Annotated in this window: 428 protein-coding genes, 1 tRNA gene and 3 pseudogenes (1 of these 432 running past the window's edge); 239 read left to right on the top strand and 193 right to left on the bottom strand. The window is 68.4% G+C overall.

Translation table 11 applies throughout. The annotated features are described in order from the left end of the window. The 7 genes in view from AACL56_RS02160 to AACL56_RS02130 are tightly spaced (at most 50 nt apart) and all read left to right on the top strand, a layout consistent with a single transcriptional unit that may run on beyond the window. A protein-coding gene (locus AACL56_RS02160) for a dihydrodipicolinate synthase family protein (RefSeq protein WP_339088190.1) crosses the window boundary here: on the top strand, positions 1-601 show its 3' portion. Its footprint begins 314 nt before the window's first position; only the last 601 of its 915 coding nucleotides appear in the window; its start codon lies off the left edge, out of view; it ends in the stop codon at positions 599-601. A 50-nt stretch (positions 602-651) separates the two neighbouring features. Beyond that, the gene (locus AACL56_RS02155) at positions 652-1794 is read left to right on the top strand and encodes a branched-chain amino acid ABC transporter substrate-binding protein (RefSeq protein ID WP_339088189.1); all 1143 of its coding nucleotides are present in this window, start codon (positions 652-654) and stop codon (positions 1792-1794) included. A 10-nt stretch (positions 1795-1804) separates the two neighbouring features. After that, a complete protein-coding gene (locus AACL56_RS02150; protein ID WP_339088188.1) occupies positions 1805-2740 on the top strand; it encodes a 4-hydroxyproline epimerase in 936 nt (311 codons plus the stop codon). A 17-nt stretch (positions 2741-2757) separates the two neighbouring features. After that, positions 2758-3864 carry an FAD-dependent oxidoreductase gene (locus AACL56_RS02145; RefSeq protein ID WP_339092787.1) on the top strand — a complete coding sequence of 369 codons (1107 nt, stop codon included), beginning with the start codon at positions 2758-2760 and terminating at the stop codon, positions 3862-3864. A 10-nt stretch (positions 3865-3874) separates the two neighbouring features. Beyond that, a complete protein-coding gene (locus AACL56_RS02140) occupies positions 3875-4123 on the top strand; it encodes a (2Fe-2S)-binding protein (RefSeq protein WP_339088187.1) in 249 nt (82 codons plus the stop codon). Then, complete coding sequence (locus AACL56_RS02135; protein WP_339088186.1) at positions 4120-5409, top strand: NAD(P)/FAD-dependent oxidoreductase; 1290 nt, start codon at positions 4120-4122, stop codon at positions 5407-5409. Before AACL56_RS02140 ends, AACL56_RS02135 begins: the two co-directional genes overlap by 4 nt. After that, on the top strand, positions 5406-6116 hold the full coding sequence (locus AACL56_RS02130) for a GntR family transcriptional regulator (RefSeq protein ID WP_425336974.1): 711 nt from the start codon (positions 5406-5408) through the stop codon (positions 6114-6116). The genes AACL56_RS02135 and AACL56_RS02130 overlap by 4 nt, the downstream gene beginning before the upstream one ends. Positions 6117-6122: 6 nt before the next feature. On the opposite strand, the gene AACL56_RS02125 is transcribed toward AACL56_RS02130, so the two are convergent. After that, positions 6123-6344, bottom strand: coding sequence for a tautomerase family protein (locus AACL56_RS02125; RefSeq protein WP_339088185.1), 222 nt, complete (start codon positions 6342-6344; stop codon positions 6123-6125). Positions 6345-6460: 116 nt separating this feature from the next. Between AACL56_RS02125 and AACL56_RS02120 the strand changes: the two genes are divergently transcribed. Then, positions 6461-7399: a fatty acid desaturase family protein gene (locus AACL56_RS02120; RefSeq protein ID WP_339088184.1), complete on the top strand. Its 939-nt coding sequence runs from the start codon at positions 6461-6463 to the stop codon at positions 7397-7399. Here AACL56_RS02120 and AACL56_RS02115 read toward each other — a convergent pair. After that, positions 7387-8283: an EamA family transporter gene (locus AACL56_RS02115; protein ID WP_339088183.1), complete on the bottom strand. Its 897-nt coding sequence runs from the start codon at positions 8281-8283 to the stop codon at positions 7387-7389. The genes AACL56_RS02120 and AACL56_RS02115 overlap by 13 nt on opposite strands. 95 nt (positions 8284-8378) lie before the next feature. Here AACL56_RS02115 and AACL56_RS02110 point away from each other — a divergent pair. Then, a pseudogene (locus AACL56_RS02110) lies at positions 8379-9259 on the top strand (LysR substrate-binding domain-containing protein). 40 nt (positions 9260-9299) lie between these two features. Here AACL56_RS02110 and AACL56_RS02105 read toward each other — a convergent pair. Both AACL56_RS02105 and AACL56_RS02100 read right to left on the bottom strand, forming a co-directional pair. Beyond that, complete coding sequence (locus AACL56_RS02105) at positions 9300-9623, bottom strand: hypothetical protein (RefSeq protein ID WP_339088182.1); 324 nt, start codon at positions 9621-9623, stop codon at positions 9300-9302. Between the two features lie 82 nt (positions 9624-9705). Next, entirely contained in the window at positions 9706-9876 is a 171-nt protein-coding gene (locus tag AACL56_RS02100; RefSeq protein WP_164546861.1) for a hypothetical protein, read from the bottom strand. Positions 9877-9936: 60 nt separating this feature from the next. Here AACL56_RS02100 and AACL56_RS02095 point away from each other — a divergent pair, with 60 nt between their 5' ends. Beyond that, entirely contained in the window at positions 9937-11403 is a 1467-nt protein-coding gene (locus tag AACL56_RS02095; protein ID WP_339088181.1) for an MATE family efflux transporter, read from the top strand. A gap of 92 nt (positions 11404-11495) precedes the next feature. Here AACL56_RS02095 and dbpA read toward each other — a convergent pair whose 3' ends face one another. The 3 genes from dbpA to AACL56_RS02080 form a co-directional block, all read right to left on the bottom strand. Continuing rightward, complete coding sequence (dbpA, locus tag AACL56_RS02090) at positions 11496-12920, bottom strand: ATP-dependent RNA helicase DbpA (protein WP_339088180.1); 1425 nt, start codon at positions 12918-12920, stop codon at positions 11496-11498. An 85-nt stretch (positions 12921-13005) separates the two neighbouring features. After that, on the bottom strand, positions 13006-13272 hold the full coding sequence (gene infA / locus AACL56_RS02085) for a translation initiation factor IF-1 (protein WP_339088179.1): 267 nt from the start codon (positions 13270-13272) through the stop codon (positions 13006-13008). Between the two features lie 58 nt (positions 13273-13330). Next, on the bottom strand, positions 13331-13600 hold the full coding sequence (locus tag AACL56_RS02080; RefSeq protein ID WP_339092785.1) for a hypothetical protein: 270 nt from the start codon (positions 13598-13600) through the stop codon (positions 13331-13333). A gap of 503 nt (positions 13601-14103) precedes the next feature. On the opposite strand from AACL56_RS02080, the gene AACL56_RS02075 reads away from it, so the two are divergent. Beyond that, on the top strand, positions 14104-15186 hold the full coding sequence (locus AACL56_RS02075) for a catalase family protein (protein WP_339088178.1): 1083 nt from the start codon (positions 14104-14106) through the stop codon (positions 15184-15186). A gap of 3 nt (positions 15187-15189) precedes the next feature. Here AACL56_RS02075 and AACL56_RS02070 read toward each other — a convergent pair whose 3' ends face one another. Then, complete coding sequence (locus tag AACL56_RS02070) at positions 15190-16245, bottom strand: sugar phosphate isomerase/epimerase family protein (RefSeq protein WP_339088177.1); 1056 nt, start codon at positions 16243-16245, stop codon at positions 15190-15192. A 161-nt stretch (positions 16246-16406) separates the two neighbouring features. Here AACL56_RS02070 and AACL56_RS02065 point away from each other — a divergent pair, with 161 nt between their 5' ends. After that, positions 16407-17300, top strand: a complete 894-nt coding sequence (locus AACL56_RS02065; protein WP_339088176.1) for a type 1 glutamine amidotransferase — start codon at positions 16407-16409, stop codon at positions 17298-17300. Between the two features lie 20 nt (positions 17301-17320). Here AACL56_RS02065 and AACL56_RS02060 read toward each other — a convergent pair whose 3' ends face one another. Continuing rightward, on the bottom strand, positions 17321-18964 hold the full coding sequence (locus AACL56_RS02060) for an acyl-CoA dehydrogenase family protein (protein WP_339088175.1): 1644 nt from the start codon (positions 18962-18964) through the stop codon (positions 17321-17323). A gap of 29 nt (positions 18965-18993) precedes the next feature. Then, on the bottom strand, positions 18994-19824 hold the full coding sequence (locus tag AACL56_RS02055; protein ID WP_339088174.1) for a thioesterase family protein: 831 nt from the start codon (positions 19822-19824) through the stop codon (positions 18994-18996). 71 nt (positions 19825-19895) lie between these two features. On the opposite strand from AACL56_RS02055, the gene AACL56_RS02050 reads away from it, so the two are divergent. Next, positions 19896-20525, top strand: coding sequence for a TetR/AcrR family transcriptional regulator (locus AACL56_RS02050; RefSeq protein WP_339088173.1), 630 nt, complete (start codon positions 19896-19898; stop codon positions 20523-20525). Between the two features lie 21 nt (positions 20526-20546). On the opposite strand, the gene AACL56_RS02045 is transcribed toward AACL56_RS02050, so the two are convergent. Both AACL56_RS02045 and AACL56_RS02040 read right to left on the bottom strand, forming a co-directional pair. Continuing rightward, the gene (locus tag AACL56_RS02045) at positions 20547-20729 is read right to left on the bottom strand and encodes a hypothetical protein (RefSeq protein ID WP_339088172.1); all 183 of its coding nucleotides are present in this window, start codon (positions 20727-20729) and stop codon (positions 20547-20549) included. 42 nt (positions 20730-20771) lie between these two features. Then, positions 20772-21713 carry a LysR family transcriptional regulator gene (locus AACL56_RS02040; protein WP_339088171.1) on the bottom strand — a complete coding sequence of 314 codons (942 nt, stop codon included), beginning with the start codon at positions 21711-21713 and terminating at the stop codon, positions 20772-20774. 125 nt (positions 21714-21838) lie between these two features. Here AACL56_RS02040 and AACL56_RS02035 point away from each other — a divergent pair, with 125 nt between their 5' ends. Further along, on the top strand, positions 21839-22717 hold the full coding sequence (locus AACL56_RS02035) for an oxidoreductase (RefSeq protein WP_339088170.1): 879 nt from the start codon (positions 21839-21841) through the stop codon (positions 22715-22717). Here the strand turns inward: AACL56_RS02035 and AACL56_RS02030 are convergent, their stop codons facing one another. Then, on the bottom strand, positions 22718-23590 hold the full coding sequence (locus tag AACL56_RS02030) for an N-formylglutamate amidohydrolase (RefSeq protein ID WP_339088169.1): 873 nt from the start codon (positions 23588-23590) through the stop codon (positions 22718-22720). It abuts the gene before it with no gap. 13 nt (positions 23591-23603) lie between these two features. After that, the gene (locus tag AACL56_RS02025; protein ID WP_339088168.1) at positions 23604-24566 is read right to left on the bottom strand and encodes a tripartite tricarboxylate transporter substrate binding protein BugE; all 963 of its coding nucleotides are present in this window, start codon (positions 24564-24566) and stop codon (positions 23604-23606) included. A gap of 112 nt (positions 24567-24678) precedes the next feature. Here AACL56_RS02025 and AACL56_RS02020 point away from each other — a divergent pair, with 112 nt between their 5' ends. Beyond that, positions 24679-25614: a LysR substrate-binding domain-containing protein gene (locus AACL56_RS02020; RefSeq protein WP_339088167.1), complete on the top strand. Its 936-nt coding sequence runs from the start codon at positions 24679-24681 to the stop codon at positions 25612-25614. Between the two features lie 7 nt (positions 25615-25621). Here the strand turns inward: AACL56_RS02020 and AACL56_RS02015 are convergent, their stop codons facing one another. Both AACL56_RS02015 and AACL56_RS02010 read right to left on the bottom strand, forming a co-directional pair. Continuing rightward, positions 25622-26599, bottom strand: coding sequence for a tripartite tricarboxylate transporter substrate binding protein (locus tag AACL56_RS02015; RefSeq protein WP_339088166.1), 978 nt, complete (start codon positions 26597-26599; stop codon positions 25622-25624). A 2-nt stretch (positions 26600-26601) separates the two neighbouring features. Then, entirely contained in the window at positions 26602-29565 is a 2964-nt protein-coding gene (locus tag AACL56_RS02010) for a DNA topoisomerase III (RefSeq protein ID WP_339088165.1), read from the bottom strand. Positions 29566-29652: 87 nt separating this feature from the next. Here AACL56_RS02010 and AACL56_RS02005 point away from each other — a divergent pair, with 87 nt between their 5' ends. Genes AACL56_RS02005 through AACL56_RS01995 form a run of 3 tightly spaced genes read left to right on the top strand, consistent with a single transcriptional unit; the run spans position 29653 to position 31438 of the window. Next, complete coding sequence (locus AACL56_RS02005) at positions 29653-30408, top strand: SET domain-containing protein (protein WP_425336973.1); 756 nt, start codon at positions 29653-29655, stop codon at positions 30406-30408. A gap of 2 nt (positions 30409-30410) precedes the next feature. Then, entirely contained in the window at positions 30411-31235 is an 825-nt protein-coding gene (locus AACL56_RS02000) for a biotin--[acetyl-CoA-carboxylase] ligase (RefSeq protein WP_339088164.1), read from the top strand. A 5-nt stretch (positions 31236-31240) separates the two neighbouring features. After that, entirely contained in the window at positions 31241-31438 is a 198-nt protein-coding gene (locus AACL56_RS01995) for a sporulation protein (protein ID WP_339088163.1), read from the top strand. Positions 31439-31472: 34 nt separating this feature from the next. On the opposite strand, the gene AACL56_RS01990 is transcribed toward AACL56_RS01995, so the two are convergent. Continuing rightward, positions 31473-32915 (bottom strand): sensor histidine kinase, encoded by a 1443-nt coding sequence (locus AACL56_RS01990; protein ID WP_339088162.1) that lies wholly within the window; start codon positions 32913-32915, stop codon positions 31473-31475. Between the two features lie 326 nt (positions 32916-33241). Between AACL56_RS01990 and AACL56_RS01985 the strand changes: the two genes are divergently transcribed. Beyond that, entirely contained in the window at positions 33242-34186 is a 945-nt protein-coding gene (locus AACL56_RS01985) for a hypothetical protein (protein WP_339088161.1), read from the top strand. A 22-nt stretch (positions 34187-34208) separates the two neighbouring features. On the opposite strand, the gene AACL56_RS01980 is transcribed toward AACL56_RS01985, so the two are convergent. Next, on the bottom strand, positions 34209-34883 hold the full coding sequence (locus AACL56_RS01980) for a response regulator transcription factor (protein ID WP_339088160.1): 675 nt from the start codon (positions 34881-34883) through the stop codon (positions 34209-34211). A gap of 73 nt (positions 34884-34956) precedes the next feature. Then, a complete protein-coding gene (locus tag AACL56_RS01975) occupies positions 34957-35442 on the bottom strand; it encodes a MarR family winged helix-turn-helix transcriptional regulator (RefSeq protein ID WP_339088159.1) in 486 nt (161 codons plus the stop codon). A 147-nt stretch (positions 35443-35589) separates the two neighbouring features. On the opposite strand from AACL56_RS01975, the gene recA reads away from it, so the two are divergent. The 3 genes from recA to AACL56_RS01960 are packed head-to-tail and all read left to right on the top strand — an operon-like array spanning position 35590 to position 37615. Beyond that, complete coding sequence (gene recA / locus AACL56_RS01970) at positions 35590-36705, top strand: recombinase RecA (protein ID WP_339088158.1); 1116 nt, start codon at positions 35590-35592, stop codon at positions 36703-36705. Between the two features lie 42 nt (positions 36706-36747). Then, positions 36748-37206, top strand: coding sequence for a recombination regulator RecX (recX, locus tag AACL56_RS01965; protein WP_339088157.1), 459 nt, complete (start codon positions 36748-36750; stop codon positions 37204-37206). Beyond that, positions 37190-37615, top strand: a complete 426-nt coding sequence (locus tag AACL56_RS01960; RefSeq protein WP_339088156.1) for an SRPBCC family protein — start codon at positions 37190-37192, stop codon at positions 37613-37615. Before recX ends, AACL56_RS01960 begins: the two co-directional genes overlap by 17 nt. 27 nt (positions 37616-37642) lie before the next feature. Here AACL56_RS01960 and AACL56_RS01955 read toward each other — a convergent pair whose 3' ends face one another. The 8 genes from AACL56_RS01955 to AACL56_RS01920 form a co-directional block, all read right to left on the bottom strand. After that, a complete protein-coding gene (locus AACL56_RS01955; protein ID WP_339088155.1) occupies positions 37643-38752 on the bottom strand; it encodes a mandelate racemase/muconate lactonizing enzyme family protein in 1110 nt (369 codons plus the stop codon). Between the two features lie 131 nt (positions 38753-38883). Beyond that, a complete protein-coding gene (locus AACL56_RS01950) occupies positions 38884-39702 on the bottom strand; it encodes a transporter substrate-binding domain-containing protein (protein WP_339088154.1) in 819 nt (272 codons plus the stop codon). A gap of 34 nt (positions 39703-39736) precedes the next feature. Next, entirely contained in the window at positions 39737-40465 is a 729-nt protein-coding gene (locus AACL56_RS01945; protein WP_339088153.1) for an amino acid ABC transporter ATP-binding protein, read from the bottom strand. Beyond that, on the bottom strand, positions 40449-41096 hold the full coding sequence (locus AACL56_RS01940; RefSeq protein WP_425337047.1) for an amino acid ABC transporter permease: 648 nt from the start codon (positions 41094-41096) through the stop codon (positions 40449-40451). Before AACL56_RS01940 ends, AACL56_RS01945 begins: the two co-directional genes overlap by 17 nt. 22 nt (positions 41097-41118) lie before the next feature. Further along, entirely contained in the window at positions 41119-41802 is a 684-nt protein-coding gene (locus AACL56_RS01935) for an amino acid ABC transporter permease (RefSeq protein WP_339088151.1), read from the bottom strand. A gap of 103 nt (positions 41803-41905) precedes the next feature. Continuing rightward, the gene (locus AACL56_RS01930; protein ID WP_339088150.1) at positions 41906-43138 is read right to left on the bottom strand and encodes a UxaA family hydrolase; all 1233 of its coding nucleotides are present in this window, start codon (positions 43136-43138) and stop codon (positions 41906-41908) included. Positions 43139-43152: 14 nt separating this feature from the next. Further along, complete coding sequence (locus AACL56_RS01925; protein WP_339088149.1) at positions 43153-43488, bottom strand: UxaA family hydrolase; 336 nt, start codon at positions 43486-43488, stop codon at positions 43153-43155. A gap of 7 nt (positions 43489-43495) precedes the next feature. After that, positions 43496-44152: an RraA family protein gene (locus tag AACL56_RS01920; RefSeq protein WP_339088148.1), complete on the bottom strand. Its 657-nt coding sequence runs from the start codon at positions 44150-44152 to the stop codon at positions 43496-43498. 242 nt (positions 44153-44394) lie between these two features. Between AACL56_RS01920 and AACL56_RS01915 the strand changes: the two genes are divergently transcribed. The 3 genes from AACL56_RS01915 to AACL56_RS01905 are packed head-to-tail and all read left to right on the top strand — an operon-like array spanning position 44395 to position 46833. Next, on the top strand, positions 44395-45165 hold the full coding sequence (locus AACL56_RS01915) for an SDR family oxidoreductase (protein ID WP_339088147.1): 771 nt from the start codon (positions 44395-44397) through the stop codon (positions 45163-45165). Positions 45166-45175: 10 nt separating this feature from the next. Further along, on the top strand, positions 45176-46030 hold the full coding sequence (locus AACL56_RS01910) for an IclR family transcriptional regulator (RefSeq protein WP_339088146.1): 855 nt from the start codon (positions 45176-45178) through the stop codon (positions 46028-46030). Positions 46031-46089: 59 nt separating this feature from the next. Beyond that, positions 46090-46833 (top strand): hypothetical protein, encoded by a 744-nt coding sequence (locus tag AACL56_RS01905; RefSeq protein ID WP_339088145.1) that lies wholly within the window; start codon positions 46090-46092, stop codon positions 46831-46833. Between the two features lie 32 nt (positions 46834-46865). Here the strand turns inward: AACL56_RS01905 and argC are convergent, their stop codons facing one another. Further along, entirely contained in the window at positions 46866-47789 is a 924-nt protein-coding gene (argC, locus tag AACL56_RS01900) for an N-acetyl-gamma-glutamyl-phosphate reductase (protein WP_339088144.1), read from the bottom strand. A 217-nt stretch (positions 47790-48006) separates the two neighbouring features. Between argC and sucC the strand changes: the two genes are divergently transcribed. The 8 genes from sucC (at position 48007) to AACL56_RS01860 (ending at position 56340) form a co-directional block, all read left to right on the top strand. Further along, a complete protein-coding gene (sucC, locus tag AACL56_RS01895; protein ID WP_042577345.1) occupies positions 48007-49173 on the top strand; it encodes an ADP-forming succinate--CoA ligase subunit beta in 1167 nt (388 codons plus the stop codon). Positions 49174-49183: 10 nt separating this feature from the next. Beyond that, positions 49184-50077 carry a succinate--CoA ligase subunit alpha gene (gene sucD / locus AACL56_RS01890; protein ID WP_339088143.1) on the top strand — a complete coding sequence of 298 codons (894 nt, stop codon included), beginning with the start codon at positions 49184-49186 and terminating at the stop codon, positions 50075-50077. A 119-nt stretch (positions 50078-50196) separates the two neighbouring features. After that, entirely contained in the window at positions 50197-50880 is a 684-nt protein-coding gene (locus tag AACL56_RS01885) for a TerC family protein (protein ID WP_339088142.1), read from the top strand. Positions 50881-50908: 28 nt separating this feature from the next. Continuing rightward, on the top strand, positions 50909-51718 hold the full coding sequence (locus AACL56_RS01880; RefSeq protein WP_339088141.1) for a Stp1/IreP family PP2C-type Ser/Thr phosphatase: 810 nt from the start codon (positions 50909-50911) through the stop codon (positions 51716-51718). A gap of 66 nt (positions 51719-51784) precedes the next feature. Continuing rightward, positions 51785-52453, top strand: coding sequence for an FHA domain-containing protein (locus tag AACL56_RS01875; protein WP_339088140.1), 669 nt, complete (start codon positions 51785-51787; stop codon positions 52451-52453). A gap of 48 nt (positions 52454-52501) precedes the next feature. Continuing rightward, positions 52502-54754, top strand: a complete 2253-nt coding sequence (locus AACL56_RS01870; RefSeq protein ID WP_339088139.1) for a CHASE2 domain-containing protein — start codon at positions 52502-52504, stop codon at positions 54752-54754. A gap of 29 nt (positions 54755-54783) precedes the next feature. Further along, positions 54784-55587: a 3',5'-cyclic-nucleotide phosphodiesterase gene (locus tag AACL56_RS01865; protein ID WP_339088138.1), complete on the top strand. Its 804-nt coding sequence runs from the start codon at positions 54784-54786 to the stop codon at positions 55585-55587. Positions 55588-55794: 207 nt separating this feature from the next. Beyond that, the gene (locus tag AACL56_RS01860; protein ID WP_339088137.1) at positions 55795-56340 is read left to right on the top strand and encodes a pilin; all 546 of its coding nucleotides are present in this window, start codon (positions 55795-55797) and stop codon (positions 56338-56340) included. A gap of 435 nt (positions 56341-56775) precedes the next feature. On the opposite strand, the pseudogene AACL56_RS01855 reads toward AACL56_RS01860, so the two are convergent. Further along, positions 56776-57667 (bottom strand): annotated as a pseudogene (locus AACL56_RS01855) (integrase core domain-containing protein). On the opposite strand from AACL56_RS01855, the gene AACL56_RS01850 reads away from it, so the two are divergent. Beyond that, on the top strand, positions 57653-57817 hold the full coding sequence (locus tag AACL56_RS01850; protein ID WP_339092954.1) for a hypothetical protein: 165 nt from the start codon (positions 57653-57655) through the stop codon (positions 57815-57817). The pseudogene AACL56_RS01855 and the gene AACL56_RS01850 sit on opposite strands and share 15 nt — an antisense overlap. Before the next feature lie 57 nt (positions 57818-57874). Here AACL56_RS01850 and AACL56_RS01845 read toward each other — a convergent pair whose 3' ends face one another. The 6 genes from AACL56_RS01845 to AACL56_RS01820 all read right to left on the bottom strand — a co-directional run bounded on the left by AACL56_RS01845 (position 57875) and on the right by AACL56_RS01820 (position 65229). Further along, positions 57875-61768 (bottom strand): pilus assembly protein, encoded by a 3894-nt coding sequence (locus tag AACL56_RS01845; RefSeq protein ID WP_339088136.1) that lies wholly within the window; start codon positions 61766-61768, stop codon positions 57875-57877. A gap of 72 nt (positions 61769-61840) precedes the next feature. Then, a complete protein-coding gene (locus AACL56_RS01840; protein ID WP_339088135.1) occupies positions 61841-62566 on the bottom strand; it encodes a pilus assembly protein PilX in 726 nt (241 codons plus the stop codon). Then, complete coding sequence (locus AACL56_RS01835) at positions 62563-63678, bottom strand: PilW family protein (protein WP_339088134.1); 1116 nt, start codon at positions 63676-63678, stop codon at positions 62563-62565. The genes AACL56_RS01840 and AACL56_RS01835 overlap by 4 nt, the downstream gene beginning before the upstream one ends. A 5-nt stretch (positions 63679-63683) precedes the next feature. Next, positions 63684-64148 (bottom strand): type IV pilus modification PilV family protein, encoded by a 465-nt coding sequence (locus tag AACL56_RS01830; protein WP_339088133.1) that lies wholly within the window; start codon positions 64146-64148, stop codon positions 63684-63686. Further along, positions 64142-64780: a GspH/FimT family pseudopilin gene (locus AACL56_RS01825; RefSeq protein ID WP_339088132.1), complete on the bottom strand. Its 639-nt coding sequence runs from the start codon at positions 64778-64780 to the stop codon at positions 64142-64144. The genes AACL56_RS01830 and AACL56_RS01825 overlap by 7 nt, the downstream gene beginning before the upstream one ends. Continuing rightward, positions 64750-65229 (bottom strand): type IV pilin protein, encoded by a 480-nt coding sequence (locus AACL56_RS01820; RefSeq protein WP_339088131.1) that lies wholly within the window; start codon positions 65227-65229, stop codon positions 64750-64752. Before AACL56_RS01820 ends, AACL56_RS01825 begins: the two co-directional genes overlap by 31 nt. A 158-nt stretch (positions 65230-65387) precedes the next feature. Between AACL56_RS01820 and AACL56_RS01815 the strand changes: the two genes are divergently transcribed. Continuing rightward, positions 65388-67076: a PglL family O-oligosaccharyltransferase gene (locus tag AACL56_RS01815; RefSeq protein WP_339088130.1), complete on the top strand. Its 1689-nt coding sequence runs from the start codon at positions 65388-65390 to the stop codon at positions 67074-67076. A 44-nt stretch (positions 67077-67120) separates the two neighbouring features. On the opposite strand, the gene moaC is transcribed toward AACL56_RS01815, so the two are convergent. Next, complete coding sequence (moaC, locus tag AACL56_RS01810; RefSeq protein ID WP_339088129.1) at positions 67121-67603, bottom strand: cyclic pyranopterin monophosphate synthase MoaC; 483 nt, start codon at positions 67601-67603, stop codon at positions 67121-67123. Positions 67604-67776: 173 nt separating this feature from the next. On the opposite strand from moaC, the gene AACL56_RS01805 reads away from it, so the two are divergent. Next, positions 67777-69219, top strand: a complete 1443-nt coding sequence (locus AACL56_RS01805) for a M48 family metalloprotease (RefSeq protein WP_339092783.1) — start codon at positions 67777-67779, stop codon at positions 69217-69219. Between the two features lie 18 nt (positions 69220-69237). On the opposite strand, the gene AACL56_RS01800 is transcribed toward AACL56_RS01805, so the two are convergent. The 3 genes from AACL56_RS01800 to AACL56_RS01790 all read right to left on the bottom strand — a co-directional run bounded on the left by AACL56_RS01800 (position 69238) and on the right by AACL56_RS01790 (position 70961). Then, a complete protein-coding gene (locus AACL56_RS01800) occupies positions 69238-69591 on the bottom strand; it encodes a phage holin family protein (protein WP_339088128.1) in 354 nt (117 codons plus the stop codon). 85 nt (positions 69592-69676) lie between these two features. Further along, positions 69677-70141: a hypothetical protein gene (locus AACL56_RS01795; protein WP_339088127.1), complete on the bottom strand. Its 465-nt coding sequence runs from the start codon at positions 70139-70141 to the stop codon at positions 69677-69679. A gap of 73 nt (positions 70142-70214) precedes the next feature. Then, positions 70215-70961, bottom strand: a complete 747-nt coding sequence (locus AACL56_RS01790) for a TerC family protein (protein ID WP_339088126.1) — start codon at positions 70959-70961, stop codon at positions 70215-70217. Between the two features lie 488 nt (positions 70962-71449). Between AACL56_RS01790 and AACL56_RS01785 the strand changes: the two genes are divergently transcribed. Next, positions 71450-71932: a DUF3717 domain-containing protein gene (locus tag AACL56_RS01785; RefSeq protein WP_339088125.1), complete on the top strand. Its 483-nt coding sequence runs from the start codon at positions 71450-71452 to the stop codon at positions 71930-71932. Between the two features lie 2 nt (positions 71933-71934). Next, positions 71935-72240 (top strand): putative signal transducing protein, encoded by a 306-nt coding sequence (locus AACL56_RS01780; protein WP_339088124.1) that lies wholly within the window; start codon positions 71935-71937, stop codon positions 72238-72240. A 232-nt stretch (positions 72241-72472) separates the two neighbouring features. Here the strand turns inward: AACL56_RS01780 and AACL56_RS01775 are convergent, their stop codons facing one another. The 4 genes from AACL56_RS01775 to purB all read right to left on the bottom strand — a co-directional run bounded on the left by AACL56_RS01775 (position 72473) and on the right by purB (position 77902). Then, a complete protein-coding gene (locus AACL56_RS01775) occupies positions 72473-73033 on the bottom strand; it encodes a YaeQ family protein (protein ID WP_339088123.1) in 561 nt (186 codons plus the stop codon). Between the two features lie 44 nt (positions 73034-73077). After that, positions 73078-75216, bottom strand: coding sequence for a TonB-dependent siderophore receptor (locus tag AACL56_RS01770; protein WP_339092782.1), 2139 nt, complete (start codon positions 75214-75216; stop codon positions 73078-73080). Between the two features lie 54 nt (positions 75217-75270). Next, complete coding sequence (locus tag AACL56_RS01765; protein WP_339088122.1) at positions 75271-76392, bottom strand: PepSY-associated TM helix domain-containing protein; 1122 nt, start codon at positions 76390-76392, stop codon at positions 75271-75273. 130 nt (positions 76393-76522) lie between these two features. Beyond that, positions 76523-77902, bottom strand: coding sequence for an adenylosuccinate lyase (gene purB / locus AACL56_RS01760; RefSeq protein ID WP_339088121.1), 1380 nt, complete (start codon positions 77900-77902; stop codon positions 76523-76525). 131 nt (positions 77903-78033) lie between these two features. Between purB and AACL56_RS01755 the strand changes: the two genes are divergently transcribed. Continuing rightward, positions 78034-78645: a glutathione S-transferase N-terminal domain-containing protein gene (locus AACL56_RS01755; RefSeq protein ID WP_339088120.1), complete on the top strand. Its 612-nt coding sequence runs from the start codon at positions 78034-78036 to the stop codon at positions 78643-78645. A gap of 121 nt (positions 78646-78766) precedes the next feature. Here the strand turns inward: AACL56_RS01755 and AACL56_RS01750 are convergent, their stop codons facing one another. The 6 genes from AACL56_RS01750 to AACL56_RS01725 all read right to left on the bottom strand — a co-directional run bounded on the left by AACL56_RS01750 (position 78767) and on the right by AACL56_RS01725 (position 85166). Next, positions 78767-79561, bottom strand: coding sequence for an SDR family NAD(P)-dependent oxidoreductase (locus tag AACL56_RS01750; RefSeq protein WP_339088118.1), 795 nt, complete (start codon positions 79559-79561; stop codon positions 78767-78769). Next, positions 79558-80880 (bottom strand): MFS transporter, encoded by a 1323-nt coding sequence (locus AACL56_RS01745; protein ID WP_339088117.1) that lies wholly within the window; start codon positions 80878-80880, stop codon positions 79558-79560. Before AACL56_RS01745 ends, AACL56_RS01750 begins: the two co-directional genes overlap by 4 nt. A gap of 26 nt (positions 80881-80906) precedes the next feature. Continuing rightward, positions 80907-82121, bottom strand: coding sequence for an SAM-dependent methyltransferase (locus AACL56_RS01740; RefSeq protein WP_339088116.1), 1215 nt, complete (start codon positions 82119-82121; stop codon positions 80907-80909). Further along, positions 82118-82921: a DUF1365 domain-containing protein gene (locus AACL56_RS01735; RefSeq protein ID WP_339088115.1), complete on the bottom strand. Its 804-nt coding sequence runs from the start codon at positions 82919-82921 to the stop codon at positions 82118-82120. The genes AACL56_RS01740 and AACL56_RS01735 overlap by 4 nt, the downstream gene beginning before the upstream one ends. Further along, the gene (locus AACL56_RS01730; protein ID WP_339088114.1) at positions 82918-84261 is read right to left on the bottom strand and encodes an NAD(P)/FAD-dependent oxidoreductase; all 1344 of its coding nucleotides are present in this window, start codon (positions 84259-84261) and stop codon (positions 82918-82920) included. Before AACL56_RS01730 ends, AACL56_RS01735 begins: the two co-directional genes overlap by 4 nt. A 290-nt stretch (positions 84262-84551) precedes the next feature. Beyond that, a complete protein-coding gene (locus tag AACL56_RS01725) occupies positions 84552-85166 on the bottom strand; it encodes a glutathione peroxidase (protein WP_339092781.1) in 615 nt (204 codons plus the stop codon). Positions 85167-85295: 129 nt separating this feature from the next. Here AACL56_RS01725 and AACL56_RS01720 point away from each other — a divergent pair, with 129 nt between their 5' ends. From AACL56_RS01720 to AACL56_RS01710, 3 genes are all read left to right on the top strand, one after another. Next, on the top strand, positions 85296-86153 hold the full coding sequence (locus AACL56_RS01720; RefSeq protein ID WP_339088113.1) for a ferritin-like domain-containing protein: 858 nt from the start codon (positions 85296-85298) through the stop codon (positions 86151-86153). A 103-nt stretch (positions 86154-86256) separates the two neighbouring features. Further along, on the top strand, positions 86257-87147 hold the full coding sequence (locus tag AACL56_RS01715; RefSeq protein ID WP_339088112.1) for an RNA polymerase sigma-70 factor: 891 nt from the start codon (positions 86257-86259) through the stop codon (positions 87145-87147). Between the two features lie 82 nt (positions 87148-87229). Further along, positions 87230-87691, top strand: coding sequence for a carboxymuconolactone decarboxylase family protein (locus AACL56_RS01710; protein ID WP_339088111.1), 462 nt, complete (start codon positions 87230-87232; stop codon positions 87689-87691). 68 nt (positions 87692-87759) lie between these two features. Here AACL56_RS01710 and AACL56_RS01705 read toward each other — a convergent pair whose 3' ends face one another. Both AACL56_RS01705 and glnE read right to left on the bottom strand, forming a co-directional pair. After that, the gene (locus tag AACL56_RS01705; RefSeq protein WP_339088110.1) at positions 87760-88887 is read right to left on the bottom strand and encodes a septal ring lytic transglycosylase RlpA family protein; all 1128 of its coding nucleotides are present in this window, start codon (positions 88885-88887) and stop codon (positions 87760-87762) included. A 161-nt stretch (positions 88888-89048) separates the two neighbouring features. Next, the gene (gene glnE / locus AACL56_RS01700; RefSeq protein WP_339088109.1) at positions 89049-91856 is read right to left on the bottom strand and encodes a bifunctional [glutamate--ammonia ligase]-adenylyl-L-tyrosine phosphorylase/[glutamate--ammonia-ligase] adenylyltransferase; all 2808 of its coding nucleotides are present in this window, start codon (positions 91854-91856) and stop codon (positions 89049-89051) included. A gap of 25 nt (positions 91857-91881) precedes the next feature. Here glnE and AACL56_RS01695 point away from each other — a divergent pair, with 25 nt between their 5' ends. From AACL56_RS01695 to AACL56_RS01680, 4 genes are all read left to right on the top strand, one after another. Further along, positions 91882-96108, top strand: coding sequence for a YhdP family protein (locus AACL56_RS01695; protein WP_339088108.1), 4227 nt, complete (start codon positions 91882-91884; stop codon positions 96106-96108). After that, positions 96105-96920: a carbon-nitrogen hydrolase family protein gene (locus tag AACL56_RS01690; protein WP_339088107.1), complete on the top strand. Its 816-nt coding sequence runs from the start codon at positions 96105-96107 to the stop codon at positions 96918-96920. Before AACL56_RS01695 ends, AACL56_RS01690 begins: the two co-directional genes overlap by 4 nt. 135 nt (positions 96921-97055) lie before the next feature. Continuing rightward, positions 97056-99107, top strand: a complete 2052-nt coding sequence (locus tag AACL56_RS01685; protein WP_339092780.1) for a two-component system sensor histidine kinase NtrB — start codon at positions 97056-97058, stop codon at positions 99105-99107. Positions 99108-99233: 126 nt separating this feature from the next. Then, a complete protein-coding gene (locus AACL56_RS01680; RefSeq protein WP_339088106.1) occupies positions 99234-99863 on the top strand; it encodes a response regulator transcription factor in 630 nt (209 codons plus the stop codon). Positions 99864-99966: 103 nt separating this feature from the next. Here AACL56_RS01680 and AACL56_RS01675 read toward each other — a convergent pair whose 3' ends face one another. From AACL56_RS01675 to AACL56_RS01665, 3 genes are all read right to left on the bottom strand, one after another. After that, positions 99967-100533, bottom strand: coding sequence for an OmpA family protein (locus AACL56_RS01675; RefSeq protein WP_339088105.1), 567 nt, complete (start codon positions 100531-100533; stop codon positions 99967-99969). Positions 100534-100614: 81 nt separating this feature from the next. After that, a complete protein-coding gene (locus AACL56_RS01670; RefSeq protein ID WP_339088104.1) occupies positions 100615-101274 on the bottom strand; it encodes an OmpA family protein in 660 nt (219 codons plus the stop codon). Positions 101275-101473: 199 nt separating this feature from the next. Beyond that, positions 101474-101635: a hypothetical protein gene (locus AACL56_RS01665; RefSeq protein ID WP_339088103.1), complete on the bottom strand. Its 162-nt coding sequence runs from the start codon at positions 101633-101635 to the stop codon at positions 101474-101476. Between AACL56_RS01665 and mltA the strand changes: the two genes are divergently transcribed. The 3 genes from mltA to AACL56_RS01650 all read left to right on the top strand — a co-directional run bounded on the left by mltA (position 101634) and on the right by AACL56_RS01650 (position 107596). Continuing rightward, positions 101634-102785, top strand: a complete 1152-nt coding sequence (mltA, locus tag AACL56_RS01660; protein WP_339088102.1) for a murein transglycosylase A — start codon at positions 101634-101636, stop codon at positions 102783-102785. The two genes, AACL56_RS01665 and mltA, sit on opposite strands and share 2 nt — an antisense overlap. Positions 102786-103213: 428 nt before the next feature. Continuing rightward, positions 103214-105043, top strand: coding sequence for a PhoX family protein (locus AACL56_RS01655; protein ID WP_425336972.1), 1830 nt, complete (start codon positions 103214-103216; stop codon positions 105041-105043). Positions 105044-105301: 258 nt separating this feature from the next. Further along, positions 105302-107596: a PhoX family protein gene (locus tag AACL56_RS01650; protein ID WP_339088101.1), complete on the top strand. Its 2295-nt coding sequence runs from the start codon at positions 105302-105304 to the stop codon at positions 107594-107596. A 36-nt stretch (positions 107597-107632) separates the two neighbouring features. Here AACL56_RS01650 and AACL56_RS01645 read toward each other — a convergent pair whose 3' ends face one another. Then, on the bottom strand, positions 107633-108103 hold the full coding sequence (locus tag AACL56_RS01645; RefSeq protein WP_339088100.1) for an Lrp/AsnC family transcriptional regulator: 471 nt from the start codon (positions 108101-108103) through the stop codon (positions 107633-107635). A 105-nt stretch (positions 108104-108208) separates the two neighbouring features. Between AACL56_RS01645 and mdeB the strand changes: the two genes are divergently transcribed. From mdeB to AACL56_RS01600, 9 genes are all read left to right on the top strand, one after another. Continuing rightward, positions 108209-110860, top strand: a complete 2652-nt coding sequence (gene mdeB, locus AACL56_RS01640; RefSeq protein WP_339088099.1) for an alpha-ketoglutarate dehydrogenase — start codon at positions 108209-108211, stop codon at positions 110858-110860. Between the two features lie 58 nt (positions 110861-110918). Next, complete coding sequence (locus tag AACL56_RS01635) at positions 110919-111695, top strand: FadR/GntR family transcriptional regulator (protein WP_339088098.1); 777 nt, start codon at positions 110919-110921, stop codon at positions 111693-111695. A gap of 131 nt (positions 111696-111826) precedes the next feature. Continuing rightward, on the top strand, positions 111827-112744 hold the full coding sequence (gene ltnD / locus AACL56_RS01630; protein WP_339088097.1) for an L-threonate dehydrogenase: 918 nt from the start codon (positions 111827-111829) through the stop codon (positions 112742-112744). A gap of 18 nt (positions 112745-112762) precedes the next feature. Then, positions 112763-113776, top strand: coding sequence for a D-erythronate dehydrogenase (denD, locus tag AACL56_RS01625; RefSeq protein ID WP_339088096.1), 1014 nt, complete (start codon positions 112763-112765; stop codon positions 113774-113776). 3 nt (positions 113777-113779) lie between these two features. Next, on the top strand, positions 113780-115060 hold the full coding sequence (gene otnK, locus AACL56_RS01620) for a 3-oxo-tetronate kinase (protein ID WP_339088095.1): 1281 nt from the start codon (positions 113780-113782) through the stop codon (positions 115058-115060). A gap of 182 nt (positions 115061-115242) precedes the next feature. After that, positions 115243-115905 (top strand): aldolase, encoded by a 663-nt coding sequence (locus AACL56_RS01615; protein ID WP_339088094.1) that lies wholly within the window; start codon positions 115243-115245, stop codon positions 115903-115905. Between the two features lie 12 nt (positions 115906-115917). Beyond that, the gene (gene otnI, locus AACL56_RS01610) at positions 115918-116736 is read left to right on the top strand and encodes a 2-oxo-tetronate isomerase (protein ID WP_339088093.1); all 819 of its coding nucleotides are present in this window, start codon (positions 115918-115920) and stop codon (positions 116734-116736) included. Beyond that, positions 116733-117941 carry an amidohydrolase family protein gene (locus AACL56_RS01605; protein WP_339088092.1) on the top strand — a complete coding sequence of 403 codons (1209 nt, stop codon included), beginning with the start codon at positions 116733-116735 and terminating at the stop codon, positions 117939-117941. Before otnI ends, AACL56_RS01605 begins: the two co-directional genes overlap by 4 nt. After that, on the top strand, positions 117938-118393 hold the full coding sequence (locus AACL56_RS01600; RefSeq protein WP_339088091.1) for a RidA family protein: 456 nt from the start codon (positions 117938-117940) through the stop codon (positions 118391-118393). The genes AACL56_RS01605 and AACL56_RS01600 overlap by 4 nt, the downstream gene beginning before the upstream one ends. A 109-nt stretch (positions 118394-118502) precedes the next feature. Here the strand turns inward: AACL56_RS01600 and AACL56_RS01595 are convergent, their stop codons facing one another. The 12 genes from AACL56_RS01595 to AACL56_RS01540 form a co-directional block, all read right to left on the bottom strand. Continuing rightward, complete coding sequence (locus AACL56_RS01595; RefSeq protein ID WP_339088090.1) at positions 118503-119168, bottom strand: TetR family transcriptional regulator C-terminal domain-containing protein; 666 nt, start codon at positions 119166-119168, stop codon at positions 118503-118505. Continuing rightward, on the bottom strand, positions 119165-120139 hold the full coding sequence (locus AACL56_RS01590) for a PDR/VanB family oxidoreductase (protein ID WP_339088089.1): 975 nt from the start codon (positions 120137-120139) through the stop codon (positions 119165-119167). Before AACL56_RS01590 ends, AACL56_RS01595 begins: the two co-directional genes overlap by 4 nt. 23 nt (positions 120140-120162) lie before the next feature. Next, a complete protein-coding gene (locus tag AACL56_RS01585; protein WP_339088088.1) occupies positions 120163-120753 on the bottom strand; it encodes an NAD(P)H-dependent oxidoreductase in 591 nt (196 codons plus the stop codon). A 141-nt stretch (positions 120754-120894) separates the two neighbouring features. Beyond that, positions 120895-121923: an ABC transporter substrate-binding protein gene (locus tag AACL56_RS01580; protein WP_339088087.1), complete on the bottom strand. Its 1029-nt coding sequence runs from the start codon at positions 121921-121923 to the stop codon at positions 120895-120897. 68 nt (positions 121924-121991) lie between these two features. Beyond that, positions 121992-123359 carry an FAD-binding oxidoreductase gene (locus AACL56_RS01575; protein WP_339088086.1) on the bottom strand — a complete coding sequence of 456 codons (1368 nt, stop codon included), beginning with the start codon at positions 123357-123359 and terminating at the stop codon, positions 121992-121994. A 1-nt stretch (position 123360) separates the two neighbouring features. Then, entirely contained in the window at positions 123361-124257 is an 897-nt protein-coding gene (locus AACL56_RS01570) for an ABC transporter permease (protein WP_425336971.1), read from the bottom strand. After that, the gene (locus AACL56_RS01565; RefSeq protein ID WP_339088084.1) at positions 124235-125044 is read right to left on the bottom strand and encodes an ABC transporter ATP-binding protein; all 810 of its coding nucleotides are present in this window, start codon (positions 125042-125044) and stop codon (positions 124235-124237) included. Before AACL56_RS01565 ends, AACL56_RS01570 begins: the two co-directional genes overlap by 23 nt. Before the next feature lie 22 nt (positions 125045-125066). After that, positions 125067-125888, bottom strand: coding sequence for a creatininase family protein (locus tag AACL56_RS01560; RefSeq protein ID WP_339088083.1), 822 nt, complete (start codon positions 125886-125888; stop codon positions 125067-125069). Positions 125889-126031: 143 nt separating this feature from the next. Further along, positions 126032-128638, bottom strand: coding sequence for an autotransporter outer membrane beta-barrel domain-containing protein (locus AACL56_RS01555; protein ID WP_339088082.1), 2607 nt, complete (start codon positions 128636-128638; stop codon positions 126032-126034). Positions 128639-128759: 121 nt separating this feature from the next. Next, positions 128760-130385, bottom strand: coding sequence for an MFS transporter (locus tag AACL56_RS01550; protein WP_339088081.1), 1626 nt, complete (start codon positions 130383-130385; stop codon positions 128760-128762). Positions 130386-130414: 29 nt separating this feature from the next. Further along, a complete protein-coding gene (locus AACL56_RS01545; RefSeq protein ID WP_339088080.1) occupies positions 130415-131185 on the bottom strand; it encodes an amino acid ABC transporter permease in 771 nt (256 codons plus the stop codon). Positions 131186-131266: 81 nt separating this feature from the next. Then, positions 131267-132034, bottom strand: coding sequence for a basic amino acid ABC transporter substrate-binding protein (locus tag AACL56_RS01540; protein WP_339088079.1), 768 nt, complete (start codon positions 132032-132034; stop codon positions 131267-131269). A 242-nt stretch (positions 132035-132276) separates the two neighbouring features. On the opposite strand from AACL56_RS01540, the gene AACL56_RS01535 reads away from it, so the two are divergent. From AACL56_RS01535 to AACL56_RS01520, 4 genes are all read left to right on the top strand, one after another. Further along, on the top strand, positions 132277-132945 hold the full coding sequence (locus tag AACL56_RS01535; protein WP_339088078.1) for a hypothetical protein: 669 nt from the start codon (positions 132277-132279) through the stop codon (positions 132943-132945). 44 nt (positions 132946-132989) lie between these two features. Continuing rightward, positions 132990-133532: a GTP-binding protein gene (locus AACL56_RS01530; RefSeq protein WP_339088077.1), complete on the top strand. Its 543-nt coding sequence runs from the start codon at positions 132990-132992 to the stop codon at positions 133530-133532. After that, a complete protein-coding gene (locus tag AACL56_RS01525) occupies positions 133529-133945 on the top strand; it encodes a roadblock/LC7 domain-containing protein (RefSeq protein WP_339088076.1) in 417 nt (138 codons plus the stop codon). The genes AACL56_RS01530 and AACL56_RS01525 overlap by 4 nt, the downstream gene beginning before the upstream one ends. Positions 133946-134034: 89 nt before the next feature. Further along, on the top strand, positions 134035-134394 hold the full coding sequence (locus tag AACL56_RS01520) for a hypothetical protein (protein WP_339088075.1): 360 nt from the start codon (positions 134035-134037) through the stop codon (positions 134392-134394). Positions 134395-134469: 75 nt separating this feature from the next. Here the strand turns inward: AACL56_RS01520 and AACL56_RS01515 are convergent, their stop codons facing one another. Beyond that, a complete protein-coding gene (locus AACL56_RS01515) occupies positions 134470-134946 on the bottom strand; it encodes an Lrp/AsnC family transcriptional regulator (protein ID WP_339088074.1) in 477 nt (158 codons plus the stop codon). 180 nt (positions 134947-135126) lie between these two features. Between AACL56_RS01515 and AACL56_RS01510 the strand changes: the two genes are divergently transcribed. The 5 genes from AACL56_RS01510 to AACL56_RS01490 all read left to right on the top strand — a co-directional run bounded on the left by AACL56_RS01510 (position 135127) and on the right by AACL56_RS01490 (position 144871). Then, the gene (locus AACL56_RS01510; protein ID WP_339088073.1) at positions 135127-138738 is read left to right on the top strand and encodes an indolepyruvate ferredoxin oxidoreductase family protein; all 3612 of its coding nucleotides are present in this window, start codon (positions 135127-135129) and stop codon (positions 138736-138738) included. A 285-nt stretch (positions 138739-139023) separates the two neighbouring features. After that, positions 139024-139356, top strand: coding sequence for a preprotein translocase subunit YajC (gene yajC / locus AACL56_RS01505; RefSeq protein ID WP_339088072.1), 333 nt, complete (start codon positions 139024-139026; stop codon positions 139354-139356). 90 nt (positions 139357-139446) lie between these two features. Then, the gene (secD, locus tag AACL56_RS01500) at positions 139447-141327 is read left to right on the top strand and encodes a protein translocase subunit SecD (RefSeq protein WP_339088071.1); all 1881 of its coding nucleotides are present in this window, start codon (positions 139447-139449) and stop codon (positions 141325-141327) included. Positions 141328-141345: 18 nt separating this feature from the next. Beyond that, positions 141346-142305 carry a protein translocase subunit SecF gene (gene secF / locus AACL56_RS01495; RefSeq protein ID WP_339088070.1) on the top strand — a complete coding sequence of 320 codons (960 nt, stop codon included), beginning with the start codon at positions 141346-141348 and terminating at the stop codon, positions 142303-142305. A 163-nt stretch (positions 142306-142468) separates the two neighbouring features. Continuing rightward, positions 142469-144871 carry a DUF1631 family protein gene (locus tag AACL56_RS01490; RefSeq protein WP_339088069.1) on the top strand — a complete coding sequence of 801 codons (2403 nt, stop codon included), beginning with the start codon at positions 142469-142471 and terminating at the stop codon, positions 144869-144871. 17 nt (positions 144872-144888) lie between these two features. Here the strand turns inward: AACL56_RS01490 and AACL56_RS01485 are convergent, their stop codons facing one another. The 3 genes from AACL56_RS01485 to AACL56_RS01475 are packed head-to-tail and all read right to left on the bottom strand — an operon-like array spanning position 144889 to position 147853. Then, a complete protein-coding gene (locus AACL56_RS01485) occupies positions 144889-145407 on the bottom strand; it encodes a DUF494 family protein (protein ID WP_339088068.1) in 519 nt (172 codons plus the stop codon). A 34-nt stretch (positions 145408-145441) separates the two neighbouring features. Continuing rightward, on the bottom strand, positions 145442-146599 hold the full coding sequence (gene dprA / locus AACL56_RS01480) for a DNA-processing protein DprA (RefSeq protein ID WP_339088067.1): 1158 nt from the start codon (positions 146597-146599) through the stop codon (positions 145442-145444). Positions 146600-146635: 36 nt separating this feature from the next. Next, a complete protein-coding gene (locus AACL56_RS01475) occupies positions 146636-147853 on the bottom strand; it encodes a LysM peptidoglycan-binding domain-containing protein (protein ID WP_339088066.1) in 1218 nt (405 codons plus the stop codon). A 159-nt stretch (positions 147854-148012) separates the two neighbouring features. Between AACL56_RS01475 and def the strand changes: the two genes are divergently transcribed. The 5 genes from def (at position 148013) to AACL56_RS01450 (ending at position 151270) form a co-directional block, all read left to right on the top strand. Continuing rightward, positions 148013-148531, top strand: a complete 519-nt coding sequence (def, locus tag AACL56_RS01470) for a peptide deformylase (RefSeq protein WP_339088065.1) — start codon at positions 148013-148015, stop codon at positions 148529-148531. 4 nt (positions 148532-148535) lie between these two features. Next, a complete protein-coding gene (locus AACL56_RS01465) occupies positions 148536-149039 on the top strand; it encodes a hypothetical protein (protein ID WP_339088064.1) in 504 nt (167 codons plus the stop codon). Beyond that, positions 149036-149989 (top strand): methionyl-tRNA formyltransferase, encoded by a 954-nt coding sequence (fmt, locus tag AACL56_RS01460; protein ID WP_339088063.1) that lies wholly within the window; start codon positions 149036-149038, stop codon positions 149987-149989. The genes AACL56_RS01465 and fmt overlap by 4 nt, the downstream gene beginning before the upstream one ends. After that, complete coding sequence (locus tag AACL56_RS01455; RefSeq protein ID WP_339088062.1) at positions 149989-150729, top strand: AzlC family ABC transporter permease; 741 nt, start codon at positions 149989-149991, stop codon at positions 150727-150729. The genes fmt and AACL56_RS01455 overlap by 1 nt, the downstream gene beginning before the upstream one ends. Positions 150730-150922: 193 nt before the next feature. Beyond that, positions 150923-151270, top strand: coding sequence for an AzlD domain-containing protein (locus tag AACL56_RS01450; protein ID WP_339088061.1), 348 nt, complete (start codon positions 150923-150925; stop codon positions 151268-151270). A 27-nt stretch (positions 151271-151297) separates the two neighbouring features. Here AACL56_RS01450 and AACL56_RS01445 read toward each other — a convergent pair whose 3' ends face one another. From AACL56_RS01445 to AACL56_RS01420, 6 genes are all read right to left on the bottom strand, one after another. Continuing rightward, on the bottom strand, positions 151298-152269 hold the full coding sequence (locus AACL56_RS01445; RefSeq protein ID WP_339088060.1) for a Bug family tripartite tricarboxylate transporter substrate binding protein: 972 nt from the start codon (positions 152267-152269) through the stop codon (positions 151298-151300). Between the two features lie 67 nt (positions 152270-152336). Next, entirely contained in the window at positions 152337-153314 is a 978-nt protein-coding gene (locus AACL56_RS01440) for an MBL fold metallo-hydrolase (protein ID WP_339088059.1), read from the bottom strand. After that, a complete protein-coding gene (locus tag AACL56_RS01435; RefSeq protein ID WP_339088058.1) occupies positions 153311-153517 on the bottom strand; it encodes a DUF2783 domain-containing protein in 207 nt (68 codons plus the stop codon). The genes AACL56_RS01440 and AACL56_RS01435 overlap by 4 nt, the downstream gene beginning before the upstream one ends. Next, entirely contained in the window at positions 153514-155163 is a 1650-nt protein-coding gene (locus AACL56_RS01430) for an FAD-dependent oxidoreductase (RefSeq protein WP_339088057.1), read from the bottom strand. Before AACL56_RS01430 ends, AACL56_RS01435 begins: the two co-directional genes overlap by 4 nt. A gap of 7 nt (positions 155164-155170) precedes the next feature. After that, positions 155171-156292 (bottom strand): alpha/beta hydrolase family protein, encoded by a 1122-nt coding sequence (locus AACL56_RS01425; RefSeq protein WP_339088056.1) that lies wholly within the window; start codon positions 156290-156292, stop codon positions 155171-155173. Further along, positions 156285-156857, bottom strand: a complete 573-nt coding sequence (locus tag AACL56_RS01420; RefSeq protein ID WP_339088055.1) for a VOC family protein — start codon at positions 156855-156857, stop codon at positions 156285-156287. The genes AACL56_RS01425 and AACL56_RS01420 overlap by 8 nt, the downstream gene beginning before the upstream one ends. 88 nt (positions 156858-156945) lie before the next feature. Here AACL56_RS01420 and AACL56_RS01415 point away from each other — a divergent pair, with 88 nt between their 5' ends. The 3 genes from AACL56_RS01415 (at position 156946) to pyk (ending at position 160710) form a co-directional block, all read left to right on the top strand. Next, entirely contained in the window at positions 156946-157851 is a 906-nt protein-coding gene (locus AACL56_RS01415) for a LysR family transcriptional regulator (RefSeq protein ID WP_339088054.1), read from the top strand. Between the two features lie 114 nt (positions 157852-157965). Then, the gene (locus AACL56_RS01410) at positions 157966-159159 is read left to right on the top strand and encodes a phosphoglycerate kinase (RefSeq protein WP_339088053.1); all 1194 of its coding nucleotides are present in this window, start codon (positions 157966-157968) and stop codon (positions 159157-159159) included. 102 nt (positions 159160-159261) lie between these two features. Further along, a complete protein-coding gene (gene pyk / locus AACL56_RS01405) occupies positions 159262-160710 on the top strand; it encodes a pyruvate kinase (protein WP_339088052.1) in 1449 nt (482 codons plus the stop codon). Positions 160711-160824: 114 nt separating this feature from the next. Here the strand turns inward: pyk and AACL56_RS01400 are convergent, their stop codons facing one another. Further along, positions 160825-161841 (bottom strand): 1-aminocyclopropane-1-carboxylate deaminase, encoded by a 1017-nt coding sequence (locus AACL56_RS01400; protein ID WP_339088051.1) that lies wholly within the window; start codon positions 161839-161841, stop codon positions 160825-160827. A 133-nt stretch (positions 161842-161974) separates the two neighbouring features. Here AACL56_RS01400 and AACL56_RS01395 point away from each other — a divergent pair, with 133 nt between their 5' ends. The 4 genes from AACL56_RS01395 to AACL56_RS01380 all read left to right on the top strand — a co-directional run bounded on the left by AACL56_RS01395 (position 161975) and on the right by AACL56_RS01380 (position 165568). Beyond that, positions 161975-162460, top strand: coding sequence for an Lrp/AsnC family transcriptional regulator (locus AACL56_RS01395; RefSeq protein WP_339088050.1), 486 nt, complete (start codon positions 161975-161977; stop codon positions 162458-162460). Between the two features lie 35 nt (positions 162461-162495). After that, on the top strand, positions 162496-163425 hold the full coding sequence (locus tag AACL56_RS01390; protein ID WP_339088049.1) for an alpha/beta hydrolase: 930 nt from the start codon (positions 162496-162498) through the stop codon (positions 163423-163425). A gap of 66 nt (positions 163426-163491) precedes the next feature. Next, entirely contained in the window at positions 163492-164556 is a 1065-nt protein-coding gene (gene fba / locus AACL56_RS01385; RefSeq protein WP_339088048.1) for a class II fructose-bisphosphate aldolase, read from the top strand. Positions 164557-164662: 106 nt separating this feature from the next. Further along, on the top strand, positions 164663-165568 hold the full coding sequence (locus AACL56_RS01380; protein WP_339088047.1) for a phosphoribosylaminoimidazolesuccinocarboxamide synthase: 906 nt from the start codon (positions 164663-164665) through the stop codon (positions 165566-165568). A gap of 62 nt (positions 165569-165630) precedes the next feature. Here the strand turns inward: AACL56_RS01380 and AACL56_RS01375 are convergent, their stop codons facing one another. Then, positions 165631-166089, bottom strand: a complete 459-nt coding sequence (locus AACL56_RS01375; RefSeq protein WP_339088046.1) for an META domain-containing protein — start codon at positions 166087-166089, stop codon at positions 165631-165633. A 153-nt stretch (positions 166090-166242) separates the two neighbouring features. After that, a complete protein-coding gene (locus tag AACL56_RS01370; protein WP_339088045.1) occupies positions 166243-167163 on the bottom strand; it encodes a tetratricopeptide repeat protein in 921 nt (306 codons plus the stop codon). Positions 167164-167199: 36 nt separating this feature from the next. Here AACL56_RS01370 and purE point away from each other — a divergent pair, with 36 nt between their 5' ends. Genes purE through AACL56_RS01355 form a run of 3 tightly spaced genes read left to right on the top strand, consistent with a single transcriptional unit; the run spans position 167200 to position 169942 of the window. Beyond that, entirely contained in the window at positions 167200-167751 is a 552-nt protein-coding gene (gene purE / locus AACL56_RS01365; protein ID WP_339088044.1) for a 5-(carboxyamino)imidazole ribonucleotide mutase, read from the top strand. Further along, positions 167748-168944 carry a 5-(carboxyamino)imidazole ribonucleotide synthase gene (locus AACL56_RS01360; protein WP_339088043.1) on the top strand — a complete coding sequence of 399 codons (1197 nt, stop codon included), beginning with the start codon at positions 167748-167750 and terminating at the stop codon, positions 168942-168944. Before purE ends, AACL56_RS01360 begins: the two co-directional genes overlap by 4 nt. Beyond that, a complete protein-coding gene (locus AACL56_RS01355; protein WP_339088042.1) occupies positions 168941-169942 on the top strand; it encodes an L-threonylcarbamoyladenylate synthase in 1002 nt (333 codons plus the stop codon). Before AACL56_RS01360 ends, AACL56_RS01355 begins: the two co-directional genes overlap by 4 nt. 130 nt (positions 169943-170072) lie before the next feature. Here the strand turns inward: AACL56_RS01355 and AACL56_RS01350 are convergent, their stop codons facing one another. From AACL56_RS01350 to AACL56_RS01340, 3 genes are all read right to left on the bottom strand, one after another. After that, positions 170073-171521: an alpha/beta hydrolase family protein gene (locus AACL56_RS01350; protein ID WP_339088041.1), complete on the bottom strand. Its 1449-nt coding sequence runs from the start codon at positions 171519-171521 to the stop codon at positions 170073-170075. A 307-nt stretch (positions 171522-171828) separates the two neighbouring features. After that, positions 171829-173259, bottom strand: a complete 1431-nt coding sequence (dacB, locus tag AACL56_RS01345) for a D-alanyl-D-alanine carboxypeptidase/D-alanyl-D-alanine endopeptidase (protein ID WP_339088040.1) — start codon at positions 173257-173259, stop codon at positions 171829-171831. A gap of 7 nt (positions 173260-173266) precedes the next feature. Further along, a complete protein-coding gene (locus AACL56_RS01340; protein ID WP_339088039.1) occupies positions 173267-173878 on the bottom strand; it encodes a GDP-mannose pyrophosphatase in 612 nt (203 codons plus the stop codon). An 80-nt stretch (positions 173879-173958) separates the two neighbouring features. Between AACL56_RS01340 and AACL56_RS01335 the strand changes: the two genes are divergently transcribed. The 6 genes from AACL56_RS01335 to pyrF are packed head-to-tail and all read left to right on the top strand — an operon-like array spanning position 173959 to position 178789. Next, a complete protein-coding gene (locus AACL56_RS01335) occupies positions 173959-174744 on the top strand; it encodes a DeoR/GlpR family DNA-binding transcription regulator (RefSeq protein ID WP_339088038.1) in 786 nt (261 codons plus the stop codon). A 47-nt stretch (positions 174745-174791) separates the two neighbouring features. Beyond that, a complete protein-coding gene (locus AACL56_RS01330) occupies positions 174792-175853 on the top strand; it encodes a DMT family transporter (protein WP_339088037.1) in 1062 nt (353 codons plus the stop codon). Beyond that, positions 175846-176547, top strand: a complete 702-nt coding sequence (tsaB, locus tag AACL56_RS01325) for a tRNA (adenosine(37)-N6)-threonylcarbamoyltransferase complex dimerization subunit type 1 TsaB (RefSeq protein WP_339088036.1) — start codon at positions 175846-175848, stop codon at positions 176545-176547. The genes AACL56_RS01330 and tsaB overlap by 8 nt, the downstream gene beginning before the upstream one ends. A 16-nt stretch (positions 176548-176563) precedes the next feature. Next, the gene (rimI, locus tag AACL56_RS01320) at positions 176564-177106 is read left to right on the top strand and encodes a ribosomal protein S18-alanine N-acetyltransferase (protein WP_339088035.1); all 543 of its coding nucleotides are present in this window, start codon (positions 176564-176566) and stop codon (positions 177104-177106) included. Beyond that, the gene (locus tag AACL56_RS01315) at positions 177103-177918 is read left to right on the top strand and encodes a uracil-DNA glycosylase (protein WP_339088034.1); all 816 of its coding nucleotides are present in this window, start codon (positions 177103-177105) and stop codon (positions 177916-177918) included. Before rimI ends, AACL56_RS01315 begins: the two co-directional genes overlap by 4 nt. Before the next feature lie 46 nt (positions 177919-177964). Continuing rightward, on the top strand, positions 177965-178789 hold the full coding sequence (gene pyrF / locus AACL56_RS01310) for an orotidine-5'-phosphate decarboxylase (protein ID WP_339088033.1): 825 nt from the start codon (positions 177965-177967) through the stop codon (positions 178787-178789). A 178-nt stretch (positions 178790-178967) separates the two neighbouring features. Here the strand turns inward: pyrF and AACL56_RS01305 are convergent, their stop codons facing one another. Beyond that, complete coding sequence (locus tag AACL56_RS01305) at positions 178968-179702, bottom strand: helix-turn-helix domain-containing protein (protein ID WP_130427153.1); 735 nt, start codon at positions 179700-179702, stop codon at positions 178968-178970. A 138-nt stretch (positions 179703-179840) separates the two neighbouring features. Between AACL56_RS01305 and AACL56_RS01300 the strand changes: the two genes are divergently transcribed. The 7 genes from AACL56_RS01300 (at position 179841) to AACL56_RS01270 (ending at position 186421) form a co-directional block, all read left to right on the top strand. Then, positions 179841-180704 (top strand): hypothetical protein, encoded by an 864-nt coding sequence (locus AACL56_RS01300; protein WP_339088032.1) that lies wholly within the window; start codon positions 179841-179843, stop codon positions 180702-180704. A 178-nt stretch (positions 180705-180882) separates the two neighbouring features. Continuing rightward, positions 180883-182835, top strand: coding sequence for an MFS transporter (locus tag AACL56_RS01295; RefSeq protein WP_339088031.1), 1953 nt, complete (start codon positions 180883-180885; stop codon positions 182833-182835). Between the two features lie 116 nt (positions 182836-182951). Beyond that, positions 182952-183455, top strand: a complete 504-nt coding sequence (locus AACL56_RS01290; protein WP_339088030.1) for a YiaA/YiaB family inner membrane protein — start codon at positions 182952-182954, stop codon at positions 183453-183455. A gap of 26 nt (positions 183456-183481) precedes the next feature. Further along, positions 183482-183940, top strand: coding sequence for a hypothetical protein (locus AACL56_RS01285; RefSeq protein ID WP_339088029.1), 459 nt, complete (start codon positions 183482-183484; stop codon positions 183938-183940). Next, positions 183937-184752, top strand: a complete 816-nt coding sequence (locus AACL56_RS01280; RefSeq protein ID WP_425336970.1) for a DUF2145 domain-containing protein — start codon at positions 183937-183939, stop codon at positions 184750-184752. Before AACL56_RS01285 ends, AACL56_RS01280 begins: the two co-directional genes overlap by 4 nt. Before the next feature lie 37 nt (positions 184753-184789). Beyond that, the gene (locus tag AACL56_RS01275; protein ID WP_339088028.1) at positions 184790-185854 is read left to right on the top strand and encodes a zinc ribbon domain-containing protein; all 1065 of its coding nucleotides are present in this window, start codon (positions 184790-184792) and stop codon (positions 185852-185854) included. Positions 185855-186043: 189 nt separating this feature from the next. Next, positions 186044-186421 (top strand): DUF3597 domain-containing protein, encoded by a 378-nt coding sequence (locus AACL56_RS01270; RefSeq protein ID WP_339088027.1) that lies wholly within the window; start codon positions 186044-186046, stop codon positions 186419-186421. Positions 186422-186644: 223 nt separating this feature from the next. Here the strand turns inward: AACL56_RS01270 and AACL56_RS01265 are convergent, their stop codons facing one another. Then, positions 186645-187427: an SDR family NAD(P)-dependent oxidoreductase gene (locus AACL56_RS01265; RefSeq protein WP_339088026.1), complete on the bottom strand. Its 783-nt coding sequence runs from the start codon at positions 187425-187427 to the stop codon at positions 186645-186647. Between the two features lie 149 nt (positions 187428-187576). On the opposite strand from AACL56_RS01265, the gene AACL56_RS01260 reads away from it, so the two are divergent. After that, positions 187577-187945: a hypothetical protein gene (locus AACL56_RS01260; RefSeq protein WP_339088025.1), complete on the top strand. Its 369-nt coding sequence runs from the start codon at positions 187577-187579 to the stop codon at positions 187943-187945. 7 nt (positions 187946-187952) lie between these two features. Here AACL56_RS01260 and tgt read toward each other — a convergent pair whose 3' ends face one another. Together tgt and queA are read right to left on the bottom strand one after the other, a co-directional pair. Further along, a complete protein-coding gene (gene tgt / locus AACL56_RS01255) occupies positions 187953-189125 on the bottom strand; it encodes a tRNA guanosine(34) transglycosylase Tgt (protein WP_339088024.1) in 1173 nt (390 codons plus the stop codon). Between the two features lie 7 nt (positions 189126-189132). Then, a complete protein-coding gene (gene queA / locus AACL56_RS01250) occupies positions 189133-190188 on the bottom strand; it encodes a tRNA preQ1(34) S-adenosylmethionine ribosyltransferase-isomerase QueA (protein ID WP_339088023.1) in 1056 nt (351 codons plus the stop codon). Between the two features lie 116 nt (positions 190189-190304). Between queA and AACL56_RS01245 the strand changes: the two genes are divergently transcribed. The 3 genes from AACL56_RS01245 to recG are packed head-to-tail and all read left to right on the top strand — an operon-like array spanning position 190305 to position 194703. Continuing rightward, positions 190305-191000 (top strand): DUF4166 domain-containing protein, encoded by a 696-nt coding sequence (locus tag AACL56_RS01245; RefSeq protein WP_339088022.1) that lies wholly within the window; start codon positions 190305-190307, stop codon positions 190998-191000. Continuing rightward, on the top strand, positions 190997-192493 hold the full coding sequence (locus AACL56_RS01240; protein ID WP_339088021.1) for a TIGR01777 family oxidoreductase: 1497 nt from the start codon (positions 190997-190999) through the stop codon (positions 192491-192493). The genes AACL56_RS01245 and AACL56_RS01240 overlap by 4 nt, the downstream gene beginning before the upstream one ends. Positions 192494-192504: 11 nt before the next feature. Continuing rightward, positions 192505-194703: an ATP-dependent DNA helicase RecG gene (gene recG, locus AACL56_RS01235; protein WP_339088020.1), complete on the top strand. Its 2199-nt coding sequence runs from the start codon at positions 192505-192507 to the stop codon at positions 194701-194703. Between the two features lie 207 nt (positions 194704-194910). On the opposite strand, the gene AACL56_RS01230 is transcribed toward recG, so the two are convergent. Then, positions 194911-195546 carry a LysE family translocator gene (locus tag AACL56_RS01230; protein ID WP_339088019.1) on the bottom strand — a complete coding sequence of 212 codons (636 nt, stop codon included), beginning with the start codon at positions 195544-195546 and terminating at the stop codon, positions 194911-194913. Between the two features lie 86 nt (positions 195547-195632). Between AACL56_RS01230 and AACL56_RS01225 the strand changes: the two genes are divergently transcribed. Continuing rightward, positions 195633-196100, top strand: a complete 468-nt coding sequence (locus AACL56_RS01225; protein ID WP_339088018.1) for a GNAT family N-acetyltransferase — start codon at positions 195633-195635, stop codon at positions 196098-196100. 60 nt (positions 196101-196160) lie between these two features. Here the strand turns inward: AACL56_RS01225 and AACL56_RS01220 are convergent, their stop codons facing one another. Continuing rightward, positions 196161-196865: a GntR family transcriptional regulator gene (locus AACL56_RS01220; RefSeq protein ID WP_339088017.1), complete on the bottom strand. Its 705-nt coding sequence runs from the start codon at positions 196863-196865 to the stop codon at positions 196161-196163. Positions 196866-197174: 309 nt separating this feature from the next. Here AACL56_RS01220 and AACL56_RS01215 point away from each other — a divergent pair, with 309 nt between their 5' ends. From AACL56_RS01215 to AACL56_RS01160, 12 genes are all read left to right on the top strand, one after another. Beyond that, positions 197175-197915, top strand: coding sequence for a DUF969 domain-containing protein (locus tag AACL56_RS01215; protein ID WP_339088016.1), 741 nt, complete (start codon positions 197175-197177; stop codon positions 197913-197915). A 2-nt stretch (positions 197916-197917) separates the two neighbouring features. Further along, positions 197918-198874 (top strand): DUF979 domain-containing protein, encoded by a 957-nt coding sequence (locus AACL56_RS01210; protein WP_339088015.1) that lies wholly within the window; start codon positions 197918-197920, stop codon positions 198872-198874. Between the two features lie 10 nt (positions 198875-198884). Further along, entirely contained in the window at positions 198885-199571 is a 687-nt protein-coding gene (gene pcp / locus AACL56_RS01205) for a pyroglutamyl-peptidase I (RefSeq protein ID WP_339088014.1), read from the top strand. A gap of 52 nt (positions 199572-199623) precedes the next feature. Beyond that, the gene (locus tag AACL56_RS01200) at positions 199624-200388 is read left to right on the top strand and encodes a LamB/YcsF family protein (RefSeq protein ID WP_339088013.1); all 765 of its coding nucleotides are present in this window, start codon (positions 199624-199626) and stop codon (positions 200386-200388) included. 14 nt (positions 200389-200402) lie between these two features. Continuing rightward, positions 200403-202028: a 5-oxoprolinase/urea amidolyase family protein gene (locus AACL56_RS01195; protein ID WP_339092778.1), complete on the top strand. Its 1626-nt coding sequence runs from the start codon at positions 200403-200405 to the stop codon at positions 202026-202028. Positions 202029-202038: 10 nt separating this feature from the next. Further along, entirely contained in the window at positions 202039-203766 is a 1728-nt protein-coding gene (locus tag AACL56_RS01190) for an acetyl/propionyl/methylcrotonyl-CoA carboxylase subunit alpha (RefSeq protein ID WP_339088012.1), read from the top strand. Positions 203767-203771: 5 nt separating this feature from the next. Continuing rightward, on the top strand, positions 203772-204818 hold the full coding sequence (locus AACL56_RS01185) for a TRAP transporter substrate-binding protein (RefSeq protein WP_339088011.1): 1047 nt from the start codon (positions 203772-203774) through the stop codon (positions 204816-204818). A gap of 223 nt (positions 204819-205041) precedes the next feature. Beyond that, on the top strand, positions 205042-207483 hold the full coding sequence (locus tag AACL56_RS01180) for a sensor domain-containing protein (protein WP_339088010.1): 2442 nt from the start codon (positions 205042-205044) through the stop codon (positions 207481-207483). Between the two features lie 106 nt (positions 207484-207589). Further along, positions 207590-208555, top strand: coding sequence for a LysR substrate-binding domain-containing protein (locus AACL56_RS01175; protein WP_339088009.1), 966 nt, complete (start codon positions 207590-207592; stop codon positions 208553-208555). A 137-nt stretch (positions 208556-208692) separates the two neighbouring features. Continuing rightward, complete coding sequence (locus AACL56_RS01170) at positions 208693-209268, top strand: Dps family protein (protein ID WP_339088008.1); 576 nt, start codon at positions 208693-208695, stop codon at positions 209266-209268. A gap of 64 nt (positions 209269-209332) precedes the next feature. Continuing rightward, the gene (gene ubiA, locus AACL56_RS01165; protein ID WP_339088007.1) at positions 209333-210193 is read left to right on the top strand and encodes a 4-hydroxybenzoate octaprenyltransferase; all 861 of its coding nucleotides are present in this window, start codon (positions 209333-209335) and stop codon (positions 210191-210193) included. Between the two features lie 14 nt (positions 210194-210207). After that, positions 210208-210678, top strand: a complete 471-nt coding sequence (locus AACL56_RS01160; protein WP_339088006.1) for a MaoC/PaaZ C-terminal domain-containing protein — start codon at positions 210208-210210, stop codon at positions 210676-210678. Positions 210679-210680: 2 nt separating this feature from the next. On the opposite strand, the gene proC is transcribed toward AACL56_RS01160, so the two are convergent. Beyond that, the gene (gene proC / locus AACL56_RS01155) at positions 210681-211538 is read right to left on the bottom strand and encodes a pyrroline-5-carboxylate reductase (protein ID WP_339088005.1); all 858 of its coding nucleotides are present in this window, start codon (positions 211536-211538) and stop codon (positions 210681-210683) included. Beyond that, complete coding sequence (locus AACL56_RS01150) at positions 211535-212659, bottom strand: esterase-like activity of phytase family protein (protein WP_339092777.1); 1125 nt, start codon at positions 212657-212659, stop codon at positions 211535-211537. Before AACL56_RS01150 ends, proC begins: the two co-directional genes overlap by 4 nt. 289 nt (positions 212660-212948) lie before the next feature. Between AACL56_RS01150 and rplN the strand changes: the two genes are divergently transcribed. From rplN to AACL56_RS01060, 18 genes are all read left to right on the top strand, one after another. Next, positions 212949-213317 carry a 50S ribosomal protein L14 gene (gene rplN, locus AACL56_RS01145; protein ID WP_009124801.1) on the top strand — a complete coding sequence of 123 codons (369 nt, stop codon included), beginning with the start codon at positions 212949-212951 and terminating at the stop codon, positions 213315-213317. A gap of 12 nt (positions 213318-213329) precedes the next feature. Continuing rightward, complete coding sequence (rplX, locus tag AACL56_RS01140; protein WP_339088004.1) at positions 213330-213662, top strand: 50S ribosomal protein L24; 333 nt, start codon at positions 213330-213332, stop codon at positions 213660-213662. Between the two features lie 11 nt (positions 213663-213673). Next, positions 213674-214213 carry a 50S ribosomal protein L5 gene (gene rplE, locus AACL56_RS01135; RefSeq protein ID WP_093196100.1) on the top strand — a complete coding sequence of 180 codons (540 nt, stop codon included), beginning with the start codon at positions 213674-213676 and terminating at the stop codon, positions 214211-214213. 8 nt (positions 214214-214221) lie between these two features. After that, positions 214222-214527: a 30S ribosomal protein S14 gene (gene rpsN / locus AACL56_RS01130; protein WP_339088003.1), complete on the top strand. Its 306-nt coding sequence runs from the start codon at positions 214222-214224 to the stop codon at positions 214525-214527. 20 nt (positions 214528-214547) lie between these two features. Beyond that, a complete protein-coding gene (gene rpsH / locus AACL56_RS01125) occupies positions 214548-214943 on the top strand; it encodes a 30S ribosomal protein S8 (RefSeq protein WP_081267428.1) in 396 nt (131 codons plus the stop codon). A gap of 24 nt (positions 214944-214967) precedes the next feature. Beyond that, positions 214968-215501, top strand: a complete 534-nt coding sequence (rplF, locus tag AACL56_RS01120) for a 50S ribosomal protein L6 (protein ID WP_339088002.1) — start codon at positions 214968-214970, stop codon at positions 215499-215501. Between the two features lie 14 nt (positions 215502-215515). Next, positions 215516-215881: a 50S ribosomal protein L18 gene (gene rplR, locus AACL56_RS01115; RefSeq protein ID WP_081267539.1), complete on the top strand. Its 366-nt coding sequence runs from the start codon at positions 215516-215518 to the stop codon at positions 215879-215881. 18 nt (positions 215882-215899) lie between these two features. Continuing rightward, on the top strand, positions 215900-216418 hold the full coding sequence (gene rpsE, locus AACL56_RS01110; RefSeq protein ID WP_339088001.1) for a 30S ribosomal protein S5: 519 nt from the start codon (positions 215900-215902) through the stop codon (positions 216416-216418). A 35-nt stretch (positions 216419-216453) separates the two neighbouring features. Next, positions 216454-216636, top strand: a complete 183-nt coding sequence (gene rpmD / locus AACL56_RS01105; protein ID WP_019653974.1) for a 50S ribosomal protein L30 — start codon at positions 216454-216456, stop codon at positions 216634-216636. Between the two features lie 11 nt (positions 216637-216647). Next, positions 216648-217079 carry a 50S ribosomal protein L15 gene (gene rplO, locus AACL56_RS01100; protein ID WP_019653975.1) on the top strand — a complete coding sequence of 144 codons (432 nt, stop codon included), beginning with the start codon at positions 216648-216650 and terminating at the stop codon, positions 217077-217079. 27 nt (positions 217080-217106) lie between these two features. Next, entirely contained in the window at positions 217107-218420 is a 1314-nt protein-coding gene (gene secY, locus AACL56_RS01095; protein ID WP_339088000.1) for a preprotein translocase subunit SecY, read from the top strand. 64 nt (positions 218421-218484) lie between these two features. Next, entirely contained in the window at positions 218485-218598 is a 114-nt protein-coding gene (rpmJ, locus tag AACL56_RS01090) for a 50S ribosomal protein L36 (protein ID WP_013544106.1), read from the top strand. Positions 218599-218621: 23 nt separating this feature from the next. Then, entirely contained in the window at positions 218622-218987 is a 366-nt protein-coding gene (gene rpsM / locus AACL56_RS01085; RefSeq protein ID WP_013544105.1) for a 30S ribosomal protein S13, read from the top strand. A gap of 12 nt (positions 218988-218999) precedes the next feature. Further along, the gene (gene rpsK / locus AACL56_RS01080) at positions 219000-219404 is read left to right on the top strand and encodes a 30S ribosomal protein S11 (protein WP_009124825.1); all 405 of its coding nucleotides are present in this window, start codon (positions 219000-219002) and stop codon (positions 219402-219404) included. Positions 219405-219534: 130 nt separating this feature from the next. Continuing rightward, the gene (gene rpsD / locus AACL56_RS01075; RefSeq protein WP_009124826.1) at positions 219535-220158 is read left to right on the top strand and encodes a 30S ribosomal protein S4; all 624 of its coding nucleotides are present in this window, start codon (positions 219535-219537) and stop codon (positions 220156-220158) included. Between the two features lie 142 nt (positions 220159-220300). Further along, positions 220301-221290: a DNA-directed RNA polymerase subunit alpha gene (locus tag AACL56_RS01070; protein ID WP_009124827.1), complete on the top strand. Its 990-nt coding sequence runs from the start codon at positions 220301-220303 to the stop codon at positions 221288-221290. Between the two features lie 82 nt (positions 221291-221372). Further along, positions 221373-221771, top strand: coding sequence for a 50S ribosomal protein L17 (gene rplQ / locus AACL56_RS01065; protein WP_176665146.1), 399 nt, complete (start codon positions 221373-221375; stop codon positions 221769-221771). An 18-nt stretch (positions 221772-221789) separates the two neighbouring features. Beyond that, positions 221790-221866, top strand: a tRNA-Met gene (locus AACL56_RS01060). A gap of 192 nt (positions 221867-222058) precedes the next feature. Here AACL56_RS01060 and AACL56_RS01055 read toward each other — a convergent pair. Then, the gene (locus AACL56_RS01055; protein ID WP_339087999.1) at positions 222059-222709 is read right to left on the bottom strand and encodes an HD domain-containing protein; all 651 of its coding nucleotides are present in this window, start codon (positions 222707-222709) and stop codon (positions 222059-222061) included. Between the two features lie 113 nt (positions 222710-222822). Between AACL56_RS01055 and AACL56_RS01050 the strand changes: the two genes are divergently transcribed. Then, entirely contained in the window at positions 222823-223797 is a 975-nt protein-coding gene (locus tag AACL56_RS01050; protein WP_339087998.1) for a GlxA family transcriptional regulator, read from the top strand. Positions 223798-223824: 27 nt separating this feature from the next. Here the strand turns inward: AACL56_RS01050 and AACL56_RS01045 are convergent, their stop codons facing one another. The 6 genes from AACL56_RS01045 to AACL56_RS01020 are packed head-to-tail and all read right to left on the bottom strand — an operon-like array spanning position 223825 to position 230762. Continuing rightward, positions 223825-224223, bottom strand: coding sequence for a RidA family protein (locus tag AACL56_RS01045; RefSeq protein ID WP_339087997.1), 399 nt, complete (start codon positions 224221-224223; stop codon positions 223825-223827). Further along, positions 224220-225842 carry an AMP-binding protein gene (locus tag AACL56_RS01040; RefSeq protein WP_339087996.1) on the bottom strand — a complete coding sequence of 541 codons (1623 nt, stop codon included), beginning with the start codon at positions 225840-225842 and terminating at the stop codon, positions 224220-224222. The genes AACL56_RS01045 and AACL56_RS01040 overlap by 4 nt, the downstream gene beginning before the upstream one ends. A 5-nt stretch (positions 225843-225847) precedes the next feature. Then, positions 225848-227041: an acyl-CoA dehydrogenase family protein gene (locus AACL56_RS01035; protein WP_339087995.1), complete on the bottom strand. Its 1194-nt coding sequence runs from the start codon at positions 227039-227041 to the stop codon at positions 225848-225850. Positions 227042-227045: 4 nt separating this feature from the next. After that, positions 227046-227900, bottom strand: a complete 855-nt coding sequence (locus AACL56_RS01030; protein ID WP_339087994.1) for an enoyl-CoA hydratase family protein — start codon at positions 227898-227900, stop codon at positions 227046-227048. Further along, the gene (locus tag AACL56_RS01025) at positions 227897-228376 is read right to left on the bottom strand and encodes a MarR family winged helix-turn-helix transcriptional regulator (protein WP_339087993.1); all 480 of its coding nucleotides are present in this window, start codon (positions 228374-228376) and stop codon (positions 227897-227899) included. The genes AACL56_RS01030 and AACL56_RS01025 overlap by 4 nt, the downstream gene beginning before the upstream one ends. Before the next feature lies 1 nt (position 228377). Then, the gene (locus AACL56_RS01020) at positions 228378-230762 is read right to left on the bottom strand and encodes a bifunctional salicylyl-CoA 5-hydroxylase/oxidoreductase (RefSeq protein ID WP_339087992.1); all 2385 of its coding nucleotides are present in this window, start codon (positions 230760-230762) and stop codon (positions 228378-228380) included. 132 nt (positions 230763-230894) lie between these two features. Here AACL56_RS01020 and AACL56_RS01015 point away from each other — a divergent pair, with 132 nt between their 5' ends. Then, positions 230895-232166 (top strand): SAM-dependent methyltransferase, encoded by a 1272-nt coding sequence (locus tag AACL56_RS01015; RefSeq protein ID WP_339087991.1) that lies wholly within the window; start codon positions 230895-230897, stop codon positions 232164-232166. Positions 232167-232177: 11 nt separating this feature from the next. Next, positions 232178-232501: a DUF1840 domain-containing protein gene (locus tag AACL56_RS01010; RefSeq protein WP_339087990.1), complete on the top strand. Its 324-nt coding sequence runs from the start codon at positions 232178-232180 to the stop codon at positions 232499-232501. 194 nt (positions 232502-232695) lie between these two features. Here the strand turns inward: AACL56_RS01010 and AACL56_RS01005 are convergent, their stop codons facing one another. Beyond that, positions 232696-233724 carry a tripartite tricarboxylate transporter substrate binding protein gene (locus tag AACL56_RS01005; protein WP_339087989.1) on the bottom strand — a complete coding sequence of 343 codons (1029 nt, stop codon included), beginning with the start codon at positions 233722-233724 and terminating at the stop codon, positions 232696-232698. Positions 233725-233790: 66 nt separating this feature from the next. Then, a complete protein-coding gene (locus tag AACL56_RS01000; protein WP_339087988.1) occupies positions 233791-234741 on the bottom strand; it encodes a LysR family transcriptional regulator in 951 nt (316 codons plus the stop codon). Between the two features lie 110 nt (positions 234742-234851). On the opposite strand from AACL56_RS01000, the gene AACL56_RS00995 reads away from it, so the two are divergent. Then, on the top strand, positions 234852-235628 hold the full coding sequence (locus AACL56_RS00995; RefSeq protein ID WP_339087987.1) for an SDR family oxidoreductase: 777 nt from the start codon (positions 234852-234854) through the stop codon (positions 235626-235628). Here the strand turns inward: AACL56_RS00995 and AACL56_RS00990 are convergent. Then, positions 235556-236503: a LysR family transcriptional regulator gene (locus AACL56_RS00990; RefSeq protein WP_339087986.1), complete on the bottom strand. Its 948-nt coding sequence runs from the start codon at positions 236501-236503 to the stop codon at positions 235556-235558. The two genes, AACL56_RS00995 and AACL56_RS00990, sit on opposite strands and share 73 nt — an antisense overlap. A gap of 124 nt (positions 236504-236627) precedes the next feature. Here AACL56_RS00990 and AACL56_RS00985 point away from each other — a divergent pair, with 124 nt between their 5' ends. Beyond that, entirely contained in the window at positions 236628-237311 is a 684-nt protein-coding gene (locus tag AACL56_RS00985; protein WP_339087985.1) for a peroxiredoxin-like family protein, read from the top strand. Between the two features lie 16 nt (positions 237312-237327). Here the strand turns inward: AACL56_RS00985 and AACL56_RS00980 are convergent, their stop codons facing one another. The 3 genes from AACL56_RS00980 to AACL56_RS00970 are packed head-to-tail and all read right to left on the bottom strand — an operon-like array spanning position 237328 to position 239759. Further along, positions 237328-237750 carry a MarR family winged helix-turn-helix transcriptional regulator gene (locus AACL56_RS00980; protein ID WP_339087984.1) on the bottom strand — a complete coding sequence of 141 codons (423 nt, stop codon included), beginning with the start codon at positions 237748-237750 and terminating at the stop codon, positions 237328-237330. 30 nt (positions 237751-237780) lie between these two features. Next, the gene (locus AACL56_RS00975) at positions 237781-238746 is read right to left on the bottom strand and encodes an alpha-ketoacid dehydrogenase subunit beta (protein WP_339087983.1); all 966 of its coding nucleotides are present in this window, start codon (positions 238744-238746) and stop codon (positions 237781-237783) included. Further along, positions 238737-239759 (bottom strand): thiamine pyrophosphate-dependent dehydrogenase E1 component subunit alpha, encoded by a 1023-nt coding sequence (locus tag AACL56_RS00970; protein ID WP_339087982.1) that lies wholly within the window; start codon positions 239757-239759, stop codon positions 238737-238739. Before AACL56_RS00970 ends, AACL56_RS00975 begins: the two co-directional genes overlap by 10 nt. Positions 239760-240210: 451 nt before the next feature. Between AACL56_RS00970 and AACL56_RS00965 the strand changes: the two genes are divergently transcribed. Together AACL56_RS00965 and map are read left to right on the top strand one after the other, a co-directional pair. After that, the gene (locus AACL56_RS00965) at positions 240211-240522 is read left to right on the top strand and encodes a ParD-like family protein (protein WP_339087981.1); all 312 of its coding nucleotides are present in this window, start codon (positions 240211-240213) and stop codon (positions 240520-240522) included. Beyond that, on the top strand, positions 240519-241313 hold the full coding sequence (map, locus tag AACL56_RS00960; protein WP_339087980.1) for a type I methionyl aminopeptidase: 795 nt from the start codon (positions 240519-240521) through the stop codon (positions 241311-241313). Before AACL56_RS00965 ends, map begins: the two co-directional genes overlap by 4 nt. A gap of 12 nt (positions 241314-241325) precedes the next feature. On the opposite strand, the gene AACL56_RS00955 is transcribed toward map, so the two are convergent. The 4 genes from AACL56_RS00955 to AACL56_RS00940 form a co-directional block, all read right to left on the bottom strand. Then, positions 241326-242258 carry a sensor histidine kinase gene (locus AACL56_RS00955; RefSeq protein ID WP_339087979.1) on the bottom strand — a complete coding sequence of 311 codons (933 nt, stop codon included), beginning with the start codon at positions 242256-242258 and terminating at the stop codon, positions 241326-241328. 158 nt (positions 242259-242416) lie between these two features. Then, positions 242417-242803 (bottom strand): response regulator transcription factor, encoded by a 387-nt coding sequence (locus AACL56_RS00950; protein ID WP_425337046.1) that lies wholly within the window; start codon positions 242801-242803, stop codon positions 242417-242419. Between the two features lie 130 nt (positions 242804-242933). Further along, complete coding sequence (locus tag AACL56_RS00945) at positions 242934-243590, bottom strand: response regulator transcription factor (RefSeq protein ID WP_339087977.1); 657 nt, start codon at positions 243588-243590, stop codon at positions 242934-242936. Between the two features lie 146 nt (positions 243591-243736). Continuing rightward, complete coding sequence (locus AACL56_RS00940) at positions 243737-248869, bottom strand: trifunctional serine/threonine-protein kinase/ATP-binding protein/sensor histidine kinase (RefSeq protein ID WP_339087976.1); 5133 nt, start codon at positions 248867-248869, stop codon at positions 243737-243739. Between the two features lie 176 nt (positions 248870-249045). On the opposite strand from AACL56_RS00940, the gene AACL56_RS00935 reads away from it, so the two are divergent. Then, positions 249046-249786 (top strand): response regulator, encoded by a 741-nt coding sequence (locus AACL56_RS00935; protein WP_339087975.1) that lies wholly within the window; start codon positions 249046-249048, stop codon positions 249784-249786. A gap of 223 nt (positions 249787-250009) precedes the next feature. Beyond that, a complete protein-coding gene (locus tag AACL56_RS00930; RefSeq protein ID WP_339087974.1) occupies positions 250010-250393 on the top strand; it encodes a helicase SNF2 in 384 nt (127 codons plus the stop codon). Here AACL56_RS00930 and AACL56_RS00925 read toward each other — a convergent pair. Continuing rightward, on the bottom strand, positions 250374-251879 hold the full coding sequence (locus tag AACL56_RS00925; RefSeq protein ID WP_339087973.1) for a M81 family metallopeptidase: 1506 nt from the start codon (positions 251877-251879) through the stop codon (positions 250374-250376). The two genes, AACL56_RS00930 and AACL56_RS00925, sit on opposite strands and share 20 nt — an antisense overlap. A 34-nt stretch (positions 251880-251913) precedes the next feature. After that, positions 251914-252936 carry a tripartite tricarboxylate transporter substrate binding protein gene (locus AACL56_RS00920; protein ID WP_339087972.1) on the bottom strand — a complete coding sequence of 341 codons (1023 nt, stop codon included), beginning with the start codon at positions 252934-252936 and terminating at the stop codon, positions 251914-251916. Between the two features lie 145 nt (positions 252937-253081). On the opposite strand from AACL56_RS00920, the gene AACL56_RS00915 reads away from it, so the two are divergent. From AACL56_RS00915 to AACL56_RS00905, 3 genes are all read left to right on the top strand, one after another. Then, positions 253082-253996 (top strand): LysR substrate-binding domain-containing protein, encoded by a 915-nt coding sequence (locus AACL56_RS00915; protein WP_339087971.1) that lies wholly within the window; start codon positions 253082-253084, stop codon positions 253994-253996. 188 nt (positions 253997-254184) lie between these two features. Next, on the top strand, positions 254185-254817 hold the full coding sequence (locus AACL56_RS00910; RefSeq protein ID WP_093135055.1) for a response regulator: 633 nt from the start codon (positions 254185-254187) through the stop codon (positions 254815-254817). 31 nt (positions 254818-254848) lie between these two features. After that, a complete protein-coding gene (locus AACL56_RS00905; RefSeq protein ID WP_339092775.1) occupies positions 254849-256129 on the top strand; it encodes a phospholipase D-like domain-containing protein in 1281 nt (426 codons plus the stop codon). Positions 256130-256139: 10 nt separating this feature from the next. Here AACL56_RS00905 and AACL56_RS00900 read toward each other — a convergent pair whose 3' ends face one another. Next, positions 256140-256553 carry a surface-adhesin E family protein gene (locus AACL56_RS00900; protein ID WP_339087970.1) on the bottom strand — a complete coding sequence of 138 codons (414 nt, stop codon included), beginning with the start codon at positions 256551-256553 and terminating at the stop codon, positions 256140-256142. Positions 256554-256796: 243 nt separating this feature from the next. Between AACL56_RS00900 and AACL56_RS00895 the strand changes: the two genes are divergently transcribed. Beyond that, on the top strand, positions 256797-257495 hold the full coding sequence (locus AACL56_RS00895; protein WP_339087969.1) for an alpha/beta family hydrolase: 699 nt from the start codon (positions 256797-256799) through the stop codon (positions 257493-257495). A 230-nt stretch (positions 257496-257725) separates the two neighbouring features. Next, positions 257726-258226, top strand: coding sequence for a ferritin-like domain-containing protein (locus AACL56_RS00890; RefSeq protein WP_339087968.1), 501 nt, complete (start codon positions 257726-257728; stop codon positions 258224-258226). A 74-nt stretch (positions 258227-258300) separates the two neighbouring features. On the opposite strand, the gene AACL56_RS00885 is transcribed toward AACL56_RS00890, so the two are convergent. Further along, a complete protein-coding gene (locus tag AACL56_RS00885; protein WP_339087967.1) occupies positions 258301-258579 on the bottom strand; it encodes a hypothetical protein in 279 nt (92 codons plus the stop codon). A 287-nt stretch (positions 258580-258866) separates the two neighbouring features. On the opposite strand from AACL56_RS00885, the gene xylF reads away from it, so the two are divergent. The 4 genes from xylF (at position 258867) to AACL56_RS00865 (ending at position 263604) form a co-directional block, all read left to right on the top strand. After that, positions 258867-259889 (top strand): D-xylose ABC transporter substrate-binding protein, encoded by a 1023-nt coding sequence (gene xylF / locus AACL56_RS00880; RefSeq protein ID WP_339087966.1) that lies wholly within the window; start codon positions 258867-258869, stop codon positions 259887-259889. Positions 259890-260010: 121 nt separating this feature from the next. After that, complete coding sequence (locus tag AACL56_RS00875) at positions 260011-261201, top strand: sugar ABC transporter permease (RefSeq protein WP_339087965.1); 1191 nt, start codon at positions 260011-260013, stop codon at positions 261199-261201. Between the two features lie 164 nt (positions 261202-261365). Then, positions 261366-262145 (top strand): ATP-binding cassette domain-containing protein, encoded by a 780-nt coding sequence (locus AACL56_RS00870; RefSeq protein WP_339087964.1) that lies wholly within the window; start codon positions 261366-261368, stop codon positions 262143-262145. Between the two features lie 301 nt (positions 262146-262446). Continuing rightward, a complete protein-coding gene (locus tag AACL56_RS00865) occupies positions 262447-263604 on the top strand; it encodes an ROK family transcriptional regulator (protein WP_339087963.1) in 1158 nt (385 codons plus the stop codon). A 10-nt stretch (positions 263605-263614) separates the two neighbouring features. Here AACL56_RS00865 and AACL56_RS00860 read toward each other — a convergent pair whose 3' ends face one another. After that, positions 263615-264904, bottom strand: a complete 1290-nt coding sequence (locus AACL56_RS00860) for a helix-turn-helix domain-containing protein (protein ID WP_339087962.1) — start codon at positions 264902-264904, stop codon at positions 263615-263617. A 144-nt stretch (positions 264905-265048) separates the two neighbouring features. On the opposite strand from AACL56_RS00860, the gene AACL56_RS00855 reads away from it, so the two are divergent. Next, a complete protein-coding gene (locus tag AACL56_RS00855; RefSeq protein ID WP_339087961.1) occupies positions 265049-267163 on the top strand; it encodes a PQQ-dependent dehydrogenase, methanol/ethanol family in 2115 nt (704 codons plus the stop codon). Between the two features lie 30 nt (positions 267164-267193). Here AACL56_RS00855 and AACL56_RS00850 read toward each other — a convergent pair whose 3' ends face one another. The 3 genes from AACL56_RS00850 to AACL56_RS00840 form a co-directional block, all read right to left on the bottom strand. Next, a complete protein-coding gene (locus AACL56_RS00850; protein WP_339087960.1) occupies positions 267194-269641 on the bottom strand; it encodes a hypothetical protein in 2448 nt (815 codons plus the stop codon). Beyond that, the gene (locus AACL56_RS00845; RefSeq protein ID WP_339087959.1) at positions 269638-270378 is read right to left on the bottom strand and encodes a hypothetical protein; all 741 of its coding nucleotides are present in this window, start codon (positions 270376-270378) and stop codon (positions 269638-269640) included. Before AACL56_RS00845 ends, AACL56_RS00850 begins: the two co-directional genes overlap by 4 nt. A gap of 127 nt (positions 270379-270505) precedes the next feature. Next, on the bottom strand, positions 270506-271480 hold the full coding sequence (locus tag AACL56_RS00840; RefSeq protein ID WP_339087958.1) for a tripartite tricarboxylate transporter substrate-binding protein: 975 nt from the start codon (positions 271478-271480) through the stop codon (positions 270506-270508). 196 nt (positions 271481-271676) lie between these two features. On the opposite strand from AACL56_RS00840, the gene AACL56_RS00835 reads away from it, so the two are divergent. Beyond that, the gene (locus AACL56_RS00835; protein WP_339087957.1) at positions 271677-272870 is read left to right on the top strand and encodes a M48 family metalloprotease; all 1194 of its coding nucleotides are present in this window, start codon (positions 271677-271679) and stop codon (positions 272868-272870) included. 195 nt (positions 272871-273065) lie between these two features. Continuing rightward, a complete protein-coding gene (locus AACL56_RS00830) occupies positions 273066-273635 on the top strand; it encodes a type 1 glutamine amidotransferase domain-containing protein (protein ID WP_339087956.1) in 570 nt (189 codons plus the stop codon). Between the two features lie 24 nt (positions 273636-273659). Here AACL56_RS00830 and AACL56_RS00825 read toward each other — a convergent pair whose 3' ends face one another. The 5 genes from AACL56_RS00825 to AACL56_RS00805 all read right to left on the bottom strand — a co-directional run bounded on the left by AACL56_RS00825 (position 273660) and on the right by AACL56_RS00805 (position 282437). Further along, positions 273660-274817: a DUF6708 domain-containing protein gene (locus tag AACL56_RS00825; RefSeq protein WP_339087955.1), complete on the bottom strand. Its 1158-nt coding sequence runs from the start codon at positions 274815-274817 to the stop codon at positions 273660-273662. Further along, positions 274795-277530, bottom strand: coding sequence for a T6SS effector BTH_I2691 family protein (locus tag AACL56_RS00820; protein WP_339087954.1), 2736 nt, complete (start codon positions 277528-277530; stop codon positions 274795-274797). The genes AACL56_RS00825 and AACL56_RS00820 overlap by 23 nt, the downstream gene beginning before the upstream one ends. A 21-nt stretch (positions 277531-277551) precedes the next feature. Further along, positions 277552-278577, bottom strand: coding sequence for a DUF4123 domain-containing protein (locus tag AACL56_RS00815; protein WP_339087953.1), 1026 nt, complete (start codon positions 278575-278577; stop codon positions 277552-277554). Between the two features lie 12 nt (positions 278578-278589). Continuing rightward, positions 278590-281094, bottom strand: a complete 2505-nt coding sequence (locus tag AACL56_RS00810; protein WP_339087952.1) for a type VI secretion system Vgr family protein — start codon at positions 281092-281094, stop codon at positions 278590-278592. 146 nt (positions 281095-281240) lie between these two features. Continuing rightward, positions 281241-282437, bottom strand: coding sequence for a citrate synthase (locus tag AACL56_RS00805; RefSeq protein ID WP_339087951.1), 1197 nt, complete (start codon positions 282435-282437; stop codon positions 281241-281243). Positions 282438-282519: 82 nt separating this feature from the next. On the opposite strand from AACL56_RS00805, the gene AACL56_RS00800 reads away from it, so the two are divergent. Both AACL56_RS00800 and AACL56_RS00795 read left to right on the top strand, forming a co-directional pair. Then, positions 282520-283689 carry a citrate synthase/methylcitrate synthase gene (locus AACL56_RS00800; RefSeq protein WP_339087950.1) on the top strand — a complete coding sequence of 390 codons (1170 nt, stop codon included), beginning with the start codon at positions 282520-282522 and terminating at the stop codon, positions 283687-283689. Between the two features lie 87 nt (positions 283690-283776). Continuing rightward, positions 283777-284811 (top strand): hypothetical protein, encoded by a 1035-nt coding sequence (locus AACL56_RS00795; RefSeq protein ID WP_339087949.1) that lies wholly within the window; start codon positions 283777-283779, stop codon positions 284809-284811. Here the strand turns inward: AACL56_RS00795 and AACL56_RS00790 are convergent. The 7 genes from AACL56_RS00790 to AACL56_RS00760 all read right to left on the bottom strand — a co-directional run bounded on the left by AACL56_RS00790 (position 284802) and on the right by AACL56_RS00760 (position 293617). Then, positions 284802-286049 (bottom strand): phenylacetate--CoA ligase family protein, encoded by a 1248-nt coding sequence (locus tag AACL56_RS00790; RefSeq protein WP_339087948.1) that lies wholly within the window; start codon positions 286047-286049, stop codon positions 284802-284804. The two genes, AACL56_RS00795 and AACL56_RS00790, sit on opposite strands and share 10 nt — an antisense overlap. 145 nt (positions 286050-286194) lie before the next feature. Then, entirely contained in the window at positions 286195-287007 is an 813-nt protein-coding gene (locus AACL56_RS00785; protein ID WP_339087947.1) for an ABC transporter ATP-binding protein, read from the bottom strand. A 172-nt stretch (positions 287008-287179) separates the two neighbouring features. After that, the gene (locus tag AACL56_RS00780; protein ID WP_339087946.1) at positions 287180-288511 is read right to left on the bottom strand and encodes an ABC transporter substrate-binding protein; all 1332 of its coding nucleotides are present in this window, start codon (positions 288509-288511) and stop codon (positions 287180-287182) included. A 72-nt stretch (positions 288512-288583) separates the two neighbouring features. Beyond that, the gene (locus tag AACL56_RS00775; RefSeq protein ID WP_339087945.1) at positions 288584-289648 is read right to left on the bottom strand and encodes a branched-chain amino acid ABC transporter permease; all 1065 of its coding nucleotides are present in this window, start codon (positions 289646-289648) and stop codon (positions 288584-288586) included. An 89-nt stretch (positions 289649-289737) separates the two neighbouring features. Continuing rightward, positions 289738-290667 (bottom strand): branched-chain amino acid ABC transporter permease, encoded by a 930-nt coding sequence (locus AACL56_RS00770; RefSeq protein ID WP_339087944.1) that lies wholly within the window; start codon positions 290665-290667, stop codon positions 289738-289740. A gap of 153 nt (positions 290668-290820) precedes the next feature. After that, complete coding sequence (locus AACL56_RS00765) at positions 290821-291606, bottom strand: ABC transporter ATP-binding protein (RefSeq protein ID WP_339087943.1); 786 nt, start codon at positions 291604-291606, stop codon at positions 290821-290823. Between the two features lie 55 nt (positions 291607-291661). Next, positions 291662-293617, bottom strand: a complete 1956-nt coding sequence (locus tag AACL56_RS00760; protein WP_339087942.1) for an AMP-dependent synthetase/ligase — start codon at positions 293615-293617, stop codon at positions 291662-291664. An 84-nt stretch (positions 293618-293701) separates the two neighbouring features. On the opposite strand from AACL56_RS00760, the gene AACL56_RS00755 reads away from it, so the two are divergent. The 4 genes from AACL56_RS00755 to AACL56_RS00740 all read left to right on the top strand — a co-directional run bounded on the left by AACL56_RS00755 (position 293702) and on the right by AACL56_RS00740 (position 296190). Then, positions 293702-294490 (top strand): Crp/Fnr family transcriptional regulator, encoded by a 789-nt coding sequence (locus AACL56_RS00755; protein WP_339087941.1) that lies wholly within the window; start codon positions 293702-293704, stop codon positions 294488-294490. Further along, complete coding sequence (locus tag AACL56_RS00750) at positions 294487-294954, top strand: hypothetical protein (RefSeq protein WP_339087940.1); 468 nt, start codon at positions 294487-294489, stop codon at positions 294952-294954. Before AACL56_RS00755 ends, AACL56_RS00750 begins: the two co-directional genes overlap by 4 nt. Before the next feature lie 184 nt (positions 294955-295138). Then, positions 295139-295903: an SDR family NAD(P)-dependent oxidoreductase gene (locus AACL56_RS00745; protein ID WP_339087939.1), complete on the top strand. Its 765-nt coding sequence runs from the start codon at positions 295139-295141 to the stop codon at positions 295901-295903. A gap of 29 nt (positions 295904-295932) precedes the next feature. Continuing rightward, positions 295933-296190 carry a hypothetical protein gene (locus tag AACL56_RS00740; protein ID WP_339087938.1) on the top strand — a complete coding sequence of 86 codons (258 nt, stop codon included), beginning with the start codon at positions 295933-295935 and terminating at the stop codon, positions 296188-296190. A 135-nt stretch (positions 296191-296325) separates the two neighbouring features. Here AACL56_RS00740 and AACL56_RS00735 read toward each other — a convergent pair whose 3' ends face one another. Both AACL56_RS00735 and AACL56_RS00730 read right to left on the bottom strand, forming a co-directional pair. Further along, entirely contained in the window at positions 296326-297354 is a 1029-nt protein-coding gene (locus AACL56_RS00735) for an MBL fold metallo-hydrolase (RefSeq protein ID WP_339087937.1), read from the bottom strand. Positions 297355-297414: 60 nt separating this feature from the next. Then, a complete protein-coding gene (locus tag AACL56_RS00730; protein WP_339087936.1) occupies positions 297415-298392 on the bottom strand; it encodes a Bug family tripartite tricarboxylate transporter substrate binding protein in 978 nt (325 codons plus the stop codon). Positions 298393-298615: 223 nt separating this feature from the next. Between AACL56_RS00730 and AACL56_RS00725 the strand changes: the two genes are divergently transcribed. Beyond that, positions 298616-298993, top strand: coding sequence for a VOC family protein (locus tag AACL56_RS00725; RefSeq protein ID WP_339087935.1), 378 nt, complete (start codon positions 298616-298618; stop codon positions 298991-298993). A 16-nt stretch (positions 298994-299009) separates the two neighbouring features. Here the strand turns inward: AACL56_RS00725 and AACL56_RS00720 are convergent, their stop codons facing one another. From AACL56_RS00720 to AACL56_RS00700, 5 genes are read right to left on the bottom strand one after another with little or no spacing between them, the layout of a single operon-like run. Next, positions 299010-299591 (bottom strand): superoxide dismutase, encoded by a 582-nt coding sequence (locus tag AACL56_RS00720; protein WP_339087934.1) that lies wholly within the window; start codon positions 299589-299591, stop codon positions 299010-299012. Positions 299592-299641: 50 nt separating this feature from the next. Next, entirely contained in the window at positions 299642-300334 is a 693-nt protein-coding gene (locus AACL56_RS00715; protein WP_339087932.1) for a helix-turn-helix transcriptional regulator, read from the bottom strand. A gap of 35 nt (positions 300335-300369) precedes the next feature. Next, positions 300370-301809, bottom strand: coding sequence for a TolC family protein (locus tag AACL56_RS00710; RefSeq protein WP_339087931.1), 1440 nt, complete (start codon positions 301807-301809; stop codon positions 300370-300372). Further along, positions 301806-304904 carry a MexW/MexI family multidrug efflux RND transporter permease subunit gene (locus tag AACL56_RS00705; protein ID WP_339087930.1) on the bottom strand — a complete coding sequence of 1033 codons (3099 nt, stop codon included), beginning with the start codon at positions 304902-304904 and terminating at the stop codon, positions 301806-301808. The genes AACL56_RS00710 and AACL56_RS00705 overlap by 4 nt, the downstream gene beginning before the upstream one ends. Further along, positions 304901-306007 carry an efflux RND transporter periplasmic adaptor subunit gene (locus AACL56_RS00700; RefSeq protein ID WP_339087929.1) on the bottom strand — a complete coding sequence of 369 codons (1107 nt, stop codon included), beginning with the start codon at positions 306005-306007 and terminating at the stop codon, positions 304901-304903. Before AACL56_RS00700 ends, AACL56_RS00705 begins: the two co-directional genes overlap by 4 nt. A 287-nt stretch (positions 306008-306294) precedes the next feature. Here AACL56_RS00700 and AACL56_RS00695 point away from each other — a divergent pair, with 287 nt between their 5' ends. The 9 genes from AACL56_RS00695 to kdpE all read left to right on the top strand — a co-directional run bounded on the left by AACL56_RS00695 (position 306295) and on the right by kdpE (position 315258). Further along, complete coding sequence (locus AACL56_RS00695; RefSeq protein WP_339087928.1) at positions 306295-306426, top strand: hypothetical protein; 132 nt, start codon at positions 306295-306297, stop codon at positions 306424-306426. After that, on the top strand, positions 306423-306521 hold the full coding sequence (gene kdpF / locus AACL56_RS00690) for a K(+)-transporting ATPase subunit F (RefSeq protein WP_339087927.1): 99 nt from the start codon (positions 306423-306425) through the stop codon (positions 306519-306521). Before AACL56_RS00695 ends, kdpF begins: the two co-directional genes overlap by 4 nt. Position 306522: 1 nt before the next feature. Beyond that, the gene (gene kdpA / locus AACL56_RS00685) at positions 306523-308340 is read left to right on the top strand and encodes a potassium-transporting ATPase subunit KdpA (RefSeq protein WP_339087926.1); all 1818 of its coding nucleotides are present in this window, start codon (positions 306523-306525) and stop codon (positions 308338-308340) included. 126 nt (positions 308341-308466) lie between these two features. Next, positions 308467-310560 carry a potassium-transporting ATPase subunit KdpB gene (gene kdpB, locus AACL56_RS00680; RefSeq protein ID WP_339087925.1) on the top strand — a complete coding sequence of 698 codons (2094 nt, stop codon included), beginning with the start codon at positions 308467-308469 and terminating at the stop codon, positions 310558-310560. 124 nt (positions 310561-310684) lie between these two features. Beyond that, on the top strand, positions 310685-311284 hold the full coding sequence (gene kdpC / locus AACL56_RS00675) for a potassium-transporting ATPase subunit KdpC (RefSeq protein WP_339087924.1): 600 nt from the start codon (positions 310685-310687) through the stop codon (positions 311282-311284). A gap of 12 nt (positions 311285-311296) precedes the next feature. After that, entirely contained in the window at positions 311297-311659 is a 363-nt protein-coding gene (locus AACL56_RS00670) for a hypothetical protein (protein WP_339087923.1), read from the top strand. Continuing rightward, on the top strand, positions 311649-311780 hold the full coding sequence (locus AACL56_RS00665) for a hypothetical protein (protein WP_339087922.1): 132 nt from the start codon (positions 311649-311651) through the stop codon (positions 311778-311780). Before AACL56_RS00670 ends, AACL56_RS00665 begins: the two co-directional genes overlap by 11 nt. A gap of 15 nt (positions 311781-311795) precedes the next feature. Then, positions 311796-314555 carry a DUF4118 domain-containing protein gene (locus tag AACL56_RS00660; protein WP_339087921.1) on the top strand — a complete coding sequence of 920 codons (2760 nt, stop codon included), beginning with the start codon at positions 311796-311798 and terminating at the stop codon, positions 314553-314555. A 4-nt stretch (positions 314556-314559) separates the two neighbouring features. Next, positions 314560-315258, top strand: a complete 699-nt coding sequence (gene kdpE, locus AACL56_RS00655) for a two-component system response regulator KdpE (RefSeq protein ID WP_339087920.1) — start codon at positions 314560-314562, stop codon at positions 315256-315258. Between the two features lie 2 nt (positions 315259-315260). Here the strand turns inward: kdpE and AACL56_RS00650 are convergent, their stop codons facing one another. Further along, positions 315261-315701 carry a hypothetical protein gene (locus AACL56_RS00650; RefSeq protein ID WP_339087919.1) on the bottom strand — a complete coding sequence of 147 codons (441 nt, stop codon included), beginning with the start codon at positions 315699-315701 and terminating at the stop codon, positions 315261-315263. A gap of 376 nt (positions 315702-316077) precedes the next feature. Here AACL56_RS00650 and AACL56_RS00645 point away from each other — a divergent pair. Further along, positions 316078-316272: pseudogene (locus AACL56_RS00645) on the top strand (hypothetical protein); the annotation flags it as partial. An 82-nt stretch (positions 316273-316354) separates the two neighbouring features. Here the strand turns inward: AACL56_RS00645 and AACL56_RS00640 are convergent. The 6 genes from AACL56_RS00640 to AACL56_RS00615 form a co-directional block, all read right to left on the bottom strand. Further along, positions 316355-317485 carry a zinc-binding dehydrogenase gene (locus tag AACL56_RS00640; protein ID WP_339087918.1) on the bottom strand — a complete coding sequence of 377 codons (1131 nt, stop codon included), beginning with the start codon at positions 317483-317485 and terminating at the stop codon, positions 316355-316357. An 84-nt stretch (positions 317486-317569) separates the two neighbouring features. Next, on the bottom strand, positions 317570-318136 hold the full coding sequence (locus AACL56_RS00635; protein WP_339087917.1) for a tyrosine-protein phosphatase: 567 nt from the start codon (positions 318134-318136) through the stop codon (positions 317570-317572). A 2-nt stretch (positions 318137-318138) separates the two neighbouring features. Beyond that, positions 318139-318630, bottom strand: a complete 492-nt coding sequence (locus tag AACL56_RS00630; protein WP_339087916.1) for a hypothetical protein — start codon at positions 318628-318630, stop codon at positions 318139-318141. Next, positions 318627-319793, bottom strand: coding sequence for an MGDG synthase family glycosyltransferase (locus AACL56_RS00625; protein WP_339087915.1), 1167 nt, complete (start codon positions 319791-319793; stop codon positions 318627-318629). Before AACL56_RS00625 ends, AACL56_RS00630 begins: the two co-directional genes overlap by 4 nt. A 230-nt stretch (positions 319794-320023) precedes the next feature. Further along, positions 320024-321469, bottom strand: coding sequence for a nicotinate phosphoribosyltransferase (locus tag AACL56_RS00620; RefSeq protein WP_339087914.1), 1446 nt, complete (start codon positions 321467-321469; stop codon positions 320024-320026). Positions 321470-321533: 64 nt separating this feature from the next. Next, a complete protein-coding gene (locus tag AACL56_RS00615) occupies positions 321534-322622 on the bottom strand; it encodes a bifunctional nicotinamide-nucleotide adenylyltransferase/Nudix hydroxylase (protein ID WP_339087913.1) in 1089 nt (362 codons plus the stop codon). 93 nt (positions 322623-322715) lie between these two features. On the opposite strand from AACL56_RS00615, the gene AACL56_RS00610 reads away from it, so the two are divergent. The 3 genes from AACL56_RS00610 to AACL56_RS00600 all read left to right on the top strand — a co-directional run bounded on the left by AACL56_RS00610 (position 322716) and on the right by AACL56_RS00600 (position 325809). Continuing rightward, the gene (locus AACL56_RS00610) at positions 322716-323549 is read left to right on the top strand and encodes a pseudouridine synthase (protein WP_339087912.1); all 834 of its coding nucleotides are present in this window, start codon (positions 322716-322718) and stop codon (positions 323547-323549) included. 105 nt (positions 323550-323654) lie between these two features. Then, a complete protein-coding gene (locus tag AACL56_RS00605; protein WP_339087911.1) occupies positions 323655-324311 on the top strand; it encodes a response regulator in 657 nt (218 codons plus the stop codon). Between the two features lie 115 nt (positions 324312-324426). Then, positions 324427-325809 carry a sensor histidine kinase gene (locus tag AACL56_RS00600; protein ID WP_339087910.1) on the top strand — a complete coding sequence of 461 codons (1383 nt, stop codon included), beginning with the start codon at positions 324427-324429 and terminating at the stop codon, positions 325807-325809. Between the two features lie 25 nt (positions 325810-325834). Here AACL56_RS00600 and AACL56_RS00595 read toward each other — a convergent pair whose 3' ends face one another. Beyond that, positions 325835-326515 carry a hypothetical protein gene (locus tag AACL56_RS00595; protein WP_339087909.1) on the bottom strand — a complete coding sequence of 227 codons (681 nt, stop codon included), beginning with the start codon at positions 326513-326515 and terminating at the stop codon, positions 325835-325837. 204 nt (positions 326516-326719) lie between these two features. Here AACL56_RS00595 and AACL56_RS00590 point away from each other — a divergent pair, with 204 nt between their 5' ends. Next, positions 326720-327058, top strand: coding sequence for a hypothetical protein (locus tag AACL56_RS00590; protein WP_339087908.1), 339 nt, complete (start codon positions 326720-326722; stop codon positions 327056-327058). A gap of 180 nt (positions 327059-327238) precedes the next feature. Further along, positions 327239-328279 carry an ABC transporter substrate-binding protein gene (locus AACL56_RS00585; RefSeq protein ID WP_339087907.1) on the top strand — a complete coding sequence of 347 codons (1041 nt, stop codon included), beginning with the start codon at positions 327239-327241 and terminating at the stop codon, positions 328277-328279. 231 nt (positions 328280-328510) lie between these two features. On the opposite strand, the gene AACL56_RS00580 is transcribed toward AACL56_RS00585, so the two are convergent. The 7 genes from AACL56_RS00580 to AACL56_RS00550 all read right to left on the bottom strand — a co-directional run bounded on the left by AACL56_RS00580 (position 328511) and on the right by AACL56_RS00550 (position 334627). Further along, positions 328511-328942, bottom strand: coding sequence for a DUF3761 domain-containing protein (locus AACL56_RS00580; RefSeq protein WP_339092774.1), 432 nt, complete (start codon positions 328940-328942; stop codon positions 328511-328513). 211 nt (positions 328943-329153) lie between these two features. Continuing rightward, positions 329154-329804, bottom strand: a complete 651-nt coding sequence (locus AACL56_RS00575) for a hypothetical protein (protein WP_339087906.1) — start codon at positions 329802-329804, stop codon at positions 329154-329156. Continuing rightward, positions 329804-330622: a hypothetical protein gene (locus AACL56_RS00570; RefSeq protein WP_339087905.1), complete on the bottom strand. Its 819-nt coding sequence runs from the start codon at positions 330620-330622 to the stop codon at positions 329804-329806. The genes AACL56_RS00575 and AACL56_RS00570 overlap by 1 nt, the downstream gene beginning before the upstream one ends. Next, a complete protein-coding gene (locus tag AACL56_RS00565) occupies positions 330619-331137 on the bottom strand; it encodes a hypothetical protein (RefSeq protein ID WP_339087904.1) in 519 nt (172 codons plus the stop codon). The genes AACL56_RS00570 and AACL56_RS00565 overlap by 4 nt, the downstream gene beginning before the upstream one ends. Next, the gene (locus tag AACL56_RS00560) at positions 331134-331730 is read right to left on the bottom strand and encodes a hypothetical protein (RefSeq protein WP_339087903.1); all 597 of its coding nucleotides are present in this window, start codon (positions 331728-331730) and stop codon (positions 331134-331136) included. Before AACL56_RS00560 ends, AACL56_RS00565 begins: the two co-directional genes overlap by 4 nt. Continuing rightward, positions 331723-332334, bottom strand: a complete 612-nt coding sequence (locus AACL56_RS00555) for a hypothetical protein (RefSeq protein ID WP_339087902.1) — start codon at positions 332332-332334, stop codon at positions 331723-331725. Before AACL56_RS00555 ends, AACL56_RS00560 begins: the two co-directional genes overlap by 8 nt. Before the next feature lie 91 nt (positions 332335-332425). Continuing rightward, a complete protein-coding gene (locus AACL56_RS00550; protein WP_339087901.1) occupies positions 332426-334627 on the bottom strand; it encodes a hypothetical protein in 2202 nt (733 codons plus the stop codon). A 385-nt stretch (positions 334628-335012) separates the two neighbouring features. Here AACL56_RS00550 and htpG point away from each other — a divergent pair, with 385 nt between their 5' ends. From htpG to AACL56_RS00500, 10 genes are all read left to right on the top strand, one after another. Then, positions 335013-337049, top strand: coding sequence for a molecular chaperone HtpG (gene htpG, locus AACL56_RS00545; protein WP_339087900.1), 2037 nt, complete (start codon positions 335013-335015; stop codon positions 337047-337049). Continuing rightward, a complete protein-coding gene (locus AACL56_RS00540) occupies positions 337046-337738 on the top strand; it encodes a hypothetical protein (protein ID WP_339087899.1) in 693 nt (230 codons plus the stop codon). The genes htpG and AACL56_RS00540 overlap by 4 nt, the downstream gene beginning before the upstream one ends. A gap of 52 nt (positions 337739-337790) precedes the next feature. Continuing rightward, a complete protein-coding gene (locus AACL56_RS00535) occupies positions 337791-339158 on the top strand; it encodes an SWIM zinc finger family protein (RefSeq protein ID WP_339087898.1) in 1368 nt (455 codons plus the stop codon). Continuing rightward, positions 339155-340690 carry a DUF5691 domain-containing protein gene (locus AACL56_RS00530; RefSeq protein WP_339087897.1) on the top strand — a complete coding sequence of 512 codons (1536 nt, stop codon included), beginning with the start codon at positions 339155-339157 and terminating at the stop codon, positions 340688-340690. The genes AACL56_RS00535 and AACL56_RS00530 overlap by 4 nt, the downstream gene beginning before the upstream one ends. Beyond that, positions 340687-341766: an ATP-binding protein gene (locus AACL56_RS00525; RefSeq protein WP_339087896.1), complete on the top strand. Its 1080-nt coding sequence runs from the start codon at positions 340687-340689 to the stop codon at positions 341764-341766. Before AACL56_RS00530 ends, AACL56_RS00525 begins: the two co-directional genes overlap by 4 nt. A 14-nt stretch (positions 341767-341780) precedes the next feature. Further along, positions 341781-343640 (top strand): ATP-binding protein, encoded by a 1860-nt coding sequence (locus AACL56_RS00520; RefSeq protein ID WP_339087895.1) that lies wholly within the window; start codon positions 341781-341783, stop codon positions 343638-343640. 37 nt (positions 343641-343677) lie between these two features. Further along, positions 343678-346020, top strand: coding sequence for a hypothetical protein (locus AACL56_RS00515; RefSeq protein ID WP_339087894.1), 2343 nt, complete (start codon positions 343678-343680; stop codon positions 346018-346020). 41 nt (positions 346021-346061) lie between these two features. Next, a complete protein-coding gene (locus AACL56_RS00510; RefSeq protein WP_339087893.1) occupies positions 346062-348434 on the top strand; it encodes a DUF5682 family protein in 2373 nt (790 codons plus the stop codon). 256 nt (positions 348435-348690) lie between these two features. Beyond that, the gene (locus AACL56_RS00505; RefSeq protein WP_339087892.1) at positions 348691-349902 is read left to right on the top strand and encodes a VWA domain-containing protein; all 1212 of its coding nucleotides are present in this window, start codon (positions 348691-348693) and stop codon (positions 349900-349902) included. Between the two features lie 70 nt (positions 349903-349972). Continuing rightward, a complete protein-coding gene (locus AACL56_RS00500) occupies positions 349973-350959 on the top strand; it encodes a Bug family tripartite tricarboxylate transporter substrate binding protein (RefSeq protein ID WP_339087891.1) in 987 nt (328 codons plus the stop codon). 22 nt (positions 350960-350981) lie between these two features. On the opposite strand, the gene AACL56_RS00495 is transcribed toward AACL56_RS00500, so the two are convergent. The 4 genes from AACL56_RS00495 to AACL56_RS00480 are packed head-to-tail and all read right to left on the bottom strand — an operon-like array spanning position 350982 to position 354949. Beyond that, positions 350982-352103, bottom strand: a complete 1122-nt coding sequence (locus AACL56_RS00495; RefSeq protein ID WP_339087890.1) for a hypothetical protein — start codon at positions 352101-352103, stop codon at positions 350982-350984. Between the two features lie 3 nt (positions 352104-352106). Continuing rightward, positions 352107-352877: a hypothetical protein gene (locus tag AACL56_RS00490; RefSeq protein ID WP_339087889.1), complete on the bottom strand. Its 771-nt coding sequence runs from the start codon at positions 352875-352877 to the stop codon at positions 352107-352109. Further along, positions 352867-353874, bottom strand: coding sequence for a hypothetical protein (locus AACL56_RS00485; protein ID WP_339087888.1), 1008 nt, complete (start codon positions 353872-353874; stop codon positions 352867-352869). Before AACL56_RS00485 ends, AACL56_RS00490 begins: the two co-directional genes overlap by 11 nt. Before the next feature lie 49 nt (positions 353875-353923). Beyond that, a complete protein-coding gene (locus AACL56_RS00480) occupies positions 353924-354949 on the bottom strand; it encodes a glycosyltransferase (RefSeq protein WP_339087887.1) in 1026 nt (341 codons plus the stop codon). Positions 354950-355045: 96 nt separating this feature from the next. On the opposite strand from AACL56_RS00480, the gene AACL56_RS00475 reads away from it, so the two are divergent. Continuing rightward, positions 355046-356383 (top strand): UDP-glucose dehydrogenase family protein, encoded by a 1338-nt coding sequence (locus AACL56_RS00475; protein ID WP_339087886.1) that lies wholly within the window; start codon positions 355046-355048, stop codon positions 356381-356383. Here AACL56_RS00475 and AACL56_RS00470 read toward each other — a convergent pair. From AACL56_RS00470 to AACL56_RS00460, 3 genes are all read right to left on the bottom strand, one after another. Continuing rightward, positions 356369-357508 (bottom strand): CaiB/BaiF CoA transferase family protein, encoded by a 1140-nt coding sequence (locus tag AACL56_RS00470; protein WP_339087885.1) that lies wholly within the window; start codon positions 357506-357508, stop codon positions 356369-356371. The two genes, AACL56_RS00475 and AACL56_RS00470, sit on opposite strands and share 15 nt — an antisense overlap. 101 nt (positions 357509-357609) lie before the next feature. Next, positions 357610-358590, bottom strand: a complete 981-nt coding sequence (locus AACL56_RS00465; protein WP_339087884.1) for a Bug family tripartite tricarboxylate transporter substrate binding protein — start codon at positions 358588-358590, stop codon at positions 357610-357612. Between the two features lie 40 nt (positions 358591-358630). Then, entirely contained in the window at positions 358631-360346 is a 1716-nt protein-coding gene (locus AACL56_RS00460) for an acyl-CoA dehydrogenase family protein (protein WP_339087883.1), read from the bottom strand. Between the two features lie 99 nt (positions 360347-360445). On the opposite strand from AACL56_RS00460, the gene AACL56_RS00455 reads away from it, so the two are divergent. Continuing rightward, the gene (locus tag AACL56_RS00455; RefSeq protein ID WP_339087882.1) at positions 360446-361426 is read left to right on the top strand and encodes a LysR family transcriptional regulator; all 981 of its coding nucleotides are present in this window, start codon (positions 360446-360448) and stop codon (positions 361424-361426) included. Here AACL56_RS00455 and AACL56_RS00450 read toward each other — a convergent pair. From AACL56_RS00450 to AACL56_RS00405, 10 genes are all read right to left on the bottom strand, one after another. Further along, positions 361423-362457 (bottom strand): serine/threonine protein kinase, encoded by a 1035-nt coding sequence (locus AACL56_RS00450; RefSeq protein WP_339087881.1) that lies wholly within the window; start codon positions 362455-362457, stop codon positions 361423-361425. The two genes, AACL56_RS00455 and AACL56_RS00450, sit on opposite strands and share 4 nt — an antisense overlap. A gap of 33 nt (positions 362458-362490) precedes the next feature. Then, on the bottom strand, positions 362491-363606 hold the full coding sequence (locus AACL56_RS00445; RefSeq protein ID WP_339087880.1) for a DUF2855 family protein: 1116 nt from the start codon (positions 363604-363606) through the stop codon (positions 362491-362493). A gap of 262 nt (positions 363607-363868) precedes the next feature. Further along, complete coding sequence (locus tag AACL56_RS00440) at positions 363869-364294, bottom strand: organic hydroperoxide resistance protein (protein WP_339087879.1); 426 nt, start codon at positions 364292-364294, stop codon at positions 363869-363871. Between the two features lie 63 nt (positions 364295-364357). Next, a complete protein-coding gene (locus AACL56_RS00435) occupies positions 364358-364813 on the bottom strand; it encodes a MarR family winged helix-turn-helix transcriptional regulator (RefSeq protein WP_339087878.1) in 456 nt (151 codons plus the stop codon). A 98-nt stretch (positions 364814-364911) separates the two neighbouring features. Then, positions 364912-365526: a DUF2894 domain-containing protein gene (locus AACL56_RS00430; protein WP_339087877.1), complete on the bottom strand. Its 615-nt coding sequence runs from the start codon at positions 365524-365526 to the stop codon at positions 364912-364914. Continuing rightward, positions 365519-366172 carry an OmpA family protein gene (locus AACL56_RS00425; RefSeq protein WP_339087876.1) on the bottom strand — a complete coding sequence of 218 codons (654 nt, stop codon included), beginning with the start codon at positions 366170-366172 and terminating at the stop codon, positions 365519-365521. The genes AACL56_RS00430 and AACL56_RS00425 overlap by 8 nt, the downstream gene beginning before the upstream one ends. A 4-nt stretch (positions 366173-366176) precedes the next feature. Next, entirely contained in the window at positions 366177-368879 is a 2703-nt protein-coding gene (locus AACL56_RS00420; protein ID WP_339087875.1) for a DUF802 domain-containing protein, read from the bottom strand. Further along, positions 368876-369568, bottom strand: coding sequence for a DUF3348 domain-containing protein (locus tag AACL56_RS00415; RefSeq protein WP_339087874.1), 693 nt, complete (start codon positions 369566-369568; stop codon positions 368876-368878). The genes AACL56_RS00420 and AACL56_RS00415 overlap by 4 nt, the downstream gene beginning before the upstream one ends. 115 nt (positions 369569-369683) lie before the next feature. After that, a complete protein-coding gene (locus AACL56_RS00410; protein WP_339087873.1) occupies positions 369684-370529 on the bottom strand; it encodes an ABC transporter permease in 846 nt (281 codons plus the stop codon). 3 nt (positions 370530-370532) lie between these two features. Further along, positions 370533-371456: an ATP-binding cassette domain-containing protein gene (locus AACL56_RS00405; protein ID WP_339087872.1), complete on the bottom strand. Its 924-nt coding sequence runs from the start codon at positions 371454-371456 to the stop codon at positions 370533-370535. 106 nt (positions 371457-371562) lie between these two features. Here AACL56_RS00405 and AACL56_RS00400 point away from each other — a divergent pair, with 106 nt between their 5' ends. The 4 genes from AACL56_RS00400 to AACL56_RS00385 all read left to right on the top strand — a co-directional run bounded on the left by AACL56_RS00400 (position 371563) and on the right by AACL56_RS00385 (position 374196). Further along, positions 371563-371955 (top strand): hypothetical protein, encoded by a 393-nt coding sequence (locus tag AACL56_RS00400; protein ID WP_339087871.1) that lies wholly within the window; start codon positions 371563-371565, stop codon positions 371953-371955. 71 nt (positions 371956-372026) lie between these two features. Continuing rightward, complete coding sequence (locus AACL56_RS00395) at positions 372027-372869, top strand: hypothetical protein (protein WP_339087870.1); 843 nt, start codon at positions 372027-372029, stop codon at positions 372867-372869. After that, complete coding sequence (locus AACL56_RS00390; protein WP_339087869.1) at positions 372866-373558, top strand: hypothetical protein; 693 nt, start codon at positions 372866-372868, stop codon at positions 373556-373558. Before AACL56_RS00395 ends, AACL56_RS00390 begins: the two co-directional genes overlap by 4 nt. Next, entirely contained in the window at positions 373555-374196 is a 642-nt protein-coding gene (locus tag AACL56_RS00385) for a hypothetical protein (RefSeq protein ID WP_339087868.1), read from the top strand. The genes AACL56_RS00390 and AACL56_RS00385 overlap by 4 nt, the downstream gene beginning before the upstream one ends. Here the strand turns inward: AACL56_RS00385 and AACL56_RS00380 are convergent. Further along, positions 374193-375083: a LysR family transcriptional regulator gene (locus tag AACL56_RS00380; RefSeq protein ID WP_339087867.1), complete on the bottom strand. Its 891-nt coding sequence runs from the start codon at positions 375081-375083 to the stop codon at positions 374193-374195. The genes AACL56_RS00385 and AACL56_RS00380 overlap by 4 nt on opposite strands. A gap of 116 nt (positions 375084-375199) precedes the next feature. Here AACL56_RS00380 and AACL56_RS00375 point away from each other — a divergent pair, with 116 nt between their 5' ends. Both AACL56_RS00375 and AACL56_RS00370 read left to right on the top strand, forming a co-directional pair. Beyond that, entirely contained in the window at positions 375200-375859 is a 660-nt protein-coding gene (locus tag AACL56_RS00375; protein WP_339087866.1) for a glutathione S-transferase family protein, read from the top strand. Next, the gene (locus tag AACL56_RS00370) at positions 375856-376857 is read left to right on the top strand and encodes a pyridoxamine 5'-phosphate oxidase family protein (RefSeq protein ID WP_339087865.1); all 1002 of its coding nucleotides are present in this window, start codon (positions 375856-375858) and stop codon (positions 376855-376857) included. The genes AACL56_RS00375 and AACL56_RS00370 overlap by 4 nt, the downstream gene beginning before the upstream one ends. On the opposite strand, the gene AACL56_RS00365 is transcribed toward AACL56_RS00370, so the two are convergent. Next, entirely contained in the window at positions 376815-377951 is a 1137-nt protein-coding gene (locus AACL56_RS00365; protein ID WP_425337045.1) for a cytochrome P450, read from the bottom strand. The genes AACL56_RS00370 and AACL56_RS00365 overlap by 43 nt on opposite strands. 106 nt (positions 377952-378057) lie before the next feature. Here AACL56_RS00365 and AACL56_RS00360 point away from each other — a divergent pair, with 106 nt between their 5' ends. Further along, complete coding sequence (locus tag AACL56_RS00360) at positions 378058-378759, top strand: helix-turn-helix transcriptional regulator (RefSeq protein ID WP_339087864.1); 702 nt, start codon at positions 378058-378060, stop codon at positions 378757-378759. 249 nt (positions 378760-379008) lie between these two features. On the opposite strand, the gene AACL56_RS00355 is transcribed toward AACL56_RS00360, so the two are convergent. From AACL56_RS00355 to AACL56_RS00320, 8 genes are all read right to left on the bottom strand, one after another. Further along, positions 379009-380013 carry a Bug family tripartite tricarboxylate transporter substrate binding protein gene (locus AACL56_RS00355; protein ID WP_339087863.1) on the bottom strand — a complete coding sequence of 335 codons (1005 nt, stop codon included), beginning with the start codon at positions 380011-380013 and terminating at the stop codon, positions 379009-379011. A 112-nt stretch (positions 380014-380125) separates the two neighbouring features. Continuing rightward, positions 380126-381136, bottom strand: coding sequence for a Bug family tripartite tricarboxylate transporter substrate binding protein (locus AACL56_RS00350; RefSeq protein WP_339087862.1), 1011 nt, complete (start codon positions 381134-381136; stop codon positions 380126-380128). Positions 381137-381284: 148 nt separating this feature from the next. Then, positions 381285-382802, bottom strand: coding sequence for an AMP nucleosidase (locus tag AACL56_RS00345; RefSeq protein WP_339087861.1), 1518 nt, complete (start codon positions 382800-382802; stop codon positions 381285-381287). A 196-nt stretch (positions 382803-382998) separates the two neighbouring features. After that, positions 382999-383547 carry a TIGR00725 family protein gene (locus AACL56_RS00340; RefSeq protein WP_339087860.1) on the bottom strand — a complete coding sequence of 183 codons (549 nt, stop codon included), beginning with the start codon at positions 383545-383547 and terminating at the stop codon, positions 382999-383001. Beyond that, positions 383498-384319 (bottom strand): ABC transporter permease, encoded by an 822-nt coding sequence (locus AACL56_RS00335; protein ID WP_339087859.1) that lies wholly within the window; start codon positions 384317-384319, stop codon positions 383498-383500. The genes AACL56_RS00340 and AACL56_RS00335 overlap by 50 nt, the downstream gene beginning before the upstream one ends. 6 nt (positions 384320-384325) lie before the next feature. Beyond that, positions 384326-385405, bottom strand: a complete 1080-nt coding sequence (locus AACL56_RS00330) for an extracellular solute-binding protein (protein ID WP_339087858.1) — start codon at positions 385403-385405, stop codon at positions 384326-384328. A 31-nt stretch (positions 385406-385436) separates the two neighbouring features. Next, positions 385437-386465 carry an ABC transporter ATP-binding protein gene (locus tag AACL56_RS00325; RefSeq protein WP_339087857.1) on the bottom strand — a complete coding sequence of 343 codons (1029 nt, stop codon included), beginning with the start codon at positions 386463-386465 and terminating at the stop codon, positions 385437-385439. A gap of 10 nt (positions 386466-386475) precedes the next feature. Next, complete coding sequence (locus tag AACL56_RS00320) at positions 386476-387261, bottom strand: ABC transporter permease (RefSeq protein ID WP_339087856.1); 786 nt, start codon at positions 387259-387261, stop codon at positions 386476-386478. Positions 387262-387430: 169 nt separating this feature from the next. On the opposite strand from AACL56_RS00320, the gene AACL56_RS00315 reads away from it, so the two are divergent. Both AACL56_RS00315 and AACL56_RS00310 read left to right on the top strand, forming a co-directional pair. Next, positions 387431-388345, top strand: a complete 915-nt coding sequence (locus tag AACL56_RS00315; RefSeq protein WP_339087855.1) for a LysR substrate-binding domain-containing protein — start codon at positions 387431-387433, stop codon at positions 388343-388345. 53 nt (positions 388346-388398) lie between these two features. Beyond that, the gene (locus AACL56_RS00310; protein WP_339087854.1) at positions 388399-389301 is read left to right on the top strand and encodes a ketopantoate reductase family protein; all 903 of its coding nucleotides are present in this window, start codon (positions 388399-388401) and stop codon (positions 389299-389301) included. A gap of 405 nt (positions 389302-389706) precedes the next feature. Here AACL56_RS00310 and gorA read toward each other — a convergent pair whose 3' ends face one another. After that, a complete protein-coding gene (gene gorA / locus AACL56_RS00305; RefSeq protein WP_339087853.1) occupies positions 389707-391071 on the bottom strand; it encodes a glutathione-disulfide reductase in 1365 nt (454 codons plus the stop codon). 89 nt (positions 391072-391160) lie between these two features. Then, positions 391161-392456 carry a hypothetical protein gene (locus AACL56_RS00300; RefSeq protein WP_339087852.1) on the bottom strand — a complete coding sequence of 432 codons (1296 nt, stop codon included), beginning with the start codon at positions 392454-392456 and terminating at the stop codon, positions 391161-391163. A 222-nt stretch (positions 392457-392678) separates the two neighbouring features. On the opposite strand from AACL56_RS00300, the gene AACL56_RS00295 reads away from it, so the two are divergent. From AACL56_RS00295 to AACL56_RS00275, 5 genes are all read left to right on the top strand, one after another. After that, positions 392679-394646 (top strand): PEP/pyruvate-binding domain-containing protein, encoded by a 1968-nt coding sequence (locus AACL56_RS00295; RefSeq protein WP_339087851.1) that lies wholly within the window; start codon positions 392679-392681, stop codon positions 394644-394646. Between the two features lie 41 nt (positions 394647-394687). Beyond that, on the top strand, positions 394688-395590 hold the full coding sequence (locus AACL56_RS00290; protein ID WP_339087850.1) for a LysR substrate-binding domain-containing protein: 903 nt from the start codon (positions 394688-394690) through the stop codon (positions 395588-395590). Positions 395591-395675: 85 nt separating this feature from the next. Further along, positions 395676-396908, top strand: coding sequence for a CaiB/BaiF CoA transferase family protein (locus AACL56_RS00285; RefSeq protein WP_339087849.1), 1233 nt, complete (start codon positions 395676-395678; stop codon positions 396906-396908). After that, positions 396905-397897, top strand: a complete 993-nt coding sequence (locus AACL56_RS00280; protein WP_339087848.1) for a hydroxymethylglutaryl-CoA lyase — start codon at positions 396905-396907, stop codon at positions 397895-397897. The genes AACL56_RS00285 and AACL56_RS00280 overlap by 4 nt, the downstream gene beginning before the upstream one ends. 54 nt (positions 397898-397951) lie before the next feature. Further along, on the top strand, positions 397952-398947 hold the full coding sequence (locus tag AACL56_RS00275; protein WP_339087847.1) for a Bug family tripartite tricarboxylate transporter substrate binding protein: 996 nt from the start codon (positions 397952-397954) through the stop codon (positions 398945-398947). A 62-nt stretch (positions 398948-399009) separates the two neighbouring features. Here AACL56_RS00275 and AACL56_RS00270 read toward each other — a convergent pair whose 3' ends face one another. From AACL56_RS00270 to AACL56_RS00260, 3 genes are all read right to left on the bottom strand, one after another. Continuing rightward, positions 399010-400962, bottom strand: coding sequence for a TRAP transporter large permease (locus tag AACL56_RS00270; RefSeq protein ID WP_339087846.1), 1953 nt, complete (start codon positions 400960-400962; stop codon positions 399010-399012). After that, complete coding sequence (locus tag AACL56_RS00265; protein ID WP_339087845.1) at positions 400959-401588, bottom strand: TRAP transporter small permease subunit; 630 nt, start codon at positions 401586-401588, stop codon at positions 400959-400961. The genes AACL56_RS00270 and AACL56_RS00265 overlap by 4 nt, the downstream gene beginning before the upstream one ends. A gap of 103 nt (positions 401589-401691) precedes the next feature. Next, entirely contained in the window at positions 401692-402807 is a 1116-nt protein-coding gene (locus AACL56_RS00260) for a TRAP transporter substrate-binding protein (RefSeq protein WP_339087844.1), read from the bottom strand. A 174-nt stretch (positions 402808-402981) separates the two neighbouring features. Between AACL56_RS00260 and AACL56_RS00255 the strand changes: the two genes are divergently transcribed. Then, a complete protein-coding gene (locus AACL56_RS00255; protein ID WP_339087843.1) occupies positions 402982-403386 on the top strand; it encodes a rhodanese-like domain-containing protein in 405 nt (134 codons plus the stop codon). A 134-nt stretch (positions 403387-403520) separates the two neighbouring features. Here the strand turns inward: AACL56_RS00255 and lysM are convergent, their stop codons facing one another. Continuing rightward, positions 403521-403994: a peptidoglycan-binding protein LysM gene (gene lysM / locus AACL56_RS00250; protein WP_339087842.1), complete on the bottom strand. Its 474-nt coding sequence runs from the start codon at positions 403992-403994 to the stop codon at positions 403521-403523. A 155-nt stretch (positions 403995-404149) separates the two neighbouring features. On the opposite strand from lysM, the gene AACL56_RS00245 reads away from it, so the two are divergent. After that, entirely contained in the window at positions 404150-404929 is a 780-nt protein-coding gene (locus AACL56_RS00245) for a type III pantothenate kinase (protein ID WP_339087841.1), read from the top strand. Between the two features lie 126 nt (positions 404930-405055). Here AACL56_RS00245 and AACL56_RS00240 read toward each other — a convergent pair whose 3' ends face one another. The 3 genes from AACL56_RS00240 to AACL56_RS00230 are packed head-to-tail and all read right to left on the bottom strand — an operon-like array spanning position 405056 to position 408097. Then, positions 405056-406378 carry a serine hydrolase domain-containing protein gene (locus AACL56_RS00240; RefSeq protein ID WP_339087840.1) on the bottom strand — a complete coding sequence of 441 codons (1323 nt, stop codon included), beginning with the start codon at positions 406376-406378 and terminating at the stop codon, positions 405056-405058. 22 nt (positions 406379-406400) lie between these two features. Next, entirely contained in the window at positions 406401-407216 is an 816-nt protein-coding gene (locus AACL56_RS00235) for a crotonase/enoyl-CoA hydratase family protein (protein WP_339087839.1), read from the bottom strand. 32 nt (positions 407217-407248) lie between these two features. Beyond that, the gene (locus AACL56_RS00230; protein WP_339087838.1) at positions 407249-408097 is read right to left on the bottom strand and encodes a 3-hydroxybutyryl-CoA dehydrogenase; all 849 of its coding nucleotides are present in this window, start codon (positions 408095-408097) and stop codon (positions 407249-407251) included. Between the two features lie 181 nt (positions 408098-408278). On the opposite strand from AACL56_RS00230, the gene purT reads away from it, so the two are divergent. From purT to AACL56_RS00180, 10 genes are all read left to right on the top strand, one after another. Then, positions 408279-409490 (top strand): formate-dependent phosphoribosylglycinamide formyltransferase, encoded by a 1212-nt coding sequence (gene purT, locus AACL56_RS00225; RefSeq protein ID WP_339087837.1) that lies wholly within the window; start codon positions 408279-408281, stop codon positions 409488-409490. Between the two features lie 563 nt (positions 409491-410053). Next, the gene (locus AACL56_RS00220) at positions 410054-410995 is read left to right on the top strand and encodes an alpha/beta hydrolase (protein WP_339087836.1); all 942 of its coding nucleotides are present in this window, start codon (positions 410054-410056) and stop codon (positions 410993-410995) included. A 113-nt stretch (positions 410996-411108) separates the two neighbouring features. Further along, on the top strand, positions 411109-411942 hold the full coding sequence (locus AACL56_RS00215) for a helix-turn-helix domain-containing protein (protein WP_339087835.1): 834 nt from the start codon (positions 411109-411111) through the stop codon (positions 411940-411942). A gap of 18 nt (positions 411943-411960) precedes the next feature. Further along, positions 411961-412836: a branched-chain amino acid ABC transporter permease gene (locus AACL56_RS00210; RefSeq protein WP_339087834.1), complete on the top strand. Its 876-nt coding sequence runs from the start codon at positions 411961-411963 to the stop codon at positions 412834-412836. A 7-nt stretch (positions 412837-412843) separates the two neighbouring features. Then, positions 412844-413920 carry a branched-chain amino acid ABC transporter permease gene (locus tag AACL56_RS00205; RefSeq protein WP_339087833.1) on the top strand — a complete coding sequence of 359 codons (1077 nt, stop codon included), beginning with the start codon at positions 412844-412846 and terminating at the stop codon, positions 413918-413920. A gap of 163 nt (positions 413921-414083) precedes the next feature. Then, complete coding sequence (locus tag AACL56_RS00200) at positions 414084-414905, top strand: ABC transporter ATP-binding protein (protein ID WP_339087832.1); 822 nt, start codon at positions 414084-414086, stop codon at positions 414903-414905. A gap of 265 nt (positions 414906-415170) precedes the next feature. Beyond that, positions 415171-415944, top strand: coding sequence for an ABC transporter ATP-binding protein (locus AACL56_RS00195; protein ID WP_339087831.1), 774 nt, complete (start codon positions 415171-415173; stop codon positions 415942-415944). A 5-nt stretch (positions 415945-415949) separates the two neighbouring features. Beyond that, the gene (locus tag AACL56_RS00190) at positions 415950-417806 is read left to right on the top strand and encodes an AMP-dependent synthetase/ligase (protein ID WP_339087830.1); all 1857 of its coding nucleotides are present in this window, start codon (positions 415950-415952) and stop codon (positions 417804-417806) included. A gap of 148 nt (positions 417807-417954) precedes the next feature. Further along, entirely contained in the window at positions 417955-419121 is a 1167-nt protein-coding gene (locus AACL56_RS00185) for an ABC transporter substrate-binding protein (RefSeq protein ID WP_339087829.1), read from the top strand. Positions 419122-419381: 260 nt separating this feature from the next. After that, positions 419382-419843 carry an EVE domain-containing protein gene (locus AACL56_RS00180; protein ID WP_339087828.1) on the top strand — a complete coding sequence of 154 codons (462 nt, stop codon included), beginning with the start codon at positions 419382-419384 and terminating at the stop codon, positions 419841-419843. 19 nt (positions 419844-419862) lie between these two features. Here AACL56_RS00180 and AACL56_RS00175 read toward each other — a convergent pair whose 3' ends face one another. Together AACL56_RS00175 and AACL56_RS00170 are read right to left on the bottom strand one after the other, a co-directional pair. Beyond that, complete coding sequence (locus AACL56_RS00175) at positions 419863-420516, bottom strand: MarC family protein (protein WP_339087827.1); 654 nt, start codon at positions 420514-420516, stop codon at positions 419863-419865. Positions 420517-420519: 3 nt separating this feature from the next. Next, a complete protein-coding gene (locus tag AACL56_RS00170) occupies positions 420520-421266 on the bottom strand; it encodes an SDR family oxidoreductase (RefSeq protein WP_339087826.1) in 747 nt (248 codons plus the stop codon). Positions 421267-421402: 136 nt separating this feature from the next. On the opposite strand from AACL56_RS00170, the gene AACL56_RS00165 reads away from it, so the two are divergent. Together AACL56_RS00165 and AACL56_RS00160 are read left to right on the top strand one after the other, a co-directional pair. After that, positions 421403-422008, top strand: coding sequence for a 2-hydroxychromene-2-carboxylate isomerase (locus tag AACL56_RS00165; RefSeq protein ID WP_339087825.1), 606 nt, complete (start codon positions 421403-421405; stop codon positions 422006-422008). A 69-nt stretch (positions 422009-422077) separates the two neighbouring features. Further along, on the top strand, positions 422078-422761 hold the full coding sequence (locus AACL56_RS00160; RefSeq protein WP_339087824.1) for a dienelactone hydrolase family protein: 684 nt from the start codon (positions 422078-422080) through the stop codon (positions 422759-422761). Between the two features lie 45 nt (positions 422762-422806). Here the strand turns inward: AACL56_RS00160 and AACL56_RS00155 are convergent, their stop codons facing one another. Next, complete coding sequence (locus AACL56_RS00155) at positions 422807-423721, bottom strand: LysR family transcriptional regulator (RefSeq protein WP_339087822.1); 915 nt, start codon at positions 423719-423721, stop codon at positions 422807-422809. Between the two features lie 133 nt (positions 423722-423854). Between AACL56_RS00155 and AACL56_RS00150 the strand changes: the two genes are divergently transcribed. Continuing rightward, complete coding sequence (locus tag AACL56_RS00150; protein ID WP_339087821.1) at positions 423855-424187, top strand: alpha/beta hydrolase; 333 nt, start codon at positions 423855-423857, stop codon at positions 424185-424187. 223 nt (positions 424188-424410) lie between these two features. Beyond that, positions 424411-424779, top strand: coding sequence for a DUF4148 domain-containing protein (locus AACL56_RS00145; RefSeq protein WP_339087820.1), 369 nt, complete (start codon positions 424411-424413; stop codon positions 424777-424779). A gap of 87 nt (positions 424780-424866) precedes the next feature. Here the strand turns inward: AACL56_RS00145 and AACL56_RS00140 are convergent, their stop codons facing one another. Both AACL56_RS00140 and hemB read right to left on the bottom strand, forming a co-directional pair. Further along, entirely contained in the window at positions 424867-426024 is a 1158-nt protein-coding gene (locus AACL56_RS00140; protein WP_339087819.1) for a magnesium transporter CorA family protein, read from the bottom strand. A 17-nt stretch (positions 426025-426041) separates the two neighbouring features. Further along, a complete protein-coding gene (gene hemB / locus AACL56_RS00135; RefSeq protein ID WP_339087818.1) occupies positions 426042-427055 on the bottom strand; it encodes a porphobilinogen synthase in 1014 nt (337 codons plus the stop codon). A gap of 340 nt (positions 427056-427395) precedes the next feature. Here hemB and AACL56_RS00130 point away from each other — a divergent pair, with 340 nt between their 5' ends. From AACL56_RS00130 to AACL56_RS00020, 23 genes are all read left to right on the top strand, one after another. After that, positions 427396-427824 (top strand): CopD family protein, encoded by a 429-nt coding sequence (locus AACL56_RS00130; RefSeq protein ID WP_339087817.1) that lies wholly within the window; start codon positions 427396-427398, stop codon positions 427822-427824. A 14-nt stretch (positions 427825-427838) separates the two neighbouring features. Continuing rightward, positions 427839-428975: a VanZ family protein gene (locus AACL56_RS00125; protein WP_339092772.1), complete on the top strand. Its 1137-nt coding sequence runs from the start codon at positions 427839-427841 to the stop codon at positions 428973-428975. Positions 428976-429024: 49 nt separating this feature from the next. Further along, complete coding sequence (locus tag AACL56_RS00120) at positions 429025-429378, top strand: (2Fe-2S) ferredoxin domain-containing protein (protein ID WP_339087816.1); 354 nt, start codon at positions 429025-429027, stop codon at positions 429376-429378. 45 nt (positions 429379-429423) lie between these two features. Further along, entirely contained in the window at positions 429424-430056 is a 633-nt protein-coding gene (locus AACL56_RS00115) for an alpha/beta hydrolase (protein ID WP_339087815.1), read from the top strand. 40 nt (positions 430057-430096) lie between these two features. After that, positions 430097-431266, top strand: a complete 1170-nt coding sequence (locus AACL56_RS00110; RefSeq protein WP_339087814.1) for a D-alanyl-D-alanine carboxypeptidase family protein — start codon at positions 430097-430099, stop codon at positions 431264-431266. A 204-nt stretch (positions 431267-431470) separates the two neighbouring features. Continuing rightward, a complete protein-coding gene (gene rpsL, locus AACL56_RS00105) occupies positions 431471-431848 on the top strand; it encodes a 30S ribosomal protein S12 (RefSeq protein ID WP_013543948.1) in 378 nt (125 codons plus the stop codon). 150 nt (positions 431849-431998) lie between these two features. After that, positions 431999-432472, top strand: coding sequence for a 30S ribosomal protein S7 (gene rpsG, locus AACL56_RS00100; protein ID WP_007829591.1), 474 nt, complete (start codon positions 431999-432001; stop codon positions 432470-432472). A 96-nt stretch (positions 432473-432568) separates the two neighbouring features. Beyond that, positions 432569-434668, top strand: coding sequence for an elongation factor G (gene fusA, locus AACL56_RS00095; RefSeq protein ID WP_339087813.1), 2100 nt, complete (start codon positions 432569-432571; stop codon positions 434666-434668). A gap of 196 nt (positions 434669-434864) precedes the next feature. Beyond that, entirely contained in the window at positions 434865-436058 is a 1194-nt protein-coding gene (tuf, locus tag AACL56_RS00090) for an elongation factor Tu (RefSeq protein WP_339087812.1), read from the top strand. A gap of 20 nt (positions 436059-436078) precedes the next feature. Then, positions 436079-436393: a 30S ribosomal protein S10 gene (gene rpsJ / locus AACL56_RS00085; protein WP_007838118.1), complete on the top strand. Its 315-nt coding sequence runs from the start codon at positions 436079-436081 to the stop codon at positions 436391-436393. A gap of 183 nt (positions 436394-436576) precedes the next feature. Continuing rightward, the gene (locus tag AACL56_RS00080) at positions 436577-438142 is read left to right on the top strand and encodes a hypothetical protein (RefSeq protein WP_339087811.1); all 1566 of its coding nucleotides are present in this window, start codon (positions 436577-436579) and stop codon (positions 438140-438142) included. Positions 438143-438152: 10 nt separating this feature from the next. Beyond that, a complete protein-coding gene (locus AACL56_RS00075) occupies positions 438153-438713 on the top strand; it encodes a hypothetical protein (protein ID WP_339087810.1) in 561 nt (186 codons plus the stop codon). A gap of 205 nt (positions 438714-438918) precedes the next feature. After that, positions 438919-439599, top strand: a complete 681-nt coding sequence (gene rplC / locus AACL56_RS00070; protein ID WP_339087809.1) for a 50S ribosomal protein L3 — start codon at positions 438919-438921, stop codon at positions 439597-439599. Continuing rightward, complete coding sequence (gene rplD / locus AACL56_RS00065) at positions 439600-440220, top strand: 50S ribosomal protein L4 (RefSeq protein ID WP_081266125.1); 621 nt, start codon at positions 439600-439602, stop codon at positions 440218-440220. Further along, positions 440217-440552, top strand: a complete 336-nt coding sequence (gene rplW, locus AACL56_RS00060; RefSeq protein WP_093057773.1) for a 50S ribosomal protein L23 — start codon at positions 440217-440219, stop codon at positions 440550-440552. Before rplD ends, rplW begins: the two co-directional genes overlap by 4 nt. 2 nt (positions 440553-440554) lie before the next feature. After that, the gene (gene rplB, locus AACL56_RS00055; RefSeq protein ID WP_339087808.1) at positions 440555-441379 is read left to right on the top strand and encodes a 50S ribosomal protein L2; all 825 of its coding nucleotides are present in this window, start codon (positions 440555-440557) and stop codon (positions 441377-441379) included. Positions 441380-441389: 10 nt separating this feature from the next. Then, positions 441390-441668, top strand: coding sequence for a 30S ribosomal protein S19 (gene rpsS, locus AACL56_RS00050; protein WP_007838132.1), 279 nt, complete (start codon positions 441390-441392; stop codon positions 441666-441668). Between the two features lie 9 nt (positions 441669-441677). Next, a complete protein-coding gene (gene rplV / locus AACL56_RS00045) occupies positions 441678-442010 on the top strand; it encodes a 50S ribosomal protein L22 (RefSeq protein WP_007838134.1) in 333 nt (110 codons plus the stop codon). 17 nt (positions 442011-442027) lie between these two features. After that, entirely contained in the window at positions 442028-442939 is a 912-nt protein-coding gene (gene rpsC / locus AACL56_RS00040) for a 30S ribosomal protein S3 (protein ID WP_339087807.1), read from the top strand. 52 nt (positions 442940-442991) lie between these two features. Then, a complete protein-coding gene (rplP, locus tag AACL56_RS00035) occupies positions 442992-443408 on the top strand; it encodes a 50S ribosomal protein L16 (RefSeq protein WP_007838137.1) in 417 nt (138 codons plus the stop codon). Positions 443409-443421: 13 nt separating this feature from the next. Next, positions 443422-443673, top strand: a complete 252-nt coding sequence (rpmC, locus tag AACL56_RS00030) for a 50S ribosomal protein L29 (protein WP_339087806.1) — start codon at positions 443422-443424, stop codon at positions 443671-443673. 9 nt (positions 443674-443682) lie between these two features. Next, on the top strand, positions 443683-443952 hold the full coding sequence (gene rpsQ, locus AACL56_RS00025) for a 30S ribosomal protein S17 (protein WP_015867662.1): 270 nt from the start codon (positions 443683-443685) through the stop codon (positions 443950-443952). A gap of 82 nt (positions 443953-444034) precedes the next feature. Then, on the top strand, positions 444035-444541 hold the full coding sequence (locus AACL56_RS00020) for a peroxiredoxin (RefSeq protein WP_339087805.1): 507 nt from the start codon (positions 444035-444037) through the stop codon (positions 444539-444541). Positions 444542-444646: 105 nt separating this feature from the next. On the opposite strand, the gene AACL56_RS00015 is transcribed toward AACL56_RS00020, so the two are convergent. Further along, on the bottom strand, positions 444647-445234 hold the full coding sequence (locus tag AACL56_RS00015; protein ID WP_339087804.1) for a GNAT family N-acetyltransferase: 588 nt from the start codon (positions 445232-445234) through the stop codon (positions 444647-444649). A 176-nt stretch (positions 445235-445410) separates the two neighbouring features. After that, positions 445411-445908: a TlpA disulfide reductase family protein gene (locus tag AACL56_RS00010; protein WP_339087803.1), complete on the bottom strand. Its 498-nt coding sequence runs from the start codon at positions 445906-445908 to the stop codon at positions 445411-445413. Positions 445909-446019: 111 nt separating this feature from the next. Between AACL56_RS00010 and AACL56_RS00005 the strand changes: the two genes are divergently transcribed. After that, positions 446020-446550 carry a hypothetical protein gene (locus AACL56_RS00005; RefSeq protein WP_339087802.1) on the top strand — a complete coding sequence of 177 codons (531 nt, stop codon included), beginning with the start codon at positions 446020-446022 and terminating at the stop codon, positions 446548-446550. Positions 446551-446576: the final 26 nt, after the last annotated feature.

The raw sequence follows: 446576 nt of genomic DNA, 5'->3' as shown, positions 1-446576 counted from the left end.
GGTGATGCCCTCGGTGATCTACGTGGCCGACGCGCGCGAGGCCATGCTCAACGTGCGCACCATCGCCAACGCGGCGCAGAAACCCATCATGGTCTACAACAACCCGGTGGCCTACCGCGTCGACCTGAAGCCGCAACACATGGTGGAGCTGGCCGATTGCGAGTGGATCGCCGCCATCAAGGAAAGCACCGACGACATCCGCCGCATCACCGACCTGCGCAACACCGTGGGCGACCGCTACCAGCTGTTCCTGGGCGTGGACGACCTGGCCTACGAAGGCCTCGCGCTGGGCTGCGACGGCCTTCTGGCCGGCGTGGGCTGCGCGTTCCCGCGCGAGACGGTGGCGCTGTACGACCTGATGAAGGCCGGCAGGTTCGCCGAGGCGCTCAAGCTCTACCAGTGGATGACGCCGATGCTGCACCTGGACGTGTCGACCAAGCTGGTGCAGAACCTCAAGCTCATCGACGTGCTGGTCGGCGTGGGCACGGAGCACATGCGCCGCCCGCGCCTGCCGCTCGTCGGCGCGGAGCGAGAGGCCATCGAAGCCATCGTGAAGAAGGCGCTGGCCACGCGGCCCGCGCAGTACCGGTCGGTCATGTAGCCGCCGCGCCCATCCGCGCACTTTTTCATTGTCCCAACCTAGGAAGAAGCATGAAGACAAGAGCAAGCATGGTTTCGTTTCTCGGCGCCACCGCCCTCGCCGCCCTCGCCGTCTCGGGCCAGGCACAGGCGCAGGAGCAGGTGGTGAAGATCGGTCACAGCGGTCCGCTGTCGGGACCCAATGCCTTCGCCGGCAAGGACAATGAAAACGGCGTGCGCCTCGCCATCGAGGAACTCAATGCGAAGAAGCTCAGCGTCGGCGGCAAGACGCTCAAGTTCGAGCTGGTGTCGGAAGACGACCAGTGCGACGCCAAGACCGGCGTGAGCGTGGCGCAGAAGTTCGTCGACGACGGCATCAAGTTCGTGATGGGCCCGTACTGCTCGGGCGTGGCCATTCCGGCCTCGCGCGTCTACAGCGACGGCGGCACCCTGGTCTCCACCGTCGGCACCAACCCGAAGGTGACGCAGGGCGGCTACAAGAACCTCTACCGCATCATCGCGAGCGACAACCAGATCGGCTCCAGCATGGCCGTGTACGCGGCCAAGGAACTGAAGGTGAAGAAGGTCGGCGTCATCGACGACCGCACCGCCTTCGGACAGGGCCTCGCCGAGGAGTTCACCAAGGAGGCCAAGAAGCAGGGCCTCACCGTGGTCGGCCAGGAGTTCACCACCGACAAGGCCGTGGACTTCACCGCCATCCTGACCAACATGAAGGCCAAGGCGCCCGACGCCATCTTCTTCGGCGGCTACGCGCCGCAGGCCGCGCCCATGGCGCGCCAGATGAAGCAGCTGGCCGTGTCCGGCAAGCTGCTGGGCGGCGACACCGTGTGCAGCCCGGCGACCGGCAAGATCGGCGGCGACGCAGTCAACGACCTGGTGTTCTGCGCGCAGGGCGGCTCCATGCTCGAGAAGGCGCAGACCGGCCCGGCCTTCAAGGAGAAGTTCAAGAAGCGCTTCAACGCCGACCCCGACGCCTATGCCGCCTCGTACTACGACCAGGTGATGTTCATCGGCGAGTCGATGAAGAAGGCCAATTCCATCGACCCCGACAAGGTGGGCGCGCAGCTCTACAAGGACACCTACAAGGGCGTGGCCGCCACCTATGCCTACGACGACAAGGGCAACATGAAGCAGGCGCCCATCACCGTGTTCACCTTCAAGAACGAAGCGCCCGTGCCCATCGCGAGCTACTGAGCCACACCCCATGCAACGCATCCAGGTCATCGACTCCCACACGGGCGGCGAGCCCACGCGCCTCGTGATCGGGGGCTTCCCCGACCTGGGCGGCGGCACCATGGCCGAGCGCCGCGCGCTGCTGGCCGACCGGCACGACAAGTGGCGCGCCGCCACGGTGCTCGAGCCGCGCGGCAGCGACGTGGTGGTGGGCGCGCTGCTGTGCGCGCCGGTATCGCCCGATGCGGCGGCGGGCGTGGTCTTCTTCAACAACACCGGCTACCTCGGCATGTGCGGGCACGGCACCATCGGGCTGGTCGCGAGCCTCGCACACATGGGGCGCATCGGCGTGGGCGAGCACCGCATCGAGACGCCCGTGGGCACCGTGACGACCACGCTGCATGAAGACGGCACGGTGAGCGTGCGCAACGTGCCGGCCTACCGGCACCTGCACCGGGTGGCGGTCGAGCTGCCCGGCCATGGCGTCGTGCGCGGCGACGTGGCCTGGGGCGGCAACTGGTTCTTCCTGGTGAGCGAACACGGCCAGCGCGTGGCCAGCGACAACCTCGCCGCGCTCACCGGCTACACCGCCGAGCTGCGAAAGGCGCTTGCGGCACAGGGCATCACGGGCGCCGACGGCGCGGAGATCGACCACGTCGAACTGTTCGCGGACGACGACGAGGGCGCCGACAGCCGCAACTTCGTGCTGTGCCCCGGCAACGCCTACGACCGCTCGCCCTGCGGTACCGGCACCAGCGCCAAGATCGCCTGCCTCGCGGCCGACGGCAAGCTCGCGCCCGGGGCCGTATGGACGCAGGCCAGCGTGATCGGCAGCCGCTTCGAGGCCCGCTACGAGATGGACGGCGGCCAGGTCGTTCCCACCTTGCGCGGCCGCGCGCACATCAGCGCGGAAGCAACGCTGCTCATCGACGACGACGACCCGTTCGGCTGGGGCATCCGCCTCTGACATCGCGCGACATGGACATGGACGCGGATGTGATCGTCATCGGCGCAGGCATCGTCGGCGCGGCCTGCGCACAGGCGCTCGCGCAGGCGGGCGCCCGCGTGCTGGTGCTCGACGCGCGCATCGGCGGCGCCACCGGCGCGGGCATGGGCCACCTCGTGGTGATGGACGACAACCCGGCAGAGCTCGAACTCAGCCGCCGTTCGGTCGCGCAATGGCGCGCGCTGGCGCCACGCATGAGCGACGACTGTGCGTACAGCCCATGCGGCACGCTGTGGATCGCGGCCAACGACGAAGAGATGGCCGAGGCCGAGCGCAAGCAGCAGCGGCTGCACGCGCACGGCATCGACAGCCGCCTGCTGGATGCCGGCGAGCTGGCGACCGCCGAACCCGCGCTGCGCAAGGGCCTCGCGGGCGCGCTCGAGGTGCCGGGCGACGGCATCCTCTATGCGCCGAACGCGGCGCGCTGGCTGCTGGCGCAGGGCGCCGCATCGGTCCGCGTCGAGCAGGCGACCGTCGCGGCCATCGAGGACGACGGCACGTTGCGCCTGTCGGACGGCGGCCGCCGCAGCGCGCCGCAGGTGCTGCTGGCCAACGGCATCCAGGCGACCACGCTGTGCCCCGAGCTGCCGATCCGCCCGAAGAAGGGACACCTGCTCATCACCGACCGCTATCCGGGCACGGTGCATCACCAGCTCGTCGAGCTCGGCTACGTCACCAGCGCGCACCACAGCGACGGCGACTCGGTCGCCTTCAACGTGCAGCCGCGTCCCACGGGGCAGCTGCTGGTGGGCTCGTCGCGCCAGTTCGACACGACCGATCCGGCGGTCGAGGCGCCGATGCTGGCGCGCATGCTGCGGCGCACGCTCGACTACCTGCCGGGGCTCGCCGGCCTCAACGCGGTGCGCGCGTGGACCGGCATGCGCGCGGCCTCGCCCGACGGGCTGCCGCTGCTCGGCAAGCACCCGTGGCGCGAACGGTTGTGGCTTGCCGTGGGCCACGAGGGCCTGGGCGTGACCACTGCGCCCGGCAGCGCGCACCTGCTGGCGGCGCTGATGACCGGCGGCGCGCCCGGTTTCGACGCGACGCCCTATGCGCCGCGCGGTTTCACGGCCTTGCGGCCTTGAAGGAGATGGCGTGAGCGGCCACACCCTGCTGCATGTCGACGGCCATCTCGTGCGCGTGAAAGCCGGCAGCTCGGTGGCGGCGGCGCTGCGCGTGGCCGGCGGCATGGGCGTGGCGCGCACGTCGGTCACCGGCCAGCCGCGCGCGCCGTTCTGCGGCATGGGCGTGTGCCAGGAATGCCGCGTGCTCGTCGACGGCCGGCGGCGCCTGGCGTGCCAGACCGCGTGCGCCGAAGGCATGCGCGTGGAGACGGCGGAATGAACCGCGCCGTGCAGGACGACCATTGCGACGTGCTGATCGTCGGCGCGGGCCCGGCCGGCATGGCCGCCGCGGTGGCGGCCGCGCCCAGCGGCGCGTCGGTCGTCGTCATCGATGACAACCCCGCGCCGGGCGGACAGATCTGGCGCGACGGCCCCGGTGCCGCGTTGCCGCCGGCGGCACGCCGATGGCGCGATGCGCTCGGGCGCCACGCCAACATCCGAATGCGCAGCGGCACGCGCGTGGTCGCCGCACCGGCATCCGGCGAACTGTTGCTCGAGGACGCCGGCGAGGCCACGCGCATGCGGTGGAACAGGCTCATTCCCTGCACCGGCGCGCGCGAGCTGCTGCTGCCCTTTCCCGGCTGGACGCTGCCCGGCGTGACGGGTGCGGGCGGGCTGCAGGCGCTGGTCAAGGCGGGCTTGCCGGTCGCTGGGGAGCGCGTCGTCATTGCCGGCAGCGGGCCGCTGCTGCTGGCCGCCGCGGCCACTGCGCGCGCCGCGGGCGCGAAGGTGCTGCGCATCGCGGAGCAGGCGTCCTTCGCGTCGGTCGCGGCCTTCGGCGCCAGCCTCGTGCGCTGGCCCGGCAAGGCGGCCCAGGCCCTTGCGCTGGCCGACGCGCAGTACCGCACCTCGGCGCGCGTCGTCTCGGCGCAGGGCACCACGCAGGTCGAATCGGTGCGGCTGCTGCAACGCGGTCGCGAGGTCGGGATCGCATGCGATCGCGTCGCCTGCGGCTTCGGCCTCACGCCCAACACGCAGCTCGGCCAGCTGCTCGGTTGCGCGCTCCGTCGTGCGCCCGGTGGGCAGGCCCTGTCGGTCGATGCCCTGCAGGCCACCAGCGTGCCCGGCATCTACGCCGCCGGCGAATGCACCGGCTTCGGCGGCAGCGAACGCGCGCTCGCACAAGGCACCATCGCCGGCCACGCGGCGGTCGGCAACGAGCGCGCAGCCAGGGCGCATGAAGGCGAGCGCGCCCGCTGGGACGCCTTTGCCGCGCAACTGCACCGCAGCTTCGCGCTGGCGCCCGATCTCCGGTCGATGGCGCGGCCCGACACGCTCGTGTGCCGCTGCGAGGACGTGCCGTTGTCCGCGCTGTCGGCCTGCAGCGGCTGGACCGACGCCAAGCTGCACCGCCGCTGCGGCATGGGCGCCTGCCAGGGCCGCGTGTGCGGCGATGCGGCGCAGTTCCTGTTCGGCTGGACGCCGCCCGTGCCGCGCCCGCCGCTGTCGCCGGTCCGCATCGCGACACTCGCGGGCCTTGCCGGCGACGGCGACGCCCGACAATGACGACGCCGAATCCGCATCCGTACCCGCAACCCGAGACCATGGCCGCCCCGAAGACCGACTCCCGCCCTCGCCCCAAGCGCCGCGCCGCCGACGTGGCCTACGACGCCATCGAGGCGCTGCTGTCGACCCTGCAGCTGCAGCCCGGCGGGCAGATCGTCGAGGCCGAGCTGGCCGACCGTACCGGGTTGGGCCGCACGCCGGTGCGCGAGGCGCTGATGCGCATGGTGTCCATCGGCCTCATCGTGCAGCAGCCGCGCCGCGGCCTGCTGGTGTCGGCGATCGACTTGGCCGACCACCTCGACGTGATCCAGACCCGGCGCGTGCTCGAGCGGCTCATTGCCGCCTGCTCGGCGCGCCGCGCCACGGTGCAGCAACGCACCGACATCGTCCGCTGCGCGCAGGCGATGGTCGAGGCGGCGGGCCGCGGCGATCTCACCGACTACATGCGCGCCGACCACGCGCTCGACCTCGTCAACCACCAGGCCAGCCATAACGACTCGGCGGTGCGCGCCGTGATCCCGCCGATCGTGCAGTGCCGGCGCTTCTGGTACGCGTATCAGCACGAGGGCGAGATCGTCGAGGGCGCCAACGCACACCTCGAGCTGGCGCAGGGCATCGCCACCGGCGACGAGGCCGCGGCCATCGCGGGCGCCGAGCGGCTGATGGACTACCTCGAAGTCTTCGCGCGCAAGATCATCGACAAGTAGTGCGCCCTAGCCGCCGGCCTCGCGCCGGCGCTGCCTCAGCACCGTCGCGCTTTCGCCGCCCTGGCCCCAGTTGTCGGGGTCGATCTCGTCGATCAGCACGGTCACGTCTTCCGGCCGCTTGCCCAGCACGTCCTGCATCAGCTTCGTGGCGCCGGCGATGAGCGCGGCCTTCTGTTCCTTCGAGGCAGGGGGATCGCGGCGCGCGAGGCGGATGGTCACGAGGGGCATGGCGAGGTCCTTCCCGGGCGAGGGGGCCGGGGCTGCGCGATTCTGCCCATGGCTGCACCCCGCACCCCGGGCAATTCCGCGTGTTCCGGCCGGTGCGCCGGCGCATACTGGACCGCATGGCCGTCGCACCCCGCGCCCAACCCCAGGACTTCTTCAGCACGCAAGAGTGGCAATCGCTCACCGCCCGCTCCTCGTGGAGGGGGCTCTGGCTGGTGGCGCACTGCTGGGGCACCATCGGCGCGGCGATGCTGGTGGGCATCGCGTGGCCGTGGACCGTGCCGCTGATGGTGCCGATCGTCGGCGCGCGGCAGCTGGGGTTGTTCATCCTCATGCACGACGCGGCGCATGCGGGCCTGCACCGCAACCGCAAGGTCAACGACTGGGTGGGCCACTGGCTGTGCTCGTCGACGCTGCGCGACTACCGGCCGTACCACCTGCAGCACCACCGCTTCGTGCAGCAGACCGAAGACCCCGACCTGGTGCTGTCGGCGCCCTTTCCCATCACGCGGGCGTCGATGTGGCGCAAGGTGGTGCGCGACCTGAGCGGACAGACCTTCTACAAGCAGCGCTTCGGTCACGTCGCCGAGGGCATCCGCAAGCGTGCGCCGGGTGAATCGGCGCTGAAAGTGTTCGGCCGCGAGCTGGCGAAGGACAGGCGCTTCCTCGTTGCCAACGGCCTCGGCTTCGCTGCCTTCGCCCTCGCGGGCCATGGGTGGGCGTGGCTCCTGATGTGGCTGCTGCCCATGGCCACCTGGCTGCCGCTGGTGAGCCGCGTGCGCAACATCGCCGAGCATGCGCTGGTGGCGCAGAACGAGGCCGATCCGATGCGACAGGCCCGCACCACGCACGCCGGCTGGCTCGAACGCCTGCTGGTGGCGCCCTACTGGGTCAACTACCACTGCGAGCACCACATGTTCACCGGCCTGCCCTGCTGGGCGCTGCCGAAGGCGCACCGGCTGCTGCAACGCCGGGGCGCGACGGCGCGGATGGAAGTGCAGCCCGGCTACCTGAGCCTGCTCCGGCGCGCCACCTCGCCTGCGGCTCAGCCGGCCTGACGCGCCACCGCTGCCGGCCGCGCCAAAGGGGCCGCGCCGCGCTGCGCAAGCTGGCTCAGCCAGATGCTGGCAAGGACGATGGCGATGCCCGTCACCTGCCATGCCGACAGCGCCTGCCCCAGCAGCGCCCAGCCCAGGATCACTGCCGTCACCGGGCTCAGGAAGGCCATCGGCGCGATCGCGGACGGCTCCAGCCGGCCCACGCCGCGGAACCACACGATGTAGGTCAGCGCGGCGCCGACCAGGCCGAGCCAGCCGAAGCCGATCCAGTTGTGTAGCGTGAGCGCGGGCAGCGGCGGTTCCAGCAGCAGCGCAAACGGCAGCAGCAGCAGGCCGCCCGCGGTGAGTTGCCAGGCGGTGAAGGCGAGTGCCGACACCGGCGGCTGCCAGCGGCGGCTCAGCACGGTGCCGAACGCCATCGACACGGCGGCGGCCACGGCCGCGGCAACGCCAGGGGCGTCGAGCGCCGCGTCCGGCGTGAGCACCAGCAGCGCCACGCCGCCGATGCCGATCGCCGCCGCCACCACGGACAGCGCGCGCACCCGCGCGCCGAGAAACGCGCCCGCCAGGAACACCACCAGCAGCGGCTGCACCGAGGTGATGGTGGCCGCCACGCCGCCCGGCAGGCGATAGGCCGCGAGGAAGAGCATGGCCCACAGCACCGAGAAGTTCAGCCCGCCCAGCAGGAAGATGCGCCCCCACCATGCGCGAGCGGGCAGCTGCCGCACGACCAGGAGCAGCAGCAGGCCCGCGGGCAGCGCGCGCAGCAGCGCCACCGTCAGCGGGTAGTTGGCGGGCAGCAGCTCGGTGGTGACGATGTAGGTGCTGCCCCAGACCGTGGGCGCGGTCGCGGTGAGCAGGACGTCGGTGGTTCGGCGGGTCATGGTCAGAATCTAGGCAATTGACCAGTGGTTGTGAATGTTCGAATAATGAATTGATCATTTACCAGCAGTCGCCAATGGCGGTGCGCCGCACGTCCATGGACCATTTCACCGCCCTCAGGGTCTTCCGCACCACCGCCGCCGTCGGCAGCTTCGCCGGCGCCGCGCGGCAGATGGGGCTCTCGGCCGCCGCCGTCAGCAAGAACATCGCGGAACTGGAGGCGCACCTGAAGGTGCGGCTCATCAACCGGACCACGCGGCAGATGAGCCTGACGGAAGCGGGCGCCGCCTACTTCGAGCGCCTGTCGCGCATCCTCGACGACCTGGGCGAGGCCGACGCCGCGCTCGCGCCCATGGGCAGCAGCCCCGGCGGCGTGCTGCGCGTGAGCGCGCCGCTGACCTTCGCGCTCACGCTCTTGTCGCCGGCCATTTCATGGCGCGCTATCCGAACCTGCGGCTCGAGCTGGACCTGCAGGACAGCCGCACCGACCTGATCGGCGAGGGCTACGACCTTGCCATCCGCGGCAGCGACCGGCTCGAGGACTCGAGCCTCGTCGCGCGCGAGCTCATGACCCTGACCCATGTGCTGTGCGGCGCGCCCGGCTATTTCGCCGCGGGCGGCCGGCCCGTGCAGCCGGAAGACCTGCGGACGCACGAATGCGTGCAGTTCACGCTCTCGGGCCATGCGAACAGGTGGACCTTCACGCGGGCCGGACGCAGCGTGGCGATACCGGTCGACGGGCGCTACAAGGTCAGCTCGAGCATCGCGGTGCGCGACGCGCTGCTCGCGGGCTTTGGGCTGAGCCTGATCCCGCGCATCTATGTCCAGGGCGAGCTGGCCGACGGCCGGCTGGAGGCGGTGCTGGAAGACTGGGAGGCGGACCGCACGCCGGTGTATGCGGTCTATCCGTCGCGCCACTTGGCGGCGAAGACGCGGGTCTTCGTCGACTTCCTGATGGAGCGCTTCGCGGGGCGTTGAGCGTTCGGTGCTGGGCGTTGGGCGCGCCCGGAATCGCGGCTCAGTCGCCGGCGTGTTCGTGCTGCTGCGGCCCGCCCCAGCCGAGCAGCTCGGCCAGCCGCTGCACGATCCACGTCGCCTCGCCCGCCGACACGCCCGATTCGGCCGCGCTCAGCCCGGCGTGGATGCGCCGCAGGATCTCTTCTTCGACCGGCACCTCGGTGTGGTGCTGGATCTGGGCATGGCCCACGAGGTGGTTCGCCAGGTCTTCGCAGATCTCGTAGCGCGCGCGCACCACGTCGATCGGTTCGCTCAGCCGCTGGCGCGCGTCGGTGTAGATGGCGAAGAACGAGGGCGGGATCAGGATCTGGTTGTCGTCGGACATCGCAGCACTTTCAGGGCAGTCTCCAATGACAAAACGCGCCCTGGGGCGCGTTCGTCGTGGCTCCGAAAAGCCGGGGGCCGGATCAGCCGCCCTTCTTGGCGCGCTTGCCGGGGTTCTTCTTGCTGCGCGTTGCGGTGCCGCGTTCGAGGCTGACCTTCTGGCCGCCACCGGAGCGAGGCACGGTGTAGCCGGGCAGGGGCGTCGGCTTCGGGGTGGCAACGCGTTCGGCTTCGGTACGGAATGTCTTGGGCATGAAAAGCTCGGGTAAAAGTAATGTTCGGACCCGCAATTAGGCCACATTCAAGGATTTCACATGCCAATAACCGAAACAGCGGGCGGTGTCGAGCGCCCGCGATTCGTTTCGGGCTCGCTGCTGCGTCATGTCTGCGTCATGGCGGGCACGGGCGCCGTCGGCCTGATCGCGGTGTTCGCGGTCGACCTGATCAACCTGTTCTACATCTCGCTGCTCGGTGAGAAGGAGACCGCCGCGGCGGTCGGGTTCGCGGGCGTGGTGGGCTTCTTCCATGCCTCGCTGTGCATCGGGCTGACCATCGGCATCGCTGCGGTGGTGTCGCGCACCGTGGGCGCGGGCCGCACGGCCGACGCGCGGCGCATCGGCACGTCGAGCCTCGTGCTGATGACGGTGCTGTCGGTGGTCGTGGGCACGGGCACGTTCTTCTTCCTGCACCCGGCGCTGCAGGCGCTCGGCGCGCACGGTGAGACCGCGCGGCTCGCGCAGCGCTATCTCTCGGTCACGGTGCACACGCTGCCGCTGCTGGGCATCGGCATGGCGACCTCGGCACTCCTGCGCTCGATCGGCGACGCGCGCCGCTCCATGACCGTGACCCTCGCCGCCGCCTTCGTGACGGCGGTGCTCGACCCGATCCTGATCTTCGGCTTCGGGCTGGGGCTCGACGGCGCGGCCATCAGCGCGGTGGTCTCGCGGCTGGTGCTCGCGGGCATCGGGCTGCACGGCGTGATGGTGAAGCACCGCATGCTCGGGCCGTTCGACGCGTCGCGACTGGCCGGCGATGCCCGCGCGCTCGGCACCGTCGCGGGCCCGGCGGTGCTGACCAACCTGGCCACGCCGGTGGGCGCGGCCTTCGTCACGCATTCGGTGGCGCAGTTCGGGCCCTCCGCGGTGGCGGGCGCGGCCACCATCGACCGTCTGACGCCGGTGGCCTTCGGCCTGGTCTACGCGCTCAGCGGTGCGGTCGGTCCGATCCTGGCGCAGAACCTGGGCGCAGGCCAGTACCGGCGCGTGCAGCAGGCGCTGCGCGACAGCCTGCTGTTCATGGTGGCGTCGGTCGCGGTGGCGTGGCTGGTGCTGGCGTTGAGCCAGGGGGTGCTGATCCGCGCATTCTCCGCGGACGGGCTGGCGGCCGAACTGATCTCGCTGTTCTGCAGCTGGCTGGCGCCGAGCTTCTTCTTCGCTGGCGGACTGTTCGTGGCGAACGCATCGTTCAACAACCTCGGGCATCCGCTGCTGTCGACCGGCTTCAACTGGGGGCGCGCCACGATGGGCACCATCCCGTTCGCATGGTGGGGCTCGCACCACGGCGCCAGCGGCGTGCTGATCGGCCAGGCCGTGGGCTCGTCGATCTTCGGCCTGCTGGCGGTGGTGGTGGCGTTCCGGCTGGCCGAGAAGCTGGCGCGGCAGGAGATCCCGGCAGCGACGGCCCCGGCGCTCGATGCGCCGGTGGCGCCGACGTCGGCGCATGCGGACGCCGCTGCCTTGACCACACCGCAACCGGTTCCCAAAGGTGCCGCATCTTCGTGAGGGCCGCCGCGCACGGCCGCCCGAAGCGGCCGGCCCGCCCCCGGTGAGGGGTTGGCGAAGCGACACGAAGTGCGCGAAGCCTGGGGGCGAGTCTAGATCAGCCGCACCTTGACCGACTTGCCCTTCACGCGCCCGCTCGACAGCTTGCGCGCGGCTTCGTCGGCAATGGCGCGGTCCACCGCCACGTATGTCGAGAACTCGTTGACGTTGATCTTGCCGACCTGCTCCTTGGCATAGCCGCAGTCGCCGGTGAGCGCGCCCAGCACGTCGCCGGCGCGGATCTTTTCCTTGCGGCCGCCCACGATCTGCAGCGTGGCCATCGGCGGCTGCAGCGGCGCGCCCTTGCCGGGCGTGAGCTCGGCCAGCGCGTGCCATTCCGACTCGCGGCCCTGCAGCTGCTCGATCTTCCCGACGAAGCCCATCTCGTTCATGCTGGCCAGGTTCAGCGCCAGGCCTTCCGAGCCGCCCTGCTGGCCCACGCGACCGGTGCGGCCCACGCGGTGGATGTGCACTTCTGCGTCGGGCGTCACGTCGACGTTGATCACGGCCTCGAGCTGCGCGATGTCCAGGCCGCGCGCGGCCACGTCGGTGGCCACCAGCACCGAGCAGCTGCGGTTGGCGAACTGCACCAGCACCTGGTCGCGCTCGCGCTGCTCCAGTTCGCCGAACAGCGCCAGCGCGCTGAAGCCCTGTGCCTGCAGCACCTCGACGAGGTCGCGGCACTGCTGCTTGGTGTTGCAGAAGGCCAGCGTGCTGACCGGGCGGAAATGGTCGAGCAGCAGGCTCACGGTGTGCAGCCGCTCGCTGTCCTTCACCTGGTACCAGCGCTGGCGGATCTTGCTGCCCTCGTGCTGCGCCTGCACCACGATCTGCTCGGGCGTCTTCATGAACTGCTGCGCGAGCTTCGCGATGCCTTCGGGATACGTGGCCGAGAACAGCAGCGTCTGGCGGGCCGAAGGGCACTGGCGCGCCACCTTCACGATGTCGTCGAAGAAGCCCATGTCCAGCATGCGGTCGGCTTCGTCGAGCACCAGCGTGTTGAGCGCCGCGAGGTCGAGGTTCTCGCGCTCGAGGTGGTCCATGATGCGGCCCGGCGTGCCCACCACGATGTGCGCGCCGTGCTCCAGGCTGGCCACCTGCCCGCGCAGCGCGACGCCGCCGCAGAGCGTGACCACCTTGATGTTTTCCTCGGCCCGCGCCAGGCGGCGGATTTCCGTGGTGACCTGGTCGGCCAGTTCGCGCGTGGGGCACAGCACCATCGCCTGCACGGCGAAGCGGCGCGGGTTCAGGTTGGCGAGCAGCGCCAGCGCGAAGGCGGCGGTCTTGCCGCTGCCGGTCTTGGCCTGGGCGATCAGGTCCTTGCCGAGCAGCGCCGGCGGCAGCGCTGCGGCCTGGATCGCCGTCATCTGCGTGTAGCCGAGCTGGGTGAGGTTGGCCAGCATCTGGGGCGAAAGCGCCAGCGTGGCAAAGCCGTTGCCGGCTGGGGCGCCGCCGGCTGTGGGAGTGGGTGTGGTCATTCGTTCAGCAGCCGTGGCCCATGAAAAACAAAAGCCTTGCCAGCGCCCTCTGCAGAGCGCCGCAAGGCCTTTCGTCAGTCGCGGATCAGCGGCGGGGGGTGTTGTTGCCGCCGGTCGGCGGCGGGCCGCGACGTTCCAGGTGACGGAAGGTGATACGGCCCTTGGTCAGGTCGTAGGGCGAGAGCTCGAGCGACACCTTGTCGCCGGCCAGGATGCGGATGTGGTGCTTGCGCATCTTGCCGCCGCTGTAGGCGATCAGCTGATGGCCGTTGTCGAGCGTGACGCGGTAGCGCGAGTCGGGCAGGACTTCGGTCACTGCGCCGTTCATTTCGATCAGTTCTTCCTTGGGCATGTGTGGTTACCTCTGAATCGTTCGATGTGTATTGGAGATGGATCTGGGCGTGATTGTTTCAGTCCGCGCACGCAAGCGCGAGAGGGGCCGGCCTCGAGACCTGCGGCGCGCGCTCGCGCACCCAGCCCAGGCCCTGGTCGACGGCGTAGCGCACGGCGGCGGCATGACTGGTGAAACGCGGTGTGAATCGCATCACGCGGTCGTGCATGCCGCTGCCGCGGCCTGAGCGGATCGAGACGGAAGCGGCGAAGTCGCCGTCTTCCTGGCGTCGAATGAGCGGGGAAACAAGGTACTTGCCCGCCGCGATACTGTGTTGAATGATGTCCATGAAGCCTTGGCACAGCGCGCAGATGCAAAGCGCGAAGTGCCTGAAAAATAATTGAAAACGGGCGTGGGCCGGCCGGAACGGCGCGACGGACGCGCGATTCGCTTCAACAGGAACGAAGGCAGTGGTGGCAATCATGGGCGCCCGGTCTGGCGCTCCAACACACTGTGAAAGCCGGCTTGGGAATGAGAGGCCTGAAGAATCCAAGGGACGGTGCAGGTCAGCCGGCGGTATTGACGAAATTCTTCGTCGTGGTATCGAAACGAACCCGACATTATAGCTTGCAGGGCATGACGGCTGCTTGTCTTAATTACAACGGTTTCGCGAAAAAGGCTTCGAACGGCCTGCGATCAGGCGTTATTTGCTACTAAAAAGATAGCGATAACGGGGCGCTGCCTGGCATGCGCAAGCGCCCGGACCGCCTCGAACTCGCTCAGGCGTTCGAGCGCAAGCTTTATCGCCGCGCTCCTACAGCCTCGGCCAACGCATCTGCGCTCAATCGCGGCATGAACACACTTGCACGCCAGGCCACGCCCGTACGTTACGACCCCGCGGTCGAGACCTTTCGCGACGACGAGGCGCAGACGCAGACCGAACTCGTCGCCGCGCTGATCGACATGGCGACCACCATGGCCGACCACACCGGCCATGCGATGCGCGCCGTGCACGCCAAGAGCCACGGCCTGCTGCGCGGCGAGCTGCGCGTGCTCGACGGCTTGCCCGAGCCGCTGGCGCAGGGGCTCTTCGCAGCGCCCCGCCGCTACCCGGTGGTGATGCGCCTGTCGACGCCGCCCGCCGAGGTGCTCGACGACCGCGTCTCGTTGCCGCGCGGCATGGCGCTGAAGGTACTCGGCGTCGAGGGTCCGCGGGTGGACGGTGCCGAGGGCGGCACCACGCAGGATTTTCTTTTCGTCGACGCCCCGGTGTTCTCCGCGCCCGACGCCAAGGGTTTCCTGCGCAGCCTGAAGCTGCTCGCCAGCACCACGGACAAGGCGCCCAACGCCAAGCGCGTGCTTTCCACCGTGCTGCAGGGGCTGGAGAAAACCGTCGAGACCTTCGGCACGCAAAGCAGCACGCTGATCGCGCTCGGCGGCCATGCGGAAACGCACCCGCTCGGCGCCACCTTCTTCACGCAGGTGCCGCTGAGGCACGGCGCCTACATTGCCAAGCTGCAACTTGCGCCGGTGTCGCCGGCGTTGCTGGTGCTAGAGCACATGCCGCTCGACCTCGCAGGCAAGCCCGACGGCACGCGCGAAGCGGTCGCCGCTTTCATGCGCGACCATCCGGCGGTGTGGGAGCTGCGCGCGCAACTGTGCGTCGACCTGGAGCGCATGCCGGTGGAAGACGCCTCGGTGGAGTGGCCGCAGGCGCTGAGCCCCTTCGTCGCGGTGGCACGCATCACCGCCGACGCGCAGGACGGCTGGAGCGACGACCTGGCGCGCGAGATCGACGACGGCATGGCTTTCAATCCGTGGCACGCGCTGGCTGCCCATCGCCCGCTGGGCAATGTGATGCGCGCGCGAAAGGTTGCCTACGCGGCCTCTTCGAACTTCCGCAGCGAGCGCAACGGCTGCCCGTTGCACCGCTGAGGTTCAGCCGATCCCGAGCATCCGCTTGTTCGCAGCCACGTCCACGCCACCTGCGGCGAAGTCGTCGAAGGCGCGGTCGGCCACGCGGATGATGTGGTCGGCGATGAACTTCGCGCCTTCGCGTGCGCCGTCTTCCGGATGCTTGATGCAGCACTCCCATTCGAGCACTGCCCAGCCCGGAAAGTCGTACTGCGCCATCTTCGAGAAGATGCCCTTGAAGTCGACCTGCCCGTCGCCCAGCGAACGGAAGCGCCCGGCACGGTTGATCCAGCTCTGGAAGCCGCCGTACACGCCTTGCTTGCCGGTCGGGTTGAACTCGGCATCCTTCACGTGAAAGATCTTGATGCGCTCGTGGTAGTGGTCGATGTACGCCAGGTAGTCGAGCTGCTGCAGCATGAAATGGCTCGGGTCGTACAGCAGGCAGGCGCGCGGATGGTTGCCGACGCGCTCGAGGAACATCTCGTAGCTCACGCCGTCGTGCAGGTCTTCGCCGGGGTGGATCTCGTAGCCCACGTCCACGCCCGCGGCATCGAAGGCGTCGAGGATCGGGCGCCAGCGGCGCGCCAGTTCGTCGAAGGCTTCCTCGATGAGGCCCGGCGGGCGCGGCGGCCACGAATACAGGTAGGGCCATGCCAGCGCGCCCGAGAAGGTCGCGTGCGCGGTGAGGCCGAGATTGGCCGAGGCCTTCGCCGCGAAGTGCAGCTGCTGCACCGCCCATTGCTGGCGCGTCGCCGGATTGCCGCGCACCTCGGGCGCCGCGAAGCCGTCGAAGCCCGCGTCATACGCCGGATGCACCGCCACCAGCTGTCCCTGCAGATGGGTCGACAGCTCGGTGATCTCCAGGCCGTGCCGCGCGAGCGTGCCCTTCACCTCTTCGCAGTAGGCCTTGCTCTCGGCCGCCTTCTTCAGGTCGAACAGGCGCGCGTCCCAGCTCGGTATCTGCACCCCCTTGTAGCCCAGCGCGGCGGCCCATCCGGCGATGCCGTCGAGCGTGTTGAAAGGGGCGGCGTCTCCGGCGAACTGGGCCAGAAAAATGGCCGGGCCCTTGATCGTTTTCATCGGCTTGTCTTCCTTCTCGGTTTTGGAGGCGTTGAAAGCATACTTGGCGTGTCGTCCGACCCCGTGCGAGAGGCCAACGAGCCACAATGGACTTTCATTTCCGCTCCTTCGGCACACCCTTCGGAACCTCCCGCCCGGTTCGCGCCGGCGAGGGTCCTGCGATGACACAACCTGTTTCCGCCCGGCTCAAGATCGGCCTCTCGGCCTGCTTCTCGCATGCCGACCCGGCACGCTCGCTCTTCTCCAACAAGACGCTGCAGTACGTCGAGCAGTCGATCGCGCACTGGCTCATGTCTGCCGGCGCCATGGTCGTGATGGTGCCCTGCCCCACCGGCGACACCGCGCGCGGCGACACCAAGCTGTCGCACTACGCCGAGTGGCTCGACGGCGTGGTGATGCACGGCGGCGCGGACGTCTGGCCCGGCAGCTACGGCGAGGTGCCCCTGAAGGACGCATGGATCGGCGACCGCATCCGCGACCTCTACGACCTCGCGCTGGTCGAAGCCTTCGAGCAGGCCGGCAAGCCCATCTTCGGTGTGTGCCGCGGGCTGCAGCTCATCAACGTGGCCTTCGGCGGCACGCTGTACCAGGACATCGAGGAGCAGCACGGACACCCCGAGACGCTGAAGCACCGCGACCCGGTCACCTACGACCAGAACTTCCACCAGATCGAGATCGTGCAGGGCACGCGCTTGTCGAAGCTCTATCCCGACCTGCAGAGCGCGCGCGTCAACAGCATTCACCACCAGGGCGTGAAGGACATCGCGCCCGGTTTCGACATCGAGGCGTGGAGCCTGCCCGACCGCGTTCCCGAGGCCATCCGCCGCCGGCCCGATCGTGGCCGCAGCTACATCGCCGCGACGCAGTGGCACCCCGAGTTCCACAAGTACGGCAGCACCGAGACGGTGGACGACACGCCCATCCTGCACGACTTCCTGTGGGCCTGCGCCACGGCCAAGGTGGCGCCGCGCACCAGCAACTCCATGCGCGGCATGCCGGGGCGCATCCGCAACCGCGCGGCGCGGCTGCTGCGCCAGGCGCTGCTGCGGCGCTGAGCGCCGGTCTTTCCCTTTCTTCAGTGCCAGGCCGCGCGCACCAGCGCGCCGGGGTCGTCGGTGCCCGCGCCGATGCCCGTCACCGCGCCCCAGTCGGGGTCGAAGCGGCTCGACACGAACGCGGCCGACGCTTCCGCGCTCGCGTGCTCGAGCATCAGGCACGCCTGCGCGGCCAGCACCAGCCGCTGCGTGAAGCGGCGCGCCTGGCGCTCCAGGTCCTGCGGCGGCAGTTGCACCATCCCGCGCACCGCCTGCAGTTCGGCCTGCAGGCGCGGCTCGCCGGCGGCAATGGCGCCCAACTGGTCGAGCACGAGGTGCACGTCGTCGGGGTTGCGCGCGACGGCGCGCAGCACGTCCAGGCACATCACGTTGCCCGAGCCCTCCCAGATCGAGTTGACCGGCGCCTCGCGGAACAGGCGGCCCATGGGCGCGTCCTCGACGTAGCCGTTGCCGCCGAACGCTTCCATCGCCTCGCCGGTGAGCGACACCGCGCGCTTGCAGTTCCAGAACTTGGCCGCGGGCGTGAGAAGGCGGCGCCAGGCCGTGTCGATCGGCGCGGCGGAGCCGAAGCGCGAGGCCAGCCCCATGGCCAGCAGCGTGGCACCCTGCGACTCGAGCGCCATGTCGGCCAGCAGTTCGGTCATCACCGGCTGGTCGACCAGCGCCTTGCCGAAGGCGTGGCGGTTGCGCGTGTAGTGCAGCGCTTGCGCGAACGCCTGGCGCATGAAGCCGGCGCTGGACAGCGCGCAATCGAGTCGGGTCACGGTCGCCATCTCGATGATGGTCGGGATGCCGCGTCCCTCGTCGCCCACCAGCACGCCCCAGGCTTCCTTGAACTCCACCTCGCTGCTGGCGTTGGAACGGTTGCCCACCTTGTCCTTCAGGCGCTGGATGTGGATCGGGTTCCTGCTGCCGTCGGGCCGCCAGCGCGGCACGAAGAAGCACGAGAGGCCGTGTTCGCCGGTCCTGGCCAGCACCAGGTGGCCGTCGCACATCGGCGCCGAGAAGAACCACTTGTGGCCGGTGATCAGGAACTCCTCGCCCCACGGCCCGCTGCCTGCGGGCACGGCGCGCGTGGTGTTGCTGCGCACGTCGCTGCCGCCCTGCTTCTCGGTCATGCCCATGCCGACGGCGATGGAGGTCTTGCGCTCCAGCGGGATGTCGCGCGCGTCATGTTCGTTCGAGGCGAGCTTGTCGCGCAGCACGGCGTACAGCGCGGCGTTGCGCCGCATCACCGGAATGCAGGCCTTGGTCATGGTGGTCGGGCAGGTCGAGCCCGACTCGATCTGGCTGTGCATGTACAGCGACGCACCGTAGCCCACCCAGGCCGACGGGCGTTCGTCGAAGAACGGCAGGTTGGCGATGCCGTTGCGCCGGGCGATGGCCATCATGGTGTGCCAGGCCGGGTGGAACTCGACCTGGTCGATGCGCTCGCCGGTGCGCGAATGCGTGTGCAGTTCGGGTTCGTGGCGGTTGGCGTTCTCCGCGGCGCGCAGCGTGGCCTCGGCGCCGTACTCGGCACCCTGGCGCACCAGCTCGTCGTCGCGCCATCCGGCACCGCCGCCGGCCACCGCGCCGCGCAGCACGGGGTCGCTGGTGTAGACGTTGTAGTCCTTCAGTTCGGGAACCTGGTTGTCGGGATGGATACCGGTGGTGGTGGTCATGGCGATGTCTCCTTGTCGGTGAAGGGCGTTCAGGCGCGTTCGCGCAGCACCAGCGTCTGGGTGGCGAGGCCGATGGGTCCGCGCTCGTCGTAGAGATGGGACGCCGCCAGGCCCGCGCCGTCGCTGTGCGCCTCGGTCGCCGAGCGCAGGCCGATCCACTCGCCCTCGGGCGCGCGGAACAGGTTGAGGCTCATGTCGGCGTTGGTGAACAGGAAGCGTTCGGCCGGCAGCACCCAGCTCAGGCCGTTGCCGAAGTCGGCCGCCGCCGCGGCGCGCATGGCGGGCGAGTTGGCGGTGCCGCGCACCAGCGGCACCGCGAGGCGGAACCATGCGCCGCACGGGCCGGGCTGCGTCGAGTCGCCTTCGGCCACGCGCGATTCCACGGCGCTGCCGTAGAACGACACGCCTTCGGGCAGCCCCGGAATCCGCACGCGCTCGCTGCAGTCCTGCGGCAGCGGCCGCAGCGGCGACTGCGGCCAGCCCGGCAGGCCGACCGGCAGCGCCAGCGCATTCTTCGCCAGCAGCAGCGCATGCGCGCGCGCCACCACCACCTCGCCCGCCAGCAGGTCGACGCCCACGCGCACCGTGGCGCGCGACGACTGCACCTGCGTGCGCGTGGTCAGCGATGCCACCGGCACCGGCTTCACCAGCTCGACCGTGAGCCGCGCCAGCTGCCAGCCCGGGCCCGGCGCCGCCTGTTCGGCGATGTGCGCGAGCAGCGCGCAGGGCGCGCCGCCGTGCTGGGCGCGCGGGTCCCAGGGGCCGCGCGACAGTTCGCTGGCCTGCCACGCATCGGTGCCCAGCCGGGTGAAGACGGCGGAGTCGCGCGGTTCGTCGGAGATCGCTTCGTCGGGTGCCATTGCAGAATCCGTTCGATGGGACTCGAAATTCTAGGAACAACCCTCCCGCCCGGTGTTCGGGTTCGGCGCGCATGACCGCCGCGCGCGCAGCGGCCGCCGCCCCGAGGAGAAAGCCGCGCCAGTCCCGTGCGCGCCACACCTCGCAGGCGCTGCAGGAGGCTTTTGTTCGGCTTCTGGTCGAGAAGGGCTTTGCCGCCATCACGATCCGCGAGATCGTGGCGGTCGCCGGCACGGGGCTCGGCAGCTTCTACGAGTACTTCGAGAACAAGGAAGACTTGGCGCGCGTCTGCCTGCACCTGCGCTCCAAGGCGCTGCTGATGGACGTGCGCGCGGCCGTCGAGGCGCATGCCGGCCGGCCGCTGCGCGAGATCGTCGATGCGGTGATCGACGCGCAGCTCGACGCCCACCGCGCGCAGCCGCTGGCCTGGGGCGCGCACTACCTGCTGGAGCGTCACCTCTCCAGCCCCGAGGCCTACCGCAAGATGTACGACCGGTTCGTGGGCGAGTGGGTGGGCGTGCTCGAGGCCGCGAACGACGTGGCGGCCGGTTGCCAGAAGAAGGAAGTGGCCCGCGTGTGCCAGACCATCATCTACGGCCTGGTGGCACACACGCACATCGGCACCGGCGGCCGGCCCGACCTGCAGGCGCTGTCGCGGCAGCTGCGCGGCGCGCTGCACGGCTACCTGGCCGGCTCGGCCTGACCGCGCAACGCCGGCGGGCGCTCAGCGCGACGACTTGTTCGTCGCGCCGCTGACGCTGGCGTCGATGGTGCCGAACACCGTGACGCCGCTGCCGCCGGTCGCGCCCGATGCATTGGCGCCGCTGCCGGCCGACCCCGTGCCCGCGCAGCCCGACACCAGCGCGCCCAGTGCAATGGCGAACACCGCGGCAATGATTGGCTTCACTTGAAACTCCATGGGTGGTTGATGACGATCGTTGACGGCCCACTATAGGCCGCTGCCGTGCCGGTCCTGTAACAACACGCCCGTCGTCGCCAGGGTTGTTGCGCGCAGGTGGCCGATGAGGGCGCGCAGCTTGGGCGGTACGCGGCGGCGGTCGGGGTAGTACAGCGTCAGGTCGGGCAGTGGCGTGGACCAGTCGGCCAGCAGCTGTACCAGCCGGCCGTCGGCGATGTGGCGCTCGGTGTAGCTGCTGATGAGGTTGGCGATGCCGATGCCGTCCACCGCCGCATCGAGCATCACCGCCACGTCGTTCATCACCAGGCGCCCGCTCACGGCCAGCGTGATGGCCTGGCCGTCCTTCTCGAACGCCCAGCGCTCCAGCTGGCCCGAGCTCTCGAAGCGGAAGCCGATGCAGTCGTGCGCCAGCAGTTCGCGCGGATGGACCGGCGTGCCGCGCGCGGCCAGGTAGCGCGGCGCGGCGACGATGCTGTTGGCCAGCGGCGCGCCCACCGTCACCGCCACCATGTCGCGCTCGACCATGCCGCCGAAGCGGATGCCGGCGTCGAAGCCCCGGCCCACGATGTCGACCAGCGCGCTGTCGATCGACACCTCCACGTCGATCTGCGGGTACGTGCGCAGGAAGTCCGCGAGCACCGGCTGCAGCACGAAGAGATAGGCCGCTCGCGGCACCGTGAGCCGCAGCAGGCCCGAGGGGCGTTCGGCGCTGTCGCTGAGCTCGTCGGAAGCCGAGGCCAGTTCCTGCACCGCTGGGCGGATGCGTTCGAGGAAGCGGGCGCCGGCTTCGGTGAGGTTCACGCTGCGTGTGGTGCGGTTGAACAGCGGCACGCCCACGCGCTTCTCGAGCAGCCGCACCGCCTGGCTCACGGCAGAGGGCGAGACGCCCAGGCGCACCGCGGCGGCCGAGAAGCCGCGGGTCTCGGCCACGGCCATGAAAGTGACGAGTCCGTCGAGCTGGTCCTGGCGCATGGCGGGTTCCGGTTGATCTTGAAGAAAAGCTTCAAGGTGCTTCGTCGATTGGGCGGATTATCAAAGCCATGCGGCGCGCGCACAGTCGGGTCATCGCTGCTTCCATCCCTTTCCAAGGACATCGCATGACCGCCTCCCCGACCTTTTCTTCTTCTTCTTCTTCGCCAAGGACCTGGTTCATCACCGGCGTCAGCAGCGGCTTCGGCCGCGCGCTCGCGCAGGAGGCGCTGGCCGCCGGCCATCGCGTGGTGGGCACGCTGCGCAGCGAGGCCGCGCGTGCGGAATTCGATGCGCTGCAGCCCGGCCGCTCCTTCGGCCGCCTGCTCGACGTGACGCACGACGCCGAGGTGCCGCGCGTGGTGGCCGAGGTCGAGGCATCGGTCGGCGCCATCGACGTGCTGGTCAACAACGCCGGCTACGGCCACGAAGGCACGGTCGAGGAATCGACGCTCGACCAGCTTCGCCGGCAGTTCGAGGTGAACGTGTTCGGCGCCGTGGCCGTGGGCAAGGCGGTGCTGCCGTTCATGCGCGCGCGCCGCCGCGGCCACATCCTCAACATCACCTCGATGGGCGGCATCGTGACCTTTCCGGGGCTGGGCTATTACCACGGCAGCAAGTTCGCGCTCGAGGGCATCAGCGAGACGCTGGGCAAGGAGGTGGCGAGCTTCGGCATTCACGTGACGGCGGTGGAGCCCGGCGGCTTCCGCACCGACTGGGCGGGCCGCTCGATGGTGCGTGCGCCGCAGGACATCGCCGACTACGCGCCGGTGATGGGCCCGGTGCGCGCGGCACGCCTGGCGCGCAGCGGCAAGCAGGCGGGCGACCCGGTGAAGGCCGCGCGCGCCATGATCCGCATCACCGAAACGGCCAACCCGCCCGCGCACCTGCTGCTCGGTCCCGACGCGATGAAAGTGGTGCGCGAGAAGCTCGGCGCGCTGCAGGAGGAGATCAAGGCGTGGGAGGCGCTGTCGGTGTCGACCGACTTCGCGCCCGCCACGGCCTGATCAGCGCGGATCGGTGGCCAGCAGCATCTCGACCATCGAGCGCAGGTGGCCCTGCAGCCGCGCCGCGCCGGCCTCGTCGAGCGCCAGCGTAGCCTCGTCCATGTAGAGCTTGCGGTTGATCTCCACCTGGATGCTGTGCCGGTTCACGGCCGGCTTGCCGTGGCGGCGCACCAGCTCCACGCCCTTGTACGGGTGGTTGTAGTCGACGCTGTAGCCGAAGGCGCGCAGGTGCGCGCAGATCTTCTGCGACAGCGCCGGGTCGGCGGTGCTGCCGTCGCGGTCGCCGATCACGAAGTCGGCATGCGCCAGGCCGGGAAAGTCGGTGGCGTGGCTGGCCGCGATGGCCGGCATCGAATGGCAGTTGATGTGGATGCTGTAGCCGTGGCGCGCGTGCGCCTCGTCCACCGCCTGCGCCACGGCGGCGTGGTACGGGCGCCAGCAGCTGTCGATGCGCTGGCGAACCTCTTCCACCGGCAACTGCCGGTCGTAGATCGGCAGGCCTTCGTCGGTGAGCTTCCAGATCAGGCCCTTGCCCAGGCGCACCTTCGACAGCACGCGCGGGTCGGTGGAGACGGGGTCGGTCCACTCGCCGTCGAGCATCGTGGTGTCGATCTCGGTGGTGTCGCGGTTGGCGTCGAGGTAGCTGCGCGGGAAATGCGCCTCGACCCAGGCCGCGCCCAGGTCGGGCGCGAAGGCGTAGAGCTTCTCGACGTGCGTGTCCTCGGCGCGGCGCAGCGTCGCGAGCTCGCGCACCGTGCCGAAGTCCTCCGGGTACACGGTGCCGCTGTGCGGGGAGTCGAGCACGAGCGGCGTCTGCCCGGCGACGCTTGTCACCTGGGCGCGGGTCTGGATCAGTTTCAGTACTGGATGCATAGGCAGGCCGGGCTCAGTCCAGTCGCACGCGTGCGAATTCGGCCACCTTCTTCATCTTCTCGATCTCGCTGGCGATCTGCTTGGTGAACTGCGCCGGCGTGGTGCCCGAGGCGTAGAGGCCCTGCAGCGACAGGCGCTCGCGCACCGAGGCGTCCTTCAGTGCCGTGGCCACCGCCTGCTGCATGCGCAGCACCAGTTCGGCCGGCGTGCCCGCGGGCGCCACCATGCCGAACCACGACGGGTCGTTGTTGGCCGGGTAGCCGAGCTCGGCGTAGGTCGGCACGTCGGGCAGCACGTCGAGGCGGCCGCCCCAAGACACCGCCAGCGCCTTCAGCTTGCCCGCCTTCACGTGCGGCAGCGACGAGGCCACCTGGTCGAAGTACACCGGCACTTCGCCCGCCAGCACGTCGTTGATGGCCGGGCCCGCACCGCGGTAGGGGATGTGCACCATCGAGGTTCCGGTGCTGCTCTTGAACAGCTCGCCCCACATGTGGCCGATGGTGCCGTTGCCCGGCGTCGCATACGACACCTTGCCGGGGTTGGCCTTGAGGTACTTCACCAGCTCGGCGAAATTGGCCACGGGCAGCTTCGACGGGTTGATGACGATCACGCCCGGCGCCTTGACGATCTCGGTGACCGGCGCGAAGCCCTTGATCGGGTCGTAGGGCAGCTTCTGGTACACGGCCGGGTTCACGCCGTGCGTGGACAGCGTGGCGATGCCGAAGGTCAGGCCGTCCGGCGTGGCGCGGGCCAGTTCGGCCATGCCGATGGAGCCGCCGGCGCCGGCGCGGTTGTCGATGACCACGGGCTGCTGCAGGATCTTGGCGACCGGCTCGCCGAGCACGCGCGCGGTGATGTCGGTGGCGCCGCCAGGCGGGAACGGGACGACCAGACGGATCGGCTTGCCCTGCGCGAAGGATATTCCAGGAAGGATAGAAGCAGCGGCCAGCGTGGAGATGAAGTGACGACGTTGCATGGGGTGTATTCCAGTGTGCATTGAGGGTGAAAAGGCGATTTGCTCCTTCACTGGAAGCAAAGGATAGACCAGCTAACATTCTGATCTGGAATGTTTTAATGGGCATCCCGCCATGTCGCTGCGCCGTCTCAACCCTCCCCTGAACCTGTTGCGTGCCTTTTCCACCGTGGTGCGCTTCGGCGGCGTCTCGCGTGCGGCCGAGGCGCTGCACCTCACGCAGGGCGCGGTCAGCAAGCAGGTGCAGGAGCTCGAGCGCTGGATCGGTGCGCCGCTGTTCGAGCGCAGCCGCAAGCGCCTGGCGCTCACGCCGGCCGGCGAGCGCTACGAGAAGGCGGTGCGCGCCCTGCTCGCGCAGCTGGAGGCCGCGACGCTGGAACTCATCACCAGCGGCGACGGCGGCGGCGCATTGCACCTGTCGACGCTGCCGACCTTCGGCGCCAAATGGCTGATTCCGCGGCTGCCCGACTTCCAGCGGCTGCACCCGCAGGTCACCCTGCATTTCGTGCCCTTCGTGCACGGCTACGACTTCGAGCGGCCCGAGCTCGACTGCGCCATCCTGTTCGGCGACGGCCACTGGCCCGGCGCCCGTTCGCACTACCTCGCGGGGCAGGACGTGGCGCTGATCGCGCCTCGCGCGGGCCAGGCCGAGGTGGCCATCCGCACGCCGCAGGACGTGGCCCGCTGCACGCTGCTGCGCCATGTGACGGTGCCGCAGTCATGGGTGCAGTGGCGCGAGGCGCACGGCGTGCGCGGGCTCGATCCGCTGGCGGGTCCGCAGTTCGACCAGTTCCAGACCATGATCCGCGCGGTGATGGTCGGCATGGGCGTGGCGCTGGTCCCGCGCTGCCTGGTGCAGGACGAGATCGCCTCGGGGCTGGTGGACGAGCCCCTGCCCGGCGGCGGCTACCGCGGCAACGAGGGCTACTGGTTCTGCTATCCCGAAGGGCGCGGCCAACTGGCCACGCTCGATCATTTCCGCAGCTGGCTGCTCGCGGAGGTCGACCGCGCGGCGGAAGCGCCGGCGGTGCCGGTGCAGGCCTCGGCCTGAGGCTTCGTTACTCGGGCTTGGCGCCCGATGCCTTCACCGCCGCACCCCACACCCCGATCTCGCTCGCCACGAAGCGGTCGAACTCGGCCGCCGTGGTCGGTGCGGGCTCGGAGCCGCGCTCGCGGATGAAGCGCGCCATCTGCTCGCTCTTCAGGATGTCGGTCACCTCGTGGTTCAGGCGCTCGACGATCTCGGGCGGCGTGCCGCGCGGCGCCATCAGGCCGAGCCAGCCCACGGCCTCGAAGTTCTTCGTGCCGGCCACGCCGCTCTCGCGCACCGTGGGCACGTCGGGCAGTTGCGACGAGCGCGTGGCCGAGGTCACGGCCAGCGGCACCGCCTTGCCCGACTTGATGTGCGGCAGCGCGGCCGTCACCGAGTCGATCATCAGCGGCACCTGGTTGCCCAGGAAATCCGACTGCGCCGGGCCGCTGCCGCGGTACGGAATGTGCGTGATGAACACATGCGCCGCCGCCTTGTACATCTCGCCCGACAGGTGCTGCGTGCCGCCGATGCCGGCACTCGCATAGCTCAGCCGGCCGGGCTCGGCCTTGGCGCGCGCGGTGAGGTCGGCCAGCGTGCGGATACCGCTCTCGGGCGTGGCCAGGAACACCAGCGGCACCTTGGCGATCAGCGAGATGCCCGCGAGGTCCTTGCGCGGGTCGAAGCCCGGCTTGGCATAGAGCGTCTGGTTCACCGCCATCGCGCTGCCGGCCACCACCAGCGTGTAGCCGTCGGGCTGCGCGCGCACTACGAACTCGGTGCCGATGTTGCTGCCGGCACCGGCCTTGTTGTCGATGATCACCGGCTGGCCCAGCCGCTTGCCGAGCTGCTCGGCCACGGCGCGGGCGAAGATGTCGGTGGCCTGCCCCGGCGGAAAGGGCACGACCAGCTTCACGGGCTTGTCGGGCCACGCCGCCGCCTGCGCCAGGCCGGCGGCGCCCAGCAGTGCGATCGCGACGCCCGCATGAAAGTGCCTGCGCTGCATGTTCAGGGCGCCGAGAGGTGCTTGCCCACGATGCCCGCCAGTTCGAACATCGTCACCTGGTCCTTGCCGAACACCGGCTTGAGCTTGGCGTCGGCATTGATCGCGCGCTTGTTGGTCGCGTCCTGCAGGCCGTTGGCCTTGATGTAGTCCCACAGCTTCTTGATGACCTCGGTGCGCGCCACCGGTTCGGCGCCGATCACCGCGGCCAGCGAGTCGCTGGGCTTCAGTCCGGCGCCCGGCTTGCGCGGCGCGGCGGCCTTCTTCGCAGCCGGTGCCTTCTTGGCGGCGGGCGTCTTCTTCGCAGCCACCTTCTTGGCCGCCGCGGTCTTGCCGGCCGGCGCGGCCTTGCCGAAGGTCTTGCGCGGGGGGAACTTGCTGCCGCCCTCGCGCGGCGCGAACTCGAAGGTCACCTTGCCTTCCTCGGCGTTCCATGTGAGGAAGGCCTTGAAGGCGCGGCGCGTGCGCATGCTCACGAACTTGTCGAGCAGGTCGGTCTTGCCGGTGGCGAGCAGCTTTTCCATCTGCGCGCGCTCCACCGGCTGCTGCAGGATGATCTTGCCGGTCTTGAATGTGCAGCTCGGCGTGGGCTGGGCGTTGGTCGGCACCGACTTCTCGCACACGTAGTTGCTGCCGTGCTCGAACACCGGCGCGCCGCAGATCGGGCATGGGCCCACGGTGTCCTGCTCGCTGAAGTCGACGATCTCGCCGGTGTCGGCGTTCTTGTCGTCGCCGAAGTCGAACTCCAGCTTCCAGTTCTTCGCCTCCTCGTCGAACTTGATGACGATCTCGGAAGTGAAGGGCCAGCCGGCCTTGGAGCGGAAGCCCTCCAGCGGGCCGATGTGCTTGTCGCGCAGCAGCGCCTCGGCCTCGGCCACCTCGAAGGTGCGCCCGGCCGGCGACTTGCCGAACGAGAAGCCGCAGGCGTCCTCACCCGTGCCGCTCTTGCCGGTGCAGGCGTAGCGGCGGTAGTTCTCGCGCACGATGCCGCCGCAATTGGGGCACGGCGTCTGCAGCGTCGAGTAGTCGCCCGGCACGGTGTCGCGGTCGTACTCCTTGGCCTTCTTGACGATGTGCTCCGTCATGGCCGCGATCTCGCGCATGAAGGCGTCGCGGCTGAGCGAGCCCTTTTCCATCTGCGCGAGCTTGTATTCCCACTCGCCGGTGAGCTCGGCCTTGGAGAGTTCCTCCACGCCCAGGCCACGCAGCAGCGTCATCAGCTGGAAGGCCTTGGCGGTGGGAATGAGCTCGCGGCCTTCGCGCAGCATGTACTTCTCGGCGATCAGCCCTTCGATGGTGGCCGCGCGCGTGGCTGGCGTGCCCAGGCCCTTTTCCTGCATGGCCTCGCGCAGCTCGTCGTCGTCGATGTTCTTGCCCGCGCCTTCCATGGCGCCGAGCAGCGTGGCTTCGGAGTAGCGTGCCGGCGGGCGCGTCTTCAGGCCCTTGATGTCGGCCGACTCGGTCTTCACGACCTCGCCCGGCTTCACCGGCACGAGGCGCTTGCCGTCCTTGTCGTCTTCCTTCTCGTCGTCCTGCGCTTCCTTGCCGTAGATGGCGAGCCAGCCCGGCTTGACCAGCACCTTGCCGTCGGTGCGGAACGGGTATTTCTTTCCGCCCTGCTCCACCGTGCTGATGCGCGTGGTCACCTGGTATTCGGCGCTCGGGAAGAACACCGACAGGAAGCGCCGCACCACGAAGTCGTAGAGCTTCTGCTCGGCCTCGCTCAGGCCGCTGGGCGCCTGCAGGGTCGGGATGATCGCAAAGTGATCCGACACCTTGGCGTTGTCGAAGATGCGCTTGTTGGGCTTCACGTAATTGCCGTCGACCGCCTGCTTGGCGAACGGGGCCAGGTGCTTCATGCCGCTGTGGGCCAGCATGTCCATGGTCTGCTTGACCACGGGCAGGTAGTCCTCCGGCAGCGCGCGCGAATCGGTACGCGGGTAGGTCAGCGCCTTGTGGCGTTCGTACAGGCTCTGCGCCAGCGCCAGCGTGGTCTTTGCGCTGAAGCCGAAGCGGCCGTTGGCCTCGCGCTGCAGCGAGGTCAGGTCGAACAGCGCGGGCGAGGCCTGCGTGGTGGGCTTGCTTTCTTCGGTGACGGTGGCGGGCTTGCCGCGCGAAGCATCGGCGATGGCGCGCGCTTCCTGCTCGTTCCATACGCGGTCGGCGCGCTGCTCCGGGTCGGGCTCGCCGTTGGCCAGTAGCGGCGCGTTCGCCTTTTTCCAGTCGGGGTTGAACCACTTGCCCGGGTAGTTGCCGGCCTCGGCCGCGAAGCTGCCGTGGATTTCCCAGTACTCGCGCGAGACGAACTTGCGAATCTGTTCCTCGCGCTCCACCACCACCGACAGCGTGGGCGTCTGCACGCGGCCCACGGTCGTCAGGAAGAAGCCGCCGTCGCGCGAATTGAACGCCGTCATGGCGCGCGTGCCGTTGATGCCCACCAGCCAGTCGGCCTCGGACCGCGAACGCGCGGCGTCGGCCAGGCCCTGCATCTGCTTCTCGGTGCGCAGCGCGTCGAAGCCGTCGCGGATGGCCTGCGGCGTCATCGACTGCAGCCACAGCCGCTTGACCGGCTTGTTCAGCCCCGACTTGCCGCCGGCGTACTGCTCGATCAGCCGGAAGATCAGCTCGCCCTCGCGGCCCGCGTCGCAGGCGTTGATGAGCTGCGTCACGTCCTTGCGCTTGGCCTGCTTGACCACCGCGTTCAGGCGGGTCTTGGTCTTGTCGACCGGCTTCAGGTCGAAGTGCGGCGGGATCACGGGCAGGTTGGCGAAGCTCCACTTGCCGCGCTTGACGTCGAACTCCTCGGGCGCCTGGATCTCGACCAGGTGACCGACGGCGCTGGTCACGACGTAGCTGTCGTTCTCGAAATGCTCGTCGTGCTTGTCGAATTTGCCGGCCACCGGCGTGAGGGCACGGACGATGTCCTGTGCCACCGACGGCTTTTCTGCGATTACCAACGTCTTTGTCATCTAAGGGCTCTCTATACTGTGCGGCTTCCCGCGTGTGCGCACGCGCACACGCGCATGTGTGCATATTCAACCTAACAGACTTCGGCGATGCCTTCCAAATCCCCACTTTCCGCGGGCCGCGATCCGGCCGCCACCCATCCCCCCGAGGGAGAGGCGCGGCTTGCCTCGGGGCGGCCCAGCAGCCGCCGCATCCAGATGCGGCGCTCCGATGTCCACGGCAACGGCGTGTTCGCCGTTCAGGACCTGGCCGAAGGCGAGACGCTGATCGAATACAAGGGCGAGGTCATCAGCTGGAAGGAGGCGCTGCGCCGCCATCCGCACGACCCGTCCCAGCCCAACCACACCTTCTACTTCCACATCGATGACGGCCGTGTGATCGACGGCAACGTCAAGGGCAACGATGCGCGCTGGATCAATCACTCGTGCGAGCCGAACTGCGAAGCCGACGAAGTCGATGGGCGCGTTTATATCAAGGCATTGCGCAACATCGCTGCAGGCGAAGAGCTCAACTACGACTACGGCCTGATCATCGACGAGCCGTACACGCCGAAGCTCCTCTCCGAATTTCCTTGCTGGTGCGGCTCGCAAGAGTGCCGCGGCACACTGCTGACGCCCAAGGACGAAGAGGACGAAAAGAAGAAAAAGAAGAAGGCCAGAAAGGCCGAGAAGAAGAAGGCTGAAAAGAAGGAAGCCGCCAAGGCCGAAAAGAAGGCCGAAAAGAAGGCCGAAAAGAAGGCCGAAAAGAAGGCCGAAAAGAAGGCTGGTAAGAAGGCGGAAAAGAAGTCTGAAAAGAAGAAGGCGGAGAAGAAATCCGCCGTGAAGGACAAGTCCGCCAGGGACTGAGCATGACGAGCACCACGGCCGCCTGGTTCGAAGACCGGATCGCCGCGTCGGTCGCCCCGCTGCTGCCCGGCTTCGCGGTCGAGGCGGTGGCGGAGATCGATTCCACCAACACCGAACTCATGCGCCGCGCGCGCGCCGGCCGCGCCGAGCCCGTGCTGCTGGTGGCCGAGCGCCAGACCGCCGGCCGCGGCCGACTCGGCCGGCCCTGGCAGAGCGCACCGCAGCAGGAGGCGTCGGCCTCGCTCGTGTTCTCGCTCGGCATGCCGCTGGCGCCCGCCGACTGGTCGGGCCTGTCGCTGGCCGTGGGCGTGGCCGTGGCGGAAAGCCTCGACCCGTCTGGCGCGCACAAGGTCGGACTCAAGTGGCCCAACGACGTGTGGGTGAACGATGCCAAGCTGGCCGGCATCCTGATCGAGACGGCGCTGCCCTCTTCCGCCGCAGCCACGGCCGGCGCCGCTGCGCCGCGCTACCTCGTGATCGGCATCGGCCTGAACATCGGTGCGCGCGAAGGCGACGGCATGCGCACGCCGCCGGCATGGATGCGGCAGTGGCGCCCCGATGCGCGCGCGCCAGAGGTGCTGGCCGAACTGGCCGCGCCGCTGGTGCGCACGGTGCTCGATTTCGAGGCCCGCGGTTTCGCGCCGTTCGCCGAACGCTTCGCGGCACGCGACGTGCTGCGCGGGCGCGAGGTGGCGCTCAGCGACGGCACCGCCGGCCTGTGCGAAGGCGTGGCCTGGGGCGGCGAGCTGCAGGTGCGCACCGACGCCGGGCTGCAGCTCATCTCGAGCGACGAAGTGAGCGTGCGCCCTCGCGGCATGGCGTTCTGAACCCGATGAAGCTGCGCCTGCTGCTCATCGTCCTCTTGCTGGCCAACGCAGGCTATTTCCTGTGGGCGCGCGGCGACCTGGTCGGCTTCGGGATGGCGCCCGCCGGCATCAACGAACGCGAGCCGCAGCGCCTGTCGCGGCAGATCCACCCCGAGTGGCTGCAGATCCGCAAGGAAGCGAAGGCCGGCGCGCCGGCGCCCTGACCTCCCTGCGCGGCCTCCTCTGGGGTCTGACGGATCAACCTGGCGTCTCGCCCTCGAAGCGCACCGTGAACAGCGCACCCGGCGGATGCCTGCCGGGGTGCGCGTCCTCCAGCTTCACCCGCGCGCGGTGCTGGTTGGCAATCTCCAGCACGATCGGCAGTCCCAGGCCCGAGCCGTCGGCCTCGTTGCCGAGCACGCGGTAGAACGGCTCGAACACCAGGTCGCGGTCGGCCTCGGCGATGCCGGGGCCGTTGTCCTCCACCTGCAGCAGCAGCACATGGCCGAACGGGTCGGCCAGCACCCGCACGGTGATCAGGCCGGGACGCTCCGGCGTCGAGGGCGTGTAGTTGATCGCGTTGTCGACCAGGTTGCGCACCAGCTCCTTCAGCAGCGTCGGGTTGCCGTCGAACACCACGCCGGGCGCGCCCGCCTCCGCGCCGTCGTAGCCCAGGTCGATGCGTTTCTCGATCGCGCGCGGCACGGCCTCGCGCACCACCTCGATGGTGAGCCGCGCCAGGTCGCAGGGCTGGTGGTGCGCGTTGGCGCTGTTGCCCTCGGCACGCGCCAGCGACAGCAGCTGGTTCACCGTGTGCGTGGCGCGCTTGCTGGCCCGGCCGATCTGCTTGAGCGACTGCTTCAGCTCGTCGGCGTTGGCGCCCTCGCGCTGCGCGAGGTCGGCCTGCATGCGCAGCCCCGCCAGCGGTGTCTTCAGCTGGTGCGCCGCGTCGGCCAGGAAGCGCTTCTGGGTACCGATGGAGTCGTTGAGCTTGTCGAGCAGCTCGTTCACCGACGACACCAGCGGCACCACCTCGAGCGGCACCAGCGATTCGTCGAGCGGGCTCAGGTCGCCCGGACGCCGTTCGCGGATGCGCGCCTCCACCACCGAGAGCGGCTTGATGCCGCGCACCAGCGCCAGCCAGATGAGCAGCACCGCCAGCGGCAGGATCGCGAACTGAGGCAGCAGCACGCCCTTGATGATCTCCCCGGCCAGCACCGTCTGCTTCTCGCGCGTCTCGGCCAGCTGCAGCAGCGTGGGCGGCACGTCTTCCGCGCCGCTGGGAATCCACAGCGAGGCCACGCGCACCTCCTGGTCGTGCAGCTCGCTGTTGTGCAGGAAGACCTGCGTCGGCGGCAGCGGTTCCTCGACGTTGGGATGCGGCAGCTCGCGCTCGCCGCTCAGCACCGTGCCGTGGCCGTCGACCACCTGGTAGTACACATGGCCGGCATCGTCGGCCCGAAGGATCTCGCGCGCGGGCTGCGACAGCACGAATTCGGTGCGCCCTTCCCTCACCGTCACCAGTTCGCCGAGCGCCTTCACGTTGTGCTCGAGCGCGCGGTCGAACGGCGCATTGGCGATGCCCTGCGCCACCAGCGACGTGACGCCGATGCTCACGGGCACCAGCAGCAGCAGCGGTATGAGCATCCAGTCGAGGATTTCGCCGAAGAGGGAACGCTGGGCGCGCTGAAAGAGCTTCAAGTGGGCTTCCTGCAGGGACGAAGGAACGCGGGTGCGCGTGAACGGTGGATGCCGGTCTTCCGGGGGCGGCGTGCCATCGGGAGTGCGATCGGTTGTAGCTTCGGTGCGAAGTTTCCGCAATGCAGAAGTACCAGGGCGGCCCGGCTCGACGAGGCATCGGACGCGCCGCGATCTTCTCCTCGGCTGTGCATCGTTCCTCCTCGCACGGGTAGCGAAAAAACTCCGCCGGCCGTGACTTACTGGTGCGGCGGCAGGCTGGCGGGCCGGCGCCCGCCCTTAGTCTTCGCGCGCAGTTTCTGCAATTCGAAAACCTCAGGGAGAGATTCATGAAGAACAAGTCGAACGGCCGCGTGCGGCCGTCGTGGATTGTCGCGTCCGCGTGCGCCGCAGGGCTCGCGGGCTGCGGGGGCGGAGGCGGTGGCAGCGATGCAGGCGGCTTGCCGATGCTGCCTGTGTTGCCCGCGGCCGCCCCGGCCTCTGCGCCGGCGCCAGCCCCCGCGCCGGCACCCGAGCCGAACCGCGATCCGATGCCGGGCAGCGAGCCGCTGCCGTCGCTGGACGCACCGCAGGCCGGCTCCACCGCCGCCGCAGGCAACGACAGCGAAGGCATCTACGCTTCGCTGCTCGACATCACGCTCATCGGCGCCGACGGTTCCATCGCCAGCAAGGATCACATCGGCACGATGTGGGGATCGCTCACCGTCACCGGGCTGGACTGGTCCTTCAATCCCGACACGGCCTACTACTTCATCGATGCCTCGCCGGTGACGGGCTCGGGCACTTTCACGCCGAAGAAAGTGATGAACGGAACCTACAGCTGGGACCAGCGCGCGCCCTCGGCATTCGGTCCCCAGAAGTACGCTGTCGAGAATGCACTGGCGGTGTCGCAGGACAGCGTGACGGGCAAGTGGGCCAACCCGGACAGCAACTACGGCGTCGGGCTCTCGATCGAGGTGGATGCCACGGGAGCGTTCACCGGCAAGACCGCGGGCGTGCAGGTGGGCGACTGCAGCATCTCGGGCGTCCTCGCGCAGGCGCAGCCGGGCACGTCCAAGAACATGTACGGCTTCGCACTGAATGCGGTCGACGCCGGCATCGATGGCAAGAATGCCTGCAAGCTCAGTACGAACCGCCCTTACCGGGGGCCGGCCGCCATCGTCCTGGTGCCCGCGGGTGCCTACGAAGGCAACGGCTATTTCCGGCGCGTCTTCTTCCTCGTGAAGACGGACAACGGCGCCACGTTGACGGCGAGTCTGCAGAAGCAGCCGTAAGCGAAAGCGGCGTTGCGCGGGCTCAGCCCTGGATCTTCTCCAGGCAGTAGCCCAGCCCGCGCACCGTCGCGATGCGCACCGGGCCTTTCTCGATCTTCTTGCGCAGTCGGTGGATGTACACCTCGATGGCATTGAGGCTCACCTCCTCGCCCCATTCGCAGAGCCGGTCGACGAGCTGGTCCTTGCTCACCAGCCGGCCGGCGCGCTGCAGCAGCACCTCGAGCAGGCCGAGTTCACGCGCCGACAGCTCGATCATCTTTCCGTCGATGGTGGCCACGCGGCCCGCCTGGTCGTAGACCAGGGGTCCGTGGCGGATGGCGTTGCTGGTGGTGCCCATGCCCCGCCGCGTGAGGGCACGCACGCGCGCCTCCAGCTCCTGCAGGCTGAACGGCTTGGCCATGTAGTCGTCGGCGCCGTGGTCCAGGCCCTTCACGCGTTCCTCCACGCTGTCGGCCGCGGTGAGCACCAGCACCGGCAGCTGCGAGCCGCGCGCACGCAGGCGCTTCAAGATCTCGATGCCGTGCAGGCTCGGCAGCCCGAGGTCGAGGATCAGCAGGTCGAACTCGTCGTGGGTCATGAGCGCGGTGTCGGCCTGCGAGCCGTTGGCCACATGGTCGACCGCCGCACCCGAGGTGCGCAGGCTGCGCAGCAGGGCATCGGCCAGCACCTGGTCGTCTTCGGCAATCAGAATCCGCATATGCGCCACCTCCGGCCTGTGTCGGGTATCGGGCGCCGCGCCGGCGCCGTTCACATTTGTCTCTGCGGCGAGTCTAGCCCGCCGTGTAGGCCTCGAGTCCGATGGTTACCACGGTGGCGATGTCGTTTCCGACGCTGCTCCTGAACTCGCTTTCGGCCTGCGTCACCGCGCCGCGGAAGGCATCGAGCCAGGCCAGCCCGTCGGCCGTGAAGAGCACGCGCCGCGCGCGCGCGTCGAGCGGATCGGGCCCGCGCGTGACCAGCCCCCAGGCCTCGCACTGGTCGACCAGCGCGCCCATGGCCTGCTTGGTCATGCCGGCGCGCTCGGCCATTTCGGTGAGACGCGATCCCTCGCGCGCGAGATGCCGGGTGATGTGGATGTGTGCTGCGCTCACCTGCGCACGCGCGGCGAGGTTCGACAGGGCCAGGGGCACATCGACGTCGTGTGCCATCAGCTCCAGCACGCGCTCGTCGAAACGGCGCATCGCATGGCCCAGCAGCCGGCCCAGGTGTGTCTGGCGCCAGGCGTCGGGATCGGTGGGGAAAGCGGCTTCGGCCATGGCGCCAGATGGTAAAGCAAACTGACCAAAAAATGGGTTTATGCCAACTCATCAGCCCCTACACTACTGTTCAAGCATCCAGCCTGTGGTTAAAAGCAGATGGATTGAAACCAGACACAAACCGTTGATTTTCAAGGAGATTTCCACATGGACGCAGTCGTCAAGGGCGCAAGCATCTCGGTCGCCAACAGTGAAAAGGCCAAGGCGCTCCAGGCCGCGCTGGCCCAGATCGAAAAGCAGTTCGGCAAGGGCACCATCATGCGGCTCGGCGAAGGCGAGGCGCTCGAGGACATCCAGGTGGTCTCCACCGGCTCGCTGGGCCTCGATATCGCCCTGGGCGTCGGCGGTCTGCCGCGCGGCCGCGTCATCGAGATCTACGGCCCCGAATCGTCGGGCAAGACCACGCTCACGCTGCAGGTGATCGCCGCCATGCAGAAACAGGCCGGCACCTGCGCCTTCGTCGACGCCGAACACGCACTCGACGTGCAGTACGCCCAGAAGCTCGGCGTGAACCTGTCGGACCTGCTGATCAGCCAGCCCGACACCGGCGAGCAGGCGCTCGAAATCGTCGACTCGCTGGTGCGCTCCGGTGCCGTCGACCTGATCGTGGTCGACTCGGTCGCCGCGCTCACGCCCAAGGCCGAAATCGAAGGCGAAATGGGCGACTCGCTGCCCGGCCTGCAGGCCCGCCTGATGAGCCAGGCGCTGCGCAAGCTCACCGCCACGATCAAGAAGACCAATTGCATGGTCATCTTCATCAACCAGATCCGCATGAAGATCGGCGTGATGTTCGGCTCGCCCGAAACCACCACCGGCGGCAATGCGCTGAAGTTCTACGCCTCGGTGCGCCTGGACATCCGACGCATCGGCACCATCAAGAAGGGCGACGAGGCCATCGGCAACGAGACCAAGGTGAAGGTGGTGAAGAACAAGGTCTCGCCTCCGTTCAAGACGGCCGAGTTCGACATCCTGTTCGGCGAAGGCATCAGCCGCGAGGGCGAGATCATCGACATGGGCGTGAACGCCAAGATCGTCGACAAGTCGGGCGCCTGGTACGCCTACAACGGCGAGAAGATCGGCCAGGGCCGCGACAACGCCCGCGAGTTCCTGCGCGAGAACCCCGAGCTGTCGCGCGAGATCGAGAACAAGGTGCGCGAGTCGCTGGGCATTCCGCTGCTGGCCGCCGATGCGGACAGCACGCCCGAGAAGCCGCAGAAGGCTGCCAAGGCGGACAAGGCCGAGAAGGCGGACAAGGGCGAGTAAGCCCCAGGCGCGGCGCTTCGGGGCCGCGCGAGCGTTTCCCGCATGGCATTCAACGCCCCGTCACTCAAAGGCCGCGCCCTGCGCCTGCTCAGCCAGCGCGAGCATTCGCGCGTGGAGCTGGAACGCAAGCTCGCGAAGCATGAAGAAGAGCCCGGCACGCTGGCGAAGGCGCTCGACGAACTGGCGGCGAAGGATTTCATCAGCGAGCCGCGCGTGGTGGCCTCGGTGCTCAACCAGCGCGCGGCGCGATCGGGCGCGTTGCGGGTGAAGCAGGAACTGCAGGCCAAGGGCATCGCGCCCGAGGCCATCGCCGAGGCGGTGGCCGGCCTGCAGGAGACCGAGGTCGAACGCGCCACGGCGCTGTGGCGCCGCCGCTTCGACGCCCCGCCCGCCGACGCGAAGGAGCGGGCGAAGCAGATGCGATTCCTGATGGCGCGCGGCTTCTCCGGCGCCGTCGTTTCCAAGGTGCTCAGGAGCGACTTCGATGAAACCGACGAATGACAACCCTTCCGCGCAGTCGCGCGTCGTCACGCAGCGCGTGGCTTGCGACTGGCGCCGCGCGTATGCACTGGCTGCCGATCCGGCGCGGCTGCCCGACTGGGCCAGCGGCCTCTCGAAGAGCGCGCTGGTGCAGCAGGGCGACCAGTGGATCGCGCGCACGCCCGAGAGCGGCGACGCCCGCATGCGCTTCGCGCCGCCCAACGAGTTCGGCGTGCTCGACCACTGGGTTGCGCCCGAAGGCGTTGCCGAGATCTACATGCCGTTCCGCGTGATCGGCGTGGCGCCGGACGCCTGCGAGCTGCAGTTCACGCTGCTGCGCCAGCCGCACATGGACGACGCGGCCTTCGCACGCGACGCCGAGTGGATCGCGCGCGACCTGAAGGCGTTGCGCGACCTGCTCGAGGCCTGAACGGCCGGTCGAGCCCGGCGCAGAGAATCAGCCGCGCACCGCGATCGGCGCGAACTTGCGCCGCGCCTTCAGCTGGTCGGCGTCCCATTCGATGCCCAACCCGGGCGTCTCGGGCGCCACCGCATGGCCGTCTTCGATGCGCAGCCTGCTGGTCGTGAGGTCGTCGAGCTGCGGGATGTATTCCACCCAGCGCGCATTCGGCACCGCCGCGCACAGGCTCACGTGCAGCTCCATCAGGAAGTGCGGGCACATCGCGATGTTGTGCGCCTCGGCCAGGTGCGCAATCTTGAGCCACGGCGTGATGCCGCCCACGCGCGCCACGTCGGCCTGCATGATCGAGCAGGCGCCCTGCTGGATGTATTCGGCGAACTGCGACGGGTGGTACATCGACTCGCCCACCGCGATCGGCACGCTGGTGCTCGCCAGCAGCTGCGCATGCCCGCGCACGTGCTCGGCCGGCATCGGCTCCTCGAACCAGGCGAGGTCGAGCGGCGCGTACTGGCGCGCGCGGCGGATGGCTTCGGCCACGGTGAAGCTCTGGTTGGCGTCCACCATCAACTCGAAGTCCGCGCCCACGGCTTCGCGCACGGCTGCGAGGCGCGCGATGTCCTGCGCCACATGCGGCTTGCCGACCTTGATCTTCGCGCCGAGGAAGCCTTCAGCCTTCGCGGCCAGCGTCTGCTCCACCAGCTGCGCGGGCTCGAGGTGCAGCCAGCCGCCTTCGGTCGTGTAGACGGGCACGCGCGCCTGCGCGCCGCCGGCCAGGCGCCACAGCGGCAGGCCCGCCGCGCGTGCGTTGCGGTCCCACAGCGCGGTGTCGATGGCCGCGAGCGCCAGGCTGGTGATGGCGCCCACCGCGGTCGCGTGCGTATGGAAGAACAGGTCGCGCCAGATGGCTTCGTACTGCTGCGGGTCGCGCCCGATCAGGCGCGGCGCCAGATGGTCGTGCAGCAGCGCCACGATGGACGAGCCGCCCGTGCCGATGGTGTACGTGTAGCCCGTGCCCGCCGAGCCGTCGTCGCAGCGCACGGTGACCATCACGGTCTCCTGCGTCACGAACGACTGGATGGCGTCGGTGCGCCTGACCTTGGGCGCGATGTCGATCTGCGCGATCTCGACCTGGTCGATCTTTGCCATGAAATACCTTATTGCTGGGAGAGCCGACGAGGCTGCCGCCGGGCCGCGCCGAGGCGGACCGTGCGGCCTCCCGGCGGGAGGTGGCGGATCATGCGGCGCGAAGCGCGGTGAAACGCCGGGAGGCCGGCACGTCAGGCGCCGTTGCGCGTCACGTCCGCGGGCAGGTCGGCGCCGTGGAACTTCTTGTAGATGGTGTTGAGCTCGCCGCTCTTGAGCTGCGCCTTCACGAACTCGTCGAGCCTGGCCTTCAGGCGCGGTTCGTTCTTGCGCAGGCCGATGGCCAGGAAGTTGACCTTCATGGTGAACTTCGGCTCCATCTGCTTGGCGGGGTTCTTCTCGTTGATGGTCTTCAGCAGCGGCGGCGCGGTCGCGAAGATGTCGGCCTGGCCGCTCACGATCGCGGTGATGGAAGTGGCGTCGTCGTCGAAGCGCACCACCTGCGCGCCGGCGGGCAGGATCTTGGTCAGCTCCTGGTCGTTGGTGGTGCCGCGCGTGGCGATCACCTTCTTGCCCGCGAGATCGGCGGGGCCCGCGATGGCCATGCCCTTGGGCGCGCCCACCACGGCCAGGATGGCGGCGTAGGGCACCGAGAAGTCGACGACCTTCTCGCGCTCCGGCGTGACCGACATGCTGGAGATGACGATGTCGGCCTTGTCGGTCTGCAGGAACGGGATGCGGTTGGCGCCGGTGGTCGGGACGATCTCCAGTTCGAGGCCCAGGCTTTTCGCCAGCAGGCGCGCAGTCTCCACGTCCGAGCCGGTGGCGTTGAGCTTCTCGTCCTTCAGGCCGTAGGGCGGCACGGCGAGATCGATGGCCACGCGAATCTTCTTGGCGGCGGTGATGGTGTCGAGCTGGTCGGCGTGCGCCGCGCCGGCGAATCCCAGCGGCAGTGCCAGTGCAAGGGCCGAGAGCAATGCGCCGCGGCGCTTGAGCGAAAAGAGGGAAGTCATCGAAAGTCTCCTGGAGTTGTCTGAGGAAGAAAAATCAAAGCCCGGTGCCGATGAACTGGCGCAGCTCGGGCGTCTGCGGATCGCTGAGGATGCTGGCGTCGCCCTCCTCCCACACCAGCCCCTGGTGCATGTAGATGACCTTGTCGGCCACGCCGCGCGCGAAGGCCATCTCGTGCGTCACGAGGATCATGGTCATCCCCTCGGCCGCGAGCTTCTCCATCACCTTGAGCACCTCGCCGGTGAGCTGCGGGTCGAGCGCGGAGGTCACTTCGTCGAACAGCATCAGCTGCGGCTTCATCGCGAGCGAGCGTGCGATGGCCACGCGCTGCTGCTGGCCGCCCGAGAGCTGTTCGGGATAGGCGCCCGCCTTCTCGGCCAGGCCCACGCGCTCGAGCACTTCCATGGCGATGGCGCCGGCCTCGGCCGCGCTCATCTTCTTCACCGACTGCGGCGCGAGCGTGATGTTCTGCTTCACCGTGAGGTGCGGGAACAGGTTGTAGCTCTGGAACACGATGCCCACGTCCTTGCGCAGGTCGCGCAGGTTCAGCGCGGCGTCGTGCACCGCGTGGCCGCAGCAGCTGATCGTGCCGCTGTCAATGGTCTCCAGCCGGTCGATGCAGCGCAGCGCCGTGCTCTTGCCCGATCCGCTCTGGCCGATGATGGCCACCACCTGCCCGCGCGTGACGGAGAACGACACGCCCTTGAGCACATGCAGCTTGCCGAAGTGCTTGTGGACGTCGTTGAGTTCAACCACGGGCTGCATTGAGCTTCCTTTCAAGGGCGCGACTCCATCGCGACAGCGGATAACAGAGAACGAAATACAGCACCACCGCGCACCCGAAATACAGGAAGGGCTGGAAGGTCGAGTTGTTCAGCACCTTGGCGTTGTAGGAAAGCTCCGCGTAGCCCACCACCAGCGAGGCGATCGACGTGTTCTTGATGATCTGCACCAGGAAGCCCACGGTGGGCGGCGTCGCGATGCGCAGCGCCTGCGGCAGCACCACGCGGCGCATGCGCTCCCAGCGCGTGAGCGCCAGGCATTCGGCCGCCTCCCACTGGCTGCGCGGCACGGCCTGGATGCAGCCACGCCAGATCTCGCCGAGGAAGGCGCTCGCATAGATGGTGATGGCCAGCGCCGCCGCCGCCAGCGCGGGCACCGAGCCGATGCCCACGATGTTCGGTCCGAAGAAGCACACGCCCATCAGCACCAACAGCGGCGTGCCCTGGATGACCTGGATGTAGCCCGCGGCCGCCATGCGCACAGCCTTCACCGGCGACACGCGCGCCAGCGCCACCGCCAGGCCGATGAGCCCGCCGCCCACGAACGCGAGCGCCGACAGCTGCACAGTGCCCCACGCGCCCATCAGGAGAAAGCCGAGGTGTTCGGCCGGCATGAAGCTCATGTCGACATCCTCGTCACAACGGCGTGCCCAGCTTGCGCCGGCGCGGGAAGATGAGCATGCCCAGCAGCCAGAAGCCCAGGCGCATGGCGTACGACAGCACCAGGTACACCACCCACAGCACGATGAAGATCTCGAAGTTGCGGAAGGTGTCCGACTGGATGCGGTTGGCCACGCCGAAGAGCTCTTCGGCACCGATCGACGACATGATGCTGGAGGCCAGCATCAGCAGCACGAACTGGCTGGCGAGCGCCGGGTACACGCGCTCCACTGCGGGCCGCAGGATCACGTGCCAGAACACCTGCACCTTGGACAGGCCCAGGCATTGCGCCGCCTCGAGCTGGCCCTTGTGGATCGACTCGATGCCCGCGCGGATGATCTCGCAGCTGTACGCGCCGATGTTCACCACCAGCGCGAGCACCGCGCCCACCATGATCGGCATGGTCACGCCCGCGCTCGACAGGCCGAAGATGAGAAAGTAGCTCTGGATCAGCAGCGGCGTGTTGCGGATCGCTTCCACATAGCCGCCCGTGAGGTTGCGCAGCCAGCCGTGGCGGCTGTTGCGGCCCAGCGCGCAGACCGTGCCGAGCGCGAAGCCCAGCACGGTCGCGATGAAGGAAAGCTGCACGGTGGTCCACGCGCCTTCGAGCAGCAGCGGCCACTGTTCGAGCACGGGCGCGAAATCGAACTGGTAGTTCAAGGAATGGGCTCCGGGAGTCCAGGAAAAGTCGGGACGAGAAAAAGCAGGACGGGAAGAGGCGGGACGGGAAGAGGCAGGACGGGAAAAGGCGGGGAGGGCGCCGCTATGCGGCGCGCGCGAGCGGCAGGCACGAAGGGCCGAGCGGTTCGAAGGCCTTGTAGGTCAGGATGAATTCGCGATGGCCCAGCGCCTCCGACTTGCTGGCCGTGCCGTTGGCCACCTCGCGCACCGCGTCGAAGATCTCCTGGCCCACCTCCTGCAGCGTGCCGCGCCCTTCGAGGATGCGGCCGGCATCGACGTCCATGTCTTCGCCGAGCTGGCGGTAGGTGTCGGGATTGGCGCAGACCTTGATGACCGGCGACACGGCCGAGCCCACCACCGAGCCGCGCCCCGTGGTGAACAGGATCACGTGCGCGCCGCAGGCGATGAGCTCCACGATCTCCGCGTTGTCGCTGATGTTCGGGAAGCCGAAGCGCGGCTCGCCGTCGGGCACCACGTCCAGCAGGTAGAGGCCGCCCTGCGGCGGCACGTCGCCGGGCTTCACGATGCCGTTGATGGGCGAGGCGCCGCTCTTGGCGTACGCGCCGAGCGACTTCTCCTCGATGGTGGAGAGCCCGCCGTCGGCATTGCCCGGCGCGAAGCTGCCGTGGCCCATGGTGCTGTAGTAGCGCGCGGCCTTGTTCACGCACTCGACGATGGCCTCGCCCAGTTCGGGCGTGGCGGCGCGCCGCTTCATGTGGAACTCGCAGCCGATGAGTTCGCCGGTTTCCTCGAAGATGCAGCGCGCGTCCTGCGCGATCAGCAGGTCGAAGGCGCGGCCCACGGCCGGGTTGGCGGTGATGCCGCTGGTGCCGTCGGAGCCGCCGCAGATGGTGCCGACCACGAGTTCGTTCAGCGCCATCGGCACGCGCTGCTGCTGCGCGAGTTCGGCCAGCGCCCACTGCACCCACTCCGTGCCTTCGCGGATGGTGCTGCGCGTGCCGCCCTTCTGCTGGATGGTGAGCGTGTGCACCGGCCGGCCCGAGGCGGCCACCGCCTCCTCGAGCTTGCGCTTGTTCATGCTTTCGCAGCCCAGCGAAATTAGCAGCGCCGCGCCCACGTTGGGGTGCGTGGCGATCGCTTCCATCATGCGTTCGGCGTACGCGTTGGGATAGCAGCCGGGGAAGCCGACGAGGTGCACCTCGCTCTCGCCGTCCTGCTGGCGGAAGTTCAGCGTGATCTCGCGCGCCACGTGGTGCGCGCACTCGACCAGGTAGGCCACGACCACGACGTTGCGGATGCCCTTGCGGCCATCGGCACGCGGGAAGCCCTGGATCTGGAGGTTGGGAGCGTTCATGCGGGGAGGGCGCCTCAGCCGTGGCCGACGAAGGTCCTGCCTTCGTCCAGCGTGTAGGTCGGCGTGTAGTCGCTGTCGAGGTTGTGCGTGTGGATGTGCGCGCCGGCCTCGACCGGCGTGCGCAGGCTGCCGATGACGGCGTCGTACTTCAGCACCTTGGTTCCGGCCGCGATGGCATGGCGCGCGATCTTGTGGCCCAGGCCGATGTCCTTTGCCAGTGCGACGGGGCCGCCCTCGAGCTGCACCGCGGTGCCGGCGGCGAGGTGGGTGCAGGCGATCAGGCAGTTGTCCGAGGGGGAGAGCAGCACCAGCCGGGCGTCGATGGCCGGTGCGGGAGAGGCGGTCGGCATCCGGCGCTCAGAACTTGCGGTATTTCAGATAAGCCTCCTGCGGGTCGGTGCCCGCGAGGATGGCGGTGCGCACGAGGTTCTCGCGGCCCATCATGTGCTCGGCTTCGGTGATGACGGCGTCGGCCTGCGCCAGCGGCAGGCAGATCACGCCGTCGGTGTCGGCCAGCAGCAGGTCGCCGGGGTTCACCGTGACCTCGCCGATGCGCACCGGCACGTCCATCGCCTCGGGCAGCCAGTAGCCCACGATATCGCGCGGCGTGAAGTAGCGGTGCCACACCTGGAAGCCCTGCTGCAGGATGAACTCGGCGTCGCGCACGCCGCCGTCGGCGATCACGCCCAGCACGCCTTTGCGGCCCAGCGTCTCGGCCGACAGCTCGCCCATGTGCGACACGGTGGAGTCGTTGGGCTGGATCACCGCGATGTGGCCCGGCTTGGCGCGCGACAGAAAGCCGGTCCACGCCATCAGCGTCTCGTGCGGATCGGCCGTGGGGTCGACGCGCCCGTTCACCGTGAAGGCCGGACCGCAGAGCTTCCGGCCGGCGATCAGCGGGCGCAGCGTGGGCGGCAGGGTGAAGTCGCGCATGCCTGCGGCGCGCATCACGTCGTGAAGGATGCCGGTGTAGCAGGCTTGCAGGCGGCCGATGAGCGCGGAGTCGTGTGGCATCGTGAACCTTGTTTTCTTAGATGAAACTAGTTTTCGCCGCAAAGGTTAGCTTTTGAGGTCGAAACGAAAGCTGGGGTTTGCGCGAATTCGAGGGTATTCACCAATCGAGAGAGGCGCGTGCACGGGTTTTTGAGGATCATTGCGCGATCGGCGGTCGCGTATATTTGTTTTCATCAGTGAAATTAATATTTCACTTGTGCGAATCAACATTCAGCCAACACCCCCAGAAGGACTCCGCTCAAATGACTTCCCGCGTTCAAGGAAAGAACATCCTCGTCACCGCTGCCGGCAAGGGCATCGGCCGGGCCAGCGCTCTGGCGCTGGAGCGCGAAGGCGCCACGGTGTGGGCGACCGACGTGGACGAGGCTGCGCTGGCCGAACTGGCGGCGCTGGCCCGCGAAGAAGGCCTTGCGGGGCTCAAGCCGGCCGCGCTCGACGTGCGCGACAGCGCAGCACTGAAGTCCTTTGCGCAGACCGCGGGCCGGCTCGACGTGCTCTTCAACTGCGCCGGCTTCGTCCACAGCGGCAACATCCTGGCGTGCGAAGAAGCCGACTGGGACTTCAGCATGGACCTCAACGTGAAGTCGATGTACCGCACCATCCGCGCCTTCCTGCCCGACATGCTGGAGCGCGGCGGCTCGATCATCAACATGGCCTCGGCCGCGTCGAGCGTGAAGGGCGTGCCCAACCGATTCGTCTACGGCGCGTCGAAGGCGGCCGTCATCGGGCTGACCAAGGCGGTGGCGGCAGACTTCATCCAGCAGGGCGTGCGCTGCAACGCCATCTGCCCCGGCACGGTCGAGTCGCCCTCGCTGCGCGACCGCATCGCGGCGCAGGCCGAGCAGGCCGGTGCCGACGAGGCCACCGTGCGCGCCGCCTTCGTGGCGCGCCAGCCGCTCGGCCGCGTCGGCAAGCCGGAGGAGATCGCGGCGCTGGTGGTGTACCTGGCGTCCGACGAGTCGGCCTTCACCACCGGCGCGATCCATATGATCGACGGTGGATGGTCGAACTGAGCAGCGAACAATGAAGCAAGCACCAGCGCCGGAAGAACAGCAGGACCGCAGCGAGGCCGGGGCCGACGCCGCGCCGGACGGCGAGGGCGCGCTGCGCTATGCCGCGCCGGCGCTCGAGAAGGGGCTGGACATCCTCGAGGCGCTGGCCGACAGCGCCAGCGGGTACACGCTCAACGAGCTGGCGCAGAAGGTCGGCCGCAAGGTCAGCGAGATCTTCCGCATGGCCGTGACCCTGCAGCGCCGCGGCTACGTGCAGGTCGACGAGAACGACCGCTACACGCTCACCTTGCGCATGTTCGAGCTGGCGCACCGCCAGCAGCCGCTGAAGAGCCTGGTGAGCGCCGCGCTGCCGCTGCTGCGCGAGCTGGCCAACCGGGCGCGCCAGTCGTGCCACCTGACCATGTACCAGGGCGGGCGCGTGGTGGTCATCGCGCAGGTCGAGAGCCCGGAGCGCTGGTCGTTCGGGCTCAAGGTGGGCGTGGTGATGGGGCTGACCGACACCTCGTCGGGCCATGTGCTGCTGGCGTTCCGCGACGAGATCGACCGCGCGCGCATGCTGCGTGCCCACAGCAACGTCGAAGGCGAGCTCGACATGGACCCGGGCGAGCTGTTCGCGCTGCTGCAGGAGGTGCGCGAGCGCGGCTACTCGGCCATGCCGAGCAAGCAGACGCGCGGCATCACCAACATCGCCTTTCCGGTGATGGGCGCGGCCGACCACGTGATCGCGTCGATCAACGTGCCGTACATCGAGCGCATCGACCAGAAGTCGGCGCCCGACGTGGTGCAGGTGCGCGGCATCGTCGGCAACATCGCCGCGCGACTGTCGGCGCTGATGGGCGCGAGCGGCTACAACGACAACGAGTAGGGCGCATCCGGTGGTGCGGATGGCATGATCCGCCGATCAAAAAACCGGAGGAGTTCTTCATGCCGTCTGATCCCGCCAACGCTGCAGGGCAGCCATCGCTCGTTCGTACCGGCGCCAAGGCCGGCCTGGCCTTCGCGGGCTCCGTCATCAAGGGCGGCCTGCTGGGCGTGATCCTCGGCGGCGGCGTTTTCTTCTTCTATCTGAGCCAGCTGAACGGTCCGGGCAATGTCGCGGCACGCGCCGGCGGGGCGGGCGCGATCATTGCGCTGATCACCACGCCGTCGGTGCTGGTGGCCTTGCTGCTGCTGATGTTCGTCGTGGTCTACGTGATGCTCGGCGTGGCGCAGGGGCGTGCCCGCGCCATGCAGCACCTGGTGGCGGCGCGCGGCGAGGCGGTCGCGCAGCGGCTGAGTGGCGCAATCGCCGGGCGCATCGAGGCGATGCCGCGTGCACATGGCACGCTGCACCGTGCGGCGGACTGGCTTTCGGTCGACGCGCTGACGAAGCAGCTGGCGCCGGTGCTGGGCGAGGGCAGGGCGGTGCGCGCGGTGGTGGCTTTCGTGCTCAACCGCCTGCCGCTGAGCGACATGATGGCCGAGTGGCAGGAAAGCCGCGCCGCGCACGGCGAACCGATGGTGGCGCCGGGCGAAGGTCCGGTGCAGGACCCGGCGCTGCGCGCGCTGCTCACGCGCCGCATCAACGAGACGATGCAGGAAATGGCCGAGCCCTCGCGCACGCCGCTGTACATCGCGCTGGGCGCGCATGCGGCGCTGCTGGGTGTCGGGCTCTGGCTGGTGAACTGAAGAAAAACCGAAGAAGCTGAATGCAGCGGCGCTCAGAGCGCCAGCATCAGCTTCAGGTTCTGCACCGCGGCGCCGCTGGCGCCCTTGCCGAGGTTGTCCAGGCGGGCGATGACCACGGCGTGGTGGTGGTCCTCGTTCGGGAACACGCGGATCTCGAGGTTGTTGGTGTCGTTGAGCGCCAGCGCCTCGAGCTTGCCGTCCTCGGTCGGCGGCAGCACCTTCACGAACTGCTCGGGCGTGTTGCTCTTCGCGTAGTGCGCGGCCAGGGCGTCCTGCAGGTCGCCGGCCTTCGGCTTGCCGGGCAGCAGGTCGAGATGCAGCGGCAGCTGCACCAGCATGCCCTGCTTGAAATTGCCCACCGACGGAATGAAGACCGGACGGCGGGTGAGGCCGGTGTACGTCATGATTTCGGGAATGTGCTTGTGCTTCAGGCCCAGCGCGTAGGTCTCGAACAGGGGCGCCTCGCCCTTTTCATAGGCCTCGATCATGGTCCGGCCGCCGCCCGAGTAGCCGCTTACGGAAGGCAGCGAGATCGGGAAGTCGGCGGGCAGGATGCCCGCGTCCACCAGCGGGCGCACCATGGCAATGGCGCCGCTGGCATAGCAGCCGGGATTGCCCACGCGGTCGGCCTTGGCCACCGCCTGCCAGTGGCCTTCCACCAGTTCGGGGAAGCCGAACACCCAGCCCGGGGCGATGCGGTGCGCCGTCGAGGCGTCGATGATCTTGGGCTTGGCGCCGGGCAGCTGGTCGATCAGCGCCACCGATTCGCGCGCCGCGTCGTCGTGCAGGCAGAGCACCACGAGGTCGACGCCGGCCATCAGGTCGCGCTTGGCGTTGACGTCCTTTCGCAGCTCGGGCGCGATGCTCACGAGTTCGATCTGCGGCATCGTCTGGAGCCGCTCGCGAATCTGCAGGCCGGTGGTACCGGCCTCGCCGTCGATGAAAACCTTGGCCATGGTGGTGGTGCTCGATGGAACCCCGGAGCGGGGTCTAGAAGAAAGTACGTATTGACCGCAACCCTACGTCCAGTATTGGTGCGGCGCACCATGATACAGTCCGCGGTTGTTCGCCGCCCCCAGCCGTCAGGCTGCCGTCGCCCGCGAGCAACAGAGCAGAAACACTCTCAGCCCAGATCTCCCGTTCTCAACCTCCTCCTTCCGAGAGACATCCCTCATGAAGATTCACGAGTACCAAGGCAAGGAAATCCTTGCCAAGTTCGGCGTGCCGGTGCCGCGCGGCATCCCGGCCTACACGGTCCAGGAGGCGGTGGAAGCCGCCCAGAAACTTGGAGGCCCGGTGTGGGTCGTCAAGGCCCAGATCCACGCGGGTGGCCGCGGCAAGGGCGGTGGCGTCAAGGTCGCCAAGTCCATCGAGGACGTCAAGAAGCTCGCCGGCGAGATCCTCGGCATGCAGCTCAAGACGCACCAGACCGGCCCGGAAGGCCAGAAGGTTCGCCGCCTCTACATCGAAGACGGCGCCGACATCAACAAGGAATACTACGTTTCGGCCGTGACCGACCGCGCCACCCAGAAGGTGGCCTTCATCGCCTCGAGCGAAGGCGGCATGGACATCGAGGAAGTGGCCCACTCCTCGCCCGAGAAGATCATCACGGTGTTCGCAGACCCCGAAAAGGGCCTGACCGACGAACAGGCCAAGCAGATCGCCGACGGCATCGGCATGCCGGCCGATTCGACCGCCCAGACCGTCGACATCCTGAAGAAGCTCTACACCTGCTACATGGAGACGGACGCCTCGCTGGTCGAGATCAACCCGCTCAACCGTGACAGCAAGGGCAACGTCATGGCGCTGGACGCCAAGTTCAACTTCGACAGCAACGCGCTGTTCCGCCACCCCGAGATCGTGGCCCTGCGCGACCTCGACGAAGAAGACGCGGCCGAAGTCGAAGCTTCCAAGTTCGACCTCGCCTACATCTCGCTGGACGGCAACATCGGCTGCCTGGTGAACGGTGCCGGCCTGGCCATGGCCACCATGGACACCATCAAGCTGTTCGGCGGCGAGCCGGCCAACTTCCTGGACGTGGGCGGCGGCGCCACCCCCGAGAAGGTCACCGAAGCCTTCAAGATCATGCTCAAGAACAAGAACGTGGAAGCCATCCTCGTGAACATCTTCGGCGGCATCATGAAGTGCGACACCATCGCCACCGGTGTGATCGCAGCCTGCAAGGCCGTGAACCTGCAAGTGCCGCTGGTGGTGCGCATGAAGGGCACCAACGAAGTCGAAGGCAAGAAGCTGCTGGCCGATTCGGGCCTGCCGATCATCAGCGCCGACACCATGGCGGAAGCGGCCCAGAAGGTCGTGGCAGCAGTCAAGAAGGCCTAAGGAACAAGTCATGTCGATCTACATCAACAAAGACACCAAAGTCATCACGCAAGGCATCACCGGCAAGACCGGCCAGTTCCACACGGAAAAGTGCCAGGAATACGCGAACGGCAAGAACGCCTTCGTGGCCGGCGTGAACCCGAAGAAGGCGGGCGAGTCGATCTTCAACATCCCGATCTTCGGTTCGGTCAAGGAAGCCGCCACGCAGACCGGCGCGACCGTGTCGGTGATCTACGTGCCGCCGGCAGGCGCCGCGGCCGCCATCTGGGAAGCCGTCGAAGCCGACCTGGACCTGGCGATCTGCATCACCGAAGGCATCCCGGTCCGCGACATGCTCGAAGTGCGCAACAAGATGAAGGCCAAGGAAGCGGCCGGCGGCAAGAAGACGCTGCTGCTGGGCCCGAACTGCCCCGGCCTGATCACGCCCGACGAAATCAAGATCGGCATCATGCCCGGCCACATCCACCGCAAGGGCCGCATCGGCGTGGTCTCGCGCTCGGGCACGCTGACGTACGAAGCCGTGGCTCAACTGACCGAAATCGGCCTGGGCCAATCGTCGGCAGTCGGCATTGGCGGCGACCCGATCAACGGCCTGAAGCACATCGACGTGATGAAGGCCTTCAACGACGATCCGGACACCGACGCGGTCATCATGATCGGCGAAATCGGCGGCCCGGACGAAGCTGACGCTGCCCGCTGGTGCAAGGAACACATGAAGAAGCCGGTCGTCGGCTTCATCGCCGGTGTCACCGCCCCTCCCGGCAAGCGCATGGGCCACGCCGGCGCGCTGATCTCGGGCGGCGCCGACACGGCCGATGCCAAGCTCGCCATCATGGAAGAGTGCGGCTTCACCGTGACGCGCAACTTCTCGGAACTGGCCAAGCTGCTCAAGGCACAGTTGTAAGAGGCGGCTCCGCGACACCGGCCACAGAGCCGGGTCATGAGAGGACCACGCAGAAATAAAAAAGCGCCCGCACTGGATTGCGGGCGCTTTTTTCAATAAAACACAGTGGGATCAGAGACATGGAACTTCTTCAAAGCACAGACTTCTGGATCGGTCTGATCAAGATCGTCTGGATCAACATCATCCTGTCGGGCGACAACGCCGTGGTGATCGCCATGGCGGCGCGGTCGCTGCCGCCTGCCCAGCAGAAAAAGGCCGTGCTGTTCGGCTCGGGCGCAGCCGTGGTGCTGCGCATCGTGCTCACGGTGGTGGCTGCCAAGCTGCTGGCGCTGCCGTACCTGCAGATCGTCGGCGGCCTGCTGCTGCTGTGGATCGGCACCCAGCTGCTGAGCGAAGACGACGACGGCGACGGCGAATCGAAGGAATACGGCAGCATGCTCGTCGCGGTGCGCACGATCCTGCTGGCCGACCTCGTGATGAGCCTGGACAACGTGATCGCTGTCGCGGCTGCCGCGCAAGGCAGCATGGTGTTGCTGATCCTGGGCCTCGCCATCAGTATTCCCTTGGTCATTTTCGGCAGCACCCTCATGATCAAGCTCATGGAACGCTTCCCGATCATCGTCATGCTGGGCGCCGCGCTGATCGGCTGGGTCGGCGGAGAAACGATCGTGAGCGACGTGGCGATGCGCGGCATCCTTGCGGCCAACCCCTGGTTGCATTACGCGGCTGCTGCCGCCGGTGCCTTGTTCGTCGTGGCCGTCGGCCGCTTGATGCAACGGCGCGCGCACGCCGCTGCACAGTAAACCGCAGAGAAGTCGGCGCAAGCAAACCATGGCGAGTGTCGGCGTCTCCCTGTTCTCAACCCGTCCCCCCCTGAGCTGGGAGTTCGCCGCCCTGACCGATGTCGGACGGTTGCGTTCTCACAACGAAGACGCCGTCCACGTCGACCCCTCGCTCGGCCTGGCCCTGCTGGCGGACGGCATGGGCGGCTACAAGGGTGGCGAGGTGGCGAGCGCCATGGCCGTGTCGCTGCTGCATGCCAGCTTCGGCCGGTGGTTCGCCCAGGCGGGCATGCAGGCGCCGTCCCGTGTGGTCCGGCGTGCCCTGCAGGCCGCCACCGACGAGGCCAACGGTTCCATCCTGCATGCCAGCACCACCAACCCGGAGCTGCAGGGGATGGGAACCACCCTGGTGCTGGCGGCATTCCGGCAGCAGCGCGTGGTGGTCGGCCACATCGGCGATTCACGCTGCTACCGGCTGCGCAACAACAAGCTGGAGCTGCTCACGCGCGACCACTCGTTGCGCCAGCAGCAGCTCGACGCGGGCGCCATCACGCCCGAGGAAGCTGCAAACTCGCCCACCCGCAACCTCGTGACCCGCGCCGTCGGCGTCGAGCCCCAGGTCATGCTGGAGATGCACGAGCACAGCGCGAGGGCCGGCGATCTCTATATGCTCTGCTCCGACGGTTTGAGCGAGATGATTTCCGACGAGCAGCTTTTCACGCTTCTAGAACACGATGCCGAGCTTCAGAAAAAAGCTTCACTTTTGGTTGCAATTGCAAACGACAATGGCGGCCGTGACAATATTTCGGTTGTTCTGGCTAGAGCCGGCGTCGAGGAGACATCCCGCGCGGCCAGATAGCACATCCGGGCGGCAAGGGGCCGCACCGTTCGCTTTCGTTCAAGCTTTGCACTCGGAGAGTCGGCAATGCCGAAGATGATCATTTCGGTCGATGGCGTGGTCATCGGGCAAGTGGCGCTCGCCAAGGAACGCACGACCCTCGGCCGGCGTGCCTACAACGACATCGTGATCGACAACCTGGCGGTCAGCGGCGAGCATGCCGTGCTGCACATGAGTGGCGGCGAAGTCGAAATTGAAGACCTCAACAGCACCAACGGCACCTACGTCAACGCGCTCGCCATCCAGAAGCAGGCGCTCAAGGACAACGATGTCATCGAGGTCGGCGGCTGCCGCATCCATTTCCGCGCGCGAAGCAACCTGGCGGTCGGCCCCGGCTCGGTGCGTTCGACGACGCCCGAATTCCCGAACGGCGACGGCGGTGGTCCCGGCATGCCGCTGTCTTCCGCGCCCACCGAGTCGGGCGCACTGGTCGAACTCGGCATTCCGGTGCTGCGCGTGCTCAGCGGCATCAACGAAGGCCAGGACGTCGCCCTGCAGAAGGTCGTCACCACCATCGGCAAGCCCGGCGTGGCGGTGGCCGTGGTCACGCGGCGGCGCCAGGGCTACGTGGCGGCAGGCGTCGAAGGCAACGTCCTGCTCAACGGCCTGCAGCTCGGCACCGAGGCGGTGGCGTTGCAGGAACGCGACGTTCTCGAACTCGGCGGCGACACCCGCATGCAGTTCGTCCGCATCTGAGTCTTTTCCCTTGGCTTGCCGCGGCCCAGCCCGCCTGGACGGGACGCCGTGAGCGGGCTCCGGCGCCACTGGCCGCGCATTGCCATCACATTTCTGCCGGTGCTGCTGGCGCTGGCGCACGCGACGGGGCTCTGGCCGCTGGGCGCGATCGAACGCCTTGACCGCCTGATCTACGATGTCCGGCTGCGTGCCACCATGCCGCGCACGCCCGATCCCCGCGTGGTGATCGTCGACGTCGACGACGCCAGCCTGGCGCGGCAGGGGCAATGGCCCTGGGCACGCGACAAGATCGCCGCCCTCACCACCGAACTGCTGACCCGCCAGCAGGCGGCCGTGGTCGGCTTCGACGTGATGTTCCTCGAGCCGGACCGGAGTTCGGGCCTCGAGCGGCTGCGCCAGATCGCCAAAGGGCCGCTGCAGGGCATGCCCGGCCTGGCTTCGGAAATCGAGCGCCTCGCGCCGGTGCTCGATCACGACGCCACCTTCGCCGACGCCTTGAAGGGCCGGCCGGTGGCGCTGGGCTACTACTTCACTCACTCGGATGCTTCGACCGCCAAGGGCCGGTTGCCGCCCGCGCCGCTGGTGCCGGAAGAAGCCTTCCCCATCCGAGGCGCCTACGCCACCACATGGAGCGGCTTCGGCGCCAGCCTGCCGTCGCTGGCCCAGGCTGCGCCGGTCGCCGGCTTCCTCAACACGCTGGTCAGCACCAACAGCGACGGCGTGATCCGCAGCGTGCCGCTGCTGGCGCGCTACGACGGCGACCAGGCGCAGCGCGGCTACTACGAGTCGCTGGGCCTCGCGGTCTATCGGCTGGCCAATGGCGGGCCTGCGGTGCACCCGGCATTCGCGCCGGGCAGCGAACCGCCGCTGCTGGAATCGCTGCGAATCGGGTCGCTGCGCATCCCGGTCGACCAGACCTCGAGCATGCCGGTGCCGTACCGCGGTCTCGGCGGCGCCAGCGGCGGATCGTTTCGCTACCTGCCTGCCGCCGATGTGCTCGAGGGACGGCTGGCTGCGGCCGAGCTCAAGGACAAGATCGTGTTCGTCGGCGCCACCGCGCCCGGACTGCAGGACCTGCGCGCCACGCCGGTCGAGGCGGCGTTCCCCGGCGTCGAAGTGCATGCCAACGTCGTGTCGGCACTGCTCGATCGCCGGCTGCTCAGCGCGCCGGACTACGCCCCCGGCTACGAAGTCGTCACCGTGCTGGCGAGCGGATTGCTGCTCGCATTCGGGCTGTCGCTGCTGCCGGCGCTGCGCGCCGTGCTCCTGACCGCGGCGACGATCGCCGCGCTGACCGGGCTCGATGTCTGGCTCTACGCGGCCCATGGACTCGTCCTGCCGCTGGCCTCGGCGCTGGCGATGGCCGCGGCCGCCTTCGCGCTCAACATGAGCTGGGGATATCTCGTCGAGTCCCGCGCCCGGCGGGGGCTGGTGCGGCTCTTCGGCACCTACGTGCCACCGCAGCTGGTCGACGAAATGCTGGTGCAGCCCGACCGCTACAGCATGCGCGCCGAGAGCAAGCCCATGACCGTGGTGTTCTGCGACATGCGCGACTTCACCCGCCTGTCGGAGCAGATGTCGCCAGCCGAGCTGCAGGCCTTTCTCAACACCGTGTTCAGCCGGCTCACCGACGTCATCAGCGCGCACCGCGGCACCGTCGACAAGTACATGGGCGATTGCGTGATGGCCTTCTGGGGCGCGCCCATCGACACGGCCGACCATGCGAGCCTGGCCGTTCGGGCGGCACTCGACATGGCCGATGCCGTGCACGACATCAACCGCGTCCATCGTGCCGCCGGCCAGCCCGAGATCAGCGTGGGCATCGGCATCAACAGCGGCGTGATGAGCGTGGGCGACATGGGTTCGACCGCGCGCCGCAGCTATACCGTGGTCGGCGACGCGGTCAACCTCGCTTCGCGCCTGGAGGGGTTGAGCGGACACTACGGGGTGGAAATCGTGGCCAGCGCCAGCACCCGCGAACTGGCGCCGGACCACATCTGGCAGGAGCTGGACAGCGTGCGCGTCAAGGGCAAGGCCCAGGCGGTGGCCGTGTTCACTCCGCTCGACGCCCGCACGCCCGAGGCAGCCGAGCAGGCCCGGCAACTGCTCGGGCAGTGGGCCGAAGTGCTGGCCGCCTACCGCCGCCAGGATTGGGCCGAGGGGCGCAGCCTGCTCGCTCCGCTGCTCGCCGCCGATGCCGAAAAAGTCCTTTACCAGCTCTACGCGCAGCGTTTAGCCTCGATGGCGTTGCGACCGCAAGACCCGAACTGGGACGGCGCGACCCGGTTCGAAACCAAATGACGACAGACACATTCAAGGGGTCTCTCACAATGCAGGTTCGTGTGCTGGGTTGCTCGGGCGCCATCGCCAAAGACTGCCGCACCACCTCCTTCCTGGTCGACACCGACCTTCTCGTCGACGCCGGCACCGGCGTCGGCGACCTCACACTCGACGAAATGGCCGGCATCGACGACGTCGTGCTCACGCACAGCCACCTCGACCACATCGCCGCGCTCCCTCTCATGCTCGACGCCGTCGGCAGCCGGCGCACGAGGCCGCTGCGCGTGCACGCGCTGCGCGCCACCATCGAGGCGCTGCGGGCGCACGTGTTCAACAACGTGATCTGGCCGGATTTCGAAAGCATCCCGAGCCTGGACGCGCCGTTCGTCAGCTTTCACGACATCGCCGTCGGGCAGGTGCTTGCATTGGGAACCCGCGAGCCCAAGCGCATCGAGGTGCTGCCCGCGGTCCACACCGTGCCCGCGTGCGGATTCGCCGTGCGCCGCGCCGAAGGGGGCGCTCACTGGGTGTTCAGCGGAGACACCGAACGCAACGCGCCGTTCTGGGAGCGAGTGAACTCGCTGGACGTTGCCATGCTCGTGATCGAGACCGCCTTCAGCAGCAGGGAACAGGCGCTGGCCGAACGCAGCCTGCATCTGTCGCCGGCAGCGCTGGCCGATGAGCTGGCGCATATCGATGTGGGGAAGCAGTTTCCGATCTACATCACGCACACGAAGCCGGCGGAGACCGAGGAGATCATGAGCCAGATCGAGGTGCTGGCTGCGCACCAGGTCGCCGGGCTGGCGCAGCGCGACATCCGCTGGCTGAAGGCTGATGGCGTACTGACGTTTTGAGCTGTCAGAAACGAAGGTACTGACAAACTTGTCACTGTTTGTCTCATCGAAGAGCGCAAAGTGTCACTTGCTGTAACCGGAGTGTGAACAAAATCACTAGTCTTGGGATGTAAGCGATTGAAAACAGGTTGGCACGGATGCTGCGGAAGGTAATCCGCTCCGGGCAGGTTCCCGGGCGTAACAACCAACCAACCTGGAGTTAGTTCAATGAACCGTCGTACTCTCGCCCGCCGCGCACAGGCCGGCTTTACCCTTATCGAACTGATGATCGTTGTGGCGATCATCGGTATCTTGGCTGCGGTGGCTCTGCCAGCGTATCAAGACTACACGGTCCGCGCAAAGGTCTCGGAAGCTGTGATCAATGCGACGTCCGCAAAGTCGCTCGTCAGCGAAGCTTTCCAAACGGACGGACTGGCAGGCGTGAAGGCTGCAGCGGATACGTTCAATGGTAAGGACGCTGGCGAAAAGTCGACCAAGTACATCGAGAGCATTGCCATCAGCAAGGATGACGGCTCCGAAGGCCAAATCACGGTCACGCTGAAGAACAACGACAGTGCTGGCTTCCCCGCCGAAGTGAAGAACACGACGCTCATTTTCTCGCCGAATGTGCAGAAGGCTGCTTTGGCTGACAAGGCTGGCGCTATCGACTGGGCTTGCGGCAGCATTACGGCAACGACCGCCGGCACCCGCGGCCTGGGTTCCGCCGCTACGGGCACGCTGCCCGCCAAGTACGCCCCTGCTGAATGCCGCTAATTAGCTCTCGCTAAGCAAGCCGCCTCCGGGCGGCTTTTTTGTCTTTCGACTTGTCAGTCCGCTCGCTTTGCCAAACGGTCAGGATCTTGTCGAACACGCCAAAATCCATTTGCTTGTAGCAGAGGCGGATCATCGAAACTCACCTGCGCTTTCATCGCCGGGTCGAGTTTCATGCGATGCAAAGGTTCCAAGTGCTTATGTGATGCTGCACAGGGATGCGGCCACTGAGATCGGCCTTCCAACAACTCTTGTTAATCTTGGCAGCTATCTCTGGAGCACGAGGCTGTCATGGCGCGACATGGCAATGAACAATACGAAGGTTTGTATCCGTATATCCCACATTCGGGTCAGCTGCAGAAATTACGACCGATGCGACCACAGGACTAAACGGCCACGTTTTGAGCGCTCTACGGTGTGAAGTGTCAAGAGGTTCTTTCAAGACATCGAGAGACACGAGACAGGCACTGCGAGGTTGATGCCGCGGTGCGGCCGATGCCAGTTGCAGAAGTGATTCCACACGAGCAAGGCCTCCCGACGCTGGTTTGAGTTCGCGTAGGCACGTCCGTAGGCGCACTCGCGTGGGCCGACTGGATGAAGCGCTCGGCCTTGCCGTTGGGCTGTAAGCGATATGCCCCCCGTGAACTTCTGGCCAATGCCCAGTTCAAGACACGCTTCGGCGAACAGCTCCGAATAGCTCCGAACGGAATGACATGCCGTTCTTGGTCTCGGTCGGTACCCTTTGGATTGGTCCACGCATGCTCGCGAAGTAGCCCACGACAGCCCGTAGGAACGCGTCGGCACTGAAAACTTGGTCTAGTCGGGATACCTGCGTGAAGGCCAGACGGCTGGTCGTCCACGGCCACGAAGACAACGTCCCGGCCGACGCTGCGCGCACGCGGGGCGCGGTCGCCGGTGAAGCGGTGGCCAACCTTGTCAAAGCGTCCAAGCTTCTTGAGGTCGACGTGCAGCAGCTTGCCGGGGCCCTCGCGCTCCTAGCGTTGCACGGGCTCGTCTGGGCGCAGGTCACTCAAACGCGACAGCCCGGCACGCCGCAGCTCGCGGCTGACAGTCGCCTTGAACACGCTCATGTAAGAGGCGGCGATTCGTGCCTGCAGGAACAGTCTGCGGCGCAACTCAACAATGGTCAGCGCTACATGAGGCGATAGCGTGAGGTGACTTCTCTGGGAGGATTTGTCCAGCAGGCCTGCCGCACCATCGACAAGTAGTAGGCCAGCCATTTCCGAGCGGTGACTGCGCTGACACCTTGCGAAGCCGCCGCATCTGATGCGCTGGCCCCACGTTCAATGATGTCATGAACCATCTCCATGCGGCGCAGGTACGCCAATTGGGCATTGAGACTTCCGAAACATTTGCTCGAACCATGTTGTCCTGGGACACCGGCAGAGGCCCGACAGCCGAAGCACTCGAACGTAGCGACAACGATCATTGGTTCGATCAAACTGAAGTCAGTTGGTGAGCGCATCAAAAGCTTGATCGAATTACTGTTTGGCCCGTCTCGCTCAGGGCTCAACACCTAATCCGTCAACTCCCGCCAAGACGTCCGACGAACACTCCCGGCTCCCGACGAGCTCGTCGTCGGCGGCGTATCCGGCGTCACCTTGCCCGTGCTGTCCTGAATCAGGACGCGCACATTGCCATTGCTGAGCTTCACCCAGCCTAGGCCGACCACCAGCGCATCGCTGCTCCACTGCGTACCAACCGCCGTCGTCGTTAGAACGCCTCCGTTGGTGACGTTGAGGTAGTAGCGCCAGGACGATCCGCCGGACGCGCATGCATCTCCACTCGGGATGGCACTCACGATTGCCAAAGTGCTGAACTGCAGGCCCATGTTGGTCGATACGCGCTCTCGCGAGTGCGGCAAGTCGACCCACCATCCGCCCTTGTTCGACCAATTGACCGGGTTGTTGGTGATCGTCGCCGTGGTTCCAGTGGCCGTCAGGGTCTGCCTGACCATGTTGGTCGTATCGGCCCGCACATCTCCCCAGCCCGCGTCGGTGAGGTTGTCCTTCACCGCGTAGATCGTCTGCTGCGTGGTGTCCTCGACGTCGGAGGCGCCCAGGTAGCGGCCTGTCGCTACCACGATGATTGGCTTTCCATCGACTTCGGCAGTTTCAGGCTTCGTCGTGATCGGCTGCAGCGTGCTGGCATCGACCTGGAACTTGGCCAGCAGCATTGCGCTTTGATGCGGGAGCACCAGGTTGTCGATGTCGAACCGCCAGAGGTTGCCTTGCAAGTCTCCGCCATAGAAGCGCTTGGTGGTGTTGTCGGAGGTCACGTCGATCCACGCGTTGATCTTCGACAAGCCGCTCGGCGAAGCCGCGCTGCCTGCCGTGGTCGGCAGGTCGTGGATCAGCGCGCCAGTGCTGGCATTCACCACATACAGGTGACCCAGGCCGTCGCCGCCGGTATTGTTGTAGCCGGACGTGAACGCCACGACCCATGTGCCATCCGCCTGCTTGGTAACGACCGGGTTGCCGTAGGTCAGGCCCATGTTGGCATTGGTGAACTCCCAGAGCGCGAGCGGATTCTCGGGATCGGTGATGTCGAGCGCGTAGTAGCCGTTGCCACCGGAGTTCAGGCCGCCCACGAGGATGGTCTTCCAGGTCGAGCCCACCTTGATGTCTGCCATGACCGGTGCGCCGTCGACGTAGTACTGGTGCTTGGACTCGTACGACGCATCGGCCAGCTTGTAGAGATTCGGAATGACATGGCTCGGCACGTAAGACCACAGCTCCGTTCCACCGTCCGAAGAGCCTGCCGAAAATGCGTGAAGCATGCCGTCGTTGGCTGCCACGTAAACCACCGGCTTGCGAGTTGCCTTCGAAGTCACGAACGCCGCATAACCTGCATCGGCATAACTGAACGGAGGCTTGCCAACATAGACCGGCGCGCCGTTGATGATGTCTCCCAGCACATGGGTCCGCTTGCGATACAGCGCAGCGGTGGTGCTGTTCGTCGTACTCGCCGCTTCGAATGTGCGGACGCCGCGAAGATAGTCGACAAGCTTCTCACCCGTATTGGCGGCGTTCTTGTCGGCGGTGGACAGTGACGCGCATTGCGAGGCCACCACGGCCTGCGTGCAGAGATTGCTGAATCTCGCGCCGTATCCGTCGGTGTTGAGGTTGGTCCAGTTGAACGCGCGCAACGTCGTGGTGGACGGCTGCTTGTAGTAGATCTTCCGGGATGTCGGTGCGGCTGCATCGAGCAAAGCCTGCGCCGACCAGAGCGGCGTTGTGCCGATGGTTGCATCCGTGCCGTTCAGGGTATAGGCCTCGAGGTCGCCGGTCCACGACTTGGTCGTGTAGCTGGCCTTGTAGACCTGGTTGTTGTCGCCGGCCACCAGTTCGAGCGCACTGGTCGATGCCGAAGACGCGGAGCCATGGACTTCCTGGATGGTATTCACCACGCCCGTGATGGCTTCAGCGAGCGCGGCGGCGTTGAGCGCGGAGTAGTACTGACCCCGGCCGTTGACGGCCGCGTGCCAGAGGTCATCGATGTTTCGCGCATCGCCGCCATTCGAGCTGACCTCCGGCGTTGGCCACGACACGATGCCCTTGACGAGATTGATGTAGTCCCCGGTCGCCTGCGCCAGGTAGTTGCGATCGTAGGCCAGCGTGCCGTTCACACCCAGGCCGATCGTGAAGGTCGTCATGTGTTGCCAGGTCGCAGAATCCCGTCCGGCACCCTTCAGATTGTTGGAACAGGTGTCCTCGCCGCTCGAACCGGATCTGCAGTTGCCCAGCGCGCTGGTTCGAAGGTCCGTGTTGTAGTAGTACTCGGCCACGTCGGCGAGCGTGTCGGCCACGCCTGTCGCGTTGACCACCGTCGTGGTCGTGTCGCCCGTGGTGACTGTCGTTCCCTGCGAAGTCGTCGTGGGTCCGACCACGGCCACTGTGCCTGCCCTGCCCGACGTACCTGCGTAGGTGTTGTCGGTCGTCTTCGTGGCGGAGGCGTTGACCGTGTTGCTGTTCGTGTAGTAAGTGCTGCCAGCGGTCAGCCCGAAGTTGTTGAGATTGGTTGCCGTCAAGCACGAATCGGCGCTCGTGGCGCTCGTGACCCAACCCGAATACGTGTCGCCTGTTTGTGCCGTGGTCGAGCTGACCTGCTGGGTGGTCGTATTGCCAGTGCTCGTGCTGTCACTGATCAGCACATCGTCGCGGGTGATCACCGTTCTCGTGGAAGTGGTCGTCAGCCTGTTCACGACTGTCTTGGTGCTTTCGACCGACTCCGTGCGGGTCTGCGTGATCCGTGAGACCGCGTAGCGGTTGGCGGTGCCGCTGCAAGTGCTCGTCGTCTTTGCGACGCCCCAGACGTAGCGCGTCCAAGGCGTGGGCGTCGTGCTGACCGTCACAACGTTCTGCAGTTCCACCGAGGTCGTCGGTGTCACGGCAGTTTTCTGCGTATAGGTGCCGTCGCGCATAGGACGGTCTTCCGCGCCGTCCTGTTGGCCGACAGCGGTCGATCCGTCGAGCTTGAACGCGCCGTAGGAACTGTTCTCGCTGCCTGTGTTCCAGTAACCGTCCGTCGACAGCAAGGCGTAGTTGCGTTGACATGAATACTGGACGGGATCGGTCGTCTGACCTGGGACCTGCTTGGCAAAGTAACGCCCGGCCTTCGACAGCGCACCGCGCAGCGGGGTCGTTCCGCTGCCCGAAGCTGCGTAGAGCTTGGTGTAAAACGTCGCCTTCTGCGTGGCATCGAAGTCGAGCACTTCCTGGAAGCCCCCGTTGTTCGTCACGCCCGTGTTGCTGATGGTGGTGAACCCGACCCGATAGCCCGAACCCAGCACCTGCAGCGCCTTGCCCGCTGCCGTGCGCATGAGGAGCCGACGGGTGCGGTAGTACGCGTACCAGTTGGCGTATTTCTGCTTGAGCGCGGCCGTGTCGCTCGTCGTGATCGTCTTCAGCGTGAAAACATTGCTGCCCGGCGTCTTCCCGAGGCCGCTCTGGCATTCCTTGTAGAAGGTCGTGCTGGAGTCGACGTTGCCGTCGCTCTTGGAGTAGGTCCAGCCCATCGCAGGCTGCGTCCCGCTGTAGACGTAGTAGGTGTTGTTGTTGAGATTGTCGGAACCCGACTGGGCATAGCCGTCCGACCAGGCACTCGTGAATGTTGCGTTGGGAAACGAGGTGCCGTCCGCATTCACCGGAGGGGCATAGCTGAGCGTCTCGTCGAATGCAACGCCGTTGCATTGAGAACTCCAATATCCATAACGCCCATTGCTGTTCATTTCATCGGGCATGTAGGCGTTGCCCATACTCCCGGAGTTGTCCAGGATGAACAGCAAGTTGGGCTTGGCCTGCACCGTGGGCAGCGTTGCCAAGGGCTGCGCGGCGATATCGGTCGTCGCGGCCATCGCGGCCGGCACGATGCCGGCGAGCAGAGTCGCGCCGATCAGGCGCAGCATCATGCCGCGGTCCTCGCAGGAATTCCGCCAGATTGAAAAGGTGTGCATGTTGTTCTCGTGCGAGCGTTGTCTCGCTCAGAAGTGAACGATGGTTTCGGTGAAGCTCGTCGTGTCTCTCGCGCCCTTTGCGCGAACGATGATCCGGTAATATGGGCCCGACGTTCCGCTGAAGCGAAGCGGGTCGGAGTAGTTCAGCTCGCCCTTCTTGGTCGCACTCGAACTGCTGTTGGCCACGGGCTTGGCGCAGTTGTTGGTGCTACTGGCGTAGTCCCCGGTCTGGGCGCACATCCGGAAGATGATGTAGCGGGTTGAGTTGCTGTTGCCGGAGACGGCGGTCCCGGTCGCGGGCTTCAGGCTGCAGGAGGCAAAACTGCCATCCGTCGCCGAGCTGCAATCCTTGAGACTGGCATCGTCCCAATCCCAGTTCACGAGGGCGCGTGTCGAATCATTCAACATCTGTCTGCCCGTCACGTCCACCAGATCGGTGGTGCTCGCGTAGTAGCCCTGCCCATCCGCGGCATCGGTGTTCAAACTGGCCGCGTTGGCGTTCAGCCACTCGATGGCCTGTCGCGTGCCCTGGTCGGCCGTCGCGGTGACATCCTGCTTGAACCCGATGTTGCCCATCAACATGGTGCCTGTATCGACCGATCGAACAAGCGCCAGGGTCGCCAGCGACAAAGCGACCAGCGCGAGGAGCGCAAACAGCAAAGAGATGCCATGTTGCCGATGGCAGCGATCGCCGTGGCCATTGGCCCTGCGGTGTGGAGTCAGGACGAGATTCATGCCTTTGACGTTTTTCATGAGTTCCAGAGCACGTTGCGCAGCGGAATGACGGTGTCGTAGACCTTGTAGCGGTAGTTCTTCCAGTCGCTCGCCTGATCGACCTTCAGCGGCACGCACTTGCTGTTGGTGTAGCAATTGGAAGGAGTGAGATCGCCGACGGTCACGTTGCCCAGATCCCATTGCGGCTGGGTCGTGGTGACTTCATCCCGCTCGGGTTGATTGCTCCGGGCCACTACGGCAATGCGAACCGCAAGCACCTGTCGCCAGCCGTCGTTGGTGGTTGGGGAGGTCTTGTCATATTTGTCGATCACGCCGTCGCCATCGGTGTCTTTTCCGTACAGGGCCTGGAGGTTGACGATCCCGGAATAGAGCTCCTGCTGCAGCGGCGTGCTGACGGCTGCCGACCGCTCGGCCATCTGTAGCGCATTCGAAGTGCTGACGGAGTACGTGCGCTGGGCAAGGCTTCCCATGTTCAACAGATAGCTGCCGTCGGGATAGCCATCGGTGGGAAAGACCGAGCTGCTGTTCCACTTGCCGTTGGTGCCCGAGGCATGCGGGATTTGCGTGGTCGTCAGCAAGGAAGACCCGCTCGGATTCACATTGAACACGGCGCAGCCGACATCGGCACTCTGGAGTTTCGGAACGGCAATCATCACGTCGCCTGCAACTGCACCGAAAGACGACTTCACCACGAAGTAGTCTGTAGATTGAGGGTGGTTCTCGCTGGTGATCATGGGCACCGAGAAGCCGGCCTTGGTGCTTAGCAGGACCGTCACTTGGTCAGGTGCACCGCTTGCACCAGCCGCGATGACGACAGGGGCGAGCGTGAAGCTGAACTCGGCATCCGAATCGCGCTTGCCCTTGGTTGCGCAACCCAGCGCGTCCGGGATGACCGACGCGCCGTAGCCGGCCATCTGGACATCGCGCTGTATGGTGAAGATGGAGAGGGCACCATTGACTTGCGCATCGCTGCCCATCGTCAAAGTTCTCTTCTTTCCCTCGGACACCACGATCACCTGCGTGATCACAAGCACAGTGAGCAGGCCAAGAGCAAGCCCGACCATCAACTCGACGAGAGTGAAGCCGTGCGATTTGCCGCGATGGCGGTGAAGAGGCGTTGGTTTTGTCATGGCGCTCAGGTCCCGGCCTTGATCACAGTGGTGTTGGCGACGTATTGGTGGGTTTCGCCGCTTGGCAGCGACCAGCTCACGGTCACGGCCACGTCGCCGGTGAGTGCGTCCACGGTGATTGCGCCCGTGCCTCCCGGCAATTCCCGGCTCACCTTGTCCTGCCATTCCTTGCAACGTGGAAGGCCGGCACAGGCGCTCCCGTTGTAGAGCGAGATGTTGTTCACATCGGACCAGAGGCGACCCAACACTTCCGTCGCCAGGAACGTTGCATCGGCTCGGATCTTTGCCTCGGTCTGTGCGCGTGTCATCGAACTCTGCAGGCCGACGAGCCCGACAACGCCGAGAATGAAAAGAAGGATCGCGACCATCACCTCGACGAGGACGACACCCCGTTGACGGGCCGATGGACCGTGAAACGCCTTCGACAGGCTGTGTTTGCCGCGCTGCGGCGGGCGATGACGGGTCAGCATTTGCGTGGGTCCTCTGCACTCGAGGGCAGCTGGGGGTCGCACATCCTTACGGCGCCGGACGAACTGATTTCGAGCCGCAGCTTGCGGTATTCGATGTTCGAGTTCGGCCCGCCGACGTCGATCTGGCGGATGGCGTCGCTGGAGTTCGTCACCCGGCCGAACCCGTTGAATGTGACGGTAGTGCCGGCGCTGCCGTCGGATTGAAGCGCGTTGATGCTCACAAGGCCGCCGCTGTCGCCGATGGGCCTGGCCGTCACGAGCCTCGGGGCGGTCGTGTTGGAAGGCGAGTTGGCGCAGCCGCCGGCTGGCGAAGTGACACTGACGACCCACGATCCGCTGGTGCCGGACAGTGCGCAGTCGTTGTCGAGAACGTTGGGCTTCTCGAGGGAAACGAGCCAGAAGGAAACGCTCTCGTTGCGACGGATGGCTTCGCTGCGAGCGGTCTGCAAGCCGGTTTGCAGCGAGTCCGCGGCGTTGCGGATGCGCGTGTTGTCCAGCCAGGTGCCTGCACTGGGAAGCACCACCGCGAGAATCAGCGCCAGCACCGTCATGGTGACGACTACCTCGATCAGCGTGAAGCCGGCTGGCTTCTTGCGACGCCTTAGCATGTGCTGTCTTTCGTCAGCCAGCATGTAGCCGTGACTGCAGCGCCCTTGAAGAAGGTCGTTCCACGATCGCCGTTCTGGTTGATCGTGAACGTATGTCCGGTGGCTTGACCGGCAATGCCGATGGCCTTGATCTCGTAATTCTGGTTGGAGTTGCTGGTCACGCACTCGTACCTGAAGTACTTGGCATTGCCGGGGGCAAAGCTTTTCCAGCTGCTTGCGCTGGCGTCATCAGCACAGGCGGTGCTCGAACCATAGTTGCGCGTGTCCTGGTAGTACTGCTCCATCTTCGTCCGGTAGTCGGACAGTTGTCCGAACGCTTCTGGCAACTGGCCGCGGCGGATGTAGTCGTTGTACGAAGGAATGGCGATGGCAGCCAGAATGCCGATGATCGCCACGGTGACCATCACTTCGATCAGCGTGAAGCCACGGGACAGCTTGCGATGGGCCCGGCTTCGGACGTTTTGTTGTTTCATCAAGGACACCTTTCAGCCCCGCCCGGCGAGACCGGAAACAGCTGGGCAACAATTACACAGAGTTGTTAAAGGATGTCTCTAAGTGTTTGCTTTTGCAAAACCTTCCATCTCCCGGTAATGACCATTCGTCGGCAGGCCGGCTCGGCACAATCGACCTGATGACGTCTTGTGCAGTGCCTTCTGGCTCCGTTTTTTCCGCTTTCAAGGCTCTTGACGTCCTGCGAACGGTGCTTGTCGCCGTTCCGTTTCTCTGCCCCCTGGTTGCCGGCCCCTCGGTCAATGTCTGGCAAATGCTCGTTTCCTGGGCATGTCTTGGCGCACTGCTCTTGCGCGGGCGCGTCGGCTCGCCCGCGCGTGGCGTGTGGGGCTGGCTGGGGGTTGGTGGCGTTCTTGTCGCGCTTTCCGGGTGGGATGCTTTCTCAGCATGGGGCCCAGCCTGTCTCGCAATTGCAGGCATTGCGGCAGCGGCAAGCCTGGGCACCGGCATGGCGTTCGATGGGCAGACTGCGTCTTCGTCCTTGGCCATGGGCGTGCTTGTCGCGGGCCTGGTCAGCGCACTCCTCGGCCTGCTGCAGTACTACGGCCTGGCCGAACCCCTGGTGCCGTGGACAACCTCGCCCGCACTTGGCCAGGCCTACGGCAACCTGCGCCAGCGCAACCAGTTCGCGACGCTGATCAGCCTGTCCTGGTGCGCGGTGCTGTGGCTTCACGCCACGAGCGATTCGACGCGCACGCGGCGGGGCCTGATGGCGGCGGGGTTGCTGTTGCTGATCGCGGCAGCGGCATCGACCTCGCGCACGGGCCTGCTGCAGTTGCTCTCGATCCTCGGCGTAGCGAGCTTCATCGCAAGAAGAGAGCGTCGGGGCGTGCCGCAGCAATCGGCGGTCCCGTTTCGCCTGCCGGCGCCTCGGTTGCTGCTCGCGGCGATACCGCTGTACTTCGCGATCGCCTGGGTGCTGCCGAGGCTGGCCGCTGGCGGCGGCCCAGGTGTGGAGACCATGATCGAGCGCCTGAAAAGCGGCGCACCCGACGATCACAGCCGCATCCTGCTCTGGCGCAACGTGCTGGCGCTGATTTCGGAGCATCCCTGGACGGGTTGGGGCTGGGGCGAGTTGTCATATGTGCACTACAGCGCTGCGTACAGCGGCGGGCGATTCGTCGAGATCCTGGACAACGCGCACAACCTGCCGCTGCATCTCGCGGTCGAGCTCGGGATTCCCGCCGCCGTGCTGATCTGCGGCGGCTTTCTCTGGCTGGTCCTTCGCGCCCGGCCGTGGCGCGAGCGCGATCCGGTCCGGCTCATGGCCTGGGGAATGCTCTGGGCCATCGTCCTGCACAGCCTGCTCGAGTACCCGCTCTGGTACGGGCCGTTCCAGCTGGTCTTCGGACTTTGCATCGGACTGCTGTGGCCGGGCCGGCACTCGCAACGCATTGAAAAAGCGGCGCCCTATGCCGCCGCGGCCTTGCTGGCCATCGTCGGCTATGCCGGCTGGGACTACCTTCGCATCAGCCAGATCTACCTGCCTCGCGAAGAGCGGCTGGCGCCCTATGAGGACGACACCTTGGCCAAGATTCGTGCGTCCCGGCTCTTCGCCAACCAGGTGCAGTTCGCGGAACTCACGCTGACGACCGTCACGCGCGAAAACGCCGGCGCGGTGCATGAACTGGCGAAGCGCGTCATGCATTTCTCGCCGGAGCCGCGCGTCATCGTGAAGCTCATCGAGAGTGCCGAGCTGCTGGGGCACGAAGCAGAAGCGCGGGAAGAGGCGGAGCGTTTCAGCAACGCGTTTCCCGCGGACTTCGCCCGATGGATGAAAGCAGACGCGGATGACGGCGCGGCGCCGTAGCCGCTGTGGACAGCGGGGCACGGCGGCGTGCCGTGTGCCGGCGGCTATTCGGCCACCCAGCTCCCCGACTTCCCCCCGTGCTTCTCCAGCACATGCACATCGGTGATCCGCATGCCGCGGTCCACCGCCTTGCACATGTCGTAGACGGTGAGCAGCGCCACCTGCACCGCGGTCAGCGCCTCCATCTCGACGCCCGTTGGCCCGACGGTCTCGACGGTTGCCGTGCACGCCACCTGCGGCGTGCTCCCTGCGTCCGCCAGCGCGAAGGCTACCGCCACCCGCGTCAGCGCCAGCGGGTGGCACAGCGGAATCAGGTCGCTCGTCTTCTTCGCGGCCTGGATCCCCGCGATGCGCGCGATGCCGAGCACGTCGCCCTTCTTCGCGGAGCCCGACTCGATCAGCGCCAGCGTGGCCGCCTGCATCTCGATGCGGCCGGTGGCGACGGCCACGCGGTGGGTGGCGGGCTTGGCGGCGACGTCGACCATGTGGGCCTGGCCCTGGGCGTCAAAATGGGTGAGAGAACTCATGCGTGAACGATCGGGTTGAAGTTGCATCATACGAGCCCGAGCCACAGACGAGGAATGCCCGCTTGACTCCCCACACCCCCCGAAAAAGCCAGCTGGCGCCCGCGCTCCGGTCGCTCTGCGCTACGTTCCTGATAGCGTCCCAGGTGCTGCTTCCGGCGCCCGCGCTGGCGCAGATGCAGGTGTTGCCCGGCCTGGGCGACGGCGGCGAGATGACGGCCAGTGCGGAGCGTCATCTCGGCGACCAGATCGCCCGCGAGCTTTACCGCGACACCGACTACATCGACGACCCGGTGATCGCCGCCTATGTGCAGGACATCTGGCAACGCCTGCTGGCCGCCGCGCGCACCCGCGGCGAGCTCACACCCGAGCTCGACGAGCGCTTTGCCTGGACGATCCTGCTGGGCCGCGACCGCAACATCAACGCCTTCGCGCTGCCCGGCGGCTACTTGGGCCTGAACCTCGGGCTGGTGGCCGCGGTGGGCAGCCGCGACGAACTTGCGACGGTGCTCGGGCATGAGCTCTCGCACGTCACCCAACGCCACATCGCGCGCATCATGGACAAGCAGGGCAAACAGATGCCGCTCATGATCGCGGGCCTGATCCTCGGGATGATCGCCGCCGGCAAGAGCCGCAGCAGCGACGCCGGCCAGGCGGTGATCATGGGCAGCCAGGCGCTCTTTGCACAGAACCAGCTGAACTTCTCGCGGGACATGGAACGCGAGGCTGACCGGATCGGGTTCGGCGTGATGACGCAGGCCGGCTTCGCGCCGCAGGGCGCAGCGGCCATGTTTGAGAAGCTGCAGTACGCCTCGCGCCTGAACGACAACGGCTCGTTCCCGTACCTGCGCAGCCATCCGTTGACCACCGAGCGCATCTCGGACATGCAGGGCCGGTTCCAGTTCCGCATGGACACCGCGCCGCCGGTGCCGCTGGCAATGGACCACGCGATGGTCGCCTCGCGCGCCCGTGTGCTGACACGGCCGGGCGGGGATGTGCTGCGGCAGTGGATCGCCGAGGCTTCCAGTGGCGAGTTCGCGAAGAGCTCGCCCGCGCAACAGGCCGGCACGCTCTATGCGGCCGCGCTGTCAGCCAAGGAGATCCGCGATTACAGGACGGCGCGCACGATGGTCGAGCGGCTGGTCGCGCGCACGGCCGAGGACCCGGCCGCGGCCAGGCAGGCACGCTGGCTCGGCGCCGAGATCGAGCTGGCGGCGGGCGCTGCGCCCAAGGCCGCCGCGCTGCTCGATGCGAAGTCGAAGGAGCGCCCCGAGATGCTGCTGTCCGCGGAGGCGGCCACCGCCATGCGCCAGCCCGCGCCGATGATTCCCGTGCTGCGCGACTGGGTGGCCTCGAACCCGCGCGACGCCACGGCCTGGCGCGCGCTCGGCAACCTGTATGGCGCCGAGAACGACACGCTGCGCGCGGTGCGTGCCGATGCCGAAGCCAACGTGGCGATCCTCGACTACCCGGCGGCGCGCGACCGCTTCAAGGCTGCGCAGGAAATCATCCGGCAGTCCAAGGTGGTCGATCACTACGAGGCATCGATCGTCGACACCCGCGCTCGGGCGGTGGAAGTGCTGGTGAAGGAGCAGGCGGCCGAGCCGCCGCTGAAGTAGGGAAGCCTCGGCGGTAGCTCAGCGTTTGGACAGCAGTCCGCCCAGCGCGGACTCGATCACCAGGCCCAGCAGCGAGTACATCAGCGAGCCGAGCAGCGCGGCCAGGAAGCCGTTGACGTGGAAGCCACCGAGCAAACCCGATGCGGCCCAGAACAGCAGGGCATTGATCACGAACAGGAACAGGCCGAGCGTGACGATGGTGACGGGCAGGGTCAGCACCACGAGCACCGGCCGCACGATCATGTTGAGCAGGCCGATGACTGCGGCCGCGATGAGCGCAGAGCCGAAGCTCGCCACCTGGACGCCGTTGTAGAGGTAGGCCACCGCCAGCAGCGCGACGGCGCTGAGCAGCCATTTGATGATGATGCGCATGCGGCTCAGGATACCCCACGGCCTCCAAAACGACGAGCCCCGGCGTGTTGCCACGCCGGGGCTCGTCGGGACCGGAGTTCTTGTCTTACTCGGCCAGTTCGTTCGCCATGACCAGCAGCGCGCCCATCCCCATCACTGCGCCGGGGAATGCCCAACCCGACTGATGCGAGGGCACCTGCTCGGGCGTGACGGGCTCGAGGTCGACGCCGATCTTCGGACGCCGCGCATCGACCACGTGCACCGCTGCATGCTCGCGCTTGAGCTGGGCCGTGAGTTCGGTGAGCGGGCCCTTGGCCAGCACCGGGGTGACCTGGCCGCCGTTGCGCTCCAGCAGCGGCAGCATCTGCGCCTGCACCTTGCTGAACCACTTGGCGCGCCAGTTCTCGCGTGCGCTGTGGCTGACCCACTTGCTGATGCGATGCGTCATGCGCGGCGCACAGGCCACGAGCACCCAATGGCGCGCCACCACGTTGTTCGCGTCGGGCGCAAGTTCGGCGAACTGCTCGCTGGCGTACACGGCGTCGTCAACGTAAAGAATGATCTTTTCCATGGTGTGCTCCTTCGGGTAGTTAGAGTGTGAGACGAAGTGGGGACAGGAAGTTTCTTGTCGGTACAGGACCGGCTCAGCCGGGCGTCACCGCCGTCTCGGGCTTGTGGCGAGCGTTGCGGGCGGCCACCCATTTGCCGATGACGAGCACCAGGAGTGCACCGGCAATGCCGGCGGCGTACTTGATCACGTCGGTCTGCGGCACCTTCGGCACCCAAGTCCAGGCGGCGGCGTTGGCCAGCGCGGGGTCGGACACGGCCATCGTGCCGGCGATCCAGCCGAGCAGCATGCCACCCAGCGTGATGATCATCGGGAAGCGGTCCATCAGCTTGATGACCAGCTGGCTGCCCCAGACGATGATCGGGATGCTCACGAGCAGGCCGAAGATCACGAGCGGCATCTGGTGGCCTTCGCCGGCGCCTTGCGCAGCACCGGCAATGGCGATGACGTTGTCCACGCTCATCACGAGGTCGGCCACGATCACGGTCTTGACGGCGCCCCAGAGCTTGTCGCTGCCGGTGATGTTGCCGTGTGCGTCGTCATGCTCGGGCGCCAGCAGCTTCACGCCGATCCACACCAGCAGGATGGCGCCGACCAGCTTGAGGAACGGGATGGCCAGCAGCGTGAGCGCAAAGAAGATCAGGATGACGCGCAGGATGATGGCGCCGGCGGTGCCCCAGAGAATGCCCTTGGTGCGCTGTGCGGGGGGGAGCTTGCGGCAGGCCAGTGCGATCACGACGGCGTTGTCGCCACCGAGCAGGATGTCGATCATGATGATCTGACCGACAGCGACCCAGAATTCCGGGGCCATGAACAGTTCCATAGATTCCTCTTTTGTCTTCGCGCCCCTGCCTGTCCCGATTCAAGGGGCGACGACGGAAGGCGCATACCGATGCGTTTCGATTCATCCCGGGCGGGAGGTCGAAAGCGAGGAATGAAGCCGGGTGACACCGGGGACTTGCGAACGCTTCGACCAAACCTGCACAGGTTCAAATCGAAGGTCTTGCTCGACAGCGTCCGCGCGAATGCGCGTGCGTTGTCCGGCAGGCCGGAAGTGTTTTGCTTCGTATTGACGACCTGACGATTCGCGCTGTCGTGGACAGCGGTCGGGAGCTACTCCCCTTCGTGGGCGCGATTAGAGCATCGAAGATTGCGCAGGCGCAATCGAAAGTTTTCACGGGCTTAAAAGGAACCCCTTGGAAACGTTCGTCGTTATTGAAGATATCGCTATATTTTTGGTAGCAATCTTGTCCCTTCGGCGCCTCGGGACATTGCCGGACTATGATCGCCGTCCGCTGTTTTTTCACTTCCATGGCCGCCATACACATCACCGACATCGAGGCCGCCATCAACCACTGGCGCGAGAAGACGCCATCGCCCGACGGCGTGACGCTCGGCCCCGAATTGCGTGCGCTGGCCGAGGTCTACGCGCTCATGGTGTTCCACCACGAGGACGAGGTCGACGAGGTCGGCTTTCCGCCCAAGGCCTGGGCCGCCTGGCTGGCCTGGTACGAGAGCACGCCCGACACGCCGTGCATCGCGATCTGCTCCACCAGCCAGGGCGACGACGAGTGCAAGGGATGCGGCCGCACCTTCGACGAAGTGCAGCTCTGGCCTGCCATGACCCCGGTCGAGAAGCGCGCGACCTGGCGCCGAATCACCATGGAAGACTCGGCGTGGCGCTTCAATCGGTACGCCGAACGGGCACGCGAGACGCGCGAGGAGAACGCTCCGTCTGCCGCAGAAACCGAGCCCGAATTCGACCCCGACGACGAAAAGAACTGGGCGCCCTGACCATGCGCCGTCTCGCGCAGGCTCCGAACCTCGCCATCGCGACAGTGTGGGCGCACGCGTTGCGTGAGGAGGGCGTCGCCGCCACCGTGCAGCGCGAGTTCCTCGGAGCGGTCATGGGCCAGTTGCCGCCCGACCAGTGCCTGCCCGAGATCTGGATCGACGACGAGGCCCAGTACGAACTGGCCAAGCGTTTGCTCCACGAGCTGCAGCACCGTCCGCAACGCAGCTGGCGCTGCGTATGCGGGGAGCAGGTCGAGGGCGGCTTCGAGCAATGCTGGCAATGCGGCGAGATGATGCCCGCCGCCTGAAGCAAAAAGAGAACACAGAACGCGCCGGTTTCGCGGAACACCGCGGAACCGGCTTTGCCGGGCCGCAGGTGTTGCCCCCGGTAGGGGGAAGGCGAAGCGGACACGAAGTGCCGCGCAGCCTGGGGGTGAGCCCAGGACCACCGCGGAACCGGCTCTGCCGGGCCGCAGGTGTTGCCTCCGGTTGGGTGGTAGGCGACGCGACATGAAGTGCCGCGCAGCCTGGGGGCGAGCGCTATCTCCAGCGCAGCAGTTCGACGTCGATCGAATTCGTGCCGTCGCCCAGCGTCAGCGTGTTTTCCTGGATCGTCGCCTGCAACTGCATGCTGCGCTGCGCGAGCGCGGCCAGCGCCTGCGAGGCGTTTGTCGGAACGCGATAGACCTTCAGGTTCTGCGGCCGCGTGAGCTTGTTCTCGATGCCGCGCCACCAGATCTCGGCGGCATGGTTGAAGCAATACACGATCACCTCGTCCGCCTTGCCGCAGGCCTTGATGATGGGCTTGTCTTCCGGCTGTCCGACCTCGATCCAGATCTTCACTTCGCCCGTGAAGTCGCGCAGCCAGACGTCGGGCTCGTCGACGTTCGACAGGCCCGCGCCGAAGGCCAGCGTGCCGTCGCCCTGGCAGATGTCCTGCAACTGGTGCGCATTGAGCGCGAGTGCGACGAGACGGATCATCATCCGCTCGTCGGTCTCGCTGGGGTGTCGCGCCAGGGTCAGCGCATGGTCGGCGTAGTAGCCGTGGTCGATGTCGGCCACCGCGAGGGTGGCCTTGAAGATGGTGGATTTGAGGGCCATGGGTGCGCGAGTTTAGGCCGAAGCCCGCCGGCGCACCCCGGGGGTCAGAACGCCACCGACGCCTGCAGGTAGACCGTGCGCGGCTGGCCCACGTACTTGCCGCCGTTGTTGTCCACCGAGCGGTTGAAGTAGCGGCGGTCGAACAGGTTCTTGATGCCCACGGCCACCTTCAGGTTGCTCATGTTCTTGCCGAAGTCGTACGCCGCGCGCAGGTTCATCGTCGCGTAGCCAGGGATGTTGCCGAGGCGGCCCGTCGAGTCCTCGATCGTCACGTAGCGTGCGCCGTCGTCGGGCGAGCCCGGCGACCGCTGCTTCGACTGCGCGTACACATCGGCGTTGAAGGTCCACGGGCCGCGCTCGTAGCGCGCGCCCAGGCTCGCCACCTGGCGCGAGTAGAACGGCAGGTCGCGTCCGGCGAAGGCGCCGGCCTTCGAGGTGGCCTGGGTGTACGTGTAGGTGCCCGACACCGAGAAGCCCTTGAGCGAGTCGCTCAGCGTGCCGAGGTCGTAGCGCAGCGCCGACTCCAGCCCGCGGTGGCGCGTGGCGCCCAGGTCGGTCCACTGGCCGACGTCGCCGGTGATGGAGCGCGCCAGCTGCAGCTCCTTGTCGAAGTTGATGTTGAACAGCGTCAGCTCGCCGCTCCAGGCCTCGCCCTTGTAGTGCGTGCCGAACTCGTAGGTCTTGGCTTTCTCGGGGTGCAGGTTGGTGGTCGACTGCGCGAGCTGCGCGTACTGCTGAGGGCCGAACGACACGCCCGCGTTGGCGAACACCGACCAGCGTTCGTTCACGCGGTAGAGCACCGACAGCGTGGGCAGCCACTCGTCGGAGTCGATCGCCGGGAAGATCGCGTTCGTGATGCGGTTGTTCGCCACCGTGTACACGTTGTTGAACGAGCTGATCCGTTCATGGCGCACGCCCGGAGTGATCGTCCAGTTGCCGAAGTCGATGCGGTCGTCGATGTAGAACGCGTGCGCGGTGGTGCCGCCGTTGCTCTTCTGGTAGGCCGGGTTGGCCAGCGTGTAGGCGTCGAAGCCCGGGCGCGGCCGGTAGTAGGCGCTGCGCGTGGCGGTTTCGGAGGCCTCTTCCTTCAGGTAGCGGTAGCCCACGCTCACTTCCTGCACCACGCTGCCCGAGTCGATCAGGCGTGAGTAGCGTGGCTCGACCGCGAAGGTGTTGTAGTCGCGCGGCGCCGAGGTCAGGCGGCGCTGGCCGGCGGCGGTGCCGGTGCCTTCCTGCTCGAGGTGGCTGCCACGGAACGAGTCGGTGTAGTAGGTCAGCAACTCGAACTTGTTGACGCCGTCGTTGTGGGTGTACTTGATCGAGCCGTCGGTGCGGCGGCCCGTGAACTCGTCGAACGGGCGGTCCGACTGGAAGGGGTTGGCCGCGAACTGTGCCGTCGTCAGGCCGCCCGGCATGCGTCCGCTGCCTTCGAAGTGATGCAGCGACACGGCGATGTCGTCGGTCTTGGAGATGCGGTAGGCGCCCTTGAGCATCAGGTCGTCGATGCTCACGTGGTCGTTGCTCTGGCGCCAGCCGTCGCCGTGCGTGCCGGAGTACAGCAGCGCCAGGCCCAGGCCGTTCTCGTTGGTGCCGCCGATGAACACGCTCGGCGTGGTCTTGGTGCCGCCACCATGGCTGGCGCTTTCCACGCCCACGCTGGCCTCGGCGGTGAACTGCTTGGGGATCGCACGCGACACGAAGTTGATGATGCCGCCCACGTTCTGCGGTCCGAAGCGCACCGAGCCCGCGCCGCGCACCACGTCCACCGCCTCGAGGTTGCCCAGCGACAGCGGTGCCAGCGACAGCTGCGGCTGCCCGTACGGCGCGTAGGCCATCGGCACGCCGTCCAGCAGGATGGTCGAGCGCGGCGACAGGCGCGAGGTCAGGCCGCGCACGCCCACGTTCAGCGAGATGTCGCTGCCGCCGGTGCCGTTGCTCTCCTGCACCTGCACGCCGGGCACTTGGCGCAGCACGTCGCGCACGCTGGCCGAGCCGCTTTCCTGGATCTGCTTGCGCTCGATGATGGTCCGCGCACCGGCGTGCTCGAGCACCTTGGTCTCGCTGGGGCTGCCGAGCCAGTCGCCGGTGACGGTGATGACCTCGAGCGACTTGGATGGATCGGCCGCGGGCTCCGTCTCGGCGGCATAGCCCTGCAGGCCCAGGGAAAGCAGCGCCAGCGCCATGGCCGTGCGCTTGTACCGGTGTTTGTGCGTGTGCGAGATCAAGTTAACCCTCTTTCATGTCGTCGAATGAATTGTTTTTTGCGCCTGAAGCCGCCGCTCGGCGCGGCGGCGCCACCAGAGCCAGACGCCGCTGAGCCCCAGCCCGCCGAGCGAAAGGCCCAGCACCACGGTCAGCGTCTCGTGCAGCAGGCCCCCCAGTACGCCGGTGTGCAGTGGATAGATCACCGCCACCGCGCCGTTGCCGGTATCGAGGTCCTGCCACTTGCGCACGGCCAGCACGTCGCCGGTCGTCGGGTTCAGCCACACCGAGCCGATGCCGTTGGGATGGGGATCGTCCGGTAGCCGGAAGCGCACGCGCATCGGCCGGCCGGCCTTTCCGGGGACCTGGATGTAGCCGATCGGCTGGCCGGGGAAGGCCTGCTGCGCGCGGGCCACGAGATCGTCGAGCGGCAGGCGCGGGCCGCTGGCCGCGCCCTTTGGGATGGCCGGCGCCTTGATCGGCTGCTGGCCCATCGCGCTGGAGATGAAGCCCCCCAGCGGCCGCCATGCCATGTACGCGCCCGTGGCGACCGACACCGCGATCAGCAGCCCGAACACCGCGCCGCCCGTGCGGTGCAGGTCGAACAGGCCGCGCAGCAGGCCGCGGTCGAGCACGATGCGCAGCGACGGCGGCCAGCGTGCCGGCCACCATAGCACCAGGCCCGTGACCAGCAGGAACAGGTAGGCCAGCGCCACGAAGGCCAGGATCGCCTTGCCGGTGTCGTCCAGCAGCAGGCTGCTGTGCAGCTCGAACAGCAGGTTGTAGGCGCCCTCGTGCGTGCCCCGGCGGCCTTGCTCCGCACCGGTGGCGGGGTCGAGGTAGAGCGTGCCCTCCCACTTGCCGCGCACCAGCACCCAGAGCGTGTCGGTGGCCTGACGCGGCGGACGCAGCGTGAAGTTGGCGTCAGGGCCGAACTCTGCCGCGAGCCGCTGGCGCAGCGGCTCCAGCGGCAATGCGACCGTCGTGGCGTCGACCGCCGAACGGGCGGTGAAGAGAATCGGGTTCGCGTAGCGGTCGAGCGGCAATGCGACCACCAGCACTGCGCCGAGCAGCGCCGTGAGGGCGAGGACGGGGCCCAGCGTGAGGCCGATCCAGCGGTGAATCCTGAGCCAGAGGCGTCTCAAAGGCGCGCGCATGACCAACCAGGGGACGACGGAGGTCCCTGAAAAGTGTTGTTGGCTGGCGCCGCGAGGGCGTTGGCTGAAAAAGCGGCGACCGATGCGAAACAGCCGCCCTCAGGCGGCTGGTGTATCGGTACACGAAGCCTTAAATTCTACTGGCGAGCTCTGCGGCCTTGCCCACGTAGCTGGCAGGAGTCATTGCCAGAAGGCGGGCTTTTTCCTCATCCGGAATCGCCAATGAGCGGATGAGCCCGTGCAGCGCCTCGGCCGTCACGGTCTTGCCGCGCGTCACTTCCTTGAGCTGCTCGTAGGCGCCCTGCACGCCGAAGCGGCGCATCACGGTCTGGATCGGCTCGGCCAGCACTTCCCACGAGGCGTCGAGGTCTTCGGCCAGCGCCTCTTCGTTGAGCTCGAGCTTGCCCAGGCCGGTGGCCAGGCTCGCGTAGGCCAGCGTGGCGTAGCCGAAGGCCACGCCGATGTTGCGCAGCACCGTGCTGTCGGTCAGGTCGCGCTGCCAGCGGCTGATGGGGAGCTTCTCGCTCAGGTGGCGAAGCACCGCGTTGGCCAGGCCCAGGTTGCCTTCGGCGTTCTCGAAGTCGATCGGGTTGACCTTGTGCGGCATCGTCGAGGAGCCGATCTCGCCCTTCTTCAGGCGCTGCTTGAAGTAGCCCAGGCTCACATAGCCCCAGATGTCGCGCGAGAAGTCGACCAGGATGGTGTTGGTGCGCGCCACCGCGTCGAACAGCTCGGCCATGTAGTCGTGCGGCTCGATCTGGATGCTGTACGGCTGGAAGCTCAGGCCCAGGCCCAGCGGCGCGGGCGTCTCGATGACCTTCTTGCTGAAGGCTTCCCAGTCGAAGTCGGGCCAGGCGGCCAGGTGGGCGTTGTAGTTGCCGACCGCGCCGTTCATCTTGCCCAGCAACTGCACTGCGGCGATCTGTGCGCGGGCCTTCGACAGGCGCACTGCGACGTTGGCGATTTCCTTGCCTACGGTGGTCGGGCTGGCGGTCTGGCCGTGCGTGCGCGAGAGCATCGACACGTTGGCGAACTGGTGCGCCATCTCGCGCAGCTTGGCGATCAGGCCGTCGATGGCCGGCAGCATCACCTTGTCGCGCGCGGCCTGGATCTGCAGGGCGTGGCTGGTGTTGTTGATGTCTTCGCTGGTGCAGGCGAAATGCACGAACTCGGCGGCGGCCAGCAGCTCGGGGCGGGCTTCGAACTTGGACTTGATCCAGTATTCGACCGCCTTCACGTCGTGGTTCGTGGTTTTTTCGATCTCCTTGATGGCCAGCGCGTCGGCTTCTGAGAAGTGCGACACCAGGCCCATGAGGTACTTGCGGGCGCCGCCCGTGAGGGGCTTGAATTCGGCGAAGCCGCAATCGGACAGCGCGATGAACCACGCCACCTCGACTTGCACGCGCCGGTGCATATAGCCCTGCTCGCTCATCAGCGGACGCAGCGCCGCGAGTTTGGCCGCATAGCGACCGTCAAGGGGGGAGAGGGCGGAAACGGTGGAAAAGCTCATGCCTCAATTTTAGGCGGCCGGCGCTCCGTGGGGCGCTGCCTACACATCGGGCGCAATCCGGGCCTCTGGTTTTCCCGTTCACCTAAAATGATTATGAACAAACGTAGCCAATGCTTAGGGAGAGAGCCTTCATGAAACTGATCGGATCCGCCGCCAGTCCGTATGTGCGCAAGGTGCGCGTGGTGCTGGCCGAAAAGCGGCTCGATTACCAGTTCGTGATCGAGGACGTCTGGTCTGCCGACACCACCATCTCCAGCTCCAACCCGCTGGGGAAAGTGCCTTGCCTGATCATGGAAGGCGGCGAGGCGATGTTCGACTCGCGCGTGATCGTGGAGTATCTCGACACCCTGTCCCCCGTCGGCAAGCTGATTCCGCAGCAGGGCCGCGAGCGCGCAGAGGTCAAGACCTGGGAGGCGCTGGCCGATGGCGTCATGGACGCCGGCGTGCTCTGGCGCCTGGAGGCAACCTGGGCCGGCCGCAACGACGGCGAGCGCAGCGCGGCCTGGATCGAGCGACAGCGCGCCAAGGTCGAGGACGGCGTGGCTGCCATGGCCAAGGGCCTGGGCGACAAGCCCTTCTGCAGCGGCATTCACCTGAGCCTGTCGGACATCGCGGTGGGCTGCGCCCTCGGCTGGCTGAACCTGCGCTTTCCCGAGATCGACTGGCGCGCCGACCACAGCAACCTGGCCAAGCTGTACGACAAGCTCATGCTGCGGCCCAGCTTCATCGACACCAAGCCCTGACCTGACGCTCCCCCAGACTTCGCGCACTTCGTGTCGCTGCGCCTTCCCCCTCGCCGGGGGCGACACCGGTGGCCCGGCGAAGCCGGTTCCACGGTGTCCTGCGAAGAATCTTTCCGCTGCCTCACAGGCCCGTGAATCGCGCCACCGCCGGGAAGTACAGGCGATAGGGCAGCAGCCGCATCAGCTTCATCCAGAAGGTGAAGCGGCGCGGGAAGTGGATCTCGAAATCGCCGTGCGCCCAGCCTGCGAGCATGGCCTCGGCGGCCGCCGAGGGCGTGATCAGCGCCGGCATCCGGAAATCGTTCTTCGCCGTGAGCGGCGTGTCGACGAAGCCCGGCTGCACCAGGCTCACGCCGATGCCGCGCGCATGCAGGTCGACGTACAGCACCTCCGCGAGGTTGGCCAGCGCCGCCTTGGTCGGTCCGTAGGCCAGGCTTTTCGGCAGCCCGCGGAAGCCGGCCACGCTGCCGGTGATGGCGACATGGCCCGTCCCGCGCGCCACGAAACCCGGCAGCACCGCCGCCAGAACATGGAGCGCCCCGACGTAGTTCACCTGCTGGTGCGCGAGCATCGTGTCGAGCGCGAACGCGTCCGCGCGCAAGGCGTCGTAAGTGGCGGCGTTGTGCAGCACGAAGTCGATCGCGCCAGCGGCCTCGAGCAGCCGCGCATGCGCGGCTGCCACGGCGGTGGCGTCGCGCACGTCCATCGGCAGCACGATCACGCGCGGTGGACGCCCGGCTTCGTTGTGCGGCGCCGCCAGCGCCTCGAGCGCGTCCGCGTTGCGCGCCGACACGGCGACCCGCGCGCCGCGCGCCAGCAGCGCCAGCGCCGTGGCGCGGCCGATGCCGGACGAGGCGCCGACGATCCATGCCGTCTTGCCCTGCCAGTCGGCCAGTGGCGGATTGAGTGGTTTCAAGGAGAGACTTTCGGGGGGCGCATCGGCGCGGCAGGCGAGCCGGACGGATCGGGCCGGATCACCAGCGCCCAGAGCGCCACTCCCGCCGCCGTCTTGAGCACGCACGGCAGCAGGCAATAGGCCAGCGACAGCGCCTGCAGCGCCGAGGCATCGCGTGCGCCCGGAACGTAGCCCGCCAGGCCGAGCAGCGGCAGCGCGAGGCCTGCGGCCAGCGCCAGGTTGAGCTTGGTCGCGAAGTTCCACCAGCCGAAGTAGGCCCCGGCGTTCGGCTGGTCGCCGGCTTCGGCAATCAGGCCTGCCAGCAGCGCGCCCGGCAGCACGAGGTCGGAGCCGATCGCGAAGCCGGAGAGCGCGCAGACGATCAGGAACGGCACCGCGTCGCCTGCGCCCATCGCGCCGGCCCAGGCGAACACCGCCACCGACATGCACATGCCGCCCAGCCAGGGGCGCGCCAACCCGAAGTGCCGCACCAGGCGCAGCCACACCGGGATCGACGCCGCCGCCATCACGAAGTAGAGCCCGAGGAAAGCAGGCTCCAGCGAGGCCGGCGCCTGCAGGCGGTCCTGGACGAAGAACAGCACCAGCGTGGCCGGCACGGCGCTCGCAATGCCGTTGAGCACGAACACCGCCAGCAGCCTGCGGAACGCCGGACGCCGCAGCGGCAGGCGCAGGTCGACGCCGGTGTGCGGATCCTGGCTGCGTTCCGGGCGCGGCGCGCGCGTCCAGAGCCACCAACCGGCGGCCAGCGAAAGACCGAACGACGCCACCATCGCGGGCAGCCCCGCCGCTGTCGGAATGACCGACGCCAGCACCACGCCCACCAGTCCCATGCCTTCGCGCCAGCCCACGATGCGCCCGCGCTGCACCGCGTCGCCGCCCAGCATCGCGCCCCACGATTGGTGGGCGATGCTCAGCATGCTGTAGCCCGCGCAGGTCAGCGCGAGCAGCAGCGCCGCGGTCACGAGCAGCGCGCCCGGTTGCGCGGGGTCGACGAGCCACTGCGGAAAGAACAGCAGCCCGAAGCCCGGAAGCAGCACGGCCGCCGCGACCGCCCCTGCGCCCAACACCGCCCTTGGGGAGCGCGCATGCAGGCGGTCGCTGAGGCGCCCGAGCAGCGGGTCGGTCAGCGCATCGAGCAGCCGTGCGCCGAGCAGCACCGCACCCAGCGCGGCGAGCGGCACGCCGAAGGCGCGCGCATAGTGGTTCGGCAGCAGCACGTACAGCGGCAGCGCAACGAACGCCAGCGGCAGCCCGAGCAGCCCGTAGCGCAGGCCGTCGAGGGGGCCGAAGGAAGAGGGCGAGGAAGAAGGTGCGTGCACGGAAGGCCGCGCGATGGTTCCGGCTTCTAGCGCTTGCGCAGCGTGTACTGCACGACGTCGATGTTGGCCTGCGAGAACGCCGCCTCGCAGTAGGCCAGGTAGAACTCCCAGATGCGCATGAAGCGCTCGTCGAAACCCAGCTGCAGGATGTGCGCGCGCTGCGCCAGGAAGCTTTCGCGCCAGCGGCGCAGCGTCTCTGCGTAGTCGGTGCCGAAGGCGAACTCGTCCACCACCTCCAGGCCCGCGGCCTCGGCCTCGCGGCGGAACTCGCGCGGGCACGGCAGGCAACCGCCCGGGAAGATGTATTGCTGGATGAAGTCGGTCGAGTCGATGTAGCGGTCGAACAGCTGGTCGTCGATCACGATGCTCTGAACGCAAGCGCGTCCGCCGGGCTTGAGCAGCCGGCTCACGCTCTGGAAGTAGGTCGGCCAGTATTCGCGGCCCACGGCCTCCACCATCTCGATGGAGCAGACGGCGTCGAAGGGCGCGTCGGCGATGTCGCGGTAGTCCTGCAGGCGCAGGTCGGCGTCCATGCCGGCGGTGCGCTGCCGTGCGAATGCCAGCTGTTCGGTGGACAGCGTCACGCCGATGACCGCGGCGCCGAAGTCGGCGGCCGCCATCTCGGCCAGCGCGCCCCAGCCGCAGCCGATTTCCAGCACGCGGTCGCCGGGCTTCACGGCGGCCAGCTCGAGTGCGCGGCGCACCTTGGCGCGCTGCGCATCGGGCATCGGCTTCGACAGATCGCCTTCGAACCAGGCCGACGAATAGTTCATCGTCTCGTCGAGCCAGAGCTTGTAGAACGCGTTGCCCAGGTCGTAGTGCGCGTGGATGTTGCGCGAGCTGCCGGACTTGCTGTTGCGGTTCATCAGGTGCCGCACGCGATAGACCAGGCGGCCGACCCAACTGCCGTACACCACGTCCTCGATGGCGCGGCGGTTGGCGATGAAAACCTTGATCAGCTCGGTGAGGTTGGGCGTGGTCCAGTCGCCCGCGATGTAGCTCTCGGCGAAGCCGATGTCGCCCGACTTCAGCGCCGCCTTGCAGGCGTTCCAGTTGCGCAGCGTGAGCGAGGCCGTCGGGCCGCTGCCCGGGGGCGCGCCGAAATGGCGCACCGAGTCGTCCGGCAGGCGCACGGTGAGCGAGCCGTGCGCCAGCCGCTGCAGCAGGCCGAGCACGGTGCGCGCGGCGCCCGGTGCGTCCTGGGGGAGCGAGAAGCGCGAGGCCGTGGTGGTTGGATTCATGGATTCGCCTGCTGCTGGTTGTCGCGTGAAACGAAATGGGTGGGCGGCGCCGGCTTGGCGACGAACGGCACTCGCTTGAGCCACAGCTTCGCGGCCTGCCAGTGGATGCGCGCGATCAGCCCGAAGGTCATGGCGGGATAGCGCCAGAGGGCGCGACGCACGCTGGCCGGGCTCACCGCAACGAGCTCTCCGCTCACGCTGGTCTGCAGCAGCGGGCCGTCGGCGTCGTCGTGGTCGATGCGCACCACGGTGCGCGTGAGGTCCTCGTCGACGAAGAATCGGAAGCGGTAGCCGCCGCTGATGCGGCAGAACGGCGAGACGTGGAAGGCCTTGGTCGCCTTCAGTTCTGTCCCGTACACAGGACGGTCGAGCAGGTAGCAGTGGCGCTCGCCGAAGGTGTTGTTCACCTCGACCACGATGGCGCGCAGCAGGCCCTCGGCAGTGTGGCAGTACCAGAAGCTCACCGGCTTGAAGGTGTAGCCGAACACGCGCGGATAGCAGTGCAGCCAGGCCTCGCCGGTGGCATCGTGGATCCGGTGGGTGGCCAGCAGCTCGTCGAGCCAGGCCAGGGCACCGCCGCGTTCGGGCGCGCGGCCGTCGCCGTGGTCGATGTCATGAAAGGACAGCGCCGCCCGGCGGTTGAGCGCCACCGTCTCGCTGCCATGGGCGCGCAAGGCACGCATCGGCAGCATCAGGAAATAGGTCGGATAGACGAATGCGTTGCGCGCCGGGCGCAGCCGCGTGTGGCGCACCTCGCCGAAGCCCATGCGCGCGCTCGGCATCGGCTGTGCCGCAGTCATACCAGCGCGCTCCCCATGGCGTCGATGGGCGCGTCCTGGCCGGCCAGCCGGGCGCGCAGCCCGCGGGCTGCGGCGAGCCCGGCCTTGAGGCCGTCTTCATGGAAGCCATAGCCCATCCACGCGCCCGCGAACCAGGTGTTTGCCTGGCCCTGCAGCATCGGCACCTCGCCCTGCGCACGAATGGCGGCGAGGTCGAGCACCGGGTGGTCGTAGTCGTATTCGGCCATGACCTGACTACGCTGGATCTCGCGCACCGGATTCAGCGAGACGACCACCGGCTGGGCCCACGGCAGCGGCTGCAGCTTGTTCAGCAGGTAGTGCAGGCACACGCGACCTGACTCGCGCTCGCCGGTGGCGGCGCGCTCGTAGTTCCAGGCGGCCCAGGCGCTGCGGCGCTGCGGCAGCACGGCAGCATCGGTGTGGAGCACTGCGTGGTTCGGCTGGTAGCGGATCGCGCCCAGCACCGCGGCCTCGGCCGGGCTGGGGTCGCCCAGCATGGCGAGCGACTGGTCGGAGTGGGTGGCCAGCACCACGTGGTCGAAATGCTCGATGCCGGCATCGGTGGTCACCGTGACATCGACGCCCGACCGGGTGATGCGGCGGACCGGCGTGTTCAGGCGCCTGTCGGCAATGCCCGCCACGATCTTCTCGACGTAGTGGCGCGAGCCGCCGCGCACCGTGCGCCACTGCGGGCGGTCCGCAATCTGGATCAGGCCGTGGTTGTGGCAGAAGCGGATCATGGTCGCGACCGGGAACGCCAGCATCTGCGTGGTCGAGCAGCTCCAGATGCAGCCCATCATGGGCAGGAAATACCAGTCGCGGAAGGCCGCGCCGAAGCGGTGGGCGTCGAGGAACTCGCCGAGCGGCTGGGCCAGTTCGCCCTCGGTGCCGGCCTCGGCGATGCGCGTGGTCAGGCGGTTGAAGCGCAGCAGGTCGCCGAGCATGCCGAGGAAGCGGCTGTCGAACAGGTTGCGCCGCTGCGTGAACACGGTGTTCAGGTTGTTGCCGCTCCATTCCAGCGGGGCGCCGTGGTCGCGGGTCGCCTGCACCGAGAACGACATCTCGGACAGCGCCGTCTCCACGCCCAGGTCGGCGAAAAGTCGGATCAGGTTCGGGTAGGTGCGGTCGTTGTAGACCAGGAAGCCGGTGTCGACACCGTGCGCCACGCGCGTGGGGTCGGCGGCAGAGCGCGGGAGCTCGATCGTCGCCGTATGGGCATGGCCGCCGAAGTAGTCGCTGGCTTCGAAGAGTGTGACGCTGGCCACGTCACGCAGCGTGTGCGCCGCGGCCAACCCCGAGATGCCGGCGCCGACGACGGCGATGCGGGGGCGCTGCGTCATGGCGTGCCCAGCCGGCCGGAAGACAAAAATGCTGCGAGGCGCCCCGACGCGAAGGAGGGAGGGAGGGAGGAGGAGAAGAATCGCCTCGGGATTTCGACCGGACGGCAGGCGCCCGGAAGACCTCGCAACATGAAAACCGGTGGGCACTCACTGCCCACGCAAGTTAGGAGCGCGGCGTCCGCAGCACGGTTCCCGCTCGAGTGGTAAACGTTTGTTTCTCTTGGGTCACGCTGGATTGGACGCATCGGTAAATAATATTACCGATCCGTTTTTTTGTGAACTGCTCAGTCTCAGTTTGGCCCGAGCTGCTTCTCGATGACGTTCACGAACCCGTTTTCGTCCGGTGCCGTCATGCTCGACCACGCCTGCACGACCTTGCCGTCGCGCCCGATCAGGTACTTGTAGAAGTTCCACTTGGGCGTGGTGCCCGAGGCCTGGGCGAGTTGCTTGAAGAGCGGGTTCGCGTCGGACCCGCGCACCGACGACTTCGCGAACATCGGAAATTTCACCCCGAAGGTGCTCTCGCAAAAATCGGCGATTTCCTTGTTCGAACCCGATTCCTGGGCGAAATCGTTCGACGGGAAGCCCAGCACGACGAGCCCGCGCGAGCGGTATTTCATGTCCAGCGACTCCAGCCCCTTGTATTGCGGCGTGAAACCGCAGAAGCTGGCCGTGTTGACCACCAGAACCACCTTGCCGGAGTACTGGCACAGCGACTGGGGTTTTTCATCCTGCAGTCGCGCGAAGGTGTGCTGCAGTATGGCGGGACATCCTGAAGCCTCGGCCGCGGCCGGCGCGGCGGGCGTATTCTGGGCAGCAGCCGGAAGGGCGAAAAACAAGCTCGCCACGAGGGAAACCGCAGGGGCGCAGCGCCAGAGGGCCTGCAGTCGGGAGAGGGTTCGCATGGCGGACTCCAAGGGTCTTGAAAGGGGTGTACATCCGTGTCGCCACGGCGCACGTATTCGCATCATCGCGCGTCTGTCATGGTCGCGCCAAACGGGCCGACTAAAATCGGCGGCCATAGAAAGACATTGATGCTCTATCCGGAACTCTTCAGACAACTCGAATCCGTCCGCTGGGACATGGACAAGGACATTCCCTGGCAGTCGTTCGACGCTTCCTTGCTGTCGGAAGAGCAGGCGCAGACCATCAAGATGAATGCCATCACGGAGTGGGCGGCGTTGCCGGCCACCGAGATGTTCCTGCGCGACAACCGACACGATAGCGATTTTTCCGCTTTCATGTCGATCTGGTTCTTCGAGGAACAGAAGCACTCGCTGGTGCTCATGGAGTACCTGAAGCGCTTCAGCCCCAAGCACGCGCCCACCGAGGCCGAGCTGCACGAGGTGCGCTTCGACTTCGACCCGGCCCCGCCGCTCGAAACCCTCATGCTGCATTTCTGCGGCGAGATCCGCCTCAACCACTGGTACCGCCGTGCCGCCCAGTGGCACACCGAGCCGGTCATCAAGCACATCTACACCACGCTGAGCCAGGACGAAGCCCGCCACGGCGGTGCCTACCTGCGCTACATGAAGCGTGCGATGGAAAAGTTCGGCGACGAGGCCCGTGCCGCGTTCACCAAGGTCGGCGTCCTGATGGCCAGCGCGCGACGCACCGCCCAAGCCCTGCATCCGACCAACCTGCACGTGAACAAGGCGCTGTTCCCCAACGACACCATCCAGAGCCGCATGCCCGACCCGGACTGGCTCGAGCACTGGCTCGACAAGCAGATCAAGTTCGACGCCGTCTGGGAAACCAAGGTTGGCGAGCGCATCCTGCACAACCTGAGCCTGCTCATGAACCGCAGCTTCAAGACCGTCCAGGAACTCAACCGCTACCGCAAGGAAGTGGCGGCCACGCTTGGTTCCAAGGCCGAATACCAGGGCGCCTGAGCCCGACGCCCCGGCCGGTGACGCAACAAGAAAAATCGCCCCGCATCCCGGGGCGATTTTTCGTCCGGTGTCACAGGAGCATGCCGCCATCCGTCTACGCCCCATGGACGACGCCACCCGCACCTTCAACAGCCACCGCCCGCGCCTGCACGGCATCGCGTACCGCATGCTCGGTTCCATGGGCGAGGCCGAAGAGGTGGTGCAGGACGCCTGGCTGCGCTGGCACGAGGCCGCCAAAGACACCTTCGACAGTGCTGAAGCCTGGCTCGTGACCGTGGTCACCCGGCTGTCGATCGACCGGCTGCGCGTCGCCAAGATCCAGCGCGAGCACTACACCGGCGCCTGGATGCCCGAACCCGTGCTGACCGGCGCCTCGGGCGCGCCCGAGACGCCCGAGGCGCTGCTCGAGCGCGCCGACAACATCTCCGTCGCCTTCCTTGCCGTGCTCGAGCGCCTTGCCCCCGAGGCCCGTGCCGCCTTTCTGCTGCGCGAGGTGTTCGATGCCGACTACGACGAGGTCGCCCGCACCCTCGGCAAGAGCGAGGCCGCCTGCCGCCAACTCGTGCACCGTGCCAAGGCCCAGGTGCAGGAAGGGCGTCCGCGGTTCAGCGTGCCGCGCGAGACGCACCAGCGCCTGCTGCGCGCCTTCGCGGACGCCGCGGCGCGCGGCAGCATGCAGGACCTGAAGGCGCTGATGGCCGAAGACGTCGAACTCATCGGCGACGGCGGCGGCAAGGTGCCGGTCTTCAGCAGGGTGCTGAGCGGCGGTCAGCGGCTGGCGCAGCTTTACTACGCGCTCTGGCGCCGCCTGGGGCCGGCGGTGCGCATGGAGCTGGTCGACATCAACGGAGAGCCGGGCCTGCTGCGCTTCATCGACGGCAAGCTCGAGTCGGCGCAGACCTTCGAGATCGAGAACGACCGCATCGTGCGCATCCGCGCGCAGCGCAATCCCGACAAGCTCGCCCGCATCGCCCAGGTTTTTTCTTCGAAATAATTCGCCCGGCGTGTCACAGGGCGTCCGCGTCGCCCGTCTTCATCAGGTAAGCAGATTTCATTGCAACCACCTGGAGAAAACCATGACCACCACCGCACGCCTGAACTGGTTCAAGCTCGTTCCGAAGTCCTTCGAGGCGATCCTGGCCGTCAACACCAGCATCGCGTCGAGCACGCTCGGCAACGTGCTGCTGGACTACGTCTACGCCCGCGTCTCGCAGATCAACGGCTGCGCGTACTGCCTCGACATGCACGTGCGCGACCTGCGCAAGCAGGGCGAGGAGTGGCAGCGCATCAACAGCCTGCCGACCTGGCGCGAGACGAGCTTCTTCAGCGAGCGCGAACGCGCTGCGCTGGCCTGGGCCGAATCGCTCACGCGCCTGGCCGACAGGCATGACGAACGCGAAGCGGAATTCGCCGCGCTGAAGGCCAACTTCAGCGACCTGGAAATCGCCGAGCTGTCGGTGGCCATTGCGCAGATCAACACCTGGAACCGCCTGAACGTCGGCATGCGCGTGCCGGTCGCGGCCAAGCCGCTGGCCTGAGTGCACAAGCCCGCCTGCGGGCTTTGCAGACCCCCGCGCCGCGGGATTTGCATGACCCGCGCCGCGCGCTACTTGCGCTCGACCACCATCGGCGCGATGTGCAGGCTGTCGCGCAACTGCGCGGCCGCGTCGCCCGCTTCTGCGCGCGACGGGAAGGGCCCGGCCTGCAGGCGGTGCGTGCCGGACTCGCTGAACACGCGCAGCTGTGCGGCCAGCGAGGGCAGCCCGCGCGCCGCCTGGCTCAGGAGGGTCTGGGCGCCGTCGGCTTCCCGGAACGCACCCAGCTGGACCCAGAAGCCCTGCAGGGCCGTGGATGGCGCGGGCGCGCCGGCCGGCAGCGGTGGGGGCGACGACGGTGCGGCCTCGAGCGGAGCGAGGTCGTTCACCACGATGGCCGGGCGTGCCGGCGATGAAGCGGAACCTGGCGCCGACGGCATCGCCGGCGCGATCGGCGTCTGCGGCACGACGGGCATCGTCGAGGCCGGCGGCGGCAGGTCGTCGTAGGTGGCCGCCACGGGCGCCACCCACTGGGCCGGCACCTGCACCGGTTGCTGCGCACTTGCCGTGCGCACGGGCGGCATGCGCACGGGCACGGCCAGCGGCGCCGCAACGGCTGCGGCCGGGGCTGCGGCGTACGCCGTGCCCGCGTCGCGCCGCCATGCGCCGGTGCGGATGTCCTCGTTCGTGATCCGCTCGATCTCCACGGGCGCCACGCCGCGCAGCAGGTCGAGCTTCAGCGCGGCCGTGTAGCTCAGATCGATGACGCGGCCGTCGACGAAGGGGCCGCGGTCGTTCACGCGCACGATCACCTCGCGCCCGTTGGCCGGGTTGCGCACGCGCACGTAGCTCGGCAGCGGCAGCGTCTTGTGCGCGGCTGTCATCGCGTACATGTCGTAGGGTTCGCCGCTCGAGGTCGAGGCCGCGTGGAACTTGCTGCCGTACCAGCTTGCCAGCCCCGACTCGCGGAACGGCCGGTCGTCGGTGATCGGCGCATAGCCGCGGCCCAGTACCGTATAGGGCTTGCTGGTGCCGCCGCTCGTGCGGATCGGCTCCATGCGGGGCTCGGCGTCGGGCACGCTGGCGAGGTCGGGCGGAATGTGGGTGCCGGGGCCGTCGCGGCCACCTGCGACACCGCCGCCGCTGCGAGGGCCGCTCGCGCAACCCGCGAGAACGACGGCGACGGCGACCGCGCACACCACCGCCGCTTTCTTCCCCGTGCCATTTCCCCGGCAGTCGTGTCGCGCAACCTCGCGGAGCCGGCCCTGCCAGGCCGCTGACGTCGCCTCCCGCAACGAGGTCGGCGAAGCGGCACCGAGTGCGCGAAAAGCGGGAACGCCGCGAAGACCGGGGGTGGGCCTCATCCTCCGAATACCGCCTTCCACAGCGCCAGCATGGCGTCGCGCTCGGCGGCCAGTGCGGGTGGGGTGACCTGCGTCGGCTCTTCGTTCAGGCGTGCACGGTGCTGCACGCGTCGCAGTTCGCGATAGGCGCGCGCCGCGCTGCGGCCCACGCCCTCGGGCAGCAGGCCGGCCAGTTCGGCGCGCAGCAGCAGCGCGATGTTGCCCACGTTCGGAATCAGCTCCGGGTGCTCGCCCGAGGACGACAGCACCAGGAACTGCACCGCGAACTCGGCGTCGACCATGCCGCCGGGGCTGTGCTTCACGTCGAAGCGATCGGCCTTCACCGGCCGCGCGCCGCGCAGCTTGTTGCGCATCGCGATGATCTCCGCCTTCAGCGCCTCGCGGTCGCGCGAGGCCACCAGCACGGCCTCGCGCACCTGGTCGAAACGCTGCCCCAGTTCGACGCCGTGGTCCTCGCTGCCCATCACGAAGCGCGCACGCGTCATGGCCTGGTGTTCCCAGGTCCAGGCGGTGTTGCTGCCGCGGCCGAGCTGGTACTTCTCGTAGGCCTCGAAGCTGGTGGTCAGCAGGCCCGAGTTGCCGTTGGGCCGAAGCGCCGTGTCGATCTCGAACAGGTCGCCTTCGCGCGTCTTCACCGTGAGCCAGTTGATGAGCTTGCGCACGTAGGCCGCATAGACCTCGCCGGCGCGCTCGTCGTCGTCGTCGTAGACGAACACGATGTCCAAGTCGCTGCCGTAGCCGAGCTCCTTGCCGCCCAGCTTGCCGTAGCCGATGATCGCGAACTGCGGCACGTCGCGGTGCCGGTTGCGCACATGCGGCCAGCACCAGCGGGCGGTCACACGCAGCGTGGTGTCGGCCAGCGCGCTCAGGTCGTCGGCCACCTGTTCCACGGTGATGCGGCCGTCGACGTCGCGCGCCAGCGTACGGAACACCTCCGCATGGTGGGCATGGCGCAGCAGGTTCAGCAGCCGCTCCTCGTCGGCCTCGCCTGTACGGGTGAGCGATGCGTGGCGCGCCTCGAGCTCGCGCTCGAACTCGGCGGCCACGAAGCGGCCCGCGAGCATCTCGTCGCTTGCAAGCTCGTCGATCACGCCGGGGTGCTGCATCAGGTAGCGCGCGGGCCACCGGGCAGCGCCCAGCAGGCGCAGCAGCCGCTCCTGAACGGCCGGGCGCTCGACCAGCAGCGCCAGGTAGCTCTCGCGGCGCAGCAGCGGCTCGATCCAGTCGGCCCAGCGCAGCGCGGCGTCGACATGGCGCGGCGTCTGGCCTTCGCCCTCGCCATCGGGTTCTTTCAGCCAGGCGCCGGTGCGCTGCACCAGCTGGCGCAGCCGCGCGCGGGTTTCCTCGCGCAGGGCCAGCACGCGCGGCTGTTCGCACCAGTCGCGGATGCGCTCGGCGAAGGCGGGAGGCAGGTCGTCGAGCAGGTCGGCCAGGTCGGCCGGCGCGGCGGCCTTCTTGCCGCTGCACTTGCCGTTGCAGGGCTTCTCGCCGCCGAGCAGCTTGTCGAACTCCTGCGCCACGAACTCGCGGTGCGTGTCGAGTTGCGCGAGGAACGGGCAGCAGTCGGCGTAGCCCATGGTCTGGGCGATCCAGCGCAGGTCGTCGTCGGCGACCGGCAGCGCATGCGTCTGCTGGTCGTCGAGGTACTGGATGCGGTGCTCCACGCGGCGCAGGAACTCGTAGGCCGAGGCCAGCGCGTCGGCGGTTTCCTGGGGCATGAGGTTGGCGCGCGCCAGGCGCTGCAGCGCGTCGAGCGTGGGCCGCGTGCGCAGTTCGGGAAACTGGCCGCCGCGCACCACCTGCAGCAGCTGCACGGTGAACTCGATCTCGCGGATGCCGCCGCGCGACAGCTTCACGTCGTTCGCGCGCTCGGGGCGTCCGGCGCTGCGGCGCGCCGACTGCTCGCGGATCTGCCGATGCAGCACGCGCAATGCGTCGAACACGCTGTAGTCGAGATAGCGCCTGAACACGAAAGGCAGCACCGCGCCGCGCAGGCCCTGAGCCTGGCCGGCGAGCACGACGTCGCGCGGTGCGACGACGCGGCTCTTCATCCAGGCGAAGCGCTCCCATTCGCGGCCCTGCACCTGGAAATATTCCTCGAGCGCGTCGAGCGAGACCACGCTGGGACCGGAGTTGCCGTTGGGCCGCAGCGCCAGGTCGACGCGGAACACGAAGCCGTGCTCGGTGGTGTCGCCTACCAGTGCATAGATGCGCTTCACGGCGCGCGCGAAGTACTCCTGGTTCGACAGCCGCCCGCGGCCGTCCGCGTCGCCCCGGGTCTCGCCGTCGACGTCGTAGAGGTAGATCAGGTCGATGTCGCTCGACACGTTCAGCTCGCGTGCGCCGAGCTTGCCCATGCCGACGACCCACAGCTGCGAGCGCTGCCCTTCGGGGCCGAGCGGCGCGCCATGCACGGCGTCGAGTTCGTGGCAGGCGTCCTGGCATGCGATGTCGAGTGCCAGCTCGGCGAGCTCGGTGACGGCGGTGGTCACCACGGCCAGCGGCGCCTGCGCGTCGCAATCAAGAGTTACAAGCCGCTCCATCACGAGCTGCCGCACAATCCGGAGCGCATCGCCCACGCTGTCCCCACGTCGGCGCAATGCCTCGTAAGCCACAGTCATCGAATCGCGCCGCGGCGCGCCAGGGGGAAGCAATGGGAGCTCGGCCGCATACCTGCGACGCAGGCGCTGCACGAAGCGGGAGTAGGAGGAGAACGCGTTCTGCGCGGTCTGTGTCGAAGTGGCTGGCAACTGGTTCACACTGCTGTCGGTTTCCGTGGAACCCCTCTGAATGCTGGCGGTCATAATTCCGGACACAGCGCGATCCTCAATGAACGACACGGCGTCTTCCCCTTCACGTCTGCTCAAAATCACCGCTGTGACGGCGCGCTGGCTGTTGGGTCTGTTGATCGCTGCATGGCTTCTGCTGGCGTTGTCAGTCGTTGTCCTGCACGCGTGGATTGTGCCGCGAATCGGCGATTTTCGCGGCGCTCTGGAGGCACAGGCTAGCAAGGCCATCGGGGTGCCTGTTCGCATCGGCTCGATCACCGCCCGCTCCGAAGGGCTTTTTCCGGCTTTCGAATTGCGCGATGTCGTGCTGCAGGACGCGGGCAACCGCGAGGCACTTCGCCTCGTGCGCGTGGTGGCCAGCGTGTCGCCGCGGTCGCTCTGGCGGCTCAATCTCGAGCAGCTCTACATCGAAGGTCCGCAACTCGACGTGCGGCGCGACACTCAGGGAAAACTCCATGTGGCTGGTTTGCACATGGGCACCGATACCACCGGAGAGACCCGGGGCGCCGACTGGTTTTTCGCGCAGCGCGAACTGGTCGTCGAAGGCGGCACGGTGCGCTGGACCGACGAGCAACGCAACGCCGAACCCCTGCTGCTGACCGACGTCCGCTTCGTCGCGCGCAACGGCGGCCGGCGCCATGGCCTGCGGCTCGACGCCACGCCGCCGGCCGGCTGGGGCGTGCGCTTCACGCTGCGCGGGCAGTTCCGCCAGCCGCTGCTGTCCATCCGCACGGGTCACTGGCAGACGTGGGACGGCCAGCTCTATGCCGACCTGCCCTACATCGACGTGACCCGGCTCGGGCAGTACGTGTCGCTCGACGCGCGCATCCGCGAAGGCAACGGCGCGCTGCGCGTGTGGGCCGACGTGGACGACGGACAGGTGGTCGGCGGCACCGCCGACCTCGGGCTCGACAAGGTCGACGTCTCGCTCGGCAAGGACCTGCAGCCGCTGGTGCTGCGTGCCGTCACCGGCCGCCTGGCCGGCCTGCTGACCGAGGACACGCTCGAGTTCTCGACCACGGCGCTGCAGTTCGACACCAGCGACGGCATGCGCTGGCCCGGCGGCAACCTCTGGCTGCAGCACACGCCCAACAAGGGCCGCACGCCCGAGCACGGCGCGCTGCGCGCCGACCGCCTCGACCTCGCCGCGCTGGCGCTCATCGCCGACAGGCTGCCGCTCGGAGACGCCACGCACCGCGCGCTGGCCGCCTATGCGCCGCGCGGCCTCGTCGAGCGCATCGACCTCAACTGGCAGGGCACGCTCGGCGCGCCCGACCGCTACCAGGCCAAGGGCCGCGTGAGCGGGTTGCGCGTGGCTTCGCAGCCGGGAGCGACCGACGCCGCGCCTGCACCGGCGAGCGCAGGCGCCACTGCAGCGCCGATGCCGCCCAAGGTCCACCCCGGCACGCCCGGCCTCAGCGGCGCCACCGTCGACTTCGACGCGACCCACACCGGCGGCACCGCCACGCTGGCCATCGCGCACGGCACGCTCGAGTTTCCCGGCGTGTTCGAGGACCCCGTCATCCCGATCGACAGGCTCTCCACCCAGCTGCAATGGAAGCTCGACAACGGCAATGCCCAGCTGCAGGTGTCGAAGCTGAGCTTCGCCAATGCCGACGCCGAAGGCGACGCGCAGGCCAGCTGGCGCACCAGCGACCCGGCCACCTCCAGCAGCAAGCGCCGCTTTCCCGGCGTGCTCGACCTGCAGGGCCAGCTGACGCGCGCCGACGGCACGCGCGTGTTCCGCTACCTGCCGCTCGACATTCCCCAGCACACGCGCGACTACGTGCGCGACGCCGTCACCAAGGGCACGGCCAGCAGCGTCGACTTCCGCGTGCGCGGCGACCTGCACGACATGCCCTTCATGGATCCGAAGCTGGGCGACTTCCGCATCGCGGCCAAGGTGGCCGATGTCGACTACGCCTATGCGCCGCCTCGCAAGACGGCCACGTCGACCCCGTCCACCGCTTCCGCGCGCAACGGCATGCCCCCGCCCGTGTGGCCGCCGCTCACCGCGTTGTCGGGCGAGCTCGTTTTCGAGCGCGCCGGCATGCTGGTGCGCAACGCGCGGGGCCGGCTGGTGGGCGCGCCCGGCGTCGAGGTCACGAAGGCCGAGGCCCAGATTGCCGACATGTCGCACCACGCCTCGCTGCTGCGCGTCGATGCGCAGGCCAGGGGGCCGCTGGCGGAGGTGCTGCGCGCGGGCGCGCCGCTGGCGGGCGAAACCGGCGAGATCATGATGCGTGCGCGCGCCGCCGGCTCGGCCGACTACAAGCTGCACCTCGAACTGCCGCTCGCCGCCATGGACAACGCCAAGGTGCAGGCCAGCGTGACGCTGGCCGACAACGAGCTGCAGGTCGTTCCCGAGGCGCCGGCCCTCACGCAAACCCGGGGCATGCTCAACTTCACCGAGACCGGCTTCACGCTGGCCAACGTGCAGGGCCGGCTGCTCGGCGGCGACATGCGCCTAGAGGGCCGCGGGCGCTTCACCGGGCCGAATCGCGAGGTCTCGCTGAAGGCCCAGGGCACCGCCACCGCCGACGGCCTGCGCAACGCGCGCGGAGTCGACTGGCTGGCCAACATCGCGAAGAAGGCCACCGGCAGCACACCCTACGCCGCCACCTTCTCCGTGCGCGACGGCACGCCCGAGTTCTCGCTGGTCAGCAGCCTGCAGGGCCTGGCGCTGCAGCTGCCCCCGCCGCTCGTGAAGACCGCCGAGGAACAGATGCCGCTGCGCATCGAGAAGAAGGTGCTGGCGCGCGAAACCCGGCAGGGGGCCGCCGTGCCGGTGGGCACCCCCATGCAGGACCAGCTCTCGCTCGACCTCGGCCGTGTCGGCAGCGTGCAGTACGTGCGCGACCTCGCGGGCGGCGAGGCCCGCGTGGCGCGCGGCAGCATCGGCGTCGGCCTTGCGCCCGGCGAGACCGCGAGCCTGCCCGACAAGGGCGTGTTCGCCAACATCAACGTCGCGAAGCTCGACATGGGCGCATGGCAGGGGCTGCTCGGCGACACGGCGGGTGCCTCCGGCCCGGCTGCCGAAGCGGCGGACCGCGCCGACGACCCGTCGTCGGCCTACCTGCCCACGCGCATCGCCGTGCGGGCCCAGCAACTGGCCATCGCGGGCCGCACGCTGCACAACGTGGTGCTGGGCGGCACGCGCGACGGCAGCCTCTGGCGCGCCAACATCGATGCCACCGAGCTCAGCGGCTACGCCGAGTACCGCCACGCGCAGGCAGGCCGCCTGTACGCGCGGCTCGCCCGGCTGAAGATCGCGCCCAGCGAGGCCACGCAGGTCGAGACCCTGCTCGACGAGCAGCCCGACACGCTGCCCGCGCTCGACATCGTGGTGGACGACTTCGAACTGCTCGGCAAGCGCCTCGGCCGTGCCGAGATCGACGCCGTCAACCGCGGCGGCGCGGGCCGCGAATGGGCGCTCAACAAGCTCGCCTTCACCACGCCCGAGGCCAGCTTCTCGGCCAAGGGCACGTGGGCCGGCACACCCGGCGGCGCGGCCGGCCAGCGCCGCACCGGCATGACCTTCAGGCTCGACATCGCCGATGCGGGCGAGCTGCTCACGCGCTTCGGCATGCCGGGCGTGCTGCGCCGCGGCAAGGGCCGGCTCGAAGGCGACGTCAACTGGCGCGGCTCGCCGTTCTCGCTCGACTACCCGAGCCTCGGCGGCCAGCTGCAGCTCGACGTGGAGCAGGGCCAGTTCCTCAAGGCTGACCCGGGCCTGGCCAAGCTGCTCGGCGTGCTGAGCCTGCAGGCGCTGCCGCGCCGGCTCACGCTCGACTTCCGTGACGTGTTCAGCCAGGGCTTCGCCTTCGACTTCGTCCGCGGCGACGCCAGGATCGACAAGGGCATCGCCAGCACCAACAACTTGCAGATGAAGGGCGTGAACGCCGCCGCGCTGATGGACGGGTCGGCCGACATCGTGCGCGAGACCACCGACCTGCGCGTGGTGGTGGTGCCCGAGATCAATGCGGGCACCGCGGCGCTGGTGGCCACGGCCATCAACCCGGCCATCGGGCTGGGCACCTTCCTGGCCAACTGGGTGCTGAGCAAGCCGCTGTCGGCGGCGGCCACGCAGGAGTTCCACATCGAGGGCGGCTGGACCGACCCCAAGATCGCGAAGGTGCCGCGTTCGCTGCAGCTGCTGCCGCAGAGCCTGCCCGCCGTCCCCTCGCTGCCGGCGATTCCCGGTTTCCCGGGCTCGCAGGGCACCTCCAACGCGAACGAAGGCCGCAAACCGGAGACCACGCAATGAAAGTCGCAGCCATCCAGATGGTGTCCGCCATCGCCCGCGAAGCCAACCTCGCGCGCGCCCACGACCTGCTCGCGCAGGCGGCCGCTGCGGGCGCCGAACTCGCGGTGCTGCCCGAGTACTTCTGCATGATGGGTGCGCGCGACACCGACAAGCTCGGGCTGCGCGAGACCGCCGGCGCGGGCACGGTCCAGGGCTTCCTGGCCGACGCGGCGCGCGAGTTCGGCCTGTGGATCGTGGGTGGCACGCTGCCCATCGAGAGCACCGACGCCGAGCACGTCTTCAACAGCTCGCTGGCCTTCTCGCCCGAGGGCAAGTGCGTGGCGCGCTACGACAAGATCCACCTCTTCTTCTTCGACAACGGCACGGAGCGCTACGACGAGCGCCGCGTCATCGCGCCGGGCCGCGAGCCCGTGGTGTTCGAGCTGCCCTCGCGCGACGGCCACGCATGGCGCATCGGCATGAGCGTGTGCTACGACCTGCGCTTTCCCGAGCTGTACCGCGCGCTCGCCAGGCAGGGCGCCGAACTGCTGCTGGTGCCCAGCGCCTTCACGCGCACCACCGGCGCCGCGCACTGGGAGGTGCTGCTGCGCGCCCGCGCCATCGAAAACCTCGCCTGGGTGGTCGCGCCCGCGCAGGGCGGAACGCATGAGAACGGCCGCCAGACCTGGGGCCAGTCCCTCGTGGTCGACCCCTGGGGAACGGTGGTGGCGCAGCAGGCTTCCGACGAAGGCGTGGTGCTGTTCGACATCGACGCCGCGCAGGTCGAGCACACGCGCGCGCAGCTGCCGGTGCTCTCGCACTGCGTGATCTAGAAATGACGCCCAGGCTTGCCCGGTTCGTGTGGCCGCCAACCCCCTGCCAGGGTGCGACACCGGCGGCCCGGCAAAGCCGGTTCCGCGGTGTTTCCGCAACAGGCTCTGCGCATGGCCGGCATCGGTGTCATCGGGATGTCTGATGCGCTGTTGACCGTCGCACCGCAGCGGTGGGCGCTGCTGGCGTTCGCGCGGCTGCGTTCGCTGTGGCAGCGCTGGTTCCTCTGGCTGCTGCTGGCGGTGCTGGTGTCGGCACTGCTGGTCACGGTGGTGTGGCTCGCGGGCCGGCACGAGGTCGAGCAGGTGCAGGCCGCGCTCGACCGTGACACGGCCGACGCCGTCTCCGACCTGCGCAGCGGCTTCCAGCGCAATGCGCAGAGCCTGCGTGCCACGCAGGCGCCCGGCGCCGACGCCTCGCAATGGTCCGACGCCGCCGCAGCGCTGCTGCGCGAGCACCGCGAATGGCTGCGGCTGGAGTGGCGCGACGCCGCGCTGCGCCCGCTGCAGGCCGTCAACACGCCCTACCGCATGCGCATCCTCGACGAGGCCACGCGCGGCGTCGAGCAGTCCGACGTCACGCTGGCCTGCGCCGCCGCGCGCAAGCTCGGTGCGCCGGCCTATTCGCCGAGCCACTACGTGCCCATCGCAGGCGGGGGCGGCGTCGAGGTGATGGAACTGTGCGTGCCGATCGACGCGGGCGGCTACCTGGTGGCGAGCTACTCGCTGCGCGATGCGCTCATCGAGCTGGTCGGCCCCACGCTCACGCGCGGCCAGGAAGTGGCCTTCACCGAGGCCGACGGCACGCGGCTGGTGGCGCTGGGCACCTCGCGGCGCACCGGCACGCGGGTGTTCACGTCGCAGCAGCTCATCGACCTGCCCGGCGCCGCGCTGATGCTGCGCGTCGACGGCTGGCGCGCGGCACCCGACCTGTTCCCGAACATGCTCACCGCGCTGGTCACGGCCATCTCCATCGCGCTGGTGTCGGTGCTGGTGCTGCTGGCGCGCGACACGCGCCGCCGCCTGCGCGCCGAGCGCGACCTGGCCGACGCGCTGGCGTTCCGCAAGGCCATGGAAGACTCCGTCATCACCGGCCTGCGCGCGCGCGACCTGCGGGGCCGCATCACCTACGTGAATCCGGCGTTCTGCGAGATGGTGGGCTTCAGCCCCGAGGAACTCATGGCCGACAGCGCCGACGCGCCCGAAGCACCTTATTGGCCCACCGAGCTGGCGCACGAGTACCAGCAACGCCAGGCGAGGCGGCTGGCTGGCGGCATGCCGCCGCGCGAGGGCTTCGAGTCGGTCTTCATGCGCAAGGACGGCACGCGCTTCCCGGTGCTGATCTTCGAGGCGCCGCTGATCAACGCGCAGAAGGTACAGACCGGCTGGATGAGCGCGTTCATCGACGTGAGCGAGCAACGACGCATCGAGGAGCTTTCACGTGCCAGCCAGGAGCGCCTGCAGGCCAGCGCGCGGCTCGCCACCGTCGGCGAGATGGCCTCGCTGCTGAGCCACGAACTCACGCAACCCCTGGCCGCCATCGCCAGCTATGCGAGCGGCTCGCTCAACCTGCTCGGCCCGCACGCCAAGGGCGACCAGGGCGAGGTGGCGATGGCCGTGAAGCGCATCGCCGAGCAGGCCGACCGCGCTGGCCAGGTCATCCGCAGCGTGCACGACTTCGTTCGCCGGCGCGACCGTACGCGCGAGGCGGTGGCGCCTCAGGCGCTGATCGACGCGGTGCTGCCGCTGGTGCGGCTGCAGGCACGCAAGCTCGGGGTGATCATCGAGGTGGTGCTGGAAGACCGGCTGCCCGCGGCCATGTGCGACCGCACGCTGGTCGAGCAGGTGCTGCTGAACCTCGCGCGCAATGCCATGCAGGCCATGGACAGCCCCGACAACATCGGCAGCCGCGTGCTGCGGTTGCGCGTGGCGCGCGCCGTGGCGGTGGGCGGCACCGGGCAGGAAGACGGTCGGCGCTGGCTCGAGTTCTCGGTGGCCGACCTCGGCAGCGGCATCAGCGAGGAAGTGGCCGAGCGGCTCTTCACGCCCTTCTTCACCACGCGCGCCGACGGCATGGGGCTCGGCCTGAGCCTGTGCCGCACGGTGGTCGAACAGCACGGCGGCGCGCTGGTGTTCGAGCCGAACAAGCCGCGCGGTACCGTCTTCCGCTTCACGCTGCCGGTGGCATGACTCAGCTTCAGGCTCCGCGCGCTTCGTGTCGCTCCTCCTTCTGCCTTGCAGGGGCGACGCCGGCGGTCCGGCCGGACCGGTTCCGCGGCGTCCGTCAAAGGGCATCCGTTTTCTTTGGGACTTGATATGCAACCGCTGATCGATGGCTTGATCTTCATCGTGGACGACGACGCCAGCGTGCGCGAGGCACTCGCCTGGCTGCTGCGCTCGCGCCGGCTGGCGAGCGAACATTTCGGCAGCGCCGAGGCCTTCGAGCAGTTCCTCGACCAGGGACCGCTGCCCGAGCAGCCCCTGTGCCTGCTGCTGGACGTGCGCATGCCTGGCACCAGCGGGCTGGTGCTGTTCGACCGGCTCGTGGAGCGCGGCCTGCTGCCGTTGATGCCGGTGATCTTCCTCACCGGCCATGCCGACGTGCCCACGGCCGTCGACGCAGTGAAACGCGGCGCCTTCGACTTCTGCGAGAAGCCGTTCTCCGACAACGCGCTGGTCGACCGCATCGAGCATGCGTTGAACGCGTCGCTTCAGGCGCTGGAAGTGCAGCGCCTGCGCCGCGGGCTCGCCGAGCGCATCGCCGAACTGACGGAGCGCGAACGCGACGTGATGCGGCTCGTGGTCGAGGGCCTGCCGAACAAGCTCATCGCCGACCAGCTCGCGATCAGCGTGCGCACGGTGGAAGTGCACCGCGCGCGCGTGTTCGACAAGATGGAAGTGAAGTCGGCGGTGGAGCTCGCCAACCGCCTGAGAGAACTAGGCTAAGCCCCAGGCCTGCCCGCTTCTTGCGGCTGCCAACCCCCTTGCAGGGGGCAATACCGGCGGCCCGGCAAAGCCGGTTCCGCGGTATTCCCGGAAGAGGCCAGGATCAGGCTTTTTCCGCCACGAAGATCTCGACGCGGCGGTTTTGCGCGCGGCCTGCGGCCGTGCCGTTGTCGGCCAGCGGCTCGCGCGAGCCGCGGCCGTCGGTGGTGATGGCGGTGGTCGACACGCCGCGCGCCACCAGGTGGTTGCGCACGCTGTCGGCACGGCTCACCGAGAGGCGTTCGTTGCCTTCCTCGCTGCCGGTGGCGTCGGTGTGGCCGACCACGCGCACGCTGGCGGCGGTGGCCGACTTCAGCCCTTCGGCGACCTTGTCGAGCACCTGCGCCAGGTTGCGCTTGACGTTGGAGCGGCCGGTGTCGAACGACAGTTCGTTCGGGATCACCACGTGCAGCTGGTTGTCGGCGGTCTGCTCGATCACCACGCCCGTGCCCTTCGTCGAGGCTTCGAGATCCGTCTTCAGCGTGGCCAGGCGGGCCGTCCAGCTGTTCGCCGGCGCGGCCGGTGCGGCGGCCGGCGCGGCGGCTGCCGGCGGCGGTGCCGACTGCGAAGCGCAGCCCGCGATGAACAGCAACGCGGCGGCTGCCGCACTCGACACAACAAACTTCCTCATGAATTTCCCTCTCTATGGACCAATGGAATGGTGGCGGGACCGGCTTTTCTGTGCCAGCCGGTTTCCCGTCGGGGTGGTGCGTCAGCCCTGCGGCGCGCGCTCACCCACGTAGATCTCGACGCGGCGGTTCTGTGCCCGGCCCGCGTCGTTGTTGTTGTCGGCGATCGGCTCGCGCGAACCGCGGCCTTCGATGCGGAACGCCGCTGCGTTCACGCCGCGTGCGACGAGGTAGTCGCGCGTGCTGGTCGCGCGCTCGACCGACAACGGGTTGTTGATGGCGTCCGAGCCGGTGCTGTCGGTGTGGCCGATGATGCGCACCTCGGCGTTCGGGTTGTTGCGCAGGCCATTGGCGAACTGGTCGAGCACCGGCGCGAAATTCGGCTTGATGTTGGCGCGGCCCACGTCGAAGGACACGTCGCTTGGGATCTGCAGCTTCAGCTCGTTGTTCTGCGTCTGCGTCACGGCGATGCCCGTGCCCTGCGTGGCGGCTTCCATCTGGCGCTTCTGGTTTTCCATGCGCTGCGACCACAGGTAGCCGCCGAGCGCGCCGGCTGCTGCGCCGACCACCGCGCCCGTGCCGATGGCACCGCGGTTGCCGCCGGTGGCCGAGCCGATGGCGGCGCCGCCCAATGCGCCGATGCCGGCGCCGATGCCGGTGTTGCGCTGGGTGTCGGTCATGCCGCCGGCGCAGCCGGACAGGATGAAAGCGGTGGCACAGGTTGCAAGTACGAACTTTTTCATGGCGATCCCTTTCCAGGTTGAGTCAGAGGCGGGACACAGCTTAGCTCCGGCGGAGCCTGCGATGGTACGACCTCAAAGCCCTAGGGAAAATAAGAAATCTTTCGCAATCGCCCATGTATGCTGCGATGATTGCTACTAAAGTAATAGCAACAAGGTGCTTCTCCGACACGGTGCCACGGCTCCGGGCTACGCAGGCAGTTCACACTTTCGGCGGCGGCTTCCTGTCGGTGGCGTCGTGATCTGCCTCGGCGGCGTCCTCGTCGTGCAATTCACCCTTGTTGCGGCCCGAAAACATGGTCCACCAGATGATCAAGATGAACACGAGTCCCGCGGCGAGGGCTTCAAGCAGAATCAAACCCATGAGAAATGGACTCCAGTGGCTGGTCGGGCTTGTGATCGTAGCAACGCTCGCCGCCTGTTCCACCGGCCCGCGCGCACCCGATGCGCCCACCCGCCCTCCCGCCGTCACCCCGCCGCGCGACCTCGGCCCCCTCACCGGTTCGCTCGCGCATCCCAAGAGCCGCTGGGTGCCGGTGGGCTGGTCGGAGTTGCCGGGCTTCGGTGAAGACCCCCTGCATGAAGCGTGGATCGCGCTCCTGGCCAACTGCTCGCGCCCCAACGCCGCTTTCGCGCCGCTGTGCCGCGACGTGCGCCAGCTCACGATCGCCACGCCCGAGGAGCAGCGCCAGTGGATGACCGACCGGCTGCAGCCCTACCGCGTCGAGGCGCTCAACGGCCAGACCGAGGGCAAGCTCACCAGCTACTACGAGCCGGTGTACGAGGCCTCGCGCGTACCCACCGCCACCTTCAACGTGCCGATCTACCAGGCGCCCGACGGCCTCGTGCCGCGCCGGGCCTGGTACACGCGCCAGGAGATCGAGACCCTGCCCGAGGCGCAGGCCGCGCTGCGCGGGCGCGAGATCGCGTGGATGGCCGATCCCATCGACGCGCTGATGCTGCACATCCAGGGCTCGGGACGCCTTCGCATCACCGAGGCCAATGGCTACCAGCACACGGTGCGCATGGCCTTCTCGGCCACCAACGAGCAGCCTTACCGCAGCGTGCAGCAGTGGCTCATGAGCCAGGGCGTGAGCAAGGTCGGCAGGTGGCCCGACGACACCAAGACCTGGGCCGCGCAGAACCCGCAGCGCGTGTCGCAGCTGCTGTGGAGCAACCCGCGCTACGTGTTCTTCCGGGAGGAAACCATGAGCGAGGTCGACGCCGCCTTCGGCCCGCGCGGCGCGCAGGGCGTGCCGCTGACGGCCGGTCGGTCCATCGCGGTCGACCGCGAGAGCATTCCCTACGGCACGCCGGTGTGGCTCGCGTCCAACGGGCCGGCCGCGCAACTGCAGAAACTGGTGGTCGCGCAGGACACCGGCAGCGCCATCCTCGGCGCGGTGCGTGCCGACTATTTCGCGGGCACCGGGCCCGACGCCGGCCGGCTCGCGGCCAGCATGAACCAGCCGCTGCGCCTGTGGGCGCTGTGGCCGAGGCAACTGCCGGCGCCCTGACGCGCCGCGAGCGAACGAACCAACGGCGCGGCAATCCCGCGCCGTTTTTCATGGCCTGAACGGCGCGCCGCAACGGCGTGCGTCATCGTTCTGTCATGCGCGATGCACAGCTTCGTCACGGGCGCCTCTTATGGTCCCACGTCTGACGGGAGGCTGACTTTCTGCCTCACGACGAACCCCTCCACGATCACTGGAAAACAAAATGACTGATTCCACGAAGGCGCCCGCCGCGTCGCGCCGCCACGCCCTCAAGCTCCTCAGTGCCGCTCCGATGCTGCCTCTCGGCGGCGTCGCCTTCCTGACCGCCTGCGGCGGCGGCGGTGGTGGCGGTGGCAGCCTGCCCTTCCTGCCGCCGGCGCCCGCACCGGCGCCTGCCCCGCTCCGGCCCCCAACCCGCGCCGAACTATGTCTCGGCGGAATTCGTCGGCATGGCCGCGCCCACGCTCGCCAACGCCGCCGAGATGGCCACCACCACCGTCGGCTCCACGTTCAAGGTGTCGTTCGACAACGGCAGCTCCACCGAATACAAGCTGGCCTACCAGCCCTTCTTCCTGACCGGCGACATGGTGGCCGACGGCAAGGGCGGAAAGATCCTCGCGGGTGGCTACGTCGACATCAACAACCATCCGATCGTCGACGCTTCGGTCGCAGGCAAGGAACGCCAGTTCTTCTCCGACAGCCCCGACGGCACGTCGCTGATCTCCCTGCCCAACCCGACAGTGACCGGCATCAAGGGCAAGGCCGTGTTCGCCGTCGTGCAGTTCGAGTACACCACCCGCAACCAGAAGGGCGACAGCACCTACGGCACGCTGCCCTCGCCGATCGCGGTGCTCACGCTCGACCAGGACCAGACCACCGGCAAGCTCAGCCTGGTCAAGTACCACAACGTCGACATGTCCAGCGCCCATGGCCTGTGGATCACCTGCGGCGCGAGCCTCTCGCCCTGGGGCACCCACCTGTCGAGCGAGGAGTACGAACCCGACGCGTACAGCATCGCCACCAACACGATGTTCCAGGCCTACAGCACGAACGTGTTCGGCAGCGCGACCGCGGCCAACCCGTACCACTACGGCCACCTGCCCGAGGTCACCGTGAACCCCGACGGCACCGGCAGCGTGAAGAAGCACTATTGCCTGGGCCGCATCTCGCACGAGCTGATCCAGGTCATGCCCGACAACCGCACCGCCATCATGGGCGACGACTACACCAACGGCGGCTTCTTCATGTTCGTCGCCGACAAGGAAAAGGACCTGTCGGCCGGCACGCTCTACGTCGCCAAGTACGACGCGGGCTACTCGATCGACCCGGCGGCCGCCGCCACCAAGATGACCTGGATCAACCTCGGCCACGCCACCAGCGCGGAAATCGAGGCGCTGGCGAACGCGCACGTCGCCACCGACATCGTCGACGTGGTGTACGCCGTGCAGAACGGCAGCAACGATGCCACGCCGCTGACGCCCGCGACGCCGGTGGACGGCACCTACACGCTGATGTACTGCGACGGCAAGGCCAACTGGGTGCGCGTGAAGACGGGCATGGAAAAGGCCGCGGCCTTCCTGGAAACGCACCGCTACGCCAACCTCAAGGGCGGCAGCATGGCGTTCACCAAGATGGAAGGCACCACCGTCAACATCAAGGACAAGGTTGCCTATTCCGCGCTGCAGAACATCCAGGACTCGATGGTCAGCGGCGGCAAGGGCTGGACGGCGGCGACCAACATCGCGCTGCCGAAGAAGCTCAGCGCCGGCGGCGTGATGGCCCACAACCTGGCGGGTGGCCAGAAGGATTCGGACGGCAACTCGATCAACAGCGACTGGGTGCCTACGCAGACCCGTGCGCTGATCGTGGGAGAGGACATCACCGCCGACGCGCTGGGCAACCTGTCCAACCCCGACAAGATCGGCAATCCCGACAACCTCAAGTTCTCGGAAAAGATGCGCACGCTGTTCATCGGTGAAGACAGCAGCAGCCATGTCAACAACTTCCTCTGGGCCTACAACATCGACACCAAGAAGCTCTCGCGCCTCATGTCGATCCCGGCGGGCGGCGAATCGACGGGCCTGCATGCGGTGGACGAGATCAACGGCTGGACCTACATCATGAGCAACTTCCAGCACGCCGGCGACTGGTCTGCTTCGCTGCATGCGAAGGTGCAGGCCACGCTCGATCCGCTGGTGCGAGCCAACTACAAGGACCGCTTCGCGGCCGCCGTCGGCTACCTCACGGCGGACCCGATCCAGCCGAAGCTCTCGAAGTAAGGTATCTGGAAAGACGGCCTCGCCGCAGCAGGACCGGGCTGCCGCCCGGTCGCTTCACCTCCTGGAAACGGCGCTGTCGGCAACGACAGCGCCGTTTGCTTTGGTGCATGCCTGTCGCAATCCGACGCACAAGAATTTCACGAAAAAGCGCAACAAGGTTGCAGTTAACAGCGGGGTGACATTTTCGACAGCGTCGTGTCACGCGGGCTGCCTACCTTGCGCGGTTGTCCTCCTGCTTCAACCCGTGAAAGGCTCCGCATGACCATTGCACACCCCCATGCCGGCGACCGCTGCGTCGATCCCGACGACGTCGGCACGAACCCCACCGACAACCCGCGGTTCGACGAGATCGCCGCATCGCGCCTGAATCGCCGCCGCCTGCTGGGATGGGGCGTGGGCACGGCAGGCTCGGCGCTGCTGGCAGCGTGCGGCGGCGGCGGCGGCGGTGGCTCCGGCGCCTTCCTGCCGGCGGCACCCGCCACTGCTGCGCCAGCCCCTTCAGGCAACGTCGATACCTCGCCGGCCGCCACGCCGCCCGCAGCGCCCAGGCTGGGCTTCGATGCCGTGGCGAAGAGCCTCGCCGATGTGGTCGCCGTGCCCGCCGGCTACACCGCCAGCGTTCTCTACAGGCTGGGCGATCCCATCGCCGCCGAAGTGCCGGCATACAGGAACGACGGCAGCGACGAAGCGGCCACCTACGATCGCCGCGCCGGCGACCACCACGACGGCATGACCTTCTTCGGCATCGACGCGTCCGACAGGTGGGACCCGGCTCATGCGACGCGCGGCTTGCTTGTGATGAACCACGAATCCATGACGCAGCTGTTCCTGCACCCCGCCGGCCGGACCGTTTCCGGCACCGGCAACGCGGCGATGCGCACCGTGGCCGACGAGGTCCAGCGCGAGTTCTACCTGCACGGGGTGAGCGTGATCGAGGTCGAGCGCCGCGACGGCAGCTGGCGCTACCGGCAGGACTCGCGCTTCAATCGCCGCATCCACGCCGTCACCGAGATGGTTCTCTCGGGCCCGGCCGCCGGAACAGGCGACATGCGCACCCGGTATTCGCCCGACGGCACCAGGACGCGCGGCACCGTCAACAACTGCGCGAACGGCGCCACGCCCTGGGGTACCTACCTCACGTGCGAAGAAAACTGGGCAGGCTACTTCCGCCGCATCGGCGCGATCGACGATCCCCAGCGCAGCCCGCGCGAACTCGCCTCCTTCCAGCGCTACGGCGTGAGAGGCGTCGGGGGAAGCTCGCGCCTGTGGGCCACCCCGAGGCCCGACACGGCCGACCACCTGTATGGCCGCTGGAACGCAGAAATCGCCGGCGCCACGGCGACCGACGACTACCGCAATGTTGCCAACACCTATGGCTGGGTGGTGGAGATCGATCCCTTCGATCCGTCGGGCACGCCGAAGAAGCGCACCGCCCTCGGCCGCTTCGGCCATGAAGGCGCGTGCCTCGGCCCGGTCGTGCCGGGGAAGCCTCTGGTCTGGTACATGGGCGACGATGCGCAGAACGAATACGTCTACAAGTTCGTTTCCGCGCGGGCCTGGGACCCCGCCGATGTCGGCGCAGGGATGGTGGCTGGCGACAAGTACATGGACGAAGGCAGGCTCTATGCCGCGCGATTCAACGAAGACGGCAGCGGCGACTGGCTGGAGCTCGGCCTGGGCATCAACGGCATCACCGCAGCCAGCAAGGCCTACGCCTTCGCCGACGCGGCCGACGTGCTGATCAATGCCCGCCTGGCGGCCGATGCGGCCGGCGCGACGAAAATGGACCGTCCGGAATGGACGGCGGTCCATCCGAAGAACGGCGAGATCTACCTCACCCTCACCAACAGCACGGCACGCAGCGCGGGCGGCGCCAACATCACCAATGCGGCAAACCCGCGTGCCTACACCGAAGGCGGGCCGTCGCTGTCCAGCGGCAATCCGAACGGCCACATCGTTCGTTTCGCCGATGCCGGCGGCGAACCGGACGCTGTCCGCTTCGCGTGGGACGTCTATCTTTTCGGTGCGCGTTCGAACGCCGGGCCCAACGTGAATCTGTCCGAGCTGGATGCCGACAACGACTTTTCCAGCCCCGACGGCCTGTGGTTCAGCCAGGCCAGCCCCGGCCTGCTGTGGCTGCAGACCGACGACAGCAAATACACCGACGTGACAAACTGCATGATGCTCGCGGCGCTGCCGGGGCGCGTCGGCGACGGCGGGGCGAAGCGCATCGCCAATGCCAGCTACGTCCTCACCGACAACGACGAGGTCGTCGGCCATGTTGCCGAGCAGAAGACCTTCGTCGGCAAGCCGCCAGGCGCCGACGGCCTGCGCCGCTTTCTCGTCGGTCCCGTGGAGTGCGAGATCACCGGCGTGGCCGAATCGGGCGACGGCCGCGCGCTGTTCGTGAACATCCAGCATCCGGGCGAAGACACGTCCAGCCTTCGTGACCCGGCCGCCTTCACCAGCCATTGGCCCGACGGCGGCAACGCACGGCCGCGCTCGGCGACCGTGGTCATCACGCGGGACGACGGCGGCGTGATCGGCTTGTAGCGTCGTCGACGAAGCCCGGCCCGCGCCGGGCCGTCTTCAGGGCGCGGCCGGCAGCGGCAGCGCCGTCTTGTACCTCACCTGCTTGAGCGCGAAGCTCGAGCGGATCTTCTCGATGCCCGGGATCGGCGTGAGCTGCTCCAGGATGAATTTCTCGAGCGCCGCCATGTCGGCCACCGCGATGCGGATCAGGTAGTCGCTGTCGCCGGTCATCAGGTAGCACTCCATCACCTCGTCGTGCTCGGCGATGCGCTGCTCGAAGTCGGCCAGCGACTGCTTGCTCTGCGTGGTGAGGCTGATCGAGATGAACACGTTCAGTCCCAGGCCCAGCGCCTTGGCACTCGCGAGCGCCACATAGCGGTCGATCACGCCCTGCGTCTCGAGCACCTTCACGCGCGCCAGGCACGGCGAGGGCGAGAGGTGCACGCGGCGTGCGAGCTCCACGTTCGAGAGCGCGCCGTCGCGTTGCAGCTCATCCAGTATGCGCAGGTCGATCGCATCGAGTTGCATGAAATGCCGTCTCCAATTTTGTTTGGAAAATTTTATGCTGCGAGCCTGGCGCGGGATTGCATCCGCCGGTAGCTAATTCTTTGGTGTGCGGCCTAAAGTGCCGGTATGAACGCCCCGATCTCGCCCGACCAGATGCGCGCCCTGCTGCTCGACACCCCGCTGTCGCACGACCCCGACCCTGCGGAGACCGCCGAATGGCGCGACGCCTTCCTCGCGCTGGCGCAGACGCAGGGACCGCAGCGCGCCAAGCAGATGCTGGCCGAGCTGGCCCGCCTGGCGCGCCAGCAGCGCATCGGCTGGCAGCCCGAACTGGCCACCCCGTACGTCAACACCATCGCGGCGGAAGACCAGCCACCGTTCCCGGGCGACCTCGCCATCGAGGAAAAACTCGCCTCGCTGATGCGCTGGAACGCGCTCGCGATGGTGGCCAGGGCCAACCAGGCCTATGGCGAGCTCGGCGGCCACATCGCCAGCTACGCCAGCGCGGCCGACCTGTTCGAGACCGGCTTCAATCATTTCTTCCACGCGCGCAGCGAGCAGCACCGCGGCGACCTCGTGTTCTTCCAGCCGCACAGCGCACCGGGCGTCTACGCGCGGGCCTACCTCGAAGGGCGCCTGAGCGAAGACGACCTGAAGCACTACCGCCAGGAGCTCACCGCGCCCGCCTTCGTCGAGGGCAGCGGCGCGCGCGGCCTGTGCAGCTATCCGCATCCGTACCTGATGCCGGACTTCTGGCAGTTCCCCACCGGCTCGATGGGGATCGGCCCGATCAGCTCGATCTACCACGCGCGCTTCATGCGTTACCTCACGCACCGCAACCTGCTGAACTGCGAAGGGCGCAAGGTGTGGGGCGTGTTCGGCGACGGCGAGATGGACGAGCCCGAGTCGATGAGCGCGCTCACGCTCGCGGCGCGCGAGAAGCTCGACAACCTCGTGTGGGTGGTCAACTGCAACCTGCAGCGGCTCGACGGGCCGGTGCGCGGCAACGGCCGCATCATCGACGAACTCGAGAAGCTCTTCGCCGGTGCGGGCTGGAACGTCGTCAAGCTCGTGTGGGGCAGCGACTGGGACGGCCTCTTCGCGCAGGACGTGAGCGGTGCGCTCGCGCGCGTGTTCGCCGAGACCGTCGACGGCCAGATGCAGACCTTCGCCGCCAAGGACGGCCGCTTCAACCGCGACAACTTCTTCGGCCAGAACCCCGAGCTCGCACGGCTGGCCGAAGGCATGACCGACGAGCAGATCGACCGCCTGAAGCGCGGCGGCCACGACCTCGTGAAGATCCATGCGGCCTACGCCGCCGCGGCCCGGCACAAGGGCCAGCCCACGGTGATCCTGGCCCACACCAAGAAGGGCTACGGCATGGGCAGCGCGGCGCAGGGCAAGATGACCACGCACTCGCACAAGAAGATGGGCCACGTGGACCTCATCGAGTTCCGCGACCGCTTCAACCTGCCGCTGACCGACGCGCAGGCCACCGCGATGGACTTCTACCGCCCGGCCGAGGACAGTGCCGAGATGCGCTACCTGCGCCAGCACCGCGAGGCCCTCGGCGGCGCCATGCCGCGCCGCGAGACCGCCTGCGACGTGGTGCCCAAGCCCGAGCTCGCGAGCTACGCGCAGTTCGCCACCGCCGCCGCCGGCAAGGAGATGAGCACCACCATGGCCTTCGTGCGCATGCTGGGCAACCTGCTGAAGGACAAAGCCCTGGGCCCGCGCATCGTGCCCATCGTGGCCGACGAGGCGCGCACCTTCGGCATGGCCAACCTGTTCAAGCAGGTCGGCATCTATTCGAGCGTGGGCCAGCGCTACGCGCCGGAAGACATCGGCTCGGTGCTGAGCTACCGCGAAGCCACCGACGGGCAGATATTGGAAGAGGGCATCAGCGAAGCCGGCGCCATCGCCAGCTGGACGGCCGCGGCCACCAGCTACAGCGTGCACGGGCTGGCGATGCTGCCGTTCTACATCTACTACTCGATGTTCGGCTTCCAGCGCGTGGGCGACGCGATCTGGGCCGCGGCCGACCAGCGTGCACGCGGCTTCCTGCTGGGGGCGACCTCGGGGCGCACCACGCTCGGCGGCGAAGGCCTGCAGCACCAGGACGGCAGCAGCCACCTCGTGGCCGCGACCATCCCGAACTGCAAGGCCTACGACCCGGCCTTCGCGGGCGAGATGGCGGTCATCGTCGACGCGGGCATCCGCGAGATGATGGTCGAGCAGCAGGACGTGTTCTATTACGTCACGCTCATGAACGAGAACTACGCGCAGCCCGACGTTCCCGAGGGCGCGGAAGCCGACATCCTGCGCGGCTGCTACCGCTTCGGCGTGTATTCGCCGGCCAACGGCAAGGCGAAGAAGAGCGTCACGCTGATGGGCTCGGGCGCGATCCTCACCGAGGTCGTCAAGGCCGCGCAGCTGCTGGCCGACGAAGGCATCGAGGCCGAGGTGTTCAGCGTGACGAGCTGGAGCGAACTGGCACGCGACGGCGTGGCGTGCGAGCAGAAGGCGCTGGCCGGCGAGCAGGTCGACGCACCGTTCATCGCGCGGCAGCTCGGCGAGGGCAAGGCCCCCATCGTCGCTGCCACCGACTACGTGCGCGCCGTGCCCGAGAGCGTGCGCGCATTCCTGCCCGAAGGCCGCCGCTACCTCACGCTGGGCACCGACGGCTTCGGGCGCAGCGACACGCGCGCGGCGCTGCGCGGGTTCTTCGGGGTCGACGCGGCCAGCATCGCGAACGCGGCGCGGCACGCACTGGGCTGACGGTCGCAGGGGTGCGCCAGGGGGCTGCGTTAGAGTCGCAGGCCCATCCTCCCGCCCCATGACCGCCCGCTTCCAATCCATCGCCCCCGGTGCCCGCCTGGCCGACCAGGTGGCCGACGCATTGGCCGCCGAGGTGCGCAGCGGGCGGCTGTCGGAAGGCGACCGGCTGCCGACCGAGACCGCGCTGGCCGGCCAGTTCGGCGTGAGCCGCACCGTCGTGCGTGAAGCGGTGTCGCGGTTGAAGTCGCTGGGGCTGGTCGACTCGCGGCAGGGCAGTGGCGTGTACGTGCGCGCCGCCGGCGTCGAGCCGCTGCGCTTCGAGATGCCACACGTGGCCTCGCGCGAAGCGGTGATCCAGATGGTCGAGCTGCGCCGGGCGCTCGAAGCCGAAGTTGCGGGGCTGGCCGCCGAGCGCCGCACCAAGGCCGATCTGCGCCGCATCCGCGAGGCCATCAAGGCGCTGCAGGCGGCGGTGAAAGCGGGCGGCAACGGGGCCGACGAAGATGTGCGCTTCCACACCGCCATTGCCGAGGCCGCGCGCAACCCGTTTCTTCTCGGCACGTTGCAGTACCTGCGGCAGTTCCTGCACGGCGCCACGCGCGTGACGCGCGCCAACGAGGCGCGCCGCGCCGACTTCGCCGCCGAGGTGGCACAGGAGCACGCGCTGATCGTCGAGGCCATCGACGCTGGCGACGCGGTGCGCGCACGCGAGGCCGCGAAGGCGCACATGGACAACGCGATCCGCCGCATCGAGCAGGCCGATCCGGCCTTCTGGCATCAGGAGGGCGCGCGGCTCGCAAGGCCGCTGGTCGAGGACTGGCCGGCGGGACGCTGAGCGGCTCGTCGCGTCGGCGTGCGGGTTGGAACGGATCGGCGCAAGCGGCTCAGATTTGTATGATGACCTGACAAATTGAAGTGCGAGGCCCGAAAGCCTACGCTGCGTCTCTCACCTGGAAAGTCCCCTTCATGACCACCCTCCAATCCCCCGTCGTGGGCCTTGTCGGCCTCGGCGCCATGGGCGCCGGCATGGCGCAGTCGCTGCGCCGCGCGGGCCATGCGCCGCATGTGTTCGACGTGCGCCGGGACGTGGCCGAAGCCTTCGCGCGCGACGGCGGCACCGCCTGCGACACGCTCGCCACGCTCGGCGCGCAATGCGACGTCGTGGTCAGCGTGGTCGTCAACGCCGCGCAGACCGAGTCGGTGCTGTTCGGCGACGGCAGCACCCCGGGCTGCGCCGCGTCGATGAAGCCCGGCAGCCTGTTCGTGATGTGCTCCACCGTCGACCCGAACTGGTCGGTGGCGCTCGAGGCGCGCCTCGAAAAGCTCGGCCTGCTGTACCTCGACGCGCCCATCTCCGGCGGCGCCGCCAAGGCCGCGAGCGGCCAGATGACGATGATGACCGCGGGCACGCCCGCCGCCTACGAGAAGGCCGGCGCGCTGCTCGATGCCATGGCCGCCAAGGTCTACCGCCTGGGCGACAGCGCGGGCGCGGGCAGCAAGGTGAAGGTCATCAACCAGCTGCTGGCCGGCGTGCACATCGCCGCGGCGGCCGAGGCCATGGCGCTGGGCTTGCGCGAAGGTGTGGACCCGGCGGCGCTCTACGAGGTGATCACCCACAGCGCGGGCAACAGCTGGATGTTCGAGAACCGCATGGCGCACGTGCTCGCGGGCGACTACACGCCGCTGTCGGCCGTCGACATCTTCGTGAAGGACCTGGGTCTGGTGCTCGACGTGGCGCGCGCCAGCAAGTTTCCGCTGCCGCTGTCGTCGACCGCGCACCAGATGTTCATGCAGGCCTCGACCGCGGGCTACGCGCGCGAGGACGACAGCGCGGTCATCAAGATCTTCCCGGGCATCGAGGTGCCCTCGAAAAAACAAGCCTGAAGAAAGAAGAGAGACACCATGAACATCCTCATCACCGGCGGCTGCGGCTTTCTCGGTGCGCGCCTCGCCCGCACCTTGCTCGCAGGCGGCAACCTCTCGCTGGCCGGCGGCGCCGCGCAGCCCGTCTCTCGCGTCACGCTGGCCGACCGCGTGCCGCCGCCCGCCGACCTGGCCGGCGACGCGCGCGTGCAGTTCGTTCAGGGCGACCTCCACGAGCAGGCCGGCAGCGGCGCGCTGCCGCTGGCCGACACCCACGCGGTGTTCCACCTGGCCGCGGCCGTGAGCGGCGAGTGCGAGGCCGACTTCGACCTGGGCATGCGCAGCAACCTCGACACCACGCGCGCCCTGCTCGAAGCCTGCCGCCGCGCCGGCCACGCGCCGGTGTTCGTGTTCTCCAGCTCGGTGGCGGTGTTCGGCGATTCGCCCGAGCAACGCCTTCCTGCCGTCATCGAGGACACCACGCTGCCCACGCCGCAGAACAGCTACGGCATCCAGAAGTTCATCGGCGAGCAGCTCGTGGCCGACTTCACGCGCAAGGGTTTCGTGCAAGGCCGCAACGTGCGGCTCATGACGGTGTCGGTGCGTCCTGGCAAGCCCAACGGCGCGGCGTCGAGCTTCCTGAGCGGCATGCTGCGCGAGCCGCTGGCCGGCGAGCGCGCGCGCTGCCCCGTGTCGCCCGACACGCCCGTCGCGCTGGCCTCGCCCGGCAACACCGTGCAGGGCATCGTGCGCGCGGCCACGGCCAGCGCCACCGAGTGGGGCGCTCGCACCGCGGTCAACCTGCCCGCGCTGACCACCACCGTGCGCGAGATGGCGCAGGCGCTCGAGCGCATCGCGGGCCCGGACGCGACCGGCCTGATCGACTGGGAGCCCGATGCCGCCGTCGCGAAGATCGTCACCAGCTGGCCCAGCCGCATCCATGCGGCGCGCGCCGAGGCGCTGGGCCTGAAGGCCGACGCGAGCTTCGACGCGATCCTGCGCGACTACGTGCGCGAGAACGCGCAGGCCGTCAAGCTGCCGCTGAAGGACTGAGCCATGCCCAAGCTCGTGCTCGGCTGCATCGCCGACGATTTCACCGGCGCCACCGACCTCGCCAACAATCTGGTGCGCGCAGGCATGCGTGTCGTGCAGGCCATCGGCGTGCCCGAAGGGCCGCTCGGCGCCGAGGTCGACGCGGTGGTGGTCGCGCTCAAGTCGCGCACCATTGCGCCCGCCGATGCCATCGCCCAGTCGCTGGCCGCGCTGCGCTGGTTGCAGGCGCAGGGTGCGCAGCAGATCTACTTCAAGTACTGCTCCACTTTCGACAGCACGCCGCAAGGCAACATCGGCCCCGTCACCGAAGCGCTGATGGACGCGCTGCAATGCGACTTCACCATCGCCACGCCCGCCTTCCCCGACAACAAGCGCACCGTGTTCAAGGGCTACCTGTTCGCGGGCGACGTGCTGCTCAACGAGAGCGGCATGCAGAACCACCCGCTCACGCCCATGACCGACCCGAACCTGGTGCGGGTGCTGCAGGCGCAGTGCAGGCGCAAGGTGGGCCTGATCGACTACGCGGTGGTCGCGCGCGGCGCGCAAGCCATCGAGGAGCGCATCGCGCAACTGAAGGCCGAGGGTGTGTCGATCGCCGTCGTCGATGCGGTGTCGAACGACGACCTGCTGCGCATGGGCCCGGCACTTGCGAAGTTGCCCTTGCTCACGGCGGGCTCGGGCGTGGCCATCGGCCTGCCGGCCAACTTCGGCCTGGCGCCGTCGTCGCAGGCCAGCGCATTGCCGAAAGCGAGTGGCAAGACGGCGGTGGTCTCGGGCAGTTGTTCGCTCGCCACCAACCGCCAGGTGCATGACTTCATCCAGCGCGGCGGCGCTGCGAAGGCCATCGATCCGCTGCGCATTGCGCAGGGCATGGACGTTGCGGCCGAGGTGCTGTCGTGGGCCGCGCCGTTGATCGACAAGGGCCCGGTGCTCGTCTACTCGACCGCCGAGGCGGGCGACGTGAAGTCGGTGCAGGGCCAGCTCGGCGTGGAGCAAGCGGGCGCGATGGTCGAGCGCACCATCGCCGCCATCGCGCGCGGCTTGGTCGAACGCGGCGTGCACCAGTTGGTGGTGGCCGGCGGCGAGACCTCCGGCGCCTGCGTGCAGGCGCTGGGCATTGCACAGATGCAGATCGGCCCGCAGATCGACCCGGGTGTGCCGTGGTGCCATGCGCGCTCCGAAGCCGCGCCTGTATCGGGCTTGCACATTGCGCTGAAGTCCGGCAACTTCGGCAGCGACGATTTTTTTACGAAGGCGTTTTTGGGTTGGGGTGACGCTCACTGATTCGGGGCGCGATCACGACGGCGGTCGTTGATCGCCGCGAACCGACAGCGTGTCCAAGTGAACAGGGCGTCGGGTGCTTCCCGCAGCGAAATGAAGGGGGAAGCCGAAGGCCGGAGGACATACGCGGAGGGAAGTACCCGGCGGCCTGTGCACCCGTCCCGAACAGCAATACAGCAAGGAACATGACAGAAACCCAAGCCCGAGAAGAAATCTGCCGCGCAGGCCGCAGCCTGTTCGAGCGTGGCTACGTGCACGCCACCGCCGGGAACATCAGCGTGCGGCTGGACGACGGCTTCCTCATCACGCCGACCGATGCATGCCTGGGTTTCCTCGACCCCGCCCGCCTGGCCAGGCTGGATGCGAATGGCCGGCAGACCGGCGGCGACCGCGCCAGCAAGACCATCGCGCTGCACACGCGCATCTACGCCGCCGCGCGCAGGTTCGACGCGAACACCGCGTGCGTCATCCACACGCACAGCACGCACTGCGTGGCGCTCACGCTGAAAGACCCGGGCGACGAGTTGCTCGCTGCGCTCACGCCGTACTTCGTGATGAAGGTCGGTCACGTGCCGGTCGTTGCGTACCACCGCCCCGGCGCGCCGGAAGCGGCAGAACAGGTGGCGCAAGCCATCGAGCGCTTCGGCGCCGCCGGCACGCCGGTGCGCGCCGTGATGCTCACGCGCCTGGGCCCCAACGTCTGGCACGACACGCCGGCCGCCGCCATGTCCGTGCTCGAGGAACTCGAGGAAACCGCCCGGCTCCAGGTGCTTGCAGGCTCGACGCCCGCACCGCTGGATGCCGAACAGATCGACGAACTGCGCCGCGCCTTCGGTGCGCGCTGGTAGTACAAACACCCCATGCCCCAATTCGCCGCCAACCTGTCGATGCTCTATCCGGAGCTCGCCTTTCTCGACCGATTCGATGCCGCCGCGAAAGACGGCTTCGAGGCCGTGGAGTACCTCTTTCCGTACGACTTCGCGAAGGAGGACATCCTCGCGCGGCTCGAGCACAACGGCCTGCAGCAGGTGCTGTTCAACGGACCGCCCGGCGACTGGGCCGGCGGCGAACGCGGCCTGGCCTGCCTGCCCGGGCGCGACGCCGAGTTCCGCGAAGGCATTGCCAGGGCCATCGACTACGCCGTGGCACTCGCATGTCCGCGCATCCACGTCATGGCCGGCCTCGTGCCCGAAGGGCTCGAGCGCGACGCGCTGCAGCCGGTGTACCTCGACAACCTGCGCTGGGCCTCGGCCGAAGCCGCCAAGGCGAAGCTCGACGTGCTGATCGAGCCGATCAACACGCGCGACATTCCCGGCTTCTTCCTCAACCGGCAGGACCATGCGCACGAGATCGTCGAAGCGGTGGGCGCGCCCAACCTCAAGGTGCAGATGGACCTGTACCACTGCCAGATCGTCGAGGGCGACGTGGCGATGAAGATCCGCAAGTACCTGCCCACGGGCCGCGTCGGCCACATCCAGATCGCGGGCGTGCCCGACCGGAACGAGCCCGACACCGGCGAGCAGAACTATCCGTACCTGTTCGACGTGCTCGACGAGGTGTCGGCGCAATGCGGCTGGCAGGGCTGGGTCGGCTGCGAATACCGGCCGCGCCGCGGCGCGGTGCCGGGCGGGACATCGGACGGGCTCGGCTGGCTGCGCGCGCAGCGACAGCGCGCATGAAGCTCGAGGCGCTGCGCATTCCCGTGCCCTTGCGCGGCTTCGCGGCCGGCGACGCCCAGGTGTTCGACGTCACGCTGGCGGGCGACAGGGTCGAATCGGTCGTGCCGAGCGCCCGGCAGGCGCATGCACGCGGCACGCTGCTGAGCGCGCTGGTCGACGCGCACGCGCACATCGACAAGAACTACACCGTGCAGGACGTCGGCGCCGCGCAGGGCAACCTGTTCGCCGCCATCGACCGCATGAACCGGCACCGCGAGAGCTGGACCGGCGAATCGCTGCGCATCCGCATGGAGCGCGCCTTGCGCGACGCATGGGAGTCGGGCACGCGCGCATTGCGCACGCACCTCGACTGGGTTCAGGCCGAGCCGCCGGCCGCGCTGGCCGTTTTCGAGGCACTGCGCGAAGAATGGCGCGGCCGCGTCGAGCTGCAGTTCGTCTCGCTCACGCCGCTCGACCTGTTCGCCGACCTCGCGGCCGGCGACCGCATCGCGCGCGAGGTGAAGCGCGCGGGCGGCACGCTCGGCGCGTTCGTCTACCGCAACGAAGGCATCGTGCACAAGCTCGGGCGCGTGTTCGACCTGGCGCAGCAGCACGGACTGGGCCTCGACTTCCATGTCGACGAGGGACTCGATGCCGAAGCCGTCGGGCTGCGCAGCATCGCGCAGCTGGTGCGCGCGCGCGATTTCACGCACGGCGTGGTCTGCGGGCATTGCTGCTCGCTCTCGGTGCAGGACGATGCGGTCGCCGCCGAAACGCTCGCGCTGTGCGCCGGCGCGGGCCTGCACCTCGTCGCGCTGCCCACCACCAACCTCTACCTGCAGGGCGCCTGGGACCGCACGCCGGTGCAGCGCGGCATCACGCGCATCCGCGAGGCGTCGGCACGGGGCTTGCGTGCGAGCCTGGCGACCGACAACGTGCAGGACGCGTTCTATCCCTACGGCAGCTACGACCTGCTGGAGACCTTCGGCCTGGGCGTGCAGATGGCGCACCTGGCGCCGGCCTCCGACTGGCTCGATGCCGTGACCGTGAGCCCTGCCAACGCGCTGGGGCTCGCGTGGAACGGGCGAATCGCGCCGGGCTGCCCGGCCGACCTGCTGGTGCTGTCGGCCACCGACGAACACGAACTCATCGGTCCGCGCGGACGGCAACGCACCGTCATCCGCGCGGGCCGAATCCTTGAAAAGAATCCGGAGAACACCCCATGAGCATGGGCAAGCCGATGGCCAACTATGCCGCCGCCAAGCGCGTCGGCGATTTCATCTTTATGAGCGGCGTGGTCGCGGTCGACCCGGCCACGCGCCGCGCGGTGGCCGGCTACGACGCCATCCCCGAAGAAGCCCGCACCGCGCTGCAGGGCGTGGGCTACGCCACGGGGCAGATGTCGGTCGACGTGTTCGAGGCGCCCATCGTGGCGCAGAGCTGGTTCGTGCTGGAACGCATCCGCCAGATCGCGGCTGATCACGGCGGCACGATGGAAGACGTGGTGAAGCTGGTGCAGTACTTCCGCCACCTGCCGCACTACGCGTTCTACAACCGCGTGCGCGGCCTGTTCTATCCGGGCGAACCGCCGGTGAGCACGGTGGTGGAGGTGTCGCGCTTCCTGCCGGGCGACGAGGTGCTGGTGGAGGTGGAAGCCACCATGTACCTGCCGCAATAGGCTCGCCCCAGGCTGCGCGCACTTCGTGGCGCTTCGCCAATCCCTGCCCGGGGGCAACACCGGAGGCCCGGCAGAGCCGGTTCCTCGGTGTTCCGTGAAAAGTCCCGCTCTACCTGACGCCTGCGCCCTTGAGCAGGAAGTCGGTCACCTGCTCGATCAGGTAGCGCCGGTCCTTGTCGTCGCCTTGCTGCGCGGTGTCGCGAAAGTAGGCGGCCTGGGTGGCATGGTCGGCGTAGAACTGCGTCACGGCCCAGATGTGGAACAGCACGAGCATCGGGTCGGCCTTGTCCATCAGGCCCTGGTTCATCCAGTTCTGGATCACGGCGGCGGCCTGGTCGGTGCGCTGCTTGCTCGTGTCCATCATGCTGTTGAGCACGGGCGCGCCGCGCATCATCTCCGCAGTGAAGATGCGCGAGCGCAACGGGTGCTGGAACGAGAACATCATCTTGCGGTGGATCAGGTCGCTCAGCACCTTGCGCGGGCCGAAGGCCTCGTCGCTGAAGCCGAACACCACGATCCAGTCGGTCAGCACGTCCTGCAGCACCTGGCGGTACAGCGCCTCCTTGCTGTCGATGTAGTAGTGCAGCTGCGCCTTCGACAGCCCGGCCTTGTCGGCGATGGCTTGCGTCGACGCGCCGGCCAGCCCCTCGGTCGCGAACACCTCGATGGCCGCCTGGTTGATGAGGCCCAGCACCTGCGTGTACTTGCGCGAGCGACCGCGCGTGGCGGGTGCCTCGGCGTCGCCTTCCTCGGCGATGGGCGGACGTGCGCTCACAGCTGCAGCACCAGTTCCGTGCCCTTGGCGCGCGAGCAGCACAGCGCCACCTTGTGGCGGCGCTCGCTGCCGGTGAGGCAGAAGTCGCGGTGCTCTGCGCCTTCGCCGTCGCCCTCGACGACGCAGGTGCCGCACAGGCCCTGCTGGCACGACACCGGAATGTCGATGCCCACTTCGTGCAGCGCGTCGACAGCGGTCTGGTCGGCGGCCACCGGCACCGTGATGCCGCGCTGCGCGAGCTTCAGCGTGAAGGGCAGGCCGGCGGCGGTGCTGGCATCGGTCGGCGCGGCGAAGTACTCGGCATGCAACGCGTCCTCGGGCCAGTGCGCGGCTGCCTCGCGCACCGCCTGCATGAAGCCGCCGGGGCCGCACACGTAGAGGTGCGTGCCCTGTTCGCGGTCGGCGAGCAGGGCGCGCAGGTCGATGCGGCTGGACGCGTCGCCCTGGTCCAGGTGCAGCCGCAGGTGCGGCGCCAGCGCGGGATCGCGCAGCGCGCCGGCGAAGGCCAGGTGCTCCTCGCCGCGGGCGAACACGCACAGCGTGAACCGCGCGCCGCGCGCGGCCAGCGCCTGCGCCATGGCCAGCAGCGGCGTCATGCCGATGCCGCCAGCCAGCAGCAGGTGGTGCGTGGCCTCCTCGCGCAGCGGGAACGTGTTGCGCGGCGCGCTGATCGGCAGCAGGTCGCCTTCGCGCACGCGCTCGTGCATCGAGGCGGAGCCGCCGCGGCTGCCGGTCTCGCGCTTCACGCCGATCACGTAGCGGCTCGCGTCCGACGCACCCGGCATGCCTGGCGCGCGCGCCAGCGAGTACTGCCGCGAGAAGCCGCCGGGCATATGCACGTCGATGTGCGCACCGGCCTCGTAGGCCGGCAGCGGCCGGCCCCACGGGTGGACCAGCTCGAAGGCCAGGATTTCCGGCGTCTGCCGCGAGATGCGTTCGACGCGGACGGTGAGCGTGCGTTCGAGGCTCATGGGTCTCTCCCTTTTCTGTCTGTCTAGATGCTGCCCAGCTTGCGCGACACGCGCTCGAGGAAGTGGCTCCGGTCGTGCGCGGTGACGGCGTTCATGTCGTGCAGCTGCAGCCAGGTGACCTTGCAGCGCCACGCGAACAGCGCGCGCAGCGCGCGCGTGAAGAGCCGCCGGCCCGGGTCGCCGATGACCATCACGAACCAGCGCGGCGAACCGCCGGTGGTCACCACCGTCAGCCGCTGGATGTGCCGCAGGCCCGACTTCGCGAGCTGTCCCTTGCGTTCCGCCGGCAGGAAGGCCACCCCGGGCAGCCACACCCGCTCCAGCCAGCCCTTCAGCATCGACGGCGGCCCGTGGAACCAGGTGGGAAACACGAACACCAGATGTTCGGCCCACAGCAGCGCTTCGACGTGGGGTTTCACGCGTTCGCGGATCAGGTCGGGGTTGTCGAGGTAGGCGATGCGCTCTTCGCGCGTCAGCGTCGGGTCGAAGCCCTCGGCGTACAGGTCGATAGCCTTGACGGTGTGTCGCGGCGAGAGCGCCTCGAGGGCGGTGCGGTAGAGCGCGTGGTTGAAGCTGTCAGGGTTCGGATGGCAATGGACGACGAGCGTTTTCATGAGGGCCGGTTCGCCTGTCGGCGAGACGGGGTCAGAGCCCAAGGAGTGAAAGGCCGCGCAGTGCCTTATGGCAACCCAGGCGCCGGCATCTGACCCCGGCGCAAGCCCCGCGCGACCCACGGGAAAATCTCTCGGAGCGGGTTACTTGCCGGTGAGCTTCTTGCGCACGTCCAGGCCCACGCCCTTGTTGACGAACTGCGTGGTCACCACCTTCGACAGGTCGACCTCGCCCGCCTTGTACAGGCCGGCCTTGACCATCTTGTCGTAGAAGTCCTTCACGCGCGCCTCGTCCATCGCGCCGATGCCCTTGGTGAGCGACTCGCCGCTGTCGACGATGCCCATCTTCTTCATGAGCTCGATCGAGCCCTGCAGCGTGGCCACCGGCGAGTCGGGGTTGGTCTTGGCAATGAGTTCGTTGGCGGCCTTGTTGTCACCGTAGAGGTAGTTGTTCCAGCCGATGATCGAGGCCTCGACGAACTTGCGCACCGTCTCGGGCTTGTTCTTGATGAGGTCGGCGCGCGTCTCGATGGTGGTCGAGTAGGTCGAGAAGCCGTTGTCGGCCAGCAGTTGCACCACCGGATCGAAGCCGGCCTGCGCCTTGATCGACAGCGGCTCGGAAATGGCGTAGCCCTGCTGGATCGATTTCTTGTCGGCCAGGAACGGGCCGACGTTGAAGGTGTACGGCTTGAGCTGCGAGTCCTTGAAGCCGTGCTCCGACTTCATCCACTGCCAGAAGCTGAACTGCCCGTCCTTGCCGATGAAGGCCACCGGCGCCTTGGTCATGTCCTTGAAGGTGTCGAAGCCCTGCCCGGGGTGGGCGAACATCGCCTGCGGGTCCTTCTGGAAGAAGGCCGCCACCACCACCGTCGGCACGCCGTTCTTGACGTTGTCGAAGGACTGCAGCAGGTTGCCGGTCATGAGGAAGTCGATCTTGCCGGCCGGCAGCATCGGCCGGTTGTTGACCATCGGTCCGCCCTGCTGGATCTCGACGTCGAGGCCGTACTTCTTGTAGGTGCCGTCCACCAGCGCCTGGTAGAAGCCGCCGTGGCCGGCCTGTGCCTTCCAGTTGGTGGCGAACACCACTTTTTCCTGTGCCTGCGCGCCGAGGGCGGCGCCGGCGATCGCCAGGCCGAGGGCCAGCGTGCGGAGGGGGACAGCGGGGATGCGCATGGGGACGTGCTCCTGTGGAGGTTTTGGAAAGTACGGGATGCGGAGACTAATTGCTTTCGGCCGTTTTTCTACCGTTCCACGGCCATCTCGGGCGACCAGCCGCGTGTCTTGCCCGGGTTCATCAGGCCCATCGGGTCGCTGCGCTTCTTGAATTCGATCTGATGCGTGTCGATCGTCTTCATGCCGCCGTCCTCGATGGTGACCACATGCGGGTTGAAGATCTGGCAGCCGCCCTCGGACTCGATCTCGCGGATCAGCTCGTACTGGTGCGCCTCGCCCTTCCACCGCACCAGCAGGATGCCGAAGGTGCCGCACTCGCCGCCGGCGCGCGCGAAGTCCTGGTGCTGCAGCACGTCGTCGCCGAAGATGCGCAGGTGCCGCTCGACCACCGCCGGGTCGAAGGGCTGCGCGTAGGCCACCTGCAGGTAGGTCCAGCCGCGGTCGGCCTTCAGCGCCTGCAGCGTCGTGTGGTTGAAGGCGCACTCGTAGGCCGGCGGCAGGCCGTCGGCGAGCAGCTCGGCCTCGGTGCCGGCCACGGAGATCGTGCCGCCATGCGCCTGGGCGAGGGCGCGGAAGTCGGCCATCGACTCGGGCGAGACCATGGTGAAGACCGCGTGCCGGTCGATCGGAAAGCGGTCGCGCATCGCCGTGTAGTAGGGCGAGAAGCGCGCCTCGACGGTCGAGAGCAGGAAGATGTCGAGCGTCGGCGCCTGCGCGGCGATGCCGAAATCGAGCGCGCCGCGGTACGTCTCGAACAGCACCGTGCAGTGCACCCATTCGACGGCCGGGCTCAGGGCCACTTCGACGTCGAGGATCACGCCGTTGGTGCCGTAGGCGTGGTGCACCTGCTGGATCTCGTCGCCGACGAGCTCGATGACGCGCGGCTCGCGCTCCACCGTCATCACGCGTGCGCGCAGCAGGTTGCCGGGGTCGCGCAGGATGCCGTGGCGGAACGAGCCGATGCCGCCGAAGCCGCCCGCGATGAAGCCGCCGATCGATGCCACGTGCCACGTCGAGGGCCACATGCGCAGCGCCTGGCCGGTCTCGCGCGCGGCGAGGTCGATGTCGTGCATGCGTGCGCCGGCCTCCACGCGCATGCGGCCGGGCTGGATGTCGAGCACGCGGCACATCTGCGTCACGTCGAGCACGATGCCGCCTTCGAGCGGCACGCACTGGCCGTAGTTGCCGGTGCCGCCGGCGCGCACGGTGAGCGGCAGCTTCCACTTCGCGGCCACCGCTGCGGCCTGCCGCACGTCGTCCTCGGTGCCGACCTTCACGACGAGGTCGGCCACCCGGCCTGCGAGCTGCGCGGTCAGGATGGGGCTGTACCAGTAGAAATCCTTGGACAGCTGCTTGCGCTGCGCGGGCGCGGTGATCACGTTGAGGCCGTGCAGGTCCGCACGCACGGCATCCCAGTCGACGGCGGGCGCCGGCATGCTAGCTTTCACGGCGCATCTCGCTTTCGTGCCAGTGGCCCAGCACGAGGCGCGCCAGGGCGGCGAACACGATGAAGATGACGATGCCCAGCAGCGACACCAGCAGCAGCGCCGCGAACATCATCGGGATCTCGGTGCGGAAGCTCGATTCGAGGATGCGCGAGGCCAGCCCGGTTTCCTTGCCGGCCGTGCCGGCCGTGAACTCCGCCACCACCGCGCCGATGAGGCTCAGTCCGCCCGCGATCTTCAGGCCCGCCATGAAGTACGGCAGCGCGCTGGGCGCGAGCAGGTAGCGGAAGGTCTGCCACGGCGACGCCCGGTAGAGCTGGAACAGGTCGCGCAGGTTGCTGTCGGCGCTTTTCAGGCCAATGACGGTGTTCGACAGGATCGGGAAGAAGGCCACGATCCATGCGCACAGCAGCAGGGCCGCGGTGGTGCTCGACACGTAGATCAGGATCAGCGGCGCGATCGCGATGATCGGCGTCACCTGCAGGATCACGGCGATGGGGAACAGGCCGATCTCGACCCACTTGAACAGCGCGAACGCGATCGCCAGCAGCACGCCGCCGACGATCGCCGCAGTGAGCGCCAGCAGCGTGAGCTTCACCGTGAACCACAGCGCGCTCGACAGCGAGTCCCAGTTGTCGAACAGCGTGCGCAGGATGAGCGAGGGCGCGGGCAGGATGTAGTGCGGGATGTTGTTGGCCCGCACCATCCATTCCCACAGCAGCAGCAGCGCGAGCACGATGCCTGCGGGCACCGCGATGCGCAGCATCGACTCGCGCCGGCGCAGCCGGTCCTCGTGCGCGCGCAGCATGTCGGCAGTGGGCGTGGCGTCGGTGGCGTCCGCAGATGTCGTCGAAGGCATGGTGGTTTCAATGGTCGATGTCGATGCCATGGAGCGCTCCGTGCAGGGATTGGGACACTGCGGTGCAATGCGCGTTGTAGCGGCTGGAGGTGCGGAATTCCTCTCCGCGCGGGTACGGTTCGTCGATGCGGATCTCGTCGATCACCCGGCCCGGCCGCGCGGCCATCACCACGATGCGGTTCGAGAGGTACACCGACTCGTACACGCTGTGCGTGACGAACACGATCGAGAAGCGGTGCTCGCGCCAGATCGCCAGCAGGTCGTTGTTGAGCTTGATGCGCGTCATCTCGTCGAGCGCGGCGAAGGGCTCGTCCATCAGCAGCAGGCGCGGGCGCGTGACCAGCGCGCGCGCGATCGACACGCGCATCTTCATGCCGCCCGAGAGCTCGCGCGGGTACACGTCGGCAAAGCGCGAGAGGCCGACCATCTCGAGCGCCTGCTGCACCACGGGCGCGGCCGCATCGCGCGAAGTGCCGGCAAGCTTCAGCGGCAGCCACACGTTTTCGAACACCTTGGCCCAGGGCATGAGGGTGGGCTCCTGGAACACGAAGCCCAGTTCCCGGTCGCTTTTGCTGTCCTTGGCCGCGCCGGTGCTCGCGCCCGACCAGTGCATCTCGCCCGAACTCAGGCGCGTGAGTCCCGCGATCAGCCGCAGCGCGGTGCTCTTGCCGCAGCCCGAGGGGCCGAGGAAGCTGATGAAGTCGTGCTCGCCGATGTCGAGCGACATGCCCTGCAGCGCGAGCGTGCCGTTGGCGAAGCGCTTGCCGACGTTGCGCAGGGTGACCAGCGGCGGGGAGGATGGCTGTTGGCTTTCCATGGCGTGTTCCTTCGGCCCGACCCTAGCGCCACGCGGGCTGGTTGGCGAGCCGCGACAGGGGAAAGCGGTCGACCTCGTGCAGCAGCTCGACGAAGCGCCGTCCCACGTGGTCGAGCACCGCGGCACCTTTCTCGGCCGTGGCGCGCGTGGCGTCGCCGGCGGCGCCCGCGGGGTTGATGTCGTGCATCTGCCAGCCCAGCTTGCCGCTGGGCGTGATCGAGAGGAACTTGTTCTCGGCGGCCAGTTGCTCGGTCATGGAAGCGAAGTTCTTGAACTGATCCTTGCGCACGTAGTCGGGCGTGAGGTGCAGCATGACCGAGCTCTCGAGGTCGCCGGCGTGGATGCCATGCTTGCCCTCGTGCGCGGTGAACAGGCCCTCGGGCAGGCCCAGCGTGTACCAGTTGGCGGCGACGACCATCATGTCGTGCTCCTCGCGCAGGTCGCGCGCGACGATGTCCATCACGCTCATCTGGCCGCCATGGCTGTTGTAGAGCACCAGCTTGCGCACGCCCGCCTTGGCGACGCAGGCGCCGATGTCCTTCCACATCGCGATCAGCGTGGCCGCCGACACGGTGAGCGTGCCCGGATAGCGCGAGTGCTCGTTGCTCTTGCCGTAGGGCACGGTCGGCAGGAACAGCACCGGCAGGTCGTCGGGCAGGTGCGGCAGCGCGGCTCGCACCATGCCGTCTATGGTGGCGGTGTCGGTCGACATCGGCAGGTGGGGGCCGTGCTGCTCGGTCGCGCCCACCGGCAGCACGGCGATGAGCCGTTCGCGGTCGAGGCGGGAGAACTCTTCGCTGGTCAGGTCGGACCAGAAGCGGCTGCGCAGGGTGGGCGGATTCATCGGGTGTACCTCGTGAAGCGACGGCCGGATGATGACTTAAATCATCCATTCGGTCAAAAAAAGTAGCTCCGCACTTACCCGTACGCCTGTATGGCCGCCCGAAAGTGCCACCCAAACCAGATCAACTGGTCAATGGCGTGCGGCTACCAGCGAATCCGCATGCCCACCTGCCCCTGCATGCCGGACTGCTCGCCGTCGTTGCCGATGGCCCGCGTGTACGCGAGCCCGCCATACACCGCCACCGTCCTGTTCACCTGCCCCACCACGCCCGCGCCCATCTCGAGCGCGCTCGCGGTGCGGCGGTTGCCGACCTGGTCGGTCGGGCCGAAGAAGAGCGCGTTGGTGCCGCGGAAGGTGTGCCAGAGGTTGGCCTTGAGGTACGGATTCCAGCTGCCGCTCGCGGCGTTGAAGCGGCCTTCCAGCCGCGCGCCCAGGCGACCCGTGACGGCGTTGTCGCGCTGGAAGCGCACCGTGGAGAGGCCGTCGTCGAAGTCGTCGACCGAGCTGCGCTGCCAGATCAGCTGCACCTGCGGTTGCAGCGAGACGTTGTCGCTCAATGCGAAGGGATGGCCGGCCTCGAGCGACGCGGTGATCGTCTTGCCATGCGGCCGGCCGCCGCGTCCGAGCGTGGACTGCGCCTCGGTCTTGAAGCGCGTGGCCATGAGCACGGCGTCGCTGTACCAGCCGCTCTCAGCCACGCGCGTCCAGTAAGCGCCCAGGCTGTAGCCCTCCACGCTCAGGCGGCCCGTGGCGGCATTGGTCGCACCGCCGGCCACGCCGCTCGTGTCGCCGCTCGCGCGCGTGTAGCCGCCGAGCACGCCGATGCGGTGCCGTCCGCCCGAGGCGTCGGTGCCCGCGAGAAAGTCATGGCCCAGCTGAAGCCCGTGGATGTTGCCGTCGAACTGCGGATTCGCATCGCCGCGCAGGCGCTGGCGCGTGCTTTCGCCGAACATGCGGCCCCACGAGGCTTGCCGGCCTTCGTCGCTCGCAAGCAGTTGCTGGTCGCCCTGCCGGTCGTGAAAGCTGCCCAGCTGCGCGAGCCCGAGCTGGCGCACCACCAGCGGCACGCTGCTGTAGAGCGCCACCTCGGGCCGGTACAGCTTGACCTGCTCGACGGCCGGCGCCGGCACGCCGGGTACGGTCGGCGTTTCGGCGATGACTTCGTACGCCTCGGCCAGCGACCCCATCACCACGCCGCCGACCAGGAAGCCGTTGTTGCGCAAATACCAGTTGTCCGGGTTGTTGCCGGCCGCGCCGCCGCGGAACAGGCGGTAGGTGTACGCGCCGGCCTCGACCGGCTGCGTGAGCGAGAAGGCGCGATCGGCCGTGGTGCCGCCGTTGACCGTCTGCACCACCAGGATGCCGTCGGCCAGCGTCGGCGCGCCCATGCCGCCGCGGTTGACCACGCGGATGGCGGTGTCGCCCGAGGCCGCGCCGCCATCGATCACCAGCCGGTCGGAGGGCGCGTTGTCGCCGGCCAGCACGGTGTTGATCTGCATCAGCGCGCCGCTGCCGAGGTAGTTGCCCCGCACCGTGAAGGCGCCGAAGTTCACGCCGTCGTTCGGGCCGGGCAGGAGCGTGCCCCGGTTCGTCACGTTGCCCGCAAAGGTGCCCGTGCCGGCGACCGTGGTGCCGGGAAGCACGTTGATCACCGGGCTCGCCAGCGTCGCGGGCAGGTTGAAGCGGCCCGATTCGATGCGTATTCCGTCCGAAAAGCTCGCATCGGTGAGCCACGACCATTCGGCGCCGCGCATCGTCAGATTCTGGAAATTGCGGAAGGCGTTGTCCACCGTGCCGCTGCCTTCGAGAAAGGCGTTTGCGATCGCATTGCCGCCATCGGCGCCGCCGCGGATGACCGAGCCGGTCTGCAGGATCAGCGTGCCGTTGCCCAGCGCGCCCATGTAGATCGCGTCGCTGTTGCCGGCGCCGCCGTGGCCTTCGATGGTGCCCGCGTTCACCAGTGTGTCGTTGCCGTTCTGGCCGCGGTAGCCGTAGCCATTGGCGCTCGAGAGCAGCGCGCCGGCCCGGTTCTCCACGCGCGAGAAGAAGCTCAGGCCCAGCGTGTTGGCATGCACCGCATCGGCCCCGCCCGAAAGCGAGTTGGCGCCCGTCGTGGCGATGGTGCCGTTGTTGACCAGCAGGTTGGCCGTGAGGTTGCCGCCCTGCAGGTACACGCCCTTGGCCGAGCTGCCGCTGGCCGCGATGGTGCCGTTGTTGACGACCGTGTTGCCCGGCCCCAGCGTGGAGATGCCGTGCGAGCTGCCGCCCGTGGTCGCGATGGCGCCGTTGTTGGTGATGAGCGTGCGCGTGCTGCTGTTCGACGTCACCAGGATGCCCGAGGTGCCGCCGCTCGTGGTGCGGATGGCGCCGTTGTTGGTCATCGTGTTGTCGTTGCCGGTGGCCACCATCGCCGCGCGCGCCGAGCCCGAGCCGCCCGAGACGGCGATGGTGCCGTTGTTGGTGATGCTGCTCGCATCGCGCACCAGCAGGGCCTGCGTGGCATTGGTGGTGAGCGTGGCGCCGCTGTCCACGGTGATGGCGACGCCGGTGCTGCCGGGCGCGGCGATCACGCTGGCCGAGCCGGTGGTCGCGCCGACGCAGACCACGCTCTGGCCCGTGCCGGGTGTCGCGGTGGGGCCGCATGCGGCCTGGGCCGCTGTGCCCGCAAGCCCCGCGAGGGCGGCCGCGAGACACGCAAGGGGAGATGCCGGCGTGCGGCGGAAAGATCGGGCGCGCTGCTCCAGACGCATGTCCTTGCTCCTTCTTGTTCTGCACAGCTCGGGGCCTGCTGCGGCCATTATTCAGTGCAATCAACAATCGGGAAACCCGAAGACTTCCGTACTCATCCGGGCTGCGGCCCGGTGTCCACCCTCAGCGCCGCACGATGTAGCGCGTGACCACCGGCGACGTCTCGCCGATGTGGAAGGCCAGCCGCCGCTCGCGCAGCGCCATGTCGCTCGCCGTTGCGCGGTTGAAGCGGCGCAGGTGGTCGGTCCACGACTCGTCCACGATCTGCTCCACGTAGCGGCTGGGCTGCGCGATGTCGTGCAGCAGCTCCCATCCGATGGCGCCCTGGCTCAGGCGCGCGCGGCGCGTCTGCTGCATGACGAGGTGGAAGGCCGCGGCGCGCGCCGGCTCGATGAGGTATTCGACCGTGATCACCACGCGCCCCGCTTCCTGCGGCGCTTCGGCCGGGGGGCCTGCGGCCCAGCCGGCTTCGGCGGGGCTGGTGTCGTCCTCGCCGGTCACGTCGGTCACCCAGCGCAGAGCCGCGAGCATCATCAGCGTGCCGCTCACGGCGGCCACCGCCAGGCTCAGGTTCAGCGCCGTGACGGTCGCCACCTGGCCCCAGATGGCCGCGCCGATCGCGCTCGCGCCCATGATCGCCATCTGGTACATCGACATGCCGCGCGCCCGCACCCAGTCCGGGAGCGCGAGCTGCGCCGAGACCGAGAGCGAATTGGCCACCGTGATCCACGCCATGCCGCCGAAGAACATCGCCGGCACCGCCACCCACGCGTTCGGCGCGAAGGCCATCACCGCAGTGGCGCCCGACTGCAGCAGCGTGCCGCGCAGCACCAACTGGTCGCGCCCGAGCGCCTGGCGCAGCCGCGGCAGGAACAGCACCGCGATGATCGCGCCCATGCCCATCGCGGCCAGCAGCAGCGTGAAGGTGCCCGCATCGCCGCCCTTGAGGTTGCGCGCCAGCAGCGGCAGCAGCGCGAGCAGCGCCGTCGAGTGAAAGAAGAAGATCGAGATGCGCGTGAGCACCGCCCGCATGCGCTGCGACTGCCGCACGAACTGCACGCCCACGCGCATCGCACTCACGAGCTTTTCGCGGCCCAGCGGATTGGGCGTGTGCTCGCGCCGCCAGCGCAGCACCACGAAGCCCGAGGCCACCGACAGCACCGCGTTGAGCGCGAACACCCAGATGGTCCCCGCGCTCGCGATCAGCATGCCGGCCGTGAGCGGGCCGATGATGCGCGAGGCGTTCATCGCGATGCCGTTCAGCCCGAGCGCCGCAGGCAACTGCGGGCGCGGCACCAGTTCGGGCACGATGGCCGCGAACACCGGCCATCGCAGCGCCAGTCCGATGCCGTTGGCGAAGGTGAGCGCCAGCAGCAGCGGCGCGGTCATGAGGTCGAGTGCCAGTGCGGCGCACAGCACGATGGCCGTGCCGGCCAGCCAGAATTGCGTGGCCACCAGCCAGCGCCGGCGGTCGAGGATGTCGGCCAGCGCGCCGCTCGGCAGGCCGAGCAGGAACACCGGCAGGGTGGAGGCCGACTGCACCAGCGCGACCCAGATGGGCGAGGTGGTCAGCGAGGTCATCATCCACGCGGCGGCCACGTCGTTCATCCACATGCAGATGTTGGCGACGAGCCAGGTGCTCCACAGCATGCGGAACACAGGGAGCTTCAGGGGTTCGAGGGCCGCGAGCTTCGATGGCTGCGCTCGCGCGGGCGGGATGGGCGTCTCTTCGGTGGATATGGGTGGCATGTGCCGCTATTTTGGCGCGGCCGCCGCCGTCATCCCCTGTCGCTGCGGGCCAGCCGGTGTTCGAGGCGGCGAAGAAGCGTCGTGAGGACCAGCGTCATGACCCAGTAGATGACGGAGATCGCCAGGTAGGGCTCCCAGTAGCGCGCGTAGGCGCCCGCCACGGTGCGCGCCGCATAGGCCAGCTCGGCCAGGCCGATGGCGGAGACCAGCGAAGTGTCCTTCAGCAGCGCGATGGCGTTGTTGCCCAGCGGCGGCAGCATGCGGCGGAAGGCCTGCGGCAGCACCACGTAGCGCATCACCTGCGCTGGCGTGAAGCCGATGGAGCGGCCGGCGTCGAACTGCCCGCGCGAGATCGACTGGATGCCGGCGCGGAACACTTCCGAGATGTAGGCCGCCGAGTTGAGCGTGAGCGCCACCACGCCCGAGACGAGCGCGCCGTGCTCCTGCTTGAGCGTGCGCGCGAGTTCGCCGTCGATCAGGATGCCCGAGGTCGGGTGGATGAACACCGGCATCACCGCGAAGTGGATCAGCAGGATCTGCACGAACAGCGGCGTGCCGCGAAAGAAGCTCACGTACACCGTGGCCGGCCAGCGCAGGAAGAAGCGCGCCACCCAGGTCCAGGGCGCGTGGCGCGGCTGCGCGAGGCGTGCGAGTGCCAGGCACAGGCCCCAGCTCGCGCCCAGCAGCACGCAGACCACCGTCATGCGCAGCGTCATCCAGGCGCCTTGCCAGAACAGGTCCTTGTATTCGACCAGGATGTCCCACCGGAACCATCCAAAAAGCAGCACCGGTTGTTCCATGCTTGCGTCCTCAGCTCATCAGTCAACGAAAAACGAAACGGCCGCGTGAGGGCGGCCGTGTTCAGGGAGATGCCGTGCGGCTCAGCGCACGTTCGGGTCCTTGTTGAACCACTTCTTGTAGATGGTCACGTAGCTGCCGTCCGCGCGGATGGCGGCCAGGCCGGCGGTGAGCTTGTCGAGCAGGGCCTTGTCGCCCTTCTTCACGACGATGCCGAAGCCCTCTTCGGGGAACGACTTGTCGTCCAGCGTCTTCAGGTCGGGGTTCTGCGCCACGCGGTAGGCGATGACGCCGTTGTCGCCCATCGCGGCATCGACGCCGCCGCCGGCCAGCTCGGAAATGATGAGCGGCGTGCTCTCGAAGCGGCGGATGTCGGGACTGGTCTTGCCGAACTCGCGCGAGGCGATGTCGTCGGCGGTGGAGGCGCTCACCACGGCGATCTTCTTGCCGGCCAGGTCCTTCAGCGAGGCGACCTTGCTGTTCTTCGGCAGCGCGATCAGCTGGCGGGCCGCGAAGTAGGGCGGCGTGAAGTCGTAGCTCTGCTTGCGCTTCTCGTTGATGGTCACGCCCGAGATCACGAGGTCGACGTCGCCGTTGTTCAGCGCGCCGAAGATGCCGGTGAAGGGCGTGTTGACGATCTTGATCTTCAGGCCCTGCTGCTTCGCGATGGCGTTGATGATGTCGATGTCGAACCCGACGATCTGCTTGTCCTTGTTCTCGAAGGCGAAGGGCGCATAGGTGGCGCTCGACGCGACGATGAGTTCGCGGTTCTGGGCCTGTGCTGCACCGAACGAGAAGAAGGCGGTGCTGGCGAGGAGGCCGAGCGAAAGGGCGCGCCGGATGCGGTTCATGGGGTCTCCCGGGAGTGGTTTGTGGCTTCGAAGGCCGGGGATTCTATGCCCGCGTGGGCCGCGGCCGATGCGCTCCAGGCGCTGTTGCACAGCTCCGACGAGGCTTCTCATGCATGCCTTTCTTGTGCATTTGTTCTCAAAGATCCCGAGGAATCGTCCGCTTTCGAACGGATATGTAGAAGTATTTAGTTCACAAAGATAACAATGCCTAACTTTTTGAAACACCGATCAGCGAGACAGCCATGTCATTCGTCCTTGGGGTCATGGGGATCCCGAAAGTTGAGGTTGAGCTCCTGAGAATCATCGTCCGGCTGAGCTCCAACCTGCGCACCCCGTGGACGGTCAGCGAATCCGGGGTTTGCGATGTGCTGCTGCTGGACAGTGCCAGCGCGTCGGAGACCTGGCACGCCCCGTCGGCGCCCCTGGTGGTGGTGCCCATGGTGCAGCGCGGCGAGCCGGCCGGCGCGGCGCCCGCCGGCCGCAGCCTGGCGCGGCCCATCTTCGCGGAAGAGCTGGTCGACCTGCTCAACGAGATCACCCCCGACGTGCGTGCCGGCAAGGCCGAGGCCACGGCGCAATCGGCGCGCGGCCGCGGCTCCCGCGCTTCGCTGATCCGCTGGCCCGCGCAGGTGACGCTGCAGAAGAACCCGGTCTACATGCGGCTGGCCGCGGCGCTCTCGAAGAGTGCGCAGTCCGCCGAAAGCCTGAGCGCGCTCGGCCGTGTCGACGTCGACGAGTGCTCGACCTTCCTGGGCCTGCTGGAACAGGAAGGCGTGCTGGCCTGGCTGGGCGAGGCTCCGGCCGGCGATGCCCTCGCCGCGCGCATCCGTGCGCCCGTGCTGTCGGGCGAACCCGCCGGCGAGAGGGCGGGGCTGCTCTCGCGCATCCGCCGCCGTCTCGGCCTGGCCTGAATGCCGGCTGCTCGAGGGATTACAGGGATACAAGGGGATTTCGATTGAGGGAATACAAACTCGTCCTGACCGGCCCGATGGGCGTGGGCAAGACCACCGCCATCGCCGCCATCAGCGAGGCACCGCCCATTTCCACCGACGTCGCGAACGCCGACACCTCGGTGGCCAAGGCCACCACCACCGTGGGACTGGACTTCGGCCAGCTGACGCTGGACAACGGCGACCGGCTGCGCATCTACGGCACGCCGGGCCAGAGCCGCTTCGACTTCATGTGGCAGATCCTGATCCGCGACGCGCTCGGCCTGGCGATCCTGCTCGACAACTCGCGTCCGCGACCGCTGGACGACATGCACACCTACCTCGACGGCTTTGCCGACGCGCTGAAGGAAATGCCCTGCGTCATCGGCGTGAGCCGCTGCGACACGCACGCCTCGCCCTCGCTGGACGACTACGCGTACGCGCTGCAGGCCCGAGGGCTGGTGCTGCCGATCGTGGCCGTCGACCTGCGCCGCAGGGACGACGTGATCTCGCTGGTCGAAACCCTGCTGGTGCAGATCGAAGCCATCGACGCGGGAGTCTCGCCGTGAACATCAGCCTCGCACTGAAACTGAAGGCCGCCTCGGAGGCGCAGCACATCCTCGACGAGATCGCGGGCGTGACCGCGGTTGTCATCGCGACGCCGGACGGCTTCGAGATCGCCAGCGCCAGCCTGCGCAGCTTCGACCCGTCGCGCATCGCCGCCATGGCGAGCTCCATCTCCGCCATGGGCAGCGTGGTATCGCAGGAGGCGCGGCTGGGCCGCTGCAAGTGCATCACCGTGGGCACCGACGACGGCTTCGCGCTCTTCAGCCCCGTGCGCAACGAAGAAGCGGAACTGGTGGTGAACGTGATTGCCAACGCCGGCGCGGTGCTCGCGCAGGCGATGTACCGCACCGCCACCTGCGTGAAGGTGCTCGAGGCGCACAAATCGGGCTGGCTGCCCCCCAGGATCGGCGAATGAGGGCGCGTCTTCATGCGGCGCCCTCGTTCTCCCTCGTTCTCTTTTCATACGCATGACCATCAGCAACCTACCCAACCGGAATACTTGACATGGCGACCATCCAGCAAAGCATCGACAACCTCCTGACCGCAGACGGCGCCATGTGCGCGGCCGTGGTCGATTCCGCCAGCGGCATGATGCTGGGCGCGGCCGGCACCGGCGTGGACCTCGAAGTGGCTGCCGCCGGCAACACCGAAGTGGTGCGCGCCAAGCTCAAGACCATGCGTTCGCTCGGCCTGAATGACGTGATCGAGGACATCCTCATCACCCTGGGCAAGCAGTACCACCTGCTGCGCCCGCTCGCGCAGAAGGAAGGCGTGTTCATCTACTACGTGCTCGACAAGGCCAAGTCGAACCTGGCGCTGGCGCGCCGCAAGCTGCAGGAAGTCGAGAAGGACATCACCTTCTGATCCGAAGAAACCCAGCGCAATGAAGGCCGGCTCCGAGAGGAGCCGGCTTTTTTTTGGGGCGCGCGGCGCTTGCGCCTATTTCGCCAGGTGCCCCAGCGGCAGCGCGCTGCTGGCCTTCACCTCGCCCAGCGAGAAACTGGTGTGCAGGTCCTTCACGTTGGGCAGGTTCATCAGGTGCTGGCGCGCGAAGGCCGAGAAGCTGTCGAGGTCCTGCGCCACCACCTGCAGCTCGAAGGTGCCAGTGCCGCTGATGTAGTGGCAGGCCACCACCTCGGGCAGCTTGCGGATCGCGTCCTCCAGCTTGCGGGTGGCCTCGTGCGTCACGCGCTCGGTGTCCACGCGCACGAAGGCGAGCACGCCCAGCCCGATCTTGTGGCGGTCGATCTCGGCGTGGTAGCCCTTGATGAAGCCGGCTTCCTCCAGCGCGCGCACCCGGCGCCAGCAGGGCGCGGCCGACAGGCCGACGCGCTGCGCCAGCTCGGCGTTGGTGAGGCGCCCGTCGGCCTGCAGTTCTTGCAGGATTGCAAGGTCGAACTTGTCAATGCTTTCCATGGTGGGCAATATTAAGCAAGATTCTTTCTGGAAGCACGTTTTACGGGGCAAAGAACGCAAACACCTGTCGCGGACCCCGGCATACACTTTGCGTGATCATGGGCTCGCGCCCTACACGGGCACAGACCCGTACCCCACCAGCCAGGCCCACGAGGCCCTGCCACACGGAGACAAAGACATATGAATGCACCGCTGCCCGCGCACATTCGCAAGGCCCTGGAAACGGTCACGCTCGACGACAAATACAGCCTCGACTACGGCCGGGCCTTCATGAGCGGCGTCCAGGCCCTCGTCAAGCTGCCCATGCTGCAGCGGCTGCGCGACCAGCAGGCCGGCAAGAACACGGCGGGCTTCATCAGCGGCTACCGCGGCTCCCCGCTCGGCGGCTACGACCAGGCGCTGTGGAAGGCCAGCAAGTTCCTGAAGGAACAGAACATCGTCTTCCAGCCCGGCGTGAACGAAGAGCTGGCCGCCACCGCCCTATGGGGCACGCAGCAGCTGGGCTTCTCGCCGCAGGGCACCAACAAGTTCGACGGCGTCTTCGGCATCTGGTACGGCAAGGGCCCGGGCGTGGACCGCTGCTCCGACGTCTTCAAGCACGCCAACATGGCCGGCACCACGCCCTGGGGCGGCGTGATCGCGGTGGCTGGCGACGACCACATCTCCAAGAGCTCCACCGCCGCGCACCAGAGCGACCACATCTTCAAGGCCTGCGGCACGCCGGTGTTCTTCCCGGCCAACGTGCAGGAAATCCTCGACCTGGGCATCCACGCCTTCGCCATGAGCCGCTTCTCGGGCGTGTGGTCGGGCATGAAGACGATCCAGGAAATCGTCGAGTCGAGTGCCACGGCCATGATCGACCCCGAGCGCGTCGAGATCGTCATTCCCACCGATTTCGAGATGCCGCCCGGGGGCCTGCACATCCGCTGGCCCGACCATGCGCTGGAGCAGGAAGCCCGGCTCATGCACTACAAGTGGTATGCCGCGCTGGCATACATCCGCGCCAACAAGCTCAACCACAACGTCATCCAGGGGCCGAACGACCGCTTCGGCATCATGGCCAGCGGCAAGGCCTTCAACGACACGCGCCAGGCGCTGATCGACCTGGGCCTGGACGACGCGGCCTGCCGGCAGCTGGGCATCCGCCTGCACAAGGTGGGCGTGGTGTGGCCGCTCGAGGCGCAGCTCACGCGCGACTTCGCCACCGGCCTGCAGGAGATCCTGGTGGTCGAGGAGAAGCGCCAGGTCATCGAGTACCAGCTGAAGGAAGAGCTCTACAACTGGCGCTCGGACGTGCGGCCCAACGTGGTCGGCAAGTTCGACGAGGGCGCCAGCTCCGATGCCGACGGCTATTCGGGCGGCGAATGGTCGATGCCCAACCCGACCTCGCACACGCTGCTGCGCGCCAATGCAGACCTGAACCCCGCGCTGATCGCCAAGGCCATCGCCGCGCGCCTCAGGAAGACCGGCCTGCTGGCCGCGGCGGGCGCCGACATGGCCGCGCGCATCGACGCGCAGCTCGCCATCCTCGAAGCCAAGGAACGCTCGATGGTGGTGCAGCAGGCCTCCACCAGCGTGGTGGACGCCACGCGCCAGCCCTGGTTCTGCTCGGGCTGCCCGCACAACACCAGCACCGTGGTGCCCGAGGGCTCGCGCGCGATGGGCGGCATCGGCTGCCACTTCATGGCGACCTGGATGGACCGCTCCACCATCGGCTTCACGCAGATGGGCGGCGAGGGCGTGCCGTGGGTCGGCCAGCAGCCCTTCACCACCGACCAGCACATCTTCGCGAACCTGGGCGACGGCACCTACTTCCACAGCGGCCTGCTCGCCATCCGCCAGAGCATCGCGGCGGGCGTGAACATCACCTACAAGATCCTCTACAACGACGCGGTCGCCATGACCGGCGGGCAGACCGTGGGCGAGCGCCCCGAGGGCCACTCGGTGCTGCAGATTGCAGAGAGCCTGCATGCCGAGGGCGCGAAGAAGGTCGTGATCGTCACGGACGAGCCCGAGAAGTACGAGGGCGTGAACATCCCTGGCGACCATGTGCAGGTGAAGCATCGCGACCTGCTCGACGAGATCCAGCGCGAGTTCCGCGCCATCCCGGGCACGACGGCCATCATCTACGACCAGACCTGCGCCACCGAGAAGCGCCGCCGCCGCAAGCGCGGCACCGCCGTCGATCCGGCCAAGCGCGTGGTCATCAACGAGCTGGTGTGCGAAGGCTGCGGCGACTGCAGCGTGCAGAGCAACTGCCTGAGCGTCGAGCCGCTGGAGACCGAATTCGGCCGCAAGCGCACCATCAACCAGAGCAGCTGCAACAAGGACATGAGCTGCCTGAAGGGCTTCTGCCCGAGCTTCGTCTCGGTGGAAGGCGGCCAGCTCAAGAAGAAGAGCAAGAGCAAGGGCGCGACGCCGGCCGAGTTCGGTCTGCTCGCCGACCCCGCGATTCCGTCGCTGGCGGGCGGCAAGGTCTGGGGCGTGGTGGTGGCGGGCGTCGGCGGTACCGGCGTCATCACCATCGGCCAGCTGCTGGGCATGGCCGCGCACATCGAGGCCAAGGGCATCGTCACGCAGGACGCGGCCGGCCTGGCGCAGAAGGGCGGCGCCACCTGGAGCCACGTGCTCATCGGCGACACGCAGGACGACATCCGCACCACCCGCGTGGGCACGGCGGCGGCCGACCTGATCCTGGCCTGCGACCCGCTGGTCACGGTGAACGCCGAGACCATGGCGCGCATGCGCGAAGGCCGCACCCACGTCGCGTTGAACAGCCACAGCTCGCCGACCGCCGCCTTCGTGCGCAACGCCAACTGGCAGAACCCCGAAGACGCCTGTGCCGCCGAGATCGCGCGCGCCGTGGGCGTTGACGGACTGGGCACCTTCGACGCCGATGCCGCCGCCACCACGCTGATGGGCGACACCATCTACGTGAACCCGATGATCCTGGGCTACGCCTGGCAGAAGGGCTGGATCCCGCTGGCACACGAGTCGCTGATGCGCGCCATCGAGCTGAACGCTGTGGCCGTCGAGAACAACAAGACCGCCTTCGAGTGGGGCCGCCAGGCGGCGGTGCGGCCGGACGAGCTGCAGAAGCGCGTGCGTCCGGGCCAGGTCGTGGAGTTCAAGAAGCGCGAGACGGTCGACAGCCTCGTGGCGCGCCGCGCCGAGTTCCTCACCGGCTACCAGAATGCCGCCTACGCCGAGGAATACAGGCAGTTCGTCGGCAAGGTGCGTCAGGCCGAGGCAGCCACCGGCAAGAGCACCGCGCTGACCGAGGCCGTGGCCCGCTACCTGTTCAAGCTGATGGCGTACAAGGACGAGTACGAAGTCGCGCGGCTGCACACCGACCGCACTTTCCTCGACCGCGTCGAGGGCATGTTCGAGGGTGACTACAAGCTCAACTACCACCTGGCGCCGCCCCTCCTGGCGAAGAAGAACGCCAAGGGCCAGCTGCAGAAGCAGAAGTTCGGCCCCTGGATGCTCACGGGCTTCAGCTTCCTGGCCAAGCTGAAGGGCCTGCGCGGCACGGCGCTCGACGTGTTCGGCCGCACCGAGGAGCGCAGGACCGAGCGTGCGCTGATCGGCGAATACCGCGCCAGCATCGAGGAAGTGATCGGCGCGCTGCGTGCCGACAACCACGCGCTGGCGCTGGAGATCGCGGCGCTGCCCGAGCAGATCCGCGGCTACGGCCACGTGAAGGAACGCAACCTGGCCGCGGCGCGCACCCGCTGGAGCGAGCTCATGACCAAGTGGCGCAACCCGCAGGCGCAGCGCGCGGCAGCCTGATCTTTTCAAGGCATCTGCAGGCACAACGGGCGTCCATCGGACGCCCGTTGCTATTTAAAACGTAGCAAAGTTCCGGCCGGACGAAAACCCGGAAAGCCCTCCCCGCTGCGCCGGATAAGCGCGTGGAGCGGTCATCCGCGACGAATACAATGCCCGGTGCTGTGCGCGGCCAGGCCCCGCCGCGCTTTGACTCGCAGTCCGCATCCCACGCGGTCGCTAGCCCCAAGGAACCGCGGACGCCGTCCGCGCTCCCATCGTTTTCTCTTCCCATTGCTGGAGACTCTCTTGTTCATTTCCTCTGCTTTCGCCCAGACCGCGCCTGCTGCAGCCGGCGGCGGCGACATGATGTCCTCGCTCGGCAGCATGCTGCCCCTCGTGCTGATGTTCGTGGTGCTGTATTTCGTCATGATCCGGCCCCAGATGAAGCGCCAGAAGGAAGCCCGCGCCATGATCGAGGCGCTGGCCAAGGGCGACGAAGTCGCCACCGCTGGCGGCGTGCTCGGCAAGATCACCTCGCTGAGCGACCAGTACCTCGGCCTCGAGATCGCCAACGGCGTCGAGATCAAGATCCAGCGCAGCGCCGTCGTCCAGGTCCTGCCCAAGGGCGCCGTCAAGTAAAAGCGTGAGCTGAACCTTGCGCTTTGCGGCGCAGGGCCCCAATTCACGCGGTGTTCCATCTCTGAAAAGTTTGAGAAAAAGCGCCCGCTCATGAACCGTTACCCGGTCTGGAAGTACACGATCATCGTGATCGTGTTGCTCGTGGGGCTCATCTACGCCCTGCCCAATTTCTTCGGTGAGGCGCCTGCGGTGCAGGTGTCGGCGGCCAAGACGACCGCCAAGGTCGACGCCGCCACCCAGACCCGGGTCGAGGAGGCGCTCAAGGCCGCCAACCTGACGCCCGACCTGATCACGCTCGACGGCGGCTCGCTGCGCGCGCGCTTCGTCAACTCGCAGGACCAGCTCGCGGGCCGCGATGTGATCCAGCGTGCGCTGGTGCCCGACAGCAACGACCCGTCGTACACGGTGGCACTGAACCTGCTGTCGCGCTCGCCCAAGTGGCTGACCGCGCTGCATGCCTTCCCCATGTACCTGGGCCTCGACCTGCGCGGCGGCGTCGACTTCCTGCTGCAGGTGGACATGAAGGGCGCGATCGACAAGAAGGCCGAGTCCTTCGCGAGCGACCTGCGCACCACCTTCCGCGACAAGGGCATCCGCGGCACGCAGGTGAACCGCAACGGCCAGACCGTCGAGGTGAGCTTCCGCGACGCCGCCGCCCTCGAGGCGGCCAAGCGTCTCATCCAGGACCAGTTCACCGACCTGAGCACCACCGACAGCCAGGACGGAAGCACCTGGCGCCTGGTGGCCAGCATCAAGCCCGAAGCCGCGCGCCGCCTGCAGGACGCCGCGCTCAAGCAGAACATCACCACGCTGCACAACCGCATCAACGAACTCGGAGTGGCCGAGCCGGTGATCCAGCAGCAGGGCCTGGACCGCATCGTCGTGCAGTTGCCCGGCGTGCAGGACACGGCCAAGGCCAAGGAAATCCTGGGCCGCACCGCCACGCTCGAAATGCGCCTGGTCGACGAGAGCGCCGAAGGCCGCTCGGCCGAACTCAGCGGCGGACCCGTGCCCTTCGGCTCCGAGAAATTCCTCGACCGCCAGGGCCGCCCGGTGATCGTGAAGAAGCAGGTGCTCGTGACCGGCGAGAACCTCACCGACGCGCAGCCCGGCTTCGACCAGCAGAGCAACCAGCCCAAGGTCGACCTGACCATGGACGCCAAGGGCGGCCGCATCATGCGCGACGTCAGCCGCGAGAACTACAAGAAGCGCATGGCCATGCTGATCTTCGAGAAGGGCAAGGGCGAAGTGCTCACGGCTCCCTCGATCAACGGCGAACTGGGCAACCGCTTCCAGGTGTCGGGCTCGATGACCGTGGTCGAGGCCAACGACCTCGCGCTGCTGCTGCGCGCCGGCTCGCTCGCCGCGCCGATGGAGATCATCCAGGAACGCACCATCGGTCCGAGCCTGGGTGCCGACAACATCGAGAAGGGCTTCAAGAGCGTGATGTACGGCTTCCTGGCCATCATGGTCTTCATGTGCATCTACTACGCGCTGTTCGGCCTGTTCTCGTCGATCGCGCTGGCCGTGAACCTGATGCTGCTGGTGTCGATCCTCTCGATGCTGCAAGCCACCCTCACGCTCCCCGGCATCGCCGCCATGGCGCTCGCCATCGGCGTGGCGATCGACTCCAACGTGCTGATCAACGAGCGCGTGCGCGAGGAACTGCGCAACGGTGCGTCGCCGCAGGCGGCCATCCACGCCGGCTACGAACGCGCCTGGGGCACCATCCTGGACTCCAACGTGACCACGCTCATCGCCGGCATCGCCTTGCTGGCCTTCGGCTCGGGTCCGGTGCGCGGCTTCGCCGTGGTGCATTGCATCGGCATCGTCACCTCGATGTTCTCGGCCGTGTTCTTCTCGCGTGGCCTCGTGAACTTCTGGTACGGCCAGAAGAAGAAGCTCAAGACGGTGTCGATCGGCACGGTCTGGCGGCCGACGGCCGACGGCTCGACCGCGGTCACCAAATAAAGGTCGAGGACAAGCGTCATGGAATTCTTCCGCATCCACAAGACCATCCCGTTCATGCGCCACGCGCTGGTGCTGAACATCGTCTCCTTCGCCACCTTCGCGCTGGCGGTGTTCTTCCTGTTCCATCGCGGCCTGCACCTGTCGGTCGAGTTCACCGGCGGCACCGTGATGGAGGTCGCGTACAAGCAGTCGGCCGACATCGGCAAGGTGCGCGACGCCATCGGCAAGCTCGGCTACCCGGACGTCCAGGTGCAGAGCTACGGCTCCTCCGAGAACATCCAGATCCGCCTGCCGGCCCAGAAGGGCATGAGCTCCGACCAGCAGAGCGCGCAGGTCATGCAGGCGCTGAAGTCGGTCGACGAGTCGGCCACGCAGCGCGGCATCGAGGTCGTCGGCCCGCAGGTCGGCGAAGAGCTCACCACCAACGGCCTGAAGGCGCTGGGCATGGTGGTGGTCGGCATCATGATCTACCTGGCGTTCCGCTTCGAGTGGAAGTTCGCGCTGGCGACCGTGCTGGCCAACCTGCACGACGTGGTGATCATCCTGGGCTTCTTCGCCTTCTTCCAGTGGGAGTTTTCGCTGGCGGTGCTGGCGGCGGTGCTGGCGGTGCTGGGCTACTCGGTGAACGAGTCGGTCGTGATCTTCGACCGGATCCGCGAGAACTTCCGCCGCTACCGGAAGATGACGACCACCGAGATCATCGACAACGCGATCACCTCGACCATCAGCCGGACCATCATCACCCACGGTTCCACCCAGCTGGTGGTGCTCTCGATGTTCTTCTTCGGCGGGCCGACGCTGCACTACTTCGCACTGGCGCTGACCATCGGCATCTGCTTCGGCATCTACTCCTCGTGCTTCGTGGCCGCAGCCATCGCCATGTGGCTGGGCATCAAGCGCGAAGACCTCGTCAAGGGCGGCCCGACCAAGCGCGACGGCGAATCCGAGGACGATCCCAACGCCGGCGCCGTGGTCTGAGGAATACTGGATACTTCAGGTTTAAACAGAGCGGTGGCGGCCATGCCGCGCCGCGGTTCGCATGCAACGCCGGGCACTCTCCACACTTGTGCGGTTGGGCATCCCGATGCAAGCTCTCGGTTGTTGCTGACGAATCGAATATCCAGGTCTTCCCGACTTTTCAATGAGCATTGCGCGGTCCGCCTCTTCCTTGCAGCTCGCACGCGAGACGCGTGAGCGTTTCGTATCGGCCACGGAAGGCGCGATCGCGCCACTGGCCCGTTTGATCCGGGACCGCCTGACGGCCCTGTCCTCCGAGGCGGGCAATGCCCGCGCCATGCAGGAACATCGCGACGACTTCGTCGCCTTCCACGGCCAAGCCACCCAGTGGGTAACCCTCGCGCAGAACGGCTGGCGAAAGGCGCTGGGAACCGCGGCCGTCGGTGCTTCGGGCACGTCTTCGGCGTTGCGCCTCGAGCTGATCGGCGACGAGGTGGTCGAGAGCAACATTCTTTCGTCTCGCCTGGCGCAGATGATCCACGACAAGGCCAGCTTCGAGCTCAGCGACCTGCGCCTGCGCATCCAGCACCTCGAAGGCACGACCGAGCTCGATGCCAAGGACGTGCTCAAGCCTGAGACGCTCGCCAAGCTGCTGGTCGAGCAGTGGCTGGCGGCCGGTTTGAGCCGCGGGCTCTGGACTCGCGTGCAGGACACCGTGCAGCAGGGGTTGGTAGAGGTAGTGGTCAAGGCCTACCAGAGCGCCAATGCCTTCCTGATCGCCAACGGCGTGATGGAGGAAATCGATCTCAAGAGCTTCGTGCGCCGCACCGGCAATGCCAGCGGCGCGTCCACGGGCTCGGCAGCGTCCGCCAGCGTGCCGATGGACAGCGGCATGTCTGCCGGCCCGCACAGCGCGCAGCGCGCCGGCTTCGGCTTCGATGGGCACCAAGCCGCGTCGATGCCGGGTGGGGCGTCCAGCGCGACCACCACCGGTGGATCGCCGCTCATGGTCGCGCGGCAGCGCGCGCAGAACGCGCTGATGAATCTCAAGCGCTTCGTCACCGCGCGCATCGGCGGCGATGCCGGCGGCCCGTCCGTGCCCATGGCCGCCGACGGCCGTGCCACGGGAGGCGGCACCGGTGCGGGTGGTACGGCCAGCCAGGGTCCGGGCAGTGCGGCGCCGCGTGTCTTCTCGCGCACCTTCGCTGGTGCCATTGCGGATGCCGAGGTCGCTTACCGCATGGCCGCCACGCAGTACATGGACGGCAACGGCGAGCAGGCCACGCTGATCCAGCAGACCGCGGTCGACCTGCGCAGGCGCACCGCCGAACTCAAGAAGCGCGCACCCACCACCGCCGACAAGGCGACGGTCGAGATCGTCGCGCTGATGTTCCAGGCGATCCTGGCCGAGGAGCGCATTCCGTTCTCCGCCCGCGTCTGGTTCGCGCGCCTGCAGATGCCCGTGCTGCGCGTGGCCATCGCCGAGCCGGAGTTCTTCGGCACCCTGCAGCACCCTGCGCGCATGCTGATCGACCGCATGGGATCGTGCGTCATGGGCTTCGATGCCGCGGCCATCTCGGGCAGTGCCCTCGAAAACGAGATCAAGCGCGTGGTGCAGGTGATCGAGCAGTACCCGGAAACGGGCCAGCGCGTGTTCAAGCTGGTGTTCGACGAATTCGTCGCCTTCCTCAACCGCTACCTGACGCAGAGCGACACCACGCAGCGCGTGATGAGCGTGGCGCAGCAGGTGGAGCAGAAGGAGACGATGGCGATCCAGTACACCATCGAGTTGCGCAAGATGCTCAACGACATGCCGGTGCGCGACGAGATCCGCGAATTCCTGTTCAAGGTCTGGGCCGAAGTGCTGGCCATCGCCGCGCTGCGCTACGGCGCGCAGGGCGAGCAGACCGTCATGCTCAAGCGCGTGGCCTCCGAACTGGTCTGGGCCGCAAGCGCCAAGCCCAACCGCACCGACCGCGCTCGCGTGATCCAGGACCTGCCGCAACTGCTGCAGCGCCTGCGCCAGGGCATGGCGTTGCTGGGCATCGTCGACGAGCCGCAGGAAGCGCACATCAAGACCATCGGCGCCACGCTGTCCGACGCGTTCATGTCGAAGACCGAGGCGATTCCGCAGGCCAAGATCGAAGCCATGGCCGAGCGGCTGACGCATCTGGAAGATTTCGTGAGCGACGTGAGCGGCTCCGCCGACCTGCCGCTGGACGCCCACAGCATCGAGCTGCTGCTGGGCGTGGATGCCGCATCCATCGAGGTCATTCCCGACGCTGCAGGCACCAAGGTGTCCGAGGACATGCTGGCCTGGGCGCACGAGCTGCAGGTGGGCAACTGGTTCATGCTGGACCACAACGACCGCGTGAGCCAGGTCCAGTTCGTCTGGCGCAGCGATCGCAAGCAACTGCACCTGTTCGCGTCTGCGGACGGACGCAGCTTCCTGATCCAGGCAGGGCGGCTCGCCGCCTACCTGCAGGCTGGCCTGCTGGTGCCGGCCGAGGAAGAGACGCTCACGGTGCGCGCCACGCGCGAAGCGCTGGCCAAGCTCGATGCGAACCCCGAGCGGCTGCTGAACTAGCCCGCCCCGCCACCGGGTCAGTGGGCCACGCGGCCTTCGCGACTCTCGCAGAGTTCGTCGAGGACCAGCGCATCGGGCTCGATGCCGGTGCTCCAATGCACCATCAATACGATGATCTTGAGTTCGTCGATCGCGACCGGGTCGCCCGGCGCGGCCATCGCCCGTTCGACGACGATCTCGCGCATGCCGCAGGGCAATACGTCCGAGGACTCGAGGAAGCGGATGAAGCCGAGGCATTCGGCGCCCAGGTGTTCCTGCTCGGCCTGCGAGTAGACCCGCATGGAGCCCGCCGATTGAGGAAGGGCCGGCTCGGATGCGCCGCGCAGCGTGACCGTGGCGCTCGCCTCGTCGTCGGCGTTGCGCTCGATCTGCATGCCTTGCGTGGCAAGGCTCAGGCCGTCGAGCCAGTGAAGGGCTTCGCGGATCTCCTCCGCCTCGAAACCATGTGCGCTGAGCTTGCGGCCCAGCTGTTCGGGTTCGGGGCAGGCGTCGCCGCGCCAATAGTTCTCGTAGACAAAGACAAGCACTTCGAACATGGCCCCAATATAGCCCACGTTCGTGCGCCGCGAGCTACGTGGAAGCGCTTCGTTGGAAGAGCCCGCCGGGCAGCCGTGCGACATGGCCGTCGAGTTCGAGCTCGAGCATCTTCGCCTGCAGCGCGGCTGCACTCCAGCCTGTGCGCGCGCTCAGCGCGTCGAGGCTCACGGGGTCGAATCCGAGTGCGTCGAGCAACGGGTCTTCGGTGGCCGTGCCCGCATGTCCGTTGCCGCCGGCGGCGCGCGCCTGCAGCGGCGGCAGTTCCTCGAGGATGTCGCTCACCGACTCCACCAGCTTCGCCCCCTGGCGGATCAGCGCATGGCAGCCGCGCGACTGCGGCGAATGGATCGAACCCGGAATGGCAAACACTTCCTTGCCCTGTTCGGACGTGAGGCGCGCCGTGATGAGCGAGCCCGACTGCAGCGCCGCCTCGACCACCAGCGTACCGCGCGCCAGCCCGGCGATCAGCCGGTTGCGCTTCGGGAAGTTCTGCGTGAGCGGCGGCGTGCCCAGGGGCAGTTCGCTCACGATCAGGCCCTGCTGCGTGATGCGGTGCGCGAGGTCGCGGTGCCTTGCGGGGTAGACGCGATCGAGGCCTGTGCCGACCACGGCCACCGTGGCCAGCCGGGGCAGGTCGCCGGCCGCATCGAGTGCGCCCTGGTGCGCAGCGCCGTCGACGCCCAGCGCCAACCCGGACACCACCGGCAGGCCGGCATCGCCCAGTGCGCGGGCGAAGCTGCGTGCATTGGTGGCGCCTTGCGGCGTCGGGTTGCGGCTGCCCACCACGGCGATGCTGTGACCCAGCTGGGTGAGGTCGAAATCGGCGTTGCCGAGCAGGTAGAGCATCAACGGCGGATCGGCCGTTTCGAGCAGCGACGCGGGGTATCCGGGGTCGCCGAGCGTGACGATGCGGCGCGATGCTGCCGTGGCGCCGGCCGGGTTGCCCGAGCCGTCGTCCGTCGCCGCGTGGAGCCATTGCCAGGTCAGGTCGATCTGCGCCTGCAGGTTGGCCGGCGTCTGCTGCAATGCGTCGGCCTGGGCATGGGAAACGACCTCGCGCAGCGCCGCGTCCTGCTGCGCGAAGATGCGCTCGGGCAGCCCGAAGGCAGCGAGCAGGCGGCGCGCGCCAGCGTCACCGATGCCTGACGTCAGTGAAAGCCGCAGCCAGCCTGCGAGTTCTGCGCGTTCCAAACGAATGTGTGCGGGAAGGGATGCCGGCGTCGCGGGTCAGGGATTGACGAGGAAGTCGCCGGCGCGGGGAGTGTCGTTGATTTCCAGCACCAGCGCGTAGGACACTTTCTCGAAAGTGCGGAACACCATCAGCAGGCCGATGCGTTCGTTCGGCAGCTTGATCGTTTCCTTGCGGGCGCCGGTGCGGTCGAGGATCGTCTCGCCGTTCTTCAGGATGGCCAGCACGTGGCCGTTGTCGATGCCGTCGCGCGTGCCCTTGTTGATGGCCACGACCTGGTTCTGCGCTGCGAACTGCACCGCGTTGCCGTAGACCGAGACGATGCGCCCGTCGACCTGCGTCGACGGGGCGCGGGGCACGTAGCTCAGCAGCTGGCGCGGGGGCTCGGGCAGCAGGCGGTCGCCGGCGCGCATTTCCTCGCGCGACGCGATGATGTCGATGCTCGCGGGTACCACGGTGACGACGTCCTTGTCCTCCACCGTCTCGATGGTGGTCGACTCGCCGCGCTGCAGCCGGGCCTTGCCCAGGTACTGCGCCTCGTAGCCGAGGATTTCGCCCGTGCCGGGGTCCTTCAGCGGGGTGGCGTTGCGGAAGATCCGGAAGTTCTGCACCGGGCCGGCGGTCTCGACCAGGGGTGCCTCGGCGCTGCCGCGGGCATAGGCCCGGTCGCCGCGCGACAGCAGCACGCGGCTGTCGTTGCCCGCGACGATGCGCGGTGCGGCATCGAGCGTGCCGGCGTCGACCACGATGGGTTCGCTCAGGAAGGGTTCGATGATGCTCGGGTTGAGCGTGGGCAATGCCATGCCGGCCAGCGAGTCGAAGCGGGTGCGAGGTGACAGCTTGATGGTTCCGCCGTCGCCGCTGAAGCCGCCGCGGCGGGTGGTCAGGCGTGCGCGGCCGCCGCTCTTGTCCAGGTAGAGCACCTGGCCCGGATAGATCCGGTGCGGGTTGGCGATTTCGTTGATGTTCATGCCCCAGAGCTCAGGCCAGCGCCAGGGGCGCAGCAGATAGAGGCGCGAGATGGCCCAGAGCGTGTCGCCGGGCTTGATGGTGTACTCGTCGGGGGCGTTGGGTGCCAGTTCGCTCAGTGGCACGCCGGCCTGCGCTGTCTGCTGCGCCGTCGCGCGCTGCTGGGGCGTGACCGGATAGTTCTGTGCCCAGGCCGTCGTCGCGCCGCAACTGCCGATGACCGCAAGGGCGGTCAGCGTTGCAAGAAGAGACGGGCGCTGGCGGTCGGTGAAGCTGAGCTTTTTCATGTCTGGATGGTGAGCGCCCCGCAGTAGCGCGGCGCATACGAATCTCACAATTTGCTACGAATTCTGCGCTGAACCCCATGCGAGGGCAACGTTTTCGGACTCCGGGGGCCCGTCGCGTCGCGGAATTGGCGAAAATAGCCACAACTTCCCCCCGATTTCATGGCCAAACGAATCATTCTGAGTTACCCGGACAAGCGCCTGCATACGGTGGCCAAGCCGGTGCAGGGCGTCGACGCGCGCATCAAGACCCTCATCGCGGACATGCTGGAGACCATGTACGACGCCAACGGCATCGGCCTGGCGGCAACCCAGATCGACGTGCACGAGCGCCTGGTCGTCATCGATACCTCCGAGGAACGCAACGAACCGATCGTGCTGATCAACCCCGAGATCACCTGGGCCAGCGACGAAAAGGTGCTTAACGAAGAGGGCTGCCTCTCGGTGCCCGGCATCTACGACGGCGTGATGCGTTCCACCTCGGTGAAGGTGCAGGCGCTCGACGAGAACGGCGAGTCGCGCACCATCGAGGCCGACGGCCTGCTGGCGGTGTGCATCCAGCACGAACTCGACCATCTGCTGGGCAAGGTGTTCGTCGAATACCTGTCCCCCCTGAAGCGCAACCGCATCAAGAGCAAGCTGCTCAAGCAGCAGCGCGAAGAACTGCGCGAACGGGCCTGAACCCATGATCTTCCGTCGCTTCGGTTTCCTTGCCGCGCTGGCCCTTGCCGCCGGCCTCGGTCTCGCCGGTTGCGCGGGCGAGCCCACCCGCGTCCAGCCTGGCGCCTCTGCCGCCGACACCCTGCAGCGCCTGGGCCCGCCCACCGGCCGCTATCCGCTGACCGGCGGCGGCGAGCGCCTGCAGTACTCGCGCCTGCCCGCCGGCTTCGAGGTGACCGACATCGACGTCGATGCCTCCGGCAAGGTCGTGTCGGTGACGCAGGTGCTCAACGAAGGCCGCTTCGGCCACGACATCAAGGTCAACCAGTGGCGCCAGAACGACGTGATGGCGTTCTACGGCCGCCCCTATGAGATTTCCCGCGTGAGTTCCTTCGACGGCGCGGTCTGGACCTGGCGCTACAAGGCCGTGAACGAGCGCCGCATGCTGTACATCTACATCGATCCGACCGGCGTGGTCCGGCGCTATCACACGGGGGACGATCTCGATCTCGATCGGATCCGGGATTGAGCCGCCTGAGAGTCGTCTTCGCGGGCACGCCCGAGTTCGCGCGCGTCGCCCTGGAGGCCATTGCCGCCGCCGGGCATGACGTGGTGCTGGTCATGAGCCAGCCCGACCGCCCGGCCGGCCGCGGCATGAAGCTGCAGGCCTCGCCCGTCAAGCAATGCGCCGTGACCCACCACTGGCCGGTGGCGCAGCCGCGCAGCCTGCGGCTGGACGGCAAGTACCCCGACGAGGCCTCGGCCGCGCGCGACACGCTGCTCGCCGCCAGGCCCGACGTGATGGTGGTCGCCGCCTACGGCCTGATCCTGCCCCAGTGGGTGCTCGACCTGCCTGTGCACGGCTGCCTCAACATCCATGCGAGTCTCCTGCCGCGCTGGCGCGGCGCCGCGCCGATCCACCGTGCCATCGAGGCCGGCGACGCGCAGACCGGCATCACCATCATGCAGATGGACGCCGGCCTCGACACCGGCGACATGCTGTTGCGCGAGGCGCTCGACATCGGCAGCGACAACACCGCCCGCCTGCACGATCGCCTGGCCGACATGGGCGGCCGCATGATCGTCGAGGCGCTCGCGCGCATCGGCACCCTCACCCGTACGCCCCAGCCGGCCGAGGGCGTCACCTATGCCAGCAAGGTCGAGAAGCACGAGGCGCTGATCGACTGGGCACAGCCGGCCGAGGCCATCGTGCGCCGCATCCGCGCCTTCGATCCGTTCCCGGGCGCCAACAGCCCGCTCGACGGCGAGACCGTCAAGCTCTGGACCGCGCAGGCAGCGCCTTCTGCCGAATCGGCCGCGCCGGGAACCATCCTCGCGGTGACCGACGCCGGCGTCACCGTGGCCGCCGCCGATGCGGCCGTGACCGTCACCGAACTTCAGCGACCGGGTGGCAAGCGCCTGGCCGTGGCCGATTTCCTGCGCGGCTTCGACCTGAAGCCCGGGCAGGCGTTCGGCTGATGTTCCTCTCGCAAAGCATCCGCGGCCGCCCCGAATTCCGCATCGGCGTGCGCGACATGTCGCCGGTAGCCATGGGCATCGGCGCCTGGGGGCTCATGACCGGCGTCGCCATGGTCAAGTCGAACATGAGCGTGGTCGAGGCGCTGGCCATGACGCTGCTCGTGTATGCAGGCAGCTCGCAGCTCGCGGCCATTCCGCTGCTGTTCGCGGGCGCGCCGGCCTGGGTCATCCTGGCGACGGGCTTCTGCGTCAACCTGCGCTTCGTGGTGTTCAGCCTGCACCTGCGCCCCTACCTCATGCACATGCCGCGCTGGCGCCGCATGCTGCACGGCTACCTCACGGCGGACATGAGCTATGCGCTGTTCACCAAGAAGTACCCGAAGCCGCCGCTGACCATTGCCGAGCAGGAGGCGCAGGAGGCCTACCTCACCGGCAACTACTTCGTGACCTGGTGCGCCTGGATGGGCATGAGCCTGCTGGGCGTCGCGCTCGCCAACTTCATCCCGCAGAACTGGGGCCTGAGCTTTGCCGGCGTGCTAAGCCTGGTGGCCATCGTCTGCTCCATGGCGACCACGCGGCTGCGCGTGCTCGCCGCCCTCATCGCCGGCGCCACGGCGGTCGCCGCCTACGCGCTGCCGCTGAAGCTCAACATCGTCGTGGCCATCGGCGTCGCAGTGCTGCTGTGCTTCTGGCTCGAGAAGCAGTTCGGCCTCGATCCCGACGCGGAGGATGACAAGTGAGCGCCGCGCGGCCGCCCGGAGGCGCTCGCCCCCTCCGTCCGGAGGGGGTAGGCGAAGCGACACGCAGTGCGCGCAGGCTGGGGGAGGAGAACTACCTGAGCGCCGCGCGGCCGCCCGGAGGCGCTCGCCCCCCTCGCCCGGAGGGGGGTGGCGAAGCGACACGAAGTGCGTGCAGAGTGGGGGAGGCAGGCAAATGAGCACCGCCAACGCAACCACCGACTGGTGGACCCTCGGCGTGATCGTCGGGCTCGCGCTCGTCACGGTGCTCACGCGCTGCTTCTTCTTCATCCTCGACCGGCCCTGGGGCCTGCCCGAGTGGGCGCACCGTGCGCTGCACTACGCGCCGGCCGCTGCGCTCGCGGGGGTGATCGCGCCCGAGATCGTCATGACGCAGGGCCACCTCGTCACCACGCTGCACGACGCGCGCCTGTATGCGGCGGTGGTCGGCGCGGCTTACTTCTACTGGCGCCGCGGCGTGCTCGGCACCATGCTCGCGGGCATGGCGGTGTATTTGCCGCTGCACCTCGGCCTCGGCTGGTAGCACGCGGCCGGCGCGGCCGGGGGCTCATCAGTCCAGCTTCACGCCTGCGGTCTTGATGATCTGCCCCCAGCGGTCGCTTTCCGCGCGCGAGAGCTTGTAGAAGTCCTGCGGCGTGCCGGGGAGCGCCTCGAAGCCGAAATCGGCGAAAAGCTTTACCACCTTCGGCGCCTTCATCGCCTTGTGCAGCTCGGCATTGAGCCGCGCCACCGCCTCGGGCGGCATGCCGGCCGGCCCGATCAGCCCGTGGAAGGCGTAAGCGTTGACGTCGCTGAAGCCGGCCTCCACGAAGGTCGGCACGTCGGGCAGGGCGCCCGCGCGCTGCGGCAGTGCAATGGCCAGCACCCGGACCTTGCCCGACCGGATGATCGGCAATCCCGAGGCCAGGTCGAGCATCATCGTCGGCACCTGGCCGCCCATCACGTCGGTCATGGCGGGCGCGGCGCCCTTGTACGGCACGTGCGTGATCGTCAGGCCCGCCTTCTGCTTGAAGAGCTCCATCGCCATGTGGTGCGGCGAACCGTTGCCGGGCGAGGCATAGCTCACCTTGTCGGGGTTGGCCTTCACGTAGCGCACGAACTCGGCCACGGTCTTCGCCGGAAAGTCGGGGTGCACCACCAGCGCCACCGGGAAGCGGCCGATGGTGCCGATGTAGGTGAAGTCACTCGCGGGCTTGTACGGCAGCTTGGCGAACATGTGTTCGTTGAACAGCAGCGCGGCGTTCTCGGCCTGCATGATCGTGTAGCCGTCGGGCCGGGCCTGCATCATCACCGAGACGCCGATGTTGGTGGACGCGCCCGGCCGGTTGTCGATGATGAGCGGCTGCCCGAGCGACGGCTGCATCGCCTCCGCCAGCGAGCGCGCGAGGTTGTCGGTGCCGCCGCCGGCCACGTAGGGCACGATCCACTTGACCGGCTGGGTCGGGTAGGTCGCCGGCTGTGCCGATGCGAGGCTGGTGGCCAGCGCGAGCGCCGCGCCGATCAGGGGAAGTAGTCGCTTCATCGTCTGTCGTCTCCGTTGCTTGTCTTGAATCGGTTCGGTCGGTTCGGTCGGTTCGTTCCGGCCCAGGTCATTCGCCGCGCAGGACCTGCCAGAGCTCGCGGTCGCGTTCGGCGGTCCACACCACGGGGTGCTCGATGCCGCGCAGCTCGTCATAGGCGCGCGACACGTCGAAAGGCAGCACGTGCTGGAACACCGGCCAAGTGCCGAAGCGCGGTGCCATCGCGGCTTCGGCGCGCGCGAAGCAGCCCTTGAGCGTGTCGCCCGCGGCGATGCCGGCCTTCACGCTGTCGAGCAGCGTCGACAGGAAGGCCTTGGTGAGCCCGATGGCCTCGGCGCAGGCCGCTTCGTCCTGCAGCACCGCGCCGCGCCCGGGCACCAGCACGCGCGGGTTCAGCGCACGCACCGCGTCGAGCGTGCCGGCCCAGTCGCCGATGTAGGCGTCGCCCGCGTACACGCCGCAATGGTTCTCGACCACGTCGCCCGAGAACAGCACGCCGCAGTCGGGCAGCCATGCGACGGTGTCGCCGCTCGAATGCCCGCGGCCCAGTGCCATCAGCCGCAGCTCGCGGCCCGTGCCGGGGCGGGGGCCGAGCCACAGGCTCATCTCGCCATGGAAGCTGGTCGTCGGAAAGGTGAGGCCCGGAATCTCTTCCACGCCCGCGAACAGGCGCGGAAAGCGGCCGACTTCCGAGTCGAAGTCGGCCTGCCCGCGGGTGCGGATCCAGTCGAGCGTGCCGTTGCTCGCGATGATCTGCTCCACCTCGTCGAAGGCGTTCGCGCCCATCACGCGCACTGCGTGGTAGTGGGTGAGCACGATGGTCTTGATCGGCTTGTCGGTCACCGTGCGGATGGCAGAGAGAAAGTCGCGCGCCATGCGCGGCGTGGGGCGCGTGTCGATCAGCACCACCTGCTCGTCGCCGACGACGAAGCCGCAGTTGGGGTCGAAGTCGCTGATGTAGCCCCAGGCGCCAGGCGCGAGTTCGTGCAGCCGGGGCTTCTGCTCGCGGGTGTCCGAGGCGGACGCGAAGGAAACGGTCGTGGTCATGGGGTGTTCGTTGTCGTGGGGTCTTCTTCGGCGGCCGCGCGGATGCAGGCGAGCAGCACGTCCTGGTCGGCGCACTGGTTGGCCAGCAGCAGCACGAGGCGGGCGTTGAGGTCGGCGCTCTGCGCCTCGGTGCGGCCTTCATGCGCCGCGAGCAGCGCTGCGTAGAAGCCGTCGGGATCGGGAATGCGGGGCTCGGTGATCATGGGGCGGAGTCGTGGGCGAGGGCGACGTGCAGCGCGGCCGCGATGGTGTCCGGCGTGGCGTTCGCGAGCACGGCGGCGCAGTAGGCATCGGGCCGCACCAGCGCGAAGCCGCCTGCGCCGCCGATGCCGAGATGGGTGGCGAGCCGGTCGTCGGCCTGCAGCGTGGGCAGGCCGCTGTCGCCGCCGATGGCCAGCAGGCGCAGAGGCAGCGAGGCCGTGGCCTCGCGCGCCGCATCGGCCTGCGCGCGCGCAGGCGAGAACCACAGGCCGAGGCACCGGGTGCCGTCGGCGAGCAACTGCATCAGCGTGGTCTCGCGGCCGTCGGCCCAGCGCAGCGGCAGGTTCTGGACCGTGCGCCCGCCATCGGGCAACGCCGGCGCGGCGGGGTAATCGTTGGCGACCGACATGCGCCCGGTATTCACCAGCGTGCGCGCGAAGGGATGGCGCGCGGCCAGCGCGACCACGGCGCGGCGCAGCGTGTGCTCGGCCGGCGAGCGCGGCGCAAGAAAGCGCGCGGAGCGGCTCGTCACCTGCAGGTTCTGCTTCGCGGCGGGGTGGCGTTCCGCGTCGTAGCTGTCGAGCAGCGTGTCGCCGGCATGGCCCTGCGCCACCAGCGCGAGCTTCCAGCCGAGGTTGGCCGCGTCCTGGATGCCGCTGTTGCCGCCGCGCGCACCGAACGGACTCACCACGTGTGCCGCATCGCCGATGAAGAACACGCGGCCGTGCCTGAAGCTGTCGAGCAGGTGGTCGCGGTAGCCGTAGGGGCCGATCCACACGAACTCGAACTCCACGTCGGGCCCGAGCTGTTCGCGCAGCCGCGCGCCGGCCACCTCCGGCCGGCTGATGGCGGCCGTGTCGCAGTCCTCGGGCATCTGGTAGTCGATGCGCCACACGCCGTCGGCCATCAGGTGCTGCCACACGCCGCGGCCCTCGTTGAACGGCGCGTCGACCCAGGTCCAGCGCTCGGTGGGCAGCGGCTTGCGAAAGCGGACGTCGCTGATGCACCAGCGGTCGGTGCTGCGCGAGGAATGCGCGTCGATGCCGAGCTGCGTGCGGATCGCGCTGTTGGCGCCGGTCGCGTCGATCAGGCGGTCGACTTCGATCGTGTAGCTGCCGGCGGGCGTCTCGATGTCCAGGCGCACACCGTCGGCGAGCGGCTCGACGCGCGTGACGCGGCTCTTCCAGCGCACGTCGGTCAGGCCGAGCTCGAGGATGCGCTCCACCAGGAACCACTCGATATAGAACTGCTGCAGGTTGATGAACGGCGGCTGCCTCGAGACGCTGTTCGCCTGCAGGTTGAAGTTGTAGACCTCCTGATCGCCGGAGAAGGTGCGCCCGAACGACCAGGTGATGCCCTTGGCCGCGATGCGCTCGTAGATGCCCAGGCGCTCGAAGATCTCCAGGCTCTTCTGCGCGTAGCAGATGCCGCGCGACGAGGCGCCGCGCACGCCCACGGTGTCGTCCTCGTCGAGCAGCACAGCGCGCACACCGCGCTGCGCGAGGTCGCAGGCGAGCGTGAGGCCCGAAGGACCGGCGCCGACGATCACGATCGGGTGGCGCACGGGCTTCGTGCTGTTCAGTTCGGGCGGCGGCGTGAAAGGCCAGCTCGGCAGCTCGTAGGCCGGCGCGAATGCAAAGGTCTCCATGGTCTTCTTAGAGCGCGTGCGCGAATTCGGCGATGGCGTCCGCCGCCTCCAGCACCAGCCCGGGCTGTCCCGCGAGGTAGTGGTTGCCGCCAACGATGTCGACATTGCGGATGCGCGCGCCGCCCGCTGCCATCCAGGCGTCGCGAGTGCTGGGAAAGGTCGACTGGTCGCCCGTGTAGGTCAGCAGCAGCTTGGGCACCGTGGTGCGCGCGAGATTGGTCGGCCCGTCGGCCTGCGAGCGCGACGACCATTGCGAGAGGAACGCGGTCAGCGAGGTGGTGCGGCCCATGGCATTGGCCGAGTAGTTCACCTGGCGTGCGTCGCCCCATACGCTGCCGGGCAGCCGGTCGTTCGCGTCGAGCGAGAGGTCGACGCAGCGCGGGTCGGCGTGCGTGCGGTAGATGACGAAGGCCTGGTCGCGCGGCGCACCCGGCGTCTTGCGCAGCAGCGCGAGGCGGTCGACGGCCCACCGCTCGATGCGGTCGAGCCGCGCGCGCTGCGCCGCGCCGAAGCGCGCGAGAAAGTCGCTGTCATACGGCACGCGGTGGCGCGCGTCGTACATGTCGAGTTCGGGATCGACGGAGAGCGGGTCGTGCTCGTCGGTGACCGAGGGATCGATCCAGTCGCGCATGAGCCGCGTGCGGCCCAGGTGAGCGGCGCACAGCGCGATGCCGTCCACGGGCGGCAGGTCGCCGGGATGCAGGTGCGTCGGGTCGCCGTCGGGCAGGTGCGTGGCGGTGAGCCGCTCGGCCTGCGCCTGGTAGAAGGCCGCCAGCGCGGCGCCGCCCGAGTTGCCGACCAGCAGCACCTTCTCGTAGCCGGCCGCGCGCAGGTGCTGCACGCCGGCGCCCAGATCCTGGATGGCGCGCTCCATCAGCAGCACGGTGTCGTTGCCCACGAAGCGCGAGTTGAGTCCCATGCAGCAGATGCCGTGCTCGGCCAGCGGGCCGATCAGGTAGTGGCCCATGAAGTTGCTGGTCGGATGCATCACGATGGCCGCGACCTTCTTCGGTCCCGGCGGTGCGCGGAAGGCGCCGTAGATGCGCGGGCGCAGCATCTGCAGGCCCGACTGGCTCTCCATGGCCGCGCCGGGCTTCACGTCGATGACGGCGAGTTGCAGTTCAGACATCCGATGCGCCTTTCGATGCTGCGGCAGCGGCGCGCAGGCCGGCCTTGCGCGCGGTCCACGCGTCGAGGTCGGCGCGCGCGCGCAGGGCATGCGCGTCCATCTCGGCCTGCGGCACGGTCGGCGTGGTCAGTTCCACGCGGATGCCGTTGGGGTCGAAGAAGTAGATCGATTCGATGATGTGGTGGTCGGTCACGCCCAGCACTTCGACGCCTGCGCCTTCGAGCCGCGCCTTGGCGGCCAGCAGGTCGGCCACCGAATCGACGCGCAGCGCGATGTGGTTCACCCACGCCGGCGTGTTGGGCGAGGGCAGCGCGGCGACGTCGTCGCCCAGGTCGAAGAAGGCGATGTACGAGCCGTCGCGCATCTGGAAGAAGATGTGCACGTAGGGGCAGTACTCGCCGGTGCTCGGCACGTGGTCGCTCTTGATGACGTGGGCCAGCGGCAGGCCCAGCAGGTCTTCGTAGAAGCGGCGTGTTTCCTCGCCGCCGCGGCAGCGCCAGGCGAAATGGTGCAGCCCCGTACTGGGGCGCGGGCGGGTGGGCCGTGGGGCGGTCGTCGTCGGCATGCGTGTCTCCGTGGAGCCGCGATTGGGCGACGTTGCGTCTTATGATGCAATCGAAATTAATTCATCGATTGATGAAATAACCATATATATGAATCTCACCCTGCGCCAGTTGCGCGCCTTCGCCGCGGTGGCCGAGAGCGGCAGCTTCACTGCCGCCGCGCAGCAGCTGCATCTCACGCAGTCGGCGCTCAGCGTGCTGGTGCGCGAACTCGAGCGCGAGATGGGCGTGCAGCTGCTCGACCGCAACACCCGCAGCGTCCAGCTCTCGGAAGCGGGGCGCGAATTCCTGCCCTCGGTGCACCGCCTGCTCGGCGATCTGGCGGGCGCGGTGGCCGGCGTGACCGATTTGCGTGACAAGAAGAAAGGGCTGTTGCGGCTTGCGGCGCCGCAGCTCATGGCCTGCACGCTGATGCCGCGCGTGATCGCCGCCTACCGCGCGCGGTATCCGGACGTCGATGTCCGCCTGGCCGACACGCTGCCCGAGCATCTGCTGGCAGGCGTGTCGGCGGGCGATGTCGAACTGGCCGTGGGGCAAGACGTGGCCGTGGACGGCGCCATCGAGCGCCGCACGCTGTTCCGCGACCGGCACTGGCTGATCTGCCCGCCGGATCACGCCTTCGCCAGGCGCCGCAAGGTGCGCTGGCACGAGCTGTCGCCCTACACCTTCATCGCGCCCACGCGCGATTTCCGCCAGCGCGCGCTGCCCGAACTGGGCGCTCAGGAGCGCGAATACCTGCTGCGCGCAGGAACTCAGGAGGTGTCGTACATGACCACTGCACTCGGCATGGTGGCCTCGGGGCTCGGGCTCACGGTCTGCCCGACCTACTCCGCGCCGCTGGTGCGTGCCCACGGGCTGCAGATGGTGAAGCTCGAATCGCCCGATTTCCACCGCGAGGTGTGCGTCTACAGCGCGGCGCGCCGAACCCTGTCGCCGGCGGCTGCCAGCTTCGTGGAGATCCTGGAAGGTTTCGCCAGGGCGCAGCCGAAGGCCTAGCGCAATGGGCATCTCAAGGCCGAAAAGCATCAGAACACCGCAAGAGGCGTACAGGGCTGCGGCGGGGTGAAACCTACAATGCAGGCCGACCCGTCTTCCACCTCCTCCAGATCCATGAACGTCATTCGATTCACCGACCTCTGCGCACAGGGCAAAGCCGCCGGCCAGCGCGTCTTCATCCGTGCCGACCTCAACGTGCCGCAGGACGACGCCGGCAACATCACCGAGGACACGCGCATCCGCGCTTCCGTGCCCTGCATCCAGCTCGCGCTGGACGCCGGCGCGGCCGTGATGGTCACGTCGCACCTGGGCCGCCCGACCGAGGGCGAGTTCAAGCCCGAGGACTCGCTGGCGCCCGTCGCCAGGCGCCTGGGCGAACTGCTCGGCCGCGAGGTTCCGCTGATCGCCAACTGGGTCGACGGCGTCGACGTCAAGCCCGGCCAGGTCGTGCTGCTCGAGAACTGCCGCGTCAACAAGGGCGAGAAGAAGAACGACGAGGCGCTGGCGCGCAAACTGGCCGCGCTGACCGACATCTACGTGAACGACGCCTTCGGCACCGCGCACCGCGCCGAGGCCACCACCTACGGCATCGCGCAGTTCGCCAAGATCGCCGCGGCGGGCCCGCTGCTGGCGGCCGAGATCGACGCCATCACCAAGGCGCTGGCGCAACCCAAGCGGCCGCTGGTGGCCATCGTGGCGGGCTCGAAGGTGAGCACCAAGCTCACCATCCTCAAGAGCCTGTCGGCCAACGTCGACCAGCTCATCGTGGGCGGCGGCATCGCCAACACGTTCATGCTGGCGGCGGGCCTGAAGATCGGCAAGTCGCTGGCCGAGCCCGACCTGGTCGACCAGGCCAAGGCCGTCATCGAAGCCATGCGCGCGCGCGGCGCCGACGTGCCGATCCCGGTGGACGTGGTCACGGCCAAGACCTTCGCGGCCGATGCGGCAGCCACCGTCAAGGACGCCAGCGACGTGGCCGACGACGACCTGATTCTGGACATCGGCCCGAAGACGGCCGCCCAACTGGCCGCGCAACTGCGCGAGGCGGGCACCATCGTCTGGAACGGCCCGGTGGGCGTGTTCGAGTTCGACGCGTTCGCGGGTGGCACCAAGGCGATCGCGCAGGCCATTGCCGAGAGCAGTGCGTTCTCGATCGCCGGCGGCGGCGACACGCTCGCGGCCATCGCCAAGTACGGCATCGAGAAGCAGGTCGGCTACATCTCGACCGGCGGCGGTGCTTTCCTCGAGGTGCTGGAAGGCAAGACCCTGCCAGCCTTCGAAATCCTGGCCAAGCGCGCGGCCGGTTGATCTCCGGCGCGGCGGGTCGCCGTCCGGCGAAAGCCCGGGAGGCGACTATCGCCGGACACACAAAGTGTATACAGTAGCGGATACAAAACGGAGACCACCCTCATGAGTTCGGACCGCATCCCCCGCCACGCCACCAAGATCGTTGCCACGCTCGGTCCGGCGTCCAGTACCCCTGAACTGCTCGAGCAGATGATCCTGGCCAAGGTCAGCGTGGTGCGGCTCAACTTCAGCCACGGCACGGCGCAGGACCACATCGACCGCGCCGCCATGGTGCGCGAAGCCGCCCGCAAGGCGGGCCGCGAAGTGGCCATCATGGCCGACTTGCAGGGCCCGAAGATCCGTGTCGGCAAGTTCGCGCAGGGCAAGGTCTGGCTGGAGCCCGGTGCCAAGTTCGTGCTCGACGCATCGCGCACCGAACTCGGCGACGTCGACGCCGTGGGCCTCGACTACAAGGATCTGCCGCGCGACGTGAAGCCCGGCGACCGGCTGCTGCTGAACGACGGCCTCATCGTGCTCACGGTGGACGCGGTAAGGGGCGAGGCGGTGCACACCACCGTCAAGCTCGGCGGCGAGCTGTCGAACAACAAGGGCATCAACAAGCAGGGCGGCGGCCTCACGGCGCCCGCGCTGACCGCCAAGGACATGGAAGACATCAAGACCGCGATGAGCTTCCAGGCCGACTACGTGGCCGTGAGCTTTCCCAAGAACGCCACCGACATGGAAATGGCCCGCCAGCTGTGCAACGTGGCGGCCGCCGAATACGGCCACAAGCCGGGCATGATCGCCAAGATCGAGCGTGCCGAGGCCATTCCCAAGCTCGAGGAGATCCTGCGCGCCAGCGACGGCATCATGGTCGCTCGCGGCGACCTCGCCGTTGAAGTCGGCAACGCCGCCGTGCCGGCGCTGCAGAAGAAGATGATCCGCCTGGCGCGCGACATGGACAAGGTGGTCATCACCGCGACCCAGATGATGGAGTCGATGATCACCAACCCCGTGCCCACGCGCGCCGAGGTGAGCGACGTGGCCAACGCCGTGCTCGACGGCACCGACGCCGTGATGCTCTCGGCCGAGACCGCGTCGGGCCGCTACCCGCTCGAGACCGTGCAGGAGATGAGCCGCATCTGCGAAGCCGCCGAGGCCGCCGAAGACAAGACGCTCGACGCCGACTTCAGCGGCAAGGCCTACAGCCGCATCGACCAGTCGATCGCCATGGGCGCGCTGTTCACCGCCCACCACCTGGGCGCCAAGGCCATCGTGGCGCTCACCGAGTCGGGCTCCACCATGCTGTGGATGAGCCGCCATCGCGCGCACATCCCCATGTACGCCCTGACCTCGCGGCTGGCCACGCAGCGCAAGCTGGCGCTGTACCGCAACGTGCGTCCGCTGCTGATGGATTCGGAGAGCGACCGCGACACCGCGCTGCTGCAGGCCGAGAACCACCTGAAGAAACGCGGCATCGTGCAGAGCGGCGACGTCTACGCCATCACCTGCGGCGAGCCGATGGGTGCCCCGGGCGGCACCAACATGCTGAAGATCTGCCGAGCGAGCTGACGGCCCCATTCGGGAAACACCGCGGAACCGGCTTTGCCGGGCCGCTGGTGTTGCCCCCTGCAAGGGGGTTGGCGTAGCGACACGAAGTGCGCGAAGCCTGGGGGTTGCCTATTTCTAGCCGTTGCGGAATAGGAAGCTGTAGGCATTGAGGGCGGGTACGCCGCCCAGGTGCGCATAAAGCACTTTCGAGCCGGCCGGAAATTCGCCGAGCCGCACCTTCTCGATCATCCCGTGCATCGACTTGCCTTCGTACACGGGGTCGGTCAGCATGCCTTCGAAGCGTGCGCACAGGCGGATGGCTTCCAGCGTGCCGTCGTTCGGCAGCCCGTACTCGGGGCCGCCGAAGCGGCGGTCGAGCACCACGTCCTTGTCGGTGATGTCGCGGCCCAGTTCGACGAGTTCGGCCGTGTTCTTCGCGATGCGCACGATCTGCTCGAAGGTCTGCTGCGGCTTGGCCGAGGCGTCGATGCCGATCACGCGATCGGCCCGGCCGTCGTCCGCGAAGCCCACGACCATGCCGGCCTGCGTGCTGCCGGTGACCGAGCAGACGACGATGTAGTCGAACCTGAAGCCGAGCGCGGCCTCCTGCTGGCGCACTTCCTCGGCGAAGCCGACGAAACCCAGGCCCCCGCGCGGATGCTCGGAGCAGCCCGCTGGAATCGGAAACGGTTTGCCGCCGGCCTTGCGCACGTCGCTCATGGCTTCTTCCCAGCTCTTGCGGATGCCGATGTCGAAGCCGGCGGCGTCCAGCCGCACGTCGGCGCCGAGGATGCGCGACATCTCGATGTTGCCGACCCGGTCGTACACCGCGTCGGAGTAGTTGACCCAGTTCTCCTGCACCAGCACGCACTTCAGCCCGAGGTGCGCGGCCACTGCGGCGACTTGTCGGGTCTGGTTCGACTGGATGCCGCCGATCGAGACCAGCGTGTCGTAGCCGCCTTCGAGCGCCTCGGGAATCAGGTATTCGAGCTTTCGCGTCTTGTTGCCGCCGAAGGCCAGGCCGCTGTTGCAGTCCTCGCGCTTGGCGTAAAGCTCGACCTTGCCGCCGAGGTGGGCGCTCAAACGCTTCAGCGGATGGATCGGCGTGGGGCCGAAGGTCAGTGCGTGGCGGGGAAACTTCTTCAGGTTCATGGCGGCTCCAGGAGGTTGAAGCCTTGAATCGTAGGAAGAAGGGCTCGCAACGTGCTTGCGAAGTTCGCTGGATTCATCGACTAAAAAAAGGCACGATGACCGGAACGAAATCTTTTGAGCCGATAAAGCAGGCATGAGCACAACAAAATTGCGTTCTCCTCTGGAGCTCGATCGCACCGACCGCGCCATCCTGCGTACCCTGCAGCGCGATGCGTCGCTCTCCAACGTCGCGCTGGCAGCCAGGGTGAACCTGAGCGCAGCCGCCTGCCTGCGGCGCGTGGAGCGGCTCAAGGAGGCGGGGCTCATCAAGGGCATGGTCGCGCTGCTCGACCCCGACGCGCTCGAACTCGGCATGCTCGTGATGATCGGCGTGGTGCTCGACCGCTCCACGCCCGACTCCTTCGCCGATTTCGAGAAGGCGGCGCAGAAGGTCTCGGGTTGCCTCGAGTGCCATGTGGTCACGGGCGAGTTCGACTACTTCATGCTCGTGCGCACGCGCGACAACGACAGTTTCAACCGCCTGCACGCCGAGCAGCTGCTGTACTTGCCGGGCGTGCGGCAGATCCGCACCTTCGTCGTGCTCAAGCAGGTGCTGTCGACCACGCAGCTTCCCATCTGACGAAACCGCGGCGCGCGTGCGTGCGTACTGGTGCGATGACCTTTCCCTTTTTTGCTTCGCTGCGGCAGCGCCGCGGCGTTTTCGTCACCGCCGTCTCGATCGGCGCCGCCGCCGTGCTGTCGGCCTGCTCGCCGGTCAAGGTGCTCAACGGGCTGGTGCCCGGCGACACCTACCGGTTCCAGGGCGGCCTGGCCTACGGCAAGGCGCCGCGCCAGGTGCTCGACGTGTACCAGCCGCTGCCGTCCACCGTGCCGGCGACGGGGGCGCGCCCGCTGGTGGTGTTCTTCTTCGGCGGCACCTGGACGAACGGCGACCGTGCAAGCTACAAGTTCGTCGGCGAGGCGCTGGCCGCGCGCGGCGCGGTGGTGGTGGTGCCCGACTACGGCCTGTCGCCGGCCTTCACCTACCCGGTGTTCGTGCGCGACAGCGCGCTGGCCGTCAAGTGGGCGCTCGACCACGCCGCGCAGCTCGGTGCCGACCCGAAGCAGGTCTACGTGATGGGGCACAGCTCGGGCGGCTACAACGCCGCCATGGTGGCGCTGGACGATCGCTGGCTCGGCGAGGTGGGGGCCAGCCCCAGGCAGCTCGCGGGCTGGATCGGCCTGGCCGGCCCCTACGACTTCCTGCCCATCGGCGACCCGCAGGCGCAGGCCGCGTTCAACTGGCCGGACACGCCGCGCGACTCGCAGCCGCTGGCGCATGCGTCGGCGGCGTCGCCACGGGCCCTGCTCATGGCGGCGTCGAAGGACAAGCTCGTCTATCCCGACCGCAACACCGGCCGGATGGCCGCCGCGCTGCGCGAAGCCGGCGTGCCGGTGGATGTGAAACTGTTCGACAACCTGAGCCACGTGACGCTGATCGGTGCGTTCGCCAAGCCCATCCAGTGGCTGGGCGGCCCGGTGCTGCCGCCGGTCCTGGACTTCATCGGGTTGACGTCAGTGCAGTCCGACAAGGGCCCTCGGTAGAATTGCGGTAGTTTTCTCTCGTCTTTCCGCCTTCTTCTTTCCCCAATTCCCGCGAGGTATTTCTCCATGGCACTCGTCTCGATGCGCGAACTGCTCGACCATGCCGCAGCCAATGGCTACGGCATCCCGGCCTTCAACGTCAACAACCTCGAACAGGTCCAGGCCGTCATGGAGGCCGCCAAGGAAACCGGCGCCCCCGTCATCCTGCAAGCCAGCGCAGGTGCCCGCAAGTACGCAGGCGAAGCCTTCATCAAGCACCTGATCCAGGCCGCCATCGAGCAGTACCCGAACATCCCGCTGGTCATGCACCAGGATCACGGCCAGAGCCCCGCCATCTGCCAGGGCGCCATCGACCTGGGCTTTTCGTCCGTGATGATGGACGGCTCGCTGCACGAAGACGGCAAGACCCCCGCTTCGTTCGACTACAACATCGACGTGACGCGCAAGGTCGTGCAGCTGGCGCACAAGGTCGGCGTGACCGTCGAAGGCGAACTGGGCTGCCTGGGTTCGCTCGAGACCGGCATGGCCGGCGAGGAGGATGGCATCGGCGCCGAAGGCGTGCTCGACCACTCCGCGCTGCTGACCGACCCCGAGGAAGCCGCCCAGTTCGTGAAGGCCACGCAGCTCGACGCGCTGGCCATCGCCATCGGCACCAGCCACGGTGCCTACAAGTTCACCCGCAAGCCCACCGGCGACATCCTGTCGATCCAGCGCGTGAAGGAAATCCACGCCCGCCTGCCCAACACCCACCTGGTGATGCACGGCTCGTCGTCGGTGCCGCAGGACCTGCTGGAAATCATCCGCAAGTACGGCGGCAACATGAAGGAAACCTACGGTGTGCCCGTCGAGGAAATCCAGGAAGCCATCAAGTACGGCGTGCGCAAGATCAACATCGACACCGACATCCGCCTGGCGATGACCGGCGCGGTGCGCAAGTTCATGGCCGAGAACCCCGAGAAGTTCGACGCCCGCGAATGGCTCAAGCCCGCGCGCGAAGCCGCCAAGCAGATCTGCAAGCAGCGCTACATCGAGTTCGGCTGCGAAGGCCAGGGCCCGAAGATCAAGGGCGACACCCTGCAGGTGGTCGCGGCCAAGTACGCCAAGGGCGAACTGGCACAGGCCGTGATCTGACACACCCGGGCGATTCGAAGGCCACCGTTCGCGGTGGCTTTTTTCTGCGCGCACAATCCGCTTTCACCGTCATTCCGTCTCCCCTGTTTTCCACCGCACCAGCCCCATGACCACCGTCCACACCTCCTCCATCCAGAGCCTGCCCCTGCTTGCGCGCGGCAAGGTGCGCGACAACTACGCCGTCGGCGAAGACCGCATCCTGATGGTCGCGAGCGACCGGCTCAGCGCCTTCGACGTGATCATGGGCGAGCCCATTCCCGGCAAGGGCGAGATCCTCACGAAGATGGCGCTCTGGTGGTTCGACCGCCTCGGCCAGATCTGCCCCAATCACCTGACCGGCGACGCGCCCGAGAGCGCGGTCACCGAGGCCGAAGTGCCGCAGGTCACCGGACGTTCGATGCTGGTCAAGCGCCTGAAGCCGATTCCGGTGGAAGCGGTGGTGCGCGGCTACCTCGCCGGCAGCGGCTGGAAGGAATACCAGGAAAGCCGTTCGGTCTGCGGCGTGCCGCTGCCCGAAGGCCTCACCAACGCCAGCAAGCTGCCGCGCCCGATCTTCACCCCCGCGGCCAAGGCCGCCGCCGGCGAGCACGACGAGAACATCAGCTACGAGCGCGTGGTGGAAATCGTCGGCCCCAAGCTGGCGCAGCAGATCCGCGAGACCAGCATCGCCATCTACGAAACCGCCGCGCAGATCGCGCTGGCCAAGGGAATGATCATTGCCGACACCAAGTTCGAATTCGGCCTCGACGAGGCCGGCACGCTGGTGCTGATGGACGAGGTGCTCACGCCCGACAGCTCGCGCTACTGGCCGGTCGAAGGCTACGAAGCCGCACTGGCCGCCGGCACCAACCCGCCGAGCTACGACAAGCAGTTCGTGCGCGACTGGCTCGAGGCCACCAAGATCAACGGCAAGCCCTGGGACAAGACGCCGCCGGCGCCGCGCCTGCCGGCGGAAGTCATAGAGAAGACGGCCGCCAAGTACCGCGAGGCACTGGAACGGCTCACGGGCTGATCGCCCGGCGACTCTGTTCTCCGAACACAGCAAAAGACCGGCCGAGGCCGGTCTTTTGCGTTTCAGCGGCCGCCGCTGTTCAGCAGCGCCACGGTGCGCCCGCGCGCATCCAGCAGCGCCAGCCGGCCCGGTCCGGCCAGGCTGTAGCTGGCCGTGCTCTGCAGCGCGGCGATGAACTGCGCTTCGTTGGCGCCGCGCGTGGGGTCGAGGCAGGCCATGCGGGTCGAGGCCATCTGGCCGATCTTCAGCGTGCTGCCGCTGCGCGTGAAGGTGCCCGAGATGCGGTTGCAGCCGCCCGAGCCGCTCACGCGGCCGCTGCTGCGGTCGAACTGCAGCTGTGCGTCGCTGCCCGGTGCGATGGGCTCGTCGCCCAGCTGGACGAGGCGCCAGGCCGGGCCTTCGATCGGCTCGTCGAGGCTGATGCCGCTTCCGCAGGCTGCCAGCAGCGCGCCCAGCAGGGCGGCGAATACGGGCAGCGCGGTCCGGCGGGCGGGGCGGGCAAGGCGGGCGAAGGAACGCATGGCCGGTCTTCCTTTTCAATCTGCAACAAGTTGAATCGGGCGTGATCGTATTCGACGGCGCGTGGCTCGCCAATGCCGCGCCGCGCGCGGGCGACGGCCATGAAAAAAGCGACCCGCAGGTCGCTTTCGGTGTGCAGGCCGCTTTGCGGCCGGTCAGCTCAGCACCACGCTGCTGAGCCGGCGGCGGTAGGTGGCCACGACCGGATCGTCCGGCGGGATCTGCCCGTCGGCCACCTTCACCTTCGGCGGCTCGATCACGTCGAGGATCGCGATGTAGGTCTTGCGGGCGAGGTCCTCGCTCCAGGTCTTGTCGCGCATCAGGATGTCGAGCAGCTCGTCCATCGCGTCCGTCCAGCGCTGCGCCGCCATCAGCAGGCGGGCGCGGCCGAAACGGGCGTCGAAATCGCGCTTGTTGGCGGTGATCCTGCTGTCGAAATCGGCCAGTGCGGGCGCCGCACCTGCGGGAGGCGCTGCGAAATCGATAGCGTCCATCCAGCGCTGCAGTGCATCGAAGCGGCGCACCAGCGTGGTCTTGGCGATCACCGGCGCAAAGGCGACCTTGGCGTCGTCGATGCGGCCTTCCTGCAGCAGCAGCTTGACGTAGTCGAAGCAGGCGTCGTCGTTGGCCGGGTCGGTGGCTACGGCATGCTGCAGCTTCTCGAGCGCACCTTGCGTGTCGCCGCCGGCCAGCGCCTCCTGCGCGGCTTCTTCCTGGGCAGCGGCCTCGGCCTCGTCGGCGCCGGGCACGTGCTTGTCGAGGAATTCGCGGATCTTCTCGGCCGGAATGGCGCCGACGAAGCCGTCCACCGGCTGGCCGTCCTTGAACATCACGCAGAACGGGATGCTGCGCACGCCGAACATCTCGGACAGCTGCGACGAGATCTGCGGCACCTTGTCGGCGTCGAGCTTGGCCAGCGTGAAGCGTCCGGCGTACTCGACCTCGAGCTTTTCGAGCACCGGCCCGAGCTGCTTGCAGGGGCCGCACCATTCGGCCCAGATGTCCAGCAGCACGGGTGTGCCGACGGAGCCTTCGATCAGTTCGGCCTGGAAATTTTCGAGAGTGATGTCGATCATCGGAACCAACTGAGGGTGAAACGTAAAATTGAAACCATGAACGAAACCATTCAGGTCGGTGTAGTGATGGGCTCGAGCTCCGATTGGGAGACGATGCGCAACGCGGTCGAGATTCTCCAGCAATTCGGAATCAGCCACGAAGCAAAGGTGGTCTCGGCCCACCGGATGCCCGATGCCCTCTTTGCGTATGCCGAAAGCGCAGCCGGGCGCAGGCTCACCGCGATCATCGCGGGCGCGGGCGGCGCGGCCCACCTGCCGGGCATGCTGGCCTCGAAGACCACGGTGCCGGTGCTCGGCGTGCCGGTGGCCAGCCGGCATCTGCAGGGCGTCGATTCCCTCTACAGCATCGTGCAGATGCCCAAGGGCGTGCCGGTGGCCACCTTTGCCATCGGCAACGCCGGCGCGGCCAACGCGGCGCTGTTCGCGGTGTCGATGCTGGCGGTGAACGACCCGGCGCTGCGCGCGAAGCTCGACGCCTTCCGCACGGCGCAGACCGCCGCCGCCGAAGCCATGACCCTGCCGCCGGCCCCCGCGGGCGAGGCCGCCCCTGTGTCTCCTTTCTCGCCGCAAGGCGGAGGTGCCCTGTGAGCAGCAACAATGCCGACCTGCCCATCCTTCCGGGCGCCACGCTCGGCGTGCTCGGTGGCGGCCAACTGGGGCGCATGTTCGTCCACGCCGCCCAGCGCATGGGCTATTTCACGGCGGTGCTCGACCCCGACGCCGACAGCCCCGCCGGCCGGGTGAGCCACCACCACATCCACACCGACTACAGCGACGTCGACGGCCTCGCCCGGCTGGCCGGCCTGGCCGACGCGGTGACCACCGAGTTCGAGAACGTGCCCGCGCCGTCGCTGGAGCATCTGGCCGTGGCCCGTCCGGTGTCGCCCGCCGCCCCGGCCATCGCCATCGCGCAGGACCGCATCGCCGAGAAGGCCCACTTCACGCGCTGCGGCGTGCCCTGCGCGCCCTATGCCGCCATCGAGACCGCGGCGCAACTCGCCGCCGTCGACGACAGCCTGCTGCCCGGCATCCTGAAGACCGCGCGCCTGGGCTACGACGGCAAGGGCCAGCAGCGCGTGAAGACGCGCGCCGAACTGGTCGAGGCCTGGCAGGCCACCGGCTGCGTGCCCTGCGTGCTCGAGAAGATGCTGCCGCTCGAATTCGAGTGCTCGGTGATCCTGGCGCGCGGCCGCGACGGCCAGGTGGTGCACTTTCCGCCGCAGCGCAACCTGCATCGCGACGGCATCCTGGCCGTGACCGAGGTGCATCCGCAGAACATGCCCAAGACGGTGGCGCAGGGCGCGGTCAACTCGGCGAAGAGCATCGCCAACGGCCTGGGCTACGTCGGCGTGCTGTGCGTCGAATTCTTCGCGCTGGCCGACGGTTCGCTGGTGGTCAACGAGATGGCGCCGCGTCCGCACAACAGCGGCCACTACACCATGGAAGCCTGCGACGTGTCGCAGTTCGAGCTGCAGGTGCGCACCCTGGCCGGCCTGCCGCTGGCCGCGCCGCGCCAGCACAGCCCCGCGATCATGCTCAACCTGCTGGGCGACCTGTGGTTCCAGGAAGGCGCCGACAAGCCCGTCACGCCGCGCTGGAGCGAGGTGCTCGCGCTGCCCGGCGCCCATTTGCACCTCTACGGAAAGATGGAGCCGCGGCGCGCCCGCAAGATGGGCCACCTGACCTTCACCGGCGCCACGCTCGAAGCGGTGCGTGCCACCGCATCGCAGGCGGCGCTGCTGCTGGGCCTGCCGGCGGTGACCACCGCCGACGTCGCATGATCCTGGACGGCCGTTCGCCCGAAGGCATTGCCGAGGCGGCGCGCCTGCTGCGCGCGGGCGGGCTGGTCGCCTTTCCGACCGAGACGGTCTACGGCCTGGGCGCCGACGCCACCAGCGACACCGCCGTGGCCGGCATCTTCGAGGCCAAGGGCCGGCCAGCGGACCATCCGCTGATCGTGCACGTGGCCGCCGGCATCAAGGGCACCGAGGCGCTGTCGCGCTTCGCGCAGCCGCTGCCGCCGTTCGCCCAGAAGCTGGTGCAGGCCTTCTGGCCCGGCCCGCTCACCCTGATCGTCACGCGCCAGCCCGGCGTGGGCGCGGCGGCCGCCGGCGGGCAGGACACCATCGGCCTGCGCTGCCCGTCGCATCCGGTGGCGCAGGCGCTGCTGCAGGCATGCGCCGAGCAGGGCGTGCCCGGCGTCGCGGGGCCCAGCGCCAACCGCTTCGGCCGCGTGAGCCCGACCACGGCGCAGCACGTGCAGGACGAGTTCGGCGACACGATCCCGGTGCTCGACGGCGGTGCCAGCGAGGTGGGCATCGAGTCGACCATCGTCGACTGCAGCCGCGGTGCCCCGGTGCTGCTGCGGCCCGGCGCGATCACGCGCGCACAGGTCGAGGCCGCCTGCGGCGAGAAGCTCGCCGACCGTGAAGTGCTCGAAACGCCCGACCCGCGCGCCTCGGGCACGCTGGAGGCGCACTACGCGCCCGACGCCAAGGTGCGGCTGATGGACGCCAAGGCGATCCAGACCGGCCTCGACGTGCTCGGCGCCAACGCCGCGCACATCGCGGTGTGGACCCGCGCCGCGATGCGCAGCCGCTCGCAGCGCCTGCTGCTGCGCCGCATGCCCGACGATGCCGCGGCGACCGCGCAGCAGCTCTTTGCGGTGCTGCGCGAGTTCGACGCGCAGGGCGTCAAGCTGATCTGGGTCGAGACGCCGCCGGACACGCCCGAATGGGAAGGCGTGAAAGACCGGCTGCAGCGCGCATCGATGGCCTGACCCCCAGGCTTCGCGCACTTCGTGTCGCTGCGCCAACCCCCTTGCAGGGGGCAATACCGGCGGCCCGGCAAAGCCGGTTCCGCGGTAGTGCTGGCTGCTGGAAGGGGCTGGCCTTCGCTTATTGCATTGTTCAGCCGCCTGCCGCCAACACGCCCTGGAAGAAGCCGCGCGCGGAAGCCAGGCAGAACGGCGGCGCGAGCGTGCCGTGGTACGCCAGCGTGACCGCCTGGGCCTTGTCGGTCGCGCTGCCCGGGGTGTTCTGCGCCAGCAGCGACTTGGCCTGCGCGAAGCCGGCGCGTGCGGCCGAATAGGCGTCGATCGCGGCGGAATCCTCCAGGTCCACCACCGTCAGCGCGGCGGCCTGCACGCCCTTGGCGCGGAAGTAGCCGGCGGTGGCGCGGGTGCTGACGAAGTTCACCGTCGGGTCGTTGGCGCCGCCGCACATCAGCATCGGCCGGGCCGGCACCCAGTTGCGCAGGTCGTTCGCCACGGCCGCCTTGCGGAAGCCCGTGGATGGCGTGCAGTTCAGCGGCGTGGCGGAGCCCAGCGACGCCGCGGTCGGTGGCAGCGCATTGCCGGGGCAGGGGTTCGACTGGATGTCGCCCGCCGCCTGCGTCAGGAAGCTCTGGCGGATCAGGTTGTTGTCGCCGTAGAAGATCGCGAGCTGGGCGTTGATCGGCCCCGGCGTGGCGTTCGCCGGGAACAGCGCCAGCTGCGGCAGCTTGCCCGAGGTGAACAGCGTGTCGGGCGTGAGGCTCGGCAGCAGCGTGTCGATGCCGCTGGCGTACTGGGTTTCGTAGATGTCGGTGGTCGCGTTGTAGACATTGCCGAACTGCTGCTGCCAGCTGGTCGACAGCAGCGGCACGAACAGCGTGGCGCCCAGCGCCGGCCAGCCCTGGTAGGTGTAGTCGGTCAGCAGGCTGATGGCAGAGGGCGCCGACAGCGGCGCCGATGCCGTCACCGTCTTGCCGGTGGCCTGCATCTCGCGGTGCGCCGCCATGGCCACGTAGCCGCCCTGCGAATAGCCGGTGATGAACAGCGAACCGGCGTCGTTCGCGCCGATGCCCGAGAAGGTCTTGCGTGCCGCGGTGAGCGCGTCGACCATGTCCTTGCCCTGCTGGTCGCCGTCCAGGTAGGGGTGGTAGGGCAGCGTCGACTTGTCGTAGCCCGCGTAGTTGGGCGCCACCACGATGTAGCCCTGTGCCGCGAACATGGCCGCGATCATCAGGCCCTCGCCGGCGGCCGCCTGGGCACTGTCGGTCCACTTCGCGAGGTTGTAGCTGCGCGCCGCGGTGGTGCCGTGCGCGTACAGCACCACCGGCCGCTGGCCGCTGCAGGCCACGTCGCTGCCCGAGGGCACCATGATCGCGGCGGTGGCGTTGGTGGCCTCGTTCTTCGCGCCGATGGTGCGGTACTCGAGCGCTCGCACCTCGACACCGCACTTGGGCGCACCGGCAATCTGCAGCAGCGTCTTGCCCTGCGCGGTGGCCTGCAGGCTGGCGTTGAACTGGTCGGCCGAGAGCTTGGCCGTCTGTTCCGGCGGATTGGTGACGACCGAGCCGCGTCCGGTGTCGGCCACGGGCGGCGGAAAGCCTGTTCCGATCCCGATTCCGATGCCGCCACCCCTCCGCCGCCACCGCCGCCGCAGGCCGCGAGCAGCGCCGTGGTGCCCGCGAGGGCCGCCAGCTGTTTCAGCCGCGCCGGCGAGGCGATGCGGGCGAGCGGGGCGAAGGGAATCCTTGTTTTCTGCACGGGGTTGTCTCCTGCGTGTGGATGAAACTGGAATCGAACGAGCGTCCGATTCTGTTCAGCCGCACAGCCCCGCGCAATGGCAGTTCGCCTACAGAACGCGCCGGGCAGGAGGCCCCGGCACCGCGCGAGGCCGTTCAGTTGTCCTGCGAGGCCCAGTCGACCAGTGCGTCGAGGGCCGCGCGCGCCGCGACCGCGTTCTCGCCGTTGGCGATGGCCACCACCACGTAGCGCCGGCCGCTCGCGCCATCCACGAAGCCGGCCACGCCCGCCGCGTCGCGCAGCGTGCCCGTCTTCAGATGGGCAGAGCCGCCCGAGCGCAGCGCGCGCCGCTTGAGCGTGCCGTCCACGCCCATGGCGGGCAGGGAGGACATCAGCTCCGGCATGACCGGCGAACGCCACGCGACCTGCAGCATCCGGCCGAGCGCGGCCGCGCTGATGCGCTCGTCGCGCGACAGGCCCGACCCGTTCTCGAACACCGGCTGCGCCTCGCCCGTGCCGATACGCTCGCGCCACCATTGGCCCATCGCCGTGCGCGAGGCCTCGAAGGTGCCGCGGTTCTTCTGCGCCAGCCCGATCGTGAGGAACACCTGCTGCGCCATCACGTTGTTGCTGTACTTGTTGATGTCGCGGATCACCTCGGCCAGCGGCGGCGACTCGAACTCGAACGCCGGCTTCAGCTCGGCCGGCACGCGCCCCTCGCGCATCTGGCCGCCGACGCGTCCGCCCATCTCTGCCCACATGCCACCGATGGCACGCATGGCGTAGGTGCGCGGGTCGCCGTAGGCCACGGCCCAGCTCTTCTCGCCGCAGCTGGCGGGCAGGCCGCCGTTGAAGCGGATGCGGTTCACGTCGGTGAAGTCGGCACGCAGCGAGGTGCGCCAGTCGCCGCATTCGCCGGGCACCAGCGGCACCGTCTGCGGCATCGCCACGCTGGCCAGCGGGGGCTCGTAGCTCACGCGCGCGATCTGGCCGGCGCGGTCGGGCGCAAAGCTCATGTTGACCGACTTGAAGTTCACCAGCAGCGCGTCGGGCGAGGCGTTGTAGGGGCGCAGCGGCTCGCCGTCGAAGGCGCCGGGGTCGCTCTCGACCGTGGTCTCGAAGGCGCTGCGGTCGATCACGATGTCGCCGCTCACGGTGGTGATGCCGAGCCCCTGCACGTGGCGCAGCAGCAGCCACATGCGCTCCAGCACCAGCTTGGGGTCGCCCTGGCCCTTGATGTACAGGTTGCCGTTGAGCACGCCGTTGTTCACGGTGCCCTCGACGTACACCGGCGTGGTCCAGCTGTAGGCGGCGCCGAGCATGTCGAGCGCCGCGTAGGTGGTGACCAGCTTCATGATCGACGCCGGGTTCACCGGCACCTGCGTGCGCCAGGCCAGGCGCGGCTGGCGCGTGCCGTCGGCCTCGGCCACCAGCATGGTGACCGAATCGCGCGGCACCTTGGCGCGGGCGAGGGCGGCGTCGACCTGGGGAGGGAGGGCCTGGAGAGCTTGCTGGGCGAAGGCGCCGGCCGAAGCCAGCGTCGAGAGAGTCAATGCGCAGGCGGCGCGGCGGAAGGCAAAGGGCATCCGGCCATTATCCCGACGCGGGCTGCGCGGGGAACGACGGTGCGAACACGCGCAGCCGCGCGTGGTACAGCAGCATCACCGTCTTGGCGTCGGCGATGTGTCCGTCTGCCACCATGGCCAGCGCCTCGTCGATGCCGAGCTCGAGCACCTCGATGTCCTCGCCTTCCTCGGCCAGGCCGCCGCCCGCGCCGATGCGCATCGAGGGCTCGTAGGGCGCGATGAAGAAATGCAGCTTCTCGGTGACGGAGCCCGGGCTCATGAAGCACTCGAACACCTTCTGCACCGCGCCGAGCCGATAGCCCAGCTCTTCCTCGACCTCGGCGCGGATGCGCTGCTCGGGCGCCGCGTCGTCCAGCAGGCCGGCCGCGGCCTCGATCATCAGGTCGTCATGGCCGTTGACGAAGGCCGGGTAGCGGAACTGCCGCGTCAGCAGCACGGTGCGTTGCGTGAGGTTGTAGGCCAGCAGCGTGGCGCCGTTGCCGCGGTCGTAGGTTTCGCGGTGCATGCGCTGCCATTGGCCGTCGTTGCGCCGCCAGTCGAAGGCGGTGGTACGCAGCGTGTACCAGTGGTCGGAAAGCAGGGTGACTTCGTGCACCCGGACGCGGTCCTGCAAGGTCATGGGTGACGAGCATATGTGCATATTCATGCAATAACAAGAAAATTCGTGCAACTGCGCGTCGTCACCGATACCATTGCCCGATGCTCACCCGCCAGCGCAAGCAGCACATCCTGTCGGTCCTCCAGCGCGACGGCCATGTCGTGGCGAAAGCGCTCAGCGACGAACTCGGCCTCTCGGAAGACACCATCCGCCGCGACCTGCGCGAACTGGCGGCCGAGGGCCTGCTTCAGCGCGTGCACGGCGGCGCACTGCCGGTCGCGGCGGCCGAAGCCGACCTGGCGGGCCGCCAGCAGCTCGTGCCCGACGAGAAGGTGGCCATCGGCCGCGCCGCCGCCCGCCTGGTGAGGCCGGGCCAGGTGGTGTTCATCGACGGCGGCACCACCGCCGTGCAGCTCGCGCGCCACCTGCCCAAGAACCTGCGGGCCACGGTGGTCACGCACAGCCCGCCGGTCGCGGCCGAGCTGGTATCGCACGCGGCCGTCGAGGTCGTGCTGATCGGCGGGCGTCTCTTCAAGCATTCGATGGTGGCGGTCGGCGCGGCGGCCATGGCGGCCATCGCGCGCATCCATGCCGACACTTACTTCATGGGCGTCACCGGCGTCCATGCCGAAGCCGGGCTCACCACCGGCGACATGGAAGAGGCCGAGATCAAGCGTGCGCTGATGGCCGCGGCGGCCGAGACGGTGGTGCTGGCGTCGTCCGAGAAGCTGGGCGCGGCCTCGGCCTGGATGGTCAACCCGGTGGGCGCGGCGGCGAGCCTGCTGGTGTCGCCCGACGCGCCGGCCCAGGCGCTGGCGCCGCTGCGCAAGGCCGGACCGGCGATCCTGCGGGCAGGACCGGACGGCGCGGACAAGGCCGGCGGCTGATTCGCCCACCGCCGGCGCGGCCGGTGCCGGCCCTCGATAATGCCCGGATGCCCGCCGCGCCCCCGACGCCCTTCCTGTCCCCCCGCATGCTCGGCATCGGCGCGGCCGTGGTCACGGTGCTGGTGTGGACCGCCTTCATCGTCATCGCGCGCGCATCGGCCGGCCGCTCGCTCACCCCGTTCGACCTCGCCTGTGCGCGCATCTGCGGCGCCAGCCTGGTGCTGGTGCCGTGGGGCGCGTGGCTGGTCATGAAGGACCGCCGCGCGGCGGCGCAAGGCCGGGCCGGCGCGGCGGTGTCCTCGGTGTCCTCCTTCTTCGGCCTCTCGCCGCTGTCGCTGCGCGTCACCGCGGCCGCAGGCATCTTCGGCGGCGTGGCCTACGCCATGGCCGCCTACAGCGGCTTCTTCTTCGCGCCGGCCGGCCATGCCTCCGTGCTGATGCCCGGCAGCCTGCCGCTGTGGACCACGCTGCTGGCCGCACTGGTGCTGCGCGACCGCATCACGCCGATGCGTGCGCTCGGCCTGGCGATGATCGTCGCGGGCGATCTCGTGGTCGGCGGGCGCAGCCTGCTGCACGCCTTCGAGGGTGGCGAGGTATGGAAGGGCGACCTGCTCTTCATGACGGCCGCCTTCTGCTGGGCCTGCTACAGCGTGGTGGCGCGCCGCCACGGCCTCGACGCGGTGCGCGCGACCATCGCCATCACCGTGTTCGCGCTGATGACCTACGTGCCGGTGTACGCCCTGCTCGTGGCCGGCGGCCAGGTGGCGAGCCACCTGGGCACCGCGCCGTGGCGCGAGGTGGCGTTCCAGATGGCCTTCCAGGGTGGCGGCTCGGTCGTGATCTCGGGCATCACCTTCACCCGGATGGTCCAGCACTTCGGCCCGGTGCGCACCACCATGATCACGGCGCTGGTGCCCGGCCTGTCGGCCTTCGGCGCAGTGATCTGGCTGGGCGAGCCTCTTTACTGGAACCTCGTCGCCGGGCTGCTGCTGGTCACGGCCGGCATCCTGTTCGGCGTGCAGAAGACCGCCGCGCGCACGGCGCCCGCACCTTCTGCGTCCCCTGCCTCTTCTTCCGCGCCCGTCATGGGGCGCCCCAACAATGTCTAAGCTGCTGGCCTTCGATACGAGCACCGAGCACCTGTCGGTGGCGGTGCGCCACGGCGAGCAGCTGCTCGCCCACCACGGCGAGGGCGGCGCCCAGGCCTCGTCCACGCTGCTGCCGCTCATTCAGCAACTGCTGCGCGATGCGGGGCTCGCGCTGGCCGACCTCGACGCCATCGTCTTCGGCCGCGGGCCGGGCTCGTTCACCGGCCTGCGCACGGCCTGCTCGGTGGCGCAGGGACTGGCCTTCGGCGCCGACGTGCCGCTGCTGCCGGTCGACACCCTGCTGGCTGTGGCCGAGGAGGCACGCCACGTGGCCGGTGCGCAACAGGTGGTGGCCGTGCTCGACGCGCGCATGGACCAGATCTACGCCGCGCGCTACGACTTCGCCGCCCACGGCCCGCTCGGTGGCGACGACGAGCCCCTGCTGCTGGCGCCCGAGGCCCTCGAGGTGCCCGCCGGCTGGGCACTCGCGGGCAATGCCTTCGCCGCCTACGGCCCGCGCCTGGCCGCGGCCGGCGCGCGCCACGAGGTGCTGCCGACCGCCGCCGCGATGCTGCGGCTGGCCCCGGCGCTGCTCGCCGCCGGCCGGACCGTGCCCGCGGCGCAGGCCTGGCCGCTCTACGTTCGCGATAAAGTGGCGCAAACCACGGAAGAGCGCGCCGCCATCAAGGCAGCCGCCGCGGCTTCCGCCACCTGAATCGTCCCGCTGCCGCATGAGCGCCGTCCTCCAGCCCATCGAAGCCCGCCTCGAGCCGCTCACCGTCGAGCGGATCGACGCGGTCTGCGCGGTCGAGCAGACGGCCTACAGCCACCCCTGGACGCGCGCCAACTTCACCGATTCCATGGCCGTGGGCTACCACTGCCAGTGCCTGCTGGCGCCGGGCCCCGCGCCGGGCGTGGTGTCGCCGGTCACCGAGCTGGGCGAAACGCTGATCGGCTACTTCGTCGCCATGAAGGGCGTCGACGAGGTCCATCTGCTGAACATCACCGTCGCGCCGGCTTTCCAGCGCCAGGGCTGGGCGCCGCTCATGCTCGAGGCGCTGGGCGGCTGGTCGCGCGCCGAGGGCGCGCAATGGCTGTGGCTCGAGGTGCGCCAGAGCAACCAGCGTGCGCTGGACATCTACCTGCGCCAGGGTTTCCGCAGCGTCGGCGTGCGCAAGGGTTACTACCCGGCGCACGACAACAAGCGCGAGGACGCCGTGGTCATGAGCCTGAGATTGAACGAAACAGGCACCGCCTGGGGAGCCTTGCGATGAGCGCGGTGCAGACTTTGAAACTCGACGCCCGCCAGCGCGCGATGCTCGACGAAATGGGCGTGAAGGTCTGGTGGCCGGTGCCCGAGGCGGCGCAGGCCGCGCAGGCCGAGGCTGCGGCCGAAGCGCCGCCCGCTGCAGAAAAGACAGCGCCGCGCGAAGACACGGAGCGAGTGAACGACCGGATCGAGGCCGAGATGCCGGCCGCCGTGCCTGCGCCTGCTCCCGCGGCCCCCCCGCGCGTGGCGGCGCCCGCGCCCCGCAGCGCGGCTTCGCCGCTGTCGCACGGCGCAGCGGTGCTGGTCGACGATCCCGTTCGTCTTTACGCCGATGCGGCCACCGACACGAACCTGCAGGGCGGCTGGCTCGTCGTCGCCGACATGCCGCCCGAGGCCGACGGCCGCCACGGCGAGCCTTTCTCCGGCGACGCCGGCCGGCTGCTCGACAACATGCTGCGCGCCCTCAAGCTGCACGACGGCAGGACGCCCGTGCACCTGCTGCGGACCCACCGCGGCGTGGCAGCCGGCCAGCCCGGCAGCCCGCGTCCGATGCCCGACGCCTTCGGCGAACACGCCGCGGCGCTCGCCCCGCGCGTGGTGCTGGCCATGGGCCCGCTGGCCGCGCAAAGCCTGATGCAGAGCGGCGACCCGCTGGGCAAGCTGCGTGGCCGCGCCGTGCCGCTGGCCGAGGCCGGCGGCGTGCCGGCGGTGGCCACGTACCACCCGGCCTACCTGCTGCGCAATCCGGCCGACAAGGCGCGCGCCTGGGCCGATCTCTGCCTGGCCGCCGAGCAGCACACGCCCACGCCGGGCTGACCGCCTGAAACAGGGGGGCGGGGCGGCCCGCCTAAAATCCCGCCCCATGACTTTCCTCGACAAGCTGGCTGCCGCACAGCAAAAAAACGGTTCGTTGCTCTGCGTGGGGCTCGATCCCGAACCAGCCAAATTCCCGGGGCAATTCAAGGGCGACGCCAGCCGCATCTTCGATTTCTGCGCCCGCATCGTCGACGCGACCGCCGACCTCGTCATCGCCTTCAAGCCGCAGATCGCGTACTTCGCCGCGCACCGCGCCGAGGCCCAGCTCGAGCAGCTCATGGAGCACATGCGCCGCAACGCGCCCCACGTGCCCACCATCCTCGACGCCAAGCGCGGCGACATCGGCTCCACCGCCGAGCAGTACGCGCTGGAAGCCTTCGAGCGCTATGGCGCCGACGCTGTCACGCTCTCGCCCTTCATGGGATTCGACTCGGTCGCGCCCTACCTCAAGCACGAGGGCAAGGGCGCCTTCCTGCTGTGCCGCACCAGCAACCCCGGCGGTTCCGACCTGCAGGGCCAGCGCCTGGCGGACGTCGACGGCCAGCCCTTCCTGTACGAACACGTCGCCAGACTCGCGCAGGGCCCCTGGAACCTCAACGGCCAGCTCGGCCTGGTGGTCGGCGCGACCTATCCGGCCGAAATCGAGCGCGTGCGCGCGCTCGCGCCCACCGTGCCGCTGCTGATCCCCGGCGTCGGTGCCCAGGGCGGCGACGCCGTCGCCACCGTGCGTGCCGGCTGGCGCCCCGACGCGCCGATCATCGTCAACTCGTCGCGCGCGATCATCTACGCCTCGTCAGGCGACGACTTCGCCGAAGCCGCAAAAACCGCCGCCAGAACCACACGCGACGCCCTCGAAGCCGCCAAGCCCTGAACGGCTTCGCCGGGTCGCAGGTGCTGCCTCCGCAGGGGGGGCGAAGCGACACGCAGTGAGCGCAGCCTGGTGCGAGCCAGAAACACCGAGGAACCGGCTTCGCCGGGCCTTAGGTGTTGCCCCCGGTAGGGGGAAGGAGAAGCGGACACGAAGTGCCGCGCAGCCTGGGGGCGAGCAATCAACCCCTGCGCAGGCGCGTGAACAGCTCGAACTCCCAGTTGCGCATGCCCAGCAGCAGCGTGTAGCCCTCGCGGTCCTTGGCCGACAGCTTCTGGTCGGTCTGGTGCTGCTGCGCGAAGTCCTGCGCCACGCGCTGCAGGCGCTCCAGAAAGGCCGGCGCCAGCGACCGGCTGATCGAGCCGTGCACCAGCAGCAGCCCTTCGGCCGGGCCGTCGAAGCCGCCGCGGTAGTAGTCGAGCACCACGTTCTCGCGGAAGAACTCCATGACCGGGCCGTGCGGCCGCCAGCGGAAGGTCTTGGCGAGCTTCAGGCGATACCGGTTCAGCGGGCGCAGCTCGATGATGCCGATGCGGTCCAGCTGCGCCAGGCAGCCGATGCACTCGGCCTCGCTGATGCGGTAGGCGGCCACGATCTGCTCCAGCGTCCACTGGCTCAGCACGCTGATGGCCACCAGCAGCAGCTTCTTGTCCTTGACCACGGCCTTTTCCTGCTCGTGCGTCAGCTCCTTCAGCAGCGGCTGGGCGTCGGCCACGCGGCGGGCCAGTTCGGCGAAGTCGATCTTCAGCGCCCGGCAGATGGCGTCCACCCGCGACAGCGGCATGTCGCTCTTGGCCAGCATCCGCTTCACGCTGGACTCGGCCATGTCGAGCGACCGGGCCAGATCGGCGTAGGTCATGCGGGCGCTTTTCAGTTCGTTCTTGAGGGCTTGGACAAGGTCGACGGTGGTGCTCATGAGGGTGCAGGTCGGGCGAAGGGTATTGAAAAAAGATACCGAAAGGTGTGAATTAGTACCTCGTATCGATTCTCGATGCCTACAGGAGGGCTGGCAACCAGAATCCGCGGCTCGTCACCCACCCCACCGAGGACCGCCATGTTCCTGCCATCCGCCAGCCGTCTCAGCCGCCGCGAACGCGGGCTGCTCTTCACCTTCGCGCTGCTCCTGCTGATCGCCTTCCTGGGGCCCGACCTGCCGGCCGCCGACGTCGCCATCGCCTCGGTGTTCGCCGACGACCGTGCCTGGCACGGCCTGCCGAACGCCATGGACGTGCTCAGCAACATCCCGTTCCTGCTGATCGGCCTGTGGGGCCTGTACCGGCTCAACCGCATCGACCGCTCGCACCAGCAGGCGCTGTCGGTGTTCCCGCTGGCGCCGCCGGCCAGCGACCCGCCCGACAACACGCTCGACTGCGCATGGCTGTTCTTCGCCGGCCTGATCGCCACCGCCGCGGGATCGGCCTTTTACCACCTGCTGCCCGACGGTCCCCGCCTCGCCGCAGACCGCGCCGGCATGGCGGTGGCGTTCGCCGGCCTGATCGGCGTGGCGGTGTGCGAGCGGGTGAGCCAGCGCGCCGGCTGGCCGGCCGCCTGGTTCGTGCTGACCGCGGGGCTGCTGTCGGCAGAAGTGTTCCAGGAAACCGGCAACGTCATGCCCTGGGCGCTGGTGCAGTTCGGCGGCATGGCGCTGGTGCTGACGCTGGCGCTGTCCACCCCGATGCGCAAGTCGGTCGGCCTCAAGCTGGGCTGGGTGATCTTCTTCTACGTGGCGGCCAAGGGGTTCGAGCTGGCCGACCAGCCGATCTACGAGCTGACGCAGCACACCATCTCGGGCCACTCGCTCAAGCACCTCACGGCATCGCTGGCGGGGCTGCCCGTGGTGTTCGCGCTGCGCAAGCTGGAACTGCACTGGCAGGCCGCGCTGCGGCACAATCCGGGCGCCGCCGCCGTGGCAGCATGAACGGACCACCCCCAGGCTTCGCGCATTTCGTGTCGCTGCGCCAACCTCCTTCGAGGGGGCAACACCAGCGGCCCGGCAAAGCCGGTTCCGCGGTGTTCCCTGACGAAAAGTGGATGGCGGCTACCCGATTTCGAACGCACGTGGCGCAGCAGAAAACCTCCAGAGGAGCTTCCTTCGAATGACAACCCCCGCCGCTGCCGCCACCCCCGTGGCCCACGAAGCGAACGCCCATGCCAACCAGTTCGCCCTCTTGAAGCAGCGGCGCTTCGCGCCATTCTTCTGGACCCAGTTCGCGGGCGCCGCGAACGACAACCTCTTCAAGTTCGCCTTCACGGTGATGGTGACCTACCAGCTCCAGCTGAGCTGGATGTCGCCGTCCATGGCGGGGCTGGTGATCGGGGCGCTGTTCATCCTGCCGTTCCTGCTGTTCTCGGCCACGGCCGGGCAGCTCACCGACAAGTTCGACAAGACGAAGATCATCCGCTTCGTCAAGAATCTCGAGATCGCCATCATGGTGCTGGCCGCCTGGGGCTTCGTGCGGGCCGACGCGGTGGTGCTGCTGGGCTGCGTGTTCCTCATGGGGCTGCACTCCACGCTGTTCGGGCCGGTCAAGTTCGCCTACCTGCCGCAGGTGCTCGACGCGCGCGAGCTCACCGGCGGCAACGGCATGGTCGAGATGGGCACCTTCGTGGCCATCCTGCTCGGCCAGGTGGCCGGCGGGTTGCTGGTGGCGCTGCCGCAGGTCGGGCACATGAGCGTGGCGGTGGCCTGCGTGCTGCTGGCGCTGGTGGGCCGCGGCGTGGCGCAGGCCATTCCGCAGGCGCCAGCCACCGACCCCGCACTGGTCATCAACTGGAACCCGATCAGCGAGACCTGGCGCAACCTGAAGCTCGCGCACGGCAACGTGGTGGTGTTCCGCTCGCTGCTGGGCATCTCGTGGATGTGGTTCTTCGGCGCGGTGTTCCTCAGCCAGTTCCCCAGCTTCGCCAAGGAAGTGCTGCACGGCAACGAGCAGGTCGCCTCGCTGCTGCTGGTGGTGTTCTCGGTGGGCATCGGCGTGGGCTCGCTGCTGTGCGAGACCCTGAGCCGCCGGCAGGTCGAGATCGGCCTGGTGCCGCTGGGCGCCATCGGCATGAGCGTGTTCGCCATCGACCTGTACTTCGCCTCGCGCGGCCTCGCGCCCGTGCCCGAGATGGGCATCGGTGCGTTCGTGCACCAGGGCGCGCACTGGCGCGTGATGGCCGACCTGGCGCTGCTGTCGCTGTTCGCCGGTCTCTACAGCGTGCCGATGTACGCGCTGATCCAGCTGCGCAGCCAGCCCACGCACCGCGCGCGGATCATCGCGGCCAACAACATCCTCAACGCGCTCTTCATGATCGGCAGCTCGGTGATCGCCGGCGCGCTGCTGGGTGCGGGCTTCACCATTCCGCAGATCTTCCTGTTCACCGGCATCGCCAACGCGGTGGTGGCGTTCTACATCTTCATGCTGGTGCCCGAGTACCTGCTGCGCTTCGTGGCCTGGGTGCTGTCGCGCTTCGTCTACCGCTTCGACATCAAGGGCGACGAGCACATTCCCACCGAGGGCGCGGCCGTGCTGGTGTGCAACCACGTGAGCTTCATCGACGCGGTGCTGCTGATGGCCGCGAGCCCGCGGCCCATCCGCTTCATCATGGACCACCGCATCTTCAAGGTGCCGGTGCTCGGCTGGTTGTTCAGGCTGGCCAAGGCGATTCCGATCGCCTCGCAGAAGGACGACCCGGCCGCCTACGAGGCCGCCTTCGCCAAGGCGCTGGAGGTGCTGCGCGAGGGCGACTTGCTGGCTATCTTCCCCGAGGGCGCCATCACCCGCGACGGCGAGCTGCAGCCCTTCAAGGGCGGCGTGATGAAGATCCTCGAGAGCGCGCGTGCCGAAGGCCTCGAGCCGCCGGTGATCCCGATGGCGCTGACCAACCTGTGGGGCTCGTACTTCAGCCGCATCGAACTGCGCGGCGGTCAGAACGTGGCCATGGCCAAGCCCTTCCGCCGCGGCTTCTACAGCCGCGTCGGCCTCAACGTCGGCAATGCCGTGCCGCCGGCCGAGGTGCAGCCCGACGCGCTGCGCCAGCGCGTGAGCCGCCTGCTCGCCGCGTAAAAGTACCGTCTCGAGATACCGGTGGCGCAGTCGGCCGCCACCGGTGCAAGCATTCAAGCCCCGCGGTGCGGGAGCGAACCATCATTCGCTCACCTTCACTACGCCGCGAGGCACACATGCAACCCCTTTCATCCACGACCGTTTCCATCCATCGCGACACGCGGGCCTGGCAGTTCCAGACCTGGGCATCGTTCGCGATCGCCGTCTTCCTGTGCGCCACCGGCTTGAGCTGGCTGCCGGGCGAGGCGCTGGACCGGGCGTTCATGGTGATGGGCTACGTGTTCTGCCTGAGCACCGCGTTCATGCTGTCCAAGTTCATCCGCGACGGCGAGCAGGCCACCGTCGGTACCGGCCGCGACGTGCCGATGTGGCGCCTGGTGGTCTGGGGCAGCTTCTTCACCGCCATGGGCCTGACCGCCTGGGGCCTCGTGCGCATGGAGATCAACGACACCTACAAGGCCTTCCTGGGCGTGAGCTGGCTGTTCCTCATCAGCTCGGCCTTCACGCTGGCCAAGACGCTGCGCGACCGCCACGAGGCCGACATGGCCGAGGCCCGCCTGCAGGGCCGCCGCATGACCCGTGCCGAAGCGGCCACTGCCGCTGTTGCCGCCACCGAATGAACGTGCCCGAACAAGGAGTGACCATCATGAAGAAATCCATTGCCGCCGTCCTTCTCGCCGCCTGCACCGCTTTCTCCGGCGTCGCGGCCCCCCTGCAGGCCCAGGCACAGAGCGACGCCTCGGCGGCCCTGTCGATGATGCCCATCGCGTCGGTGGTGGTGGGCGCATCGGCGGTCGGTGCCTCGGCCACGGCGGCCGTCGCCGTGCCCGCCGCGCTGTCGACGGCCGGCTCGACGCTCACCGTGGTTGCGGTCGAAGCCTCGGCCGACGGCACGGTGTACGTGCTCGAACGGGCGTCGGACGGCGCCCGTGCCAGCGTCAAGGTGGCCGGGCGCGCCGCGCGCGGCGTGTCGAATGCAGTGGGCACCAGCGTCGTCGTGGGCGTGATCGGCTCTGGCGTGGTGCTCTCGGCCGCGGGCGAGGTGCTGGCTTTCGTGCCCAACGCCCTCGGCCGCGCACTGCTCCACAACGAGAGGCTGTCGTGAGCCACGCGCGGGCGCTGTCGGCCACCTTCGCCGCGTTCGCCATCGCTGCCGCGGCGGCCCTGCTGCCGGTGCAGGCACAGGCGGGCCGCTCCTGCGAACAGGCCAGGCCCACGCCCGCGCTCGTCGCCAGGGGCATGGAGCTGGCCGAGCGCACCTCGCAGGCGCTGGACGCCAGCGGCGCGCGCGTGGTGATCCTGGCGCGCGCCGGGCAGGACCTGGGCAAGTACGGCCTGCGCTACTCGCACCTGGGGCTGGCCTACAAGACCGACGCCGGCCCCTGGCGCGTGGTGCACAAGCTCAACCAGTGCGGCACCGCGGTGGCCGACATCTACCGCCAGGGGCTGGGCGAGTTCTTCCTCGACGACCTGTGGCGCTACGAGGCCGCGTGGGTCGTGCCCGCGCCGGCCGTGCAGGCGCAACTGATGGCCGAGCTCTCCGGGCCTCCCGGGCGTCTCGTGCGGCTGCACGCGGCGCCCTACAGCATCGTGAGCTATGCATGGGGACAGAAGTACCAGCAGTCGAACCAGTGGGCCATCGAGACCCTGGCCGCCGCGATGGAGCCGGCCACCATCGGCAACCGCGCGCAGGCGCAGGCGTGGCTGCAGTTCAAGGGCTACGAGCCGACCACGCTCCGGCTCGGGCCGCTCACGCGGCTGGGCGGGCGCGTGGGCTCGGCCAACGTGGCCTTCGACGACCATCCGAACGACAAGCGCTTCAGCGACCGCATCGAGACGGTCACCGTCGACTCGGTGTTCGCCTGGCTGCCTCGCGCCGGCCTCGGTGCGGCGCCGGTGACGCTGAAGCTCCAGTGAAGACAGAAGAAACCGGAAAGACCGAGGAGAAAACGTGATGAGCAAATCGCTGCGACTGTCCGAGAAATGGTTCCGCCGCGGCCTCTGGCTCGTGGCCCTGGTGTTCGCGAGCTTCCTGATCGGGCTCGGCAGCACCATCGTGAGCGACCTGCCGCAGGTCGAGCGCGTGCGGGTGCTGGACGACTTCATCGACAAGCCCGCGGCCGAGCCGCTGCGCGCCACCATCAAGGCTTCGGAGACGACCGAGCAGCAGGCGGCGCGCGACCTCGACCAGATCCGCCTGCAGCTGCAGGCCGCGCAGCAGGCCAATGCCAACGCGCGCGAGACCTTCGGCAACTGGCTCGCCACGCGCCGCGCCACCGCGCTGCCCGACCAGGACCCCGAGCTCATCGCGCGCACCAAGGCGCTCGATGCCTTCAAGCAGAAGGAGGAGGACGTGCAGCGCCGGGTCAATGCGCAGCAGCAGATCATGCTCGATGCGCGCCAGGCCGAGCAGCGCGCACGCATCGCGCTGGCCGATCTGGAGCGCGACGCGCAGGAGAAGCTCGAGGCCGAATACCGCCGCATCGAGCTGCGCGTGTTCGCCTACCGGCTCGCACTCACGCTGCCGCTGCTTGTGGTGGCCGGATGGCTGTTCGCCAGGAAGCGCAAGAGCACGTACTGGCCGTTCGTGTGGGGCTTCATCTTCTTCGCGCTGTTCGCGTTCTTCGTGGAGCTGGTGCCCTACCTTCCGAGCTACGGCGGCTACGTGCGCTATGTGGTGGGCATCGTGATGACGGTGATCGTCGGGCGCTACGCGATCCTGGCGCTCAACCGCTACCTGGCACGCCAGAAGCTGGCCGAGCAGCAACCCGACCAGGTGCGGCGCGAGGAGCTCAGCTACGACACCGCGCTGGTGCGGCTGGGCAAGGGCGTGTGCCCCGGCTGCGAACGCCCGGTGGACCTGAAGAATGGCGAGATCGACTTCTGCCCGCACTGCGGCATCGGGCTGTTCGACCACTGCGGCCTGTGCGAGACGCGCAAGAACGCGTTCTCCAGGTTCTGCCATGCCTGCGGCACGCCGGCGCATGCGGGGCCCGATGGTGGCACCGCGCCGGCCTGAGCGTGAGGGGCGCCGGCACGGTGCATCCTCTCCATCGCTGGCGGGGCATGCCGCGCGCCGCGCGGCGACTTTGGCGATGCTGTCGCCGCAAAGTGTTAGAACCGCGGTCTGCGTTGCATTTCGCACGCAGCCGGCGTTCACTCTCACGTAGCGCCCGGCCCTGCCATCCACGCACGACGAGGATTTCCCATGAGCTTTTTCGGCAAGATTTTTTCCAAGATTTTTCCGTCGGCCAACGCCGCTGAAGTCGTCGCCGCACCGCCGGCGGCTGCACCGGGCGCACCGGCCGCTGTCGCGCCGCCGCCTTCGATCCCGCTGGGCGACGTGCCCGCCATCCTGGATGCGATGCCCGGTGCCGCCGGCCTGAACTGGCGCACCTCCATCGTCGACCTGCTCAAGTTGCTGGGCCTGGACAGCAGCCTCGCCGCGCGCAAGGAACTCGCCAACGAGATCCTCTACAGCAACGGCGAACCGGGTTCGGCCGAATGGAACATCGGCCTGCACAAGCAGGTCATGAGCCGCATCGCCGCCAACGGCGGCACCCTGCCCGCCGAACTGCGCGACTGAGCACCCACCCCCCAGGGAGTTCTCCAGAAACACCGAGGAACCGGCTTTGCCGGGCCTCCGGTGTTGCCCCCGGTAGGGGGAAGGAGAAGCGACACGAAGTGCGCGCATCCTGGGGGCGAGCCCAGAGACACCGAGGAACGGCTCTGCCGGGCCTCCGGTGTTGCCCCCGGTAGGGGGAAGGCGAAGCGACACGAAGTGCGCGCAGCCTGGGGGCGAGCCCCACTCACGTCCAGCCGGCGTCGACCACGTAGTCCTGCGCAGTGCACATGCGCGAATCGTCGGCCGCCAGGAACAGCGCCATCGCCGCGATGTCATCGCCCATCACGCGGCCCGGCAGGCACTGCGCGGCGTCGATCTCCGCGCCCGATTCGGGCTTGACCCACAGCTTGAGTTGCCGCTCGGTCATCACCCAGCCCGGCACGATCGTGTTGACGCGGATGCCCTGCTTGCCCAGGTCGCGCGCCAGCGAACGCGTGAGGCCGCGCACACCTGCCTTGCAGGCCTGGTACACCGGATAGCCGCGGCCTTTCATCATCCAGCTGACCGAGCCGAAGTTGACGATCGAGCCGCCGCCCAGCGCGCGCATGTCGTCCGCCACGGCCTGCGCGGCGAAGAACTGGTGCTTGAGGTTGACCGCCACGAGGCGGTCGAAGTCTTCGCTGGTCACGTTGGCCATCTCGTGGCGGCGGTCGTTGGCGGCGTTGTTGAGCAGCACGGCGATCGGGCCGAAGCGCTGGCGCACCGCATCGATGGCGGCGCCGAGCGCGGCGGTGTCGGTCACGTCGCAGGGCACGAACAGCGCGGCGTGTCCGTCCTGCAGCTGCGCCGCGAGCGCTTCGCCGGCCGTCACGTCCAGGTCGCAGAAGCCGACCTTCGCGCCCTGCGCGTGGAACGCCCGCACCAGCGATTCGCCGATGCCGCTGGCGCCGCCCGAAATGAACACGGTGCGCCCGGCCAGCGAGGGATAGCGGGCGGTATAGGGCGAAAGTTGTGATGCGTCTGTCATGGGGATGCGGCCGCGGCAGTGGGAACGGACAGCGAGCGTAGCGGATCGGCGCACCGCCGGCGAGCGCCGTTGACTCCCGGTCCACGGCACCTGGCGTATGGCTTCCGGCGAATGGGCAGCAAGCGCCTGCGTGGCTACGCTTGCCTGCCATGACGACGAACACCTTTCCCCGCCGTGCGCTGCTGGCGCTCGCGCTCCTTCCCGCCGCCCTCGCGGTGCGCCCGGTGCGCGCCCAGTCCCCGGCGCCCGTCCAGCTCTTCAAGGTGGTCTCGACGCGCGACGAGGTGATCGTGGGCGTCGACGCGGCCCAGCTCGGTTCGGGCGGCGGCCCGGCGGTCGAGCGGCTGGCCGCGCAGCTCGCGGCGAAGGGCCAGCTCACGCTCTGGCAGTACGCCTCGCACAAGGACGCGGGCGGCGCATTGGTGCAGGCGCCGCTCAAGCAGATCGTGGTCTTCAGGAACGATGCGCTGCGCATCGAGCCATACGCCACGCCGCTGGCGATCCTGCCGCCGAAATAGCGGGGCGTCAGACGCCCCTTGCGCGCTCCGACTTGAAGCGCGCGCGGAATTCCGTGAACGTGCCCGCGTCCAGCGACGCGCGGATCTCGGTCATCAGGTTCAGGTAGTAGTGCAGGTTGTGGATGGTGGTGAGCATCGGCCCCAGCATCTCGCCGCATCGGTCCAGGTGATGCAGGTAGGCGCGGCTGAAGCCCTCGCGCCCGCCGTCGTTCCAGCTCACGCCCGAGGTGCCTGCGCAGGCATGGCAGGTGCAGCTCGGGTCGATAGGCTGCGGGTCGCTCTTGTGGCGCGCGTTGCGCATCTTCAGGTCGCCGAAGCGCGTGAAGAGCGTGCCGTTGCGCGCATTGCGCGTGGGCATCACGCAGTCGAACATGTCCACGCCGTCGGCCACGCCCTGCACCAGGTCCTCGGGCGTGCCCACGCCCATCAGGTAGCGCGGCTTGTTCGCGGGCAGCCGGTGCGGCGTGTGGCCCATGATGTGCAGCATCTCTTCCTTGGGTTCGCCCACGCTCACGCCGCCGATGGCGTAGCCGGGGAAGTTCATGTCGACCAGGGCGGCCAGCGACTCCTCGCGCAGGTTCTCGAACATGCCGCCCTGCACGATGCCGAACAGCGCGTTCGGGTTCTGCAGGCGCGAGAACTCGGCCTGGCAGCGCTTCGCCCAGCGCAGGCTCAGCTCCATCGAGATGCGCGCCTCGGCCTCGGTCGTGATGTGACCCTTGGTGTCGTAGGGCGTGCACTCGTCGAACTGCATCACGATGTCGCTGTTCAGGATGGTCTGGATCTGCATCGAGACCTCGGGCGTGAGGAACAGCTTGTCGCCGTTGACGGGCGACGCGAACTTCACGCCCTCTTCGCTGATCTTGCGCATCGCGCCCAGCGACCACACCTGGAAGCCGCCCGAGTCGGTGAGGATGGGCTTGTCCCACTTCTCGAAGCCGTGCAGCCCGCCGAAGCTCGCCATCACGTCCAGGCCCGGGCGCATCCACAGGTGGAAGGTGTTGCCCAGGATGATCTGCGCGCCCATTTCCTCCAGGCTGCGCGGCATCACGCCCTTGACGGTGCCGTAGGTGCCCACGGGCATGAAGATCGGCGTCTGCACCTTGCCGTGGTTGAGCGTGAGCGTGGCGCGGCGCGCGTGGCTGTCGGGGTCGGTCTTGAGGAGTTCGAAGTCCAGCATGGTCGTCTCAGTCTTGTTGTCGGGCCAGCAGCATGGCGTCGCCATAGCTGAAGAAGCGGTAGCCGCCGGCGATGGCGTGCGCATACAGCGCCATCACGCGCTCGTAGCCCGCGAAGGCCGAGACCAGCATCATCAGCGTGCTCTTGGGCAGGTGGAAGTTGGTGACCAGCAGGTCGACGTGCGCGAACGCGAAGCCCGGCGTGATGAAGATGCGTGTGTCGCCAGAGGCCTCGCCGCTCTTCGCCCACGATTCGAGCGTGCGCACGGTGGTCGTGCCCACCGCCACCACGCGCCCGCCGCGCGCCTTGCATTGCGCAATGGCGCGCTGCGTGGTTTCGGGCACCTCGTAGCGCTCGGCGTGCATCGTGTGCTCGGCGATGTTCTCGGTCTTCACCGGCTGGAAGGTGCCAGCGCCCACATGCAGCGTGACGTTGGCGCGCTGCACGCCGCGCGCCTCGAGTTCGGCCAGCAGGCCTTCGTCGAAATGCAGCGCGGCGGTGGGCGCCGCCACGGCGCCGGGCACGCGCGCAAACACGGTCTGATAGCGGCTCTCGTCGTCGGCCGAGTCGGTGTGCGTGATGTAGGGCGGCAGCGGCACGTGGCCGCAGCGCTCCATCAGCATGTAGGGGTTCTCGCCGCTGTCGCTCTCGAAGGCGAAGCGGAACAGCGCGCCCTGCTCGTCGGGCCAGCGACCGAGCAGCGTGGCGCGAAAGCCCGGGCCGTTCACGCCCACCATCTCGAGCGTGGTGCCCACCGGCGGCTTCTTGCTCACCTTCATGTGGGCCACCACCTCCTGCCCCTGCAGCACGCGTTCGACCAGCAGCTCGAGCTTGCCGCCTGTCGGCTTCTCGCCGAACAGGCGCGCCTTGACCACGCGCGTGTCGTTGAAGACCAGCAGGTCGCCCTCGCGCAGCAGCGAGGGCAGGTGCTTGAAGATGCGGTCGGCCGGTGCGGGGCCGGTGCCGTCGAGCAGACGGGAGGCGGTGCGTTCGGTGGCCGGGTGTTGCGCCACCAGTTCGGGTGGCAAGGCGAAATCGAAATCGGAGAGCGTGAAGGCGCGCATGGTGCTTGAGGGCCGGACGGGCCCGTTCCAAGGAAGACGGCCGGGATTGTCCCATGCGGCCGAAACCGCTCGCCCGCGTGAGGTTGCGCGCGGGGTTGGCGAGGCAGAATCGGCGCATGGTCGATTCACAAGCAGCGCGCGTCTCACCGGAGTCCGAACCCGCAGCCACCCCCGGTCCCTCCGAGGGCGAACTCTTCAAGAAGATCATGGGCGACACCTGGCTGGGCCTGCATGCCGACATCCGCCGCCGCTTCGAGAAGAACCCGTCGCCGGGCAAGGCGCTGCACTACCTCGGCGCGCTCAGCGAGCTGCGCTGCTCGCGCTTCGGCAAGCTGCTGGGCCACCTGACGCAGCCGATGATCCAGGGCGCGCTGATCCCGTACAGCGACAGCGACTTCCCGGTCGAGATCCAGGTCTACGCCAGGCCGCACGACCCGGCCATCTACAAGCAGCGCGTCTATCGCCTGCACGGCCGCAAGCCGATCCAGTTCACCAGCTTCATGCGCGAGAGCGAGCGCGGCGAGGTGCTGGAGTACGTGGGCATGGGCCTGGGCATGAAGCTGGTGCTCAGCGTGGACAACGGCAGCCTGCATTTCCAGAGCGACGGCTACTTCTGGGACGTGTTCGGCTGGCGCATTCCGCTGCCCGGCCTGCTCACCCCCGGCAAGACCTTTCTCTGGCATCACAACGAGACGCCTGGACGCTTCAACATCCGCATCGAGATCCGCCACTGGCTCATGGGCACCACGTTCACCCAGGTCGGCGTGTTCGAGGAAGTGACCGAGCCGCAGGCAGAGGCGGCCGCCGCATGACGCTCGACACCCACCTGCTGGCCCTGCAGCTCATGGCCGCCCAGGGCGCGCTGGGCGCGTTCGACACGCTCTACCACCACGAGGGCACCGAGGCGCTGCCGCGGCGCGGCACGGCGGGGCTCGAGCTGGCGATCCACGCGACGCGTTCGTCGATCTATTGCGCGCTGTTCATCGGGCTCTCGGCATGGGCCTGGCACGGCGCATGGGCGTGGCTGCTGATGGCGGTGTTCAGCGTCGAGATCGTGCTCACGCTGTGGGACTTCGTGGTCGAGGACGGCAGCCGCCTGCTGCCGCCCACCGAGCGCGTCACGCACACGGTGCTGGCCATCAATGCGGGCGCGTTCATCGCGCTGCTGGCGATGAACGCGGCCGACTGGGCCGCCCAGCCGACCGCGATGGTGTGGCAGCCCTACGGCTGGCTCAGCGCCTTCCTCGCGCTGTGCGGCGTGGGCGTCGGTGTCTCGGGGTTGCGCGACGGCTTCGCGGCGCGAGCGCTGTTCAGGCAGGGCAAGCAGGCGCAGGTGCGCGACACGCTGGCGCCGGTGCGCTTCGGTTCGAAGCCGCAGCGCGTGCTGGTCACGGGCGGCACCGGCTTCATCGGGCAGCTGCTCGTGCGCCAGCTGCTGGCGGACGGCCATGCGGTCACGGTATGGACGCGCGACGCGCGCGCGGCCGCGTGGGGCTTCGGCGGCGCGGTGCGCTGCGTGCAGTCGCTCGCGCAGGTGCCGGCCGCCGACGACATCGACGTGGTCGTCAACCTCGCGGGGGCGCGCATCCTGGGCATGCGCTGGAGCGAACGGCGCCAGCGGCAGCTGTTGCAAAGCCGCGAGGGGCTCACGCAGCAACTGGTGGCGTGGATCGCCGCGCGGCCGCGCAAGCCGTGGCTGCTGCTGTCGGGGTCGGCCATCGGCTACTACGGCGTGCAGCCGCAGGGCGACGCCACCGAGCTGGCCGAAGACGCGCCGCCGCAGGACATCTTCATGTCGCAGCTGTGCCAGCGCTGGGAGCGGGCCGCGCACGCGGCCGTGGCACACGGCGTGCACGTGGCCTGCATGCGCTTCGGCTTCGTGCTGGGCCACCAGGGCTCGCTGCCGCAACTGCTGATGCCGATCCAGCTCGGCATGGGCGGGCGGCTGGGCAGCGGGCGGCAGTGGCTGTCGTGGGTGCACGTGCACGACCTGGTCCGTGCCATGGCGCATGTGTGGACCGTGACCGAGCAAACAGCAGGGGCTCCCGCGACTGTGCAGGCCTTCAACTTCACCGCGCCCGGCGCAGTGAGCCAGGAGGAATTCACCCGCGTCGCGGCCGGCGTGCTGCACCGGCCTTGCTGGATGCCGACGCCCGCAGCGCCCGTCAGGCTGCTGCTCGGCGAGCAGGCCGACCTGCTGCTCGAGGGCCAGCGCGTGGTGCCTGCGCAGTTGCTGCGCAGCGGCTTCCAGTTCATGTTCCCGGATGCGCGCAGCGCCTTGACGGACCTTTGCCGCCCACGCTAGAAGCCCAGTCCGTGCCCGCCAAGAAAGTTCCTTCTCCCGCCTCGGCCACCACCGCTGCGCCCGCGCCTGCAGGTCCGCCCGGCAGCGGCCTGAGCCTGGTGCAGCGCGCGCTGCGCAAGCTCGGCCTGGTGCGCGACATCGACTTCGCGCTCTATCTGCCGATGCGCTACGAGGACGAGACGCGCATCGTGCGCCTGGCCGACACGCGCGACGGCGACATGGCGCAGGTCGAGGGCGTGGTCACCGAATGCGAGGTCGTCTACCGCCCGCGCCGCCAGCTGATCGCCACCATCGACGACGGCTCCGACACCTGCGAACTGCGCTTCTTCAATTTCTATCCGTCGCAGCAGAAGCAGCTGGCGGTCGGCGCCAGGGTGCGCGTGCGCGGCGAGATGCGCGGCGGCTTCGTCGGGCGGCAGATGATGCATCCCACCGTCAAGGCGGCCGGCACCGCGTTGCCGAATGCGCTCACGCCGGTGTACTCGACGGTGGCCGGCCTGGCGCAGCCGGTGCTGCGGCGCGAGGTGCGCTCGGGCCTGGCCCGTGCGGTGCTCGACGAGACCGTTCCGGTGCAGATCGGCCTGCGCGGCGCGTGGGACTTGCGCGCCGCGCTGAGCTTCCTGCACTACCCGACGCCCGACGTGTCGATCGCCGCGCTCGAGGACCACAGCCATCCGGCGTGGCAGCGCATCAAGGCCGAGGAACTGCTGGCGCAGCAGCTCTCGCAGTTGCAGGCGCGGCTGGAGCGCGCGGCGCAGCGCGCACCGGTGCTGCCCGCTGCGGCCGAACCTGTCGCCACCTCGCTGCATGCGCAGCTGCTCGCGGTGCTGCCCTTCGGCCTGACCGGCGCGCAGCAGCGCGTGGGCGAGGAGATCACGGCCGACCTGCACCGGCAGATTCCGATGCACCGCCTGCTGCAGGGCGACGTCGGCTCGGGCAAGACCGTGGTGGCCGCGCTCGCGGCGGCGCGCTGCATCGACGCGGGCTTCCAGTGCGCGCTGATGGCGCCCACCGAAATCCTCGCAGCGCAGCACTTCGGCAAGCTGGTCGGCTGGCTCGATCCGCTGTTGGCCGCGCGCGGCCAGCGCGTGGCGTGGCTCACGGGCAGCCAGAAGAAGAAGGAGCGCGACGAGATGTCGGCCGCCGTCGAACGCGGACAGGCCGCGCTGGTCATCGGCACGCACGCGGTCATCTCGGAGAAGGTGCGCTTCAGGAACCTCGCGCTCGCGATCATCGACGAGCAGCACCGCTTCGGCGTGGCGCAGCGGCTGGCGCTGCGCGGCAAGGCCGGCGGCAATCTCGGCCCCCCTGAGGCTTCGCCTCACCCTCCCGGGGGGGAGGCCTCCGGCTTGGGGCGGCCCGGCGCCGGATTGGAGCCGCATCTTTTGATGATGAGCGCCACCCCCATCCCGCGCACGCTCGCCATGAGCTACTACGCCGACCTCGACGTCTCCACGCTCGACGAGCTGCCGCCGGGCCGCACGCCCATCGTCACCCGGTTGGTGGCCGACCACCGGCGCGACGAGGTCATCGACCGCATCCATGCGCAGATCGCGCAGGGCCGTCAGGTGTACTGGGTGTGTCCACTGATCGAGGAAAGCGAGGCGGTCGACCTGCGCAACGCCACCGAGACGCGCGACGAGCTGGCCGGCACGCTGGGCGAGCCGATCCAGGTCGGGCTGCTGCACTCACGCATGCCCACGGCCGAGAAGCAGGCGGTGATGGCCGCCTTCACCGCCAACGAGATCCAGGTGCTGGTGAGCACGACGGTGATCGAAGTGGGCGTGGACGTGCCCAACGCCTCGCTGATGGTCATCGAGCATGCCGAGCGCTTCGGCCTCTCGCAGCTGCACCAGCTGCGCGGCCGCGTGGGGCGCGGCGCGGCGGCCTCGGCCTGCGTGCTGCTCTATGCGCCGGGCGACAGCGGCCGTGTCGGCGAGGCCGCGCGCGCGCGGCTGAAGGCCATGGCCGAGACCTCCGACGGCTTCGAGATCGCGCGGCGCGACCTCGAGATCCGCGGACCCGGCGAGTTCCTGGGCGCGCGCCAGTCGGGCGCGCCGCTGCTGCGCTTCGCCGACCTCTCGACGGACACCCTGCTGCTCGACTGGGCGCGCGAGCTGGCCCCGGTCATGCTCGAGAAACACCCCGACCTGGCGCAGCGCCACATCGACCGCTGGCTCGGCACCAAGGCCGAGTACCTCAAAGCCTGAAGATCTGTTCGCGAGACACCGCGGAACCGGCTTTGCCGGGCCGCAGGTGTCGCACCCGGCGAGGGGAGGGAGAAGCGACACGAAGTGCGCGAAGCCTGGGGGCGAGCCAAGGACACCGCGGAACCGGCTTGGCCGGGCCGCAGGTGTCGCCTCCGGTAGGGGGAAGGAGAAGCGACACGAAGTGCGCGCAGCCTGGGGGAGTACCAATCAGCCGGGGCGGCGCGTGAAGGCCAGGATCAGCCCGAAGCCGACCATCATGCTGCCGCTCACCCGGTTGAACCAGCGCATCGCGCGGCTGCCGTCGGCCAGCCTTCGCATGCGCGCGCCGAGCAGCGCGTACAGCGCGATCGCCACCAGCTCGAACACCAGGAAGGTCGCGCCCAGCAGCAGGTAGCTGGAGGCGTAGGCGCCCGGCACCACGAACTGCGGGAAGAAGGCGGTGAACACCAGGATGGCCTTCGGATTGCCGGCGGCCACGGTGAACTCCTGCCGTGCCAGCGCGCGCAGGGACGGCGGCGTGCCCGCTTCGCGTTGCTGCTGCTGCACCTCGGCCGTGGGTGCCGGCGCGCGCAGCAGGCGGATGCCGATCCACACGAGGTACGCCGCGCCGATGTACTTGATGACGTCGAACGCCAGCTCCGATGCGACCAGCACTGCGCCCATGCCCAGTCCCGCGATGGCGATCATGATCGCGAAGGCCGCGAGCCGCCCGCCGGCCGCGATCACGGCCGGCGAGACGCCGTGCTTCGCGCCGTTGGTCACCGACAGCAGGTTGTTGGGGCCGAAGGCCATGTTGATGGCGAAGCAGGCCGGCAGGAAGAGCAGGTAGGCGGACAGGGTCATGGCGTGCCGTCGGCGAAGCGTTGCGGGGAGGCCATTATTCTTCCAATGCTGCTTCCGAACACGATGGCGCCACGGCGCCGATTGCCATGACACCAACCGATTCCCTCTTGAAGATGCGCAAGGCCGTGCCGGCCGACCTCCCGCTCGTCGTCGCCATGCTGGCCGACGACATGCTCGGCGCCGCGCGCGAACGACCCGGCGACATCGCCCTCTACGAAGCCGCGCTCCGGCGCATCGAGGCGCAGGACGGCAACCAGCTGCTGGTGGCCCAGCTGCCGGAGGGCGTGGTCGGCTGCCTCCAGCTCATCGTCATTCCCGGCCTGGGCCTGCAGGGCGCGCTGCGCGGGCAGATCGAGGGCGTTCGCGTGGCGTCGAGCCACCGCGGGCAGCGCATCGGCGAGCGGATGATCGCCCTGGCCGTCGAAGCGGCCCGGGCCGCGGGCTGCCGGGTGGTGCAGCTCACCACCGACAAGCGCCGCACCGACGCGCACCGCTTCTACGAGCGCCTGGGGTTCAAGGCCTCGCACGAAGGAATGAAGCTCGACCTGACCTGACCTGACCTGACCTGACCTGACCTGACCGGGCCGGGCCGGGCCGGGCCGGGCCGGGACGCTTCAGCCGTCGATGCCGCCCTGCGGCATCTGGCGCGCGTAGACCGCGAGCACGATGCGCTCGGAGTGGATCAGGTAGTCGTTGAGCGCCGCCGAGCCCTCGGCGAACTTGCCGGCCTCGATGAGCTCGAGCAACTGGGTGTTCATGTCCACATACGGTGCGTGCAGGAACTCCGGGTCCTTCAGCAGGCCGAAGGCCAGCCGCAGCTCGACCAGGATGTGCGCGAACAGGATGTTCAGCCGTTCGCTGTCGGCCAGCTCCACGATGCCCTTGTGGAACTCCATGTTGGCGGTGCCCACGCCGAGCCAGTCGCCGGCGTCGCGGCATTTCAGCGCCATCTCCACCGCCTCGCGCATGTGCTTCTTGGCCGGGTGGCGCGGGTAGGCCTGCGCCAGCGCCTGGCATTCGATGAGCCTGCGCACGCGGTAGATGTCGATGATCGACGCGATGCTGGGCACCGCCACGAACACGCCGCGGTTGGGCGCGTGCTTGAGCAGTCCTTCCTTGGTCAGCGTGCGGAAGACCTCGCGCAGGGTGTTGCGCGAAATCTCGAAGCTGTCGGCCAGCGCGGCTTCCGACAGCCGCTGCCCCGGCGAGAACTCGCCCTTCACGATCTTCTGCCGGATGAGCTCGGCGACCCGGTCGTTGAGCGTCTGCGTGCCGGCGGCTGGCGAAGCGGGAGAGGTCGGGGAAGCCAGTGAGGTCATGCCGGAAGTGGGAAAGAGGCGAAGGCCGCCGGAAAGCGCGGGAAGGCCGGTGGTTTTTAGCAGATTTCCCCCGGGGCGCCGCGCGCGCGGGGCCTGCGCCCTGTGCACCGGAAGCCGGCGAACTTAGGGTTTACATGGAGCCGGCTCGGCACCGTTGTTGGGCACACTCACCAAAATTGTTCAACAATTTCCGATAAATGAGTGATTCATATGTTTTCGATTGCTCATTCATTGGCACGAGGTTTGCGTTAAGCAAATGGCCGGCGCCCCCGCGCAAGGTGTCTCTGAATCCCAAAACGAAAGACCAACATGACTCCTGACATCCCTCATCTGTGGCCCTTGATCGGCGTGGCCGTGATCATTGCGGGCTTCATCCTGCGCTTCAATCCGATGCTGGTGGTGATCGTCACGGCCATCGTGACGGCGGCCGCCGCGGGCTTCGGCCCGATGGCCATCCTCACGGCCATCGGCAGCGGCTTCATCAAGACGCGCAACCTGCCGCTGATCATTCTTCTGCCGCTGGCCGTCATCGGCCTGCTCGAGCGCCACGGCCTGCGCCAGCATGCGCAGAACTGGATCAGCCGCATCAAGTCGGCCACCGCCGGCCGCCTGCTGATCGTCTACCTCGCCGCGCGCGAACTCACCGCCGCCGTCGGCCTGACCAGCCTGGGCGGCCACCCGCAGATGGTTCGCCCGCTGCTGGCGCCGATGGCCGAGGGCGCCACGGAAACGCGCTACGGCAAGCTGCCCGAGCGCCTGCGCCACAAGCTGCGCGCCTACGCCGCGGCCACCGACAACGTGGGCCTTTTCTTCGGCGAGGACATCTTCGTGGCCTTCGGCGCCATCGTGCTGATGAGCACCTTCCTGCACGAGGCCGGCATCGACGTGGAGCCGCTGCACATCGCGCTGTGGGGCATCCCGACGGCCATCGCCGCCTTCGTCATCCACGCCTGGCGCCTGCGCCGGCTCGACCAGTCGATCGCCCGCGAGATGGAAGGCGTGAAGCAGGAGCCGGCCGTGCCCGCCGTTGCCGCGCAGGAAGGCCGCTGATCATGATTCTCTCGATCCAGCACCTCTACATCCTGGTGGGCCTGATCCTGGCGATCACGGCCATCATGACGCTGACCGACCGCCAGCACCCCAAGCGCTACACCAGCGGCCTGTTCTGGGCGCTCTACGCGCTCGTGTTCCTGGTCGGCGACAAGCTGCCGCCGGCCTGGGTCGGCGTGGGCGCCGTCGCCATGGCCGTCATCGCCGGCATGCGCGGCGTGGGTGCGGGCAAGCACCGCGAGCCCTCGGCCACCGAGTACGCCGCCAGCGCAAAACGCCTGGGCAACAAGCTCTTCATGCCCGCCCTGGCCATTCCGCTGGTCACCGTGATCGGCACCGTGCTCATGAGCAAGGTGAAGATCGGCGACGCCTTCCTGCTCGACCCGAAGAACACCACGCTGGTGAGCCTGGGCGTGGGCTGCGTGGTGGCGCTGGCGCTGGCCTGCTGGCTGACGCGCGAGACCCCGGTGCAGGGCCTGCGCGAGTCGCGCCGCCTGACCGACGCGCTCGGCTGGGCCGTGGTGCTGCCGCAGATGCTCGGCATGCTGGGCCTGGTGTTCTCCGACGCGGGCGTGGGCAAGGCCGTGGCGTACATCACCACCAGCTACATCAACATGGACATCCGCTTCGTGGCGGTCGCCGTCTATGTGCTGGGCATGGCGCTGTTCACCATCATCATGGGCAACGGCTTCGCGGCCTTCCCGGTGATGACGGGCGGCGTGGGCGTGCCGGTGCTGGTGGGCGTGTACCACGGCGACCCGGCCGTGATGGCGGCGATCGGCATGTTCTCGGGCTACTGCGGCACGCTGATGACGCCGATGGCGGCCAACTTCAACATCGTGCCCGCGGCGCTGCTGGAGCTGCCCGACAAGAACGCGGTGATCAAGGTGCAGGTGCCGACCGCCGCCGCCCTGCTGGTGGTCAACATCTTCCTGATGTACTTCCTGATGTTCCGTTGAGGCGCCGCGCATGAGCTCCGTTTCCACCGCACCGCGCGTGCTGCTCGCGGGCTTCGAGCCCTTCGAGAACGATCCCGTCAACCCCGCGTGGGAGATCGCCCGCGCGCTCGACGGCTGGGCCTGCGAAGGCGCTGTGGTGCAGGCGGTGCAGCTGCCCTGCGTGTTCGGCCGCGCCATCGACACGCTCGACGCGGCGCTGGCGGACATCCATGCCACGGGCGCGGCGTTGCCGCTGGTGCTGTGCGTGGGCGCGGCGGGCGGGCGCACCGAGATCTCGATGGAGCGCGCCGCGCTGAACGTGGACGACGCGCGCATTCCCGACAACGCCGGCCGCCAGCCGATCGACGTCGAGGTGGTGGCCGGTGGGCCGGCGGCGTACTTCAGCTCGCTGCCCATCAAGGCCATGGTGCGCGACATGCGCGCGGCCGGGCTGCCCGCGGCGGTGTCGAACACTGCCGGCACCTTCGTGTGCAACCACATCTTCTATGCGCTGATGCACCGGCTCGCCACGCGGGCGGCACTCGCGCTCACGCGCGGCGGCTTCGTGCACGTGCCCTACCTGCCCGAGCAGGCTGCGCCCAAGCCCGGCGTGGCGAGCATGGCGCTGGCTGCGCAGGTCGAGGCCTTCCGCGTGGCGATCCGCACCGCGCTGACCGTGCGCGACGACGTGCGCGAGACCGCCGGCCGCCTGCACTGACCCTGCATTGACCCCTTGAGGCGTGCGCCACCGCACGCCGGAGACGAACACGATGAACATCGACCTGAACAGTGACCTCGGCGAGAGCCTGGGCGTGTGGCGCATGGGCGACGACGCCGCGATGCTGTCGCTCGTGAGCAGCGCCAACGTGGCCTGCGGCTTCCATGCCGGCGACCCGGCCGGCATCCTGCGCACGCTGCGACAGGCCAAGGAACGCGGCGTCGCGGTCGGCGCCCACGTGGCGTACCGCGACCTGGTGGGGTTCGGGCGCCGCAACATGGACGTGGAAAGCGCCGACCTGCGCGCCGACGTGATCTACCAGATCGGCGCGCTCCAGGGCCTGGCCGCGGCCGCCGGCACCACGGTGCGCTACGTGAAGCCGCACGGCGCGCTCTACAACACCATCGCCCACGACGAGCGCCAGGCGCGCGACGTGATCGCCGCCATCCGCGAAATAGACGCCAGCCTCGTGCTGGTGGCGCTCGCCGGCTCGCCGCTGCTGGGCTGGGCGCGTGGCGAGGGCCTGCGCGCCGTGGCCGAGGCGTTCGCCGACCGGGCCTACACGCCGAACGGCACGCTGGTGTCGCGGCGCGAATCCGGCGCGGTGCTGCACGATGCCGACCAGGTGGCCGAGCGCATGCTGCGCCTGGCCACCGACGGCGTGGTCACCGCCATCGACGGCAGCACGGTGCGCATCGAGGCCGAATCGGTCTGCGTGCACGGCGACAGTCCGGGCGCGGTCGAGATGGCGCGCCAGGTGCGCGCGCGGCTCGAGCAGTCTGGCGTGTCGATCCGCCCCTTCGTGGACGCTGCATGACGACGCCCATGCCCATGCGCTTCCTGCCCGTCAACCTGAATGCCATGCTCGTCGAGCTGGCCGACCTGCCGCAGACGCTGGCGCTGCTGGCCTCGCTGCGTGCCGAGCCGATCGCGGGCGTCGAGGAAATCGTGCCCGCCGCGCGCACGCTGCTCGTCGCCTTCCGCCCGGCAGCCATTGCCGCGGACGAGCTGGTGCGGCGCATCGGCCTGCGCAGCCTCGACGCGCGCGAGACGCGCATCGACAGGCGCATCGAGATCCCCGTGCGCTACGACGGCGAAGACCTCGCGGAGGTGGCGGGGCTGCTGGGCATCGCGCCCGAGGAAGTGGTGCGCCGCCACACGGGCAGCGACTACACGGTGGCCTTCACCGGTTTCGCGCCCGGCTTCGCCTACCTCTCCGGTGGCGACCCGAGCCTGAACGTGCCGCGCCGCAAGGTGCCGCGCACGCGCATTCCCGCTGGCGCGGTGGGGCTCGCGGGCAGCTTCAGCGGGGTGTACCCGCAGGCGAGCCCGGGGGGCTGGCAGATCATCGGGATCACCGACACGCCCATGTGGGACCTGTCGCGCGTGCCGCCCGCGTTGCCCGCGCTGCTGCAGCCGGGCGACACCGTGCGCTTCGTGGATGTCACGGCGCAGCCCCGCGCGACGCCCGTGGCTGCGGCGGTCTCGCCGTCGCCGTCGCCATTGCCATCGCCGACGCAGCCCGTTGCATCGGCCGGCGCCGGCGTTCTGGAGATTCGCGCGACTGGGCTCCAGGCCCTGCTGCAGGACGGCGGCCGCCATGGCCAGGCCAAGCAGGGCGTGTCCGCCTCCGGCGCGATGGACCGGCGCTCGCTGCAGGCCGCCAACCGCCTCGTCGGCAACGCATCGGATGCAGCCTGCATCGAGATTGCCTGCGGCGGCTTCCAGCTCGCCTGCCGCGGCGATGCGGTGGTGGCCATTGCCGGGGCCGACGGCCCTGTCACGCTCACCCGCGCCGACGGCGCGAAATGGCCGGTGCCGCGCCACCAGCCCATCGCGCTGGTCGATGGCGACGTGCTCGCAATCGGCGAGCCGCAGGCCGGCATCCGCAGCTACCTGGCGGTGCGCGGCGGCTTCGACGTGGCGCCGGTGCTCGGCAGCCTCTCGAGCGACACCCTCGCGCGCATCGGCCCGCCGGCGATTGCCGCGGGCGACCTGCTGCCGGTGCGCGCGGTGGAGGCTGGCGCCCCGGTGGGTGCGCCCGAAACGCCGCCGGACGGCCTGCCCACGGTGCACGAAGAGGTCGTGCTCGACATCGTGCCCGGCCCGCGCACCGACTGGTTCACGCCCGAGGCGCTCGAGCTGCTGTGCAGGCAGCCGTGGACGGTCACGCCGCAATCGAACCGCGTCGGCATCCGCCTGGCGGGCGAGGTACCCCTGGCCCGCGCCAACCACGCCGAGCTGCCGAGCGAAGGCACGGCCTACGGCGCGCTCCAGGTGCCGCCCAGCGGCCAGCCGGTGCTGTTCCTGGCCGACCACCCGCTGACCGGCGGCTACCCGGTGATCGCCTCCGTCGCCACCTACCACCTCGACCGCGCGGGGCAGATCCCTGTGAACGCCCGCGTCCGCTTCAACCCGATCGCCGCTCCCGGCCCTGTCGCGCCCAGCGCACCGTGAAAGCCTTCCGATGAAAAAACTCCTGATCGCCAACCGCGGCGAAATCGCCGTGCGCATCGCGCGCGCCTGTGCCGACCACGGCGTGCAATCGGTCGCGGTCTATGCCGATGCCGACCTGAACGCGCTGCATGCGCGCATGGCCGACGAGGCCTACGGGCTGGACGGCAACAAGCCCGCGGACACCTACCTGAACATCGCCAAGCTGCTCGCGGTGGCCAAGCGCGCCGGCGCCGATGCGGTGCACCCGGGCTACGGGTTCCTCTCGGAGAGCGCCGCGTTCGCGCAGGCCGTGATCGACGCGGGCCTCACGTGGGTCGGCCCTTCGCCCGCCGCCATCGCGACGCTGGGCGACAAGGTGCAGGCCCGCAAGCTCGCATTGAAGGTCGGCGCGCCGCTGGTCGAGGGCACGGCCGACCCGGTGAGCCATGCAGGCGAGGTGCTCGCCTTCGCCGAGAAGCACGGCCTGCCGGTGGCGATCAAGGCTGCGTTCGGCGGCGGCGGGCGCGGCATCAAGGTCGCGCGCCGGCTCGACGAGGTCGAGGGCCTCTACGAATCGGCGGTGCGCGAGGCAGTGACGGCGTTCGGGCGCGGCGAGTGCTACGTCGAGCAGTTCCTCGATCGCCCGCGCCACGTCGAGGCGCAGGTGCTGGCCGACACGCACGGCAACGTGGTGGTGCTCGGCACCCGCGACTGTTCGCTGCAGCGACGCAACCAGAAGCTGGTGGAGGAGGCGCCCGCGCCCTTCCTGAGCGACGAGCAGCGCGAACGCATCCACCAGGCCGCGCGCGACATCTGCACCGAGGCGCGCTACACCGGCGCCGGCACCGTCGAGTTCATGCTGAGCTCGAGCGGCGCGATCTCCTTCCTCGAGGTCAACACGCGCCTGCAGGTGGAGCACCCGGTGACGGAAGAAACGACGGGCATCGACCTGGTGATCGAGCAGCTGCGCATTGCCGAAGGCCTGCCGCTGTCGATCACCGAAACGCCCGCGCCGCGCGGCCACGCCTTCGAGTTCCGCATCAACGCGGAAGACGTGGGGCGCGGCTTCCTGCCGTCCCCCGGGCCGGTGACGCTGTTCGAGGCGCCCTCGGGCCCCGGCGTGCGCGTGGACGCCGGCGTCGATTCGGGCTCGCAGGTGCCGGGCACCTTCGACTCGCTGATGGCCAAGCTGATCGTCACCGGCGCCACGCGCGAACAGGCCATTGCACGGGCGCGCCGCGCGCTGAAGGAATTCCGCATCGAGGGCCTGCCCACGGTGCTGCCGTTTCACCGCGCGGTGATGACGCACCCGGACTTCGTCTCCGGCGATGCCTTCAAGGTGCACACGCGCTGGATCGAGACCGACTTCGCCAACGGCGAGGCGCCGGCCATGCGTCCCGATCCGCTGCCCGATGCCGCGCTGCTGCGCACGGCGATCGAGGTCGACGGCCGGCGGATGGCGCTGGGCCTGCCGGCCGTGCTGCTCGCCGGCCTGTCTTCGGTGGCGGCCGGCGGCTCCGCGCCGCAGGCCGAAGCCGCGGTGGCCGATGCCGCCGCCGTGGCCGCGCCCGTTTCGGGAACGCTGCAAGGCTGGAAGGTGGCCGACGGCGACGAGGTGGCCGAGGGCGCCGTCATCGCCGTGATGGAGGCGATGAAGATGGAGATGCAGGTCGTGGCGCACCGTGCCGGGCGCATTGCCTTTGCCGTGGCTGCGGGCGGCTACGTGGCGTCGGGCGCAACGCTCGCCACCATCGGCTGACGGACATGGGCCGTACTCGCGCGCCCATCGCGGGCTTGCCGTTCTGGCCGGACATGCCGGTCACCCGCCGCGCCTTCGGATCGCTGGCATGCGGCGCCGCGGTCGGATCCGTCGTGCCTTCTGCCTTCTCGGCGCCCGGCACCACCGCATGGCGGCTGGCCACGGGCTACCCGACGGAGAACTTCCACACCCTCAATCTCGTGGCCATGGCGCGGGACGTCGAGGCCGCCACCGGCGGGCGGTTGCGCATCGAGGTGCGCCCCGGCGGTTCGATGTTCGCGCTGAACGCCATCCGCGCGGCGGTGCAGGACGGCAAGGCCGAGTCCGGCGAAGCCATCATGAGCAGCATGGTGGCCGACGTGCCGATCGCGGGTGCCGACTCGGTGCCCTTCATCACCCAGAGCTACGACGACGCGCAAAGGCTGTGGCGCATCCAGCGCCCGCTGGTCGAGCGGGCCTTCGCGCAGCGCGGCCTTCGCGTGCTGCATGCGGTCGCCTGGCCGCCGCAGGGCCTGTATGCCAACCGGCCGCTCGGCGGCATGGCCGACCTGCGCGGCCTGCGCATGCGCGCCTACAACGCCACCACCGCGCGCATCGCCACGCTGGTGGGCGCGGTGCCGGTGGACGTGCCGGCCACCGGGCTCGACAAGGCGCTCGCCGAAGGCCGCATCGACTGCATGCTGACCTCGGCCGTGACCGGTGTCGAAAGCCGGGTCTGGCAGTCGATGCGCTTCTTCTACGACATCAACGCCTGGTTTCCCAAGAACCTCGTGTTCGCCAACGCGCAGGCCTGGGAGGCCCTGGCGCCGCCGCAGCGCGATGCGCTGGCCACGGCGAGCGCGGCTGCCGAGTCGCGCGGCTGGGCCGCCAGCGCCGCGGCCGCTGCGCGCTCGATGGACGAGCTGCGCCGCAACGGCGTCAGGGTCGAGCCGGTGCCCTATCTGTTCAGCCGCGACCTTCGCCGCCTGGGCGAGCACTTCTCGCTCGACTGGATCAAGCAGGTCGGTGTGGACGCCAACGCGATCTTCATCCCGTACTTCGACAGGCACTGAGGCGCCATGCCAAATGGCTGATGCAACGGCGCATCAGAATGGTTAACTTTTGTTTCAGCTTGCCGTATCATCTTCTGCGTTAACCCTGCATTCCCGAGCAAGACATCCATAAATCGCTTCAGGCATCGACGACGCAACGCAAGAGGGCAGGTCGAGGGAGGATGGCTCTCTGTGCAGTTCTTCTGTTCGATGATGGCCGGTGCGCAAGATGCAAAACGCGTGGATGGATGAAGAGAGGGGCAGGACCTTCACAGGGCCCGAGGGCGACGCGCAGGCGTTGCCGACGCCGGCGATGCCTGCCGAGCTGCGAGCGCTCAACAGCGCCTTCGCCACACTGACGCTCGACGCGCAGGGCCGGGTGCTCCGGGCCAACAACCACTTCCTGGACGCCTGGGGCTACCGGCTCGACGAGCTGAAGGGGCGCGAGCTGCTCGACATCAGCCCCGACGACGGCCTGTCGGGCAACCCGTCCTCGCTCTGGCGCGACGTCCTGCGCGGCGAGCGTCGCGTGGTGGAGCGCATGCGACTGCACAAGGACGGCGACACGCACTGGGTGCAGGCCTTCTACACACCGCTGGCGGACGCGGACGGCGTGGTGCGCCAGGTGGTCGAGATCTCCAACGACATCTCGTCGCGCGTGCTCAAGGCGGCCGACGACCGCGGGCAGATCCAGGCCATCAATGTGTCGCAGGCGGTGGTGGAGTTCGCCCTCGACGGCACGGTGCTCGATGCCAACGCGCGCTTTCTCGAAGCCATGGGCTACCGCCTGGACGAGGTGGCGGGGCGCCACCATCGCATGTTCGTCGACGCAGCCTATGCGGGGAGCGCCGAGTACGCCGGCTTCTGGGCCGCGCTGGCCAGCGGCAGGCACCATGCGGCGGAATACCGGCGGCTGGGCAAGGGTGGCCGCGACGTCTGGCTGCAGGCCACCTACAACCCGATCTTCGATCCCACGGGCCGTGTTCGGAAGGTGGTGAAGTACGCCACCGACATCACGCAGGAAAAGCTGCGCCAGGCCGACTTCCAGAGCCAGATCGTGGCCATCAACAAGTCGCAGGGCGTGATCACCTTCGCCGTGGACGGCACCATCCTCGACGCCAACCCGAACTTCCTCGCGGCCTTCGGCTACACGCTGGAGGAGATGGTGGGCCGGCACCACCGGATGCTGCTCGAACCCGGCGTGTCCGAGACACACGAGTACAAGGAGTTCTGGCGCACGCTGCGCGAGGGCAAGTTCGTGGCGGGGCGGCACAAGCGCATCGGCAAGGACGGCCGCGAGCTGTGGCTGCAGGCCTCGTACAACCCGGTGTACGACCTCGGCGGCAAGCTCACGCGCATCATCAAGTTCGCGAGCGATGTCACCTCCGACGTGGCGCTGGCCCAGGCCTTCGAGGACGCGCAGCGCCAGGCGCAGCACGACGCGGCCACCTCGCTGCCCAACCGCACGCGCCTGTCGGCCTTCATGGCCTCCGCGCTCACGCACCCCAAGGCGCGCCTGGCGCTGCTGTACCTGGACCTCGACCGCTTCAAGCCCATCAACGACACCTACGGCCATCCGGTGGGCGACAAGGTGCTCGGCGAGATCGCCGACCGGCTGCGCCGCTCGCTCAAGGCCGACCAGCTCGCCGCGCGCATCGGCGGCGACGAGTTCGTGATCGCCGCGCCCAATCTCACGGACGAGGAGCTCGATGCCTACTGCCAGCACCTGCTGCAGGCCATCGCGGCGCCGATCCGCAGCGACGTGGGCGACCTCGAGGTCGGCGTGTCGATCGGCGTGGCGGTGTCGCCGGCCGACGGCTCCACGCCCGACGAACTGCTGCGTGCTGCCGACACCGCGCTGTACCGCTCCAAGCACAACGGGCGGGGCACGTACTGCTTCTTCGCCAACGAGATGAACGATCGCGTGACGGCCAGCCGGCGCATGATCGAGGAGATGCGCCGCGGCATCGCGGCGGGCGAGTTCTACCTCGACTTCCAGCCGCGCTTCGACGCGCGCACGCAGTCGATCCGCAGCGCCGAGGCGCTGGTGCGCTGGGCGCATCCGCAGCGCGGCCGCATCGGCCCGGACGACTTCATTCCGCTCGCGGAAAAGAGCGGCCTGATCCTGCCGCTGGGCGACTGGGTGCTGCAGACCGCCTGCGAGGCCGCGGTGCAGTGGCCGGACATCGGCGTGTCGGTCAACGTGTCGCCGGTGCAGTTCCGAGACGGACGGCTGGTGCAGCGTGTGAAGGAAGTGCTCAGCGGCGCCGGTCTGGCGCCCGAGCGGCTGGAGATCGAGATCACCGAAGGCGTGCTGATGGACGACGCCGAGGGCGCGAGCGTGGTGCTGCGCGAGCTCAAGGACCTGGGCGTGCAGCTGGCCATCGACGACTTCGGCACCGGCTATGCGTCGCTGAGCTCGCTGCGCAGCTTTCCGTTCGACGTCATCAAGATCGATCGGCAGTTCATCGCCGACATCGAGCAGCGCGACGGCAGCCGCGACGTGGTCAAGGCGATCCTGGCGCTGGGCAAGGCACTGGGCCTGTCGGTCACGGCCGAAGGCGTGGAGACCGACGGCCAGCTGCAGACGCTGATCGAGGACCACTGCGCCGAGGTGCAGGGCTTCCTGCTGGGCCGCCCGATGACCGCGCCGAAGCTCATCGAGATGGTCGAGGACGTGCGCTGAGCGAGGCAACCGGCGCGGGCCGCGCGAGTCCCCCGGTGCTTCGGCGGGGCCTTCCGGCCCTGGAGGCAGCCCGGTTCGCGCCCCTTGCGCATAATTGACGCAAGCTATGACTCTCACCGAACTCAAATACATCGTCGCAGTGGCCCGCGAACGGCACTTCGGCAAGGCGGCCGAGGCCTGCTACGTTTCCCAGCCGACCCTCTCGGTCGCCATCAAGAAGCTCGAGGACGAGCTCGAGGTCAAGCTCTTCGAGCGCAGCGCCGGTGAGGTGACCGTCACGCCATTGGGCGAGCAGATCGTGCAGCAGGCGCAGAGCGTGCTCGACCAGGCCGCCAGCATCAAGGAGATCGCCAAGCGCGGCAAGGACCCGCTGGCCGGTCCGCTGAACCTGGGCGTGATCTACACCATCGGCCCCTACCTGCTGCCCGACCTCGTGCGCCAGGTGATCGCGCGCACGCCGCAGATGCCGCTGGTGCTGCAGGAGAACTTCACCGTCAAGCTGCTGGAGATGCTGCGCGCCGGCGAGATCGACTGCGCCATCATGGCCGAGCCCTTCCCCGACACCGGCCTGGCGATGGCGCCGCTGTACGACGAGCCCTTCATGGCCGCGCTGCCCAACAAGCACAAGTTCGCCGACCGCGAATCGATCACCTCCGAGGAACTGCAGAGCGAGACCATGCTGCTGCTGGGCACGGGCCACTGCTTTCGCGACCACGTGCTCGAGGTGTGCCCCGAGTTCGCGCGCTTCTCCAGCAATGCCGAAGGCATCCGCAAGAGTTTCGAGGGCTCTTCGCTCGAGACCATCAAGCACATGGTGGCCTCGGGCATGGGCGTGACGCTGGTGCCGCGGCTGTCGGTGCCTGCCGATGCGCTCAAGCCCAAGGTGAAGGGCCGCAAGGAGCCCGAGCAGATGGTGCGCTACCTGCCTGTGCGCGACGCGCAGGACCGCGACCCGCCCACGCGCCGCGTGGTGCTCGCATGGCGCCGCACCTTCACGCGCTACGAGGCCATCGCCGCGCTGCGCAACGCGATCTATGCGTGCGAGTTGCCCGGCGTCAAACGCCTGTCGTAGAGGGCATTTCGAGGAATCGGCCTACGCCCGGGCCGTTTTGAATCGTTCATCGCTGAGATAGAGTGGCGCTGTTGCGAAGCCGTCCGGCGGCTTCGAGAATCCGGTGTCCCCTCCAACTTGAAGAAAGAGCTCTCGCCATGGCCAAAGCCCCGAAGAAATCGTCGCCTGCTTCCTCCGCCGGCAAGGTGCCCAAGAAGGGCGGTGCGGTGGTCGCCCAGGAATCCGGCAGCCGCAACGCGCCCATCATCAACATCGGCATCGAGCGCCAGGACCGCGCCGCCATTGCCGAGGGCCTGAGCCGCGTGCTTGCCGACACCTACACGCTGTACCTCACCACGCACAACTTCCACTGGAACGTGACGGGCCCGCATTTCAACTCGCTGCATGCGATGTTCATGGGTCAGTACACCGAGCTGTGGGGCGCGACCGACGTGCTGGCAGAGCGCATCCGCGCGCTCGGTCACTACGCGCCGGGCTCGTACGCCGAGTTCAGCAAGATCGCCACCGTGCCCGACGTGCCGCAGAACCCGCCCAAGGCGATGGAGATGGTGCGCATCCTGGTGAAGGGCCACGAGACCGTGTCGCGCATCGCGCGCGAGTTCATTCCCGTGGCCGAGGAGGCCGGCGACGACCCGACGGCCGACATGCTGACGGCGCGTTGCACGGTGCACGACCAGACCGCCTGGATGCTGCGATCGCTGCTCGAAGACTGAGCACGCGCCAGTCCTTCACATCCATCGGGAGCGGCACAATAGCCGCTCTTTTTTTGCCTGCCGCATGCTCGCCCGTCGTTTCGCGCTCTACCTCGACCTGATCCGCTGGAGCCGTCCCGCGGGATGGCTGCTCCTGCTGTGGCCCACGCTCGGGGCGCTCTGGTTCGCGGCGGGCGGCTGGCCCGGCTGGCACCTGCTGGCGGTGTTCACGCTCGGCACCATCCTCATGCGCAGCGCGGGGTGCTGCATCAACGACGTGGCCGACCGCGACTTCGATCGCCACGTCAAGCGCACCGCGCGACGCCCCGTGACCAGCGGCGCCGTCTCCGTGAAGGAGGCGCTGGGGCTCGGGGCCGTGCTCGCGCTGGCGGCCTTCGGGCTGGTGCTCACGACCAACCGCCTCACGGTGACGTGGTCGTTCGCGGCCCTGGCCATCACGCTGATCTACCCCTTCGCCAAGCGCTTCGTCTCGATCCCGCAGGCGGTGCTGGGCATCGCCTTCAGCTTCGGGATTCCGATGGCCTTCGCGGCGGTGCAGTCCGCCGTGCCGATGCTCGCGGCGTGGCTGCTGGTGGGCAACCTGTTCTGGGTGCTGGCCTACGACACCGAGTACGCGATGGTCGACCGCGACGACGACCTGAAGATCGGCATGAAGACTTCCGCCATCACCTTCGGTCGCTTCGACGTGGCGGCGGTGATGGCGAGCTACGCGATCTTCCTGGCCATCTGGGGCTGGGCCGGCGCGGCGCATGGGCTGGGGCTGCTGTTCTACGCCGGCATTGCCGTTGCGGGTGCGCAGGCCGTGTGGCATTGGCGGCTGATCCGCGAACGCACGCGCGATGGCTGCTTCAGGGCGTTCACCCTGAACCATTGGCTGGGCTTCACGGTGTTCGCCGGCATCGTGGCCGGCTACGCAATGCGTTGAAGGGAGTCGCTCGCATGCTGGAACGTCTGCGCCAGAAGGTCGGGCACGAGGGCTTCTCCGGCTGGCATTGCATCACGCAGGAGATGGTCGAGAGCTACTCGGCGCTGTCGGGCGATGGCGAAGGCGAGTGGATCCACCTCGACCCCGAACGCGCCTCGCGCGAGGCAGGCTACGGCGGCACCATCGTGCAGGGCTTTTTCCAGGTCTCGCACCTGATCCGGCTGACCGGCGAAGCCATGCGCACGCTGCTGCCCTTCGACTCCAACCACGCGCTGAACTACGGCTTCGACCGCCTGCGCTTCGTGCGGCCGATGCCGGTGGGCGCGCGCTTCAGGGCGCGGGTGCGCATCATGGACGTCACGCCCAAGCCCGACGAGAGCTTTCTGCTGAAGGAGGAAGTGCTGCTCGAACTGGAGGACGGCACCGTCACGTTGGCCGCCGAGTGGCTCTTCTTCCTCGGGCCGCGCGCGCTGCCGCCGGCCTGAGATCAGCCGCGGCCGAATTCCTCGCCGAGTTCGGCCGCGCGCTTCTGCGCGGCGCGGATCGCGGTCTTGAACTGCGCCTTCACGTCGGCCTGCTGCAGCGAGGTGATGGCCGCGTAGGTCGTGCCGCCTTTCGACGTGACGCGCTCGCGCAGCACCGACGGTGGCTCGGTGGCGCTGTGCGCCAGTGCCGAGGCGCCGGTGAAGGTGCCGATCGCCAGCCGCTGGGCCTGGTCGGGCGTGAGGCCCATCTCGACGCCGGCTTCGGTCATCGCCTCGATGAAATAGAAGACATAGGCCGGGCCCGAGCCGGACATCGCGGTCACCGCGTCGAGCGCCGGTTCGGCGTCGACCCAGATCAGTTCGCCGGTGGGTGCCAGCAGCTGGGCGACGGTGGAGCGGTCGGCGCTCGGCACGCCGGGGCGCGCGAACAGGCCGGTCATGCCCTTGCCCACGAGCGCGGGCGTGTTGGGCATGGCGCGCACCACGCGCTCCGTGCCCAGCCAGCGGGCGATGCTGTCCGACGGGATGCCTGCGGCCACGCTCAGGTGCAGTGCGTCGCCTGCGAATTCGCGCACCGGACGGGCGGCTTCGGCGAAGGCCTGGGGCTTGACCGCCCAGACCACCACGCCGCAGCGCGACAGCGCATCGCCGGCCGCAGGCTGCGCTGCAATGCCGAACGACTGGGACAGTTTGGCGCGGGCTTCCTCGAAAGGCTCGACCACCTCGAAGGCGTCCGCCGGCGTGCCTTGCTGGATCAGGCCGCCGATGATGGCGCTCGCCATGTTGCCGCCGCCGATGAAGGCGACGGGCGGGAGCGGCGCGGGGCCGGTGCGGGGGAGGAAGGTCACGGCGATGGTCATGGTCGGCTGGCTCGGTCGGTGTATTCGAATGCGACGAACTGGGTCACTTGAAGCGGATTGAAATTGTCGTCGCTCACGACCACCAGCATGCGCCTGCCGTCGGGCAGGGGAGGCCCCCAGCACATGCCCTCGGTGTTGTCGAGGCGGGACAGTCCGAGCGCGGCGAAATCGGCCACCAGGGTCTTGGCCGCGGGGCGGTGGTTGCCGCCTGCCAGCGCTTCGACGGCCAGGACGTCGCTGGCCGCGCGGGTGTCGATCTCGTACAGGCGCAGCGAGTTGCCCCTGCCGGTGGCATAGGCGCGCTCCAGCACCAGCATGCGGTCGGCGTCGAGCATGAGGATGTCGCTCACGCCGTTGTCTGCGTAGCTGCCCGGAATCAGCGGGCGCAGCGGGATCGCATCGGGCACATAGGCGATCTGGCGGTCGGGCTGCCCGGTCTCGAGGTCGATCCGGGTGAAGCGACACGGTCCGCCGGCCGCGCCGATGGTGGGCTCCGGGCCGTCCTGCATCAGGGCGTTCTCCATGCCGAGCCAGGCGAAGCGGCTGTCGGGAGTGAGGGCGAGGCCTTCCAACGTCAGGTTGTCGCGCGGCCCGCGGCCCTTCGCGGCGTCGGGCTGGAACATCGCCGGCATGGCGTATTCCCGCAGGAAGCGGCCGTCGCGCGCCGATTCGTACAGCGCCGGACCGAAGCCACGGACAACGTCCCCTTCGCTGGTCCAGAGCAAGGTGTTGGTCGTGGAGCGCAGCCGCAGGGCTTCGGGGTCGGGCACGGGCAGGCCGTCGGCCGCGTGGCGCCGGTTCGGCCAGGCGCCGCCGCCGGGGCGTTGCAGTTGCACCACGCCGGTCGGCTCGGGCTGAGCGGCCTGCGGGTGAGGCCAGCGGGCGACATACATCCGGACTGGCGCAAGGTCCGATCGGTCGTCGCTAATGAGCAGGTACTCACCTCGGATCGGATCGAAGTCGATGCCGGAGAGGCCGCCCGCCGTGGTGCCCCCTATAAGAAGACGGTGTGGCCAGCGCGCTTCGGCGATGCGCCGCAGGCGGCCTGGGGCTGCTTGAGGCCCTGGTGTTGCGCTCCCGCAACCGGCCAGGCCCATGGCCAGCAGGCCGGCTGCGCCCATGCCGCCCGCAAACAGGCGCCGCCGCCGGGGTTGAAAGAGTGGGGAAGAAAAGAGGTGTTTCACAGGCTCGCGCACGCCCGGAGTCTAGTGGCAGCGCGAGATGGTGTAATAGGGCCGTTGACATCGGCATTCGTGCGTGCCACAATCGCGGGCTTCGCTTCCAAAAGGCGAAGCTTTCAGCCCAAAGCGGAAGTGCCCCGAGTGGTTCGGGGTATGGACGACGGGCCCAAGACTGACCGCGGTGTCTCCCTCCTGGAGGCTCATCGGTACAAGTTGGGAATATCAAGAAATGATCCAAACTGAATCCCGGCTCGAAGTGGCCGACAACACGGGCGCGAAATCCGTCCTGTGTATCAAGGTGCTCGGTGGCTCCAAGCGGCGTTATGCCAGCGTGGGCGACGTCATCAAGGTGAGCATCAAGGAAGCCGCTCCGCGTGGTCGCGTCAAGAAGGGCGAGATCTACAGCGCAGTGGTGGTCCGCACTGCCAAGGGCATCCGTCGCGCCGACGGTTCGCTCGTCAAGTTCGACGGCAACGCAGCAGTGTTGCTCAACGCCAAGCTGGAGCCTATCGGCACCCGCATCTTCGGACCGGTCACGCGCGAACTGCGCACCGAGAAGTTCATGAAGATCGTGTCGCTGGCACCCGAAGTTCTGTAAGGACACAACGCCATGAACAAGATTCGCAAAGGCGACCAGGTCATCGTGTTGGCCGGCCGCGACAAGGGCAAGCGAGGCACCGTTTCGCTGCGCAAGGACGATTCGCACGTGATCGTCGACGGCATCAACCTCGTCAAGAAGCACACCAAGCCGAACCCCCTCAAGGGCACGACCGGTGGCATCGTCGAGAAGGCAATGCCCATTCACCAGTCCAACGTGGCGATCTTCAATGCGGCGACCGGCAAGGCCGATCGCGTCGGCATCAAGATCACCCAGGGTGCCGACGGCAAGCGCGTGGCTGTTCGCGTCTTCAAGTCGAGCGGCGACGAAATCAAGATCGCCTAAGAGGTACTCACATGGCACGTCTCCAACAACACTATCGCGAGAAGATCGCGAAAGACCTGACGGAAAAGTTCGGCTACACGTCGCCGATGCAGGTTCCGCGCCTCACCAAGATCACCCTGAACATGGGCGTGGGTGAAGCTGTCGCCGACAAGAAGGTTCTCGACAACGCTGTCGCCGACCTGACGAAGATCGCTGGCCAGAAGCCCGTGGTCACCAAGTCGAAGAAGGCCATCGCCGGTTTCAAGATCCGCGAAAACCAGCCCATCGGCTGCATGGTCACGCTGCGTGGCGTGCACATGTACGAGTTCCTGGACCGTTTCGTGACCATCGCGCTGCCGCGCGTTCGCGACTTCCGCGGCATTTCCGGCCGTGCGTTCGATGGCCGTGGCAACTACAACATCGGCGTCAAGGAACAGATCATTTTCCCCGAGATCGAGTACGACAAGGTCGACGCCCTGCGCGGTCTCAATATCAGCATCACGACGACGGCCAAGACCGACGAAGAAGCCAAGGCGCTTCTCGCTGGTTTCCGTTTCCCGTTCAAGAACTGAGGTGACCTGTGGCTAAAGCATCTTTGATCCAGCGCGAACTCAAGCGCGACAAGCTGGTTGCCAAGTTCGCCGCGAAGCACGCGGAACTGAAGGCAGCTTCCAACGACGTGAAGAAGAGCGACGAAGAGCGCGCTGCTGCACGCCTGGCGCTGCAGAAGCTGCCGCGCAACGCGAATCCGACGCGTCAACGCAACCGTTGCGAAATCACCGGTCGCCCGCGTGGCACCTTCCGTCAATTCGGTCTGGCCCGCGCCAAGATCCGCGAACTGGCTTTCAACGGCGACATCCCCGGTGTCACCAAGGCCAGCTGGTAAGCCAGGCAGGAGCAAACAACATGAGCATGAGTGATCCCATTGCCGACCTGCTGACGCGTATCCGTAACGCGCAGATGGTGGCGAAGCCCACCGTGTCGGTCCCGTCTTCCAAGGTGAAGATCGCGATCGCACAAGTCCTGAAGGACGAGGGCTACATCGACGGCTTCCAGGTCAAGACCGAAGCCGGCAAGAGCGAACTTGAAATCTCGCTGAAGTACTACGCTGGTCGCCCGGTCATCGAGCGCATCGAGCGCGTGAGCCGTCCCGGCCTGCGCGTCTACAAGGCCAGCGCGTCCATCCCGCAAGTCCAGAACGGCCTCGGCGTTGCGATCGTCACGACCCCCAAGGGCGTGATGACCGACCGCAAGGCTCGCGCCTCCGGTGTCGGCGGCGAAGTTCTGTGCTACGTCGCCTAACCGAGACATCGAGGAGTCACTGAAATGTCCCGAGTAGGAAAAATGCCGATCACCATCCCCGCAGGCGTGGATGTGTCGATCAAGGAAGACCAGATCAGCGTCAAGGGCACGGGCGGCACGCTCAGCCTTGCGCGCAATGCTCTGGTGAAAATTGCCAACAACGACGGCAAGCTGAGCTTCGAACCCGCCAACGAATCGCGTGAAGCGAACGCGATGAGCGGCACGGTGCGCCAGCTCGTGAACAACATGGTCGTCGGTGTCACCAAGGGCTTCGAGAAGAAGCTCAACCTGATCGGCGTCGGCTACAAGGCCGCCGCGACGGGCGCCAAGCTGAACCTGCAAGTCGGTTACTCGCACCCGGTCAACATCGACATGCCGCAAGGCATCACGGTGACGACTGCGACCCCGACCGAAGTCGTGATCAAGGGTGCTGACCGTCAGCGCGTTGGTCAAATCGCCGCCGAGATCCGCGCTATCCGTCCGCCAGAGCCCTACAAGGGCAAGGGCATCCGCTATGCGGACGAGAAGATCGTGATCAAAGAGACCAAGAAGAAGTAAGGGGCAGCAAAATGATGTTGACCAAAAAAGCACAGCGTCTTCGCCGCTCGCGCCAGACCCGCATTCGCATCGCGACGCAGGGCGTGGCCCGTCTGACGGTGAACCGCACCAACCTGCACATCTACGCGACCGTCATCTCCGACGACGGCTCCAAGGTGATTGCAACCGCATCGACGGCAGAAGCCGAAGTGCGTACCTCGCTCGGCGGTTCGGGCAAGGGTGGCAATGCTGCCGCCGCCACCGCTGTCGGCAAGCGCATCGCTGAGAAGGCGAAGGCGGCCGGCGTCGAGAAGGTCGCTTTCGACCGCGCAGGTTTCGCATACCACGGCCGCGTCAAGGCGCTGGCCGAGGCCGCCCGCGAAGCCGGCCTGCAGTTCTAACCGGACACGAGATTCAAAATGGCAAAGATTCAGGCAAGAACGCAGAACGAAGGCCCCGAGGACGGTTTGCGCGAGAAGATGATCGCGATCAACCGCGTCACCAAGGTGGTGAAGGGTGGTCGTATCCTCGGTTTCGCAGCACTCACCGTGGTCGGTGACGGCGATGGCCGCGTCGGCATGGGCAAGGGCAAGTCGAAGGAAGTGCCCGCTGCAGTGCAGAAGGCCATGGAAGAAGCGCGTCGCAACCTGCTGAAGGTTTCGATCAAGAATGGCACGCTGCATCACCAGGTGCAAGGCCATCACGGCGCTTCGACGGTCGTGATGTACCCGGCCCCCAAGGGTACCGGCATCATCGCCGGCGGTCCGATGCGCGCCGTGTTCGAAGTGATGGGTATCACCGACATCGTGGCCAAGAGCCACGGTTCGTCGAACCCCTACAACATGGTTCGCGCCACGCTCGACGGGTTGAAGAACTCGACGACCGCGGGTGAAGTGGCTGCCAAGCGCGGTCTGACCGTCGAAGAAATCTTCGCTTAAGCGCAAGCTTTCACGAGCCTGCAGGAAGCATTCAAATGACGCAACAACAAACCCTCAAGGTGCAATTGGTCAAGAGCCCGATTGGCACCAAGGAATCGCATCGCGCGACCGTGCGCGGCCTCGGCCTGCGCAAGCTCAACAGCGTGAGCGAGCTGCAAGACACGCCCGCAGTGCGCGGCATGATCAACAAGATCAGTTATCTGGTCAAAGTTCTGTAAGAGAGACTGATATGGAACTCAATGGCATCAAGCCGGCGGATGGCGCCAAGCACGCCAAGCGCCGCGTCGGCCGCGGTATCGGTTCCGGCCTGGGCAAGACTTCGGGTCGCGGCCACAAGGGCCAGAAGTCGCGCGCAGGCGGTTTCCACAAGGTCGGCTTCGAAGGCGGTCAAATGCCGCTGCAGCGTCGCCTGCCGAAGCGTGGTTTCAAGTCGCACCTGCTGAAGTTCAACGCCGAAGTCACGCTGACTGCGCTCGAGCAGCTCGGCCTGGCCGAAGTTGACATCCTGGCACTGAAGCAAGCCGGCCTCGTTGGCCAGCTGGCCAAGGTTGTCAAGGTCGTCAAGACCGGTGAGCTCACCAAGGCCGTCAAGCTGACGGGCGTGGGTGCTACCGCTGGCGCCAAGGCTGCAATCGAAGCAGCTGGCGGCAGCATCGCCTGATCACCATCGGACTGAAAGAAGTTCTTCGTGGCAACTAACGCGGCAACGATCGCAAAAACAGGCAAGTTCGGCGACCTCCGCCGTCGGCTCGTCTTTTTGCTGCTCGCGCTCGTGGTCTATCGGATTGGCGCTCACATTCCTGTGCCGGGTATCAACCCGGACCAGCTGGCAGCGTTGTTCCAGGGCCAGCAGGGCGGCATTCTGAGCCTGTTCAACATGTTCTCGGGCGGTGCGCTGTCGCGCTTCACCGTGTTCGCGTTGGGGATCATGCCGTACATCTCGGCGTCGATCATCATGCAGCTGATGACCTACGTGCTTCCGACCTTCGAGCAATTGAAGAAGGAAGGCGAGGCCGGTCGCCGCAAGATCACGCAGTACACGCGCTACGGCGCGCTGGGCCTGGCACTGTTCCAGTCGTTCAGCATCGCAGTGGCGCTCGAATCGTCGGCCGGCCTGGTGATCTCGCCCGGTTTCGGCTTCCGCATCACTGCCATGGTGAGCCTGACGGCGGGTTCGATGTTCCTGATGTGGCTCGGCGAGCAGATCACCGAACGCGGCCTGGGCAACGGCATCTCGATCCTGATCTTTGCAGGTATCGCGGCTGGCCTGCCCAATGCCATCGGCGGCCTGGCTTCACTGGTGACGACCGGTGCGATGAATCCCATCGTGGCGCTTTTCATCATCGCAGTCGTGGTGTTGGTGACCTACTTCGTGGTGTTCGTGGAACGTGGCCAGCGCAAGATTCTCGTGAACTATGCACGGCGTCAGGTTGGCAACAAGGTCTACGGCGGTCAGTCGTCGCACCTGCCCCTGAAGCTGAACATGGCTGGCGTGATCCCGCCGATCTTCGCTTCGTCGATCATCCTTCTGCCCGCAACGGTGGTCGGCTGGTTCAGCACCGGTGACGGCGGTTTCCGCTGGATCAAGGACATTGCCGGCGCGCTGCGTCCGGGCGAGCCGATCTATGTGCTGCTGTACGCTGCCGCGATCGTTTTCTTCTGCTTCTTCTACACGGCCCTCGTGTTCAACAGCAAGGAAACGGCCGACAACCTGAAGAAGAGTGGTGCATTCATTCCTGGCATTCGCCCGGGTGACCAGACCGCTCGCTACATCGACAAGATTCTGGTTCGCCTGACATTGGCCGGCGCGGTGTACATCACCTTCGTCTGCCTGCTGCCAGAGTTCCTGATCCTGAAGTACAACGTGCCGTTCTACTTCGGTGGTACCTCCCTGCTGATCATCGTGGTCGTCACGATGGACTTCATGGCCCAGGTGCAAAACTACATGATGTCCCAGCAGTACGAATCGCTGCTGAAGAAGGCGAACTTCAAGACATCGTAGGGCTGTGTTTCAGTATTGAGTCCGGGCGGTAGACCGCCACGTTAAACAGTTTTAGGAGAATGAAATGAGAGTTTCGGCTTCGGTCAAAACCATCTGCCGTAATTGCAAGGTCATCCGCCGTAAAGGTGTGGTGCGTGTGATTTGCACCGACCCGCGCCACAAGCAGCGCCAAGGTTGATTGAAGAGTATTAGAGGACGCACATGGCACGTATTGCTGGCATCAACATCCCGCCGCACAAGCACGCTGAAATCGGCCTGACCGCCATCTTCGGCATCGGTCGCACGCGCGCCCGTCAGATCTGCGAAGCGAGCGGCATCGAGTATTCGAAGAAGATCAAGGATCTGACCGACGCCGATCTCGAGAAGATCCGCGACCAGATCGCCCTGTTCACGATCGAAGGCGACCTGCGTCGCGAGACGACGATGAACATCAAGCGTTTGATGGACATCGGCTGCTATCGCGGCTTCCGTCATCGTCGCGGCCTGCCGATGCGCGGCCAGCGCACGCGCACCAACGCCCGCACCCGCAAGGGTCCGCGCAAGGCTGCGCAGTCCCTGAAGAAATAAGGATAGAACAGCATGGCTAAAGCACCTGCAAACAACGCCGCACAGCGCGTTCGCAAGAAGGTTCGCAAGAACGTCGCGGACGGTATCGCCCACGTGCATGCCTCGTTCAACAACACCATCATCACGATCACCGATCGCCAGGGCAACGCCCTGTCGTGGGCTTCGTCGGGTGGCCAGGGCTTCAAGGGCTCGCGCAAGTCGACCCCGTTCGCTGCGCAGGTCGCTTCGGAAGTGGCCGGCCGTGCTGCTGTCGAACAAGGTATCAAGAACCTCGACGTCGAGATCAAGGGCCCCGGCCCCGGTCGCGAATCGTCGGTGCGCGCACTGGCTGCGCTCGGCATCCGGATCAATTCCATTGCCGACGTGACGCCCGTTCCGCACAACGGCTGCCGTCCCCAGAAGCGTCGCCGCATCTGATCGTCAGTCCGCAAGGCGCAGCCGGCTTTGGATAGCGGCTGCGCATTTGTTTTTTATCTAAGCCCACCGCCACTCGCGTCTCGCAAGTGGCTCCCGCAGGCAACTGCGGCAGATACACAAAGGAAAAATCGTGGCACGTTACCTCGGCCCCAAGGCCAAACTTTCCCGCCGTGAAGGCACCGACCTGTTCCTGAAGAGCGCTCGCCGTTCGATCCAGGACAAGGCCAAGTTCGACTCCAAGCCCGGCCAGCACGGTCGCACCTCGGGTCAGCGCACTTCCGACTACGGCCTGCAACTGCGCGAAAAGCAGAAGGTCAAGCGCATGTACGGCGTGCTGGAGAAGCAATTCCGCCGTTACTTCGAAGAAGCGGACCGTCGCCGTGGCAACACCGGCGCCAACCTGCTGTTCATCCTCGAATCGCGCCTGGACAACGTCGTCTATCGCATGGGCTTCGGCTCGACCCGCGCCGAAGCGCGCCAACTCGTGTCGCACAAGGCGATCACGGTGAACGGTCAGTCGGTCAACATCCCGTCGTACCTGGTCAAGACCGGCGACGTGATCGCCGTGCGCGACAAGTCGAAGAAGCAGAACCGCATCGTTGAAGCGCTGCAGCTCGCTCAACAAGTGGGTATTCCGGCATGGGTCGATGTGAACGCCGACAAGGCTGAAGGCACGTTCAAGAAGGTGCCCGATCGCGACGAATTCGCAGCCGACATCAACGAATCGCTGATCGTCGAACTGTATTCGCGTTGATTTTTTCTACCCGCACCCGTCCATCGGCGTGTGCGGGAGATTGTTATTGTTGTTCACGTTCCTGCTCCGCACTCTGCTGCGGATCAGGTGCTTCACCAGCCTTACCGGTGTAACGAGCCGGGGGTATTGAGAGGAAGTCTGCATGCAAACCACCCTGCTGAAACCCAAGACCATCCAGGTCGAGCAACTTGCCGCCAACAAGGCCAAGGTCACGCTCGAACCTTTCGAGCGCGGCTACGGCCATACGCTCGGCAACGCGCTGCGTCGCGTTCTGCTGTCGTCCATGGTGGGCTACTCGGCCACCGAAGTCACGATCGCTGGCGTTCTGCATGAGTACTCGTCGATCGACGGCGTGCAGGAAGATGTCGTCAACATCCTTCTGAACCTCAAGGGTGTGGTGTTCAAGCTCCACAACCGCGACGAAGTCACGCTGAGCCTGCGCAAGGACGGCGAAGGCCCGGTCCTCGCATCGGACATCCAGACGCCGCACGACGTCGAGATCATCAACCCCGATCATGTGATCGCGCACCTGTCGCAAGGCGGCAAGCTCGATATGCAGATCAAGGTCGAGAAGGGTCGCGGCTACGTGCCCGGCACGATGCGTCGCTACGCCGACGAGCCGACCAAGTCGATCGGCCGCATCGTTCTCGACGCGTCGTTCTCGCCGGTGAAGCGCGTGAGCTACACGGTCGAGAGCGCCCGTGTCGAGCAGCGTACCGACCTGGACAAGCTGCTGGTAGAGATCGAGACCAACGGGGCGATCACTGCCGAAGACGCCGTGCGCGCTTCGGCTAAAATCCTGGTCGAGCAGCTCGCCGTGTTTGCGCAGCTCGAAGGCGGCGAACTCGCTGCATTCGATGCACCCGCACCGCGCAGCGCACAGCAATTCGATCCGATCCTGCTGCGCCCTGTCGATGAACTCGAACTGACGGTGCGTTCGGCCAACTGCCTGAAGGCCGAGAACATCTACTACATCGGTGACCTGATCCAGCGCACCGAGAACGAACTGCTCAAGACGCCGAATCTGGGTCGCAAGTCGCTCAACGAAATCAAGGAAGTCCTTGCTTCGCGCGGCCTGACCTTGGGTATGAAGCTTGAAAGCTGGCCGCCGGCCGGTCTCGACAAGCGTTGATCTGAATTTGGCTCGGAAGAGTCAGTGCACCGGGCAGTACCTGATACGGCTGCCTGTTTTTATAAAGTAAAGGAAAAGCACCATGCGCCACGGACACGGACTCCGCAAACTCAATCGCACAAGCTCGCACCGCCTTGCGATGCTGCAGAACATGATGAACTCGCTCATCGAGCATGAAGTCATCAAGACCACGGTCCCCAAGGCCAAGGAACTGCGTCGCGTCATCGAACCGATGATCACGCTCGCCAAGAAGCCTACCGTCGCCAACAAGCGCCTGGCCTTCGATCGCCTGCGCAGCCGCGACAGCGTCGTGAAGCTGTTCGGTGAACTCGGCCCGCGTTTCGCAGCGCGTCCGGGTGGCTACACCCGCATCCTGAAGATGGGTTTCCGCGTGGGCGACAACGCTCCGATGGCGCTCGTCGAACTGGTGGACCGTCCTGAAATTAAAGAAGACGCAGCCGAGCAAAACGCTGCGGAATAAGCTATAATTCCATCTTGCCGCGCGATGGAGCAGCCTGGTAGCTCGTTGGGCTCATAACCCAAAGGTCGCAAGTTCAAATCTTGCTCGCGCAACCAATTTAAAAGGCCCTTTGAAATTCAAAGGGCCTTTTTTCTTGGCAAATTTTTGAATTGAAAAGCTCTCGCACGAGGGCTTTTTCTTATCCGCTGACCATTGCCCCCAGTGGCCGGCGCAGCAATCCGGAGGTTTGCCCTTCGGAACTGCCGATCGATGACCAAGTTGGTAGTCGCAACTTGTATCGATGCCCTTCAATCGCGCCACGCGGAGCAGCGGATCACACTGCAGAAGTTGCCACGGTGGAAGTGCGGCTCCTTGTCGGCGATCACGTCGGCCTTGACGTTGCCGAACGTCGTATCCGGCTTGCGACGGATGCCTTCGTAGAAGGCCTGGATGATCTTTTCCTTGAAGTTTCCGGTGCGCGGATGGGCATGCACGACCGCCGTGCGCTCGGCTTCGCTGTACGCCTCGTAGTTGAGCCCCAGGACGTCCATCTCGACGCCGGCAGTCACCAGCGCAACCACTGGGTGCATGTGCTGCGGGATGCCCGGCGTCGTGTGCAGCGCGATGGCGGTCCACACGAGGTCTACGTCCCGCTGCGAGATTCCCTTGCTGCGCAGGAAGTCGCGCGCCACGTTCGCGCCGTCGACTTCGAAGCGCTCGACGGCGCTGCTGTGCTTCTCCACCAATCCCATGTCGTGGAACATCGCGCCGGCGTACAGCAGTTCGGGGTCAAAGGTCAGCCCGCGGCGCTTGCCGGCCAGCGCGCCGAAGTAATAAACGCGGCTCGAGTGGTGGAACAGCAGAGGCGGCGCGGTGTCCTTCACCACTTCGGTGATCTCGCGGGCGAGCTTGCTGTCGGGGATCTGCACCCCGCCGATGTCGGTGGTCCTCAAAGTCATGTGGGTTCTCCAGTGGGTGTGGATCCAACTTTAGGACGGCGCTACATTGGCTCGAATCGCCTCATTGCGGCGAATTCAGACATTTCGCCGTTCCAAGAGACACAGGAGCATCCATGCGCAGCACGAAGACCATCGCAATCCTCGCCATGCCGGGCGTTCAGCTTCTCGACGTCTCGGGCCCGCTCGACGTGTTCGCCGAAGCCAACGTGCAAGCCCGAGCGCACGCCTACCGCATGCGGGTCATCGCGAGCCATCCTGGTGCCATCTGCAGCTCGTCCGGCGTTCGACTGATGCCCGACGCCGTCGTCGGCGACGAAATGGATGAGCCTGTCCACACCTTGCTCGTGGCAGGTACTCCGCACGCTGCGAGCACCGTGTCCCACCTCGACGTGCTCACCTGGCTGCGCGAGCGCGCACCGAAGGTACGTCGCTTCGGTTCGGTGTGCAGCGGCGCATTCGTGCTCGCGCAGGCGGGCTTGCTCAACGGCCGGCGCGTGACCACGCACTGGGCCGTAGCCGAACAGCTCGCGCGCGAATTTCCCTCGGTGATCGTCGATGCCGACGCCATCCATGTGCGCGATGGCCGGTTGCGCACCGCTGCGGGGGTCACGGCAGGCCTCGACCTTGCGCTGGCTCTGGTCGAGGAAGACATGGGCAGGGACATTGCCATGAAGGTCGCAGCCCAGCTCGTGATGTTCTTCAAGCGGCCCGGAGGCCAGATGCAGTTCAGCCGCAAGGGCGAGGCCGTGCCCTCGGGTCGTTCGGCCCTGCAGGAGGTCCAGCGCTGGGTGGCTGCCAACCCCGGCTCGGACCACAGCGTCGCCACCCTGGCAGCGCGCATCGGTCTCAGCGAGCGTCATTTCGCGCGCCTGTTCAAGCAGGAGGTAGGCGTCACGCCGGCGGCCTGGGTGGAAGACATTCGCGTGGCGGCCGCACGCCGTTTGCTCGAAGCCGGCGATGCCGTGCCGAAGCAGGTGGCCTTCGAATGCGGCTTCGCCGATGCCGACACGCTGCGACGCGCGTTCCAGCGACAGGTTGGCATCACGCCTGCGGAATACCGCAAGCGATTCGCACGCGCCATCGCCTGAAGTGCGATGGCGGTGCGCGGGACGGCGTCAGTCCGGGATGACCGCCGTCACCTCGATCTCGACCTTTGCGCGGTGCTCGACCAGTGCTGCCACCTGCACGCAGGTCATCGCCGGAAAGTTGCGCCCCATCGCTTCGCGATAGACCGGCCCGAGCTCGGAAAGACGGCGGGTGTATTCATCGCGGTCCGTCACATACCAGGTCATGCGCACCATGTGCTCGGGGCCTGCGCCGCCGGCCCGCAGCACCTCGACGATGTTGCGCAGGGCCAGGCCGCACTGTGCGATGAAGTCATCCGACTCGAACTGCTGCTGCGCGTTCCAGCCGATCTGCCCGCCGACGAACAGCATCGTGCCGCGCGCGGCCACGCCGTTCGCATAGCCTTTGGGAGGCCGCCAGCCTTCGGGCTGAAGAAGTTTGTTGATCATGGTGTGTTGTTGAGTTGTCTCAGTTTGAATCGCTGCAGCTTGCCGGTTTCGGTGCGCGGCAGCGTCGGCACGAATTCGATCTCGCGCGGATACTTGAACGGCGCGATCGTCGCCTTCACGTGGTCCTGCAGCACCTTGACGAGCGCTGCATCGCCTTCATGGCCGGGCTTGAGCACGCAGAAGGCCTTCACGATCATGCCGCGATCGTTGTCGGGCTTGCCGATCACGCCGCATTCGGCCACGGCCGGGTGCTTGAGCAGCGCGTCTTCGACTTCTGGGCCGCCGACGTTGTAGCCGGCCGTGATGATCATGTCGTCGGCGCGTGCCTGATAGAAGAAGTAACCGTCGTCGTCCTGCACGAACGAGTCACCGGGATAGTTCCAGCCGTTCTTGACGTAGTCGACCTGGCGCGCGTCGTCGAGATAGCGGCAACCCACCGGGCCTTGCAGCGCGAGCTTGCCCACCGTGCCGTGCGGCACTTCGTTGCCTTCGCTGTCGACCACCTTCGCGGTGAAGCCGGGCACCGCCTTGCCGACCGCACCGCGGCGCACGTCGCTGCCCGCTGCCGAGATGTAGATGTGGAACACCTCGGTGCCGCCGATGCCGTCGAGCATCTCGATGCCGGTGGCTTCCTTCCACAGCTGGCGCGTGGCGTCGGGCAATGCTTCGCCGGCGCTCACGCTGATGCGCAGGCTGGGCATGCCGTGCTGCTTCACGAAAGGCGCCATCTGCCGGTAGAACGTCGGCGCCGTGTAGCAGATGGTCGCACCCACCTCGTTGATGAGCTTCACGAGCCCCTCGGGCGAGAAAGGCGCGTCGGGAAAATAGACCGAGGCGCCGGCGTACATCGGGAACACCAGCAGCCCGCCAAGGCCGAAGGTGAACGCCAGCGGCGGCGAGCCCACCACGATGTCGTCGCTGCGCGCTCGCAGCACGTGGCGCGGCCATGTCTCGCACATGGCGAGCACGTCACGGTGCGTGGTCACCGGCGCCTTCGGCTTGCCCGTGGTGCCAGAGGTGAATGCGAGCAGCGCGACGTCATCCGAAGCCGTGGGGCAGGCCTTGAACACGCCGCTCTTGAACGCCGCGCGCGCGGACAGCGAGTCGGGCGCATCGGGCTTGTTGAAGGCGACCACGGTGGCGAGCACCGGGTGCTCGCGCTGTGCCGTCACGAGTTCGTCGAGCAGGCGCCCGTCGCACAATGCAGCCACAGGCTGCGCCTTCTCGATGATGTCGCCGAGCTCCTTCGAACGCAGCAGCGGCATCGTTGCCACGGCGATCAGGCCGGCCTTCACCACCGCCAGCCACGACAGCGCCATCGCCACCGAGTTGCCGCCGCGCAGCAGCACGCGATTGCCCGGTAAGAGCCCGAGGTCCTCCGTGAGGACCTGCGCGATGCGGTTGACCTCGAGCGCCGCCTGTGCGTACGTCAGCGTGCCCTGCGGCGAGCGCAGCATCGGCTTGTCGCCGAAGCCCTTGGCCGCTGCCTTGTCGAGCAGTTCCTCGACCAGGTTCAACTGGTCGGGCAACTGCAGCTCGGGCAGCTCATAGCGAAAGACGGGCAGCTGCGCAGCAGGCGGCAGGCGGTCGTGAACGAAGCGGTCGACTTGGGCAGACACGGTATTTATCCCCGTAGAACGGATTTGCCAATGATCAGTTGTTGAACCTCCGTCGCGCCTTCGTAGATGCGCAGCGAGCGGATGTCGCGGTAGAGGCTTTCAATCTTCGTGCCAACCTTCACGCCGAGTCCGCCGTGCATCTGCAGCGCCATGTCGATCACGCGGCTCGCGTTCTCGGTGGCGCACATCTTGGCCATGGCCGCTGCCGCCGACACGTCGCCGACCGCGGGTGCCCCGCGCCGTTCAGCGTCGTCGCGCATCCAGGCCGCACGGTAGGTGAGCAATGCGGCGCTATCAATCAGCGCGGCCATTTCGCCGAGCTTGGCCTGCGTGAGCTGGAAGTCCGCGAGCGTCTGGCCGAACATGCGTCGGTTCTTGGCGTGCGAGATGGCCTCCGCCAGCGCGCGCCGTCCCATGCCCAGTGCGGCCCCGGCCACCGATGCACGGAAGATGTCGAGCGTGCGCATCGCGAGCTTGAAGCCGCCGTTGAGATCGCCCAGTTGCGCAGTGCGCGGCACGACGCAGTTCTCGAAGCGCAACGTGGCCAGCGGATGCGGCGCCATCACGTCGATGTGCGCAGAGGTGTCGAGGCCCGGCGTCGTTGCATCGACGATGAAGGCGGTGATGCCGCGCGTGCCGCCCGCCGGCTCGGTCTTCGCGAAGACGCAGTAGAAGTCGGCGATGCCGCCGTTGCTGATCCAGGTCTTCTCGCCGTTGAGCTTCCAGCCGTCGGCCGTTACTTCGGCGCGCATCGCCATCGCGCCCACATCGGAGCCGGCTTCGGGTTCGCTCAATGCAAAAGCCGCAATCTTGCTGCCCTTGCCAACGGCCGTCAGGTAGCTCGAATGCTGTTCGGGCGTACCCGCGAGCGTGATCGCGCCACTGCCCAGGCCCTGCATCGCGAACGCGAAGTCGGCGAGCGGCGAATGAAAGGCCAGCGTCTCGCGCAGCAGCACGAGCGCGCGCGAGTCGAGGCGCTCGAGCGCGCCGCCCGACGTGCCCGGCACGGCATAGCGCAGCCAACCACCGGAGCCCAGCCGCTGCACCCAGTCGCGGCAGGCTGCACGGTCGTCGCGTTCGTCGATCTCCTGGGATGCCACCCAGGGCAACAGGCCTTCGGCCAGTTGATGGTGCGCCGCGTCGAAGAACGGCAGCGCGAGATGCGTGGTCGATGGCGCAGCGGGGGCCTTGGTCATCATGGTTTCAGTCCCCACCGAACACGGGTTTCTTCTTGGCCGCGAAGGCTTCGTATGCGCGCCTGAAGTCCTCGGTCTGCATGCAGATCGCCTGCGCCTGCGCCTCGGACTCGATGGCCTGGTCGATGGTCATCGACCATTCCTGCGCGAGCATGGTCTTGGTCATGCCGTGCGCGAACGTCGGGCCTTCGGCGAGGTCGCGTGCAACCTTGGTTGCAGCCTCGAGCAATGCATCGCTTTCGTGCAGCGCGTTGAAGAAACCCCAGGCGTGGCCTTCCTGTGCGGTCATGGCGCGGCCGGTGAACAGCAGTTCCGACGCGCGGCCCTGGCCGATCACGCGCGGCAGCAGTGCGCAGGCGCCCATGTCCGCACCGGCAAGGCCCACGCGCGTGAACAGGAAGGCGGTGCGCGTGGCGGGCGAGCCGTAGCGCAGGTCGCAGGCCAGCGCGATCATCGCGCCGGCACCGGCGCACACGCCGTCGATGGCGCCGACGATGGGTTGCGGGCAGGCACGGATGGCCTTCACCAGCTCGCCGGTCATGCGCGTGAACTCCAGCAGCTCGGGCATGCGCATGCCGGTCAGCGGGCCGATGATCTCGTGCACGTCGCCGCCAGAGCAGAAGTTGCCGCCCGCGCCGGTGATCACGATCACCTTCACGTCGGTCGCGTAGTTCAGCGCGCGGAACAGGTCGCGCAGCTCGGCGTACGAGTCGAAGGTGAGCGGGTTCTTGCGCTCCGGCCGGTTCAGCGTGATGGTGCCGATGCCGTTGTCATAACTCCATGCAAAGTGCTCGGCCTTGTACGCAGCCTTCGCTTCGAATTGCGCGCGCATGGGATTGCCTGCGCCGATGTAGTGCTTCATTCGGTCTCCGCCATCGATTGGTTGTGTGAGTGTTGCTTGACCTTGCCGAGCAGCTTGTGCAGCTGCGCGATCTCCTTGCCGGTGAGGCCCGCGAAGGCCCCGACGATCCAGTCTTCGTGCTGTTGCGCCATGTCGTTGAAGACCTTTCGCCCACGCGGCGTGAGGCGCACGCGCCATGCACGCCGGTCGCCCTCGACGTTGATGCGCTCGACCAGGCCTTCGGTCACGAGCTGGTCGGTGATGCCGGTGACGTTGCCGCCGGTCACCATCATGCGGCGCGAGAGCTCGTTCATCTTGAGCCCGTCGGGCGAGCGCTCGAGCTGCGACATCAGGTCGAAGCGCGGCAGCGTGGTCGCGAACTGCGAGCGCAACTCGTTGCGCACCTGCTTCTCGATCAGCTGGGTGCAGGTGAGCAGCCGCAGCCAGAGCCGCAGCGCCTCGGGGTGCTCGCTGTGCGCGCGCGCTTCGAGATCCATGTCAGTGCGTCTCCTCGTCGCCCTGCGCAGCGATTGCCGCGGTGGCCGCCGCTGCCATCTGCTGCTGCTTGGCGATCTCGCGGTACATCTGGTCGCGCCCGCTCAGGTATTGCTTGGGCCATTCGATGTCGCGGCTCTGCAGCTTGGCCGCTTCGTGCAGCGTCCAGGCCGGGTCGGCCAGGTGCGGGCGCGCGATGGCGCACAGGTCGGCTCGGCCTGCCGCGATGATGCTGTTGGCCTGGTCCGCGTCGGTGATGGCGCCCACCGCGATGGTCGCGATGCCGATCTCGTTGCGGATGCGGTCGGAGAACGGCGTCTGGTACATGCGCCCGTACACCGGCTTGGCAGCGCGCGTGGTCTGGCCCGACGACACGTCGATGAAATCGGCGCCGGCTTCCTTGAAGAGCCGCGCGGTGACCACCGCGTCGGCGTCGGTGTTGCCGCCGGGCGCCCAGTCGTGGGCGGAGATGCGCACGCTCATGGGCTTGTCTGCGGGCCACACGGCGCGCATGGCGCGGAACACCTCGAGTGGATATCGGCAGCGCGCCTCGATGTCGCCGCCGTATTCGTCGGTTCGCAAGTTGGTGAGCGGACTGATGAAGGCCGACAGCAAGTAGCCGTGCGCGCAGTGCAGCTCGAGCCAATCGAAGCCGCATTCGACGGCGCGGCGCGTCGAGTCGACGAACTGGTCGCGCAGCGTGTCCATCTCGGCACGCGTGATGGCGGCGGGCAGCTGGTTCTGTTCGCCGTACGACACCGCGCTTGCGCCCAGCAGCGGCCAGTTGCCGCTTTCCAGCGGCTCGTCGGTGCCTTCCCAACCCACGCGGGTGGAACCCTTGGGGCCGCTGTGGCCGAGCTGCATCGCGATCTTCGCGCTCGACTGCGTGTGCACGAAGTCGACGATGCGCTTGAACGCGGCCTGCTGCGCGTCGTTGTACAGGCCCGTGCAGGCTGGCGTGATGCGGCCTTCGGGCGTCGGGCTGGTCATTTCGACGAACACCATCGCTGCGCCGCCAAGTGCGCGTGCACCGAGATGCACCAGCAGGAAGTCCTGCGGCACGCCGTCGACGGCGCTGTAGGTTGCCATCGGCGAGACCAGGATGCGGTTCTTCAGCGTGAGCCCGCGCACCTTGTAGGGCATGAGCATCGGTGCCATCGCCTTGCCGCCGGCCAGCCACTGCTCGTAGCCGCCGAGCCATTGCGTGTCGCGCACGCGCAGGTTCTCGTGGCTGATGCGCTGCGAACGCGTAAGCAGCGAGTAGGCGAACTGCTCGATCTGCATGCCGGTGTAGCGCGGCACGTTCTCGAACCATTCGGTGGAGTTGCGTGCGGCATTCTGGATCTTCAGCACCTCGACGCTGCGGCGTGCCTCATAGCCTTCGAGCACATGGTCGACGGTGCCGCCCTGTGCGAACTCGTTGGCGAGATCGATGGCGTCTTCGAGCGCGAGCTTGGTGCCGGAGCCGATCGAGAAGTGCGCGGTATGGGCCGCATCGCCCATGAGCACCACGGGCACCGAGCGGCCTTCGACGTCGATGCGGTGCGTCCAGCGTTCGCACACCACGCGCGGAAAGCGGATCCAGTTGGCCGAGCCGCGCAGGTGCGTGGCGTTGCTGATCAGCGAATGGCCGCCCAGGTACTTGGAGAACAGCTTCTCGCAGAAGGCGATGGCCTCGGGCTGTTCCATCTGGTCGAGGCCGTGGGCCTTCCACACGGCCTCGGGCGTCTCGACGATGAAGGTCGAGGTCTTGTCGTCGAACTGGTAGGCGTGCGCCTGGAACCAGCCGTGTTCGGTCTGTTCGAAGGCGAACGTGAACGCGTCGAAGGTCTGGTGCGTGCCCAGCCACACGAAGCGGCAGTTGCGCAGGTCGATGTCGGGCTTGAACACGTCGGCATAGCGTTGGCGGATGCGGCTGTTCAGTCCGTCGCTGGCGATGACCAGGTCGGCGTTGTATTTGGCGGCAATGGCCTGGTCGTCGGTGGCGTCGGTCTCGAACACCAGCTCGACGCCGAGTTCGAGGCAGCGCTCCTGCAGGATGTTGAGCAGCCGCTTGCGGCCGATGCCGCAGAAGCCATGGCCGCCCGAGCGCACCTGGCGGCCCTTGAAGAACACCTGGATGTCGTCCCAGTGATGGAACTCGTTGCCGATAAGTGCGGCTGTGGGCGCGTCGGCGGCGCGCAGGTTGCCCAGCGTCTGGTCGCTCAGCACCACGCCCCAGCCGAAGGTGTCGAAAGGTCGGTTGCGCTCCACCACGGTGATCTGCAACGAAGGGTTGCGCGCCTTCATCAACAGGGCGAAGTACAGGCCGGCAGGCCCGCCGCCGATGCAAAGGATGCGTTGGAGGTCCGAGGCCGGAGCGGGTGAGGTCTTGCCGAGGCTGTTCATGGTTGAATAGTTTAGGCATAAACGATTTGCTGTCAATGCCGGTCCATACCCACGGGGGCGGCGCGCCTTCTTCCGGCTTTCTCCGACGCGAGTAGTCATGCAGGAATTCGCAAAAATCAATACCATGGCCCCATGCAAAACTTGATACCCAAGATCGAGTCGCAGCTGGCTTCGCTGCCTGTCCCCATCGCGCTGGAATTGCCGGATGGCCGGCGCGTAGCCCAGGCGGGGGCCCGCGTCACGCTGGCCTTCAAGGAATGGACGGTGCTCGCCAAGCTTGCGGCCCGGCAGGTGGGTGCCATCGGCGAGGCCTACGTCGAAGGCAAGGTGCAGATCGAAGGCGCCATGCGCGACCTGATCGACGCCACGGTGGGCATGCTGCCGGGCAATCCGGCCGAGACCGACACCAGCTGGTGGAGCCGCCTCCAGCACCGCGCCAAGTCGCGCGGCTCGCATTCGATGCGCAAGGACGCCGCACAGATCGAGTTCCACTACGACGTCTCCGACGACTTCTACGCGCTGTGGCTCGACGCGCGCCGCGTGTACTCGTGCGCCTACTTCCGCACGCCCGAGCTGACGCTGGCGCAGGCGCAGGAAGCCAAGCTCGACCACATCTGCCGCAAGCTGATGCTGCAGCCGGGCGAGCGCTATCTGGACATCGGCTCCGGCTGGGGCGGCCTGCTGCTGTGGGCGGCCGAGCACTACGGCGTGGACGCGACCGGCATCACGCTGTCGCGCAACCAGCACGCGCACGTGCAGCGGCTGATCGAGGAGAAGGGCCTGCAGGGGCGGGTGCGCGTCGAGCTGCTCGACTACCGCCAGCTGCCCGACACCCAGCCCTTCGACAAGATCTCATCGGTGGGCATGTTCGAGCACGTGGGTGCGGCCAACATGCCGACCTACTTCCGGAAGATCCACACGCTGCTCAAGCCCGGCGGGCTCGTGCTCAACCACGGCATCACCTCGGGCGAGCTCAACTACCGCCAGCTGGGTGCCGGCATGGGCGACTTCATCGAGAAGTACATCTTCCCCGGCGGCGAGCTGCTCCACGTGACGCACGTGCTGCGCGAGACCGCGGCGGCCGGGCTGGAGATGGTGGACACCGAGAGCCTGCGGCCGCACTACGCGCGCACGCTCTGGGCGTGGTCCGACGCACTCGAGGCGCAACTCGACACCGCGCGCGAGTTACTGCAGCGCAGCGGCGGGCGCCAGGCAGAAAACGCGGAGCGCATCCTGCGTGCCTACCGCCTCTACCTGGCGGGTTCGGCCATGAGTTTCGAGCAGGGATGGATCTCCTTGCACCAGATGTTGTCGACAAAGCCTGACGGCAATGTAGGGCGCGCGGGCGTCTTGCGGGGCGCGCAATCGGTGTACCCTTTTGCCCGTGACTACATCTACAAGTGAGTGAACACACCATGCTCTATCGATTCCAGTCCCGTGCCTCCCCCGACTTCGTGATGCTCGAAGTGCATGCGCGCCAGTTGCTCGACATCGTCGGCAAGTCCGTTGCGCCGCAAGGCATCATCACGGTCGAGCAGATTCCCGGTGCCATCTCGGCGCTCGAGGGCGCGCTGGCGCGCGAGGGTGCCAACGCCCACAACCATGACGACTACGCCGTCGAAGGCCATGCCAACGACGCCGAGAAGCAGCATGTCGGACTGCACCAGCGTGCAGCGCCCTTGCTTCACATGCTCAAGGACTCCCTCGCCGAGAGCAAGGACGTGACCTGGAAGACCTGAGACCCAGGGTCTTCTTTTCAAGAGGCGCCGCAGAACCAACTCTGCCGCGCCGCACGCGGCGAAGCCCCGAGGGTCGAACCTGACCCGAAGGCCTTCTGTTCGAGAGGCGCCGCGAAACCGGCTCTGCCGGGCCGCAGGCGCCGCCCCCTGCAAGGGGGAAGGAGAAGCGACACGAAGTGCGCGAAGCCTGGGGGTCAGTCCACCTTCGCGCCGGAGTCCTTGACCACCTTGGCCCATTTCACATGCTCGCTCGCAATGAGCTTCGTGAAGTCGGCCGGCGAATTCCCGCTGGGCAGCGCGCCCTGCGCGAGCATCTTCTCCTTGATGGCCGGCGTGCCCAGCGACTTGGCCACTTCCTGCTGAATCCGGTTCACGATCTCGGGCGAGGTGCCCGCCGGCGCCAGCAACCCGAACCACGAACTCGCCTCGAAGCCCTTGAGCGTCGGGCCTCCCACTTCGGCCACGGTCGGAATGTCGGGCAGCGCAGGCGAACGCTGCGCGCTCGTCACGGCCAGCGCCGTGAGCTTGCCGGCCTTGATCTGCGCCATCGACGAGGGCAGGTTGTCGAACATCACGTCGGCATTGCCGCCCACCATGTCCAGCAGCGCCGGGCCCGATCCCTTGTACGGGATGTGCGCCATGAACGTTCCCGTCATGCTCTTGAACAGCTCGCCCGCCAGGTGGATCGAGGTGCCGCTGCCGCTGGACGCCATGTTCAGCTTGCCGGGGTTGGCCTTGGCGTACTTGATGAAGTCCTGCACGTTGTGGATGTTCAGCGCCTTCGCCTTGTCGGTATTCATTTCCATCACGTTGGGCACGGCAGCCACCAGCGTGATCGGAACGAAGTCCTTGATCGGGTCGAAGGGCAGCTTCGGATACAGCGCGCGGTTGATGCCGTGCGTGCCGACCGTGCCCATGAGCAGCGTATAGCCGTCGTTCGGCGCGCGCGCCACCAGCTCGGCGCCCACGTTGCCGCCCGCGCCCGCACGGTTGTCGACGATGAACTGCTGGCCGAAGGCCTTGGAAAGCTCGGGCGCCACGGCGCGCGCCAGGATGTCGGTGGTGCCGCCGGCCGCGAACGGCACGACGATGCGCACCGGCTTGGTGGGCCAGGTGCCCTGGGCCCATGCGGGCGCGGCCATCAGGGTGACGGCGGCGGTGACCGAAGCGGCAAGAACGGTCCGGCGGCCCGTCCGGAAGGAAGAGGAAATGAAAGAAGTCATGCGCGAGTTTGTACAGGCGCGCGCCGTGGGCGTCGCGGGTGAAAACCCCGTGAGCCCGCCTGACCCTCAGGCGACCTGCATCCGCTGCGCGAACTTCTCGTCGCGAAAGCGTTCGAGCACGAAGTCGATGAACACCCGCGTCTTCGGCGGCAGCAGCTTCTTGCTCGGGTAGTAGAGCCACACCGCACCGTTGTCCTGGTACCAGTCGGGCAGCAACCGCACCAGCTCGCCGCTGCGCAGCCCGCGCTCCACGAAAGGCATCGGCAGCATCGCCACGCCCAGCCCCATCAGCGCCGCGTGGGCGATGGCTTCCGGGTCGTTGAAGATTGCGCGCGGGCGCGGCAGGTCGACCGTGGCTTCCGCTTCGCCTGGAGTGCCGCCTGACCTGGCTCTCGTGCGCCGCAGCGTCCAGCTGCGCAGCCTTCCTGTGGGCGACGAGCGGCGCACCAGCGCGTCGAGCATCGCCAAGTCCGACGGCTGCCGTGGCGCCTCGCGTCCCGCCATGTATGCCGGCGACGCCACCGCCACCACATGGATGCGCGCCAACTCGCGCGCCACCAGCCCGGCCGACAGCTCGAAGCCGCCGCCGATGGCCGCGTCGAAGCCCTCGCCGACCAGGTCGACCTGCTGGTTGTCGAAGTGCCAGTCCGGAACAATGGCCGGGTAGCGCACCAGGAAGTCGCCCATCATCGGCAGCACGTGCTCGCGCCCGAAGGCCTGGCCCATGCTCACCTTGAGCGTGCCGGCGGGCTGGCCGTCGTCCTTGTCGATGCCGGCCACCGCCTCCTGCAGCGTCGCCAGCGCGCCGCCGACCTGGGCCAGGAAACGCTCGCCGCCCTCGGTCAGCGTGAGCCGGCGCGTGCTGCGCTGGAACAGCCGCACGCCGAGCCGCGCCTCCAGCCGCGCCACGTTCTTGCTGACGGCCGCCGGCGTCAGGCCCAGGCGCCGGGCGGCAACGGAGAAGCTGCCGCCTTCCGCGCTCTGCACGAAGGATTCGAGGTGATTGAGCGGTTCCATGGCTGCATTTTCAACCAGGAGTTGAATTTGATTGCCCTGATTCATGGCTACCGCGAACGCAATCGGAAGCCCAAACTCGAGGCCTCAACACACCACTTCCAGGAAAAATCATGGCTTCCACCTCTGTTTCTTCTGCTTCTTCCACTCCCGTCCTGACCGGCAAGGTCGCCTTCGTCACCGGCGGCTCGCGCGGCATCGGCGCGGCCATCGTGCGCCGCCTGGTGCGCGACGGCGCCGCGGTCGCCTTCAGCTACAGCAATTCCCAGCCGGTCGCCGAGGAACTGGCGCGCAGCATCGAGGCCGAAGGCGGCCGCGCGCTCGCGCTGAAGATCGACAGCGCCGACGCCGATGCGCTCAAGGCCGGCATCGACCAGGCCGCGAAGCATTTCGGCGGTCGCATCGACATCCTGGTCAACAGCGCCGGCGTGCTGCACCTCGGCCCGGTCGACCAGTTCTCGCTGGCCGACTTCGACCGCACCATCGCCGTCAACGTGCGCGCCGTGTTCGTGGCGATCCAGGCCGCGCTGGCGCACATGGGCACGGGCGGGCGCATCGTGAACATCGGCAGCACCAATGCCGAGCGCATGCCGTTCGCGGGCGGCAGCGTCTATGCGATGAGCAAGTCGGCGCTGACCGGACTGGTGCAAGGTCTGGCGCGCGACCTCGGCCCGCGCGGCATCACGGTCAACAACGTGCAGCCCGGCCCGGTCGACACCGACATGAACCCCGCCAACGGCCCGATGGCCGCCACGATGCACAGCTTCATGGCCCTCGACCGCCATGGCCACGCCGACGAGATCGCCGGCATGGTCGCCTACCTCGCCAGTCCCGAAGCGGCATTCGTGACCGGCGCCGGGCTCAACATCGACGGCGGCTTCGCGGCCTGAGCGTCCGCAAGGCTGGCCGACAGGTGCTCGGCCAGCGCGCGGGCGGCGGGCTTCGCGGCCCGGCCGGCCGGAAACACGGCGTGGAGTTCGACCGGCGCCAGGCGCCAGCCCTCGAGCACCCGCGCGAGCGCACCGCGCTCCAGTTCGGCCCGGCAGCCGAGGATGGCGGTCGCGGCGATGCCCAGGCCCGCGACAGCCGCGGCGACAGCGCCTTCGTTGACCGAGACGCCGAGCTTGCCGTCGACCCTGACGGACGCAGTGCGCCCCTCCCGCTCGAAGCTCCAGTTCATGCCGCTCGGCCCCGCGATCACCGCGTGTGCGGCCAGGTCGCCCGGCGAGACCGGCACGCCGGCTCGCGCCAGGTAGGACGGCGAGGCGACCAGCACCCGTTCGAATGCACAGAGCCGGCGCGCGGTGGCGCTCGAATCGGGCATGGCGCCGAAACGCAACGCCACGTCGGCACCTTCGCTCACCAGGTCCTGGTAATGGTCGCTCATGAGCAGTTCGATGCGCAAAGCGGGATGCCGGGCCATGAAGGCCGGCAACCGCGGTATCGCCTCGCGCACCGCGAAGCTCGAGGACATCGCGACGCGCAGCATGCCGCGCAGCTCGCCGGTGCCGCGCGCGGCGTAGTCTGCCTCTTCCAGCGCCGCGAGGATCGGCTCGATGCGCGCGAGATAGTCAGCCCCGGCTTCCGTCAGCGTGAGCGCGCGGGTGGTGCGCATCAGCAGGCCGGCGCCCACCTCCTTCTCCAGCGCGGCGATCACGCGCGAGACGGAAGGCTGCGACATCCCGAGTTCGCGCCCGGCACGCGAAAAGCTGCCAGCGCGGGCCACGCGCGAGAAAAGCTTCAGGGCGGTGAGGCGATCGGTCATGCGGGCAAATTCATGCAATTCATGGATGGATGTTAGTCAAAGCGACCGGCTACCGCACCTGATGCGAATGAAAGACAGTGAGGCCACGGCGCCACTCCGGTGCCGAACCCACAGGAGATCCACCATGTCGTTGCCCGAAAAACTCGCTGCCTTCCGCGCCAACTTCGAAGCTGGCGGCCCACCGTGGAACGCGCCCGCGTTCATCCACGAACCCATGCACCGCGCCACCGACGAACTCATTGCTTCCGGCGCCGCCGGCCGCGCGCTGAAGGCCGGCGACATGGCGCCCGCATTCACGCTGCACGACGCCGACGGCCGCGCGTGGTCTTCCACCGGATTGCTCGCCAAGGGGCCGCTGGTGCTGACCTTCTATCGCGGCGTCTGGTGCCCGTACTGCAACCTGGACCTGCAGGCGCTGCAGGAAGCCCTGCCCGGGCTGGAGGCGCTCGGCGCCCAGCTGGTGGCGGTGTCGCCGCAGACAGCGTCGAACAGCCGCAAGTCGGCGCGCGACAACAAGCTCGCGTTCCCGATCCTGTCGGACACCGGCAACGAAGTGGCAGCGGCCTTCGGCCTGCGCTTCGAGCTGCCCGGCTACCTGCGCGATCTCTACCGCGACGTGTTCAGGAACGACCTGGCTGTCGTCAACGGAGAGCCGAGCTGGACCCTGCCGATGCCCGCGCGCTACGTGATCGCGACCGACGGCACCATCGCCTACGCAGAGGTGAACCCCGACTACACGAACCGGCCCGATCCGTCGGAACTGCTGCCGGTTCTGCAAGGGCTGCAGCAGCGCTGCGTCGCCGCATGACGATGCCTGGCGAGACTCAGGGCTGGCCGGACACCGATCGGATCAGCTTGTCGAGCGTGGCGTCGAGCTGCGCCAGTTCGCCGGCCTCGACGCCGGCGAACAGCGCGGCCTCGCGTTCCCGCCCGAGTGCACCGACCGATTCGTGCAGCGCCTTGCCGGCGGCGGTGAGGTAGAGCCGGCTGCAGCGCTGGTCGGTCGGATCGCCGTGGCGCTGCACGCGCTTGTGCCGCCGGAGGCCGGCCAGCGCGCGGCTCACGGCCATCTTGTCGAGGCCGGTCTGGTCGGCCACCTGCCTGGCATTGAGCCCCGGCTGCGCACCGAGCACTGCCATGGTCCGCCATTCGTTCAGCGTGAGCTGGTGCTCGCGGCCGACGCGCTCGTGAAAAGGCCGCGCCGTGAGGTTGACCACCCGCACCAGCTTGAAGAAGAGCGGGTCCATGCGGTGGCGAAGGCTTTGACGGCTGGCGGCTCAGCCCGCCAGTTTCTTCGCCGCGGCAACGATGGCCTCCACCCCCACGCGCGACTGCGCTTCCAGCACGGGTGCGTAGCCCACCGGAATGCGCGGCGCGCCCAACCGCGCCACGCGGCAGCCGGTGGCCTCCGCCGCGCTGGCGGCGATCTCCGCACCGAAGCCCGCGGCCTGCACCGCCTCGTGCACGACCAGCAGGCGGCCGGTGCGCGCGCACGACGCCAGCACCGTCTCGCGGTCCCACGGCCACAGCGTTCGCAGGTCGATCAGGTCGACCGCGATGCCCCGGGCCGCCAGTGAATCGCAGGCGGCGGCGCAGGCCTGCATCTGCCGGCTCCAGCTCACGAGCGTGAGCGCGTTGCCCTCGCGCACGCGCGCTGCCTTGCCCAGCGGCACGGCGATGTCTTCGTCGACCTCTGCGCGCACACCCCACAGCGTCTTGTGCTCGATGTAGACCACCGGGTCGCCGCACTGCAGGGCCGCGCGCAGCAGGCCGTGGTTGTCCTGCGGTGTCGACGGGCACACCACCACCACGCCCGGCAGGTGCGCGAACCACGCCTCGAGCGACTGCGAATGCTGCGCCGCCGAGGCATCCCAGATGCCGCCCGGCATGCGCGCCACCAGCGGCACGCGGCCCTGGCCGCCGAACATGAAGCGGTTCTTGGCGGCCTGGTTCACCAGCTCGTCCATGCCGCACAGCGCGAAGTCGACCACGCGCATCTCGACCACCGGCCGCAGGCCCGCGAGCGCCATGCCCACGCCGGCGCCCATGATCGCGGCCTCGCTGATCGGCGTGTCGATCACACGCGCGTCGCCGAAGTGCTGCTGCAGCCCCTTGTACTGGCCGAAGATGCCGCCGCGGCCCACGTCCTCGCCGAGCACCACCACGCGCGGGTCGGCTTCCATTTCGCGCTGCAGCGCGAGCACGGCGGCCTCGGCGTAGCTCAGTTCCGTCTTCAGCGCCATTGCCCGGCTCCGGTGGTCTGCACGTCGGTGAAGGCGGCCTCGGCCTCGGGCCAGGGCGCCGCGTCGGCGATGGCAAGCGCCGTGTCGACCTCGTCGCGCGCCGCGTTCTCGATGGCATCGAGCGATGCGGCCGCAATGCCCATCGACAGCAGGCGGTCGCGCGCCCGCGCGATCGGGTCGGTCTCCAGTGCGGCCGCGAGTTCGGCCGGATCGCGGTAGGCCGCGAGGTCGACCGACACATGGCCCTTCACGCGGTACGTCAGCGCGTGCAGCAGGCGCGGCCCGCCGCCGGCACGCACCTCGGCGACCAGCGTCCGCGCTGCCTGGTGCACCGCGAACACGTCGTTGCCATCGACTTGGGTGGCCGCGATGTCGAGGGCTTCGGCGCGCGCCGAGGCGCCGTCACCGGCCGTCATCGGTCCGCTGGCGGTGGTGGCGCTCCAGCGGTTGTCCTCGCAGACGAAGAGCACGGGCAACCGGTACACGCGCGCCCAGTTCAGCGATTCGAGAAAGGGGCCGCGGTTGATCGCGCCATCGCCGAAGAAGCAGACGGTGATGTCGTCGCGCGTCTTCAGCAGCTTCTGCGCATGCGCCGCGCCGACGGCGATCGGCAGCCCTGCCGCCACCACGCCGTTGGCGCCGAGCATGCCGACCGAGAAATCGGCGATGTGCATCGAACCGCCCTTGCCGCCGTTGAAGCCCGTGGCCTTGCCGAACAGCTCGCACATCATCCGCGTCAGGTCGGCGCCCTTGGCCAGCGTGTGGCCGTGGCCGCGATGGGTGGAGGTGAGGTAGTCGCTCGCGCGCAGATGGGCGCAGACGCCGGCCGGCACCGCCTCCTGCCCGGTGGACAGGTGCAGCGGTCCGCGCACCCTGGCGGCGCCCGCGGCCTGCTGGCCATAGGCGCTCACGCCACCCTGGCTGGCCGTCTCGGCGGCATTCTCGAACGCGCGGATGCGCACCATGACGCGGTACAGCGCCTCGGCGGCACCGCTGGTTGTGCTCGGGTCCATCTTGTCTCCGGCACCCGTGGAATGGGTGCTTCGCGAAAAATCGTATCAAGCGAGATGGACTCGACGTACCGGGTCTAACCCGCCTCGCGCGGCATGGCTTGCAGGTCGAGGGCGCCGGGCCTTCGACCCGGCGAATGCGATGTGCCGGAAGGGCCGGGTTCGTCCGCTCGCCGTGCCACTCTTCTCTCTACTTGTTTCTCTTATTAAGTTAGTAGTAGATAAGGGAAACCCTGTCTGTGGACAGCGCGTCTTTTGCCTTGCCCGACAACGGCTTGCCGCACGTGCACGGCTGTGCGCTCCCCTGCTTCACCGGCATCCCGAAAAAGGAACAACTCGGCCAGGGGCGCTCGCGGTGTGGATAACCGCACGCTTGTGCGGGACCAGTCCCCAAAGTTTTCCCGAACGCCGAAACGCTATATGATTCATATACGTTTCATATAAAACTTTCACCATGGGCATCGTCAAGATTTCAGACCTCATGCACGAGAACCTGCGCGTCGCAGGCAACGCGCTGAGCCGTTCCATCAATGCGCAGGCCGAGCACTGGATGCGCATCGGCATGCTCGCCGAGCTGCATCCCGCGCTCGATCACCGCGAGATCTGCCAGCTTCTGATCCGTGCCGAGCAGGCCGGCGGCTTCGACATGGCCACGCTGTCGGCGTCGCTCGCGCCGCCTGCCGCACCCCCGCAAGCGGCGCCGCAGGACGTGCCGCGCCGGCCGGCCGCAGCGCCGCGCAAGGCCATGGCGGACGCGCGCGCATGAGGGCCGCCGTCAAGCTCCATTCGCCCGCCGAACTCGCCATGGCGCGCGTGGCGGGCGGGCTGGCCGCCGAGGTGCTCGCCATGATCGGCGAACATGTGAAGCCCGGCGTCAGCACCGAGGACATCGACCGCCTCTGCCACGACCACATCGTCAAGGTGCAGGGCGCCATTCCCGCCAACGTCGGCTATCACGGCTTCACCAAGACGGTGTGCACCTCGGTGAACCAGGTGGTCTGCCATGGCATCCCGTCCGAGAAGAAGGTGCTGAAGAAGGGCGACATCGTCAACATCGACGTGGCCGTGCTCAAGGACGGCTGGTTCGGCGACTGCAGCCGCATGTACTTCGTCGGCGAGCCCAGCGCGCTGGCGCGCCGGCTGGTCGACACCACCTACGAGGCGATGCGCGCGGGCATCCGCGCGGTGCGGCCCGGCGCCACGCTGGGCGACGTGGGCCATGCGATCCAGACCGTGGCGCACCGCGAGCGCTTCAGCGTCGTGCGCGAGTATTGCGGCCACGGCATCGGGCAGATCTACCACGACGATCCTCAGGTGCTGCACTACGGCCAGCCCGGGCAGGGTCTGCGGCTGGAGGCCGGCATGATCTTCACCATCGAGCCGATGATCAACGCCGGCCGGCGCGAGACGCAGCAGTTGCCCGATGGCTGGACCGTGGTCACCAAGGACCACTCGCTGTCGGCGCAGTGGGAGCACATGGTGGCCGTGACGCCGGACGGCTTCGAGGTGCTCACACCCTGGCCCGAGGGCACGGGGCACTACCCGGCCATCGCCTGACCCGGCGGCGCGTCAGCCGGCCGCCAGCGGCAGCGTCAGCCGCGCCTCCAGGCCGCCGCTGCGGCGGTTCTGCAACTGCAGCTCGCCGCGCATCGCCACCGTGAGCCGGCGCGCGATCGACAGGCCCAGGCCCGATCCGGCGGGCGCCGCCGCCGGTGCGCAGGCCAGCGGTGCGCGGTGCCATGGCGCAAACACCGCTTCCATTTCCGATGGCACGATGCCCGGCCCCGAGTCGACCACCGCCAGCACCAGCCGGCGTGCGTCGACCTGCACGCACAGCCGCACGTCGCTGCCGTAGCGCAGCGCGTTGTCGATCAGGTTCACCAGCACGCGGCGCAGCGCCTGCGGGCAGGCCGCCACCGGCTGGCCCACGCGTCCCTCGAGGGCGACCGCGCGGCCCGCGTCGCGGTAGTCGCCCACCAGCGTGCCGAGCAGCCCGTCGGCATCCACGCGCCGCGGCGGCTCCGAGGCGCTGCGCTGCATGCGCGCGCTGGCCAGGCTGGCCTCGACCAGTTCGCCCATCTCGGCGAGGTCGCGCACCATCGCGTCGCGCAGCGCGTCGTCCTCGAGCATCTCGCACCGCAGGCCCAGCCGCGTGAGCGGCGTGCGCAGGTCGTGCGCATAGCCGGCCTGCAGGTCGAGCTGGTCGGCCTCGCGCTCGGCGGCACGGCGGCGGGTGGCGTTGATGGCGCGGGCCAGCCGCGCGACGGCGGGCGGGCCACCCTCGCCCAACGCCGTGTGGCCGGATCGGGGCCGTTCGCCCTCGCGCTGCTCGAGCGCTGCTGCGAGGCGCCCGAGGGCCGCGCGGTGGGCCAGTGCATGCACCAGCAGGCAGGCCGTGGCCAGCAGGAGTGCGATGGCGATGGCGCCGGCGACCATCAACGGCAGGTCCTGGTAGTTGAAGCAGGACACCGCGCTCATCGCCTGTCCAAGGTTCATCGTCATCGTCTTTCTCCTTTTCGCCGCCCCCCGGCGGCCCGAAGGGAATGACACCACGGGCACCCGCGCCACGCCATCGCACCAGCGTTCGTCGACCCCCTACGAAGGTTTGCCCGCGCCATGCGCCGGTGTGGCGCGCGCCGGGCGCCTTCGCGCTCCTGCAGTCAGTCTTTTCTCTTCAGCGCGCGGCCGATCCAGCTCTCGAGCTCCGAGGCGTCGATCGGCTTCTCGATGAGGCACAGCGCCGTGCTGGCGTTCACGCGCTCGCGCACGCGTGCCGAGGCGAAGGCGCTGATGAAGAGGGTGGGCACGCGCACGCCGTCGCGGCGCAGCCGGTCCAGCAACTCGAGGCCGTCCATCTCGGGCATCTGCACGTCGCACACGAGGCAGCCCGTGCGCCGGAGCACGTCGGAAGAAAGGAAAGCCGGGGCCGACGCGAACTCGCGCGCCTCCCATCCGAACGAACGCACCAGGCTGCTGGTCGCGGCGCGCACGAAGGAGTCGTCGTCGACGATGGATACGAGTTCGATGCTGGATGCAGACAAGGGAATCACCGCTCATGGCCCGGTGAACGCGTGGGACCATCCCACCGTTGCCCGGCACTCGCAGAATAGCGGCGCCTGCGCGCGGCGCCATCATATGTAGGTATGGCGCCGGTCCGCTCCGGCGCGGCCGGCGCGCTCAGTGCGCGGCCTGCAGCACGCCGAGCGCTTCCATCTTGCGGACCAGTTCGGCCACCGAGCGCGAGTTCATCTTGCGCATGGCCTGGCCGCGATGGATCTTGGCTGTGATCTCGGCGATGCCCATCTCGGCGGCGATCTGCTTGTTCATGAGCCCCGCAGCCACATGCTGCACCACCTCGCGCTCGCGCGCCGTCAGCGCTTCCCAGCAGGTGCGCAGGTCGTGCAGCGAGCGCTCCGCGTCCAGGCGCTTCGCGTCGCTGTCGAGCGCGGCGATCACCGCGTCGATCATGTCCTGGTCGCGGAAGGGCTTGGCCAGGAAGTCCATCGCGCCCGCCTTCATCGCCTTCACCGTCATGGCGATGTCGCCGTGGCCGGTGATGAAGATGATCGGCATGTGCGTGCGGCCGTTGTCCACCAGCGACTTCTGGAATGCCAGGCCGCTCTCGCCGCGCAGCCGCACGTCGAGCACTAGGCATGAAGGGCCGGGCGCCTTCGGCGCTGCGAGGAAGTCCTCGGTCGAGCCGAACGCGCACACCTCCAGGTCGATGGAGCGCAGCAGGCTGCCGAGCGCGCCGCGCACGAGCTCGTCGTCGTCCACGATGTAGACGACACGGGACATCGCGGTGGAGGCATTCACGGGCAGGGAATTGGGCATTGCGGCGTTCGCGGATTTGCACGGGAGCAGGAACGGCGTGCACGGTACCAGATGGCGCAACAGTGTTCCATTCGCCGCATACGCAGATGGGGGCCGCTCATACGAATGGATAGGGTGGTCGCCCGCCCGTCCGCCCGCCCGCGCGCTCAGCCCGGCCCGCGCCCGAGGCGCGGCAGCGTGAAGCTCGCGCGCGTGCCGGCGACCGTGCCCGAGGCCTCCCGCGGCACCAGCGCCAGCGTGCCGCCATGCGCGTCGACGATCGACTTGCAGATCGCCAGCCCCATGCCCATGCCGTTCTCCTTGGTGGTGAAGAGCGGCTCGAGCAGGCGCTCGGCCACGTCCGGATCGATGCCGCTGCCGTGGTCGTCCACCGTCACGCGCACCAGCGCGTCGCCGGCGCGCTCGCAGGCCAGCAACAGCCGGCGCGGCCGGCCTTCGGCCAGCGCCGTCATCGACTCGGCGCCGTTCATGAGCAGGTTGATCGCCACCTGCTGAAGCTGGATGCGGTCGCCGTGCACCAGCACCAGCTCGTCCAGGCCGCGCACCTCGAGCGAGACATGCAGCGCATCGAGCTGGCCGGCGACCAGCGTCACGGCCTCGCGCAGCGCCTCGCCGAGCTCGAGCGGCGAGAACTGCGGCTCGGCCTTGCGCGCCTTGGCACGCAGGCTCTGGATGATCGCCCTGGCGCGCGTCGCGCTGCGGCTGATGTGGGCGAGCATCTCGCGCGTCTCGCCGATCTCGGGCGGATTGCGGTTCAGCCAGCGCAGCGCGGCACTGGCGGAGGTGTCGACCGCCGCGATCGGCTGGCCGACCTCGTGCACGATGGTCGCCACCAGCTCGCCCATGGCCTTCAGCCGGCTGGCCCGGCCGAGCTCGGCGAGCGCGGCGCGCAGCTGTTCCTCTGCGCGCGCGCGCTGCTGGTTCTGCGCGAACAGGTCCTCGTACAGCCGCGCGTTCTCCAGCGCGAAGGCCGCCTGCGAGGCGATCACCTCCAGCACCGCCGCCTTGGCCGAGGTGAAGACCTTGGCCGCCAGGTTGTTCTCGAGATAGAGCACGCCCACCAGCGTGGCGTAGCGCATCAGCGGCACGCACAGCACCGAGCGCGGGCGCTGGCGCCGCACGTAGTCGTCCTGCGCATGGGCCGGCGCGTCGCGCGCGTCGTCGACCACCACGCGTTCCTGCGTCCGCGCCACCGTGTGCACCAGCGACACCGGCAGCACCTCGGCGCTGAAGGCGGCTTCCTCGTGCGTCACTTCGATCGCGTCGCCCACCACCTGCGCGAGGGCCGGCACCTGCCACGTGCCGTCGCGCAGCAGCGCAAGCGCGCCACGTTCGGCGCCGGCGCTTTCCAGCGCGGTGCGCAGCAGAGTCTCGACCAGCCGCGCCGGCACGATGTTGCTCGCCAGCGCGTTCGAGATGCGCAGCACCGCCTGCACGTCCAGTTCCTGCAACCGGCTGGCCGCCGGCGCCCAGTCGTCCGCCTCGAACGCATCGGGGTGGCGCTGCTGAAGCTCGCGCACCTTGGCCGGTGCGCCCCAGCGCTGCCAGGCGGCGCGCGCATGGCGCAGGTAGGCGTTCGAACCCACCTCGTCGCCGCGTTCCGCCTGGAACCGCGCCGTGAGTTCGGCGGCCAGCGCCTCGACCTGCGCGAAGCCGTGCCGCCGCGCGTGCGAGACGGCCTTCACGTAGGCTTCGCCGGCTTCCAGCACGCGACCGTCGGCGCGCGCCAGTTCGGCGTGCACCAGCGCGTGCCGGGCCGCGAAGTTCTCGGGGCATGCCCGCGCCCAGGCCTCGAGCTGCCCGACATGGCGCATCAGCGCGGCCTGCTGCGCGGCGTCGCGCTCGGGCAGCGCCAGCAGCGCCAGCGCGCCGTAGAAGGGCAGGTCGCCGTTCTCCGCGAAGGTGCGCGCCGCCATGACGCAGGCCTCGGCGCGGCGCCGCGCCTCCAGCGCCGCGGGCAGGTCGCCGAACAGCACGCCGGCCTGCAGCCGGTACACCCAGTAGGCGAAGTCCACCAGCGTGGCCGGCGCGCCTTCGACCGGCGCGCGCAGCGTCTCGGCCGCCGGGTCGGGCGGTGCGTCGGTCAGGCGGGACAGCAGCTCCCACTGCGCCAGCAGCGCGTCGATCACCAGCTGGAAGTTCGCTTCGCGCGCCACCGCCAGGCCGCGCGAGACGGTGCTGCGCACGTCGTCCAGGAACTCGCCGGCGAACAGCATGCCGGTGGCCTCGTTGCGGCCGCAGTAGATCGCGAAGGTGTGGTCGCCGTTCTCCACCGCGACGTCGTAGGCGCGATGGATGTAGTCGCGCGCCGCGCGGGCCGGCATCGCCCACGGCACGACCAGCGTGCCGAAGGTCATGTAGATGCGGCTGCGGTACTTGGAAAGCCCGCGCTCGTCGGCCAGGTACAGCGCCAGCTCGCCGAAGGCGTGCGCGGTGGCGTAGTCGCCGTAGCGCGAGCCGCAGATCTGCGTCATGCAGGCAAAGGCGTTCGCCGTGGCGTCGGACAGTCCGCGTTCGATCGACAGGTTGGCCTGCGACAGCAGGATCATGTCGACCAGGTTCGGGTCGGTGTACAGCGCGGGCGGAATCAGGTCCGCGAAGATGTCGGTGATCGCCATGCGCAGCGGGTCCGTCACGCTGGGCAGGGCGCGCATGCTGCCGATGCCGTGGCGGTCCAGCCAGAGCTTCAGGCGCGCATATTCGCGGTCCACGTCGGCGTCGGTGGGGCGCAACGGCACATGGAGATCGAGCTTCCGCACGAAGGCCAGCCCCACCTCGAGCGCCAGGTCGAAGCGCCCCAGCGTCGTGTAGAGCGCGGCGCGCAGCCGCGCCAGGTCGGCGCCGAAGATGCCGTCGCCCGCCACGGCCTCCAGCGCCGACAGCCGCGCCTCGGCCGCTTCGAGCGCACCCGTCATGAACTCCGCCTCGCCGCACAGCTTGCGGGTGGCGAGGCCCTCCTCGTCGCCCGAATCGTCGCCGAGGAAGTCGAGCGCCGCGCGGAAGAAGGCCAGCGCGGAATGGTGCGCGGTGGCGGCCTTGGCCTGGCGGCCGGCATCGAGGTTCAGGCGCGCGAAGGCGCGGCGCTCGTCGCGCCCATGGACCACCGGGCGCGCGAGATTGGCCTGCGCGGCCATCGCGAACACGTCGGCCTGCGCGTCGCTGTGCGCCAGCTGCCGGCGCGCGATCGCCAGGTGCAGCGGCGCGCGCTCCGCCTCGGGGATCGACGCGTAGGCCGCCTCGCGGATGCGGTCATGCCAGAACACCCAGTCGCGCCCCTCGCGGTAGATGCAGCCGGCGTCGAGCGCGGCGCGCAGCTCGCGCGTGGCCTCCGCGTCGGACAGCCCGGCGGCAACCGCGAGCGCCTGCCGCGATGCGCGATGGCCCATGCAGGCCAGCAGCCGGAGCACCGAGCGAGAGGCCGCCGGCAACTGCTCGAGCCGGCGCGTCAGCAGCTCCACCACGTTGTCCACGCCGCGATGGTCCGCGATGCGCTCGAGGTTCCAGCGCCAGGCGGCGGTGTCGGCGTCGTATGCGAGCAGGCCGTCGTCGGCCAGCAGGCGCAGCAGGTGATGCACGAAGAACGGATTGCGCTCGGTCCGCCGGCCGATGGCCTCGGCCAGCGGGCCGAGCGCCTCGGCGTCCGCGCCCGCGTCGAGCGCGGGGTCGGCGTCGCGGTGCAGCGCGCGCGCGAGCAGTTCGCGCAGGGCCTGTTCGTCGAGCGGTCCGAGCTCGATGTTCACCGATGCGGGCACCTGGGCCAGCCGGCCGGCGCGCAGCGGATGGTCGTCGCCGACCTCCTTCGAGCGGAACGCGCCCACCAGCAGCAGCGGCACGTCGGCGTGCTGGTGCAGCAGGCGCTCCAGAACCTGCAGCGTGCCGACGTCGGCCCATTGCAGGTCGTCCAGCAGCAGCACCAGCGGACGTTCGGTGGTCGCGAAGCAGGCAAGGAGACGCGCCATCGCCTGCAGCAGGCGTTCGCGCTCCAGCGCGGGCGCGGTGTCTGGCGCCTCGGGCGCGTCCGGCTGGGGGCCGAGCACGACCGTCAGCGCCGGCAGCAGCGCCGCCAGCGTGCGGCCCATCGGCGCGGTGGCCGCGCGGATGCGCTCGCGCCAGAAGGCGAATTCCTCGTCCGGGCGGCCCAGCACGTACTGCAGGAGCAGGTCGAGCGCCTGCACCAGGATCGCGTAGGGCGTGCCGCGCCGGCCTTCCTCGCTCTTGCTGGCGGCCAGCAGCGGATGGCCCACGCACTGCATGCGCGTCACCGCCTCCTGCAGCAGCATCGACTTGCCGATGCCCGAGTGGCCCGAGACCCAGGCCACGCGCGCGCGGGCCACGCCCGTGCCGCCCGCGACCGCGCGGTACAGCGCCAGCAGCGCGCCGAGCTCCTGCTCGCGCCCGAGCACGCGGTCCACGCGGTGCAGGCGCTGCAGCGCGGCGCGGCTGTCGAGCGCGAACGGCGGGATGTGGCCGTGGCGCAGCTGCAGCTCCTCGCAGCGGCGCAGGTCGGCGAGTACGCCGGCGGCGTCGGCGTAGCGCTGCTCCGGTGCTTTCTCGAGCAGCTTCATCGTGAGCTGCGAAAACTGCTCCGGCACATACGCCGCCTCGCTCGGCGGACGCGGGCGGTGCGTGGCGTGGGCGTGCACGCGCGCGGCGGCGTCGGCGCCCTCGAACGGCGGCGTGCCGACCAGCAGCTCGTAGAAGATGCAGCCCAGCGCGTAGAGGTCGGTGCGTTCGTCGATGCGCACGTTCATGCGTCCGCCGAGCTCCGGCGCCATGTAGACGAAGCTGCTCTCGTCCCATTCCAGCCCCGCATCCGGCGGCGCGCTGCCGTCGACGTCCAGGCGCTCGGCGAAGCCGAAGCCCGTCAGCCATGCGCGGCCATCAGCATCCAGCAGGAAGCGCTGCGGCGTGAGCGCGCGGTGCACCACGCCGGCCGCGTGCATCGCGGCCACCGCGCTGGCCAGGCCGATGGCGACCGACAAGAATTCCTCCGGCCCCTGGGGTTGCGCTCCGGCGCGCAGCAGCGGCTCACCGCCCGGATCGCCGAGCACCAGCAGAGCGCCGTCGCCGTGCGGCAGCAGCGCCTGGGGCACGGCGGACCAGGCGTCGTGCAGCGCCGTGCGGAATGCGTATTCGCGCTGCAGCGCCGCCAGCGCCGCGGGCGTGGCATTGCCGCGGCCGGCGACCAGCACGGAGGGCGCGTCGGCCGCGACGGCGCGGTGCAGGCGCGGCGTGCCCGCGTTCAGTTCGACAAGGCGACGGGTGGAGAGATCGATCATGCGCAGGGGGCGGGACGGGCCGCGATGGCGGGGCAACAAGCGCCCGGATTATGGCGGCCGTGCAAGCCCACCCATACCTCCGTATGGCGGCGCCTGCACCTAGGTTCAATTCCGCTGCCGGCGGTGCGGTGATCTGATGGGAGCCATCGGAAAAACCGCAGCTTCGGAGCGCAGACATGACGACCAGAACCGCCGAGCACATCCTCATCGTCGACGACGACCGCGAGATCCGCGAGCTCCTCGGCGCCTACCTCGAGAAGAACGGCCTGCGCGTGGCCACCGCGCCGACGGGGCGGCACATGCGCGCCGCGCTCGACGCGTCGGGCCCGTTCGACCTGATCGTGCTGGACCTCATGCTGCCGGGCGAGGACGGCCTCGCGCTGTGCCGCGACCTGCGCAGTGGCCGGCACAAGGCCACGCCGATCGTCATGCTGACCGCGCGCAGCGAGGAGGCCGACCGCATCCTCGGCCTCGAGATGGGCGCCGACGACTACCTTGCCAAGCCCTTCTCGGCGCGCGAGCTGCTGGCGCGCCTGCGTGCCGTGATGCGGCGCACGCGCATGCTGCCGCCCAACATGCGCGCCAGCGAGTCGGCATCGCGGCTGGCCTTCGGCGAATGGCAGGTCGACACCACCGCGCGCAACCTGCTCGACAGCGCGGGCGCGCCGGTGCCGCTCAGCGGCGCGGAGTACCGGCTGCTGCGCGTGTTCCTCGACCATCCGCAGAAGGTGCTGAGCCGCGACCAGCTGCTGAACCTCACGCAGGGCCGCGAGGCGGAGCTGTTCGAGCGTTCGGTCGACCTGCTCGTGAGCCGGCTGCGCCAGCACCTGCGCGACGACGCGCGCGTGCCGCGCTACATCAAGACCGTGCGCAGCGAGGGCTACGTGCTCGCGTCCGCGGTCGAGACGCGCCACTGAGGCTGCCGGCCCGCGCTCGCCGCCCGAGTGCCGGAAAAAGGGGACGCCAATGAAATCCATTGTCATGAAACCCGCCCCGGATACACGCGCATACGCGCAATGCGCCGTGCGCGGGGGACTGGCCGAAGAATGGGTCCGTGACCGGGGACCTCCGCCCGGTTCGAGGCGCAGATCGCGCTCCGCATCTCTTTCAACGTCCAACCGAAACCCGAAAGGAACCATCATGAAAACCTCCAGACTCCTCACCGCCGTTGCCCTCGCCACGCTGTTCGCCGCGGGCGCCCACGCGGAGCAGTACCAGGGCGTGCTGCAGTTCGATTCGTCGGCCAGCCGTGCCGACGTGCGCGCCCAGGCGGTCGTCGCCGCCCATGGCGACGACCCGTACCGCGAAGGCGCCCTTGCCGGCGTGGCACCGCCGCTCGTGCGCGATGCCGACCGCGCCGGCGTGCGTGCCCAGGCCTTCGCCGCTGCGCGTGCCGGCAACCTCTACGGCGATGCCGCCGGTGCCGGCGTCGAGCGGCTCGCCGGCAGCACGGTCGACCGTGCCGCGGTGCGTGCGCAGGCGCGCGCGACCGCCGCGCGCGGCGTCACCGAAGGGTCTCTGTAGCCCCCTCGAAGGCCGGGCCGTTCGGCCTGAGCCGCATGCCCCGGGCCAGCTTGGTCCACGGAAGCTCGGCCGGATCGGCAATGAACGGGCCCGGTGCGCGCACCACGAGGATCTCCTGCGCGATGGCCGCGAAATCGGCGCGGAAGTGCACCGAGCTCTTGTTCACCAAAATCTTCATCTCCGACGGCTCGATGCCCACCGTACGGTACATGTTGCGGTCGAGCAGCTGCGCCTTGGCCGAACTCACCGCGATGCGCACGCCGCCGATGCGCAGGCGCGCCATGCGGCCGAGGTCGCTGGCCTTGCCGTTCATCATCGGACCGCCGTAGACGAATCTGCCGTCCGACAGCGCCTCCACCACGAAGTGGCCGCGCAACGGTGCGTCGCCCTCGACCTGCGGGCAGCCGCCGAGCGCGATGTCGATGGTTGCGCCCACGCCGGCCTCGTGCGCGGCGGCGGCCGCTGCCGGATCGCAGATGAGGCCGATGGCCGCGTCCTGCGCATCGAGCGCGAGCAGCGCGCGCAGCATGCCGGTGGTGTTCGAGTCGCCGCCGACGCCGGGGTTGTCCTGCGTGTCCGCGATGATCACCGGCTTGCTCGCGGTGCGCGCCACGCGCATGGCATGCCGCACGGCCGGATCGGGCGACTCGAACTGCACCGCCCACTGGTCCTCGGGCTCGCACACGCGGTCGAACAGCGCCTGCACCGCACGCTCGGCCTCGGCCGCGTCGAAGGCATAGCCCCAGACCACCGGCCCGCAACCGGCGAAGTCGGCTGCCGGAAAGCCCGGGGCGAACGACAGCGACAGCACCCGCGGCTCGAGCTCCTCGAGCAGGTCGTACACGCCGCGTGCCGGCTGCATCATGGTCGACATGCTGTTGACCGGGATCAGGAAGGGCACGCGCCTGGCGACGAGGTGCGCGGGCCGGCCGGAAGCCATCAGCGCCAGCAGCAGTTCGCCGGCGCGCCGGCCGGTGTCGGCCATGTCGATGTGCGGGTAGGTGCGGTAGGCCACCACGCCGTCGGCGAGCGACAGGATCTGCTGCGTCACGTTGGCGTGCGAGTCGAGCGAGACGACGATCTTCATGCCCGGCTCGACCACCGCGCGCAGGCGCGAGAGCAGCTCGCCTTCGCCGTCGTCCAGGTGCTGCGCCACCATCGCGCCGTGCAGGTCGAGGTAGATGGCGTCGCAATGCTGCGTCTTCGCCGCTTCGACGATCTCGCCCGCGATGCGCTCGTAGGCGTCGGTGGTCACGTGCGCCGACGCGCCGGCACCGGCCCAGATCACGGGCGTGACCTCGTGGCCGCGCTCGCGCACGAAGTTGATGAAGCCGGCGGCCGGCAGGTTCACGTTGAGCAGGCCGAGCACCGCTTCGCCGCGCACCAGGCCGGGGAAGTCCTCGCCGCGCACGAAGCTGTCGTACGAGGCCATGGTGGGCGCGAAGGTGTTGGTCTCGTGCTGGAAACCGGCAACAAGGATGTTCACTGATGGCTTTCTTCGTTCGTGCTGGAGGTTGCAATCACTGCGGCGTGAGCTGGATCGAGCGCGCCATCTTCCTGAAGCGGTCGGTCTCCTGCGCGTAGAACGCGGCCGACACCTCCAGCGTCTGCGGCTTCATGGCCTGCACGCCCGAGAGTTCGAGCGCCCGCGTCATCTCGGGCGACTGGATGGCCTGCTGCGAGGCTTCCATGAGCACGCGGGCCCGGTCGGCCGGCAGGCCGGCGCGGGCCATCACGCCCAGCCACACGGCGTAGACCAGTTCCTTCTTCTGCGCCAGCTGGCTCTCGGCGATGGCGGGCACGCCGGGCAGCGTGCGCATGCGCTGCGTGTCGAGCACGTCCAGCGCCTTGATCTTGTGCGTCTCCAGCAGCTGCGTGGAGGCGCCGAGATTCGGCAGGATCGTGATGTCGATCTGCCGGCCGGCCAGGTCCTGCATCATGGGCGTGGCGCCCTTGTAGGGCACGTGCAGCAGCCTGGCGCCGGTGCTCTGCGCGATGTATTCGGAGACGATGTGGTACATCGAGCCGTGCCCCGGGCTGCCGAAGGTGAGGCTCTGGCCGCCGTTGGACTTGCCCGCGGCGATCACCTGCTCGAGCGAGTTGTAGGGCAGGTCGGTGCGCGCCATCACCACCAGCGGGTGCGTCGAGATCGGCGCCAGCAGTGCCAGTTCCTCGGGCTTGTACTTCGCCGATGCATTCGACAGCGGTGCCAGGATGGCCTCGTTCGGCGAACCCATGATCAGCGTGTAGCCGTCGGCCGGCCGCGACAGCATGCGCTGCACCGCCAGTGCGCCGCCTGCGCCCGGCAGGTTCTCGATGATGAAGGGCTGGCCCAGCACGCGCGCCATGGTCGGCTGCATGGCACGGGCCAGCACATCGGCCGGCCCGCCTGGCGGAAAGGCGACGAGCATCGTCACCGGCTTCGAGGGAAAGGCATCGGCCGCCGCGGCTGTCGCGGTGGCGGTTGCCGCGCCGAGAACGACAGCGGCCGCGGCGATCAGCCGGGCGAAGGTTCTGGTGGGCTTCGGGGTGGTGTCGTGCATGTCGTCCTCTTTTCAAACAGGGCCAGGAAGGCCGGTCCGGGGTGGGGGTGACGCGGATTGTTTGCGGTAGCATGAGTTCGACCAACAGCAATTTTTTGCAGACTTCGTTGCCCGGTGGGCAACACTCGTTCCGGGGAGCGGCACCATGCGCGAGATCAACCAGAAGCGGCTGCGGTACTTTCACGAGGTGCTGGTGAGCGGCTCGATCCGCGGCGCGGCCGACGCGCTCAACACCGCGCCCTCGGTCATCACGCGACAGGTCGCGCTGCTCGAGGAAGAACTCGGCCTCACGCTGTTCGAGCGGCAGGCGCGCGGCGTGGCGCCGACCGACGCGGCGTTCCACCTGCTCGAGTACTGGCGCGGCTGCCAGGCCCAGCAGGAGCAGTTCGCCGAACGGCTGCGCGCCATCGAGTCGATGGAGGCCGGCAGCGTGCGGCTGGTGGCGAGCGAAGGCTTCGTCGACGGGCTGCTCGAGCAGGTCGTCGGCCCGTTCTGCGCCGCGCATCCCAAGCTGGCGGTGGCGCTCGATGCGCTGCCGGTGAACGCGCTGATGGACGCCGTGGCCGACGACTCGGCGCACTTCGGCATCGCCTACAACCCGCAGTCCGATCCGCGCCTGCAGTTCGTCGCCAGCGCGCCCGCGCCCGCCAAGCTGCTGGTGCGCCACGGCCATCCGCTCACCCGGGTCGCGGGGCCGCTGCACGTGCGGCAGATCGTGGGCTTCCCGCTGGGGCTGATGCCGCCGGGCTACGGCGTGGGACGGCTGGTGGAATTGCTCGAGTACGCCGAGCACGTCACGCTGCGCCCGAGCCTGCGCTGCAACTCGGTGGTCGGGCTCAAGCGCTTCGTCAAGTCGACCAACGGCGTGACCTTCATCGGCGCCGGCCTGGCGGCCGAGCCGGAGATTTCCGACGGCGAACTGGTGGCGCTCGACCTGGCGCATCCGCTGTGCAGGAGCGCCCAGGTGCGGCTGGTGGTGCGCCAGGGCCGGCCGCTGCCGCTGGCGGCCAGCCGGCTGCTGGCGAACGTTCGCAGCGGGTTCTCGGTCTTCGCGCACTGAGGCCTGGCACTGCGTCGGGCGGCGCGCATGTCGCTCGCGTCCGACACCCGCGACGGCCAAGCCTGCATTGCCGTGCAGGACAACGCCGCATCCTGCGTTTCGGGCCTCCGGCGGTGGCAGGCCTGTGGCATCGTCACTTCCCTCTCGCGCCGAACCTCCGGCGCCCACCGTTCAAGCAGGAGCACACCATGATCAAGATCGGCATCGTCGACGACCACGCCGTCGTCCGGACAGGCCTCAAGGCGTTCTTCTCCACCTTCGTGGACTTCCGCGTGGTCGGCGAAGCCGGCACCGGCCGGGAAGCCATCGACCTCGTGCGTACCGCCGACATCGACGTGCTCGTCATGGACCTCTCGATGCCCGGCCAGAGCGGCATCGACGCGCTCGCCATGGTGCGCGCCAAGGCGCCCGACCTGGGCGTGCTCATTCTCAGCGGCTACCCCGAGGAGCACTACGCGGTGAACCTGATCCGCCAGGGCGCCTCCGGCTACCTCAACAAGGAGTGCGAGCCCGAGGAGATCGCCAAGGCGATCCGCACCGTGGCGCTGGGCCGGCGCTACATCTCGCCCTCGGTGGCCGAGCTGCTGGCCGGCCAGCTGGAGCGCAAGGACAACGCGCCGCCGCACAAGCACCTGTCGGAGCGCGAGTTCCAGGTGTTCCTGAAGCTGGCCAAGGGCGAGTCGGTGGGTGCCATCGGCGAGGCGCTGTCGCTGTCGGTGAAGACCATCAGCACGTACCGCACGCGCCTGATGGAGAAGATGAACCTCTCCACCAACAGCGACCTGACCTACTACGCCATCAAGACGCAGCTGATTGACTGATCGCGTCGCCGCGAGCCCGGAACGCCCCCACGTGCGCCGCCGAGGCACGCTCAAGGCAGTCGTCTGGACCTTCGTCCTGACGCTGGCCGCCACGCTGCTGGTGCTCAACTTCACCAGCGGCGAGAAGAAGCTCGACGAGCAGGTCAAGCGCGAATATGCGCTGCACGACCCACAGTACCAGCGCGCCCTGGGCGTGATGCTCGGCCCGCCCATCACCGGCGGCAACCGCTTCGAGGCCTTCCAGAACGGCGACCGGATATTTCCGCCGATGCTCGCGGCCATCCGCGGCGCGAAGCAGAGCATCACCTTCGAGACCTACATCTACTGGTCGGGCGACATCGGCCGCACCTTTGCCGATGCGCTGTCCGAGCGCGCCCGCGCGGGCGTGAAGGTGCACGTGCTGCTCGACTGGGTGGGCAGCGCCAAGGTGGACGCCGACTTCATCCGCGAGATGGAAAGCGCCGGCGTGGAGATCCGCAAGTTCCACAAGCCGAGCTGGTACGACATCGCCCGCATGAACAACCGCACCCACCGCAAGCTGCTGGTGGTCGACGGGCGCACCGGCTTCACCGGCGGCGTGGGCATCGCGCCCGAATGGACCGGCCATGCGCAGGACCCCGACCACTGGCGCGACTCGCACTACCGTGTCGAAGGGCCGGTGGTGGCGCAGATGCAGGCGGTGTTCATGGACAACTGGGTCAAGGTGTCGGGCGACGTGCTGCACGGCGAGCGGTACTTTCCGCCGATCGCCCCGGCGGGCGAGGGCCGCGCCCAGGTGTTCAGCAGCTCGCCCTCGGGCGGCAGCGAGAGCATGCACCTGATGTACCTGCTGTCGATCGCGGCGGCCACCAAGACCATCGACCTGTCGAGCGCCTATTTCGTGCCCGACGACCTCACCGTGGGCGCGCTGGTGGCTGCCATGAAGCGCGGTGTGCGGCTGCGCATCATCACGCCGGGGCCGATCATCGATTCGCAGACCGTGCGCCGTGCCTCGCGCGCAGCCTGGGGCCCGCTGCTTGAAGCGGGCGCCGAGATCAGCGAATACCAGCCGACCATGTTCCACTGCAAGGTGTTCACCGTCGACGGCCTGCTGGTGTCGGTGGGCTCCACCAACTTCGACAACCGCTCGTTCCGCCTCAACGACGAGGCCAACCTCAACATCTACGACGAGGCCTTCGCCGCCGAACAGACCGCGCAGTTCGAGGCCGACCTGCGGCAGTCGAAGCGGCTCACGTTCGCGCAGTGGAAGGATCGCCCGCTGCACGAAAAGGCGATGGAGCACCTCTCGTCGCTGCTGTCGTCGCAGCTCTGAGCGCCGATTGCTATCCGGAACGCTGGCGGCATGCGGCACGCACGATGCGCGCCGTCGGGTTGGGCTTCATGTCGAGGAACAGCACCGGCTTGGGCGATGCGCTGTAGTCGGCGACGTGGTGTGGCTCGCCCTGCCACAGCGGCGCGATGTAGAAGCGCGCGGCCACGTAGCTGGCGCGGCGCGACTGGCAGTCGAACACCACGCGCGATTCGTAGGAGCGGTAAGGGATGCCGTCCCAGTTGAAGCGTGCGGTCGCGCGGCTCACGCGCAGGTTCATCGTCCTGGCGTCCTCCGGCGGCGTCACGCGGTCGGGGTCGACCTGCACCGTGTCGGCCACCTTGTCCTGGGGATCGCCGACCACGGTGAACCAGCCCGATTCCGCGTGGGCGAGGCCGAGGGTGCCACCCACCATTCCGATCGTCATCACCAGGCGACGCAAGCAACTCACAGGCCTCAAGACAAGGACTCCAGGAAAAATGAAAAAGGAAGATGGAGACTCTACAAGCCGGCGGCGCGGCCGGTTTGAGAACCATCAAGTTTGAGAACCATCAATCTACATGGGGTCCGGCGCCTTGCATGTCGGACGCCGCCGAAGGACGCACGCTTCGTGCCACCGGAGAAGGCCTGCGGGTTGTCTTCGCACCGGCGCCTTGGGCACACTTGCGAAGTGACCACATCCACCACCCTTTCCATTGCCGTGGCGCCGGACGTCACCGTGTCCGCCATCGCGGTAACGCCGGCCTCGTCCGACGCCGCCGCGGCCTGCTATGTGCTGACGCACGGCGCCGGCGCGGGCATGACGCATCCGTTCATGCAGGCCGCGGCCGAGGGCCTGGCGCAGCGGCGCGTCGCCACGCTGCGCTACCAATTCCCGTACATGGAGCAGGGCAGGAAGCGCACCGACGCGCCCGCGCTGGCGCATGCCACGGTGCGTGCGGCGGTGGCCTGCGCCGCGTCCCGCTTCGGCGGGCTGCGCATGTTCGCCGGCGGCAAGTCGTTCGGCGGACGCATGACATCGCAGGCCCAGGCGCTCGCCCCCCTGCCCGGCGTCGAGGGGCTGGTTTTCCTCGGCTTCCCGCTGCACCCCTCCGGTGCGCCCGACGCCGCGGCCGCGCGCGCGGCACACCTGCAGGAGATCGACGTGCCGATGCTTTTCGCGCACGGCCCGCGCGACAAGCTGGCCGAGCCCGCGCCGTTCGATGCCACCGTCGGCGCGCTGGGGCCGCTGGCCACGGTGCTGGAGATCGATGGGGCCGACCATTCCTTCCACGTGCTGAAGCGCGGCACCGGCCGCACCGACGAGCAGGCGCTCGACGAACTGCTCGACGGCGTGGCGGTGTGGATGCAGGCCTGGAACATCGGCTGATACGCGAGTGCCGTGCCGCGAACACTCGCGTGGCCCGCCGGCAGGGTCGTCCTTCGCCTACGCCCGGTCGCCCGATGGGACGACGCGGCGGCGCCGCCAAACTTTCAACCATGGGTCTTCGATCATCCACCGCGCTGCAGGCAATGCCTGAAGCACCGCATCCACCGGATGCGACGGCTGGAAGTTCCAACCCCGTCCTGTCATGCAGACAGGCAATGAAAGGACCCGACATGGCTTACAACGATACGACCGCCGACACCCTCAACACCGGCCCCGTGCTCTCCAACGGCGACGTGGTGGACGTCCTGAACGACCTGCTCGAGAACTCCCGCGACGGCGAGTACGGCTTCCGTGCCTGTGCCGACGAAGTGAAGAGCCCTGAGGCCAAGCAGCTGTTCGCCAGCCGCGCCGAGCAGTGCAAGAAGGCCGAGGCCGAACTCGTCGCGCTGATCAGCGCGTATGGCGGCACGCCGGCCGATGGTGGCACCGCGAGCGGCGCATTGCACCGCGGCTGGGTGCACGTGAAGGGCTCGCTGGGCGCCAACAGCGAACTGTCGATCCTCGAGTCGTGCGAGCGCGGCGAAGACACCGCTGTGGCGCGCTATCGCAAGGCGCTGAAGCAGCAGCTGCCCGCTGATGTGCGCGCTGTGGTGATGGCGCAGGCCGATGGCGCGCAGCGCAACCATGACCAGATCCGCGACCTGCGCAATGCCGCGCGTGCGCGCGACTGACCGCATGCGTGATGACCGCGTGATCGCCTGAGCTGCCGGAGCGCCGACGCGCTCCGTGCGGCCGGCAGTTGCAGTCAGGAAAAGGCCGGGACCTCCCGGCCTTTTTCATGTGCGAATTCGCCGGGATAGCGCATGTTCTGCAGTTCCTCGAAGCCTTTCTGCGTCACGGCGAGCACCTGCACCACGCGAAGGCCGGGCATCTTCGCGAGGTCGGCGGCAGAGGGCGTGATCGCGAGTACGAGGCCCGCAGCTCGCAGCTTCAGCACCGCATCGACGTCCTTCGGTGACGACATGACCGAAGGCAGCCGCGAGGCGGCGATCTGCTTGAGCATTTCGGTGGTGCTGATGGACATGGTGGCTTCCTTCTTGTTCGTTGTCGGGTCGGTGAGCGTGTGCGTTGCCCGGGGCATCGGGCGAACCGAAACATAGCGGTGCCCGTGCGTGCGCCGGGTAGGACCGCATCCAACCGCAAGCAGGCAAAACGCACCTTCTGATGGACTTCGGCCGAACGGCGTATCAATGCACGGGAATTCCCGGATGCCCAGCGGACGGTGCGGATGGGATAGTTAGTTCGCCCTTCAAACTAACTAATTTCTTACACGGCCTGTCACGGCAGGGCGCACCAACCGGAGAGACATCGATGCAACTCAAACACACCCTGGCCGCGATGGCCTTCGGTCTGACTGCCGTGGGCGCCATGGCGCAGACCGTGGTCGGCGTGAGCTGGTCCAACTTCCAGGAAGAGCGCTGGAAGACCGACGAGGCCGCGATCAAGGCCGAGCTCGAGAAGCTCGGCGCCAAGTACATCAGTGCCGATGCGGGCGGCTCGCCCGAGAAGCAGCTCGGCGACATCGAGGGCTTGATGTCCAAGGGCGCGAAGGCGCTCATCGTGCTTGCGATGGACAAGGACGCGATCCTGCCCGCCGTCACGAAGGCCACGCGCCAGAAGGTGCCGGTGGTGGCGTACGACCGGCTCATCGAAGCGCCCGGCGTCTTCTACATCACCTTCGACAACGTCGAGGTCGGCCGCATGGAAGCGCGCGAGGTGCTGAAGGTCAAGCCGAAGGGCAACTACGTGATCATCAAGGGCTCGCCTAGCGACCCCAACGCCGACTTCCTGCGCGCAGGCCAGCAGGAGGTGCTGGACGCGTCCATCAAGAAGGGCGACATCAAGATCGTCGGCGACGAGTACACCGAGGGCTGGAAGCCCGAAGTCGCCCAGAAGAACATGGAGCAGATCCTCACCAAGAACGGCAACAAGGTCGACGCGGTGGTGGCTGCCAACGACGGCACCGCCGGCGGCGCGGTGGCCGCGCTCACGGCCAAGGGCCTGCGCGGCATCCCGGTGTCGGGCCAGGACGCCGACTTCGCGGCGCTCAACCGCATCGCGCTGGGCACGCAGACCGCGACCATCTTCAAGGACTCGCGCGAGCTGGGCCGCGAGGCCGCCATCGCCGCCGTGGTCATGTCGCAGGGCAAGCCGGTCGACAAGGCTGCGCAGTGGAATTCGGGCCCGAAGAAGGTCGCGCTGCAGTCGCGCCTGCTCACGCCCGTGCCCGTCACGCGCGACAACCTCGACGTGGTCGTCAAGGCCGGCTGGATCAAGAAGGAAGAGCTCTGCAAGGGCGTGTCGGGTGCGAGCGCGCCCGCGGCCTGCAAGTAGGACGAATGCCGCGCCGCCCGGCGCGGCCCTGTGTTTCCCTCGACGCAACACGGCCTTCGGCCAGCCCGCGCGGGCTCGGCCGCAGGGCGCTTGCGCACCTGCAGTACAAGGGGTTTGAAGAATGAGCGATCCGACACCGGGCTGGTGGCGCCGCACGGGCATCGACCTGCGGCTGATCCTGATGTGCGTGCTGCTGGTCATCATGGCGGTGGTGTTCAGCGTCATGTCGGGCGGCGTGTTCCTGTCGCCCGAGAATCTCTACAACGTCGCGCAGCAGACGGCGGTGGTGGGCATCGTTTCGACGGTGATGGTGCTGATCATCGTGGCGCGCCACATCGACCTGTCGGTCGGCTCGGTGATGGGCTTCGTGGGCGTGCTCATTGCCTACCTGCAGTACACCTCGGGCTGGTCGTGGCCCACGGCCTGCCTCGCGGGCCTCGCGGTGGCGCTGCTGGTGTCCATCTACCAGGGCTGGCTCACCGCGATGCTGGGCGTGCCGTCGTTCGTGGTCACGCTGGGGGGCCTCATGTCGTTCCGCGGCGCGGCCTTCCTGGTGGCCGACGGCAAGACGCAGCCGGTGAACGACGAGTTCTTCCAGCGCCTGGGCGGCGGCTACGACGGCGGCATCGGTGTCACCGCGAGCTGGGTGATCGCGGGGCTGGTGGCGGTGGTGCTGTTCGCGCGCATGTTCCAGAAGCGCGCGGCGCGCGCGCGCCACGAGATGCCCAACGAACCGCTGTGGCTGGAGCTGCTGCTCACGGCCGTGCCGGCGGCGGTGGTGATCGGCTTCGCGGCCGTCATGAACCACTACAAGATCGACTCGAAGGACGCGCCGCAGGGTATCCCCATTCCTGTGCTGATCTGGGCCGTGGTGGCCATGGCGCTGTCGTTCATCGTGCACCGCACGCGCTTCGGCCGCTACATCTTCGCGATGGGCGGCAATCCCGATGCGGCGGCGCTGGTGGGCATTCCGGTCAAGCGCGTCACGCTGATGCTTTTCGCGCTGCTGGCGGTGCTGGTGACCATCGCGGCCATCGTGTCGATCGCCCGGCTCAACGCGGGCACCAACTCGCTGGGCACGGGCATGGAGCTGTACGTGATCGCGGCGGCCGTCATCGGCGGCACTGCGCTGGCCGGCGGCAGCGGCTCGATCTTCGGTTCGGTGCTGGGCGCGCTCATCATGCAGTCGCTGGACAGCGGCATGCTGCTGCTCGACGTGCCGATCGGCAAGCGCATGGTCATCATCGGCCAGGTGCTGATCGTGGCCGTGGTGTTCGACGTGCTGTACCGCCGCAAGTTCGGAGACAACTGAAGTGAAGCCTACTCCCAGCCTGCGCGCACTTCGCGTCGCTTCGCCAACCCCCTTCCAGGGGGCGACACCGGCGGCCCGGCAAAGCCGGTTCCGCGGTGTCTGCCGACCGGGCCTCGGCAGTTTCATGCGCCATGGGATGCGCGTGGCGCGGTGGAGCAACCGACATGGATAAGAACATCGACATGTCCAAGCCCCTCGTCGAACTGAAGGACATCCGCAAGGCTTTCGGCGGCGTCAAGGCCGTCGACGGCGTGAGCGTGAACCTCTACCCCGGCGAAGTCGTCGCGCTGCTGGGCCACAACGGCGCGGGCAAGTCCACGCTCATGAAGATGCTCGCAGGCGCCTATCCCATCGACTCGGGCGACACGCTCATCGCCGGAGAGAAGGTCAACATCCGCACGCCCGCCGAAGCGCAGGCGCAGGGCATCGAGACCATCTACCAGACGCTGGCGCTGGCCGACAACCTCGACTCGGTGGCCAACCTGTTCCTGGGCCGCGAGAAGATGACCGCCTGGAACACGCTCGACGACCACTTCATGGAAGTGCAGGCGCGCAAGGTGTTCCAGCGCCTGAACAAGAACTTCACCAACATCCGCATTCCGGTGCGGCGCCTGTCGGGCGGGCAACGCCAGGTGGTGGCGATTTCGCGTGCGCTGTACTTCAACGCGCGCATCCTCATCATGGACGAGCCCTGCGCCGCGCTCGGCCCCGAGGAAACCGCCATGGTCGGCCGTCTCGTGAAGCAGCTGAAGGACGACGGCGTCGGCATCTTCCTGATCACCCACGACATGCCCGACGTGTTCTCGCTGAGCGATCGCCTCGCCGTGATGAAGAACGGCAAGCTCGTGGGCACCTACCGCACCGCCGACGTGACCGAGGACGAAGTCCTCGGCATGATCATCGCGGGCAAGCGGCCCGAGGGCAGGGAACAGGCGCACAGGTGATGGCAGCCCCGCGGTTCCTTCGAGGAACACCGCGGAACCGGCGCCGCCGGGCCGCCGGTGTCGCCACCTGCAAGCGGGTAGGCGCAGCGACACGCAGTGCGCGAAGCCTGGGGGCGAGCCAAGAATCACCGGGCCGCAGGTGTCGCCCCCGGCGAGGGGGAAGGCGCAGCGACACGAAGTGCGCGCAGCCTGGGGGTGTGCCAGGGACACCGCGGAACCGGCTTTGCCGGGCCGCCGGTGTCGCCCCCGGTGAGGGGGGAGGAGAAGCGACACGAAGTGCGCGAAGCCTGGGGGAGTACCGATGACCGGTGACCAGCAGCTGCTCAAGCGCATGAACCGCAGCGTGCTGCTGCGGCTGCTTCGCGCGCAGCCCGGCCTGTCGCGCGCGCGGCTCGCCATCCAGAGCGGCCTCACCAAATCGACGGTGAGCCTGCTGGTGCGCGAGCTGATCGACGAAGGCTGGCTCAGCGAGGGCGGCACCGCGCCGGCCGACGGGCTCGGGCGGCCGTCGACGCCGCTGCAGATCGACGTCGGCGTGCGTGCCCTCATGGGCGTGGAGATCGCGGTGGAGACGGTGCGCCTGGCCTGCGTGTCGCTGCAGGGCGAGGTGCTGTACTCGAACACCCATGCGCTGGGCAATGGCTCGCCGGCCGGCGTTTGCGCGCAGGTGGCGCGCATGGCCGCGGCCGCGAACGCGCAGCTGGAGAAGCGCGGCCTGAACCTGTCGAGCATCGGCGTGTGCGTGCCCGGCGCGGTGGACGACTGCACCGGCGTCGTGCGCTTCGCACCCAACCTCGGTTGGCGCAACGTGAGCCTGCTGCCCGCGCTCGAGGAGGCCTTTGCCGCCGTCGGCCTGCCGGGTGTCACGGTGCAGCTGCAGAACGATGCCGACGCGGCGGCGCTCGGCGAATACGAATTCGCCGCGGGCGAGGGCCGCGACGGCGAAGACCCGCTGGTGTTCGTCAACTGCGACGTGGGCGTGGGCGCGGGCGTGGTGCTCAACGACCGGCTCTTCACCGGCGCGCAGGGCATGGCCGGCGAGATCGGCCACACCATCCTCCAGCTCGACGGGCCGCTGTGCTCGTGCGGCCGGCGCGGCTGCGCGGAGGCCTTCTTCGGCTCGCGCGTGCTCGAGCGCGAAGGCGCCGACAGGCAGCGTGCGGCCGCGTTCTTCGGCGTGCTGCTGCAGAACCTGTGGGTCACCTTCAACCCGCGTGCGATCGTGCTCGGCGGCAAGGCCTGCGCGGAGCACGGCGGCTTTGCGCAGGCCGCATTCGAAAGCGTCAGGCGCCATGCCGATGGCGCGGGCATGCCGGCGCCCGACCTGCGGACCGCGCGCTACGGCGAACTGGCGGCGGCCGTAGGCGCGGCCGCGCTGGCACTGCACGAATACCTGCGCCCGCTGCAGCCCGATGCGAAGGCGCGCCGCGCGCGGGCGCTGGCGCGCGCCCTCGCCTGACGCGCCGGCTTCAGACGCCTTCGCCTTCGCCGCGGTCGTCGCACCTGCTTTCGTCCGGCACGGCCTCGGCCTCGCGCCAGCCGCGCAGCCGCCGGTACAGCGTGCCACGCGACACGCGCAACTGCCGCGCCGCCTGCGAGACGTTGCCGTCGTGCGCCGCGAGCGTCTCCTCGATCAGCTTGCGGCTGTGCTCGCGCAGCGTCTCGGCATGGGGCTCGCGTTCGCCGTCGGCTTCGCGTGCAACGGGGGCCGGCGTCTGCGCGCCGCGATCGATCGCGATCGGCTCCGCCTCGGCCGGCATCGTCACCGCGTGCCGGAAGTCCGCGCCGTCCGGGCTCTTCAGGTGCGCCTGCACCCACACGCCCAGGCCGCTCGCCAGGCGCAGCGGCTGCGCGGCGTCGCGGCGCCCGAGCCGCAGCAGGCTGGCCAGGTCGTGGCCGAGCAGGCATTCGACGTCGCGCTCGTTCGCCGCCTCGGGCAGCCGTCCGAGCAGGCGGGCGCCAGCGTTGTTGAGCCATGCGATGGTGCCGTCGGGCGCGATGCCCGCGAGCGCCTCCAGCGGCGTGCCCAGCAGCGTGGGGCTGGCCTGGAAGCGCAGGATCAGGTGGTCGCGCGACTGCGCCTGCAGCAGGCGGTTCTCGATGGTGGTGGCGTAGAGCGCCACCATCGATGCCGCGTCGAAGCCGAAGCGCCGCGCCTCCACCGTGAGGTCGAGCACGCCTGCAAGCTCGCCGCTCACGCCGCGGATCGGCGCCGCGGCGCATTGCATGTGGCACAGCACGTCGAAGTAGTGCTCGGCACCGTCCACCGTGCAGGCCTGGCCGGTGGTCGCCACGATGCCCGGCGCGGTGGTGCCCACCACGCGCTCGGAGATGTTCACGCCCACGCGCGCTGTCTTGCACAGCACCGGCTGGTGCGTGCTGGCGGGCTGCTGGGTGACGTGCACCACCACGCCTTCGCGGTCGGTGAGGATCACGCGGCAGTCTGTGCCCGCGAGCGCGTGCTCCATCTGCACCAGCTCGCGCCGCGCCACCTCGAGCAGCTCGCGGTTGCGCGCCAGCGTAGCATGCAGCCGGCTCGGCGTGACGGGGTCGAAGGGCACGATGCGCTGGCGGTCGGCATGGGCGCGGTTGCAGCGCATCCACGACTGGATCACCGCCTCGCCGATGAGGCCCGAGGGGCGCACGCCTTCTTCGAAGAACTGCTGCCGCGCGAGCGCCACGCGCTGCGCGGGCGTGCTGGCGAAGAGCTGGCGCGGCGCACCGGGCGTGCCGAGCCTGCCGGTTCGGTCGAGGGCCATGGGTTCGTTGCCTCCCTGCATGGGGTGGGGGTCGGGGCCAGCGCTGAATGTGTTCCGCAATGGAACAGCACCGGACTGGGGAAATCCCGAAGATGAACGCGCAGCCCGTGCGAACGATCCTTGGCGGCACAAAGGAGACCTGCGATGACGACAACACACTCCGGGCTGCGGACGCTCGCCGGCACATGGCTGTGCCTGGGCGCATTGACGGGCGCCGCGGCGCAGACCACGCCGCAGGAGCGGGCGGCCGCTGCGGTGAAGCGGATCGACGGCGGCTTCATCCGCGCCAACGCGGCGCAGAAGACGCCCGACTGGCCCAGCGTCGGCCTCGACTATGCGGAGTCCCGCTTCAGCAAGCTCGACCAGGTGAACGCCGGCAACGTGAAGCAGCTGGGGCTGGTGTGGTCGTACAACCTCGAGTCGACACGCGGCGTGGAAGCCACGCCGCTGGTGGTGGACGGCATCATGTACGTCACGGCCTCCTGGAGCGTGGTGCACGCGATCGACACGCGCACCGGGCAGAAGCTGTGGACCTTCGATCCGCAGGTCGACAAGTCCAAGGGCTTCAGGGGCTGCTGCGATGTGGTGAACCGCGGCGTGGCGCTGTACGAAGGCAAGGTCTACGTGGCGGCCTACGACGGCCGCCTGATCGCGCTGGACGCGGCCACCGGCCAGAAGGTGTGGGAGAAGGACACCATCGCCGGCCAGAAGGGCAGCTACACCATCACCGGCGCGCCGCGCGTCTTCAAGGGCAAGGTCATCATCGGCAACGGCGGCGCGGAGTACGGCGTGCGCGGCTTCGTGACCGCCTACGACGCCAGGACCGGCGACCAGAAGTGGCGCTGGTTCGTGGTGCCGGGCGACCCGGCCAAGCCCTTCGAGGACGCCTCGATGGCCAAGGCAGCGAAGACCTGGGACCCCGGCGGCAAGTACTGGGAGGCCGGCGGGGGCGGCACCGCGTGGGACAGCTTCGCCTTCGACCCCGAGCTCAACCTGATGTACGTGGGCACCGGCAACGGCTCGCCGTGGTCGCACAAGGCGCGCAGCCCCAAGGGCGGCGACAACCTCTACCTGGGCTCGGTGGTGGCGCTCGACCCCGACACCGGCAAGTACAAGTGGCACTACCAGGAGACGCCCGGCGACAACTGGGACTACACCTCCACGCAGTCGATGATCCTCGCCGACATGAAGGTCGACGGCAAGGCGCGCAAGGTGCTGCTGCATGCGCCGAAGAACGGCTTCTTCTTCGTCATCGACCGCACCAACGGCAAGTTCATCTCGGCGAAGAACTTCACCGAGGTGAACTGGGCCACGGGCTACGACAGGAACGGCCGGCCCATCGAGATCGCTGCGGCGCGCGACACCACCAAGCCCGGCGACGCCATTCCGGGCCCGTTCGGCGCGCACAACTGGCACCCGATGTCGTTCAACCCGCAGACCGGCCTGGCCTACCTGCCGTCGCAGCACGTGCCGATCAACCTGATGGACGACAAGGACTGGAAGTTCAACGAGGACGTGCCGGGCCGCCCGCACGCGGGCCTGGGCTGGAATCTCGGCAAGTTCGCCAACGCCGAGCCGCCGAAGAGCAAGCCCTTCGGCCGCCTGGTGGCCTGGGACCCGGTGGCGCAGAAGGAGGCCTGGGGCGTGGACTACGTGTCGCCCTGGAACGGCGGCACGCTCACCACCGCCGGCAACCTGGTGTTCCAGGGCACGGCCGACGGCCGCCTGCTGGCCTACAACGCCAAGACCGGCGAGAAGCTCTGGGAGACGCCCACCGGCACCGGCGTGGTGGCGGCACCTTCGACCTACATGGTGGACGGCAAGCAGTATGTGTCGGTGGCCGTGGGCTGGGGCGGCGTGTACGGGCTGGCGCAGCGCGCCACCGAAAAGCAGGGGCCGGGCACGGTCTACACCTTCGCGGTGGGCGGCACGGCCAAGATGCCGGACTTCGTGGAGTACCGCATGGCCAAGCTGGTGCAGGGCGTGAAGTACGACCCCGCCAAGGTCCAGGCCGGCACCATGCTGTACGTGAGCAACTGCGTGTTCTGCCACGGCGTGCCGGGCGTGGACCGCGGCGGCAACATCCCGAACCTTGGCTACCTCGATGCGGCCTACATCGAGAACCTCGACAAGTTCATATTGAAGGGCCCGGCCATGGCGCGCGGCATGCCCGACTTCACGGGCAAGCTGTCGGGCGACGACATTGAGAGCATCAAGGCCTTCATCCAGGGCACGGCGGACGCGATCCGGCCGAAGTAGGCCGGGGCATTCGCTCCACGGCGACCTCTCTTACCGGCCGCCGTACCAGTACGGCGTGTTCGCGGCCCAGGTCGACTTCGGGTAGTTCGCGTGCAGGACCTGGAGGCCCTTGCGCGACCAGTCGCCCACCGTCTTGTCCGGGCAGGTGTAGCGCGCCATCTTCACGGCCAGCGACAGCGCCTGCGGCACCAGCGGGTCGGCCTTGTCGCGTTGCATCAGCGCCAGGCTTTCCTGCGTGAAGTAGACCGAGTCCTGAGGCACCGTGCGCAGCCTGGCGACCAGCGCGGCCTGCTGCGTGCGCTCGGCCTGCGGCAGGAAGGCGGGCATCTCGAACTCGGCGGGGCCGGCAGCCTCCGGCCCCGATGCGGGCACGCCGAGCGGGGTGCACCACTTGCCGTAGGTGCCGGGGACAGTGTTGCGCCGCGAAGCCAGGTCCAGCGCAGGCTGCAGCGGCGTGGGCCGGATGTCCCAGCCCGCGGCGGGCCAGTGCGGCGGCTGCAGCGTCTCGGTGGTGCTGGCCATGCGCTCCAGCAGCAGCCGCCGCCATGCGGCGGTGTCGGCCGTGGCCAGCGTCACGGAGCGCCGGATGCCCGCGATGGGGTCGGCGCCCTTGGCGGGCGCCGCCGGCGCAGAAGCCACGCGCAGCTGCGCGGCGCGCCGGGCGGTGGCGTAGTCACCGGCCAGCACGGCGCGCGTCCACGCGGTCTCCAGCAGCGTGTCGCGCAATGCGGGCGCCAGCGCGGGGTCGGCCGCCAGTCGCAGCCACATCGGCAGCGGTGCGCGCGTGTTCAGGAAGCGCACCACGTCGTCGTCGAAGGCACTGGCCAGCGGCGTCGCGCTCGGCCTGGCCTCCATCGCCTCGGGGTCGCTGCGCGCGACCACCGGGCGGATCGCCAGGCGGCGCCACTCTTCTTCCGAGGCTGCCGTGGGCAGCAGCAGCGCCTTCACGAGGTTCCGGCCCGAGAGGCTGTGCGCGATCAGCGGCGAATCGGCCGAGCCCGCGACCAGCTCGCGCGCCGCCTCGAAGCGGCCCTGCGCGAACATTCGCTGGGCGCGCAATTGCGTGGCGGCGAAGCGCGCGAGGTGGTCCTCGGGCACGGCGGCCAGCGCCGATTGAAGCTCGGCCTCGCGCTGGTCGCCGGCTGCCGCGTTCACCGGCACCAGGCTCGCGGCGGCCATGAGCCAGGCGAGGTCACGGGTGCGCTGGTAGCTGCTCCAGCTGAACTTTTCGCGCCATTTGTCCTGCGACGCGAGTCCGCCCGACGGGCCGTCGAAGCCGCGCACCGTGCTGAGCCACTGCACCAGGTCAGACTTCTGCCCGGGCCCGACATACGAGCAGCCGACGATGGCGCAAATGCGGAATTCGTGGTTCAGCAGCAGCAACCGGGCCGCTGCCGCGTCGGGGTCGCCTGGTGTCTTCAGGCCGTCCGAGAGCCTCTGCAGCCGCGTGCCGGGAGTCAGGTAGCGGATGCGCAGCGCCTCGGCCAGCCGGTGCACCGACGGATGCAGCGCCTGCAGGCGCGGGTTCTTCAGCAGCGGCAGCGCGATGGCGTCGACCTCCTTCGTGAGTGCGGCCTGCTGCTTCAGCGCCTCCGCGCTTTCCTTGCCGGGGCCGTCGCTGTCCGAGTACGCCGGCTCGCCGCCCGGGTTGTTCCGCGCCAGCACGCGCAGCCGCATGTAGGCCGCGAGGTCGCGCCACGCGCTGGCCTTGTCGGCGGCGATCGCGGCGAAGGCGCTGTCGGCGCCTTCGAGGTCGCCGGTATAGAAGCGCTGCGCGGCCAGTTGATAGGCATGGTCGGCCTTGAGCCACGCAGGCGCGTTGGCCGGAAGCGCCGGCGCCGCGGCCGAGGGTGTGGCGGCCTTCTCGCTGCAGCTGTCGAACACCGCGTCCTGCGCGTGCAGCCAGTGCAGCACGAACGGACCGGCGGCCTTGTCGCCCGCGACGCGTTCCATGCGCTGGCCGAGCGTGCCCGCGGCGTTGCGGAAGGCGTCGCCGTAGAAGCAGCTGGGACTCGCCTGCAGGCTGTCGGCGTTCCATTGCGGCGCCTGCTGCGAGGGCGGCACGGCCGGCGCCTGCGAAGCGGGCAGCGGATGGCCCAGCTTCGCGTAGGCCGCGCCGCGCGCTTCGCGCCACGCGGACCACGCGGTGTCGGTGTCGTCCATTCCGTTGTCCTCGCGCGGCAGCTTCGCGAGCAGATCGGAGAACGCACGCACCGCGTCGGGCGAAAACGCCTGCCCATGCAGGCGCCAGTACCAGAGCACCTGGTACGGCACGAGGTAGTCGGTGTAGTAGCCGGCGGGCCGTTCAAGGAACTCGCGCACCGGCTGGTCGGGTCGCGTGGTGGCGAAGAACAGGTCGACCGGGTCGTAGCCGCCGCTGGCATGGGCGGCGGCCGCGCCGAGCGATGCGGCGAGCGCGAGCAGCCGGAAGCCGGCACGCAGCGTGCGCACTGTGCGCGAGATCGGAAATGAAGTCATCGATTGGCGTCCCTGGTGTCGATCTTTTCGAAATCTTCCTTTTTCCAGGCGCCCGTGTGGAACACGTAGCGCCGCTTCACACCGGCCAGCGCGGGCGACGGCTCGCCCAGCAGCAGCCCCGCGGCATCGCGGCAGGCCGGCACCGGCGCGGCGCCTGTGGCCTGCAGGCGCCGGCGGATGGGCGCGGCGTCCGCACCCATGCGGAAGTACATCGGCACGATCTCGTCGAGCAGCCCGGCGGGCAGCCACGCATCGTCCATGCACCACGAGGCCAATGCAGTGGCCGAGAGCCGCAGGCCGCGCTCGCGCATCGGCTGCAGGCGCTGCAGCAGCGCGACGTACGCTTCGCGCTGGCTGCGGCGCGCCTCGAAGTCGAGCTGGACCCAGCCCGAGCGGCTGTGCGCCGCGGCGTGCGCCAGCGCAGCGGCGATGGCCTGCTGCTGGGCATCGTCGAGCGGCGAGGGCGCGAGGTTGTCGAGCGCGACATGCACCAGCGGCAACACCGTGACGCCGGGCGCGATGCGCAGCGGCCACTGGCGCCAGGTCGTGCGGCTCTGCGCGCCGCTCAGGCGCACCGTGGCGTGCAGGTAGGCAATGCCCGTTCCCTCGGGCAAGGACGAGAAGAGCTGCGGCCTGTCCCACATCCAGAGCAGGGTCTGCGTGTCCGGTTGCGCGGCCATGCCCGTGTGCGCGAACAGGGCCAGCAAGGCCGGTACGGGCAGGGTGCGACGTCGCATGGAAATGAGGGCTGCGGAAGGGGGCCGGGCAGGGCGCGAAGAAAAAGCCCGGCGAGCATAAACAAAAAAGCCGCCTGGCCCCGGGGGACTCAGGCGGCCTTGCGGCTGCTTCGGTGAAGTCAGGCGATCAGTCGGCGTACACGCCGGCGGCCTTGATGATCGGGCCCCACTTGGCGATCTCGGCCGAGACGAACTTCTTGTGTTCCGCCGGTTCGGTGCGGCTGTCGGTGGTGATCACCGCGCCCAGCGCTTCCTCGCGCTTGATGAAGCCCGGGTCCTTCATGGCGGCCTTGATGGCCTCGTTGAGTTTCTTCAGCACCGGCGCGGGCGTGCCCTTGGGTGCGTACACGCCGTGCCAGATCGTCACTTCGAAGCCCTTCAGGCCGGCCTCGTCGAGCGTGGGCAGGTCCTTCAGTGCGGGCGTGGTCAGGCGCTTGGCGGTGGTCACGGCATAGGCCTTGACCTTCTTGGCCTCGATCTGCGACGTGGTGTTGGTGGTCTGGTCGCACAGCAGGTCGATCTGGCCGCCCAGCAGGTCGGCGATGGCCGGGGCCGTTCCCTTGTAGGGCACGGGCGTCATCTCGACCTTCAGCGCGCTCTGGAACAGCAGGCCGCACAGGTGCGATGCGGCGCCAAGGCCGGCGTTGCCCAGGTTGATCTTGCCCTTGTTGGCAGCGATCCAGGTCGTCAGTTCCTTGTAGTTGTTGGCTGGCAGGCCGGGCTTGCCGATCAGCGTCATCGGCACTTCGTTGACCATGCCCAGGTACTCGAAGTCGTTCTCGACATTGAAGGGCAGCTTGCGATACAGCGCCGGCATCGTCGACATGCCGATGTGGTTCAGCAGCAGCGTGTAGCCATCGGGGTTGGCGCGCGCCACCTTGGCGGTGCCGATGGAACTGCCCGCGCCCGCGGTGTTGTCCACCACGATCGTGGTGCCGAGCGTCTTCTGCATGGCTTCGGCGAGGTCCCGCGCCACACGGTCGGTCGGGCCGCCGGCCGCGAACGGCACTACGAGCGTGACGGTCTTGCCCGCCGGAAAGTCCTGGGCGTGGGCACCGATGGCTGCGGTGGCAATCGCCGCAAGGGCGAACAGTTTCTTCATGTCGTCTCCGAGAGAGGGTAAAAACGCCGCGATCTTATAGGCTGACCACGGCCTGACCTATACCGAATAGCCCTTATCCAGATACCGGGAACCGCGTCGTTCCCGGGCATGATGCGGGCCTGCAGAAAGCGCTCCGGAGGGGGCGGAACAACCACAAACCATGCGGTCTTCGAAGACCGCGACGAGGAGGAAAAAAATGGATCCATGGGTCTACCCGCGCGAGCGCTGGCTCGGCAACATCACGCTCTGGCTCGGCCTGCTGGTCTGGCTGCTGCTCATCGTCGGCACGCTGGGCATCGCGCTGGTCTACGTGCTGCTGGGCTTCATCGGCTACGTGTTCGCGCAGTCGGCCGTCATTGCCTGGATCAAGGGCACCGGCGTGAAGCTGTCGCCCACCCAGCTGCCCGAGCTGCATGCGCGCTTCAAGGCCTGCTGCGGCTTCCTCGGCATCGAGAACCCGCCCGAGGCCTATCTGCTGCACGGCGACGGCATGTTCAACGCCTTCGCCACGCGCTTCTTCGGGCGCAACTTCGTGGTGCTGCTGTCGGACGTGGTCGATGCCATGGAAAGCCAGCCCGACGGCGTGAACTTCTACATCGGCCACGAGCTCGGCCACATCCGACGCGGCCACCTCACGGGCCACATCTGGCGCGCGCCCGTGCTGTGGCTGCCGCTCCTGGGCGCGGCCTATGCGCGCGCCAAGGAATACACCTGCGACCTGCACGGCGAGGCCTGCTGCGAGGAGCCCGACTCCGCGCCGCGCGCCCTGGTGGCGCTGGCCGCCGGCGCGCAGCAGTGGCGCAACGTCGACCTGCAGGCCTACGCCGCGCAGTCGGCCGGCAACAGCGGCTTCTGGGCCTCGTTCCATGAACTGATCGCAGGCTATCCGTGGCTCACCAAGCGCGTGGCGCGTGTGCTCGACCCGAACGCGCAGCTGCCGAGCCGCAATCCGCTGGCCTATGTGCTCGCCATCTTCGTGCCCTACACCGGGCGCGCGGGCGGCGGCGCCATCGGCGCGATGATCACCGTGGCGGTCATCGGTGTCCTGGCCGCCGTGGCCATTCCGGCCTACCAGGAGTACACCGGCCGTGCCGTGGTCGCGCAGACCTGGGCCGAAGGCGCATCGGCGCGCTCGGCGCTCGGCGACTACTACACCGAGAAGGAAGAGATCCCCGAGTCGCTCGAAGCCGCGCGCGTGCCCGACACGCTGCCCGGCGGCGCCGTCCTCACGCTCGACCCGCAGAGCATGGTCGTCGAGGCCAGCCTGCCCAAGGGCGTGAAGGGCACCCTGCGCATGGAGCCCTCGGCCGGAGACAACGGCATTACCTGGAACTGCGTGGCCGGCGACGACCTCGCGGACAAGCTGCTGCCCAGGAGCTGCCGCAAGTAGCGCGCGAGCTTTCGCGCGAATCAATTTGTCTGCCGCGCGACGTTCGATGAACGTCGTCGGCAAGTCGTAAGGGAAGTTTGCCGCCCGTCGACTTGTCCGACAGGCGGACCCGACGCCGGACGATGCGGCGGGCCGAGAGGCGTCTTCTAGGGTGAAGCATCACTTTGATTGAACAACCCCAGAGGAGTGCTCCCCATGCCCATCACTGTTTCTTCGCTCGACGGAATGAAGGTCGCCATCCTGGTCTCGGACGGTTTCGAACAGGTCGAGTTGACCGAGCCGCGCAAGGCGCTCGACCTGGCTGGCGCGCAAACGCAGATCGTCTCGCCAGTGCAAGGCCAGGTCCGAGGCTGGAATCACCACGACCCTGCCGACAGCTTCTCGGTCGACGTGCCTCTCGAGCGCGCGTGCGCCGACGACTTCGACGCATTGCTGCTGCCCGGTGGCGTGGTAAACCCCGATGCCTTGCGCATCGATGAGGCCGCGGTTGCCTTCGTGCGCGGATTCCTGGAGTCGGGCAAGCCCATTGCCGCCATCTGCCACGGCCCTTGGACGCTCATCGACGCAGGCGGTGTGAAGGGCCGCAAGATGACCTCGTGGCCCTCGCTGCGCGCCGATCTCGAGAACGCCGGCGCCAAGTGGAGCGACAAGGAAGTGGTGGTCGACCTGGGCCTGGTGACCAGCCGCAAGCCCGACGACCTGCCGGCCTTCAACCGCGAGATGACGAAGCTGTTCGAGATCGCGCACGAGGCCGAGCTGCACTGAAGGTGAAGCGCTGGACGAAGCTGCTCAATCCGGGCGCTTCATGGCCTCCGCCAGCGCTTCTTCAGTGCCCCAGTGCGTCAGGAACGCCACCTCGTCCTGCTTGCTCATCCTGCCCTGGGCGCGATAGACGAGCGCGGTCATCACGGCACCGGTCTGCACTGGCCGATCCTCGGGCTCGCCCATGCCCGAGTCGCTTTCCCACTCAGGAGGAAACCGCGGCCAGGTGCAGGTGACCTGAGACATCATGTGGAAGGTCGTCTCCATCATGCCGGGACGTTGCTCCAGCCCGTACTGCCATGCGCTCGGCATCCCGCAATAGGTGAAGTAGCGCTCCGGCAGGAACCGCGGGATCTGCCGGAAATCGTCGGGCGGGTTCTGCGGCACCGCATCGATCGTCGGGCCTTCTTCCATGTACAGCCGGATGTATTCCCACATCGGTGCTGCCTGCAGTTCGCCCAGATAGAGGCTGGGTCCCGCGAAGATGGCGTCTTCACTGAGCCAGTCGCCTGGGTCGGTCGGCGGCTGATACAGCACCAGCGAGCCGATGATTTTCGACGCCATGGGATGGTCGTCCGGCACGCGCCGCATGAGCGCGACGAGGTTGTCCCACTCGAAGATCTTGTTGCCACCGCAGTACGCCGGACGCAGGACATAAACCTTGCGCGTGATCCTGTTGAAACGCACACGGCCACGTGCGAAGGTGAAGAAGCTGGTGCGCATGCCCATGCCATAGAACCAGCCGTAAAGAAGAAACAGGCTCCCCACGGCCAAGGGGAAAAGCAGGAGCCAACCAAACCAGATGGCTTCGATTGGGACGTTCTCCCCGACCATGAAGAAAATGATGATTCGCCCGAACAGAACCGGGTGTACCGCAAACCCATACCAACACCAGATCACGAACAGCGCAGGAAGAACTACAAAGACATTGCCGATGCCAGCACGCCACTGCATGTCCCAGCCGGGATTGCAAAGTTCCAGATAGGTATTGTTTTGTGCGTACGCGCTTCGAGGTGGGAGGTAAAAGCCTGGGACCCCGCATGGTTCATCGATTCGATACTGAGGTTGGGCATCGAGATTCAATTCGCGATGCGCCTTGGTTGCGGAGCTTCGTCGTGCACGTGAGTAGCCATCCTCTGCATTGAACATTGAAATGTCGCTTTCAGGCCGCTGCGGCGTGAGCATTGGAAAGCTGCTGCAGGGTTTGCTGCAGGTTGCGGTGAATCGGCGGATTACCCTTCTGCGATTTGTTCAAGGGATTGTCTCGAAGCCAGCTTGCCCACTCTTCCTCTTTGACCCAAATGATCGCAACGACCGCTGCCAAAGTGATTACTGCCCCTGCGAAGCCCAAAGCGGCTGCAATCAATGCCCACGTCGCAGTGGATATGCCGAACAACGCACCAGTGGCCATCATGAGCGTCGAAGTAATGGTGAAGGCTGTACCGGTGACGCTTGCCCATTGAGCTCGGGCCAGCGCCCAATTTCCGCGCGCATCGGATTGAAGTGCATCCATCCCGTCCCAAAAAGCTGACACCATTGCTGCGGGGAGTAAAAATTTGAACGCAGTTAACCGCAACTTTTTAAGTTGAAGGGTTTGAAGCGTCTCCGCCGCCCTGACTTCCTCTGCGGTGGCCGTGAGCAAGTCGAACGCTTTTATGCCCTTGAAAACGGTCTCTTCATAAGCCTTGGCACGCCAATCAAGAAGAGAGCCGACAGCCTGCAAGAGGTTGCCCGCCATTTCGCTCGCCATGCGAGCGTTACCCTTGATCATCAACTGCTGCCTCTTGATTACCGCTTGTCCCAAATCGAGCAGAAAAGCAAGGCCCGCTGCTCGTGCGGCAGGAGCTCGGGTGGCGAAGTCCGCCATATGAGACGCATTGACAAGCTTACGTCTGGCTTGCAGCAGTGCGTCCTGATCGCTTTGAGGCAATTTCATTCGCAGGCCATGCTCTTGCGCTGTCTTGCCTAGATTGATCAGGCCACTGAGTGCGGCATACCGCACAATCACTGACTCCATTCGAGTCACAGGCAAGCCGTTCATCGATTGAATCATCTTCACGCTCAGCAGGCTCACTATGTGCGACGGCCACGCCAATTTCCGCAAGGCCGCGCTATCGCTGAGCGTTTTCATATTTGAAAGAAACGCCTGAGCGTCACTGGCCAACGATACGTTGCTGGCCATTCGTACGAAGATGGAGGCCACAGCCTGATTCACCTTGGCCTCTCGCCACGCATTGGCAAATCCAAGCGTCTTGTCGCCCGTGTTTGCCCATGCGCTTGAGACTTTGAGGTCATCGGACACCCCATCCAGCGCCGGATTGGTGGATTCAGGCGTCGGTTGCTCGACTGATTCGGGGCGTGCAGCAATAACCTTTTTCCACGTCTGCTTCAAGGTCACGCTGTTGAAGCACAGCGCGCGTGCAAGAAGCCCATTGCCAGTCAGATCCTGCCTGCGAAGCCAGGCTTGGCCAGCGCTGTTGCTTTCGGTGCCTGCCATGCATTGCGCCAACTGCGCCGTGAGTGCACCACCACCGCCCGCTTGGCCGACGCGTTTGTCCTGGCGACTGAACCGAGCGATAGCTTTGTCGATGGTTGCGGCGGTGAGCCACGCCATCTGGTCACCGCAGAGGTTGCTCTTTGCGGTCTCTGTCTCCGTGTAGTGGATGTAGTGCGCAGCAAGGGTACGAGTGGCGACTTCCTGATCGAAGAGTTGGTCGTAGGCGGATGTGATCCGATACATCGCCTGCGCCGTTGCCCGCGTCCGATGGCCGGCTCTCGCGGCGGCCCTCCTCGCTTTCTCTACGGCCGCGGCACGCGGATCGTGCGGCAGTGGCGCCTGAATGCGAGCAGCTTCCTCGAATCCCTTGTTGACACGATCGACGGCGCCCTTCTTGACGAGCTCCATCAGGCTCATGGCACCGGTCGCGGTCTGGAATGCCCACTCGTTGGTCACGCCCGGCGAGCAACCCTGTGCCTGCGATTTCTGCCACTGTGTGTACGGCCTCTGGGCTTCGACCTGCAGATGCCCCAGTTCCTGCGCAATGCCCAGGGGATCGTCGCATGCCACCACTGCGCCGCCTTTCTGCTGGAGGTATTGGCCGATCTTCTTCAGCCTTGCACCATGCGCGCTCTGGTAGGTATGACCTTTTCGCGCATGGTGCACGGTCATGGTCGTATTGAGCGGTTCTCCAGTGATGGCGAACTGGGGAAACTGCTGCTCTTCTTCGTAGTCGCCCCATCCACGCTCTATCGCATTGCTTCCCATCAGACCGTACAGCTGTGGCTCGATGGCGTTGCGCACGGCTTCGCTGGTCATCGCGCTGAACTCGACGACCTGCCCGTTGAGCTGCCCAGGCTGCGTGGTGTCTGCCTGCGCAAGGTTGCCGTTGGCCCAACCTGCCACGTCGAAGCATTGCATGTACGTGGCAAGGCTCGGCTCGATCTTCTGGGTCAGGTGCTCGTAGTCGATCGGATCGGGATGAAACATGTACCAGAGCTTCTTCACGCGCCCGGCGTCCCGGATCCAGACCATGCTCGCGTTGGCACCGCGAACCTCCACCTCGCATGCGGGTTGCGCCCGCGCCTGCTCAGGCAGGTTCACGGGAAACTCCGTGAGGTAGCCGTGCGGATGCACTGCATAGGCACTCCATGCATCACCGGCTGTTGCGTCGCCGCGATCGACGTGGATGTAGAGATAGCCCGCCCGCAACATGCGAAGGTTGTAGCAGGCGGTCTTGAGCGCAACGCCTCCGGGGCGTGCCTGCAGATTCCCCGTGGGACCGAGCGGCCTGATTGCATTCATGCTTTCGGCCTGTGCGCTGTAGGCGACCGCATAGCGCGTGAAAAGAATCGGCAAGCCCGTGCGGTCGCAGTTCTTGCAAGGGGAGGTGCATGGCATCGTTGGCTTGTCTTCCTGTATTCAGGTTCGGCGGTTCAGGGTGGCGGAGAAAAGGCCGATGAAACTGGTGCCGGGTTGCTGTCGAAGCGTCGCGAGCACCTGCTTCAGAACGCGCTCGCCGCGAGGTGATTGCCAACGCAACTCGCGAGAGCCGTCGGCCAGGGGTGTGGTCTGCCAGGTGCAGATCACGTACTCCTCGAGGTCGCTGCCGTCGAGGCCGTGCTGCCGGCCGTCCGTGAGCAGGCGAAGCATGGTGTCGCCGTCGGGTTGGTCCTGCACGGGCACGCGCTGCCTCGCAAGGCGTGCCCACGTGCGATGGCCGTAAGGCGTTGCATGCGCGGCGTCCCACTGCGAGCGGTCGAGAAGTGCGCATGTCTTCCCGATGTGTGCACCGTCGAAGTTCGCCGTATCGCGTTGCGGCGCCGTGGCGCGAAACCATCGCGGCGGCGGGTCGGCTCGCCGGATCTCCCCGTCGGAGGTGTATTGCGCAGGATCCCAAGGACCCCAGGGTTGCGAGAGTGACCACCATTGTTCGACGGGGCCGAGCCACAGGGTCCGTTGCGAAGGATGGAGCAAGGGCCAGACGCGCTGCATGACTCGCGGATCCTGGTAACGGAACAGGCGAGCCGGCATGGCATCGGGAGGCCTTTGATGTCCGAGATCGCTCCAATGCCGCGCGATCGAGGCGGCATCCGCATGGCCGAGCACGACTGCGCAAAGCGGCTGGCGTGCCTGCCGTTGCAAGGCGTGTCGCCATGCCTGTGCCAACAGTTCGGCAAGAAATTGACGGCTGCCCGGATTCAGCAGGGCGCGTGGGACGGGAACCAGGCAGGGCGCCTCGTCTTCACGGTGCACGAAATGCTCATCGGGCACGGCAAGTCGCTCTGCCGAAAGCGCTGGATGTTGATCCTCCAGCATGGAAGCGACGGCGTTGTCTGCCCATGAGTCAAGCAACAGGCGGGCGTGCATCGTCCTTGCTGCGGCGAGTTGCGCATGCAGTTCGTCGCAGAGCGACTCAAACAGCGGGAGATGGACGCCAGTGCTCACGAGTTTCCTGCATCAGCGTGAAATGGAGCCGGCACCTTCACTGGCTGCGGAGCTCGATTGGCTGGAGCACATGGCTTGATTGACGGGCGTCAGCGGCATGCTCGTCGGGCCGGCCTTCACATGGCTCATCGCATGCTCGACCCACGCTCCTGTCGTGCCATGCAGGATGCCTGCGTTGCTCCACTCGGTGAAGCTGCCCCCGCCATTGACCACCACCTTCACCGGTGCGCTGATGCAGATCTCGGCGGTGGTGCTGGTGATCCGCACGGCCTTCCTTGCCGCCAGATCGATCCTGTCCTTGTGCGCCTCGACCTGCACCTTGCCGTTGCCGGCAATCCATTTCATGCCGCTCTTGAGCGCGAACAACCGGATGCCATCCTTGGCGCTGACCAGCAAACGCCTGGCAGCGCTGAAGCTCGTGTGGCCTTCGCTGGAGATCGCGACGTGGTCTCCGGCTTGCAGATGCAGACTGCCAGGGGTGGTGGCGGCGATGCCGGCCGCACTGGCAAGCACGAGGTGCGGTTCTTCCAGCTCGGGGAAATGGCCCTGGGAGGCATTGCCACCGCTGCCCTTGATGGCACCGGCCTGTGCCTTGAGCGCGGTGGCGACAAGGGCCTGATCCCGTCCGCTGTCCTGCAGCTTCGCCGTTGCCGCCGCTTCGGCCAGTGCGTCGTGCTGCTCGCATGCGGCTTCCAATCGGTGGGTCGTCTCACCCATGTCCTTGGCGTGCCGAGCAGCACCGGCGCGGGCTTCGGTGGTGATGAGCAGTCCGTCCTGCGCGCGCAGCACGCCATGGCCGTCGGTGCGCAGCTCGAAGCCCTCGCCGCGCGGGTCCTTGCGCCCGGCGTTGTCTTCCACCCGCGTGATGAACCCCAGGCTCAGGCTTGAGCTCTGGTGGTCGCTCTTGAGCTGCGCCTGGATCCGGCCCTCGGTGTCGTCCATCAGCAGGTGGTTGGAGCGGCCCGCCGCACCGTTGCCGCCTCCGGGCGTCAGCTCCCTGGACCGGAAGCCGCTCAGCGCACTCTGGCCGGGCAGCGCCCACGGCGGCATGTTGACCTGGTTGTGCACGCGCCCCGTGCAGATCGGCAGGTCCGCATCGCCACCGATGAAGCTGACGACGACCTCCTGGCCGATGCGCGGCAGGTGGATGCCGCCCAGCTGGTTGCCAGCCCAGGGTGAGCTCACGCGCAGCCAGCAACTGCTGTGCGCATCGCTGCCGCCGATGCGGTCCCAGGGAAACTGCACCTTGATGCGCCCGAGCGCGTCGGTCCAGAGGTTCTGTCCTTCGGGGCCGACGACCCGCGCGACCTGCGGGCCGTCGCAACGAGGCTTGCGCTGCGTCAAGGCGGGGCGAAGCGGCTCGGTGACCGGATGCGCGGTGAAGTCGACCTCGACCCGCCATTGCTGCTTTCTGCCGGAGGCTTCGCGAGGCTGGCTGCTCTCGCCGATGTCTTCGATGAGGAAGCGGGTGGACAGGATCAGGTAGCCGGCATCGGCGGCTTCCCTCGGATGCTTGTGCAATGTAAAGGTGCGCCCGGGCACCATGCCCCGGAGGTTGCCGCTGGCCTCGGCCCTGGCACCGTGGGTTCGAAGAGCCTGCATGCGCAGCAGGGCCAGCAGGTTGCCTTCGCTGCGAGGGTCATGGGTGCCTGCATTGCCCGCGTCGGGCTGGGCGTAGTGGCTGCCACCCGTGCTGGCATGCCATTCGTAAACCTCGGCATCGGCATGGCCCGTGGGGCGGGGATCCTTGCGGCTCGCACCCAGGTCGGCCCGCGGCCGGGTGTAGTCGTAGTCCCGTGTCGCATACCGCCCGCTCGCGAGATGGCTCGCGGGCACGAAGCTGTGGATGTACTCCGCATCGAGCTTCCAGCCCGGGGCGTGGTACTCGACCTCCCTGTAAGCCGCACTGTCTGCCTGCCCGTAGGCCCCCATCGCGTCGCACAGCACCAGGCGGTGCCTGCCGTGCGAATGCTCGAAGTGGTAGCTGATGCCCCACTCCTGGCACAGCCGGCTGAAGAAGGCGAAGTCGCTCTCGTTGAACTGGGTCTGGTAGTCGCGTGCGGGGTAGGTCTCTACCAGGCGCTTGTCCACCGGGAATGCGTAGTCCGCGAGCAGCGCGTCGAGGATCTGCACGACCGTCCGGTCCTGGAAGATCCTGCAGTCGGTGCGCAGCGTGGCCAGGTGCAGCCAGGGCCGCAGCGTGAGCTTGTACTGGACGTGGCGGCCTTCCTCGCCCCAGAGGGCCGCATCGGTGATGAGCGCGTTGATCTGGCGCACGCCGCAGGCGCCGTCGTCCAGGGCGATCTCGCAGCAGGCCTCGCGGCCGACGAACGCATCGAGATCGAAGTTCGCAGCCATCGACGCATCGAGGTTCGATGCATCGGGCGTCTTGAGCAGCAGCTCGTATTCGAAGAGGGCGTTCAGTGCCTCATGGCCCGACAGTCGCACGGGCTCCAGGGCAGGACGGCCCTGGAGCTGAGGGATCGCGGAGGAGCTGACCGAGAGAGTGCGCGGCATCGACGACTTCCATGGCAAGGAACGTGGTCGAGGCAGTCTGCGCGGGCGTCACGGAGGGCTCTGCAAACAATGGTCACGGTGCAAGCATCCGGTGGCCGACCGTGATGTATTCGGCATCACACGAAAAGCAGCACCTGGCAGTGCCGCTATCGCCTCGCGGCTTTCTCTTCCGAGATGGTGTCCGCCGGAGGTCCGGTGTAGCGCGCTCGCGGCCGGATCAGTTGCCCGGTGGCCTGCTGCTCCAGCACATGCGCAGTCCAGCCCACGGTGCGTGCGAGTGCGAAGAGCGTGAGCGGCGCGCCTGCCGGCAGCTTGTGCACCGCTGCGATGGCGGCGAGCGCGAAATCGATGTTCGCCGCTTCGCCGAGCAGCTTGCTGCCGACATTGCGCAGTTCCTCGAACGCAGGTGGAAGCTCGATGTGTGCCAGCAGCGCGTCGCATCGCACGTCGCCGAGCGGATAGAGCGGATGCCCGAACGCTGCCAGCGGACGGTCGTGTGCGAGCCATTCGCGCACGGCGGCGTCGGTGCCGATGGCCGCGGCATTGCGCATGAGCGCCTGCACCGCCGCGGAGGCGCCACCGTGCAGCGGGCCGGTGAGCGTCGAAAGACCCGTGAGCAGGCATGCGGCCATCGAAGCGCCGGTGGACGCCGTCACGCGCGCAGCGAAGGTCGATGCATTGAGTTCATGGTCGGCCAGGAGGACCAGCGTCCGGCGCAGGTCTTCCGCGGCGCGTGGCCGTCGCCATGCGGAAGCCAGCCGCCTGTGCAGCGGCATCACGCGTGCGGGCGATGGGCCGAGCAAGGCATCAGCCAACGTGCCGATCACGTCCGCTGCCTCGGCCTGCAGCACGCCGAGCGAACGGCCGCGCGAAGGCAGGTCGGTGGCCGCGCGCGAAGCGAGTGCGACAAGGCCGGCCTGCAGCGCGCTGCGGCTTCCGCGTGCCAGGGCCATGGGCTCCGCGGAAACAAAGCACGGCGGCGCGCTCTCCCACAGCAAGCCCGCCACCTCCTCCAGCGTCGCGCCGTCGGCCAGCGCACAGGCATCCTTGCCGCGGTAGAGAAGCCGTCCTTCGGCCACCGTCGATATGCCCGAAGCCAGCACCGGCTCGCCCCACTGGATCGCCTCGCTCGCCACCGCTTCGCTGCTGCGCCGGCCGCGCGCGCGTACCGCGATGCGCTGCACGTCGTCGCGGTGGTAGAGGCTTCGGCGCGGGTCCGATGCATCGGGCTTGGCGCGGATGCGGCCGCGGCTCACGCTGGCATAGAGCGTCTGCGGTCGCACCTGCATCAGCGCGAGTGCTTCGGCGGCAGGAAGCCACAAAGGAGTCCTGGTCAGTGTCATGTTGACAGAATAAATCAAGATTGACGTCAATGTCAGTGTGGCCAGAATCGGTTTCATCGTGACCCATCAGGAGCAAAGAACGATGAACGACAAGGATGACGACGGCAGCCTCGAAGGCGTGGTGGCTGCGCGTACCGTGCTGTCCGAGGTGGACGGCGCGGCCGGCCGGCTGGTGATCAGGGGGCACGAGCTCGACGAGATCGCGCAGCACTGGCGCTACGAAGACGTGGTGGCGTTGCTGTTCGAAGGCTTCTTCGACAAGCTGCCCGATGCCGATGCCGATGCCGATGCCGATGCCGATGCCGATGCCGATGCGATGCGTGCGGCCATCGGCCGTGCGCGGCGCGAAGCCTTCGAGCGCCTGCAGCCCAACGACGACGCTGTGCTGCGCCGCATGCCGCCGATCGAGGCGGTGCGCGCGCTGCTCGCGCGCCTGCCCGACGGCGACGACCTGCCGACCGCGCTGCGGCTGGTGGCGGCACCGGCGGTCTACACCGCCGCCGCGATGCGCTGGCGCCTGGGCGTGCAGGCCCTGGCACCCGATGAGTCGCTGCCGCATGCCGCCGACATGCTGCGCATGCTGCACGGCCGCGCGCCCACGTCGGTGCAGGCCGCGGCGCTCGACACCTACCTCGTCACCGTCTGCGACCACGGCCTGAACGCCTCGACCTTCGCCGCGCGCGTGGTGGCATCGACCGGCGCGGGCCTGGCTTCGGCCGTGCTTGCCGGCATCAGCGCGCTCAAGGGGCCGCTGCACGGCGGCGCACCCGGCCCGGTGCTCGATGCGCTCGATGCCATCGGCGTCGCTGCCAACGCACGTCCCTGGCTCGAGGAGGCGGTGGCCAGCGGGCAGCGCCTGATGGGCTTCGGCCACCGCATCTACCGGGTGCGCGATCCGCGCGCCGATGCGCTCAAGGGCGCGCTGCATCGGCTCGGCAGCGAAGGCAGCATCAATGCGGCGCGGCTCGAGCTGGCCGAGGCGGCGGAGCAGGCTGCGCTTGCGATCCTGCGCGAGGCCAAGCCCGGCCGCGCCCTGGAGACCAACGTCGAGTTCTATACCGCGCTGCTGCTCGAAGCACTCGGCTTCGGCCGCGAGAGCTTCACCTGCGTGTTCGCGGCGGGCCGCGTGGCCGGCTGGCTGGCGCATGCGCGCGAGCAGGTGAAGACGGGGCGCCTGATCCGTCCGCAGTCGGTCTATGTCGGTCCGGTGTCCAGGCCGCCGGAGCCTGCGAAAGCCGCACTCGCGAACTGAACCTACACGGCGCGCCGGCCGTCATCCGATACCCTCGCTGCGTTCGCGTGCCCTGCGGCACGCCCGATGTAAAGCGAAAGTGATCCTATGCCGGCGACTCCTTCCTTCGTGCGCGCGCTGCGCCTTCCCCGCGACTTCGCGCTCATCGCGATAGGCCTCGATGCGGTCATGTTCGTGATCAACATGACCGTGCTGCTGCTGCCCGACAGGCCGGAGTCGGATCAGTTGCGCAGCGCGTACGCCTCACCCGGTGTCTGGATCATGCTGCTGGTCGGCATGGTGATGTCGTGGACGATGGTTGCCACGCTCGCCTGGAGCCACGCACGCAACGCGCTGGAGCGCCTGGGCATGGCCCGTGTGGCGCTGGCGCACGATGCGCGGCTGCGCTTCGGCGGCGTGTGGGTGCTGGCGATGGTGCTGAACTACTACGCGCTGACGCCGCTGTTCTACGAATTCCAGGTGATGTTCATGCCGGGTGGGCGCTTCGAGGATGTCTTCGCTTACCCGACGCGCTCCTTCATGGGCGTGGTGACGGCGCTGCAATCGCTGGTCCAGCTGCTGGTGCTCGTGCTGGGTGTCTGGCTGGCGGCGCGGGTCGCGCTGGCAAGAAGCCGCGCCGCTGCAAACACGGCGCCCTCCGCGGAGGACGCCGGTGCCGTCGATGCGCCCGAGGCTCTCGGTGTGCTGCCGCGCCGCAGCGTCGCGCTCGTGGTCGCCGCCATGTTCTCGTCCCTTCAGCTCTGGGGCGGGCTCGCCGCGGCGCGTTGGGCCTTTCCGGCACAGGACTTCGGCGTGGCGGCGCAGCTCCTTGCCTGGGTGCTGCCGCTGCTGGTCGGATTCGCGCTCGCCTTCTGGGGCGGTTGGCTGGGCGCGCGGCCCTCGTTGCCGGCTGTGCGCCCGTTCAGGGCGGTGGCCGCGGCGGTGCTGTCCTTCGTGCTGGTGCAGGTCGCGTGCATCGCCATCGCGCTCGCGTGGCTGTTCCTGGCGGCGAAGATGTCGTTCAGCTTCTACAGCGGCGGCGGCATCGTGGGTTTCGTGATCGCGCTGGTGCTGGTCTACATGGCGCTGGTGGTCGCCATCACGTGCGGCGTCACGCGCCGGCTGTACCGCGCCTACTTGTAGCTGCGCGCGTCCTCGATCACCTTGCCGTCGTTGGGCAGGCTGCCCGGCGCCGCCAGCTCGATGCTGGCGCGAAGTTTAGTCACCTCGCGCACGGCATCGGCGACGCGCAGGTCGAGCCCTTCGGGCGCGCCCTGGCATTCGAGCTTCAGCGTCATGAGGTCGTCGCCCATCTCGCCCGACACCACGAGCCGTGCGCGCAGTATTTCGGGAAAGCGCCGCATCACCTCGGCCACCTGGGAAGGGTGCACGAACATGCCGCGCACCTTGGTGGTCTGGTCGGCACGGCCGAGCCAGCCCTTGATGCGCTTGTTGGTGCGCCCGGTGGGGCAGGTGCCGGCCAGCACGGCCGAGAGGTCGCCGGTGCCGAAGCGCACCAGCGGATAGTCGGGGTTGAAGCTGGTCACCACGATCTCGCCGACCTCGCCGTCGGACACCGGGTCGCCGGTGCCGGGCCGCACGATTTCCACCAGCACGCTTTCGTCGAGCACGAGGCCCTCGCGCGCGCGGGTCTCGTAGGCAATGAGGCCGAGGTCGGCGGTGGCGTAGCACTGCGTGCCCTGCACGCCGTGCGCGGCGATCCAGTCGTGCAGGCTGGGCGGAAAGGCTTCGCCCGACACCAGCGCCTTGGTGAGCGAGGGCAGCTTCAGCCCTTTCTCCTCGGCCTTCTCCAGCAATATCTTCAGGAAGCTCGGGGTGCCCGCGTAGCCGTCGGGCTTGAGGTCGACCATGGCCTCGAGCTGCTGTTCGGTCTGTCCGGTGCCGCCCGCGAACACGGTGCAGCCCATGGAATGCGCGCCGCTTTCCATGATCGAGCCAGCGGGCGTCATGTGGTAGCTGAAGCTGTTGTGGATGAGCTCGCCGCTGCGAAAGCCCGCCGCATGCAACGCGCGCGCGGTGCGCCAGTAGTCGCGCGCCTCGCCTTCGGGTTCGTAGATCGTGCCGGGGCTGGCGAACACGCGCGGCATGCGCGGGCCGCGCACAATCGACGAGAACCCGCCGAACGGGTCGTCGGCACGGCGGGCCTTCTGCAGCTCGAGCAATTCCGACTTGCGCGTGACGGGAAGTTTCGCGAGTGCCTCGCGCGTCGTGACGTCGGCGGGCTTCACGCCGTCGAGGATCTTCGCGAAGGCCGGTGCGGCGGTCTGCGCCTGTGCGATCTGCTTCGGCAGCGCGGCCAGCAGGTCGCGCTCGCGCTCGGCGGGGTCTCGGATCTCGAGCTTGTCGTAGTGGTCGGTCATGTCCGTACCCTTCATCTTTCAGTTCGGTTCAAGGCGCTCAACTTGTTTTTCAGGAATGCCGCGGAACCGGCCTTGCCGGGCCGCCGATCGCCGCAGGCGAGAGGGTTGGCGAAGCGGCAAGGAGTGCGCGAAGACACTGGGGGCGTCAGGCCAGCCATCGCTTGCGGCGCTTGTAGCTCTTCACATCCCGGAAGCTCTTGCGATCGGCACCGCCGACGCCGAGGTAGAACTCCTTCACGTCCTCGTTCTCGCGCAGGCTCTGTGCCGCGCCGTCCATCACGATGCGGCCGTTCTCCAGGATGTAGCCGTAGTCGGCGTAGCGCAGCGCCATGTTGGTGTTCTGCTCGGCCAGCAGGAAGGTCACGCGCTCCTTGGTGTTGAGGTCCTTCACGATCTCGAACACCTCCTCCACGATCTGCGGCGCCAGGCCCATCGATGGCTCGTCGAGCAGCACCATGGTCGGGTTGGCCATCAGCGCGCGGCCGATGGCGCACATCTGCTGCTCGCCGCCCGAGGTGTAGGCCGCCTGCGAGGTGCGCCGCGTCTTCAGGCGCGGGAAGTAGGCATAGACCTTGTCCAGCGTCTGCTGCACCGCGGCCTTGCCGTCGGTGCGCGTGTAGGCGCCGGTCATCAGGTTCTCCTCGATGGTCAGGTGGGCGAAGCAGTGGCGGCCTTCCATCACCTGGATCAACCCGCGCTTGACCAGCTCTGCCGGCGACAGCGCCTCGATGCGCTCGCCGCGCAGCTCGATGGTGCCCTTGGTGACCGCGCCGCGTTCGCCCGCGAGCAGGTTGCTCACCGCGCGCAGCGTGGTCGTCTTGCCCGCGCCGTTGCCGCCGAGCAGCGCCACGATGCCGCCTTCGGGCACCGTGAGCGACACGCCCTTGAGCACCAGAATCACGTGGTTGTAGATGACCTCGATGCCGTTGACATTGAGAAGGATGTTGGGTTCGCTCATGGTGTGGTCCGAAGCATTCGAAAGAACCGGCGCGATGCCGTTCTTTCGGATGCCCGCTCGGCCCGCCCCCCTTCGGGCAACACCGCGGAACCGGCTTTGCCGGGCCGCAGGTGTTGCCCCCTGAAAGGGGGTTGGCGAAGCGACACGAAGTGCGCGAAGACTGGGGGTCAGCTCAAGACTGGCAGTCGGCGGCCTCGCGGCGCGTCAGTTTCTTCTCGCTCGCGTACTTATCGGCGGCAGCCTTGGTCATCGGCTTGATGATCTGCTCGTCGGCCTGGTACCAGTCGGGCGCGATGTTCCATTTGGCGCCGTCCCAGGTTTCCATGCGTGCCCAGGTCGAGCCGATGTGGTCCTGGCACGAGGTGCTCACCGGGCGCATCACACCGGCGAAGCCCAGCGCGTCGAGCTTCTTCTGGTCGAGCGCCAGGTTCTCCAGGCCCCAGCGCACCTGCTCGCCGGTCATGACCTTGCCCTTGCCGAAACGCTCCTGCGCGCGCTTGACCGCTTCCACGCCCAGCATCGAGATGATGGCGCCGCGCGTGTACAGCACCGAGCCCACTTCCTCCTTCGGACCGGTGCCCTGGCCCTTGTCGTGCACCTGCTTCAGGATGTCCTGGATCACCTTGTTGTCGGGGCCCGAGCCGTTCAGCGCCAGCGCGTTGTAGCCCTTGGCGTTGGCGCCCACGTCCTTCACGTCGGGCTCTGCACCGGCCCACCACACGCCGTACATCTTCTCGCGCGGGTAGCCGGTGGCCACGGCTTCCTTGAGCGCGGTGGAGTTCATCACGCCCCAGCCCCACAGCAGCACGAAGTCGGGCCGCTGCTGGCGCACCTGCAGCCAGGCCGACTTCTGTTCGACGCCGGGCGCGGTGACCGGAATCAGCGACAGGTCGAAGCCGTGCATCTTCGCGCGCTCCTGCAGCAGCGGAATCGGTTCCTTGCCGAACGGCGAGTCGTGGTAAACGAGGGCGATCTTCTTGCCCTTGAGCTTGTCCATGCCGCCCTCCTTCTTGCCGAGGTGCTGGATCAGGATGTCGGCCGCGGTCCAGTAGGAGCCCATCAGCGGGAAGTTCCACTTGAACACGCCGCCGTCCTGCGAAGCGGCCAGACCGTAGCCCAGCGTGACGAGCGGGATCTTGTCGGTGGGCACCTTGTCGGTCAGCGCGAAGGTGATGCCGGTGGCCTGCGGGTCGAACAGCGCCACGCCGGGGCGGCCCTTCAGGCGCTCGTAGCACTCCACGCCCTTGTCGGTGGCGTAGCCCGTTTCGCATTCCTCGAAGGTGATCTTCACGCCGTTGATTCCGCCTTGCGCGTTGACCAGCTTCAGGTAGTCCTGCTTGCCGTTGGCCCAGGGCGTGCCGTTGGGTGCGTAGGGCCCGGTGCGATACACCAGCAACGGGAAGAACTGCTCCTTGGCCTGCGCCTGCGCGAGGGATGGCGCGAGCATGGCGCCGAGGGTGCCGGCCACCAGGGCGGCGGTCAGAGCGAGCGATTTCAGTTTCATGCCTGTCTCCTTATGTGGGCACCTCGGTGCCGGGTTTCTGCGAACGAACGGGGAACTCTCCGAAGAACTCTGTCAGTGCGGGAAGGGCCACAGCCGCAGCTTTTCCTTGGCCGTGGACCACAGCCGTGCCAGGCCGTGCGGCTCGACGATCAGGAAGAAGACGATGAGCGCGCCGAAGATCATGGTCTCCAGGTGCGAGGCCAGCGCGGTCGAGATCGAGAAGCCCAGCCACGCCGGCAGCTGGTTCAGGAACAGCGGCAGCAGCACGATGAACGCGGCGCCGAAGAAGCTGCCCATGATCGAGCCGAGCCCGCCGATGATCACCATGAACAGGAGCTGGAACGAGCGGTCGATGCTGAAGGCTGCCGGCTCCCATGCGCCGAGGTGGATGAAGCCCCACAGTGCGCCGGCCACGCCGACGATGAAGCTGCTCACCGCGAAGGCCGTGAGCTTGGCGTACACCGGGCGGATGCCGATCACGGCAGCGGCCACGTCCATGTCGCGCATCGCCATCCATTCGCGGCCGATGGCACTGCGCACCAGGTTCTTGGCCAGCAGCGCGAACACCACCACGAAGACCAGGCAGAACAGGTACTTCTGCACCGGCGATTCGATCGGCACGCCGAACACGTTCAGGCCCGCCACGCTCACCGAGCCCGACGACGAGTTGTTGGTGAACCACTGGATGCGCAGGAACGCCCAGTCGGTGAAGAACTGCGCCGCCAGCGTGGCCACCGCGAGGTACAGCCCCTTGATGCGCAGGCTCGGAATGCCGAAGAGCACGCCGATCACCGTCGCGCACAGGCCGCCCAGCAGCAGCGAGGCGATGAGCGGCATGCCGTCGATGCGCACCTGGAAGTTGTAGGCCGCGTACGCGCCCACCGCCATGAAGGCGCCCGTGCCCAGCGAGATCTGGCCGCAGTAGCCCACCAGGATGTTCAGGCCCAGCGCCGCGAGCGAAAGGATCAGGAAGGGCGTGAGGATCGCGCGCATCCAGTAGTCAGACACGCCGAGCGGCACCACGACGAACGCCGCGAGCAGCAGCACGAGGATCGCGATGCGGTCCTGCGCGATCGGGAAGATCTGCTGGTCGGCGCGGTAGCTCGACTTGAACTGGCCGTTTTCTCTGTAGAACATGTCAGTGCCCGTCCGGCCGCCCGAAGGGCATTGAGCTCGCCCTCTGGGGGCAGCGATACACGAAGTGGTGAGCGTGGGGGCTTTTCATCTCAGACCCGATCGATGATCTTTTCGCCAAACAGGCCTTGCGGGCGGACCAGCAGGAAGACCAGGGCAAGAACGTAGGCGAACCAGATCTCGATGCCGCCACCGAGCATGGGGCCGAGATAGATTTCGGACAGCTTCTCGCCCACGCCGATCAGCAGGCCGCCGATGATGGCGCCCGGAATCGAGGTGAGCCCGCCGAGGATCACCACCGGCAGCGCCTTCAGCGCCACCAGCGACAGCGAGAACTGCACGCCGAGCTTCGATCCCCAGATGATCCCGGCCACCAGCGCGGAGAAGCCGGCGACCGACCACACGATCACCCAGATGCGCTTGAGCGGAATGCCGATCGACTGCGCCGCCTGGTGGTCGTCGGCCACCGCGCGCAGCGCGCGGCCCGTGGCCGTCTTCTGGAAGAAGATGGCCAGCACCACCACGAGGCCCGCAGCCACCAGCGCGGCGATCAGGTCCTCCTGGCTCAGCAGCAGTCCGCCCTGGAAGGTGCCTTCGAGCACCATCAGCGGCTCCTTCGGCATGCCCACGTCGATCTTGTAGATGTCGTTGCCGAAGATCGTCTGTCCGATGCCGTCGAGGAAGTAGGCGATGCCCAGTGTGGCCATCAAGAGCGTGATGCCTTCCTGGTTCACCAGCTTGCTGAGCGCCAGGCGCTCGATGAGCCAGGCCACCGCCACCATCACCGCCATGGCGGCCAAGAAAGCCAGGATGTTCGCCAGGATCTGGCTCTGGAAGCCGAACCACAGCGGGAACCACTCCGAGAAGCGCGCCATGGCCAGCGCCGCGAACAGCACCATCGCGCCCTGCGCGAAGTTGAAGACGCCCGAGGCCTTGTAGATCAGCACGAAGCCGATGGCGATCAGCGAATACAGCATGCCGACCATGAGGCCGCCGAAGAGGGTTTCGAGGAAAAAGCCCATGGTCAGTTTCTTTCCTGTTTTTTCCCCTCCCCCGCTGGGGGAGGGTTGGGGTGGGGGCAGGCGGCGTATCCATCGGGCGCTCTGCGTGCCCCCATCCCAGCCTTCCCCCAGCGGGGGAAGGAGCAATGCATCAGCGTCGGGTTCGGCATGGCGTCAATGCTCCACACCCAGGTACGCCCTGATCACGTCCTCGTTGTTGCGCACTTCATCCGGCGTGCCGTCGCCGATCTTCTTGCCGTAGTCCAGCACCACCACGCGGTCGGAGATGTCCATCACCACGCCCATGTCGTGCTCGATCAGCACGATGGTCGCGCCGAACTCGTCGTTCACGTCGAGGATGAAGCGGCTCATGTCCTGCTTCTCTTCCACGTTCATGCCGGCCATGGGTTCGTCGAGCAGCAGCACCTGCGGCTCCATCGCGAGCGCGCGGCCCAGGTCGACGCGCTTCTGCAGGCCGTAGGGCAGGCGGCCCACCGGTGTCTTGCGGTGCGCCTGGATCTCGAGGAAGTCGATGATGTGCTCGACGAACTCGCGGTGCTGCAGCTCCTCGCGCTCGGCCGGCCCCCAGCGCAGCGCCTGCGCGAGAAGGCCGCTCTTCATCTTGAGGTTGCGCCCGGTCATGATGTTGTCGATCACGCTCATGCCCTTGAACAGCGCCAGGTTCTGGAAGGTGCGCGCCACGCCCATCTCGGCCACCTGGCGCGAGTTCATGTGCTTGAAGGTCTGGCCGCGGAAGGTGATGGAGCCCTGCTGCGGCCAGTACACGCCGTTGATGCAGTTCAGCATCGAGCTCTTGCCCGCACCGTTCGGCCCGATGATGGCCCGCACCTCGTGCTCGCGCACGTTGAAGCTGATGTCCGTCAGCGCCTTCACGCCGCCGAAGCTCAAGGAGATGTTCTGCACGTCGAGCACGACGTCGCCGGTCTTGCGCGCGTTCATTCGATGACCTCCGCGCCACGCGCTGCGGTGTTCGCCTTGGGGACGGCCCGGCGGCTCATGCCGCGGCCTTCACGATGGGAAAGTTCTTCGCCTCGACGATCTTCAGCGTGGCGCTCACCACGCCCGTGCGTCCGTCCTCGAACTTGACCTGGGTCTCGATGAACTGCTCGGCCTTGCCGCCGTAGAGCGCATCGACCAGCACCGCGTATTTCTCGGCGATGAAGCCGCGGCGCACCTTGCGCGTGCGGGTGAGTTCGTCGTCGTCGGGATCGAGTTCCTTGTGCAGCACCAGGAAGCGCGCGATCTGCGTCTCGCCCATGCCGTCTTCGGCGGCGAGGTCGGCGTTGACCTTGCCGATGCACTCGGCCACCAGCGCCAGCACGTCGGGCTTGCCGGCCAGGTCGACGTAGCCGCCATAGGCCAGCCCGCGCCGCTCGGCCCAGTTGCCCACGGCCTCGAAGTCGATGTTGATGGCCGCGCACACTTCGTCGCGTGCATTGCCGAAGCACACGGCTTCCTTGATCTGCGGGAAGAACTTGAGCTTGTTCTCGATGTAGTTGGGCGCGAAGATCGCGCCGCTCACGAGCCGGCCCACGTCCTTGGCGCGGTCGATGATGCGCAGGTGGCCCTCGCTGTCGAGCACGCCCGCATCGCCGGTATGGAAGTAGCCGTTCTCGTCGAGCACCTCGGCGGTGGCGTCGGGGCGCTTGTAGTACTCCTTGAGCACCGACACGCCGCGCACCAGCACCTCACCGTCCTCGGCGATCTTGAGCTCGATGCCCGGCGCGGCCGTGCCCACGGTCTGCAGCTTCACCTTGCCGTCCTGCTGCAGGCACACGTACGCGCAGGTCTCGGTCTGGCCGTAGAACTGCTTCAGGTTCACGCCGATCGAGCGGTAGAAACGGAACAGGTCGGGCCCGATGGCCGCGCCCGCGGTGTACGCCACGCGGATGCGGCTCATGCCCAGCACGTTGCGCAGCGGCCCGTAGATCAGGAGGTTGCCCAGGCCGTACATCAGGCGGTCGCCGGTGCTCACCGGCGCGCCGTTCAGGATGTCCGCGCCCACGCGCTGCGCGAGCGCCATGAACTTCGCATACAGCCAGCGCTTGGGCGCCGCCGCGTCTTCCATGCGGATCGACACGGCCGTGAGCAGGCCTTCGAAGGTGCGCGGCGGGCCGAAGTAGTAGCTCGGGCCGATCTCGCGCATGTCGTTCATCACCGTCTCGCTCGACTCGGGGCAGTTCAGCGTGAAGCCGCCCACCAGCCACTGCGCCACCGAGAACAGGTGGTCGCCCACCCACGCCATCGGCAGGTAGCTCATGATGTTGTCGCCGGGGCCGAGCCTGTCGGTCTCCACGCCGCCGCGGCCCGCCGCGATGAAGCTCGCATGCGTCTGGCACACGCCCTTGGGGCGGCCGGTGGTGCCCGAGGTGTAGAGGATCACGCCCACGTCGGTGGCCTCGCCGCTGGCCACCGCGCGGTCGTAGTGGCCCACGTTGTTCCTGTCGAACTCGCGGCCCAGCGCGCGCAGCTGGTCGTAGCTCATGAGCCCCGGCTGGTCGTAGTGGCGCAGGCCCTTCGGGTCGTCGTAGATGATGAAGCGGATCGCGGGATAGCGCTCCTTCTGGAGCTCGCGGCACTCCAGCAGCTTGTCGACCTGCTCCTGGTCTTCGGCAATCACGAACTCGACGGCCGCGTCCTGCAGCATGAACACCATTTCGCTGGCCACCGCATCCTGGTACAGCGGCACCGGCACACCGCGCAGGCTCTGCGCGGCGATCACCGCCATGTACAGGTGCGGCCGGTTGGCGCCGACGATGGCGAGGTTGTCGAAGGCCTTGAAGCCCAGGCTCGCCAGCCCGCAAGCCATTTCGCGCACTTCCTGCGCCACGGCGTTCCAGGTCCAGGTTTGCCAGATGCCGAGGTCCTTTTCGCGCACGGCGGGCGCTTCGGGCTGGGCCTCGGCATGCGCGAGCAGCAGACGGGGGAAGGTGGGGGCGGTTGTTTGCACAGTGGGCGGATCGTAGGTCTCACTTTGACGCCCGGTTGTCGTTCCAACGACAATCCTAGGGACACTACTCCCCGGAGTTTCCCGATGCCTCACGGCAACACCCAGCACAGCGTTCTTGGCGGTTCGATCAGGGACCGCGTGCGTCCCGCCAACGCCGCGGAGCTCGACGGCATTCCCTGGCTGCGCACGCTCACGCCCGCCGAGCGCCGCCGCGCAGAGGCCACGCTGGTGGTCGGCGAGGCCGAGCCCGGCGACCTGGTGTGCCGCGTCGGACGCTCGCCCACCTACTGGTTCGGCGTGGTCGAGGGCCTGCTGAAGATGAGCAACGACAACGCCGACGGCGGCTCGGTCACCTACACCGGCGTGCCGCCCGGCGGATGGTTCGGCGAAGGCACGGTGATGAAGCGCGAGCCCTACCGCTACAACATCCAGGCGCTGCGCCGCAGCGTGGTGGCGGGCCTGCCGATCGAGAGCTTCCACTGGCTGCTGGACCACTCCATCGGCTTCAACCGCTTCGTGATGAACCAGCTCAACGAGCGGCTCGGCCAGTTCATCGCGGCGCTGGAGATCGACCGGCTCAACAACCCCGACGCGCGCGTGGCGCGCAACCTGGTGTCGCTGTTCAATCCGGTGCTGTACCCCGGCGTGGGCGAAGTGCTGCGCATCACGCAGCAGGAGCTGGCCTACCTGGTGGGCCTGTCGCGCCAGCGCGTGAACGAGGCGCTGAACGGGCTTTCCGCGCAGGGCCTGATCCGCGTGGAGTACGGTGGCCTGCGCGTGCTCGACCTGCCGGGCCTGCGCGCCATGTCGATGTCGAGCAGGAAGAACAATCTCTCTTCCGCGGAAAGCGCCGCGCAAACGGAAACCCCATGAGCCTCAAAGACCAGATCCAGATCGTGCCCGCCGATGCCCAGGCGGCTTTCATGCCGCCGTCCGAGCCGCCGGCGAAAGCGAAACCCGGCGAGGCAGGCCCCACGCTCGAGGAAGCCATCGCGCGCAACGAGCAGCTGGCCGACCGCATCGAGGCGCTCGACGCCGTGCTGGCCAAGCCGCTCGCCGAAATCCTGGCCGACCGCGAGAAGGCCGAGGAGTCCGCGCTGGCCTGGGACCGTTTCGGCGCGATGTGGATGCTGTCGCAGCGCGCCATGCGGCGTGTGGCGCTCGACCTGGCGGCCCAGCTGGGCGTGAGCGAGGAAGAGGTGGTGGCGCGCGCCATGGCCAACGCCAACGCGGTGCTCAACGGCGCGGACGAGGTGGACCTCGGCGGCAGCGTCGCACCCGCGCAGCTGCAGCACATCGCGCGGCATCGCAACTTCCTGCGCAGGCAGTTCAAGTAACAAGCAAACCCCCAGGCTGCGCGCACGACGTGTCGCTTCGCCGACCTCCTTGCAGGGGGCAACACCGGCGGCCCGGCAAAGCCGGTTCCGAGGTGTTCCCCGCGCAATACCGTTGGCATGGCCGGGTTCCCCGATTCGCTTTAACCTTCCGGCTTCCGCTCCATCCACAAAGACCTATCTCCAGATGACCGCTTCCCACCTCACCATCATCACCGGCGCCTCGCGCGGCCTGGGCCAGGCCATGGCCGAACAGCTGCTGCAGGCCGGCCACACGGTGCTGGGCATTTCGCGCAAGCAGTCCCCTGCGCTGGCCGAAGCGGCCAAGGCCGCCGGTGCCGAGCTCGTGCAATGGGAACAGGATCTGTCCGACCCCGTGGCCGCCTCCACCCGCGTTTCGACATGGCTCAGGACCGTCGACGCGCAGCGCTTCGACAGCGTCACGCTCATCAACAACGCCGGCACCGTCGGCAACCCCGCGCCGCTGTCGAGCGCGGTGGAGGCCGAGCTGTCGCTGGCCCTGCGCATCGGCCTTGAAGCGCCGATGCTGCTGACGGCGGCCTTTCTCGGCGCTACCCGCGAATGGCGCGGTGCGCGCAAGGTGCTGAACATCTCGTCGGGCCTGGGCCGCAATGCCATGGGCAGCCAGGCGCCGTACTGCGGTGCCAAGGCCGGCATGGACCACTTCTCGCGCGCCGTGGCGCTCGAGGAAGCGCATGCGCCGAACGGCGCGCGCATCGTCTCGCTGGCGCCCGGCGTGATCGACACCGACATGCAGGTGCAGCTGCGCGGCGCATCGGCCGAGAAATTCCCGGACCGCACGCGCTTCGAGAAGATGAAGAACGAGGGCCTGCTCGACAGCCCCGCCACCGCGGCCGCCAAGGTGCTGAAGTACCTTGCCCGCGAAGACTTCGGCACCAACCCCGTGGCCGACGTGCGCGATCCGGCCTGAGCAGCGAACGCAGGAACGGGACGCACACCATGGCCACCGCCAAGTCGATCGACACCCTCGAGTACAAGCTTTTCCCGTCGCCGAGGAACGTGCACCGCATCGTGTTCGAACACCAGGTCTTCGTGCCCTACCCGTACGCGCTGATCGTGATGAACGAGTTCTACTTCAAGGGCCGCTACAGCCTGTTCTCGGCATGCCGGCTGAGCGACGGGAAGATGGGTCAGGTGGCGACGTTCGAACTGGCTTCGGACGTGGACATCTTCAACGCGAAGTTCGTGCCGGACTGAGCCTGGGGTGTTCCTCCCTACTCTTCCGGGGAGGGCAGGGGTGGGGGCAAGCGGCGTGCCCATTGCTCATGGCGTGTCTGAGGCCGTCGGCCCCCATCCCAACCTTCCCCCAGAGGGGGAAGGAGCAATGCGGGTTCACTGCATCGCGAACCTGTCCCGCTGCGCCTGCGCGCATTCGTTCATCACCGTCAGCGCCCGCTCCACCGTGGGCGTGCCCATCACGAATGGATTGGGCTGCACGGCCGGCTGCTGACGCAGCGCCGCGAGCTTGGCCTGCGAGCCGTCGAAGTTCGAGTGGTTCGACAGCATCACGTCGACCTTCTGCGCCGACACCAGCGTGCCCATGCGGCGCGTGGCGTCGATGTAGCTGTCCAGGCGCGGCACGTCCTTGCCGAAGTTGAAGCCGGTTCCGCCCCACAGCATTGCGCGGTGCCTGCGGCCGCCCTCGCTCACGTCGAACACCGGCGAGATGGTGCCCGCGGTGTGGCCCGGCGTGACGTACAGCGTGAGCGTGGTGTCGCCCAGCGTGAGGCGGTCGCCGTCCTTCACCGCGATGTCCCGCTTGGGCGGTGCGCCCCAGATCGGCGTGGCGAACTCCAGCCGGGTCTCGGTCATGGTCCAGTCGGCTTCGCTCATGACCACGCGCGCGCGGTACTTCTGCGCGAGATAGGGCGCGCCGCCATAGTGGTCGCCGTGGCCGTGCGTGACCAGCACATACTTGATCTGCGCCGGGTCCAGGCCCAGCCTGCGCATGCCGCCCTCGATCAGCGCGGCGGCCTCCGCCTGGTTGTTCAGTGCATCGATGAGGATGATGCCGTCCGAGGTCTTCACGGCCCACGCGCTGACCCAGTCGGCACCCACGAAGTAGAGGTTGTCGAAGGCCTTGCCCGGCGGCGGTGCCGGCTTGTTGATGAGGGCGGTGAGGCTGCGGTCGAGTTCGGCCTGCTGCGGCCGCGCATCGGGGGCGGGCTTGCACAGCGTGAGCATTGCGCCGAGGTCGCTGCCCGCGGCGCGCCGGGCCGCCGCGACGTGGGCGGCGACGGTGGCATCGGTCGGTGCCTGCGCGGCTGGCGATGACGGCGATGACGGCATCTGGGCGCAGCCCTGCGCAAGAGCGGCAACCGCTGCCAGCGCGGATGTCTTCAGGAAGAGGGAAGGAACCATCGGTGTCTCCATGCCGTCGATGCGGCCTGTTATGGAGACACCATTCTGCGGTGCGGGCGCTTATTCGATTGTCGCGCCCGAGGCTTGCACGATGCCCTTCCACTTTTCGTAGTCGGTCTTCAGCAGCGTGCCGAACTTCTCGGGCGTCATGCTCTGCGGCTCCGCGCCCTGCGCAATGATGGCCGCCTGCATCTCGGGCGTGGCCAGCAGTTTGTTGATCTCGGCGTTCAGCGTGGCGACCACGTCCTTCGGCGTCTTCGCAGGCACGAACACGCCATACCAGGTGCTCACGTCGAAGTCCTTGTAGCCGAGCTCGGCCACGGTCGGCGTGTCGGGCAGCGAGGTGCTGCGCTTGGCCGAGGTGACGGCCAGCGGACGCAGCTTGCCGGCCTTGATCTGCGCCATGGCCGAGGGAACCGACGACACCATCAGGTCGACGTTGCCCGCGAGCACGTCCATCATGGCCGCGTTGGAGCCCTTGTAGGGCACGTGGCGCATCTTGATCTTGGCGGCACTGTTGAAGATCTCGCCGGCCAGGTGGATGGTGGTGCCGTTGCCCGGCGAGCCGTAGGTGATGGTGTCGGGCGCGGCGCGCGCGGCCTTCACCACGTCGTCGAGCGTCTTGAACTTCGAATTGGCCTGCGTGACGATCACCACCGGCGTGTAGGCCACGTGGGCCACGGCGGTGAGATCCTTCACCGGGTTGTAGCTCAGGTTCTTGTAGAGCCAGGGCGCCACGACCATGTTGTCCTTCTGGCCCATCACGATGTCGTAGCCCGTGGGCGCGGAACGCGCGGCCTCGGCGATGCCGATGGTGCCGCCGGCACCGGCGCGGTTGTCGGGCACCACGGTCCAGTGGACGGTCTCGGTGAGCTTCTGGGCCACCAGGCGCGCCAGGATGTCGGTGCCGCCGCCGGGCGGGAAGGGCACGATCATGCGGATCGGCTTGGCGGGATAGCCCTGCGCGTGCGCGGGCAGCGAAAAGGCGAGGGGAAGGGCCAGCGCGATGGCCAGCGTGCCGAGGTGTCTGCGGATCATGGGTTGTCTCTTTGTCGGTCGAAGCGGATCGGGGTCGCAGGCGGTGTTGCCGTCACTGCACCAACGGTGCAGTGTGCCGGAAGGCGCGCCTGCAGCATTTCTTCATTCGCGATGGGGCCCGTATCGAGTTGCGCTGACTGCTTCCCTGGTGCCTTGACAGCGGCCCGCGAGCGGCGAATACTGCACCGGACGGTTGAGTAAACGAATCTCGAAGGAGACGCCCATGCTCGGAAACATCGACGCCGTGGCCAATCTCGCGGTCAAGGACCTGGCCGTGGCCCGCCGCTTCTACGAGGGCACGCTGGGCCTCGTGCAGGTCGACGCGGAGGGCGACGAAGTGATCGTCTACCGCAGCGGAGGCACGCGCATCAACGTGTACCGTTCGCAGTTCGCCGGCACCAACCAGGCCACGGCCGTGACCTGGCAGGTCGGCGACGACATCGGGCGCATCGCCGAGGCGCTCAAGGGGCGCGGCGTGCGCTTCGAGCACTACGACATGCCCGATACGAAGCTCGAAGGCGACCTCCACGTCATGGGCGACATGAAGGTCGCGTGGTTCAAGGACCCGGACGGGAACATCCTGAACCTCATCAACGGCTGAAGCTCCAGCCGACGGATCAGCCGAAGTTCTTCGCCGCGAAGTCCCAGTTGGCCAGCTTGGCCAGGAAGGTCTCGACGAACTTCGGGCGCAGGTTGCGGTAGTCGATGTAGTAGGCGTGTTCCCAGACGTCCACCGTCAGCAGCGCGGTGTCGGCGGTGGTCAGCGGCGTGCCGGCGGCGCCGGTGTTCACGATGTCCACCGAACCGTCGGCCTTCTTCACCAGCCACGTCCAGCCCGAGCCGAAGTTGCCCACGGCCGACTTCACGAAGGCTTCCTTGAACGCGTCGTAGCTGCCCCACTTGGCATCGATGGCCTTGGCCAGCGCGCCGGTCGGAGCGCCGCCGCCTTGCGGCTTCATGCAGTTCCAGAAGAAGGTGTGGTTCCAGATCTGCGCAGCGTTGTTGTAGATGCCGCCGCTGGACTTCTTGACGATCTCCTCGAGCGTCATCGACTCGAATTCGGTGCCCTTCTGCAGGTTGTTGAGGTTCACCACGTAGGCGTTGTGGTGCTTGCCGTAGTGGTACTCGAGGGTTTCCTGCGAGTACTCGGGTGCCAGCGCGTCGAGTGCGTAGGGCAGGGGTGGGAGCTTGTGTTCCATCGTGGTTTCCTTTTCTGAGGGGTTGAGAAAGCGGTATAGAAAAATCGGATTCAGCCGGGAGGCCGGGGCTGCGCGCCGGCCTTGGGTTCGACCCGGTAGGCGCAGCGCCGCGCGCCGGCGAGCACATGCTCGACGCGGCTCACGGTCACGTCGGGCCCCAGCACTTCGTCGAAGAGCTGCAGTTCGCTGCGGCAGAAGCCCGTGCAGGCCTGCGCCGCGGTGCAGATCGGGCAATGGTTCTCGATGAAGAGGAAGCCGTCGCCCGCGCCTTGCTCGTCGGCGCGGAACTCGGCCATGTAGCCCTCGCGGCTGCGGATTTCCGCCAGCCGCTCCAGCCGCGCCCTGAGGCTGCGCGCGCCGCGCATGGCCTCGGTGTAGCTGGCGCGCATGGCGCCTTCGCGTGCCGTGATGAGCTGGTCCATCCCCTTCTCGCCGAACACGCTGATGACGGCGCTGATCATCTGCACCGTCATCTCGGCGTGCGTGTCGGGAAAGCGCTTGTGGCCTTCGCCGGTGAGCCGCCAGATCTGCGTGGGCCGGCCGCGGCCGCTCGCGCGGCTCTCGAAGTCGACCAGGCCTTCGGCCTCGAGCTTGGCCATCTGCTGGCGCACCGCCTCCACCGTCACGTTCAGCACCTTCGCGATGTCGGGAATGCCGAGCGCGCCGCGGGTCTTGAGCGTGGAGAGGATGCGGTCTGCCGGCTGGTGCGGCATCCAGGTGGGCTTGGCATCTGGGGCGGACATGGCGACTTCGTTCGTGGGAAAAAACCGTGCCATTGTCAGGCGGTTGGCGCTCCCCGTGCGCCCGCGGGTGCTTGCCAGCCTCCACCCAGTGCCTTGTAGAGGGCGACGAGGCTGGTGAACGAGGCCGTCTCGGCCTCGGCCACCGCGTCCTGCGCGCGCAGCAGGGTGCGCTGCGCGTCCAGCACGCCGAGGTACGACGCGGCACCTTCGCGGTAGCGCACCTCGGCCAGTTCGGCGGCGCGGCCGCTTCGGGCCGCGGCTTCCACGAGCCGCTGCAGCCGCAGCTGGTTCTGGCCGCAGGCGGTGAGCGCGCTTTCCACGTCCTCGATGGCGCGCAGCACGGTCTGCTCGTACAGTGCGCGCTCGCCGTCGGCGCGGGCTTCGGCGCCGCGCACGCGGGCCTTCACCGAGCCCAGCCGCAGCGCGGGCCAGCTCACGCCCGGCGTCACGCTGAAGGCCCGGCTCGACGAACTGCCCAGGTCCGAGCCGCGCAGCGCGACGAAGCCGAGGAAGCCGCCGATGTCGAAGCGCGGGTACAGCTCGGCCGTGACGGCCCCCACGTCGGCCGTGCTGGCCGCGAGGCCGCGCTCGGCACGCAGCACGTCGGGCCGACGGCGCAGCAGCTCGCCCAGATCGCCGATCGGCAGGCGCTTGTCGAGCACATGCAAGGGCCGCGGCTGCAGCATCGGCTCGAGCTCGGCGGGGCGCAGGCCCGCCAGCACCGCGACGCGGTAGGCGGCCTGGCGGCGCGCGGTCTCCAGCGCGGGCAGCTGGCTTTCGGTGGTGGCCAGGTTGGCCTGCGCGCTGGCCAGGTCGCCTTCGAGTGCGCGGCCGGTGCGCACCTGGGCCTCGGTCACGCGCAGGCTGCTGCGCAGGCTGTCGAGCGTGCGGCGCGTCACGGTCATGCGCTGCTCTGCGCCGCGCATCTCGTAGTAGTTGCGCGCGAGTTCGGCCACGGCCACGATGCGCACCTGCTCGAGGTCGGCCGCGCTGGCCTCGGCGCGCGCGGTGGCGGCCTCGCCGAGCCGCTGCAGGCGGCCGAACAGGTCGATTTCCCACGAGGCGTCGAAGCCCGCGCGGCTGCTCTGCGACAGCGAGCGCACATCGGGCTGCGCGCCGTTGTTGCCTTGTGCGATGCCGCGCGTCTTGCTCGCACCCGCGGTCACGACCGGCAGCCGGTCGAGTCGCGCTTCGGTCTGCGTGGCGCGGGCTTCGAGCAGCCGCGCCTGCGCGATGCGGATGTCGTGGTTGCCGGCCAGCGCGCGCTCGATGAGCGCATCGAGCTGAGGATCGTCGAGCTGGCGCCACCAGTCGCGTTGCACCGCGTCGTTGGCGAACAGCGCGCGCTCGGGCGACGAGATGGCCACTGGCGCATCGGCCGGCACGGTGTAGGCCGGCCCGACGGCGCAACCGGCGAGCACCAGCACGCTCAGCGCGGAAGGCGCGGCGCAAGAGAAGAGTCTGTTCATGGTCATGCTCCTTCGGCTTGCGCGTCGCTTTGCGCCAAGGCATCGAGTTCGGCCGCGCGCTTCGAGCGTCTGGCCGCTCGGTGGTCGCGTGCCAGCAGCGTGTACATCGTGGGCAGCACGAACAGCGTGAACAGCGTTCCCACCAGCATGCCGACCACGATCACCAGCCCGATGCTGAAGCGGCTGTTGGCGCCCGCGCCGCTCGCGAACAGCAGCGGCACCAGGCCCACCACCATCGCGGCGGTGGTCATCAGGATGGGGCGCAGCCGGATGCGTGCGGCTTCCTCGATCGACGCGCGCCGGTCGAGGCCCTTGTGCATCTGGATCTCGTTGGCGAACTCCACCATCAGGATGCCGTGCTTGCTGATGAGCCCGACGAGCGTCACCAGCCCGATCTGCGTGTAGATGTTGATCGTGCCGAAGCCCAGCGCCAGCGGCACGAGCGCGCCGCAGATCGACATCGGCACGCTGATCAGGATGATGAGCGGGTCGCGCAGGCTCTCGTACTGCGCCGCCAGCACCAGGTAGATGACGACGATGGCGAACACGAAGGCCATCACGAGCGCCGAGCCTTCCTGCGTGAACTGCCGCGCGTCCGACTGCCAGTCGTAGCTGAAGCCCGCTGGCAGCTTCTTTGCCTCCTCGCTCAGGAAGGCCACCGCGTCGCCCATGGTCACGCCCGGCGCCGGAATGGCCTGGAACGTGGCCGCGTTGAGCTGGTTGAACTGCGTGAGCTTGTTGGGCCCCACGCTGGTCGACAGCTGCACCAGGTTGGCCAGTGGCACCGGCTGGCCGCTCGCGCTCTTCACGAAGTAGCGCGAGAGTGCCTCCGCCGTCAGCCTCTGCTCGCGCGGCGACTGCGGGATCACGTCGTACGAGCGGCCGTCCATGCCGAAGCGGTTGACGTAGTTCTCGCCCACCAGCACCGCGAGCGTGTCGCCGATGGACTTCATGGTCACGCCCATGCTGTTGGCCTTGGCGCGGTCCACGCGGATCTCGACCGTGGGGTTGTTGAACTCCAGGTCGCTGTCGACCACGGCGAACTTGCCGCTGTCGCGCGCCGACTTCTTCAGCGTTTCCATCGCCTCGAACACGCTGCGGTGGTCGCCCGCGCTGCGAATGACCATCTGCACCGGCAACCCGCCGGTCGAGCCCGGCAGCGAGGGCAGCTGGAACGCGAAGACGCTGCTGCCTTCCACGTCGTTCATCCGGCCCTGCGTGTCGCCCTGGATCTGGTCGGCGTTGCGCTTGCGGTCCTTCCAGTCGGACAGCTGCACGCCGCCGATGCTGTTCGACACGCCGTCGGAGCCGTTGATGAGCCAGCGTCCGGTGTTCTCGGGCAGCGCGGCAAACACCTCGTCCCATTTCTTGCCGAACTTCTCGACGTAGTCGATGTTGGCGTGCTGCGGCGACTTGATGGCCGTGAGCACCATGGCCTGGTCCTCGCCGGGTGCCAGCTCGCGCTGCGCGGCGTTGTACAGGAACGGCAGGCTTGCCAGCACCAGCGCCGCGAACACGCCCGTCACCCAGCGGTGGTGCAGCGACACGTCGAGCAGCCGGCCGTAGCCGGTCGACAGCCTGTGGAAGAACGACTCGGCCGCGCGCGCCATGCGGCTGCCCGTGGCGTCCTGCGGCAGCAGGAACGAACTCATCACCGGCGACAGCGTCAGCGCGATCACGCCCGATACCACCACAGCGCCGGCGAGCGTGAAGGCGAACTCCTTGAAGAGCGAACCCGTCAGCCCACCCATGAGCCCGATGGGCGCATACACCGCGGCCAGCGTGAGCGTCATGGCGATCACCGGGCCGGCGACTTCGCGCGCGCCGATGAGCGCCGCCTGCACGCGCGACTTGCCTTCTTCGATGTGCCGGTGCACGTTCTCGACCACCACGATGGCGTCGTCCACCACCAGCCCGATGGCCAGCACCATCGCCAGCAGCGTCAGCAGGTTGATGCTGAAGCCGAACAGCAGCATCAGGGCGGCCGCGCCCAGCATCGACAGCGGAATGGTCACCACCGGAATGAGCACCGCGCGCACCGAGCCCAGGCACAGGAAGATCACCAGCACCACGATGGCGATGGCCTCCAGCAGCGTCTGCTGCACCTCGTCGATCGAGGCCTCGATGAAGCGCGCGAGCTCGAACGGCAATTGCACCTCCACCCCCGGCGGCAGGTTCTGCTTGATGCCTGGCAGCAGGTCGCGGATGCGTTTGACGATCACCAGCGGGTTGCCGTTGGGTGCCGCCTGCAGGCCGAGGTAGATGGCGGGCACGCCGTCCATGGTGGCGCTGCTGTCGGCGCTGGCCGCGCCCAGTTCCACGGTGGCCACGTCGCCCAGCCGCACGATGGCGTCACCCTCGCGCTTGACGACCATGTCGCGGAACTCGGCCACGTTCACCAGGTCGGTGTTCACGCGGATGTTGGACACCACGTACAGGCCCTTCACCTGCCCCGGCGCGGCCTGCACGTTGTTCTGGCGCAGCGCGTCGGCCAGATCGCCGGCCGAGATGCCGCGCGCGGCCATGCGGTTGGGGTCGAGCCAGACGCGCATCGCCAGCGTCTGTCCGCCCGAGACCTCCACGCCCGACACGCCGGTGATGGAGGCGAACTGCGGCTGCACCACGCGCGAGAGGTAGTCGGTGAGCGCGGGCATCGGCATCGTCTTGCTGGAGAAGCCGACGTAGGCCACGGCCGTGGCCTCGCCCGAGGACTTCAGGATGACCGGGTCGAAGGCCTCGGCCGGCAGCCGGTACTTCACCTGGCTGACCTGCGCCATCGCCTGCGTGAGCGCCTGGTTGGCGTCGGCGTTGAGCTTCATGCGCACGCTGATCACGCTGCGGCCCAGCGTGGACGAGGACGACAGGTAGTCGACGTTCTCGATGGTCGCCACCGCCTGCGCGATCGGTTGCGTGACGAAGCCCTGCATCAGCTCCGGCGAGGCGCCGGGGTATTGCGTGGTGATGTTGAGCGTGGTGCTCTCGGTCAGCGGATATTGCCGCACCGGCAGGTCGCCCAGCGCACGCGCGCCCAGCAGCAATATGAGCGTGCTCACCACCAGCGCCAGCACGGGCCGGCGCACGAAGAGGTCGGTGAACTTCATGACTTCGGTTCCTGCAGGGCCAGCGTGTCCTTCTCCGTCGGCACCACGGCGGCGCCGGTGTACAGGCGCAGCTGGCCCGAGGTGACGACCCTGTCGCCGGGCGCGAGGCCCTTCTCGACCACGACCGACCCGTCCTGGCGGTCGCCGGTCTTCACGAACACCTGCTGCGCGGTGAAGCCGTCGCCCTTTCCGGCCGGCTGCACCACGAACACCGAGTCGCCGTGCGTGCTGTAGGTGATGGCGGTCTCGGGCACGGTGATGGCGTCGGCGCGCGCGGGCAATGCCACCCGCCCGCTGACGAACATGCCCGGTGCGAGCGCGCCGTCGGCGTTGTCGACGGTGGCCTGCAGGCGCACGGTGCGGGTGTCGCTGCCGATCTGCGGTTCGATGGTGCTGAGCCGTCCCTGGAACACGCGGCCCGGGTACGCATCGACCGACAGCGCCACCTGCTGGTTGCGCTGGAGCGCGGGCAGGGCCGTCTCGGGCAGCGTGAGGTTCGCGAACAGCGTGCGGCTGTCGGTGAGCGACACCAGCGCATCGCCTGCGCGCACGAACTGCCCGAGGTTGACCCGGCGTATGCCGAGCACGCCATCGAACGGCGCCTTGATGCGCTTCTGCTCCAGCACGGCCTGTGCGCGCTTCAGGTCACCGCTGGCCTGGTCGAAGGCGGCCTGGGCCTGTTCGAGCTGCTCCTGCGTCGCAGCCTGCTGCGGCAGCAGGCGGCGGGCGCGCTCCAGCAGCGTTTTGGCATTGGCGCGCTGGGCCGTCAGGCGCTCGAGGTCGCCCTGCTCGGGCGCGTCGTTGAGCTGCACCAGCAGCTGGCCGGCGCGCACCTCGCCGCCAGGCGTGAAGAGGATCTTCGCCACGCGTCCTTCGACCTCGGCCGGCACCTCGACCTGCCGGTTCGCCTCCAGCGTGCCGATGCCGCTCAGGAAGCGCGCCATCTCGGTCTTCTTCGCGGGTGCCACCGCCACCTTCGCCGGCGGCATGCCGCCGCCCTCCGCATGCGCCGGCCGGAGCTTCGCGACGAGCCCGTAGCCGGCACCTCCCAGTACCAGGGCCGCAAGGCCGCCGCCGAGCCAGGCCCTTGAACGTGTAGTCATATCGTCCTGTTATTTGTCAAAGAAAGTGCTTTGATTATTAAATGACGCTTCAAGCGCTGTCGAGGACGACGCGGCAATGACCCTCATAGGCACGGGCTATGCGCACGCTTTCGCTGCCTCGGCACTCCTGCGAAGACGCGCAACTGCGCGGCCGTGTGACGGACTGCCGGCATGAAAAAGCGGCGCGTCTTTACGCTTTCTTTATGCGGCCCCGCCGACTCTGTTCCCCGTTTTTACGCACCGCTGCCGAGACTGAAGCCCTTGTGTTTCGCTCCAGGAGCAATTGAATGGACATCGTCTGGATGGGCGCCTTGCTGGCGCTATGGGTCGTGGTGGGGGCCATGGCGGTCGGGCTGGAAAAGCTCGGTGCACCGAACCCGCGCAAGGCGTCGAACGCCGCTGACGGAGCGTCATCGTGATCAGCCTCGACGTCCTCTATGGCTTCGGCGCGCTGATCGCCGTGGTCCTCTTCGCCTACCTCGTGTTCGCGCTGATCTGCGCGGAGGAATTCTGAAATGGCCGCCTCCGCATGGGGCCTGCTGGCCCTTTTCCTCGCGGTGCTGGGCGTCCTCGCCTGGCCGGTCGGCAAGTTCCTGGCCGCGATGTGCAACGAGCGACTGCCGCGCTGGATGCAGCGCGCCGAGGCGCCGCTGTACAGGCTCGCGGGCGTGAAGCCCGAGCAGTCGATGCACTGGCTGCGCTACGCGCTCGCGCTGCTGGCGTTCAACGCCGTCGGCGCGATCTTTCTCTACGCGCTGCAGCGCCTGCAGGGATGGCTGCCGCTGAACCCCGCGGGTATGGCGGCCGTGTCGAGCGACTCGGCCTTCAACACCGCGGTGAGCTTCGTGGCCAACACCAACTGGCAGGGCTACGCCGGCGAATCGACCATGAGCTATCTCACGCAGATGCTCGGGCTCACGGTGCAGAACTTTCTTTCCGCGGCCACCGGCATCGCGGTGGCCTTCGCGCTGGTACGCGGCTTCGCACGACGTGGCGAAGGCGGGGACGGCAGCGATGCCAAGGGTTTGGTGGGCAACTTCTGGGCCGACGTCACCCGCATCACGCTGTGGGTGCTGGTGCCGATCTCGTTCGTCATCGCCATGGTCCTCGCCGGCCAGGGCGTGATCCAGAACTTCGATGCCTACAAGACGGCGAACACGCTGGAGACCACCGCGTTCCAGCAGCCGAAGAACGGTGCCGACGGCCAGCCTCTGAAGGACGACAAGGGCCAGCCGGTGATGGAAGACGCCACCACCGCCACCCAGACGCTCGCCATGGGGCCGGTGGCGTCGCAGGAAGCCATCAAGATGCTCGGCACCAACGGCGGCGGCTTCTTCAACGCCAACTCGGCACATCCGTACGAGAACCCGACCGCGCTGGCGAACCTGCTGGAGATGATCGTGATCTTCCTGATCCCGGCCGCGCTGTGCTTCACCTTCGGCCGCGTGGTGGGCGACATGCGCCAGGGCTGGGCGGTGCTGGCTGCGATGACCGTCATGTTCGTCGTGGCGGTGGCGGTCGTCACGTCCGCCGAGCAGGCCGGCAACCCGCTGTTCGCGTCGCTGGGCGTCGACCAGGTGTCGAGTGCGCTGCAGGCCGGCGGCAACATGGAAGGCAAGGAGCTGCGCTTCGGCATCGACGCGTCCGCGCTCTTCGCCGCCGTGACCACCGCGGCTTCGTGCGGCGCGGTCAACCTCATGCACGACTCGCTCACTCCGCTCGGCGGCATGGTGCCGATGGTGCTCATGCAGCTCGGCGAGGTGGTGTTCGGCGGCGTGGGCTCGGGCCTGTACGGCATGCTGATCTTCGCGATGCTCGCGGTGTTCATCGCAGGGCTCATGATCGGCCGCACGCCCGAGTACCTCGGCAAGAAGATCGAGGTGCGCGAGATGAAGCTGATCTCCATCGCCATCCTGGTCACGCCCATCCTGGTGCTGGCCGGCACGGCGGTGGCGGTGATCGCGGGCGCCGGCAAGGCCGGCATCGCGAACCCCGGCGCGCATGGCTTTTCGGAAATCCTCTATGCGCTGACCTCGGCCGCCAACAACAACGGCAGCGCCTTCGCGGGCCTGTCGGCCAACACGCCCTTCTACAACGGCCTGCTCGCGCTGGCCATGTGGCTCGGCCGCTTCGCGATGATCGTGCCGGTGCTGGCCATTGCCGGCTCGCTCGCGGCCAAGAAGCGCCTGCCCGTCACCGGCGGCACGCTGCCCACGCACGGCCCGCTGTTCGTCTCGCTGCTGATCGGCACGGTGCTGCTGGTCGGCTTGCTCAACTACGTGCCGGCGCTGGCCCTGGGCCCGATCGTCGAACACCTGGTGCTCTGGAAATGAAGCGCTCCCCCAGGCTTCTCGCACTTCAAGGCGCTACGCCAACCCTCTCGCCGGGGGCGACACCTGCGGGCTGGCAAAGCCGGTTCCGCGGTGTTCCTGGAATCTCCCTGCTGTGGAGCAACTGACATGCAAACGAAATCTTCCCTTTCGCTGTTCGACGCAGCGCTGGTCAAGCCCGCCCTGTGGGGCGCGGTGGCCAAGCTGAACCCGCGCACGCAGTGGCGCAACCCGGTGATGTTCATCGTGTACATCGGCAGCATCCTCACGACGCTGCTGTGGGTGCATGCCCTGAGCTTCCCCGGCGACACCGGCATGAAGCCGGCCTTCGTGCTCGCCATCACGGTGTGGCTGTGGTTCACCGTGCTGTTCGCGAACTTCGCCGAAGCCCTGGCCGAAGGCCGCAGCAAGGCGCAGGCCGCGTCGCTGCGCGGTCTTCGCAAGGACACCTGGGCCAAGAAACTGCAGGAGCCGCATCACGGCGGCCAGTGGTTGCCCGAGCAAGCGCCCAACCTCCGCAAGGGCGATGTCGTGCTGGTCGAGACCGGCGACGTCATCCCGCTCGACGGTGAAGTCATCGAAGGCGTGGCCTCGGTCGACGAGAGCGCCATCACCGGCGAATCGGCACCGGTGGTGCGCGAATCGGGCGGCGACTTCTCGGCCGTGACCGGCGGCACCCGCGTGCTGTCCGACTGGCTGGTGGTGCGCGTGTCGGTGAACCCGGGCGAGTCCTTCCTCGACCGCATGATCGGCATGGTCGAGGCCGCGAAGCGCCAGAAGACGCCCAACGAGATCGCGCTGACCATCCTGCTGGTGGCGCTCACGCTGGTGTTCCTCATGGTCACCGTCACGCTGCTGCCGTTCTCTGTGTTCAGCGTGGAGGCCGCCGGCGCGGGCACCGTGGTGTCGCTCACCGCGCTGGTCGCCCTGCTGGTGTGCCTGATCCCGACCACCATCGGCGGGCTGCTGTCGGCCGTGGGCGTGGCCGGCATGAGCCGCATGATGCAGGCCAACGTGATCGCCACCTCGGGCCGCGCGGTGGAAGCCGCCGGCGACGTCGACGTGCTGCTGCTCGACAAGACCGGCACCATCACGCACGGCAACCGCCAGGCCACGGCCTTCCTGCCCGCGCCCGGCGTCACCAAGGCCCGCCTGGCGCGCGCCGCCATGTTCGCCTCGCTCGCCGACGAGACGCCCGAGGGCCGCAGCATCGTCGAGCTGGCCCGCCGCGACGGGCTGGACACTACCCCTGTTGACGGCGCGCGCTTCGTGCCCTTCACCGCGCAGACCCGCATGAGCGGCGTCGACCTGCCGGCCGCGCCGAACAGCCTCGACACCGACGACATCCTGCTGCGCAAGGGCGCGGTGGAAGCCGTGCGCCGCCACGTCGAGGCGCTCGGCGGCGCGATGGCGCCCGAGGTGCTGCGCGCGGCCGAAGAAACCGCGCGCCGCGGCAGCACGCCGCTGGCCGTGGCCGAAGGCAACCGCGTGCTCGGCGTGGTCGAGCTGAAGGACATCGTCAAGACCGGCATCAAGGAGCGCTTCGCCGAGCTGCGCCGCATGGGCATCAAGACCGTGATGATCACCGGCGACAACAAGCTCACGGCCGCCGCCATCGCCGCCGAGGCCGGCGTGGACGACTTCCTGGCCGAGGCCACGCCGGAGGACAAGCTCGCGCTCATCCGCCAGCACCAGGCCGAAGGCCGCCTCGTGGCCATGACCGGCGACGGCACCAACGACGCGCCCGCGCTCGCGCAGGCCGACGTGGCCGTGGCCATGGGCAGCGGCACGCAGGCCGCGAAGGAGGCCGGCAACATGGTCGACCTCGACTCCAACCCGACCAAGCTGCTGGAGGTGGTGGAGACCGGCAAGGCGCTGCTCATGACGCGCGGCTCGCTCACCACCTTCTCGATCGCGAACGACGTGGCGAAGTACTTCGCGATCATTCCGGCGATCTTCATCTCGACCTACCCGCAGCTGGGCGCGCTGAATGTGATGCGCCTGGCGAGCCCGTCGTCGGCCATCCTGAGCGCGGTGATTTTCAACGCGCTGGTCATCGTGTTCCTGATCCCGCTGGCGCTCAAAGGCGTGCGCTACCGGCCCGTGGGCGCCGCCGCGCTGCTGCGCCGCAACCTGGCCATCTACGGCCTGGGCGGCCTGCTGGTTCCCTTCGTCGGCATCAAGCTGATCGACTGGCTGCTGGTCGCAGTCAGGCTGGTATGACCCCCAGGCTTCGCGCACTTCGTGTCGCTTCTCTTCCCCCCTTGCAGGGGGCAACACCGGTGGCCCGGCAAAACCGGTTCCACGGTGTTTCCCGAAGCATTCAGCCCATTGAAAGGCTCTGACCATGAACAACATCTTTCGTCCCGCGCTCGTGCTCTTCGTGCTGCTGAGTGCGCTCACCGGCCTCATCTATCCCATGGCCGTCACCGGCGCCGCCAAGGCCGTGTTCCCCGCACAGGCCGACGGCAGCCTGGTCGTGCTCGACGGCACCACCGTGGGCTCGAAGCTCATCGGCCAGAACTTCAGCGACCCGAAGCATTTCTGGGGCCGTCCTTCGGCCACCGCGCCGCAGCCCTACAACGCCAGCGCCTCGGGCGGCTCCAACCAGGGTCCGCTGAACCCCGCGCTGGCCGATGCGGTGAAGGCGCGCGTCGAGGCGCTGCGCGCGGCCGACCCCGGCAACACCGCGCCGGTGCCGGTCGATCTCGTCACTGCATCGGCGAGCGGGCTCGACCCCGACATCAGCCCGGCCGCGGCGCAGTACCAGGCGGCGCGCGTGGCACGCGTGCGAGGCATGCCGGTCGAGCAGGTCGATGCGCTGATCGCCAGGAACACCGAGGCGCCGATGTGGGGCCTCCTGGGCGAGTCGCGCGTCAACGTGCTGGCGCTGAACATCGCGCTCGATGCGGCTTCGGGTTCCTTCAGCCCCTCGGCTGCGCGTTGAGGAGAAACACGAATGGCCTATGCAGCCTACAGAGAACACCCCGGCGCGCTGCGCTCGCACGCACCCATGACCGCGAACAGCGGCAGCCCGTTCCATGTGCTGGACGTCACCGTCTGCTGCGCCGACGCACTGCGCGTGCGCCGCAGCATCGCCGGCTGCCCCGACGCGGGCGTGGTGCGCTGCGAGCCGCTGCTGCACGCGTGCTGCTCGCAGGAGAGCGACGCACCCTGCGTGCGCCTGATGATCCGCCTGCCGCTGGCGCGCTACGCCGACGTGCTGCACCGGCTCATCGAATGCGTGCCCTCCGGGGAGATCGGCCGGCTGGTGAGCTGGCGAGAGCATCTTGCGCGCTGCGGCTTGCGCCATGGTCACTGAGCTGCTGCTGGCGCTGCTCGCCATGGCGGCGTTCTTCGTGCCGCTGGGCTTCGCATGGTTCGTGCTGTCGCGGACCGCGCGGCGCCATGCCGGCCGCCGCAAGCGCCGCCCGATGCGCTAACCTGCGCGCCACCCCATGAACGACGCACTTCGCCCCGACCCCGACGCGCTGCTGGCGCAGTTGCGCAGCGACGAGGCGCGCGCGCAGCGCGGCAAGCTGCGCATCTACTTCGGTGCCAGCGCCGGCGTGGGGAAGACCTGGGCCATGCTGAGCGCCGCCCAGCGTGAGCAGGCCGCCGGGCGCGACGTGCTGATCGGCGTGGTCGAGACGCACGGCCGCAGCGAGACCGCCGCGCTGCTCGCGGGGCTCGGCGCACTGCCGCTGCGCGAAGTCCCCTACCGCGGCCGCACGCTGGCCGAGTTCGACCTCGACGCCGCGCTCGCGCGCAAGCCCGCCGTGCTGCTGGTCGACGAGCTGGCGCACACCAACGCCCCCGGCTCGCGCCATGCCAAGCGCTGGCAGGACGTGCAGGAGCTGCTGGCCGCAGGCATCGAGGTGTGGTCGGCGCTCAACGTGCAGCACCTCGAGAGCCTGAACGGCACGGTCGGCGCCATCACCGGCGTGCGCGTGCACGAGACCGTGCCCGACAGCGTGCTCGACGAGGCCGACGAGGTCGTGCTGGTCGACGTCACGCCCGACGAGCTCACCGCGCGGCTGGCGGCCGGCAAGGTCTACCTGCCGCAGCAGGCCGAGCGCGCGGCGCAGAACTTCTTTCGCAAGGGCAACCTCATCGCGCTGCGCGAGATCGCGCTGCGCCGCACGGCCGAGCACGTGGAAGACGACGTGCGCGGCTGGCGCGTGGAGCAGTCGGGCGCGGCCGGCGGCAACGGGAAGGTCGCGGGGCTGCAGGCCTGGAACACCTCGGGGGCGATCCTCGCGTGCGTCGGCCCGCACGAAGGCGCCGCGCAGACCGTGCGCACCGCGGCTCGGCTCGCCGGGCAGCTCAACGTGCGCTGGCACGCGGCCTATGTCGAGACGCCGAGGCTGCAGCGTCTGGCCGCGGCGGAGCGGGACCGCATCCTGGCGGTTCTCAAGCTGGCGGAAGAACTGGGTGCGGCCACCGCGGTGCTGACCGGCTCCGACGTGGCGGAGCAGCTCGCCGGGCAGGCGCGCCGGCTCAACTGCGCGACGCTGGTGCTGGGCCGCTCCACGCCGGCCACCGGCTGGCGGCGCTGGTGGCCCGGCGCGGCGCAGTCCCTGCAGGTCGCGCTCGCGCGGCACGCGCCGGCGCTCGACATCATGGAAGTGGCGCCTGCCGACAGCTCGCGCCGCCTGTCGCGTGCGCCGCTCGAAGGCGCGCGCATCGACAGCGACGACCACGAGAAGGCGCCCACCCATTGGCCCGCCTATGCATGGGCCGCGGCCACCAGCATCGCGCTCACCCTCGTCTGCATGCCGCTGACCGGCGTGCTGGAGCTGTCGAACATCGTCATGCTGCTGCTGATCGGCGTGGTGGGCGTGGCGATGCGCTTCGGGCGCGGACCATCGGCACTGGCCGCCCTGCTCAACGTGGCGTCCTTCGACTACTTCTTCGTGCCGCCGCGCATGTCCTTCGCGGTGAGCGACGTGCAGTACGTTCTGACCTTCGCGATCATGCTCGGCGTCGGCCTGCTGGTGGGGCAGCTCACGGCGGGCCTGCGCTTCGCGGCGGGCGTATCGACCAGCCGCGAGCGGCGCGCGCGTTCGCTGTTCGAGCTCACGCGCGAACTCTCCGCCGCGCTCGAGAGTTCGCAGGTGGTCGCGCTCGGTGCCGCTGCGGTGCAGGGCCACTTCGGCGGCCATGCGCTGGTGCTGGTGACCGATGCCGCCGACCAGCTCGTGCCGCCGGCGGATGCACCCGAGGGTTTCGATGCGCAGGTGGCCGACTGGGCCTTTCGCCACGGCCAGAGCGCCGGCCTCGCGACCGCGACGCTGGCGGCGCAACCCTGGCACTACGTGCCGCTGCAGGCGCCGATGCGCGTGCGTGGCGTGCTGGCGCTCGCGCCCGCGCAACCGCGCTGGCTGCTCATTCCCGAGCAGGCGCAGCAGCTCGACACGCTTGCGCGGCAGATCGCCATCGCGCTGGAGCGCGTGCACTACGTCGAGGTGGCGCAGCAGGCGGTGGTCGAGATGGAATCGGAGCGCCTGCGCAACGCGCTGCTGGGCGCCATCTCGCACGACGTGCGCACGCCGCTCACCGCGCTCATCGCACTGGCCGAATCCCTGCAGACCCTGCCGGCCGAGGAGCATGCCCAGGCTGCGCGCGCCATCGTCGCGCAGGCGCACGAGCTGCATGCGCTGGTCAACAACCTGCTCGACATGGCACGGCTCGAGAGCGGCATCGCGGGCGGCGCTGTGAACCTGCGGCGCGACTGGCAGTCGGTGGAGGAAGTGGTCGGCTCGGCGATCCGCGCCGCGCGCACCTCGCTCGGCGGCACCGTGGTGCAGACCGCGCTCGATGCCGACCTGCCGCTGGTCGAGTTCGATGCCGTGCTCATCGAGCGCGTGCTGGTCAACCTGCTGGAAAACGCCACCAAGTACGGCGCGCCGCCCATCGTGGTCGGTGCGCGTGCCGAGCCGCGCGCGCTGGTGCTCACGGTGCGCGACCACGGACCCGGCTTGCCTGCCGCGCTGCTGGGCCACGAGCAGACGCTGTTCGACAAGTTCACGCGCGGCGAGCCCGAGTCGGCCACGCCGGGCGTGGGCCTGGGCCTGGCGATCTGCAAGGCGGTCGTCAGTGCGCATGGCGGCGACATCTCCGCCGGCAATGCACGCGGCGGCGGGGCAGAATTCACGGTCACCCTGCCCCGCCGCGAACCGCCCGAACCGGTCGAGGCCATCGAAGTCGCACCCTGAAGCCATGCCCCAGCCCACCGCCATCGTGATCGAGGACGAGCCGCAGATCCGCCGCTTCGTGCGCGGCGCGCTCGAGGCCGAAGGCTGGCTCGTGCACGAGTCCGGCACGTTGCGCGACGGCCTGGCCGCGGCCGGCACGCGCCAGCCCGACCTGCTGGTGCTCGATCTCGGCCTGCCCGACGGCGACGGCGTCTCGCTGATCCGCGACGTGCGCGGCTGGTCGGCGGTGCCGATCATCGTGCTGTCCGCGCGCAGCGACGAGGCCGACAAGATCGCCGCGCTCGATGCCGGCGCCGATGACTACCTCACCAAGCCCTTCGGCACCGGCGAACTGCTGGCGCGCGTCCGCGCCAACCTCCGCCGCCCGCGCGCCGCGGGCGGCGGCGGCGACGAGCCGGCCGAGGCGGTCTTCCGTTTCGGCGAGATCGAGCTCGACCGCGCCGCGCGCCTGGTGCGCCGCGCGGGCGCCGAGGTGCACCTGACGCCCACCGAGTACCGGCTGCTGTCGGTGCTGGTGGCGAACGCGGGCCGCGTGCTCACCCAGCGCCAGTTGCTGCGCGAGGTGTGGGGCCCGTCGCACACGGACCAGAGCCACTACCTTCGCATCTACATGGGTCATCTGCGGCAGAAGCTCGAGGCCGATCCGGCACAGCCGCGGCATCTGCTGACCGAGACGGCGGTGGGCTACCGTCTGGTGGTCTAGGGTCAGAGGCAGCCCCACAGGTACACCGACTTCTCGCTGGCGGCTGCCTCGCTCGCGAGCCGCTGCAGGTCGTCCACCACGGGCTGCAGCTCGGCCGGATCGCATGCCAGTTCTTCGGTGCCCGCCCAAGCTTCCAGCACGGCGGCCTGCGATTCGGGTTCGAGGCGGGCCAGCAGCGTCGTCAGCTCGTCGGGAAAGCGGTTGAGCCACGCTTCGTTGTCCTCGCCGATCTCGATGTACTCGAGCGCGTGCCGGTCGACGTCCCAGTCGCTGCCTTCCAGGATCGCCCAGAGCGTGGTGATCTCGAGATCGGTGAAGCGCTTGTACTGCACGGGGTCGAGCAGTTCCTCGATCTCGTCGCCCTCGTCGGGCTCCTCGATGCGGTTGGCGTAGCGCAATGCCTCCTCGGGAGTCGCGACGAAGAAATCCGAAAGTATTCCCATCTGTTGTCCTCTGGCGGTTGAACGTGCGGGCCATTACACCCGTGCGCCGCGTCGGCAGTTTGACGCAACGGTGACGGATGCCGCGCTGCGCCGGGGAGCCTCGCGTTGCGCACCGCCATGCGCAGAGGGTCGACGTGCCAACGCACGTCGCGTCGCATCCGGCCCACAGGGCCCGGCGCGCGGCTTGCCTCCGACACAGCAAGCCGACACAATCCGCGCCATCATGAAATTCACGCAAGCCATCGAAGCAGGCCTCGTCGCCACCTGACACGCCCTCGATCGCGCCATTGCGTTCGGAAGGCGTTGCCTTCCGGTACAGAAAAACCCCGGCAGGCCTCGTCCCTCCGGGGTTTTGTTTTTTCCTCGCTCCATCGCACAACACGCCATGGTCCGCGGGCAGACGGTGCGCGGCAACGCCGCCGTCATCGAAGCGCATGTGCCGCTGAAGGAGATGTTCGGCTACATCGGCAACCTGCGCGCGCTGTCTTCGGGCCGTGCGCAGTACACGATGCAGTTCGACCACTACGCGGTGGCGCCTGCGAGTGGAGCGGCCACGCTCATGAAGAGCTGATGGCCATGTGAAAGGGCGGTCCGCAAGGGCCGCCCTTTTTTTTGTTGCATCGGCGGGATCGCGCCCCGCGCGGGGCGCAGGTTCAGGCCGCCACGCCCTTGTTCGGATTCAGCAGGAACTTCTCGCCCGTCGCCTGCTTGCCGTACACCCCGATCGCGTCGAGCTGCAGCATTTCGACCAGCGACACCTCGCGCGTGTATTTGCTCGCGAACGTGGTCTTCAGTTCCGCGACCACGCGGGCCTTGAGGCGCTTCGTGCCTTCGTCGCCGAGCTTGCCGAGGAACGGGAACAGCAGCCATCCGCCCATGCCCCAGGCCATGCCGAAGTTGCGCACGAACTCGGTCGGGCTGCGGTCGAGGCCGCCGTAGATGTAGACCTGCTTGTGCGTGGTGGAACCGTAGCGGCTGTATTCCTTGGCGGTGCGGTTCAGCGCGGCTTCCATGCAGCCGAGGATCTGCCCCGCGAGCTTGCCGCCGCCGGTGGCGTCGAAGGCCAGCGTGGCGCCGGTCTCGACCAGCGCCTGCGTCAGGTCCTCGAGGAAGGTCGGCGCGCTGGCGTTGCACACGTACTTCGCGCCGAGGCCGCGCAGCAGGTCTTCCTGCTCCTGCTTGCGCACGATGTTCACCAGCGCGATGCCGTCCTTCTGGCAGATCCTGTTGAGCATCTGCCCGAGGTTGGACGCTGCGGCGGTGTGCACCAGCGCCTTGTGTCCTTCCATGCGCATGGTCTCGACCATGCCGAGCGAGGTGAGCGGGTTGACGAAGCACGAGGCGCCTTCGGCGGCGGTGGTGCCGGTGGGCAGTTCCATGCACTGCGCCGCGGCGACGGCGCGGTACTGCGAGTACATCGCGCCGCCGATGGCGGCCACGGTCTTGCCGAGCAGCGCCTGCGCTTCGGGTGACGAGCCGGCCTTGACCACCACGCCCGCGCCTTCGTTGCCGACGGGCATCGACTGGTCGAGCCGCGCCGCCATCGCAGGGCGCGCGCGCTCGGGCACGGTGGCGGTGACGACCGGGCGCCCGGCGGTGCCGGAGGCCTTGGCGGTGGCCATGTCGGCGGCGCCGAACAGCAGGCCGAGATCGGACGGGTTCAGCGGCGAGGCCTCGATGCGGATCACCACCTCGTGCGCCTGCGGCTCGGGGATCGGGTCGTCGTGCAGCGAGAGTTCGAGTTCGCCGTTGGCGCGAACGAGGGAGCGGATTTGCAGTGCCATGGAAGCCCTTTCGGCAGGTTCGCAGATGGCCTGTGGCCACGGGGCGGCCAGTATAGGAGCGCGTTGCGAAAGCTGCAGGCGCCTTCAGGACACCTGGGGAATGGCCGGCGCATGGGCCAGCGCGTGGCGCATCTTCAGGGGGTCGAGCCGCTCGATGTAGCGCGGGATGTTGCGCCACAGCGTGTGGTAGCCGTAGCCGCCGCGCAGCATCTCGTGGCGCGCGCTGTCCTTGTCCCAGTCCTGCACCGTCATGCGGTAGACCGCCGCCACCACGCCGGTGCGGTCCGCGCCGTGCATGCAGTGGATCAGCACGGGGCCGTGCTTCTCGGCCTCGCGGATGGCGACGAGCGCGCGCAGCACCTTGGCGTCGTCGATCGACCAGGTGTTGATGGGCACGCGCACCAGCCGGATGCCGCTGCCGGCGAACACCTTGCGGTCGTCGTTGAAGGAACGCAGGCTCACCACCGTGCGGATGCCCAGCTGCTGCAGCGCGGCAATGTTGGCGCGCCGCGGCTGCGCGCTGCGGTACAGCGTGGGCGTGATGCGGTGCAGGTTCTCGACCTGCAGCGCATCGAGCGGGTCGGCCCAGTGGCCGGGGCGCGGATCGCCGTCGTTCTCTTCGCCGTGGCGGTGCTTCTTCCTGCCCGTCATCGTCACTTCCTGCGCCGCCGGTGGCGTACCACCAGGATCAGCAGCGCCACCGCGAGGCCGCCCCAATAGTCGACGGGTGCGCCCCACACCCAGTGCTTGTGCCAGAACGCATCGACCGGGTTGAAGCGCGCCCAGCCGAAAGCCGGGTTGATGATGAACCACAGGAAGTCCTCGCACACCCAGAACACGATCAGGCCGACCACCGCCAGACCGACGTCGCGCCACGTGCACCGGCCGTTGAAGGCCAGCGGCGAGAAGAACACCAGCGCCATGAAAGTGAACACCCACGCGTGGTAGCCGGTCATCGCGCGGCCGCCCCAGAACAGGTCGAGCCAGATGCTGTTCTCGATGCGCCATGTCGGCAGCGACGTGGCCCAGCCTGCACCGCCTTCGATCTGGATCTCGGCGTTGGCGAAGAAGTAGGCCATGACGACCACCCATGCGAGGTAGCCGAGCGTGCGGCCCACGCCGGTCTTTTCGACGGCGCCGCTCATGGCGATGCGTCCGTCGTGGCGCCCAGCACATGCTGCAGCACCGCGCGCGCGGCCTGCGGCTTGCCCAGTGTGCGGCTGCGCGCGGCCATGTTCGCGAGCTTGGGCGGATCGGCCATCAGGCGCGCGACCTTGTAGTCGAGGCCGATGGCGTCGTAGGCGAGCCAGGCGGCGCCTTCTTCCATCAGGAAGCCGGCGTTGTGTTCTTCCTGCCCCGGGATCGGCGAGATCAGCAGCATCGGCTTGCCCAGCGCCAGGCACTCCGACACCGTGAGGCCGCCGGGCTTGGTCACGACGAGATCGGCCGCGGCCATCATCTTGTGCATTTCGTTGGTGAAGCCGATGGCCACTACGCGGCCCGGGTGTCGCCGGGCCAGTGCCTCGAGCTTGCCGTGCGCGTCCGCGTTGCGGCCCGCCACGGCGATTACCTGGAAGTTGCCCGGCTTGCCGTCATGGCCGCCGAGGCCGAGCACGCGTTCGACCATGCTCGCGAGGTCGCCCACACCCGCGCCGCCCGAAGCCATCAGCAGCACCGGCCGCGCGGGGTCGAGGCCGAGTTCCGCCGCGCAGGCATCGCGCGACAGCGCCGGCGCGCCGGGTTCGGAGAAGGCCGGCATCACCGGGATGCCCGTTACATGGATGCGGTCCGCCGGAATGCCGCGCGCCCGCAGGCGGAACGCCACTTCCTCCGTCGCCGCGAGATAGCCCGCCATGCCCGGCACGAGCCACATGTTGTGCAGGTCGTAGTCGGTGATCTGCAGCCACACCGGGTAGTCGATGCGACCGCGGTTGCGTTCGCGCATCAGCAGTTCGGCCGGAAGAAAGTGCGTGCAGATCACCGCATCGGGCTTCTCGCGGCGAATCTCCTTCAGAAGCGCCCCGGTGCTCAGCCGCTCGATGCCGCGGCGCAGGCGCTGCGAAGGCGCGTGGTGCGGCGTGCTGTCGGTGCGTTGGTGCAGGTACGACCACAGCTCGGGTGCGCGGTTCACGAGCTGGATGTACCAGTCGGTGTAGACCTTGCGGAAGCCGCCGGCCACATGGGCCATGGCGTCGATGTGGACCGCGGTGCAGGGCGGGACGAGGGACTGGGCGGTGGCGGCAAGCGCCTGTGCAGCACGCACGTGGCCGTTGCCGGCGCTCACGCTGAGGATCAGGAGTTTGGTCATGAAATCCGGGAGTTGCGCGGATTATGGCGACGGCACATGGCAGTACCGGATTCGCGGCGCGATCGTTGTCAGCATTGGCCGTTGATCGGCCGCCGGCCGGCAGCGTTCGCAGCGCGCAGCGTGTCGGGTGCTTCCCGCAGCGGAACAAGGAGGAGGCCGCAGGCCGGGGAACGTTCGGGGAGGGACGCACCCGGCGGCCTGCGCGCTCGCCGTGAACTGCGGACAGCCTTTCAGAGCGGCGCCCGCGAAGTGATGAACTGGTTCACTCCTTCGGCAGCCCGTGCCCGAACAGCCTCGAAGGTCGTGTTCTCGACGATGCGCCCGTTCTCGAACACCGTCTGCAGCATGTCGAGTTGCCCTGGTGCAAGCGTCTCCTCGCGCACCGTGTTCTCGATGCCACCCGCGCCGCGCACCAGCGCAAGGCGGCCCTTCTTCGATGCCTTGCTCACGTCCCCCACCGGCGACTTGTAGACGTCGCGCCATTCGCCGTTCACCTGCATCGCCGAGCACTTCATGGCCCATTGCATGGTGTCGCGGTTGACCTGCTGCAGCAGCCCGCCGCCCATGCCGAAGGAGATGTTCTCCGTCGAGAAGCCGTTGTGGAAGAAGTTCGACAGGCACAGCCGCAGCGAGTCGAGGTTGACGCCGTCGCCCTGGATGATGCGCACGTTGTTCAGCACGCGGAAGCCCTTGGCATTGGTCGTGGTGCCGAAGCGCTCGGCCAGGATCTGCGCCACTTTGAGCGTGGTCTCGGCCGGGTCGCCCGAGTCGGGCCGCACCACCAGTGTGGCGCCCGAGGCCACCACCTTCGCCTTGAGCTCGTCGCCCCAGATGCGCGCGCAGGCGTTGAAGATGTCGTAGCTGTCGCTCACCACGGCGAAGGTCGCGCCGGCCTTGCCGAACTGGTCGACCATGTTGCTGTAGGCGTCGGCCTCGTGGTCGCGGCCCCAGCCCGTGATGGTGCTGTGTTCGGCCGCGGGAATCGAGAAGCCCGCCACGTCGCAGTCGTAGTAGCGTCGCGCCGCCACCAGCGCGGCCAGCGTGTCGGTGCCCATGAAGTTCACCAGGTGCGCCATGCCGCCGAGTGCGGCCGATTCGAGGCTGGACACGCCGCGCGCGCCGAAGTCGTGCAGGCGGAACGCGATCTGGCCCTGCGGATCGTCGCAGGTCGCCTCGAGGTAGCGCAGCAGCGTGGTGCGCGCCGCGGCCGACAGCGTGGCCACCGTGGTCGGGTACCAGATGGCGCGCAGCAATTCGGTCTCGAGGAAGCTCGTCACCCAGAAGAACTCGGGGTCGGTGTTCTCGATGGTGGCCAGCACGTTGTGCACCGGCGTGACGCTGCCCTCGGGCACCGCGCGGATGCGCACCGGCATCAGCCCGCCGTGCTTCTCGATCAGCCGCAGCCAGCCTTCGCGGTTGAAGGGCTCGCCGTGCACGGCCATGAGCGCCGCGGCCTCTTCGACGTCCTCGAGCGTCACAGGCGTCTGCAGGTACTCGCGCAGGTAGGCCTGCAGGCCGAAGAACAGCGAGTGGCTGAAGATGCCGCCGCGCGATTCGATGTAGCTGTACACCGTCTGCGTGCCGGGCGGGTACTGCATCCAGTGCGACACCTTGTAGGAGTCGGTGCGAAGCAGCAGGTTGTTGCCCAGGGGCGTGGAGGTGAGATTGCGGTTCATGTGAAAGCTCCTTTCACTGTGGCCCCGTCAACCGGGGCCGTTCTTGCTGAAAAAGCCGGGTCGTTCAGTTCTTGCCCAGGCCACCCAAAAAATGATTCGCGATGAAGAAGTGGTCCTCGTAGATGCGGTCCTGCATATCGAGGAACTCGGCGATGGGCACCCAGCGCACCGCGGCCGCGTCGTCGTCGGCGCGCACGTCCGACAGGCCCGTCCACTGGTTGTGCGCCAGCTCGAAGAAGAAGCCGTGCGTGATGGTGCGGCCGCGCTGCGAGCGGTCGGGCGCATCGAACACGTGGTTGGCCTTCATGCTGCCGTTGAGCACGGGCACGGGCACCTTCAGGCGGGTTTCTTCCTTCAGCTCGCGGATGGCCGCGTCCTGCAGCCGCTCGTGCTGGCCGACGAAGCCGCCGGGCAGTGCCCAGGTGCCCTTGCCGGGATGGAACTTGCGCTGCACCAGCAGGATGTGGCCGGCCTCGACCACGATGGCGTCGACCGTGGTGTAGATCGGTGGAAAGCTGCTGCCGGCGTAGCGGTACTTGTCGCGGTAGTCCACCAGGAAGGCGCGCTCTTCGCAGAGCTCGGCGTAGTCGGCGGTGCGCGTGAACTGGTCGAGAAAGGCGGCCGTGCCGTCGGGCAGGTCGGCGCGCGCGAGCTGCCCGCGGTTCTCGGGGTCGAAGTAGAGGCTGCGCACGTCGGTGGCGTTCAGGCTCTCCACGCTGCTCTGGCCGACGAACTCCCAGTGCGGGAAGAGCTTGAGGTAGTAGCTCGATGCGTCCTTCAGGTGGCCCACCAGCGCCACCCTGGCATTGGCCGGGGCATGGCCGTCCTGCACGATGAGCCGTTCGACCGCCGACTGGATCGACGCGATCCAGATCTGGTCGTTGTAGGGCGAATCGCCCACGCCGACCACGCTCACGCGCATCTGCTCGGTGCCGCGCAGGCAGGCGCGCACCATGCGCTCGCGTTCGTCGAAGGTGAAGGGGTTCTTGACGCTGCGTGGCTTGCGGTCGGAGCCGACCACCACGATGACCCGATCGGCGGCGCGAAGGCCTTCTTCGATGAGTCGCTGGTGTCCGAAATGGACGGGTTGGAAACGCCCGATGACGATGGCGTATTGAAACTTGCGTGCAGTCTGAGTGCTTGATGTGGTCACTTGGGAATCCCCCAAAAAGAGCGAGATCAACTCTCGCCTGCGTTCAGGATAGCATCGGTGCCGCACATTGATCAAGCCCTACGCAAGCCTCCGATGACCGAGCCCTCCACTTCCCCCAACGCGCCCGTGCGCCTCAACAAGCGCATGGCCGAGCTCAGGATGTGCTCGCGCCGCGAGGCCGACGAGTGGATCGCCAACGGCTGGGTGAAGGTGAACGGCAAGCCGGCCGAGATGGGTGTGAAGGTCACGCCGTCGGACCGCATCGAGGTCGACAGGGCGGCCAAGGGCCAGCAGGCCAACCAGGTCACCATCCTCATCAACAAGCCCATCGGCTATGTGAGCGGACAGGCCGAGGACGGGCACGAGCCGGCGGTGACGCTGTTCACGCCGCAGAACCGCTGGGCCGAAGACAACGCACGCTTCTTCTTCAGCCCGCAGCAGCTGCGCGGCCTCGCGCCCTGCGGCCGGCTCGACATCGACTCCATCGGGCTGCTGGTGATGACGCAGGACGGGCGCATCGCGCGCCAGCTCATCGGCGAAGACTCGGTGATGGAAAAGGAATACCTCGTGCGCGTGGCCTATCACGGCCTGGGCCAGCCCGCGCCCACCGGCCAGCTGGTGCGCATGGACGACGACGACCCGGTCACCACCAACGTGCAGGCCGTGTTTCCGCCGGCCATGCTGGCGAAGCTGCGCCACGGCCTGAGCCTCGACGGCCAGGCGCTCAAGCCGGCGCGCGTCGAGTGGCAGAACCCAGAGCAGCTTCGCTTCGTGCTCACCGAAGGCAAGAAGCGGCAGATCCGCCGCATGTGCGAACTGGTCGGCCTGAAGGTGGTGGGACTCAAGCGCGTGCGCATCGGCAAGGTGATGCTGGGCAACCTGCCGGTGGGGCAGTGGCGCTACCTGGCGCCGCACGAGAAGTTCTGAGCCGGATCAGCTTGCCTTAAGTTTGCGCCGCTACGCTGCGCCACGGCGCAGGCGCTTCCGATCATCCCGTTCGCGTGCTACCTTGCGGCCGAAGGAGACGCCGCCATGCGGGTACTGTTGGTGGAAGACGATGAAATGATCGGGCGCAGCCTGAAGCAGGCGCTCGAGGGCGCGGGCTGGTCCGCGGACTGGGTGCGCGACGGCGAGCTGGCGCAGAGCGCGCTGGGCGACGGCGGCTACACCTGCGTGTTGCTCGACCTCGGCCTGCCGCGCCAGGACGGTACCGAGGTGCTGCGGCGCGCCCGCGAACGCGGCGATGCCACCCCGGTGCTGGTGCTCACCGCGCGCGACGGGCTCGACGACCGCATCCACAGCCTCGACCTCGGTGCCGACGACTACCTGCTCAAGCCCTTCGAGTTCCGCGAACTGCTGGCGCGCATGCGCGCCATCGTGCGCCGCCGCGACGGTGCTGCGCATTCGCTGGTCGGCGGCGGCGCGTTGCAGCTCGACCTGACCACGCGCGAGGTGCTGGTCGACGGCGAACGCGAGGCGCTCACCGCGCGCGAGTTCGCGCTGCTGCACGCGCTGCTGGAGCGGCCCGGCGCGATCCTCTCGCGCGAGCAGCTCGAGAACCGCATCTACGGCTGGGGCGAGGAAGTGACCAGCAACGCCATCGACGTGCTCATCCACGGCATGCGCCGCAAGCTGGGCGCCGACGCGATCCGCAACGTTCGCGGCCTGGGGTGGCGGGTCGCCGCGTGATGATGCACGCCCCCAGGCTTCGCGCGCTTCGCGTCGTTTCTTCTTGCCGCCGCCGGGGGCCCGGCAAAGCCGGTTCCCCGCTGTTCCGCCAACAGGCAGCCGGGCTGCACTGCCAATGAAGGGGGCTTCGCGCGGCAAGGGCCGCTGGTGGCGGCCGCGATCGCTGCGCACGCAACTGCTGCTGTGGCTCATCACGCTGCACCTGGGCGCGGCCGTGCTCACGGCGTGGTTCTCGTTCGTGGCCTACGGCAACCTCGTGCACAACGCGCTGGACGACCAGATGCGGCTGGTGGCCGAGTCGTACGCGGGCAGCGATCCGCAGAAGCTGCCCGTGCCGATGGACGGCGAGGCCGCCTTCTCGCGCGGCGCTTTCATCGTGCAGATCTGGAGCGCCGACGGCCGCACGCTGCGCGCCACCTCGTGGCCGGTGCTGACGGTGCCGCTGCAAGAGCCGGCCGGCTTCAGAGACATCAACACCGGCGCGCACGCGGGCTCGGCCTGGCGCGTGTTCACCGCCGAGCCCGGCCCGCGCGCCGACCAGCCGCGCGTGCAGGTGCTGCAGAACGAGGACTACCGCCGCCGCCGCGCCCTGCGCCGTGCGCTGCTCGAAGGCCTGCCGATCACGCTGCTGCTGCCGCTGGCGCTGCTGATCCTGTGGATCATCGTGTCGGCCGCCTCGCGCTCGCTGCGCGGGGTGGCGCGCGACGTCGCATCGCAGGACGAGCGCAGCCCCACCGAGCTGTCGCTGGCGCGCGTGCCCGACGAGATCGCGCCGCTGGTGGGCGCCTTCAACAACCTGCTGTCGCGCGTGCGCAGCGCGTTCGCCACGCAGCGCCGCTTCGTGCAGGACGCGGCGCACGAACTGCGCACGCCCATGGCCGCCATCGGCCTGCAGATCGAGAACCTGCGCGCGCACGTGCCTGCCGGCGAGGCCACCGAGCGCTTCAACCAGCTCGAGGCCGGCGTCACCCGCGCACAGCATCTCATCGAGCAGCTGCTGCATCTGTCGCGGCAGGACGCGCCGCAGGGCAACGACGCGCGCGAGCGGGTCGACATCGAGGTGCTGCTCCGCGAGAGCGTGAGCCAGCTGATGGTGCTGGCCGATGCCCGACGCGTGGACATCGGCTTCGAAGGCCCGGACCGCACGAGCGCCGTGGTCTTCGCGCCGGCTGCCGAACTGCGCAGCGTGTTCGACAACCTCATCGACAACGCACTGCGCTATGCGCCGGAAGGCGGCGTGGTCGACGTGAAGCTGCACACGTTCGAGGGCCATGCGGTGGTCGACGTGCTCGACAACGGCCCCGGCATTCCGCAGGCCGTCATCGGCCGCGTGTTCGACCGCTTCTTCCGCGTGCCGGGCGCCGCGGCAGGCGGCAGCGGCCTGGGCCTGGCGATCGCGCGCACAGCGGCGCAGCGGCACGGCTTGCGCATCGAGCTGCACAACCGCGAGGACGGGCCCGGACTGATGGCGCGCGTGCATCTGCCGCCGACGCCCTGAGCATCGGGCGCACCGCGCCGCTTGCTCAGGTGCCGAGCGGGGTGCCCGGATTGACCCCTCCGGGGAGCGTGCGCCACGCGGGGGGATAGTCGGCCATGTCGACGTGCGGCGTGCCCATGCCGTGGTGGCCCGTGAGCGGCACGCAGGCGACCGGATAGACGTGCGCGTGGCCCGACACCGCCGTGCCGCCATGGTTGGCGAAGTTGATTTCGGCGACACAGTTTCCGGCCACGTCGAAGATCAGGTTCCGCGAGGCGATGGCCGCTGCGGTGCGTTCGGTGAGCACCGTGTTCTGGAGGGCGGGCTGCGTCGATGTCTGCTCGAGTGCGCCGTTGGCATTCACCACATAGGCGGGCGGCACCGCGCCGAGCTGGAAGTCTGCGAACACGGTGGGCGGCGGGGCATTGAGGATGCGCAGCATCGCCTTCACCCACGGCCCGTTCATCTGGCCGAGCGATTGCCGCGTGGCGAGGTTCATGCCGCCGAGATGCCCCAGCTCCTGCTGCGTGAGGTCGCGCAGCAGGAGCTTCAGCTGCTCGGGGAAGAAGGCGGCGGCGAGCTGGGTCAGCGTGGCCGCGGTCAGTGCCATGTATGCGCGATAAAGCTCGAGCAGCGTGACCTTGTCGACATATTGCTGGAAGGGCTTGCGAGCGCCTGCGAAAGAGGGAGCGAGCAAGGCCGTGATCTGCGGAATGGAACGTGACAAGGGCCGGCTCCTTCGTGGGCAACCTGGGGTAACGGCATCTTACGTTCTGCGTCTCGAACCGGCCACGCGATCACTCACCCGCCGCTAACTCTTCGCTCACATCCACCTCAGTGTGCGTGCCTAGAGTGCACCCAGGTCCTGCCCCGCGCAGTCCGCTCGATGGCACGTGACCGGAGACAACCTGAATCCAGGAGAACACACACCATGCGCACTTCCTTCAAGCTTCTCGCCGTCGGTTCCTTCGCTGCGCTGGCAGCCATGGGCGCGGCCACTGCATCTGCCGAGAAGATGGACGGCTCGGACTTCCATCCGCTGCAGATGAACTCGCCCGAGAGCGCCGAGGTCCAGGCCGGCGCGATGGCCGCGGCGCGCCCCTCGGGCACGGAGCCGATCGGCCAGTCCACCAGCGCGTCGGCCATGAGCTCGACGATGCCGGTGGCCGACATCGAGAAGGGCGCCTTCGCGGCGTCTCATCCCACCGGCACCGAGCCGATCGGGCAATCGACTTCGCTGCCGATGGTGAAGTCGGGCACGGGCAGCTGAGGCCCGTCGCTCCTCATCGAAGTTGCAAGGCGGGCGCGGCAGATCGCCGCGCCCGCCTGCGTGTCTGCGCAGGGCACTTGCGTGAAGTGCCGCCGCTGCCGGCAGCACGCTGAAAACCCGGTGTTCCGTACGCAAGGTGCGGGGCTATCCTGCGGACTCGACTAACGAGGAGAACCGCGCATGCCCCACCCTGCCTTCCGACGCCTTGCCGCTGTTGCCGGCCTTTCCGCGATGTCCGCGCTCGGCGCATCGAACGCCGCCGCGCAGGGTACGGTGAACGCGCTGTGCAGCACCGATGCCGGCTGGTGCGAGGCGGCGGCCACGGCCTTCACGCGCGAGACCGGCATCAGGGTGCTTCAGGCCCACAAGGGCACCGGCGAGATCGGCGCGCAGCTCCGTGCCGAGGCCGCCAACCCGAAGACCGACATCTGGTGGGGCGGCACCGGCGACCCGTTCCTGCAGGCGGCCGAACAGGGCCTGCTGGAGCCTTACCGGCCGGCTTACATCAACGACCTGCACGACTGGGCGGTGCGCCAGTACGCGCTGTCGCAGAACATGGTGGGCGGCTTCTACACGAGCGCGATGGGCTTCGGCTTCAACACCGACCTGCTGAAGAAAAAGAAGCTGGCCGAGCCGAAGTGCTGGGCCGACCTGGTCAAGCCCGAGTACAAGGGCGAGATCGAGATCTCGCACCCCGCCACCAGCGGCACGGCCTACACCATCATCGCGGGGCTGGTGCAGCAGATGGGCGAGGAGCAGGCCTTCGACTACCTGAAGAAGCTGCACAGGAACGTCACCAGCTACACCCGCAGCGGCCAGGCGCAGGCGCCCGACGTGGCCAAGGGCGAGGTGGCGATCGGCGTGAGCTTCATCTTCGGCTTCGAGAAGTGGCGCTTCGACAAATTCCCGGTCAGGACCGCCGCGCCCTGCGAGGGCACGGGCTACGAGATCGGCGGCATCGCGCTCGTGAAGGGCGCGCGCAACCAGGACAACGCGAAGCGCTACTACGACTGGCTCATGAGCCCCGCGGGCCAGTCGATCGGTGCGAAGGCCGGCAGCCTGCAGTCGCCGGCCAACAAGACCTTCAAGCCCGACCCACGCATTCCGTCGATGGCCGACGTGAAGCTCATCAGGTACGACTTCGAGAAGTACGGCAAGGCCGCCGAGCGCAAGCGCCTCATCGACCGCTGGACCAAGGAAGTCGAGTCGTTGCCGCGGTAGACGAATAGACCGAAAGACGCGCGGCCCTTTTCGCGAAACACCGGGGAACCGGCTTTGCCGGGCCTCTGGTGTTGCCCCCGGTAGGGGGAAGGAGAAGCGACACGAAGTGCGCGCATCCTGGGGGCGAGTCCAGAAACGCCGAGGAACCGGCTTTGCCGGGCCTCTTGTGTTGCCCCCGGCAGGGGGTTGGCGCAGCGACACGAAGTGCGCGAAGCCTGGGGGAGAGCCTAGCTAGCCACATGCCTTGCCGTGCGAGGCGTGCAGGCCCCTGGCCTTGGCATCGGCCTCGCTCAGGTACTCGCCCTTCTTCGTCTTGCCGTAGTAGCGGTCGCCCATGCAGTGGTAAACCTTGGTCTCGTCGTTGGCCCATACCTTGCCCGCGCCGCCGCCCGGCGCGGCGGCCATCTGCGTCAGGTCGGGCGAGCCGGGCGTGCGGGTGGCGGTGCCGGTGCTGGGGGCCACGCCGGTCTTGCCGACGCTGGCCGACTGGGTTTCCACGGCCGCGGCCGGTGCAGCAGCGGCGTCCTTGCCGTACCAGGTCTTGATGCCCTTGTGGCCACGGCAGGCGCCTGCCTTGGCGTCGGGCGAGGCATAGCTGCCGTCCTTGCACTGCACGGTGGTGCCGGCGGGCGCGTCGGCGGGCACCTGGGCCTGCGCCTGCATCTGTGCGGCAAGGGCGGCGAAGCCGAGGCAGGCGGCGGCGATCCAGCGTGCGCGGTGGGTCTTGGTCATTTCGGAAAGCTCCTGGAGGTGAGGAAAAGGTTCCACCCCGCAGCTTTGGAGCGCGATCCCAGCGCCAGCTGACTTGGCGTGCCGCAAGGCCGTTCTTGCGGCTTCCTGCGCCTTCCTGCGGTCGGTGCGGTTTCCGTCCGCTTCAGGGCGAACTGGCAGTGAAGGTGACCTGCCCGGTGTAGAGCCCGGCCGGGCGGCTCGTGAGGTTGGCGTACGAGAAGGTCCAGTTGGCGGCGCGCTGGGTGACGAGCGTGCCGAAGCTGGTGGGCGTGACGTTCACCGTGGTGCCCGCGCCCGCATTGGGAATCGGCGGCGCGGGCAGGGTGGCGTCGTCGCTCGCGATGGTGATCTCCGACATCGGGATGGTGTTGCTGCCGCTCGTCAGCGGCGTGCTCGCGGTGGCGCGCAGCGCCACCTGCCCGCCGTTGCTGCGCACCTCCACCGCCAGCTTGACGCCGGCCGCGGGCGACACCGCCAGCACGGGCGCGCCGCCGTTCCAGTTGGCGGCGGTGTTGTTGCCCGTGACCGGCGAGGTCGGCCCGCCGGGAATGGTGGGCGCAAGCGTGAAGGCCGCGGTGTTGACGGTGCCGTTCACCGCGGGCCAGGCGCCGTCGCCGAGCCGGAAGAACACGAACTTGTCGATGTTGATGGTGAACTTCAGGTCGGTCGAAGCCGGCACGCCCAGGCCGGTGGTGGTGGCCGTGCCGGCGCGCACCGGCGCGTGGGCTGCGGCCACCAGCGCAGCGGCGCACAGCGGGGCGACAGCCGCGAAGGGGCCGCGCCCGTTGCGCATCAGCGGAACTCCGCGTTGACCTTGAAGCCGCCCTTCTCCCAGTCGAGCGTGCCGCTGGCCTTCAGCGGATACACCGGCGCGGGCGCCTGGCCGTCGGCGGAGGCCTTGGGCTGCAGCGCGATCAGCCGCGTCTGGCCCGGCATCACGGGCGTGCCCTCGGGCACCATCTCGAAGCGCTTGCCGGCGGCGTCGGTCGCGTCGAGGCTGCCGTCGAGCCGGCCGTGCGCGTCGCCGGTGTTGCTGACCGTCACGTACGGCGTGCGCCGGCCGTGCAACTCGCGCATGCCGGCCTGGCTCAGCGCCAGTCTGGGTTCGGCGCCGTTCACCAGCACGTACACCGCCACCGCGATGCGACCGGTGACGGGCAGGCTCAGGCTCGCGCCGCCCTGGCCCACGGCGGCGCGGTAGGCCGGCTCCACGCCCTCGATGGCCAGCATGAAGCGGCACTCGCCGCGCGGTGCATCGGCCGGCGGTTCGATCTGGAAGCGGAAGCCCGCCTTGCCGCGCGCGGGCACCTTCACCGTCTTGCGCTCCAGCAGCACCCACGGGCGGCAGCTGCCGGGCTGCAGCGCGTCGAGGTACGAGATCTCGCCCTCGGGCGAGTAGCTCCAGTCGAGCGTGCGCACCGACACCTCGGTGACGGTGGTGCCCACGTTGTGGATGTCCAGCGTCTGGCCCAGCCGCGCGCCGCTCTTGGCGGCGAGCTCGAAGCGCGACGGCATGATCGCGATCTCGAAGGGCGCGGCCGATGCCGGCATGCCGGCGAAGACGCCGGTCAGCGCGGCGGCGAGGAGGGCGAAGGTGCGAAGCAGTCTCATGGCAGTGTCTCGATCTCGAAGTAGGCCTCGAAGCCCAGCGGCATGCCGCGCGACAGGCGCACCTCGCGCGCGTCGACCTGCCACGTGAGGTCGAGCGCCTCGGTCATCCACGCGTCGCGCACCTGGCCGGTCCACACCGGCACGCGGTCGCCGGGGCGGCCGCTGCCGCTCGAGAACAGGCCGTTGGTGCGCCAGCTCACCTGCAGGCCTGCGGGCGAGCGCAGGCCGGGAATGCCCATCGGCAGCACGTAGTAGATGCGCGCCTGCCGCCCGACATAGCGCGCCGTGGCCAGCCGGTAGTGCACGCGGCCGAAGTCGATCCGCACGATGGGCGAGGTGGCCGGGCCCGGCGCGGTGATGGGCGTGTTGTCTTCCTGCGCGCGCACCTGCGCGCTCGGCGAGGCCGAGTCGTCGAGCCGCTCGACCAGCGCCATGGCCGGACCGGGCGCGGCGGCCATTCCCGCCAGCAGGGCGGCGGCGGTGGTGGTGCGCGCGGCGTGCAGGGTCGTCGTCACAGCATCGTCGCCGTGAAGCGCACCGTGCCGCTGTAGCTGCCGGCCGGGTACACCGTGGTGTTGGCGTAGCGGAAGTTCAGCGTGTTCGACATGAAGCGCGTGTCGCCGTTGACCAGCAGGACGGTCGCCGTGGCGCCGTCGAAGCTGGCGAGCGTCTGCGTGCTGCCGCCCACGAAGGTGCCGCTCTGGATGTCGCCCTCGGCGGGATTGGTGGCGTTGGTCGACACCCAGCTGATCTGGTTGAACGGGATCACCGTGGCGCTGCAGGTGGGCGCGGTGGTGCAGGTGAGTCCCACCGGCACGGTGGCGGTGAGGGTCACGGGGCGGTTCTCCACCAGCAGCCGCGCCGGCCGCGCCGGGCTCACGCGGATCGTGATCGGCTGCGAACCGGCAATGGCCGTGCCCGTCGCCAGGCCCGCGTTGGTGCCGGTGGCGTTGAACACCACCTCGTCGATGGCCACCGCCGAGCCCACCTGCAGGGTGATGCCGTAGGCGGCCGAACTGGTGGGCGCATAGGTGAAGACCGCATCCGCGCGCGGTGCCACGCCGGCCAGGAGCGCGACCGCCACCGCCGCGCGCAGCAGTTCAGACACTGGTCGCGGTGTAGGTGATGGTGGTCGTGTAGGTGCCGGGCGCCCAGGTGAGGGTCGAGCCGGTCAGCGAGAACGTCCAGGTGCCGGTCGCGACGGTTGACGGCACGAAGGTGCTCGGTGCCGCACCGGTGGCCACCAGCGTGGCGCCGCCGGGGTGCGCCAGGCCCGCGCCCGAGGTCACGCCGATATTGGTGAGCGCGGGGCCGCCCGTGGGCGCGAAGGCGCTGGCCGTGTAGCTCAGCGAGCCGCCGCCCGAACTGTTGGTCCATGCCGAGACCGGCACCGCCGCGGGGTTGGTCACGGTGCCGAGCGTGGGGGCGGTGCCGTCCCAGTTGGCGGCCTGGTTGTTGCCGGGCGTGATCGCCGGGGCGGTGGCCCAGGTGATCGGCGCGGTCCAGTTCAGCGAGTCGCCGGTGCCGGTCTGGGTGCCCACGCGAAGCAGGATGAGCTTCGGCACGGTCACGCTCAGGTTGAGGTGGGCCTGTGCCGTCACGGCGGGCGTGCCGGTCCCGTAGCCGTACTGGCTCTCGGCCAGCGCCACGCCGGCGGCCAGCGCGAGGGCCGCGCCGGCGGCGGCAGTCAGCAGTTTCGTGTGATGTCTCATCTCGGTTTCCTTTGCGTTGCGTTGAAAGAAAGCGGAACAGAACCTCGAACGGAACATGGAGGCGGCAGGGCAGCGGCGGCGGGCGTCGCCGTCATTGCCCCACCCTGGTCACGGGGATCGCCGCGCTGGCCTGGCCGCGCAGCGGCACGTCGACGCTCGCGCCCGCATCGCGCGCCGGTCCCCAGGGCAGCGGCACGGTCTCGGAGGTGAGCGTGAGCTGGTGGCGGCCGGTGGTCACCTGCGGGAATTCGAAACGGCCGTCGCGGTCGGTCACCGCGCGGTAGCGGCCGTCGAGCAGCACCTCGACGTTGGCGACGCCGCCTTCGCCGATCTGCGCTTCGCCGTCGTTGTTGGTGTCGTAGAACACGCGCCCCGCCACGCTGCCGCTGCCCGCGCTGCCGGTGCGCGCGCCCACGGCCTGGTAGGCCGAGCCGCCGGAGCCTTCCCAGCGCAGGTAGACGTACACCGTCTTGTCGCTGGTGCGAAAGAGCGCCGGCGTGTTGAGCGCCACCGGCACGCTGGTGGCGCGCGCCTGGTTCAGGTTGGCGGCGATGCCGGCGCGCCAGCCGGGCGCAAGATTCTTCTCGGCGCTGACGGTGCCCGACAGGCCGCGGCTCGTGTAGAGGCCGCCGTGCTGCGAGGTGTAGCGCAGGTTGCCGGTCACGCTGAAACCGTCGTCCAGCCAGAAGCGGAACTGCACGCCGGCGGTGGGGTAGTTGCGCGTGCTGCCGTTGCTCCGGTCGCGCGCATAGCCGATGGTGGTGGTGAGCTCGGGGCGCAGCGTCTCGAAGCGCCCGCCGATCCAGTCCTGCTCCCATTGCAGTTCTTCGCCCGTGGCAGTGCCGTCGCCGAGCACGATCGCCTCGTTGCGCCGCACCGAGAGGTTGAAGCGGCTGCGCGGCCAGTCGAAGAAGCGCGTCTGGTAGAAGGCGTCGGCGTAGAGGCTCCGGAAGCGGCTGCCTTGACTCGACGCCTGTGAAGTCGCGCCGGCCGCGGTGCCTTCGTAGCGCGTCTGCATCAGGTTCAGGCTGCCGCCGAACGAGCTGTTGCGGTCCAGCAGATACTGGAAGTTGCCGCTCACGCCGGCGCGGCGGTAGCCGAACAGGTTGAAGCTCTCGTTCGGCGCCGCGCGCTCGAAGTCGAGCGCGGCGCCCCAGTTCAGGCGGCTGTCGCTGCGGTCGATGCGCCAGTAGGCGCCGCGCGTGCCGGTGGCCAGCGGGTAGTCGCCGAAGTACAGGTTGGGCCGCGCCGCGTACACGCCGGCCTCGTGCCGCCAGGCGCCGGTGCGCGCGCCGGCTTCCAGGAAGAGGCCGTTCGAGCTGCCCGTGGCCACGCCCGGCGTCGGCGAACTCGTGCGGCTGCCCACCAGCGTGGCGCGCGCGCGCACGTCGCCGTCGCGCAGCGGCTCGCGGCCGTAGCCGATCGAGGTGGCCCAGCTCGTCACGTCCTTGCGGCCGAAGCCCTGCGCGGTGACGGGGTCGAAGTAGTAGGCCGGCACGTCGCGCGCCTGGTCGAGCTGGAACGACGCGAACCACGGCTCGCCCAGCCGCCGCGTCACGCCCAGCCAGCCCAGCGTGCCCTGGCTCTTCTCGAAGCCCGGGTAGGGCCCGCCAGCGAGGTTGCCGCGCTCGCCGAAGCCCGCGCGCACGTCGATGTCGGAATTGAAGATGCGCGTCGATGCGCCGCGCACCGTGGTCGAGCCCAGGGAAAGCCGGTAGTTGCGCGAGAGGCCGTCGGTGAGCTCGCTGTAGATGTCGCCCACCGCGGTGTCGGCGAAGGTCTGCGCGGTGAGCGGGAAGCCGAGGTTGCGCAGCGTGAAGCGGCCGCTGGTGGCCTCGCGCGCATAGCCCAGCGAGCCGATGCCGCCGCCGCTCAGGAAGCTGTCGCCGCTCAGGTGGCGCGCATCGGCCTGCAGCACGAACTCGCCGTAGTTCAGCGTCTCGCGGCGGTATTCAAAGCGCTGGCCGAACTCGCTGGCGCGCTGGCGGCCGAAGCCGGTACTGGTGGCGTCGCCGAAGCCGATGCGGCTTTCCACCAGCCAGGCGCGAAAGCCATGCGGCTGCTCGGCTTCAGGACTGGCATCGGCTTCTGCCGTGCCGGTGTCCGGGTTCATGAAGCGGTCTTCGTAGCCCTTGGGAGCGGCGTCGATGAGCGCCTTCAGGCGCGCCTGCTCCGCCTGCGCGCGGTCGATGGGTTCGATGCGCGCGTCAGCCACGACCGGTGCGGCCGCGGCCGCTGTGTTGTTCTTCGACGGCGCGGCGGTCTGGGCCTGCGCGCATGGACATCCTGCCAAGGCCGTCGCGCATCCGATCCACATGTGCGCGAGCGTCGGGCGCCACCGCGTGCCGGCGGGCCCGGCCGCTGTCCACAGCGTCACTCGAATCATCCAAAGACATCCCTGTTGTCCCGGGCGGTGGAGCCCTGTTTCGAATCAAGGATCAGGATATTTCAGATTTGTCATCTATGGTAACTTTTGATGTCTCGAAGGGTTACCTCGTCGGAGTGCGTTGGTTTTTTCGCGCAGGTCGTGCTCAGAATCGAAGCCTTTCGGATTCATCGGCACCTTGATGAAGTCGAAGGTCTTCCCCACTTCAGGAACACTTCAGGAAGTTGGTGCGGCGTCACTGCACGGACGCCTTGCCGACTTAGAATTTTTTGGCTTCGACATTTCTCATTCCATGGCTGACTCCTCCAATACCAAACTCCCGTTCCAGGCCGAAGTCGCGCAACTGCTGCACCTCGTCACGCATGCGCTGTACTCGAACAAGGAAATCTTCCTGCGCGAGCTGATCTCGAACGCGTCCGACGCCTGCGACAAGCTGCGCTTCGAGGCGCTCGACCATCCCGAGCTGTACGAAGACCAGCCCGAACTCGACGTGCGCCTGAGCTTCGACAAGGCCGCGCGCACCATCACCATCACCGACAAGGGCATCGGCCTGTCGCGCCAGGAGGCCATCGACAACCTCGGCACCATCGCCAAGAGCGGTACCAAGGACTTCATGAGCAAGCTCAGCGGCGACCAGAAGGCCGACGCGCAGCTCATCGGCCAGTTCGGCGTGGGCTTCTATTCGGGCTTCATCGTGGCCGACCGCATCACGGTCGAATCGCGCCGCGCGGGCCTGCCGGCGGAGCAGGGCGTGCGCTGGGCCAGCGGCGGCGCGGGCGACTTCGAGGTGGCCGACATCACGCGCGCTGCGCGCGGCACCAGCATCACGCTGCACCTGCGCGACGATGCCGACGAATACCTCAATGCCTGGAAGATCAAGCAGATCGTCGGCAAGTACTCGGACCACATCTCCCTGCCCATCCTGATGGAAAAGGAAGAGTGGAAGGACGGCGAGAACGACCAGCCCGGCGACATGGTGAAGACCGGCGAATGGGAAACCATCAACAAGGCCAACGCCCTGTGGAGCCGCCCCAAGAAGGACATCACCACCGAGCAGTACGAAGAGTTCTACAAGAGCATCAGCCACGACTTCGAGGCGCCGCTGGCCTGGAGCCACAACCGCGTGGAAGGCAGCACCGAATACACGCAGCTGCTCTACATCCCGGCGAAGGCGCCGTTCGACCTGTGGAACCGCGAGAAGAGCGCGGGCGTGAAGCTGTACGTGAAGCGCGTCTTCATCATGGACGACGCCGAGGCGCTGATGCCCAGCTACCTGCGCTTCGTGAAGGGCGTGATCGACTCGGCCGACCTGCCGCTGAACGTGAGCCGCGAGCTGCTGCAGGAAAGCCGCGACGTGAAGGCGATCCGCGAAGGCAGCACCAAGCGCGTGCTCGGCATGCTGGAAGACCTCGCGAAGAAGCAGAAGACCGGCCCTGAAAGCGGCGAAGGCAAGATCGACGTGGGCTCGGGCGAATCGGTGCCCGCGCCCGATCCGACGGAGGCTGTGACCGACGTGGTCGACAAGAACGCGCCGACCGCCGCGGAGGCTGCGGTGGCGGCCGCCGACGAGTCCGGCAAGTACGCCCGGTTCTATGCCGAGTTCGGCTCGGTGCTCAAGGAAGGCCTGGGCGAGGACTTCGGCAACCGTGACCGCATCGCCAAGCTGCTGCGCTACGCCTCCACGACCACCGACACGGTGAGCGTGAGCTTCGCGGACTACAAGGCCCGCATGAAGGAAGGCCAGGACGCGATCTACTACATCACGGCCGACACGCTCGCCGCCGCGAAGAACAGCCCGCAGCTCGAGGTCTTCAAGAAGAAGGGCATCGAGGTGCTGCTCATGACCGACCGCGTCGACGAGTGGGCGCTGAACTACCTCAACGAGTTCGACGGCACGCCGCTGCAGAGCGTGGCCAAGGGCGCGGTCGACCTGGGCAAGCTGCAGGACGACGCCGAGAAGAAGGCTGCCGAGGAGGCCGCCGAATCGTTCAAGCCGATGCTCGAGAAGCTCAAGGAAGCGTTGAAGGACAAGGCCGAGGACGTGCGCGTCACCACCCGCCTGGTCGATTCGCCCGCCTGCCTCGTGGTGCAGGACGGCGGCATGAGCACGCAGCTCGCGCGCATGCTCAAGCAGGCCGGCCAGCCCGCGCCCGAGCTCAAGCCCGTGCTCGAGGTGAACGCCGAGCACCCGCTGGTGAAGAAGCTCGAAGGCTCCGCGCACTTCGACGACCTCGCCAACATCCTGTTCGACCAGGCGCTGCTGGCCGAAGGCGGCCTGCCGGCCGACCCGGCGGCCTACGTGAGGCGCGTCAACGCGCTGCTGGTGTGAGTCCGCGGCCGCGCGTCATCCGTGGTGCGGCCCTCGCCTCGGCGGGGTTGCTGCTGCTGATGACGGGCGGCTGTTCGCACTATCACATCGGCATTCCGCTGGCGCCCGGGCTCTCGCTGGGGCTGGGCGCCACCAGGGACGGCAATTTTTCGGTCGGTCTGAACACCGGCTTCGGCCCGCTCGGCGCGGGCGTGGCGGTGAACAACGGCGGCCTGGTGTCCGGCTCGGCCGGCGTGGGCGTCGGCGTGGGGCCGATCTCCACCGGCGTCAGCAAGGGCGCGGTGCTCTACGACCCGAAGGCCGCGCCTGCGGCCGGCATCGTGGCCGCGGCGCCGGTGGCGCCCGGCAACGTCGTCGCACCGGCAGCTTCGGCCGCACCGGTTGCATCGGCGGCTGCGTCGCAAGGTCCTGCTCCCGTGCGCTATTCGACGCCCGCGGCGCCGTTCACGCCGATCGAGCCCGTGGCTTCCGCCGCGCCGCCTGCAGCTCCCCCGGCACCTCCGGCGGCGAATGCCGCACGTGCAACCCGTGCGGCAACCCCGGCAAGGGCTCCGCTCGTCAAGATCACGCGTCCGCCGCCCGAGCCTGCGGCACCGGCGGTGAATGTCACCTATCGCTCGCCGCCCGTGGCTGCCGCCGCGGCGTCGGCCCGGGAAGCCGGCACGCCTGGCAATCCTGTCGCGCCCTGATGGACGCGCCCCTTCCATCATCCGCGCCGCGGACCGGCGCGAGGCTGTCCCGATGAGTCTCAACACGGAAGCCGTCCTGGCGCTTGCCCCCGACGATGCGTCGGCCAAGGCCGCCAAGGGCCTGGTCGCGCCCGCCAAGTGGCCCACGCTCGCGTTCTCCGACGAGGCCGTGTGGGGCGAATGCCAGGGCAGCGGCAGCAAGCCCTACCAGACGCAGGTCGACCTCTCGGGTCCGGTGTTCCGCTGCTCGTGCCCGAGCCGGAAGTTCCCCTGCAAGCACGGCCTCGCGCTGATGCTGATGCGTGCCCAGAACGAGGCCAGCTTCAGCAAGGGCGACCCGCCGCCGTGGGTGGCGGAGTGGCTCGCCTCGCGCCGCGAGAAGGCCGAGAAGAAGGAGGCGCGCGCCGCCGAGCCGCCGGCCGCGCCCGATCCCGCTGCGGCCGCGAAGCGCGACGCGCAGCGCTGGAAGCGCATCGAGGCCGGCGTGCAGGAACTCGCGCGCTGGCTCGACGACCAGACCCGGCGCGGCCTTGCGTCGCTCGGCAGCGAGCAGCAGCAGGCCTGGGGCGCGATGGCCGCGCGCATGGTCGACGCGCAGGCGCCGGGCCTCGGCCAGCGCATCGTGCAGGCGGCCGAACTCATCGGCGTGGGCGAGGGCTGGCCGGCGCGGCTGCTCGACCGGCTCGGCCGGCTGCAGCTGATCGCCGACGCGGTGCCGCGCCGCGAATCGCTTTCGCCCGCCACGCTGGCCGACCTGCGCACCGCGCTCGGCTGGCCGCAGGACCGCGAGGCCCTGCTCGCCGAAGGCGAACGCGTCGGCGACCATTGGCTGGTGCTGGGCCAGTGCACCGACGAGCGCGACGGCAGGCTGGTCGAGCGCCATGTGTGGCTGCAGGGCCGCGCGAGCGGACGCCGCGCCTTGCTGCTCGACTACGCGCACGGCGGCCGCGGGTTCGAGACCGGGTGGATCAGCGGCAGCGAACGCCCGGCGGTGCTGTGCTTCTATCCGGGCCATGCGTCGCAACGCGCGCTGGTGGCCGAGCTGCCGGCCGATGCATCGAGTGCGGCGGCGGCGCCCGCATCCGCCGCACCTGCCATGGACACCCCTGGCGAATGGCAACGCGCGGCGCGGCAGATCGCCGCCAATCCGTGGCAGCCGCTGCTGCCGATGGTGTGGGACGGCGCCGTGCCCAGCCGCGACGGCGACCGCTGGTGGCTGCGCCTCGAGGCCGCGCCGCAGGCCTTGCCGATGCAGCTCGCCGCGCAGGAAGCGTGGCAACTGATGGCGCATTCCGGTGGCGCGCCGCTGCGGGTGTTCGGCGAATGGGACGGCGAGCACTTTGTGCCGCTGACCGCGTGGTCGACGGATGCGGCATCGGGGGCCGCGCCGGTCTGGACCCTGGCCGGAGCGCGCGCATGAGCCACTGGAACCAGCTGCTGCAGGCCGCGTTGGTCGGCACGTCGCGCCAACCGGTGCCCGCGGCCGAGGGCATGCCGGGCGAGTTCGCGGTGCTGCTGCACGCCCTGCAGGCCGGCGAGGCGCAGGGCCATCTGCTGCGCGCCGCGGGCGTCCTGGCCGTGGGACGTCGAGCGGGCTTCATCGCGCCGGGCCTGTCGCCATCCGATGCGCCCGTCGCCGGCGCCGACGAGCGCTCCGAACTGAAAGAGCCGCTGCTGCAGGCCGCTATCGCCGATGCGCTCGTCAACGGTCCGCTGCGCCTGCAGCACGAAGCCCTTGCTGCGGTGGCAACCGCGGGCCTGCGCTTGCCGCACGGGCTGCTGCCCACCGCGCTCGACGCCGGCCGCCGCAGCATCGAACTGCGCGCTGCCGTCGTTCCCGCACTGGGCGAGCGCGGCCTCTGGCTGGCCGCGCGCAATGACGACTGGCGCTATGCCGCCGGTGCCAGCGAGCAGGCCGACGCGCAGACGCGATGGGACGAAGGCAGCCTCGAACAACGCCGCGCGGTGCTGGCCGAGCAGCGCCGCACCGACCCGGCGGGCGCCCGTGCGCGGCTCGTGGCCGAGCTGCAGCAGTTGCCCGCGAAAGACCGCGCCACGCTGCTCGCTGCGTTGGCCGTCAACCTCGGCCTCGACGACGAGGCGCTCATCGATGCGCAGCTCGACGACCGCGCGCGCGACGTGCGCCAGGCCGCGGCCGAACTGCTGCAGCGCCTGCCGGGCAGCGCGCATGTGCAGCGTGTCGCGGCCTTCCTGTCGCCACTGTTGACGCAGGCGGGTGCCCTGTGGCGCATCGACGCGCCCGAGGCCGCCGACGCGCGCTGGAAGGACGACGCCATCGACCCCGTTCGCCCCACGCACGACAACCTCGGTGAGCGAGCCTGGTGGCTCTACCAGCTGGTGCGCCAGTTGCCGCTCGCGTGGTGGACCGCGCGCACCGGCATGACACCCGCTGCGCTGCTCGATTGGGCCGCGCAGGGCGACTGGAACGACGCGCTGCTGCGCGGCTGGAACGACGCCGTCGCCGCCGCGCCCGACTTCGACTGGTGCGACGCCATGCTCGATCGGCCGCGCACGCAGCGCGCCTGGACCGGCCAGCTGCTCGCGCTGCTGCCGCGCGGCCGGCGCGAGCGCCACTGGCTCGCCGAACTCGGCGAGGACGGCAGCGGCCTGCACGAGGTGGTGGGCTTTGCCGACCAGGCCTGCGCACCCGGCGAGACGCCGTCGCCCGAACTCTCCACCCGGCTCGCCGCCGCATTGCGCACGCGCGTGGAGGCCGGCGCGCTCGTCAACGACTACGTGCTGCGGCAGGTGCTCACCAGCGCCGCGGCGCTGCTGCATCCCTCGGCGCTGCACACGCTGGCGGACCTGCCGCGCGCGGCCGACGAAACCCCGGGCACCGCCAACGCGCTGGCCGACACCGCGCGCATCGTGCGCGCGCGCCAGCTGTTCCACACGCTTTCATCTTCCTCTCCATCCCAAGGCCGTCCATGAGCAATGTCCTGCGCCAGCATGCCGAACAGCAATTCGCCGAAGAACTCGATGCGCTCCAGAAAGTCGACGACCGCCAGCGCCCGGCCAGCTGGAAGCTCTCGCCCTGGGCCGTGCTCACCTACCTGATGGGCGGCAAGCTGGCCAGCGGCTTCGAGGTCAGCCCCAAGTACATCGGCAATCCGCGGCTGATGGAAATCGCCGTGTCCACGCTCGCCACCGACCGCGCGCTGCTGCTGTACGGCGTGCCGGGCACGGCCAAGTCGTGGGTGTCGGAGCACCTGTCGGCCGCCGTCAGCGGCGACTCGACCATGCTGATCCAGGGCACCGCCGGCACCAGCGAGGAGCAATTGCGCTACGGCTGGAACTACGCCGAGCTGCTGGCCCACGGCCCGTCCGAGAAGGCGCTGGTGCCGAGCCCGCTGGTGAACGCCATGCGGCTGGGCAAGATCGCGCGCGTCGAGGAGCTCACACGCATCCCCGCCGACGTGCAGGACACGCTGATCACCGTGCTCTCCGAAAAGACCTTGCCCATTCCCGAGCTCGGCACCGAGGTGCAGGCGGTGCGCGGCTTCTCGGTGATCGCCACCGCGAACAACCGCGACAAGGGCGTGAACGAACTGTCGAGCGCGCTCAAGCGCCGCTTCAACACGGTGGTGCTGCCGGTGCCCGCGAGCGAGGCGGAGGAAGTGCAGATCGTGGTCAAGCGCGTGTCCGAACTGGGCCGCGCCCTCGCGCTGCCGGCCGAGCCGCCCGCGCTGCAGGAAGTGCGGCGCGTGGTGCAGATCTTCCGCGAGCTGCGCAACGGCCAGACCGAGGACGGCAAGACGCGCATCAAGTCGCCGAGCTCGACGCTCTCGACCGCCGAGGCCATCTCGGTCATCAACAGCGGCATGGCGCTGGCCGGCCATTTCGGCGACGGCGTGCTGCGCTCGGTGGACGTTGCGTCGGGGCTGATCGGCGCGGTCATCAAGGACCCGGTGCAGGACCAGGTGGTGTGGAAGGAGTACCTCGAGACGGTGGTCAAGGAACGCACCGACTGGAAGGACCTTTATTGCGCCTGCCGCGAACAACTGTGAGGCCGCCGCACCGCATGTCCGACATTTCTCCCATTCCCGCATCGTCCACCCCCGCACTGCAGACCACCCAGGTCCACCTCGACGGCCTCTTCGACGTTCTCGCCAAGCACCTGTACTCCACGCCCGTGGTGGCGGTGCGCGAGCTGATCCAGAACGCGCACGACTCCATCTCGCGGCGCCGCCTCGAAGACCCGACGTTCACCGAGCCCGGCCGCATCGACGTGCTGGCCGACGAGGCCGCGCAGACGCTCGTCATCCGCGACAACGGCTCGGGCCTCACCGAGCCCGAGCTGCACCGCTACCTGGCCACGCTGGGCAACGGCTACACGCGCCAGCTGCGCGCGTCGGAGAAGGAAGGCAGCGACGAACTGATCGGCCTGTTCGGCCTGGGCTTTCTCTCGGCCTTCGTGGTGGCCGAGCAGGTGCTGGTGAACAGCACCTCGTACCAGTCGCCGGAGGAAGGCTGGCGCTACCGTTCGTCGGACGGGCGGCGCTACGTGGTGCAGGCGATCGACGCGCGGCCGGTGGGCACCGAGATCCACCTGGCCATGCGCAGCGACTTCAACCACCTGTGCTCGGCCGGCGTGCTGAAGAAGGTGCTCGGCCGCTACTGCGCGCTGCTGCGCGAGCCGCTGTGGTTCGACGACGAATGCGTCAACGCCGAGCCGCCGCCGTGGCGCGCCACTGCCGACGGCGTGGTGGTGCATCCGGCGGTGCTGCAGCGCCAGCGCATGGCCTTCGCCGCGCGCATGGAGCGGCATTTCGAGCCCATCTGCGTCATCCCGGTCGAGCCCGAGGGCGACAGCGATGCGCGCGGCCTGCTGTGGGTGCAGGACGGCGCCACCTACGGCACCAGCGACAACCGCCACCTGAGCGTGTACGTGCGCGGCATGCTGCTCGACGACGAGGCGCGCGACCTGCTGCCGGTGTGGGCCGGCTTCATCGGTGGCGTGATCGAGTCGAACGCCCTCACGCCCACCGCGAGCCGCGAGGACCTGCAGCGCGACGGCGCCTACCAGGCCACGCGCGCGCACATCCAGGATGCGCTCATCCGCGGCCTGGCCGAGTTGTCGCGCTCGCAGGCGCCCGCATGGAGCCGCCTGCTCACGCGCCACAACGAGGCGCTGCTGGGTGCCGCGCTGTGCGAAGAAGAGCTTTTCACCATGCTGGCCGATGCCGTGCGCCTGCCCACCAGCCAGGGCGACCTGCCGGTGCGCAGCCTGGTGCGCGAAGGCCGCATCCACCTGAGCCTGGGCCAGAGCGGCGGCTTCGAGGACGTGCTGTTCCGCGCCCTGCAGGTGCCCGTGGCGCGCGGCGACCGCTATGCCGTGGCGGGCTTCCTGCGCCAGTACGTGCGCGACCGCGGCGTGCAGCTCATCGAGATCGGCACCGCCGCCGGCAACGCCCGCATGTTCCGCGCCGACGACCTGCCGGCGTCCGAACTGGAATGGCTGCGCGAGCATCTCGCGTGGGGCGAGCTGGTGGTGCCCGCGCGCTTCCTGTCGCCCGAGCTGCCGCTGATCGCCGTGCCCGACCGCGAGGCGCAGCTGAAGGCCCGGCTCGATGCGGACGACGCGAAGAAGCGCATGGCCGGCGCCGCGCTGAGCCTGGCGCGCGCGTTCACGCAGCGCATCGACGCGAGCGTGTCGGCGCGGCTCTACGTGAACCTCGACAACCCCGCCATCCAGGCGTTGCTGCAGAGCCACCGCGAAGGCCGCGCCGTGCCCGCGCACGCGGTCGCGCTGCTGCGCAGCTTCAAGGCCATCATGGCGCCGGGCGGCGAGGAGCTGAAGGGGCAGCCGCCGCTGGTCGAGCTGCTGGACGACTACAGCCAGGCCGTGGCCGCGCTCTGCGCGCCGACCGCGAAGCCTTGACGCGAATACAGACACATCACAAAGGAGGATCACCCACATGGACAGCTTTGCCTGGGTCAACGACCTGTCGGACCGCCTGGAGGAAGAAGGCCAGCAGCGCCTCGCCTACCTGATCCACGACGTGCCGCACCAGCAGTTCCAGGGCAACCACGCGCTGGTCGAGGCGCTGGTGCCCGAGGCGCTCGCCACCGCGCGCAGCCTGGACATCCCATGGCTCGACGTGTACTTCAAGCACTGGCTGTGCGCCTCGCGCGTGGCGCGCCACCACGGCGAAGTGCAGCTCGGCGAGGTGGTCAGCGCCTACGAGGGCGCGCACCAGGAGAAGACCCAGGGCTGCCCGCAGAGCGTGTGCGTCACCCAGGACCTGGTGGCCACCTATGCCAACGTCGACGGCCCCGGCTGGGCGCAGGAGCGCCTGGACGCCTGCGACGAGACGCTGGCGCGCATCGACCCGAGCTGGGGCTGCTTCGGCTGCCTGAGCATCGAGCGCGCGAACGCCATGGGCGACCAGGGCCAGCCGCGCGAGGCGGTGCTGTACCTGAAGAACCAGCGCGAGCAGCAGCGCCGCGCCGGCGAGGAGGTGACCACGCTGTTCGTCACCACCGAGGTCGAGCAATGGCTGGCCGCGGGCGATGCGCGAACGGCGCTGCAGCTGCTCGACGACTCCGAGGACGATGCCGACGAGGACGACCGCCGCGAGCAGTCGGCGCGCCTGCTGCAGCGCTGCCGCGCGCTCGCCATGGCCGGCGAGCCGCAGGCCGGGTGGGACATGCTGCCGGCCTTCGAGGATCTCGAAGTGGCCGACCACGTGTCGTGGTGCCGTGCCGCCATCGTGGCCGCGCGTGCGTTGCCGGAGCTCAACACGCCCGCGCTCGGCCACGCGATCTGGACCACCATCGAGCACCTGCACACGGTCGGCAGCCACCGCCTGCTGATCGACCTCGCCAACGCGCAGGCCGAACTGGCGCTGGCGCGGCAGGTGCCGTGGCTGGCCGCCCAGGCCGTGGCCCGCGCGCGCCATCACGTGCCGCTGCTGCGCGAGGACTTCGGTGCCGGCGCCAGCGTGCAGAAGGCCGCGCAGGCGCTCGCCGCCGCCGCGGTGCCGGACGCACCGCGCAGCCCCGAGGAACTGCCCGGCTGGCTGCGTTCGCCCGAAGCCGAGGGGCTGTCGAACGAGACCGTGATCCAGTGGCTCGAGCAGGCGCACCTGGCGCTGCCGCACGACGAAGGCCTGGCGATGATGCTGGCCTCGGCGCTGTCGAACTACGGCTGCCATGAACTCGCGCGCACACGTCTGCAGGCCATGGTGCTGGCGGCACCGCAATCGGTGGCGCTGCAGAACCACTGGTTCGGCCTGTGCTTCAACGCCGGCGACCTGGCCGCCATCGAGGAGCAGGCGCGCCGCATCGATGCCGCGCAGCCGTCCATGGCTGCCTGGTACCGCGCACGCGTCGCGTTCAAGGAGGCGCGCTATGCGCAGGTCGGCCCGCTGGTCGAGCAGGTGCTGCAGCACGACCCCGAGGCCGTTCCCACGCGCCGCCTGTGGGCCGATGCCGCCATGCAGCTGAAGGACTTCGGCACCGCCGTGGCGCAGCGCCGCATGGTGCTCGAGGCCGAGGAGGCGCCCGGCCCCAACCAGCGCTGGGAGCTGCTGATCGCCGCCACCGCGGCGCAGCAGTGGGCCGAGGTGCGCGCACAGGCCCGCGCGCTCGAGATGGAGCTCGAAGCCGGCCAGCCCGAGGACGACGTCATCGAGGAAGACTGGGGCCTGGTCTACCTGCGCCACGACGAGAACGGGCGCGAGCGCGACGTGCTCGCGCGCCGCACCGGCCCGGCCACCGCGCGCATCGTGCAGCCTTCGCCGCGCGGCCTGGCGCAGCGCCTGGGCGACTGGGTGGTGTTCGAGCCCAAGCTGGCCGAGCAGCCGCCCGAGGACGAGGAAGAACTGCGCAGCTACACGCGCGTGTTCACCGAGCCCGTGCACGTGCTGCACAAGGGCGGCCATGGCCCGAGCTACATGATCGACGGCGTGCATCCCGGCGAGGACCGCGTGAGCGCGCTGCGCGACGCGCTCGACGAGGAGGGCTGGAGCACCTGGCAGTACAGCAACGACCACTACCGCGTGACCGACCCCGACGCGAGCGGCGAGGACATCGGCGATGACGGGGAGGAAGGCGACGATGACGATGACGACATCGAGGACGGCCTGCCCGGCCTCTACCTCGCCGTCACCGCGCCGTCCGACGTGCCGCCGCACGTCATCGCCGCGCGCGTGGCCGCGCTGTGCAAGGGCCTGCAGCTGTGCTGGACCGAACTGGCCCGCGCCGCCGGCGAGCCCACCGAATGGCACGAGGCGATGGAAGCGCGCTACGGCCTCTGAGGCGCGGCTTTCTTTTCTTCACTTGACGCACTGAAGGAACCATGGGCTCTCCGCTGCACTACTTCGGCATCCGCCACCACGGGCCCGGCTGCGCGCGCAGCCTGCTGCGCGCCTTCGAGTCCCTGCAGCCCGACTGCATCCTGGTCGAAGGGCCGCCCGAGGGCGAGGGCCTGCTGTCCTTCATGGCGCATGCCGACCTGCGGCCGCCGGTCGCGATGCTGATCCACGCGGGCGAGGACACGGGGCTCGCGGCCTTCTACCCGTTCGCCGAGTTCTCGCCCGAGTGGCAGGCGCTGCAGTGGGGCGTGAAGCGCGGGCTGCCGACGCGTTTCATCGACCTGCCGCAGGCGCACCGGATGGCGATCGAGCAGGCGGCGAGGGCGGCCGATGAAGCCGAGGCAGCGAAGGCCGAAGCCGGAGCAGGCGAAGCAGGAGGTGCCGCCGAAGCCGGGCCCGAAGCCGGCGCACCGCTCGGCGACGACGCGACCAGCGAGGCACCCGCGGCCGAGGCGGCCGGCCTCGCCGAAGCAGCCGCGTCCATGCCCGACGATCCCTTCGACTGGCTCGCCCATGCCGCCGGCCATGCCGACGGCGAGAGCTGGTGGAACCACATGGTCGAGGAGCGCGGCGATGGCGAGGACCTGTTCGGTGCCATCGCGGAAGCCATGACGGCGGTCCGCGCGGAGACGCCGGAAGACCGCCGGGGTGCGCGTGCGGCACGGCGCGAGCAGCTGCGCGAAGCCTTCATGCGCCAGGCCATCCGCGAGGCGGTCAAGGCCGGCCACCAGCGCATCGCCGTGGTCTGCGGCGCTTGGCATGTGCCCGCGCTGCAAGGCGCAACCACCGCGAAGGCCGACGCCGCCTTGCTCAAGGGCCTGCCGAAGCTGAAGGTGCTCGCCACCTGGGTGCCATGGACCTACCGGCATCTCACGAGCGCCAGCGGCTACGGTGCCGGCATCGACTCGCCCGGCTGGTACGAGCACCTGTGGCAGCAGGGGGCGCATGCAGCCGGCCGCACGACGGGCTGGCTCGCACGTGTAGCCGGGCTGCTGCGCGCGCACGACCTCGACTGCTCTTCCGCCCACCTGATCGAGGCCACGCGCCTGGCCGACACGCTGGCCGCGCTGCGCGAGCGCCCCGCGCCCGGCCTGCCCGAGCTCGACGAGGCCGTGCGCAGCGTGATCTGCATGGGTGAGCAGGCGCCGCTCGCGCTGATCCGCGAACGCCTCACGGTCAGCGACCGCATGGGCCAGGTGCCGGCCGAGGTGCCGACCGTGCCGCTGCAGCGCGACATCGAGCAGATGCAGAAGAGCCTGCGCCTGAAGCCCGAGGCCACCGCGCGCACGCTCGACCTCGACCTGCGCCAGTCCAACGACCTGGCGCGCAGCCACCTGCTGCACCGCCTGCGCCTGCTCGACCTGCCGTGGGGCGCGCGCGCCGCGGGGCAGCGCTCGGGCCGCGGCACCTTCCACGAGGTGTGGCAACTGCAGTGGCAGCCCGAGTTCGCGCTGCGCATCATCGAGGCCAGCCGATTCGGCGCGACCGTGGCGCATGCCGCCACCTCGCGCGTGATGGAAAAGCTGGCCGCCGAAACCTCGCTCACCGTGCTGGCGGAACAGGTCGACACCGTGCTGCTGGCGGACCTGCCCGTCGCCGTGCAGGCGGTGACCCGCGCACTCGAGGACCGCGCCGCGCTCACCGGCGACGCGGTGCAGCTCATCGGCGCGGTGCCGCCGCTGGCCAACGTGTTCCGCTACGGCAGCGTGCGCCAGACCGACAGCGCGCTGCTCTCGCACGTGCTCGACAGCCTCATCGTGCGCGGCGCCATCGGCCTGCCGATGGCCTGCGGCGCGCTCGACGCCGAGGCGGCCGAGTCGCTGCGCACACGGCTCATCGCCGCGCACGACGCGGTGCGCCTGCGCGACGGCGAGGAAACCACCGCCGCGTGGCGAAGCGCGCTGCACGGCATCGCCTTCGGTGAAAGCGCCGCGCCGCTGCTGCGCGACGTGGCCTGCCGGCTGCTGCTCGACGATGCGCAGGTCGACAGCGAAGGGGCGTCGCAGCAGCTCGCGCGCAACCTCTCGAGCGGGGCGCCGCCGACCGAGGCCGCCGCGTGGCTCGAGGGCTTCCTGAACCGCAACGCGATGGTGCTGCTGCACGACGAGGCCGTGTGGCCGCTGGTCGACGGCTGGCTGTCGGCGCTGGGTGAAGCGCATTTCCTGCAGGTGCTGCCCCTGGTGCGCCGCAGCTTCGCGGACTTCTCGGGCGCCGACCGGCGCGCGCTGGGCGAGCGCGCCAGGCGCGGTGCGGTGAAGGGCACGGGCGCGGTGGCCACCGCCGCGGCCGACTGGGACGAATCGCGCGCGGTGCTCGCGCTGCCGCTGTTGCGGGAACTGCTGGGGGTGAAGGCATGAGCGCCGCGCCGGGCCGCCCCAAGCAAGCTCGCACCGCAGCGCGAAGCGCGGAGGTCTTCCAATGAGCGCCGCGCCGGGCCGCCCCAAGCAAGCTCGCACCGCAGCGCGAAGCGCGGAGGTTTTCCAATGAGCGCCGCGCCGGGCCGCCCCAAGCAAGTTCGCACCGCAGTGCGAAGCGCGGAGGTCTTCCGATGAGCGCCGCGCCGGGCCGCCCCAAGCAAGCTCGCACCGCAGCGCGAAGCGCGGAGGTCTTCCGATGAGCGCCGATCCGAACGCCATCGACGACGAAGGCGCACCGCCGCCCACCGACCGCCTGCAGCGCTGGCGCCTCGTGCTCGGCAGCGAGGCCACGCCCAGCTGCGGCGCCGTCGAGGGCCGCGTGCGCGAGATCGACATGGCGCTGGCCGCACTCTACGAGGCCGACAGCCGGCGCGGCCTGGGCAAGGGCGGCCAGCGCGGCGGCCGCGGCGATTCGGCGCCCAGCGTGGCGCGCTGGCTCGGCGACATCCGCAAGTACTTTCCGAGCCAGGTGGTGCAGGTCATGCAGCGCGACGCGATGGAGCGGCTCAACCTGCGCCAGATGCTGCTGCAGCCCGAGATGCTCGAAAGCGCGCAGCCCGACGTGCACCTGGTGGCCAACCTGGTGGCCTTGTCGAGCGTGATCCCGGCGGGCACCAGAGACACCGCGCGCGCCGTGGTGCGCAGGGTGGTCGACGAGCTCATGAAGAAGCTCGAGGAGCCGATGCGCAGCGCCGTCAGCGGTGCGCTCAACCGCAGCCAGCGCAACCGCCGGCCGCGGCATTCGGAGATCGACTGGAACCGCACCATCCGCGCCAACCTGCGCCACTGGCAGCCCGAGTACCGCACCGTGGTGCCGCAGTCGCTGGTGGGCTACGGCCGCAAGGCCCGCCAGCCGCAGCGCGAGGTCATCCTGTGCATCGACCAGAGCGGCTCGATGGCGGCCTCGGTCGTGTACTCGAGCATCTTCGGCGCGGTCATGGCCAGCCTGCCGGCGGTCGCCACCAAGCTCGTGGTGTTCGACACCGCGGTGGTCGACATGACCGAGCAGCTGCAGGACCCGGTCGACCTGCTGTTCGGCGTGCAGCTGGGCGGCGGCACCGACATCAACGGTGCCGTGGGGTACTGCCAGACCCTGGTGCGCGAGCCGCGCAACACCATCCTGATATTGATCTCCGACCTCTACGAAGGCGGCGTGGAAAGCGGCCTGCTGCGCCGCGCCCACGAGCTGGTGGAGGCGGGCGTGCAGTTCATCGCGCTGCTGGCGCTGAGCGACGAGGGAGCGCCGGCCTACGACCGCGACCTGGCCGCCAAGCTGGCCGCGCTCGGCGTGCCGTCTTTCGCCTGCACGCCCGACGCTTTCCCGGGCCTCATGGCCGCCGCCATCAAGCGCGAGGACGTGGCGGGCTGGGCGGCCGGCCAAGGCCTCAAGACCAGCAGGGCGGCCTGAGGCGAACGGGCGACCCGGCCCGAACCCGGCCTAACATGTCGGCTGGAAGCTCCCCCGGAGACCGCCTCCCATGACCCGCCGACCGCTGCTGCTGCAACTGCTTGCCATGGCCGCACTGGCCGCCCTGTCGCTGCCCCGTGCCGCCAGGTCGCAGCTGGGCTACCCCGCCAAGCCGATCCGCTGGATCGTTCCGTACCCCGCCGGGGCCGGCACCGACATCGTCGCGCGCACCATCGGCACCCAGCTCGCGCTCGATGCCGGCCAGCCCGTGACCATCGACAACCGCGCGGGCGGCAACACCGCGCTGGGCGCCATCGAGGCCGCGCGCGCACCGGCCGACGGCTACACGCTGCTGTCGGCCGACAACGGCACGCTGGTGTTCAACCCTGCGCTGTACCGGAACCTCAGCTACAACCCCTCGCGCGATTTCGCGCCCGTCACGCTGCTGGGCCGGCTGCCGATGGTGCTGCTGGTGGGGCCGTCCAGCGGCGTGAAGGACGCACGCGCCTTCATCGAGGACGCACGCGCCTTTCCGGGCAAGGTCAGCTTCGCCTCGGCCGGCACCGGCAGCCCGCAGCACCTGGCCATGGAGCTGCTCGAGCGCGAGGCCGGGCTCGAGATGGTGCACGTCCCGTACCGCGGCGCCGCGCCTGCGCTGGCCGACGTTGCCGGCGGCCAGCTGCCGGTGCTGATGTGCGACCTGGCCGCGTCACGCCGCTTCATCCAGAGCGGCAAGCTGCGCGCGCTGGCCGTGGCGCATCCGCGGCGCCTGCCGGAGCTGCCGAACGTGCCGACCTTCGCCGAGCTCGGCATGCCGCGCGTGGAGGCTGCGGCGCTGATGGGGCTGGTGGTGCCGGCCGGCACGCCGGGCGAGGTGGTGATGCGGCTGCAGCAGTCGGTGGCCAGTGCCATCCACGCGCCGGCCGTGCAGCGCAAGCTGGCCGAGTTCGGCGTGGAGCCCGTGGGCGACGCGCCTGCGCAGTTCGCGGCGCTGCTGCAGGGCGAGTCGGCGCGCTGGCATCCGCTGATCCGCGACCTCAACCTGACGCTGGATTGATCCGGCCAGCTGCTTCGATCGATCAGTTGCCGCCGGTTCGCGCCGCGAGGCTCGACAGCAGGCCGACCCAATGCTGCAACCGTTCGACAGCGCCCCGGCGGCCATCGGCGGCGTTCGCTGCGTTCTGCGGCAGCGCCTGCAGTTCGCCGGCCGCCGCGGCCACGGCGCGCGCGAACTTCGCGGCATCGCCGCGCCACACCACCACGCGGTGCGCCAGGCCGAGTTGCGCCGCGCGTCCCGCGTTGATCGCCTGCTCGGGCTGGTCGGTCAGCAGCAGCAGGATCGGCTTGCGGTAGACCGCCGCGATCGACAGCGCCGCCATGCCGGGCGCGGACACGATGAACGCGCTGTGCGCGGCTGCCTCGATCCAGTGCTCGTCGCGTGCGTGCCAGTGCGCGCGCCGCGCATAGCCTTCTCCCACGAGGTGTGCGGGCGCGCCCGCATCGGCCAGGCCCTGCTCGAGGCCGTCGGCCAGCGCGGGGTCTTCGAAGTGCGGATTCAGGTACACCGCCGCCACCGGCCGCTCCGCGTCGCTCCGGTCGATGGCGTCCACCACCGCCACGGGCGTGGCCAGCCGGTGGCGGCCATGGCCGTCGTGCTGCGGCTCGCCATAGGCGAAGTCGTGCTCGATGCGCGCGCGGCTGCGGTCGATCTGCCAGGCCACGACGCCGCCGAAGAGCCTGGCGACGGCGGCGGGCATGCGGCCCTTGAAGTTGGTCTCGAGCGCGCGGCGCAGGCTCGCGCCGTACACGTGCACCACCTTGCGCCGCCAGGACGGCAGCCAGCCCATGAGCAGCAGCGCGGGGTGGAACGAGTCGTTCACCACCAGGTCGGCGTCGCGGAAATGCGCGCGCAGGCGCCACACGTCGCGCAGCATGCGCTCGGGGCGGAACATGTAGTGCGCCACGTTGCGGTCGGTCTCGCGGCGCAGCATGTTCTGCTGCGCATCGAACTGCACCGCGTAATGGCGCGAGAGCACCGGTGCGTCGATGCCGAAGCCTGCGAGGAAGCGCGCGCCTTCGTCGGACGTGGTGAGCACCCGCACCTGCGCGCCGGCCGCGCGCAGCGCATGCGTGAGCAACTGCGCGCGCATCAGGTGGCCGCGCGCGTCCGCGGTCGCGAGGTAGAGGATGCGCGGCGGCATCGCTCAGGCTTGGTGCCGGCGCTGCACCGGCCGCGCCGCGCCTGGGCGCAGCCGCAGCATCGCGCCGGCCAGCCACATGCCCAGTGCGCCGGTGATGCCGAAACCGCGTTCGGTGTCTCGCACCTCGCGCATCAGCCGTGCGAGCCGCGCCTGTTCGTGCGGCGCCACGCAACGCTGCAGCGTGTGCGTGCACAGGCGGATGTGGCGGTCTTCGTCGGCCAGCACGCGCGCGAGCAGCGGATGCAACGCATGCTGCGCACCGATCAGCGCGCAGTGGCGCTGCAGGATGCGCGAGGCCATCTGCTCGGCCGACAGGCCGATGGCATAGGCCGGCACCAGCCCGCCGTGCGCGAAGTGCGGCGCGTGGCGGCGGATGATCGCCTGCCAGCGCGCGAGCTTGCGGCGGCTCAGCCAGTCGGGGCGCGGCGCCTCTTCGGGCGACGCCGCGGCCTGTGCGTGGCCGCCGCGCTCGACGATGGCCTGCGCGAACAGGCGCGCATGCAGTTGCTCGTCGGCCAGGTGCTGGTCGAGCTGGCGTGCCAGCCAGCCGGGCGGGTCGATGCGCAGTTCGCGCTGCAGCGCCTGCTCGGAAGACTCTTCGCCCACCATGTAGAAGCGCAGCAGCAGCATCTCGCCCGCATTGCTCGCATGCAGCTGGCGCAGCGCGGCGCGCTTGACGTGGTGCACCAGGCGCGCCTGCAGCGCGGGCCAGCCGCGCAGCAAGGGCGGCGCGAGGCAGTCGAAACCGCTGACGGTGGATTCCTCAGCGGCCATCGGCCCTGGCCTTCGCGGGCTGCTGCTGTTGCCAGCCCAGCACCAGCCCGATGAAGCTGTCCTGCAGGAACGCCCGCGCCGCGGCGTCGGCGCCTGCGAACTCGCGCTGCTGGCCGTCGTAGCGCACGTAGCCCTTGCCGTTGGCGGCACCGAGCACCAGCTTCTCGTTCTTGCGGAAGCCGCGCTGCAGCAGCGGCTGCAGCAGCGACTGCGATTCGAGTCCGTAGAGGAACAGGTCGCGTTGCACCACCTGGCGCGGGATCTGGCCGCTCAGCGCCTGCAGCTCCAGCGTCCAGTTGCCCTGCTGCATGGCCGCGGCCAGCTCTTGGCCCTTGGCGCCCGGCGCACGGAAGCGCGCGCGCGCCACCGACTTCGAGGCCTTGCTCAGGCCCAGGCCGATCGTGATGTCGGCGTCCTTCGCGCCGTCGGTGCGGTTGTCGTCGACCTGCACCAGCACGTTGGCCAGCCGCGCGGTCAGCGAGGGCTTGGCGAGCGCCTCGACGACCTGGTCGGCCGAGAGCACCACGCGCTCGGCGCTGTTCGCCTCGTTCACCACGACCTGGTATGGGTCGATGCGGATGTCGCTGAACTCGCCGCCCACCGGCGAGTGCGCGTGGCTGCTCACCGACCAGTCGCTGCCCGAGCGGCTCAGCAGCGCATGGAAGGTCAGCGGCACGCGCTGGCCGTCGCGCGACTGGCCGGAGCCCTGCAGCAGCACGTCGCCGACGATGGTCTTCCCGGCGTAGCTGCGCGTGTTGGTGAAGCGGATGGTGTGCGCCGCGGCGTCGAGCGCAGCGCGGGTCTCGGGGTCGTCGAGCGCGAGGCGGTTGCAGTCGTTGCCGCTGCCCGCGAGCGCGGCGAACGGGCAGCCCGCGTCGGACCTGAAGTTGAAGACGCCGCGGCCTGCGAAGTCGGCGGCGCTGGCCAGCGAGGCGGTGCCTGCAAGCACGAGGCCCGCCACGAGATGGCGGGCGATGAGGGACGAGCGGATGGACATGCTGATGTCTTGTTGTTGTTCTGGCGGGAGGGGTGAAGCGCAGGAGCGCTCAGGGCTTGTGGTACGAGAGCGCCTGGGCGTCCGCGTGGGTGCGGCCGGTGGTGTGCCAGCCGATGCCGCGTGCGAACGCACCCAGCATGTCGATGGCCGAGAACCCCAGGATCAGCGCCACGCCGGCCAGCCAGCGCAGGCCGCGCAGCGGCGGCAGGTCCTGGCGGTTGAGCGCCTTCATGCTGAAACCCAGGCGCGTGAACAGCACGGCCAGCGGCCCGATCGGCCCGCTCCGGGCGAGCCATTGCCAGCGCGGCGAGACATAGCTGCGCAGCAGGTGCGGCGTGAGCGAGTAGGTGTCCTGCCCGCGCATCCAGCGCAGTTTGAGCGCCTCGGCGCGCGTGTCGGGCAGGCGGTGTTCTGTGTGGGCCTGCGCCACGTAGCGGATCGGCACGCCGGCTGCTCTCAATCGCATGCCCAGCACCTGGCAGTGCGCGCGGTACACGCCGTCGAGCGCCTGGTAGCTGTGCTGCGCGAACACCTCGCGGCGGAAGGCCACGTTGTTCGCGTAGAAGTTGCTGGTGGCCCCGGCGTGGTCGGCATTGGGGAAGTACATGAAGTCGATGGTGGTCAGCGCGGTGCCCACGACGTTGGCCGCGTAGCTGGTGCGCCCCGCCACCACGGCGGGTGCGTCGGCCTGCGCGAACGGAAGCAGCATCTGCAGCAGCCAGTCGTCGTCGGGCAGGCAGTCGGCGTCGGCGAACACCACGTACGCGCAGCGCTGCGCATCGGTCGCTTCGAAGCCGGCGTTCTTGGCGTCGTAGTAGCCGGTGCTGCGCTCGATGCGCACGAAGTCGATCGCACGGCCCGCCGCACGGGCCACTGCCTCGCAGGTGGCGGGGCTCAGCCCGTCGTGCGTGACGACCACCTGCGCCAGCGCCGTGAGCGGCAGCTGTTGCCTGGCCAGCAATGCAACGAGGCGCTGCAGGCTGGTGCCCGCCCTGGCCTCGGCATCGGCGCCGCCTCGGAGGTTGTTGGTCTCCAGGACCAGCGCGCAATGCGCTGCAACTTCATCGGGCATCATCGAATTTTCCTGTCCGGTCACGGTTTTGAAAGAATCCATCCTGCTTTTATCGCACAACCGCCCGCGCCACCAGTGCCCGGGGAGAGGGGCGCGCCCATGAAGGTCAGCCTGTTCGGCGCCGGCTATGTGGGCCTGAGCTTCGCCGCCTGCCTGGCCGAGGCCGGCCACGAGGTGCTTTGCGCCGACGCCGACCTGGCTCGCGTCGAGGGCCTGCAGCGCGGCCTGATGCCGTTGCACGAACCGGATCTCGAAGCGCTGGTCGCCGCCGGGCTGGCCGCGGGCACCTTGCGCTTCACCGCCGACGAATGCGAGGCCTGCCTGCACGGCGACGTGCTCTTCATCGTGGTCAACACGCCGGCCGACGCCGAGGGCCGGGTCGACCTGCGCCATGTGATGGCGGTCGCTGCCGGCATCGGCCGGCACCGCGACCGCGAGGCGGTGGTGGTGTGCAAGTCGACAGCGCCGGTCGGCACGGCCGACCAGGTCGAGATGGTGCTGAACGGCGAGCTGTCGCAACGCGGCGCAGGGCTGCGCATCGCGGTGGCGGCCAATCCCGAGTTCCTGCGCGAGGGCTCGGCGGTGCGCGACTGCCGGCGGCCCGACCGCATCGTGATCGGCTCGGAGAACCCGTGGGCCGTCGAACTTCTGGCCCGTCTCTACGAACCCTTCATCGAGCGGCCGTCGCAGTGGCTGGTGATGGGCCGCCGCTCCGCCGAGCTTGCCAAGTACGCCGCCAACGCGATGCTGGCCACCCGCATCAGCTTCATGAACGAGATGGCGCGCGTGGCGGGGCAGACGGGCGCCGACATCGAGATGGTGCGGCGCGCGATCGGCGCGGACCGGCGCATCGGCCCCGACTTCCTGCAGGCGGGCGCGGGCTATGGCGGCTCCTGCCTTTCGAAGGATGTGCGCGCGCTCAGGCGCATGGCGGCGCGCGACGGCCAGCCCTTGCGCATCCTGTCGGCGGTGGAGGCCACCAACCACGAGCAGAAGGGCCGGCTCTTCGACCTGGTGACGCACCATTTCGAGGGCCGCATCGCGGGCAAGGCCATCGCGGTATGGGGCCTGGCCTTCAAGCCCGACACCGACGACATGCGCGACGCGCCGAGCCTCGTGCTGCTGGAACGCCTGCACGCCGCGGGTGCGCGCGTGCAGGTGTACGACCCGGTGGCCATGCCGGCCGCGCGCGACGTGGTCGGCGAGCGCGACGGCCTGCGCTGGTGCGGCAGCGCCGACGAGGCGCTGCAGGGCGCCGATGCGCTGGCGCTGGTCACCGAATGGCCCGAGTTCCGCCGGCCCGATTTCGCGCGCATCGCGCAGGTGCTGCGGGCGCCCGCGATCTTCGACGGGCGAAATCTCTACGACGCCGCCCAGGCCGAGGCCGCCGGCATCGCGTACTACGGCATCGGCCGCGGGCGTTCAGTGCTGCGCTGAGCCGTCGCCGGGCAGGAAGGCATCGCCCGGCGTCAGCGGCGCGTGCCGGTAGCTGGCTGGCGTGCGGCTGAGCTTGACGGGCGCGCCGATGCCGCGGTAGCCGCCGGGCATCTCGACCACCATCTCGCGGTGCAGCGTGTGCGGATGCTGCAGCGCGGCGTCGACCGGCAGCACCGGCGCGGCGGGCACGCCGGCGGCCATGAGCTGCTCGACCAGCTCGCGGCCGTCGAACATCGCCATGGCGGCCTCGAGCCGCTGCTTGAGCCCGTCGCGATGCACGGAGCGCGCGCCGGCCGTGCGGTAGAGCGGATCGTCCGACAGCTCGGGCAGGCCGATGCAGCGGCACAGGCGGGCGAACTGGCGGTCGTTACCCACCGCCACGAATACCGGGTCGGTGCCGGTGGCCAGTGCGTCGTACGGGTAGATGTTGGGATGCGCGTTGCCGGTGCGGCGCGGCTCGGTGCCGTCCATGAACCAGTTGGCCGCATGCGGATGCAGCAGCGACAGGCCGCTGTCGTACAGCGCCGCTTCAACGAACTGGCCGCGCCCGCTGCGGTGGCGTTCCTGCAGCGCGAGCAGCACGCCGATGACGGCGTTCAGCCCGGTCACCATGTCGACCACCGGCAGGCCCACGCGCAGGGGCCCGCCGTCGGCTTCGCCGTTGATGCTCATGATGCCGGTCATGGCCTGCACCGCGGCGTCGTAGCCGGGCAGCGCGCCCAGCGGGCCATCCGCGCCGAAGCCCGACACGCGGCACCACACCAGGCGCGGGAAGCGCTGCGACAGCGTCTCGTAGCCGATGCCCCAGCGCTCCATGGTGCCGGTCTTGAAGTTCTCGATGAGCACGTCGGCCTGCGCCACCAGGGCGAGCAGCGCCTCGCGGCCTTCCTCGGTGGCGAAGTCGAGGTGCTGCACGCGCTTGTTGCGGTTGAGGCCGTGGTAGTACGAGGCCACGCCTTCCCTGAACGGCGGGCCCCAGGTGCGCGTGTCGTCGCCCTGCGGGGGCTCGACCTTGAGCACGTCGGCACCGTGGTCGCCGAGGATCTGGCCGCAATAGGGTCCGCCGAGGATGCGGGAGATGTCCAGGACCTTGATGCCTGCAAGCGCGCCTTGGGGTGGGGTCATGTCGGTGTTCCGTGTTCCATGTTCTGTGGGATCGTTCGTTCGGCATGCGCGCGTCCGGGGCCGGCCTGCGTCCGATCGCGCACTGAAGCGGCGAACTCCGGTCAGTCGAGCTGCGCCCCGGACTTCTGCACCACGTCCTTCCACTTCACCGACTCGGTCGCGATGAACTGCCCGAGCTTCTGCGGCGACGTGTCCGCCGGCGTCTCGAGACCCTGCGACGCGAACATCTGCTTCACCTTCGGCGAGTGGAGCACTTCGGCGAACGCGTGGTTGAGCTTGGCGATGCGGTCCGCCGGCGTGCCGGCCGGCGCGACGATGCCGAAGAACACGCTCACGTCGTAGCCTTTGTAGCCCTGCTCGGAAATGGTCGGCACGTCGGGCAGGGCCTGCGAGCGCGCCACCGTGGCCACGCCCAGCGCGCGCAGCTTGCCGGCCTTCACATAAGGCAGCGCGGTGAGGATGTCGGTGAAGGTCATGCTCACCTGGTTGCCCAGCAGGTCGTTGAGCGCCGGGCCGGTGCCCTTGTACGGAATGTGCTGGAGGTCGGTGCCGGCCACCGAGTTGAAGAGCACCCCGGCGAGGTGCGACGACGCGCCGTTGCCCGACGAGGCATAGCTGAGCTTGCCCGGATTGGCCCTGGCATAGGCCACCAGTTCGGGCACGTTCTTCACCGGCAGGGCCGGGTTCACCACCAGGATGTTGGGCAGGTAGCCGACCTGGATGACGGGCGCGAAGCTCTTCACCGGGTCGTAGCTGATCTTGCGGTACAGGCTCTTGTTGATGGCCAGCGGACCGGAGGTGCCGAACATCAGCGTGTGGCCGTCGGCCTCGGCGCGCGCCACGTACTCGGCGCCGATGTTGCCGCCCGCGCCCGCGCGGTTCTCCACGATCATGGGCTGGCCGAGGCGGTCCTTCATCTCGGCGGCCAGCGTGCGCGCCATCGCGTCGGTGGGGCCGCCGGGCGGGAAGGGGATCACCAGCGTCAGCGGCCTGGAAGGGAAGGCATCGGCCGCGTGCGCGGCCGGCAATGCGGTGAGCAGTGAGGCGGCGCAGGCGGCCAGCAGGAAGGTCGAGCGTTTCAAGGGTTGTCTCCGGTTCTTGGTGTCGGTGGTTGCGCAAGGCTCAGGCAAGTGCCGTCGCGCTGCGTTCGCTGGCGGCCGTGTTCCAGTCCGCGGGCATGGCGTCGGGCGACAGCGGGTCGCGCGGCAGCACGCGGTGCAGCAGCACCAGTTGCGCCCAGTGCAGGCGCGCGGCGGAGCCGGTGTGCGAGGCCTCCCACGCCATCGCGATGGCGCTGGTGCAGTGATAGAGCGCCGAGGCGGCCTGCCGTGCGAGCACGTCGCCGCCCTCGTGCGCGGCGGTCTCGGTCAGCGCCGCGGCGCGGGCGAGCGCGTCGCGCAGCGCCTTGGCAAAGCCGGGTGCGAGCGTGGCGTCGGCCAGCAGTTTCTCGCAGTGCGCGCGCAGCACGGGCAGCGAGCCTTCGCGCTTGACCGCGCGGATCACGTCCAGCGCCACGATGTTGCTGGTGCCTTCCCAGATCGAGCCCAGGTGCGCGTCGCGCACGAGCCGCGCGTCGCTCCACTCCTCGATGTAGCCGCAGCCGCCGCGCACTTCCATCGCATCGCCCGTGACCTTGCGTGCATCGCGGCAGGCGCGGAACTTGATGAGCGGCGTGAGGATGCGCAGCAGCGCATAGGCGTCGGGCTCGCCCGCGTCGGAACGCGCGAGCGCCAGCGCGGTCTGGCACACCATGGTGCGGGCCTGTTCGGCCGGCAGGCGCAGCTTGTCGAGCTGGCGCTGCATCAGCGGCATCTGCGCGAGGGTGCGGCCGAAGGCGCGGCGCTCCGAGGCGATGAATTCGGCCTCGGCCACTGCCCGGCGCATCAGGCCGGCGGCACGCACGCCGTTCGACAGGCGCGAGTTGTTGACCATGTCGACCATCTGCACGAAGCCGCGGCCGGCCTCGCCGACCAGGTACGCGCGCGCGCCTTCGAGGCGGATCTCGCCGCTGGCCATCGAGCGCGTGCCCAGCTTGTGCTTCAGGCGGATGATGCGGTAGCGGTTGAGGCTGCCGTCGTCGAGCCGGCGCGGCAGCAGAAACAGCGACACGCCCTTCATGCCCGCAACGCCGCCGGATGCCTCGTCGGCGCGTGCGAGCACCATCGCGAAGTCGGCGTCGGGGTTCGAGCAGAACCATTTGTCGCCCGTGAGGCGCCAACTGCCGTCGGCTTCCTGGTGCGCCAGCGTGGCGGTGGCGGCGATGTCGGAGCCGGCGGCCTGCTCGGTCATGAACATCGCGCCCTGCGCGAGTTCGTCGAAGTCGAGCGATGTCAGGCGCGGCAGGTACCTGGCGACCAGCTCGGGCGTGCCGAACTTCTTCAGCGTGCGCGTGAGCGAATCGGTCATCGACACCGGGCAGCACAGGCCGAACTCGGCCTGCACGAACAGGTAGGTCAGCACGTATTTCACAAGCGGCGGCATCTTGCCGTGCCAGCCCAGCGTGTCGTCGCGGTGGGAGACGGCGGCCAGGCCGAACTCGCTGAGCGCGAGGCGTTCCATCTCGATGTAGGCGGGGTGCTTGACGACCTTCTGCTCGTCCAGCCCGGTGCGCGTGCGCTGCTCCAGCGTGGGCGGGTTGCGGTCGGCGGTGCCGGCCAGCTCGTCGAGCAGGCCGCCCGCGAGGCCGCCCAGGCGCTCGAAGTGCGGCTGCATGTGTGCGCGCAAGTCGTCGGGCAGGTAGAGCGCCAGCAGGGCATGCAGTTCGGTGTCGGTGCTGAACAGGTTCTGGCCATGGCGATCGGGGATCGGATGGGCGTGCTCAGGTGCGTGTTCGGACATGCGCTTTGTCTCCTGGGTGTCTGGTTTGGCGCATTGTTGAAGCCACGACGATCCGTGTCTAATATCGATTTGGTCTTGTTCGATTCGATCTGAATATCCATGGAACTGCGGCACCTGCGCTACTTTTCCGTGCTTGCCGAAGAGTTGCACTTCGGCCGCGCGGCGCGGCGCCTGTCGATCTCGCAGCCGCCGTTGTCGGTGGCGATCCGGCAGCTCGAAGACACGGTGGGTGCGCGGCTGTTCGAGCGCAACAGCAAGGAAGTGCGCCTCACGCCCGCCGGCGAGGCGCTGCGCCTGTCGGCGCGCCGCGTGCTGCTGCAGGCCGAGGAAGCGGCACTGGAGGCGCGCGACGTGGCACTGGGTTCGGCCGGCCGGCTGCGCATCGGCTTCGTCGGTGCCATGCTGTACCGCGGCCTGCCGCAGGCGCTGCGCACGTTCCAGGCGAAGCATCCGGCGGTGCGCATCACGCTGAGCGAACTCAACTCCGGCGTGCAGATCACCGAACTGCTGAACGACCGGCTCGACCTCGGCTTTGCCCACACGCGCCGCGTGCCGCTGGAGTTGCAGCACCGGCTGCTGCTGTCGGAACCCTTCGTGGCCTGCCTGCCGGCAGGGCACCCGATGGCGCGCAGGCGGGTGCTGGCGCCGGCCGACCTGCGCGACCAGCCTTTCGTGCTGTTCTCGCGCGAGGCCTCGCCCGACTACCACGAGCGCATCCTGTCGATCTGCGCGGACGCCGGCTTCCTGCCCGAGGTGCGGCACGAGGTGCGCCACTGGCTCGCGGTGGTGTCGCTGGTGTCGCAGGGCCTGGGCGTGGCGCTGGTGCCGCAGGCCATGCGGCATTCGGCGTTGCGCGGCGCGGTGTTCAGGCCGCTCGACCGCGCCGTGGCGCAGTCGGAGGCCTACGGGATCTGGCGCTCGGGGCCGCAGAACGTGCTGGTCGAGCGGCTGCTGCAGGGGGTGGCCAGCGCGCAGCCGGCCGCCGCCGGACCGCCCCAAGGCGGCCGGGCCTCCCAATCGGAGGGTGGCGAATTACACGCAGCGAAGCGGAGTGAAAAGCCGGGGGGCCGGCATTCCTAGGCGTAGAGGGGCTCTTCCGCCATCTGCTCGCACTGGTCTTCCAGCACCAGAATCTGCCCCTTCCAGTAGTCGCTGGAGCCGAACCACGGAAAGTTGATCGGGAAGATCGGGTCTTCCCAGCGCCGCGCGAGCCACGCGCTGTAGTGGATGAGACGCAACGTGCGCAGCGGCTCGATCAGCGCCAGCTCGCGGCGGTCGAACTCGCGGAACTGCTCGTAGCCGTCGAGCAGGCCCGACAGCTGCGCGGTGCGCTGCGCGCGGTCGCCCGACAGCAGCATCCACAGGTCCTGCACCGCGAAGCCGGTGCGCGCGTCGTCCAGATCGACGAAGTGCGGACCGCCGCCGGGGCGGTCGGTGGGCGTCCACAGGATGTTGCCGGGGTGCACGTCGCCGTGCAGGCGCAGCTTGCGCGGCTGGAAGTCGGAGGCCGGCGGCTGCAGGGCCAGCGCGGTCTGGCGCACCATGTCGAGCGCCGCATTGCAGGCGGTTTCCCAGTCGCGCTGCACGTCCATCGGGATCTTGTCGTTCTCGAGCAGCCAGTCGCGCGAGTCGAGGCCGAAGGTCTGCAGGTCGAGCGCGGGTCGGGCCTGAAAGGGCTTCGCGCTGCCCACGGTGTGGATGCGCGCGAGGAAGCGGCCCACCCACTCGAGCACTTCGAAGTCGTCGAGCTCGGGCGCGCGGCCGCCACGGTAGGGGCTCACGCTGAACGCGAAGCCGGCGTGGTGGTGCAGGGTCTTGCCGTCGAAGGCCAGCGGCGGAACGGCCGGCACCTCGCCGGCGGCCAGTTCGAGCGAGAAGGCGTGCTCCTCGAGGATCTCGGCCTCGCTCCAGCGGCCCGGGCGGTAGAACTTGACCACCACCGCCGAGCGGTCTTCCAGGTAGACCTGGTAGACCCGGTTCTCGTAGGAGTTGAGGCCGGTGAGACGGCCGTCGCCGTGCAGGCCGAGCGTCGCGAGCGCGTCGAGCACCACGTCGGGCGTGAGGCTCTCGTAGGGATGTGTGTTCGCGGGCGCCGCGGAAGAAAGGGTCATGTGGCGATTGTCGCCACTCGGCGCCTGCGCGCTTCAGGCGCGCGCGGGTTGTCTGGAAAGAGAAAGGATATGACCGGTGCGCGGGTCGCCCTTGCCCCCGAGCACGTGGCCGTAGGCGGCCTGCACCGCCTCGCCGCCGTCGTGGTGCTCGGCGTGCAGCCAGGGGTTCTTCGTGTCGGTGACGGCCGCCAGGAATTGGTGCCAGGCCGCGACCATGCGCCGGGCGAACTCGTCGGCGCCCCATTCGCCGGTGCGCTTCTTGATCTGCGCGGGCGCGAAGAACAGCGTGGCGCGCGGGCCGGCCAGTTCCTTGCCCGCGCCCTTGGCCGCGAGCTGCTCCACGTGCGTGCCGCCGATCGAGCTGCTGTACTTCAGGTTCGCGAAGCGTTCGTGGATGGCGTTGCGCAGCGCGCCGTTGCCGGCGAAGTCGACGTACACGCAGGGCGTGTCGGCCGCGATGGTGTCCAGCGCATCGTAGGTCGCCACGCGGTCGTAGCAGCCCAGGCTCTCGCAGAAGGCCACGTTGGCGGGCGAGGTGAGGCCGATCACCTCGACGTCCTTGCGCTGGTGCAGCTGGAAGGCCGTGCCGTACGCCGTCTTGCTCGATGCGCTGGACAGCAGCATCGTCTTCGCGCCGAAGAAGTCGTTGTCGCCCATGAAATCGTCGATGAGCCACGACGTGATGAACAGCGGGCGCAAGAGTGCCTGGATGTCCTCGGTGTCGGCGGTGTAGAGCGGGTCGCTGGCGCAGCGGAAGTACTGGTTGTAGACCGCAGGCAATGCCGCGCGGTGCCCGGCCATGTCGGTGAAGCGCTCGGGCGACAGCCGACCCGGGGTCAGCACCGCGGCGGAGGCCATCGGCCAGTAGCCGTACAGCCGCTCGCCCGCCGCGACGCCCGGGTGCAGCGACTGCACCACGCTCGCGAAGCCCCACACCGGAACGCTGCCCCAGCCCTCCTCGCCGGTCGGGTAGAACTGCCAATAGCTCATCGCGTCGCCGAAAGCCGCGTACGTGATGTTGTTCGAGGTGAGCGCAAAGCCGTCGATGCGCACCCGCACCTGGCCGTCGGCCAGGGCTTCGTCGGTGGCGGTGTGAAGGCGCGTGGTCGCGAGCTGGTCCTTGCGAACGAAGAGGCTGGTGGTGCTCATGGCGGAAGCTCCGGCAGTGGGTATGACCGCGACATTAGCCAAGCCCGGTGAAAGGCGCTACCGCGCGCCGCATTCCGGCGTCACCCGTGAGACATCGACCTCCCATGAAAAAAGCGACCCGGCGGATGGCCAGGTCGCTCTTCAAAAAGGAACAGGCCCCCTTCAAGCGAACACCAAGGAACCGGCTTTGCCGGGCCTTCGGTGTTGCCCCCGGTAGGGGGTTGGCGTAGCGACACGAAGTGCGCGAAGCCTGGGGGCGAGCTCAAACAATGCTGAGTTCGACGTCGATGTTGCCGCGCGTGGCGTTCGAGTACGGGCACACCTGGTGGGCGGTGTCGACCAGCTTCTGCTTGGCTTCGGCATCGAGGCCCGGCAGCGTGATCGCCAGCTTCACGGCGATGCCGTAGGCGGCGCCGCCGTTCGTCGGGCCGAGGGAAACGCTGGAGTCGATGGCGACGTCGTCCGGCACCTTCACGCCGATCTTCGGGCCCACGGCCTTCATCGCACCGATGAAGCAGGCGGCGTAGCCGACCGCGAACAGCTGCTCGGGGTTGGTGCCGGGCTTGCCCGAGCCGGGCGAGCTCAGCTTGACGTCGATGGCGCCGTCGCTGGACTTGCCTGCGCCGTCACGGCCGCCGACGGTGTGGGCTTCTGCGGTGTAGAGCACTTTGTCGAGCTTGGTGGTCATGGTGATTTCCTTTGGTGAAGTGAGGAAGGGACAGGGGAAACGCGAGCCGCGCGCCGGACTGATCTACGCGGCTTTCTTGATGCGGTCGCGCAGAGACTGGATCTGCTGCGTGAGCGCAATGAGTTCCGGCACCGAGCACTCGGTGGCGGCCATGAGGCAGGCAGGCACGTCGGCGGCCTTGGTCTTCAGCTTGCGGCCAGCGGCGGTGAGCGTGATGTGCACGCGCCGCTCGTCGGCCACGTCGCGCACGCGGGCCACGTAGCCGTTGGCTTCGAGGCGCTTGAGCAGCGGCGTGAGCGTGCCCGAGTCGAGCGACAGCAGTTCGCCGAGCGCGGAGACCGTGGGGCCGTCCTGCTCCCAGAGGGCGAGCATGACGAGGTACTGCGGATAGGTGAGCTGGAGCTTCTCGAGCACCGGCTTGTAGAGGCGCGTCATGGCCAGCGAGGCGGAATACACCGCAAAGCACAGCTGGTTGTCCAGCTTGAGCATTTCGTCGGCAGTGACCTGGGTGGAGCGCATGGGCTGAATTCTAGCGAGCAATTAAATTGTGTGCAAGGTAATTGGAGCGTGTCCGGTTTTCGTGGGCACGCGCAGCGCCTTCGCCGCGCGCGTGGTATTCAGGCGGACTTGCCGCGGCCGGATTTCTTCGGGGTCTCGGCGCGGGGCGTGGTCGCTGCCGCGGACGCCATGCTGCCATTGGCCTGGTCGATCCACAACAGGGAATCGACGTACGACATGAACCGGTTGAGGTATTCCGGCGAGAGGTCGCGCATCAGGATGAGCGCGCGATGCACCAGGTGGTGCGAGTTGAGCGGACCTGCGTTGTCGGGCACCTTGGCCAGCGACTGGTGCAGGCGCCGATCGGCGCTGAGCTTCGACCAGGTGCTGCGGAAGTAGCTGACGGCCTTGAGGTCCGGCGCGGGCGCGTTTTCGGCCAGGCCTTCGCCCGGCGGCGGCGCGTGCCGCGCGATGTGCGCGACCAGTTCGGCGAGCGCACTGCGGCCGGGCTCTGCTTCTTCGGTGCGAGCGTCCACGCTGCGCGATGTCTCGAGCGCCTCGCGGTACGCGGAAAGCAGCTGCGCCACCTTGTCGTCGAGCAGGCGCCGCGCTTCGCCGTCATGCGCTTCGGCACGCCGGGCCATCGCCTCGATGAAGCGGAAGCGCACCGGGTCGAAGCGGTCGTCGCCGCGCTCGCGCCATGCGGCGAGGTCTGCGGCCACTTGTTCAGCCACGGGGCTTGATGGTTTCGGCGCTGCGCGAAGGCCGCGGCGTCGGCGCCATTTCCACGCGGCGGTTCTTCGAGCGGCCGTCCGCGTCGGCATTCGACGCCACCGCCTGCTCGGAGCCGAAGGCCGCCGCGAAGATCGCCGACGAAGGCACGCCGGCCTCGATCAGCGCGCGCGTCACCGTCAGCGCGCGTTGCGCCGACAGCTCCCAGTTGTCGGCGAACTGCCGTGCGTTGTCGCGCATCTGCCGGTCGTCGGTGAAGCCGCTCACCATCAGGATCTCGTCGCGCGAGCGCAGGTAGGCCGAGAGCGGCGCCGCCAGGCTCCTGAGCAGTTGCCGGCCTTCGGGCTGCAGGTCGGCCGAGTTGAAGGCGAACAGCACGTTGCCGCTGATGCCGATGCGGCCGTTGTTCAGCGTCACGCGGCCCGCGGCGAGCGGCCCTGCCAGGGCTTCCTCGAGCGTCTGCCGGCGCTTGGCTTCGGCTTCGCGCTGCTGCACCTCGGCTTCGAGCCTGGTCGCGAGCTCGAGCTGCATGCCCAGCGCGCACACCAGGATCAGCACGAAGGCGCCCAGCAACCCCGACATCAGGTCGCCGAACACCGCCCACACCGGCACGCCGGGATCGGCGCCGCCGTCGAGTTCGTCGTGCATCGCGTCAGGCCTCGCTGCCCACCGCCGCCTGGCGGTCGGCGATGCGCTGCAGGTCTTCCACGATCTGCTTCTGCGACATGATGCTCAGGTCGATCACCTCGCGCGCCTGTGCCACGTAGTAGGCCAGCTGCTCGTCGCTGCGCGCGATCGACTTGCCCAGCGCGCCCTCGATGCGCTGCAGCTGCGCACCCATCTTCTCGTTCGATTCGCTGAAGAGCTGCACGGCCAGGCCGAAGGCTTCGCCCATGCTGGCCACCTCGACGGCACCGCCGGTGATCTGTGCGGCCACCGTCGACATCCTGCCGGTCTCCTCGTCGATCTTCTCGGTGAAGCGGCTGCCCACGCGCTCGAGCACGTCGGCCGACGCGGCCACCAGCGAATCGACTGCGGCGCGCTGCTCGGTGGACGCGTGGTTCACCGCGTCGAGCAGCGTGGAAAGCGTGTCGAGGATGCGGCTGCGCTCTTCCAGCATGGCGTTGTCGCGCGCCATGCTGTCCGACAGCTTCTGGCGCAGCTCGGCCACCACCTCGGCCGCGACGCGGGGCGCCTCGGAGGCCGCCTGCAGGAGCTGTGCGATCTCGGCGATGGTGTTCTTCGCATGCGCCTCGTTCTGCACCGACATCTCGCGCGCGGCCTGCGCCATGGCCTCCAGCAGTTGCTGCTGCTGGCCGAGCGTGCTTGCGCCCGCCTGCTGCCATTCGTTGCGCAGCGAGCCGGCCATCGACGCGAGCGATTGCGTCCATGCCGCCAGCCGCTGCTCGTCGCGCGATGTCAGGTCCGTCTGCAGTTCGGCATGCGCCCGGCCCACGCTGCCCAGCAGCGAGGCCGAATGCTGTTCGAAGGCGGCGGCCGCCGCGGTGAGCGCGTGCTGCGTGTCGGCGGACAGCTTCTCGCTGGCCTGCCGGTGCTGCGCGAGCGCGCTGCCCCAGGTGTCCGAGACCTGGCCCACGGCACCCTCGAGCCGTGCCGCGACGCCGTCGACCAGTGCCGCCGAGCGGTTGCCGAAAGTCTCGGCCAGCCGGTCGTGCGCACCGCGCACCTCGGCGGACAACGCCTGCGTCGTGCGCTGGTGCTCGGCCAGCGTGGATTGCCAGCTGTCCATGCTGTCGGCGAGCTTCTCGCGCAGCGCGGCCATCACTTCGCCCGCGACGCGCGGCGCCTCGGCCGCGGCCTGCAGCAACTGCGCGATCTCGGCGGTGGTGGCCTTCGCATGCGCCGCGGTCTCGGCCGACATCTCGCGCGCGGTCTGCGCCATCGTCTCCAGCAGGTGCTGTTGCTGGCCGAGCGTGTTCGCGCCGGCCTGCTGCCATTCATGCCGCAGCGCCTCGGCCATCGCGGCCAGCGACTGCGTCCATGCCGACAGGCGCTGCTCGTCGCGCGATGCCAGCTGCGACTGCAGCTCGGTGTGCGCCTGGCCCACCGTGCCCAGCAGCGAGGCCGAGTGCTGTTCGAAGGTTGCCGCTGCGGCAGCGAGCGCCTGCTGGGTATCGGCGGTCAGCTGCTCGCTCGCCTGCCGGTGCTGCGCCAGCGCGCTGCCCCAGGTCTGCGACACGGTGCCCACGGTGCCCTCGAGCTGCGACGCGACGCTCGCCACCAGCGCCGAGGAGCGCTCGCCGAAGGCATCGGCCAGCCGGTCGTGCGCGCCGCGCACCTCGCCCGACAGCGCCTCAGTGCTGCGCTGGTGTTCATCCAGCGCCAGCTTCCAGGTCTCGGCGACGCGGCCGGTGGTGGCCTCGAAGCGGGTGGACAGGCCGTCGAGCTGCTGCTGCACCGTGTGCGCGAGCGTGTCGTGCAGCGATGCGGTCTCGCGCGCGATGCCGGCCATGGTGGCTTCCACCACCGGCTGGATCGCCGTGCTGGCGATGCGCGCGCTTTCGGTCAGGCTGTGCTTGAGCGACGCATCGACCGACGAGGCCAGGCCGGCATAGGCCGCCTCGGTGCGGCCGTAGAAGCCGTCCTGGCCGGCGGCGAGGCGCTCGTTGAGCGCAAGGCTCTGGCGTTCCATCGCGGCCATCATTTCCTGCAGCTGGCCCACCAGCGCGGGCATGGCCTCTGCCTGCTGCTGCAGCAGCCTGAAGGATTCCTCGCGCTGGTGCACCTGCGAGTAGGGGCGCAGGATGGTTGCGATCTTCGTGTCGAGCAGTTGCCCGGCCTGCAGGCGCTCGCGCCGGCTCAGGGCCGAGGCGAAGCCCAGCATGGCCGACGCGGCCACGCCCGCCACCGAGGTGCCGAAGGCCAGGCCCAGGCCCTTCACCGGCGCGGACAGCGACGCGCGGATCGACTGCAGGTCGGTCGAGCTTTCCAGCGCGATGCCCGTGCCATTGAGCGTGACCACCATGCCGAGGAAGGTGCCGAGCATGCCCAGCAGCACCAGGAAGCCCGCGAGGTACGGCGTCATGGCCGGACCCGGCAGGCCCATGCGCTCGCCCTCGATGCGCTGGCGCACTGCGTTCTGCAGCGAAGGATGCAGCTGGGCGAGCCAGGCGCCCAGGCTGGCAGGCGGCGCAGACAGTTCGCCCGCCGCCTTCGTCAGCGTCGAGGTGGCCTGGTGGAAGCGGTGCAGCTCGAGCGCGCCCATGACGTAGAACGCGCCCACGAGGACGGTGACGGCCAGCGCCAGCGGGTTGGAGCCGATGTAGCCCGCGCCGGCCCAGCACACCACGGCCAGGCCTGCGGCCAGGACCGCGTGATGAAGGAATCTGTTCATTGAGGAGTGTCTTTGTGACCTGTGCGAAAGGCTTCGAGCAGCCCGTCCACAGGTTGGAATCGAAGGTCCAGTTCGGCCAGCAGCACATCGCGGGCGTCGCGGCGGAACGTGTCCAGCCATGCCTCGGGTGCCGCCTGCCGCAGGCGCCTGAAGTGTTTTTCGAGCAGGGCGGGCACGCCGGCCAGCAGGCTGCGCTCCTGCGCGCCGAGCACCTGCTCCATGACCACGTCGACCGCCGCCAGCCGCGCCATCTCGGGCGAGCGGCTCGCCAGCCGGGCGCGCAGCCTGCCGCGCAGCGGGCCGACGCCGGCCTCCATCGCCTGCTGGCGGGCGAGGTAGCGCTGGCGGAAAGGCGAGAACTCGACGGGAACGGCCGGGTCCATGGCGGCGTCGCGCTCCGGCGACGCAGCGAAAGTGCTGTCTTCCGCGATGGCCGCGGCCAGTGCGGCCCGCACGCGCCGGCATTCGGTTTCCTCGGCGTTGGCGGACGCGCGCGAACCGGGCGGCGAAGCCCCCGGAGTGCCATTCAATGCAGCAGACAACGAGATGGCGTCGGTCCACCCGAACCACTGACTCAGGCGGTCCGCGGTGACTTGCCGGGGTTCGCGGACATCGGCCTGGGAGAGCCGGGAGAGCAAGCGAGTGAGCGCCGAGCCGTTGAATCCTGCGCGCGCTGAAACTTGCGCCATACAGCCAGATACCGCCCGTTCGAAAAACCTGGCAGTCTACACCGAAGGCCCGATCTGGCCGGGCCCGTTACAGCCCCTGACGCGTCTGTGGGACGGCCTCCCGCGGCCGTCCGTTTCAGCCCCTGAAACGCTTGCGCGTGAGCGCCAGCGCGATCCAGAAAGCCACCACCGCGTACACCGCCAGCACGGCCGCATGCAGCCACCACTGCGGCGGCCACTGGTCCATGAACAGCGGGCGCACCAGCATCACCGCATTGGTCAGCGGCAGCCATGCCGCCACCGCCTTCACCGCCGCGGGCAGCTGCTCGAGCGGGAAGAACACGCCGCTCAGGAACATCATCGGCGTCATGAACAGCGTGAAGTAGTAGGTGAAGAAGTCGTAGCCCTTGGCCAGCGCGTTGAAGATCAGCGCGATCGACGAGAAGGTGATGCCCGCGCCGATCAGCACCAGCCACGCCACGATCAGCTTCGGCGTGTGGCTGATGCCCAGCCCGAGCATCACGAACAGGATCGCGGTGACGGTGAAGATCGACTTGAACGCGGCCCACAGCATCTCGGCCAGCACGATGTCGTCGAGCCCGACCGGCGCGTTCATGATGCCGTCCCAGGTCTTCTGCACATGCATGCGCGAGAAGGCCGAGTACAGCGCCTCGAAGCTCGCCGCGTTCATCGCGCTCATGCAGATCGAGCCGCTCGCCAGGAACAGGATGTAGGGCACCTTCACGCCGTCGACCGCCACCTGTCCCACCAGCGCGCCCATGCCGTAGCCGAAGGCCACGAGCCAGATCAGCGGCTCGGCGATGTTGCCGATCAGGCTCGGCAGCGCGAGCTTGCGCCATACCAGCAGGTTGCGCAGGAACACGGGCCACCAGCGCAGCGAGAGTTCGGGCGCGCGCCAGACGGAGGGCGAGGGCGGCGCGGCGGTTGTTGTCGTCGTTGTTGTCGTTGTTGTCGTGTTCATGGTCTAGCCGTCTTCGCGGATCTGGCGGCCCGTGAGCTTGAGGAACAGGTCCTCGAGGTTGGCCGGGCGGTGAAAGGTGCGCAGGCCGCCATGCTGCGTGAGCGCATCGAGCAGCCGCCGCGCGTCCTGCGTGTAGAAGAAGACCGTCTCGCCGCTCACTTCCACGCGCGCCGCCATCGCCCGCAGCTCGGCAGACTCGGCCAGCGACAGCGCGCCGTTGCCGTACACCTCGACCACGTCGGGCTCCAGGTGCTCGGCGATCAGGTCGCGCGGCTTGCCCTCGGCGATCTTGCGGCCGTGGTCGAGCACCAGCAGCCGCGAGCACAGGCGCTCGGCCTCGTCCATGAAGTGCGTGGTCAGAAGGATCGACTTTCCCTGCTGCAGCAGCACCTGCAACCGTTCCCACATCAGGTGGCGCGCCTGCGGGTCGAGCCCGGTGGTGGGCTCGTCGAGCAGCAGCAGACGCGGGTCGTTCACCAGCGCGCGCGCCAGCGACAGCCGTCGGCGCATGCCGCCCGACAGCTCGCCCGGCTTGGCGTCGGCCTTGTGCGAGAGCGCCGCGAACTCCAGCAGCTGCGGCACGCGCGCACGCACCTGCGCCTTGCCGTAGCCGAAGTAGCGGCCGTACACCACGAGGTTCTCGGCGCAGCTGAAGTCGGGGTCGAGCGTGTCGAACTGCGTGACCACGCCCAGCTGCGCCTTGATGGCCAGCGCGTCGCGCGGCATCTGAAGGCCCAGCGCGGAGATCTCCCCGCCGTCGGGTGCGGTGAGGCCCAGGCACATGCGGATGGTGGTGGTCTTGCCGGCGCCGTTCGGGCCGATCACGCCCAGGCATTCGCCGGGCGCGATCTCGAACGACAGGTCGTCGACGACCGTGGTGTCGCCATAGCGCTTGCGCAGATGGCTGACCTGGAAGAGAGGAGACATGTGCAAGCGTAGGATCATAGGCAGGTTCAGATGTCGCGAAGAGACAGTGTCCGAAGCACGTTGCGTTCGCAAGATCAGAGCGCATCGATCGATGGATAATCCCGCGATGTTCAGAGCAACTTCAGGCGGCGCCGCGCTTGCGGCGTCCGCAGCACTCGCCGCGCTGGCCCTCCTAGCCGGCGCGACGCCTGCCTCGGCGGCCCCGCCCGGCGAATCGAAGCGGTGCGAGGCGCTGCACGCCGTGGCCAACGAAAGTCCCGGCTTCATGCCCCGCCGCGGCGGGGTCGTCACCGGCACCGGGCGCGCGCACCTGCACACCGCGCCGGACGCGGGCTGCGACAGCGGCAAGTTCCTGGTGCCGAACGACCGCGTCACCCTCTACACGCCGTACAAGGAATGGGTGCAGGTGATGTTCATCCATCCGAAGACGGGCGAGGACACCATGGGCTGGATGCTCGGGAGTCGCTTGAAAACCACGGGCACGATGGGACCCTCCTGAGCCGTGTAGAAACTCGCGCAGCCGACGGCACAATCGACACCCGATTGCAATTTGCGGCGGGAGGCCCAAGGATGTTGCGTTTCGTGTTGGCGCTGCCGCTCCTGGCGGCGCTCGGCGCCTGTGCGCCGTTCCACCGGCCACTGGCGGCCGCGGACCGGGGCAAGGTGCGTGAGGTCGACGTGCGTGTCGTCGTTGCGCAGGAGAGCTTCATGTTCTCGGCGCAGGCGCCCGGCGTGAGCGCAGCCACCGGCGGCGGCCTGATCGGCGCGCTGATCGATTCGTCGGTGCAGCAGTCGCGCCAGAAGGCCATGAGCGCCGAGGTGCAGGCCATCGTCGGTCCGCTGCTCGACTACGACTACCGCGTGGAAGCCGGCAAGGCGCTCGAGGCCGCGCTGGCCGAGCCGACCGCCTTCCCGCTGAAGATCCGTTCCTCGCAGGTGCTCGCCGCCATGCCGGTGAAGGCCGAGCAGGACGCTCGCATCGCCGCCACCCGGGACGGCCCCGCCTACATGGTCCTTCTGCTGCAGTACGCCCTCGAGCCCGGCCTGGGCGCCTTCACCACGCGCACCTCGGCGCTGCTGTGGCAGGACGGCCGAGCCGAGCCGAGCTACCGCGCCTCGGCCATCTACCAGACGCCGGTCGGCGGCATGGTGCGCAGCACCGTCGTGCGCCGCCTCGTGGCCGACGACGGGCAGGTGCTGCGCGGCGTGATGCGCGAGTCGCTCGTGCAGACCCTGCACGCGGTGGCCATGGACATCGCCGGCGCGCGCGGCACCGGCGTGAAGACCGCGCGCTTCAACGTCAACGGCTCATGGGTCACGCTGGCCGGCCAGAGCTTCGACGAGCAGCCCGGGCGCGTGCTGTTCCGCGACCAGGACGGCGCGATGTACTCGGTGCGGAGCGCTGCGCCATGAGCCTCGTACGCCGGAGCATGACCTTGCTGTGCGCGGCATCGGTCCTGTGCGGCGCCGCCCACGCGGTGACCGAGAGCGAACCGCTGCCGATGCTGTTCGAGGCCTCGCCCGACGCCGCGCTTTCCGCGGAGCGGCCCGACGGCGTGCCGGCCGCTTCGCCGCGGCTCGTGCGCGGCTGCATGCTGTACCTGCCGGGCGTCGAGGACGCGCGCAGCAACAAGGCCAATGCGGGCAACCTCACCCTGATGCTGCCGACGGTGCACGCCACGCCGCGCTCGGTGCAGTCGCTGCGCAGCGGCGACGCCACGGCCTGGACGCGCGGCGCGCTGCAGTCCACGGGCCGCTACGGTTTCCAGCCGGTGTTCGGTTCCGCACCCGCGAACGTCCAGCCCAATGCCGGCGCGAACCAGGTCACTGCCGACGTGGCGCTGCGCCTGGCGCATGCCTGGTCCGCCGACCTGAACCTCGTCTCGCACGTGGTGCTCAAGGCCACCTACCGCCTGCCCGGCGGCGAGACCGCGGTGCGCCAGTACCACGGCATGGGCGCGCGCACCAATTTCGCCAGCGGCAACGGCGAGTTCATGACGGTGCTCAACCTCGGCCTCGAGGAAGCGGTACACGCCATGGCCGTCGACGCCGCGGCGCTGTGCAACGGCAAGCCCCTGCCGGCACCGGTGGCCGTGCCATGAAGGGCATGCTCGAACTGCACCTGACCTGCGGCACGCTGCACGACGGCCAGATCTCGTCGTTCGTCGCGCTGTGCGAGCAGGTCGGCCTGCGCCCGCTGCTGATCGACTCCCACCATGGCGAGCCGCGGCGCCAGCCATCGGCCGCTGCGTGGCTGCGTGCCGACCTCGAGGAAGCCAAGGCCGAGGCCATGGCGCTCGCGCAGTGGCTGGCGCGCGCGGGCATGGCCGTGCTGGGCGTGAAGGTCGACGCGCGCGTGAGCGACACGCAGTACCTGGAGCGACCCGGCCACTACTTCGAGTGGCGCGGCAAGCTGCGGCCGCAGCCCGGTTTTCACGACCTGGGCGCATTGCGGGCGCTGTGCGAGTCGCACGGCGCGCATCTCTCGCGCGACAGCCTGCGCGAGGAAGCCGACACCTGCTTCATCACGCTGCGCGGACGGGCCACGCTCTCGGAATTCAGCGCGAGCGTGGCAGCGCTCACCGCGCAACTCGCGCAAGACGGCTGGCCGCTGCTCAAGCAGGATTCCGAGATCTGCCTGCACGACAGCCGCGAGCCGCTCGAGCCCGACCTGCTGGCGCCGTATGTGCTGCCGCGCAAGCCTCCGGCATCGGCTGCGCCGGATGGTACCGGCGGCTAAAGCCTGAGACCGCTGAACTCCGTCTTCATCCAGTCGATGAAGGCTCGCGTGCGTGCCGGCAGCAGCCGTGCGTTCGGGTAGATCACGCTCACCGGGCGCGGCGGCGGCTCGAAGTCTTCCAGCACCAGCGACAACCGCCCCTGCGCCACGTGCGGCAGCACCTGGTACGAGAAGAAGGTGCCGAAGCCCATGCCCGCCGCGCAGGCCTCCAGCGCCGGCGCGATGTGGTTGAACTCCAGCCGCGTGTCGGGCGTGACGCCGATGGTCTTGCCGCCCTCGCGGAACAGCCATTGCGCCGGGGCGCCGACGCGCCCGCGCACGCAGGGCGCGCCTTCGAGCTCGCGCGGATGGCGCGGCATGCCGTGTGCGGCCAGGAACGCGGGGCTCGCCGCCACCACGCGGCGGATGCTGCCGAGTGCCTGCGCCACCAGCGACGAGTCTTCCAGCGCGCCGATGCGGATGCCCACGTCGATGCCTTCCTCGAGCAGGTTCACCGTGCGGTCGTGCAGGTGGACGCTGCAGCGCACCTTCTCGTGGCGCTGCATGAAGCGCACGATGGCCGGCGCCACGTACATGTGGCCGAACAGCACCGGCGCGGTGATGGTGAGCTGGCCCGCCGGCTCGCGCGCCTCGGCCTTCAGCGCGAGGTCGGCGGCGTCGGCCGCCAGCAGCACCTCGCGCGCGCTCGGCAGGTAGTGGCGACCCTCTTCGGTCAGCGAGAGCCGGCGCGTGGTGCGGTGGAACAGGCGCACGCCCAAGTGCGCCTCCAGTGCCGCGAGCGAACGCACCACCGCGGGCAGCGAAGTGCCGAGCGCGTCGGCTGCGCGGGTCAGGCTGCCCTGGTCGGCAATCTGCACGAAGGTCTGCATGGCCTTGAAGCGATCCATCGCGCAATTAAACCGGAAAACGCAGCAGTCAAATCCGGAAATGGCCATTCATCCGAAAGATGGAAGAGAGAACAATCGGCGCTGCGCCCGCCGTTGCCGAAAGAAAGGACCTGCCCATGACCGCCACCCGCCCCGCACATCCCGCACAGCCCATCAAGCTCTACGGCTTCTCGCTCTCCGGCCACGTGCACCGCGTGCGCCTGTTCCTGGAGATGCTCGGCCTGCCGTTCGAGAACATCGAGGTCGACCTGCCCCATCGCCAGCACCGCGGTGCCGATTTCCTCGCGCGCAATGCCTTCGGCCAGGTGCCGGTGATCGAGGACGGCGAACTCGTGCTGCCCGACTCCAACGCCATCCTGGTCTATCTCAACGAGCGCTATGCGCCCGATCCCGCGCGCTGGATGCCGCGCGACCCGGCGGGCGCTGCGCGCGTGCAGCGCTGGTTCTCGGTGGCGGCCGGACCGCTCGCGTCGGGGCCTGCGATGGCGCGGATCATCACGGTGTTCGGACAGGCCGGCGATCACGCCGACACGGTGAAGCGCGCGCACGCGCTGCTCTCGGTGATGGAGCAGCACCTGCGGCAGCAGCCCTTCCTGGCGGACACCGATGCCACGCTGGCCGACATCGCGAACTACGCCTACGTGGCGCACGCGCCCGAAGGCGGTGTGTCGCTCGACGGCTATCCGAACGTGCGCGGCTGGCTCGCGCGCGTCGAGGCGCTGCCCGGGTTCGTGCCGATGGCGCGCACGCCCGCCAAGCTCGCGGCGGCCGCATGATCGCCGCGCCGTTCCACGCGGGCGAGCGTGCGCTGCAGGCGCTGGCGGGTTCGCGCGAGCAGATGGAGGCGGTGGGGTCGCGCGTGATCCGCGACTTCATGCCCGACCAGCACCGCCAGTTCTTCTCGCTGCTGCCGTTCCTCGTGGTCGGCAGCCTCGACGCGCAACTGCAGCCCTGGGCCAGCGTGCTGGCCGCACCGGCCGGCTTCATGCATTCGCCCGATGTCACGCACCTGCGCGTCGACGCGCTGCCCGCGGCGGGCGACCCGCTCGCTGGGCAGCTGCAGCCGGGCGCCACGCTCGGCTTTCTCGGCATCCAGCCGCACACGCGGCGGCGCAACCGGATGAACGGCACGGTCGAGGCGCTCGATGCCGCCGGCTTCACTGTCGCGGTGCAGCAGAGCTTCGGCAACTGCCCGCGCTACATCCAGGCGCGCGAACCGGAGCTGGCCGCGCCGCGCGCGCAGGCCGCGCCGGTGCAGTGGCTCGACCGGCTCGACGTGGCGGCGCACCGGCTCATCGGCAGCGCCGACACGCTGTTCATCGCAACCGCCTACCCGAACGAAGTGTCGGAAGGCGACGAGGCCGACGCGAGCTCGCACGGCGTCGATGTGTCGCACCGCGGCGGGCGTCCGGGGTTCGTGCGCATCGACAGCGACGAGGAGGGCCGCGATGTGCTGACCGTGCCCGACTTCAACGGCAACCGCTTCTTCAACACCCTCGGCAATCTCGCCGCCCATCCGCGCGCGGGGCTGCTGTTCATCGACTTCGACAGCGGCGAATTGCTGCATCTGGCGGTCACGTCCGAGATCATCTGGAACGGCCCGGAGGTCGAGTCGTTCGAAGGCGCGGAACGGCTGATGCGCTTTCGCGTGACGCACGCGCTGCGCCGGCCCGCGGCGTTGCCGCTGCGCTGGGGCGATGCGCAGTTCTCGCCGCACCTGGCAGGCACCGGTCAGTGGAACAGCGGGATGCGCGTGTTGACCGAAGGCCGGTAGCCCCAGCCGCGCAGGCCCTGCGCGTCGAGGTCGGGCGCACGGCGCAGCAGCGTTTCCAGACCGGCTGTGGCCAGCGTGCAGGCCAGTGCCTGGCCGGGACACGCATGCATGCCATGACCGAAACCGAGCGTGCGGCGCCGCGCGCGCATCGGTGCGAAGCGGTCGGGTTCTTCATTGAAATCCGGGTCGCGGTTGGCCGAGGCCAGCAGCAGCAGCACGGCATCGCCTGGCGCCAGCGCGGTGCCGGCGACGGTCACGGTTTCAGCGGCAAAACGCCGCGTGCTGTGCACGGCAGGATCGTGCCGCGCGGTTTCTTCCACGATGGCCAGCAGCCCGTCGCGCGTGCGGGCTGACGCGCGCAGCGCCGGATCGCGGACCAGCGCGACCAGGCTGTTGCCGAGCAGGCCGGCGGTGGCGTCACAGGTCTGCGACATGAGTCCCACGAGGTTCGCGAGCAGCGGGCGGGTCGGCATCGTGCCTTCCGCCAGCACGCCGTGCAGCAGCGTGGCGCTTCGCGGCGCCGCACTGGCGACCAGCACTTCGAAGCGCGCCATCAATTCCTGCGCCGCCGCGCTGGCGTGCTGCAACTGCGCGGCCGTGGACAACGGCGACAGGCAGGCCACGAAGTCGCGCATCCAGCCTTCGACCCGGGGCAGCAGCTCGTCGTCGAAACCGAGCAGGTGAGCCACCGATCGCACGGGCATCGAGAACAGCGTGTCGGCGAGCGCCTGCCGCTCGGGCACGCGCCGTGCCACCTCTAGTGCCGTGGCGTGCACCGCGGCGAGGTCGAGGCCGGACAGCGCCCGCTGCAGCGCGGGCCGCTGCGCCTGGTGTGCGGCACCGTCGTTCATGCGAACCAGGTGGCCGAACACCTCGCCGGCCGCGCTGCCGGCGATGGCGCGCGGCACCGGCTCGGCCATCGGACGCACGCGCAACGCGCCGTGCGCCTGCAGCACCTGTTCGACCACGTCCGCGCGGCTCGCCACCCAGAGCTGAAGAGCCTCGTTCCATGCGAGTGGCGGGCCTTCGCGCAGCGCGGCGTAGTACGGGTACGGATCGGCGTGCGTGACCGCCGCGACGGGGTCGGCGGGCAGCGTGGAAGTAGCGAGCGTGTGCATGGACGCAGTGTGCGACCGGTCGTGCCGCCACACTTCGCCCGCGAACGAAGTGTGGCGTGCGATGCCGTCATACGATGCGGCCATGGATACGCTCGCCACCTCCACCGACACCGCCGACTTTCACCTGGCTCGCCTCGCCGGCGCCATCGCCGAGCCGGCGCGTGCCCGCATGCTCGGCTGTCTCATGGACGGCCACGCGCGCACCGCCACCGAGCTGGCCGCCGTGGCCGAAGTGGCCGCGTCGACCGCCAGCGCGCACCTCGCGCGACTGAAGGACGAGCGCCTCGTCGAACTGCTGGTGCAGGGCAAGCACCGCTATTTCCGACTGGCCAACGACGACGTGGCCGCGGCGCTCGAAAGCCTGATGGTGGTGGCCGGCGCGCCGCGCACGCCCGGGTTCAGCCCCAGCACGCCGAGCCGCCTGCGCAGCGCGCGCACCTGCTACGACCACATGGCCGGCACGGTGGGCGTGGCGCTGCACGACCGGCTGCATGCGCAGGGCTGGCTCAGCGGCCTGCAGACCGGTGCCTACGACCTCACGCACGAAGGTGCCGTCGCACTGGAAAGCCTGGGCGTGGACGTCGACACCGTGCGCCGCTCGCGCCGCCGCTTCGCCTGTGCCTGCCTCGACTGGAGCGAGCGCCGCCCGCACCTCGGCGGCGCGCTCGGCGCTGCGTGGTTGCAGCTGTCGCTGCGCCGCGGCTGGGTGCGGCAGGAACTCGACGGCCGCGCCCTCACGCTCACGCCGAAGGCGCAGCGCGAGATGCCGGAACTCTTTGCATGAACGACGGCGAACGATCCCGAACAACGGTTCGTACGGCGCGGCTCAATGCCAGAGACACCATGGAACCGGCTTCGCCGGGCCGCCGGTGTCGCCCCCGGTAGAGAGAAGGAGTAGCGACACGAAGTGCGCGCATCCTGGGGGCGAGCCCAGGAACACCGAGGAACCGGCTTTGCCGGGCCTCTGGTGTTGCCCCCGGTAGGGGGAAGGAGTAGCGACACGAAGTGCGCGAATCCTGGGGGCGAGCCCAGTTCAGGCTTTGAGCTTCAGCAGGTAGATCAGCGGACCGGCCATGGCGGTGTCGAGGTCGAGGAAGCTCTCGAAGTCCTTGCCCGCCATCCAGTACGAATCCCAGTTGTTGCGCTTGATGGTCTTCTGCCAGAGGTCCGCCGCGGTGGCGCGGCGAACGGCTTCCAGCAGCACGGCACGGCGCTCGGCGGGCACCTTCTTGCCGGTGAGCACGCCGCGCCAGTTGGCGAGGTCGGCGTCCACGCCCTGCTCGCGCACCGACGGAATGCCCAGGAACGGCCGCTTGGACGACACGCCGATGGCGCGCAGCTTGCCGTTGGCGAGGTGGTCGCTGAACTCGCTGTAGCCCGAGATGCCCGCGGCCGCCTTGCCGGCTTCGAGCGCTTCCACCACCTGCGCGCCGCCGGGGTGCGCCTGGTAGACCAGGCCTGCCGTGTTGCCTGCCACGCGCGCCAGCATGCCTGCATACATGTGGTCCACGCCGCCGGCCGAGCCGCCGGCGATCACCGTCTTCGACGCGTCGGCGCGCAGCTGGGCGATCAGGTCCTTCGGCGTCCTGATGGGCGAGTCGGCCTTGACCGCCACCACTTCGTAGTCGCTCGTGAGGCGGGCCACCGGCGCGACCTGCGCGATGGTGACCGGCGGCTTCTGCAGCGCGACCGCGCCGACCATGACCATGCCGCTCATCAGGATCGTGTCGGGATCGGCGTCGTACTTCTCGACGTACTTCGCCAGGCCGATGGTGCCGCCCTTGCCGCCGATGTTTTCGTATCCGATCTCGCCGACCGCGCCGGAGGCCACCATTGCCGCGCCGAGCGCGCGGCCGGTCTGGTCCCAGCCGCCGCCCTCGTTGGCGGGAATCACGATGCGCAGCTTGGGCACCAGTTGCGGCTCGGCCGCACCGGCCAGGCGAGGCCAAAGCGCAGGCATCGCGCCCGCGGCGGCGGCCGATGCCATCCATGCAGCGAGGTGGCGACGGGAGAGGCCGGCTGGCACGGGATGCGGCATTTTGTTTCCAGTTGTCTTTAAAAGTAACCGGATGATGTCCGAAAAACGTGTCAGCACCTCGGGTTTTCCACTTAGGGAAAACCCGAGTCAAGGCCCGACGGCGGGCGGTTCTTCAGGCCTTGAGCTTGAGCAGATAGATCAGCGGCCCAGCCATCGCCGTGTCGGTTTCGAGGAAATTCTCGAAATCCTTGCCCTCCATCCAGAACGGGTCCCAGTTGTTCTGCTTGATGGTTTTCTGCCACAGGTCCGTGGCGGTGGCGCGCCGCACCACGGTCAGCAGTGCCGCCTTGCGGTACGGGGGCACCTTGCGGCCGGTGAGCACGCCGCGCCAGTTGGCGAGGTCGGCGTCCACGCCCTGCTCGCGCACCGACGCGATGCCCTGGAACGGCCGCTTCGACGACACGCCGATGGCGCGCAGCCTGCCGCTGGCCAGGCCTTCGCTGAATTCGCTGTAGCCCGAGATGCCCGCGGCGGCCTTGCCGCTGTCGAGCGCCTCGACGACTTCCGCGCCGCCTGGATGGGCCTGGTAGACCAGCGACTGCGAGGCTTCGGCCACGCGGGCCAGCATGCCGGCGTACATGTGGTCCACGCCGCCGGCCGAGCCGCCCGCGATCACGGTGTTGGCCGCGTCGCTGCGCAATTGCGCGATCAGGTCCTTCGGTGTCTTGAGAGGGGAGTCGGCCTTCACGGCAACCACCTCGTAGTCGCTGGTGAGGCGGGCGATGGGCGTCATGCTGGCCATCGTGACCGTGGGCTTCTGCAGCGCCACCGCGCCGACCATGACCATGCCGCTCATCAGGATCGTGTCGGGATCGGCATCGTATTTCTCGGCGTACTTCGCCAGGCCGATGGTGCCGCCCTTGCCGCCGATGTTCTCGTACACCACGTTGCCGACCGCGCCGGAGGCCAGCATCGCGGCGCCGAGCGCGCGGCCCGTCTGGTCCCAGCCGCCGCCTTCGTTGGCGGGAATCACGATGCGAAGCCTGCTGCTCAGCGGTGCGTCGGCGGCGTGCGCCGCGCGCGGCCACAGGGCTGCTTGCCCCCCGCCGACGGCCGCGGCCGAGGCCGCGATCCATGCCGAGAAGCTGCGGCGGGTGAGAGGTACGGAACGCGACTGGGTCATCTTCTTTCCGGTTTCTGTGGGGGAAACCGGATGATGTCCGCGAAACGCCGCGATCAGCGTGCCGCGGCGGCAGGACAAACCCTGATGGTGCGCGTGCACCGCGGCGCATCCGCCGACCGGCTCGAAGCCCCGTCTGGAGCCCTTCTTCTTACTGGAACGCGACTTCCGCGAAGCTGCGCAGCTTGCGGCTGTGCAGCCGGCTCGAGCCCTCCTCGCGCAGGATGTCGATGGCCCGCATGCCGATGCGCAGGTGCTGCTCCACGCGCTCGCGGTAGAAGTGGTTGGCCATGCCGGGCAGCTTGATCTCGCCGTGCAGCGGCTTGTCGCTCACGCACAGCAGCGTGCCGTAGGGCACCCGGAAGCGGAAGCCGTTGGCCGCGATGGTCGCGCTTTCCATGTCCAGCGCCACGGCGCGGCTCTGGCTGAAGCGGCGCTGCGGCTGGTTGCCCGGCAGCAGCTCCCAGTTGCGGTTGTCGGTGCTGGCCACCGTGCCGGTGCGCATGATCTTCTTCAGGTCGGGGCCTTCGTAGCGCGTGACGTCGGCCACCGCCTTCTCCAGCGCGAGCTGGATTTCCGACAGCGCCGGAATGGGTACCCACAGCGGCAGTTCCTCGTCGAGCACGTGGTCCTCGCGCACGTAGGCGTGGGCGAGCACGTAGTCGCCGAGCTGCTGCGTGTTGCGCAGGCCGGCGCAGTGGCCGAGCATCATCCAGGCGTGCGGGCGCAGCACCGCGATGTGGTCGGTGATCGTCTTGGCATTGGCCGGGCCCACGCCGATGTTGGTCATGGTGATGCCGCTGTAGTCCTCGCGCACGAGGTGGTAGGCGGGCATCTGAGGCAGCCGCGGCGGCGCGGTGCCCTGGCTGCCGTCCAGCAGGTGGGCGAAGGCCTCGCTCTGGCCCGCGGCCAGCCCGCGCCGCCGCGTGATGACGTTGCCCGGCTCGATGAAGGCGATGTACTCGCTGTTCTCGTCGGCCATCGCCTCGTGGCCCAGGCGCACGAACTCGTCGATGTAGAACTGGTAGTTGGTGAACAGCACGAAGTTCTGGAACCACTCCGGCGCGGTGCCCGTGTAGTGGCGAAGGCGGTGCAGCGAGTAGTCGACCCGCGCGGCCGTGAACAGCGACAGCGGCTGCGCCTCGCCGTCGCGCGCCTCGAAGGTGCCGTTGGCGATCCCGTCGTCCATCACGCCCAGGTCGGGCAGGTCGAACACGTCGCGCATGAGCGCGCGGCGCTCGTTGCTCATCGTGCCTTCGATGTGGTCGTTCTCCGCGAACGAGAAGTGAATCGGGATGGGCTGCGTGCTGGTGCCCACCTCGAGCTCGACCTGGTGGTTTTCCAGCAGCAGGCGGAACTGGTCGAGGTAGTAGCGCGAGAAGAGATCGGGCCGCGTCAGCGTGGTCTCGTAGCGGCCGGGTCCGGCCACGAAGCCGTAGCTCAGGCCCGCATTGGCCGGCGGCGTGTGGCGCGAGACGGTGTGCGTGTGCACCCGCACGAACGGGTAGCAGGCCCGCACCCGGCCGGGCAGCGCCTCGCCAGCCACGAAGCGCAGCATCGACTCGCGCAGGTGGGAAAGGCCGCCCTGGTAGATGGCCTTGACCTGTTCGAGTGCTGCGGCGGCGTCGGTGAAGCGGGCGGGGGCGACGAAAGTGGGCATGTAGGGCATGGCGGCATTGTGCAATGTGGCGTGTGCTCCGTTCAGCGCGTTTCGTTCAGGGCGCGATGCCGCCGACGGGATCGCGGTGCACGGCGGTTGTCGATCGCGGTTCACCAACAGGTGGAGGCCGCAGGCGGGAGGACATTCGCGCAGGGAAGTACCCGGTGGCCTGCGCACTCGTCTTGAACAGACCGCGAACAGGCAGTCAACCCAGCAGGCAGCCCAGCACCTTCATGAGCATGTCGTCCACGTCGAGCGCCTGCACCGCCCCCGGCAGCGCCACGTCCCCGTGCATCACGAACACCGGCTTGCCCCACTTCAGGCCCATTGCCATTTCCGACAGCGTGCCCATGTTGCCGCCGATGGCGACCAGGCACACCCCGCTGCGCGCGATGATGCCGTTGCGCATCTCGCCCATGCCGGTGGGGATGGCCACGCTGAGCCATTCGTTGGCATTGCGGTCGTCGTCTTCCGGCAGGATGCCCACCGCGATGCCGCCGGCTTCCACCGCGCCGCGCGAGGCCGCGGCCATGACGCCGCCGCGCCCGCCGCACACCACCGCCATGCCCGCGCCGGCCAGCGCATGCGCCACCGCGTAGGCGGCCTCGCACTCGGCTGGTCCGCCGTCGCCGGGGCCCAGCATGGCCACTGGCTGGCGATGGCGCTGCGGCCCCCACTGCTTCTGCGCCAGGCGCCTCAGCGCCTCAGTGACCGGCGCCGACAGCACCGCGCTCGCGCCTTCGCGTAACGACATCGCCCACTCCCATCACGATCACACACACCACCATCAGCACCAGCGACAAGGCCGCTGCCACCGCGAAATCCGAACCGCCGTCGCCCACCTGCGCGAGCAGCATCAGCGGCAGGATGTTGAGCTGCGTGCCCACCAGCGCGAGCGCGGTGCCGTAGGTGCCCATCGCGATGGCGGCCACCATGCAGGCGTTCGACAGCACCGAGGGCATCACCTCGGGCACCACCGTGTCCCAGAACGCGCGCGCCTTCGACGCACCCAGCGTGCGCGCCGCCTGCGCCGGGCGCAGGTCGAGGTTGGCGAACACCGGGTAGAGCGATAGCGCCACGCGCGGGATCAGGTAATAGGCATAGGCGAAGCCCAGGCCCGACACGCTGTAGATCCAGCTGCCGATCACGGCCGGGTCGGCCCCCAGCCCCGCGAGCAGCTGCGTCACGAAGCCCGCGCGGCCGAAGGCCAGGATGAAGCCGTAGGCAATCACCAGCCCCGAGAACGCGAGCGGCAGGCCCAGCAAGGTCATCATCCATTGGCGCCGGTGCCCGGGCTGCCGTGCGAGCTCGATCGCGATGCACGTGCCCACCAGCGCCGAGATCGCGCCCGCCGCCAGCCCGAGCGCCAGCGTGTTGCGCAGCGCGCCGAAGAACAGCGGGTTGCCGAACAGCCGCCCGAAGGCGCTGCCGCCCTCGGCAAAGGCCTCGGGCAGCAGCGCCGCGAGCGGCACCGCGAAGAAGAGCGCCATGAAGGCCCACGCGGGCCAGGCGCCGAAGCGTCGCATCGCGGCCTACTTCCCCAGCGCGGCCTGCGCCCAGAGCTTGTCGACGTCCGCCTTGCGCTCGGAAGCCTTGACGACATCGAGCGGGCGGATCTGCGGCGCGGGCGGCATCTTGGCGGCGACATCGGCGGAGAGCGGCGTGCCCGGCACGGCGGGGCGCACGAAGCCCTGCGCGAACAGCGCCTGGCCGGCCTCGCTCATGATGAAGTTGAGCCACAGCTTGCCGGCGTTGGGGTTCGCGCCGTTCTTCACAAGGCTGATTGCGTAGGGCGCGGCCACGCTGGCCTCCTTCGGGATCACCACCTCCACCGCGTCGCCCATGCCGTCCACGTGCTTGGCCTTCAGCCCGTCGTTCTCGTAGCTGATCCACACCGGGATCTCGCCCTTGAGGAACTTGGCGTACGGCGTGGTGCCTTCCACGCGCAGCACGTTGCCGGCCGCATGCAGCGTGCCCAGGTAGTCGGTGCCGGGCTGCACGTTGTCGACGCTGCCGCCGTTGGCATAGGCGGCAGCAAAGGTCAGCACCTGGCCGATGCCGGTGGAGCGCGGGTCGAGGTACACCACCGTGCCCTTGAACTCGGGCTTGAGCAGGTCGGCCCAGCCCGTGGGCACGTTCTTCACCAGTTTCCGGTTCACGAGGAACGCGATGTTGAGCGTGTGGATGGTGAACCAGCGGCCCTCGGCCTCGCGGAACACCGCGGGCAGCTTGTCGAAGTTGGCGGGCTTGAAGGGCGCGACCAGGTCCTTCTTCGCGGCATCGACGCCCGAGGCCGCGAAGTAGTAGGCGGTGTCGGCCTGCGGGCGGCGCCTGGTCTTCTCGAGCGCGACCACGGTGGCGGCGGAGCCGATGTCGTTGTAGGTCAGTTCGACTTCGGGGTAGCGCTTCTTGAAGGCGGCGAACAGCGACTTCCAGTTGGCCCATTCGGGGCCGGTGTCGAAGGACACGCACAGGCCTTCCTTCTGCGCTTCGGCATACAGCGCCTTCTCGCCCGCATAGAGCTCGGGGCCGTCGAAGGCGAAGGCGGTGCGGGCGGCGAGCGTGGCCAATGGCAATGCGCCGGCGGCCTGGATCAGATGTCTGCGTTGCATGGTGGCTCCTTGAAGGGAAACAGTGAAAAGATCAGTGGTCGAGCAGGCGCAGGTGTTCGGGCGCGATGGCAATCGCCCCTGCAGCCGGCAATGCCGATTCGGCGAGGAAGGGCTTGCCGGCACCCGGCACCTCGAAGTCGTAGCGCGTGAGCGCGCCCAGGTAGCGCTGCGCGCCGGCGCGGCCCGCGAGGCGGTTCGGCGCATCGGGCGCGGGGTCGGGGCGGATGTGTTCGGGGCGCACCAGCACATGCACCTCGGCGCCGCGGGCTCGCCGCCCGGTGGGCGCGGCGAGTTCGGCAAAGCCCAGGTCGATGCGGTCCGCGCCGCTCACCCGCGCCGGCAGGATCGTCGAGAGCCCGACGAACTCGGCCACCGCGCGGCTCGCGGGGTTCTCGTAGATCTCGCGCGGCGTGGCGATCTGCAGCAGCCGGCCGTCCTTGAGCATGGCCACGCGGTCGGCCATGACCAGCGCTTCTTCCTGGTCGTGCGTGACCAGCAGCGTGGTGGCGTCGAAGCGCTGCTGGATGCTGCGGATCTGGTCGCGCAGGTGGCCGCGCACGCTCGCGTCGAGCGCCGACAGCGGCTCGTCGAGCAGCAGCGCGCGCGGGTCGATGGCCAGTGCGCGCGCCAGTGCCACGCGCTGCTGCTGCCCGCCCGACAGCTGCGCGACGGCGCGCTGCGCGAAGTCGCCCAGCCCGACGATGTCGAGCAGTTCCTGTGCGCGCCGGCGCCGTTCGGCGGTGCCGACCTTGCGCAGCTTGAGCCCGTAGGCCACGTTGTCGAGCACGCTCAGGTGCGGGAACAGCGCATAGCTCTGGAACACCATGCCGATGTGGCGCTGGTGCACCGGCGTGCGCGACATGTCGTCGCCGCCGAGTGCGATGCGCCCGGCGTGGCCCGTCTCCAGGCCCGCCACCAGCTTCAGCAGCGTCGACTTGCCCGAGCCGCTCGGCCCGATCACCGCGACCAGCTCGCCGGTGCGCACGTCGATCGAGACCTCGTGCAGGCCGTGCGTGCTGCCGGGGTAGTTGTAGCTGACGTTGTCGAGGAGGAGACTCATGGCGGACCGCCTATGCGCGTTGCTTCACGAGGGAAGAGGAAAGAATCGCCGACGCGCTCGCCAGCACCAGCAGGATCACCGTGGCCGCGCAGGCGAAGCCCGTCGCGCCGTAGAAGGCCTGCAGCAGCACCACGGGGTAGGTGCGGTTCTGGAAGCTCGTGAGCAGGTTCGACACGCCGAATTCACCTACCGATATGGCCGCCACCATCACCAGCCCGCTGACCAGGCTCTGGCGCAGGCTCGGCAGCACGATGCCGGTGAACTGCTGCCAGCCCGATGCGCCCAGCGTGGCGGCGGCCTGCTCGAGCCGCCCCAGGTCGAGGTGGCGCAGGTCGGTCAGCAGCGTGTTCGTGAGGTAGGGCAGCGTGAGGATCGCGTGCGCCGCGATCAGGAGCGGCATCGAGCCCAGCCAGGGCGCGAGGTCGGTGTTGAACACGATCATGTAGCCGAAGGCCAGGGTGATGGCCGGCACCGCCACCGGCGTGGCGCTCACGATGCGCGCCGCCAGGCTGCCGCCGCGCCGCGCGCCGTGGTACAGCGCATAGGCCAGCGGCAGCGCCAGCACCGTGTTGATCGCGCAGGCGCTCATCGCCACCACGAGACTGCTGACGAAGGCCTTGCGAAAGGAGGTGTCGAGCCAGAGGTCGACGTACCACTGGCCGGTGATGCCCGTGGGCAGCAGCGTGTTGGTCCAGTTGCCGCCGACGCTGCCGACCAGCAGCAGGGCGATGGGCAGCAGCAGGTACAGGCCGTAGATGAGCGAGATGCCGCGAACCAAGAGAGTCTCCAGTGTCATGCGCGCTCGGCATACTTTCCGGATGCGCTACTGTCTGCGCTGGGGCTTCCGTCGCATCGGCTCGAATTCTAGGAAGCGCACGGCCGTCCATGGGTGAATGTTGGATGACGACACTTGAGCAATCGGAAAATGTTTTTCATGCAGATTTCACACAGCGAGGCCAGGCCGCATGAAGCGTGACTGCCCCACCATCCAGGAGCTGCTGGCCTTCGACGCCGTGGCGCGTCACCAGAGCATCACGCTGGCGGCGGGCGCGCTGTGCATCACGGTGAGCGCGGTGAGCAAGCAGATCGCCGGGCTCGAGGCCTTCCTGGGTCGCGAGCTGCTGCAGAAGAACGGGCGCGGCGTGCAGCTCACGCCGCAGGGGCGCGTGTACTGGCAGAAGATCTCGGGCGGCCTGCGCGCCATCGAGACCGCGACCTTCGAAGCGCGTTCGGGCGATGCCGGCGCCGGCCTGCTCACGCTCGCGAGCGTGCCCACCTTCCTCACCAAGTGGCTCATTCCGCGGCTGCCGGCCTTCAGCCAGAAGAGCCGCCACGTCATGCTGAGCTTCAGCCGTCATCTCGAGCCCAGCGACGGCATCCCGGCGGGCGTCGATGCGGCGATCCGCTACGGCCCCGACGGCTGGCCTGGCGTGGTGTCCGAATACATCGCGGGCCGCGAGTTCGTGCTGATCGTGGCGCGCTCACTGGTCGAGGGGCGCCATCGCATCGCGCAGCCCGCCGACATCCTGGGCCACACGCTGCTGCACCATGAAGGCGCGCCCACCGCCTGGCGCCAGTGGGCCGCGCAGCATGGCGTGCCCGAGGTGCAGACCGTGGCCGGTCCGCGCTTCGCGCAGTACTCGGCGCTGATCCAGGCGGCCCTCAACGGCCTCGGCATCGGCCTGGTGCCCAAGCTGCTGGTGCAGGAAGAGCTGGCCGAAGGCGCGTTGCGCAGCCCGTGCGGCACGCCGGTGAGCGTGAACCAGGGCCACTACCTCTGCTACCGGCCCGACCGGCTCGACCTGCCCGCCTTCGCGGCGTTCCGCGAATGGCTGCTCGACGAAGGCACGGCCTCGCGCGGCGTGGAGACCGAGGCGTAAACGCCCATGTTGATTAACCTCGCAGGTCGCACAGACCACAAGGAACCGATCCGATGAAAGTTGCAGTCATGGGCGCCGGCGCAGTCGGCTGCTATTACGGCGCCATGCTGGCGCGCGCGGGCCACGAGGTCGCGCTGGTCGGCCGGCCCTCGCACGTCGAGGCAGTGAAGGCAAACGGGCTGCGGCTCGAAACCAGCGCCTTCGATGCGCTGGTGCCGATGGATGCGAGCACCGACGCGAGCGCGGTGCGGGGCGCGGACCTCGTGCTCTTCTGCGTGAAGTCCACCGACAGTGAAGCGGCTGCCGCGCAGATAGCGCCGCACCTGTCGCCCGACGCGCTGGTGCTCACGCTGCAGAACGGCGTGGACAACGACGCCCGCGTGCGCGCGGTGCTGCCCGCGAACGAGGTGGCCGCCGCCGTGGTCTACGTCGCCACCGAGATGGCCGGCCCCGGCCATGTGCGGCACCACGGGCGGGGCGAACTGGTCATCGCTCCCGCGCGCCGCAGCGACGAGGTGGCACGCCACCTGGAGGCCGCCGGCGTGCCCACGCAGATCTCGGACAACGTGCGCGGCGCGCTCTGGGCCAAGCTGATCCTGAACTGCGCCTACAACGCCCTCTCGGCCATCACCCAGCTGCCGTATGGCGTGCTGGTGCAGGGCACGGGCGTGGCCGACGTGCTGCGCGACGTCGTCGCCGAGTGCCTCGCCGTCGCGAAGGCCGAGGGCGTGCAGGTGGCCGGCGACACCCAGGCCGCCCTGCGCGCCATCGCGCAGACCATGCCCACGCAGTACTCATCGACCGCGCAGGATCTCGCGCGCGGCAAGCTCAGCGAGATCGACCACCTCAACGGACTCGTCGTGCGCAGGGGCGAGGCACTCGGCGTGCCCACCCCCGCCAACCGCGTGCTGTTCGTGCTGGTGAAGCTGCTCGAACAAAAACAGCACACCAGCTGACCGCCCTTCGCGGCACCGAGGAACCGGCTTTGCCCGGGCCGCAGGCGTTGCCACCGGTAGAAGATAGGAGAAGCGACACGAAGTGCGCGAAGCCTGGGGGCCGAGCCAGACACACCGAGGAACCGGCTCTGCCGGGCCTCAGGTGATGCCCCCGGTAGGGGGAAGGAGAAGCGGACACGAAGTGCCGCGCATCCTGGGGGCGAGCCAGAAACACCGAGGAACCGGCTTTGCCGGGCCTCAGGTGTTGCCCCTGGTAGGGGGAAGGAGAAGCGGACACGAAGTGCCGCGCATCCTGGGGGCGAGCCAGAAACACCGAGGAACCGGCTCTGCCGGGCCTCAGGTGTTGCCCCCGGTAGGGGGTAGGAGAAGCGACACGAAGTGCGCGAAGCCTGGGGGCGAGCTCTTCTACCCCGGCATCGGTTCGCGCATCGTCACGAACTCCTCGGCCGCCGTCGGGTGAATGCCCACCGTGCTGTCGAAGATCGCCTTCGTCGCGCCTGCGCGCATCGCAACCGCAAAGCCCTGCACCACCTCGCCGGCGTCCGGGCCCACCATGTGCAGCCCGACCACGCGGTCGCTGGCGGTGTCCACCACCAGCTTCATGAAGGTTCGCTCGGTGCTGCCCGACAGCGTGTGGCGAAGCGACTTGAACTCGCTGGAGAACACCGTCACCTTGCCGAACTTCGCGCGCGCGTCGATCTCGCTGTAGCCGCAGGTGCCGATGTTCGGGTGCGTGAACACGGCGGTGGGAATGAACTCGTAGTCGAGCCGGCGCTTGCCCTTGCCGAAGAGTTCGTCGACCACCACCATGGCCTCCGCCAGCGCCACCGGCGTGAGCTGAATGCGCGTGGACACATCGCCCACCGCGTGGATCGAAGGCACCGAGGTGCGGTAGTGCGCATCGACCGCGATCGCGCCGTTCTCGTCGAGCTTCACGCCCGCGGCTTCGAGGCCGAGGCCCTGCGTGTTGGGCACGCGGCCGGTGGCGAAGAGCACCGTGTCGGCCTCCAGCTGCTGGCCGCGCGCGAGTGTGACGGTGAAACCGTGCCCATGCGCATGGCGTTCGACCGACGTGACCTCGCAGTTCAGCCGCACGTCCACGCCGGCCTTGCCCATCTCGTTGGCGACGAACTGGCGCACGTCGTCGTCGAAGCCGGTGAGCAGGTGCGCGCGGCGGTGCAGCTGCGTCACCTTCGAGCCCAGGCCGTTGAAGATCGACGCGAATTCGCAGGCGATGTAGCCGCCGCCCACCACCAGCAGGCGCTTGGGAAAGGGGTCGAGGTCGAACATCGCGTCGGAGGTCACGATGTGCTCGCGGCCCGCGATGTCCGGCACGAAGGGCGTGCCGCCGGTGGCCACGAGCAGGTGGCGCGCGGTGTGGCGCTTGCCGTCGACTTCCACGGTGTGGGCGTCGGCCAGCTGCGCCCAGCCGGTGACGAGCGTCACGCCCGAGTTCTTCAGCAGCGACGCGTAGATGCCGTTGAGGCGGGTGATTTCCCTGGCACGCTGCGACTTGAGATGCGCCCAGTCGAAATGCGGCTCCTTGGGCAGCGTCCAGCCGTAGCCCGCGGATTCCTCGAACGATTCGGCATAGCCGGCCGCGTAGCTGTAGAGCTTCTTCGGAATGCACCCCACGTTGACGCAGGTGCCGCCGAGGTCGGCGGCCTCGGCCAGGCCGACGCGCGCGCCGGTCTGCGCGGCCATGCGCGCCGCGCGGACACCGCCGCTGCCGCCGCCGATGACGAAGAGATCGAAGTCGAATGTGGGCATGAAAGGTTCCTTCGCCGCCGACTGTAGCGGCGGTGCGAAGGCGGTGCTGTCGACGGGGCTTGCAGACCCGTGGCGGGCGTGGCGGCCGTTCAGCGCGAGTCGGGCGAGGTCCAGAGCCGGCGCGGATCGTCGCCGCGCGGTGCGGCGGGCGCGGTGCCGTGCTGCTGCTGTTGCTGCTGGATGGCGCGCAGCTGCGCCTCCTGGGCCTGGCGCATCGCGTTCTGCTGGGCCTGCTGTTGCGCCAGGGCCTGCTGCTGCATCTGCGCGGCGCGCAATTGCAGTTCCTGCTGCTGGCGAAGCTGCTGCTGCTGTTGCTGCACCTGTGCCGCCTGCTGTGCTGCGCGCTGCTGCTGGAGCAACTGCTGTTGCTGCTGGGCCTGCGCCTGCGCGGCGCGCAACTGCAGTTCCTGTTGCTGGCGCAGGGCCTGCTGTTGCTGCTGCTGGAGTTGCTGCTGCACCTGCTGTTGTTGCCGCTGCTGCTGCCAGCGGTCCTGCTCGGCACGCTGGCGCCAGTCCTGCTGCCGGCGCCAGTCCTGTTGCTGCCGCCATTCCTGCTGCTGGCGCCATTCCTGGTCGCGCTGCCACTCCTGCAGTTGCTGGGCTGCCTGCGCCCCGCGCTGCTGCTCCAGCCATTGCGCCTGTTGCGCCTGTTGCGCCCGCTCGTACTCGATCTGCTGCTCGCGCGCGATCGTTGCCGCCGACGGCGCGGCCGGCTGGGCGAGGCGCGAAGGTCCCGGCCATCCGCCCGCGCTGTCGAACCGGTTGCGCTCGGCCACCCAGGCGTCGAAGCTGCTGTTCTGCGCCCGCGTGTTTCTCGCTGCGGCAAGGTTGCGTCCGGACACCGTGGTCTGCTGCCGGTCGGTCAGCCGCTGCGAGGCGCCGTTCTGCCCGCGCAGCGTGAGCTGGCCCGAAGCCACCGCCACCCAGGTGGTCGCCGAATCGGTGGAGAGGCGGTATTCGCCCGGCGCGCCGATGTCCGCCGAGAGGTTGCCGGTGTCGATCCGCAGGCTCTGTCCCGACGGGTCGTCGCCCACGCGCAATTGCACGTCGCCGCGCCCGACGCTGATTTCGTCGGGCCCGGAGAACTCGACGTCCGTCGCGCCGTCGAGCCGCAGCGCGGCCTGGCCGATGTACACCTCGGCACGTGCGTTGCGCTCGGTCCGCAGCCGGTCGCCGATGCCGAGCGCGCGGTCGGGGCGGGCGGCGTACCAGCGGTCCTGGCCGGCGGGCGAGACGCTCACGGCGCCCTCCTGCACGTTCAGGCGCGCGACCTCGCCCTGCGGGCCCTGTTGCGCACTGGCCGAGAGGCCCGCGCACAGCAGGGCCAGGCCGAGCACCCATCGGTGCAGCGGGCGTTGAAATGCCGGGAGGCGTGTTCGATTCATGTGGTTCCCTGATCCCCTGATTAACGAAGCGATGAACTTTGTAACGCGCGAGAATCCGCTGCCGCTGTCACCGCCCGTCGGTACGTGAGTGAAGCGCGTGTGCAAGCGGCAACGGGATGTAAGGAGGAAACAAACATGAAAACTCGCGGAATCGCCAGACGGGTGTGCAGACCCTGCTATCAAAGATGTAGTGCTGTTGCCCTTGCGGTGGCGTTCGGCGCCATGCTGGCCTCGGCGCCCGCTGCCGCACAGCTGGCCCGCAAGCCTTCCTACTACCAGCAGCAGAACCAGCCGCAGCCCGAGGGCCCGGCTGCGCAGCGGGTGCCGCGCCCGTCGGTGCCGTCGTCGCTGCCGGCACTGCGCAGCCAGGGCGACTTCGACCAGCTCGCGCGCACCTACGACGCCGGCACGCCGATGCAGTTGGCGCACGTGCTGTTCGTCATCGACCGGCAGGCCAGGCCGCCGCGCACCTACTTCATCGACACGCCGCGCTACCAGCTGCACGTGCGCTTCCTGCGCGACACGCGGCTGGCGCCCGGCACCACCAAGCGCGAGATCGACCGCAACTACCTCGTGCCCGACCGCCGCTTCCTGTTCGGCACGCTGAGCTGGCAGCAGAACATCGGCAGCTTCACCTACGAGTTCTGGGAAGGCGACCGCCTCACGCCCGCGCTGCTGCGGCAGGCCGATGCGCAGGTGAAGGCGAGCTTCTTCGCGCCGGTGAAGTTCAAGACCAACTCCACGCTGCACGACCGCGTGGCGCAGGAAGCCGGCATCGCGTCGGTGAGCCAGGAGGCGCTGATCCGCGAGCAACCGTACCTGCCGATGAACCTCGGGACCGCGACCGGGCGCGTGCGCATCGTGGAGGACGAATCCGCCATCAACGCGCTGCTGCCCGACGACATCGCGGTGCTGCGGCAGGTGCCCATCGGCCTGCCGCCGGTGGCCGGCGTTCTGACCGAGCGGCCGTCGACCGCGCTGTCGCACGTCAACCTGCTGGCCAAGGGGTGGGGCATTCCCAATGCCTATGTGCGCGACGCCGCCGCGGTGCTGAAGGAACACGCAGGCCAGTGGGTGGCGCTGAAGGTGGCGGCCTCGGGCTACCAGCTGCGCCGCCTCACGCCCGAGGAAATCGCCGCGCTGCCGCCGCGCGCCGCGCGTGCCGCGCATGTGGCCGCCACCGGCTCGGTGCCCGGCGGCGCGCGCGCCATCAGGCCCGACCTGCGCGAGGACCGCCTGCTGCCGCTGGCCGCGCTGCGCGCACGCCACAGCGCGCAGTGCGGCGTGAAGGCCGCGAACCTCGGCGCCATGCAGGCCGCGCGCATACCGGGCACCTCGGTGCCCGACGGCTTCTGCATTCCGTTCGCCCACTACGACCGCTTCATGCGCGCGAACGGCCTGGCCTCGCGCATCGCGCGCATGCAGCAGGAGCCCGGCTTCGCGAGCGACCCCAAGCTGCGGCAGAAGGCGCTGGCGCAGCTGCGCGACGAGATCGTGCAGTGGCCGGTCGATGCCGCCACTGCGGCGTCGTGGCGCGCCGCCTGGCAGTCGCGGCTCGGCGGCGGTGGCGTGTTCGTGCGCAGCTCGTCGAACTCCGAGGACCTACCCGGCTTCAGCGGCGCGGGCCTGTACACCACCGTGCCCAACGTGAAGACGGGCGACGCGCTCGAGGCGGCGGTGAAGAAGGTCTGGGCCTCGGTGTTCAACCCCGAGGCCTGGGAGGCGCGCAGCGCCGCGGGCTTCGGCGCCGAGTCGGTGCTGATGGGCGTGTTCGTGCAGACCGCCATCGACGCGACCAATGCCGGCGTCATGATCACCCGCGACCCGTTCGATGCGGGCCACGCGCACGTGACCTACATCTCGGCCAAGCGCGGCATCGGCATCCGCGTGGTCGAAGGCCAGCGCGTGGCGGAGCAGGTGATGTACTCGAGCTGGTCGAAGGCCATCCAGGTGCTGAGCCGCTCGGCCGAGGACACCGCGCTGCAGCTCGACAAGGACGGTGGCGTGAAGGAAGTGCCGGTGCAGGCCGGGCGCAACGTGCTCACCGACGAACTGGTGGTGCGGCTGGCCGGCGTGGGCGCGGCGGTGAAGCGCACCTTCAACGCGGTCGACCAGGACATCGAGTGGGCCACCGTGGGCGACCGCATCGTGCTGCTGCAGGCGCGGCCCTACGTGGAGCGCCGCCGCTAGCCGAGCGGCCGGCCGGCGATCCAAGCCACAGGAGATTCCCCGTGAACCTGCACCGCCTCGACCTCGTCTCGCTGTCGCTCTTCAACCTCGTGGTGCGCACCGGCAGCATCAGCAAGGGCGCCGAGCTCGCGCACCTCGCGGTGGGCGCGGCGAGCAAGCGCATCTCGGACCTCGAGGCGGCGGTGGGCACCGAGCTGTTCGAGCGCCATTCGCGCGGCGTGACGCTCACCGTGGCGGGCAACGCGCTGCACCTGCATGCGCAGCGCATCCTCAACGACGTGGACCATCTCGCGGCGGACCTCTCGGACTACGCCTCGGGCGTGCTCGGCGTGGTGCGGCTGTGGGTCAACACCTCGGCGGTCACGCAGTTCCTGCCGCGCGAGCTCGCCGGCTTCGTGGCGGCCAACCCCGGCATCCGCATCGAGCTCGAGGAACAGAACAGCAGCGAGATCGTGCTCGCGGTGCTCGACGGCCGCGCCGACGTCGGCATCTTCGCGGACCGCACGCCCTCGCTGGGCCTGCACATCGTCAACTACCGCACCGACCGGCTGGTGCTGGTGGTGCCGCGCGGCCATCCGCTGGCGCGGCGGCGCAGCGTGCGCTTCGAGCAGGCCACCGAGTACGACTTCGTGAGCCTGTCGGGCGGCACCTCGCTCGCGCAGCGGCTGCAGACCGCCACCGAGGCGCTCGGGCGGCGGCTGCGGCTGCGCATCCAGGTGCGCAGCTTCGACGCCATGTGCCAGATGGTGGCCGCCGGCATGGGCGTGGCGGTGCTGCCGCGCGAGGCGATACAGCCGCACCTGCGCTCGATGAACCTGCGCGAGATCGCGCTGGAAGATGCCTGGGCCGAGCGCCGCCTGCTGATCGGCCTGCGCGACGCCAACGCGGTGCCGCGCCACGTGCGCACGCTCATCGACCACCTCTGCACGGACGCTGCGGGTTAACCCTCGCGAGCTTTCGCGTTCCGCGAAAGCTGGCTGCGTGTCTTCGTCGTTCCGCTCGAGGGGGGCGCTGAACAGAATCGGGCCCATGAATCTTTCCCGCGATCCCGACGTTCCCGACCTTTCCTTGAGCCCCGGCGCCCTGCAAGGCCTGCGCGTCATCGAGATGGGCCAGCTCATCGCCGGTCCCTTCGCCGGCAAGACGCTCGGCGAATTCGGCGCCGACGTGGTCAAGATCGAGCCGCCCGGCGCCGGCGATCCGCTGCGCAACTGGCGACTGCTGCAGGATGGCACCTCGGTGTGGTGGCAGGTGCAGTCGCGCAACAAGCGCTCGGTGGCGCTCGACCTGCGCAGCGAGGAGGGCCAGGACATCGCCCGCCGGCTCATCGCCGAGGCCGACGTGCTGATCGAGAACTTCCGCCCCGGCACGCTCGAGGGGTGGGGCATGGGCTACGAGGCGCTGAGCGAGCGCAACCCGGGCCTCGTGATGCTGCGCATCTCCGGCTACGGCCAGACCGGCCCGTACCGCGACCTTCCGGGCTTCGGCGCCATCGGCGAGGCCATGGGCGGGCTGCGCCATCTCACCGGCGAGCCGGACCGCGTGCCGGTGCGCTGCGGCATCTCCATCGGCGACACGCTGGCCGCGCTGCACGGCACCATCGGCGTGCTCACCGCGCTCTATCACCGCAAGGTCAACGGCGGCAGGGGCCAGGTCATCGACGTGGCGCTCAACGAGGCGGTGTTCAACGTGATGGAGAGCCTGGTGCCCGAATACAGCGCCTTCGGCGCGGTGCGCGAGGCCGCGGGCAGCGCGCTGCCGGGCATCGCGCCGTCGAACGCCTACCGCTGCGCCGACGGCTACGTGCTGGTGGCGGGCAACGGCGACAGCATCTTCCGCCGCCTGATGCAGACCATCGGGCGCGACGACCTCGGCGCCGACCCGGCGCTGGCGAACAACGCGGGCCGCGTGGCGCGCGTGGCCGAACTCGACCAGGCGATCGAGGCATGGACGCTGCCGCAGCCGGTGGCGACGGTGCTCGGGACGCTCGGCGAGGCGCGCGTGCCCGCGGGCAAGGTCTACACCGCGAAGGACATCGCCGAAGACCCGCACTACCGCGCGCGCGACATGCTGCTGCGGCAGCACACGCGCGACGGCCACGAGATCGAGGTGCCCGGCGTGGTGCCCAAGCTCATGGGCACGCCGGGCACGGTGCGCTCGTCGGCACCGGGGCTCGGCGACGACACCGACGCGGTGCTCGGCGAACTCGGATTCACGGCCGCAGGCATTGCCGCCTTGCGCGAAAGGAAGGTGGTGGCATGAACATGGTCTGGAACGGCAACGCGCAAGGCGTGCGGATGTGCGAGGTCGGCCTGCGCGACGGCCTGCAGGTGGAAGCGGCCTTCGTGCCGACCGCCGAGAAGATCGCGCTGTGCAACGAACTCTCGCGCGCGGGCATGTCGAAGATCGAGGTGACGGCCTTCGTGTCGCCGCAGGCGATTCCCGCGCTGCGCGACGCCGAGGTGGTGCTGCGCGAGATCGAGCGCGTGCCCGGCGTGGTCTACACCGCGCTGGTGCCCAACGTGCGCGGCGCCGAGCGCGCCATTGATGCGCGCGCGGACGAGATGAACCTCGTCATGTCGGCCAGCGAGAGCCACAACCTCGCCAACCTGCGCATGCTGCGCGAGCAGTCGTTCCGCGCGCTGTCGGAGGTGGCGGCTCTGGCGCGGCAGGCGGGCGTGGCGGTCAACGTGTCGCTGTCTTGCAGCTTCGGCTGCCCCATCGAGGGCGACGTGGCCGACGCCGAGGTGCTCGGCTGGTGCGCGCGCTTCGTGGACGAGCTCGGTGCCGCCGGCGTCACGCTGTGCGACACCACCGGCATGGCCTGGCCGGGGCAGGTGCATGCACTCACGCGCGCCTTCCTGCAGCGCTGGCCCGGCACGGGGCTCACGCTGCACTTCCACAACACGCGCGGCATGGGGCTGGCGAACGTGCTCGCGGGCATCGACGCCGGCGCGCGCCGCTTCGACGCATCGATCGGCGGCATCGGCGGCTGCCCCTACGCGCCGGGCGCCACCGGCAACGTGTGCAGCGAGGAGATCGTGCACGCGCTCGATCTCATGGGCTACGACACCGGCGTGGACCTGGCACGCGTGATCGATGCCGCGCGCCGGCTGCCGGCGCTCATCGGGCACGACATCCCGAGCCAGGTCGTGAAGGCCGGGCGCCGGCTCGACCTGCATGCGCCGCCGGACGACTTCGCAGCCACGCACGAGCGTGCGCTCGCACGCGAGCAGGCCCGCACCCGCTGACATTTCCGCATCCCCATTCGCGTATCGATCCCAAGAACCAACGGAGACATTTCAATGAACACCTCGAGCCACCCTCTCTTCACGCGCCGCCGCATCGGCGCGCTGGCCGCCGCCGCGCTGCTGGCCGGCACCGGCACCGCGCTCGCGCAGACCTATCCGTCGAAGCCCGTCACGCTCATGGTCCCCACTGCCGCCGGCGGCACGACCGACATCGCCGGACGCATGCTGGCCGACCCGCTGGGCAAGGCGCTGGGCCAGCCGGTGATCGTCGACAACCGCGGCGGCGCCAGCGGCGTGATCGCCGCGGTGGCCGTCAAGCGCGCCGAGGCCGACGGCCATACGCTGCTGATGCAGTACTCGGGCTACCACGTGATCTCGCCCCACGTCACGAAGCAGAAGCCGCAATGGGTGCCGGAAGACTTCCGCGCCGTGGCCAACGTGCTGAGCGCGCCGCAGGTGGTGGTGGTGCGCGAGGGCATCCCGGTGAAGAACATGGCCGAGCTGATCGCCTATGCCAAGGCCAACCCGGGCAAGCTCACCTATGCCTCGTCGGGCCCCGGCTCGCTGCAGCACGTGACCGGTGCCATGCTTGAGCAGCAGGCCGGCATCCAGCTCACGCACATCCCGTACAAGGGCACCGGCCCCGCGCTGCAGGACCTGCTGGGTGCGCAGGTCGACATGACCTTCGGCACGCCGCCGCCGTTCATGCAGTTCATCCAGTCGGGCAAGCTGCGCGCGGTGGCCGTGACCGGCAAGTCGCGCGTGGCCTCGCTGCCCAGTGTGCCGACCGCCACGGAGGTCGGCCTTCCGAACCTCGACGCGACCTCGTGGTTCGCCGTGTTCGCGCCTGCGAAGACGCCGCAGCCGGTGATCGAGAAGCTCAGCGCGGAGATCGCCAAGGTGGTGGCTACGCCGGCCTTCCAGCAGAAGGCCGCCGAGCTCGGCGCCACCGCCGACTACATGAGCCCGCAGAAGCTCGCCGACTACAGCAAGGCCGAGTACCTGCGCTGGGGCAAGGTGGTCGAGGCCGCGAAGATCGAGGGCGATTAACCCACCTGAGCGATGCGCATGGCGGGGCGGTGGTCACCCGCCGCCATGCGCTGCCGCCGCCGCTACTTGTAGAGCAGCTGCGGCAGCCACAGGCCGATCTGCGGCCACATGTAGAGCAGGAAGATCGCGAAGATCTGGATGCCCATGAAGGGCAGCATGCCGAGGAAGATCTGGTTCAGCGTGACATGCGGCGGGCTTACGCCCTTGAGGTAGAAGGCCGCCATGGCCACCGGCGGCGACAGGAAGGCGGTCTGCAGGTTCAGCGCCACCAGCAGGCCGAAGAACAGCGGATCGACGCCGAAGTTGTCGAGCAGCGGAATGAAGATCGGCATGAAGATCACGATGATCTCGGTCCACTCGAGCGGCCAGCCGAGCAGGAAGATGATCACCTGGCTCAGCAGCAGGAACTGCACCTTCGTGAGGTTCATGCCCAGCACCCATTCCTCGACCAGCGCCTGGCCGCCGAGCAGCGCGAAGGCGGCCGAGAAGATGGCCGAGCCCACGAACAGCCAGCACACCATCGCCGAGGTCTTGGCGGTGAGGAACACCGACTCCTTGAGCACCGAGAGGTTGAGTCGCCGGTAGGCCGCCGCCAGCAGCATGCCGCCGAGCGCGCCCATGGCCGCGGCCTCGGTGGGCGTGGCCAGGCCCAGCACGATCGAGCCCAGCACCGAGAGGATCAGCAGCACCAGCGGGAAGAAGGAGGCCAGCAGCATCTTGAAGATCTCGAGCCGCGCGAAGCTCAGGAACAGGTAGAACAGCGCCGTGAGCGCGCCCAGCACCGAGAAGGTCGCGACCCACCAGGTGGGCGGCGGCTTGGTGGTGGCGCCAGCCGGCGAGGTCTGCGCGGTCTCGGTGGCGGCGGGCGCGGGCGCGGGCGCTGCCGGCGGTGCTTCGGCGCCCGGCGGTTCGGCAACGGCGCCGGCCGCGGGCTCCTCGCCCGGCGGTTCCTGCAGCCCGCCTTCGCTCGGCGGCTCCTGCAGGCCGCCTTCGGCCGGCGGTTCCTGCAATCCACTCGAGCTGGCGCCGCTGCTGCTTCGGGAGGCACCGATCTCCTCGATGTCGTAGCGCGCCTCGGCCTCGACGGTGGTCACGGCCTGGTAGCTGCCCAGCGCCAGCAGCGCGTAGATGACGGCGGGCAGCGCCACGATGCCGAGCTGCCTGAGCACGTGCGAGAGCGGCACCTCGGCATTGCGCCGGCCCTTGAGCAGGCCCAGCAGCGCATGCGCCGACGGGCTGGCGGCGATCCGCTGCGTCAGCGGCGGCAGCGGCACCACGCGCTCGGCGGCCGACAGCGGCGGCGCCCACTGCGGCTTGAGCTTGGCGATCAGGATCACGTAGAGCACGTAGAGGCCGGCCAGCATCAGGCCCGGGAAGAAGGCGCCCGCGTAGAGCTGCACCACCGACACGCCGGCGGTGGCGCCGTAGACGATCAGCAGCACCGACGGCGGGATCAGGATGCCGAGGCAGCCGCCCGCCGTGATCGCGCCCGCGGCCAGCGGAACGCTGTAGCCACCGCGCAGCATCGCGGGCAGCGCCAAGAGGCCCATCAGCGTGACCACCGCGCCGACGATGCCGGTGGCGGTCGCGAAGATGGTGCAGGTCACGAGCGTGGCGACCGCGAGCGCGCCCGGCAGCCGCGCGAGCGCGAGGTGCAGGCTCCTGAACAGCGATTCGATCAGGTTGGCGCGCTCGACCAGGTAGCCCATGAAGACGAACAGCGGCACGGCGATCAGCACGTCGTTGGCCATGGTCTTGTAGGCCGACTGCACCATCAGGTCCAGCGTGCGGTGCCAGTCGCGCTCGTAGGCCAGGAAGGTGAAGAGCATGCCCATGCCCATCAGCGTGAAGGCGGTGGGAAAGCCCAGCATGATCGCCACCACCACCAGCGACAGCATCAGCAGGCCCAGGTGGCCGTTGGTAATGGTCTCGGCGCGCAGCAGCATGGTGGCGCCGGCGATCACGACCAGCGCCATGAAGGTGAGGCCGAACCAGAGTTCGCGGCGGATCTTCATCGCGCGCCCTCCCGTGCCTCGTTCGCGACCACCACGCGGTCGAGCGCGGCGATGTCGGCGTCCTTCACGTGCACCATCTCCTTGAGCTTCTCGACGTCGACCTCCTCGACGTCCTGCTCGCGCGAGGGCCAGGCGCCGTCGCGGATGCACTGCACGCAGCGGATGATCTCGACGAGGCCCTGCAGCAGCAGCGTGAAGCCCGCGAGCGGGATGATGAACTTGAACGGGTACAGCGGCAGCGGTTCGGCCGAGAAGGTCTGCTCGCGGATCGCGAGCGCCTCGCTCGCGTAGATCAAGCCGGCCCAGGTCAGCGCGACGATGCCCGGCAGGAAGAAGACGATGTACAGCACCAAGTCGACCAGCGCCTGCGTGCGCGGCTGGAAGAAGCCGTAGAGCACGTCGCCGCGCACGTGGCCGTTCTTCGAGAGCGTGTAGGCCCCGGCAGTCATGAACATGGCGCCGTACAGCATGATCTGCGCGTCGAGCACCCAGGCGTGCGGCTTGTTGAGCACATAGCGCGAGAACACTTCCCAGCTGATCAGCAGCGTGAGCAGCAGGGCGCACCAGGCGAAGGTCTTGCCGATCCATGTGGAGAACCGGTCGACCGCCAGGAGAAAGGATTGCATCGGAACGAACTCCTTGCCGCGAGCCTTGCGGGGCTGTCGCGGCTTGCGTGCAGGCAAGAAAAGAGGGCACCCGCCGGGGTGCCCTCGCGTCGAAGGTGGCGCGTCAGCTCTTCTTCGCCTGTCGTCCGAAGTAGTGGTTGTAGGCCATCTTGAAATCGACCGAGTAGTCGTTCTGCCACTGGCCCGCGCGTTCGGCGAAGGCGCGCTGCGAGTCGAGCACCTTCTTGAACATCGGGTTCTCGGCGGACTTCTTCGCGATGGTCTTGTCCCACGAGGCGAGCTGGGCGCGCAGCACCGCGTCGGGCGTCTTGTAGAACTTGATGCCGCCCTTCTTCAGCTCTTCGTAGTCCTTGGAGTTGCGGTCGATGGCCTTCCAGCTCATGTCGGCGCTGGCGGCCTGCGTGGCGTACTCGATGATCGACTTGAGCTCACCCGGCAGCGCGCGCAGCTTGGGGCCGTTCCACAGCACTTCGAACTGCTCGCCGCACTGGTGGAAGCTCTGCAGCATGCAGTTCTTGGCCACGTCGGGAAAGCCCAGCACGCGGTCGCTCGAGGCGTTGTTGAACTCGGCCGCGTCGATCAGCCCGCGGTCGAGCGCGGGCACGATCTCGCCGCCGGGCAACGGGTTCACGGCCGCACCCATGTCGGTGAACACGTCCACCGCCAGGCCCACGGTGCGGAACTTCAGGCCCTTCATGTCCTCGGCCTTGGCCACCGGCTTCTTGAACCAGCCCAGCGGCTGGGTGGGCATAGGGCCGTAGAGGTAGGAGGCCACGTCGAGGTTCAGGCTCTTGTAGATCTCGTCCATCAGCGCCTTGCCGCCGCCGTAGGTGTGCCAGGCCAGGATCATGTTGGCGTCCATGCCGTAGCCTGGGCCCGACCCCCACAGCGCGAGCGCGGAGTTCTTGCCGTACCAGTACGCGACCACGCCGTGGCCGCCGTCGAGCGTGCCCTTGGCCACCGCGTCGAGCAGCTGGAACGCCGGCACCACCGAGCCGGCCGGCAGCACCTCGATCTTCAGGCGGTTGCCCGCCATGTCGTTGACCTTCTTCGCGTAGTCCTGCGCGTACTCGTGAAAGATGTCCTTGGCGGGCCAGGTGCTCTGGAAGCGCAGGGAGGTGGTCTGGGCCATGCTGACCATCGGCACGGACATGGCGCCGGCAGCCACGGCGGCGCCCTTGAGCAGCCCGCGGCGGCGGGGCATCTTGCTGTCTGTCATGTGTCTCTCTCCAATTGGTACTGAGTTGGGAAAACCCAGGCCGCCGTCTTGGAGTTATGGTTTGACAGGCCGAGCCGCCATCTTTGGCGCGCAGGAACCCATGACAAACAGGGTTTTCACGAAGCGGTGAAAAATTCCGGTCATTGAAAACCCGCACTGCAAGGAAGCAATGAGATGACTGAACCCCAGGACAAGGGCTATGCCGGCGACGTGACGCCCGAGCAGGCCGCGCAATGGCTGGCCAGCGGCGAGGCCGTGATGGTCGACGTGCGCACCGACGCCGAGCGGGAGTGGGTCGGCTACGTGCCCGGTGCCGTGCCGCTGGCCTGGAAGCAATGGCCGGGCATGGCGTTGAACCCCGCGTTCGACGACGGCGTGCGCGCCGCGGCCGGCGGCAGGAAGGTCGTGCTGCTGTGCCGCAGCGGCGTGCGCTCGGTGGCTGCGGCGAAGCGCGCGACGGAGCTCGGCGTCGAGGCGTACAACATCCTCGAAGGCTTCGAGGGCAATCCGGACGAGAGCGGGCATCGCAACCAGACCGGCGGCTGGCGCAAGCGCGGATTGCCCTGGAAGCAGAACTGAAATGAAGAATCCCACCGTGAGGTGGGATCTTCCTGTTCCGGCAACCGCCGCGAACCGGCTTGGCCGTGCCGCAGGCGTGGACCCCTGCAAAGGGGCAGGCGTTGCGGCACGAAGTGCGCGAAGCCTGGGGGTGCCTAGATCGCCGGAATCCGCAGCTTCTGCCCCGGATAGATCTTGTCCGGATGGGTCAGCATCGGCTTGTTGGCCTCGAAGATCGTGTTGTACTTGTTCGCGTCGCCGTAGTACTTCTTCGAGATGGCGGAGAGCGTGTCGCCCTTCACCACGTCGTGGTACTGCGCGGGCGGCGCTGCCGGGGCGACGAGGTTGTTCTCGACGCTGGTCACGTTGGCCACGTTGCCGGCGGCCAGCGAGGCCTTCTCGCTGGCTTCCTGCGACGGCGCCTGGCCGGCGAGGGTGACGACGCCGGTGGCGGCGGCATAGGTCACGGCCAGTCGGGTGAGGCCCAGGTTCTGGGTCTCGATATAGGTCTTGATGGCGGCCGCGGCCTTCTCGTTGGCGCCGCTGTCGCCGTCGGTGGTGGCGGCGTGCGCCGACGATCCGCCGAACAGCTTCTCGCCCGCTTCCTTGATGAAACTCAGCAGACCCATGGCTCTCTCCTTGCGTTGGTGACGGTGAAGACGGTGATTGAGAAAAAAACGAGAGGCCATGGTGCGACGGAACACGGCACCCTTGCGTAGGCCCATGCCCCGTATGCGACGGCCACGCCAGCATGAATATTCACAAAGTCGCAATAATCGCGCGCATGTCATCCCCCTTCCTCGCCATCGACATCGGCAACACCCGCCTCAAGTGGGCGCTCTACGACTCGGCCGGCCCCGGCGCCGCGTTGCAGGCGCAGGGCGCCGAATTCCTCGACCACATCGAACGGCTGGCCGACGGCCCGTGGGCCGACCTGCCGGCACCTGCGTCCATGCTGGGCTGCGTGGTGGCCGGCGACGCCGTGCGGCGTCGCGCCGAAGAGCAGATCAACGAACGCTTCGACTGCACCCCGCGCTGGGTCATGCCGAGCGCGGGCGAGGCCGGCATCGTCAACGGCTACGACCATCCCACGCGCCTGGGCGCCGACCGCTTCGTGGCGATGATCGGCGCGCGCCACCGCATGCTGGCGGAGCAGGGCGGCAAGGGGCCGCTGCCGATGGTGGTGGTGCTGATCGGCACGGCCGTGACGGTCGAGGCCATCGACGCCGACGGCAAGTTCCTGGGCGGGCTGATCCTGCCGGGCCACGGCATCATGCTGCGCGCGCTGGAGTCGGGCACGGCCGGGCTGCACGTGCCCACCGGCGAGGTGCGCGAATTTCCGACCAACACCAGCGACGCGCTGACCAGCGGCGGCACGTATGCCATAGCCGGCGCGGTCGAGCGCATGGTGCAGCACGTGCGCTCGCACTGCGGGATGGAGCCGGCCTGCTACATGACGGGCGGTGCGGGCTGGAAGATGGCGCCCGTGATGAACGGGCACTTCGAACTGGTCGAGAGCCTGATCATGGACGGGCTGCTCGTCATCGCACGAGAAAGAGGCTGACCCCGAGGCTTCGCGCACTCGGTGTCGCAACGCCTGCCTCCTTGCGAGGGGCAACACCGGTGTCCTGGCGAGGCCGGTTAACCGGTGTCGGTGTTCCTGCAATGGGCCGTTCGCGGCCCGATGGCATCAGCGCATCAGCGCCTCGCCCAGTGCCTGAAACGCAGGCAGCGTGAGCGGGTCGTTGGCGCCGTTGGCGGCCACAGGGTGCGCCGCGTAGCGCACGATCACCATCTCGGCCTTCGGGTCGATGTAGATGCTCTGGCCGTGGATGCCGCGCGCCATGTAGGCGCCGTGCGGGTTGTGCGACACCCACCACATGTCGCGGTAGCTCCAGCCCTTGAGCAGCGGATAGCCGGCCTTCACGAATCTGGCCGGATCGCCGCCGCGCTGGATGTCCTCCACCACCGCCTTCGGAATCGCCTGCTGCCCGTTGGCGGAACGTCCGCCATTGCGCATCGTTTCGCCGAAGCGCGCCAGGTCGCGCAGCACCGTGTTCAGGCCGCCGCCACCCGACTCGGTGCCGATGCGGTCGACCATGAAGTACGCGTCCTGCTCGGCGCCGATGCGCCGCCAGATCTTCTCGCTCAGCAGATCGGCCAGCGACTGGTTGCTGGCGCGGCGAAGGATCCAGGCGAGCACCTCGGCGTTGACCGTCTTGTAGGCGAAGGCGTCGCCGTGCTCGCCTTCCTTCTTCAGCGTGACGAGGAACTCGTAGAACGACTTGGGCCCGGCGTAGTTCGGGCCCTGCGTGAGCATGCCGCCGGCGCGCGCGTAGTCCCAGATCTCCGCCTTCGGGTCGGCGTAGTTCTCGGAATAGTGCACGCCCACGGTCATGTCCATCACCTGGCGCACGGTGGCGTCGCCGTACGCCGTGTCCTTGAGTTCGGGGATGTACCTGACGACGGGCGCGGCCGGGTCGAGCTTGCCCTCGTCCGCGAGGATGGCCGCCAGCGTGCCCACGAAGGACTTGGTGACCGACATGGCGATGTGCGGGCGCTCGGGCGTGAGCGCGCCGAAGTACTTCTCGTAGACCACCTTGCCGCGGTGCATCACGAGGATGCCGTCGGTGTAGGTGCCCGAGATCATCTGGGCGAAGTTCAGCGTCTGCTCGCCGCCCAGGGGTTTGAAGGTGACCGCCTCGATGTCGTTGCGCGGCGCCGAAGGCAGCGGGCTGGCTGCGCCGCTGCCGCGCCACACGTTGGCCGTGGGCACGGTCTCGCGCACGTGCGAGAAGCTCCAGCGCGTGCGCGGAAACACGCCGCCCGCGGGGTTGTCGAAGGTGATGAGCTTGTCGGGCGGAGGCGGAAAGCCTTTCATCCAGCCCAGCGCGTCGACCGAGGTGGCGGCGGGGTCGGGCAGCGCGGCGGGCGCGGGTGTCTGGGCGGAGGTGGTGTTCACTGCAAGCAGGGTGAAGGCGGCGGCGAGCGCCGTGCGGATGAAGATCGGCATGGGGTTCGGGACGGGCAGGAGATCAACGGCCGCTGAAGCGCGCCGGGCGGCGTTCGACGAAGGAGCGCACGCCCTCGGCGGCGTCCTCGCTGTTGGACAGGCGCTTCTGCGTCTCGATGAATTCCGACACCGCGGCCAGCGGGCCGTGCTCGATGGCTTTCAGCACGTTGAGCCGCGTGGCCACCACCGCCAGTGGCGCCTGGGCCGCGATGCGCTGCGCAATGGCCAGTGCCGCGTCGAGCTCCTCGCCCGCCGGCACCACCTTCTGCACGAAGTTCAGGCGGTAGGCCTCGTCGCTGCCGAACTCGTCGGCCGTGAGCAGGTGCAGCATCGCGTTGCCCAGGCCCGCACGCTCGGCCATGCGCAGCGTAGCGCCGCCCGTGGCCATGATGCCGCGCTGCACTTCCATCTGCGAGAAGCGGCAGTTGTCGGCCGCCACCACGATGTCGGCGCCCAGCATCAGCTCGATGCCCACCGTGAAGCAGATGCCCTTCACGGCCACCACCATCGGCTTGGTGCGGCGGCGGTAGCCCTCGAGCCCGAAGTCGTGCGGCTCGACCAGGCCTTGCGGAATCGCCTTCTCGCCGCGCTTCATGTACTCGGCCACCGCCGGCAGGTCGAGGCCTGCCGTGAAATGGTCGCCGAAGGCATGCAGCACGCCCACGCGCAGTTCCGGATCGTCGTCCAGCCGGGTGTAGGCCTCGGCCAGCTGCTTGAACATCGGCGGCGTCCAGCCGTTGCGCTTGGCCGGCCGGTTGATGCCGATCAGCAGCACGTGGCCGAGCACCTGGGTGTCGATGCAGCCTTCGGCGGGCGGGGTGGTGGGGGTGGCGGTCATGGCGCTTGTCTCCTTGTTTTTTTAACGCCGGGTCAGTACGTATACACGCCGCGGCCGGTCTTGCGGCCTAGTTGGCCCGCGGCGACCATCTCCTTCAGCAGCGGGCAGGGGCGGTACTTGGAGTCGCCGAACTGCTCGAGGTAGACCTCCATCACCGCCAGGCACACGTCCAGGCCGATCATGTCGGCGAGCGCCAGCGGGCCGATGGGCTGGTTGCAGCCCAGCTTCATGCCGGCGTCGATGTCTTCCGCCGTGGCGATGCCTTCGGACAGCACGAAGAAGGCCTCGTTGATCATCGGCACCAGGATGCGGTTGACCACGAAGCCCGGTGCGTTCTTCACCGTGATCGGCGACTTGCCCAGGCGCTCGGCCAGTTCCTTCACCGTGTCGTGGGTGGCATCGCTCGTGAGGTAGCCGCGGATCATCTCCACCAGCGCCATCATCGGCACCGGGTTGAAGAAGTGCATGCCGATGAAGCGGTCGGGGCGCGAGGTGGCGGCGGCCAGCTGCGTGATGGAGATCGACGAAGTGTTCGAGGCGACGATCACTTCCGGCGCCAGCATCTCGTCGACCTGCTTGAGGATCTTGAGCTTGAGCGCGTGGTTCTCGGTGGCGGCCTCGATCACCAGTTGCGCGCTCTTCAGGTCTTCGTAGTTCGTCGAGCCCTGGATGAGCGCCAGCGCGGCGGTCTTCTGCTCGGCGGTGAGCTTCTCTTTCTTGATCAGGCGGTCGAGGCTGCCCGACACGGTGGCCAGGCCCTTGTCGACGGCGGCTTGCGCGATGTCGACCATCACCACCTTCACGCCGGCCACCGCGCAGGCCTGCGCGATGCCGTTGCCCATTGTTCCGGCGCCGATGATGCCGACAGTCTGGATAGCCATGAAAAACTCCTTGAGGAAAACAGAAAAGGGGGTCGCGCACGGCGGTCGCCGCGGCAAGCCGTCGATTGTGAATCAGCACCGCGGCGGCGCCGTTGCCGCGCGTGACACACCCGGCGCGCGGGTGGCTTACAGTGCTGCGGTTGCTTTTTTCCGTCCCCGTCTTTCTTTTCGATTCCAGACCATGACCACCCTCGGCACCCCCCTTTCCCCCTCCGCCACCCGCGTGATGCTGCTTGGCTCCGGTGAACTCGGCAAGGAGGTGCTGATCGCCCTGCAGCGCCTCGGCGTCGAGACCATCGCGGTCGACCGCTACGAGAATGCCCCCGGTCAGCAGGTGGCGCACCACGCGCGCACCATCACCATGAGCGACCCGGCGCAGCTCAAGGCGCTGATCGAGGCCGAGAAGCCCGCCCTGGTGGTGCCCGAGATCGAGGCCATCGCCACGCCGATGCTGCAGGAGCTCGAGGACGCCGGCGTGGTGCGCGTGATTCCCACGGCCCGCGCTGCCCGCCTCACGATGGACCGCGAAGGCATCCGCCGCCTGGCGGCCGAGACGCTGGGCGTGCCCACCAGCCCCTACAAGTTCTGCGACTCGCTGGCCGAGCTGCAGGCGGCCATCGACGGCGTGGACGGCAAAGGAATAGGCTACCCCTGCATCGTCAAGCCGGTGATGAGCAGCTCCGGCAAGGGCCAGAGCAAGATCGACGGCCCCGCCGACGTGCAGAAGGCCTGGGAATACGCCATGGCCGGCGGCCGTGTGAGTCATGGCCGTGTGATCGTCGAGGGCTTCATCGATTTCGATTACGAGATCACGCTGCTGACCGTGCGCGCCAAAGACGCAGCCGGTGCCGTGGAAACGAAGTTCTGCGACCCCATCGGCCATGTGCAGGTGAGCGGCGACTACGTCGAAAGCTGGCAGCCGCACCCCATGGCACCCGCCGCGCTGCAGAAGGCGCAGCAGATCGCGCAGGCCGTCACGGCCGACCTCGGCGGCCAGGGCCTGTTCGGCGTGGAGCTGTTCGTGAAGGGCGACGAGGTCTGGTTCAGCGAAGTCAGTCCGCGCCCGCACGACACCGGCATGGTCACCATGGCCACCCAGTGGCAGAACGAGTTCGAGCTGCATGCGCGCGCCATCCTCGGCCTGCCGGTCGATACGTCGCTCAAGAGCCCGGGCGCGAGCGCAGTGATCTATGGCGGCGTGGATGCCACCGGCATCGCCTTCGACGGCGTCGCCGAGGCCCTGCAGGTACCGGGCAGCGACATCCGCCTGTTCGGCAAGCCCGAGAGCTTCACCAAGCGCCGCATGGGCGTGGCGCTGGTGCACGCGGCCGACACCGACACCGCGCGCAAGCTGGCCAAGGAAGCCGCCTCGCGTGTGAAGCCACGTAAATAAAGGCTCGCCCCCAGGATTCGCGCACTTCGTGTCGCTACTCCTTCCCCCTACCGGGGGCAACACCAGAGGCCCGGCAAAGCCGGTTCCTCGGTGTTTCTGGACTCGCCCCCAGGATGCGCGCACTTCGTGTCGCTGCTCCTTCCCCCTACCGGGGGCAACACCGGAGGCCCGGCAAAGCCGGTTCCTCGGTGTTTCTGGACTCGCCCCCAGGATGCGCGCACTTCGTGTCGCTACGCCTTTCCCCTACCGGGGGCGACACCGACGGCCCGGCGAAGCCGGTTCCGTGGTGTCCATGGCTCGCCCCCGGGATTCGCGCACTTCGTGTCGCTACTCCCTCCCCCTGCCGGGGGCGACACCGACGGCCCGGCGAAGCCGGTTCCGTGGTGTCCCTGGCCTTGACCAGGCTGGCTTCGCGCATTGCGGGGACGTGTTCGCGGCGCACCGGCACACCGGCGTGCCACCGTCGGGGCCGCCATAGCCAGTTTCCGCAAGCCGCGCTTCCATGGCGCGGGCATGGTGCGGGAAGATCGAGCGACATTCGCTCGACCCCTCCCGGAGACTCCATGCTGCATCCCCAGGCGCGTGCCTTGCTCGACTTCATCGAGGCGCGCGGCATACCGCCGACCCATACCCTCTCGCCTGCGGACGCGCGCGCGTTCTATCGCGAGCGCCGTGCCACCACGCAACCGCTGCCCGCCGAAGTGGCGGAGGTGCGCGACCTGGCTGCCGAAGGCCCGCAGGGTCCTGTTCCGGTGCGGCTCTACCGGCCGCTGGGTTCGGGCGCCGGCCCGCTGCCGGTGCTGGTGTACTACCACGGCGGCGGCTGGGTCATCGGTGACCTCGACACGCACGACGTGCTGTGCCGTGAGCTGGCCAACGACGCCGGCTGCGCGGTGGTGGCGGTCGACTACCGCATGGGGCCGGAACACCGCTTCCCGGCCGCAGTGGACGACGTGCTCGCCGCCACGCGCTGGGTGCGCCGCGAATCCGCGGGGCTGGGGCTCGACGCGAGCCGCATGGCCGTGGGCGGCGACAGCGCCGGCGGCAATCTCGCGGCCGTGGTGGCGATCGCCGCGCGCGATGCGGGCAACCTGCCCCTCGTCTACCAGCTGCTGATCTACCCCGCCACCGACATGCGCCGCGGCCACCCGTCGCACCAGGCCAACGGGCAGGGCTACCTGCTGACGCGCGACACGATGGCCTACTTCCACGACCACTACATCACCGACGCTGCGCACGATCTCGACTGGCGCGCCTCGCCGCTGCTGCATACCGACCTGTCGAGGCTGCCGCCCGCACTGGTCGTCACCGCCGGCTACGACCCGCTGCGCGACGAAGGCGCGGCCTATGCCGAGGCGCTCACCACCGCCGGCAACAGGGCGGCGTACGTGTGCTTCGAGCGGCAGATCCATGGCTTCATCACCATGGGCAAGGTGCTCGACGAGGCCGGCACCGCGGTCGCGCTGTGCGCCAGTGAATTGCGCCGCGCGTTCGCGCAGGCCTAGGGAAAGTCCCCGCGCAAATCGATGTCGCGCGAGCGGCCCGCGCCGCTACGATCCAGCCAACAAAAAAACGCCACCGCAGAGTGGCGGTCCACCGATTGCAGGAGACAAGCACCATGCAGCGAACGAGGACGACGACGCCGCCCCCGGGTGGTGCCGCACGGCAGGGCGAACGGCTGATGTGGCTCACGCCGCACCGGGTGTTCTATGCCGGCCTGCTCGGCGCCGCGGCCGAGCGCACAATGGGTGGGCACGGCGTGTGCGTGTCGCCCGCCGGTGCGCCGCCCAACCGCATCCGCATCGGTGGCGGCGCGTGGCAGTCCGGCGAGCTCATCGTGGTGCCGCCGCACGTGCCGCACCAGGTGGAGAGCGAGCATCCGCTGATCTTCAGCCTGCTGATCGAGTCGGAGTCGGTCGACCCCGCGCGCATGCCGGCCTTCCTGCAGCACTGCGGCCCGGTGGAGGCGCCGGCGTTCGTGCAGCGCGTGCGCGATGCCCATGCGCGGCTGCTGGCCGCCTCTCAGCGCGGCACGGACTTCGATGGCTTCGACTTCGACAGGTTGTTCTTCGGCGAAGCGCTGGCGCCGCGCGTGCTCGATCCGCGCATCCGCAAGGTGGCCGAGGCCATCAACGCAGACCCCGCCGCGCCCACGTCGGCGGAAGACTGCGCGGCCTCGGTGCACCTGTCGTTCTCGCGCTTCCTGCATCTGTTCAAGCAGGAAACCGGCATGGCCTTTCGCGCATTCCGCGCCTGGAAGCGCGCGCGCAGCCTGCTGCGCTACGTGCGGCAGGCCTCCACGCTCACCGACATCGCGCTCGACACGGGTTACCCCGATTCGACGCACTTCAGCCATTCGATCCGCCAGGTCTACGGCCTCAAGCCCAGCGACATCCTGGCCGGCTCGCGCCGCCTCGCGCTGCACGACGCGGCAGGCGGCTTCCGGCACTGAGCACGAGGCGAAGGACCCATGCAGATCCTTCAACTCCTGCTGTCGGGCATCGCGCAAGGTTGCATCTACGGGCTGATCGCGCTGGGCTTCGTGCTCATCTACAAGGCCACCGAGACGGTGAGCTTCGCGCAGGGCGACCTGATGATGCTGGGCGCCTTCGGTGCTTTCGCGGGCATGTCGCTGTTCGGCATGCCGTTCTGGCTCGCCGCCATTCTTGCGGTGGTGGCCATGGCCGCCTTCGGCGTGCTGCTCGAGCTGGTGGTGATCCGGCCGATCCTGGGGCAGCCGCAGTTCTCGATCGTGATGCTGACCATCGGCATCGCCTACGTGGCGCGCGGGCTCGTCACCATGGTGCCGGGCATCGGCACCGAGACGCACACGCTGGCCGTGCCCTACAAGGACCAGATCTGGAAGCTCGGCGAGCTGGTGGTCAACCTGGAGCAACTGGCCATCATCATTGCCACGGCCATCCTGTGCGGCCTGCTGTTCGCGATGTTCCGCTACAGCAAGCTGGGCATCGCGATGCAGGCCTCGTCGCAGAACCAGCTCGCGGCCTATTACATGGGCATTCCGGTGAAGCGGCTCAACGGGCTGGTGTGGGGGCTGGCGGCAGCGGTGGCGGCCATCGCGGGCATGCTGCTGGCACCGATCACCTTCGTGCACGCGAACATGGGCTTCATCGGGCTGAAGGCGTTCCCGGCGGCGGTGGTGGGCGGCTTCGGCAGCCTGCCGGGCGCCATCGTCGGCGGGCTGGTGATCGGCATTGTCGAGTCGTTCGCGGGCTTCTACCTGCCCGACGGCTTCAAGGACACGGCGCCCTACATCGTGGTGCTGCTGATGCTCATGATCAAGCCGAACGGCCTGTTCGGCGAGAAGCTGCGCAAGAAGGTGTAAGTCTCATATGCGCTTCATCTTCAAGACAAGCTACGACCAGGACGTCCGCCTCGCCAAGCACGGAGGGCATGTGTTCTGCTACGGCCTGCTCGTGGCCTTCCTGCTGGCCGCGCCGTGGATCATCGATGAGTACTGGCTCGCTCAGCTGACCTTCGTGCTGATCTACGGCATCGTCGGTCTGGGGCTGATGCTGCTGGCCGGGTTCACCGGGCAGTTCTCCATCGGGCATGCGGCGTTCCTGGGAGCGGGTGCGTACACGCAGGGCGTGCTGACCAACCTGGGCGTGCCGTTCCCGCTCGCGCTCGTCGCTGCCGCCGCGCTGGCCGCGGCGGTGGGCGTGGTGGTCGCCTTGCCGGCGCTGCGCGTGAAGGGCATCTACCTGGGCATCGCGACGCTGTCGTTCGGCTTCATCGTCGAGGAGGTGTTCGCGCGCTGGGAGAGCGTGACGGGCGGCAACGCGGGGCTGCACGTGAAGTCGCCGCAGCTGTTCGGCTGGTCGCTGGGCTCGGGCGACGGCTTCTACTTCCTGTGCCTGGTGGTGGCGGTGCTCAGCACGCTGGGCATCCTGAATTTGCTGCGTTCGCCGACCGGGCGCGCCTTCGTGGCGATCCGCGACTCGGAGATCTCGGCGCAGAGCATGGGCATCCACCTGGCGCGCTACAAGACGATGTCGTTCGCGATCTCGGCCGCGCTCGCGGGGCTGGGCGGCGCGCTGTATGCGCACAAGCTGAGCTTCATCTCGCCGGACCAGTTCAGCATCCTGCAGTCGATCGATCTGCTGCTGATGGTGGTGATCGGCGGGCTCGGCTCGGTGCACGGCGCGTTCCTGGGCGCGATCTTTCTCATCGCGATGCCGCAACTGATCTCCATGGGCAAGGACTGGCTGCCTGCGGTCGTGGGTCAGGCGCCGGGGCTGCAGGGGCTCGTCTACGGGCTGGTGCTGATCGCGTTCGTGCTGTTCGAGCCGCTCGGGCTTTACGGCCGCTGGCTGAAGATCCGCACCTGGCTGCAGCTCTTTCCGTTCTACCGCAAGGGGCTGTTCAAGCGGCAGAAGTCGTTCACCAAGTCGGACCGGTTGAGATGACCCACCCCCGTTGCTCGCCCACTTCGTGTGGCCGCCTCCCCCCTCGAGGGGGCGCATCCGGCGGCCCGGCCAAGCCGGTTCCGCGGGCGCCTGCGAACAGGCAGCGCTGCGCGCGCCGCCGGGCATTCCCTCGCGCTCCGCGCCTGCGGCATGGAGTTGCCGAATGAGCCAGGACATCCTCCTGTCTGCGAGAGAGCTGAGCGTGCGCTTCGGCGGCGTGCTGGCGGTCAACAAAGTGAGCTTCGACGTGCGCCGCGGCGAGGTGTTCACGCTGATCGGCCCGAACGGCGCAGGCAAGACGACGGTGTTCAACCTGATCAGCCGCATCTACACGCCGACCACCGGCCAGATCACCTGGCATGGCGAGGCGGGCGGGCCGATCGCGCTGACGCAGCAGGCGCCGCACGCCATCGCTGCGCTGGGCATCGCGCGCACCTTCCAGAACATCGAGCTGTTCGAGCATGCGACGGTGCTGCACAACCTGCTGATCGGCCGCCACACGCACCGGCGCACGGGGTTCTGGAGCGAGGTGTTCTTCACGCCCGCCACGCGGCGCGCGGAGATCGCGGCACGCGAGAAGGCGGAGCAGGTGATCGAGCTGCTCGACCTGCAGCACCACCGCGATTCGATGGTGGCGGGCTTGCCCTACGGCGTTCGCAAGGTGGTCGAACTGGCGCGCGCGCTGTGCACCGAGCCGAAGCTGCTGCTGCTCGACGAGCCGTCTTCGGGTCTCAACGTCGAAGAGACGGCGGACATGGCGTTCTGGATCCAGGACATCCAGCACGAGCTGGGCGTGTCGGTGCTGATGGTGGAGCACGACATGTCGCTGGTGTCCAAGGTGTCGGACCGCGTGCTGGCGATGAACATGGGCGAGGTGCTGGCGACGGGATCGCCTCGCGAGGTACAGGCCGATCCGCGTGTGGTCGAGGCTTATCTCGGGACCGTTGACGACGTGAGCAGCTTGCGGAGGAGGGTGGCTGCATGAACGTTGCTCTCATGACCCTTTGGGAGACGCCCGGTGCGCGGCACGGTGCGGTCGCCCCCACCGTGCCGGCCGCTTCGCGGCTCCCCTGCGGTGCTCGCGTTTCGCGGGGTCTCGCAGAACTCGCTTCGCTCGGACAGCTGCGAGCCTTTGTCCGCGAAACGCTGCGCTCCTCGGCGGCACAGAGGGGGCGCCCACCCCGCACCGCACACCGGGCTTGGGGGTGGGGCGTTCGCCGTGTGCGTGTCCACGGCGTTGGGGCAACGGCATGAGCGACGCAGTGCTTCAGTTGCTGAACGTGGAAAGTGCCTACGGACCCATCAATGCGATCCGCGGGGTCAGCCTGAAGGTCAGGCAAGGCGAGATCGCGACCGTGCTCGGCTCCAACGGGGCCGGCAAGACCACCATCCTGAAGACCATTTCCGGGATCATCGATCCGCGGAAAGGCAGCATCGAATTCCAGGGCAAGGACATCACCGCGAAGGACCCGGCGTACATCGTGCAGCAAGGCCTTAGCCACGTGCCCGAAGGCCGCGAGGTGTTTCCGCTGCTGTCGGTGAAGGACAACCTGCTGATGGGCGCGTACACCCGCAAGGACCGCGACGGCGTGGCGCGCGACATGGAAACGGTCTATGCCTACTTTCCGATCCTTCGCGAGCGCGCCGCGCAGGACGCGGGGCTGCTGTCGGGCGGGCAGCAGCAGATGCTCGCCATCTCGCGCGCGATCATGGCCGCGCCGCACCTCATCCTGCTCGATGAACCGAGCCTGGGCCTGAGCCCGAAGCTCACCAAGGAGATCTTCGAGATCGTGGTGCGCATCAATCGCGAGCGCGGCACCACGATCCTGCTGGTGGAGCAGAACGCGAACATGGCGCTGAACGCGGCGGACCATGGCTACGTGCTGGAGAACGGCCGCATCGTGATGGAAGACACCTGCGAACGCCTGAGGGAAAAGGACGACATCAAGGAGTTCTACCTCGGCGTGAAGGACGACGGCGTGCGCGGCGAGCGGCGCTGGAAAAAGAAGAAGACCTGGAGGTAGCCACCATGCAAGGACTCTGGGACCTGAACACCTTCGCACCGCGCACCGACGTGGTCGTGCCGGGTGACACCGTGCCCGCGATGTTCTGGAACGCGGTGACGCAGCGCGGCGACGCCATCTGGATGCGGCAGAAGGAGCTCGGCATCTGGCGCAGCTGGAGCTGGAACCAGACCGCCGAGGCCGTGCGCGAGATCGCGGCAGGCCTGCAGGCCATCGGCTTCGCGCCGGGCGAGTGCGCGTCGATCCTGTCGAACACCGTCGTCGAATGGGTGCTGGCGGACCTGGCCGTGCTGAGCTGCGGCGGAGTGTCGAACGGCATCTACCCCACCGACGCTGCCTCGCAGGTGCACTACCTCTGCGAGGACTCGCGCACCACCGTGCTCTTCGTGGAGGACGACGAGCAGCTCGACAAGGCACTCGAAGTGCGCGACGGCCTGCCGGGCCTGCGCCGCATCGTGGTGTTCGACATGGAAGGCCTGCGCGACCTGGACGACGCGGCGGTGATGAGCCTCGACGCGTTGCGCGCTCTCGGGCGCGCTCACCTGGCCGCCGACCCGCAGGCCGTGGAGCGCAGCGTGGCGGCCTGCCGTCCCGGGGACCTCGCCATCCTGGTCTATACCTCGGGCACCACCGGCAAGCCCAAGGGCGCGATGCACAGCCATGCGGGGCTGGTGTACACCGCGCGCGGCTACAACTCGCTGATTGCGCAGGACGAGACCGACGAGCGCATGTGCTTCCTGCCGCTGTGCCACATTGCCGAGCGCATGGGGGGCGAATACTTCGCGATGTACACCGGCTCGATCCTGAACTTCGTGGAGAACCCCGAGACGGTGCCGGAGAACGTGCGCGAGATCGCGCCGACGGTGTTCACCGCGGTGCCGCGCGTGTGGGAGAAGTTCTATTCGGGCGTGATGATCGCGCTGAAGGAAGCGAGCCCGCTGCAGCAGGCGGCCTACAGGTGGAGCATCGGCGTGGGCGAGGACATCGCCACCCGCGTGCTGGCGGGCGAGCCGGTGGGCCCGTCGCTGAAGTTCAGGTTCAGGCTCGCGCGCCTGCTGGCGCTGGACAACGCGCGCAAGCTCATCGGCATCCACCGCGCACGCTTCCTGGTGACGGGTGCGGCGCCGATCTCGCCCGAGCTGGTGAAGTGGTACCTGGCACTGGGCGTGCCGATGCTCGAGGTGTGGGGCATGACCGAGTCGTGCGGCGCGTCGACCGCGGTGCCGGCCACGCGCATCAAGCCCGGCTCGATCGGTCCGGCCACCGGCTACAACGAGGTGCGCATCGACGACGCCACGGGCGAGATCCTGGTGCGCGGCCCCAATGTCTTCATGGGTTACCTCAACCTGCCCGAGAAGACCGCCGAGACCATCGACGCCGACGGCTGGCTGCACACGGGCGACGTCGGCGTGATGGACGAGGACGGGTATTTCCGCATCACCGACCGGATGAAAGACATCATCATCACGGCGGGGGGGAAGAACGTGACGCCCAGCGAGCTGGAGAACGAGCTCAAGTTCAGCCTCTACATCACCGATGCCGTGGTCATCGGCGACAAGCGGCCCTACCTGTCGGTGATCGTCATGATCGACCAGGAGAACGTCGAGAAGTTTGCGCAGGACAACGACGTGCCGTTCAGCAACTACGAGAGCCTGACGCGCACGCAGGAAGTGCAGGACCTGATCCAGGGCGAGATCGACCGCGTCAACGCCAGGTTCGCGCGCGTCGAGCAGATCAAGAAGTTCTTCCTGCTCGAGACGCAGCTGAGTGCCGAGGACGAGGAGCTCACGCCCACGATGAAGCTCAAGCGCAAGCTGGTCCAGACGAAATATGCCGAGCGCATCGACGCCATGTACAGATAGGGCTCGCCCCAGGGCTTCGCGCACTTGTGTCGCTGCGCCAGCCCCCGCCCGGAGGCAACGAACACCCGCAGCCCGGCAAGGCCGGCGCCGCGGTGTCTCCGGAAAGGGCCAGGCAGTGTGTTTTTTCAACAGGCAAGGAGACAACGCAATGACGAAGCTCAAGACACTGACGACCCTGGCCGTGCTGGGCCTGGTCGCCACGCTCGCATCCGCGCAGCAGCAGGGCGTGAGCAAGGACGAGATCCGCATCGGCACGATCCAGGACCTGTCGGGCCCGCTCGCGGGCTTCGGCAAGCAGGCGCGCAACGGCATGCAGCTGCGCGTGGACGAGCTCAACGAGCAGGGCAACGTCAACGGGCGCAAGCTCAAGCTGTTCGTCGAGGACTCCGGCTACGACCCGAAGAAGGCGGTGCTGGCCGCGCAGAAGCTGGTGAACCAGGAGAAGATCTTCATCATGGCCGGCCACATCGGCACGGCGCAGAACATGGCCGCGATGCCTGTGCAGTTCGACAAGAACGTCGTCAACTACATGCCGATCACCGCGGCGCGCGAGATGTACGAGCCGCTGAACCGACTGAAGTATTCGTTCGCCGCCACCTACTACGACCAGATCCGCCTGGCGCTGCCGAAGATGGTGAAGGACAAGAGTGCCAAGAAGGTCTGCACCATCTACCAGGACGACGAGTTCGGCCTCGAGGTGCAGCGCGGTGCCGAGGCGGGGCTGAAGGCAGTGAACATGGAGCTGGCCGAGAAGACCTCGTTCAAGCGCGGTGCCACCGACTTCAGCTCGCAGGTCGCGAAGATGAAGGCCGCCAACTGCGACCTGGTGGTGCTCGGCACGATCATCCGCGAGACCATCGGCACCGTGGGCGAGGCGCGCAAGACCGGCTTCAACCCGACCTTCCTGGGCTCGAGCGCGGCCTATACCGACCTGATCCACAAGCTCGGCGGCAAGGCGATGGACGGCGTGTACGCCACCATGACCGTGCAGAACCCCTACACCGACGAACAGTCGCAGCCGCTGCGCTTCTGGGCCAACAAGTACAAGACCAAGTTCAACGAGGACCCGACGGTGTTCTCGGTGTACGGCTACGTGATCATCGATTCGTTCATCAAGGCGGCGACCAAGGCCGGCCCGAACCTCACGACCGACAGCTTCATCAAGGCGATGGACAGCATGACCTTCGAGCCCGACATGTTCGGCAGCCCGAAGAGCAGCTACACCGCCACCAAGCGGCTGGGCAACGACCAGTCGCGCCTGTCGCAGATCAAGGACGGCAAGTGGGTGGTGGTGTCCGACTATGTGACACCGTGAGCCTGGCTCGCCCCCAGGCTTCGCGCACTTCGTGTCGCTACTCCTTCCCCCTACCGGGGGCGACACCTACGGCCCGGCTAAGCCGGTTCCGTGGTGTCCCTGGCTTGGCGCCGGGATGTGCGCACTTGTGTCGCTTCTCTTCCCCCCTCCTGGGGGCAACACCTGCGGCCCGGCGAAGCCGGGTCCGCGGTGTTCCACGATGAAGACGCGTGGGTCGGGGCGGGTTTATATTTGCGCCGAACTCTCGCGACGCGCCCGCCATGACTGACTACTGGTTGATGAAATCCGAGCCCGACGAGGTCTCGATCGACGACGCGCTCGCCGCGCCCGACGCCACGGTGGCGTGGACCGGCGTTCGCAACTACCAGGCGCGCAACTTCATGCGCGACGGCATGAAGGTCGGCGACGGGGTGCTGTTCTATCACTCGAGCTGCCCGGAGCCGGGCATCGCCGGCATCGCGCGCGTGGCCTCGGGCGTGAAGCCCGACCCGACGCAGTTCGACCCGAAGTCGCCCTACTACGACCCGAAGTCGAAGAAGGAAGACCCGCGCTGGCTGCTGGTGGACGTGAAGGCGCTGCGCAAGACGCGGCTGCTGGCGCTGCCGGAACTGCGAGACAGGCCGGAGCTCACCGAACTGGTGGTGCTGCGCAAGGGCAACAGGCTGTCGATCACGCCGGTGGAGCCGGCGCACTGGAAGATCATCGAGAAGATGCTGGCCTGAGCCTGCCGGCCCGGCGCGCTCAGCCGAGCCTGGACAGCACCGGGAACAGCTTGCCGAGCCCGTCGGCCATCACTTCGACCGCGAGCGCGGCCAGGATCAGGCCCATGAGCCGGGTCATGATGTTGATGCCGGTCTTGCCCAGCACCCGCGCGATGGGTTGCGCGAGCGAGAAGGCCACCGCGGTCGCCAGCGCCACCACCACGCCGTAGCCCACCAGCACCGCGAGTTCCCAGAGGTGCTGCGTCTTGTCGGCGTAGATCACCACGGTGGAGATGGTGGCCGGGCCGGTGAGCAGCGGGATGGTGAGCGGCACCACCGCGATGGACGCGCCCATCGAGGCCTTCACCTCGGTGGCGCGCAGCTCCTCGACGTTGGTCTTGCTCTCTGCCGGCTTGGCGTTGAGCATCGACAGCGAACTCATGAGCAGCAGCAGGCCGCCGCCGACCTGGAAGCTCGCGATGGAGATGCCGAAGAACGACAGCAGCTGCAGCCCGAGCAGCGCGCTGACCGCGATGACCACGAAGGCGCTGAAGGCCGACATGCGCACCGTGTGCCGGCGCTGCGCGTCGGTGTAGCCCTGCGTGTAGTGGATGAAGAAGGGCACGATGGCCAGCGGGTTGACGATGGCCACCAGCGTGACCAGCGGCTTGATGAGGTCCATCGAGGTGCTCATGGCTCAGCGCCCTCCGGCAATGTCGAGCAGGGCCATGGTGGTGTAGCTCGCCTCGGCCGAGAGCAGCCACACGATGGCGCCTGCGATTTCGTCGGCTGTGCCGGCGCGCTGCATCGGGATCTGCGGCCCGAGCGCCGCGACACGGTCCGGCAGGCCTCCCGAGGCGTGGATGTCGGTGTCGATCACACCGGGGCGCACCGCATTCACGCGGATGCCTTCGCCGGCCACTTCCTTGGCCAGCCCGAGCGTGAAGGTGTCGATGGCGCCCTTGCTGGCGGCGTAGTCGACGTACTGGCCCGGCGAGCCCAGCCGCGACGCGGCGCTGGAGACATTGACGATGGCGCCGCCCGCGCCGCCGTGCCTGGTGCTCATGCGCCGCACGGCCTCGCGCGCGCACACGATGCTGCCGATCACGTTGATGCGGAACATGCGCTCGAGCCGGGCCACGCTCATCTCGTCGACGCGTGCCGTCACGTCGACGACGCCGGCGTTGTTGACCAGCGCGGTCAGGCGGCCGAGCCTGGCGTCGACCTTCTCGAACATGGCGAGCACCTGCGCCTCGTCGCCGACGTCGGCCTGCACGGCCATCGCCGTGCCGCCGCCCGCGCGGATGGCGCGCACCACTTCGTCGGCCGCCAGCGAGTTGCTGGCGTAGTTGACTGCCACCGCCCAGCCGCGCTTCGCGGCGAGCAGGGCGGTGGCGGCGCCGATGCCGCGTCCGCCGCCCGTGATCAAGAGCACCTGGTCCAAAACCTACCTCCTGCAGAAAAGCTGCGTGTCAGTTAAAACCGTCGGTTCGATTACATCATCGGGGGCACGTGCAAGAGCGCAACGCCGGCGGCCCCGGACAAGCTCTCGCCGAAGTGCGGGGCATGGAGGTTATCCAATGAGCATCGGCAAGACGATCGACTACTACTTTGCGCCACAGAGCCCATGGACCTATCTGGGGCATTCCCGCTTTGCGGCGATTGCCGCGGCCGCCGGCGCCACGGTGCGCGTGCGGCCGATCGACCTGGGCAGCGTGTTCCCGGTGTCGGGCGGGCTGCCGCTGGGCAAGCGCGCCCCCCAGCGCCAGGCCTACCGGCTGGTCGACCTCGCGCGCTGCTCGCGCCACCTCGGCCTGCCGCTGAACGCCAAGCCGAAGTTCTTCCCGGTGGCCAGCGACGACGCGGCACGCATCATCATCGCGGTCGACCTGCACGACGGCACCGAGGCCGCGATGCGCATGTGCGCGGCGGTCTTCGCGGCGGTGTGGGCGCAGGAGCGGAACATCGGCGACCCGAACGTGCTCGAAGCGCTGGTCGTGGAAGCCGGCTTGCCGGCCAAGCGCTCGGAACAGTCGCAGAGCCAGGCGGTGCAGGAACGCTACGAGGCCTACACGCAGGAGGCCATCGACATCCAGGTGTTCGGCGCGCCGAGCTACGTGATCGACGGCGAGATCTTCTGGGGGCAGGACCGCCTCGATTTCGTCGAGCGCGCGCTGCACGCCTGACGCGGCTGTCATCCGGCGTTCACCGCACATTCATCCAATTCTCTATTTGCCATCAAGGAGCAAGACAACATGGGCCAATTCATCGATCTCAAGGCCAAGGATGGCTTCACGTTCCCCGCCTACGTGGCCGAGCCTGCCGGCAAGCCGCGCGGCGCGGTGGTCGTGGTGCAGGAAATCTTCGGCGTGAACTCGCACATCCGCTCGGTGGCCGACGGCTATGCGGCCGAGGGCTATCTGGCCGTGGCGCCGTCGACCTTCCAGCGCGTCCAGCCGGGCGTGGAGCTGGGCTACTCCGACGACGACATGAAGACCGGCTTCGGCCTGAAGACGGCGGTCGAGGCGCTTCCCTCGCCCGGCGTGCTGCAGGACATCGAGGCTGCCATTGCCTATGCCTCGAAGGCGGGCAAGGTCGGCATCGTGGGCTACTGCTGGGGCGGCCTGCTGACCTGGCGTGCCGCGGCATTGCTGCCGGGCCTGGCCGCCGCGGCGCCTTACTACGGCGGCGGCATGACCTCGCCGGAGGAAGCCGCGCGCCAGCCGAAGGTGCCGGTGCTCGCGCATTTCGGCGACCGGGACCACTGGATTCCGCTGGACACGGTGGAAGCCTTCAAGAAGGCGCACCCCGAGGTCGAGGTGCAGGTCTACAACGCCAACCACGGCTTCAACTGCGACCAGCGCGGCTCCTACGATGCCGCCGCGGCCAAGCTGGCACGCGAGCGCACGCTGGCGTTCTTCGCGAAGCACGTCGGCTGAGCCTCTCGCCGTCCTCATGAAAAAACCCGGCGCTGCCGGGTTTTTTCATGATTGGCCGGCCTTGCGCGGCGTGCTGCCCGGCCCGACGCGGGTCTGCAGGAAGTCGAGCAGGGCGCGCAGCGCGGCGCTGTTGTGGCGGCGCTGCAGGTAGGCGGCCGACAGCCACATGTCCTTGCGCGCGTATTCCGGCAACACGGGCACGAGCTCGCCGTGGTCGAGGTGCGACTGCACCAGGATCGAGGGCAGGTAGATCACGCCGAAGCCGTGCATGGCCACGCGGATCAGCGGCGCGCCCTCGGTGCAGTCCATGCGGCTCTTCACGGGCACGTCGAGCGGCGTGCCGTTGTCGTCGAAGCGCCAGACCGGCTGCTGGCCCAGCAGCGAGAAGGTCAGCGCCTCGTGGGTGGCGAGGTCGCGCGGATGCTCGGGCTTGCCATGCTTCTTCCAGTAGACCGGCGAGGCGCAGACCACCATGTTCATGAGGCGCAGCTTGCGCACGATGAGGTTGGCGTCTTCCACCGGGCCGCTGCGCAGTTCGACGTCGATGCCTTCCTCGGCCAGGTCGACGGTGCGATTGGTCAGCTGCAGGCTGATCGTCACGTCGGGGTAGTAGCGCATGAAGTCGGCCAGCAGGTTCGGGAACTCGCCGCTGCCCATGCCGTGCGGGGCCGAGATGCGCAGCCGTCCGCTGGGCTGGCTGGCGCGGTCCTGCAGCTCCGACTGGGTGAGTTCGACCATCTCGAGCATGGGTGTGCTGCGGTCCAGCAGCAGCTGGCCGGCGTCGGTGAGGCTCACCGAGCGCGTCGAACGGTTGAGAAGGCGCACGCCGAAGCGGGTTTCCAGCTCGGCCACATACTTGCTGACGGTGGCCTTCGACATGTCGAGCCTCTTGGCTGCCTGGGAAAAACTGCCGTGCGAGGCGACTTCCCGGAAGGTTCTGATCAGATCGAGACTGTCCATGAGAGTGGGCCCATTGTTTCCGTTTTGGGAACGCGATGGTTCGATTCTCTCGGGTTTTTCCTAACCTGTTCAGGCGACACTTCGGTTACACGCCGACGTCGCCAGCCAGGCTGGGTCGTTGGAAGGAACACACATGAAGATCCCGAACCTCGTCGCCGCTGCTTTCTTGTCGCTGCTTGCCGCCTCCGCCGCGCAGGCGCAGGGCTTCGAGCCGGTTCAGCCGATGCAGGCTCAGTCGATCACCCGCCCCGCCGACGTGGCCGCCGGTGCCGCTGCGGCGGCACGCGGGGGCAACGTGTACGGGGACGTCGTGGCGGCACCGATCGTTTCGCGGCCGAGCCAGCGCGATCGGGCGGCGATCCACGCCGAAGCTGTCGCGGCGGCGCATGCCCCGAACCAGAACCTCGATCGGCGCGCCTTCGTCAACAGCGAAGTGCCGCCCCAGTTCGAGTCTCAACGCCGCTGAGCCGGAAAGCCGGCGTTCACATCCATGAAAAGCCGGGTGGTGCGAACCGCCCGGCTTTTTGCTTTGCATGCCCGGATGTCAGCATTGTTTCAATAGAGGAAACACCGTGTCTCTGAACCGAGCGTTTTGGCAACGCCTTTCGCCCGGAAACTCGCCGCACAGGCAAGCGAACCAGCAAGCCTGGTGGACGAACCATCCGACGAACACACTAGGAGAACTGACAATGAAGACCTCGCAAATCTTTGCCGCTGCCGCCCTGACCCTGCTGGCCGCCACCGCTGCCCAAGCTGAAACGTACCAAGGCGTGAACACCGCCGTCTCGACCAAGAGCCGCGACGAAGTGAACGCCGAAGCCGTGCGCACCGCGTCGGCCCCGAACCAGAACGTGACCCGCGGTTCGCGCGGTCCGGAAACCGTGGCCGTGTCGAAGGACCGCGCCCTGGTCGAAGCCGAAGCCGTCCGTACCGCCTACGCTCCCAACCAGAACGTGACCGCCGGTTCGCGCGTGAACAGCAAGGTGATCTCGAACATGCAACACCCGATGGACGTGAACGTCCAGGCCCAGCAAGGCTCGGGCGCCGTTGCCAAGTAATTGAAGTGCCCTTCGGGGCGCCGAAATCGAAAAAGGGCTCCGCGAAAGCGGGGCCCTTTTTCTTTGGCGCGGCGAACTGAAGACGCCTCAGCGCGTGCGCGCCAGGTAGCGCTTGCGCCAGAAGATCAGCACGAGCAGCACCGCGATGACCAGCATCGAGGTCATCGCGATCCAGAAACCGTCAGCCTTGTGCACCAGCGGGATGAACTCGAAATTCATGCCGAAGATGCCTGCGATGAGGTTGAGCGGCAGGAACACGGCGGTGAGCACCGTGAGCACCCGCATGATGTCGTTGGCCCGGTGACCCTGCACGCTGAAATGCATCTGCACGGCCGTCTCGGCGTTCTGCTCGAGCCGGTGCACATGGTGCACCACGCGCTCGATGTGCTCGAGCACGTCGCGGCTGCGGATCATGATGAGTTCACGCTCGCGGCGCTCGGCCTCGCCCTGCGGCACCGGCAGAGTCTCCAGCGAATCGATCCAGTCCTGCATGGCGGCTCGCTGGTCCTCGCAGATCTCGTCGAGGTGGTGCAGCGACTGGCGTGCCTCCATCAGCGCCCCCCAGTTGGTGAAGCGGCTGCGCGGGTCGATCAGCTCTGTCTGCCAATGGTCGAGCTGCTTGGTGAGCTCCCTTCGCAGGTCGAGGTAGCCGTCGACGATCTGATTGATCACCCGAAGCATCAGGTCGGACGGGCTGGCCGGCACGCGGGCCGAGGTGGCGCGCACGTCCAGCGCCGGCGCGCCACGGTCGTCGGGCGAGCCGGCCGCCAGCAGCCGCGTGGCGAAGGCGTCGCGCACCGCGCCGTCTTCCGGATGCACCGACAGCAGCACGCGGTCGAACACGGCGAAGCCGACGGGGCGGGTGTCGACCCGGCGCAGCACGGGCGGTCCGGTGCGGGGCGTGGGAGGCGCCGCCGGGGGCGTCTCGTTTCCGTTGCCCTTGCCATTGCCCAGGTTGCCCTGTCCGTTGGCAAGGCGCCGGAACACCAGCACGTCGTATTGCGAGGTGTAGTCGTAATGGGACGGCAACTGGTCGTTCAGCAGGTCGGCCACATGCAGGTCGACCAGTTGGGTGAGGCACAGCGTCTGCAGGATCTGCTGCACCTCGGCCAGCGAGGCCCTGAACTCATCGCGCGTGAGCGAGATCCACAGGTAGCCGCCGGCACCGCAGGCGCCTGGCACCGCCAGCGGTGCCAGGGCGGTGTGCTCACTGACCTGGGCGCGGCTGATTTCGAAGATGCGCATGCCGGGTTCGTGCGCCGTCAGCTTTTCAGCAGGCGCGCGGCGTCCAGCGCGAAATACGTGAGCACGCCGTCGGCGCCGGCACGCTTGAAGGCGAGCAGGCTTTCGAGCACCACGGCGTCATGGTCGAGCCAGCCGTTCTGCGCGGCCGCCTTGAGCATGGCGTACTCGCCGCTCACCTGATAGGCGAAGGTGGGCACGCGGAACTCTTCCTTCACACGGCGCACGATGTCCAGATAAGGCAGGCCGGGCTTCACCATGACCATGTCGGCGCCTTCGGCAATGTCGATGGCCACTTCGCGCAGCGCCTCGTCGCTGTTGCCGGGGTCCATCTGGTAGACCTTCTTGTTGCTCTTGCCGAGGGTGGCGGCCGAGCCGACGGCGTCGCGGAAGGGCCCGTAGAAGGCGCTGGCGTACTTGGCGCTGTAGGCCATGATCCGCGTGTGGATGTCGCCGCGGGCCTCGAGCGCGTTGCGGATGGCGCCGATGCGCCCGTCCATCATGTCGCTGGGGGCCACGATGTCCACGCCGGCTTGCGACTGGGTGAGCGCCTGCTTCACCAGCACTTCGACGGTGGCGTCGTTGAGGATGTAGCCGGTGTCGTCGAGCAGGCCGTCCTGGCCGTGGCTGGTGTAGGGGTCGAGCGCCACGTCGGTCATCACGCCCAGTTCCGGGAAGCGCGCCTTCAATGCGGCCACCACCCGTGGAATGAGGCCGTCGGGATTGAAGGCCTCGGCGCCGTCGGGCGTTTTCAGACTGGCATCGATCACGGGGAACAGCGCCATCACGGGGATGCCGGCTTCCACGCACTGCTCGGCAACGGGCAGCAGCAGGTCGAGGCTCAGGCGCTCGACGCCGGGCATCGAGGGGACGGCATCACGGCGTTTCTCGCCTTCCTGCACGAACACCGGGTAGATCAGGTCGTGGGCAGTGAGCGCATGCTCTCGGACCAGGTTTCGGGTGAAAGCGTCGCGGCGCAGCCGTCGCGGCCGCCCGGCGGGGAACATGGCCAGGGGGGAATTGGTTGACGTCATATGCCCAAAATTGTGCCTTAAGCACCCTTTAGGAGTACGCCGAGTCATGTGTCCGGTTGTCTGACAACCACGGAAAATCGTAGAACCAAGGTTCTCAATTTTTCGCTTCAAATGTCAAAGAAAGTGGCTCAGTCGCTTGAAACCTTGTTTCGTCTTTGTTAAATTCTGAGCGGGCGGCTTGCCGCTCCCCGCTTTTCCTCCCTGAGCGGGTGCCTTGATGTGTGACAGCAAAAGGGCTTCCCAGCCCGACGTGAAGACGTCGGGCTTTTTTTTTCTCGTCGCCTTCGCAAGGCGCGGCGAACAGGGCGATGGCGGGATGTGCGCCACTAAACTGCCCCGCATGCTCTGGGTCAAATCTCTTCACATCGTCTTCATCGCCAGCTGGTTCGCCGGGCTCTTCTACCTGCCCAGGATCTTCGTCAACCTCGCGATGGTTCCGCCCGAATCGGTGGCCGAGCGCGAAAGGCTGCTGCTGATGGCGCGCAAGCTCCTGCGATTCGCCACGATGCTGGCGGTTCCCGCGATCGTCTTCGGCGCCTGGCTCTGGATGGGCTACGGCATCGGCCGCGGCCCGGGCAACGGATGGATGCATGCCAAGCTGGCGCTGGTGGTGGTGGTCATCGGTTATCACCACGGCTGCGGCGTGCTGCTTCGCCGGTTCGCGGCCGGCCAGAACCGGCGCAGCGACCGCTGGTACCGCTGGTTCAACGAGCTGCCCGTGCTGCTGCTGCTGGCCATCGTGATCCTGGTCGTCGTGAAGCCGTTCTGAGCGCGGTGACTACAGTGGACAAGGTCGAGAGGCCGCACAAGTCCGCCGCGCTTCCCCTGGCGCTCGCATACGCGGCGCTGATCGTCTATGCCAGCCTGTACCCCTTCGCCGACTGGCGCGACCAGGGCATCGCCCCCTGGGCCTACCTGTCGGCGCCCTGGCCCAAGTACTGGACCGGTTTCGACTTCGCGGTCAACGTGGTGGGCTACGTTCCCTTCGGATTTCTCTGCGCGCTGGCTGTGCTGCGCACGCGCCCCGGCGCCGGGGTGTGGCGCGCAGTGCTGCGCGCCACCGCGTCGGGGGCGGCCATCGCGTTCGCCATGGAGACGCTGCAGAGTTACCTGCCGGTGCGCATTCCGTCCAGCGTGGACCTGGGGCTGAACACCGCAGGTGCGATCGTGGGTGCGGTCCTGGCGGCGGGGCTCGAACGGATGGGCGCGGTCGCGCACTGGAGTCGCGCGCGCTCGCACTGGTTCGTCGAGGATGCGCGCGGCGGCCTGGCGCTGCTCGCGCTCTGGCCGTTCGCGCTGCTGTTTCCGGCGGCCGTCACCTTCGGTCTGGGCCAGGTGTTCGAGCGCCTCGAGACGGCGATCTCCGAGTGGCTGCTCGATACGCCCTTCATCGACTGGCTGCCCTTGCGGCAGTTCGAACTCGAGCCGCTGGTGCCGGCGGTCGAACTGCTGTGCGTGATGCTGGGCGCGCTGGTGCCGTGTTTGCTCGGCTACCTGGTGGCGCGTTCGGTCGTGCAGCGCGCGGTGCTGTTGCCCCTGACCCTGCTCGCCGGCGTTGCGGCGTCGGCACTGTCGGCGGCGCTGAGCTATGGCCCCGACCACGCATGGGCATGGCTCGACCTGCCGGTGCAGGTCGGCATGGCCGCGGCGCTGTTCGCCGGCGTGCTCCTGCTGTTCGCGCCGCGCCGCCTCTGCGGGGCGCTGCTGCTCGTCGGGCTCGTGTTGCAGTTGAGCCTGCTCAACCAGGCGCCCGAGAGTGCGTACTTTGCCCAAACGCTGGCGACGTGGGAGCAGGGTCGATTCATCCGTTTCCATGGGCTGGCCCAGTGGCTCGGCTGGATCTGGCCGTTCGCGGTGATGGCGTATGTGGTGGCGGCGCTGTCGCGCCGCAGCGGTGGCAAGGAAAAAGCCGTCGCCTAGCGGGCCGCTGCAGGCGGCGCTGAAGGGGACCGGTCACTAAAATCGCCCGATGTCCAGCCCCACCCTTGCCGCACCGACCGGCTACTACGCCCGCCATATCTTCTTCTGCCTCAATGAGCGCAAGAACGGCGAAGACTCCTGCGCCCTGCACAACGCCCAGGAGGGCTTCGACCGCTGCAAGGCCAAGGTCAAGGAGCAAGGGCTTTCCGGCCCCGGCAAGGTTCGCGTCAACAAGGCCGGCTGTCTCGACCGCTGCGCAGGCGGGCCGGTGGCCGTGGTGTATCCCGAGGCCGTCTGGTACACCTTCGTCGACAGCGAGGACATCGACGAGATCGTCGAGTCGCACCTGAAGAACGGCCAGGTTGTCGAGCGGCTGCTGCTCCCGCCTAACGTCGGGCGCTGAACTTTTTCGCAGCCCTCCTGCTCGTACCGTCCGAACGCCGTGTCCATGAATTCCCAAACCGAAAAGTTGAGCCTCCAGGGCGCCGCCGGCGCGATCGAGGTGCAGCGCGACCAGCCCGCTGACGCCGCCCGCGGCATCGCGGTGATCGCCCATCCGCATCCGCTCTTCGGCGGCACCATGGACAACAAGGTCGTGCAGACCCTGGCGCGCGCCTTCGTCGCATGCGGCTGGGCCACGGTGCGCTTCAACTTCCGCGGCGTGGGCGCCAGCGATGGCGTGCACGACGAAGGGCGCGGTGAACTGGAAGACATGCTGAACGTGATCGGCCAGCTCGCGCCCGAAGGGCCGATCGCGATCGCCGGCTTCTCGTTCGGCGCGTTCGTCGCGAGCGGCGCGGTCGAAAGGCTTTGGGCCGGGCGCGACGTCCGGCAGGTCGTGCTGGTCGGCACGGCCGCCGCACGCAACGTGGTGGCGCCGCTGCCGGCCGAGGCGCACGAGCGGGCGCTCGTGGTCCACGGCGAAGCGGACGACACCGTTGCGCTGTCTGCCGTGATGGACTGGGCTCGGCCGCAGTCACTTCCTGTCACAGTCGTCCCTGGGGGCGGCCATTTCTTTCACGGACAATTGCCGCTCCTCAAAAGTCTCGTTGTCCGCCATCTGCGCGCGGGCATTGCCTGAACGCCTCGCAGGCCTGTTTTCGTCTCTTTCCACACTCTCCATGAATCGTTTTCTAGGCGCGCTCCGCGCGCTGGTCCTTACCGCCGCCGCATCCGTCAGCCTCATCGCCGCCGCCCAGGTGCCGGCGCCGCCCGAGATCGCAGCGCGCAGCTACCTGCTGCTGGACGTGACCGCGAACCAGATCCTGGCGCAGAAGGACATCGACAGCCCGGTGGAGCCGGCCTCGCTGACCAAGCTGATGTCGGCGTACGTGGTGTTCGACGCGCTGCGGGCCAAGAAGATCACGCTGACGCAGACCATGCCGGTCAGCCCGCGCGCCTGGAAGATGCCCGGCTCGCGCATGTTCATCGACCCCAAGATGCAGGTGCCGGTGGAAGACCTGATCAAGGGCCTGATCGTGCAGTCGGGCAATGACGCCACGGTGGCGCTGGCCGAAGGCGTCGGCGGCACGGTGGAGCACTTCGTCGAGATGATGAACGCCCAGGCCAAGGCGCTGGGAATGAAGAACACCAGCTACAAGAACCCCGAAGGCCTGACGGCGCCTGGCCACACGACCACAGCCCGCGACCTGAGCATCCTGGCCACGCGCCTGGTGCGCGACTTTCCGGAAGAAGCCAAGTACTACGCCATCAAGAAGTACCGCTACCCGGGCACCCCGTCGACGAACGACACCAACCGCAACCTGCTGCTGTTCCGCGACCCGACCGTCGACGGCCTGAAGACCGGGCACACCGAGGCCGCAGGCTACTGCATGATCGCCACGGCCAAGCGCGACTTTCCCAACCTGACGGGCGGACGCCGCCTGCTGACCATCGTGCTCGGCACCACCGGCGAGACGGTGCGCGCCAACGAGTCGCAGAAGCTGCTGAACTGGGGCTACACCGCCTACGACGCTGTCCGCCTGTTCGACGGCGGCCAGCCGGCCGCTACCCCGGCCGTGTGGAAGGGCAAGTCCAACACGCTGAAGCTGGGCCGCCCCGAGCCCATCGTGGTCGCCGTGCCGGCTGGCACCGCCAGCAAGATCAAGACCCAGGTGGCGCGCCCCGACCCCCTGGTGGCGCCGTTCACCAAGTACCAGCCGGTGGGCTCGCTCAAGGTCACGCTGGACGACCAGCCCGTGGCAGACGTGCCGCTGGTGGCCCTCGAGCCGGTCGAGCAGGCCGGCGTCTTCGGCCGCGCCTGGGACGCCGTTCGCCTCTGGATCAAGTAAGCCGCGCGGTGGCGGGCAGCAGAGGGTGCGGGTGGCCGCCCCGGTTGCCCTTGCTGTTTCGGGCTCGTTTGCTATACTCGTGGGCTTTTCGGAAATTTCCGAAGGGTTTCACGTTTTCGTCATCTCCCGGTTTTTCCTGCGTCACGACAGGATCGGCTCATAGCCAAAAGGCCAGAACCGGGGCGTTTTGGGACTATTTAATTCATGCCAACCATCAATCAACTGGTGCGTCAGGGTCGAACGGTCGAAAAGATCAATTCGAAGAGCCCTGCCATGCAGAACTCGCCGCAACGTCGCGGTGTCTGCACCCGCGTCTACACCACGACGCCCAAGAAGCCCAACTCGGCGCTTCGTAAAGTTGCCAAGGTCCGTCTGACCAATGGCTTCGAAGTCATCTCCTACATCGGCGGCGAAGGCCACAACCTGCAGGAACACAGCGTGGTGCTGGTTCGTGGCGGTCGTGTCAAGGACTTGCCTGGTGTGCGTTACCACATCGTGCGCGGTTCGCTCGACCTGCAAGGCGTGAAAGACCGCAAGCAGTCGCGCTCCAAGTACGGCGCGAAGCGTCCCAAGAAGGCCTGAGCCTTCCTGTCATCGAAATACAAACGGTGTTCGATAGCCTTGGCGGGCTTGTCGAACGAAGTGACCCACTGTCGGGTCGAGTAAGTGAGAGTCCTGACTGGCTCTCGCGGTATCGGAAACGATGCCAACTGAAGCAAAGAGGTTAGAAAAATGCCACGTCGTCGCGAAGTCCCCAAACGTGAAATCCTGCCGGATCCCAAGTACGGCAATGTCGAGCTGTCGAAGTTCATGAACGTGATCATGGAAGGCGGCAAGAAGGCTGTTGCCGAGCGCATCATCTACGGTGCTCTCGACTTCATCGAAAAGAAGAACCCGGACAAGGACCCTCTCGAGGCATTCACCGTTGCCATCAACAACGTGAAGCCGATGGTCGAAGTGAAGTCGCGCCGCGTGGGCGGTGCGAACTACCAGGTGCCGGTCGAAGTGCGCCCCGTGCGCCGTCTGGCGCTGTCGATGCGCTGGATCAAGGAAGCTGCCCGCAAGCGCGGTGAGAAGTCGATGGCCCTGCGTCTGGCCAACGAGCTGATGGAAGCCACGGAAGGCCGTGGCGGTGCCATGAAGAAGCGCGACGAAGTGCACCGCATGGCAGAAGCCAATCGCGCTTTCAGCCACTTCCGCTTCTAAAAATCAAACTTCGCTTGGGCGTTGGGTGTCGGGTGTCGGGCGTTTTGCCCGTGCTCGGGGCCCAGCGCTCAACGCATTTCAACCCGAAAGTAAATCATGTCCCGCAAGACCCCCATCGAGCGCTACCGCAACATCGGCATCTCCGCGCACATCGACGCTGGCAAGACCACGACGACCGAACGTATCCTGTTCTACACCGGTGTGAACCACAAGATCGGTGAAGTGCACGACGGTGCCGCCACGATGGACTGGATGGAGCAAGAGCAAGAGCGCGGCATCACGATCACGTCCGCCGCCACGACCTGCTTCTGGAAGGGCATGGCCCAGAATTTCCCCGAGCACCGCATCAACATCATCGACACCCCCGGCCACGTGGACTTCACCATCGAGGTGGAGCGTTCCATGCGCGTGCTGGACGGCGCCGTGATGGTCTATGACGCCGTCGGCGGTGTGCAGCCCCAGTCGGAAACCGTCTGGCGCCAGGCCAACAAGTACAAGGTGCCGCGCCTTGCGTTCGTCAACAAGATGGACCGCACCGGTGCGAACTTCCTGCGCGTTCGCCAGATGATGATCGACCGCCTGAAGGCCAACCCCGTCGTGATCCAGATCCCGATCGGCGCCGAGGACAAGTTCCAGGGCATCGTCGACCTCGTGAAGATGAAGGCGATCATCTGGGACGAAGACAAGGGCGTGACCTTCACCTACGGTGAGATCCCGGCCGACCTGGTCGACGTCTGCAACGAATACCACGAGAAGCTGGTCGAGGCCGCCGCCGAATCGAGCGAAGACCTCATGAACAAATACCTCGAAGGCGAGAAGCTCTCCGAAGAGGAAATCAAGAAGGCCATTCGCCAGCGCACCATCGCCGGCGAGATCCAGCCGATGCTGTGTGGCTCGGCCTTCAAGAACAAGGGCGTGCAGGCCATGCTCGACGCCGTGATCGAGTACATGCCCGCTCCGACCGACATTCCCCCGGTCGCAGGCACCGACGAAAACGAAGCACCGGTGGTGCGCCAGGCCGACGACGAGGAGAAATTCTCGGCGCTGGCATTCAAGCTGATGACCGACCCGTTCGTGGGTCAGCTGACCTTCGTGCGCGTCTACTCGGGCGTGCTCTCCAAGGGCGACAGCGTCTACAACCCGGTGCGCGGCAAGAAGGAACGCATCGGCCGTATCGTGCAGATGCACGCCAACAACCGCGAAGAAGTCAGCGAAATCCGCGCCGGCGACATCGCCGCCTGCGTCGGCCTGAAGGAAGTGACCACGGGCGAAACCCTGTGCGATCCGGATTCCGTCGTGACGCTGGAGCGCATGGTGTTCCCCGAGTCGGTGATCTCGCAGGCCGTCGAGCCCAAGACCAAGGCCGACCAGGAAAAGATGGGCATCGCCCTGCAGCGTCTCGCGCAGGAAGACCCCTCGTTCCGCGTCAAGACCGACGAGGAATCGGGCCAGACCATCATTTCGGGCATGGGCGAGCTCCACCTCGAAATCATCGTGGACCGCATGAAGCGCGAATTCGGCGTGGAAGCCAACGTGGGCAAGCCGCAGGTGGCCTACCGCGAAACGATCCGCAAGACCGTCGAAGATGCCGAAGGCAAGTTCGTTCGCCAGTCGGGCGGCAAGGGCCAGTATGGTCACGTCATCCTGAAGATCGAACCCCAGGAAGCCGGCAAGGGCTTCGAGTTCGTCGACGCCATCAAGGGCGGTGTGGTTCCTCGCGAATACATCCCTGCGGTGGAAAAGGGTGTCGTGGAAGCGCTGACGCAAGGCGTGCTGGCGGGTTACCCCGTTGTGGACGTCAAGGTCACGCTGCACTTCGGTTCGTACCACGACGTGGACTCGAACGAAATGGCGTTCAAGATGGCCGCGATCTTCGGCTTCAAGGAAGGTGCCCGCAAGGCCAACCCCGTGATCCTCGAGCCGATGATGGCCGTGGAAGTCGAGACGCCTGAGGACTACGCCGGCAACGTGATGGGCGACCTGTCCTCCCGTCGCGGCATGGTGCAGGGTATGGACGACATGGTCGGTGGCGGCAAGGCGATCAAGGCCGAAGTGCCGCTGTCGGAAATGTTCGGCTACTCGACCACGCTGCGCTCGATGTCGCAAGGCCGCGCCACGTACACGATGGAGTTCAAGCACTACGCCGAAGCTCCGCGCAACGTTGCCGAAGCCATTGTGGCTGCCCGCGCTAAGTAATGTCTTTGCGGGACGGACCAAGATTTGCGCAGCAAATCTGCTCTGTTCCCAACTGATTGAGAAGAATGTCGGGCCGCGCAGTGCGCGGCCCCTCTTGTCTGCGATCCGGTGCCGCCCTGTTCCCGTGCGGGGCGAACCAGCAATCGGATGCAGACATAAAACCACTGCACGGGACTGCTCTTTCAAGGATTGAAAAATGGCAAAAGGTAAATTCACCCGCACCAAGCCGCACGTGAACGTGGGCACGATCGGTCACGTCGACCACGGCAAGACCACGCTGACGGCTGCGATCGCCACGGTGCTGTCGGCGAAGTTCGGCGGCGAAGCCAAGGCTTACGACCAGATCGACGCTGCGCCTGAAGAAAAGGCCCGCGGCATCACGATCAACACCGCGCACGTCGAGTACGAAACGGCCAACCGCCACTACGCACACGTCGACTGCCCCGGCCACGCCGACTACGTGAAGAACATGATCACGGGTGCCGCCCAGATGGACGGCGCGATCCTGGTGTGCTCGGCCGCCGACGGCCCGATGCCCCAGACCCGTGAGCACATCCTGCTGGCTCGCCAGGTGGGTGTGGGCTACATCATCGTGTTCCTGAACAAGTGCGACATGGTCGACGACAAGGAACTGCTCGAGCTGGTCGAAATGGAAGTCCGCGAACTCCTCGACAAGTACGAATTCCCCGGCGACGACACGCCCATCATCCACGGCTCGGCCAAGCTCGCCCTTGAAGGCGACAAGGGCGACCTGGGCGAAGGCGCAATCATGAAGCTGGCCGAAGCGCTGGACACGTACATCCCGACGCCCGAGCGCGCCGTGGACGGCACGTTCCTGATGCCCGTGGAAGACGTGTTCTCGATCTCGGGTCGCGGCACGGTGGTGACCGGCGCCGTTGAGCGCGGCGTGATCAAGGTCGGTGAAGAAATCGAAATCGTGGGCATCCGCCCGACGGTCAAGACCACCTGCACCGGCGTGGAAATGTTCCGCAAGCTGCTGGACCAGGGTCAGGCTGGCGACAACGTCGGCGTGCTGCTGCGCGGCACGAAGCGCGAAGAAGTCGAACGCGGCCAAGTGTTGTGCAAGCCCGGCTCGATCAAGCCGCACGTGCACTTCACCGCCGAGGTGTATGTCCTGTCGAAGGACGAAGGCGGCCGTCACACGCCGTTCTTCAACAACTACCGTCCGCAGTTCTACTTCCGCACGACGGACGTGACCGGCGCGATCGAGCTGCCCAAGGACAAGGAAATGGTCATGCCTGGCGACAACGTCAGCATCACCGTGAAGCTGATCAACCCGATTGCGATGGAAGAAGGCCTGCGCTTCGCCATCCGTGAAGGCGGCCGCACCGTGGGTTCGGGCGTCGTGGCAAAGATCCTCGACATCTGAGTCGGAGCAAAGGAATCACCATGGCAACCAAGCAAAAGATCCGCATCCGCCTGAAGGCATTCGACTACAAGCTGATCGACCAGTCGGCCGCTGAAATCGTGGACACCGCGAAGCGCACCGGCGCGATCGTCAAGGGCCCCGTGCCCCTGCCGACCCGCATGAAGCGTTTCGACATCCTGCGTTCGCCGCACGTCAACAAGACGTCGCGCGACCAGCTGGAAATCCGCACGCACCAGCGCCTGATGGACATCGTCGACCCGACCGACAAGACCGTGGACGCGCTGATGAAGCTCGACCTGCCGGCTGGCGTGGACGTCGAGATCAAGCTGCAGTAATCCATTCGATTTCACATCGAACCGGCTGATGAAGCCCGCCTGCAGAAATGCAGGCGGGCTTTGTTTTTTTCCGCGCAGCTGTGGCATCCTCCCGCACCGGTATCCCTTCGGGAATAGTCGACAGAGCATGAAACGAGGGCAGTACAAACCATGAGACAGAAGTTCTCTTTTGGGGCGGGACTGATGGCATGCATCGCTTCGGCGGCGCTGTTGACTGCCTGTGGCGGTGGTGGTGGTGGTGGTGGTGGTGGTGGCGGTGTTCCCCTGCTGCCGTTGCCGGCTCCCTCGACCGCCTCGGTTGCCTTGAGCGGCACCGCCACCTACGAGTCGGTCCCCAACATCAGCGGTGCCCTGGCGTATGGCAGCACCTCGGTCAAGCCGGTGCGTGGCGCCTACGTCGAGGTACTCGATGCCAGCGGCAACCAACTGGTCGCGACCTCGACGGACGACAACGGCGCCTACGCCGTGAGCGTTCCCGGCAGCACCATCGTCGTCGTTCGCGTGCGTGCGCAACTGACCCGTCCGGGACCGGGCGCGACCTGGGACGTCAGCGTGCGCGACAACACCCGCTCCAGTGCGATCTATTCCATGCAGTCGTCCGCGTTCTCGACCGCAACCACCGCTCTCACGCGCGACATGCGTGCCGGCAGCGGCTGGGGCGGGTCGGGCTACACCGGCGAGCGCGTGTCCGGCCCGTTCGCCGTGATGGACACTGTCTACACCGCGATGCAGAAAGTCCTGTCGGTGGCGCCTGCGACGGCATTTCCGGCGCTGAAGGTGTTCTGGAGCGTGAACAACACGAACGCCGCCGGCAGCGTGGCGCTGGGGCAGATCGGCACGACGTTCTTCATCGACCGGAGCTCGGGCGCCGAGATCTACGTGTTGGGCAAGGAGAACGTGGACACCGATGAATTCGACGAGCCCGTGATCGCGCACGAATGGGGCCACTACTACCAGGCCTCCTTCAGCCGCGACGATTCCACCGGCGGCGCGCATGCCACGGGCGAGCGCATCGATCGCCGGCTCGCGTTCTCGGAGGGCTGGGGCAATGCCTGGTCCGGCATCGCGCTGGGACGAAGCAACTATGTCGACTCGGGCGGCCCGGGGCAGTCGCAGGGTAACAATCTCGACCTGTCGAGGGGGCCTGCGTCCAATCAGGGTTGGTTCCGCGAGACATCGATCCAGTCGATCTTCTGGAACCTGAACCAGCAGGTCGGGTTCAAGCCCATCCATGACGCCATGACGAGCGCCCTGTTCATCGGCGGTGCGCCGGTCACCTCGATCCACCCGTTCACGGCGGCATTCAATGGGGTGGCGCCGGGCAGTGCGTCGGCGTTGGCCACGCTGCTGACCAGCCAAACCATCAGTTCCGCTGGCAACGATGCCTACGGCGACCAGGAGACCAACAACGGTGGCGTGCCGCTCGCGCTGCCGATGTACAAGACGGCCGCTGTCGGTGGCGCAGTCACCCAGGCTTGCGTGACGAATTCTGCCGACCCGGCGCGCGAAGGCAACAAGCTCGGCAGCTTTGCCTACCTGAGGTTCACGGCGCTGGCCAACCGTCCGTACCAGTTCGCGATTTCCTCGCCTGCGGGCGCGAGCCCCAACTTTGCGATCTATCGCGGCGGTCTTGTGAGCAGCAACGCCAGCCCGGTCAGCCTGGCTGCCGGCGAGCATGTGCTGGTGATCAACGACCTCAACAATTCCTCGGCCAACACCTGTTTCGGCGTTGCCATCCAGCAGCAGTAGGAAGTCCGCCATGAAACTGCGATCCACTTCGACGGCATTCGCCGCGGCTTGCCTGATGCTCATGCCGCTGGGCGCCGTCGCGGACGGGGTTCCCGTCCCCCGCGCGGCCAGGCATGCGGCGCCTCCTTTGCACGCCGCGCCTCTGACGACGGCGGCGCGAAAGCCCAACGACGCTGGCGTCACCATCCAGTACGGCGTGCCGGGCGTTGCGCAGGTCGGACGCCCGGTCTCGATCAGCCTGCAGTTCGATGGCGTGACCGACCCGGCCGGCGCCACCGTGCGCCTCAGTACCGACGCCGGTCTGACGCTGGCCTCCGCCGCGTCGCTGGCATTGCCTGCAGGTCAGCGGACGAGCGCCACCGCCACGGTGACCAGCGACCGGGAAGGCCTGGCCTACCTGAACATCTTCGTGACGCAGAACGGCGCCTTGAGCGTCGTTGCGATTCCGGTGCAAACGGGGGCAGCCGTGCCGGTACTGAAGGGGGCGGGCGAAATGAAGTCCGGATCCGGGGGCGAAAAGATCATTTCTTCGCCCGCCAAAGAGCCGAAAGAGCCGAAAGAGCTTAAGTAGCGCCTAGCCCCGGCGTCGGAAGCGCACTTGCAATGCGCCCGCACCGCGGGCTATAATCGCTGGCTCTGCCCTTGCTGCGTCCGCAAGGGAGTCGTGCGGGCAGAGATTTATCAACCTTCTTCCGTAGCCGGAGAAATCTGGCAAACGCTGTTGCCAATTGAAGTGGCAGAGGCGGAAGAGGATTTCCATTTTTGGAGAAAACACAATGAGTCTGAGCAACTCCCTCGGGTTGCTGGGCCGCAAGGTGGGGATGATGCGTCTCTTCACCGATGACGGGGACGCAGTTCCTGTCACGGTGGTGGATGTGTCCAACAACCGTGTGACCCAGATCAAGTCCCAAGAGACCGATGGCTACGTCGCCCTGCAGGTGACGTTCGGTTCGCGCAAAGCATCGCGTGTGACCAAGCCCGAAGCCGGCCACCTTGCCAAGGCAGGTGTCGAAGCAGGCGAAATCATCCAGGAATTCCGCGTTACCGCAGACACCGCCGGTCAGCACAAGGCTGGCGGCGTGATTGCCGTGACGAGCGTCTTCTCCGTGGGCCAGAAGGTGGACGTGCAGGGCACTTCCATCGGTAAGGGCTACGCTGGCACGATCAAGCGTCACAACATGAGCTCGCAGCGCGCGTCGCACGGTAACAGCCGTTCGCACAACGTGCCCGGCTCGATCGGTATGGCGCAAGACCCCGGTCGCGTGTTCCCCGGCAAGCGCATGACGGGTCACCTCGGTGACGTGACGCGCACGACGCAAAACCTCGACGTGTTCCGCATCGACGAAGCGCGTCAACTGCTGCTCATCAAGGGCGCGATCCCGGGCTCGAAGGGTGGCTTCGTCACCGTGCGTCCCGCCATCAAGGCCAAGCCGCAAGCGGCTCAAGGAGCGAAGTAAATGCAACTCGAACTCCTGAACGAACAAGGCCAGGCCGCGTCGAAGTACGACGCCCCCGAGACCGTGTTCGGCCGTGACTACAACGAAGACCTGGTGCACCAGATCGTCGTTGCATTTCAGGCCAACGCCCGCCAAGGCACGCGCGCCCAGAAGGACCGCGAACAGGTCAAGCACTCGACCAAGAAGCCTTTCAAGCAAAAGGGAACGGGCCGCGCCCGCGCCGGTATGACGTCCTCGCCGCTGTGGCGCGGGGGTGGTCGTATCTTCCCGAACATGCCTGACGAAAACTTCTCGCAGAAGATCAACAAGAAGATGTACCGCGCCGGCATGGCGTCCATCTTCTCGCAACTCGCTCGCGAAGGCCGTCTGGCCGTGGTCGATTCGATCAAGGTCGACTCGCCCAAGACCAAGCCGCTGGCTGCCCGTTTCAAGGCGATGAATCTCGAGTCCGTGCTCGTGATCGCCGAAGAAGTCGACGAAAACCTGTACCTTGCCTCGCGCAATCTGGTGAACGTTCTCGTGGTCGAACCCCGTTATGCCGATCCGGTGTCGCTGGTTCACTACAAGAAGGTGCTGGTCACCAAGGGTGCCGTCGACAAGCTCAAGGAGATGTTCGCATGAGCCGCGTGAACCCTACCGCCGCTGAACGTACGTTCGAAGAAGGCCGCCTGATGGCGGTGCTGGTCGCCCCGATCGTGTCCGAAAAGGCCACGATGGTCGGCGAAAAGTCGAACGCTGTCACTTTCAAGGTGCTGCAAGACGCCACCAAGCCCGAGATCAAGGCCGCCGTCGAACTGATGTTCAAGGTCGAAGTCCAGGGCGTGTCGGTGCTCAACACCAAGGGCAAGACCAAGCGCTTTGGCAAGTCCATCGGCCGCCGCGACAACGTTCGCAAGGCCTATGTGACGCTGAAGGCCGGTCAAGAGCTCAACCTCGTCGGGGAAGGCGCTTAATCATGGCCGTCATCAAGATGAAACCCACTTCGCCGGGCCAACGCGGCGCGGTGAAGATCTCGCGTGACCACCTGTACAAGGGTGCTCCTCACGCTCCCCTGCTGGAACCCCAGTTCCAGAAGGCTGGCCGCAACAACAACGGCCACATCACGATCCGTCATCGTGGCGGCGGTGCCAAGCACCACTACCGCGTTGTCGACTTCGTGCGCAACAAGGACGGCATCCCGGCCAAGGTCGAACGCATCGAATACGACCCGAACCGCACCGCCCACATCGCTCTGGTCTGCTACGCCGACGGCGAGCGCCGCTACATCATCGCCCCGCGCGGTCTTGAAGCCGGTGCAACGCTGCTGTCGGGCGCCGAAGCCCCGATCCGCGCCGGCAACACCCTGCCGATCCGCAACATCCCGGTCGGCTCGACGATCCACTGCATCGAACTGCAACCCGGCAAGGGCGCGCAGATCGCCCGCTCGGCCGGTACCTCGGCCACGCTGCTGGCCCGTGAAGGCGTCTACGCCCAGGTTCGCATGCGCTCGGGCGAAGTCCGCCGCATTCACATCGAATGCCGCGCGACCATCGGCGAAGTGGCCAACGAAGAACACAGCCTGCGCCAGCTCGGCAAGGCCGGTGTGAAGCGCTGGATGGGTATCCGCCCGACCGTTCGCGGCGTGGTGATGAACCCGGTCGACCACCCGCACGGTGGTGGCGAAGGCAAGACTGGCGAAGGCCGCCATCCTGTCGACCCATGGGGCAACCTGACCAAGGGCTATCGCACCCGTAACAACAAGCGCACGCAGGTCTTCATCGTGTCGCGTCGCAAGAAGTAAGGGATAGCCAATGACTCGCTCTCTCAAAAAGGGTCCGTTCGTCGATCACCACCTCGTGGCCAAGGCCGACAAGGCCGTGACGACCAAGGACAAGAAGCCGATCAAGACCTGGTCGCGTCGCTCGATGGTCCTGCCCGAGTTCATCGGCCTGACGATCGCTGTGCACAACGGCAAGCAACACGTGCCCGTGTACATCACCGACCAGATGGTCGGCCACAAGCTCGGCGAATTTGCGCTCACGCGCACGTTCAAGGGGCACCCCGCGGACAAGAAAGTCCAGAAGAAGTAAGGAACGACCATGTCTGAAACACGTGCAGTCCTCCGCGGTGTCCGCCTCTCGGTCGACAAGGGCCGTCTGGTCGCAGACCTCATCCGCGGCAAGAAGGTCGATCAAGCGCTCAACGTTCTGCAATTCACGCAGAAGAAGGCCGCTGTGATCATCAAGAAGGTGCTGGAGTCGGCCATCGCCAACGCCGAGCACAACGACGGTGCCGACATCGACGAGTTGAAGGTCAAGACCATCTACGTCGAGCAAGGTGCAACGCTCAAGCGCTTCACGGCGCGGGCCAAGGGTCGCGGCAATCGCATCAGCAAGCCCACGTGCCATGTGTACGTGACGGTTGGCAACTAAGAAGGCCTGGAAGAAATATGGGACAGAAAATCCACCCAACCGGGTTCCGCCTCGCGGTCACCCGTAACTGGTCCAGCCGCTGGTACGCAAGCGACCGCGATTTCGCGGGCATGCTGGCCGAAGACATCAAGGTTCGCGAATACCTGAAGAAGAAGCTGAAGAACGCTTCGGTGTCGCGCGTCATGATCGAACGTCCCGCCAAGAACGCACGCATCACGATCTACTCGGCACGTCCGGGCGTCGTGATCGGCAAGAAGGGCGAAGACATCGAGAACCTCAAGCGCGAACTGGGCAAGCAGCTCGGCGTGCCGGTGGCAGTGAACATCGAAGAAGTGCGCAAGCCCGAAATCGATGCGCAGCTGATCGCCGACAGCATCACGCAGCAGCTCGAAAAGCGGATCATGTTCCGCCGCGCCATGAAGCGCGCCATGCAGAACGCCATGCGTCTGGGTGCCCTGGGCATCAAGATCATGTCGGCTGGCCGCCTGAACGGCATCGAAATCGCACGTACCGAGTGGTACCGCGAAGGCCGCGTGCCGCTGCACACCCTGCGCGCCGACATCGATTACGGCACCTCGGAAGCCAAGACCACGTACGGCGTCATCGGCGTCAAGGTCTGGGTCTACAAGGGAGACACGCTGGGTCGCAACGACCTGCCGGCCGTCGAGACGCCGCGTCCTGAAGAAGAACGTCGTCCGCGTGGTCCCCGTCGCGATGGTCGCCCCGGCGACCGTCCGGGCGGTGATCGTCGCGGTCCCGGCCCCCGTGCCGGCGGCCGTGGCCCGATCGGCGGCAACGCCGCTCCGGCCGATGGCAGCGACAAGCCCGCAGAAGCAACCGGCGGTGCCGGTGCAGACTCGAAACCCGCCGTTAAGCGCGTCCGCAAAGCCGCGCCCGCTGCAGCAGCGGACGGTGCCAAGACCGAGTAATCGGTCGCTCCCGGGCGCGCAAGCGCCTGGGGCCCTCACGGAGTAACAAAACATGCTGCAACCTGCACGCAGAAAGTTCCGCAAGGAACAAAAGGGCCGTAACACCGGCATCGCGACCACGGGTAACTCGGTTGCGTTCGGTGACTTCGGTCTCAAATGCACCGACCGCGGCCGCCTCACGGCGCGCCAGATCGAAGCCGCTCGTCGCGCGATCTCGCGTCACGTGAAGCGCGGTGGCCGTATCTGGATCCGCGTGTTCCCGGACAAGCCGATCTCGACCAAGCCCGCCGAAGTGCGGATGGGTAACGGTAAGGGCAACCCCGAGTACTACGTTGCCGAAATCCAGCCCGGCAAGATCGTGTTCGAGATCGTCGGCGTGCCCGAAGAGCTCGCTCGCGAAGCGTTCCGCCTGGCCGCCGCCAAGCTTCCGCTGCGCACGACGTTCGTCGCTCGCCAGCTCGGCGCCTGAGAGGAGAACACTGATGGCAACCCGTAAGAAGAAAGAAACCGCGGCTCCGGCCAAGGTAACCAAGGCTGCAACCCTTCGCACGAAGGACGTTGCAGGCCTCGAAGCCGAAATCAAGGACCTGCAGAAGGCCCATTTCGGTCTGCGCATGCAGAAGGCCACGCAACAGCTGTCGAACACCTCGACGCTGCGCGTGACCCGCCGCGACATCGCTCGCGCCAAGACCATTCTTGCTCAGAAGCAGCAAGAAGCCCAAGCCGCCAAGTAAGGAGTGAACATGACGGAAGCTAAAAAATCCCTCAAGCGCACCTTGATCGGCAAGGTGGTCAGCGACAAGCGTGCCAAGACCGTGACCGTGCTGGTCGAGCGCCGTGTGAAGCACGAGCTCTACGGCAAGATCGTGGCCAAGACGAGTAAGTACCACGCCCACGACGAAAAGGGCGAGTACAAGCTGGGCGACACCATCGAGATCACGGAAAGCCGTCCGATCTCGAAGACCAAGAACTGGGTCGTGACCCGTCTGGTCGAGAAGGCCGTCCTGGTCTGATCAAACATTGGGCCCTCCAGGGGGCAGCCAATCCGGAAACGGCCCACAATGTGGGCCGTTTTTCTTTTTCAGGAGCATCTACATGATCAAAGTCGGCGACATCCTTCCCTCGGCCACCCTGCAGGAATATTCAGAAGTCGAGGGCGAAGGCTGCAGCATCGGCCCGAACCCTGTGGACGTGGCCAAGGCCTCGGCTGGCAAGACCATCGCGCTGTTCGCGCTGCCCGGCGCGTTCACGCCCACCTGTTCAGCCAAGCATGTCCCCGGTTACGTGCAGCACTTCGACGACTTCAAGGCCGCCGGCGTGGACGAGATCTGGTGCGTGAGCGTGAACGACGCCTTCGTCATGGGCGCCTGGGCGCGCGACCAAAAGACCGGCGCCAAGGTTCGCATGCTGGCCGACGGCAGCGCCGATTTCGCCAAGGCGACCGGCCTCACGCTCGATCTGACCGGCCGCGGCATGGGCCTGCGCAGCAACCGCTACTCGATGCTCGTGAAAGACGGCAAGGTCGCGACGCTGAACGTCGAGGCACCGGGCAAGTTCGAAGTCAGCGACGCAGACACGCTGCTGGCCCAGGCCCGCGGCTGAGTTCGGACGTTTTCGGGAGGGCCGCCGCGCACGGCCGCCACAAGCGGCCTGCCAGCCCGCGGCGGGGGTGGCCGAGCGGCACGAAGTGCGCGCAGCCCGGGTGGGCTACAGGTCCACCTTGAGGTAGTGGGCCCCGGCAACGGGGTTGTGATAGTAGGGCGGGACCTCGACGAAGCCCAGGTCTTCGTAGAGCGCCCGCGCCGATTCCATGTCGTCGAGGGTGTCCAGCAGCACGCAGCCGTAGCCCGCGCTGCGGGCGGCATCAAGGATGGCCTCGGCCAGTTGGCGGCCCAGGCCCAGCCCGCGGAAACCGCGTCGCACATACAGGCGCTTCATTTCGGCGGCATTGGCGTAGTCCGCGTTATCGAGCGGGCGCAGTGCGCAGCAACCTGCCACGTGTGCCAGCGTGCCGTCCGTGCGCCTCAGGGTCGGCGCCTGCCGGCCGGCCTCCTCGTTCACGTTCGCCGGATCGACCAGCGCCAGCAGCAGCGTGCCGCGCGGGTCCGCGTAGTCGCCCGGCAGGGTGGCGAGTTCGCCTTCGAAATCCTGGAAGTCCAGGTCGATGCCCAGCGACGCCGCGTAGTCGCGGAAGATCGCGCGCGTGGCGTCGATCTCGTGTGCTTCTTCGGGCGTGAGCAACACGACGGCCGGCATGGCCGACAAAGGCAGGGGACGCGACACCGAGAAGCTCATGTGCGCGAAAAAAGGTCGGTCATCGAGGAAAGCGCGCGGCGGCGCAATGCTGCGGAAGGCGCAGATTAGCAAAAACCGGGCTTCCGCCTGCTTCGGGTTGTTGCTATGGCCTTTTCGCCTGAAGCAAAAAAGGCGCCCTCCAGGAGCGCCTTCGTGGCTGGCAATCCAGGAAAAGATCAGGCCTCTGCCAGCAGCTTCTCGATGAGCTTGTGGAGTTCAGCGAAATCGGGCTCGCCCACGTAGCGCTTCACGATCTCGCCGCGCTTGTTCACCAGATAGGTGGTCGGGGTGAGTTTGACATCGCCCCAGGCCTGCGCCACGCTGCCGGTGTTGTCGATCGCCACCTTGAACGGCAGCTTGCGCGTCTCGGCGAAATTGACGACATAGCTCGGCGGGTCGTAGCTCATGGCCACGGCCAGCGTGTCGTAGCCCTGGGCCTTGTACTTGTCGTAGGTGGCGATCACCTTGGGCATCTCGCCCACGCAGGTCACGCAACTGGTGGCCCAGAAGTTGACCAGCGTGACCTTGCCCTTGAGGTCCGCGGTGCTCTTCTGCGTGCCGTCGAGCAGCACGAAGGTCGAGGCCGGCGCGGCAGTGGCGCCGGAGCCGAAGTACACGCCCACGCCCGCGGCCAGCGCGAGGACGACGGAGGCAACTGCGATGTATTTCTTCATGGCATCTCGGAAGAGGAGGGCGCCGCGATTTTAGTTCCGCACGCAGGATCTCGCTGGCGACGCTCCGCCGCGCCGCCAGCCCCGGTGCGGCCGGCCGATAATCGCTCCCCCATGCCATCGTCCGCCCTCCATCCCTGGCCCGCGCTGGCCGTGGCAGCCCTGGTCGCCGCCTGCAGCCCCACTTTCAACTGGCGCGAGGTGCCGGTCGCCGAATCCGGCCTGGTGGCGATGCTGCCGTGCAAGCCGGACCGCGCCGATCGCGCGCTGCCGCTGGGTGCCGAATCGGTGCGGGTCGACATGACCGGTTGCGAAGCCGGCGGCGCCACCTTCGCCATTGCCCATGCGTCCGCCAGTGGCCCTGCACAGGCGGAAGCCTGGCTCAACGCCTGGCGAGCCGCCACGCGCGCCCAACTGGGCGGCGCCGCCGCGGCCGAGTCGTCCGCGGCCGTCCAGCGCGCCACGGCCACGCCTTCGCCGTTGCGGCTCGATGCGCCCGGGGCGCCGCAGGGCGCCGCCCCTGTGCAGATCCTGCGCCTCGCCCAGTCGCACAAGGCCGACAGCGCCGCGCCCTACCAGTCCACCGACCGCGCCAAGTCTTCCTCGGACGCACCGCCGACGGCGCCCTTCGATGGCGTGCCCTAGACATGGGCGCCGGTCGCCGGCCCTGC

The organism is Variovorax paradoxus, assembly GCF_902712855.1.
Classification (GTDB): domain Bacteria; phylum Pseudomonadota; class Gammaproteobacteria; order Burkholderiales; family Burkholderiaceae_C; genus Variovorax; species Variovorax paradoxus_Q.
This window is presented reverse-complemented; position numbering and strand designations above follow the sequence as displayed.

Bases quoted from the DNA above. Each gene is read 5' to 3' on its own strand.
- AACL56_RS02015 (WP_339088166.1), bottom strand. From the start codon at position 26,599: ATGCAGCGCAGGCACTTTCATGCGGGCGTCGCGATCGCACTGCTGGGC.
- AACL56_RS00820 (WP_339087954.1), bottom strand. From the start codon at position 277,530: ATGCCATGCACCTCCCCTTGCAAGAACTGCGACCGCACGGGCTTGCCG.
- AACL56_RS01685 (WP_339092780.1), top strand. From the start codon at position 97,056: ATGTCTGATGCGCTGTTGACCGTCGCACCGCAGCGGTGGGCGCTGCTG.
- AACL56_RS02080 (WP_339092785.1), bottom strand. From the start codon at position 13,600: ATGGACATCATTCAACACAGTATCGCGGCGGGCAAGTACCTTGTTTCC.
- AACL56_RS01580 (WP_339088087.1), bottom strand. From the start codon at position 121,923: ATGCGCATCCCCGCTGTCCCCCTCCGCACGCTGGCCCTCGGCCTGGCG.
- AACL56_RS01295 (WP_339088031.1), top strand. From the start codon at position 180,883: ATGACAACCCCCGCCGCTGCCGCCACCCCCGTGGCCCACGAAGCGAAC.
- AACL56_RS00350 (WP_339087862.1), bottom strand. From the start codon at position 381,136: ATGACCCAGTCGCGTTCCGTACCTCTCACCCGCCGCAGCTTCTCGGCA.
- AACL56_RS01780 (WP_339088124.1), top strand. From the start codon at position 71,935: ATGCGCCGTCTCGCGCAGGCTCCGAACCTCGCCATCGCGACAGTGTGG.
- AACL56_RS01850 (WP_339092954.1), top strand. From the start codon at position 57,653: ATGAACCATCTCCATGCGGCGCAGGTACGCCAATTGGGCATTGAGACT.
- AACL56_RS01195 (WP_339092778.1), top strand. From the start codon at position 200,403: ATGCGCTTCCTGCCCGTCAACCTGAATGCCATGCTCGTCGAGCTGGCC.
- AACL56_RS02105 (WP_339088182.1), bottom strand. From the start codon at position 9,623: ATGTCCGACGACAACCAGATCCTGATCCCGCCCTCGTTCTTCGCCATC.
- AACL56_RS01240 (WP_339088021.1), top strand. From the start codon at position 190,997: ATGACGCTCGACACCCACCTGCTGGCCCTGCAGCTCATGGCCGCCCAG.
- AACL56_RS01355 (WP_339088042.1), top strand. From the start codon at position 168,941: ATGATCCTGGACGGCCGTTCGCCCGAAGGCATTGCCGAGGCGGCGCGC.
- rpsH (WP_081267428.1), top strand. From the start codon at position 214,548: ATGAGCATGAGTGATCCCATTGCCGACCTGCTGACGCGTATCCGTAAC.
- AACL56_RS00390 (WP_339087869.1), top strand. From the start codon at position 372,866: ATGAGCCTCGTACGCCGGAGCATGACCTTGCTGTGCGCGGCATCGGTC.
- AACL56_RS01730 (WP_339088114.1), bottom strand. From the start codon at position 84,261: ATGACGCAGCGCCCCCGCATCGCCGTCGTCGGCGCCGGCATCTCGGGG.
- dacB (WP_339088040.1), bottom strand. From the start codon at position 173,259: ATGCCCTTTGCCTTCCGCCGCGCCGCCTGCGCATTGACTCTCTCGACG.
- AACL56_RS00510 (WP_339087893.1), top strand. From the start codon at position 346,062: ATGGGCTCTCCGCTGCACTACTTCGGCATCCGCCACCACGGGCCCGGC.
- AACL56_RS00445 (WP_339087880.1), bottom strand. From the start codon at position 363,606: ATGAGCACCACCAGCCTCTTCGTTCGCAAGGACCAGCTCGCGACCACG.
- AACL56_RS02075 (WP_339088178.1), top strand. From the start codon at position 14,104: ATGAACACACTTGCACGCCAGGCCACGCCCGTACGTTACGACCCCGCG.
- AACL56_RS00160 (WP_339087824.1), top strand. From the start codon at position 422,078: ATGGGCCAATTCATCGATCTCAAGGCCAAGGATGGCTTCACGTTCCCC.
- AACL56_RS00805 (WP_339087951.1), bottom strand. From the start codon at position 282,437: ATGACACTGACCAGGACTCCTTTGTGGCTTCCTGCCGCCGAAGCACTC.
- AACL56_RS00790 (WP_339087948.1), bottom strand. From the start codon at position 286,049: ATGACCGACCACTACGACAAGCTCGAGATCCGAGACCCCGCCGAGCGC.
- AACL56_RS01575 (WP_339088086.1), bottom strand. From the start codon at position 123,359: ATGCCGGCGCCCGCCGTCGACTGGGATGCCGTGCGTGCGGACCTGCAC.
- AACL56_RS01880 (WP_339088141.1), top strand. From the start codon at position 50,909: ATGGCGAGTGTCGGCGTCTCCCTGTTCTCAACCCGTCCCCCCCTGAGC.
- rpsJ (WP_007838118.1), top strand. From the start codon at position 436,079: ATGGCAACCAAGCAAAAGATCCGCATCCGCCTGAAGGCATTCGACTAC.
- AACL56_RS00080 (WP_339087811.1), top strand. From the start codon at position 436,577: ATGGCATGCATCGCTTCGGCGGCGCTGTTGACTGCCTGTGGCGGTGGT.
- AACL56_RS00110 (WP_339087814.1), top strand. From the start codon at position 430,097: ATGAATCGTTTTCTAGGCGCGCTCCGCGCGCTGGTCCTTACCGCCGCC.
- AACL56_RS00415 (WP_339087874.1), bottom strand. From the start codon at position 369,568: ATGGCGCAAGTTTCAGCGCGCGCAGGATTCAACGGCTCGGCGCTCACT.
- rpsG (WP_007829591.1), top strand. From the start codon at position 431,999: ATGCCACGTCGTCGCGAAGTCCCCAAACGTGAAATCCTGCCGGATCCC.
- rpsQ (WP_015867662.1), top strand. From the start codon at position 443,683: ATGACGGAAGCTAAAAAATCCCTCAAGCGCACCTTGATCGGCAAGGTG.
- AACL56_RS00990 (WP_339087986.1), bottom strand. From the start codon at position 236,503: ATGACCGATCGCCTCACCGCCCTGAAGCTTTTCTCGCGCGTGGCCCGC.
- AACL56_RS01245 (WP_339088022.1), top strand. From the start codon at position 190,305: ATGGTCGATTCACAAGCAGCGCGCGTCTCACCGGAGTCCGAACCCGCA.
- AACL56_RS02135 (WP_339088186.1), top strand. From the start codon at position 4,120: ATGAACCGCGCCGTGCAGGACGACCATTGCGACGTGCTGATCGTCGGC.
- map (WP_339087980.1), top strand. From the start codon at position 240,519: ATGAGGGCCGCCGTCAAGCTCCATTCGCCCGCCGAACTCGCCATGGCG.
- AACL56_RS00970 (WP_339087982.1), bottom strand. From the start codon at position 239,759: ATGGACCCGAGCACAACCAGCGGTGCCGCCGAGGCGCTGTACCGCGTC.
- gorA (WP_339087853.1), bottom strand. From the start codon at position 391,071: ATGCCCACATTCGACTTCGATCTCTTCGTCATCGGCGGCGGCAGCGGC.
- AACL56_RS00810 (WP_339087952.1), bottom strand. From the start codon at position 281,094: ATGCCGCGCACTCTCTCGGTCAGCTCCTCCGCGATCCCTCAGCTCCAG.
- AACL56_RS00985 (WP_339087985.1), top strand. From the start codon at position 236,628: ATGTCGTTGCCCGAAAAACTCGCTGCCTTCCGCGCCAACTTCGAAGCT.
- AACL56_RS01010 (WP_339087990.1), top strand. From the start codon at position 232,178: ATGCTCTATCGATTCCAGTCCCGTGCCTCCCCCGACTTCGTGATGCTC.
- recX (WP_339088157.1), top strand. From the start codon at position 36,748: ATGGCATTCAACGCCCCGTCACTCAAAGGCCGCGCCCTGCGCCTGCTC.
- AACL56_RS02030 (WP_339088169.1), bottom strand. From the start codon at position 23,590: ATGCATCCAGTACTGAAACTGATCCAGACCCGCGCCCAGGTGACAAGC.
- AACL56_RS01400 (WP_339088051.1), bottom strand. From the start codon at position 161,841: ATGAACCTGAAGAAGTTTCCCCGCCACGCACTGACCTTCGGCCCCACG.
- AACL56_RS01615 (WP_339088094.1), top strand. From the start codon at position 115,243: ATGACAGAAACCCAAGCCCGAGAAGAAATCTGCCGCGCAGGCCGCAGC.
- AACL56_RS01005 (WP_339087989.1), bottom strand. From the start codon at position 233,724: ATGACTTCTTTCATTTCCTCTTCCTTCCGGACGGGCCGCCGGACCGTT.
- kdpC (WP_339087924.1), top strand. From the start codon at position 310,685: ATGAACAACATCTTTCGTCCCGCGCTCGTGCTCTTCGTGCTGCTGAGT.
- AACL56_RS01180 (WP_339088010.1), top strand. From the start codon at position 205,042: ATGGATGAAGAGAGGGGCAGGACCTTCACAGGGCCCGAGGGCGACGCG.
- AACL56_RS00785 (WP_339087947.1), bottom strand. From the start codon at position 287,007: ATGAGCGAACCCAACATCCTTCTCAATGTCAACGGCATCGAGGTCATC.
- AACL56_RS02005 (WP_425336973.1), top strand. From the start codon at position 29,653: ATGCCTTCCAAATCCCCACTTTCCGCGGGCCGCGATCCGGCCGCCACC.
- AACL56_RS00665 (WP_339087922.1), top strand. From the start codon at position 311,649: ATGGTCACTGAGCTGCTGCTGGCGCTGCTCGCCATGGCGGCGTTCTTC.
- AACL56_RS01905 (WP_339088145.1), top strand. From the start codon at position 46,090: ATGCCGTCTGATCCCGCCAACGCTGCAGGGCAGCCATCGCTCGTTCGT.
- AACL56_RS01465 (WP_339088064.1), top strand. From the start codon at position 148,536: ATGATCTTCCGTCGCTTCGGTTTCCTTGCCGCGCTGGCCCTTGCCGCC.
- AACL56_RS00450 (WP_339087881.1), bottom strand. From the start codon at position 362,457: ATGACCCTTTCTTCCGCGGCGCCCGCGAACACACATCCCTACGAGAGC.
- AACL56_RS00460 (WP_339087883.1), bottom strand. From the start codon at position 360,346: ATGTCCGAACACGCACCTGAGCACGCCCATCCGATCCCCGATCGCCAT.
- AACL56_RS00245 (WP_339087841.1), top strand. From the start codon at position 404,150: ATGTCATCCCCCTTCCTCGCCATCGACATCGGCAACACCCGCCTCAAG.
- AACL56_RS02100 (WP_164546861.1), bottom strand. From the start codon at position 9,876: ATGCCCAAGACATTCCGTACCGAAGCCGAACGCGTTGCCACCCCGAAG.
- AACL56_RS01645 (WP_339088100.1), bottom strand. From the start codon at position 108,103: ATGCAACTCGATGCGATCGACCTGCGCATACTGGATGAGCTGCAACGC.
- AACL56_RS01820 (WP_339088131.1), bottom strand. From the start codon at position 65,229: ATGAAACAACAAAACGTCCGAAGCCGGGCCCATCGCAAGCTGTCCCGT.
- AACL56_RS00325 (WP_339087857.1), bottom strand. From the start codon at position 386,465: ATGAGTCTCCTCCTCGACAACGTCAGCTACAACTACCCCGGCAGCACG.
- AACL56_RS00750 (WP_339087940.1), top strand. From the start codon at position 294,487: ATGAGCCTCAAAGACCAGATCCAGATCGTGCCCGCCGATGCCCAGGCG.
- AACL56_RS00265 (WP_339087845.1), bottom strand. From the start codon at position 401,588: ATGCAATCCTTTCTCCTGGCGGTCGACCGGTTCTCCACATGGATCGGC.
- AACL56_RS01860 (WP_339088137.1), top strand. From the start codon at position 55,795: ATGAACCGTCGTACTCTCGCCCGCCGCGCACAGGCCGGCTTTACCCTT.
- AACL56_RS00865 (WP_339087963.1), top strand. From the start codon at position 262,447: ATGACCGGTGACCAGCAGCTGCTCAAGCGCATGAACCGCAGCGTGCTG.
- AACL56_RS02095 (WP_339088181.1), top strand. From the start codon at position 9,937: ATGCCAATAACCGAAACAGCGGGCGGTGTCGAGCGCCCGCGATTCGTT.
- AACL56_RS02025 (WP_339088168.1), bottom strand. From the start codon at position 24,566: ATGCAACGTCGTCACTTCATCTCCACGCTGGCCGCTGCTTCTATCCTT.
- pyk (WP_339088052.1), top strand. From the start codon at position 159,262: ATGAGTTCGGACCGCATCCCCCGCCACGCCACCAAGATCGTTGCCACG.
- AACL56_RS01315 (WP_339088034.1), top strand. From the start codon at position 177,103: ATGAGCGCGGTGCAGACTTTGAAACTCGACGCCCGCCAGCGCGCGATG.
- AACL56_RS00200 (WP_339087832.1), top strand. From the start codon at position 414,084: ATGAGCCAGGACATCCTCCTGTCTGCGAGAGAGCTGAGCGTGCGCTTC.
- AACL56_RS00355 (WP_339087863.1), bottom strand. From the start codon at position 380,013: ATGCCGCATCCCGTGCCAGCCGGCCTCTCCCGTCGCCACCTCGCTGCA.
- AACL56_RS01340 (WP_339088039.1), bottom strand. From the start codon at position 173,878: ATGACCTTGCAGGACCGCGTCCGGGTGCACGAAGTCACCCTGCTTTCC.
- rplN (WP_009124801.1), top strand. From the start codon at position 212,949: ATGATCCAAACTGAATCCCGGCTCGAAGTGGCCGACAACACGGGCGCG.
- AACL56_RS02060 (WP_339088175.1), bottom strand. From the start codon at position 18,964: ATGACCACCACCACCGGTATCCATCCCGACAACCAGGTTCCCGAACTG.
- kdpE (WP_339087920.1), top strand. From the start codon at position 314,560: ATGCCCCAGCCCACCGCCATCGTGATCGAGGACGAGCCGCAGATCCGC.
- AACL56_RS00730 (WP_339087936.1), bottom strand. From the start codon at position 298,392: ATGATCCGCAGACACCTCGGCACGCTGGCCATCGCGCTGGCCCTTCCC.
- htpG (WP_339087900.1), top strand. From the start codon at position 335,013: ATGGCTGACTCCTCCAATACCAAACTCCCGTTCCAGGCCGAAGTCGCG.
- rpsK (WP_009124825.1), top strand. From the start codon at position 219,000: ATGGCTAAAGCACCTGCAAACAACGCCGCACAGCGCGTTCGCAAGAAG.
- AACL56_RS00075 (WP_339087810.1), top strand. From the start codon at position 438,153: ATGAAACTGCGATCCACTTCGACGGCATTCGCCGCGGCTTGCCTGATG.
- AACL56_RS01920 (WP_339088148.1), bottom strand. From the start codon at position 44,152: ATGCCACACGACTCCGCGCTCATCGGCCGCCTGCAAGCCTGCTACACC.
- AACL56_RS00420 (WP_339087875.1), bottom strand. From the start codon at position 368,879: ATGAACAGATTCCTTCATCACGCGGTCCTGGCCGCAGGCCTGGCCGTG.
- AACL56_RS00700 (WP_339087929.1), bottom strand. From the start codon at position 306,007: ATGACTACACGTTCAAGGGCCTGGCTCGGCGGCGGCCTTGCGGCCCTG.
- queA (WP_339088023.1), bottom strand. From the start codon at position 190,188: ATGCGCGCCTTCACGCTCTCCGATTTCGATTTCGCCTTGCCACCCGAA.
- fusA (WP_339087813.1), top strand. From the start codon at position 432,569: ATGTCCCGCAAGACCCCCATCGAGCGCTACCGCAACATCGGCATCTCC.
- AACL56_RS00745 (WP_339087939.1), top strand. From the start codon at position 295,139: ATGACCGCTTCCCACCTCACCATCATCACCGGCGCCTCGCGCGGCCTG.
- AACL56_RS00405 (WP_339087872.1), bottom strand. From the start codon at position 371,456: ATGTCTCCTCTCTTCCAGGTCAGCCATCTGCGCAAGCGCTATGGCGAC.
- AACL56_RS00345 (WP_339087861.1), bottom strand. From the start codon at position 382,802: ATGCCCTACATGCCCACTTTCGTCGCCCCCGCCCGCTTCACCGACGCC.
- AACL56_RS00375 (WP_339087866.1), top strand. From the start codon at position 375,200: ATGACCGCCACCCGCCCCGCACATCCCGCACAGCCCATCAAGCTCTAC.
- AACL56_RS00860 (WP_339087962.1), bottom strand. From the start codon at position 264,904: ATGGCCCTCGACCGAACCGGCAGGCTCGGCACGCCCGGTGCGCCGCGC.
- AACL56_RS01230 (WP_339088019.1), bottom strand. From the start codon at position 195,546: ATGACCCTGTCCGCCTACCTGCTCTTCCTGCCGGCCTGCTTCGCCATC.
- AACL56_RS00920 (WP_339087972.1), bottom strand. From the start codon at position 252,936: ATGCACGACACCACCCCGAAGCCCACCAGAACCTTCGCCCGGCTGATC.
- rplW (WP_093057773.1), top strand. From the start codon at position 440,217: ATGAGCCGCGTGAACCCTACCGCCGCTGAACGTACGTTCGAAGAAGGC.
- AACL56_RS02055 (WP_339088174.1), bottom strand. From the start codon at position 19,824: ATGGCACCCGACGAAGCGATCTCCGACGAACCGCGCGACTCCGCCGTC.
- AACL56_RS00570 (WP_339087905.1), bottom strand. From the start codon at position 330,622: ATGAGACTGCTTCGCACCTTCGCCCTCCTCGCCGCCGCGCTGACCGGC.
- AACL56_RS01995 (WP_339088163.1), top strand. From the start codon at position 31,241: ATGAAGCTGCGCCTGCTGCTCATCGTCCTCTTGCTGGCCAACGCAGGC.
- AACL56_RS00640 (WP_339087918.1), bottom strand. From the start codon at position 317,485: ATGGCACTGCAAATCCGCTCCCTCGTTCGCGCCAACGGCGAACTCGAA.
- AACL56_RS00220 (WP_339087836.1), top strand. From the start codon at position 410,054: ATGCTGCATCCCCAGGCGCGTGCCTTGCTCGACTTCATCGAGGCGCGC.
- AACL56_RS00625 (WP_339087915.1), bottom strand. From the start codon at position 319,793: ATGACCAAACTCCTGATCCTCAGCGTGAGCGCCGGCAACGGCCACGTG.
- AACL56_RS01865 (WP_339088138.1), top strand. From the start codon at position 54,784: ATGCAGGTTCGTGTGCTGGGTTGCTCGGGCGCCATCGCCAAAGACTGC.
- AACL56_RS00310 (WP_339087854.1), top strand. From the start codon at position 388,399: ATGAAAGTTGCAGTCATGGGCGCCGGCGCAGTCGGCTGCTATTACGGC.
- AACL56_RS00360 (WP_339087864.1), top strand. From the start codon at position 378,058: ATGGATACGCTCGCCACCTCCACCGACACCGCCGACTTTCACCTGGCT.
- AACL56_RS01475 (WP_339088066.1), bottom strand. From the start codon at position 147,853: ATGAAAAAGCTCAGCTTCACCGACCGCCAGCGCCCGTCTCTTCTTGCA.
- AACL56_RS00380 (WP_339087867.1), bottom strand. From the start codon at position 375,083: ATGGATCGCTTCAAGGCCATGCAGACCTTCGTGCAGATTGCCGACCAG.
- ltnD (WP_339088097.1), top strand. From the start codon at position 111,827: ATGACCACCCTCCAATCCCCCGTCGTGGGCCTTGTCGGCCTCGGCGCC.
- AACL56_RS00155 (WP_339087822.1), bottom strand. From the start codon at position 423,721: ATGGACAGTCTCGATCTGATCAGAACCTTCCGGGAAGTCGCCTCGCAC.
- AACL56_RS01665 (WP_339088103.1), bottom strand. From the start codon at position 101,635: ATGGGTTTGATTCTGCTTGAAGCCCTCGCCGCGGGACTCGTGTTCATC.
- denD (WP_339088096.1), top strand. From the start codon at position 112,763: ATGAACATCCTCATCACCGGCGGCTGCGGCTTTCTCGGTGCGCGCCTC.
- AACL56_RS00660 (WP_339087921.1), top strand. From the start codon at position 311,796: ATGAACGACGCACTTCGCCCCGACCCCGACGCGCTGCTGGCGCAGTTG.
- AACL56_RS00600 (WP_339087910.1), top strand. From the start codon at position 324,427: ATGAAGGGGGCTTCGCGCGGCAAGGGCCGCTGGTGGCGGCCGCGATCG.
- AACL56_RS00915 (WP_339087971.1), top strand. From the start codon at position 253,082: ATGCGCGAGATCAACCAGAAGCGGCTGCGGTACTTTCACGAGGTGCTG.
- AACL56_RS01415 (WP_339088054.1), top strand. From the start codon at position 156,946: ATGAATCTCACCCTGCGCCAGTTGCGCGCCTTCGCCGCGGTGGCCGAG.
- moaC (WP_339088129.1), bottom strand. From the start codon at position 67,603: ATGAGTTCTCTCACCCATTTTGACGCCCAGGGCCAGGCCCACATGGTC.
- AACL56_RS00855 (WP_339087961.1), top strand. From the start codon at position 265,049: ATGACGACAACACACTCCGGGCTGCGGACGCTCGCCGGCACATGGCTG.
- AACL56_RS00190 (WP_339087830.1), top strand. From the start codon at position 415,950: ATGCAAGGACTCTGGGACCTGAACACCTTCGCACCGCGCACCGACGTG.
- infA (WP_339088179.1), bottom strand. From the start codon at position 13,272: ATGCCCAAGGAAGAACTGATCGAAATGAACGGCGCAGTGACCGAAGTC.
- rplE (WP_093196100.1), top strand. From the start codon at position 213,674: ATGGCACGTCTCCAACAACACTATCGCGAGAAGATCGCGAAAGACCTG.
- rpmJ (WP_013544106.1), top strand. From the start codon at position 218,485: ATGAGAGTTTCGGCTTCGGTCAAAACCATCTGCCGTAATTGCAAGGTC.
- AACL56_RS00015 (WP_339087804.1), bottom strand. From the start codon at position 445,234: ATGAGCTTCTCGGTGTCGCGTCCCCTGCCTTTGTCGGCCATGCCGGCC.
- AACL56_RS00500 (WP_339087891.1), top strand. From the start codon at position 349,973: ATGACCCGCCGACCGCTGCTGCTGCAACTGCTTGCCATGGCCGCACTG.
- AACL56_RS00875 (WP_339087965.1), top strand. From the start codon at position 260,011: ATGAGCGATCCGACACCGGGCTGGTGGCGCCGCACGGGCATCGACCTG.
- recA (WP_339088158.1), top strand. From the start codon at position 35,590: ATGGACGCAGTCGTCAAGGGCGCAAGCATCTCGGTCGCCAACAGTGAA.
- AACL56_RS00335 (WP_339087859.1), bottom strand. From the start codon at position 384,319: ATGCGACGCTTCGGCGCCTGGCCCGCGTGGGCCTTCATGGCGCTCTTC.
- AACL56_RS01275 (WP_339088028.1), top strand. From the start codon at position 184,790: ATGAGCAAATCGCTGCGACTGTCCGAGAAATGGTTCCGCCGCGGCCTC.
- AACL56_RS01510 (WP_339088073.1), top strand. From the start codon at position 135,127: ATGAATGCACCGCTGCCCGCGCACATTCGCAAGGCCCTGGAAACGGTC.
- AACL56_RS02020 (WP_339088167.1), top strand. From the start codon at position 24,679: ATGTCGCTGCGCCGTCTCAACCCTCCCCTGAACCTGTTGCGTGCCTTT.
- AACL56_RS01590 (WP_339088089.1), bottom strand. From the start codon at position 120,139: ATGAGCCTCGAACGCACGCTCACCGTCCGCGTCGAACGCATCTCGCGG.
- AACL56_RS01945 (WP_339088153.1), bottom strand. From the start codon at position 40,465: ATGCAGCCCGTGGTTGAACTCAACGACGTCCACAAGCACTTCGGCAAG.
- AACL56_RS00765 (WP_339087943.1), bottom strand. From the start codon at position 291,606: ATGAACGCGCGCAAGACCGGCGACGTCGTGCTCGACGTGCAGAACATC.
- AACL56_RS02145 (WP_339092787.1), top strand. From the start codon at position 2,758: ATGGACGCGGATGTGATCGTCATCGGCGCAGGCATCGTCGGCGCGGCC.
- AACL56_RS00485 (WP_339087888.1), bottom strand. From the start codon at position 353,874: ATGTCCATCCGCTCGTCCCTCATCGCCCGCCATCTCGTGGCGGGCCTC.
- AACL56_RS01455 (WP_339088062.1), top strand. From the start codon at position 149,989: ATGTTCCTCTCGCAAAGCATCCGCGGCCGCCCCGAATTCCGCATCGGC.
- AACL56_RS02125 (WP_339088185.1), bottom strand. From the start codon at position 6,344: ATGCCCCTCGTGACCATCCGCCTCGCGCGCCGCGATCCCCCTGCCTCG.
- AACL56_RS00255 (WP_339087843.1), top strand. From the start codon at position 402,982: ATGACTGAACCCCAGGACAAGGGCTATGCCGGCGACGTGACGCCCGAG.
- pyrF (WP_339088033.1), top strand. From the start codon at position 177,965: ATGACTTTCCTCGACAAGCTGGCTGCCGCACAGCAAAAAAACGGTTCG.
- AACL56_RS01425 (WP_339088056.1), bottom strand. From the start codon at position 156,292: ATGTCTGAACTGCAACTCGCCGTCATCGACGTGAAGCCCGGCGCGGCC.
- AACL56_RS00580 (WP_339092774.1), bottom strand. From the start codon at position 328,942: ATGCAGGCGCAGGCCCAGGTGCCCGCCGACGCGCCCGCCGGCACCACC.
- ubiA (WP_339088007.1), top strand. From the start codon at position 209,333: ATGCTCGCCCGTCGTTTCGCGCTCTACCTCGACCTGATCCGCTGGAGC.
- AACL56_RS01555 (WP_339088082.1), bottom strand. From the start codon at position 128,638: ATGCGTCTGGAGCAGCGCGCCCGATCTTTCCGCCGCACGCCGGCATCT.
- AACL56_RS01725 (WP_339092781.1), bottom strand. From the start codon at position 85,166: ATGCGAACCCTCTCCCGACTGCAGGCCCTCTGGCGCTGCGCCCCTGCG.
- AACL56_RS00395 (WP_339087870.1), top strand. From the start codon at position 372,027: ATGTTGCGTTTCGTGTTGGCGCTGCCGCTCCTGGCGGCGCTCGGCGCC.
- AACL56_RS00275 (WP_339087847.1), top strand. From the start codon at position 397,952: ATGAACACCTCGAGCCACCCTCTCTTCACGCGCCGCCGCATCGGCGCG.
- AACL56_RS00945 (WP_339087977.1), bottom strand. From the start codon at position 243,590: ATGCCCAATTCCCTGCCCGTGAATGCCTCCACCGCGATGTCCCGTGTC.
- AACL56_RS00710 (WP_339087931.1), bottom strand. From the start codon at position 301,809: ATGACCATGAACAGACTCTTCTCTTGCGCCGCGCCTTCCGCGCTGAGC.
- AACL56_RS01815 (WP_339088130.1), top strand. From the start codon at position 65,388: ATGACGTCTTGTGCAGTGCCTTCTGGCTCCGTTTTTTCCGCTTTCAAG.
- AACL56_RS00800 (WP_339087950.1), top strand. From the start codon at position 282,520: ATGAACGACAAGGATGACGACGGCAGCCTCGAAGGCGTGGTGGCTGCG.
- AACL56_RS00650 (WP_339087919.1), bottom strand. From the start codon at position 315,701: ATGGGAATACTTTCGGATTTCTTCGTCGCGACTCCCGAGGAGGCATTG.
- AACL56_RS01375 (WP_339088046.1), bottom strand. From the start codon at position 166,089: ATGCGTTCCTTCGCCCGCCTTGCCCGCCCCGCCCGCCGGACCGCGCTG.
- AACL56_RS00280 (WP_339087848.1), top strand. From the start codon at position 396,905: ATGAACATGGTCTGGAACGGCAACGCGCAAGGCGTGCGGATGTGCGAG.
- rpmC (WP_339087806.1), top strand. From the start codon at position 443,422: ATGGCAACCCGTAAGAAGAAAGAAACCGCGGCTCCGGCCAAGGTAACC.
- AACL56_RS00455 (WP_339087882.1), top strand. From the start codon at position 360,446: ATGGAACTGCGGCACCTGCGCTACTTTTCCGTGCTTGCCGAAGAGTTG.
- AACL56_RS01735 (WP_339088115.1), bottom strand. From the start codon at position 82,921: ATGACTGCGGCACAGCCGATGCCGAGCGCGCGCATGGGCTTCGGCGAG.
- AACL56_RS01755 (WP_339088120.1), top strand. From the start codon at position 78,034: ATGAAACTGATCGGATCCGCCGCCAGTCCGTATGTGCGCAAGGTGCGC.
- AACL56_RS00605 (WP_339087911.1), top strand. From the start codon at position 323,655: ATGCGGGTACTGTTGGTGGAAGACGATGAAATGATCGGGCGCAGCCTG.
- AACL56_RS01490 (WP_339088069.1), top strand. From the start codon at position 142,469: ATGAGCATTGCGCGGTCCGCCTCTTCCTTGCAGCTCGCACGCGAGACG.
- AACL56_RS01805 (WP_339092783.1), top strand. From the start codon at position 67,777: ATGCAGGTGTTGCCCGGCCTGGGCGACGGCGGCGAGATGACGGCCAGT.
- AACL56_RS01170 (WP_339088008.1), top strand. From the start codon at position 208,693: ATGGCCAAAGCCCCGAAGAAATCGTCGCCTGCTTCCTCCGCCGGCAAG.
- AACL56_RS01220 (WP_339088017.1), bottom strand. From the start codon at position 196,865: ATGACCTCACTGGCTTCCCCGACCTCTCCCGCTTCGCCAGCCGCCGGC.
- secD (WP_339088071.1), top strand. From the start codon at position 139,447: ATGAACCGTTACCCGGTCTGGAAGTACACGATCATCGTGATCGTGTTG.
- AACL56_RS01975 (WP_339088159.1), bottom strand. From the start codon at position 35,442: ATGGCCGAAGCCGCTTTCCCCACCGATCCCGACGCCTGGCGCCAGACA.
- AACL56_RS00320 (WP_339087856.1), bottom strand. From the start codon at position 387,261: ATGACACTGGAGACTCTCTTGGTTCGCGGCATCTCGCTCATCTACGGC.
- AACL56_RS00480 (WP_339087887.1), bottom strand. From the start codon at position 354,949: ATGATGCCCGATGAAGTTGCAGCGCATTGCGCGCTGGTCCTGGAGACC.
- AACL56_RS02070 (WP_339088177.1), bottom strand. From the start codon at position 16,245: ATGAAAACGATCAAGGGCCCGGCCATTTTTCTGGCCCAGTTCGCCGGA.
- AACL56_RS01380 (WP_339088047.1), top strand. From the start codon at position 164,663: ATGACCACCGTCCACACCTCCTCCATCCAGAGCCTGCCCCTGCTTGCG.
- AACL56_RS01770 (WP_339092782.1), bottom strand. From the start codon at position 75,216: ATGGCGCTGGCGCTGCTTTCCCTGGGCCTGCAGGGCTATGCCGCCGAG.
- AACL56_RS00755 (WP_339087941.1), top strand. From the start codon at position 293,702: ATGCCTCACGGCAACACCCAGCACAGCGTTCTTGGCGGTTCGATCAGG.
- AACL56_RS00775 (WP_339087945.1), bottom strand. From the start codon at position 289,648: ATGTTCTACAGAGAAAACGGCCAGTTCAAGTCGAGCTACCGCGCCGAC.
- rplQ (WP_176665146.1), top strand. From the start codon at position 221,373: ATGCGCCACGGACACGGACTCCGCAAACTCAATCGCACAAGCTCGCAC.
- AACL56_RS01765 (WP_339088122.1), bottom strand. From the start codon at position 76,392: ATGCGCGCGCCTTTGAGACGCCTCTGGCTCAGGATTCACCGCTGGATC.
- AACL56_RS00695 (WP_339087928.1), top strand. From the start codon at position 306,295: ATGGACATCGTCTGGATGGGCGCCTTGCTGGCGCTATGGGTCGTGGTG.
- AACL56_RS00370 (WP_339087865.1), top strand. From the start codon at position 375,856: ATGATCGCCGCGCCGTTCCACGCGGGCGAGCGTGCGCTGCAGGCGCTG.
- AACL56_RS01160 (WP_339088006.1), top strand. From the start codon at position 210,208: ATGCTGGAACGTCTGCGCCAGAAGGTCGGGCACGAGGGCTTCTCCGGC.
- AACL56_RS02050 (WP_339088173.1), top strand. From the start codon at position 19,896: ATGACCGCCGCGCGCGCAGCGGCCGCCGCCCCGAGGAGAAAGCCGCGC.
- AACL56_RS01925 (WP_339088149.1), bottom strand. From the start codon at position 43,488: ATGCCGACCGCCTCTCCCGCACCGGCCATCGACGCCCGGCTGGTGCTG.
- AACL56_RS00295 (WP_339087851.1), top strand. From the start codon at position 392,679: ATGCTGGCCTCGGCGCCCGCTGCCGCACAGCTGGCCCGCAAGCCTTCC.
- AACL56_RS01695 (WP_339088108.1), top strand. From the start codon at position 91,882: ATGAACGACACGGCGTCTTCCCCTTCACGTCTGCTCAAAATCACCGCT.
- AACL56_RS01775 (WP_339088123.1), bottom strand. From the start codon at position 73,033: ATGGCCCTCAAATCCACCATCTTCAAGGCCACCCTCGCGGTGGCCGAC.
- AACL56_RS00210 (WP_339087834.1), top strand. From the start codon at position 411,961: ATGCAGATCCTTCAACTCCTGCTGTCGGGCATCGCGCAAGGTTGCATC.
- AACL56_RS01915 (WP_339088147.1), top strand. From the start codon at position 44,395: ATGACTTCCCGCGTTCAAGGAAAGAACATCCTCGTCACCGCTGCCGGC.
- AACL56_RS00850 (WP_339087960.1), bottom strand. From the start codon at position 269,641: ATGACTTCATTTCCGATCTCGCGCACAGTGCGCACGCTGCGTGCCGGC.
- otnK (WP_339088095.1), top strand. From the start codon at position 113,780: ATGCCCAAGCTCGTGCTCGGCTGCATCGCCGACGATTTCACCGGCGCC.
- AACL56_RS01015 (WP_339087991.1), top strand. From the start codon at position 230,895: ATGCAAAACTTGATACCCAAGATCGAGTCGCAGCTGGCTTCGCTGCCT.
- tsaB (WP_339088036.1), top strand. From the start codon at position 175,846: ATGTCTAAGCTGCTGGCCTTCGATACGAGCACCGAGCACCTGTCGGTG.
- AACL56_RS00725 (WP_339087935.1), top strand. From the start codon at position 298,616: ATGCTCGGAAACATCGACGCCGTGGCCAATCTCGCGGTCAAGGACCTG.
- kdpB (WP_339087925.1), top strand. From the start codon at position 308,467: ATGCAAACGAAATCTTCCCTTTCGCTGTTCGACGCAGCGCTGGTCAAG.
- AACL56_RS00435 (WP_339087878.1), bottom strand. From the start codon at position 364,813: ATGCGCTCCACCCAGGTCACTGCCGACGAAATGCTCAAGCTGGACAAC.
- AACL56_RS00315 (WP_339087855.1), top strand. From the start codon at position 387,431: ATGAAGCGTGACTGCCCCACCATCCAGGAGCTGCTGGCCTTCGACGCC.
- AACL56_RS00965 (WP_339087981.1), top strand. From the start codon at position 240,211: ATGGGCATCGTCAAGATTTCAGACCTCATGCACGAGAACCTGCGCGTC.
- mltA (WP_339088102.1), top strand. From the start codon at position 101,634: ATGAGAAATGGACTCCAGTGGCTGGTCGGGCTTGTGATCGTAGCAACG.
- rplP (WP_007838137.1), top strand. From the start codon at position 442,992: ATGCTGCAACCTGCACGCAGAAAGTTCCGCAAGGAACAAAAGGGCCGT.
- AACL56_RS01930 (WP_339088150.1), bottom strand. From the start codon at position 43,138: ATGAACGCTCCCAACCTCCAGATCCAGGGCTTCCCGCGTGCCGATGGC.
- lysM (WP_339087842.1), bottom strand. From the start codon at position 403,994: ATGGGTCTGCTGAGTTTCATCAAGGAAGCGGGCGAGAAGCTGTTCGGC.
- AACL56_RS02010 (WP_339088165.1), bottom strand. From the start codon at position 29,565: ATGACAAAGACGTTGGTAATCGCAGAAAAGCCGTCGGTGGCACAGGAC.
- AACL56_RS01800 (WP_339088128.1), bottom strand. From the start codon at position 69,591: ATGCGCATCATCATCAAATGGCTGCTCAGCGCCGTCGCGCTGCTGGCG.
- AACL56_RS01395 (WP_339088050.1), top strand. From the start codon at position 161,975: ATGAGCACAACAAAATTGCGTTCTCCTCTGGAGCTCGATCGCACCGAC.
- rplX (WP_339088004.1), top strand. From the start codon at position 213,330: ATGAACAAGATTCGCAAAGGCGACCAGGTCATCGTGTTGGCCGGCCGC.
- AACL56_RS00715 (WP_339087932.1), bottom strand. From the start codon at position 300,334: ATGTCCGCCCCAGATGCCAAGCCCACCTGGATGCCGCACCAGCCGGCA.
- AACL56_RS00150 (WP_339087821.1), top strand. From the start codon at position 423,855: ATGAAGATCCCGAACCTCGTCGCCGCTGCTTTCTTGTCGCTGCTTGCC.
- AACL56_RS01150 (WP_339092777.1), bottom strand. From the start codon at position 212,659: ATGGGCGCAGCCGGCCTGCTGGCCATGGGCCTGGCCGGTTGCGGGAGC.
- AACL56_RS02150 (WP_339088188.1), top strand. From the start codon at position 1,805: ATGCAACGCATCCAGGTCATCGACTCCCACACGGGCGGCGAGCCCACG.
- AACL56_RS01650 (WP_339088101.1), top strand. From the start codon at position 105,302: ATGACCATTGCACACCCCCATGCCGGCGACCGCTGCGTCGATCCCGAC.
- AACL56_RS01910 (WP_339088146.1), top strand. From the start codon at position 45,176: ATGAAGCAAGCACCAGCGCCGGAAGAACAGCAGGACCGCAGCGAGGCC.
- AACL56_RS02155 (WP_339088189.1), top strand. From the start codon at position 652: ATGAAGACAAGAGCAAGCATGGTTTCGTTTCTCGGCGCCACCGCCCTC.
- rimI (WP_339088035.1), top strand. From the start codon at position 176,564: ATGAGCGCCGTCCTCCAGCCCATCGAAGCCCGCCTCGAGCCGCTCACC.
- AACL56_RS00635 (WP_339087917.1), bottom strand. From the start codon at position 318,136: ATGACGGGCAGGAAGAAGCACCGCCACGGCGAAGAGAACGACGGCGAT.
- AACL56_RS01330 (WP_339088037.1), top strand. From the start codon at position 174,792: ATGCCCGCCGCGCCCCCGACGCCCTTCCTGTCCCCCCGCATGCTCGGC.
- AACL56_RS00495 (WP_339087890.1), bottom strand. From the start codon at position 352,103: ATGCCGCCGCGCATCCTCTACCTCGCGACCGCGGACGCGCGCGGCCAC.
- AACL56_RS00840 (WP_339087958.1), bottom strand. From the start codon at position 271,480: ATGAAGAAACTGTTCGCCCTTGCGGCGATTGCCACCGCAGCCATCGGT.
- AACL56_RS01740 (WP_339088116.1), bottom strand. From the start codon at position 82,121: ATGAATCCAACCACCACGGCCTCGCGCTTCTCGCTCCCCCAGGACGCA.
- AACL56_RS01290 (WP_339088030.1), top strand. From the start codon at position 182,952: ATGCAACCCCTTTCATCCACGACCGTTTCCATCCATCGCGACACGCGG.
- AACL56_RS00770 (WP_339087944.1), bottom strand. From the start codon at position 290,667: ATGGGCTTTTTCCTCGAAACCCTCTTCGGCGGCCTCATGGTCGGCATG.
- AACL56_RS01940 (WP_425337047.1), bottom strand. From the start codon at position 41,096: ATGCCGGCCGAACACCTCGGCTTTCTCCTGATGGGCGCGTGGGGCACT.
- AACL56_RS00270 (WP_339087846.1), bottom strand. From the start codon at position 400,962: ATGAAGATCCGCCGCGAACTCTGGTTCGGCCTCACCTTCATGGCGCTG.
- AACL56_RS00470 (WP_339087885.1), bottom strand. From the start codon at position 357,508: ATGACCCCACCCCAAGGCGCGCTTGCAGGCATCAAGGTCCTGGACATC.
- AACL56_RS00620 (WP_339087914.1), bottom strand. From the start codon at position 321,469: ATGAACCGCAATCTCACCTCCACGCCCCTGGGCAACAACCTGCTGCTT.
- AACL56_RS01840 (WP_339088135.1), bottom strand. From the start codon at position 62,566: ATGAAAAACGTCAAAGGCATGAATCTCGTCCTGACTCCACACCGCAGG.
- AACL56_RS02115 (WP_339088183.1), bottom strand. From the start codon at position 8,283: ATGACCCGCCGAACCACCGACGTCCTGCTCACCGCGACCGCGCCCACG.
- AACL56_RS00735 (WP_339087937.1), bottom strand. From the start codon at position 297,354: ATGGTTCCTTCCCTCTTCCTGAAGACATCCGCGCTGGCAGCGGTTGCC.
- rpmD (WP_019653974.1), top strand. From the start codon at position 216,454: ATGACGCAACAACAAACCCTCAAGGTGCAATTGGTCAAGAGCCCGATT.
- AACL56_RS01260 (WP_339088025.1), top strand. From the start codon at position 187,577: ATGACGACGAACACCTTTCCCCGCCGTGCGCTGCTGGCGCTCGCGCTC.
- rplV (WP_007838134.1), top strand. From the start codon at position 441,678: ATGTCTGAAACACGTGCAGTCCTCCGCGGTGTCCGCCTCTCGGTCGAC.
- AACL56_RS00165 (WP_339087825.1), top strand. From the start codon at position 421,403: ATGAGCATCGGCAAGACGATCGACTACTACTTTGCGCCACAGAGCCCA.
- AACL56_RS00235 (WP_339087839.1), bottom strand. From the start codon at position 407,216: ATGACCGCCACCCCCACCACCCCGCCCGCCGAAGGCTGCATCGACACC.
- AACL56_RS00520 (WP_339087895.1), top strand. From the start codon at position 341,781: ATGTCCGACATTTCTCCCATTCCCGCATCGTCCACCCCCGCACTGCAG.
- AACL56_RS01655 (WP_425336972.1), top strand. From the start codon at position 103,214: ATGGCCGCGCCCACGCTCGCCAACGCCGCCGAGATGGCCACCACCACC.
- tuf (WP_339087812.1), top strand. From the start codon at position 434,865: ATGGCAAAAGGTAAATTCACCCGCACCAAGCCGCACGTGAACGTGGGC.
- AACL56_RS00910 (WP_093135055.1), top strand. From the start codon at position 254,185: ATGATCAAGATCGGCATCGTCGACGACCACGCCGTCGTCCGGACAGGC.
- AACL56_RS01440 (WP_339088059.1), bottom strand. From the start codon at position 153,314: ATGACCACGACCGTTTCCTTCGCGTCCGCCTCGGACACCCGCGAGCAG.
- AACL56_RS01605 (WP_339088092.1), top strand. From the start codon at position 116,733: ATGAAGCTCGAGGCGCTGCGCATTCCCGTGCCCTTGCGCGGCTTCGCG.
- rplR (WP_081267539.1), top strand. From the start codon at position 215,516: ATGTTGACCAAAAAAGCACAGCGTCTTCGCCGCTCGCGCCAGACCCGC.
- AACL56_RS01300 (WP_339088032.1), top strand. From the start codon at position 179,841: ATGTTCCTGCCATCCGCCAGCCGTCTCAGCCGCCGCGAACGCGGGCTG.
- AACL56_RS01585 (WP_339088088.1), bottom strand. From the start codon at position 120,753: ATGAAAACGCTCGTCGTCCATTGCCATCCGAACCCTGACAGCTTCAAC.
- AACL56_RS01025 (WP_339087993.1), bottom strand. From the start codon at position 228,376: ATGGATCTCGAAGCGCGCGCGCACAGCGAGCACCCCGAGGCGCTGCGG.
- AACL56_RS00705 (WP_339087930.1), bottom strand. From the start codon at position 304,904: ATGAAGTTCACCGACCTCTTCGTGCGCCGGCCCGTGCTGGCGCTGGTG.
- AACL56_RS01600 (WP_339088091.1), top strand. From the start codon at position 117,938: ATGAGCATGGGCAAGCCGATGGCCAACTATGCCGCCGCCAAGCGCGTC.
- AACL56_RS01545 (WP_339088080.1), bottom strand. From the start codon at position 131,185: ATGGAACAACCGGTGCTGCTTTTTGGATGGTTCCGGTGGGACATCCTG.
- AACL56_RS00425 (WP_339087876.1), bottom strand. From the start codon at position 366,172: ATGCACGACGAACTCGACGGCGGCGCCGATCCCGGCGTGCCGGTGTGG.
- AACL56_RS01035 (WP_339087995.1), bottom strand. From the start codon at position 227,041: ATGATGACCAAGGCCCCCGCTGCGCCATCGACCACGCATCTCGCGCTG.
- AACL56_RS01430 (WP_339088057.1), bottom strand. From the start codon at position 155,163: ATGGAGACCTTTGCATTCGCGCCGGCCTACGAGCTGCCGAGCTGGCCT.
- dbpA (WP_339088180.1), bottom strand. From the start codon at position 12,920: ATGACCACACCCACTCCCACAGCCGGCGGCGCCCCAGCCGGCAACGGC.
- AACL56_RS01050 (WP_339087998.1), top strand. From the start codon at position 222,823: ATGCGCAGCACGAAGACCATCGCAATCCTCGCCATGCCGGGCGTTCAG.
- AACL56_RS01070 (WP_009124827.1), top strand. From the start codon at position 220,301: ATGCAAACCACCCTGCTGAAACCCAAGACCATCCAGGTCGAGCAACTT.
- rplD (WP_081266125.1), top strand. From the start codon at position 439,600: ATGCAACTCGAACTCCTGAACGAACAAGGCCAGGCCGCGTCGAAGTAC.
- AACL56_RS01715 (WP_339088112.1), top strand. From the start codon at position 86,257: ATGGACGACGCCACCCGCACCTTCAACAGCCACCGCCCGCGCCTGCAC.
- rplB (WP_339087808.1), top strand. From the start codon at position 440,555: ATGGCCGTCATCAAGATGAAACCCACTTCGCCGGGCCAACGCGGCGCG.
- AACL56_RS00720 (WP_339087934.1), bottom strand. From the start codon at position 299,591: ATGGAACACAAGCTCCCACCCCTGCCCTACGCACTCGACGCGCTGGCA.
- AACL56_RS01445 (WP_339088060.1), bottom strand. From the start codon at position 152,269: ATGAAGCGACTACTTCCCCTGATCGGCGCGGCGCTCGCGCTGGCCACC.
- AACL56_RS01985 (WP_339088161.1), top strand. From the start codon at position 33,242: ATGAAGAACAAGTCGAACGGCCGCGTGCGGCCGTCGTGGATTGTCGCG.
- purT (WP_339087837.1), top strand. From the start codon at position 408,279: ATGACCACCCTCGGCACCCCCCTTTCCCCCTCCGCCACCCGCGTGATG.
- AACL56_RS02130 (WP_425336974.1), top strand. From the start codon at position 5,406: ATGACGACGCCGAATCCGCATCCGTACCCGCAACCCGAGACCATGGCC.
- AACL56_RS01560 (WP_339088083.1), bottom strand. From the start codon at position 125,888: ATGAATCCGCCCACCCTGCGCAGCCGCTTCTGGTCCGACCTGACCAGC.
- AACL56_RS00530 (WP_339087897.1), top strand. From the start codon at position 339,155: ATGAGCCACTGGAACCAGCTGCTGCAGGCCGCGTTGGTCGGCACGTCG.
- AACL56_RS00740 (WP_339087938.1), top strand. From the start codon at position 295,933: ATGGCCACCGCCAAGTCGATCGACACCCTCGAGTACAAGCTTTTCCCG.
- kdpA (WP_339087926.1), top strand. From the start codon at position 306,523: ATGGCCGCCTCCGCATGGGGCCTGCTGGCCCTTTTCCTCGCGGTGCTG.
- AACL56_RS00490 (WP_339087889.1), bottom strand. From the start codon at position 352,877: ATGGCCGCTGAGGAATCCACCGTCAGCGGTTTCGACTGCCTCGCGCCG.
- AACL56_RS00825 (WP_339087955.1), bottom strand. From the start codon at position 274,817: ATGCTCACGCCGCAGCGGCCTGAAAGCGACATTTCAATGTTCAATGCA.
- AACL56_RS00955 (WP_339087979.1), bottom strand. From the start codon at position 242,258: ATGACGATGAACCTTGGACAGGCGATGAGCGCGGTGTCCTGCTTCAAC.
- AACL56_RS00845 (WP_339087959.1), bottom strand. From the start codon at position 270,378: ATGCGACGTCGCACCCTGCCCGTACCGGCCTTGCTGGCCCTGTTCGCG.
- AACL56_RS01845 (WP_339088136.1), bottom strand. From the start codon at position 61,768: ATGATGCTGCGCCTGATCGGCGCGACTCTGCTCGCCGGCATCGTGCCG.
- pcp (WP_339088014.1), top strand. From the start codon at position 198,885: ATGAGCTCCGTTTCCACCGCACCGCGCGTGCTGCTCGCGGGCTTCGAG.
- AACL56_RS00145 (WP_339087820.1), top strand. From the start codon at position 424,411: ATGAAGACCTCGCAAATCTTTGCCGCTGCCGCCCTGACCCTGCTGGCC.
- purE (WP_339088044.1), top strand. From the start codon at position 167,200: ATGAACGAAACCATTCAGGTCGGTGTAGTGATGGGCTCGAGCTCCGAT.
- AACL56_RS01420 (WP_339088055.1), bottom strand. From the start codon at position 156,857: ATGCCGACGACGACCGCCCCACGGCCCACCCGCCCGCGCCCCAGTACG.
- rpsC (WP_339087807.1), top strand. From the start codon at position 442,028: ATGGGACAGAAAATCCACCCAACCGGGTTCCGCCTCGCGGTCACCCGT.
- AACL56_RS01690 (WP_339088107.1), top strand. From the start codon at position 96,105: ATGAAAGTCGCAGCCATCCAGATGGTGTCCGCCATCGCCCGCGAAGCC.
- AACL56_RS01635 (WP_339088098.1), top strand. From the start codon at position 110,919: ATGACCGCCCGCTTCCAATCCATCGCCCCCGGTGCCCGCCTGGCCGAC.
- AACL56_RS01710 (WP_339088111.1), top strand. From the start codon at position 87,230: ATGACCACCACCGCACGCCTGAACTGGTTCAAGCTCGTTCCGAAGTCC.
- rplC (WP_339087809.1), top strand. From the start codon at position 438,919: ATGAGTCTGAGCAACTCCCTCGGGTTGCTGGGCCGCAAGGTGGGGATG.
- AACL56_RS00195 (WP_339087831.1), top strand. From the start codon at position 415,171: ATGAGCGACGCAGTGCTTCAGTTGCTGAACGTGGAAAGTGCCTACGGA.
- secF (WP_339088070.1), top strand. From the start codon at position 141,346: ATGGAATTCTTCCGCATCCACAAGACCATCCCGTTCATGCGCCACGCG.
- rpsM (WP_013544105.1), top strand. From the start codon at position 218,622: ATGGCACGTATTGCTGGCATCAACATCCCGCCGCACAAGCACGCTGAA.
- AACL56_RS02000 (WP_339088164.1), top strand. From the start codon at position 30,411: ATGACGAGCACCACGGCCGCCTGGTTCGAAGACCGGATCGCCGCGTCG.
- rplO (WP_019653975.1), top strand. From the start codon at position 216,648: ATGGAACTCAATGGCATCAAGCCGGCGGATGGCGCCAAGCACGCCAAG.
- AACL56_RS00260 (WP_339087844.1), bottom strand. From the start codon at position 402,807: ATGACAGACAGCAAGATGCCCCGCCGCCGCGGGCTGCTCAAGGGCGCC.
- AACL56_RS00930 (WP_339087974.1), top strand. From the start codon at position 250,010: ATGAAAACCTCCAGACTCCTCACCGCCGTTGCCCTCGCCACGCTGTTC.
- AACL56_RS01200 (WP_339088013.1), top strand. From the start codon at position 199,624: ATGAACATCGACCTGAACAGTGACCTCGGCGAGAGCCTGGGCGTGTGG.
- AACL56_RS00555 (WP_339087902.1), bottom strand. From the start codon at position 332,334: ATGAGACATCACACGAAACTGCTGACTGCCGCCGCCGGCGCGGCCCTC.
- AACL56_RS01190 (WP_339088012.1), top strand. From the start codon at position 202,039: ATGAAAAAACTCCTGATCGCCAACCGCGGCGAAATCGCCGTGCGCATC.
- AACL56_RS01270 (WP_339088027.1), top strand. From the start codon at position 186,044: ATGAGCTTTTTCGGCAAGATTTTTTCCAAGATTTTTCCGTCGGCCAAC.
- AACL56_RS02035 (WP_339088170.1), top strand. From the start codon at position 21,839: ATGACCGCCTCCCCGACCTTTTCTTCTTCTTCTTCTTCGCCAAGGACC.
- AACL56_RS00115 (WP_339087815.1), top strand. From the start codon at position 429,424: ATGAATTCCCAAACCGAAAAGTTGAGCCTCCAGGGCGCCGCCGGCGCG.
- AACL56_RS01785 (WP_339088125.1), top strand. From the start codon at position 71,450: ATGGCCGCCATACACATCACCGACATCGAGGCCGCCATCAACCACTGG.
- AACL56_RS00525 (WP_339087896.1), top strand. From the start codon at position 340,687: ATGAGCAATGTCCTGCGCCAGCATGCCGAACAGCAATTCGCCGAAGAA.
- AACL56_RS01175 (WP_339088009.1), top strand. From the start codon at position 207,590: ATGACTCTCACCGAACTCAAATACATCGTCGCAGTGGCCCGCGAACGG.
- AACL56_RS00010 (WP_339087803.1), bottom strand. From the start codon at position 445,908: ATGAAGAAATACATCGCAGTTGCCTCCGTCGTCCTCGCGCTGGCCGCG.
- AACL56_RS01885 (WP_339088142.1), top strand. From the start codon at position 50,197: ATGGAACTTCTTCAAAGCACAGACTTCTGGATCGGTCTGATCAAGATC.
- AACL56_RS01185 (WP_339088011.1), top strand. From the start codon at position 203,772: ATGGGCCGTACTCGCGCGCCCATCGCGGGCTTGCCGTTCTGGCCGGAC.
- AACL56_RS01045 (WP_339087997.1), bottom strand. From the start codon at position 224,223: ATGATCAACAAACTTCTTCAGCCCGAAGGCTGGCGGCCTCCCAAAGGC.
- AACL56_RS00995 (WP_339087987.1), top strand. From the start codon at position 234,852: ATGGCTTCCACCTCTGTTTCTTCTGCTTCTTCCACTCCCGTCCTGACC.
- AACL56_RS01210 (WP_339088015.1), top strand. From the start codon at position 197,918: ATGATTCTCTCGATCCAGCACCTCTACATCCTGGTGGGCCTGATCCTG.
- AACL56_RS00330 (WP_339087858.1), bottom strand. From the start codon at position 385,405: ATGCAACGCAGACATCTGATCCAGGCCGCCGGCGCATTGCCATTGGCC.
- AACL56_RS00300 (WP_339087852.1), bottom strand. From the start codon at position 392,456: ATGAATCGAACACGCCTCCCGGCATTTCAACGCCCGCTGCACCGATGG.
- fba (WP_339088048.1), top strand. From the start codon at position 163,492: ATGGCACTCGTCTCGATGCGCGAACTGCTCGACCATGCCGCAGCCAAT.
- AACL56_RS00120 (WP_339087816.1), top strand. From the start codon at position 429,025: ATGTCCAGCCCCACCCTTGCCGCACCGACCGGCTACTACGCCCGCCAT.
- AACL56_RS01565 (WP_339088084.1), bottom strand. From the start codon at position 125,044: ATGGAAAGCCAACAGCCATCCTCCCCGCCGCTGGTCACCCTGCGCAAC.
- AACL56_RS01485 (WP_339088068.1), bottom strand. From the start codon at position 145,407: ATGTTCGAAGTGCTTGTCTTTGTCTACGAGAACTATTGGCGCGGCGAC.
- argC (WP_339088144.1), bottom strand. From the start codon at position 47,789: ATGGCCAAGGTTTTCATCGACGGCGAGGCCGGTACCACCGGCCTGCAG.
- AACL56_RS01670 (WP_339088104.1), bottom strand. From the start codon at position 101,274: ATGAAAAAGTTCGTACTTGCAACCTGTGCCACCGCTTTCATCCTGTCC.
- sucD (WP_339088143.1), top strand. From the start codon at position 49,184: ATGTCGATCTACATCAACAAAGACACCAAAGTCATCACGCAAGGCATC.
- AACL56_RS01030 (WP_339087994.1), bottom strand. From the start codon at position 227,900: ATGAAGCACTACATCGGCGCAGGCAATCCCATGCGCGCGCAATTCGAA.
- AACL56_RS00205 (WP_339087833.1), top strand. From the start codon at position 412,844: ATGCGCTTCATCTTCAAGACAAGCTACGACCAGGACGTCCGCCTCGCC.
- tgt (WP_339088024.1), bottom strand. From the start codon at position 189,125: ATGCTGGACTTCGAACTCCTCAAGACCGACCCCGACAGCCACGCGCGC.
- AACL56_RS00935 (WP_339087975.1), top strand. From the start codon at position 249,046: ATGACGACCAGAACCGCCGAGCACATCCTCATCGTCGACGACGACCGC.
- AACL56_RS00980 (WP_339087984.1), bottom strand. From the start codon at position 237,750: ATGGACCCGCTCTTCTTCAAGCTGGTGCGGGTGGTCAACCTCACGGCG.
- AACL56_RS00215 (WP_339087835.1), top strand. From the start codon at position 411,109: ATGCAGCGAACGAGGACGACGACGCCGCCCCCGGGTGGTGCCGCACGG.
- rpsS (WP_007838132.1), top strand. From the start codon at position 441,390: ATGACTCGCTCTCTCAAAAAGGGTCCGTTCGTCGATCACCACCTCGTG.
- AACL56_RS00975 (WP_339087983.1), bottom strand. From the start codon at position 238,746: ATGGCGCTGAAGACGGAACTGAGCTACGCCGAGGCCGCCGTGCTCGCG.
- AACL56_RS00885 (WP_339087967.1), bottom strand. From the start codon at position 258,579: ATGTCCATCAGCACCACCGAAATGCTCAAGCAGATCGCCGCCTCGCGG.
- AACL56_RS01955 (WP_339088155.1), bottom strand. From the start codon at position 38,752: ATGGCAAAGATCGACCAGGTCGAGATCGCGCAGATCGACATCGCGCCC.
- AACL56_RS00400 (WP_339087871.1), top strand. From the start codon at position 371,563: ATGTTCAGAGCAACTTCAGGCGGCGCCGCGCTTGCGGCGTCCGCAGCA.
- AACL56_RS00130 (WP_339087817.1), top strand. From the start codon at position 427,396: ATGCTCTGGGTCAAATCTCTTCACATCGTCTTCATCGCCAGCTGGTTC.
- AACL56_RS00240 (WP_339087840.1), bottom strand. From the start codon at position 406,378: ATGCCGATCTTCATCCGCACGGCGCTCGCCGCCGCCTTCACCCTGCTT.
- mdeB (WP_339088099.1), top strand. From the start codon at position 108,209: ATGAACGCCCCGATCTCGCCCGACCAGATGCGCGCCCTGCTGCTCGAC.
- xylF (WP_339087966.1), top strand. From the start codon at position 258,867: ATGCAACTCAAACACACCCTGGCCGCGATGGCCTTCGGTCTGACTGCC.
- def (WP_339088065.1), top strand. From the start codon at position 148,013: ATGGCCAAACGAATCATTCTGAGTTACCCGGACAAGCGCCTGCATACG.
- purB (WP_339088121.1), bottom strand. From the start codon at position 77,902: ATGAGCTTTTCCACCGTTTCCGCCCTCTCCCCCCTTGACGGTCGCTAT.
- AACL56_RS02120 (WP_339088184.1), top strand. From the start codon at position 6,461: ATGGCCGTCGCACCCCGCGCCCAACCCCAGGACTTCTTCAGCACGCAA.
- AACL56_RS00535 (WP_339087898.1), top strand. From the start codon at position 337,791: ATGAGTCTCAACACGGAAGCCGTCCTGGCGCTTGCCCCCGACGATGCG.
- AACL56_RS00590 (WP_339087908.1), top strand. From the start codon at position 326,720: ATGCGCACTTCCTTCAAGCTTCTCGCCGTCGGTTCCTTCGCTGCGCTG.
- AACL56_RS01830 (WP_339088133.1), bottom strand. From the start codon at position 64,148: ATGCTGACCCGTCATCGCCCGCCGCAGCGCGGCAAACACAGCCTGTCG.
- AACL56_RS01720 (WP_339088113.1), top strand. From the start codon at position 85,296: ATGCTCTATCCGGAACTCTTCAGACAACTCGAATCCGTCCGCTGGGAC.
- AACL56_RS00410 (WP_339087873.1), bottom strand. From the start codon at position 370,529: ATGAACACGACAACAACGACAACAACGACGACAACAACCGCCGCGCCG.
- AACL56_RS00005 (WP_339087802.1), top strand. From the start codon at position 446,020: ATGCCATCGTCCGCCCTCCATCCCTGGCCCGCGCTGGCCGTGGCAGCC.
- AACL56_RS01535 (WP_339088078.1), top strand. From the start codon at position 132,277: ATGTCATTCGTCCTTGGGGTCATGGGGATCCCGAAAGTTGAGGTTGAG.
- AACL56_RS01515 (WP_339088074.1), bottom strand. From the start codon at position 134,946: ATGGAAAGCATTGACAAGTTCGACCTTGCAATCCTGCAAGAACTGCAG.
- AACL56_RS01055 (WP_339087999.1), bottom strand. From the start codon at position 222,709: ATGACTTTGAGGACCACCGACATCGGCGGGGTGCAGATCCCCGACAGC.
- AACL56_RS01000 (WP_339087988.1), bottom strand. From the start codon at position 234,741: ATGGAACCGCTCAATCACCTCGAATCCTTCGTGCAGAGCGCGGAAGGC.
- AACL56_RS01305 (WP_130427153.1), bottom strand. From the start codon at position 179,702: ATGAGCACCACCGTCGACCTTGTCCAAGCCCTCAAGAACGAACTGAAA.
- AACL56_RS01390 (WP_339088049.1), top strand. From the start codon at position 162,496: ATGACCTTTCCCTTTTTTGCTTCGCTGCGGCAGCGCCGCGGCGTTTTC.
- AACL56_RS01370 (WP_339088045.1), bottom strand. From the start codon at position 167,163: ATGATCGACATCACTCTCGAAAATTTCCAGGCCGAACTGATCGAAGGC.
- AACL56_RS00835 (WP_339087957.1), top strand. From the start codon at position 271,677: ATGGATCCATGGGTCTACCCGCGCGAGCGCTGGCTCGGCAACATCACG.
- AACL56_RS01285 (WP_339088029.1), top strand. From the start codon at position 183,482: ATGAAGAAATCCATTGCCGCCGTCCTTCTCGCCGCCTGCACCGCTTTC.
- AACL56_RS00475 (WP_339087886.1), top strand. From the start codon at position 355,046: ATGAAGGTCAGCCTGTTCGGCGCCGGCTATGTGGGCCTGAGCTTCGCC.
- AACL56_RS00610 (WP_339087912.1), top strand. From the start codon at position 322,716: ATGACCGAGCCCTCCACTTCCCCCAACGCGCCCGTGCGCCTCAACAAG.
- AACL56_RS00515 (WP_339087894.1), top strand. From the start codon at position 343,678: ATGGACAGCTTTGCCTGGGTCAACGACCTGTCGGACCGCCTGGAGGAA.
- AACL56_RS00175 (WP_339087827.1), bottom strand. From the start codon at position 420,516: ATGAGCACCTCGATGGACCTCATCAAGCCGCTGGTCACGCTGGTGGCC.
- AACL56_RS00870 (WP_339087964.1), top strand. From the start codon at position 261,366: ATGGATAAGAACATCGACATGTCCAAGCCCCTCGTCGAACTGAAGGAC.
- AACL56_RS01435 (WP_339088058.1), bottom strand. From the start codon at position 153,517: ATGATCACCGAGCCCCGCATTCCCGATCCCGACGGCTTCTACGCAGCG.
- rpsE (WP_339088001.1), top strand. From the start codon at position 215,900: ATGGCAAAGATTCAGGCAAGAACGCAGAACGAAGGCCCCGAGGACGGT.
- AACL56_RS00940 (WP_339087976.1), bottom strand. From the start codon at position 248,869: ATGATCGATCTCTCCACCCGTCGCCTTGTCGAACTGAACGCGGGCACG.
- AACL56_RS00670 (WP_339087923.1), top strand. From the start codon at position 311,297: ATGGCCTATGCAGCCTACAGAGAACACCCCGGCGCGCTGCGCTCGCAC.
- hemB (WP_339087818.1), bottom strand. From the start codon at position 427,055: ATGACGTCAACCAATTCCCCCCTGGCCATGTTCCCCGCCGGGCGGCCG.
- AACL56_RS01835 (WP_339088134.1), bottom strand. From the start codon at position 63,678: ATGACAAAACCAACGCCTCTTCACCGCCATCGCGGCAAATCGCACGGC.
- AACL56_RS01795 (WP_339088127.1), bottom strand. From the start codon at position 70,141: ATGGAAAAGATCATTCTTTACGTTGACGACGCCGTGTACGCCAGCGAG.
- AACL56_RS01020 (WP_339087992.1), bottom strand. From the start codon at position 230,762: ATGAACAGCCTCGGCAAGACCTCACCCGCTCCGGCCTCGGACCTCCAA.
- AACL56_RS00780 (WP_339087946.1), bottom strand. From the start codon at position 288,511: ATGAAACTGAAATCGCTCGCTCTGACCGCCGCCCTGGTGGCCGGCACC.
- AACL56_RS01950 (WP_339088154.1), bottom strand. From the start codon at position 39,702: ATGACTTCCCTCTTTTCGCTCAAGCGCCGCGGCGCATTGCTCTCGGCC.
- AACL56_RS00585 (WP_339087907.1), top strand. From the start codon at position 327,239: ATGCCCCACCCTGCCTTCCGACGCCTTGCCGCTGTTGCCGGCCTTTCC.
- AACL56_RS00630 (WP_339087916.1), bottom strand. From the start codon at position 318,630: ATGAGCGGCGCCGTCGAAAAGACCGGCGTGGGCCGCACGCTCGGCTAC.
- AACL56_RS01215 (WP_339088016.1), top strand. From the start codon at position 197,175: ATGACTCCTGACATCCCTCATCTGTGGCCCTTGATCGGCGTGGCCGTG.
- rplF (WP_339088002.1), top strand. From the start codon at position 214,968: ATGTCCCGAGTAGGAAAAATGCCGATCACCATCCCCGCAGGCGTGGAT.
- AACL56_RS01550 (WP_339088081.1), bottom strand. From the start codon at position 130,385: ATGCCACCCATATCCACCGAAGAGACGCCCATCCCGCCCGCGCGAGCG.
- AACL56_RS01540 (WP_339088079.1), bottom strand. From the start codon at position 132,034: ATGAACCGCATCCGGCGCGCCCTTTCGCTCGGCCTCCTCGCCAGCACC.
- AACL56_RS01225 (WP_339088018.1), top strand. From the start codon at position 195,633: ATGACACCAACCGATTCCCTCTTGAAGATGCGCAAGGCCGTGCCGGCC.
- otnI (WP_339088093.1), top strand. From the start codon at position 115,918: ATGCCCCAATTCGCCGCCAACCTGTCGATGCTCTATCCGGAGCTCGCC.
- AACL56_RS00575 (WP_339087906.1), bottom strand. From the start codon at position 329,804: ATGCGCAACGGGCGCGGCCCCTTCGCGGCTGTCGCCCCGCTGTGCGCC.
- AACL56_RS01980 (WP_339088160.1), bottom strand. From the start codon at position 34,883: ATGCGGATTCTGATTGCCGAAGACGACCAGGTGCTGGCCGATGCCCTG.
- AACL56_RS00385 (WP_339087868.1), top strand. From the start codon at position 373,555: ATGAAGGGCATGCTCGAACTGCACCTGACCTGCGGCACGCTGCACGAC.
- AACL56_RS00180 (WP_339087828.1), top strand. From the start codon at position 419,382: ATGACTGACTACTGGTTGATGAAATCCGAGCCCGACGAGGTCTCGATC.
- AACL56_RS01960 (WP_339088156.1), top strand. From the start codon at position 37,190: ATGAAACCGACGAATGACAACCCTTCCGCGCAGTCGCGCGTCGTCACG.
- AACL56_RS01570 (WP_425336971.1), bottom strand. From the start codon at position 124,257: ATGGCATCGACATCGACCATTGAAACCACCATGCCTTCGACGACATCT.
- AACL56_RS00340 (WP_339087860.1), bottom strand. From the start codon at position 383,547: ATGTCGTTACGCGAAGGCGCGAGCGCGGTGCTGTCGGCGCCGGTCACT.
- AACL56_RS01450 (WP_339088061.1), top strand. From the start codon at position 150,923: ATGAGCACCGCCAACGCAACCACCGACTGGTGGACCCTCGGCGTGATC.
- AACL56_RS01265 (WP_339088026.1), bottom strand. From the start codon at position 187,427: ATGACAGACGCATCACAACTTTCGCCCTATACCGCCCGCTATCCCTCG.
- AACL56_RS00140 (WP_339087819.1), bottom strand. From the start codon at position 426,024: ATGCGCATCTTCGAAATCAGCCGCGCCCAGGTCAGTGAGCACACCGCC.
- sucC (WP_042577345.1), top strand. From the start codon at position 48,007: ATGAAGATTCACGAGTACCAAGGCAAGGAAATCCTTGCCAAGTTCGGC.
- AACL56_RS00020 (WP_339087805.1), top strand. From the start codon at position 444,035: ATGATCAAAGTCGGCGACATCCTTCCCTCGGCCACCCTGCAGGAATAT.
- AACL56_RS00505 (WP_339087892.1), top strand. From the start codon at position 348,691: ATGAGCGCCGATCCGAACGCCATCGACGACGAAGGCGCACCGCCGCCC.
- AACL56_RS00830 (WP_339087956.1), top strand. From the start codon at position 273,066: ATGCCCATCACTGTTTCTTCGCTCGACGGAATGAAGGTCGCCATCCTG.
- AACL56_RS01680 (WP_339088106.1), top strand. From the start codon at position 99,234: ATGCAACCGCTGATCGATGGCTTGATCTTCATCGTGGACGACGACGCC.
- proC (WP_339088005.1), bottom strand. From the start codon at position 211,538: ATGACCATCGCCGTGACCTTCCTCCCCCGCACCGGCCCCGCGCCGCTC.
- AACL56_RS02040 (WP_339088171.1), bottom strand. From the start codon at position 21,713: ATGCGCCAGGACCAGCTCGACGGACTCGTCACTTTCATGGCCGTGGCC.
- AACL56_RS00285 (WP_339087849.1), top strand. From the start codon at position 395,676: ATGAATCTTTCCCGCGATCCCGACGTTCCCGACCTTTCCTTGAGCCCC.
- rpsL (WP_013543948.1), top strand. From the start codon at position 431,471: ATGCCAACCATCAATCAACTGGTGCGTCAGGGTCGAACGGTCGAAAAG.
- AACL56_RS00890 (WP_339087968.1), top strand. From the start codon at position 257,726: ATGGCTTACAACGATACGACCGCCGACACCCTCAACACCGGCCCCGTG.
- AACL56_RS01675 (WP_339088105.1), bottom strand. From the start codon at position 100,533: ATGAGGAAGTTTGTTGTGTCGAGTGCGGCAGCCGCCGCGTTGCTGTTC.
- AACL56_RS00185 (WP_339087829.1), top strand. From the start codon at position 417,955: ATGACGAAGCTCAAGACACTGACGACCCTGGCCGTGCTGGGCCTGGTC.
- AACL56_RS00230 (WP_339087838.1), bottom strand. From the start codon at position 408,097: ATGGCTATCCAGACTGTCGGCATCATCGGCGCCGGAACAATGGGCAAC.
- glnE (WP_339088109.1), bottom strand. From the start codon at position 91,856: ATGACCGCCAGCATTCAGAGGGGTTCCACGGAAACCGACAGCAGTGTG.
- AACL56_RS01875 (WP_339088140.1), top strand. From the start codon at position 51,785: ATGCCGAAGATGATCATTTCGGTCGATGGCGTGGTCATCGGGCAAGTG.
- AACL56_RS01520 (WP_339088075.1), top strand. From the start codon at position 134,035: ATGGCGACCATCCAGCAAAGCATCGACAACCTCCTGACCGCAGACGGC.
- AACL56_RS01335 (WP_339088038.1), top strand. From the start codon at position 173,959: ATGCTCACCCGCCAGCGCAAGCAGCACATCCTGTCGGTCCTCCAGCGC.
- AACL56_RS01825 (WP_339088132.1), bottom strand. From the start codon at position 64,780: ATGCTGGCTGACGAAAGACAGCACATGCTAAGGCGTCGCAAGAAGCCA.
- AACL56_RS02065 (WP_339088176.1), top strand. From the start codon at position 16,407: ATGACACAACCTGTTTCCGCCCGGCTCAAGATCGGCCTCTCGGCCTGC.
- AACL56_RS00795 (WP_339087949.1), top strand. From the start codon at position 283,777: ATGCCGGCGACTCCTTCCTTCGTGCGCGCGCTGCGCCTTCCCCGCGAC.
- AACL56_RS00440 (WP_339087879.1), bottom strand. From the start codon at position 364,294: ATGACCACCAAGCTCGACAAAGTGCTCTACACCGCAGAAGCCCACACC.
- AACL56_RS01410 (WP_339088053.1), top strand. From the start codon at position 157,966: ATGAACGTCATTCGATTCACCGACCTCTGCGCACAGGGCAAAGCCGCC.
- AACL56_RS01790 (WP_339088126.1), bottom strand. From the start codon at position 70,961: ATGGAACTGTTCATGGCCCCGGAATTCTGGGTCGCTGTCGGTCAGATC.
- AACL56_RS00900 (WP_339087970.1), bottom strand. From the start codon at position 256,553: ATGACGATCGGAATGGTGGGTGGCACCCTCGGCCTCGCCCACGCGGAA.